The following is a 455,076-nucleotide window of genomic DNA, read 5'->3' on the forward strand; positions in this document are numbered from 1 at the left end:
TTGCCTTCACCTTGCCGGAAACCGAACTGGACACCGTGCTGCAGCGTTACCGCAGCGGCGCCAGCCTGCCGGTCGAGGCCTGGGACCGCAGTGACAGCAAGCTGCAGTCCAAGGGGGTACTGGCCAGTATCGACAACCAGATCGACATCACCACCGGCACCCTGAAATTCAAGGGCCGCTTCGAGAACAAGGACCTGGCCCTGTTCCCCAACCAGTTCGTCAACGTGCGTCTGCTGGCCGACACCCTCAAGCAGGTGGTCATGGCCCCGGCGGCAGCCATTCAGTTCGGTAACGACGGCACGTTCGCCTACGTCGTCAACGACCAGAGCACGGTCAATGTACGCAAGCTCAAGGTCGGTGCCAGTGATGGCGAGCACAGCGTCATCCTCGATGGCCTGAAGGCCGGCGACCGCCTGGTACTGGAAGGTACCGACCGCCTGCGCGAGGGCACCAAGGTCGAGGTGGTCGAAAACAGCTCGCAGGTGCCGACGACCCCAGGCCAGAAACTGCAGGGCCAGGATGCCAAAGGGTCGGCAGATGCCGGTGAGGGCCAGCCAGGGCAAGCGCAGCCTGGTGCCGCAGCAGGCAAGGCGGGCGCATGAACCTCTCGCGCCTGTTCATCCTGCGGCCGGTCGCCACCACGCTGAGCATGCTGGCCATCGTGCTAGCCGGCCTGATCGCCTACAAGCTGCTGCCGGTTTCTGCCTTGCCGCAGGTGGACTACCCGACCATCCGCGTCATGACCCTGTACCCCGGCGCCAGCCCGGAGGTCATGACCAGCGCGGTGACCGCGCCGCTGGAGCGCCAGTTCGGCCAGATGCCCGGGCTTGAGCAAATGGCCTCGACCAGCTCCGGCGGCGCATCGGTGCTCACCCTGCGTTTCAACCTGGACATGAACATGGACGTTGCCGAGCAGCAGGTACAGGCCGCGATCAACGCCGCCAGCAACCTGCTGCCCAGCGACCTGCCGGCGCCGCCGGTGTACAACAAGGTCAACCCGGCCGACACGCCGGTACTGACCTTGGCCATTTCCAGCAAGACCATGCCGCTGCCCAAGCTCAACGACCTGGTCGATACCCGGGTGGCGCAGAAGCTTGCGCAGATCAGCGGCGTTGGCATGGTGAGCATCGCCGGGGGCCAGCGCCAGGCGGTGCGGATCAAGGTCAATGTCGATGCCTTGGCGGCCAATGGCCTGAACCTTGAAGATGTCCGCACGCTGATCGGCGCGTCCAACGTCAACCAGCCCAAGGGTAACTTCGACGGGCCCACCCGCGTGTCGATGCTCGACGCCAACGACCAGCTGCGCTCCCCCGAGGAATACGCCAACCTGATCCTGGCCTACAACAACGGTGCCCCGCTGCGCCTGAAGGACGTGGCCGAAATCGTCGACGGTGCCGAGAACGAGCGCCTGGCAGCCTGGGCCAACGAAAACCATGCGGTACTGCTCAACATCCAGCGCCAGCCGGGTGCCAACGTGATCGAAGTGGTAGACCGCATCAAGGCGCTGCTGCCGTCGATCACCGACAACCTGCCTGCGGGCCTGGATGTGTCGGTGCTCACCGATCGTACCCAGACCATCCGTGCCGCGGTCAAGGATGTCCAGCACGAACTGCTGATCGCCATCGTGCTGGTGGTCATGGTCACGTTCGTCTTCCTGCGCCGGGCCAGCGCCACCCTCATTCCGTCCATTGCGGTACCGCTGTCGCTGATCGGCACCTTCGGCGTGATGTACCTGGCCGGCTTCTCGGTCAACAACCTCACGCTGATGGCGCTGACCATCGCCACCGGCTTCGTGGTCGACGACGCCATCGTCATGCTGGAGAACATTTCCCGCCATATCGAAGAGGGCGAAACGCCCATGCAGGCCGCGCTCAAGGGCGCCCGGCAAATTGGCTTCACCCTGATATCGCTGACCTTCTCGCTGATTGCGGTACTGATCCCGCTGCTGTTCATGGCCGACGTGGTCGGCCGCCTGTTCCGCGAGTTCGCCATCACCCTGGCGGTGGCCATCCTGATTTCCCTGGTGGTGTCGCTGACCCTGACGCCAATGATGTGCGCGCGCCTGCTCAAACGTGAACCCAAGGAAGAAGAGCAGGGCCGGTTCTACCGTGCCAGTGGCGCCTGGATCGACTGGCTGATCAAACACTACGGCAGCGCCCTGCAATGGGTGCTCAGGCACCAGCCGCTGACGTTGCTGGTGGCGGTGGCAAGCCTGGCGTTAACGGTGTTCCTCTACATGGTGGTGCCCAAGGGCTTCTTCCCGGTGCAGGACACCGGGGTCATCCAGGGCATCTCCGAAGCGCCGCAGTCCACTTCGTTCGCCGCCATGAGCGAGCGCCAGCAGGCCTTGAGCAAGGTGATCCTGCAGGACCCGGCCGTACAAAGCCTGTCGTCCTATATTGGTGTCGATGGTGACAACGCCACGCTCAACAGCGGTCGCTTGCTGATCAACCTCAAGCCCCACGGCGAACGCGACGTCACGGCCAGCGAAGTGATCAGCCGGCTGCAGCCACAAGTCGACCGTTTGGTGGGCATTCGCCTGTTCATGCAGCCGGTGCAGGACCTGAGCATCGAAGACCGCGTCAGCCGCACCCAGTACCAGTTCAGCCTGTCGTCGCCCGATGCCGACCTGTTGGCGCAATGGAGCGGCACACTGGTGCAGGCGCTGCAGCAGCGCCCTGAGCTGGCCGATGTGGCCAGTGACCTGCAGGACAAAGGCCTGCAGGTGTACCTGGTCATCGACCGCGACATGGCCAGCCGTTTGGGCATCACCGTGTCGCAGGTCACCAACGCCTTGTACGACGCGTTTGGCCAGCGGCAGATCTCGACCATCTACACCCAGGCCAGCCAGTACCGCGTGGTGCTGCAGGCCAAAGATGCCGCGGTGATCGGCCCGCAGGCGCTGGAGTCGGTCCACGTCAAGGCTGCCGATGGCGGCCAGGTACGCCTGTCGGCATTGGCGCGCATCGAGCAGCGCCAGGCCCAGTTGGCGATCTCGCACATTGGCCAGTTCCCGGCCGTGACCCTGTCTTTCAACCTGGCCCATGGCGCGTCGCTGGGTGAAGCGGTGCAGGTGATCGAGCAGGTCCAGAAGGAAATCGGCATGCCGCTGGGGGTGCAAACCCGCTTCCAGGGGGCGGCGGAGGCCTTCCAGGCCTCGCTGTCGAGCACCTTGCTGCTGATTCTGGCAGCGGTGGTCACCATGTACATCGTGCTGGGCGTGTTGTACGAGAGCTACATCCACCCGGTGACCATCCTCTCGACGCTGCCGTCGGCGGCCGTCGGCGCCTTGCTGGCCTTGCTCATCAGCGGCAACGACCTGGGCATGATCGCGATCATCGGCATCATCCTGCTGATCGGCATCGTCAAGAAGAACGCGATCATGATGATCGATTTCGCCCTCGAAGCCGAACGCCATCAAGGCATGAGCCCCCGAGACGCCATCTACCAGGCGGCGCTGTTGCGCTTCCGGCCAATCCTGATGACCACCCTGGCGGCGCTGTTCGGGGCCGTGCCACTGATGCTGGCCACAGGCTCCGGCGCCGAGCTGCGACAGCCGCTGGGCCTGGTGATGGTCGGTGGCTTGCTGGTCAGCCAGGTGCTGACGTTGTTCACCACCCCGGTCATCTACCTGTACTTCGACCGCCTGGCGCGCCGCTGGCGCCCGGCCGATAGCGCGAAGCAGGCCGAAGCATGAATCTATCGGGGCCGTTCATTCGTCGCCCGGTGGCGACGATGCTGCTGAGCCTGGCGATCATGCTGCTGGGTGGGGTCAGCTTCAAGCTGCTGCCGGTTGCGCCACTGCCGGAAATGGACTTCCCGGTGATCGTGGTGTCGGCCAACCTGGCCGGTGCCAGCCCCGAGGTCATGGCCTCTACCGTGGCCACGCCACTGGAGCGCAAGCTGGGCAGCATCGCTGGCGTGACCACCCTGACCAGCAGCTCCAACCAGGGCTCGACGCGGGTGATCATCGGTTTCGAGATAGGCCGTGATATCGACGGTGCGGCGCGTGAAGTGCAGGCGGCCATCAATGCCACCCGCAACCTGCTGCCCAGCGGCATGCGCAGCATGCCTACCTACAAGAAGATCAACCCGTCGCAGGCGCCGGTCATGGTGCTTTCGCTGACCTCGGACGTGTTGCAGAAGGGGCAGTTGTACGACCTGGCCGACACCATTCTGTCGCAGAGCCTGGCCCAGGTGTCCGGGGTAGGGGAGGTGCAGATCGGCGGCAGCTCGTTGCCGGCGGTGCGCATTGCCGTCGAACCGCAATTGCTCAACCAGTACGGTCTGTCACTGGACGAAGTGCGCACCGCGGTGGCCAACGCCAACCAGCGCCGGCCCATGGGCTTTGTCGAAGACGCCGAGCGCAACTGGCAGGTGCGCGCCAACGACCAGTTGGAGAAGGCCAGGGACTACGAGCCCATCGTCATTCGCCAGCAGAACGGGACCATCCTGCGTCTGTCCGACGTGGCTGCGATTACCGACGGGGTCGAGAACCGCTATAACAGTGGCTTCTTCAACGACCAGTCGGCGGTGCTGCTGGTGGTCAACCGCCAGGCTGGCGCCAACATCATCGAGACAGTCGGGCAGATCAAGGCGCAGCTGCCGGCCCTGCAGTCGCTGCTGCCCGCCAGCGTGCAACTGAACGTGGCCATGGACCGGTCGCCGGTCATCAATGCCAGCCTCAAGGAGGCCGAGCACACCCTGCTGATCGCGGTGGTGCTGGTGATCCTGGTGGTCTACCTGTTCCTCGGCAGCCTGCGCGCCTCGCTGATCCCCAGCCTGGCGGTGCCGGTATCGCTGGTGGGGACTTTCGCTGTCATGTACCTGTGTGGTTTTTCGCTCAACAACCTGTCATTGATGGCGCTGATCCTTGCCACCGGCCTGGTGGTGGACGATGCCATCGTGGTGCTGGAGAACATTTCCCGGCACATCGAAGACGGCCAGCCACCCATGAAGGCGGCCTTCCTGGGTGCCAAGGAAGTCGGCTTCACCTTGCTGTCGATGAACGTCTCGCTGGTGGCGGTGTTCGTTTCCATCCTGTTCATGGGCGGCATCGTGCGCAACCTGTTCCAGGAATTTTCCATCACTTTGGCGGCGGCCATCATCGTGTCGCTGGTGGTGTCGTTGACCCTTACGCCGATGCTCTGCGCGCGCTGGCTCAGGCCGCACAACGCCGAGCAGACCCGCCTGCAACGCTGGAGCGACAAGCTCCACCTGCGCATGGTCGACGCCTATGACCGCAGCCTGGGTTGGGCCCTGCGCCATAAGCGCCTGACCCTGTTCAGCCTGCTGGCAACCATTGGCCTGAATATCGCGTTGTACGTGGTGGTGCCCAAGACGCTGATGCCCCAGCAGGACACCGGCCAACTGATGGGCTTTATCCGCGGTGACGATGGCCTGTCGTTCAGCGTGATGCAGCCGAAGATGGAAACCTACCGTCGCGCCTTGCTCGCCGACCCTGCGGTGCAGAGCGTTGCCGGCTTCATCGGCGGCAACAGCGGCACCAACAATGCCATGATACTGGTGCGCCTGAAGCCGATCAGCGAGCGCAAGCTGGACGCGCAAAAAGTGATCGAGCGCCTGCGCAAAGAGATGCCCAAGGTGCCGGGTGGGCGGCTGTTCCTGATGGCCGACCAGGACTTGCAATTGGGGGGTGGCGGGCGTGACCAGACCTCGTCGCAGTACCTGTACACCCTGCAAAGCGGCGACCTGGCGGCGTTGCGCGAGTGGTTCCCGAAGGTGGTCGCTGCGCTGCGCGCGCTGCCGCAGCTGACTGCCATCGACGCCCGCGATGGGGGTGGCACCCAGCAGGTGACGCTGGTGGTGGACCGCGACCAGGCCAAGCGGCTGGGAATCGACATGGACATGGTCACCACGGTGCTGAACAACGCCTACAGCCAGCGCCAGATTTCCACCATCTACGACAGCCTCAACCAGTACCAGGTGGTGTTGGAAATCAACCCGAAATACGCCTGGGACCCCAGCACCCTCGAACAAGTGCAGGTGATCACCGCGGACGGTGCCCGGGTGCCGTTGTCGACCATCGCGCACTACGAAAATACCCTGGCCAACGACAGGGTCAGCCACGAAGGCCAGTTCGCTGCCGAAGACATCGCCTTCGACATTGCCGAAGGCTATAGCCCCGACCAGGCCCTGGCCGCGGTAGAGCGGGCAGTTGCGACCCTGGGCCTGCCGGAGGGGGTGATCGCCAAGCTCGGCGGCAGCGCCGATGCCTTTGCCAAGACCCAGCAGGGCCAGCCGTTCATGATCCTGGGTGCATTGCTGCTGGTGTACCTGGTGCTGGGTATTCTTTATGAAAGCTACATTCACCCGCTGACCATTCTCTCCACGTTGCCGTCGGCCGGCGTCGGTGCCTTGCTGGCGCTGTACCTGACCGGTGGCGAGTTCAGCCTGATTTCGCTGCTGGGGTTGTTCCTGCTGATTGGTGTGGTGAAGAAGAACGCCATCCTGATGATCGACCTGGCCCTGCAGCTTGAGCGTCATCAGGGCTTGTCTCCGGAAGAGTCGATTCGCCGCGCGTGCCTGCTGCGCCTGCGGCCCATCCTGATGACCACCTTGGCGGCCATCCTCGGTGCCTTGCCGCTGCTGCTAAGCCAGGCCGAAGGCGCCGAAATGCGCCAGCCGCTGGGCCTGACCATCATCGGTGGCCTGGTGTTCAGCCAGATCCTGACCCTTTACACGACGCCGGTGGTCTATCTGTACCTCGACCGCCTGCGCCACCGCTTCAACCGTTGGCGCGGTGTGCGCACCGACGCCGCCATGGAAACCCCGCTATGACATTTGCCCACTCCCCACTGCACCGTGGCCTGCAGGCGTTGACCCGCGGGCGTGGCTCGCGCCTGCTCAGCGCCGGGTTGTGCGTGGCCATGCTCAATGCCTGTACCCTGAGCCCGGACTACCAGCGCCCGGCGCTGGACAGCACGGCGGCGCAGTTCAAACACGCCGAGGGCTGGACCCAGGCCACACCGTCCGATGCCATCGCCCGTGGCGCCTGGTGGGAAATCTATGGCGACGCCGGGCTCAATGCGCTGGTCGAGGAACTGAACCGCAGCAACCAGACCGTGGCGCAGTCCGAAGCCCAGTACCGCCAGGCCCAGGCGCTGGTGCGCAGCAGCCGTGCGTCGCTGTTCCCCAGCCTTGACCTGAGCGCCAGCAAGAACCGCTCGGCGCAGGGTACTGGCAGCTCCAGCTCCAGCCTGTCCAACAACAGCAGCGGCATACGCGACACCTACAATGCGCAGTTGGGCGTGAGCTGGGAAATCGACCTGTGGGGCAAGTTGCGGGAAACCCTGAGTGCCAACCAGGCCAGTGCCCAAGCCAGCCTCGCCGACCTCGCCTCGATCCGCTTGAGCCAGCAGTCGGAACTGGTGCAGAACTACCTGCAACTGCGGGTGATCGACGAGCAGAAGCGCTTGCTCGAGGCGACCGTGGCCGCTTACCAGCGTTCGTTGCGGATGAATGAAAACCAGTACCGCGCCGGTGTTGCCGGCCCCGATGCGGTTGCCCAGGCGCGCACCCAGCTGAAAAGCACCCAGGCTGACCTGATCGACCTGATCTGGCAGCGTGCGCAGTTCGAGAACGCCATTGCGGTGTTGCTGGGCAAACCCCCGGCCGACTTCAACCTGGCCGACAGCAAGGCTATCCCCGCGCTGCCGCGCATTCCGGTGTCACTGCCTTCGCAATTGCTCGAGCGTCGGCCAGACATTGCTGCGGCCGAGCGCAATGTAATGGCTGCCAACGCCAATATCGGCGTGGCGCGGGCGGCGTACTTCCCGGACCTTAGCCTGAGCATGAATGGGGGGTATTCCAGCAGCAGTTTCAACAACTGGATCGAATTGCCCAACCGCTACTGGTCGGTGGGGCCGCAACTGGCGCTGACCCTGTTCGACGCCGGCAAGCGCAGTGCCGAGGTTGACCGCACCGTGGCAGTGTATGACCAGACCGTGGCGCAGTACCGGCAGACCGTGCTGGACAGCTTCAAGGAAGTGGAAAACCTGCTGGTGCAGTTGAAGGTGTACGGTGATGAAGCCGTGGTGCGCCAGGAGGCGCTGGATGCCGCCCGTGAGTCGCTGCGCCTGACCGAAAACCAGTACCGCGCAGGCTTGATCGGTTACCTGGACGTCGTCAATGTGCAGGCCACGGCGCTGAGTAACGAGCGCAGTGTGCTGAACCTGTTGCAAGGGCGCCTGGTGGCCAGTGTGCAACTGGTGGCCGCGCTAGGCGGTGGTTGGGATGCCGGGCAGGCGTTTGCCGAGCAGGATTGACGGCACCGCCCAGTGCGGGCCATTGACCTGCCAGACCAGCCCGCATTGCTCAATCACTTGGTGAGTGGCGCCTGGCACTGAGCGCCACCGGCGCGGCCCCCGGTCAGCTATTCCAGTCCGGGGCAAAGGGCGGGCTGACCACACGCTGGTCTTTCGGTAGTTCGGCAATCGCAGCGCGGTCCTCGTCATCCAGTTGCACGTTCAGCGCCGCCAGGTTGGCCAACTGGTTTTCGCGGCTGCTGGCCTTGGGGATCGCCGCCACACCGTCCTGGTCCAGTAACCATTTGAGCGCCACCTGGCTGGGCAGTACGCCGTGCTTGCCGGCAATCGCCTGGATCACCGGGTGCGCCGCCGCCTGGCCGCGGGCCAGCGGGGTATAGGCGGTGAGCAGCAGATCATGGCTACGGGCGTAATCGAGCAGCGGCTGCTGGCCGAGCAGCACGTGGTACTCCACCTGGATCGCCGACAACGGCGCCCCGTGCTGTTCCACGACCTCGCGTAGCAAGCCCAAGGGGAAGTTGGCCACACCAATGTGGCGTGCCTTGCCTTCTTCACGCAGGGCCACCAAGGTCTCGATACTGCGGGCCAGGTCTGCATGCTGGCCGGGCCAGTGAATATGGAACAGGTCCACCTGCTCGGTACCCAGTGCCCGCAGGCTGGCTTCCAGCGACGTGCGCATGGCCTTGGGTTGCAGCCGGTCCCACCAGACTTTGGTGGTCAGGTGGACCTGCTCGCGCGGAACGTCGCTGTCGCGCAGGGCCTGGCCGACGGCGCCTTCGTTCTCGTAGGCGGTGGCCGTGTCGATGTGCCGGTAGCCTAACTCCAATGCCTGGCGCACGGCCTGGGTGCACGCGCTGCCGGTCATTGGCCAGGTGCCCAGGCCCAGGGCAGGCAGTTTCAGGCCGTTACGGGTTGTAAGCCTTTGCATGTCAATTCCTTGTACAGTGTGCCGGGTGAGGCTCCATGGTCGATGATCACTGCGGCACGGGCCATGCGCGCGGCGCGCAAAGTGGTCGATCAGCGAACGGAAAATGCGTTCGGCCCCGGCCTGGGGCAAATGAACTTCCTTATGTTGCGGCATCTCTTCTAGAATCCCTGCTGTTGCATCCGCCAGGCTCCGCCTGCGCGGTCATCCCCCTGGCGCGGCCTATGGCGGCGTCGTCATCGAGAGAGCCATGAGTTCCAGTACACCGTTGTCCGGCGTCAACAAACCCTTGCGTGGCATCGCCCTGGTGGTGGTTGCGACGTTCCTGTTCGCCAGCCACGATGCCTTGTCCAAATTCCTCGGCGGCCTGTACCCGATCGTGATGGTGGTATGGGCGCGCTATGTGGTGCATACCCTGCTGATGGCCGGCATTTTCCTGCCCAAGGCCGGCCTGAACGTGCTGCGTACCCGCCGCCCGCTGTTGCAGACCCTGCGTGCCTTGAGCCTGCTGAGCACCAGCCTGCTGTTCACCACGGGCTTGCAGTACCTGCCACTGGCCGAGGCAACGGCGGTCAACTTCCTGGCCCCGGTGCTGGTCACCGCACTGTCGGCGCCATTGCTCAAAGAGCGGGTTACCGTGGCGCAGTGGGTGGCGGTGGTGCTGGGTTTCATCGGCGTGCTGGTGGTGGTGCACCCGGGTGGGGCCATGTTCACCCCGGCGATTCTGTTCCCGTTCGGCTCGGCGTTGGGCTTCTGCTTCTATCAGTTGCTGACGCGTATTCTGGCCGCGCATGACAGCCCCACCACCAGCAACTTCTATGCGGGGCTGTGCAATACGCTGGCGATGAGTGCGCTGGTGCCGTTCTTCTGGGAAGTGCCGCGCTGGGACCATGCCTTGCTGATGTTGGCGCTGGGCGGTTTCGGCATGACCGCGCACCTGTTGCTGACCCAGGCATTCCGCCATGCGGCACCCGCGTTGCTGGCACCGTTCAGCTATTGCCAGATCGTGTTCGCCGGCTTGCTTGGCTTGGTGGTGTACAGCCAGGTACCGGATACCTTGAGCCTGGTGGGTATCGCGGTGATCTGCCTCAGCGGCCTGGGGGCGGCGTGGATGCAGCGGGGCAAGTAAGCCTGGCCATCGTCAAGGCTGGCTGGCCATGAACTGCATGATGCGCTCGCGCAGCCAGCGCTCGGCCGGGTCGTTGTCCTGGGCGCCACTCCAGACCATCGACAGCTCGGCCTCGGTGATCTCGAACGGTGCAGGGTCGGCGCGCAGACAACTGTCCTCGACCAGTGCACAGGCAGCGTAGTCAGGTACCGTGGCGATCAGTTCGGTGTTGCGCAGCAGGGCGCGCAGGCTGCCGAACTGCGGCACGGCCAGCACCACTTTGCGGGATCGACCGATCCGCGCCAGGTCGAGGTCGATGTTGCCGCTCATGTCACCGGAAAACGACACCATCACATGCGGCCGGGCACAGTATTCGTCGAGTGTCAGCGGCCCCGGCCGATCGTCGGCGCGCAGCACCCGCACGCCGATATCGCGCAGCTTGCGGCGCTTGGCGGTTGCCGGCAGGTCGGTGGTGTAGCTCACTCCCACCGAGATCTCCCCGCTGGCCAGCAAGCCCGGCATCAACAGAAAGTTGGCCCGCCGGACCACCACGCTGATGTCCGGCGCTTCTTCACGCAGGGCTTGCAGCAAGGCCGGAAACAGACCGAACTCGGCATCGTCCGACAGCCCCAGGCGGAAGACGTTGCAACTGCTGGCCGGGTCGAACTCGCGGGCGCGGCTGATGGCCGCGGAAATCACATCCATGGCCGGGCCCAGCTCCGCGAAGATCTGCATCGCCCGTGGCGTGGGCTCCATGGCGCGCCCGCTGCGGATCAGCAGGGGGTCGTCGAACAGTTCGCGCAGGCGGGCGAGGGCGGCGCTGACGGTGGACTGGGTGATGAACAGCTTTTCACCAACGCGGGTGAGGTTGCGTTCGATCATCAAGGCTTCGAACAGCACCAGCAGGTTCATGTCGACGCGGCGCAGGTCGTTGCGGTTCATGAGGCTTGGGTTCCGGAGCTAAAGGGTTTGCGCTGTATTGAAGCATGGGCCGCCGCGTCGTGCCTTGTATGGATGTGCCGGCGGCCTGGTGGCTGAAGCTGCGGCGCTGAAAGAGCCAACCTATCGCGGCCAAACAGCCGCTCTATTAGACCTGCGCCCAGGCTCAGCTAGTCTTTCCCCTGGCCCCGCGAATTCCGCGCACCGGTGGGGGCAGCACCCCCGTGCAAGACCGCACCCACCTGTTGTGACAGCTTCGCAAGCCCCCGTTTACACCTGATCAGGCATGGCACGCGCGCCTGCTCGGCTGAGCGAACATCTGGCACAGACCGGAAATCTGGATAATCGACCTAAAGGTACCCGCAGATGTCGAACGAATCGAAATGCCCGTTCCATCAAACCGCAGGTGGCGGCACCACCAACCGTGACTGGTGGCCTGACCAGCTCAACCTCAGAATCCTGCACCAGCACTCGTCGAAGTCTGACCCGATGGAGCCGGACTTCGACTACGCCAAGGCCTTCAAAAGCCTGGACTTCCAGGCCCTGAAGCAAGACCTGACGGCGTTGATGACCGATTCGCAGGACTGGTGGCCGGCCGATTTTGGCCACTACGGCCCGCTGTTCATCCGCATGGCCTGGCACAGCGCCGGCACCTACCGCATTGCCGATGGCCGCGGTGGCGCAGGCTCTGGCCAGCAACGCTTCGCACCGCTCAACAGCTGGCCAGACAACGTCAGCCTGGACAAGGCACGGCGCCTGCTGTGGCCGATCAAGCAAAAGTATGGCAACAAGATTTCCTGGGCCGACCTGATCGTGCTCACGGGCAACGTGGCGCTGGAGTCGATGGGCTTCAAGACCTTCGGCTTCTCTGGCGGCCGCGCCGATGTGTGGGAGCCGGACGAAGATGTCTACTGGGGCTCGGAAAAGGTCTGGCTGGGTGGCGATACCCGCTATGGCAAGGAGCAGGTCAAGGCCCAGCCGCCAGGGCAAGGGGATCTGGTGGCAGAGCCCGCCAAGCACCCGCAGGAACAAAGCCGAGACCTCGGTGGCGAGCGTAACCTCGAAAACCCGCTGGCCGCTGTGCAGATGGGCCTGATCTACGTGAACCCGGAAGGGCCGGAGGGCAACCCCGACCCGGTCGCCTCGGGCAGGGACATCCGTGAAACCTTTGGCCGCATGGCCATGAACGATGAAGAAACGGTGGCGCTGATCGCCGGCGGCCATGCCTTCGGCAAGACCCACGGTGCCGGCCCGGCCGACAATGTCGGCCCCGAGCCGGAAGCCGCTGGGCTGGAACTGCAGGGCCTGGGCTGGGCCAACAGGTTGGGTACCGGCAAGGGCGGCGACACCATCACCAGCGGCCTTGAAGTGACCTGGACTTCGACGCCGACGAAGTGGAGCAACGAGTACCTGAACAACCTGTTCGACTTCGAGTGGGAGCTGACCAAAAGCCCCGCAGGTGCCCACCAGTGGACACCGAAGGAGGGCAAAGGCGCGGGTACCGTACCGGATGCCCACGACCCGGCCAAACGCCACGCGCCGTCGATGCTCACGTCTGACCTGGCGCTGCGTTTCGACCCGGTCTATGGGCCTATCGCCAAGCGCTTCAAGGACAACCCTGAGCAACTGGCAGATGCTTTCGCCCGCGCCTGGTACAAGCTGATCCACCGCGACATGGGCCCGCTGGCGCGCTACCTGGGCCCGGAAATGCCCAATGAAGAGCTGCTGTGGCAAGACCCGATCCCGCCAGTCGACCACCCGCTGGTGGGCGAGCAGGACATTGCCGCGCTCAAGGCCAAGGTGCTGGCCACGGGCCTGAGCGTGGGCGAGCTGGTGGCCACGGCCTGGGCTGCAGCATCGACCTTCCGGGGCTCTGACAAGCGCGGCGGTGCCAACGGTGGTCGCTTGCGCCTGGCACCGCAAAAAGACTGGGTGGCCAACCAGGGCACCGGCAAGGTCGTTGCCGCGCTTGAGCACATCCAGGCCGAGTTCGCTGCCAGCGGCAAGCACATTTCCCTGGCCGACTTGATCGTGCTGGCCGGTGCCGCTGCCGTGGAGAAGGCCGCCAAGGACGCCGGTCATGACCTGAGCGTGGCGTTTCGCCCGGGCCGTGCCGATGCTACGCAGGCACAGACCGACGTGGAATCGTTCGCCGTGCTGGAGCCGCTGGCGGATGGTTTCCGAAATTTCAGCAAGGGCCGCTACAGCGTCAAAGCCGAGAAGTTGTTGCTGGACAAGGCGCAGCTGTTGACCTTGACCGCGCCGGAAATGACCGTGCTGATCGGCGGGCTGCGCGTGTTGGGTGCCAACCATGCGGGGAGCCAACAGGGCGTGTTCACCGACAAGGTCGGTACCCTGAGCAACGATTTCTTCCGCAACCTGCTGGACATGGGCGTGGAGTGGAAGCCGACTTCGGCAGACAACGAAGCGTTCGAAGGCCGCGACCGCAAGAGCGGGCAGGTGAAATGGAGCGCAAGCCGCGTCGACCTGGTGTTTGGGTCGCATGCGCAATTGCGGGCGTTGAGCGAGGTGTACGGCAGCAGTGATGGCGGCGCCAAGTTCGCGCGCGATTTCGTTGCCGCCTGGGAGAAGGTCATGGAACTGGACCGTTTTGACCTGAAGTGAGGAACCTGCGGGGGCTGCCGGGCAGCCCCCGTTGCCATTGGCGATCCCGCCAACTCCAGGTCGGATAGATACAAAAGTGCCCTTGTCGGTTCTGTTGCAATGCTTCTCAGGCGGCCGGCCTGAACAGCGTGCTCACAACGACAAGGAAACCCGACCATGCAAATGCCCAAGACCCTGAAAATCCGCAACGGCAACAAGGTGCAGCCGACCTTTTCTGCCCAGGAATATGCCGCCCGCCACGCCCGGCTGCGGGCGTACATGGCGGAACACGACATCGAAGCGGCCATTTTCACCTCGTACCACAACGTCAACTACTACAGCGACTTCCTCTATTGCTCGTTCGGCCGCCCCTATGCGCTGGTCGTTACCCAGGACAAGGTCGTCTCGGTCAGCGCCAATATCGATGGCGGGCAACCGTGGCGGCGTACGGTCGGTACCGACAACATCGTCTACACCGACTGGCAACGTGACAATTACTTCGTCGCGATCCAGCAGGCGTTGCCCCTGGCCTCGCGCATCGGGGTGGAGTACGACCACCTCAACCTGCAGAACCACGCCAAGTTCGCGGCCTGCTATCCGAAAGCGGAACTGGTGGATATCGGCGCGCCCTGCATGCGCATGCGCATGATCAAGTCGGCCGAGGAACAGGCGCTGATCCGCCACGGTGCGCAGGTAGCCGATATCGGCGGGGCTGCGGTGGTCGAGGCACTGCGCGACCAGGTGCCAGAGTACGAGGTGGCGCTGCACGCGACCCAGGCGATGGTGCGCGAGATTGCCCGACGCTTCCCGGATGCCGAACTGATGGACACCTGGACCTGGTTCCAGTCCGGGCTCAATACCGACGGTGCACACAACCCGGTCACCAGCCGCCGGGTCGGCAAGGGGGAGATCCTGAGCCTCAACTGCTTCCCGATGATCGCCGGTTACTACACCGCACTGGAGCGTACGCTGTTCCTCGACCACTGCCCGGAGGCGCACCTGCGGCTATGGCAGGCCAACGTCGAGGTGCACGAAGCCGGACTGAAACTGGTGCGCCCAGGCATGCGCTGCAGCGACATTGCCCGTGAACTGAATGACATTTTCCTGCGCCATGACCTGCTGCAATACCGCACCTTCGGCTATGGCCACTCATTCGGCACCTTGAGCCATTACTACGGCCGCGAGGCCGGGCTTGAACTGCGTGAAGACATCGACACAGTGCTGGAGCCGGGGATGGTGGTGTCGATCGAGCCGATGATCATGCTGCCCGAAGGCCGGCCTGGGGCCGGTGGCTATCGCGAGCATGACATCTTGATCGTCAACGACAGCGGTGCCGAAAACATCACCCGGTTCCCGTATGGGCCGGAGCACAACATCATTCGCAAATAAGACTGATGCCGGCTTTGGCGCCCGCACCCCAGCGCCCTGTGGGCGCCGGTGTGTCGGCGCCAAAGCCACTACACACAACAACAATATCCCGTATGACCACCAGACCCTGCCTCCAATTAGAACAACCATAGGGGTACCCGTCATGTCCAGCACCACCCTTGACCCATCCGCCGTCGCTGGCGTTTCGCACAGCGCCGAACGCCAAGCCCTGCGCAGGGCTGCCCGGGCCAGCTTCATGGGCAACTTCGTCGAATGGTTCGACTACGCAGCCTATGGCTACCTGGCCACCATCATCGCCGCCACCTTCTTCCCGCAGGCCGACAAGGCCACCAGCCTGTTGGCAACCTTTGCAGTGTTCGCCCTGTCGTTTCTGGTACGCCCATTGGGCGGCATCGTCTGGGGCCATTTCGGCGACCGGTATGGCCGGCGCACGGCGCTGTCGTGGTCGATCCTGATCATGTCGCTGTCCACCTTCTGCATCGGCTTGCTACCCGGTTACGCCCAGATCGGTCTATGGGCGCCGGCGCTGCTGTTGTTGATTCGCCTGGTGCAGGGGTTTTCCGCTTCGGGTGAGTATGCTGGTGCAGCAGCGTTCCTGGCCGAGTACGCGCCGCCGGGCCGGCGTGGCTTGTATACCAGCATTGTGCCGGCCAGTACCGCGGCGGGCCTGTTGTTCGGGGCAGCGTTCGTCGCGCTGTTGCATGAAGGGCTCAGCAGTGAAGCCTTGCACACCTGGGGCTGGCGCCTGCCGTTCCTGCTGGCGGCGCCATTTGGCCTGGTGGGGCGCTATATCCGCATCAGCTTGCAGGACACGCCCAAGTTCCTGGAAATGGAGCAGCGCCTGGAAAACAAGGCCGGCATGGCTCCGGCGCCCTTGCGCGAACTGCTCGGCCAGCATCGCCGCAGCCTGGCTATCGGCATGGGGGTTACCTGCCTGAACGCGGTTGCGTTCTATTTGCTGCTCAGCTACATGCCGACCTATCTGTCCACTGAAATGGGCATGAGCGAGCGGGATTCATTCATTGCGTCGACGGTGTCGCTGGCCACCTATATCGGCCTGGTTTTCCTGATGGGGCGGCTGTCTGACCTGTTTGGACGCAAAACCATGCTGGTGGTGGCATCGCTGTTGTTCCTGGGCCTGACGGTGCCGCTGTTCAGCCTGCTGGACGGGCAACCGCTGCTGGTGATTCTGGCGATACAAATCATGTTCGGTGCGATGCTGGCGATGAACGACGGGACCTTGCCGTGCTTGCTGGCAGAGCTGTTTCCCACGCGGGTGCGCTTCAGCGGTTTTGCTTTGAGCTTCAATGCGGCCAATGCGCTGTTTGGCGGCACTGCACCGTTCATTGCCACTTGGCTGATCCAGGTGACCGGCAGCAAACTGGCGCCGGCGGGTTACTTGCTGGCAGCGGCACTGGTGGCGCTGGTGGCCATGCTGATGTGCCGGGAAACAGCCCACGCTGCGCTGGAAGATTGAATCACCTGGCCCCCACATCGCGCAAAGGGTGCGAACCTGACCTAGCCCATGACCCCGGTCAGTGCAACGAGGCCTGCCGCCGCTCGCCCAGTGGTGACAAGCCGAAGAACCGGCTGTAGCTCTTGGAGAAATGCGCTGGCGAACTGAACCCGCACGCCAGCGCCACTTCGCGCACCTGCACATCGCTGCGCAGCAGCAGCTCCCGTGCGTGTGACAGGCGCAGTTCCAGGTAGTACTGGCTGGGGGTGCGTTGCAGGTATTTGTGGAACAGCCTTTCGAGCTGGCGCACGGTCACCTCGTTGAGGCTGGCCAGCTCTTCGAGGGTCAGTGGTTCCTCGAGGTTGGCCTCCATGATCGCCACCACCTGGCTGAGTTTGGGCTGGGCACTGCCGAGCAGGGTGCGCAACGGCACCCGTTGGCGGTCGCGCTCGCCACGCACGCGATCACACAGCAGCAGTTCGGCGGCCTTGGCGGCGATAGCCTGGCCACCGGGCTCGCGGGCTACCAGTTGCAGCATCATGTCCATCGCCGCCACCCCGCCCGAGCAGGTATAACGGTCGCGGTCCAGCTCGAACAGCTGGCTGGAGATGACAATGCCGGGAAAATGCGCTTGCAGGGTTGGCAGGTCTTCCCAGTGGATGGTACAGCGGTAGCCGGTGAGCAGCTCGGCCTTGGCCAGCAGGTAACTGCCGGTGCAGATACCGCCCAGGGGCAGGTGTTGCCGTGCCAGGTGGCGCAGCCATTCGATCAGCGGGCGGTTGCCGCGGCCTCGGTCGATCGGGTTGGCGCCTACCACCAGCAGCGTGTCCAGGGCAGGGGCGTTGGCGATGCTGTAGTCGGGCAGTACGCGCATGCCGTTGCTGGCCACCACCGGTGCCTCATCCGCCGCAATCAACACACTGCGAAACAAGGTTTGATGTGCGGCCAGGTTGGCCATGCGCAGGGTTTCGACGGCCGATGCCAGGCCGATCGTGGTGAAATTGGGCAAAATCAGAAAGCCGAAGGTCTTGACCGAACAACGCTTTACACTTGAAAGCGGCGGGTTTGCAGAAACGGGGTGGACCATTGCGCTGTACCTGTGCAAGCTGAGCCGTGGTTTATCAGGGGCAGTGAAAAACAGGGCCTCGCGTGGTGCTTGTTGTTATAGGTCGTTGCCGGGTCGATCTTACACCCAGGGCGCAGCGGCCAGGAATGGCTCTGCCCGTTGGCAGGGCCGACAGTGATCGCATAGAGAAGGTGATTGTCAGTGAACCCCGAAACCTTGCTGGCAAGCCTGCCAGGCTACGCTATCGCACCTGAGTCGATTCAGGTGCTGCCCGATGCCAAGGCCTACCGTGCCTGCCTGCTCGAGCGTATCGGCATGGCCACCCGGCGCATTGTCATCGTGGCCCTGTACCTGCAGGAAGACGAGGCAGGCCAGGAAGTACTGGACGCCTTGTACCAGGCCAAGGCCGCCCGCCCAGGCCTGCAAATCACCGTTGTGGTCGACTGGTTCCGCGCCCGCCGCGGGCTGCTGGGGGCCGGGCGTCAACCGGGCAATGCGGCGTGGTACCAGGCCCAGCGCCAGTTGCACGGGCTGGAGATCGCCATCCATGGGGTGCCGGTGCAGACCCGCGAGCTGTTTGGGGTGTTGCACCTCAAGGGCAGCATCATCGACGACTGTGTGATCTATACCGGTGCCAGCCTGAACAACGTGTACCTGCACCGTTTCGATCGCTACCGCCTGGACCGCTATCACCTGTTCCAGTCACCAGCACTGGCGGATGCCATGGCCGACTTGGTGCAGCGCCTGCTGCATCCGGCCGCCACGCCGCGTCTCGATCTGCCGGCGCCACCTTCTACCCGCAGCCTGCGCGGTGACATCCGGCGCTTGCGCGCGCGGTTGCGGCGCATGGCCTATCAGGCCCCGGCCCCTGAGCCAGGGCAGGGCCTGCGGGTCATACCGCTGCTGGGCGTGGGGCGAGGCAACCGGTTGAACCGGGCTGTGTGCGCATTACTGGCGGCGGCGCAGGCGCAGATCATCATCAGTACGCCGTATTTCAACCCGCCACGTGTCGTGATGCGCGAGCTTGACCAGGCGTTGGCGCGTGGGGTGCGGGTTGAGTTGATTGTCGGCGACCGCACAGCGAACGACTTCTATATCCCCCCAGGCGAACCGTTCAGCGCCAGTGGCGCGTTGCCTTACCTGTACGAGGACACCTTGCGCGCCTTCGTTCGGCGCCGCCAGGCGGCGATAGCCAGCGGGCAGCTACAAGTGCGCATCTGGAACGACCCGGGGCATACGTTTCATGCCAAGGGGGTGTGGGTCGATCAGCGTTATTCGCTGCTGACCGGCAACAACCTGAACCCGCGGGGGTTCAACCTGGACCTGGAGAACGGCTTGCTGATCGACGACCCGCATGGGCAATGGTTGGCGCCGCGTGAAGCGGAGCTCGACGGGTTGCGCCATTTCGCGCCGCCGATCGATTCGCTGGAGGCCCTGGGGGTGAAGGCCGAACACCCCAAGGAAGTGCGCCGGTTCCTGCGGCGGTTGCGCTACAGCCGCCTGGAACCGTTGATCAAGCGGGTGTTGTGACGAACTGGCGCAAGGAAATGGCTGCCTGGGCCTGACCGAGGGCCTCATGAAGGGAAGCTGACTGATCGTCAGGTCAGCTATTCAGCCGGCGATGATATCAATATGATATCGGTGCTGCCGCAGGCGTTCCTGTGGTTGAGCTATGATTTACGGGCTCCCGACCAGGGCCCCTCTGAAAAGTCATCACGAGCGCATACAATCGCGCCCTTTTCCTTATTAACCAGATAGGCCAAAGCGTATATGGCGCTAGATCCACCGACGATGCTGACCATTTCGGTTGCCCTGGCAGCAGCGGCTGCCCTGTATTTGGCAATTGAGTGGCGCAGTGTCCGCGAGTCCTCGCTACTGTTCTGGAGCGCAGGCTTCGCCACCATCACGGTCGGTTGCGTGCTGGCCTTGTTGCGCGGGATCGGTTTGCTGTTCATCGGCATCTGGTTCGCCAATGGCTTGCTGGTGGTGGCCCATGGGTTCTTCTTGTGGGGTGTGCTGCGCTTTACCCAGGAGCGTTTGTCACGGGCCTGGCTGGTCATCGTGCTGGTCTGGTTCGCCCTGCTGCTGTTGCCCGTGGGGCCGCAGTGGTCGAAGGTGATGTTGATGGTCAACTCGTTGCTGGTAGCGGCGCTGACCCTCAAGGCGAGCTTCCTGTTGCGGCCGCATGGCAAGTCGTTGAGCGTTGGCGCGGTGCAGCTGCGCTACGTGCTGTTGCTTCATGGTGTGTTCTACGTGGTCAAGGCAATCATTGCGATTGCACCGGGTACCTTGATCGACCTGGCCACGTTTGGCGGGCTGATCATTCAGGTTTCGCTGGTGGAGGGGGCGATGGCGATCATGCTGATTGCCTTGTCGATGACTGGCACCGTGCGTTACCGACGCGAGGAGCGGATTGCCCGGTTGGCGGCACGCGACCCGCTGACCGCGCTGTACAACCGGCGGGCCCTGGAAGTGCGGGCAGCCCCTTTTTTCAAGGACGTCAGCCCAACCCAGCCTGGTGCATTGCTGCTGATCGACATCGACAATTTCAAGCTGGTCAATGACTTGCATGGGCATATTGCCGGGGATCGGTTGCTGGTCGCCCTGAGCGAGATGATCCGTACGGTGCTGCCGGAGCGCTCGCTGGCGGCGCGTTTGGGCGGGGACGAGTTTGTCATATTGCTCAGTGGCACCAGCAATGAGCGGGTGTTGGACCTGGGTGGGATCTTGCGGGAACAGTTCCAGCTGTATGCGGGCAAGACGGCGCCGACGCCGGAGGCGGTGACGCTCAGTATTGGCGCCAACCTGTTCGACCAGCCGCCGGCGAGTCTGGCGGCACTGATCGAGCAGGGTGATGTGGCGTTGTATCAGTCCAAGCGGGGTGGGCGGGACAGTATTCGTTTTGTCGAGCGGTCGATGGCGGGGGTTGGCCAGTGAGGCTTCAGCCTTGGTCAGCCCTGATGCGCTCCCTGTGGGAGATTCTATGGTTTTAGGGAAGTTTTTTAAGCGGCTTTTGACCGATACTCGTCTCCGCTTTTCAGTAGGGCAAATACTACTCGCGCCAGTTTGCGTGCGAGCATGACAAGCGATGCTGTCGTGCTAAAACCACGCGCCAGGCGCTCTTCGTAGTACGACTTCCATGCTGCTGTGCGGGATGCTGACATAGCCGCGTTGTGAAGGAGGCGTCGAGCTTCGGGGTCTCCTCGCTTCGTGAGCTTGGATTGCCCTTTTTTCTGCCCCGACTGCGCAATCCTCAGATCCATACCCAAAAAGGCGATAAACGCATCACCCCCGCTGAAGTTGCCACGCTGAAACGTCGCTGTCAGGCGAGCAGCAGTTAGAAAACCCACCCCTTCGACCTTCATGCAGCGCTTTACCTGAGGCATCAGCCCGGCCTTTTCCAGCAGGCCCTTGATCATCTTCTCCACCAGCAGCTCAAGCCGCTGCATCGCACGCAGATGCGTCTTGAAGGCGGCTTTGAGTAGCGGTTCATTGGCCCACCCCTGAGTCAGGCTGGTTCGTGCCTGAACCAGTCCTGCACGTCGCCGGAACAAGCTCAGAAGCTGTCGATAGATAGCCGGTGGCGGCGCCCAGGGCGTTAGGTCCTGCCCTTCGTTCTTCAGATAGCGGGCCAACAGCTGGGCATCAATTGCATCTGTCTTAGCGCGTACGTTGACACCTTTACGGTAATGGCTCAGGGCGTACCCATCTACCACGTAAATCGTATGCCCGAACTCAAAGGCCAGATCCGTAAACAGGACGTGATAGATGTTGGTCGCTTCGATAGCGACGGACATCGCACCCGAGAGGCCTTTGAGCCATTTCTTGATAGCTGCTTTAGTATTGGGGATTGCTATGAGTTCTGCTGATTCATCGTCCCAAATGACCAATTCTGTTTTGGCCACATCCACGCCAATCAGCCGCTTTGAATCAGCAACCACCATTGCCATGAGCAACTCTCCTCGATAGTGTTGGAGTACTTGAAGGGTCACCCAGAGGCGCTGGCTTGTGTCTTTCGTCGGTCCGAGCCCGGAAGCATTCTTTATCGGCGCTTGGGTGAAAAGGGAGGAGGGGCGAGGTCTCCCACGGTCTGTACTGCGCTAACAGTCAGAAGCTGGCTTTGTCCCTCCTCCTCCCTTCAAGTCTAACCATACAAGCTGGCCTGCCGGCGATGGGCCGCAACGCGGCCCCAAGTTGCATGACTGACGCGCATTAGCGCAAGGCGCTGTCAGGTCACGACCTGATAGCACGGTACATACGCCGCCCCGCCGGGCAACTTCATCCGGTGCTGGTCGACGAACGCCTGCAGCAACCGCCCCAGCGGATCGAGCACAGCACTGTCGCCACGAATCTGATAAGGGCCGTGCTCCTCGATCAGGCGGATACCCTTGTCCTTGACGTTGCCGGCCACGATGCCGGAAAACGCCCGGCGCAGGTTGGCCGCCAGTTCGTGCGGTGGCAGATCGCGGCGCAGGTCCAGTTCTGCCATGGCCTGATGCGTAGGGTCGAAGGGGCGCTGGAAGCTCTCCTCAATCTTCAGCAACCAGTTGAAGTGGAAGGCGTCGTTGCGCTCGCGGCGGAACTGCTTAACCGCCTTGAGCCCGTCGACCATGTGCCGGGCAACTTCTGCCGGGTCGTCGATGATGATCTCGTACAAGCGGTGTGCCGCCTCGCCCAGCGTGGCACCGACAAAGGCATGCAACTGCTGCAGGTAGGGTTCGGCACTGCGCGGGCCGGTGAGCACCACCGGGAACGGCAGGTCGTGGTTGTCCGGGTGCATCAGGATACCCAGCAGGTAGAGGAATTCCTCTGCCGTACCGGCGCCACCGGGGAAGATGATGATGCCGTGGCCGACACGCACGAAGGCTTCCAGACGCTTCTCGATGTCCGGCAGGATCACCAGTTCGTTGACGATCGGGTTGGGCGCCTCGGCAGCGATGATGCCCGGCTCGGTCAGGCCCAGGTAGCGGCTGCCATGCATGCGCTGCTTGGCATGGGCAATGGTCGCGCCCTTCATCGGGCCCTTCATCACGCCCGGGCCGCAACCGGTGCACACGTCCAGCTTGCGCAGCCCCAGTTCGTGCCCGACCTTCTTGGTGTACTGATACTCTTCGCTGCTGATCGAGTGGCCGCCCCAACACACCACCATCTTCGGCTCCACACCCGGGCGCAGGGTGCGGGCGTTGCGCAGCAGGTGGAACACGTAATCAGTGATGCCCTGGGAGCTTTCCAGGTCGATGCGCTGGCTGGCCAGTTCGCTTTCGGTGTAGACAATGTCGCGCAGGGCGCTGAACAGCATTTCGCGGGTGCTGGCGATCATCTCGCCATCGACAAAGGCGTCGGCCGGGGCATTCTGCAGCTCCAGGCGCACGCCACGGTCCTGTTGGTGGATGCGCACCTCGAAGTCCCGGTAAGCCTCGAGGATGGTCTTGGCGTTGTCGACATGGGCGCCGGTGTTGAGGATGGCCAGGGCGCACTGGCGGAACAAGGTGTAAAGGCTACCGGTACCGACTTCACTCAGTTGCTGCACTTCACGTTGTGACAGCGTCTCCAGGCTGCCTTTGGGGCTGACGGATGCATTGATGACATGGCGTTGAGGCATCTAAGTCTTTCCTGTGCGGGTAAAACATCCTTCTTGGACAACACCATACCGAGAAATGTGAGCGGCCACGAGGGGGGCGGTGAAAAACCTTTGCAGGGCTACGCCTGCTTCGCCGCCCGGTTGCCGATCAGCTCAACAACTTCTGCACCGCGAGGGTGATTGCCAGGCCGCCGCCAACCAGCCACAGGTTGAGCAGCGCCCCGGTCGCCAGCGCCCGTGGCCCGGCCTGACGAATCTGGCTCAAGCGCGTCTCCATGCCCAGCGCGGTCATCGCCATGGTCAGGGCGAAGGTGTCCAGGCCGTTGAGCGCCTGGGTCACGCTGCCGGGCAGCACCTGCAGCGAGTTCACCAGCACCAGGCCGAGGAAGCCGAAGGCGAACCAGGGCATGGCGATGCGGCCGTTGCCTTTGCCCTGGCCAGCCTGGCGCGAACGGCTGATCCACAGGCCGACCACCAGCAGCACGGGTACCAGCAGCATGACCCGGGTCATCTTGACGATGGTCGCGATGTGGGTGACTTCCGGGCTGACGTTGCTGGCGGCGCCGACCACCTGAGCCACTTCGTGGATGGTGCCGCCCAGCAGCAGGCCGGCACCCAAGGTGTCCAGGTGCAGCCAGCCAGCGTTGATCGCCAAGGGGTAGACGAACATTGACAAGGTGCCGAACAGCACCACGCTGCCCACCGCCATGGCGCTTTTGTGCGGGGCGCTGCGCAGCGCCGATTCGAATGCCAGCACGGCGGCTGCCCCGCAGATGGCGCTACCGGCGGCCGTCAGCAGCGCGGTGTCGCGGTCAAGCTTGAAGACTTTCATGCCGCACCACAGGCCGATCAGCAATGTGCTGCCAACCACCAGCAGCGAGACGATTAGCCCCGACCAGCCTACCTCGGCAATTTCCTGCAGGCTCACCCGCAGGCCGAAGAACGCCACGGCAATGCGTAACAAGCCGCGAGCGGAAAAATTGATACCCGCGGCCCAGCTTGCCGGCACGCCGTCACGCAGCGCGTTGCCATACAGCGCACCGGCGACGATGCCGACAATCAGCGGGCTGATGCCAAGCCTGGCGATGGCGGGTATGGCCGCCAGTTGCGTGACAGCCAGCGCGAACAGCGCGACGAACAGGATGCCATTGAGCCGCCCTTTGGTAGAAAGGGTAGGGGTGTAGGCAGGATGGGACGGTACCGTGGCCATGTGAGTCCTCCGGGCAATGATTCGACGAGGCCTACGTTAATCCGGTTATAAGCTTATAAAAAATCGTAATTTGGGATGGCAGATATCCGCTTTGCTGATATTTTGAGTTCATGACCCCAGAACAGCTGATAACATTCGCCACCGTTGCCGAGCATGGCAACATCAGCCATGCGGCCCAGGCCCTGCACCTGTCGCAGCCTGCGGTTTCCGGGCAGCTCAAGCTGCTGCAGGAGGCGTTCGGCGAACCCCTCTACCAACGGGCCGGTCGTGGCGTGCGCCTGACAGCGGCTGGCGAGCAACTGCTCGCACACGCCGAGCGCCTGCGCGATACCTTCCGCCAGGCCCAAGCCCTGCGCGAGGCCATGCGCGGGTTGGAGCGCGGCACCTTGCGCATTGGCGCCAGCACTACGCCCGCCAGTTACCTGTTGCCCTACCTGATTGCCGATTTTCATCGGCAGTACCCGGACGTGCTGGTGACGACCTCGCATGGCAACACGGCGGAGATCGTGGCGGCACTGGACAGCGTTGATATCGCCCTGATCGAGGGGCCGCCCGGCCATGAGTTGCCCCTGGGCACGCGCACCACGCCGTGGCACGAGGACGAAATCGTGGCGATCGTGCCGCGCGGGCACCCCCTGGCAGGCACGCACAAGCAGCCATTGGCGGCGCTGGGGGCCTATCCGTTGGTGTTGCGTGAAAGCGGCTCGGGGGTGCGGCAGGTCGTTGAGCGGGCATTCGCCCGTGATGGCGTAGCCATGCGTGTGGCGCTGGAAATCGCCGGTGTGGAGGGGGTCAAGGAAGCGGTGCGTGCCGGCATGGGCATCGGCTTTGTTTCAGCCATGTCCATACGCCACGAGGACGGTGCTTTGCAACGCTTGCAGGTGAGCCCTCAGGCATTGGTGCGTCGTTTTTCCATATTGATGCCGCACGCCGCTACGCCCTCGCGGGCGGCGGCGCGGTTTCTGGCGTTGTGCATGGCATAGCACAAAACGTCGCCCGCACCGGTACTCCCCCTCACCGCTCTATCACTGCAAGTGCGTGGACAATCCTTCTGAAGTTATCGATCGTGAGTGGCAAATCCGGTCACAGATTTTGGGCGCTTTTACCATTGTCACGCACGTCATTCGAAGGCGATTATTTTTCTGACGCTTCAGCGACTTCTCCCCAATAAGAACAAATCAGAGGGACGCATCGTGATGCCTTGTTACTTTCCTGCGTTACCTAGCTTTGGCTATCAGCATGTTGTTGATCTTCAGACCTGTGGACCCTGGTTGTCTGTGGGTGCATGTATTGAACGCTGTGATTGCAATGCTCAAGCTGACCAAAGCGACCTCTTTGGCGAAGGCTCTCACGGTGTCAGTACACACTGCACATTTGAAGACCTGATTGCCCGCACCCGTTTTAATGATTGCTCTCCCAAACGCCCGAATTAGGCGAACTCGACTTCTGCCTCTCCATCATCACCGTTCGAGACCAACAGGCGTGACTTGAGTGGTTGTGGTGGCCGGAAAGCATGTCCCTGCCCGTGTCAGCGCCAAGTGCTGGCTCGCTACCTCGCGTTTATCAAAGTAGTCACCGCAAGTACTTCGGCTTCAGGCATGGGGCGGGTGCGTAAATTGTGCCTGGGCTGAAAGACAGTCCTAGCAGTTTCATGCAGACAGTCGAGCCTGTTGGATTGGCCTGCGATCGCGACACGTAAGTACACTTCAGTAGAAAAAAATAAGATTGAAGGAGATACGGTATGAGTGCTTTGAATGTGTTCACGTTGGCCGGAGAGTCTAAGTTCAATCGCTTTCATGGGTTGATTCTTTTTTGGTGCGTGCTGATACTGATCATTGATGGTTACGACTTGGCGGTGGTGGGGGCAGCACTGCCAGCCATCATGGTTGATATGCAAATTGACGCAACCAGTGCCGGCGTCATGGCTGGCTCAGCCTTGTTTGGCACCATGCTGGGGGCAATTTTTCTGGGGACGCTGGCAGACCGTATAGGTCGGCCAAAGATGATTGCAATCTGTGTGGCTCTCTTCAGCCTATTCACTGCTGCCGCCGGTTTCACTGACAATCCGTTAACCTTTAGCATCCTGCGCTTTATCGCAGGGTTGGGAATCGGCGGTGTGTTGCCTATCTGCACGGCGCAGATGGGAGAGTTCTCGCCCATGAAGGTTCGCACCCGCTTGGTGACCCTCGTTTTCGCGGGCTATTCGGTGGGCGGAATTTTGGTAGCGCTCACGGGTAAGCAACTGATCGAAAGCTACGGCTGGCAATATGTTTTCTACGTAGCAGCCCTGCCAGTCTTTTTGATTCCTTTCATATTGAAGACCATGCCCGACTCTATCGGCTTCCTGTTGAAGCAAGGTCGGGAAGACGAGTTGAAAATCATTGCACGTCGTCTTCGTCCTGAACTTATGATCAAGGATGACACTACGCTTGTCGGTAACCCTCATATTGTTGCCGAGCAAGACAAGCCTGTACGAAGCCTTTTCCAGGAAGGGCGTGCCTACAGCACCGTCATGATCTGGCTGGCGTTCATTACTGGGCTTTTCATGGTATATGCGCTCAACTCATGGCTCACCAAGCTCATGGCCATGGCGGGTTTCAGCCTCGGTTCCGCCCTGAATTTCGTTATTGTGTTCAACCTCGGGTCGATATTCGGTGCACTTTTCGGTGGCTGGCTCAGCGATAAATTCAGCATCAAGCAGGTGTTGGTGGTGTTTTACGTGGTCGGTGCAGTTGCACTCACGCTGATGGGTTACACGCGTTCTACTGAACTGCTCTTCGTCGTCGTGTTCATCGTGGGTGGCTCCACGCTCGGTACCCAACTTCTGGCCTATGCGTATGCCGGGGATTTTTACCCCCCCACCATCCGTTCAACGGGTGTGGGCTTTGCGTCGGGGGTCGGTCGTATCGGAGCGATAGTCGCGCCCGTTTTGATTGGGGCACTCGTATCGATGGCCTTGCCGCTGGAGCAGAACTTCATGGCAATCGGCCTTGCCGGTCTGGTAGGTGCTGTTGCTGTGACCCTGATCAACCAGTCGCGCGCGGACTCCACGGTGGTGAGGAACAAGGTCATTGTTTCACAAGATCTGACCTGATGTCGACGCTGTAGGCAGGGGGTCAACGTTCATCATTTGCATGGGGGTGACCTGCGGCTCATGCACAAACATACAACAATAATAAGGGTGCCTGTGATGGGTGGTTTTAATAAAAAGTCATTAGCCTGTTCTGCTGCTCTGCTGGTGACGCCTTATGTTTCTGCTGCGTTCGTGGAAGATTTCAAAGGTGGTCTCGAACTTCGAAACTTTTATTACAATCGCGATTTCCGTAATGATGGGGCTGCGCAGTCCAAGCGCGATGAGTGGGCACAGGGCTTTATCCTGAACCTGCAATCCGGCTTCACAGAAGGCCCCGTGGGCTTCGGTATCGACGCCATGGGCTTGTTGGGGGTCAAGCTTGACGCTAGCCCTGACAGAACGGGATCTGGACTATTGCCCTTCGATTCCGACAGAAACGTGGAAGACGAGTATGGAAAATTCGTGGCCACCGCCAAAGCCAGGGTAGGCAAGACTGAGTTGAGAGTAGGAGGGCTAAGTCCTCTGATGCCTTTACTCTGGAGCAATAACAGTCGCCTGTTGCCTCAGGTTTTTCGCGGGGGTTCTCTGACGGTCAACGATATTGATGCATTGACGGTTACGGCCACAAGGGTCAACGCTGTGAAACAGCGTAACTCTACCGATTTCGAATCACTCACGGTATTTGGCTATGCCCCGGTCGAAGCTGACCATTACAATTACATTGCCTTCGATTACAAAGCTGATAAGGACATGCGGCTCAGCCTGCACGCCGCCGAACTTGATGATCTCTACAAGTCCTACTTCGGCGAAATCAAAGTCAGTCGGCCGTTTTTGAAGGGTGATGTCATTGCGGATGTTCGCTTTTTCGATGCCAGCGAAACCGGCGCCAAAAAACTGGGTAGCGTAGATAACCGGACACTGAGTAGCTACGTTGCTTATAGCATAAATGGGCACATCATCGGGGGTGGCTATCAGAAGGCGTGGGGCGACACGCCATTTGCGTTCATAAACGGCACAGATACCTACCTGTTCGGTGAGTCGCTGGTCAGTACATTCACTGCGCCCAACGAGCGTGTCTGGTTCGCCCGATACGATTATGACTTCGCCGCGTTGGGCGTGCCTGGATTGCTTTTCACCACTCGATATACGAAAGGCGATGATATTGATCCTGCTCTGCTAACAACCCGCCAAGCCGCTTCACTTCGTCAAAGTGGGAGCGAGGGTGAAGAGTGGGAGCGAGTGACCGACCTCTCTTATGTCATCCAGAGTGGCCCAGCCAAAGGCGTCTCTTTTCAATGGCGTAACGCTACGAACCGATCGACCTATGCGGACAGCGCCAATGAAAATCGATTGATCATGCGTTATACCTTCAATTTCTAACGTGTTAAGGCGGGCCGCACAGATCAGTCGGCCCGTTTCAGCTTATGCCGCCGGAGGGTTTATTGGCAGCTCCCTAGGGTGGGGGATAGGAGGTGCCGCAGGTGGACTGAAAGTGCCGGCCTGGTGGGCGCAAGATCACTCGCGATGAAGCCGGCACAGCCGCCATCAATTCACCTTGAAAACGTGTTTCATATAGGCCACGAAATTCTCGTCCCGGCACTGGGTCTTGCCAGGGCTATCGGAAATTTTCGCCACTGGCGCCCCATTGCACGCGGTCATCTTGATCACCATGTTCATCGGCGCTACCCCCGGGATATCGCACGTCAACTGGGTACCAATGCCGAAGCTCACATTGATCCGTTCATGCAACGCCCGGTACAGCCCCAGCGCCTTGGCAAAATCCAGCCCATCGGAGAAGATCAGGGTCTTGCTCTTTGGGTCGATCCCCAGCCGTTCATAGTGAGCAATGGCTTTTTCCGCCCACGCCAGTGGATCGCCAGAGTCGTGCCGCAAGCCATCGAACAGCTTGGCGAAATACAGGTCGAAATCGCCGAGGAAGGCATCCATGGTGATGCAGTCGGTCAACGCTATGCCGAGCAGCCCACGGTACTCCCTGACCCAGCATTCCAGGGCGGCGGCCTGGCTGTCGACCAGGCGCGGGCCCAACTGCTGGTGTGCCATGAACCATTCGTGGGCCATGGTGCCCAGCGGCTTGAGCTCGAACTCACGCGCCAGGTGCACGTTGCTGGTGCCAACGAAGCGCCCCGGGAAATCATGCTTGAGGATATGCACGACTTCTTCCTGCACCCGGTAGGAGAAGCGCCGGCGCGTGCCGAAGTCCGCCAACTGGAAACCGGCCAGCTCTTCGGCACTGGCCTCGGCCTTCAGCCAGTCGAGCTTCTGGTACAGGCGCTCGCCGACCTGTTCGATCACCACGTCACGGTAGCGGTAGCGGTTGCGCACCTCGCTGATGATCGCCAGCAGCGGGATCTCGTAGAGAATCACATGCAACCAAGGCCCGCGTACGCGCACTGCCAGTTGCCCGGCGGCGTCCAGGCCCACCTGTACATAGCGCAGGTTGAAACGGAACAGGCTTAGAAAGCGAATGAAATCCGGTTTGAGGAAGGGGATTTTCTCCAGATAGGCCAACTGGTCGTGGGTCACCGTGACCTCGGCCAGTTGTTCTACCTGGTAGCGGATTTCAGCCAGGTAGGGAGACAAGTCTTCGTCGTTGCGGCAACGAAACTCCCATTCCACCTCGGCGTTGGGGTAGTTGTGCAGCACTGCCTGCATCATGGTGATCTTGTAGAAGTCGGTGTCCAGCAGGTTCTGGATGATGCGTGGGCCGAAAACACTTTCGCTCATGGGCGTTGTTCCTTGATCAGGGCAAGCTGGTGGTCGAGCGCGGCTTCGTCGCCGCAGAGGATGACCCCTTCGGCGGCCAAGGCGCCGCACGCCTCGATAGCGCCTGCCTGAGTCAGCGCACGGCAGGCCGGCAGGTACAGCAGCACCTCGAAGCCGGCCTGGCGCAGTTGCCGGGCGGTGGTCTTGACGCAGTAGTCCAGGGCCAGGCCGCCGACGATCACCGCGCCGACCTGCTGCACCTTGAGGTATTCGATGACCCCTGTGGAACGGCGTTCGGCGAGGTCGTGATAGCAGGCGCCGTAGGGGTGCAGGTCGGGTTCGACACCCTTCCACACGAAGTAGTCGTAATCGATGGGCGCCGGCAGGCCAGGCAGCAGCTCGAACCCTGGGGTGCCGGGGACGCAGTGGCTGACCCAGGTCAGGTCGGCGTTGGCCATTTGCAGGGGCTGCAGCATGTGCGCCGGGTCGGCGACAACCCAGGCGGCATTGGCCGGGTGGGCATCTTTGCTGCCCAGGCGCAGGTCGGCGCGCAGGGCCATGGTGTTGAGGTCAACCGCAATTTCATGGCCTTCGGGAACCGGGAGTTCCTGCGGCGCGTTGCCGGTGAAGCCGTTCTGCGCATCGACATCGAAACTGGCGATTTTCATGGCGGTTCTCCTTGCTGGACTGGCTACATAATCTACCTGGTGATCTAAGTCTGTCAAGCGTATATCCCTATGGATTTGCTTGTTGATTTACTTAGTGTCTCTGGTGGATTATTAGGCCAGTGAACGAGGAGCAACCCGGTGAGTACAGTTGAAGTCCTGGCCAGTGTCGATATCGTGACCCTGCGCCTGGCCCCCGATGCGCAGCATCTGCAAGTGTTGTTGCACCGCCGTGAGCGCGAACCGCACGCCGGCCAGTGGGCGTTGCCGGGGGTGATCGTCAATGGTCGAACCCCTGACATCAGCCTGGAGGCCGCGGCCGAGCGCGCGTTACGCGAAAAAACCCGGCTGGTGCCGTGCTACATGGAGCAGGTGGGTACCGAGGGCAATGCGTTTCGCGATCCGCGGGGCTGGTCGCTGAGCACCTATTACCTCGCCTTGATCGGCCCTGGGCAGGCAGCCTTGGGTGAGCAGTTGGCGTTTTTCGACCTGGACAGTGTGTTGGCGCGCAAGGTGCTCTTGCCTTTCGACCACACGTTGCTGGTGGAGCGGGCCCGCGAGCGGCTGGCGGCAAAGACCGTGTACAGCAGCCTGCCGCTGTACCTGCTGGCGGAGAAATTCACCGTGCTCGATGCCCTGGGGGCGGTTCAGGCATGCCTGGGGCAGACGGTGAACAGCACCTCGCTGCGTAAACGCCTGGAGCGCTTGCGTGAGCTGGGGTGGGTGAAGGACACCGGGGAGAAGAACCAGCCCAGGCTGGGCCGGCCGCAACAGTTGTATCAGCACACGCCGCTGGGTGGGCGGGTGTTCATGTTTGATCGCAGCCTGTTGCCGGAGGGAGGGTAGAGTTCTGCTTGAGGGGCAGGGGGCGCTGCGACTGAGCGCCCCACCTGCGGTGCTCGGTCATGTATGGGTCAGCTTCCGGCATCGGAGCTCCCAGCGATGGTGCACAACCATCTGCTGGGATTTGCCGGCGCAGCAAACTCAGTGCCCCATGGCCAGCTTGGCATTCAGCTGCCGGCGCCGGTAAGCACTGTCACGGCTGGCCAGCCACCAGTACAGCGGCGAAGTCACCGCCAGCCCTACCAGCCACGACAGGTCGGCGCCGTTGATGTGCTCGGAAATCGGCCCCACGTACAGCGGCGTGTTCATGAACGGGATCTGCACCACGATACCCACCGCATAAGCGAGCAGAGCCTGCGGGTTGTAACGGCCATAGATACCGCCATCGACCTGGAAGATCGACTGGATGTCGTAGTCGCCCTTGTGGATGGCATAGAAGTCGATGAGGTTGATCGCCGTCCACGGCACCAGCACCACCAGCAACACCAGCACCATGTCGACGAAGTGGCCAATGAAGTCCGCCGAAGCGAACACGGCGACCACGCAGCACGCCGACAGCACGATCAGCGACAGTACCGCGCGGCTCTTGGCGGTAGGGATCCAGCGGTAGGCGAAGGTTTGCACCAGGGTGATGATCGACAGCACCGCGCCATACAGGTTGAGGGCGTTGTGGCTGATGACGCTGAGCAGGAACAGCACCAGCATGACGGGGCCGAGGGTCCCGGTGGCCAGTTTGACCGCATCCATGGTGTCCATGCCGGCCGGAATGGCCAGCACCGCCACGGCGCCGAAGATGAACGACAGGCTCGAACCCAGGGCCGAGCCCAGGTAGGTGGCCCAGAAGGTCGAGCTGACTTTCACGTCTGCCGGCAGGTAGCGTGAGTAGTCCGACACGTAGGGCGCAAAGGCGATCTGCCACAGCGCCGCCAGCGACACGGTGGCCAGCCAGCCGGCCAGGTTGAAGCTGCCGCGGCTGAGGAAGTCGTCGCTCTGCACATGGGTAAAGATATAGCCGAAGCCGACCACGATGCCGATACCCAGCACCCAGGTGCCGATGCGGTTGAGGACGTGGATGAAGCGGTAGCCGATGATGCCGATGATGCCCGAACCCAGCGCGCCGATGACGATGCCGACCGGCACCGGTACGGCGTCGACCACACCGTGCAAAGACTTGCCGGCGAGCACGATGTTGGAGGCGAAGAAGCCGATGTACATGACCCCGGCAATCACTACCACCAGCAGCGCGCCCAAGGTACCGAACTGGGCACGGCTCTGGATCATCTGCGGGATGCCCATTTGCGGGCCCTGGGCCGAGTGCAGGGCCATCAGCACGCCCCCGAGCAGGTGGCCCACCAGGATGGCGACGATGCCCCATACCAGGTTCAGGTGAAACAGCTGCACGCCCAACGCGCCGGTGACGATGGGCAACGGCGCAATGTTGCCGCCGAACCACAGCGTGAACAGATCCCTTACCTTTCCATGGCGGTCTTGCGGTGGCACATAGCCGATCGTGTGTTTTTCTATGAGGGGTGCCGAATTGGCTGCACTGGTCATGACTGACTCCAAGGCAAGGTAGGGCATTGGCAACTGCCCGGGTGCGTGCCGGCGATGGGCAACGCGTTCTTGTTGGAGCGATGATGCGGGCCGCTGGGGGAACGGGAAATTAGTAAATATGTACCTATAAGCCTTAAAAAACCTAAGGCTGACAAAAGCTTAAGCGGATGACGGTAGCAAGGAGGGTGCCAGTTGGCTGAAGGGCTTGGTGTAGAGGGGTTGCGCGTTGTGTGGGCGGTGATGGGTGAGCTTTGCTGGTGCGACCCGGGCATTTTTGGAGCACAGGGCCAGCACCGGCTAACGCATGAAGTGCACCTTGCCGGTGTCGTCATTGCCCATGTACATGCCATACACCCCAGCCTGCCGCTCCAGGATGTAACGTTCGAGAATCTGCCGGATCGCCGGGTAGTAGATCTGATCCCAAGGGATCTCATCCGGTGCGAAGAACTTGTACGCCAGCGTTTCCGACCCGTATTGCCCGGTTTCTTCGGTCACGATGGCGCGGAAGATGATGTAGACCTCGCTGATTTTCGGCACGCTGAAAATCGAGTACGGCGAAATGATGTCGGCCCGCACGCCGCTTTCTTCCCACACCTCGCGCAGCGCCGCCTGCTCGGTGGTCTCGCCAGCCTCCATGAAGCCCGCCGGCAAGGTCCAAGTGCCGGGGCGTGGCGGGATGGCACGCTGGCACAGCAGGTACTTGCCGTCACGCTCGATGATGCAGCCGGCGATGACCTTCGGGTTGATGTAGTGGATGTAGCCGCAGCCGCCACAATGCAGGCGTTCGTGGGTGTCACCTGCAGGAACGCCCCGGGCCAGTTCCTTGGTACAGTGCGGGCAGTAGCGCGGGGCGTTGGGCATGATCAGCGGCCTGTGGGTGGCGTTAAATACGTGGATCCTTCAGCGCCAGGGGCTCGACGATGTCGCGCACCTTGACGTGGTCTTCCTGCTTCTGGCGCAGGTAATCCAGGGCTACCTTGGCAGCCGCACGCACATGGTCGACCGAGGCCTGGTGGGCAACCAGCGGGTCGCCACCCTTGATCGCCTCGACCATCTTTTCCATCTCGCGGTTGCTGGCGCCGCGGCGGTTTTCCTGCGACACCGAGGTGGCGCGCAGGTAGCTGATGCGTGCCTGCAACTGGCGCAGCTGCTGCGCCGCCACCTGGTTGCCGGAGCCTTCCAGCAGCACGTCGTAGAAGCCTTGAACCGAGTCCAGCACCTGCTGCAACTCGCCTTCTTCCAAGGCTTCGCGGTTGACCTCCAGCGCGCGTTCCAGGGCACGGATGTCCTTGGCCTTGGCGTTGAGGGTGAACAACTGCACGATCAGGCCTTCGAGTACGCAACGCAGCTCGTAGATGTCGCGGGCGTCTTCCAGGGTGATGATGGCTACCCGTGGGCCCTTGGCGTCGGCGAATTCCACCAGGCCTTCGGATTCCAGGTGACGCAGCGCTTCGCGTACCGAGGTACGGCTGACCCCAAGGCGGTCGCAGAGGTCGCGTTCGACCAGGCGGTCGCCAGGCAGCAGGTGGAAGTTCATGATCGCCGCGCGCAGCTTGTCTAGCACGATTTCGCGCAGGGTAACGGGGTTGCGGTTGACCTTGAAGCTGTCGTCGAGTGGCTGGCGTTTCATCAAGTGCGCTCTTAAAGAGGCTGCCCGGCCGCAACCGCAATAGCACCACGAACCTTGGGTGCTCCTTGCGTGGGTTCGAACAGCCCGGTGTTAACGGGTTGGCTCCGCATCGGCTTCAGCGAACGCTTCGCGGGCCAGGCGGAAGCTGTCCACCGCCGCGGGCACGCCGCAATAAATGCCGACCTGGAGCAGGATCTCGCGAATCTGTTCACGGCTCAGGCCATTACGCAATGCGCCGCGAATGTGCAGCTTGAGCTCGTGGGGCCGGTTGAGCGCGGAAATCATGGCCAAGTTTATCATGCTGCGCTCTTTGAGCGAGAGGCCTTCACGGCCCCAGACGTGGCCCCAGCAGTATTCGGTGACCAGTTCCTGCAACGGCTTGGTGAAGTCGTCGGCGTTCTGAATCGAGCGGTTGACGTAGTCTTCGCCCAGTACCTGAGTGCGGATTTGCAGGCCTTTCTCGTACTTGTCATTGCTCATGCGCAGTGCTCCGGAATGAAACAGGGACATCGGCGGTGGCTTCTTCGCGGGCTTGCCCGCTCCCACAGGTCATGCACAGGTCTCGGGAACTGCGCCGTCCCTGTGGGGGCGGGCAAGCCCGCGAAGCAGCCAACACCGGCTTAAAGGTCTATCAGCCCAAAGGCGGCAGGGCGCCCAGCTTGCCCTTGTGGTACACCATCGGCGTGACCGGCTGCTCGGGCAGCACCAGGTTCTTCACCGCACCCACGATGATCGCATGGTCCCCGCCGTCATACTCGCGCCACAGTTCGCACTCGATGATCGCCGTGGCCTTCGCCAGCAGCGGGTTGCCCAGCTCGCTCAGGTGCCACTCGATGCCCTTGGCCTTGTCCTTGCCCTTGCCGGCAAACGCATAGGCCTCGGCGGTTTGCTCGGCCGACAGCAGGTGGATCGCGAACTGCTTGCTGTCGCGCAGGATCGGGTAGGTGTCAGAGGCGTAGTTGGGGCAGAACAGCACCAGCGCCGGGTCGATCGACAGGGCGCTGAAGGCACTGGCGGTGATGCCGACGATGCCACCGTCGGCGTCCAGGGTGGTGACAACCGTAACGCCGGACGGGAAGGAGCCCATCACGTCTTTGTAGATGCCAGGTTCGATCATCTCGTGCTACCTCTTAGCGCATCACAAACGGGTCGGGCATGGGCGCGGTGGACAGGTTGATCCACACGGTCTTCAGCTCGGTATAGGCCAGCACCGAATCGATGCCACTCTCACGGCCGTAGCCGCTGTTCTTGAAACCGCCGATCGGGGCCATGGCCGACACGGCGCGGTAGGTGTTGACCCAGATGATGCCCGAGCGCACGTCACGGGCCAGGCGGTGGGCGCGGCCCAGGTCGCGGGTCCAGATACCGGCCGCCAGGCCGAACTGCGAGTCGTTGGCGATTTCCAGCGCCTGCTCCTCGGTCTTGAAGCGGATGACCGCCGCGACCGGGCCGAACACTTCTTCCTGCATGATGGTCATCGAGTTGCTGTCGCACTCGAACAGGGTCGGTTCGTAGAACCAGCCTTCGCCTTCGACCTCGGCCCGCTTGCCACCCATGTGCAGCTTGGCGCCTTCAGCCTTGGCCGCAGCGACCAGGCCTTCGACCACGGCCAACTGCTGCGCGGTCGCCATCGGGCCCATTTCGCTGGCATCGTCCTGTGGGTTGCCGATGCGGATGCGCTTGGCGCGGGCAATCAGGCGCTCGACGAACTCGTCGAAGATCTCGTCCTGCACCAGCAGGCGCGAGCCGGCGACGCAGCTTTGCCCTGAGGCGGCATAGATGCCGGCCACGGCGCCGTTGATGGCGCTGTCCAGGTCGGCATCGGCGAAGATGATGTTCGGCGATTTGCCGCCCAGCTCCAGCGACAGCTTGGCGAAGTTCTCGGCACTGCTGCGCACCACGTGGCGGGCAGTGGCTGCACCGCCGGTGAAGGCGATCTTGCGCACCAGCGGGTGGCGGGTCAGCGCCGCGCCGGTGCTTGGACCGTAGCCGGTGACCACGTTGACGACACCCGGCGGGAAGCCGGCTTCCAGGGCCAGGCGGGCCAGCTCCAGGATGGTCGCCGAAGCGTGCTCGGACGGCTTGAGCACGATGGTGTTGCCGGCCGCCAGGGCCGGGGCCAGTTTGATCGCGGTAAGGTACAGCGGGCTGTTCCACGGGATGATGCCGGCGACCACACCGATCGGCTCGTGCACGGTGTAGGCGAACAGGTCGGGCTTGTCCAGCGGCAGGGTGCCACCTTCGAGCTTGTCGGCCAGGCCGGCGGTGTAGTGGAAGAACTCGGGCAGGTAACCGACCTGGCCGCGGGTTTCGCGAATCAGCTTGCCGTTGTCACGGCTCTCCAGCTGCGCCAGGTGCTCTTTGTTCTCGGCAATCAGGTCACCCAGGCGACGCAGCAGCTTGCCGCGCGCGGTGGCCGTGATGCTGCGCCACTGCTTGCTGTCGAAGGCACGCTGGGCGGCCTGCACGGCCAGCTCCACGTCGGCCTCGTCGGCATCGGGCAACTGTGCCCAGGCCTGGGCGGTGGCCGGGTTGAGGCTGTCGAAGGTCTTGCCGCTCTGGGCATCGCGCCATTGGCCGTCGATGCACATCTGGAAACGAACGAGGGTCATGCAACAATCCCCTTGGCGGATTCGGTAAGGGTGCGGGCTTGCGCGAGGAAGTCCAGCAGCATCTTGTTGACTTCACGCGGTGCTTCCACCGCCATCATATGCCGTTGCTCGGCCAGCACCACACTGTGCGCACCCGGGATGCGCGCCGCGAGCTGGCGGGTCATGGCCGGTGTGGAGCCCGAGTCGAGCTCGCCGGTGGCGATCAGTGTCGGCACCTGGATGCTGCCCAGGTCGCTGGCGCGGTACATGTCTTGGGTGGCGAACAGCGAATAAGTGGTGTGGTAGCCCTGCGGGTCATTGCTCGCCAAGACCTGGCGGATAGCGGCGACCTGGGCCGGGTTGGCGGCCTTGTATTCACGGCTGAACCAGCGCTCGAGGGCGGCGTCGACGTTGGCGTCGGGGCCCAGTTCTGCGGCCTGGGCGGCGCGGGCGATAACGCCGGCGCTCTGCTCGGGGCTGCGGTTGAACACGCTGTTGAGAACCACCAGTGCCGCCAGGCGCTGCGGGTAGTTGAGGGCAAAGGCCCGGGCAACCAGGCCGCCCATGGAAAAGCCGATTACCGTGGCCTGGGCGATTTGCAGGTGGTCAAGCAGTTCGGCGAGCTGGTCGGCATAGCCTTCCAGCGGGGTATCGGCAGCCGGCACGCGGCTTTGCCCGTGGCCGAGCATGTCATAGGCGATGACGCGGTAGTCGTTGGCCAGGCCAACGAACTGACCGCCCCACATTTCCTTGTTCAGGCCCACGCCGTGGATCAGTACCACGGGTTGGCCTTGGCCGACGGACAGGTAGCTGGTGCCGGCAGGTGTGCGTTCAGCGACAGGCTGAATCATGGAGGGCGCTCCTTGAAGGTCGGGCGCGGCGGGTAAGCACGCCACGCCCCGGCCCGTCTTGGTTGTTGTTATTGAGCGCTGGCTTTTTCGGCAGCCAGTTCTTCCAGGTCGATGTAGCGGTTGCCGATGCGCGGGTGCAGGCGGCCGCCGTCTGCAGCGCCCAGCACCACGACGATTTCATCGGCACGCGGTGCGTCTTCGATCTGCATCTCCAGGGTGATGTAGTGCGAGCGCAGGCCCTCGTCGTCTTTCTGCATCATCGGGATCTGGATCGAGGTGCCTGGGCCACCACGTTTGTTGGTGAAGCTCAGGTAGCTCTTGGCCTGTACCGCTTCGCGGTAGTGGTTGCCAAAGCGCAGGGTGTGGATCACCGCCGAAGCGTGCTCGATTTCGCCATCGGCACCCACCACGGCGGCCTTGCCGTAGGCCTCGATCTTGTCGGCACCACCAATGGCGGCAGTCAGGCGCTCGACCATCAGCGCGCCCAGCTCCGAGCAGTTGGCGCGGATTTCCGGCTTCAGATCTTCAACGAAACCGCGACCGGCCCATGGGTTCTTGATCACCACGGCCAGGCCGACCATGGTCACCGGCTTGTCGGTGGCCTTGCCGCCTTCGATGCGGGTCTCTTCGGAGTAGGTGACGATCTTGCGGATTTCGAAACTCATGGGTGGCTCCTGGTGAGGGTTATCAGCTCTTGTTGTCTGATGGTATACCATAATATTTGTTGTGCAAGAGGGGGGGGGAAATTTCTCTTGCGGGGGGGCGGGAGGCTGCAAGTCGAAAGTCGAAAGTCGAAAGTCGAAAGTCGAAAGTCGAAAGTCGAAAGTCGAAAGTCGAAAGCAGATCTGCTTTTGCTTTTGCTTTTGCTTTTGCTTTTGCTTTTGCTTTTGCTTTTGCTTTTGCTTTTGCTTTTGCTTTTGCTTTTGCTTGCAGCTTGCAGCTTGCAGCTTGCAGCTTGCAGCTTGCAGCTTGCCGCTAAAAAAGCCCGCTCGCGCAAGCCGCATGGGCCTACGGGAGCGGGCTGTGTCCCGCAATGTTTCAGGCAATGGGAATTCAGGCGAACGCCGGTACCACTTCCTTGATGAACAGTTCGAGGGACTTCTTCTTCTCGGCGTGGGGCAGGCTGTTGTCGCACCAGAAGCTGAACTCGTCGACACCCAGCTCCTGGTAATAGCGGATACGCGCGATGATCTCTTCCGGGGTGCCGATCATGGTGTTCTTGCGGATGTTCTCCAGCTGGAACGCCGGCACTTCGGCAAACTTGGACTCCGGGCTTGGCTCCAGGAAGCCGTTGACCGGGGTGGTCTTGTTGCCGAACCAGGCATCGAAGGTGCGGTAGAAGCGTGAAATGGCCTGGGCGCCGACCTTCCAGCCGTCCGGCTCGGCCGGGCTGTGCACGTGGGTGTGGCGCAGCACCATCAATTGCGGGCGCGGTACGTCGGGGTTGTTGTCCAGGGCGGCCTGGAACTTGTTCTTCAGGTCGAGTACTTCTTCGTCGCCCTTCATCAGCGGCGTGACCATGACGTTGCAGCCGTTGGCCACGGCAAAGTTGTGCGAGTCCGGGTCGCGGGCGGCGATCCACATGGGTGGCGTAGCGTTGAACGGCTTCGGTACGCTGGTGGAAGTGGGGAATTTGTAGACTTCGCCGTCATGGGCATAGTCACCTTCCCAGAGATTGCGCACCACCGGCACCATCTCGCGCAGGGCCTTGCCGCCGTCGGTGGCCGGCATGCCACCGGCCATGCGGTCGAATTCGAACTGGTACGCGCCACGGGCCAGGCCCACTTCCATGCGGCCGTTGCTGATCACGTCGAGCAGGGCACATTCACCTGCCACGCGAATCGGGTTCCAGAACGGCGCAATGATGGTGCCGGCACCCAGGCGGATCTTTTCGGTGCGTGCCGCCAGGTACGCCAGCAATGGCATCGGGCTTGGCGAAATGGTGTATTCCATGGCGTGGTGTTCGCCGATCCACACGGTGCTGAAACCGCCGTCTTCGGCCATCAGGGTCAGTTCGGTCAGGTCTTCGAACAACTGGCGGTGGCTGACCTGTTCATCCCAACGTTCCATGTGTACGAACAACGAAAATTTCATGGGGCTTTCCTCAACGCTTGAAAGGGGCTGGCGCCAGGCAGGGGGGCGCCAGCTGTCTCGATTCACAATGGGCTTCAGGCCAAGGCCGGCAGGCTGGCCATCTTGCCGCGGCAGTACACCATCGGCCGCGGCGCCTGGGCTGGAACGATCAGGTTGTGCACCTTGCCGACCATGATGGCGTGGTCGCCACCTTCGTATTCGCGCCACAGCTCGCACTCGATGACCGCCGTGGCGCCGGCCAGGATCGGGTTGCCCAGCTCGCTGAGGGTCCACTCGATACCGTTGGCCTTGTCTTTGCCTTTCTTGGCGAACGCATAGGCGTGTGCCTGCTGCTCACCCGAGAGCAGGTGAATGGCGAAGCGCTTTTGCTTGATCAGTACCGGGTAGGAGTCGGAGCTGTAGTTGGGGCAGAACAGCACCAGCGGCGGCTCCATCGACAGGGAGGAAAATGCGCTGGCAGTCAGGCCGACGACCGAGCCGTCGTCGTCCAGGGTGGTGATGACGGTAACGCCGGACGGGAAGGAGCCCAGGACGTTCTTGTAGACGGTTGCGTCGATCATCGGGTTTACCTCTAAAAGGCTGCGGTGGTCCGCGGTTTTTATCGTTGATGTGTCTGATGGTATACCGTAATACCTATTTTGCAAGCAGAATTTTCAGCCGCACATTTTCACGATGAGCGGCGCAAGGCCACGGAATACGGGGCTTTGCTCGGTGTGGTGGTTTGTCGAAGGGGTTTTTCAAGCAGAACAGTGGCCGCTTTTTCGTGCGGATCAGTGTTGTCAAAAATTTGGAATACCATAATATGGTCTGCAGCTGAGAGGCCGCCTAGACGCGGTTTCCTTACAACGATAAAAACGACCTTTCGAGCTGAAAACCATGTCCCAACCGTCGTCGCAACACCAGTTTGTCGAGAATCACACGGTCGATTATGTGCCACCTGCCGAGCGCCATGGGAAGGCGCGCGACCTGTTCACCCTCTGGTTCAGCACCAACATTGCGCCACTGCCGATCGTCACCGGTGCCATGGTGGTACAGGTGTTCCACCTGAACCTGTTGTGGGGGCTGGTGGCCATCGTGCTGGGCCATCTTGTCGGGGGCGTGGTCATCGCCCTGGCCTCTGCGCAGGGACCGCAGTTGGGCATTCCGCAGATGGTGCAGAGCCGTGGCCAGTTCGGCCGCTATGGCGCCTTGCTGATCGTGTTCTTCACGGCGTTGATCTATGTTGGCTTCTTCATTTCCAACATCGTGTTGGCCGGCAAGACCATCCACGGCATCAGCCCGAGCGTGCCGGTGCCAGGGGCGATCGTGATCGGCGCCTTGAGCGCCACCGCCATCGGCGTGGTCGGCTACCGTTTCATCCACATCCTCAACCGTATCGGCACCTGGGTGATGGGCTCGGCACTGCTGGCCGGCTTCATCATGATGTTCATCCAGGACCTGCCTGCCGATTTCTTCAGCCGCGGCGCCTTCAACCTGTCGGGCTTCATCGCCACCGTCTCGCTGGGTGTGATCTGGCAGATCAGCTTCTCGCCGTACACCTCCGACTACTCACGCTACCTGCCGCGTGAAGTCGGCATTGCCAAGCCGTTCTGGGCGACTTATTTCGGCGCTACCCTGGGCACCATCTTGTGCTTCAGCTTTGGTGCGGTGGCGGTGCTGTGCGTGCCGCAAGGCACCGATGCGATGGACGCGGTGAAGCAGGCCACCGGCTGGCTGGGGCCGATCCTGATGGTGCTGTTCCTGCTCAACATCATCAGCCACAACGCCCTCAACCTGTATGGCGCGGTGTTGTCGATCGTGACTGCAATCCAGACCTTCGTTGCCCAGTGGACCCCCAGCGTAAAGGTTCGGGTGATCCTGGCCTCGGTCATACTGCTGGGCTGCGGTATGGTCGCGCTGAACGCCTCGGCAGATTTCATCGGCCAGTTCATCGGCCTGATCCTGGCGCTGCTGGTGGTGCTGGTGCCGTGGGCCTCGATCAACCTGATCGACTTCTACCTGATCAAGAAGGGCCAGTACGACATCGCCTCGATCTTCAGTGCCGACGGCGGCATCTATGGCCGTTTCAATCACCATGCAATTGTTGCCTATGCCTGCGGCATCCTGGTGCAGCTGCCGTTTGCCAATACCTCGCTGTATGTCGGGCCGTACTCCAACCTGGTCGAAGGCGCCGACCTGTCCTGGCTGTTCGGCTTGCTGGTGACGGTGCCGCTGTACTACTGCCTGGCCACGCGCAGCAAGGCTGGCGAGAAGGCGGGGCGGGTTTTGAGTGTGAACGACTGATAGTCACGTGTGGCTGCAACAGGGGCTGCTTCGCAGCCCATCGCAGTTCAAGCCAGCCCACAGGGATCGCATCAGGGCTGAAGGTGTTTGCCACAAGGTATGCAGCGCCTGTTAGAGCGAGCGCCGCCCGCGCGGCGCATCGCGAGCTGCGCTCGCTCGTTTGTTTCGGGCCAGTAACGCCTGTGACAGGCGCGCGCGGCCGCCTTGTTTGTACGGCGCGATATTGAGGCATGCACCAAGGCGTTCGCGCGCGAATCCCACAGGAATAATTGGCCCGAAACAAACGTAGGAGCGAGCGCAGCTCGCGATTGCGCCGCGCGGGCGGCGCTCGCTCTAACAGGCGCTGCCATACCTTGTGGCAAACACCTGTCAGCCCTAAGGCGATCCCTGTGGGAGCTGGCTTGCCTGCGATGGGCCGCGATGCGGCCCCGGCTATCTCAGATCAGACCTTGAACTTTGCCACCATGCCATTCAGGTCCACGGCAAGGCGCGACAGGTCCTGCGCTGCCGCACTGGTCTGGTTGGCCCCCGCCGAGGTCTGCATGGCCAGGTCACGGATATTCACCAGGTTGCGGTCCACCTCACGGGCCACCTGCGCCTGTTGTTCCGAGGCACTGGCTATCACCAGGTTACGCTGGTTGATCGAGGCCATCGCTTCGGCAATCACCTCCAGCGCCTGCCCGGCGCCCTCGGCCACTTCCAGCGTGCCCGTGGCACGCCCCTGGCTGCTGTGCATCGCGGTCACCGCGCGCTCGGTGCCGTTCTGGATCCCGGCAATCATCTGCTCGATTTCGGCCGTCGACTGCTGGGTACGGTGGGCGAGGGCACGAACTTCGTCCGCCACCACCGCAAAGCCACGGCCTGCCTCACCGGCGCGGGCGGCTTCGATGGCGGCGTTGAGCGCCAGCAGGTTGGTCTGCCCGGCAATTGCACCGATCACATCCAGCACCCGGCTGATCTCGTTGGCATTGCTGGCCAGCTGTTCGATTTCGCTGGAAGTGCCGGTCACGTCCGCCACCAGATGCTGGATGGAGGCCAGCGCCTGGTTGACCCGGTCGCGGCCATCGCGGGTAGTCTGGTCGGCACCTCTGGAGGCGTCTGCGGTGCTCACCGCATTGTTGGCCACTTCTTCGACCGCCGCGGTCATCTGGTTGACGGCCGTAGCCGCCTGGTCGATTTCGGCACTTTGCTGGTGCAAGCCGCGGCTGGTGTCTTCGGTGACGGTGTGCAGCTCTTCGGACGCCGAGGCCAGCTGGTCGGACGAGGCGGCTATTTGCCGAATGGTGTCGCGCAGGCTGGTCTGCATGCGGCTCAACGCGCGCAGTAGCAAGGCCGGCTCGTCGCGGCCCACCACCTGGATTTCGCGAGTCAGGTCGCCGGTGGCCACGCGTTCAGCCACGGCCACGGCCTCGGCCAACGGCCGCACGATACTGCGGGTGAGCAGGGTGGCGATGGCGGCAAGCGCCAGCACAATCACCAACAGCGCGCCTATCAGCGCCTGGAACGCTTCGTCAGCCACATCGCTGCTGCGCTGCGAGGCTTGCTCGGCACTTGTGCCGTTGTAGGCAATCAGCGCGGTCATGGCCTGCATCATGCTATCGGCGCTTTGGGTCAGCGGCCCGCTGATCAGTTGCCTGGCGTCGTCCATCCGCCCGCTGGTGAGCCCCTGCAGCACACGCCCCTGTACGTCGGAATACTGCTGATGGGCAGTCATGAAAGCGTTGAACAGGTTTTGGTCATCGGTGGCAGCCACCATGCCAGCGTAATGCTTCAAGCCCTTGGAAAGCTCGATGTTGATGCTGTCCAGCATCTGCAGGTTGCGCTTGCGATCATCGCTGTTGTCGTCGAGCGCGGCACGTAACGTAAGGGCGCGGGCGCGGCCCAGGTCGGTGCTGATTCCACTGAGGGCTACCACTGCCGGCATCCAGGTCACCCGGATCTCGTCCGTAGCGCTGTCCATCTGCCGGGTTTCGTAAAGTGCGATCAGGCCCATCATCAGCACCAGAACGCCCAACAGGGTGAATGCGCATGCTGCGCGAATGCCGATCTTCAAATTCCTCAACTGCATGAAGTACTCCTTGATGGTGGCGTGCAGGCCTCGAGAACGCAGGCGGCTACCGGTGTCACCGCAGTGGCGCCAGGCTCCGGATGCACCGCAAAGTCGGTTGTAGATCTCACCCTCTTTACTGTTTTTGGATGCGATGATGCCATATGGCCATCATTCTTGAACAGGCATTCAAGTTACGGGATCTGCTGATAAACCCAAGGAAAATTGTCGGTTTTATCCGGGAAATCAGCTTCAACGTGGCGCCTCGCAAGCCGGCTTGCGGCGCAGTAGAGCCGCTTAACGCCCTTCGTGGCCGCGCCGGTAGGCCCCTGGCTGTATGCCTACTGCCTTGGCGAAGGCCCGGGTAAAAGCGGCCACCGATTGGTACCCCACCTGTGCACCCACTTGCTCCACCGTGTTGCCCGCCTGCAGCAACCGGCAAGCATGGCGCATACGCAACGCCAGCAGCACTTGGCCTGGCGACTGCCCGGCCAGCTCGCTGAAGCGTTTGAAGAAAGCCGAGCGCGACAACCCGGTGCAGGCCGCCATGCTCTCCAGTGTCCAGGCTTGGCCGGGTTGCTCGATCAGTTGCTCGAGCAACCCGGCGAACGCCGGCTGCCGAGCAAGCGCGATCAGCCCGCCCAGGGGCTGCCCGGCATGCACTTGCTGGCGCAGTGCATACAGAAAGAGCAAGTGCGTCAGGCGCTCCAGAAAGGTTTGCGAAGGCCCGGTTTGGCGTTGGCATTCGTCCAGGATAAGCCCGAACAACGCCCCCGCCGCGCTCCCGGCGGGGTCTTCGGCACGCAGCAGGATCCAGTCGGCCAGGCCCTCGACAATCAGCGAAGACAAACCCGACTGGAAACGGAAGAAGCCACAGACCAGGCCGACCCCATCGCTGGCGTCGCCGTCCAGCGCCTGCATGGTTTGACGCGGTTGCGCACAGGCGCCTGCCGCGTCCTGGTCGCTGGACAGGCGATAACCCAGGTCGCGCAACAGGAACACGGCGTCGCCTTTTTTCAGGCACACCGGCTGCGCCTGGCCGTCGAGGTGCAGCCAGCAATCGCCCTGCACCACCAAGTGGAAGCTGGCACGGCCCATACCCTGGGTGCTGGCGTGCCAGCCGCCACAGTAGCGGCCGACATGAAACAGGCTGGCATCCAGCTCCAGGCCTTCTAATAACCAATCGACGAGCGCGGCGGACGAAATCATCTAATGCAAAGACTCAGGAGCAAGGAAAGGCGACTGATGAATATGGAGGGTACTTCTTATAACCACCAGACTGTAGTGACATCCATCAGGGAGACCACTCCATGTCCTCGCGCATTACCTTACACACCCTGGAAAGCGCCCCGGAAGCAGCGCGCCCGTTCCTTGAGAACGCGCAGAAGAATTCGGGCTTCATCCCCAACCTGCTCGGCGTGCTGGCCAACGCGCCAGCGGCACTGGAAACCTACGTGACCGTTTCGGCATTGAACGGCAAGTCCGACCTGAGCCTGGCCGACCGCGAAGTGGTGCAACTGATTGCCGCCACCCAGCATGGCTGTGATTTCTGTGTGGCGGGGCACACCGCCGTGGCGTTGAACAAGGCCAAGCTGCCGCAGGAGGTGGTCGATGCCCTGCGGGCCCGCGGCGAGCTGCCCAATGCCCGTTACGAAGCCCTGGCCGCCTTCGCCCGTGAAGTGATCGCGACCCGCGGCAATGTGAGCCAGGCCACCTACCAGGCATTCCGGGATGCCGGCTTCAGCGAAGGCAATGCGCTGGAAGTGATTCTTGGCGTGAGCCTCGCAACCCTGTGCAACTTTGCTAATGTGTTCGCCCAAACGCCGCTCAATGACGAGCTTGGCAAGTACCGCTGGCAGCCCACTGCATGATCTGCCCCTGCTAGCGGCGGTACAGCGGTAGTTGTAGGAGCGGCCATGTGCCGCAAAGGGGCCGCCAGGCGGCCCGGCGTTCTCAAAGGAGCAAGACCATGCAGGATTGTGCATTTCGACAGTGGCTGGATGCCAATGCCGAGGCCATAGATCGGGGCCTGTGCGAGCCGCAGCACGTGCTGGCGCAAATTGCCGAATCGCAACTGCTGCGCGTGGGCGTCGACCCGGCCCTGGGCGGTACGGGCGGGCAGGTGACCGACGCCGTCGAGGCCATCGCTGCCATTGCCAGCCGCTCGCTGGCTGCCGCTTTCGTGTGTTGGGGCCAGCGCGCCTTTATCGAGTACCTGTTGCAAAGCCCCAACCAGCCGCTGCGCGCGCGCTTGCTGCCACAGCTGCTGGCCGGCGAGCTGGCCGGTGCCACCGGCCTGTCCAATGCCATGAAGTTCCTCTCTGGCATCGAAGCCCTGCAAGTGCGCGGCCGCCCGGCGGGCGATGGCTGGCACCTGGAGGGCCGCCTGCACTGGGTGACCAACCTGCGCAAGAGTGGGTTCGTGGTAGCGGCGGCCATCGAGGACGACGCGGGCGGTGCTCCGTTCGTACTGGCCATTCCTTCGGATGCCCAGGGCCTGCATCGTTCCGACGACTTGCAACTGATGGGCTTGCAGTCGAGCAACACCGCTGCCTTGGCCTTCCACCAGGTGCCGCTGGCACGTGACTGGTTGCTGCACGACAATGCCCGCGTGTTCCTGCCGCAGGTACGCCCGGCCTTCCTGGGGTTGCAGTGCGGCATGGCCATTGGCCTGGCGCGCCGGGCACTGAACGAAGTGCAGGCCCACCTGCAGGGGCGTGCCTCATTCCTGGACGAAGCCCGCCAGGTGCTCAGCGAGCGCCTGGAGAATACCGTCAGCGAACTCAAGCAAGGTTTGCTCGACGGCCGCTTCCTGCAACAACCGGCGGCCTTGTTCAAGCTGCGCATCACCCTGGCCGAAAGTGCCGCCGACGCGGTGCAACTGGAATTGCAGGCCAGTGGTGGCAAAGCCTACCTCAACGAGTATGGCGAAGGTTTTGCCCGCCGCTGGCGCGAATCGGCGTTCGTGCCGATCGTCACGCCCAGCCTGGTGCAACTGCGGGCCGAGCTGCACCGCCAGGCAGGCGCCGCATGAGTGCAATGTTGCTCGAAGCCCTTGACATCAGCCTGGGCTACCCGGGCGAGGGCGGCTGGCAGCAAGTGCTGGCGCAGTTCGACCTGCAGTTGGGGCGCGGCGAGGTGGTGAGCATTCTGGGCCCCAGCGGCGTTGGCAAGTCCAGCCTGTTGCGGGTATTGGCCGGCCTGCAGCAGCCGGGTGGTGGCAGCGTGCGGCTGCATGGCCAGCCGCTGCAGGGCCCACACCCGCGCCTGGCGGTAGCCTTCCAGGACCCCAGCCTGCTGCCTTGGCTGAGCCTGGAGAAAAACGTCGCCTTCGGCCTGGACTTCGCCCGCCAGCCCAAGCTGGCGGCTGCCGAACGCCGTGCACGTATCGACCACGCTATCGCCGCCGTGGGCCTGGGCCACGCCCGCAGCCACTACCCGGCGCAGCTGTCTGGCGGCATGGCCCAGCGGACCGCGCTGGCCCGTTGCCTGGCACGGCAGCCGGAAGTGCTGTTGCTCGACGAACCGTTCGGCGCGCTGGATGAAGTCACCCGTGCCGACATGCAGCAATTGCTGCTGCAATTGATCGCCACCCACAACACGGCGGCGGTGCTGATCACCCACGATATCGACGAAGCCCTGTTGCTGTCCGACCGTGTGCTGCTGCTGGGCGACCATCCAGCGCACATCCTCGGCCAGTGGCACATCGGCCTGCCGCAGCCGCGCACGCAGCGGGTAGAAGAACTGGGCGCCCTGCGCATTGAAATCCTCAAGACGCTCCGGCGAGCAAGCCGCACGGTCGAACCCACCCCAACCCCCCAGGCCTCGGAGGCTGCCCATGTGCATGGATGACTGCTGTTCCTCGTCTTCACGACGTGATTTTCTCAAGCTGGGCGCCATGCTCACCGCCGCCGGTGCACTGCCGTTGCTGTCGAGCCTGCAGGCCCGCGCCGCTGCCGAGCCGGACGCGCCGGTACGTATCGGCTACCTGCCGATCACCGACGCCACGCCCTTGCTGGTGGCGCACAACAACGGCCTGTTCGAAGCCGAGGGTATCAAGGCCGAACGCCCGGTATTGCTGCGCAGCTGGGCATAGGTGATCGAGGCGTTCATCTCTGGCCAGGTGAACGTCATTCACCTGCTGTCGCCAATGACCGTGTGGGCGCGCTATGCCAGCAAGGTGCCGGCCAAGGTGGTGGCGTGGAACCACGTGGGCGGTTCGGGCCTGACCGTCGCCCCCGACATCACAGACATGAAGCAGTTGGGTGGCAAGACCGTGGCCATACCTTTCTGGTACTCGATCCATAACGTCGTGCTGCAGCAGATGCTCAACGACAACGGCCTGACACCGGTGTCGAAGCCGGCCAGTGCGGCATTGGCAGACAATGAAGTGAACCTGCTGGTGTTGCCGCCCTCCGACATGCCACCGGCCCTGGCCAGCAAGCGCATAGCCGGTTACATCGTCGCCGAGCCGTTCAACGCCCTGGCCGAGAACCTCAAGGTTGGCCGCGTGCAGCGCTTCACGGGCGATGTCTGGCGCAACCATGCCTGCTGCGTGGTGTTCATGCACGAACACGACCTCGACAACCGCCCCGAGTGGTCGCAGAAGGTGGTCAATGCCATCGTCAAGGCCCAGCACTGGACCCGCGACCACCGCGCTGAAGCAGCAGCCTTGCTGTCGCGTGCTGGCGCCAACAAGTACACGCCCCATGACCCGGCGGTGCTGGCCAAGGTCCTTGCCCCGGCGGCCGAGGACCGTGCCGGCTATATCGCCAGCGGCGCCATTCGCCACCAGCAGTGGGACGAAAAGCGCATCGATTTCCAGCCTTACCCGTTCCCGAGCTACACCGAAGCACTGGTCAAGCGCTTGCAGCACACCCTGATCGAAGGTGACCACGCGTTCCTCGCCGGCCTGGACCCGGCGCAGACTGCCCGCGACCTGGTGGATGACCGCTTCGTGCGTAACGCCATTGCCGCCGTGGGCGGGCCGTCGGTGTTCGGCATAGCCGACAACTACGAGCGCAGCGAGGAGTTCGCCGTCTGATGCGTACGCACGTGGTACATGCCGGGCTTGGTCTGGCCGGCTTGCTGGGCTTGCTGGCACTGTGGTGGGCCGGGGTCGCCGTGTTCGGCCAGGCCGATGGCCTGTCGGCCCGGTTTGCACCGCAGGCCACGTTGGCCAGCCTGGTCGAGCTGTTGGGGCAGGGCGAGGTCTACGGGCATATCTGGGTCAGCCTCAAGCGCATCCTGGTGGGTTTGTTGCTGGCGTTGCTGATCGGTGTGCCGTTGGGGTTGCTGGTAGGTAGCTACCGGCACCTGGAGGCGGCGACCACGCCGGCATTCCAGTTCCTGCGCATGATCTCGCCGTTGTCGTGGATGCCGGTGGTGGTGATGCTGATGGGCGTGGGTGACCAGCCGATCTACTTTTTGCTGGCGTTCGCTGCGTTGTGGCCGATCCTGCTCAACACCGCCGCCGGGGTGCGGCAACTGGACCCGCGCTGGCTGCAGTTAAGCCGCAGCCTGAGTGCCACGCGCTGGGAAACCTTGTGCAAGGTGATCGTGCCGGGGGTGATAGGCCATGTGCTGACGGGCGTGCGCCTGGCCATCGGGATTTTGTGGATCGTGCTGGTGCCCTGCGAAATGCTGGGCGTCAGTGCAGGGCTGGGCTATTTCATTCTCGATACCCGCGACCGCCTGGCGTACTCCGAGCTGATGGCCATGGTGCTGTTGATCGGTGTGCTGGGCTTTCTGCTCGATGCCCTGGCGCGCGGGCTGCACCGGCGCTGGGTGCATGGCTGAGCCGCCGCGCCGCGCCGAGCTTGAGCGGTGCGGCCCTGAGCGTTGTGCTTGACGGTGCGATCAGTGCACGTGCTGGCGCTGGCGCACACACTCCTGCGCCTGTGCGGTCAGCGCGTCCAGCCGCTCGTCGCGCATCTGCTCCGCTTCGATCATCGCATCCTCGCCTTGCTGGTTGAGCAGGTAGGTATGAATCTGCAGCACCTCGGCGGTCTGGTAGATGGGGGCGATGTCCAGGCGGCCGATCAGTGCCCCGCTGGCCTGGCCGGTGCTGCTCATCAGCACCTGCGGACCCTTGGCGGCCACCACCTGCATAACCATGGCTTCGAACCACGGTACCTGGTTGGCGAAGGCGTTCAGCTCGACGCAGGCATGGCGCGCCTGCAGGTCGCCCAGCAGCGCCCGGGCGATGCCCTGGCGCCGATGGCTGGCGCGTACGGCCATGAATGCCAGGGCACAGGCCTGCTCATCGTCCTCGGCGGGTAGCGACAAGGCAAAGCCCAACAACTGGTCAGGCGCTTCGGCATCCAGTGCCAGGGTCAGTGCCACGGCCAGGCCGCGAGTGCCGTCCAGGGCTTGCAGGTACTGGTGCACCTCCATGCCGACGCCGTACTGGTACAGCGGGTACAGCGGGTTGTCTGCAGTGATCGCGACACTGCTCAATTCACCGACGTTGTGAATCACCAGCTCGCGGATCTGGTTCTGGAAAGACTCGGGCGGCACGCTGTCAAGGCGGCTCAGGATGAACATCGGGGGGCAGGCTCCGGCGGTTGGACTGTACAGCCCGCACCGGGAGGGCGCGGGCTGTACAGTCTAACCGGTTTTGACCCATCAGCCGCGTGCCTGTAGTGCGCCGAGCATCAAGTCCAGGTTTTGCACCGCCGCGCCCGACGCGCCTTTGCCCAGGTTGTCGAAGATGGCGGTGAGCAGCACCTGGCCGTGTTCAGGGTTGGCGTACAGCGCCAGGCGCAGGTCGTTGCTGTCGTTCAGGGCTTCAGGGTCGAGGTTGGCCGCGCCACCTTGTTGGTGCAGGGGCATTACCTGAACATGGCGGGCTCCCTGGTAATGCTGTTCCAGGCAGGCTTGCAGCTGTTCGGCGCTGACCTGCCCGGGCAGCAGGCGCAATTGCAGCGGGATGCTCAGCACGATGCCCTGGCGGTAGGCGCCGTAGCCAGGCATGAACAGGGGCCGTGCCGAGAGCCCGGCGTGCTGCTGGATCTCGGGCACATGCTTGTGCGCCAGGTCCAGGCCGTACAGCTGCAAGGCCGGGGCTTTGTCGGCAGCGGGCTGTTCATGCCGTTCTACCGCCGCGCGGCCGCCGCCGGAGTAGCCGGAAATGGCGTGGATGTTCAGCGGGTAATCGGCAGGCAGCAGGCCGGCCTTGACCAGCGGGCGCAGCAACGCGATGGCGCCCGTGGGGTAGCAGCCGGGGTTGCTGACGCGCTTGCTTTGGGCAATGCGTTCGGCTTGGTGCGGGTCCAGTTCGGGCAGGCCATACACCCAGCCTGGGCTGGTGCGGTGTGCCGAGCTGGCGTCGATCACCCGCACCTGCGGGTTGTGGATGGCGGCCACCGCTTCGCGCGCGGCGGCATCGGGCAGGCACAGCAGGGCGATGTCGGCGCTGTTGATCGCCTCGCCACGCCGTTGAGGGTCTTTGCGTTCGGCTTCGGGCAGGGTCAGCAGGCGCAAGTCGCAGCGGCCTTGGAGGCGAGCGTGGATCTGCAGGCCGGTGGTGCCTTGGTCGCCGTCGATGAAGACAACAGGGGTATGCATGGTCGGGGTCCGGGTTGGGGAGGGGATGGCCTATGTTCGCGGGTGGCGTTGCTAAAGAAAATTTGAATATCATGACCATCACATTCAGCTTTTCTGAATTGTGTGCTTGCCTTTTGGCGGTGAACCTGCCCCTGAAAGCTGCCTTGGCATTCAGCCGTCAGTCTTTGTTTTGTGAGGAAGCCGCAGCGACCATGCGCGAAATCAGCCTCGACCGCCTGCGTACGCTGGTGGTCATCAGCGACCTGGGTTCATTTGCCGAGGCGGCTCGCCAGCTCAACCTGGCGCCGCCCACCATCAGCCTGCACGTGGCCGAGCTGGAGGCGCGCGTCGGCGCCCCGTTGCTCAACCGTACCCGCGGCCAGGTACGGCCCACGGCCATCGGTGAAACGCTGCTGGCCCGCGCCCGCCGCTTGCTGGCCGACGCGGACCTGGCGTTGGACGAAGTTCGCCGCCAGGTGCAGGGCCTGAGCGGCCGGGTACGCCTGGGGGCCTCGACCGGGGCCATCGCCCACCTGCTGCCACAGGCGTTGGCCGCCTTGCGGGTGGAGCATCCGGGGATCGATGTGCAAGTGCAGGTGCTCACTTCGCAAGCGTCGCTGGCGCGTTTGCGCGAGGGCACCCTGGATGTCGCGGTGGTGGCGTTGCCGCAGGTGGCGGTCAAGGGGCTGGCCGTAACACCCTGGCGGCGCGACCCGATCCTGGCCTACGTGCCGGCCGACTGGCAGCCCCCGGCCAAGGTCACGCCGGCCTGGCTGGCGCAACGGGCGTTGATCCTGAATGACAGCAGTACCCAGCTGTCGCGGGTGACTAACGAGTGGTTTGCGGCGGCGGGGTTGCACCCCGAGCCGCGTATCGAGCTGAACTACAACGATGCCATCAAGAAGCTGGTCGGTGCCGGGTATGGCGCGACATTGCTGCCGCAGGAGGGGGAGGCCGCCGAGCTTGATCAGCGCATTGCCCACCGGCCGCTGCGGCCCGGGCTGTGGCGGCAGTTGGGTATCGCCTGCCGGGAAGGGCAGGTGGAGCGCGCTACCGCGTTCGTGCTGCAGGCGCTGGAGCGGCTGCGCCAGTAGCGCCCGCCAATGGTTTCAACCAACCGTTTCGTGCAGGGCCAGGCTCTGGCGTAATTGCGCCAGCATGGCCAGGCGCAGCGCCTTGGGGGCCTGCACGCGGATAGCGCCGGCCTGGGACAGCAGCCAGCTCATCAGCGCCCGGTTGTCGTCTACCGTGGCCACCAGCACAGCGCCACCGTCGCCTTGCGCGGTCAGTTGCATGTCGGCCGACAGCGGCGCCTGCTCCAGGCGCCGGGCAAGGGCGTCATCAACCCAAGCGCGCAGCTCCATTTGGGCCGCCGGGCATAGCGCGTCGGGTTGCAACTGGTGCGCTTGCTCCAGGCTCAGGCCCGGTTGCCAGTACCAGCCATAGGGCATGCCCTTGCTGTTGCATTGCAGCGGGAACAGGGCGGCCAGTTCGACCAGGTCGCGCTCTACGGTACGCTTGCTGGTGGTGTGGCCCACGCTGCTCAGGGCACGTTGCAAGTGAGTGGAGCTCACGCCCGGGTGGCGCCCCGGCAGCAGCTTGAGCAATTGCCACTGGCGGGCAATGGTATGGCGGGTAGGGTGGCTGGGCAAAGGGTTCGTCCTTGAAGGCAGGCATCGCGCCGGCCTGGGTGATGGCATTTAGCTATATGTCAGCATACCCTTTCCCCTGATCGGATCCAAGTTGCACTACAAGGCGGCCAAGGCCACCGGCGCGATGCGCGCTTGGCAGCGCCGGTGATGGCGCTGCAGGTCAGTCAAGGCGCTGTTGCAGCCCCTCGATGAACACCTGTTCGGCCCGGCTGAAGCGCTGGTCCCGGTTCCACAACAGGTGAATGTCCACATCGGCAATGCCCTCCAGCGGGTGCAGCTTCCACAGCAGCCCAGCTGCAACATCCGGCGCTACCACGTGCTCGGGCAGGCAGCCGATGCCGAACCCGGCAATTACCAGGCGGCGCACTTCCTCAAGGCTGGGTGACGAGGCCACGATGCGCCCGGCAAAGCCCTGCTGGTCGCGGAAAATGGTCAGTGGCGACAACATGCCGCCAATCTGGTCGCTGGTGAAGCTGACGAAGTTCTCCCGCTGCAAGTCGCCCTCGGTCTGGCCGAACAGTGCATGGTGCTTGCCACAGAAGAACGCGTAACGCTGGCGCAGGAACAGCCGTTGCTCCAGCCTGGGCTGGGCCCGCCGGTTCAAGCTCAAGCCTGCGCTGGCAGTTTTCTCTTGCAAGGCTGCGACGATGTCGGAGCTGCGCATCACGTCGATTTCCAGGTCCACCCGTGGGTGTTGGCGATGGAAGTCGGCCAGGAAGTCGTCGAAGCGGTCGCTGACGATGCGGCTGATCATCAGCAAGCGCACCTTGCCCACCAGTTCGTCGGTGGGCTGCGCCAGCAGGCTGCCGATCTGCGACATCTGCCCGTACACCTCGCCGGCCAGCTGGAACAGCTGTTCGCCCATTTCGGTCAGCACGAAACGCGGCCCACGACGGGCGATGAGTTGGCGGCCAAGCTGTTCTTCCAGGCGCTTCAAGGCCTGGCTGACTGCCGGCTGGGTGAGATGCAGGCGGGCAGCGGCGCGGCTGATTGACAGTTCCTGGCCAATGACGCGGAAGGTACGCAGCAGGTTCCAGTCGAGGCGGTCGTTGAGCAGGCGGTCAGACATGGCAAGGCTCTATGATAAGCAGGGTTAATAGTTGGAATAATAAATAGAAAATTGACTAATCATAGCCCTGGCCCGATAAATCATAGGCATCGAGGCCCACAAGCCAAGCGCCGTCAGAGCGCGACCGTGAATTCCCGTCACTCCTGCCAGAACAACAAGCAAAGGAGCCCCCATGAAGCCCGCCACTTGCGCCCAGCCACGCCGTGCCGCTGCCGCCGCTTTCATCGGTACCATGATCGAATGGTACGACTTTTACATCTATGCCACCGCCGCGGCCCTGGTGTTCGGTGCCTTGTTCTTCCCCTCCGATGACAGCCTGTTCAGCACCATGGCAGCGTTTGGCACCTTCGCCGTGGGCTTTTTCGCCCGGCCGCTGGGCGGAATCGTCTTCGGCCATGTGGGCGACCGTATCGGCCGCAAGAAATCGCTGGTCATCACCTTGCTGATGATGGGCATCGTCACGGTGTGCATCGGCCTGTTGCCGACCTATGCGCAAATCGGCGCCAGCGCGCCGGTGCTGCTGGTCCTTCTGCGCATCGTCCAGGGCATTGCGGTGGGCGGCGAGTGGGGCGGGGCCGTGCTGATGGCCGGCGAGCATGCCCCCAAAGGGCGGCGCAACTTCTTCGCCTCGTTCGCCCAGCTCGGCAGCCCGGCGGGCCTGATTCTGTCACTGCTGGCTTTTGGCGCGGTCACCCGCCTTCCGGAAGAAGACCTGATGAGCTGGGGTTGGCGCGTGCCGTTCCTGGCCAGCGCCTTGCTGCTGTTGGTCGGCCTGGCCATTCGCCTGGGGGTGAACGAGTCGCCCGAGTTCATCGCCAGCCGCGAGCAGGCAGAAACGGCCCGGCGCAAGGAGCAGGCCCCGGTCTTCGAGGTGCTGCGCAGCGCCTGGCGCCCGCTGTTGCTGTGCATCGGTGCCAACACCCTGGGCATTGCCGGGGTCTACTTCACCAATACCTTCATGATCAGCTACACCACCCAGCAGCTGCACCTGGAGCGCTCGCTGATCCTGGAGTGCCTGTTCTTCGTGGCGATCATCCAGTTTTGCGTGCAGCCCTTGGCTGCCTGGCTGTCGGAAAAGCTCGGCGCCACTCGCTTTCTGGCCTTGGTGGCCATGCTGGCCATGGCCTCGCCTTACCCTATGTTCACCCTGGTCAGCTCGGGCCAAGGCCCGTTGATCGTGCTCGGCATCGCCTTGGCCGCTGCTTGCATGGCCTCGTTCTACGCGGTCATCGCAGGCTACGTCAGCGGCATGTTCGACACCCGTGTGCGCTATACCGCCATTTCCCTGGCCTACCAGGTGTGTGGCGCCATCGCCGGGGGCCTGACCCCGTTGATCGGCACCTGGCTGGCCCACCATTTCACAGGGCAGTGGTGGCCGATGGCAGTGTTCTACACGCTGATCGCCACCCTTTCGCTGGTCTGCGTGCTTGCCCTGGCGCGCCAGTACGCGCGCAGCCAGCAGCTTGAGCTGGCCTGAGCGAACCGATTCATTCTGGAGTACCTGCACATGTTGAAAAGCAATGGCGAACGCCTGTGGGCGAGCTTGATGGCCATGGCCGAAATCGGCGCCACCGCACGCGGTGGCAGCTGCCGCCTGGCCCTCAGCGACGAAGACAAGGCTGGCCGTGAGCTGTTCAGCCACTGGTGCCGCGAAGCGGGCCTGACGCTGAGCGTGGATGCCATCGGCAACCTGTTCGCGCGCCGCCCTGGCACCGACCCCGACGCCGCCCCGGTGATGATTGGCAGCCACCTGGATACCCAGCCGGAGGGCGGCCGTTTCGACGGTGTCTATGGCGTGCTGGCCGGGCTGGAGGTGGTGCGCCGCCTCGACGAGTTGGGCATCAGCACCCGCAAGCCGCTGGAGCTCGCGGTGTGGACCAACGAGGAAGGCGCCCGGTTTACCCCGGCGATGTTCGGTTCGGCCGTGTTCACCGGCACCCTGGCGCTGGAGCAAGCCTTGGCCATACGCGATGCGCAAGGCATCAGCGTCGCCGACGCGTTGCAGCGTACCGGTTACGCTGGCCTGCGGCCGCTGGGCGGGCCGGTGGATGCCTATTTTGAAGCGCATATCGAGCAAGGCCCGATCCTTGAAGATAACGCCAAGGCCATTGGTGTGGTCAGCGGCGGCCAGGCTATTCGTTGGCTGGATGTGACCGTCGAAGGCATGGCCGCACATGCCGGCACCACGCCGATGCCGTTGCGCAAGGACGCCTTGTACGGCGCGGCGCAGATGATTCAGGCGCTTGAGCGGCTGGCGGCAGACTATGCCCCCGAGGCGCTGACCACTGTCGGCGAGCTGACCATCGCCAAGTCGTCACGCAACACCATCCCCGGGGTGTTGCAATTCACGGTGGACCTGCGCCACCACCGCGATGAAACCATCGAGGCCATGGAACGCGACCTGACCCTGGCGCTGCAGGCCATCGCCCGCCAGCGCGGTTTGCAGGTGCGCATCGAGCGGCACTGGGTCAGCCCGGCCACGCCGTTCGACCTGGACTGTGTGGCCGCTGTTCAGCAAGCGGTGGATGCCCTGGGTTATGCGCAGCAGTCGATCGTCAGTGGCGCTGGGCACGATGCCATCCTGTTGGCCCGCTATTGCCCGACGGCGATGGTGTTCATTCCCTGCATCGGCGGCCTCAGCCACAACGAAGCCGAGGATGTGCTGCCCGACGATGCCCGCCAGGGTGCCGATGTATTGCTCAATGCCGTGCTGGCCCGCGCCGGCCGTGTCGAACCAGGAGAAGCCTGATGCGTTGCTACTTCCACCCTGAACAATTGCTGCATCACCCGCGCAGCTACTACTCGCGTGGCGCCATGCGCACCCCCCAGGAAGTGCCCGAGCGCGCCCAGCGCCTGCTGCAGGCTGCCAGGAACCTTGGCTTCGACATCCGCCAGCCAGAGGATGCTGGCCTGCAGCCGCTGGCGGCGGTGCATGGCGAGGCCTACCTGGCCTTCCTCGAAGACGCCCATGCGCGCTGGAAGGAAGTGCCCGAGGACTGGGGCGACGAGGTCATGTCGAACATCTTCGTGCGTGAGCCCAACGCCTTGCGTGGCATTCTCGCCCAGGCCGCGCGCTACCTGGCCGATGGCAGTTGCCCGGTAGGCGAGCGTACCTGGCATTCGGCCTACTGGTCCGCGCAGAGCGCGGTAGCTGGCGCCAAGGCCATTGCCGAGGGTGAGCCCGCGGCCTACGCGCTGTGCCGGCCACCGGGGCACCATGCGCGGTTCGATGCGGCGGGTGGCTTCTGTTACATCAACAACGCTGCCGTCGCTGCCCAGGCCTTGCGCGGCCGCTACAGCCGGGTGGCGGTGCTCGACACCGACATGCACCACGGGCAAGGCATCCAGGAAATCTTCTACGACCGGCGCGATGTGCTGTATGTGTCGGTGCACGGCGACCCGACCAACTTCTACCCAGGCGTGGCCGGGTTCGAGGAGGAGCGCGGCCGTGGAGAGGGGGAGGGGTACAACCTCAACCTGCCGATGCCCCACGGCGCCAGCGAAGCGGACTTCCTGAGCCGGCTGGACACCGCACTGGCTGCGGTGAAGGATTTTGGTGCGCAAGTGTTGGTGTTGTCGCTGGGCTTCGACATTTATGAGCTGGACCCCCAGAGCAAGGTGGCGGTGACGACCGAGGGCTTTGCCGTGTTGGGCGAGCGTATCCGCGCATTGCGCTTGCCATGCCTGATTGTGCAGGAGGGCGGGTACCATCTGCAGAGCCTGGAGGCGAATGCTCGGGCGTTTTTTGCTGACAAAGCGGATTGGCGGTGAGTGCTACCACGCTGTTTATTTCGGGGATGAACCCCACAGGGATCGCATCAGGGCTGACAGGTGGTTGCCATAAGATATGCCGCGCCTGTTAGATCGAGCGCCGCCCGCGCGGCGCATCGCGAGCTGCGCTCGCTCCTACGTTTGTTTCGGGCCAGTGAGGTCTGGGAGAGGCGCGCGCGACCGCCATGTCAGTACGGCGCGATATTGAGGCATGCGCCAAATGGTTCGCGCGCAAACCCCACAGGCATAATTGGCCCGAAACAAACGTAGGAGCGAGCGCAGCTCGCGATGCGCCGCGCGGGCGGCGCTCGATCTCAAGTTCACACGACCGGTATGGCTTAAAGCCCAGCCCGACGCACATGCTTGACCAACACTTTCTCCAGCAACTCCCACATCGCCGGGTCGGTGCTGAACGCCACGTTGAAGCGCATCCAGCCGGTGGCTTTGGCATCGACCATGAACAACTGCCCAGGCCCGAGCATGATGCCTTTCTCCAGCGCGTCGTCCAGCAATGCCGCGCTGTCCGGGAGCGCCGGATGGCGGGTCCAGATGTACATGCCTTCGTCGGACTCAATGAACAGTTCAAAGCCCAATCGATGCAGATGCCGGCCAACTTCCTGATGCGCCTCCGCCAGGCGCTGGCGAAGACGCTTGAGGTGCTTGCGCCAGCGGCCGTCGATGACCGCGGCATAGACCACACGCTCCATTACCTGCGATGTGGTCAGGCCCGAACGCATTTTCAGCTGCAGCAGTTTCTGCATCAGCTCGGGGTTGGCCAGCATGTAGCCGACGCGCACATTGGGCGAAATGCTCTTCGAGTAGCTGCCTACGTACACCACCTGCTGCAGGTGGTCGAGGCTGGCCAGGCAGGGCTGCGGCTCGGCGACCATGTCGGCGTACAGGTTGTTCTCGACCAGGCGGAAGCCGTGCTGGCTGGCCAGCTGCAACAGCCGGTGCAGCTGCGGCAGCGGGGTGCGCGAGCAGGTCGGGCTGTGCAAATGCGGCTGGGTGAAGAACGCCGTCGGGCGGTGATGGGCGAGCAACTGCTCCAACTGGTTCAGGTCGTAGCCCGCCGGGGTACGCGGGACGCCGACCAGCGTCGCGCCCTGGGTACGCAAGATGCTCATCAGGTTCGGGTAGCCCGGGTCGTCCACCAGTACCACGTCCCCCGGCCGGACCAGCGTGCGTGCGGCCAAGTCCAGCGCCTGGCTGGCGCCGTGGGTCAGCATCAGCTGCGCCGGGTTGGCCACTATCGACAATTCCTGCTGCAGGTTCTGCGCGGTCAGTGCACGCAGCTCCGGCAGGCCCATGGGGTCGCCATACCCCGACAGTTCCAGCGGGCTGCCGGCCACCTGGCGCAGGCCACGGCGCAGGCCCTCTTCGTACATCCAGTCGTTGGGCAGCCAGCCACATCCGGGTTTGTAGGGCAACTGACGGATCTCGAAGATCTGTTGCAGGTACCACTCGGAGTTGAACGTTGGTCGACTGGTGTCGGCCTCGGCGTTGTGCTGCTCCAGCAGCTCGGCTGCCGCGCGGTTGACGAAAAAACCTGCATTGCCCCGGCTCACCAGCAAGCCCTGGGCCACCAGGCGATCGTATGCCTCGACCACGGTGAAGGTACTCACCGAGTAGCTCGCGGCAAAGGCGCGAATCGAGGGCACCTTGGCGCCAGGCTTGAGGGTCTGGTTATCGATCAGCTCGCGCAGCGCGTCGATGATCTGGTTCACCAACGGGGTCGAGGAGTCTGGATGTAGTTCGAGCATTCGGGGCCTTCAGGGTGCGTATCGCCAGGCAATTGCAGGGTGTACTGCATAGGCGACCTGTACAGTGCAGTGCGAGTTTGATGCCACTGTGCATGGCTCTCTGCGTCGGACATTTTTACATTAGGTGTCAGATATCGCCACCAATAGCATGTTCAGTTCGCGCCAGGCGCCAGCCCTGGGGCGCGTCAGCAGGCCGCCATGGAAGGCCTGCGTGTGTTCGCGCACACCATCCTGCCCGCATTAGCACTGATGTACAGGTGAAACCGCCAGCCATCGGGGTTTCACGGTTTTCCTTGGATAAAAAGAAGCACGGGGTACACAACTGATGGACGCAACATCCACTACCACCACCGCGAAAAGCGGGCACGAGAGCAAGCTCAGTGCCTCGCTGAAGTCGCGCCACCTGACGATGATGTCGATCGCCGGGGTTATTGGCGGCGCCTTGTTCGTCGGTTCCGGCAGCGTGATCCACAGCGCCGGCCCAGCCGCTGTCCTGGCCTATCTGGCAGGCGGCATCCTGGTGGTGCTGATCATGCGCATGCTCGGTGAAATGGCGACTTCCTCGCCTGATACCGGCTCGTTCTCCACTTACGCCGACCGCGCCATCGGCCGCTGGGCCGGCTTCACCATTGGCTGGCTGTACTGGTGGTACTGGGTCATTCTGATGGCCTGGGAAGCTTACGTAGCCGGCAAGATCCTGCATGGGTTCTTCCCGGATGTGAGCGTCAACGTGTTCGTGCTGGCCACGACCCTGTTGCTGATCACCGTCAACTTCTTCAACGTCAAGCACTACGGTGAGTTCGAGTTCTGGTTCGCCCTGATCAAGGTGATCGCGATCGTCTGCTTCCTGATCGTGTGTACCGCTGCGGTAACCAATGTCTGGCAATTCGGTGAAGTGCGTGGCATCAGCCACCTCACCGCCGAAGGGTTCATGCCCAACGGCATTACCACGGTCATCGGCGCCTTGCTGGGGGTGATGTTCGCCTTCCTCGGCGCAGAAATCGTCACCATTGCCGCTTCCGAAGCCAAAGACCCGGCCGCTCAGATTGTCAAGGCGACCAACTCGGTGGTGTGGCGGGTGTGCCTGTTCTACGTCGGTTCGATCTTCCTGATCGTCTGCCTGGTACCGTGGAACGACCCGCACCTGGGGGTTTCCGGCTATGGCGCCTACCGCCGTACCCTGGAGCTGCTGGGCGTGCCGTACGCCGAGCTGCTGATGAACTTCGTGGTACTGACCTCGGTCAGCAGTTGCCTGATCTCGGGCCACTACACCGCTTCGCGCATGCTCTTCTCGCTGGCCCAGCGGGGCGATGCACCGTCGTTCTTCAAGATCACCCGCGCCGGCACCGGTGTACCGGTGTACGCGATCATGGGTTCGTGCGCCGTGGCCGTGGTCTGCGCGCTGATCAACTTCAGCGAGACCCTGCGCCCGAAAGACGTGCTGGAAACCCTGATGAACACCACTGGCATGATTGCCCTGCTGGTGTACCTGGTGATCGCTTTCTCGCAGCTGCGCATGCGCCGCAAGCTGATCGCCGAGGGCAAGGAAGTGCGCCTGAAGATGTGGCTGTTCCCCTGGCTGACCTACCTGGTCATCGCCTTCATCGTGACGGCACTGGTCACCATGGCCTTCATGCCTGACTACCAGATCCTGGTGATCTCCACCGGTGTGGCGGCGGCCATCGTGGTGGCCATGGGTGTGGTGCACCAGATCCGCTCTGGCAGCAAGCAGCACTAAGCGTCACTCGCGCTTGGAAACGGCCGGCTCCCGTGTGGACCCGGCCGTTTCGCGTTGTTGGGCCTGGGTTTTTTCAGCGGGCATGTGAAAGCGCTGGTTCATCCACGGTGAGCCGAGCAGGGCGGCGGCCGCGATCAGGGCCAGGATGGCAATGGCGATATAGGTTTTCAGGTGGGTGCGCATACAGCAGATGACCCTGCACCCAGCCAGACAGTTCATTGCGTGTGCCGCAACGAACGCGCCGGCCGCCACATGGCGTATGCTCCACCTATCACCCGCCTGGAGGAGCTGCACATGGCCTGGTCCGCCACCCAGTATTCGCTGTTCGAAGACGAACGTACCCGCGCCGTGCGCGACCTGCTCGCCGCCGTGCCGTCACGCCCGGTACGCCACGCCACCGACCTGGGTTGCGGCCCTGGCAATTCCACCGAGGTACTTCTGCAACGTTACCCCGATGCCCAGGTAACGGCGCTGGACAGCGACCCGGACATGATTGCCAAGGCCCGGGAACGCAAGCGCTTGTGCATCCCCCGGGTGCGCACGGTGGTTGCCGACATCAGCGGCTGGTCGGCCCCGGAGCCGCAGGACCTGATCCTTGCCAACGCCTCGCTGCAGTGGGTGCCCGAGCATGCCAAGCTGTACCCGCACCTGGTGCGCCAGTTGAGCGAAGGCGCCAGCCTGGCGGTGCAGACCCCGGATAACCTCGATGAGCCGGCCCACCGGCAATTGCGCGAGATTGCCAGCCAGGGCCCGTGGGCCACGAAGTTCGCCGACCTGCAACTGCCGCCACGGCACGGGGCGGCCTTTTACTACGACCTGCTCAGCCCGCTGTGCGCGCGGGTCGATGTATGGCGCACCACCTATCACCACCCGCTGGTGGGCGGCGCCGAGGCGGTGGTGGAGTGGTTCAAAGGCTCGGCTTTGCGCCCTTACCTGGCCAGGCTCGATGAGCGCGCGCAGGGTGATTTCCTGCAGATGTACCTGCAGGCCATGCAGCGCGACTATCCGCCGGCCACCGATGGCAAGGTGCTGTTGCCGTTCCCGAGGCTGTTCGTGATCGCTACGCGCTAGGGGCAGTTCAGCGCCAGGCGGCTGCCAGGGCGGCAGGCAAGCGGATCGAGGCTGATGAGATTTCTTGTCGAACCCATGCGCGAGGGCGTATAAACTGCACCCACTTTTGGCCGGTCGCTTCCTGAACCGGCCGCTGAAACAAAGAGAGTCGACATGGGCGCACAGTGGAAAGCCAAGCATAGAGAAACAGCTGCCAATGCCAAGGGCAAGATCATGGGCAAGCTGGCCAAGGAAATTCAGATTGCGGCCAAATCTGGCGCCGACCCGGACATGAATCCGCGCCTGCGTCTGGCCATCGTCCAGGCCAAGAAAGCCTCGATGACCCGTGAAACCCTGGAACGTGCCATCAAGAAAGGCGCTGGCCTGGACGGCGAGGCCGTGCAGTACCATGCCGTCAGCTACGAAGGGTTTGCCCCGCACCAGGTGCCGCTGATCGTCGAGTGCCTCACCGATAACGTCAACCGCACCGTTGCGCAGATCCGCGTGCTGTTCCGCAAGGGCCAGCTGGGCGCCAGCGGTTCGGTGACCTGGGACTTCAACCATGTCGGCCTGATCGAAGCCACCCCCGAAGGCGATGCCGACCCGGAAATGGCCGCGATCGAAGCCGGCGCCCAGGACTTCGAAGAAGGTGGAGAAGAGGGCTCGACCCTGTTCATTACCGACACTACCGACCTGGACGCGGTGCAGAAGGCCCTGCCCGAGCATGGCTTCACCGTGACCTCGGCGAAAATCGGCTATACCCCGAAAAACCCGGTGAGCGCGGCCAGCCTGAGCGCCGAAGCGCTGGCTGAGGTTGAAGCGTTCCTCGAAGCGATCGACGAGAACGATGATGTGCAGAATGTTTATGTTGGTCTGACCGACTGATCTGTGCAATTGGGGCCGCTTTGCGGCCCATCGCGTCGCAAGGCCGCTTCTGTAGGCGCGGCCTTGTGTCGCGAAACGAGGGCGAAGCCCTCGCAGCGGTCCGGAGCCGAACCCGATGAACCCCACCTTCGCCTCCCTCAGCCTCGCCCACCTGCGCACCCTCGACCACCTGCTGCAGCTGAAGAACCTCAGCCACGCTGCCGAGCGCCTCGGCGTCAGCCAGCCGGCCCTCAGCCGCCAGCTGGCCCTGCTGCGCGAAGCGTTCGGCGACCCCTTGCTGGTCCGCCAAGGCCGTGGCTACGTGCTCAGCGAACACGCCGAAACCCTGGTCGAGCCCCTGCGGCAAGTGCTTGAAGAGCTGCAGGCCCTGCGTCAGCCTGCAGTCTTCGACCCGGCCCGCTGCGAGCGGCGCTTCTGCCTGGCTGCCTCGGACTACGTGGCCGAACACATGCTGCCGTTGCTGGTGGCTGCGCTGGAACAGGAAGCGCCGGGTGTTTCCCTGGAATACCGCACCTGGCAGGCCGGCCAGTACGCCTTGCTGGCCAGCGGCGAGATTGACCTGGCGACCACGCTGTTCGACGAGTCGCCACCCAACCTGCACGGGCGCCTGCTGGGTGAGGACCGCGCGGTGTGCCTGATGCGCCGCGACCATCCGCTGACGGCGCAAGCCACCCTCAGCCAGGCGGACTACCTGGCGCACAAGCACGTGCGGATTTCCGGTGGCGGCGACAAGGACAGCTTCATCGACCGCCACCTGCGCGCCCAGGGCCTGCAGCGGCGGGTCAGCCTGGAGGTGCCGTTCTTCTGCGCCACGGTCAAGGTGGTTGCCGGCAGCCAGGCCGTGGCCACCGTCCCCGAGCACATCGCCCGGCAACTGAGCCGCTTGCATGGCCTGGCCTGGCGGCCGCTGGGCTTTATCGACCATAGCCAGCGCTACTGGGTGGTGTGGCACCAGCGTTTGCAGGCCTCGGCCGAGCACCGCTGGTTACGCAACCGGGTATTCGAGTTGTGGCGCCAGTCGCAGTTCGGCGTGCAGGGTGGGCATGCGCGTTTGCCATAGCAACTATGCGTGACATGGGGGTATTCGTCTGGGCATAGGCGCCTAGACTGGGGGCATTGTGTTGCCTGCGCTGGCCCTGTCCAAGCCAGCGTCCTGTTCTGTGGGCGCTGGCTTGCCTGCGATAGGGCCATAACAGGCTACGGATGACCCAAAGGAGAGCCCGCGTGACCCCCGAACAATTCCGCCAATACGGCCACCAGTTGATCGACCTGATCGCCGACTACCGCCAGACCGTGGGCGAGCGCCCGGTCATGGCCCAGGTCGAACCCGGTTACCTCAAGGCCGCCTTGCCAGGGCAAGCCCCCCAGCAAGGTGAACCCTTCGAGGCCATTCTCGACGACGTGAACGCACTGCTCATGCCTGGCCTGTCCCACTGGCAGCACCCTGACTTCTATGGCTACTTCCCCTCCAATGGCACCTTGTCCTCGGTACTGGGTGACTTCCTCAGTACCGGCCTGGGTGTGCTGGGCCTGTCATGGCAGTCCAGCCCGGCCCTGAGCGAACTGGAAGAAACCACCCTCGACTGGCTGCGCCAGTTGCTGGGTTTGTCCAGCCAATGGAGCGGGGTCATCCAGGACACCGCCTCGACCAGCACCCTGGTGGCGTTGATCAGCGCGCGCGAGCGCGCCACCGGTTACGCTTTGGTGCGGGGTGGCCTGCAGGCCGAAGCCAAGCCATTGATCGTGTATGTCAGTGCCCACGCCCACAGCTCGGTGGACAAGGCCGCGCTGCTGGCCGGCTTCGGGCGTGACAACATTCGCCTGATCCCCACCGACGAACACTACGCGCTGCGCCCGCAGGCCTTGCAGGCAGCCATCGAGCAGGACCTGGCTGCCGGCAACCAGCCCTGTGCCGTCGTGGCCACCACCGGCACCACCACCACCACAGCGCTGGACCCGCTGCGCCCGATCGGCGAAATCGCCCAGGCCCATGGACTGTGGCTGCACGTCGACTCGGCCATGGCCGGTTCGGCGATGATCCTGCCGGAATGCCGCTGGATGTGGGACGGCATCGAGCTGGCAGACTCGGTTGTGGTCAACGCGCACAAGTGGCTGGGCGTGGCGTTCGATTGCTCGATCTATTACGTGCGTGACCCGCAGCACCTGATCCGAGTGATGAGCACCAACCCCAGCTACCTGCAGTCGGCAGTGGATGGCGAGGTGAAGAACCTGCGCGACTGGGGCATCCCGCTGGGGCGCCGGTTCCGTGCGTTGAAACTGTGGTTCATGTTGCGCAGCGAGGGCGTGGAAGCGTTGCAGGCGCGGCTGCGACGCGACCTGGACAATGCCCGCTGGCTGGCAGGGCAGGTCAGCGCTGCGCAAGGTTGGGAGCTGTTGGCGCCCGTGCAGTTGCAGACCTTGTGCATTCGTCATCGGCCGCAGGGGCTGGAGGGCGAGGCGTTGGACACGTACACCCAGGCTTGGGCGCAGCGGCTCAACGCCAGCGGTGATGCCTACGTGACCCCGGCGACGCTGGATGGCCGCTGGATGGTACGGGTGTCGATCGGCGCCTTGCCGACCGAGCGGGGCGATGTGGAGCGGCTGTGGGCGCGCTTGCAGGGCGTGGTTCAGGGCTGAAATGGCTGGGGCCGCTTTGCGGCCCCGCGCCTGTCAGTGGCTTACCGCCTGGACGCTGCCTTTGCGGCTGGCTTCATAGGCTTCCTTTTCCATCGGCTTGGCCTGCGGGTTACCCAGGTCTTCCATCGCCAGGCGATGGGTTTCCGGGGCAATGTAGGCCGCCAGGGCACACACGCAAGTGATGAAGAACGCCAGCCCACCGACCACCAGCGGGATGTTGTCCGAGCCGGGTGGCGCAACCAGGGCGAACAGCGCCGGCAACATGGCAGTCAGCATGGTGCCGATGTTCTGCGCAATGGCCATGGCCGAAACGCGGTAGCGGGTTTGGAACAACTCAGGGTAGAAGCTTGGGAATACCGCGTTGTAACCCTGGTAGACCATGCCCCACATGACGATCGAGGTGATGAATGCCAGTGGCACGTTCTGAATGCTGATCGCATACAGGTAGACGAACGCCAGCAGGCCCGAGCCCAGGCAGCCGGCAATCATGGTCGGGCGGCGGCCGATCTTGTCCGACAGGTTGCCGACGAACGGAATCACCAGTACCGCGACGATGTTGCCGACCACGGGGATCCACAGGTAGACGCTCTTGTCGAAGCCGATGCCATAGGCCGGCTGCACCGCGTAGGCCGCACCGAAGATGGTGGCGACTACCGGAATCACGTTCATCAGGGCCATGAACATCACCAGCACCATGTGCTTCCAGCTGTGGCGGAACGCTTCGCTGATCGGCGACTTGGCCACTTTGTCCTGTTTCTCTTCCTTCACGAATGCCGGGGTTTCATGCACTTCCTTGCGGATGATGAAACCGGCGATCAGCACGATGGCGCTCATCAGGAAGGGAATGCGCCAGCCCCAGTCATTGAAGGCCTCGCTGGGCATGAAGTACGCCAGTGGCAGGAAGACCGCCGCTGCCATGACCTGGCCCGCCTGTACACCCTGCAGGGTAAAGCTGGCGTAGTAGCCCCTTCGGCCGAAGGGCGCGTGCTCCATGATCATCGAACTGGCGCCGGAGATTTCCCCGGCCACGGCGAAGCCCTGGATCAGGCGCAGCACCACCAGCAAGGCCGGTGCCAGGAAGCCGATGTCGTGGTAGGTGGGCAGCAGGCCCACGGCCATGGTCGACAGGCCCATCAGGAACATGCACAGCAGCAACACGTTCTTGCGGCCACGGGTATCACCCCAGTGGCCCAGCACGAAGGCGCCCACCGGGCGGGCCAGGTAACCCACGCCATAGGTGGCCAGCGAAGCGATGATGGCCATTTTCGGGTCGGTGTTGGGGAAGAAGATCTGCGGGAAAATCAGTGCAGCGGCCTGGGCATAGATGAAAAAGTCGTAGTACTCGAGTGCCGAGCCTATCCATCCACTGGCGGTCGCTTTTTTTGCTTGCGAGCTGGAGTGAGCCATCGTTGTCTCCGTTGTTATTGTTGTTTGCGCAGGTTCCGCCAGGGGTGTTTGCCAAGGCAGGAGGGAGCGGTCGGTGTGCCTGCGTCTGTGGATCATGTTGACCACGGGCCAGTTGACTGGCAATTCGCTAAAACGGGTTTTGTGCGATAATCGAACGCAAAACTAACCATTCCGTACAAAGAGATTGAAGCAGCGACTCTACCTGCGAATAATCGATCGTGCCATAAACTCTGACAGGTCTTTCTGCCTGTCTGGCACTGTATACCTTCCAAACAACAAGGAACTCCCGCCATGCAGCGTTCGATCGCTACCGTGTCCTTGAGCGGCACCCTGCCGGAAAAGCTCGAAGCCATCGCCGCCGCCGGTTTCGACGGCGTCGAGATCTTCGAAAATGACTTGCTCTACTATGCCGGCAGCCCCCGCCAGGTGCGGCAGATGTGCGCCGACCTGGGTATTGCCATTACCTTGTTCCAGCCGTTTCGTGATTTCGAAGGCTGCCGCCGCGACCGCCTGCAGAAAAACCTGGACCGCGCCGAGCGCAAGTTCGACCTGATGCAGGAGCTGGGTACTGACCTGGTGCTGGTGTGCAGCAACGTCCAGGCCGATGCCCTGGGCGATGAACAGGTGCTGGTCGACGACCTGCGGCTGCTTGCCGAACATGCTGGCAAGCGTGGCCTGCGTATCGGCTACGAAGCGCTGGCCTGGGGCCGCCACGTCAACACCTACCAGCAGGTCTGGAACCTGGTGCGCCAGGCTGACCACCCGGCCCTCGGGGTGATCCTCGACAGTTTCCATACCTTGTCGCTGAAGGGCGACCCGCGCGCGATCCGCGACATCCCTGGCGACAAGATTTTCTTCGTGCAGATGGCTGACGCACCGATCCTGGCGATGGACGTGCTGGAGTGGAGCCGCCACTTCCGCTGCTTCCCGGGGCAAGGCGAAATGGACATGGCCGGCTTCCTCGCGCCGATCCTGGCCACCGGCTACCGTGGCCCGCTGTCGCTGGAAATCTTCAATGACGGCTTCCGTGCAGCGCCCACCCGGCAGAACGCCGCCGACGGCCTGCGCTCGTTGTTGTACCTGGAAGAGCAAACCCGGCTGCGCCTGGAACAGCAAAATACCCCGATCGAGCCTGGCGTACTGTTCACCCCGCCCGCGGCCAGTCGTTATGACGGCGTCGAGTTCCTGGAATTTGCGGTCGATGAGGCCGTTGGCGCGCGCCTGGGCAGCTGGCTGAAGCGGCTGGGCTTTGCCGAAGCGGGCAAGCACCGCAGCAAGGAAGTGCAGCTGCTGCGCCAAGGCGATATCAACATCGTGCTGAACGCAGAGCCTTACTCCTTTGGCCACAACTTCTTCGAAGCCCATGGCCCGTCATTGTGCGCCACCGCGCTGCGGGTCAAGGACCAGCAGGCTGCGCTCAAGCGTGCCACTGCCTACCGTGGCCAGCCGTTCCGCGGCCTGGTCGGTCCCAACGAGTGCGAGGTGCCAGCGGTACGCGCACCCGATGGCAGTCTGTTGTACCTGGTAGAGCAGGGCACCGCCGGGCATACCCTGTATGACACCGACTTCAGCCTGGACCCGAGCGTGACCGCCACCGGTGGCCTGCGCCGCATCGACCACATGGCCCTGGCGCTGCCAGCCGAGTCGCTGGACAGCTGGGTGTTGTTCTACAAGAGCCTGTTCGATTTCGCCGCCGACGACGAGGTGGTGCTGCCCGACCCGTACGGCCTGGTCAAGAGCCGCGCCCTGCGCAGCCAGTGCGGCACCTTGCGCCTGCCGTTGAACATTTCGGAAAACCGCAACACCGCCATTGCCCATGCGCTCTCCAGCTACCGCGGTTCCGGGGTGCACCATATTGCCTTCGATTGCGACGACATCTTCGGCGAAGTGGCGCGCGCCAAGCTGGCCGGTGTGCCGTTGCTGGAAATTCCGCTGAACTACTATGACGACCTGGCGGCGCGCTTCGATTTCGACGACGAGTTCCTCAGCGAGTTGGCTTACTACAACGTGCTCTATGACCGCGACGCCCAGGGTGGCGAGCTGTTCCATGTGTACACCGAGCCCTTCGAAGAGCGCTTTTTCTTCGAGATCATCCAGCGCAAGGGGGGTTATAGCGGCTACGGTGCGGCTAACGTCGCGGTGCGCCTGGCGGCCATGGCCAAAGCCCGGAGCGGCGCGGTGCGCAAGCCGGTGCTCTGACTACGCGGTGCCCTGGAGCCTGGGCGTCAGTCATCTCGCGGCGGCGCTCGATGGCGCCGCTGCGTACTGCGTCAATCCAGGCCTGGGCATTGTGCTGCCAGCTGTCGAGCAAAGCGTCTTCAGGGGCGCGCCGGTTCATCTGTGTTCAGCCTGCCGCGGTGCGTTGCCGTTTGACCCGGTACATGTGGCCGTCAGCATGGCGCAGCAGCATGTCGGCATCGGTGCCGTCTTCGGGGAAGCGCGCGATGCCAATGCTGCAGGAAGGTGCCTGGAGCCCGGCCAACTCGGCATCCAGCGGTTCGGCCATGACGGCCAGGATATGCTGCACCTGCGCGGCCACGACCTCGGCTGACGGGCAATCGGGCAACAGTACGGTGAACTCGTCACCGCCCATCCGCGCCACCGTCGCGCTGCCCGCTACGCAGCTTTCCAGGCGCCGGGCCAGTGTGCACAGTACCCGGTCGCCCACGCTGTGGCCGTGGTTATCGTTGATCTGCTTGAAATCGTTGATATCGATAAACAGCAATGCCAATGAGCGGTCATGGCGCCGAGCGCTGGCCAGGGCGGCGTCCAGCCGTTGGTTGAACATGGCCCGGTTGGCCAGCCGGGTCAGCGGGTCGTGATGCGCCAGAAAGCGCAGTTCGGCTTCGGCCTGGTGCTGGGCGGTAATGTCCCGCGCCACGCCGATGCGGGCCTGGGCCTCCTCTGACCAGCAGGCTGCCCAGAGTATATGCACCACGCCACCGTCCTTGCGGATGTAGCGGTTGTGGAAGTCGTAATGCGGTTGGCCATTCATGACCCGCAGGATCGAAGCGCGGGTGGTTGCCAGGTCTTCGGGGTGCATGTGGTCGGTAATCGCGGTACCGACCAGCTCGCATGCCCGGTAGCCCAACAGCGCTTCGCAGGCATCGCTGACAAAGATGATCTGGTTGTCCCGGTCGACCACGAAGACCGTGTCGAGCATCAGGTGGATCAGCCTGGGGTACAACGCGTGCAGGTCTACGGGCATGGTTCACGGCGTCCTCCGCGGGATGCCCGATCATAGCTGAAACAGCGCCGGATGTGACCGGGGGGCAAGCCTTTACAGGGCAGTTTGGCCGTGCCTGAGCGCCAGCCAGGCGTGGGCAGCCACAGCAGCCGTGCAGGCGCGTTATACTGCGCGCTTTTGCCCGTGCCGGAATTCGCCCATGCGCCAGGTGTTGTTAATCGTCGATGTCCAGTCCACCTTCAGCCCGCCCGAGTGGCTGGTCGATGGGCTGCGTCGGTTGTCAGCCAATATTCCTACCGTAGCCTCGGTCGAACTGCACGACGAGCGGGTCACGCCGTTTGCACGCCAGCTCGGCTGGCACCCGGCGGCAGAGGACGAAAGCCTGGTGGAGGCTGACCAGGTGTTCGTCAAGCATGGCTACGGGCAAAGTGCCGAAGCGATCGCCCACATCCGGCAAATGGGCGTGGAGCGCGTGCTGGTGTGTGGCCTGCAGACCGAAACCTGTGTGCTGGCCGCCGGCTTTGCCCTGTTCGATGCCGGGCTGATGCCTACCCTGGTCACCGACATGACGGTCGGCTCCTCGCTGGACCGTTCCGGCAAGCTTGGCATTGAGCTATGGCAGCACCACTTCCGCCAGGTCACCACGTCGGCTGAAGTTCTGGCTGAACTGGCGGGCTAGGTCACGCGTTGCACCCCGTCATCATCCCCGCGCGTTTTTCGGCCAGCGCGCCAGCGGCTGAGCAGCCAGCGCGTGGCGGTATTCCAGGCCACACTCACCGCCACGCCCCCGGCGATGGCCAAGGCAACCTCGAACAGCAGGTTCGGGGCGATACGGTCCGCCACCGACTGGAACTGGAAGTGCGTCAGGTAGATGAACAGGGTGGCCGAAGCAATCACTGCACCCGCACGTGCCAGCCAGGCCGGTACGGGGACTGCGCGCAGCCAGATCAGCGCCAGCATCGCCGGCAAGGCAATATCGACATAGTGGGTGACGGCCTGCCAGCCAATACCGGCCACCGCCATCAGGTCCAGTTCTGCGACCACCAGCACCGCTACCGCGCTGGCCACCGCTTTGCGGGCGGGGGTATCGGCATGGTGCACGGCCATGCCCAGCACCATCACCGCCAGGAAGTGTTGCGGCACCCGGTGCAGCAGGCCACTGGCGTCGAACACCCAGCGGTTGAGCAACACATCCACCGCTACCAGCGTACAGGCAGCCAGGATCAGCCAGCGGAACGGGGCGGCGTTAACGGCCTGGCGTACCCGCTTGCTCGACAGCACCAGGCCAATGATCACGATCATCTGCACCAGCACTTCGATATACCAGTAGTTGAACAGGCCAACCTCGCCGGTCGCAAACCAGTTGGACACCAACAGCAGCGATTGCCAGTGCACCCGGTCGAACACCAGTTGCAGTAGCGCGGTATACAGCACGGTCGGCACCACGATGGCGGCCAGGGACGGCAGCAGTGTGCGTGCATCCCCCCGGGTTTCAATGGCCTTGAGCTGGAAACGCGCCAGGCTGATGCCAGAGACCAGGAACAGTACCGACGTTTCGCCCACGATCGGCCAAGGGGTCATGCCGCTGAGGTGGCCGACCACGATCAGGATGATGGCGAGCATACGCACGAACACAGGCATCTCCATGACCCGCCACCCGCCTTCATGCGGTGCGCTGAGCTCAGCCAGGCGGTTGACCGACAGGCTTTCCCAACGATCTGGCAGGTGGCCGATCAACCGCTCGAGCACCCTCGAGGCCTGTACGAATGAAAGCGAGTCACCGCCCAACTCGACAAAGCTCAAGCGTGGGTCCAGGCGCGGCACCCGCAGTATTCGTGCCCACTCGCTGCACAGCTTCTCGGCCAGCGCTGACGAGGGTTGGCTGGTCGGCGCTTGAACCGGGGCGGGCAGGGCGCGTTTGTCGACCTTGCCGTTCGGGGTGAGCGGTATGGCCTGCACGAAGATGAACAGTGCCGGCACCATGTAGTCCGGCAACTGGCGGGCGACAGCCAGGCGCAGGTCGTCGGCGCTGGCTGGCTGATTCAACACGCAGTAGGCAATCAGGCGGGGCAGTGGGTGGTCATGGTTGGCCAGTACTACGCACTGCCGGACGGCAGGCAGGCGGCTGATGGTGTTTTCTATCTCCGCCAGTTCCACGCGGTGCCCCCGCACTTTCACCTGGCCGTCAGCCCGGCCGAGGAAACAGGCACTGCCATCGGCCAGGTAAGTGCCCAGGTCGCCAGTGCGGTAGCAGCGGTCGCTGGCCAGCCCGGTGAACGGGTTGGTGATGAACCTGGCTTCGGTCAGCGCCGGGTCGCCCCAATAACCAAGGGACAGGTAGGGACTGCGGATCAGGATTTCGCCGGTTTCACCTTCGCCCACCAGTTGCCCGGCCGCGTTCACGACCAGCAGTTGCGCATCGGCGATGCCTTTGCCCAAGGGCACCCGGGCCTGTTCCGCGGTCGGGTCGAGCGTGTGGTACGCCATGGCTTGCGGGGTTTCGGTGGTGCCATAGAAATTCACGTTGACGGCATTCGGCGCCACGGCACGCATCTGCTGGTACAGCGCCGGGCTGAGTGCATCGCCGCCCCAGAACAGGTAGCGCAGTTGCCTGAACAGATGGCCCTGCAGCTGCGCGCCGGTCTCGATAAGCTTGCCCAGCGGTGGGGTGAGGTGAATGACGCTGACACGATGCAACCCAATCCAGCTGGCCAGCTGTGCAGGGTCGGTAAGGCTGGCCTGGGCCGGGCAGGCAATGCTGGCGCCCAGCGACAGTGGCGTGAACACATCGCGGTAAACCGGGTCGTGGCCGAGGCCGGACAGTAACGAGAACGTGTCGGCCTGGGTCAGCCCGTGCTGGTGCACATGCCAGTCGATGAAGTGCACCAGCGGCGCGTGATGGGTAACGATCGCCTTGGGCTCGCCGGTGCTGCCCGAGGTGAAGGTGATGTAGGCCGGTTGCCCTGCGCTGACCGCGGGCAGTTGCGCCGTGGGCCGGTCAAACGCATGCAGTGCCTCGACCGGGTCCTGAGGCACAGTTACCACACAGGCGTCTGCGGCTTCGACGTGTGCCTGGCCACAGCGCAGGACTACCCGAGGTGCCAAGCTGCTGGCGAGCTGCTGCAGGCGGGCGGGAGGGTAGGCCGCATCGGCCACGCTGAACGCCCGCCCGGCGCGCAGGCAGCCAAGCATCGCGTAGACCAGCGCCGCGCCCCGCTCGGCAACAATCAGCACACGATCGTCGCTATTGACGGTTATTTCCAGCAAATACGCAGCGATACCTTGGCTGATCTGCGCCAGCTGGGCGTACGTGCAAAGCCTGTGCGCGGTGATGATTGCAGGGGCTTCGGGGCAACGCTCAGCCTGTTGCAGGAAGGCTTGGTGAATAGGCTGCTCGGCGCGGTACTGCAGGCACAGCGTCGGGTTCGGGCGCAGGTCCGGCATGATGGGTTGGGGCTCCGCATGAACGTTTTGCCTGGCTGGTAGCACAACGCTAGTGCAGGCTGGCCCATGGCGCCAATGGGTGCGAACAACAGGCGATGTTCAGCGTTCGCGCATGAAGAACCCGGCAACGAACTTGCGGAAGGTTTCCGGGCTCTTGAAATCGGCGTAGCGCTTGAAGTTCTCCGCGTCCGGCTCGGGGCCCAGCGGTTGCTCCAGGAGCGATATCGACAAAACCCGGTCCTGATCCGAGGTCATCACCAACTCGTCTGCCAGCGCGCCGCCGATCACCGGCCGACGCATCTGCACTTTCACACCCTTGCTGGCCATCCAGTCGACCAGCGACACCAACGCCTTGAGCGGCTCGCGCTCCTCGTCGCGGTACACGGGGAACAGGTGGGCGCGGGACAGCACGGGTACGCTGGCCACATGGATCAGCTCGTAGTAATGGCTGCCGGCACTGGTCGGCGAGTAAAGCATCAGTGCCAGCAGCGGTCCGCTGGTGCGGCTGCCGCCCCAGTACAAGTGATGCCCCTGGAAATCGAACCCGTCTTCGTTGCGGTTGTTGAACAGCTTGCGCCCCTTGATCTGATCGACGCAGTCAAGCAACAGGCCGTGCCGGCGGTGGTTGCCGAACACCTTGGCTTCGCGCAACCGCGCCTTGAGCATCATCATGTGCTTCATGTCCAGGCGGGTTTCCAGGTAGTTGCTGGCCGGCACCCGCTCCAGCAGCGGGTAGCGGCTTGCCACGCTGCGCAGTTCGGCAAACTGCCCGGTCAGGTCCTTCTTCAGGTGCGTGGCATACAGGTTCAGGCCACTGGTCTCAATCCAGGTCAGCAACAGCGCCAGCAGGCGCTGCTGTGCGCGTCGCTCGCTGCCTTCGCCACCGTCGCCAGCGCCGCCGGCACGGAAATCACCAATCAGCCGCAGGGGCGTGTCGGGTGGCAGCCAGGCGGCGGGTGGCGCGGGGTCGTTTTCGCGCTCGGCGGCTTCGCGCTCGTCTTTGCTGAAGGGGCAACCGGCCGTATGCTCGGCGGTCCCCGGGTTGTTCTTCAGGAACAACGTGCCGGTGTTGCCATTGAGCGTGACATTGAGCACCGGCAAGGCGTCGTTACGGCAATCGCAGGCCAGCCACTGGTTGGCATTGCGCACCTTCATCAGCAGCTGGTTGGCCTGCAGCAGGCGCGGGCCGCCCAGGGTGCCGGTGGCAAAGCCGACCAGCAGCTCTTCTTCGGCGGGGGTCAGGCTGCGCACCTGGGTGGCGGTTTTGTCGATGATTCGCATGAAGCAGCTCCAAGCTACGAGCCTCAAGCTTCAAGCAAAGCGCTGCCGCTTTCAACTGGCCGCTCGGTTACCGCCGAGTCGATGCTCCTGGGCAATGGGCACCGGTGCGGTGCCCTGTTGCCGGGAATCGGTCATGCAGGCGCAAAAGCGAGCGGTCAGAAGATGTAGTCCGTGGTCAGGAAACTGGACTGGCGATTGCGAATGATGTCGCTGATCAGTTCCTTGTTGGCGTCCTGGAAGCGTGTGGCGACCAAGGTACGGATCGAGAATACCCGCAAGGCATCATCCACCGACAACGTGCCTTCGGCGCTGTTCTTGCGGCCGTTGAACGGGTAGGTGTCAGGGCCACGCTGGCATTGCGCGTTGATGTTGATGCGCCCGACCTGGTTGGCGAATATATCGACCAGGCTGCCGATGGTCTGCGGGTCGTTGCCGAACAGGCTCAGTTGCTGGCCGTAGTCAGAGTCCAGCACATAGTCGATCACCGTTTGCAGGTCGCGGTAGGGCACCACCGGTACCAGCGGGCCGAACTGTTCTTCGTGGTACACCCGCATGCTGGGGTTGACCGGGTACAACAGCGCCGGGAAGAAGAACGAGCCGCGGCTGTGGCCGCCGCCTTCGTTGAGTACCTGGGCGCCCTTGGCCCTGGCATCGGCGACCAGGCCATCGAGGTAGTCGACCTTGCCGGGTTCGGGCAGGGGTGTCAGGGCCACCCCAGGTTCCCACGGCATGCCGGGCTTGAGCGCGGCCAGCTTGCGCTGGAACTTGTCGAGGAAGGCCTCGACCACGTCCTCGTGCACAAACAGGATCTTCAGGGCCGTGCAGCGCTGGCCGTTGAAGGACAGCGCACCGGTCACCGCTTCTTCGACCGCGTTGTCGAGGTCGACCTGCGGCAGCACGATGCCCGGGTTCTTGGCATCCAGGCCCAGGGCCGCGCGCAGGCGGTGCGGGCGTGGGTGCAGTTTTTTCAGGTCGCTGGCAGCCTTGTGCGTGCCGATGAAGGCGAACACGTCGACCTTGCCACTGGCCATCAGTGCGCTGACCGTTTCGCGGCCGCGCCCGTAGATGACGTTGATCACCCCAGGCGGGAAGCTGTCGCGGAACGCCTCGAGCAGCGGGCGGATCAGCAGCACGCCGAACTTGGCCGGTTTGAACACCACGGTGTTACCCATGATCAGCGCCGGGATCAGCGTGGTGAAGGTTTCGTTCAGCGGGTAGTTGTAGGGGCCCATGCACAGCGCCACGCCAAGCGGGGCCCGGCGGATCTGGCCCAGCGTGCCTTGTTCCAGTTCGAAGCGGCTGGAGCGGCGGTCGAGGTCTTTGAGGGCGTTGATGGTATCGACGATGTAGTCGCAGGTACGGTCGAATTCCTTTTCCGAGTCCTTGAGGTTCTTGCCGATCTCCCACATCAGCAACTTGACCACCGCCTGGCGCTGTTCGCGCATACGGGCGAGGAAGGTCTCCACGTGCTGGATACGCTCGGCCACCCGCATGTTCGGCCAGGCGCCACGGCCCTTGTCGTAGGCCTGCACGGCGGCATCGAGGGCGGTGAGGGCGGTATCGGCATCGAGCAAGGGTGCGCTGCCCAGTATGACCTGCTGTTCCTCGTCACCCTGCTTGAGCCACACGGGGCTGCGCACCGTGGCCAGCGGGCCTTCCCAGCGTCGCAGTTGCCCGTTGACCAGGTATTCGCGTTGTTCCAGTGGGCCCCCCAGGCGCCAGGTTTCCGGGATGCTATCAGCGGTGGGGAAGAGTGAATCGAGCAGACGGTCCATGGTTACTGCACCTCACGTTACAGGGCGGATTTCAAGCCAGGTGAATCGCTTCAGCACTGAGCATGCACCGGCGCCGGGAAAAACACCAGTGTGGTACACCCGTGAGCGCAGCGCCTGGTGTTTCGACCAGGCGCTGCGGATTGCTCAGAGCGCCAGGGTGAACAGTGCCTGGGCCGGGCGCATCAGGCCTTGCTGGCGCAGCGCCGGATCGGCGTCGAGCACGGCCAGCCGTCGCCAGAACTCCACGCGTGCATGCTGCGGTTGAGACTGGAATGGCTCCATGTCCAGCAATGCCCTGAGGTCACGGCGGTACGGCAGCGGCAGGCGCTGCCACAGCGCCGCTTCGTCGGGGCCTGTTTCGTCGAAGAAATCCAGGTAGTCGCTTTCGCTGACCAGCAGGTCGACCTGGTGCGCGGCGTTGTAGGCATCGATCTGAGCCCGCACGGGCGCGCCCAGCCACTCGCTTTCAAGGCGCAAGGCATCGGCGACAGGCCGGGTGACCGCGAAGTTTGCAGGCAGGTGCTGGAACTGGTTGAAAGCCAGGTCCAGCACGAACGGTTCGCTGATCTGGTCCAGGCCTTGCGGCAGCTCGACGAGGCTGCAACCGGACAGGAACAAGGTTTTCAGTTGCGCAAGATTGCGCAGGTCCGGTGCGCTGATCAGCGGGTTGTCCGACAGGTCCAGTTGCACCAGCCGCGTGTAGCGGTCCAGTGTTCGCTGGGCGCTGGCATCCCAGGTAATGCGGTTGCTGTCCAGGTCCAGCCAGTGCAATTGCCACGGCTGGGGCAGGCGCGGTACACGGTCGAAGCGGCAGTCCGACAGCATCAGGCGCCTGAGGTTGGGGAAGCGCTGCGCAAGCGATGCCGGCAGGTGGCTCAACTCACTGTTCTGGCTGAGCGAAAGATGCTCGATATGAGCGAAATCATCCGGCAGCGCCAGGCTTGCCAGGTCCTCGTCGTTCAGCCCCAGGCCGGAAAGCTCAAGGCTGTACATGCGCCCCGTGGCGGCAAAAGGCAGGGTTGAAAGGCGCCGCCAGGCGTTGACCAATGGGCGTACCGCGGGCTGGCGCTGCGCTGCGCGCGCAGGGTCTGCCTGCACCCAGCGTTGCAGGTCGCCGCGCAGGTCTTGCAGGCGCTGGTGCAGATCGCGCAGGCGTTGGGTGGTCGAGCTCAGGTCGTCGGCCAATGGCTCGTCCTCGTCATGGCCCAGCCAGGCCTGGATTTCGGCATCGCTGGCATTGGGGTAGATCCGCCGATAAGCGCCTTCTACGGAACCGGTTTGCCGGGGCTCAGGCGCAAGCGGCGCCAGCGGGCGACCGCCGCGCAAGCCACCCGTTGGCCTGGGCTGCACGGCCCGCGGCCCCCACAGGCGCTGTGGCAGGGTCTGTCGGTGTTCGGCAACCCAGCCTAGCAGGTGCTCGCGTAAGGCATTGCCGTCGGCAGCCGTACCCAGAGATTGCCGGGCATGCGCTGGCAGCGCCTGCGCCACCGCACGGCAAAGGTCCCGATCCCGTTTTGCCGGGGCAGGCCGCTGACCCAGGTCAGCTTCGTAGCCTTCGGCCGACTTGATGACCCGGCTTTGCCTGCCGGCGTGTTCACTGCCAACCCGCGCCAGCAGCGGCCCTTGAGGGCTGGCTGCGCGCAGTTGCAGGCTCAGGTCGCGGGGCCAGCCTGGCAGAGCGTCGAGTGCACTGAACAACAACCGTTCGCTGTCGTCGTTGGCAAACGCCGGTTGCACCACACCCTCGAGGGCACGCACCAGTGGCAATTCACTGTCCAGCTGTTGCAGCTGCATGCCAAACCACGCAGGGAGCTTGCCATGCGCTTGCCAGGCAGCGGTGTCGGCGGCGTTCAAGCGCATCAGCATGCGCCGGGCCAGGGTGGACGTTAGCCGTGGGTAGGTGTCGAGCAACTGCTGCACCGCCGGCGCTACCGCGCCATTACCCTCGTAAAGATGCTGGAAAAGCCCAGGCGGTGCGCTGTCGCCAAGGGCCTGCACCGCGGCTTGCGCATTCAGGCGTTGCAGGGTGTCGAGCAGCAGCGGGGGCGGTGGCAGCCCTTCGACATGCACCTGGCGCAGCTGCTCGCTGTCGATGCCGCAGATGCGGCCGGCGTGTTCGACCTGCTCTGGGGTAAAGGCGGCGTAGGCCTCGCCCAGGCGGCGTACGCTTGTCTCCAGCGCCCAATCACCGGGTTGCTCGTGTTCGCCGCGCCAGGCGCCTTGGGTGTTGTGCTCCAGTGGCGGCTGCCAGGCTTCGGCTGCTTGCGGATGAACGATGCGCCATTGTTGCCGGGCGTCATCGAAGCGTTGTTCGTAGAGGTGGCGGTCCATCCGGATGAACAGGCGCCCCTCATGCAGGTACTGGCCCTGGGCATTGGCATGCACGTCGGCCGGCAGTTGCACGTCACTGCGGTAAGGTGCCAGGTCCTGGTTCCACAGCCGGTAGCGCCCATCATTGCTGCGCACCTCCTGCAAGCTGTCCATCAAGGGGCTGTCGAACAGTTTGGGCAGCGCCTGGCCCGCCGCCACGAAGCCACCGAGCAGGGCCAGGTTCAGGCCAATCGCTTCGAGGTGTCGCAGGGCCAGCTGGCGGTCGCCTGCTTGCCAGTCCTCATAGCCTTCCACCGCTTCACCCAGCAGCTGGCAGGCGGTCACCGCCAGCATCAAGGTGCCGACACCGGGCACGAAGAATGCGGCGGCATTGAGCGCGTCCCAGCCCAGGTTTTCCCACACTTCGAGCCGCCTGGCCCTGGCGCTGGCGTCCGCTGCTGCGGTGGGCACGGCCAGCAGGCTGGCCTCATGCTTGAGGCGCAGCAGATACTGGTCATGGCAGTAGCCGAACGGTTCGCTCGTGATCGCCTGGCGGGTCAGGCGCAGGTCAGCCTGCGCTGCGCGTGGCCATGGGCGGTCGAAGGCGGTGTTGCCGGCCGCATCCAGGTTCTGCTGCAGCATGTCGAAGAAGTGCGCCTGTTCATCCTGCCGGATGTAGGCGGCGAATGCCTGGCGTTCAGCGGGTTCCACCAGCAGGGTTGCCAGCGTGGCGTGCACCGCCGCCAGGTCACTGCACGGGTGCAGGGCCGGTTCGTGGCCCGGCATATGCAACACCAGCCCGTGCGCGCCGGCATCGATCAGCATGACCTCGTGCAGGGTGATGCCGAACAGCGCCAGCTGCCAACATTGCACGGGGTGCCCTTGCAGCAGCCGCTGGATTTCGTCCCGTGAGGCCCCGTCCAGCAGGTGCCGCAGGTAGGCCAGGTCGGCGGCCAGGCGCAAGCGTGCTTGCTGCGCGCGCACAGCCAGTGCCCGGGTTTCGGGCCGGGCCAGCTGCTGCTCCAGGTGGGTCTGGTAGGTGCCGCCCAGGTCCAGCTCCCGGCACAGCGCCGCGAATGCCTGGGGTGCCAGCGGCAGGCGCTTCACCAGGTAGCGCTCGGACCGCAGGGTGAAGTGTGCTGGGGGCGCTTGCATGCCAATCGGTACCGTGCCGGGTACTTCAACTGCAACCACCTGTATATCACTACCCAGGGCAATGGCACTTTCGGGTGTGAAGGTTTCATCATCGGCGAAGTTCTGCAGGGCAGCCTGCAGCAGGCTATCGCGACGATGGCTGTAAAGATGACGCAGCCCCAGCCAATGCCAATCATGCTCGACCCGCAGTAGTTGGGTGTGGAGCAAGGGCGTGTCCAGCCCATGTTCTGCCAGGCGGCCTTTTAGCAGTGGCTCGGCAAACTCACTGATCTGCTTGAGCCCTTTAAGCGCCTTCGCCAACGCCGCTTGCGCATGCAGCAACTGGTTGTGGCTGGCGAAAACCGCCTCGCGCAGGTCGGGTGCGGCATTGTCGAACCAGTCCTGCAACTGCCACGGGGCATGTTGACTGGCCTGTAAAGCGCCCCATTGCCCGGGGTTGGCACGGCGTGCCCAATGCGGCAGTTGTGCCGCGAGCAGGGCGTGGTGTGGATTGTTGCCTATCATGATGATGCACCTCTTTATGCAAAGAAGGCATCAAACGCCAGTTATCGATAGCGAAGTGGTAACCGGTTATCGTGATGTCGGCACGCTTATAGCAATCTGTTGCAACTAAACGCAGTGGCGGCAGGAAATTTGACGCCAGAATAATTCAGACAAATACCAGCCAAGTGCCACTTGCCAAAGTGATTTCGCCCACCTTAAATTGTTACTGAATGTGAAGTTAATGTGCGGCCTAACCTTTGAATATCAATGCGTTAGGTGTTTTTCCGCTGTTTATCTGTCTTGTTCCGATACACCCTGGCACTTCAAAGGACGTGGAAGAAGAAATGAAAGCGACCTTGACCGCAGCGGCGCGAAAATTCATATCGCCCTCCACCCGTTACGAAATCAGACAGTTGGGCAGCCAAGTGCGTGAGGTAATGGCGCGCGCCTGTTTGTGGCGCTGGGAAGTTGCCAGGTTTCGGCTGCAACAGGAAAGCCCTTACGAGATCCTTTACATCGGCCGCAAGCACCAACGGGAAATGGCCAAGCTGCTGATTGGCGGCAAGGGGCAGGGCAGTGCGGCGATCGTGGAAAGCGCCAGTGCCAGCGCACCTGCCGACCATGTGGTGCTGATCAGCGAAATGCCCACCACTGGCGCGCTGTCGGTGCCGCACTATCTGAGCGCCGTGGTGCCACTGGGGCGCCCCCTGGAAGACATCACCGCGCGCTACGACAGTGAACTGCGGCGCAGCATTCGCAAGAACCGCCCGCTTTACCAGATGCGTCAGGCACTTGCCGATGACGAAATTGCCATGGCCGACCGTGAGCTGTTGCGGCCGTACGCGACTGCCAGGCAGGGCATTCATGCGGCGCAGTTTCCCACCGACGAAGTGTTCCGCATTGCCCAGAGTGTCGGGCGGCTCGACCTGATTACCTGCGGCGATGAGGTTATCGGCTGCCACCTCGGCTGCGAGGTGGTGCGTGATGGCAAGCGTTACTGGAGCACCTTGCGCTTCGGCTATTGCGAAGCGGTGTTTTCAGACGCCAGGAAGTTGCGCGAAGTGAACTCGATCACCACCTTCATGGCCCTGGAATGGGCGCTGGAACACGGCTTCGATTATTACGACATCGGCCTGTGCCTGGCGCGCCCGGACGACGGCTTGCTGAAGTGGAAGCGGCGGCGTGGGGGCGACATCGATTCGTTGGGCAACCATGCTTACCTGTTCGTGCGGCTGCCGAAGACCGGTACGGCGAAGTTTCTGTGGGACACGCCCATGTTTGCAATGGAAGGCGACAAACTGACCCTGCACCTGGGCCTGCCAGCAGGCCCCAGTGATGACGAAGTTGCCAGCCGCTACCATGAGATGGTGTTCGGCGGCCTGCACAAGATCTACCTCTACGGCGACAACGCCACTGGCGAAACCTTCGTGCAAGCCCTGCGCAACCGCTACGCCAACCAGCAGTCACCCCCCATCATGCAGCGCGTCATGTGCAGTTGAAGGGGCGCACGGATGCGTTGAGTCATCCTATTGCGCCATGCGCTGAACCTCGCCATCAAGGGGGACGCTTCATGACAAGCGACATCTCGCAGTTCAATGCTTCGTCGGCCGCTGCGCCACGCAGCTGGACCCTGGCTGCCTACCGTTACATCGCCCGCAAACGGCTGGGTAGAACCTCGCCAATCGACGTCAAGAGCCTTGCCAGCAAAAGTTGGGACATCGCCCCGGGCGAGACCACGGTGTCGCCACCGGCCATTTACCTGCCGGGGCAGTTGGAGCGGGTCACCGGATGGGAAGGCAAGCGGTTCTACCCCTACGTGCACCCGGCGCGCACCATGGAGGGTGGCATTAGTGCGCTGCAAGGGCCGACCCGTGGCTACCTGATCAAGGATGTCTGGCTGGTCGACGGGGCGTTGTACAAGGGGAAGGCCAGCCACTGGCTGTCGCAGAAGCCGAACACTTTCCCGCGCATTGTGGTGGACCATGAAATCGACCGCGCTGCCATTTACTGCACGCAGAATGGCAATTCATGGTTCGGTACCTGGCTGATGGAGGATTGCCCCACGTATGCGCTGGCCTGCAACGAGGGCGTGCCGGTGACCACGGCACCGTCGGCCAGGTACCCCTTGTTCACCCAGGCACCGGCCTACGAAGACTGGTTGGACATGCAGCCGCTGCGCCTGCGCAGTGCGTTTTTCCGGGAGCTGGTGCTGTTCGACGATCAGAGCAACAACCGCAGCCGGCATGCCCGCTACCGTGCCATGGGCGACAAGCTGTTGGCGCATGTCGCCCATGCGCCGCACCCGGGTGTGTTCCTGCTGCGCGGCGGTGATGGTGACCTGCGCCTGCTGCGCAACGAGCTGGCGGTTGCCGAGCACCTGCGGGTTACTCGGGGTTTTCGCATCGTCAACCCGCTCAAGTCGGATGTGCCGAGCATCATCGCCGCCTGCGCCGGGGCCAAGGTGGTGATTGGCGTGGAGGGCAGCCAACTGGTGCATGGCGTGAATGTGCTGCAGCCCGGCGGCTGCCTGCTGACGCTGCAGCCGCCGAACCGCTTCGTCAGCTACTACAAGTACCTGACCGACCGTGATCAGCAGCACTTCGGCTTCGTGGTCGGTCTGCCGGAGGGCGACGGGTTCAGGGTCGATATCGGTGAAGTTGAACGCACTCTGGACCTGTTCCCGCAATAACTGTGTAGTATCCAGGCACACGGCAACTGGGGATGGCAATGATCGAGGTATCACGGTTCTGGCGCGACCCTGCGCTACCCTTTGTCGAGGCCCGCAAGGTAGGCGACGGGCGCCAGGTGTGCTACGCCGCGCATTCTCATGAAAGCTTTTCCATTGGTGTGATCACCGGCGGGCGCAGCACCTACCTCAATGGCGATCAGCGCCATGAGGTTGCGGCGGGCACTACCGTCCTGATGAACCCTGGGGTCGTGCATACCTGCAACCCGATTGCAGGGGAGCCGTGGTCCTATCTGATGCTGTTCGTCGACTGGCCGTGGCTGCAGGCGCTGGGGTTCACCTTGCCGGTGCAGACACTCAGCACCTCTGCCGTGCTGTACCAGCGGCTGTTGCAGGCTTTTGCCGAGCTGTTCGATGCCAGTGTGCCGGACCGCGAGGCGCGCCTGGCCACGCTGTTCCGCGAATTGCCCGCCCTGCTGCAGGGCAGTGCGCAGGCCGCCGAAGTGCGTAACCCACGGCTGGAGGCCGCAGCCGCGTTCATCCGTGCCCATCGCTGCGATGCACTGCGGCTTGAGGATATCTGTGCTGCCTGTGGCCTTTCGCGTTCCTACCTGATCCGCGCGTTTGGCCAACACTTCGGGCTGACCCCCCACGGCTATCTGCTCGATCAGCGCGTGCAACTGGCGCGGGCGCAGCTGCGCCAAGGGCGGGCTATCGCCGAGGTGGCACAAGCAGCGGGTTTCGCCGACCAGGCGCACTTGCAGCGCGCCTTCAAGCAGCACCTGGCGGCAACACCGGGGCATTACCGCAATGCTGGCGCCCGCGCGTGCACGCCTGCCTAAGCAGCGCCTGCCGCCAAAGGCGGCGGCTGGGCCGGCTTCAGATCACCAGGTAAAGCGCACTGCCGACCAGCAGCACGGCCAACCCTCGGTTGAGCAGGCGCATATGCCGCGGGTTGCCCAGGTACTGGCGGATAACGCTGCCGGCCCAGGCCCAGCACGCTACCGAAATGAAACAGATAGGCCCGTAGATCCAGGTGAACAGCCACAGCAGCTGCTGCTCGCCGCCCGTGTAGGCGCCAACTCCGGCCACCGCTGCCAACCAGGCCTTGGGGTTGAGCCACTGCATGGCGGCGCCGTGCCAGGCCGACGGTGCCTGTTCGGGGTGCGTGCTGCCCAGCTCGCCGCTGTCACTGGCCAGTTTCCATGCCATGTACAGCAGAAACGCCACACCGCCCCAGTGCAACAGCAGCCCCAGCACCGGCCAGCGCACCAGCAGTTGGTGCAGGCCCAGGCCGACCAGCACCAGCAACACACAGAAGCCCAGCGTGGCGCCGGTCACATGGCCCAGGCTGGCCCGCAGGCCATGGCGGGCACCGCTGCCGAGCGCGACGATGTTGACAGGGCCGGGGGAGATGGACGCCGCCAGTGCGAAGGCGGCCATGGAGAGGGACAAGCTCATGAAGGAGATCCATTTTGTTGTGAGGCGGCTATGCTGGCCGGTCGCGGGGTGGGGTGTATTGAACAAAAGTACCCGCACCAGGCGACCCGTCGAAATGCGCGCCCAGCGGCCCGCCTCATTCCGCCCGCCGGTCTGTTACAGGTTTTGTAATAGTTTTACGCTGTCAGACAATCCTGATGTCCTTGTAGCATCATTCTCCCTAATTGTTATCAAGGTCTATATGAGCACCTTCGCGGAGCCCCCCAGTTCGTGGCCGTCCTGGCCAAACCTTCCCCGTCCTCGTGACGCTGCCCTCGTGAGTACCCGCTAATGGAATGGCTAGCCGATCCTACGGCCTGGCTAGGCCTGTTGACGCTTATCGTCCTCGAGCTGGTGCTGGGTATCGACAACCTGGTGTTCATCGCCATCCTGGCGGACAAGTTGCCCCCGCATCAACGCGACCGTGCCCGGGTCATTGGTCTGAGCCTGGCGCTGATCATGCGTCTGGGCCTGCTGGCCAGCATTTCCTGGATGGTCACCCTCACGGCACCGCTGTTCGAGGTGTTCGGCAAGAGCTTCTCTGGCCGTGACCTGATCATGCTGTTCGGTGGTGTGTTCCTGTTGTTCAAGGCCACCATGGAGTTGCATGAACGCCTGGAAGGGCATGTGACCCAAGCCAGCGGCACCTTGCGTCATGCTGCGTTCTGGCCAATCGTCGCGCAAATCGTGGTGCTGGATGCGGTGTTCTCGCTGGACGCCGTGATCACTGCGGTGGGTATGGTCGAGCACCTGTCGGTGATGATGATCGCGGTGATTTTCTCGATCGGCATCATGATCGTTGCCAGCAAGCCGCTGACCCGCTTCGTCAACGCCCACCCCACGGTAATCATGCTGTGCCTGGGCTTCCTGATGATGATCGGTTTCAGCCTGACCGCCGAAGGCCTGGGCTTCCACATACCCAAAGGCTATCTGTACGCGGCCATTGGCTTCTCGATCCTGATCGAGCTGTTCAACCAGCTGGCGCGCGCCCGGCGCAAGCGCAGCCTGCAGCAGCACAAGCCGCTGCGTGAGCGCACTGCGCATGCCGTGCTGCGCCTGCTGGGCGGCCGTCGCGTCGAAGCTGACGAGGTGGGCGAGGAAATCGCCGACCTGGTCGAGGGTGGCGAAGAACAGGTGCTGTTCGACCGCCGTGAGCGGGTGATGATCAGCGGCGTGCTGAACCTGGCCGAGCGGCCGATTCGCACGGTGATGACCGCACGTACCGAGGTCGATGTGATTGACCTGGCGCAGCCGCCCGAGGCCATTGCCCAGGCCTTGGCCAACTCGCCGTATTCGCGCCTGCCGCTGATACGCGGCGGCCGAATCGACGAGCCTTTGGGCTTCGTGCACAAGAAAGAGCTGCTCAAGGAGCTGCTGTCGGGTAACCAGCCCGACTTGGAAGGCATGGCCCGGGTACCGCTGAACCTGCTGGAAAGTTTCAGTATCCTCAACGCCCTGGAGCAGATGCGCGCCCAGTCCACGCACATTGCCTTCGTGGTCAACGAGTTCGGTGACTTCACCGGCCTGCTGACCATGACCGACATCCTGGAGTCGATCGCTGGCGAATTGCCGGATGCCAGCGAGGTTGACGGCCCTGGCATCGTGGAGGAAGGTGAGGGTTTCGTAGTCAGTGGTGCCTTGAACCTCAGCCAGGTGCAGGCGCGTACCGGCTTCAGCGCCCGGGCCACCGAGGACTATCAGACCCTCGCCGGGCTGGTGATGAGCCTGCTCGACCGCCTGCCAATGGTGGGTGATCAGCTGTGTTGCAATGGCTGGACGTTGACCGTGGAGGCGATCGAAGAACGGCGGGTAAGGCAGGTGCGCCTTACACCGAACGGCGACGCTGACGCAGCAGGTGCTTGACGCCTTCGAGCACTAGCACCAGCACGGCGGCCCAGATCGGCAGGTATGTCAACCACTGGTCTGGGCCGATGGTTTCGCCCAGCAGCAACGCCACGCCCACCAGCAGCACGGGCTCGACGTAGCTGAGCAGGCCGAACAGGCTGAACGGCAACAAGCGGCTGGCCAGCACGTAGGCGATCAGGGCGCAGGCGCTGATCGCCCCCAGCAGCGGAATCAGCGCATACAACCCTGGGTGCGCCTGCAGGTCAGCGCTGGAAAGCGGTCCCTGCATCACGAAATACAGCGCCCAGGGCAGCAGCAGGCACATGTCGCACCACAGGCCACCGAGGTGGTCGGTGCCGCAGCGCCGGCGCAGTACGAAGTAGACGGGGTAGCCGGTCACCACCACCAGGGTTTCCCAGGCGAAACTGCCATGCTGGTAGAGTTCGTGGCCCACACCCAGTGCGGCGCAGGCCACGGCCACTGCCTGCAGGCGTGACAGGCGCTCGCCGTACACCAGCCGCCCGGTCAGGACCATGGCCAGTGGCAGCAGGAAGTAGCCCATCGACACTTCCAGGCTGCGCCCGTGCAGGGGCGCCCACAGGAACAGCCACAATTGCACCCCCATCAGCCACGAAGTGCCGAGCATGCCGAGCAGTAGCACCGGCGTGCGGCGCACGCGCCCCAGCAACTGGCCGACGCGTTTCCAGTCTTTCGAAACCAGCATGAACAAGGTCAGGCAGGGCAGGGTCAGCAGCGTGCGCCAGCCGAATATCTCTTCGCCATCGAGTGGCCTGAGTAACGAGGTATAGAAGTACATCACGGCGAACATGCAGGACGCCACGACGGATGAAACAATGCCTTTTGACACGAATGCCTCGAATACAGGAGTGGAGCGGTTAGGTCAGCCGCCAATGATCTCAGGGGGCGCGGCTTGCGGCAACCGCGAGGCGCCGGGGCGGGTGGCCAGCGCTTCGAGAAACTGCTCTGCAGGCATGGGCCTGGCGAACAGGTAGCCTTGCTGATAGTCCACGCCATGGCGAGCCAGGTAATCGCGCTGCGTTTCGGTTTCCACGCCTTCGGCGACAATGCCCAGGCCCAGTTTGGCTGACAATTCGATGATGGTTTCCAGGATATGCACCGACAGCGCATCGGCACCGATCATGGCCACGAAGCGCTGGTCGATCTTCAGGTAATCGACCTTGAACTGAAGCAGGTAGTTGAGGCTGGACTGGCCGGTACCAAAGTCGTCCAGTGCGATCTTCACCCCCATGGCATCGAGCTTTTCGAACAGCTCGAGCGCCACGGGCGTGGGTTCGATGAGCTTGCGCTCGGTCAGCTCCAGGGTCAGCACCACCCGGCCTGGGGGAAAGTGCTGCAGGAACGTGCGGCATTCCTCCAGCAAGGTCAGGTCGCGGCAGTGGTCGGCCGTGATGTTGATGCCGACGTGGAAGCCGTCCTCCAGCAGCGTTGCATAGGGCGCCAGGGCTTGCGCAGTGTGCATCATCAGTGCCCGGGTCATGGCCACGATCTGCCCGCTGTGCTCTGCGTAGGGGATGAACAGGTCTGGGCGTACCAGCCCCTCTTGAGGGTGGTTCCAGCGCATCAACACTTCGACGCCGGCCCAGCGGTAATCACCCTTGCGTACCACCGGCTGGAAGTACGGCAGGAATTCGTCGGCCTCCAGCGCCCGCCTCAGCTCGGCGCGGGGTGAGTTGGCGCGGCGCACCTGCCAGTGGCATACCAGGCCGGCGATCACGCCCAGCACCAGCAGCATGCCGAGCAGGGCAGGGTAATGGCTGCGCCACAGGCGGCTTTGCTCGGCGGCGCTGTACCCGCCCTGTACGCTCAGCGGATAACGCGTGGAGGCCAGCAGCACATTGGCGTGATCAGCGACCGGCGGTTGGCCATGGTGCACGATGCCGTCCTTGCCCATCCAGGCGTCGCCGACGCGGATGTACAGCGCTTCGTCGGCGCCTATCAGGCGCAGCGCCGTCAGCAGGTGATCGCCGTCGACCGTGCTGATCGCACCGTGGTCCCCTTGGCTGGCCCTGTACACCAACAGTGGGTGGCCTGGGGTGACCGAGTTGCCATCCATCAGCCACAGTTTGCCATCGACATAGTCGGCGGGGTTGACTGGCTCATCGAATGCGCCGAACAGCGACGTGCAAAAAATGCTGTTGTGCCTGAACAGGTTGGTGGAGCGCACGAAGGCATTGCGCGTGACCTGGGTGCGCAGCAGCAACTGGGCTTGCTCGCAGGGGACATCGGTGTGCGCCAGCAAGCTGTCGGCGGCGCTCGACAGGTTGTCGAGGATGTGTTCGATATGGCCGAGCACGTGCTGCGTGGTGGCGTGGCTGCTGGCCTGCATTTCCCGTTCGATCTGCCAGCTCATGATCGCCAGGCCGCTCACTACCGGCACCATGCCGACCACCAGCGGTAGCAGGGTGCGCCGACTGAAGACGCTGCGGTGTTTGGCTGTAAGGGGCATGCTGGGTGGCTACGTTGAAGGGCTACGCTGAAGGGCTACGCTGAAGGGTCAACAGAGCATAGCCGTTAGTCGGGCAGAGGCCTTAACAAAAACGCGACAAAGGGATTTACGCAATGTAGAATCGGTTTACGAATAAAACAATAAGGTCCTTCAGTTCCGAAGGATCAAGCCCGCCGAGAATGGGTCCATATGACATACCATGGGTTCAAGCTGATCATAGGTGACTTCCTCGCCCGCAGCGTGCGAGGGATCCCGTGCTCCCCGCCATTTCTGTTCCGCATCCCAAGCAATCATTAATTTTTAGCTGCAGATGAGGACACGAACATGGCAGATATCTTTGAAAATCCAATGGGCCTGATGGGCTTTGAATTCATCGAACTGGCGGCCCCGGCCCCTGGCGTGCTGGAGCCGGTATTCCAGATGCTGGGCTTCACCAAGGTCGCGACCCACCGCTCCAAGAATGTGCACCTGTATCGGCAGGGTGGCATCAACCTGATTCTGAACAACGAACCCAGAAGCATCGCGTCGTATTTTGCCGCGGAACATGGCCCATCGGTATGTGGCATGGCCTTCCGTGTGCGCAATGCCCATGAGGCCTATGCCCGTGCGCTGGAACTGGGCGCGCAGCCGGTAGAAATCGAAACCGGCCCGATGGAACTGCGCCTGCCGGCGATCAAGGGCATTGGCGGTGCGCCACTGTACCTGATTGACCGTTTCGAGGAAGGCAGCTCGATCTACGACATCGACTTCAAATTCATCGAGGGTGTCGACCGCCACCCGGTCGGTGCCGGCCTCAAGATCATCGACCACCTCACCCACAACGTTTACCGTGGGCGCATGGCCTACTGGGCGGGCTTCTACGAGAAGCTGTTCAACTTCCGTGAAATCCGCTACTTCGACATCAAGGGTGAGTACACCGGCCTGACCTCCAAGGCGATGACCGCCCCGGATGGCATGATCCGCATTCCGCTCAACGAAGAGTCGTCCAAGGGCGCCGGGCAGATCGAGGAGTTCCTGATGCAGTTCAACGGTGAGGGCATCCAGCACGTTGCCTTCCTGACCGATGACCTGCTCAAGACCTGGGACGCGCTGAAGGGGTTCGGCATGCGCTTCATGACGGCGCCGCCACAAACCTATTACGAAATGCTCGAAGAGCGCCTGCCCGGCCATGGCGAGCCGGTCGATCAGTTGCAGGCGCGGGGTATCCTGCTCGATGGTGCCTCGCAGCCGGAAGACAAGCGCCTGCTGCTGCAGATTTTCTCGGAAACCCTGCTCGGGCCGGTGTTCTTCGAGTTCATCCAGCGTAAAGGCGACGACGGGTTTGGTGAAGGCAACTTCAAGGCCCTGTTCGAATCCATCGAGCGTGACCAGGTGCGTCGCGGCGTGCTGAGCACCGACTGACACGCTGGTAGTGGCGCCGCCGTCATGTCCCTTCGGCGGCGCGGCTACGCCTGTTCGCGCGCCCTTTCATCAGCGCCAGGAAAACCACCGAGGCGGTCAGAACCCCCACCAGTAGCAAGGAGGGCAGGGTCTGGCGCATCGACTGGCGAATCTCCCGCGCGGTGAAACCTTCGGCATAGCCGCCTACGACCCGATAGCCGTATTTCTGCGAAAGCATGCTGGTCGAAAACTCGTCCTGCGAGGGGCGTGCGCCGGCGCGGCTGTCGCCGCCACTCCACAGGTAGCGGTCGTCGAATTCCAGCAGCAGCGTCAACCCGTCCTGGAAAGCGTCCAGCTCGCTGCGAAGCTGGGAGGCATACGCCGTGACAATGACACCCTGGTTATTGTCGGCCGTATACAGGTTCACCAGCAGTTTGCGGCGGGTGTCTGCGAGCCCATAGGAAATCTCGACCTGGCGGCCAGACGTGGCAAATGCGGTCAAATCCTCCAGCGGGTCCGGCGTGGTACTGCAATAGGCCTGCTCGTCCTCTACCAGCGTGAGGGACCTGAGCATGGACAGGCTGGTGACATGATCCTGCAAGGTGTTCAGGGCGCTGGCACAAGGCTGCCCGGCCAGCGGTAGTGAACGCAACGCGGTTTCCTGCATGCGGTTGAATGCCTGATCGACACTGTAAACCGCTTCCTTCACGGAAACAGCCGCATTCTCCGCAAGTTTCGTTTGCAGTTGCAGGATCATCACCAGCAACCCGGATACCACGGGTACCAGCCCCACCACGATCAGCAACAGCAACTCCAGCATGCTACGCCCGGCGTTGACGATGTACGACATAGACCTATTGCGCCCCGCTGCAACGCTGTTCCAGTTGAACAGCCGAGCCCACAGCCTAGGTCTTCGATGGTCGTTCGGCTGTAGGCCGAAGAAAGCGCGCGTGACAGTAATTGCGCAAACCTGCGTAAGCCCTATCGGCCTGCCAGCCGGGCCAGCACCTTGAACTCCGCCATGGTGGGCCGAACGTGCTGTGCTAACTTCAATAGCATTACCCCCAGCCCCCTTGGCCATGCTGGAGCCATGACATTGGTCACCAAAAAATCATCACTTGGCCTTGAGCCACAGATCCGCCTTCAACCGCCTGCTGCCGCAGCCCGCAGGCCGGTTGACGACCGGATCGTGCAGCTGGACTGGAGCCGCACCTCGCTAGGGCCGCTGCCGCGCTGGCCGGCTTCGTTGCGCATCGCGGTGGATATGATGCACCTGTCGCCGTTCCCCTGTGCCGTGGTTTGGGGGCCAGACCTGACGGTGGTGCACAATGATGCCTACCGTGCATTGCGCGGCGGCGCTGCGGATGGGCTCGGCCAGGCGTTCGACACGCTGTGGCGCGAAATCTGGCCGACAGTGGGGCCGTGGGTTTTCAAGGCCCTGGAAGGGCAGTCGAACTTTGTCGAGGACCCTCCCTTGCGCATCGGCAGTGACCCGTGCGGCGAGCCACTGTGGTGCGCATTCGGTTACGCGCCCCTGCACGATGAGCAAGGCAATGTCGCGGGCTTTCTGCACACGGTGATCGAGACCACTGCCAGCGTCGAGGCACACCGGCATTGGCGCGAGCAGGCGCAAGGCTTCGAGCAGCAGATCGAGCGGCATGTGCTGGAGCACGAGCAGATCTGGCAGATGTCACGCGATGCGATGATGAGGGTTACCCCGGAGCTGAAGGTGCATGCCGCCAACCCCGCCTGGCACCGGGTGCTGGGTTGGGACGAACAGCAGATCCAGGGGGTGTCGGTACTGGAACTGGTCCACCCGGCAGATCGGACCGAGGTGCAGGTGGTGGTGTCGGCGTTACTGCAAGCCAGCAGCGCAGACCCGATCGAGACCCGCTTGCGGCACCGCGATGGGCATTACCATACCTTCCGCTGGAGCGCGCGCTTCGATGGGCGCTTGCTCACCGTAGTCGGCCAGGATATCAGTGAGGACCGCGAGGAGGCAGCGCGCCAGTCCGAAGCGCTGATGCGCAACACTGAACGGATGGAAGTCGTGGGGCAACTGGCCGGGGGCATGGGCCATGAGTTGAATAACCTGCTGTCTGGTATCGGCGGTAGCCTTGAGCTGCTCCAGCGCCGCCTCCAGGAGGGGCGCCCGGAGCGGATCGGTGCTTATGTGGATGTTGCCCGCGATTCGGTGATGCGGGCCATGGAGCTGACCCACCGTTTGCTGGCCTTTTCCCGCCACCAACCCTTGGCGCCGAAGCCGCTGGATTTCAACCGGCAGTTGCGCCTGTGCGAGCCGTTGTTGCGCAGGACCTTGGGTCCGGAGTTGTGCTTGCACTGGCAACTGGACGTCGCCCCGTGGGTGGTCAACCTGGATGTCACCCAGCTCGAAAATGCATTGATCAACCTGTGTACCAACGCCCGCGAGGCGTGCCTGGAGCGGGGCAATGTCACGATCCGCAGCGTCAACGAACGCTTGATCGCGGCGTTCCCGGACGAGAACGGGCTGCCGCCGGGTGACTATGTGGCCTTGCATGTCGAGGACGATGGCCACGGCATGTCGGCTGCGGAAATCGCCAAGGCGTTCGAGCCTTTTTTCACCACCAAGCCCATCGGCCGTGGCTCCGGCCTGGGGCTGTCGATGGTCTACGGTTTTGTCGGCCAGTCGGGGGGCTATGCGTGGATCGAGTCTGCGCCGAACCAGGGGACCAAGGTGTCGATGTTGTTCCCCAGAACGTTCGAGCCGCTTCCTGATGAGTGCAAACCGGTGCAAAGTACGCAACGCATGGCCCAGGGTGAGCGGCTGCTGCTGGTGGATGACGAACTCAATCTGCGCGCGGTGATGCGTGAATACCTGGTTGAGCGCGGTTTCCAGGTGGTTGACGCAAGCGACGCCAATACCGCATTGGAGCGGTTTCGCCATGACGGTCCGTTCGACCTGGTGATCACCGATATCGGTTTGCCGGGAGGCTTCAGCGGGCGCCAGGTGGCCAAGGCCATGCGCATGCAACTGCCGCAGCAGAACATCCTGTTCATCACGGGCTATGCGGGGCAACCGGTGGAGCCCCAGTTGCTCGAACAGCCTGGCACAGCGTTGATGAACAAGCCGTTTTCGCTGGCAGACCTGGCAGACCAGGCGTTGCGCATGCTTGAACAGTGAGCCCCTCAGGGTTGGCCAAGGATCATGGCCACCTGTTCCTGCAGCTGTCGCAGTTCGAATGGCTTGCAGATCAGGTGCATATCGCACCCCAGAAAGCCCTCGCGCGCCATCGCGGTTTCCGCGTAGCCGGTAATGAACAGCACCGGTAACCGGGGGCGCAAGCTACGTGCAATCTCCGCCAGTTGCCGACCGTTCATGCCGGGTAAACCTACGTCGCTGATCAGCAGGTCGATGGGTTGCGAGGCGCGTAGCATCTCAAGCCCCTCCTCGGCGTTGGCCGCACTCAGGCACGTGAAGCCATTGTCACGCAGGGCCTGGCACAGCAGTTCGCGAACATGCAGGTCGTCCTCGACCAACAGCACCCGGTGGCCGTGTGTGGCTTGCGCAGTTACCAACGGTTGGGCGGGCGAGGGTGCCTGGTCGATGTGACGCGGCAGGTACAGGTCTACCCGCGTGCCCTTGCCAATTTGGCTGTGCAGGGTGACATGGCCATGGGATTGCTTGCTGAACCCGTACACCATCGACAAGCCCAGGCCGATGCCTTGGCTGGTCGCTTTGGTGCTGAAGAAGGGTTCGAATGCGTGCTCCAGTGTACTTGGCGCCATGCCCTGGCCGTTATCGATCACGCTCAGGCGCAGGTAATCGCCGGCGGTGAGGGGCCATCGGCCATGGGGCTGCTGTAGATAGGCTGATTGGTTGCCTCGATCCGCAGCAGGCCACCGCTGGGCATGGCTTCACAGGCATTGAGGATCAGATTGTCGAGGGCCTCGCGCAACTGCTGGTCGTCAGCTTCCGCGTTCCACAGGCCTTTGGCGATGCTCACCTGCAACTTTATCGCAGGCTTGAGTTGAGCCTTCAGCTGCTTGGTCTGCAACAGGGTGTGCAGGTTGACGCATCGGCTGTGCAACGACTGCCTACATGAGAAGGCCAGCAGACGATGGGTCAGGCGGGCGGCGCGTGACACCGCTTCGCGGCCCAGGCGCAACACGCCGTCCAGGCCGTCGGCGCGGCCTTGCTTGAGGCGCCGGTCTATCAGCTCGAAACTGCCGCCAATACTGGTGAGCAGGTTGTTGAAATCGTGGGCCACGCCGCCAGCGAGTTGGCCGATAGCTTCCATCTTGCGCGCCTGGAAGCGGGCCTGGGCGTAGCGCTCCGCCGGCTCATCAGGCTGGGCGAGCCCGTTATCCAGCCGCTGCTGCAGGTTTTTGAGCTGGTCGCGGGTCAGGTATTGCCGACGCCTGTGGCGCAGCGCGGACTGGGTCATGTGCAGCAGTTGGTCGTCGCAGAAAGGGGGCACCAGCAGGATAAGGTTGCCGACCGGGTGATTGTGCACGCGGCTGGCCGACCATGCACCCTGGGTCACCAGCACGATGGGCAGATCCGACCAGTGCGGTTGCTGGTCGATAAAGGCCTGCAGCAGGGCACTAGGGCCTGCGTTGAACACCTGCTCGGCGATGATCGCCAGGCCGGCGCCTTCTGCCAGGCGCGCATGCAGGTGCGCCAGGTCGGTGGCACACAGGCAATTGATGCCGGCCGCCGACAGCAGGTGCGAGGTTTGCGCCGCCAACGGCGGTGGGGCGAGGATCAACGCACGTTCATCCAGCGCCAACGAACTGGCCAAGGCAATTCTCCTGCAGAGTGGCCTGATAACCACTGGACCCTGGGCACGGGCTCAGGGTTCAACAGGTTTCAGGCAGACTAGAGGCCTTGCTGCAGAGCGGGGTCATCCGGGTTTTGCTGCTCCAGCTCGGCCAGCAGCACCTGCACGTTCTGAAGTTGGCCGGATTCTTTCCAGTACTGGATCAGCAACACCCGCGCGCGACGGTTGGCCTGTTGCTGGCTGAGCACGGTTTCCAGCTGCTTCTGCGCCGCATCAAGTTGCTCCAGCGCATGCAGGGTGACCGCCAGGGTATAGCGGTAATCGACGTTGTCCGGGTCCAGTTCAACCGCGCGGGACAGTGCCAGCAAGGCGTACTCACGTTGCTGGTGGCGGATCAGCCAGCGCCCCAGCTGGTATTGCAGGAAGGCCGAGTCCGGGCTCAGGGCCAATGCCTTGCCGAGCACCTGGCGTGAGGCATCGTGTTGGCCTTGACGTTCCAGCAGGCGCACCTGGGTGGCTAGCGCATCGAGGTTGCCTGGGGCGACGGTCAGTGCACGTTGCAGGGCTACCGCAGCTTGGGTGTAGTCATTTTCGTGCATGTACAAGCGCGCCAGGTGCACTTGCGCGTCTGCTTCCTCGGGTTGTTGCGCCAGCGCTTGCTGGTATTGCTCCAGGGCCGCCTGCAGCGGGCCGAAATACAGGCCTATGTCATCCGGGGAAAGGCCAAGCAAGGCGTCCACGGCAGCGAAGCGCACGCTTTGGTCGTCATCGTCCAGCAGCGGGCCAAGCACCAGGCTGCGCTGCGCCGCAGGCAGCAGCCGGCGGATACCTGCGATGGCGGCACGGCGCACCAGTGGCTCGGCGTGTTCCAGGTCTTGCCGGGCGATTTTCAAGGCCAGTGGCGAAGGGTAGTTGGGCAGCTCGGCGTACAGGGCTGCGCGCCGGATCGCGGGCAAGTCGGTGCGTTGCAACTGCTGGTAGAGCACCCTGGCAGCGCCAGGCCGACCGTCGTGGGCCTGGCGCAGGGCCTTGGCATAGCTATGCGCCGGCAAGGTCGGCTGGGCTGACGGAGTATCGCGCCACAGGTACCCGAACAGGGCCGATACCAGGATCAACAGCAGCACGGCGATCAGGTAGCGGTTGCGTCTGGGCATCGGGGGGTCCATGGCGGCAAGAAGGGCTGAGCTTGGGCCAGGCGGTAGATAAAAGCAACGGCTTGGCTATCGACCGTTCGGTTTCCGGGCGTTTGTTCTGCCGGCTTCAGATTCCCTTCAGATTCGTCACTGATACTTCGCCCAACCCATTAATCAGGGGGGAGTCCCATGACCCATACCCTTTGGAGCCACCTGCTCCCATTGCCGATAGGCACCCATGCAGCGCATCACGGCTGTTTGTCCCTGCATCTGCCGGACGACCCTGACCGGGAGGCGCTCGAGCAGTTCATTCATCGCTGTTTCGCTGAAGTTCACCACGCCGATGTACACCATTACCTGCCCGAGTTGCTGGCCTTGCGTGATAGCCACGGGCACTTGATCGCGGCGGCGGGTCTGCGCCCGGCCAGCAGTGGGCCGCTGTTTCTCGAGCGTTACCTGGACGTGCCCCTGGAAACCGCGGTTGCCCGCCTGACCAGCCTGCCCGTTGCCCGCGAGTGCATGGTCGAGGTCGGCAACCTGGCGTCGCTGAGCGCTGGCAGCGCACGCATCATGATCACCGCCGTGACCTGGCTGCTTGCCACCCGTGGGCTGAAGTGGGTGGCGTTCACCGGTGCCTCCACCTTGATCAACAGTTTCCAGCGCCTGGGCCTGGCACCTACCGTGCTGGCGCAGGCCGACCCGGCACGCCTGGACGAGCCCGTTGCGCAATGGGGCAGCTATTACGCCCAGCATCCGCAGGTGTACGCGGGTGAAATCGGCCAAGGCTTCGACTTGCTGCGTAGCGCTGGTGTGTTTCGCCGCCTGGGCTTTCCGGTGCTGGACGAGGAGACCGGCCATGCCGCTTGAACTTGAACGTTTCTGGCAGGCATTGCTGGCCCATGGTGACGCGCCCGCGCTGGAAGGGGCCAGTGCACGCTACACCTACAAGCAGCTGCTTGCCGAGGTGCTACAGCGTGCCGAGGCCCTGCGCCAGCGTCAGGCCGGTGTGCTGGTGCTGGGGCTGGATAACGGTCCCGAACTGCTGTTGTGGGACCTGGCCGCGCTGGTCTCGGGGCGCGCCTGCGTGACGGTGCCCACCTTCTTCAGCCCAACCCAGTTGGAGCATTGCCTGCAACAGAGCGGGGCCAGCCTGGTGCTCGGCCCGCCCACCTGGGAGAGCTTGCTCGGGCGGTTGGGTTTCGTCGACCAGCAAGGCTTCTGGTCGCGGCCAGCGCTGCCTGCGGTGGCCCTGCCTGAAGGTACCGCCAAGGTCACCTACACCTCTGGCAGTACCGGCAACCCCAAAGGCGTGTGCCTGAGCGCGCAGGCCATGTTGCGGGTCGCACACGAACTGGAACAGGCCAGCCGGCCTACGCAGCCTCGGCGCTACCTCGCTGTGCTTCCGCTGGGCGTGTTGCTGGAGAACCTGGGCGTTTACGCCGCCTTGCTGGCAGGGGCCAGTGTCATGCTGTACCCACAGGCCCAGCTGGGCATGGGGGGGGCCAGCCAGGTCGATTTCAAGCGGCTGCTCGGGGCCATCGCCTTGAGCGGCGCACAAAGCCTGATTCTGGTTCCGCAACTGCTGCTGGGGCTGGTCACGGCAATCGAGCGCGGGCTGATGGGGGTTGGCATGCTGCGTTTCGTTGCGGTGGGTGGCGCCCGTGTGGCGCCCAGCCTGCTGGCGCGGGCCGAGGCCGTAGGCTTGCCGGTATTCGAGGGCTACGGGCTGTCGGAATGTGCCTCTGTGGTGGCGCTGAACCGCCCCGGTGCGGTGCGCCCGGGCAGTGTCGGCCGGCCATTGCCGCATGTGCAGGTGCGTATTGCCGAAGACGGTGAAGTGCTGGTTGCCGGGACCCTGCTGCTTGGCTATCTGGGCGACACGCCCAGCCAAACCGCGTGGTGGGCCACCGGCGACCTGGGCTTTTTCGATGATGAAGGCTACCTGCACCTGAACGGGCGCAAGAAACACCAGTTCATCACCAGCTTCGGGCGCAACGTCAACCCTGAATGGGTAGAAGCCGAGCTGACCCAGAGCGGGGTGATCGCCCAGGCGTTCGTTCATGGCGAGGGCATGCCGCGCAACGTGGCGTTGCTCTGGCCGCTCGCCCCGGGCACCACGGACGCGGCTATCGAGCAGGCCGTGCAGCACAGTAATGCCAGTTTGCCCGACTACGCCAGGGTGCATGCCTGGCGGCGTTTGCCAGCGCCATTCTCGGTCGCCGAGCACACCCTGACCGCCAATGGCCGCCCACGCCGTGAGGCGATCCTGCAGCGTTATCAATCCTTGTTGTCCGACATTCCGTCATGAGGTCTACCATGTCATTTTTCGACACCCTGCAGCTGCAAACCAGCCACGAACGTCAGGCTTTGTTCGCGGTGCCGGTCATTCGCGAGGCGCTGGCCGGCCAGGTAAGCCGGGCCAGTTACATCGCCTTCCTCACCCAGGCCTATTACCACGTGCGCCATACCGTGCCGCTGATGATGGCGTGCGGCGCTCGGCTGCCGGCGCGGCTGGAGTGGTTGCGCGGCGCGGTGTGCGAGTACATCCAGGAGGAGTACGGCCACGAGCAGTGGATCCTCAACGATATCAAGGCCTGTGGCGGTGACTGGGAGGCGGTACGCGACGGCAGGCCTGCCTTGCCCATCGAGTTGATGGTTGCCTATCTGTACGACCTTATCGCACGGGGCAACCCGGTGGGGTTGTTCGGCATGGTCAACGTGCTGGAGGGCACCAGCATCGCCCTGGCCACCCATGCTGCCGGGGCGATCCAGAGCACCCTCGGGTTGCCCAACCAGGCCTTCAGCTACCTCAGTTCCCACGGCGCGCTGGACCAGGACCACATGGTCACCTACAAAAGCCTGATGGATCGGCTGGACGACGTGGCCGACCAGCAGGCGGTGCTGCACGCCGCCAAGGTGGTGTACCAGCTGTATACCGCCATGTTCGAAGGTTTGCCACGCACTGAGCATGCCGAGGTGCAGCATGCGCTTGCATGAGTCGGTGGTGGTGCTGACCGGGGCCAGTGGCGGCATCGGCCTGGAACTGGCCGAGCAATTGTGTGCAGCCGGTGCCCGGGTCCTGGCGGTAAGCCGGCACATGGGCAAGCTGGCGGGGCTGATGAACCGCTACCCTGAGCGCCTGCGTTGGCAAACGGCCGACCTGCGTACGCCGACCGGGCGTGAACAGGTGGTCAGCCGCGCCCGTGAAATGGGCGGGGTCAATGTGCTGATCAATGCCGCCGGTGTGAACCGTTTTGCCTTGCTGGACCAGCTGGACGAGTACGCGCTGGATGAATTGCTCGACATCAACATCAAGGCGCCCCTGCATCTGACCCGTGCCTGCCTGCCCCTGCTGCGCGAGCAACCCAAGGCGCTGGTGGTGAATGTCGGTTCCACTTACGGCTCGATCGGCTACCCCGGCTACGCCACCTACTGTGCCAGCAAGTTCGCCCTGCGCGGTTTTTCCGAGGCGTTGCGCCGTGAGTTGGCCGATACCACGGTGAATGTGCTGTATGCCGCCCCGCGGGCCACCCGCACCACCATGAACAGCAGCGCCGCCACCGCGCTCAACCAGGCGCTGAAGGTCGGCATGGACGACCCGGCCGATGTCGCCCGCGCCGTGCTCGTAGCCGTCCAGTCGGAGCGCAGCGAGCTGTACCTGGGGTGGCCGGAAAAGCTCTTCGTACGCATCAACGGCATGTTGCCAGGGGTGGTCGACCGTGCCCTGCGCAAGCAATTGCCTGTCATTCGCCGCTACATTGGCGGCCATATCAAGGAGTCGAGCAAATGAAGCGACTGGCCTTCGTCAGCCTGCTGGCGTTCACCCCGTTCACCTGGGCACTGGATCCAGCCGGAAACCAGCAGCTCAGCGCGCTGCAACAGCGTTGGGCACAAATCCAGTATCAGACGCCCAAGGCCCAGCGTGCCGATGCTTTCGAGAAGTTGTCCGGTGAGGCGGCGGCATTCGTCAGGCAGCACCCCGGCACCCCCGAGCCGCTGATCTGGGAAGGCATCATCAACAGCAGCTGGGCTGGCGCCGTGGGTGGGCTCGGTGCGCTGGGCAAGGTCAAGTCAGCCAAGGCCAGCCTGGAGCAGGCCATCAAGCTGGACCCTGATGCCCTGCAGGGCTCGGCCTATACCAGCCTTGGCACGCTTTACGACCAGGTGCCGGGCTGGCCGATAGGGTTCGGTGACGGCGACAAGGCGGACAAGCTGTTGCGCGAAGCCCTGAAGATCAACCCCAACGGCATCGACAGCAACTATTTCTGGGCCGACCACTTGTACCGGCAAAAGCGCTACGCTGAAGCCACTGCTGCCTTGCAAAAGGCCATGCAGGCGCCGCCGCGGCCGGGGCGTGAGCTGGCGGACCAAGGCCGGCGGGCGGATATCGCGGCTTTACTCAAGGCAATCAAGGACAAACAGGACTGAACATGCGGCTACTGCTGGTTGAGGACGATACCGCACTGGGGGAGGGGATCTGCGATGGCTTGCGCCAGGAGGGTTATACACTCGACTGGTTGCGCGACGGCCAGAATGGGGTGCACGCGCTGCTGCATGAAACATTCGACCTGGCCATCCTGGACCTGGGCTTGCCGCGCCTGGATGGCATCGAGGTACTTCGGCGCGTGAGAGGCGCTGGCAATAGCTTGCCGGTACTGATCCTCACCGCGCGGGACGCCCTGGATGATCGCATCGCCGGGCTGGATGCTGGCGCTGACGACTACCTGATCAAGCCGTTCGACCTCAACGAGCTGAAGGCCCGCTTGCGGGCTTTGCTCAGGCGCAGCGCCGGGCGTGCCAAAGTATTGATCGAGCATGCGGGGGTCATGCTCGACCCCGCTACCCAGCAGGTGCATTACCAAGGGCTGGAAGTGATATTGACCCCCAAGGAGTACCGCTTGCTGCATGAATTGCTGGCCCAGCCGGGCAAGGTGTTCACCCGTGAACGCCTGACCCAGCTGCTGTATGGCTGGGATGAAGAGCCCGAGAGCAATACCCTGGAAGTGCACATCTACCACCTGCGCAAAAAGCTCAACAACGGCCTGATCCGCACGGTGCGGGGCATTGGCTACCTGGTCGAGGGCAAGGCATGACCTCGTTGCGGCGAAGGACGTTGTGGCGGGTCATGCTGCTGTTGCTGCTGGGGACAGGCCTGCTGACGCTGTACAACTATCATGACAGTCGCCATGAGATCAACGAAGTGTACGACGCCCACCTGGCGCAGAATGCCCGCCTGCTGCAGGGGGTCATGAGCCTGCCGGTCCAGGGCGGCTCGCGCGAGGCCATGTACCAGGCGTTCAACGACGCCTTGGCCCAGGCCGGCCACCACCGGGTTGGCCACCCCTACGAGAGCAAGCTGGCATTCCAGGTATGGGGTGAGGGGGGCGTCTTGCTGGTGCATACACCCAGTGCCCCGCAGCTGTCGCTGCCGCCGTCCGAACCCGGGTTCTACGACTTTTCCAGTGGTGACCGGCAATGGCGCGGCTTCGTGTTACCGGTGCCGGAAAAGCACTGGGTCATCTGGGTGGGTGAACGCGATGATGTGCGCTACGACCTGATCGACCGGATCGTGCGCCATACCTTGTTCCCCTTCCTGCTCGGCAGCCTGGCCCTGGTGTTGCTGGTATGGGTCGCGATCGGCTGGGGGCTGCGCCCCTTGCAGAACATGGCCACGGTCATTCGCGCGCGCCACGCCGATTCACTCGAACCCTTGCGCCTGGCGCCATTGCCCTCGGAGCTGGAACCCATGCAAGCGGCCATCAACCGCCTGCTGGCGCAGATCGAAGACATGCTGCGGCGCGAGCACCGCTTCATTGCCGACGCCGCCCATGAAATGCGCACGCCGCTGGCGGTGTTGCGCCTGCATGCCCAGAACGCACTCGAGGCCGCGAGCGAGGCCGAACGGCGCAAGGCGCTGGGCTTTCTGATTGGCGGTGTGGACCGGCTGACCCGGGTGGTCAACCAGTTGCTGACCCTGGCCCGTGTCGAGCCGCGCCTGGGCCAGCACGCCGCGGTCAAGGTCGACCTGGGTGAGGTGGTCACCGACACCATGGCCGAGCTGACTCCCTGGATACTCGACCGCGGCCTGGAGCCATCGCTGGATATCGGTGAGGGTGATCACCACCTGGGCATCGACGCCGGTGCGTTGACCATCGCGTTCCAGAACCTGGTTTCCAACGCCGTCGAGCACTCGCCCCCGGGAGGGCGCATCAGCGTACTGCTCAGGCGCCGGGAAAACCGTTTCGAGCTGATCGTGGAGGATGAAGGCCCAGGTATCGAGCCGGCTGACATAGCGCGCGTGTTCGAGCGCTTCTACAGCCGTAACAGCCCCAACGGTGCCGGGCTGGGGCTGTCCATTGTCGCCACCATCATTGACCGCCTGGGCGGGCATGTTCACCTTGAGAACCGACCGAGCGGGGGCTTGGCAGCAACCCTGCGGCTGCCTTTTAACTGATACAAAAAGCTGTACATTGAGGGTGACAAACCTGTACAACATGCTATGTTTGTACAATATTAGTCATGGCAGCCGAGGCCAGCATGGCAGTCCCAGCCCGATTCACATCCCTGTGTCTGTTGCTGACCGCTCTGGCCACGGCGGCTGTGGCGGACTGGCGCTCGGATGTGCCGGCCGCACAACGGCTGGGAGAAGGCGATTTCAGCTGGTGGGGCCTGCGTTTGTACAGTGCGCGGCTGTGGGCTGCCGGCCCCGTGCAGCGCTGGGATGAGCCGTTCGCGCTGGAGCTGCGTTACCACCGCTCGCTGTCCAGAGACACTTTGGTCGAAGCCAGCTTTGCAGAAATGCGCAGGCTCGACGGGGGCAGCATGACGGCGCAACGCAGCGCGCAACTGACCGCGCTGCTGCAACAGGCATTCGTTGACGTGCACCCTGGCATGCGCATCACGGGTGTTTACCTGCCGGGCCAAGGCTGCCGTTTTTACGTTGACGGCAAACTCAGCCGCGAAATCACCGACCCTGTCTTTGCCCGGGCATTCTTCGCCATCTGGCTCGGCCCGAATGCCAGGGACCCACAATTACGGCAGCGCTTGCTTGGGCTGGCCGGCACCGATGGAGAGCCGTGACATGAACGTTGGCAAAGCGCTGTTACTGGTTGGCTGCCTGCTGTTGGGCAGTTGCGGCAACGTGGGGGTCGAGCATTATGCCGGTGAGCAACCCAAGCTCGACCTGGCGGCGTTCTTCTCCCGGCCGGTTCAGGCCTGGGGCATGTTCCAGAAGCGTTCCGGCGAGGTGGTCAAGCGGTTTCATGTGCGCATTGACAGCCGCCGGGAAGGTGAGCGGCTGATTCTCGACGAGCACTTCGTGTACAGCGACGGCACGCGCCAGCAGCGCACTTGGACCTTGGTGCCGGACGGGCCTGGGCGCTGGCGGGGCACGGCCGGCGACGTGATCGGCGAGGCCCGCGGCGAAGTGGCGGGCAATGCGCTGCGCTGGCGTTACCGGCTGGACTTGCCGGTGGACGGCAAGCACTGGGAGGTGGACCTGGACGACTGGATGTACCTGATGGATGACGACACGCTGATCAACCGCTCGAGCATGAGCAAACTAGGTGTGGAGATCGGCCAGATCACGCTGTTCTTCCGCCGCCTGCCGGAGGCTACGCCATGAACCTGAATGCATTGGCCCAGCACGTGGATGCTGGCGAAATCGAAGAGCTTGAAGTGCTGTCGCTGGAAGGCGGCTTCTACGTTTTGCGTGCCATCACCGCAACCGGCCCGGTTACCCTGAGCGATGCACAAGGGCAGCCTGTGCGGCTGCGCTCCACCACCGAACTGCGCGATTTGCTGGCCGACATGGCCGAGGTGCCATGCGTGCTGGTGCAGCAGTCGGTGCATGATGAGATGTGCGGGCAACGTGACGGCCCCATTGTACCGTTGCGGGTGCCGATTACCCTGGCCAGCCAGTGGTAGGCCGCCCCGTGCGCCTGGGCCTGGTGCTGGGTGACCAGTTGTCGCTGGAGCTGCCAAGCCTGAAGGCACTGAACCCTGCCCAGGACGCTATCCTGATGGCAGAGGTGGAGGGCGAAGCGCGCTATGTGCCCCATCACCCGCAAAAGATCGTGCTCGTTTTCAGCGCCATGCGCCACTTTGCCCAGGCGCTGCGCGAGCGCGGCTGGCAAGTGCACTACGTACCGATCGATGACAGCGACAACAGCGGCACCATCGTCGGTGAGCTGCGCCGCTGGCGAGAACGGCTTGGCGCGGCGCAGATCGACCTCACCGAATGTGGCGAGTGGCGGCTCGAGCACGCGTTGCGCGAGTCCGGGCTGCCCTTGACGTGGCACCGCGACACCCGCTTTCTGTGCTCGCGTGAGGCCTTCGCGCGCTGGGCCGAGGGTCGCCGGCAACTGCGCATGGAGCATTTCTATCGCGGTATGCGCAAGCGGTGCGGCCTGCTGCTGGAGCTCGATGGCAGCCCTGCCGGGGGCACTTGGAACTTCGACAGTGAAAACCGTAAACCACTGCCTCGCTACCTGGGCGCTCCGTTCGCGGCGCGCTTTACGCCCGATGCCATTACCCTGGCGGTGATGGCGCTGGTACGCCAGCGCTTCGGCGACCACTACGGCGAGATAGACGGGTTCGAGTACCCCGTCACCCATCAGCAGGCGCTTGAACTGTGGCAGCACTTTCTCGACTTCGGTCTGGCGGCATTCGGTGACTACCAGGACGCCATGGCCGAAGGTGAGCCGTATCTTTTCCATTCACGCATCAGCGCGGCCCTGAACATCGGCTTGCTCGATGTGCGGCAGTTGTGCGAAGACGTGCAACAGGCCTGGCGCGAAGGCAGGGTGCCGCTGAACGCCGCCGAAGGCTTCATCCGCCAACTGATCGGTTGGCGTGAATATGTCCGCGGCGTGTATTGGCTGCGCATGCCCGACTACGCCACATTGAACCACTTCGGCAACGCCCGCGCCTTGCCCGAGTTCTACTGGACCGGTAACACCCGCATGCGCTGCATGGCGCAAGCGATAGGGCAAACGCTGCGGCTTGGGTACGCGCACCACGTGCAGCGGCTGATGGTGACCGGCAACTTTGCGCTGTTGGCAGGCATCGCGCCTGCCGCCATCTGTGAATGGTACCTGGCGGTTTACATCGATGCGTTCGACTGGGTCGAACTGCCCAACACGCTTGGCATGGTGATGCATGCCGACGGTGGCTACCTGGGCTCCAAACCGTATTGCGCCAGCGGGCGCTACATCCAGCGGATGTCCGACCACTGCAAGGCCTGCAGCTATCGGGTAGACAAGGTGGTGGAAGCCGATGCCTGCCCGTTCAATGCGCTGTACTGGCATTTTCTTATGCGCCACCGTCAACGCCTGTCGGCCAACCCGCGCCTGGCAATGGTCTACCGCAACCTCGACCGCATGGCTGCCGCGCGCCGTGATGGTGTGTGGCAACGTGGAGAGCAGTTGCTCGCCGAGCTGGATGCAGGCAGGCCGCTGTGAAGAAGCAAAACCTGCCAAGCAAGCTGTGCGTGGTGTGTGGCCGGCCATTCGCCTGGCGCAAGCGCTGGGCGCGTTGCTGGGACGAGGTGTGTTATTGTTCCGAGCGCTGTCGCCGATCAGCGCCACGCGGCCAGGCGCACCAGCAAGGGCAGGGCCAAGGCCCAGATCGGCACTAGAATCAGGGTGGTTGCCAAAGGCCCCAGGGGCAGCGTGACATCGGCCAGCCTCGCGCCGCCCAGATACGCCAGGGGGCCGGCAACCGCGCCGACCACGGCACCGCGCAAAAACGGCCGGCCTGCCCAGGCCAGGCTATGGCGCAAACCGCTGGCCAGCACCAACCACATCGATGCCAGCCACAAGGGTAACGGCCAGGCATGAAAATCAAATACGCCAAAACTGCCTAGCAGGCTGTCCAGCAGGCAGCCAACCAGGGTTACGCGTAACAGCGCCCAAGCTTCTGCCCGCGGCTGTGTGCATGTCCACAGGTGTAGCGCCAGGCCCACAGGTACCAGCACCAGCACCCAAGGTGTGCTGGCGCCCCATATGCACAACCACCAGCCCAATTGCAGCCACAGCGCATTGGCAACCTGGCCGCGGGTAACCATCACGCCGGTACAGGCAGCGGCGCGCGACGCGCGTTCGGCGCCGCCCACAACAGCTGCGCCACGCCAATGGCACGCTCCTCGAAACCGCCCTGGCAGTAGCACAGATAAAACTCCCACAGGCGCTGGAACGTCTCGTCATAACCCAACGCCGCGAGCGCGGCGCGCGACTGCTTCAGATTGTCGTGCCAGTGCCGCAGCGTCAGGGCATAGTCGACACCGAAATCCTCCATGTGAACCAGGTTCAGCGCTGTCTGGCGGCTGGCCGTATCGACCAGCACGCTGAGCGAGGGCAGGGCGCCGCCGGGGAAAATATAGCGCTGGATGAAGTCCACCGAGCGCCGTGCCTGAGCATAGCGCTGGTCGCGAATGGTGATCGCCTGGATCAGCATCAGGCCATCGGGCTTGAGCAACGCTCCACACTGGCGGAAGTACGTGGGCAGGTAACGGTGGCCTACAGCCTCGATCATCTCGATCGACACCAGCTTGTCGAATGTGCCGCGCAGGTCGCGGTAGTCCTCCTGCAGCACCGTGATCTGCCGCTCCAGCCCCAGGTCTTTGACCCGTTGCAGGGTATGGCTGTATTGCGCCTGGGACAGGGTGGTGGTGGTGACCCGGCAACCATGATGGCTGGCCGCATGGATGGCAAGGCTGCCCCAGCCAGTGCCGATCTCCAGCAGGTGGTCTTCCGGGCCCAGTTCAAGCTTTTCGCAGATGCGTTGCAGCTTGCGAAGCTGGGCCTGTTCAAGGGGTTGGTCGGGGTGCTCGAACTGGGCAGCCGAGTACATCATGGTCGGGTCCAGCAGCTGTTCGAACAATGCGTTGCCCAAGTCATAATGGGCCAGTATGTTGCGTCGCGCACCGCGCCTGCTGTTGCGGTTGAGCCGGTGCAGCAGGCGCAGGGCAGGCCGGCCCAACCGCGCCAGGCCCCCTTCGAGGGCGTCGAGCACCTCGAGGTTGGCGACGAACAACCGCGTGACCAGGGCCAGGTCCGGGCTGCGCCAGTAACCATGGATATAGCCCTCACCGGCACCGATCGAACCATTGCTCGCCAGCAGGTTCCAGGCAGCATCATCGAGAATTTCCACCTCCGCCTGCAGGGCACTGGCGGCATCACCGAAGGCCCATTGTTGACCATGGCAGAGCACACGCAGGTGGCCATGGCGCAACTTGCCCAGTTGTGCCAGCACAGCGTTGCGCGCCAGCGCGCCCAACCAAGGGGCGATGCCTGCTGACTTGCTAACGCTCAGGGTGGGATTGGACATGATCGGAGTCCTCGCAAGGTTGGCCAAGTGCCAGGTCGCCCTGGCTGGCGGTGTGGTCGTGAATAGGCGTGCGCTTGCAGAACAGGCGCAGGGCTTGCCAGTAGATGCCCGTCAGGGTGCGCAGGCTCATCCAGGGGAAGGCCAGGATGTAGCGGTGCAAGGCGGGACGGTCCAAGGGTTGGCGCCGTAGTGCCAGGTCGGCTTCGAAGACCTTGTGGCCGCTTTGCCAGTTTTCCATGTGGATGCGCACCCGGCTCTCGTCGAGGTGGAAGCGCAAGCGGTAGTCCATGTCCAGCGGCATGAACGGCGACACGTGAAAGGCCTTGTTCACCGCGAACGGCTGCGCCAGCCCGCCCTGTACGGGCAGCACATAGTGGAAGCGCTCTCGCCAAGGGGTGTTGCGTACTTCCAGCAGGATTGCCGCCAGGTGCCCATCGCGGTCGTGGCAGAAGTAGAAACTCACCGGGTTGAACGCCAGTCCCCAGCAACGCAGCTGGGTCAGCAGGCGTACCGGCCCTTCCGGCACCTGGCCCGTGGCTCGGCCCACCAACCGCCGCGCGGCGCCGGCCAGCGATTGCCCTTGGCCGGTAAAGGCCGGCAGGTAATCGGTTTCACGGAAGCTCAGCGGCGCCAGGCGCGAGCGCCGTAACCAGCGCGACAGGGTCATCAGCCAGGCTTGCTCGTCCAGGTCCAGGTAGAACATGCCGACTTGGTAGCGGAAGGCGTGCGGCCGCGGGCTCAGGCGCCGGTGGCTGAGCCAGCCCAGGCACAGACCGCTGTTCATAGCTGTTCCCCGAAATGGCTGGCCACCTGCAGCGCGCTGGTGACGCCGTCCTCGTGAAAGCCGTTGCCCCAGTAGGCCCCGCAGAAATAGCTGTGCTGACTGCCTTGCAGCTGCGCATGCCGGGCCTGTGCGGCCAGCGCCGCCAGGCTGTATTGCGGGTGGGCGTAACTGAAGCGGGCGATGATCTGGGCGGGGTCGATCAGGGCGGTCTGGTTCAGGCTCACGCAGAACGTCACCGGCGCCTGCAGGCCTTGCAGGATATTCATGTTGTAGGTCAGCGCGGCCGGTGCCTGACCGTCGCCGGCCAGGCGGTAGTTCCAACTGGCCCAGGCTCTGCGCCGGCGGGGCAGCAGGCGGGTGTCGGTGTGCAGCACCACATCATTGTCGGCGTAGCCGATGGCGCCCAGTACTGCCTGCTCCTGTGTACTCGGTGCCTGCAGCAGGGCAAGGGCTTGGTCGCTGTGACAGGCGAATACCACTTTGTCGAAGCGCTCGGTGCCGGCAGCGCTGTGCAGGGTCACCCCATCCTGGTCTCGGTCGACCCGGTGAACCTTGCAGTCAAGCCGTACCTGTTCGGCAAACCGCCGGCTCAGCGGGCCGATATAGCTGCGTGAACCACCTTCTATCACCCGCCATTGCGGCCGCTTATTGACCGACAGCAGGCCGTGGTTGCGGCAAAAGCGCACGAAGAACTGCAACGGAAAAGCCAGCATGTCGGCCCGGGACATCGACCAGATCGCGGAGCCCATGGGCACCACGTAGTGATCGACAAAACGTTGCCCGTAGCCTTGCGCCTGAAGATAGCTGCCCAGCGTGGTGTGATCGTCTATTCGCCCTGCATCCAGGTCGGCGATAGCCTGCCGGTTGAAGCGCAGGATTTCGCGCAGCATCCCCCAGAAACCCGGTGACAGCAGGTTGCTGCGTTGTGCGAACAGGGTGTCGAGGCTATGACCGTTGTATTCCAGGCCGCTGAGCGGGTCGTTTACGGAGAAGCTCATCTGCGTGGGTTGTGAGCCCACATCCAGTTGCTCGAGCAAACGAATGAAGTTCGGGTAGGTCCAGTCGTTGAACACGATGAAGCCAGTATCGATGGCATAGCGCTCGCCTGCCCAGTCCACGTCCACGGTGTGGGTGTGGCCGCCGACCCAGCTCGCGGCTTCGAACACCGTGACCGCGTGGCGACGGGAGAGCAGGTAGGCACAGGTGAGGCCGGCAATGCCGCTTCCAATAATGGCGATGCGCATGGGTCAGTCCTGTTCGTGGCGGGCCAAGCGCAGGCCCAGGGCCAGGCGCAGACGCGGGGGCAGGGCCCCGAGCACACGCAGGCCCCAGGTGAAAAGGCTCGGGAAGTTGATTTCAAGCGGGCGCCGGGGCAAGCGCTTGGCAATATGTTGTGCCGCGCGCTCGGCAGACCACAGTTGCGGCATGGGGAAGTCGTTGCGGCGGGTCAACGGCGTATCGACAAAGCCCGGGCTGACCAACGTCACGTCGATACCCTCGCGTGCCAAGTCGATCCGCTGCGACTCCACCAGGTAACGCACGGCTGCCTTGGACGCCCCGTAGGCTCCGGCACGGGGCAAGGCCAGCCAGGTTACCGAACTGCCGACCACCACCAGGTGCGGGCGCACGCCTGCCCGCAGCAAGGGCAGGGCGGCGGCCAGGCAGTTGCTCACGCCCAGCAGGTTGGTGCGTACCACGCGTTCGACAAGCGCCGGGTCGAAGTGGCCGGGCTCCAGGTATTCACAAGTGCCTGCATTGAAGACCGCCATGTCCAGCCCACCCCAGGCTTGCTCGATGCGGGCGGCCATCTGTGCCACTTGTGCAGCGTCGGCAATGTCGCCCTCGGCCAACAGCACCTGCCCCGGATACCGCTCGGCCAACGGCAGCAGTGCCTGGCTGCGACGGCCACCCAACGCGACCTGGTGCCCTTGTTCCAGCAGCGCTTGCGCAAGGGCTGCGCCAAGGCCACTGCTAGCGCCTGTCAGCCAGCAGCGGCTCATGCCAGCCTGCCTTTGAGCCAGCGAATGGCCCCGCCCATCAGTGGAACGTGCTCATACAACAGGGCGCCGGCGTCGAAGAAATCCTGGTGAAAATGGACGCGGTCACGCCACTGCAGAAAACTGCAGCCTTGCACCGTTATCGGTGCCCCCCGTGCCAGCCGTGGGTGACGAAACTCGAGGGTCCAGCGCAGGTAACCCTGGCCAGGTAGCACCTCGTCCGCCGCGGCGAAGGCATAGCGGATATCGCGGGCATTGGCGTACAACTGGGCGAAATAGGCCTGCAGGGCGTCGAGCCCGTGAATTTGATGCAGGGGGTCGCGGAAGACAACGTCTTCGCTGTACAGGGTGTTCAGTGAATCGAGGCTGTCCACGTCAAGGTGGGCAAAGCGTTCGGCGAACTGCTGCAGGTAAGCGGACATGCTCGGCTCCGGACAATCCTGTACAACACCCGATTGTTGTACAGGTATACTCGAAGCCTACGACAAAAATTGTACAAGTCAAAGTTTTTGTATAGCTATTTCAGCTTTCGCGTTGCGCCAGCTGTTGCCGCAGTTCAGCGACCTCGGCTTCCAGCGCCTTGATCCGCGCCTCGGCCTCTACCTGCCGGGAAACATCGTGCTGAATGCCGATGTAGTAGGTCAGTTGATCCGCCTGGTTGAATACTGGGCTGATGGACAATTCGTTCCAGAACGGGCTGCCGTCCTTGCGGTAGTTGCGCAGGACTTCCCGGCACGGCTTGCCGTCACGAATCGCCTCGCGGATGCGCTGTACGGCTTCCTGGTCATGGTCGGCGCCCTGCAAGAAGCGGCAGTCCTGGTACAGGATGTCCCTGGCCTGGTAGCCCGTCAGCCGCTCGAAAGCTGTGTTGGCATAGATGAGGATGCTGTCTTCGCCTTCCTGCTCGGCTACGACGATGCCGTCGTTGGATTGCTCGACCATCAGTTGCAGGAGTTTTGCAGTGATCATGTAGCGCTACCTACGCAAATGTCATGTTCAGTAAGCGCAGCGTAGCCTCTGTGCAGGGCTTCGCGCGCAGTTTGCTGCATGATGACCCAGTTCGGCACTGCGCAGAAGGTGTGTATCGGTTTAGAATGGGGCACTTCCCGGACGACCCGTGCAATGACTGATACTACTCAAGCCGACCTGCTGCCCATGCGCGATGTGGTTACCCTGACGGGCATCAACCCGGTGACCCTGCGCGCCTGGGAGCGGCGCCACGGCTTGCTCCGCCCGCAGCGCACCGACGGTGGTCACCGGCTGTACACGGCCGAGGATGTGCAGCGTATCCGCGACATTCTGCACTGGACCAACCATGGGATGCCGATCAGCAAGGTCGGTGAGCGCCTCGCCGCCCAGCCGAAAGCCGCCATGCAATCGGATTCGGCCTTTGCCGAATGGCGCGCAGCGCTGCTGCGTGCTACCCAGGCGTTCGATGCCCAAGCGCTGGATGCGCTGCATGGCCAGTTGTTCACGTTTTTGCCCAAGGCGACGGTGCTGCGCGAAGTGCTGATGCCGGTCTGGCAGCAACTGGCTGCCGGGCGAGCCTTCGGCCAACGCAGCCAATGGGTGTTCTTCGATAATTTCTTGCGTGCGCGCCTACTGATGCGCCTGCAGATGAACCAGGCCAATGCGCCGCGCGTGATAATGGCGGGCACTGAAGGGCATGCTGAAGCGCAGTTGCTGTGCACCGGTCTGTTGCTGAGCAGCGAGCAACAGCGCATTGACGTGCTTGGCTGTGATCAGCCACTGGAAGAGCTGGCGCTGGTCTGCGCCGCCGTGCAGCCTGCAGCGTTGGTGATTGCCGCACAGGGCTCGGTGAGCGCAACAATGGCCCGCCAGCTGCGCGCCTTGCAGATGGATGTCGCGTGCCCGCTGGCGTTGGTCGGTGCGGACCTAGCCGGGTCACAATCGGTCTTGCAAGGCATACCCCTGCGGCTGCTGGATGAACAGGGCGATGACCTTGCCGGGGTGCTGAGTGCCTTGCTGGCAGGCCGGTTGGAGCTTTGAGCACCCGCTGCATGACCGGGTGCGCAAAACTCACAGCATCAACGCGACCTCAGCCTGCCTTGGCTGACGCGGTTCATTCGCTCAGTGCTTTGATCAACTGATCGTTGAAGGCTGGGATATCGTCCGGCTTGCGGCTGCTGATCAGGTGGCCGTCTACCACCACCTTCTCATCCACCCACTCGCCCCCGGCGTTGCGAATATCGTCCTGCAAGGTCTGGTAGCTGGTCATCCGCTTGCCCTTTACCAGGCCCGCCGATATCAGCAGCCAGGCCCCGTGGCAGATTACTGCCAGTGGCTTGTTTGCCGCAGCGTGGCTTTTTACCAGCGCTTGCGCGCCCTCGATCAGGCGGATGGTATCGGAGTTCTGCACCCCGCCCGGCAACACAATGGCGTCGTACAGGTCCACCTGCGCGCTGTCGAAGGTGGCATCCACGGTAAACTCGTCAGCCGGTTTGTCATGGTTCCACCCGCGTACCGTGCCGTCCTTTTCGCTCAGGATATCGACCACCGCGCCTGTTTGTTCCAGGGCTTCACGTGGGCCGGTCAACTCGACCTGTTCAAAACCGTCAGTTACCAGGAATGCCACGCGTTTGCCATTCAGTTTGTCGTACATCGTGATTCTCCGTTTTCGATAGGCCTGAGAAGGAGGCCATCGTCACGCCGTGAAGTTCCAACGCAATTCACCGGCGGTGCTGGCTGATGACATCGCATCCATGCCCCCGAAACAAAACTGAACGCTGAGGTGCGGCCGCCAGTCGTACCGCTAACTTTCATGAAAAAGGATGTTGGCGATGAAGACGATGACTCGACTGTTCACTGGCCTGGCGCTGGCGACCGCGCTGGGCAGTACGGCGGCGTGGGCGGACCAGCCTGGTGCTGACTGGAAGGTGAGCAAAGACCAGGCGGAAGCGACGCTGAAGGGCGCTGGCTACACGCAAATCACCAAGATCGAGGCCGATGACGGCCATTGGGAAGGTGAGGGCATCAAAGCCGATGGCAAGCAGTACGAGTTCAAGGTCGATCCGCGCGACGGCAAGGTCGTCAAGGACGAACTGGATAACTGATCCAGAGCGGGTGTTGCTCACTGAGCGGCCCGTGCCTGGCGCACGGGTTTTTTTTGGGGCCGGTTCCTGCGTCGTTCTGTTGCGCAGTGGCCGGCCGCTCTCTACCGCCGATGCACCCGGACTGAACATCGCGCGCTCGAGGTGCTCTCACCCTTAATGATTGAGCGAGGGCAGCGCCATGAGTATCGAACGCAGCATTCCCGAGCTGGCAGCGTGGTACGCGCAGTACGACGACGTCAGTTACCGCAGCGAATCGCCAGACGCCTACCACCATGAACTGCTGCGCACCGCCGAGGCACTGCGCGACGATGGCACACTCGACTGGGACGACTGGCTGGCGCTCAAGGCACTGGCTGACGAAGCCCATGTGCGAGCGGTGGAAGACGCAGTTCAGGCCCATGTGAATGACCCTGACGCATGAAAAGCCTCCGCATCGCCACGTTCAACATCAATGGCATCAGCAGTCGCTTGCCTGCGTTGCTGGAGTGGTTGAAGCGCGAACGGCCCGACATCGCCTGCCTGCAGGAGTTGAAGGCCGCCGATCACAAGTTTCCGCGCCAGGAAATTGAAGCGGCAGGTTACGGCTGTGTTTATCAGGGCCAGCCCGCCTGGAACGGCGTGGCCATTCTGGCGCGTGACAGCGAGCCGCTGGAGGTGCGACGTGGCCTGCCAGGCATGGAGGACGACACCCAGAGCCGTTACCTGGAAGCAGCGGCGCATGGGGTGCTGGTCGGGTGCTTGTATCTGCCCAACGGTAATCCGCAGCCTGGGCCGAAATTCGATTACAAGTTGCGCTGGTTCGAATGCCTGATCCAGCATGCGCAAACGCTGTATGCCAATGGGCACCCAGCGCTCCTGGCGGGTGATTTCAACGTGGTGCCCACGGACCTGGACATTTACGACACACGTTCCTGGCTCAAGGATGCCTTGTTGCAGCCAGAGTCTCGTGCCTGTTTCGAGCGTCTGCTGACGCAAGGTTGGACGGATGCCGTTCGCCACCTGTACCCGGACGAGCGCGTGTACACCTTCTGGGATTACTTCCGCAACCACTGGGCACGTAACGCCGGGCTGCGCATCGACCACCTGCTGCTCAACCGCGAGCTCGCCCCTTACCTGAAAGGGGCGGGGGTAGATGCCTGGGTGCGCAATGAGGCCAAGGCCAGCGATCACGCCCCTGTGTGGGTCGAATTGGGCGGCCGCCGCCGTAACTGAGGCAACGGGCAAAGCGCTCTGCCTCGGTGGCTACCGGAACAGCCGAGGCCCATTCCGGTAGCGCAGTCACGTGGTGCGTTATTTCTTGCCCGGCAGCACCGAGCTGAGCACCTGTTTGGCCGCCTGCACGATGACCCCGGCCTGGTCAGGGTCACCCTTGAGCAGGCTGCTGGCGAAGTTCTTGGCCTGCTCCAACTTGATGTGTGGGGGCAGGGGAGGCACATTCGGGTCGGTCTTGAACTCGATCAGCACAGGCCGGTCAGCCGCCAGCGCCCGCTCCCACGCGTCGGCGATATCCTCCTCTCGCTCCACGTAGATACCCTGCAGGCCGATGGAGATGGCGAACAGGTGATAAGGCACATCAGGAATTGACTGTGAAGCCTCGAACTTCGGGTCGCCTTCCATGACCCGTTGTTCCCAGGTGACCTGGTTGAGGTCTTCGTTGTTGAACACCGCGCAGATCCACTGGGGGTTGTCCCATTGCTGCCAGTACTTGGCAACGGTAATCAGCTCGGCCAGGTTGCTCATCTGCATCGCGCCGTCACCTACCAGCGCGATCACGCCACGCTGCGGGTGGGCGAACTTGGCGGCGATGGCATAAGGTACCGCCGCGCCCATGCTCGCCAGGCCCCCTGACAACGAACACTGCATGCCTTGGCGCACCATGAGGTCGCGGGCATACCAGTTGGCGCAGGAACCCGAGTCGCTGGTGACAATGGCATGGTCGGGCAGGCGCGGGGAGAGTTCGTGCACGAGCCGCTGCGGGTTGATGGGGTCTGCCTTGGCCATGGCCCGCTTGGCCAAGGTCTTGTCCCACTTGCCGCGCCAGCCTTCGACCTTGGCCCGCCAGCGCCGATCGGTCTTGTGCTCCAGTAGCGGCAGCAGGGCCTGCAGTGTTTCGCTGGCATCCCCCACCAAGTTGACTTCCATCGGGTAGCGCAAGCTGAGCATGTCTGGCTGCAGGTCGATCTGCACGCCACGGGCCTGGCCTTCCTTGGGCATGAATTCGGCGTAGGGGAAGCCGGAACCGATCATCAGCAAAGTGTCGCATTCGTTCATCAGGTGCGCACTGGGCTCGGTGCCTAGCAGGCCTATCGCCCCGGTCACCCACGGCAGATCGTCGGGCAATACCGCCTTGCCCAACAGCGCCTTGGCCACGCCAGCACCCAGTGCTTCAGCCACCGCCACCACCTGTTCGCTGGCCTGCAGCGCGCCTGCACCCACCAGTATCGCCACCTTGCGCCCCGCGTTCAGCACCTCGGCGGCGCGCTGCAGGTCGGCTGCGAACGGGACCACCTTGGGCTTGCTGTAGCCAACGCCGGAGTGCACGGTGCCGTGGGCCCGCGGTGGGTCCTCATAAGGCAGGTCCTGCAAGTCGTTGGGGAGAATGACAGCGGTAACCCGGCGCTCGCCGACGGCAGTGCGTACCGCGCGGTCAAGCAGGTGCCGCACTTGCGCTGGGGTTGACGCCTGCTGCACGAAGGCCCCGGCAACGTCCTTGAACATCGACACCAGGTCCAGCTCCTGCTGATAGTGCCCGCCGAGCGCGGCGCGCGCCTGCTGGCCTACAATCGCCAGAACCGGCTGGTGATCCATGCGCGCATCATACAAGCCCGTCAGCAGGTGCGAAGCGCCTGGGCCGGAAGTTGCGATGCACACGCCAAGTTCACCGGTGAACTTGGCGTGTGCACTGGCCATGAATGCGGCCATTTCCTCATGGCGTGCCTGCACGAACTGGATCTTGCCCTCAGCCCGCCGCAAGGCACCGAACACCCCGTTGATACCGTCGCCAGGGTAGCCAAAAATACGCCGCACACCCCATTGGTACAGACGCTCCACCAGAAAGTCACCCACTGTGCTGCTCATCATGTTCCCCCTAGGCGTGATCGATAGGGGTCTGGACTGGGCAGCGGGCGGTAAAGTTTCAAGTGAGTGCGCGCGGGCCACCCGAGTGGGCACATACCGCGCTACGGCTGGCTGGCTCAACCACCGGCGCCATTCCCGCCGCTGCCACCTGTTCCAGATCCGCCACCCTGACCCGTTCCGGTGCCGTTCCCTGTCCCGCCACTACCCGAGCCCTGGGTGGTGCCATCTCCACCTGTTTTATCCGTGTCATTGCTGTCGGTACCGCCGGCGCCGGTACCCATGCCATCGCTTGGTGTGCCGGACCCGGTAGCGCCGCCGTTGCCGTTCATGTGGCCGCTGTCATCCGTGTGGGTAGCAGGGGCACGCTGGTCATTCATGTCGGTGGCGGCCAGGGCCAGCGGCGCACTGGCTCCAAGGCATAGTGCCAAAAACAGCGCGTGGGGCTTGAAAGTCTTCATGGTGAGTCTCCAGCAAGGTTGATCACCTCTAATTGGTCCTGGTCGGCGCACCCTCCGTGCGTAGCGCGCGACGGAAGGTGCATGGCTGGGTTCAACCGTCGGACTGCTCCTCAGGCGGAACCTGGCCTTCCGGCCAATCGGGCGCTTGCACCGGTGGCTCGGGTTCGGGTACCGGCTCGCCGGGGTTGTGGGGTATCTCGTCAACATAGGGGTCGGGATGAGAAGGGTCGATCATGGTGGTTCTCCTGAGGGTGAGTGGGTACGGCGTTAGGCGGTGTGGCCGCGTTGACCGTTCCATTCAATCTGCCCATGGGAACACGAACTGACCACTCGGCAACGCCGGCACTGGGCCTTGAGGGAAGGCAAATCAAACTTTTGCCAGCCTGCATGCTCTTCTGAATACACCTGACGTAGCTGAGGAGAAACTCATGAAACACACCGATGGCAAGACCGGCGACAAGGTTCCACGCGCCGTTTCCTCGGAAGAGGCACAACGTGGCGAGCAGGTGCCTGGCCCTGTGCTTGAGAAACCCGACCCCAAGACCGAAGCGGTAGACAAGGTGATTACGCCCACGTCCATCAAAGAGCAGGAAGCAGAAACCGAGGCCATCAAGCGGCAGTTGGCGCAGGTCGATGGAAAGCTGCGCGAATGATCAAACGCACGTCACGGTTCTGATCAGGACCACGTATCCAGCCCTGGGGCAGGCCGATATCTGGATTTTCTCCACCCATCGGCTCGCCCGAATTGATGGCTCAAGCGCTCAACCATCCCGATGAAAAGGAACAGCTCAATGCCTACCGCAGCAGGCAAGATTCGCTATGGCGTAGTGGCCGGTGGTTCGATTTCCCAAGGCGCGTTCATGCCCGGCATCGGCCAGACCGACAACTCGGTAATCACCGCACTGGTCACCGGCGATGCGCAGAAGGCATCTCACCTGGCCGCCCAATATGGGCTCAAAGCCTATGCCTACGAGGAGTATGCGACGCTGTTAAGCGCCGGTGAGGTGGACGCGGTGTATGTTGCTACACCTAATTTCCGCCATCGCGAGTTTGTGATCCCCGCACTGGAGGCCGGTATCCACGTGCTGCTGGAAAAGCCGATGGGCACCAGCGAGGCGGATTGCAAAGCGATGATCGAGGCGGCGAACCGCTCGGGGGCAAAGCTGATGATTGCCTACCGCTTGCACTGCGAGCCTGGCACGCTGGACATGATCGAGCGTGTGCATGCTGGCCATTTCGGCGACCCGCGGTTGTTTACCTCGACCTTCACCCAACGGGTCAAACCTGGCAACCACCGGGCACAGAACGGTTTTGCTGCCGGGCCGGTGCCCGACATGGGCCCTTATCCGCTGAACATGGTCCGCCAGTTGTTCAATGCCGAACCGATCGAGGTCAGCGCAGTGGGGGTCCACTCGCCGGGCAGCACCCTGCAAACCTGGGACACGGTCACTGTGAGCCTGCGCTTTCCCGAAGAGCGGCTGGCGCAGTTCACCGTCAGCTACACGTTGCCAGACACCGAACGCTTCCAGCTGTTGGGTACAGAAGGCGAGATCGAAGCTTCGCCTTGCTTCGGCTACGGGGAAGGGGTCGCTATCAGTTACCGTGCCACGATCGGTGGCGAAACGCGTGTGCACGTCAACCCGATTGTCGACCAGTTTGCCGGGGAGACCGCTTATTTCTCCGACTGCATTCTGCGCAACGAAATGCCGGAACCTGACGGTGACGAAGGCTGGCGCGACGTGCGGGTAGTGGCGGCAATCGAGCGCGCCTTGCTGACTGGCCAGCCACAACGCCTGGAGCCGTTGCCTGCGCGTGCGTTCGCCCGTCGGCGTGAGCAGCGCCGGGCCTTTGCGCTGGCAGAGGCGGCACCTATGATCAACACTGAATCGCCTACTGAATAAAGCCGGTGGCTGCGCGCCCGGGGAGGGCGCGCAGGCCAAGGTCATGCCGCTCGCTGCTCTTCCTTGAGCAATTTCTTCTGCGCCTCCATGGCCCGCCCCATTTCCTCCAGCTCCTGCTTGCCCAACAGCTTGCGGGCAGTGGGGAACAGCTCGCTTTCTTCCTCCTCAATATGGTGTTCGAGCAGCTCCTTCATCACTTTGACCCTGCCGGCGAACTCCACAGTGCCGGTTTCGGTGTGCAGCAAGTCCGGGATGACCAGCGAGTCGACAGTGCGGTGTTCCTCTTTGGCCTCGTAATAGATCTTGGCCTCTTCCTTGCCGCCGGCCTGCTTGATCGCCGGGTACAGGATCTCTTCTTCCAGGGCCGTGTGGATGTCGAGTTCCTGCTTGATCCGTGCAAGCAGCTCGGCACGCTTCTTTACCGCGCGCTCGGTAGTCGAGGACAGTTCTTCGAGCAGTTTCTTCACCAACTGGTGGTCCTGGATCAACAGTTCGATTGCGTTCATGTGGTACCCCTCATAGGCGGGAAAAAGGTCACGGTCGTGAAGTGTTGAGCCAGCGCCAAGCGGCAAGGTTCAATGCGGTTGATCAGCGAACCGGCGTACTGAGCAGGGGAATGACCAAGTGGTCAAAAATTTCTGAATTTTCTAGCGTCGGTTCACTCCATTAGTCTGAATCGATGGAGGAGAGTCCAATGGCAGGGCAGCAGTTGTATGTGATCGAGTATGAGCTTCACGGTGAATTTCGCACCTTCATCATCCGCCTGGGGCGTATGGACAACGCCGAGGCCTGGCACTGGGCGAGCTGTGATGCAGGCGTAGGAATTATTCCCCGCTTTGGCCAGCACACGATCAAGAAGGTCAGCCGCCCCATGGCTGAGCGCTATGGCATCGGGAATGTGCGCTGGCGCGCCTCGGGGGATGGCCCGGAGTTCGTTGCCCAGCCCATTGATGTGAAGAAGTTCTCGAATGGCGGGCCGGGCAAAAGCTGAGACCGCCCGCACGCCGCCTGCCGTTGATCCTGCTTTGGCAAGACCCGCTGAACTTCGTCGGGGGCTACAGATTCATGTTACCGGCCCTCATTAACACCACACAGCAGAGGATAAGCACCATGACAGCGTCAGAGAAGGACAAAGCCACCGAGCAGGCCGAAACCACCGGCGAACAGGAGCGCGACAACGATGCCCAGCGCCCGGATGGCTCCGGGGGCACTTCGCATGACTCCACCGCCCAGAAGGAAGCGCGCGAGAAGGGTGAGCACGGCGCCTGAGGCTGGGCGTGCTTGCAACCGCCAGGGTTCATCAGATCTCACCCATCAGGAGCCGACCTGTGCCGCGCATCATAACCCCCACCACGCCGGAGCATGAGGTCAGCGCACACAACGCCCATATGTTCGGCTCACCCAAGGAGCGGCTGGATTTCTATCGCGGTGAAATCCAGTATGAGACCAGTATTCTTGCCAACCGCACCGACGCCTACCTGGCCGCACAGTCATTTCTGGTCATCGCGTTCGTGTCATCGATGGGTAACCTCAACCAGAGCTGGGGCGAAATGTTCACCCTGATGGTCCCGCCGTTTCTGGCCTTGCTTGGCATACTCAGCTCGCTCAATGCCTGGCCCGGTATCCGCGCGGCCTATCGCATCATCGAGCACTGGCAACTCAAACAGAGCCATTTGCTGCGCAGCGAGCCGTTGATGGGCCTGGCCTATGACGAGTCGCCTCTGTTCAGTGAGGCGGAAACATCACAGGCCGGGCACCGCAAGTCGCTGCTGTTCTCGCTGCGTACACCGTGGATATTCCTGGTGTTCTGGCTGATCCTGGGTGCCTATGCGGTGTTCATCCAGCTGGCCTGAGCAACGCCGCCGGTAGCAGACCTCGCCTCAACGATGGCGTGGTAACCCTGTGCCAACGCTCGCGGCCAGGTTACTTGGCGCAGCACCTGGAACCAGTATGACCTTGCGGCAGTCGTGGCTCTTCTGATCGAACATCTTGTAGGCGAAGGCCGCCTCCTCCAGGGCCATGCGATGGGTCACGATGAGTTCGGGTTGCAGGCGCCCGTTCTCGATACAGGCGAGCAGTTCGGGCAGGAACTTCTGCACATGGGTCTGGCCCATCTTGAAGGTCAGGCCTTTGTCGAAGGCATCGCCGAACATGAACCCGTGTACGTACCCGGCGTATACCCCCGGCACACTGACGATGCCCCCGCGGCGTACGGCGGCAATGCTCTGGCGCAGTGCCTTGCCGTTACTGCCCTCGATCTTCAGTGCGGTCAACACCGCTTCGGCGGTACTGCCTTTGGCTTCGAAACCTACCGCGTCAATCACGGCATCTACCCCACGCATACCCGGGGTGAGGCGGATGATGCTGTCGGCCGGGTCGTCGTCGTCCTCGATATTGATCGGCACTACGCCATAGGTGTCGTGGGCGAAGGCCAGGCGGTGCTGGTTGGCATCTACCATGAAGATGGTCTGGGCGCCCAGCATCCGCGCACAGGCGGCACTCAGCAGCCCGACCGGGCCGGCACCGTAGATCGCCAGCGTCGAACCCTGGCCCACCTGGGCGTTGGTAACTGCTTGCCAGGCGGTGGGCAGGATATCGGAGAGGAACAACACCTTGTCGTCGGGCAGCGCTGTCGGCACCTTGAACGGGCCGACATTGGCCTTCGGCACGCGCACATACTCGGCCTGGCCGCCGGGCACGCCACCGTAGAGGTGGCTGTAACCGAACAGGGCGGCGCCGGGTGGGATGCTTTTCTTGTTGACGATGGCGCCGCGGCCTCGGTTGGTGGTTTCGCAGGCGGCGAACTGGTCGAGCTGGCAGAAGAAGCAGCTACCACAGGCGATCACGAACGGGATCACCACGCGGTCACCGACCTGCAAGTGGGTAACCCCGCGCCCGGTTTCTTCGACGATGCCCATGAATTCGTGGCCGAAAATGTCGCCAGGTTTGGTCTCCGGGATCCTGCCGTGGTACAGGTGCAAGTCAGAACCGCAAATGGCTGTGGCGGTGACTCGCAAGATGACGTCGTCGTCGTGCTCGAGGATGGGATCCGGAACATTGTCGACGCGAACGTCCTGTGGCCCGTGGTAAGTCAGTGCTCTCATGGATACGACTCCTGCGGTGGCTGCTTTCAAGATGGTCCATGCCGGGGAACTCGGCAAGTCGGCAACGTTCAGAAACGGCAATTTATTGGCAAATTCGGTGGGCCACATGCGCCGGCAGCGCAGGCCTGGCAGCGCTGCTGTCTGCATTGAGCAATCTGCCCGCTGTCGTTGTCCAGATTGGACCTGCATCGGTAATGATCGAGGAGTTTTCCGTGAGCAGTAAAAAGGCCCGCGTCAGTAACCAGGCTTCAGGGGATATTTCCGAGCTGCCCCACGACATGTTCTTCGCGGCCGTGGAAACCACGCGGATGCCCATGATCGTCACCGATCCCAACCGTGACGATAACCCCATCATTTTCGCCAACCGGGCGTTCCTCGACATGACCGGCTATGAGCTGGCAGAGATCCTCGGGCGCAATTGCCGGTTCCTGCAGGGCCCGGAAACCGATACCGAGGTGGTCGCAACCTTGCGCGATAGCATCGAACAGCGTGTGGATATCGCCACGGAAATTCTCAATTACCGCAAGGATGGCTCCAGCTTCTGGAACGCGCTGTTCATCTCGCCGATCTTCAATGAGCGCGGCGACCTGATCTATCACTTTGCCTCGCAGCTGGACGTCAGCCGCCGTCGCGATGCCGAGGACGCCTTGCGCCAGGCCCAGAAAATGGAGGCGCTGGGCCAGCTCACAGGCGGTATCGCCCACGATTTCAACAACCTGTTGCAGGTGATGGGTGGGTACCTGGGGCTGATCGCCAATGAGGCTGACAAGACTCAGGTCGACCTCAATCGCATCCGCCGCAGTGTGGGGCACGCGCAGACGGCGGTGGAGCGCGCCAGCACCCTGACCAAGCAGTTGCTGGCCTTCGCCCGCAAGCAGAAACTGCATGGGCGCGTGCTCAACCTCAACCACCTGGTCGATGACCTGCGGCCCATGATGGAGCGGACCTTCGGCGCCGATGTTCTGGTGGAGTTCGACTTCGAGGCCGACCTGCGCAATTGCCGCATCGACCCCACGCAGGCCGAAGTGGCACTGCTCAATATCTTCATGAACGCGCGCGACGCGCTGATAGGGCGCAAGCGCCCGCACGTGTTCATTGAAACCCGCAATGTGCTGGTCACCGACATCAACCATTCCTTCGACGGCCTTTTGCCCGGCAACTATGTCAGCCTGTCCGTGACCGACAATGGTATAGGCATGCCGGCCAGCATCCGTGACCGCGTCATGGACCCGTTTTTCACCACCAAGGAAGAGGGCAAGGGCTCGGGGCTGGGCCTGTCGATGGTCTACGGCTTCGCCAGGCAATCCGGGGGTGCTGCGCGCATCTACACCGAAGAGGGGGAAGGCACGACCCTGCGCCTGTACTTCCCCGTCGACGACGCCAAGGTCGTCCAGCAGCCCGCCGTGAAGACCGCCGAACGCGGTGGGGGCTCAGAGCGTATCCTCATCGTGGAAGACCGCCCGGATGTGGCAGAGCTGGCAAAAATGGTGCTCGAGGACTACGGCTACGCTGCCGACATGGTGCTCAATGCGCGGGAAGCGTTGAAGCTTATCCAGGCTGGCGAGCGCTACGACCTGTTGTTCACCGACCTGATCATGCCAGGCGGCATGAACGGCGTCATGCTTGCCCGGGAGGTGCGCAGGCTGCAACCGCAGATCAAGGTGTTGCTCACGACTGGCTATGCTGAAAATTCGATCGAGCGCACCGACATCGGCGGCTCGGAGTTCGAGGTGATATCCAAGCCTTGCCAGCCCCATGACCTGGCCCGCCGGGTCAGGCAGGTGCTGGATGGGCCTACCGGCGTTACCTGAGCCGCGGCCAGCGGCTGCACGACTGAGCCCTTCCAAGTTATTGAATTGTTTGCACCTGCTTGTGGTCCAACACTTGCGCTAGGGTCATAGGCTCTGTACACCTTCGTCTACAGCTTGGTCCGTGACCTATACCAGCGTCACATGTCGGTGAGCAGCGGCTGCCGACATTGCCAGGATTATGAGGCTCCCACAGAGGTGGATCATGAATAAAGAGGGGGTTGCCGCACCGTCGGCATTGAATACCCGTTCTGAATTACTCTCTATTGCAGATGATTCCTCGGAAAAATTGCGACTTGTGCTGGAGGCAGCCGCTATCGTCGGTACCTGGGTCTGGGATATTCCCAACGATCGGGTCACTGCAGACGAGCGTTTCTCCCGTTCGTTCGGCATTCCTGCGCAGCAGTGTCAGGCCGGCATCCCCTTGGCTGAAGCGTTTTCGGCGATTTACCCCGATGACCGTGCGCGGGTGCATCAGGATATCCAGCGGGCAGTGGCCAACGGCGGAGCGTTTCGCTGTGAATACCGCGTGCGTAACGAGGACGGTGTCTACCACTGGATCGAAGCCAACGGCCATGCCGAGCTGGACCATAGCGGGCGAGCCGTGCGGTTCCCGGGTGTGCTCATGGACATCGAAGCGCGCAGGGCCGCCGAAGCGGAACGCGATCGGGTCTCGGCGCTGTTGCGCACGTTTACGGCCGCCGTGCCGGGCGTGGTCTACGCCAAGGATCTCGACGGCAGGATGCTGATTGCCAACCACGGCGCGACGCAGCTGATTGGCAAACCGCCCGAATTCTACCTGGGCAAGACCGACCTGGAGTTCCTGGAAGACAAGGACCAGGCGCGCCAGGTGATGGAAACGGATCGGCTGGTGATGGGCAGCGGCAAGACCGTGCAGGTTGAAGAGCGGGTCGACATGCCCGATGGCTCGGCAACCACCTGGTTGTCAGTCAAGGCCCCGCTGGTCGATGAAGCCGGGCAGATCATCGGCCTGATCGGCTCATCGATTGACGTTTCCGGGCGCAAGCAGGCGGAAGCTGAACTGCTGGAGCTGAACCGCACGCTGGAAAAGCGGGTCAGCGAAGCGGTTGCCGAGCGTGAGGCGGCGCAGGAGGCACTGCGCCAGGCGCAAAAAATGGAGGCCATCGGTCAGCTCACTGGTGGCATCGCCCACGATTTCAACAACCTGCTGGCAGGCATCATTGGCAGCCTTGACCTTGCCCGGATGCGCGGCAAGGCTGGGCGCACTGCAGACGTTGAGCGCTACCTCGAAGTCGCGCACCGGGCAGCCCAGAAGGCCGCAGCGTTAACCCACCGGTTACTGGCGTTTTCCCGTCGGCAGCCGTTGCTGCCCGTGCGCACCGATGTCAATGAGCTGGTCGAGGGTTTGAAGGACCTTATCAGCCGCACGGTCGGACCGTCGATTGCCCTCAAGGTCAATCTGAACGCGCAGTTGGCCGCGTGCCTGGTTGACCCGGTACAGGTCGAAAACTCCCTGTTGAACCTTTGCATCAATGCCCGCGATGCCCTGGCGCAGAAGCCTGGCACGATCACGATCGCTACGGCCAACCATACCTTGGAGGCAGGCCCTGGGCTGGATGCCGAACTGCAGCCAGGCGAGTACCTGACCATCAGCGTCACCGACAACGGTATGGGCATGTGTGCAGATACGCTCGCCAAGGCGTGCGAGCCGTTCTTCACCACCAAGTCGATAGGCGAAGGCACTGGGCTGGGCTTGTCGATGGTCTACGGTTTTGCCAAGCAGTCGGGTGGCCAGGTAAGGATCAGTTCTGAGGAGGGGGTAGGGACGCGGGTTGAATTGTCCCTGCCGGCAGAGAGGGGCCAGCCGCAGTTGGCGGGCCGCGCAGCACTCGAGCATGGCCTGTGTGGCCGGTGGTCTGACCGTACTGTACTGGTCGTTGACGATGAACCCTCCGTGCGCCTGTTCGTCAGTGATGTGCTCGGCGGTTTGGGGTGTACGGTCATCGAGGCGGCGGATAGCCAGGCTGGCTTGCAGCTGCTGTCTTCCGACACACGCATCGATTTGCTGGTAACGGATGTCGGGCTGCCTGGCGGCATTGACGGTCTTCAGATGGCGTCGTCCAGCCGCCAGATTCGCAAGGCGCTGCCCGTTATCTTCATGACGGGTTTCACCAACCCGGCCTTGTTCGAGCACGAGCTTCTGCGCGACCCATCGGCTTTACTGACCAAGCCTTTCGCCGTAGACGAACTGGTGGCCAGGGTACATGCCATGCTAGGCGCGCAGCCCGAACGATAATGCCGGGGTTGGCAGGGCGGCTCTGCCGTCAAAGAATCGGTTTACCACCTGTCACGGCATAGCGCGACCCGCTGATGTAGCTGGCTTCGTCAGATGCCAGCAGCACGTAGATCGGCGCAACCTCGACGGGTTGCCCAGGGCGCCCCATGGGGTAGCCGGAGCCGAAGTTCCGGACCGCCTCGTCGGGCATGGTCGCCGGAATCAACGGGGTCCAGATGGGCCCCGGGGCTACGCTGTTCACGCGAATGCCCTTTTTGCCCAGCAACTGCGCCAGGCCGGCCGTGAAGTTGGCGATGGCACCTTTGGTCGCCGCATACGGCAGCAAGCTGGGGGAGGGGTCGTCGGAGTTCACCGAACTGGTATTGATGATCGAGCTGCCCTTGGGCATGGAAGGCAACGCCGCCTTGCAAATGCGGAAAATGGCGGTGATGTTGATATCGAAGGTTTTCACCCATTCATCATCGTCAATTTCCTCCAGGGTTTCGTGGGCCATCTGGAACGCGGCATTGTTCACCAGGACATCGATGCGGCCAAACCGCTCGACGGTCTTGGCCACGATGGCCTGGCAGTGTTGCTTGTGCGCCAGGTCACCAGGCAGCATCAGGCATTGGCGGCCTGCCGCCTCGACCCAGCGTGCGGTTTCCTGCGCATCCTCATGCTCGTCGAGGTAGCTGATGGCAACATCTGCACCTTCCCGGGCATAAGCGATGGCCACCGCCCGGCCGATGCCACTGTCGGCCCCTGTAATCAGGGCGATCTTGCCTGCAAGCCGGCCATGGCCGGTATAGGACTGCTCGCCGCAATCCGGGTATGGCTCCATCTTGCGCTGCGTACCAGGAACGCTCTGCGGTTGAGACGGGAACGGCGGGGTAGGGTAGTCGCGCATGGTAAAAGCTCCTGCAGTTGAGAATGCTCATACCGGTTCGAGGAGGCTGGTACCTGCGCGTTGGTTCCAATGCGCCGAGGAAGCGACGAGCGGTGCCACCCCCGCTCGTGAACCAAGGCGCGATTGCTTCGCGCTCCGGTCAGAAGCTTTCCAACACGATCTTGCCCCGGGCCTTGCCGCTCTCGATGACGGCGTGCGCACGCCGGAGGTTCTCGGCATTGATTGCACCGAAGTGCTCGCCCAGGGTAGTCCGCAGCACGCCCTTGTCGACCAGGCTGGAGACGCGTTCGAGCAGATGATGTTGCTTGATCATGTCGTCGGTCTGGTACAGCGAGCGGGTGAACATGAGCTCCCAGTGCAGCGACAGTGACTTGCGCTTGAGGGGCACGACATCCAGCTGCGCCGGATCGTCGATCAGCGCCAGCTTGCCTTGAGGGCGAAGCACTTCTACCAACTGGTCCAGGTAGGTATCGGTGTGCGTCAGGCTGATCACATAGTCCACGCACTCGAGTTCATGCGCTGCAAGCTGAGCGGCGATCGGCCGGGTGTGGTCGATGACATGATCCGCACCCAGTTCCTCGATCCACTTTTGGCTTTCAGCCCTGGAGGCGGTACCGATCACCGTCAATTGCGTAAGCTTGCTGGCAAGCTGGATCAGGATGGAGCCCACCCCGCCGGCAGCGCCGACCACCAGCAGGCTTTGCCCTTGGCCAGCCTGCTCTGCGATGCCCAGGCGGTCGAACAGCAACTCCCAGGCGGTGATGGAGGTCAACGGCAACGCCGCAGCATCAGCGTTATTCAGACTACGGGGCTTGTGCCCGACGATACGCTCGTCAACTACATGCAGCTCGCTGTAGCTGCCCGGGCGGTCGATGGCACCGGCGTAGAACACTTCGTCGCCGGGCCGGAACAACGTCACTTCAGGGCCTACCTCGCGCACAACCCCGACAGCGTCCCAGCCGAGCACCTGTGGCTGTTGGCCGCCACGGCTTGCCCGTATTTTCGTGTCGACCGGGTTTACCGCAATGGCCTTGACCTCGACCAGCAGATCCCTGGCACCCGCCTGGGGCGCGGGCAATTCTGTGTCGTAGAGCGACTGTGGGTCCTGAATGGGCAAACCGGGTTGGGTATAGACGACGGCTTTCATGGGTTGTATCCAGAGGCTGGGAAAGTGGGTGCAGGCTAAGCATTTCAAGTGATTGGAAAAACAGCCTGCATGAAGCAAGACTTTCTCTGCAGGCGTGAAAATGCATTGAGGGCCTCGCGACCCGGCCCCGGTTTGCGCTTGCCCTGATGGGGCTGTGAAGTGATCAGACATTCACCTCAATGAATAGATAATGTGCAAATTCTGGAAAATCAGAATAAACAATCGAAAATCTTTTCAGCGGTGGCGTTTTTAGGCAGCACATTCCCCGGCGGGCGCATCATCATATTGACCAGCATCTGGCCTTACACGGGCCGCTTGCCTGCGGGGTGAACCTCACCCCAATCGAACCTCCCAAAAGGAACGCCATCGTGCACCACGTCAAATATGACCTGTCCGAAGCCCAGACCAGCCTTGAGTACATCCTCGAACAAGTCATCTATGGCACGGTGGTTGTCATCGTGCGCAATGGTATTGAAATTGCCCGGGTTACCGCGGTAGAAGGTTTGAGCCAGCGTGCTACGCGGCCCATGGCCACCCCGTATGAGCTGTAGCAACGCTGCAGGGGGCGCCACCCACCGGCTGAACAGGCACAGCGCTGCTGCACGCCTCGTCATAATATGCACCGCCCCCTGAATTTACCGCGTAAAGTGACCATTGACGTCCAGCCCTACGCTGGCGCAGCGGGGCGAGCACTGGCGCGCGTACATCGATTAGCGGCTATTGTAGGAGGGCGGTAAGCGAACCGCCTTCGCTGCGTATGGAGGCTGGACGCGTTCCTGCACACTACAAAGGGAACCCTATGCAGCAGCTACCTACGGACGAAACGATCCGTGCAGCCTTGAATCGAACCCATGCACGCCTTCACCGACAACATGAGCTGGTTGTCGAGTTTGGCGTGGTGTCGTTGCAGGTCACAGGACTCGACCTGCTGCTGACGCGCGCCTGTGAAGTGGTTGCCGAGGGCATGAATACGCGCTACGCCAAGGTGCTCCAGCCTGAATTGGACGGCGACGGTTTCGTCCTGTCCCATGGGGTTGGCTGGGATGCTGCAGACATCGGCAGGGCTACCGTGGGTGCAGATGAAGCCAGCCCGGCAGGGTATGCGCTGGCCACCTACAGGCCGGTACTGTCGAACCATCTGGGCATGGAAAATAGGTTCCGCACCCCTGAGCTGCTGAAAAAATACGGTATCGAGCGCGCGATCAATGTACCGATTCGCGGTGTACTCGGCCCATTCGGCGTGCTTGAGGCCGACAGCAGCAACGGTGAGGATTTCGTGGAAAGCGACCTGGTGTTCCTGGAAGGGATCGCTACCGTCATTTCACTGGCTGCCGAACGGATTGCCGCAGGGGTCGAGGCGCCTCACCCCGACCCCTATTCCGAGACGATCCTCAATGCCAGCCCTGACTGGGTGGAGATCATGTCTGCCGACGGGCACATCGAATTCATGAACGAAGCTGGCCTGACCTTCATGAACGCCAGCGCTGCCGAAGTCACAGGCCAGGGCTGGCATGAGCTGTGGCCAGAGGAATCGAGGTCGATTGTGTGGGAGGCGCTGGGTAAAGTCGGCGCTGGCGAGACCATTCGGTTCGAAGCGTATTGCCCGTTATCGGCTACTGAGCCGAGATGGTGGGATGTGACGGTGGCGCCGATCATGGGCGTGAATGGCCAGGTTGAGCGAGTGATCGCCGTTTCGCGCGACATCACCGCACGGCATCAGTACGAGGCCCAACTGCTGTCCCTGATCGAGGCGCAGAACACCAGGCAAGACCGCAGCGACCTCTATCTGGAGGAGATTCATCATCGGGTCAAGAACAGTTTGCACCTGGTGAACACACTGCTGCTGCTGCAGGCAAACCTGGCAGCCGACGCGGCGGTCAAGCTGCAGCTTGAAACCGCGGCTGGCCGGGTAGTCACCATTGCCAGTGTTCACGAGCGGCTGTACCAGACCGCTGAAGACCAAGACGTGCATGCTGAAGAATATCTGAATGCATTGCTCGGCGATTTGGGCAAGGCCTTGGCAGACCGCAAGATCGTTCTGGAGGCAGATGATTTCGTGCTGCCGCCTGAACGTATGGCGCCCCTGGGCCTGGTCATCTCCGAGCTGATCACCAACGCGCTCAAGTACGGCAAAGGCACCATTGAGGTGCTGGTCAAGCATGCAGGCGACCATGCATTGCTCACCGTTCGCGATGAAGGCGATGGCTTCCCGGACAACTACCCCAAGCCGACGGGCACCGGCCTGGGTATGCGCCTGGTCAAAAGCTATTCCGGGTATGGTAGCGCCGCGGTGACCATCGACCGCCAGGCCAGCAAGAGCTGTATTCATGTCCGCTTCAAGCTCTAGCCTTGCCGGCTTTGGCAGCCTGCCTTATCGGCTGGGCAAGGCGTCCAGGGCCGGCGACCAGACGCCATGGCCACAACGTTTGCAGCAGCGCGTATCTTCAGCCTCATGGTAGGTCGCAAAGCCGCAGCCCCCGCAGCTATATAGCCCGGCCGCAGGCGGCGAGCTGTATTCGGGCCGGTGTTCGGCGGGCAGTACTGACAAGCCCGGGCGGGTGACCTCGGCAGGGTACAGGTACTGGCTGAGGTCGCCATCGGTCTCCAGCAGCGTTCGACCGCAGGTAACCTCGCAATGCTCCGTGCGCAGCGGCCTGCGGCAATCGCTAAGCGGGCTGATTACCTTTATTCGCTGGCCGGCAGTTTCGCCCATTGGCGGTAGGCCGCTTTCAGGCTGGCAGGCAAGCAGGGCGGATCACCCTCGATTTTACTGTGTGCCGGGTGGCTGCCCTTCCATTCCATCAGCCACGCGATCAGCGCTGGGCGCGTACCGGGGCAGGGGCCAACCTGCTGCTCGAGGGCATCGGCGATGGGGCCGAGGGTTTCGATGTAGTGGTCGAGTTTGGCGAGTGTGTCGTCCATGCTAGTGAACCTCTATCGATTGCGCAGCAGCGGCGCTACTGCCATCAGCGTATCTAGCATGGCACGGTCAGGGCTTGCAGTCTTCCATTGGCAGGCTCGCCTTTCTCCAGGGCCAGCAGAGCCGGCATGTCGAGTGTTTCCACCAGGCTGCCGCGCAGGTTGACGATACCTTGCCTGACGGGTGAGGGCGTTGCGATGGGGTCAGGTTGTGCCTGGCGTCCGGCAACCGGTTGATCTGCGTCAAATACCCGCGTTGGGATGAATGCCGTTGTCGTGAGCGCGTCAGTTGACTAACGTCAAGTCTGCCGAGCATGGCCCCGCACCATCCTGGCGGCGGTGGACTTGTCCAGGCCAGAGGATCAGATCGAGGGTTTCAATGACCAGATCATCAGCGATGCGCTGAAACTGGCCTTGCAGTGCAATGCGCAAATCGAGTTGCTCTATGCCTACGACCTGGGCTCGATGTACCTGGACGCCGACGGTAGTCGGGAACACGCCTTCCTGTTCGACTCCTACTTGGCGCACACACTTCATGAAGCCCAGAGCGATGCCTTCCAGGCGCTGGCCGAGCGTAACGGCATAGCGGTCGAGCACCGTCATATGCGCATCGGTGACCCGGCCAAGGCGCTGGCCCTGTTCATGGACAACCATGACACCGACGTGCTGGTGATGGGCAGTTATCACCACCGTGGTATCGGCTGGTTCATTGGCAGTACGGCCGAACGGGTACTGCATCGCTTGTCGTCCAGTGTGCTGGTGATCTCGCCTGAGCGTTCTCAAGGTTGACTTGGCAGTTGTGATGGGCTGCACGACAGCACCTGCGGTGCGTTGGCACAGGCACTGTTCGCGACCGTCAATGGAGGCTGCCTGCCAGCAATGCCATAATGTCGACGTCGGTGTTTCCCTTACGTGGCATTTTTCGAGGCGTTGTGCATGAACGATTTCACCCCTTGGACGGCGCTGGCAGGCGGCGCCTTGATTGGCCTGGCTGCTGCGCTGTTTGCCGTGGCCAATGGGCGTATCGCGGGTATCAGCGGCCTGCTCGGGTCGTTGCTGCAACGTGGCGGGGAGGGGCGTGGCGAGAAAGCGTCATTCCTGCTCGGCATCCTCGCCGCGCCGTTGCTGTGGCAACTGTTTACGGCCCTGCCGTCTGCGCACTTTACGGTTTCGCCCGGGTGGCTGGTGGTCGCCGGGCTGCTGGTCGGCCTCGGCACCCGTTACGCTGCAGGCTGCACCAGCGGCCATGGTGTGTGTGGCCTTTCCCGATTGTCGCCGCGCTCGGCAGTAGCAACGCTGAGTTTCATGGTGGCCGGGTTTGCCACCGTCTATATCCTTCGTCATGTGCTGGCAGGTAACTGACATGCAGCGGCTCAGTGGTTTTCTGGCTGGCGTGTTGTTTGGCCTGGGGTTGTTGCTATCCGGCATGGCAAACCCCGCGAAAGTGCTCGGGTTTCTCGACCTGGCCGGGCGCTGGGATGCCTCGCTGGCGCTGGTCATGGTTGGCGCCATCGGCATCGCTTTGCTGCCCATGACCTGGGCGCGGCGGCACAGCGTGGCGTTGCTGGGTGGCCGGATGCAGTTGCCGACGCGGCGCGACATCGACCGGCGGCTGGTGGGCGGCAGCCTCATGTTTGGGGTCGGTTGGGGGATCGCTGGCATCTGCCCGGGCCCGGCACTGGTGCTGCTGGTAGGCGGTTACTGGCAAGCCTGGCTGTTCGTGGCGGCCATGCTCGTGGGCATGCTGGTATTCAGCGCCGTGGAAGCGTCACGCCGCTGAATTGACAGGCGCGCCCACGCGCCTGCGCCGACTAGTTTGCGGGCACGAGGATCACGAAGTTCTTTTTCATGTCCTCCAGCACAGTCCACTTGCCTTTGGCGCCGGGCTCGATGATGAACGTGTCGCCAGCGGCGAGGGTGACCGGCGCACAGCCGTCGAGCTCGATCACGCAGCGCCCGCTTAACACATGGCAGAATTCCCAGACTTTGTAGTCGATACGCCACGCTCCGGTACTGGCCTCCCATTCGCCGGAAATACGACCCTGCTGTTCATCGTGGTAGTACTTGGACGTCAGCGTGTGCGGGTCGCCTTCCACCACCTCTTCGAAGAAGGGCAGGTCGCGCACCGGTTGGATATCCATCTCGCGGAACACGGTCAGTTTCTGGGTCATGGTTATTTCTCGAGCGGGTTGGGGGTTAGGGCGATACATCAAATAGGCTTCGCCGGTGACGGCGAGCATCGGGTGCGGCACGATCTGGCAGGTTTTCACGATCTTGAAGCCATGGCGTTCGTAGAAGCGCCGTGCACCGTGGTTTTCCGCGTAGTCGATCAGGCACAGGCCCTGCAAGCCGAGGTCCTCGGCGCGTTGCTGGGCGTGGCGAAGGAACTGCACGCCCAGGCCCTGGCTGCGCCAGGCCTCATCCAGGGCCAGGCTGGAGATGTACAGGGTGTCGGGTATTTCCATGTCGGCGTAAGGCGCGAGTACCGGATCTGTCTCGACCTGCCGGTCAGGGGCCGCATGCAGTGCATAGCTGTGCATCATGCCGATGACGCGACCTTCGCAGGTGGCCATCAGGCAGTTCTTGTATGAAAAATCGCCCTGTTCCCTGGCATAGCGAGCCGCACCCACACTCAGCAATGCTTCTCCCGGCGCGGCCAGCTTGCTCCATATGTAATCGGCCATGCCTTCTGATGTCAGTTGAAAGAAGCGCGCGATATCGGGCGCGTCCGAGGCCTCGGCAGGTCTGAAGTGGGTAAGCATGTCCAGGGCTTCCATGGGATCGGGTGGCGGGGTGGCGGGTTTACACCGTTGACCGGGGGAGGGTAGGTGCTTTGCAGGGCGGGCATGATGCTCCAGGCGAACACTGTCGGCACAATGCGCGACGGTATGAACATGCACTTGGGTGCATCCGCTGGTCAGGACCTTGGCCAACACCCATTTTTCGGCCCGGATGCTCGAGTCCCAGGCGCGTGTCATCAGGCGGGAAAAGCAGGATTATTCACTGCTCGCGAGCGCCAGGTTTGGAAACGGCCGGCGCCGGAACCTGCAGCTTGTCGATGATCTGCCTGGCCAGCGCATGATAGAGCGAGACGGGCGATACCCAGCCAGAGATGGCGGCGGCCATCAGTGTCGCTGCCAGCATGGGAATGGCCAGGTCCGGGCTGTGCGTCAGTTCAAGCACGATGACCGAGGCAGTGAGTGGTGAGCGCGTGACACCCGCCAGGTAGGCACCCATGCCGAGCAGTGCGCATGCTTGCGGGTCGACACTGGGGATCAAACCCAACACGGGCGCAAATGCCGCACCTATGCTGAGCGAGGGCGAAAACAGACCGCCAGGGATACCGGAGAGGTAGGAAACGACATTGGCCAAGAACTTCCACAGCAGAAAGCTTGAGTCCGTGATGGGCTGGCCTTCAAGCAAAGCGCGTGTTTCTTCGTACCCAGTGCCAAATACATGATTGCCAGACACGAGCCCCAAAGTGGCCAGCAACAGCCCACAGAACGCAGCGAAACGCACGGGATAACGCCCGCGTGCCGCACATAGGCGGCCTAGCAATCCCTTGTCAATTGGCAGCACAAGCTTGGCGTAAAAGCCACCCAGCAGCCCACCCAGCACTGCACAAGCCGGTACGACGCTCCAGCCCCAGCCCGTCGGCACACGACCGCTGATTTCGCCAAAATAGGCGTAATGCCCCATCAAGCCGAGGGTGACGGCGCCGCCGATCAGTACCGCAGTGAGCACCAGCCCGCTAAATCGTTGCTCGAACGTGCGGCTCAATTCCTCGATGGCAAACACAATGCCCGCCAATGGGGTATTGAAGGCCGCTGCGATACCTGCTGCGCCGCCGGCGAGCACCAGGCCTGCGATTGTTCGCCGGCCATGCAGGCCCAGGCGCCGGCCAAAGGTATAGAGCACAGCCGCGCCGATATGCACGGTGGGGCCTTCGCGGCCAACCGAGCCTCCGACCAGCAGCGCGCCCAAAGTCAGGCTCATGCGTGCGGCAGCCACAGGGAGCGAGAGTAATCGGGCTCGCAGCCGTCGAGAGGGTATTTCCAGGGCAGCGATGACTTGGGGAATACCACTGCCTTTGGCATTCTCAAACCAGCGTTGCGTCAGATAGGCCAGCAGGGCAAAACCCACTGGGGTTATCAGCAGGGGAGCCCAGGGTGCCCGGACCACCAAACGCTTGAACGAGGCGAAGGCCTCGTCGGCCAGCCAAGCGAAAGCCAGCGCAACCAGCCCTACCAGCAGCGCCCCGATCCAGAACGCCAGCCGCTGACGCCATTCTCGCCAGCGTGAATGACGAAAGAGGGTAGGGACTGGACGACTCGGTTCGGACATTGGCCACACACGGCTGAGTTGTAAAGCCGTGAGTATGGCGTGTTTTCGCAGGCTGGCCTACTCGAATACGGCGCAGGGATCGGATGTGCTGTATGGATAGCCTTGCGCTTTTCGTCGTTCAGCATCCCCTGTCGAGCCAAGGCGTTTCTCGCAAGCCAGCTTCTGTCGTCGCGCTCACTTGCTCGCAAGATTCGCCCGAGCCCACTGCTCTGCGGTGGTTACTGGAATCCCCTGCTGTTCGTTGAAGGTTCCCGCTTTTGGCCAAGCCACCCCTCTGCCTTGAGCGAATACAGCACGGTACTTTTTGATGTGATGAGTAGGGTCTTTTCTCAATTCGTCCATCAGGTGCGGGACAGTCCACACGCTGGTTTTGAAAGGACGACCCAGCGCGTGCTCGAGGATGTGTGCGACTTGCCCATACGAAACCGTGTCGCCTGCAAGATAGACAATCTCGTTGCGCAAGCGAGGTTCGAAGAAGACGATTTCCGCCGTGAGAGCGCCGATGTCGTCTGGGGGTCCAGCTATGTCGCACCATCAGAGCGCGACCTCACCGTCGATATCTTCGTCCAGGTTTACGGAGTGGTTTGCGTTGGCGAGCATGGTTTGCCCCAAGTTTTCCGGCAGGGTGGTGAGGTTGCGTCCGCTTCGGATATCAGCCTCCAGCAAACCCAGGAACGCACCGATGGCAGGGTCTTCATGGGTGGTGTCTACGCAGCTGAATCGGCGCTCTCTCATATAACAATCCACAACTTATTGATTTAGCGGGGGCTTGTGGGAGCGGGCATGTCGAGGCGTCGAACCGCCGCGAATACCGGCGTAGCCGGTGCCAGCCACCGCGTTGGATTAGTCGCGGCGGTTCAACGCCTCGACACGCCCGCTCCCATACAGCCCGCGAGGCGCTTACGAATTGGGATCTCTGCGCGACAGCGCAACCCGTAGGGCTGTGTGATCGCCAAGGTAGTGAGAACTGTGCAAGCGATGTGTCGAGTCTTGTAGTGAAGCTCAGCCATTAACCGGATTCGTCGCCCCTAAAGACTGTCCGGATCCCCGAAGAACATTTGGATTAGCCTCTAGGGCGGTGTTTTCAGCTAAAAAAACTGAAAATATACCCGTAAAAATACCCTCGATACCCTCACTTGGATCCGCGATCTAGAACGGCGATTTCTGACGGCTGCCGAGATGGAACCAGATGGAGCTTAGTGTACCTCCCGTGGCGAGGGCGGCGGAACGTAAACGTCCGGCCAACACACCTTCCTGACGCAACCGCCGAAGGCCATGGTGTACCTAATTTAAGTGGACACCATTTTTGGCCTATCAAGCGGATTCTCCATGCACCCTCAGCGCCGCACCTACAGCAAATCTTTCAAAGCCCAGGTTATCCAGGAGTGTTTCGAGCCCGGTGCCTCCATCGCAAATATCGCCTTGGGCTACAGCCTCAATGCCAACCTCGTCCACAAATGGATTCGGCGTAAGCGTCCGGCGAACTCACCTTCCGAACTCCAGCATTAAGGGCGATGGTGTCCGCGTATTTTTAAGCGGACGCGATCACCCTTATCGCCAGGATTTCCATGCGCCAACGAAGCTCTTATCCCAAGCCATTCAAAGCCCAGGTCGTTCAGGAATGCCTGCAACCTGGCGCAACCGTGTCCAGTGTCGCCATCAGCCACGGCATCAATGCCAACGTCATCCGCAAATGGCTGCCGCTCTATCGAGATCAGCCCGCAGCGGCTTCACTACCGGCTTTCGTCCCGCTAAAAGCCGCACCTAAACGGCCAGTCGAGGCGTCAGTGATCATCGAATTGCCCGTGGCCGGGCAAGTGATCACGGTGAAATGGCCAGCCTCAGATCCCGAGGGCTGCGCACAATTTGTTCGGGCTGTCGCTCAATGATCCGCATCGATGACATCTGGCTGGCCACCGAGCCGATGGACATGCGCGCCGGCACCGAGACGGCACTGGCTCGGGTGATTGCGGTGTTCGGTGCGGCGAAGCCGCACTGCGCTTATCTGTTCGCCAATCGCCGGGCCAACCGGATGAAAGTGCTGGTGCACGACGGCGTGGGCATCTGGCTTGCGGCGCGGCGACTGAACCAAGGCAAGTTCCACTGGCCCGGCATTCGTCATGGCAGTGAGGTCGAACTCGACAGCGAACAACTCCAGGCGTTGGTACTGGGCCTGCCGTGGCAGCGCGTTGGTGCAGGCGGTGTGATTACCGTGCTGTAACCGCCGGCCATTTGGCCGGTCTACTTGTCGTCGTCCCGCGCCTGCTCTGGCACAATCGGCGGTATGACTTTCTCGCCCAACCTCGACCAGATGACCCCGGAACAGCTTCGTGCCTTGGCGGCACAGGCGTTGCAATTGCAGTCCCAGGTCGAGGCGATGAGCAGAAAGATCCAGAACGATGAAATCCTCATCGAACAGTTCAAGTTCGAAATCGCCCTGCTCAAACGCCACAAGTTTGCCAAGCGCAGCGAGCAAATCAGCCCGGCGCAAAGCAGCTTGCTGGATGACCTGCTCGACACCGACCTTGAGGCTATCGAGGCCGAGCTGAAACAGCTTCTCCCAGCTGCGCCACAGGCCGAACCACGGCAGTCCCCGAAACGAGCGCCCTTGCCGCCGCAGTTTCCACGCACAGTAATTCGTCACGAACCTGAAAACACCCAGTGCGCCTGCGGCTGCCAACTTCAACGCATCGGCGAAGACGTCAGCGAGAAGCTGGATTACACGCCGGGCGTATTTACCGTCGAGCAACATGTGCGTGGTAAATGGGCCTGCCGTCAGTGCGAAACCCTGATTCAGGCGCCGGTGCCGGCGCAGGTTATCGACAAAGGTATCCCGACCGCAGGTTTGTTGGCCCACGTGATGGTGGCCAAGTTTGCCGATCACTTGCCGCTGTACCGGCAGGAGAAAATCTTTGGTCGCGCCGGACTGGCAATTGCTCGTTCGACCTTGGCGCAATGGGTCGGACAAACTGGCGTGAGACTTCAGCCGCTAGTTGATGCTCTGCGTGAAGCGGTGCTGAACCAGGGTGTGATTCACGCCGATGAAACACCGGTGCAAATGCTTGCGCCAGGCGAGAAGAAAACCCACCGGGCCTATGTCTGGGCGTACAGCACGACGCCGTTTTCGGCGCTCAACGCGGTGGTTTACGACTTCAGCCCAAGCCGTGCCGGACAACATGCACGCAACTTCCTGGGCGACTGGAACGGTAAGCTGGTTTGCGATGACTTCGCTGGCTACAAGGCCGGATTTGAGCAAGGCATCACTGAAATCGGCTGCATGGCTCACGCCCGTCGCAAGTTCTTTGATCTGCACGTAGCGAACAAAAGTCAGCTGGCCGAACAGGCACTGCACTCGATCAGCGGCTTGTACGAGGTCGAACGTCAGGCGCGGGACATGAGTGATGAAGAGCGCTGGCGAATACGACAAGAATTGGCGGTGCCGATCCTCAAAACACTGCATGACTGGATGTTGGCCCAGCGCGACTTGGTGCCCAACGGATCAGCCACAGCCAAAGCCCTCGATTACAGCCTGAAACGCTGGGTAGCGCTGACGCGCTACTTGGACGATGGGGCTGTGCCCATCGACAACAACCAGGTCGAGAACCAGATACGGCCATGGGCACTCGGGCGCTCGAACTGGTTGTTTGCCGGGTCGCTGCGCAGCGGCAAGCGCGCGGCGGCGATCATGAGTTTGATCCAGTCGGCACGCATGAATGGGCATGATCCGTATGCCTATCTCAAGGATGTACTGACGCGGCTGCCGACCCAACGGGCCAGTGAGATCGGACAGTTGCTGCCGCATCAGTGGGTGCCGGCCTGACTTACGCAAGGTGAGTTCGCCGGACGCTTACGATTCGGCTGCACAATCAGAAAGCCACGGCTATTCAGCCAGCGTTTAAGAGTTCCTCTCTTTGTCGGCGCCCGCCGGCCGCTGATGTGTCATCCGCGAGCGCGCGCGTATAGAGTTCTTTGACGGAGCTCTTGCCAGTCCCCCAGCCGCCCAGCAAACCGATGCTGAATGGCGGTTTGTGGCCTTCCTCTTCGATCAGACAGCGCAATGCTTGCGCGTAATGCCGATGGCCAAAGGCGTCTTGGTCTTCCGTTTCGATGTGACGGTCCAGAACGGCGGGCAGAGTGCGACGGGAATCGAGCATACGATCATCCCTTATCAGTATGGCAAATGGCTATTGTGTTGCTGAGGATACTGCGCGCCGCTGCTCGAGGCCAGTAGGTATTGCGAGAGGCGGGATTTCGTGCGCGCTTGTCATGGCCACATATCGCAATAACGTCCATTGGTTCGCCAATAGACAGGGTCGGAGGGGCTGTGTAATGTCTCTGGGAGGGTGGCGTTAGGCTATTATTTGAGGTTTCTAGAGGGAATTAGAGTGCGCGTTAAATCGATTAAGCTGACCAATTTTAAAAAATTCAAAGATGATCACCTTGAATTTAACGATGACGTTAACATCTTCGTAGGCGATAACAATGCCGGTAAGACTACGATTTTGGAGGCTTTGGAAATCGTACTCAATAATAACTATCGTGGTCGTCCCTTTAACACTGAGTTCACACCAGACATCTTCAACAAGGACGCTGTCCAGCAGTTCTTGGCTTCCGACAAATCGGCCAAGCACCTGCCAAGCTTGGCCATCGAGGCGTTCATCGAGGGCGTGCCTGACTATCGTGGTGCGAACAACTTCTTGAAGGTGGATGCTCAGGGTGTCACGGTGCAGGGGTGCTTCGATGCATCGCTTGAGGATGTCTATGCCGAGTACCTGAAGACGAAACCGAACCTTACGAGCATTCCGATCGAGTTCTACAAGCTGGAGTGGCTGGATTTCGGATGGAACCCCATCAAGGCTGTGGCCAAGAAATTCAGGGCGTTGTACATCGACCCGACCCGCATTCATCCCACTTTGGGGAAAAACCAGTACATCTCGACCATCTTGAACACCGCATTGGACAAGGAGGAGCTGGTCAAGCTGACCCTCAACTACCGCGAAAATCAGCAGGTGTTCAACGATTCGGGTGAGGTCAAAGCAGTCAACGCAGGCTTGGATGCAGATCACCTGATCACAGACAAAAAACTCTCTATCGCCGCGAGCACTTTGCCAACTGGTTCGATCCAGACCGGCCTGCAGCTTGAAGTGGATGACGTGCCATTCCAGTTCATCGGGAAAGGTGAGCAGAGCAATGTGCAGATCAAGCTCGCCATTCAGAACAAGTCGAAGGACATCGACCTAGTGATGATGGAGGAGCCGGAAAACCACCTATCGCACACTAATCTCAACAAGCTGGTGCACTACATCGAGAAGCAGCGGGGTGCCAAGCAGCTGTTCCTCACTACCCACAGCTCGTACGTTCTTAACAAGCTGAGCATCGATAAAATCTGCCTCGTGCAGTCGGGCTACCAGCGTCTTCACAAGCTGGATCCCGATGTCGTCAAAACGCTCAAACGCTTGCCTGGCTATGACAGTTTGCGGGTGGCGCTTTCGCGCAAGGTGATTCTGGTAGAAGGGCCGTCCGACGAGTTGGTGCTGAAGAAGATTTACTACCGTAAGCATGACCGTCTGCCGGAGCAGGATGGCATCGATATAATCGTGGTACGCGGGGTCGGGTTCGACACCTTCATCTCTGTTGGTAAAGAGATCGGCACACGGATCAATGTCCTCAGGGATAACGATGGCGACTACCAGAATAACGTGTTGAAGGCCCGTGACGATTATGCGGCCTTTGCAAACATCAAGCTCATCTCCTCGGACAAAGATGAGGAGTTTTCGCTTGAGCCCGCCATGATTTACGCCAACGCGGTCGATCTGAAAACGCTGAACGCTTTTGCTAAGGAGGTATTGTCCAAGCAGACGTACAACCTTTACACGGAAGAGGCTGGCTTAAACAAACGACGTGAGTTTTTGATCGATTGGTTCCGAAGCGTGAAGGGCAATGGCAAGGGCGCGCGCAAGGTCGATTCGGCAATCAAGCTGTTCGATGGGAGCCTGGACTTCAAGTATCCGGCATTCTTGGATGAGGTGTTCGACTTTGGCTAATGAATTTTGGATCGCTGGAGCCGGATCGGGCAAAACCCACAAAATCATAGAGGATGCCATCGAGGTCATCGAAGCGGGGGGCCGCGTGTTGGTCGTCACCTACACGATGAGCAACCAGGCCGAGTTACGTTCTCGTTTCGTCGAGGTGTACGGCAGAAGCAGTGACGATTTTGTCGTTAAAGGTCTGTTCTCTTTTTACCTGGAAGACTTGGTGAGACCGTACCAAAACGCTGTGTTCCCTGAGCGTATTGCTACCACGATGTTCACGGAACAGAACCCTCACCTGATTCCTCGTACGAAGAGCTGGTATCCCAATAGAGGGGAAACGATCGAGGGCGGTTTGAACCCACTCCATTATCTGACCTCCTGCAAGACAAAAGCCTACACAGGCTTGCTCGCGAAATTGGCGACGAGGGTCGCGGCTGCCTCGAAGAATGCTCCTGCTAAGCGGCTGAAGGAAATCTATCAGCGGGTCTTTTTCGATGAGGTACAGGATCTGGTGGGCTGGGATTACGACGTCATCAAGGCGCTGAGTAAGGTCATGCCTGACTCGATTTGCTGTGTCGGTGATTTTCGTCAAACCATTTACACGACTACGTTTGGTCACAAGGCGCCGGAAACGCCGCAGCAGAAGATCCAGTATTTTCAGGGTTTGAAGTTTGAACAGCGCTCGCTGCCGAAGAACCGTCGATGCATCCAGGACATCTGTGATCTGTCGGATACGATACACCCTGGCCTCTATGAAAAAACCCAGTCAGAGGTGGTAGGCGTTCCTGATGAGGTGGCCCACCACTGCGGCGCCTTCGTCATTAGACCATCGCAGGTGAGCGAATATCTCGCCACGTTCAAGCCGCAAGTATTGCGATGGTCGTCGTCCATGGGCAAAGGCTACCTGCCGACTAGCCTCTCCTGTCACACCTTCGGTTCCAGCAAAGGTCTTGGGTTCGATCGCATTCTGATCATCTCGCCGGAGAAACATCTCAAGTACCTCGGCGGTGACGTCAATGTGTTCGACAATGACAAAACGGAGGAGTCCAGGAACAAGCTTTACGTGGCTATCACCCGCGCGCGTTACAGCCTGGCCTTCGTGGTCGACGATGAGCTTCTGGCAAACATACGGTTGCCGTTGTGGGATGGGACGGCTCAAAGCGTTGCCGCGCCGCTGTTTTAGGCATTGTCGAGGACGGGCCTCCCTCTGATGGCGGCCCGACTGTGCCTTCATTGCATCGGGGGAGATGATCTCGGTCTTGAATGCACGGTGCCCCTCGCTGGTCCAAAGCGCAGAAAGGTTTCCATCGCCTTGCAATTCTCGACGTGACTTGGCAAAGCCCTTTTCGAGACCGTTTTAGCTAAGTGGAACCACACTTTTGTTATGCTTCAGCATCCAGAACATAGGAAGTTAGGCCATTGGAAGCGCCTTGGCGTGCATGATCGCGATTAGGGTGATTACGAGCGCAACCAGCTTCCATCGCAGGGTCACGTACCAATCTTCAGCTCTGCAGTGAGAGAAATGGATTTTCAGTTGGAGTGACATCGGCGATGCTTGCTGCTTCGAGAATAAGGTAGCCATTCAGGACACTTTTTTTGCGAGGGCCTCTTACCTCGCAGGTCCATATATTCTGTCCATTTGCTCGTTTCTGATGAATACCCAGTCTCTCAAAGTGGTGTTGAATGTGGCGCCAAGGTGCGATCTTGCCGTCCCCATCAGACTGCTCTGGATGCTCGGCAGCGTAGCGTTGGAAAATGCCTGGCGTGACCAGGAAAAAAGTACCGTCTACGGTGTGGACCTTGGCCTTGCTGTCGTTGATCACTAAGCGATGACTGTGAACTCCCTCGCGCAGCCATTCGAGAAAGTTCAGCCCCACGGCATCCTGTGGTAGAGCAGTGGCGGATTGCGTCTTTTCAGAGGCTGATCCACTCTCGCGTTCGTCCGGCACTTGCAACATGTCCATGAGGCCTTCGAGGTAGTCGAATTCCTGATCTCGCGGCACGGCGCCAGGTTGATTGAGTCCTACTGAATGCCGATGTGGAGGCGACTCGTTGGTTTCACCGGTCGGCAGACAACCGTCTGTTATCGGCTCAACCTTGCCACTAAAGCAGTCTGGCCGGGGCGTATCTGCCCAAATAAGGCTCGGCTGCAGGCGAAGAAAGGTAAAGCGATGTTGCCAGTTATCCTCTGCTACGGTGGCGCTCCATACCGCTTTGCCTTCCGGTGTCGCATCTACCAACCCATGCGACTGCAGCTCATCGAACAAGGCGATGTTGGAGGAGGGTATGCCGTCGACCGCCTGAGCGAGCAGGTAGGCGCGCAGTTTGTCGGTGGCGGTTTTACTGACCAACCACAGATGGTCCTGAGTGAGCCAGCCGGCCGCACCGGGCTGGTTGAGCTTGAACTCATTTTTGACCAGATGGCGCAGGCCCGTGAGCAGATGATGCTGCAGGGAGTGTTTGGGTGCCTGCAGGGCCTTGGTGGGGTTGGCACCGATGTTCTGCGCGGTGGAGACCCGGTCGGCTTGCAGCACCAGTTCACCGAGGGTGCCGGCATGCTCGTAGTGGTCGGTCAGCAGGAAGAGTAAGTGGCCCCACAGGACCGGATAGCTGCTCAACCAGTCGAGCTGGCGGGGCATCAAGATCTGGGTGTACAGCAGCCCCGCAGCGGCACCGTGTAGCTTGTAGTCGCGGCCGGCCACGTAGCGAAAGCGGTAGGGCTGGTCCAAAGGCCCGCGCCAGGGGTGCCACACCTCACCATTCTGATATTCCACCTGCACGTCGACGGCAATCTTGCCAATGTCGTGGAGCAGGGCGCCGTAGGCGATCGCCGCGCTCCAGGCGTCGGCCTGCGCGGCCTGGTCTTCTGGCGCGGCACCGCTGGGTAGCAGGTACGACTGGCGCAGCTTCAGGCTGCAGGCCACCAGTTCCAGTCCATGGTCCAGCATGCCGCCCGGGTAGGCATGGTGGTGGCTTTCGCTGGCGGGGAGTTGCTGTACATAGCTGGCGTAACGGCGGATCGGGTCGAGGTAGAGCTGATCGAACTGCGGCTCGGAGAGCGCTGTGTATTGCCAGATGCGCTCCAGCAGCTTTTTCCGGTGGTCGGCACCGAGCAGGGATTCAGCGGGGAGTGGGAGGAGAAACCCCTCGGGCGCTAGGGCGGGTGTGGGCTGCGCGGCATTGCCTTTTTGATGTTTGAACCACCAGCGCTTCATCGTATTACCTGCTTTGCATTCAGAAGGTCCTTTTGCCTTTTCGGATAGAGCTCTTACCCTTGTGCCCCCTTCCATTGCCTCCGTTACCCTTTACCCTCTAGGGCCTTTTCGCGAACGCGAAAATTCGAAGACTGGCGCATCGGGTTACGTGTGGGGCCGTAATGGCCCGTCCTTTTCTTGGGAGGTAGACTGTCCGGCGCTATTTCGAGGAAGGTAGCCTGATGACGTTGAGCGATGCCATTTTGACCGTGCTACTGGTCGATCGGATTCATGGTACCGATGCAGCCATTCGATCGGCCGCCAAGCGTTGTGCGAAAAAGCTGCCACGCAGTCAGCGCGATATGTTGTTCAAGATTGGCAATAGTCCCGCGCCTCGGGAACTAGTAGGCCACCTTTGCCAGTTCTTGTCGGGCTGATTAGTCACATAGATATGTGAACATGTTGAAGGATGAAAAGTTAGCTGAAAAGCGAATTAACACTCGGCTAATAGTTGTGCCTCAGGTAATATTTCTACACATGCTCCAACCCTAGGAATAATTTCACATGTCCAAACTTGCCGAATTCAAAGCACTGGAAGCTCAACTGGCTGCTCAACTTCAACAGCTGGACGCGATGAAAAATGATTCCGGCCTGAAGCAGGAAATCGAGTTTGAACAAAAGCTCAAGGCCCTGTTGGATCAGTACGGCATGAACCTGCGCCAGGTCATCACCATTCTCGACCCGTCCAAGGGCGTGAGCGTGACCACTTCCAGCACCGCCACCGGCGCTCAGCGCAAGCCGCGTGAGGTCAAGCGCTACAAGCATCCGCACAGCGGCGAGATCGTCGAAACCAAGGGCGGCAACCACAAGATCCTCAAGCAGTGGAAGCAGGAACATGGCTCGGATGTCGTCGAGAGCTGGGTGCAGTAATCGCGTGCTTAATCGCAGCGACCGATGCTCGGCGTTGCAGGCAATACAAAGGCCCCGGTTGGGGCCTTTGTATTTGAAGTGAAAAGTCATGCCGTTAGCCGTTCGGTCGTTTCGCTGGAGTGATCCGACTGCAGCGCTACTAGGTACTCGGAAGCCTCACGTGCCTGACCGCTGGCGCGGAAGATGGCCCGCTTGTCTTCCTTGAGGATTTTCAACCAGGACGCCAGGTATTCCTCGTGGCGCAACTCGCCCTGGGTGCCGGTGAGGGCGCAGAGAAATGCTGCACCCATCTCCGCGACCAATTCTTCGAAGGCGTAGGCTGCAGATCCAAACGCGTGCCCGCCCGTGATGCCCTCTCGGTTGAGGCGGGCGTGGTGACCCGACCAGTGGGTCAGCTCATGCAGCGCGGTCGCGTAGTAGCTGCCGACGTCCACGAACTGGGCCTTGGTGGGTAATTGGATGAGATCCCGGATCGGTAGATAGAACGCGTCATCCCCGTAGCGGTGTTCGATGCGTGCGCCGCTGGCGGCCAACAGACGCTCGGCAGGAGCATGATCGATGAACGCCACCGGATCTTCATCCTCGCCGTGCTGCTGTTCCTCGTTGGGTAGTCCCTCGGTCTGCTCGATGTTGAACAGGCAATGCGTCCGTAGCAGTGCGAACTGCACCATCTTGACGTTACCTTGCTCATCACGGACGACCTGACCGTCTTCGTCGTGCGCTTCCTTGCTCATGGGTTTGTACAACACCGCGAGGGTCGATTGCTCGCCCTTGCGCACGTGGCCACCAGCTTTGCGGGCTTGGTTGTAGGTGAGCCACCGATCCTGGTGGTACCCGCGCAGGCGGGCTTCGGCCCATAGCAGTGGAATGTTGATGCCGGCGTAGGGGCGCCGGGTGATCGCGTTAATGGGGAAAGGTGCGTCAGCACTTGAGCCTGAAGTGGTCCAGGGTTTGATCCAGGGGATTACCCCTTGGCTCAGGGCACTGACAATCTTGTTGGTGACGTCCAGGTAGATATCGGACATGACGTTCTCCAGTCAAAGAGGGGGAACGCTGCCCGGCCGGGAAGGGTTCCCGGTGGGGTAAGTGGACAGTGGTAGTGCGGGTGTTCAGGCTGATGAGATGTCCACACCGACCTCATGTGGCAACCTGATGTGGAGAAAAGCAGGGCCGGTCGCTGGTGTGATGTGAGTTACCTGTAGCTGAGTGGCTGCCGCCGATGAGTGCGATTCGCGCTGGGAAGGCTGACCGAGCAGCAAATCGAGCGATTGGCGCAAGTGGCGACGACTTACTGAAGCCAAGGCGATTCCCAAGACGGCTTGCAAGCGCTGCCCTGATTGCTCGACTGCGTCAGTAGCCGTACCAACCTCGGCGATGAATTGCCATACCCCTGGGCTCAAGACAATGGCGGGTAAGGAGCGGTTATTCCTGGGCACTGGTGCCTCCCGGGAGCTGATCCAGCGATGGCTTCACGAACAGCTCGGGGGAAGTCCCATCGCCACAACTCACACTGTGAACTGGGCGTGTCTAAGAATTAAAACGCGCTTGCCTGTGGGGTCAATGCCCAATCTAGGGCACCGAGGAGGTCGAGTTTCCACCCGCTTCCGGCGAAGGCTTTCCATCTCAAAATTCCAGATAAATGGTTCGCTGCTCTTGGCGTAGCGATTGAAAGGAGCGATATCCCAGAGAGCACAAGCGCGTGCTTCTCTGGAACATCGCGGGTGTTGCGAGAGCATTCAAGATTTCCTGGAGGGCAATCTCGGCAGCGATGAACAGATGCGTGGATGTGGCTTCAACTACCAGCGACCCGTTGGTGCCGCGTAGGCTTTCCAGAACCGGATCATCAAGGTCGAAGTACTCGGCAAAATCGTCGCCACCGAATTCACTGCGTGCGCGATTCCACCAAGCGTCGAAGTCGTCGACTTCAGGGTTGCAGCCCATGGCGTAGGCAATGTGTTTGCGGCTACCTCCGTCGGGTTTGCTTTCACCAAACTCGGACATGAGGTAGACACCGTGGTCTTCGACCAAGACGACTCGACAGCCGATTACGGCCGCCTCGGTCAAGACAGCGTGAAGTTCAGTTCCTATGAAGCGCAACATGGTGAGTTCCTCCAGGCAGTGCGGAGGAATGCCACCCATGCGGGAAGAATTCCCAGCACGGAAATGGAAAGGTGCTTCATCAGAGCGGGGCTCCGTGAGGCTGATGTGTAAGAGCGCTCATCACCGCGGGAGCGGTAACCGGGCGAGCCACCGAACGCTAATCGCCCTTGGGACAACCATCACGGGAGTGATGTGGCCTTGAAGGTTGTGGCCACCTGGGGTGCTGGGTTTCCAGCGCTTGCAGGTCTGGTGTATCAAGGGGGGTGGCATCGCGTCAATGGTGATTTTCAGAAGGGGGTACTGCGTCAATCCATGCGGTGCCACTGGCGATCAGCAGCATAAACCAAGTGATCAACGGTCATGGAAATCAGTGGGAGAGGAGTAAGCTAGAGCTTGGATCCAAACTGTCTGAAGCGGTTTGGCCGCAAGTGCGGTGAAGTAAACGGAGGTACGAAAATGACGGCCCCAGCCTCTTCAAGCACCAGCCATACGCCTTTCGGCAAGTTCTTGATTCGTGCCGCAGGTCGTGCGGGACGATTGGTGAATCAGCTAGAAGCCAGCGTTATGCACTCATCGATTTTGGCGAGCGTGCCGTTTGGGTATCGCCGACTGGGTATGCAGACCGTTAAGTTGATTCTCTTGCTTGCTGTCGCATCAGTCGCTTTCTTCCTGGCGATCGGAATGGTTGCTCTGTGGGCCTTTGCCGCGTTGCCGATCGCTACGCATGATGACGATGAGGAGCCTGGCGTACATCAGGTAAGCCATCCTCAACATCAGCACAAGTATCCAGAGCTGTACGACGAACACGGGTCGCTCAGATAACGAGCTATTTCAATTTACGAACTCCACCCATGATTTGGGAAGAACCTTTTCCTGCCTGAGTCTGAGCCGCCTCTGTACCTCTCGCCAGGAGGCTTTGGATGCCGCTTCCTACGTTGTAGCCTGCCCAACTCATTGCTCCTATGAAGAACATTGGCAATAACACAAACATTGCGCCCATGACGTACTCGATCACCTGCGCGGTGACCGTCCCATCCATGAACCCTGCCGTTGGCAATGTTAAAAGCGCCTCGTCCGTGGCAGAGACCTGGTGGTACAGCGTGTCGAGCATGCTCGAGTCGAGCCAGCGGGCGAGCTCCCACCAGAACGTCAACATGTGCAGGGTGAACAACGCAAAGGTGATCGTCATCAGCGCTTTGAGTTGGTAAGTGCTGATCAGCAGCACCAGTGGCAAGCTGATGATCGTGCCCATGATTAGGAAGGCCTGCACCATTGGTAATGCCGCGCGCAGCGCATTCATCGCCGGGAAATTGCTGAACGAGCCCAGGGCCAGGCCGGTGTTGGTCGCCAGGTTGTTGAGCCCCTGTGTCAATGAGCCCCCTCGGGCGCTGCTGCCATAGTCCTGGAACACCTGACCAGGCGCCATGCTCAATGACTGCTGGCGGGGGCTAACCAGTTCACGCAGGGTAGCGTTTTCGATTTCGGTGGAGCTGTGTCCGGTCAGCCAACCGCGCAACTGCGTGAGCAGATTGGGATCGACCTCGGCGACCAGGCGGTCGCGCAAGCCCACCGTGGCATCGCTCCACCACTGCTTGCAGGTTGGGTAGCCCGCACCGTTGTCCAACCGGGGCAGGGAGGTGTCCCGCGTCTCGTCATATGGCCAATCAACCCGGGGCGTGCGCGAGCGATCGGTGTCGTAGTAGCCCGGCGTGTCGAGTAGGTAAGTCGACCCAATCCAGGACGCATCGTAGCTCTGCGATTCGTCCAGCTCGGGGCGGTTGGTAAACAGACGCGAACGCGAAAAGCCGTAGCAGTCACGGGTAAAGTCGGCGACTTCCTGCAGCAGCACCTGGTCATTGATCCGCGAGCTGTCGATCTCCATGCGCATCGCGCGGATGTCGGGCGCGCAGGGTATCGATGCCGTCGCTGCGGCGGTGATGCCCTTGCTCATGGCATGCACCAGGTACCACCACACCGGCACGTTGGCGGATTTCTCGCCGATGGTATTGAAGGTGGTTCCCCAGGCTGTGTCGGCGGGCTTGGCCATCGACACGCCACAGCGCTGGCTCGCCGCATCGTCGAAGGTTACGGAGGACAGGTTGAGCGGGAAAAACGGCATGCAGCCAAACAGGATGACGATGTAGCTCATCCACAGCCGGTTCTCGACGCGGGGAATCGACAGCAAGTCCTTGTTACCTTCGTCGGCCCCCTGTTGGCGGGCGGATAACCACTCCTGCAGGATGATCGCGCCAAACGGCGCAGCGAACAGCCCGGTGTCCGCCAGCGTGTTCCAGATGCCGTTGTTGATGATCCAGGCCAGCAGCGACAGGTAGTACTCAAGGTAGCTGTTGGTGCTCATGTTCATGGCTGCACCTCACACACGCGACAGTTCGACCAGGATGATCGAGCCGAAACCGATCAGGCCCAGGCGCAAGAGCCGTCGCTGGTCTTCAGGGGGCGGCCGCAAGCGGAGTGCTGCGGTCCAGCCGGCGAAGATCAGGCTGTATAGCAGGGCTCGCCAGTAGGCGAAATAGGGCGTGCTCCCCCGGGCGTTCTCGAACCAATCCAGCTGGGTGCCGCTCAGCTGCAGCGCCATTCCGGCAACCAGCAACATGACCATCATGACGGCGAGGATCAGCAGGCCCCGAACGACCGAGCTTTTCACAGAAAACGGCATCATGGCGTGCTCCTTCCCTGATCCGCTCGCTGCAGGCGGTCTGGGCGTGGATCGCGCTGGTCGATATTGCGTGAGGCATCGGCGCCGCCGGCGTGGCGATCGAGGACCAGGCTGGCGGTGTTGGTGGCCAGGGCTTGGCGAACCTGCAATTCCGTTTGCAGCAGGCGGATCTCGCGCTCCAAGGTTTCGACATTGCCGTTGAGGGCAGTGGTGGCGGGCTGCGCCGACGCCACATTGGGCTCTCGGCTACCGGCGAGCAATGTGCGCTGCAGCAGCATCGCTTTGTAGATCACGCTCGACAACGCGGTCTCGCTGGCCAAACGTCGGGCCAGCAGGTTCTGGTCGGGGTCATCGCGTAGGCCCTCGATGACGCCACGCGAGAACTGCAGCAAGGGGCTGGAGACTTTGGCGAGGTTTTCTGGGGTGGGCTCTTCTGCGCCCGACAACATGCGTTGCAAGCCCTCGAGGTGCTGCGTGTAGGTTTCCTGGATCAATGGTGTGAGCCCTGCACCCGCGCTCACGCGCAGCGCCTCGCAGTCATCGCAGGTCTCCACCTCGGATTCGCCGAGCACACGAGTGGCCCACTCAGCTGCCTCGTCGGGGCTCGACCAAGCCTGGCAAATCGCGCCGTTCTGACAAACTGAACCGACCGCCGAGGTGTCCTCGACCGAACGGTTGTGCAGCAGGTTGTAACCCGCCTTAACCACGTCCGCGGTCACCCGGATCGGCGCCTGGCCATGGCCGCCAGCTTTCTGCCCGCCAATCCAGCTGACACCCTTGTTGCCGTTGTTGGATTCGGTGTCTTTCACCGCAGTCACGGCATCACCGTCGGACTGCTCCAGGTTGTGCTGCATTTCCTGGTTCTGCGCCAGTGCTCCCCAACCGGCCTGATCCACCTTGTCAGCCATCTTCGCCGCCATCGCCTGGCAGGTGAGTTTGGAGCGGTCGAAGTCGATGCGTCCCTGCAGTACGCCGTTGCTCAGCAGTTCATACAGCCCGGGGTTGGCGCGCTGGATGATCATTGCCGGCAGCGACATCACCGCCTGGGTGGCGTTCTGGATGACCTTGCCCATGATCTGCTGGAAGCCCTGGGTGGCACCGTTGAGCTGGTTCTGCAGGGTGTTGGAGAGGTTCATGTTTCCGCACATCATGTTCGCGCGCCAGGACAGGCCGACGCCGAGTCCGCTAGGGCGGTAGAGCGAGGAGGGCGCGCCTGACGCCGATCCACCACCAATGGTGTACATCACTCGATCGTCCAACACCTGGGCTTGGTCGCCCAAGTGGTAGCCACTCTCGGCGGCGTGGCCAGCGGTGCACACGACAAGACATACCAACCCGAACGAGAGGGTGTTCATCACTGGCCTCCATCAAAGTCGATGCTGAACAGGAAGGTCTGCCCCATGCGTTGGCAGCAGCGATACGGCCGCCACAGCGACCAGGCGTAGGCGCCCTCGGCACTCTGGACGGTGGCGCTCGGGAAGATGGCGCAGGTGCTCTGCATCATCGGTGCGAGCAACTGCCAACGGTGGTTGTTGATGTTGTTCTCCATCACCGGCAGCGGCGGCCAATAGCCGGGCGATGGCATCGGCTGCAGCGGCAGATACACATGCGGCTGACCAACGCGGGTGATGAAGTCGCTGGCGCGCTGCGCCATCACTGCGGCGGCCTTGAAGTCGTCGGGCTGTACCAGGAAACCCTGTCGTGGGTAAATGCTGCCCCACATGTTGCCGAGGGCTTGGCTACCGATCTCACGCATGCCCGGAATAAGCGCTTGCGGATAGACGGACTCGGGGATGGCGTGGCGCCAGGCCAGTGGATCGAGCGTGCTGAGGTAGTAGGGCGCAAGTGGCACCGCCCCGCTTGGACATGCATAGCCGAAGCTGTGTGCCACGGCCGTCAGTGCAGCGCCGCCAGGATGTCCGATGCCGTCGACATTCTTGAAGCGCGGCAGGTTGTTGCGCTGCGGCGAGGGCGTGATTAGGTTGCCGCCGCCTTGCGACAGGGTGGTCGGCGCCGACAAAGCAGACATCTCGCCCCACGGGTTACTGCCGGTGTCGGAATAGCTCGACACCACCAACTCGGGAATGAAGTGACGGACCTTGGGTGAGGTTCGCACCGTGCAGCCAAAGGGCGTACACAGTAGCCAATAGCAAATCCCGACGACGCGGTACTCCAGACACTGCAGTGATGTGGTGGAGGCAATGATGGCGGGGGTGGTCAGCGCCAGGCACTGCTCGGCAGCCACAAGCAACGCGATCGCGATAAAGGCGCGACCTCGGCCAGTTTTTTTCGGCTGTGGCGTTAGGCATCGGGCGGTCAGGTTCATCGGCAGCGCTCGGCAAGTGGCAACGGTGTGCATCCATGCGCCGAGTTGCAGCATCGCGGATCAGGCTGAGGAGGGAGACGGACAAACCGAGACTCGTACGTTCGCTTTCTTTAGTCGCCAGAGTAAGGCTGCGGTTTGTCCAAAATCACTGAATGAGTACAAATGTACTCCTGTCGATTTTTACTGATCTGCAGGCCCAGAACATCGTGTGTTCCGAGATTCAGGACATGCCGCGTAGGCGATCGATTTCTGCCGCAATCCGAAGCGCAGCCTCCAGCTCGGACAGCTGATGGGCTTCCATCAACCGCCAACGTTGAGCCTTTTCCTCGGGCTCGGTCATGGCCAGGGCGAGGTACAGGCTTGGTGGTACTGCGCGAAACAGCGTCTCCAGCTGCTTCGACAAGACCACGCCCTCGGTGTATTTGCCCGAGGCCTTGCTCGCCGATAGCAACAGGTTTTTTTGGGCCGGCGTGAGCTTATTGAAGCGGGCGATCTCTTCGATCTCAGCTGGCGGCATATTCAGGCAGATCCACCACTCGATCATGTTGAGCATGGTCTGCGCCGCGTCGGGGAAGTCGGCCAGGTTCTGCGTTGCGAGCCAGAACCAGGCGCCGAGCTTGCGCCACATCTTGGTGCCCTTGACCACGAAGGGCGCCAGCAAAGGGTTTTTGGTGATGATGTGGCCTTCGTCAGTGACCATGATGATCGGCCGACCGAGGTACTGGTCGCGTTCGGCAAGGTTGTTCACCGTGTTCATCAGGCTGATGTAGCTGATCGACATCTGCGCTTCATAGCCCTCGCGGGCATAGGTGGCAAGGTCGACGATCGTGACATCGCTTTCCGGCCAGGGCGTGCCCGGTCGGTCAAACAGCGCACCCTCGAAGCCCTGGCAGAACAGGTCGATGGACTCGGCCATTTCCTGGGCTCGCTCGCGACGCTTGTCGGGCAGGTGGGCGTCGCTGGCCACCGTGCGAAGGGCATCACGAACGTGGCGCGTCATCACCTGCTGGTCATTGGCCGCACAGTGCCGGGCGGCGTCGAGAATACACTCGCGGACCAGGCTGCGGTCCGCGCGGGTGAGACGTGCTTCTTCCTTGGCTTCGCCTCCGGTGATCATCAGGCGGGCGGTGATCTCCAGCTCGCCCAGCACATCGCGTTGCTCGTCGCTGCCCGAAGCCTCCTCATCCAGATCCTCGGTCGACAGACTGGCGACCTGGTCGGGGCGCTCGATCAGCCGCCGGGCATCGGCGAAGGGGGCCAGGCTCAAGCCGCTGCCGGGTTTGAGTTGAACCTTGTTGACGCTCAAACCGAGGGTGGCGAAGTAGTCACCCTGCAGGCCGAAGGAATTGCCGGCTTCGACGATAAATAACCGTGGTCGGTATACCGCCATGACCTGCATCAGGATCGAAACCAGGGTGGCCGACTTGCCGGCGCCGGTCGGGCCGAACAACAGCAGGTGGCCATTCATGGAGCGGTCGAAGCGGGATAGGGGATCGAACGACAGCGGCGCACCACCTCGGTTGAAGAAGGTGATCCCTGGGTTGCCGGTCCCGATGCTACGCCCCCACAGCGGCAGCAGGTTGGCGACATGCTGAGCGAACAACAGCCGGGTGTACCAGTTGCGTTTATCCCGCGCGGGGTTGTAGACCATCGGCAGCCAACGCAGGTAGCTGTTGCAGGCGGCTACTTCATCGCCCTCACGCACCGGTTGCAGGCCGGCGCCGAGCAGTACGTTGGCGGCCTGGATTGAGCGCTGGCGCAATTGCGGCTCATCGGCGCCACGCAGGTACAGTGCCAAGGTGCCGCGGTACAGCTTGTGCTGGCGGCCGATCAGCGCACGGGCCTCTTCCACGTCCTGACGGGTCTGGGTCGAGGCGAGGTTTTCGCCGATGGCTTTGCGCGCCAGGCGGTTGAGCTGCTCCTCGAGCACATCCTGGGGCGTAATCACCAAGGTCAGACTCAGGATGGCCTGCTCGGGGAGCTGATCGAACAGGGCGTTGAGCGCCTCGCCTTTACGAGTTTCGCCGGTCAGCTGGCCGATGTGGGGTGGCCTGCGTAGTTTGTCGACCACCATCACCGCGTGTGGCTGCTGATCGAAGTACCATAGCCCCTGCTCGCTGTCCGAGCGCGGCTCGTGGAAGAACAGCCGCTCGGCAAAGTCGTGGTCGAACGGCTGCGACAGCCCATCGCCGTCTTCGGTCTCCGGGTAAGGCACGCGTCGATAGAATGCCGCCGGTGATTCGCCAGTGAGGGTCGGGGCCGGGTTGAACCAAGGCAGCAACCAGGCGTAGAAGTCACGCCCGTTCAGCCGACGAGGATTGACCCCGCAGGCCTGCAACGAGGCCATCAGGCGGTCACAGGTCCTTCCCAGCAACTGAGCGGGGTTTTGGCCGCCCTCGTCGGCCTGGTCACCGAGCCAGCGATAGACCACCAGCCGAATCCGCCGATTGCTGCCGCGCCAGGGCAGGTGCGACACGACAGGGTCGTCAAACAGCCCACCCGGTTTGGCAATGGCGTCGAGGTGGCGCTGCATCAAAGCAAGGAAGGCAGCGGTGAAGGGTGTCCCTGTCGCTCGTGGTGCAACGTATTGCTCCAGGCGCTCCAGGTACGGGGAAAAGTCGCTGTCGTCCTGGCAGAAGAACTGCACCACCCAGGGTGCCTGGTCGAACTCGTCGAAGCTGTCCTGCAGCGCATCTTCCAACGCGTCGCGCGCTGCCATCAGCCATTCAGGCTCACGGCCCTCGGTGCCGATCGGCTGCAACTCGAACACGGCGCCCACCGAGCGGTTGTCGTCGAGCAGAAAACACTGCTCCTCCTCGAGGTATTCGACCCAAGGCAAGTGGTCGGTGAAGCTGGGGTTGTGCGCGTACTGCGCAGCCTCGTCCGCACGTGTTGCGCGCCGACGCTGCGCCGCGCGCCAGGGCTGCCAGCGTGGCGGAGCACGATCGGCACCCTCGTCCATCACAGATCATCCAGGCGTTCGCCGGGCAGTGCGTACTGGACCTTTTCGTACAGCGGAAATACGGTCGAGTAGCCAGGCACCGGCGCCTGCTGGGTGCCTGCCAGGTGCGGATAGACGTACATCACTAGGTCAGGATTGGGCAGGCGCGGGAACTGAGCGCGAATCTCGTTGGCGGCCGTGCGGGTGTAGGCGCTCTGGTCCTTGATCAGGGGCTCAGGATCGAGCACCGGCCGACGCAGTTCGCCGCGAGCCTCCCTCAACTGCTGCTGCGTGCCGACCGCGCCACCGTTGTTCCAAATATCCAGCATGGTGTGGTCGCCATGGGGCAGCATCTCATCCTTGCTGGTGGTGCAGCCTACTAGGTGCAGGCACAGCAGTAGGCTAATCCAGGTCCAGTACCGAAACGGATGGGGTTTCATGATTCACTCTCCGGCCTTTGGGTTCGTAGTCGATGCTGATTTCGTGATCCAGGTGCAGGGCCACCTTGGCCCCCGGCGGGACGTAGATGGCGGCAAAGGCTTCGCCGTAGAGCTTGTTGACCCAGTCACGGATGTCGCCGATGCCACCGCTGATGACCGAGTTCAGCGCGCTGTTGCCACTGTTCTGCGACAGCCCCAGGCTGCCGCTGGCCGAGTTGATGAATGACGTATTGGTCTGTTCACTGCCTAGCGCTGCCGCGAAGCCGGCGCCGGCAGCGGTGATCAGGCTCTGACTGCCCAGGTACTGCTGGGCGTTGGAGCGACGCTCACCGGCGATGCAGGGAATGCCGTAAGGGTCGGAGATGTAGCCCAAGCCGCCGCGGATCTTCTCGGTGTCCGAAGTCTGGGTAGTGCTGCGGTTGCGGCTGACCACCTTCTGCGGCTGTGGCACCGTGCGGACGGTGCCATCGCTGAAGACAAAGGTGATCGACTCGACCTGGCCGCGTACGCAGGACAAGGTCCAGTCGCCTGCCGCGGTACCGCTCATGACCGCACCGACCACGTCGGGCAGGTCGATGCCGTTGGCGGTGAGGTTGTCCGGTCCCACCAGCACCTTGAACGGGTAGGGATCGTTCACCGTGCCGTCCACCGGCACGCGGCCAATCAGGGCGGTCATGGCGATCGAACCCATCAGGGTCGAGTTCTCGGGGATGGTGTAGACCGGCTTGGCCCTCTCGGCCCTATCGTGAGTGTTTTCCAGGTCGCGCTCGCCCTTGGCCACGGCGCGCAGATGGTCCTGGCCCCGGTCGATGGCGTTGTTGTCCAGGCCATGCAGATCCTTGAACTTCGAGGTGAGCGTCGATAACGGACCCTCAGCTTTGCTGGCTCCCTCCTGGCCGGCACGTGCATTGGAGGGTTCGATCCACTGCACAGCATCCGCCAGCGGTTGTGCTCCGGAGAATTGTTGCCCGTCACCTGGCTCTAGACCGAAGCCCACGGGTAGGTCGGACTTCGTGGCCGGCTTGCTGGTGAGCTGGTCCTTGAGCCGGGACAGCAAACCCTGGGTCTCGCGGTGCTGCTGCTCGGCCTTCTGCCGGGCATCGTTGGCCTGCTGGCGCTGCTCGGTGACCTGCTGGGTAACACTGCTCAGCGTGCTCTGAATGCGACTGTCGATATTGCCTTCGCGTGTGCGCAGCCGGTTGTTCTCGGTCTGCAGGGTCTCGTTGCCTTTTTTCAGCGACAGCATCTCGCTACGCATCGCCTTGACTTGGCCGATCAACGTGGCCACGGTGTCGCGCGGCGTGTCGCCAGCGATGCCGAGGGCCTTGGCCTGCTCCTGGCTGAGGAGAGTGTTTTCGGGATCATGGGGAGGTTGAGCGTCCGGCGAAGACACCCAGGATTTGCCGATGATCAGCACGATCCCCAGCAGGACCGCCGGTACCAGCCATTTCAGCAAACCGTTAGCTTTCATGATCGGCAGCCTCCGGTGCAAGCGGTGGCAGGAGCAGCGCGTGCTTCAGGTCGCCGCCGCGGGTGACGAGGTACGCCACGGTGGTGTCTTCAGGTGTGCCGGCGTGCCCCAGGTACTCGTGCTGGAAGGTGGCGGCATACAGGGTGGCCTGCAAGTGACGCGGGTCCAGCGTGACCTTGCCCGGCCCACGGTTGACGATCTTCACCGCCGTCACCCAATAGTCGCCCAGCCGCCAGGCGGCGAGCCCCTTGATGGCCACGTGCTCGGTCGGCAGTAGGGTGCTGAACCCTGAGGAGTCCCCTAGCGGGACCCGACGCACACCAGGCAAGGGCGCCACGGTGCGCAGCGGCGCATACAGGTTCTGCGCGGCATAGCGAGTCAGCACCACCGGTACTGGCGTCGCTGCCGGTGCTGCGTCCGGCGTGGTGTCCACGTCTGGTGCCTGAGCCTGGGCAACGATCTTGACCGGTTCCAGCGCCTCGCTGCCCTCAAGCGCTTCGATGTCGACCAGGATGATGTCCCCCGACTTCACCGACTGCAGCTGCAGTCGAGTAGGGGGGATGAATTCCGACGCACGCAGGTACACCGTCCCACCCACCGATTGCACGCGCAGCTTGCTGGCGATCGCGCTGGGTAGCCCGACGCGAACATCCTCATCCAGCATCAGGAGACGTTCCTGGCCCACCGTCAGCGGCACAGCCAGTGGCAGGCGGTCCCAATACTTGACCTCAACGGCGCCCACGGTGGAGCACCATCCAGCGATCGAGACCAGCATCAGGATCAAGACACGTATCATCACGCACCTCCAGGCAGTGTCAGCTTCTGCGGTGTGCCTTCGTAGCAGTCCAGGGCCAGGCCCCATTTGTTGTGCTCGGGGTCGACGTCGAAGCGCACTACGCGTAGCGGATAGCGCACGACGACGCGCTTCACCGGTTCGGCGGCGTAGTACTCGTCGGCATTGAGGTCGAGCTTGACCAGCCAGCTGTGCTTATCCAGCTGCTTTACCCGCAGGTCGGGGTCATCGCTGTAGCCACGACCCAGCACCTCGTACACGCCGCGCACGCGGCCACGTAGTTCGCCGGCTGCCTTGCGGTACTCGAAGTCGCCATCGAAAAACGTCTTGCAAGCGGGTGTCAGGTAGGGCTGCAGGGCGAAGATCGCGCGGTGGTAGTCGACCTCGCCGTCGGTGGGCCAACGGTTAAGCTGGCCGAAGATGTACAGGGCAAAGGCGTAGATGTTTTCCGGCGGCACATCCCACCATTTGCGCGTGCTGCCGGAGCGCAAGTCCGGTGGTACGTGAATGGTCAGTGCGGATGGTGCGGACTGCCAGCCGTACCAAAGTCCGGTGCACAGCAGCGCCAGCACGGCCACGGCCAGGCGCAGGCTGAAAATGTGCGCCTGCTGCGCATCCACCTTGTTGCGGAAGTGGCTCATGGGGTGGTCCTCGCAGGCCGGCGTGTGCGCCGGACCGTCCACGGGCCAGAGTGCAGGATCAGGTGTTGGGTGCCGATGCCCCAGTGCACCGCCAGCTGCCACTGAAGGCGTCGATATAACCAGGTCTCGGGGCGGGCGCGTTTGGCCCGACGTAGCAGTTTGCCGCCGCCAAGCAGCACTAATGCCATGCACAGGAACATACAGGTGGGCAGGGTGGCGATGGAGGCTGTGGCCACCGCCAGCGGTGCGCCGAGAATCACACCCAGTACTGCGCCGACAATCAGCGCGACCCACATCTCGTCATTGGTGAGGCCGCGCAGGACGGCTGGATCGCGGTTCAGGCGTTCCGGCAGGAAGGTCAGCGTGCTGTCGGGGAGGGTAGCAGGGACGTCGGGCATGGTGACCTCACAGAATCGTCGCGGCTTTGGTCAGGAACCACAGGATCACCACCACCAGCAGCGCGCCGACGCCGACTACGGCACCGAGGTCCTTCCAGGTCTTGCGCTGGTTCTGCACGTCGGCGTAGACGGTAAGCGAATGCCAAGCCACGCCCAGGAAGGCGAGGGTGGCGATCAGCAGGCCAAGTAGGATGCCGCCGTCATAGGCATAGTTCTTGATGGTGTCGATCAGCCCCGACCCTTCGCCGCGGGAGGGCGCTTCCATGGTCGGCAGATCAGCCCACGCCAGCGTCGAACTCAGCAGCACCAAGCTGCCGAACAGGGCTTTTGTACAGGTTGCCCGCAGCAGGAGCAGCGGAAGAAGGCAGCGACGGGAGAGTTTCATGGCGGGATCTCCTGATTACGACAGCATGAAAAACATCAGCACGATCAGGGCGAGAGCCAAGCGCAGCGTGCTGCCGCCAAGCGCGCCAAAATTGAGGTTGCCGGCCGCCCAACCGCGGTAGCCGGTCCATAGCGCCCAAGCACACCAGAGCAACGCGAGCACCAGCACCGATGAGCGCCACAGCACCGAACTGAGCTGCGGGGTAAACCCGGCGACGGCCGAGAACGCGCTGAGTTGAGCTTCAGTCATGCTCATCGGATTGGCTCGATTGAGGTGCTTCAGCACTGTACTGACCGGCCAGCTCGACTAGGTCGGCAGGCTGCGCGCGGGAGGGCGACAAGTATTGTTGGATGCCTTCACATACACGTTCGAGGTCTGCCGCAAGCCTCGGATAGTCGAAGCGATATCGCGTTCCAGCTGCATCGTCTGAGCTGTTTTCCGCACGCTCGGCCAACTGTCCGATCACAGTGACCTGTCGTTGCACGAGTCCCAGATCCGAGCGCTCGCGACTTTCTTGTGCAACAGCCGGGAGTGTTGCTAGACAAATCACAAGCAATGGGAAGGCATTCGTCCTCATGGCGGGCTCCAGAGCAATCTCTGGTCGTCACGATTACTGCACGGGCGAGTTGAAGCACGAGTTAAAAGGATTCTCGGTCTTTCGCTTTCTGGTGAAGTTGCGCAGGAGTGGGGTGAGCCTGGGATGGGGCATTGAGGGGGACGAACCTGGTGAAGCTGAGGGCCTAGTAGGAAGAGTCAGTGCTCAAAGCGCTAGAGGCGCTCCGCGCTTGCAACGTAACCATGTTGGCCATGTCCTCGATGAGGTACAGCCAGAACAGGTTTTCGGGAGGCCATTCCGTCTCCTTGAAGGTGATCGGTGTTGTGCCCCTGCGGTCACTACACCGCCTATAACCGCCCTGCTTTACGCTCGGCGTCCGCTCGCTAAGAATCTCTGGTAGCTATAAGATTGCTGAGGTGGTGACGGTGAAGGGGGTTCCGGATTGTCATGTACACCGCCATGTAGAGCGTATAGGGTAGGATGTTACCAGTCGAAACTGAGGTACGGAATGTATCAAGTCATTGGGGTCACCAAGACCCTTGGGTATTTCGCTACCACCTGTGTGATCGTTTTTCTGCTCCTGCATTACCAGGACATATCGACGCTGGTGGCCGGGCCTCTGATGGATCTACGCCGACCCATTAGCTCTTCGGTTGCGATCGGCGCCGGCGTTTTTTGGGTGCTGGGCCAGACCCCCTTGTTCGTTTGGTTGTGCAAGCTTCCCCTGGTTCGCAAGTACCTTCCTCCAATCGACGGGGAGTGGGACATGCAGCTGAAATCTAACTGGGGGATCATGCAGAAATGGCTCGGCCAAGGCGATGGCACCTCACTCATTACCGTGCCCGGAAAGGTCACTATCAAAGCCCGCCTGTTCAGCGTCAAGATGGAATTCGCATCCGCCGACGGCTACTCCGAGTCCAAAACCATAAGCGTGTCGGTACGACCCAGCGATCAGACCGGGTTGCTGGAGCTGAACTACATGTTCGTCAACTTCACCCAGATCCCTGTGGCGACTGATACGAACACGCATACCGGTGCAGCGCGGGTTTTCGTGAAAGAGTCGGGTGATGAGCTCTACATGGAAGGCACGTACTTCACCGATCGCAAATGGACTGAAGGCCTCAACACCGCAGGGCAGGTCACCTTCACAAGAGCTAAATCAGCCTAACCCTTTCCACGAGTTACATGGCTCGCAACACTTTCACACTATATGTGGTGTCATGGGAGGACTATTGATCTACATGTTGTGGCATGGCACTATGTCATCTCACACGTGTCATCGAGCATGGTAGCTGACAAACCGGGAAGGACTGCACCCTTTGGAATGCGTGGTTGGCGTAGGGTGGCAGTGACGAGATTCAGGAGCGCATGAGCGCTCGGTAATCTCGATGTGAAGGTCAGCAGTTGCTGGAGGCACCGTTCATTTAGCGACTGAGCGGAGGCTTCATGCCCAATTTTAGTCCTTTGCTGTTCACCACCACCGGGGAAGCATGCTTCCTTGACGAGCTTGACCTGGCACCCGAAGAACTGTCCCGTATTGATAATGCCCGGAAAGATATCCGGGAAGCCTTGAAGGCCGATCTTCCCGGCGCGCTTCGCGATAAAGGCTTGGAAGGCGATATCTGTGAACCCCGGTTTTACATTCAGGGTTCGCGTGCTTATAAGACACTCAACAGCCCTTGCACGACCCCTCCTCAGCAATCAGATATCGATGATGGCGTTTACCTGCCTCTTAGTGTCATGCGTGAGGAGAGCAGCCCTAAGCTTGCAATCGCATTGTTCTTTGATGCAGTCCTGGACGTGCTTCGTCCTATGTGCGCTGAACGGGGTTGGCATACCGAGAGCAAGGACACCTGCGTTCGCGTAACCATCTCGCCTTACGCGCACATCGATTTACCGCTGTACGTGATCCCCGACACGCTGTTCCAGCAGATCAAGGCTAACATGGAAAGTCGCGGGCATGCGGTTTTCGATAGCGCGATCAACTCCGAGCGCGATAGCTGGAAGACCCTGCCTTCGGACAAAATCCTGCTAGCTGACCGCAAGCAGGGTTGGCGTAAGTCTGATCCCATGGCGATGAAAAATTGGTTCAAGCGCGAGTGCCTGGAAAAGGGTGATCAGTTGATCCGCGTCGTGCGTTACCTGAAGGCATTCCGGGACAAGCAGTGGGAAGAGAAGGGGCCGAGTTCGATCCTCCTCATGGCCGCAGCCTGCCCACTGTTCGAGTACTTCGACAAGCGCGATGACCGCTCGCTGCTAAATGTGGTGAAGGGCATTCCGGACGCTCTGCGCAACGGTGTCGCCAGTCCCATCGATTCCACCGCATCGCTCACTGCACACATGCCGAAAGAGGCCATTGCTGACGCAGTGGAATTTTTCGAAGAGTTCGCCCAGCACCTGGAAGGCGCCATCAATGCAACTGATGCCACTACCGCAAATAACTGGTTGCATAAGATGCTGGGTGATCGTTTCCCTTACGCCCCTCACCGCATGAAGTCGACCCCAGAGGGCATGCCGGCATCAATGGCTGCGATCGCGCCCTTGGCTGGCCCTGCAGAGCCTGTGAAACGCACCAAGGCAGGCTGAGCCATGAGTGCCATGCAGGAGGTGTTGCGTCACATGACGGCCTGGGGGTTCACCAAAATGGATCCCCAGCCCCATGCAGCCTGGCTCGTGATGACCGGAGAATTGTCGACCCATACTCAGGGCAATGTGCCGTGCGAGGTGTGGATAGATCATTCATTCGAACGGCCTTTGAAGCTGTGGGTCACCAAGTTACCTAGGTCGATTCCGCGGCTGGTGCCGCACCTTGGGCCGGATGGATATCTATGCTACGCCGCGCCCGGGACGCAGGTGATCGATATCTACGACCCAGTCGGGCAAATCCGGACATCCTTACTGCAGGCCGCAGAGGTTCTGGAGCAGGTGCTGGCGGGGAAGATGAAAGAAGATCTTCAGGAAGAATTTTTCGTCTACTGGGACGGCATCTACTGCTTCCATGACGTCGAAAGGCGTACGTCTGGCCGGGCTGAGCTGCTTCAGCTATCCGACAACAAGATGTTCGTGCTCACTGACGATGTTGATCGCAGTCGTGCCAAGTTCGCTCGCCCAGGGCGCAAGATTGATGAATTCATCTCCCAGATAGCACTGATTACATCCAGCGCAGCACCGAGACCGCTGCAGGAAAACTGGCCACCAAAAACGGTCAGCCAGATTCTCGACTGGCAACACGAGATGGATGAAGCCTGCCGGCGCAAGATTCGCGACAAAATCATCTCTGCTTACCGTGAAAAAGCACCGGGCCTACTGATCGTCATCGAGTCCGAGAAAACGGGATACAGCTACGGTTTTATCGTGCATGAGCTTCAGCGAAACCGTCCGAGTGACTACCGTGCTTGTGATCAGCGCATACCCATTTTCGACTGCCCGATTGAGCCGGTGCAGATGCTTCGGCTCGATGATAAATACCTGGCGGAGCGCAACATTCCGGGGCGCACAACTCTCGCCAGTAAGCGCATCGGTTTGGTCGGGTGCGGCACCATCGGCGGGTTTCTTGGCGAAATGCTCGTCAAAGCCGGTGCCGGAACAGGTGGGGGAGAGTTGCTGCTGATCGATGACGATCTGGTGATGCCACAGAATCTAGGGCGCCATCGATTAGGCTTCAATTACCTTTTCAGACCCAAAGCAGAAGCGCTTGCGGACGAGCTCAAAATTGTCTTGCCGAGTGCCCAGGTACGCGGGTTTAACAACGACGCCAAGGACGTAAATTTGGCTGACTTGGATCTCATTATTGATGCTACCGGGGAGGAGTCCTTCGGCCACTGGCTCGCTAAAGCATCATCCTGTCCAACCTTGCATATCTGGATCGAGGGAGCCGGTGTTGCTGTGCGCTCTCTGATCAAACACCGCCCGGATCAAGGTTGTTATCGGTGCCTGACTGAAGCAAATAGTCAAGGTGAGTTGCTATCGGTCGTCGGTGGTGTAGAACCCATTTTCGCAGGGCAGGGCTGTGAAGGGTTGTACGTACCATTTCCTGCATCGGTCTCCATCCAAGCAGCAGCGTTGGGATTGGATACTGCTCTGGCTTGGGTCGCGGACAAGCCTTGGCCCACCCTCATGACTCGCTTGACGGATTACACCTATGAGTTGGCAACCCTAGACTGCTCACCATTGCCACACGTGGGATGTCCAGCATGCCGTTCGTGACGACGTGGATTGTGCCTGGTACCCAGCAGATGGTGTACCTGCGTGAGCAACCCCTAGAGGTCTTCAGTCGCTACATCCAGGAAGGAATCGACTCGAAGGAGGCTGGGGGGATACTGCTTGGCCATGTGCGAGGTGAGCATCTGGAAATCATTGAAGCAACTGAGCCCTCAATATGGGACAGACGCTTCAGGTTCCTTTTTGAACGTATGCCCTATCTTCATCACAAGCTCGCCATGAAACGCTGGAAAGAAAGCAACGGCCTCGTACGCTATATTGGAGAGTGGCACACTCATCCCCAGAATCACCCCACTCCATCGTCGATCGACTTGAGCGAGTGGAAGATCCTGGCGGCTGACCGCCGCGATGGCCGTCCCTTGCTAGCACTGATCGTAGGGTGCAAGACATTGCATGTTGAGTACATGTCCAGCACTGGCAAGCGAAGCATCCTTGACCCACTCAACCCCACCACAGTGACCGAATAATCAGCGGGCATGGCCGGTGCCGGTATGTGTAAAAATGGAGAGGCTCCGTTCAAAGATATTTTTTGAATGTGGTAGCCGTGATCGCCACCATACATCCGAGCAATGCAGCGCAGGGGAGTAGCACCCAGTTGGGATTGAGTGAGCAGGGTAAGGAGAGGTAAATCAGCCATGGGGTGATCATCAGGGGCAGAAGTGTGCGCTTGGCTCGGTGATAGACGAAGCTGCTTTCTCTATCCGCCCTGAACTTGCGCAGGTCGCGGCGCATCAACCCGTCGACCAGTCCGGTGACCACCACGAGCAAGAAGAGGGGCGTTGCTATAGAAAGGACGGTCAAGCGCACCAAGAACGTGAAGACCGTGAACACGGTTGCGAGCAGGTAATCCTGGCTAGCGACATACGCTTGAGCAAGCTGACCTTGGAGCGACGACTCCAGACTGAGTAGCTTAAGGTGGCCGTCGGCTTGTGCCCAGCCGGAGCGAACCACAACCCACTCGTTGAGATGCTCAAGGATTTCCGCGGTTGCTTTCGCCGGCTCCTGTACCAGCAGTGAGCTCTTCAAGTGGTCACTTAGCCAGCCCAACTCAGTCAGCCACATGGCATGGCTATGATGCCAGCCCTGTTCCGGCCAGAACCACAGCATGCCCATGAACTCAAATAGTATGGAGAACAGCAGGGAAGCAAACAGCAGGCCGAGCAATCGCAAGCACAGTTCAAGCGTGCCTAGGATCAGACCCGGTCTTCGTTGTGTTTGAGGTGGGTTGGTTGGGGCAGTAGGCATGAAAGGCTCCCAGGTGTTCGATTGCTGCCAGGTGCTCACAGGGCGGGTTTACGCCCAGGTGGTGGCATCTCAGGATCGAAGTCGGCCGTCGGCGCACTGCCGGCACTGCTCCACCAACTTCCCGCATTGGCGTTGTAGGATTCACGCATGCGCGCAGCCAGGGCCTGCAGATCCGCCGGCATCGCGTCGTCGTTAGCCGGCTTCGGTAACGGCATGCGAACTTTCCATAACTGCCCACCTTCCTGAAACGAGAACATCTGGCCCTTGGGCAGGGCGATGATGTGCGCGGGCTCGATCAGCGGCACCGCGGTGGTGGTCACGCGGTCCTGCGAGGACGACGTGAAATCTGTACGGGCATCCGGATCCGCCGTGTCGGTTGCGCCGGAGACCAGGGTGCGGGTCTGCACGTTGACCTTGGGCAGTTGGTTGGTCAGCAGTTCGGCAGTCACGGTTTCCCGCACGCGCAGCATCTGCAGGGTGTTGAAGTTGCCGATAACTTGGCCTGCCTTGGCCCGGTTGCCGATGCGTGCCTCGATGTCGCTCAAGGTCTGGGTATACGCGGTAACCTGGATACCGGCGCCGCCGCCCTTGTTGATCAGCGGGATAAACTCATCGCCCATCAGCTCGTTGAATTCGTCGGCGTGCAGGTTGATGGGCACTTTGTCGGCCGCACTGGAGGAGCCCGGCAGACCGTGGTCGATGCCGTGCTTGTAGATGTGCCCGGCGACGGAGACCAGGTCGGCAAACATCGAGTTGCCGACTGCGGCGGCGACCTCGGCATCGGAGAGCGCATCTAGGCCGACGTAGACGATGCCGCGTTTACGGATGACCTGCAGCCAATCGAAAATTGGCCTTGGATCGTCCAAGTCAGCATAGTTGGGGGCCAGCAACTGTGCCGTCTTGCCACTGGTGAGCTTTTCCAGCAGCGGCAGCAGCGAAGCGACGATCTTGTCGAAGTAGGTGCGGTCGTAGCGTACTGCCGATCGCAGGCCATCCATCACCGGGTCGAAGAGGCGCTTGGCGGTCAGGTACTGCTCGATGGCGACCACGCGTTTCTCGCGGCCAATCATGTGCCGCGGCACGTTCTTCTCGTTGAGGCGAGCTTCGAGATCCACGATGGTCTCCCACGCCTGCGGATCATGGCGGGCGAAGAAGTGCTGGGCGTATTCGATGAACAGCGCATCGATGTTCACCACGTGCCGCTGGATCTGCAGGTAGTCGGGGCGCCGGCCCAGCTCGATCAGCGCCCGAGCGATGATATTCACGAAGCGCCAGGCGAACTCGCGAAATGCCGCCGAGTTGCCTTCGCCGCTCAATTGGCCGGCAATCCGAGTGGCGACTTCCGAGATGCGACCGAAACGGCCGATGGCGTTGTAGCGTGCGGAAATCTCCGGCCAGCCCAGGTGGAAGACATAGAACTCGTGTTCGCGGCCGGCACGTCGTGCTTCCACGTACATGCGCTTGAGCAGGTCGGCATCGCCTTTGGGGTCGAAGACGATCACCACTTCCTGGCTAGGTCGGTGAATATCCTGGGTGATGTAGACCTCGGCTAAGCGCGTCTTGCCGACCCGGGTGGTGCCCAGCACCAGGGTGTGGCCCACGCGTTCGCCCAGAGGTAAGGAGGCTTCCTGCTCGTTGGGCTCGACGCCGTGCAGCAGCGGTGAACCACCCACTGGCGGCAGTGGTCGTAACGGGTTGAGTGGGCTGTCCCAGGCGGTCATCCGGGGTAGGAGGGCAAGTCCTGGCGGCGCCTTTTCCAGCAGGTGCTCCAGGCGCCGGGCCCACTGGTAGGCCGCTGACTGGTTGACGTAGCAGGCCAGCGCGGGGTCTTGCGCCTCCAGCAAACGCTGGGTGTGCAGGCGGCTCCAGCGGAAACCACGGCCCATAAACAGACGCTTGCTGCTGACCGGGATTTGCCGGCTGGTCAGCGAATAGCGGGGTAGACGGCGAATGTTGCGCCGATAGCGCAGGACAATGCGGGCCTCATTGAGGCGTTTGAGGCCGAAGGCGGTATAGGCCAGGGCCATGCCAGCACCGATCTCCGGCGACAGGGCTACCGCCCAGGGCGAATGCAGGCATAGCGCGCCGGCACCGGCACAGATCCCCACGGTGTACAGCTCTACCGCCGGCCGCAGCAGGGATTCCATCGCATGATCACCCATGACGGTACCTCACTGTCCCAGGGCGGTTGGTGTGATCAGTACCGGGTAGTGCTCCAGCTCCAGCCGCTCGGCGATGTCGTCGCCGCTCACCGGCCAGATGATCAACCCAGGCGCTACTGCCTGGATGCGCTGCAGCGCAGCCGTATCGGCGACCTCAACGGCCAAGCCGTTGGCGCCCAACCGCTTCAGCGCCGGTGCATGTTGCGCCAGCCATGCCAATGAAGCGGCGTCCGCCCCAACCAGGAACAGCGGGACCATACCCGGCAGATCCAATGCTCTGCTCGGCACCTCACCCGGCGTGAGGCGCGCGCTGTGCACCGGCAATACCCAGTTCAGTGTGCGTGGATCGGGCCGTTCGACCGGCGTGGCCGATTCCGCGGCCAAGGCTGGGGCCATTGGCACAAGCCATGTCTCGACAGCCAACGACAACACCAGCCCGCTGATCAGTGCGCCCCGGCGAATTTCAATCATGAGCGCGGTCCTCCACGGCTGGGCGTGGCGGCTTCAAGGCGCTGCCAGTGCTGGCTGAACTGCGTGCGGTAGCGCGCCGCTGGAGCCCCACCCGCAGGCCGGTGGTAGCGGCCGGCGGCAATGACCCAGTCACCAACGTCAGCGTAGTGCGCGCGCAGCAGGTCGGCGGTGACGGCGAGGTTGCTACGCGGATCGAGGGCATCGCAGGCGGTGGGGTAACGCTCCGGGTGATACCCCAGGTTGGTTTGCCCCAAGCCGACATCGATGCGCTTGGGGTCATGCCGGCTGAGCGCCACGGTGAGTGCGCTGCAGGCCTGGTCACGGGTGGCGAAACGCTGCGGCGTGCCGGCCACATTCAAGGTCCACGGCCAGGGCATGAGCTGCCCACGCAACGGCGTGCCGCTCTCCTGCTGGGCAATGGCGAACAGCACCGAGGCCGGGATGCCGGCCTGGGCGGCGGCCAACTGGTACGCCGGTGGAGGCAGGCCGCCCGCTTGGACCGTCGCCCCCCCAAGCAGGGCCAGGGCGAGGCTCAGTCGACGCGCTGCCATTTCCCTTCCACCTGTTGAAAGCGCGCGGGCAGGGGGCGGCTGGCGCCGAGGGTGAACCAGCGGCCACGGTCGTGATTGAGGGTGACCTGGCCGCTACCAAGCTGGGCAGGGGTAATGCCCACCTTGCGTGCCCATTGCCGAATGCGCGCATCGTCGCCCTGGCTACCCACCAGGTAGACGTCCAAGTGGGCGCCCATGCTCAGCCATTGGCGGAGGCTGGCCCCGCAGGTCGAGCACGGGTCTTCCACAAACACGGCATAGCGTGCGTTGCTCGACGGAGGGGCGGCATCACTCATCCCCTGCACCGGCAACAGCCCCGGGAACAGTCGTGCCCAAGCCGCGGAGTAGGCTTTCTGATAGGCCAGTTCGCGCTCGGCGCGCTTGGCTTCGAGTTGCACCTGCAATTCGGCATAGCGCTGACGCTCCTGGTCCGAATCAGCTTCCACGCCTAGGGTGGTCAGCGGGTCGAGTTGCGGTGACCAGTACTGGCGTGGACCGCTCTGCAGGCGCTCGAACTTGGCCCACTCGTCATCGGTCAGCCCCCAGGCCTTGGCCTGTGCTGCGGATTGCGCTTGCTGCAGCGGGGCCTGCCTGCTGGACTGCTGCTCGGTTTCGACGGTGGCGGGTGCGCTCCACCCAGGGCCTGACACCAGGCAGATGTGAAGTAGGAGCAACGAGAGTGTGGTGAACCGGACCATATGCACCTCGTCACGGCAGGGGCAGCGAACGTTCGCCGAGGCCAGGCACCTGGAACACGGCCTGATTCCGGCGAATGGTCTTGAGCTGCCAGCCGTTCAAGCTGTCACCGGGCTGCAGCAGGTGGACGGTCGACACGGCATGCGCACCGGCCGGCAGGGTCGAGACAAACCGGACATCGCCGCGGGTCTCGACACCCAGCAGCGTGAACGGCGGTGTCGGGGTTTGGATTTTGGCGGCCTGTTTGGCGGAGGCTGCAGGTTGGGTCTGTGCGGATGGCGCAGCCGGTCGAGCCTCGAGGGCGTGGACGGCGGTTTCGGCGTTGCCCAATCGCTTTTCCAGCGCGGCCAGATCGGCGTTGGTCGGACCCAGCGGTTCCGCTCCAATGGCCTTGAGCGAAACGCTCATCTCATCCAGCTGTTTGCCCAGTGTCGCGAGAGTCGTGTCCTGTTGGCGTTGATGCTCGCCCAGCGCTTGTACTTGCGGTGAAAGTGCCGCGAGGGTGACGCCGAGTGCATCGAGGTCCCGCCGCAGCGCCGGTACTGGATCGGCTGGGGCATTTTCCGCAGCGACTAGGAGCCCGCTGAGTTGCTGCTGGTGGTTGTAGGTCACGGCGGCCAGCACGGCGGTGCCGAGGCACAGGGCCCCGAGCACCAGGGCCTGGAAGTGATGGACCTTCATGGCGTGATCTCCAGGGGCGGGCGAGGTGGGTTGGGCACCGGTGCGCGAAGCGCGTAGCACACGCTGCGTTGGACCGGGTCGATCACGAGCCGCCAGGCCGGGCCGCCGAGGATGGTCAAGGCGTCCAGCAGCGCGATCGGCCCGAGTTGGTGCTGTACGGCCGGCAAAGGGCGGCTGAACAAGGTCGTGACCTCGGCGCGGTTGCCGCAGAGTGAGTAGCCCGAGCGCAGCAACACGTGGCGCAGGGCGTCACCGATCGTTGCGTGCAGCGCCGGTGAAATCTGCACGGTGATGAGCTGAAACAATGGCTGGCGTTGTTCCAGCGTCGGTCGCGTGCTGACCAAGGTGTAGCGGTCCTGGCGGACCCACGCCGGTGACGCTGGCAACGGCTTGGACGGGGTGGCCGTAGCGGATACGGCTTTGGCCGGTGCCATCGGTGGGGTGATGGCTGGCGACGTGTTGCAGCCTGCCAGCGCGAGCATCAGGACCAGGTAAGGAAGTGCGGGCGTGTGCATGAGTAGGTCTCGACAGAAGTTGCCGACACCTTGGCAACGCGTGTGAGCTTCACCCACTGAAAAACCGAACTTGCTCGGCCGGTTTATCGGGCCCTAGGCATAGAAAAGGCGCCCTAATGGGCGCCTTGGGTCAATTGTCAGCAAATACCGGCAATCCTGCCAGCAGGGCTGCATCGGGATCGAACATCAGGAAGCGCGTGTCGGCCTGGCCGGCCAGCAGCAACAGGGTCATCAATACCGGCGGTATATCTTCATCCAACAGGCGAATGCAGACGTCCGCCGCTGAGCAACCGAAGCCCTGAACATGGCCGCTGCGCTGCCAGGGTGTCGCGTACAGCTTGCAGCCGACGGAGCGGTTGCTGACCAACGGGAAGCATTCGAAGAAGCCGCCAGGTCGTTCGCTGCGGGCAAGCTGCTCAAGGTAAGCGTACTCGTCGGCCGGTAGGTGGGATGAGCTGATCTCCCAGCTGCGGCTGTACTGGCCGGTGGCAAAGGACATCTGCTGCATGAGTTGGTCCGCTGCTCCCTGGCTGGGAAGGTCGCCGAGGTGTACCGAGCCAGTCAGCCGCTCGGCCGTGACCTGGTACAGCACGGTGGTGACCACACCATCCGCGGGCAACTGCATGCGAAGAAACCCAGAGACATCCTGGCCTTCCGTGATGACGGCACAGTCGTCATCGAACACGCAGGCCTGGCCGTTGATGTGATCGTCGTCCAGGTCCAACTGGGCGGTGTGCAGGGGGCGGTAGCAGGGCGGGCACTGGTCGTCGTAGTGGATCTGGACCACACGCTCGCAGGCGAATGCATGAAAGCCGCAGGCAAAGGGGTTGGGGGTTGAGATGAGCATGATGGCGCTCCAGGAAAAAGAGAACGCCACCCCATGCAGGCGGTGGCGAGAGAGAGGGTTAGATCCAGCCGTATTCGGCCAGGGAGAGGGGCTGACCTTCTCCGACGATGATGTGGTCCAGAACGCGGACCTCGACCAGCGCCAGCACTTCGATCAGGCGCGCCGTCAGCACGCGGTCGGCGCCGCTGGGTTCAGGGCAGCCGGAAGGGTGGTTGTGGCTGAGGATGACCGCCGCGGCGTTGTGTGCCAGTGCTTTGACCACCACTTCGCGAGGGTAGACCGAGGCACCGTCGATGCTGCCGAAAAACAACACCTCGAAGCCCAGCACGCGGTGGCGAGAGTCGAGGTAGAGCAGGGCAAATACCTCGTGGTGATAAGGTGCCAAGCGCAGCTTCAGGTAGGACGCGGCGTCGGCGGGTGTGATGAGTACTTCGCCGCGTTGGAAGTAGCGTTGGTCCAGCAACTGCAGGGCTTCGCTGATCAACGCATCTTCGTGGGCGCGCTGGGTCAGGGCCGGGTCGAGAGGCTCGACCAGGGTCAATGATGTGTTCATGAGCAGAACCTCGTGTGCGGGTGCGCTCCAGGGAGAGGGCCCCGGTGGGTGGGATCAGGCGGTTACAGGCGGGTGAAACGATGTCGGTTGCCGTGCAACGGGGAGTGGCAGCCTTCGCAGGGGTGAGTGGAGAAGGGGTCGATGCCAGCACCGGTGTCCGGATCGAAATCAGCGCTGAGCGGCAGTAGCGCCTGCAGCTCGGTGCGCATCTGCGCAATTCGCTGATCGACTTCGGCCTCGCTGTAGTACAGCGATAAGGCACTGAAGTCGTCATAGGCGACCGCCTGCAGGCAGTCTTCGCAGAGCCAGAAGCTTTCCATGCCAACCTCCGACGTGAATGAACAGCAGGCGCTCTGAGAGCGCCTGCTGCTGGCGGTCAAACTGCCTCAGGCAGACTGACGTGCTGCGGTGGATTCACGGGCGGTGGTTGGGGTTGGCTGGCACTGATCGGAGTCACTGTCAATGTCTGCCCTATCTCCTTCCGCCTCCGCTTGCTCCATCGCGCCAGAGGCAGCGTCGGTGCGGGCGGGCGCACGGTAGCTGAACTGGCCATCGACCTTGATCCACTCGATGAAGATCAGACGGCCCTTGAGGCTGGCGCCGGGTTGCCCCTTGCGTTCACCTTTCTCGTAAAGAAACGGATCCACCCAGAGGTCGCCGATGCGAAACGCGATGAGGACCTTGCGTTCAGCACGGACATCCTCGAGGTGCTCACGGATCAGCCGTTCGGCTTCGCCGCCAGCGACTTTGCAGTCGAAGCGGGTGTACTCGACGTCGTCCGACGCACCGTGCAAGGCGGCGATGTCACAGGCCATGAACGCTTGGCCACGGCGAACCGGGACTTCGCGGACCCGATTCAGGTAACCGATGCCTTGGGTGTGCAGGTTGAAGTAGGTGGTGGTGGCGTTATTGCTTGCAGTAGTCATGGTGGATCTCCTGTTCAGCAGAAACGCGGACATCCACCGGCCCTGGCGGCTGGTGAGTTCCGCAGGGGTGAGGGTGCAAACACATGATCGGTAGAGAGGGCGCTCATCACCGACAGGTCGGTGACCGTGCGAGCTGCCGAGCGCGAGTCGCACTTTGGGAGAACCACCCGAACGGGCGCAGCCTTGAAGGTTCTAGCTGCCTGGGTGCTGTCAACGACAGCGGTGTGCAGCCCATCTATAAAACGCCGCAGCCCCCCCGTCAACCGGGGGTTTGCGGCGGACTGGGCGGGCGGAATTCGGTGGCTTTCGGTGGATTGTCAGCGGCGAAAAAATAGCCCGACGGTCATCAGGCTAGGAGGAGGTGGACCACCTTTGATCCGGCGATGTGGCACCGGAGTTCGTCGCAAACTCTCCGCTGTCGATCCACCTGGATCAACCGACCCTTGTCGTGGCCTGGGTCGGAATCAACTGGCACGCATCCGCGCACAAAAGGTGCCCAGTGTTTCGCCGGCGGGCACCGGAGCTGAGCATCGTCGCCGAAGCGGATGACCCTTGAGGCCTGGCACAAGCCGCATGGGTCATCCACCTAAGAGACTTGGAACGCTGAGAAGTTATCCGCAAAGGCGGTGAAGGATGGCTCCGAACTCTACGAGTCTGACCGAGCTGCCCGGAGCGAATCGGTCTGGGGTCGCCAAGCGGCGAGGGGCAAAACCACTACACCAGCGCGGCGATGCGCCGTCAAGTCATGTGTTTTGCGAGCGCTTGGCTTTGGCTACCGGTTTGGTGCCCTTGCAGTCCGGGTAGCGGATGCAGGACCAGAAGCTGCCGGTGCGGCCTTTGCGCTGGCGCATGGCGCTGCGGCACACCGGACAGAACGGCCCTTTGGTGGAGGGCGGCTGCAGGGTGAGCGAGGCGTTGCTGCGCACCAAACGGGTCAGCCACTGCGCCTGCTTGGCAAGGAAGGTCTCGACGCTCAACTGACCCGACTCGATGTGATCCAGCGCCTGCTCCCAGAGCGCGGTCAGCACCGGGTCGGCCACTTCCGGTGGCACCGCTTCGATCAAGGTGTGCGCCGCAGCCGAGGCGGCCAAGCTGCGTTTCTTCTTGGTCAGGTAACCGTGGTCAATCAGGCCCTGGATGATGGCCGCGCGGGTGGCTTCGGTGCCGAGGCCGCAGCTGTCCTTGAGTGTCTGCTTGAGCCGCGGATCGGCCACCTGGTTGGCGATGGTTTTCATCGCCTTGACCAGCGTGCCCTCGGTGTAGGCTTTGGGGGGCTGTGTGCGCTGAGAAATGGCGGTCGCGTCAGTCAGCACCACCGCGGCAGATTCGCGGAGCGTAGGCAGGCGCTGAGTGTGCTCGCTGGGCTCATTGCCATGGGTCTCGTTGATCACCGCTTTCCAACCGCGCGCCAGGATCTGCTTGCCGCGAGCGAGCAACTGATCGGCCTGGCTCTGCAGCAGCACCTGAGTTTTCAGGTACTCATGCTCAGGCAAAAACTGCGCGAGGTAGCGTGCGCGGATCAGCGCGTAAACCGCCTGCTCGCGCTCGGACAGCTGAGTGAGGTCGAGCGTGATGGCAGTCGGAATGATCCCGTGGTGCGCGGTGATCTTGCTGCTGTTCCAGGCGCGGGAGCGGCGACAGGGATCGAGCTCTTTGATGACCTGGCCGAGCGCAGGGCTGGTGGCCACCAGGGCATGCAGTATGCGGGGCACCTCATCGAGCATGCTCTCGGGCAGGTAGCCACAATCGGTTCGCGGGTAGGTCGTCGCTTTGTGGGTTTCGTACAGGGCCTGGGCGATTCCCAGTGTCTCTTGGGCACCGAGCCCGAGTTTGGCTGAGCAGACTTCCTGGAGCGTGCCGAGGTCAAACGGCAGTGGCGGGCCCTCACGGACCTGCTCCACCTCGATGGTGCCAATGCGGGCCGTTCCGTGTTGACTCAGGCGCGATGCGGCTTGCCTGGCGGCCGCTTCATCGATGCAGCGGCCCTCATCGTCGCAGATCGAAGCCGGAGGTTGCCAGCGAGTTGTGAAGCGGATGCCTTCTGCCACCAACTGCGCGTCGACGTTCCAGAAAGGTTGCGGCACAAAGCTGGCGATGGCCCGGTCGCGTTCGACCACCAGGCGCAGGGTCGGGGTCTGGACGCGACCGACGGGCAGCAAACCGTCGAAGCCGGCGCGGCGGCCGAGCAGGGTGAACAGTCGGCTCAAGTTGATGCCCACCAACCAGTCGGCGCGGGAGCGGGCCAGCGCACAGTGGTACAGCGGCAGGGTCTGGTCGCCTGGACGCAAGGCGGCCAAGGCCCGGCGGATCGAGGCTTCATCCAGGGCAGACAGCCACAGGCGCAGGATCGGCCCCTGGTACTGACAGCGCTCGAGGATCTCGCGGGCGATCATCTCACCCTCGCGGTCAGCGTCGGTGGCGATGACCACCTCAGCGCACCTTTGCAGCAGTTGGTCGATCACCTTGAGTTGGCTGGCGACCTTGGGCTTGACCACCAACTGCCAGTGATCGGGGATGATCGGCAGGTCGTCCAGCGACCAGCGTTTGTAATCGCCATAGGTTTCAGGGGGCGCGGTTTCCAGCAGATGGCCGACGCACCAGGTGACGGTGACGTTTTGGCCCAGCAGGCAGCCATCGCCGCGCCGGCTGGCCTGCAGTACCCGGGCGATGTCGCGGGCTTGGGACGGTTTTTCGCAGATGAACAGGCGCATATGCGGGCCCTCTCGGTGGGTACCGACAGGGTGGGGGTGTGGTCGTGGAACGCCAGGGTAAAGCCGAAATCGGTGGGGTCGGTTCGACGTTTCAACGCCGAGCCAAAACCTTACTTGCGTTGCGCGAGATGAGTGGCCAGCGTTTGCAGAAACTCCAGGGCGAACTGTTTATCGGCATCGCCCAGCTCCTTGATGATCGCGGTGATCTGCTGGCCCTGGTCCTGGGGGCGAGGACTGATGGCCAGCAGCAGCTCATCGACGGGGCAGCCATAGAGGTCAGCCAGCTGCAGCAGCTTGGTTACGGACAGCTCAACCAGGCCACGCTCCAGACGCGAGACCGCCTCGCCGGTAATGCGCAGGTGTTCGCCGACCTGCTCCTGGGTCAAACCACGGTCGCGACGGTACTTCGCCAACTGGCGGCCAATGTGATGTGGGCTAGGCTCTTTGACGGGCAACGGGGCGCTCTCCAATTCGACCCATATGGTTGACTACCCACCCAAGGATATGAACGGCTCAAAGAGTTGACTGGCAACCCTATGAGGCGTATCACGAAAAATAACTGCATGACCCGCCTGTTCACACGGAGGCTTCAACTTGCACGGATCCCACCAGCGTGAGGCAGACAAGTTAGCGATCAAGGCCTACGAGCTGTTCATGGCCACGCATCTGGAACCGGAGAATGGGGAGGCGCGCGCGCAGTTGATTGCCTGGGTTCAGGAGAATCCGGCGCACTGGCGGGCATTCCTTGCCCTGGATCAGTGCCTGACGGAAGTGAAGCAGTTGCTGGAGAGTGAACGGCAGGGTAAACCCCGACCCAATTGAACGCGCTAGAGGGGCCAGTACTGCTCGCCGGCTGAGCGGCGCAGCCCCTGCACTATCGCGTAGGGCGCAGTGATTCCACTGACTTCCACGTTCATCCGGCCTTGCGCGGGGTTTTCTTGCCAGCGCCTTTACGTGTGGCGCTGGGAGTGTCTTGAGCTTTCTCACGCATCGAGACCGAGGCCAGGCGATGCGGCAGGATACCAATGCGCCGGGCCTCGACCTTGAAGGTCACCCGCGCGTTGTCCTCGCTGTCTTCCCACTCCTCCTTGACCGTGCGGCCTTCGACCAGGACGCGCATGCCTTTCTGGTACAGGGTGCTCCAATGCTCGGCATCGCGGTGCCAAAGCTCGACGGGCGCCCAGTAGCCGCCGCGATCCTCGTAGCCACCCTCGCGCGGCACCGGGTTGTCGAAATAGACGTTCAGCCGCAGCAGGCGCCGCGGTTCATCCGGGTTGGAGCTGAACTCCTGAAACTCCGGCACACTGCCGATGTTGCCTTCACCAACAAACAACGTACTCATGCGGATTACTCCTCGGTGGGGGAACGGGTCAGGGCGAGCTCGGCGGCCTCGAGCTTGCCGGCACCGGCGACAGCCTGGCGGTACAGCGATTGCAGGCAGCTCATCTGCAGGTTCAGCACCACCCGGTTGGTCTCCAGCTGATACAACGCCTGCCGCAGTTCAGGGTGCAGATGCGGATGAACCACCGCCTCCTGCCACACCTGCACGCCCATACGTTGAAAGTCCGGACTGCGCCAGCGCAGGAAGTCGGTGCCCGTCGCGCTGTGCTGCACGACCAGTCGCAGCTCCAGCAACGAGAAGGGGGGCTGCGCCATGATCGCCAGCATCACCGCCATCAACTCGGCGACCTGGGTGCGCAGGCGCAGGATCGTCTCGGCGAACTGCTGCAGCTCCCCCTTACCCTTAAAAGGCTTTAAAAGGCCTTTTAGGGAGGCACCTTGTGCGAACTCACGATAGGCATCCGCTGACAACCGCCGGGCAATCGCATCGGCCAGGGTCATGCCTCACCCCCTTCGCCCGTGACTTTCGGTGTAGGTTGTGCCTCGCCCTCCGGCAGGGCAGGTTGATCCGGCTCATCGGGATTCGAGGTGGTCTGACTCCGCGTGATGGGCGGGGCGAACTGGGAGCGATGGCTGCCTTCGAGGATCTTGCGTGGGGGCGTGCCGAACTTGTCGATCGCTTCACGGGCGCGGGCGTTGTTGGCGGCCATGTCATCCCGACTGACCCCTGCCAGCCGGTAGCGCTGGGCCAGTCCGAACAGGCTGCGCAGCTCGTGGGCGCCGCGATCGATCCAGTTTTCCATGTCGGGGCGGCCGATCAATGCCGTGTGGTGGGCGAGCAGAACGCGGCGCACCAGGGCGTCGTAGTCGGTCAGCAGGTAGACCGCGAGAAAGCCAAGCTGGCTGCCGATGAACAGTGGCAGGGTGACGGGATGGATGTTGAGGTTTTCGCCGATGTCGACCTGGGTGGGCAGGGCGCGCTCCACCCGACTGATTTGTTTGGTCAGCGCACGCACTTCGGCCTTGGCCTGCAGCAGCTTGTCCTCCAGTTGCAGCATGAACCAGTCGGCGAACGGGTCATCCTGGCTGCTGGCGTGCTTGAGCAGGTTGGTGACGCCGATGTAACCGGGCATGCCCAAGATCGCGTGTACGCCTTCGCGGCCCATGCGGCCTTGCCACAGCCGCGCCGCATGATGGGTATGCAAGGTGAGGGTGATGCTGCTGCGCAGGGAGCCCAGGTTGAGCTGATAGTGATCGGTCATCGCCAGTACCTCGCCGTCGGAATGACGCCGACGATGGGCCGATCCGCGCGGTCCGACGCGAATCAACGCGAAGGTGGTCCGCTCGTAATTTCAGGCGGTGGATCTCGGTGGATTCAATGGCATGGGCATCAAATCCACCGAGATCCACCCCTAGGTCGGCGCAAGCGAACCGCGACAGCGTTGCTTCAGTTCCTCCAGGCAGGAGAGGGCGAGGGGCGAGGCGGTGCGCTGACCACCGCGCTTCGGTCGTTCGCTGGGCGGCTCTGCTGGCACAGGCCTCGCTGGATTTGAAGTCGGTCTTGAGGCCTTGGCCTCCTCGGTACGCGCGGCCCACAGGGTGAACTCGCCTTGGCAGGCGCGTTTGATCAAGCCCATCAGGTAGGCGACCGGTTTTCGGATCTCGCCGCGGGCGCAGCGCACCGCCGCTTCATTGATCACCGCTTGTTGCTGTTCCGGCTCGAGCTGGCGCATTGCCTGTGAGGCCATGCGCCGCTCGGTCGGATTCAGCGGTAAATCTTCAGGCCATCGAGCCCGGCCAAACTCGACCTGCGCCAGTACCGTACTTTTTTTGCTTTGGTCTTTCTGTACTGTACGGCCGGCGTCGGCATTCCGAACCGCAGCCGAAACCGGTGCAGTGCCGCAGGGTTCGGAATCGGTGGCTGAGGCTTGAGCATTCCGAACGGGGTGGCGCAGGCTTGGTTCGGAATGCCGCGACTGCGCGTTTTGGTCCATCAGTGGCAGCGTTTGCTGCTGTGTCGGCCGCAGTGCGCCCAGTCGGTCCTTGTCGCCCTGGGTGACCTGCGGGTCGGCTTCAATTTCGGCCAGCACATGCTGCGTCACATCACGCACCCCCTTGGTGGCATGGCTGAGGTTCTGCAGCAGCAGCCCCGCGTAGCCGCTGTCCAGCTCCAGCTGCTCGGCCGCCGTCAACGGATCGCCATGCAGCACGTAGACGCAGCCGCGCAGGCAGCCTTGGGCATCGCGCGATCGGTCGACCAGGCTGAGCCAGCGGGTTGTGCGCAGGACGTTCAGGGCGCGGGCGATGGTCTCGCGCGACGCCTGGGTGCCACAAGGGCTGGTCGCCAGGTAGGGTTGCAGGTCTTGGTAGCGGGGCGTTTTAACCTGGCGTTCGGTGATCAGCCAGCGCAGGACCTGCCAGGTGTTGCGCTCCAGCGGGGTCAGCCGACGATCGAGGAGTAATGCTCGTGGCAAGGGATTGTTGTCGCCGTAGTAGATCGTACGCAGCGCCGGTTCCGCAGCTGCCGCCGCTTGTTGGGCCAGGGCGGCCTGACACTCATTGCGGCGTCGAAGGGCGTCGTAGCATTGGCGCACCACATCCTGCCAATCCACCTCGTAGAAACTCAGCATGGCGCGCCTCCGTACAGTTCGACCTGTTGCCAGACCAGCGTCAGGCTGATGTGTTGTTCCTCGGCCAGCATCATCATGGTGTCCAGTGGATCGTTGTCCGGATCTTCTGCCCGCAGTTGGCTCCAGCGGTTCCAGACCGCATGCTCCTGGGCTTCACTGAGCTGGACCGGGCGGCCGCGGTGGGTCTCGATCTTCAGCACGCGGCGACGCAACGCCGTTTCCGAATGGTCCAGGCCGAAGCAGCGGTACATGATGGTCGAACTCGCGCCAAGCTTGAGCGCCCGGTTGATCAGGCGTTCGTTCTGCTCGTCACGCTCGGCCTGGACGATCAGGCGGCGCAGCACGGTGATATCGACTTTGACTTCAACCCAGGCGATCGATGAGTGCGCCAGGTGCGATAGGGTGGTCGGTGGCAGCGACTGCAGAACCTCGATGTCCTCGTCGGCCAGGCCCAGCGCTTTGCAGCGCTGCAGGCGGCCATGGCGCAGCTCATGCAGCACCTGGTTCAGCATCGCATGGTTCAACAGATTGAAGGTCGTGCTCATGAGGCGGCTCCTCACTTAACGCGTGGACGACAGCGTCAGGTCGATCAACTGCCGGGCGTGGCGGATTAGGCTGAACAGCTGCTCCAGCTGGGTATTGGGTAGTCGTTCAAGGCCCACGGTCAGGGCAGGGCGTTCGGGAAAGGGCAGGTCGTAGGCGCCAATCAGCAGTTGGCCAAACAGCGCGGCCGGCAACTGCTGGCGTTGCTGCGAAGTCACGTCGTCCTGCAAGCGCAGCAGGGCTGAGAGCAGTAGCTGAATGCCGGTGTGTCTAGGGCTCAGTTGCTCGCCATGTTCCAGCGTGAGGGTAAAACCCAAGCCCTCTGCGTGCGGGGTGACCATGGCACTGGCATCGGCATACGTCGCCAGGTCATCCGCTAAGGCGGCACAGCGCTCACGCAAGGCATTGATGTCATCCTGTAGTGGTGCACGAGGTGAGGCCGAATCCAGGGAGGATTCACCGACCACAGGGGCGTTTGGCAGCCTCGCAGCAAGCCGCTCGTCATCACCCAGCGCCTCGCGGATGCTGGGGAGGCGTGGCGCCTCGGCTGCCGAGGTGTTGTCCGCGCTGCTCAGCGACTCAGGTGCGGGCGATTTAGGCGCCGATTCTCCTTCATCGTCGATGGCAGGTGGCTGGGGGAAGGACTCGCGGTGTGAGTCTTGCGGGAGTGGCTGAGGCGTGTCCGAGGGCTGCGGTGAGCGACGCGGCTCCTGATGCATTTCCAAGGCGAGCAGGCGTGGCGTCTGCTTCAACTGCACCGCCATCCTGGCGATCAGTTCGTCCTGCAGCTCACCCCAGTTCAGCTCGGGCTTATCACTGTCGAACGCCGACAGCACTTCGAACCACAGCAGCGCGAATTGTTGAGCGTCCACCAAATACTGGTTCCAGATCGACTCCGCCCGGCGCCGTAGGTTGATGACCCGGACGATAGTGGGTTTGCCAAGACCGGCATACAACACCTGCGGGATCACCGGAAGCAGGTGCTCGAGGGTGTCGAACATACGGCTGATGTGCGACTGCGAAATCGGGTAGCCGTCCTTGCTCAAGCGTGTGGACAGTTCACGTTGACTGAGAGGGGTATCCGGCGCCTGCAACATGTCCTTGAGTTTCGCCACCGCCAGGGCTCGTTCAATGAACGTAAGCTGGCCATGCAGGTCACTTTCGGCCAGGTGCCCGATCAAGGCATGCGACTCGGACTGCCAGGGGCGGAACAGGCAGTGGATGTGAAAGAATCGCTCCTCGCGGGTTTCCTGCCACAGTTCGCCGAGGATGCTCAAACGCGTGTTGCCGCCGTTGCGGATGATGAAGTGCGGCTCACCCGGGCGACGAGTGATCGCGGGGGGCTGATCCAGTCCGCGCTCACGGATCGAGGCTTTGATTTCGTCATACAGCGGGTTGCGGACCACCCGTGGATTGAGCTCGTAGGGGCGTAATTGTTCGAGGCTGACCACTAGTGGCGTATCCCCGACCGGCACGGGCGAGATATCACGGCCATGGTTCTGCGGAAAATGCGCCTGCTGCAGTTGACGGGTGATGTCGTCGGAAGACGGCGGCTTCATCACAGACCCTCCCATCAGCCACGACGACTGAGTCGGCGGTCGGCTACGAACGATTGGCCCGGCACCTGTGCGCCCGAATCGACAAGTCGCTCAGCCCAGTGCGGGAACAACTCGATGGCCAGCGCGCGCATGACCGCCGCGGCGCAAGGGCCGCGGCTGCCGGGTGGTGGCGTGGGCTCGACGCGGTGCACGGGCAGGCCGAGCGAGGCGGCATTGGGGTAGGCCACTCGGTCGGGAATGACCGTGGTGCAGACGCTGACATGCGGGTCGTCCTGGAAGGAAGCCTGCAGGCTGTGCATGATCAAGCGCGTGTCACGGCGATTGGCTTTGACCTGGTTGAGCAGCAGCTTCACCGACGGCAAGGCAACGCCCAGGTAGCGGTAGGGCTCCAACTCGTCAAACAGCCCCAGCGTGCCACGCCGCAGCTCGCGTGCGGCGAGCATTTCGGGGGGGACCGGACACAGGGCACAGTCGGACGCGAGGATAACCATCTCCACGACGACACTGCGCGCGCCTTGGGTATCTATAATCAGCACATCGTAGAGATCCTCGAACGCCGGCAGAAGATTATGAAGGCGCAGACGACCATCGGCCGCGTGCAACAGCAGGGTGCTGATGTGCCCGGCGCGGTCGTTGGAGACGATCAGGTCCAAGTGCGGGATGACGGTGGCGGAAATCACCTGTTCGGGTGCCGTGAGCCGTTGCGCGATGAGTTCGTAGCTGCCGGCTTCACGGGATTCGCGCAAGGTGTAGTAGCTGGACAGCGTCGGTTGGCTGTCCAGATCCAGCAGTAGGACGCGAAGGCCCGCATCGGCGAGCACACCGCCCAGGTTGGCGGCGACGGTGGTTTTGCCCGCGCCGCCCTTGGTCGAGATCAGCGAGAGGACATCCATGACGCTACTCCCTGACCGACAGTCGATCCTGGACCCACTGCTCGATCTCCAGCGAGTCCCAACCGACGGCGCGGGTACCAATGCGCCGGCATTGGGGGAACAGCCCGGCTTTCATCAGGTTGTAGATGTGCGAACGCTTGAAGCCGGTTTTCTGTTCCACCTCATCGCGGCGCATGATGTGGCGGTCGGCAGGCAGCGGGGTAGGGATGATCGGTTGCATGATGTCACTCCGTAGCACCATGTGGTGCGCAGTGGGATGTGACAGTCAGTGAAGGTCGGTGCAGGAGAAAAATCATTGTCAGGCAATGCCGAGCATTGCCTGACAATGCGATTTCAGCCCCGTCCTACCTGGGCTAGATGACGGCGCGCGTCGGCAAATCGCCGATCAATGGTACTTTTGCTCAAGCTCGGCAACCCCGGGAAACGACGCAGAATCTCTTCGACCAGATCGCTCTGGGACTTGTAGATCGACTGCAGGCGGCCGTCCTTCGATTTGCCTACCGTCACTGCCAGCACGGCGCCCACGAGCATGTTGTGCGTGCTCTCGGAAGCCTCGGAGGGAATGCCCTGGGCCTCAAGTCGCGCGGTCAGCTCGTTTTTGCCCACGGTAAGCGTTGCCACCTCTTCAGTCACTGCTGCGAGCTCGTCGTGTAGCTTGGCAATCGTGCGTTGCGCAGCATCCAGCTCGGCCTCCTGTACCAGATGAGCATTGAGGCTGACGCAGTTCGAATGCTCGAGGTTCTGCGGGAACAGGAACGCAGGCTTCTCATCGGGGTAGTTGCGTGCGAACCAGACCAGCAAGTCGGCACGCCGAATAGTCCAGTACTCTCGATGGACCTGGTTGTCCAAGCTGATCGGGTGGCCCAAGCAGGTCGCTGGAAGTTCACCGCTGACAATGGCGTCGTAGATACACTCCGCGTAAATGTGAAGAAACGGCCACTGCGGAAAGTGCTTGAGCAGGCTACCTGGGTGGGAGAGGTCAACCCGCAGGATTTCGTCCTCGTGGTCGGCAAGGTCACACCATAGAATGGCGGCATCGATGGGGTGGTAAGAGCTTCTGATCGAGATCATGGCACACAGCCTCCTGCTGCGTTCGTCCTGGAATCGCTGGCGGGGGCTGCGTTATTTGGCCCCTGTCTGGCGAGCCTGATATCAAAGGACCTTTTCAGGATCCAATGTTGACGACAATACGGATTTTGCTTAGTTCGGAGTCCTGCAGTCTTGTGCGACAAGTTCTGACGCGGCACAGCAAGCTTAAGCCGGCAGATGTTCGTCTCTACTGGCTTCGCTGCTGAGGCTGGGGCGGTGCTCGGGGTTCTCTGATCGCTTCGATCGTGAAGTCTTCAGGGTAACGATGACGACTCATAGCTCCTGCTTTTTGGGCCACATTTTGAGACTTGGAGGTGTCTATGAAACCAGGGGTCATTTAGTCCTTGCAACGAAAGCTCGCGACTGAGTAGCTTCAGGTGGGTGTCGGATTGCGCCCGGCCAGAGCGGATCACAATCCAGTCGTTGAGGTGCCCACGGATTCTCTCGGTCGCTTGCGCCGGCTCCTGCACCAGCAGCGAGCACCTGAAGTGGTTGCTGAGCCAGCCAAGCTAAGCGTGCTGAAGATCAGCCTTGGTCGTCGTTGTGTCTGAGGCGGGTTGGTTGGTGCAGTAGGCATAAGGCTCCTAGTTGCTCGCGGGCTGCCAGGGCATCACAGGGCGTGTTTACGCCCAGGTGGTGGCATCTCGGGATCGAAGTCCTGTTTTCACATATTTGGCCATCCAGGCCTGCGCGCTCCGCTTGACGGCACAAGGGCCCATAACGCTGATCCCCGTCTCAGCATGGAATGCTTGCGCCAGTTCGGCTTGGCTGGAATAGGGCTGCGCATGAGCGAGTCTGGTCAGCAGAGGGTAATGCTCCGCAGCGATTACGGGCGGGCGTCCGGTTTTAGGCATGGTGCAATGCTGTGCAGGCAAGGGACGAGCAGCTTGCTTTATTTTGTCTACACCCTCCTAAGCGTCACCGGATTCGCTCGGCTCCGACCCGCTCACTATGAGCTAGTAAACGTTACACTAATGCTTTTACTAGATCGGAGCGTTGCTTTGAACTTCACTGGTCATACATTCGATACGATTCTGAACGCACTGCACGACGGCGTTTACATCACGGATGGGGCAGGGATTACCGTCAAGGTAAACAGCGCGTACGAGCGTCTTACCGGACTGCAGAGCGGACAGCTCATTGGTCGCAGCATGCACGACCTGGTACGCGACGGTGTCGTATCGCAATCCGCATCCTTGCGAGTACTCCAGCAAGGCGCTCCGGTCTCCGTTATGCAGAGCCTCGGCAACGGCAAGAAGCTGTTGGTGAGCGCAACACCTATTTTCGAGAATCGCCGCATCAGTTTCGTTGTCAGCGCCGTACGTGACATGACCGAGCTTCTGCGCATGAAGCATGAAAGGGATGAGCTCGCTGGGCTCAAGAAGCTGCGTCAAAGCACAGCACAGTTGCATGCTGGCGAATATGAAAAACTAGCTCAGTCTTCGCTGGTCTTTGACCTGGCGCAAACAGGCTCGCTTTTCGCACAGGCTCGACGTGTAGCAGGCAGTGACGTGAAGGTGCTGCTGTTAGGTGAAGCCGTGCCTGATTGGGTCGTGCTGAGCGTGCCGAAAGCCAACGCTCGAAGCGTTGGCTTTCGGCCATGGGGCGTCAGGGCGACAACTTGCTCTCGCCGGAGACCAGAGGCTTGCGCTTCATCAACCCATAATAGGTCATTGCCGGCACCACCAGGCCCACCACCCAGGCCAGATCAATACCATCCAGCGCATTGGCGACGGGGCCGACATAGAGCGTGGTGTTCATGAAGGGGATCTCCAGCACGATGGCCAGCACGAAACTGCCGCAGGCCACCAGGTTGAACCGGCCGTAGCGACCGTTGAGGTCGAAGATGTCCGGTACGCTGTAGTTGCCTTTCCTCAGGCAGTAGTAGTCCACCAGGTTGATGGCGGTCCACGGGATGAGGAAGTAGCTCATGAAGAAGATGAAGTTGAGGAAGAAGGCGATGAAGTCTTGCTGGCTGACGGTGCACAGCGCGGTGGCGATGACGGTGATCACCAGCATGAACAAGCCCCGGACGCGAGGCGTCACACGCAGCCGCGAGAAAGGTTCGATCACTGTGACCGTGGACATGAAGGCACCATAGAGGTTGAACACGTTGATCGCCACCTGGCCATAGACGATGAACACGAACAGCAGCACCGCGCCAACACCGAACAATTCGGCCACGTGGCTGCCGACATTGTCGGAGAAGCCGGCAATGACAACGCTCAGGATGGCACCCAGGACCATCATCCAGGCACCGCCGGCCACGGTACCGGCATAGCTGTACCAGAACACCCGAGACATGGGAGTGTCGCTCGGCAGGTAGCGCGAGTAGTCCGCCACGTAGGGTGCGTAGGACAGCTGCCAGGTGACTGCGATACTCACGGCCGCGAGGAATTTCGATAGCGAGAAGCCCGCGGCAGTCCACTGCCCGTCCGGTACCGGCAGTCCCAGGGCCAGGACCGTGACGACCAGAAATACCAGGATGGACAGGATCGACAGCACTTTCTGCAGGCGATGAATCAGCCAGTAGCCGTAGAGCGCCACCACGAAGCACAGGGCACCGATCAGATAGATGTTGCCGGTGCTGCCCAGCGGGCTGACCGAGTCGATCGCCTGGGCGGCCAGCAGGGTGTTACTGACGAAAAAGCCCAGGTAGATGAGCATCACGAACAGCAGCGGCAGCACGGCGCCGATCACTCCGAACTGGGCGCGGCTCTGGATCATTTGTAGGATGCCCAGCTTCGGCCCCTGGGCCGAGTGCGAGGCCATGAAAATAGCACCGATCAGCGAACCAAGGATGATCGCCATGGCGCTCCAGAACAGGTTCAGCCCGAGCATCACCGGTAGCACGCCGGAGGCGATGGTGGTGATGTTCATGTTGGCGCCGAACCAGATGTAGAACAGCGAGACAGGTTTGCCATAGCGCTCGCTTTCGGGGATGAAATCGATGCTTCTTTTTTCGACTTTCATGGCAGTCACTCCTGTTTCCGGCGCTGCAGGCCAAGGCTGGATTCAAGGCGGGCAATGGTTTCGACGAACTGCACGGGCTGGTGGGCGAACTGGTCAGGCACCTGCGGGCAGCAGGACTGGAAGCGCTCGCCACGCAGGGCACGCAGGAACTGCTCGGTGGCGAACAGTTCGATGGCGTACACCCAGTTGGCCATGATCAGCAGGGCGGCGTTGTGCGCGGCTTCGGTAGTGCTGGTGCAGGCATCGGTGATCAGCGTGACCTGATAGCCCAGGGCAAAGGCGTCCAGCACCGTAGCCAGCACGCAGACATCGGTGAGCACCCCGCTGACGATCAGGCGGTTGACACCAAGGTGACGCAGCAGGGCATCCAGCTCGGAACGGTGGAAGGCGCTGTAGCGAGTCTTGTCGAGTACATGGTCGCCGGGGCGTGGCGCCAGGCGTTCGAGGATTTCCACCTGGTAGGTGCCGGCGCGGTAACTCATCGGCCGCCCTGCACCATCTACCGGCTCGCGCGGCGGAAGCCCGCTGCCATCCGCCGCGTTGATGTGGCGTGTATAGATGACCGGGACGCCGGCCGCGCGCGCGGCGGTGAGTAAGGTGGCGTTGTTGTCGATGACCGGCTCGAAGCTATGGAGTGGGAAACCATCCTCCTGCTGCATATCGATGATCAGGAAAGCGCTGTCTGTGTTCATGAGCAACTCTTGTTTTTGTAGGTATGACTGCGAAGTGCCGACGCTGCGCGATAGCCAGCCCGGCGGATAGGTGCGCCATGGCCAGGCTCCGAAGCGTAGGAAGCCGACGTTGTTCAGCGAAGGGAGTCGATCAGCAGACTATCTGCCAGAAGCCGTTTTGCTTGGCTGTGACAGAGGTGCGCAGACGTTTCAGGCGAACGTGCGAGGATATCCATTTGCCACGCAAGTAGGCTTGAGCGGCCCCGGGTCGTAACGGTGCATTACAGTAGGTGATGCCAGTATTGCGCATGGCGGTCGTCCACCCGGTGGGTAAAACCTAGTCGTACCAGCTCCGCTTTTTTCAGCGAGCCAGGCATACCGCATATTGGTATACCATAATACTGACCATTGCAAGCGCTTTTGTTCCGCCAGACTCACCAAAGCCTCCTAATGGCGCACTTTTAGGGATTCGTGAGAGAGGTCATGTGTAGGCCGCTGGTGCCGGACACCACGGTGATCCCGACAATGCCATTGCCGGAGTCAGCCCTATTCGCCTGTGGGCCAGAGCGCTGTTCTCCGAACTGGACAAGCAGCAGTTGCTGCAGCACAAGGCCTTTGTGCATTTGGCCACGGCGCAGAACGGCGTTCGCCAGCCCAACCTGAAATGCCTGGCCCTGGGGGCGCCGCGCACCACACAAACACAGGAAGGTATTGCGACGCTGGCCGAGCTGCTCACCGGCAGCATGGATATCGAGCGCTTACGCCGGCTCGCCTTGCGTGTGCTTGCAGTACAGCAGGCACGGGATAGCGCCGACTTCCTCCAGGTGTCTGAAGGTTATTAAGCCTGGGCGACACCCCGCACCTGGCATAGCTGTTCGAGTCAGGCTGGTTGGTGGGGCCAGCCTTGTATTCCGACCTGGGCTCCACGCATTTGTGCTCGGCGCCTCCGGGCATATCGGTGGAGTCATCAATCCTCCGGCCAAGCACAAGCGTCAATATTGGGTCAACGACCAGCTGTCGAACATTCCGGACAATTGATTCGCCGAAACCCAGCAGCATCCTGGCAGTTTTTGGGATAACTGGTTCTTCTAGTGTTCTGTCTCAGATCAAACGTTCTCTTTACTCTGGCGTGCCATTGCCTCCCGGGCACGCTGGATCTTGCGCAAGATGTCTTCACCTTTCGCGCTCCAGACGTACCGGCAGGGCCGGGCGTTATGCAGCGCTAAAAACGTGGTAGTGGAGCTGGCCAGTTCACGTGTGGAACTGGAGCTGCCGTCGCGCGGGTAAACGGTGATATCCCGGAAGAAGCGCTCAACCATGTTCATCCAGGAGCTTGAGTTCGGAGTGAAATGCAGGTGGAGTCGTGGATGCCGTTTGAGCCACTCCTTGACCACCGGGTGCTTGTGAGTGGCGTAGTTATCCACGATCAAATGCAGTTGAAGACCTTTGGGGGGGGCTCGGTTGATCTTTTTCAGGAAGGCCAGCCACTCCTGATGCCGATGCTGGGTTTCGATGCTGCTGATCAGCCGGCCTTGTAGATAGTCCATGGCGGCGAACAGCGTTAGCGTGCTGTGACAGACATAGTCATGGGTTTGCGTGCGGATGTGGCCGATGCCCAATGGCATGCCTGGTTGCGTGCGTTGCAGAGCTTGAACCTGACTCTTTTCATCGCAGCAGAGCACCAATGCCTTATCCGGTGGTGCCAGGTACAGGCCGATAACGCCCCAGAATTTTCTTCGAACTGAGGATCATTGGGCAGCTTGAAGGGGCGGGTGAGGTGCGGCTTGATGTCGTTGGCAGCCCAGATCCGCTGAACGCTGGCCGGAGAAATACCCGCGACACGCGCCATGCTACGGCAGCTCCAGCGTGGCTGACCGATGCGCGGTTGGGTGACCTGCTCAAGCGTTCGCTTCAAGGCTTCGGCAGGCAATGAAGGCTTGCGACCTCGCCCCGGCAAATCCACCAATCCCTGAAGACGCAATGCTTTAAACCGCTTGCACCAGCGGGTGACGGAAACCACGGAGAGGCCAGTCAGCTCAGCGATTTCGTTACGTGAATGACCTTGAGCAGCCAGCAAAATTACACGAGCTCGACGGCCATCACGCTGGCGGATGGTGGCAGACCGAACTCGTCGGTTCATCTCAACTTGTTCATCGTCACTGAGCATGATGTCTTGAGAATTCATCGCTCCACCCCGCGTCCTTGTCTGACCCAAGAAGCGTAGCTCAAATGGGGTACTTATTTTTGAGACAGGGCACTAGCTGGTTGCCTCGGTCGCACAAAGACTGGCTGTTGACGGCCTGGAAAGCTGTGAATCCATCGTCTTCGGGCGGATCGCCTTCCTACACTCCCTGCGTAAGCTCTGCCGGTGTTTTCTCCTCTAGAACGCTCCAGGGTGCTTCACGTGGCTGCGGAAAAAATGGGTGGACCATGGTTTGACAGGTTTAGATCTATAGCTATATAGTATTTCTCAGGGGGCAATTGTACCCATTGCCGCAATCCACCCTCACTGCATCGCTCAGGTAACCAGCAGGAGCAAGATCAATGTATGACGTAGAGCTAGGTCTGTATATCGATGGTGAATGGCGCGCAGGCGAGGGTCGTCGCACCGTTCCGGTGGTCAACCCCGCTACTGAAGAGGTGCTGGCTGATCTTCCACTGGCCAGCGAGCAGGACATTGCCGACGCTCTGGCGTCTTCCCAAGAAGGATTTCAGGTGTGGCGCACCACCTCTGCTTGGGATCGTCAGTTGGTTATGGAGCGCACAGCTGACTTAATTCAGGCTCGCCGCGAACAGTTGGCTCGCGTACTCACACTGGAAAACGGTAAACCATTGGTGGACGCCCGCGGTGAGATTGATCGCGTGGTCGAGACGATCCGCTGGTGCGGAGAGGAGGGCAAGCGTGCCTATGGTCGACTATTGCCGCCGCGTCAGCCAGAGTTGGTGCAGACGACTGTAAAACGTCCGGTCGGGCCTGTCGCAGCATTCGCTCCCTGGAATTTTCCGGCTGTGCTGGTTGCACGAAAACTAGCGGCAGCCCTGGCCGCGGGTTGTTCGGTGATCGTTAAGCCTGCGGAAGAGACGCCAGGTGTATGTATCGGTGTTATTCGGGCGTTCATCGATGCTGGTCTGCCCAAGGGTGTGATCAACATGTTGTTCGGTGAGCCAAGTCAGGTGTCTGATCTACTGATCGCATCGCCAGTTACGCGCAAAGTGTCGTTCACCGGTTCGGTCTCTGTCGGTCGTTTGCTCAGTACGCTGGCGGCAAAGCAACTCAAGCCCGTCACCATGGAGCTGGGCGGTCACTCGCCCGTTATCGTATTTGACGATGTCGATGTGCAGGCAGTGGCGCGCGCCTGTGCGGGCTTCAAATTCCGCAACGCTGGTCAGGTCTGTGTGTCGGCAAGCCGCTTCTTTGTACATGAACGGGTATATGAATCATTCACCCGTCACTTTGTCGAGTTCGCCAATGCTGTAAAAGTCGGCAGCGGCCTGGAAAACGGTATCAGCATGGGCCCTCTGGCCAACGCGCGCCGCCTGCAGTCGACAATTGACTTGGTGGACGATGCAAAAGCGCGTGGCGCCACGGTCGCTGCTGGCGGTAACCGCCTGTTTGATCGTGGTTACTTCTTTCAGCCAACAGTGCTGACCGATCTCGATTCTCAGTCGCGCATCCTGCATGAGGAACCATTCTGCCCCGTTGCGCCCATCATGCCCTTCAACGACTTCGATGAGGTCATGCAGCGCGCCAATGGCGTGGACTTTGGCTTGGCTGCATATGCCTTCACCCAGTCCATCAAGCGTGCCGCCGAGGTTAGTGAAGCGTTCGATGCCGGTTGGATTGGCATCAACAGTTTTACCCCAGCGTTGGCTGATGCGCCGATTAGTGGCACCAAGCAAAGTGGGATCGGCCATGAAGGTGGTCCTGAAGGGCTGGATGCGTATTTGCAAACACGCTTTGTCAGCCAGGCAAGTGCTGTTTAGTCCATGAAGTGATGTTTCCCCTAACAACAATAGTAATGATGAGGATCTATCCATGAGCCGTGCAGATGGTAAAGCGCAGAACATTCCCTACGGTGGTTATCACTACAACATTATTCCTACCGAAGATGCTGCGCTGACCCGTGTGGGTCCAGGTACAGAAATGGGTGAGTACATGCGCCGCTTCTGGCACCCGGTGTGCTTGTCGGAGGAATTGGGCGAACTGCCCAAGGCGATCCGCATTCTCGGTGAAGACTTGGTGGCGTTCCGTGACCGCAGTGGGGACGTTGGCGTCCTGCATCGCCACTGTGCTCACCGTGGTGCTTCGCTGGAGTTCGGCATCATCCAGGACCACGGCATTCGCTGCTGCTATCACGGCTGGAAGTGGGGCGTGGACGGCTCACTTATGGAAACTCCTTGCGAGCCGGAAGACAGCAAACTCAAAGACAGCGTTTGCCAGCCCGCGTATCCGGCATTTGAACGCCACGGCTTAGTGTTTGCCTACATGGGGCCGCCGGATCAGAAGCCGAAGTTCCCTGAGTATGAATCCTTCACTCAACCGGCAGGCACCGAGTTGGTGGCGTTTTCCAATGTTTACCCGTGCAATTGGTTGCAGGTGTTTGAAAACATCATGGATCACATGCACACCGCTGTGCTGCACAACAACATGACCGTCGAGGGTGTCGATGCCGCAACCGCCGCTGGGGTGTCGCTGGAAGGTTTTGGTGACATGCCGGTCATGCACTGGGAGCCGACTCGTGAGGGCAACGGTGTTGCTTTCGTCGCTGGGCGTCGTGTCGCGGAAGACAAGGTCTGGGTGCGCATCACCGAAATGACCTTCCCACACCTGTGTCAGATCGGCTCGCTGGTACCGTCGGCGGCCGAAGAACGCCACTCCACAGTGGCCATGAGCCGCTGGCATGTTCCGGTCGACGACACCAACACCATCCTCTTCGGCTGGCGGCATTTTAATGATGAGGTCGACCCGCGTCATTTGGGCTGCAAAGAAGATTGCGGTGTCGACAAGATCGATTTCCTCGAAGGTCAGACTGGCAGCCGAACCTATGAAGAAGGCCAGCGTGCGCCAGGCGACTGGGAAGCCCTGGTCAGCCAGCGCCCGATCGCTGTTCACGGCATGGAGCACCCGGGTCGTTCCGACATCGGTGTCTACCTGTGCCGCAAGCTGCTTCGCGACGCAGCGCGCAAGTTGGCCGAAGGCAAACCGGTGGGGCGTGCCGACCTTAACAGCGACGACCCGCTGGCAATGTACTCCCAGGACTCAGTGTTGAAAATTCCGCGTGACCCGGCCCGAGCCGACCGCGACGTGCTGCTGGACATCAACCGGAAGGTCATCGGTGTGATGAAGGATGCCGACCGCTTCCCGGCCCGTGAGCGTGACGCCTATGTGCGCCAGCGTCTTGATGAGCTCGACGATCAACAACTCTTCCAGAAGCGTTGATCGGATTGTCGGGCCTGGCTAGGTCAGGCCCGACGCTGTGACGACTCATCGCCCAGATAACAACAAAGATCGAGGCGCAGCATGCAAACAGTCAAAGTACGGTGCATCGAAAACCAGGCGGCAGGTATCAATACCTACGAGTTCGTTGATCCGGCAGGCAAACCCTTGCCCCCATTCACTGCCGGTGCGCATCTGGATGTGCATCTGCCCGGCGGATTTATTCGCCAGTATTCGCTATGCAACAGCCCGCATGAGCGGGACCGCTATGTGATCGGCGTATTGAACGTTGCCGACGGTCGAGGCGGATCGCGTAGCCTGCACAACAACGTGAAGGCCGGCGATCTGCTGCAGATTTCTGAGCCTCGCAACCATTTTCCTGTGGTGGACACTGCTCAACGCCACCTGTTGATCGGTGGCGGCATCGGGGTCACGCCGATGATGGCGATGCTTGAGCATTTTGAAGCTAGCGGCGCTGACTACATCCTTTATTACTGCGGTGAGACCCCAGAGCGCACGGCGTTCAAGGAGCGTCTGTCGCCACTGCTGGGTAAACGTGTGGTCATCCATTATGACGGCGGTGATCCTGCTCGGCGCCTGAACATCCGCGAGTTGCTGATGCACCACCAGCCCGGGACCCATGTGTATTGCTGTGGCCCGACCGGACTGATGGCTGGCGTCAAGGCCGCAGCCGAACACTGGCCGCAGGGCACTGTGCATTTTGAACACTTTGCGGCTCCCATCACTCCCCTCAGCACCAGCTCCAGTACCGAAAGTGACAGTGAATTCCAGATCACCCTGGCACGCAGCGGCCAAACCCTGGACGTCCCCAGCAGCAAGAGCATTGCCCAGGCACTGCGAGACGCCGGCCTGCCGTGCGAAACCTCGTGCGAGGCCGGTATATGCGGCACCTGTAAGACCCGGTTCATCGATGGTGAGGTCGACCACCGTGACTTCATTCTCAGTGACGATGAGAAACAGGACCATCTGCTGATCTGCTGCTCGCGTTCCAGGAGCTCGTTGCTGGTGCTGGATCTATAAAAATTCCCTGCAAAGAAGCTACAGCTTGTTAGCTTTGGAGACTGAAATGACTAAAGCCAAAAACCTCATCGTGTTTATGTCCGATGAACATAACCCCAAAGCCCTTGGCTGCTACGGCAATGATTTCGTCAAAACGCCGAACCTTGACGCGCTTGCTGCGACCGGCACCCGCTTCACCTCGGCCTATTGCAATTCGCCGGTGTGCATTCCGGCACGGGCGACTTTCGCTACCGGACGCTACATCCACCAAATGGGCTTCTGGGACAACGCCGATCCCTACGACGGTTCAGTGACCAGCTGGCACCACCGTGTACGTGATCAGGGGCAGCAGTGCGTCTCGATCGGAAAATTGCACTTTCGCTCCATCGATGACGACAACGGCTTCAGCCAGGAAATCGTGCCGATGCATGTCATCGAGGGCAAAGGCGACCTGATGGGCCTGGTGCGCGAAGACCTGCCACGTCGCGGCGGTGCCTGGAAAATGGCCGGGCAGGCCGGCCCGGGTGAGTCGTCTTACACGATGTACGACCGCAACATCGCGGCGCTGGCGCAGACTTGGCTGCGCGAAGAAGCACCGAAATATCAAGACCAGCCCTGGGTGCTGTTTGTCTCGTTCGTTGCCCCGCATTTCCCGCTGACCGCGCCACCTGAGCATTTCTATCGCTACTACCTGGATGACAACCTGCCGTGGCCCAAGCTGTACGACAAGGCCGAACGCCCGAACCATCCGTTCCTCAAAGACTATGCATCCAGCTTTGCCTACGACGACTTCTTCGACAGCGAAGACAAGGTTCGTCGTGCCCTGGCGGGCTACTACGGCCTGGTCAGCTTCCTGGACGAGAACATCGGCAAGGTGATGAGCACCCTTCAAAGCTGTGGCCTGAGCGATGACACCCGGATCATCTACACCAGCGACCATGGCGACAACCTGGGCAGCCGTGGCCTCTGGGGCAAGTCGACCATGTTCGAAGAAGCCGTCGGCGTGCCGCTGATTATCGCCGGTGAAGGCATTCCGGTCGGTGCCGAGAAGACCACTCCGATTACCCACATCGACGTCTACCCGACCATTCTCGAAGCGGTCGGTATCGCGCCCACCGATGCCGAGCAATCGTTGTCGGGCGAGTCGCTGTTCAGCCTGGCCAATCAGCCCGATGGCGACCGGCTGGCGTTTGCCGAATACCACGGCATGGGTTCGGCGACCGGCGCCTTCATGATCCGCGACGAGCGCTATAAGTATGTGCACTACGTCGACTACCCACCGCACCTGTTCGACTTGCTCGAAGACCCGGAAGAGTTGCTCAACCTGGCTGAAGTCCCGGGTAACGAGGCGCTGGTCGCCGAGTATCGCGCCAAGCTGGAAAGCGTCTGCAATCCAGACGAAGTGGATGCCCGCGCCAGAAAACGTCAGGCCGAACTGCTGGCGCTTAACGGTGGTCGCGACGCCGTGGTGGCCCGTGGTGACCTGGGCTACTCGCCACCGCCGGGCGTGGCGGTGGATTTCAACTGAGGCACGGCGAGGGGATCACCAGTGAACACACCTGAATACGACTACATCGTGGTGGGCGCAGGGTCGGCCGGATGCGCCCTGGCCAACCGCCTGAGCGAAGGCGGAAAGAACACCGTTCTACTGCTCGAAGCAGGCCCGAACGACCGCCACTTCTGGATTCACTTGCCCATCGGTTATGGCAAGACCATGTTCAACCCGACCTACAACTGGTCGTTCCACACCGAGCCGGTGCCGGCATTGGACAACCGGCCGATCTACTGGCCACGGGGCAAGACCCTCGGCGGCTGCAGCTCGATCAACGGCCTGGTCTACATCCGTGGCCAGGCGCAGGACTATGACCACTGGGAGGCACAGGGCAACAAGGGCTGGGGCTGGCGCAATGTGCTGCCGTACTTCAAGAAGATGGAGTGCAACGAGCGCGGCGAAAGTGAATACCACGGTGGCAGCGGCCCGCTGCATGTGTCGGACCTGCGCGAACGCAACGAATTGGTTGAAGCTTTTATCCGTGGTGCCAACCAGATCGGTGTGCCGCGCAATGATGACTTCAATGGCGCACAGCAGGAAGGTGTTGGCTATTTCCAGCTGACCACACGTAACGGCTGGCGCTGTTCGGCGGCCAAGGCGTACCTCAAGCCGGCACGCCATCGCAAGAACCTGAGCATTGAAACCAACGCCCAGGCCAGCAAAGTGCTGTTGCGGGGCAAGCGTGCGGTGGGCGTTGCCTACGAGCGGGCAGGGCAAGCCGTGACCGCCAGGGCTCGCAAGGAAGTGCTGCTGTGCGCCGGCGCCTTGCAATCGCCGCAATTGCTGCAACTCTCCGGGATCGGTCCACGTGAGGTGCTGGAGGAGCATGGCATTGAGACCGTGCATGAGTTGCCCGGCGTTGGCCGCAATCTGCAAGACCATTTGCAGATCCGCATCATGTTCAAGTGCACTCGGCCAATCACCACCAACGATCAATTGCGTACCCTGTGGGGCCAGGCCTGGATCGGCATGAAGTGGGCGTTGTTCCGTAAGGGGCCACTGGCGGTGGGTATTCAGCAAGGCTGCATGTTCGCCAAGAGCCGCCCGCAGGAGCAGACCCCGGATATCCAGTTCCACTTCGGTACCTTGAGTGCCGACATGACTGCGGGCAAGCCACACCCATGGCCGGGCTTCACCATGTCGGTGTGCCAGTTGCGCCCAAGCAGCCGAGGCGAGCTGCGCATTCGTTCGAACAATCCCAAGGATGCGCCGTGGATCGAACCCAACTACCTGGCCACCGAAGAAGACCGGCAAACCATGGTGCGTGGATTCAAGATGGCCCGGCAACTGGCGGCGAGTCAGGCCATGGCCGGTTATATCGCCGATGAGTACAACCCCGGAAAGGCGGTGCAAACCGAGGAGGACATGCTCAACTTCGTACGCCGTAACGGCTCGTCGATTTTCCATCCGGTTGGCACCTGCAAAATGGGCAATGGCCCGGAAGCGGTGGTGGATGAGCGCTTGCGGGTACATGGCATTGAAGGGTTGCGGGTGGTCGACGCCTCGATCATGCCGACGCTGATCTCTGGCAACACCAATGCCCCGGCAATGATGATTGCTGAAAAAGCCGCCGACATGATCAAGGAAGATGAGGTCCGCGTGTTTGCTCGCACAGCCGTCAGCTCGCCGCTCGAAAAAGCCCGGCAGCAGGCTTAGCCCGCCCATGGCGGCAGTAAACGGCCCTCACGGCAGCTTGCCGTTGAGGGCATTTTTGCTTTTGGTATTGAGCAGGTAGACACCCTCATGACGGCACAACAACACGACCTCAACCGCACCGCGTGCAACGCCCGAGGCCGGCATGCTTCACGGCTGTTGCGCGGAGGCAGTGAGCCTGACCCACGCTTCACCCTGGCCAACGAACGAACCTTTCTGGCCTGGATTCGTACCGCGCTGGCCCTGCTGGCCGGCGGCATTGCCATCGAAGCCTTTACCCTGAATGTGTTCACCCCAGCGGTGCGCACGACGCTCTCGGTTTCGCTGCTGTTGCTGGCGATGCTGATCAGCGCTTCGGCCTGCCTGCGTTGGCTCAACGTTGAACGGGCATTACGGCACAAATCGCCGTTGCCATTGCCGCTGTTGGTACCGCTGCTGTCGATGGGCGGGGTGCTGGTGACGCTGGTGTTGATCGGGGTGCTGTTGTTGCCTCAGGTGCGGTGAAGCATGAGCCGACATCGAGCTGATGAGCTGTCGCTTCAGGCGTTGCACGATGACGCCGGGCTGCAGCCGGAACGCACCACCCTGGCCTGGAGCCGCACCCTGCTGTTGTGGGTGGTGGTGGCCTGTACCTTTCTGCGCTGGATTCAAACCGAGGGTTTGCTCGGGATACTGCTGGCGCTGGTAAGCCTGCTGACCGCGTTGTACCTGGGCCTGACACAGCGACGTCGCTACCGGCGCAGTGCGCAAGCCATTCGCACGGAGCGCCATCGGGCCGATGTGGCTTCGGTGATGCTGATGGGTGCAATGGTGGTGTGCCTGGCCGCCGTTTCGCTTTGGGCTGTGCTCGAGCGTTTGTAGGCGCGGGATTGCCCCGCGCCGAGGCTGTGTTTACCAGACGATCATCTTGTAGCCCACCAGCACGCGGTTTTCGTCGATGTCGCGGGTCAGCCCGCTGCCGGAGCGGACATTGATATTACGCATCTGAATGTAGAGGTTCTTCAGCGGGCCGCTCTGCAGAGTATAGGTAAACTCAAGGTTACGCTCGCGTTCGCTGCCGTGTTCGCCTTGCTGGACGCGGGCGTGATCGCCGTCGACAAAACGCGCCATGAACGCCAGGCCCGGCAGCCCCAGTGCGGCGAAGTTGTAGTCGTAGCGGGCCTGCCAGGACTTCTCGTCTTCGCGGGTGAAGGTGTTATAGAACGACAGGTTGACCACATACGGGTCATTGCCAATGAAAGGAAATTCCCCGGTCCCGGCGATCTGTTGGTAGGCGCCGCTGAACTTGTGGCCACCCAGTGTCAGGCTGAGCATGGCGTTGTAGCTGTTGTTGGCGAAGCGGCCCATCTTCGCCACGCCTTCATCGTTGCTGCGAAAGTAGCGAAGGTCGGTGCGCAGGCTCGCACTTTTGCTTAGCGTTGCGGTGTGGGTGAGGCCGAGAAAGTGCTGGCGATAGATGTCTTTGAGTTCGCCATAGTAATAGCTGCTGGTTAGCTGCGGGCTGACGTTGAAGCTGCCGCCGGCAAAGTCAAAATGATCACTTTCAACACCGCCACGGTAATAGGTGATGCGGTCATAGCTGCTCGAATTGCGCAGGTTGGCCTGGGTGATGCGCCCGGCATTGAGGGTCAGGCTGTCGATGTCGTTGGAGGTCAGCATGCCGCCGCTGTAACTGGAAGGCAGCAGGCGCCCGAAGTTGTAATTGAGCACCGGCAAGGTCGGGTAGAGCGTACCCAGGCGCAGGACGCTCTTGGACACCTTGAGTTTTGCGGTGAAGCTCAGCTCGCTGAATTCGTTCACGGGCGTGCCGTCGCTGCTTTGCGGCAGGATACCGTTGTCGCCGCTGCGGCCACGGGCCGAATCCAGTTTGAGGCCCAACGCAGCATGGGCATCGAGGCCCACGCCAACCGGGGTGTCGGTAAAGCCGGATTCAGCATGCATGATGAAGCCTTGTGTCCATTCATCCTGCGTTTCCGGGCTACCGGGTTGGCGGTAATCGCGGTTCATGTAGAAGTTGCGAATGTCCAGGTTGGCGGTACTGTCGGCAATGAACGCCGCCGAGGCATTGCAGCACAGGGCAAGGCCGGAGAGGCCGAACAACGGGGTCGGTAAAGCGCGAAACCGTAGATTTTTCATTGTTTTTATCTCTAGGGCGGGGTTCTGCACGCTCAAGGCGCAGGGGGTGAGTGAAGCGGTGACATAACGGAGAAAGTGGGTTCGGCGGGCGCGGCCACAACCGGTTGCTCCGGAGTGGCCAGGGCGTCCGGCAGCAGCGCCGTGAGCGAAATGAAGCCGCCCATGGCGACAAACAGGGCGAAGGCGCCGCGGCGCATGCTCAGGTCGGAAAGCCGGGGTGGAAAGCGCACATACAGCCAGCTGGCGACGATCGCGACCGGTATCGACAAGCTGCCCAGCGCCATGACGTCTGCGTTCAGTTCGCCTTGCAGGCCCTGCATGAGCAAACGGATCAGGGCCATGGCGCCGGACAGCGCCAGCAGGCTGGTGCGGATGGCCTGGAGGGAAACCGGCTGACGATAGTAGTGATAGATCAGCGGTGGCCCCGGTATGCTGAACATGCCGCCCATCAGGCCGCCGAACAGGCCCATAAGGGCGAAGCTCAGCGGGCTTGAGCGGCAAGGGAGCGGTTGTGGTTTGATGAACAGGGCGATGCCACCTGCCACAATCAGCCCGCCCAGCGCCAGTTGCAGCAGCACGGTATGCTCTTTGCTCATTTTCGCCAGCAGCCACAGTCCCAGCAGTGTGCCGGGCAGCAGACCGACAAGGGTCGGGTAGAACGACGCTCGGTCAATGTGACGCCAATGCCGTGCCAGGGCGATGCCGATGCCGGGCAGGGCAACGATAGTGATGGTGGTCGCGACAAGGGGAATCGGGGCGGACTGGGTGAGCACGGCAATCGCCAGCACCACAATGCCCAAGGCGAATCCGGTGAGTGCTTGCAGGTAACTGCCTACGGCCACAGCGACAAGCATGATGACGAGCGAGTGGTGTTCCATGGATCATCCTGCCTGCGGCTACGGTGATTATCGAGGTCGGGGGCGGAGCTTTATTGGGTATTACGCGATATAGTATGAAGCTATATAGCTTTAGTCAACGACACTCTGCCGTCGTGGTGGAGGGTCTGAAGGAGAACAAAAAATGTCGGAAGTAGAGGCGATCGATTTCTACGATCGTTATCAGCCACAGGAAGTGCTCGGCTTGCCCAAATACGCGCAACTGCGCGAAGCGTTGCTGGCGGCGATTCATGATGGTTACTGGGGGCCTGGCGCGCAGTTGCCCAATGAGTCCACGCTGGCAACGATTACCCCGTTCAGCCTGGGAACGGTGCAGAAGGCGTTGCGCGAGCTGGTTCAGGCCAAAGTCATCGTCCGCCGTCACGGGCATGGCACCTTCGTGGCCGAGCATGCGATGCCGATGCTGTCGCCGATGCACCTGCGTTTCGAAGACAGCGACGGCAACGTGTTGCCGATCTATGCCGAAGTGGTGGGGCAGAAGTCCGGCCTGGATGGCAGCGAGTGGGCCGACAAACTGGGCGCCAACGTGCGCACCGTGGTCAAGGTTGACCGTGTGTTTGCCGTGCAGGAGCTGTTTCAGTGTTTCAGCCACTTCTATATCGACAGTGATCGTTTCCCAGCTTTCGCCGAGACCGAGCTGCTGAATTTTGCCGGGGCGAACTTCAAGGCACTGCTGTTCAATCAGTACCAGATAAGCATCTCCAGCCTGGACCAGAAGCTGCGCTGCGAGCGCTTCCCGGATGAAGTGTGCGAACAGTTGGCGCTGGAACAGGGCACAGTCGGTGCAGTGCTCGAATTTCTCGCCATTGGCAGCAATGGTCGGCCGCTGTATTTCCAGGAGGCGTTCATTCCACCGAATGACTACCGCTTGCGTCTGGATGCCAATCTGGAGCCTTGATCCCCTCAGGCTCGCTGTAGTGGGGCCGCCCCCTGGCCCCGCGTGAATGCACGCTCGCCCGCATAAGTGCGGCCTGCGGCCGTTACTGCACATCCCCATCCTTGATTGCCGGCAGGTGCTCGGCACGGCTGTCTTCTGATGAACGGTTCGAAAAAGCTATACCTCAATAACTATAGTGCTATATAGTTATTTTGCGTTAAGAAAAACAACAACAAAATCGACTGCGGTCACCGTACCGTCAGTCAGCCTGGAGAACGCCATGTCTGTGCAAACATCGTTTCCTGCTACCTTGTGCATTGTTTCGAAGGTGCCCGCCCGCGAAGACGGGTCGTGTCCAACCACGTCGTTGCAGATTGCATCAGTTAATTCCACTTCGGTTCGCATCACGACGGCCCAATGGTTTCAACATCAATTCTGAGGTGGGATATGGCTCGCTTTAAAAGTACCAAAACGCATGCCTGGGTCATCACGATCCTGCTTGCCGTGTTCATGGTGATCAACTTCATGGACAAGGCGATTCTCGGTATCGTCGCCGCACCGCTGATGGCCGACCTGGGGCTTTCTCCCGGTGAGTTCGGCATGATCGCCAGCAGCTTCTTTCTGCTGTTTTCGTTGTCGGCCATCGGCTTCGGCTTCGTTGCCGAGCGGGTGTCCTCGAAAAAACTGTTGATGCTGTGTGCTGGCATCTGGGGGGTAGCGCAGTTTCCGTTGGCCTTCGTGGCCTCAGTCCCGTTGCTGTACTTTTCACGTATCTTGCTGGGGATGGGCGAGGGGCCGGCCTATCCGCTGGCGTTGCATTCCTGCTACAAGTGGTTCCCCAATGACAAGCGCAACCTGCCGTCGGCGGTGATCTTTCAGGGTGTCACGGCCGGGCTGTTGATCTCCGGCCCGTTGCTGACCTTTGTGGTGGTGAAGTGGAACTGGCACGCGGCGTTCATGGTGCTGGGGGTGGCTAGCCTGGTGTGGATGGCGCTGTGGGCTTACTTCGGTGCCGAAGGCAAGGTGAGTGAGCAGGGCAGCGTGCAGGACGATGCCGATGCACCGCGACTGCCGTATTGGCTGCTGATCACCGACCGAACCTTTCTGGCCAACATGCTCATGTACTGGACCAGCTACTGGATCTTCTCGGTGATGTTCACCTGGGTGCCGTCGTACATGGGCAAAGTGATGCACTACGCCCCGACGGATGCCGGCTGGATGTTCATGGTGTTCACGGCCTTCAACATCCCGATCGTGCTGGGGGGCTCCTGGGTCTCCCAACGGTTGTTGAAAAGCGGGCTGGCCTCGAAATATGCCCGCGGTTGGCTGACCTCGTTGCTGGTGCTGATTGGCGGTGGCTTGATTCTGTTCGCGGTGTTCGCCGTGCAGAACCCCTTGCTCAAAGTCATTCTGTTGGCCATCGGTTGCAACCTGCCACAGATTACCTTTGTGCTGAGTTCGGCCATCGTTGCCGAGATCATGCCGGCCGCGCAGCGCTCTTCGATGATGTCCATCAACAGCGCCCTGGCCACCACCGGCGGCCTGCTCGCGCCGGCCTTGATGGGGGCGTTCATTCAGGCCGCTGCTACCCCAGCACTGGGCTATGACAAGGGCTTCGTGGTTGCCGGTGTACTGTGCATCGTCACCAGTGTGATTGGCTTGTTGCTGATCAACCCCGAAGCGAGCAAGCGCCGCTTCGCCCGCCTGATCGAGACGCGCCGGCCCGGTTCGGCAGGCGCTTCGCGCAGCCTTCTGGCCAAGTAGCCAATGCCCCGGCGGTTGCGCCCGGCACCGCTTCCCGTTTGACTCGCCGCTGCGGCCAGTGCGCGCTCGCCTGGTCGCGGTGGTGATGGATGGAGACACCCCCATGTTACCCGCGACATTTTGCACCGCTGTCGAGCGCCTGATTCCCCGTGACCGACGTTTCGATGACCCGCTTTCAACCCTCGCATTCGGCACCGATGCCAGCTTTTACCGGCTGATCCCCAAGCTGGTGGTGCGGGTCGAGTCAGAACGGGAAGTAGTCGCGCTGCTGCAACTGGCCAGTGCCGAGCGCGTACCGGTGACCTTCCGCGCCGCCGGCACCAGCCTTTCCGGTCAGGCGATTTCCGACTCGGTACTGATCGTACTGGGCGATCACTGGAACCGTCGTGATATCCGTCGCGACGGCCAGCAGATCCGCCTGCAGCCGGGTGTGATCGGCGCCCAGGCCAATGCCGCGCTGGCCCCGTTCAAACGCAAGATCGGGCCGGATCCGGCGTCGATCAATGCGGCCAAGATTGGCGGTATTGTCGCCAACAATTCCAGCGGCATGTGCTGCGGGACAGCCCAGAACACTTACCACACCCTCGCGGGCCTGCGCCTGGTGCTTGCCGACGGCACCGTGCTGGACAGCGAAAGCCCTCCCAGTGTTGCCTCGTTCCGCGAAAGCCACGGCGCGTTGCTCGATCAACTGGCCGAACTCGGTCGCCAGACCCGCGCCAACGCAGCCTTGGCCAGCAAGATCCGCCACAAGTACCGGCTGAAAAACACCACCGGCTTTTCGCTTAATGCGCTGATCGACTTTGACGACCCGCTGGATATCCTCAACCACCTGATGGTGGGCTCAGAAGGTACCCTTGGATTTATTAGTGCGGTGACTTATGACACCGTGCCAGACCACCCGCACAAAGCCAGCGCGCTGATTGTCTTTGCCGATGTCGGGACCTGCTGCAAGGCTGTGCCGGTGCTCAAGCAACAGCCGGTCGCGGCAGTCGAGCTGCTGGACCGGCGCAGCCTGCGCTCGGTGGAAAACATGGCCGGCATGCCCGAGTGGGTGCGCGGATTGTCAGCGGGCGCCTGCGCCTTGTTGATCGAGTCGCGCGCGGCAACGGCGGCGCTGCTGCAGGAACAACTGGGCCAGATCATGGCCGCCATTGCGGCGTTTCCCATGGAGAAGCAGGTCGATTTCAGTGATGACCCGCAGGTGTACAACCAGCTGTGGCGGATCCGCAAGGACACCTTTCCGGCTGTTGGTGCGGTGCGTAAAACCGGCACCACGGTGATCATCGAAGACGTCACCTTTCCCGTCGAGCAACTGGCCGAAGGCGTCAATCGCCTGCTGCAGCTGTTCGACAAGCATGGTTATGACGAAGCAATCATTTTCGGCCATGCCCTGGAAGGGAACCTGCATTTCGTCTTCACCCAGGCCTTCGACGACCCGGCCCAGGTCGCCCGTTACGAGGCCTTCATGGGTGACGTGAGCCAACTGGTGGCCGTGGAATACGGCGGTGCGCTGAAGGCCGAGCACGGTACCGGGCGCAACATGGCGCCGTTTGTCGAGCTGGAGTGGGGCACTGAAGCGTACCAACTGATGTGGTCGATCAAGCGTCTGCTCGATCCGCACGGGATCCTCAACCCCGATGTGGTGTTGTCTGAAGATTCGCAGATTCACCTGAAAAATTTCAAGCCCATGCCCGCCGCCGATGACATCGTCGACACCTGCATCGAGTGCGGCTTTTGTGAGCCGGTCTGCCCGGCCAATGGCCTGACGCTGACCCCGCGTCAGCGCATCGTTATCTGGCGTGACATTCAGGCGCGCAAACGGGCGGGCATCGATACCACTGAGCTGGAACGCGCCTACCAGCGCCACGGCCTCGACACCTGCGCGGCTACCGGCCTATGTGCCCAGCGTTGTCCGGTGAGTATCAACACCGGTGATCTGGTGCGCAAACTCCGCGGTGCACGGGCCGCTAGCCCCGGCGTGGCCAACTGGCTGGCCGCGCATTTTGCTGCGGCGGCGCAGGGCCTGCGTTTAACCTTGCAGGCGGCCAACACGGCACACCGGCTGCTGGGCGCGCCGTTGTTGGCCAGAACCACAGTAACGCTGAGCAAAATCAGCGGGGGCAAACTGCCGCAATGGACTGCGACGATGCCGCAGCCGGCGCAGCGCGTGCAACTACCCGCACCAGCCCCGGCAGATGAGCGGCCACGGGTGGTGTATCTGGCGGCCTGCGTGTCGCGGGTCATGGGGCCTGCGGCCAACGCGCAGGAACAGCAGAGCCTGTTCGACAAGACCTTCAGTTTGTTGGAGAAAGGCGGCTATCAGGTGGTGCTTCCGGACAACCTCAACGCACTGTGCTGCGGTCAGCCTTTCGCCTCCAAAGGCTATACGCAGCAGGCCGAGCAAAAACGCCAGGAAGTCCTCGACGCCTTGCTCAAGGCCAGCCGTGGCGGGCTTGACCCGATCTACTGCGACACCAGCCCCTGCACGCTGCGCCTGGTACAGGATCTGGCGGACCCGCGCCTCGATATCCATGACCCGGTGCGTTTCATTCGTAGCCGTTTGCTTGATCGCCTGGAATTCGAGCCGCAGGAAGCACCGATTGCCGTGCATGTCACCTGCAGCACTCAGCATCTGGGCGAAGCGCAGGCGCTGATCGACATTGCCCGGCGTTGCGCCAACGAGGTGGTCATCCCCGAGGGTATCCATTGCTGCGGCTTTGCCGGTGACAAGGGCTTCACCACCCCTGAGCTGAACCGCCACGCGCTGCGCAGCCTCAAGGATGCGGTGCAAACCTGCGAGTTGGGTATTTCAACTAGCCGCACCTGTGAAATCGGCCTGTCCCAACACAGTGGCATCGACTACCACGGGCTGGTGTACCTGGTAGACCGCGTCAGTCGCCGGAAGCTTCCTTTGGAGTGTACGCCAGAAGTAAAAGGTAACTCTTGACTATTTTATGGGGCTTGAAACCATGGAAATTTATCTTAAGAATCTGCTGATGCAGCCGGTGAACGCTGGGTGTGGGATTCCTGCGGTTCGAATGCTTGTCCGTAGAAACGCATGGAGGCATCCAGGTCACTTACGCGGATCATGGTGTGGAGGAGTTTCAAACGGCAGTTTGGCTATACGAAGGTGCGCTTCCGAGGATTGGCCAAGAATGCGGCGCAGATGGTGACGCTGTTCGCCCTGTCGAATCAGTGGATGGACCGCCGACATTTGCTGGTCAGCTCAGGAGAGGTGTGTCTGTAATGCGGAAAATGGCTACGGTAACGTGCTGGCGGTAACGAAAAGGTAGAAAAGCGCGGCTGATTTGAGCGTTTGGGCCAGTTGGGTGCTTTTGAAATCGGCAGACGCTGCAGTCAGCCAGAAATGCTTGGCTACTTCAGACCATCCATAACCGTTCCCTTGACAAACGGGGTCGTGGCTTCGGTATTTGGTGTCGCAATCTCTCGATGCTAGGCGGCCTGGTCTAGCTCTTCCAACAGGGTGGTTGCCTTCCTGGGCGGCTGGGTCGGAAGTGCGGCTTACGACCCCACTGGGGGTTATGATTTGATCTGAAAGGCTGCGGTCTTTTTGAGCCTTATCGCTGCTGTAGTCAACTATGCGGTCAGAGAAAAGCCAATCACGTAGCTGGGCACGAGCGTTGCTATTGATTAAAGGCTGGTGCGGTCTTGACAGGCACTTCAAGGACTGCGCCGGGTCAGTCTATCGAGTCTCAGAACTGTGCGGTTACGTTCAGCCTGCTCAAGCATGACAGCAGTGGCATAGACGTTCAGCTGCAGTACTAAGGCGTGAAGTCGGCGTCCGTATACTTGACCGCAACCGCCTTCTCTGTCACTGCCACAATGTTCTGCTCGGAGAGTTCCACTGGGTTGACATTGCACTGCAGATCCGGCCTGTTGCGCCGGCTGTCGCTGCGTCTGGTGAAATTCGGCGGTGCGACGCAGTCCGTAGGGTTGTAGAAGGTCGAGGAAACTAGCTTGCCCAGGGGGCATATTGTTAACGGAGTGAAGTGAGTCCAGAATCAAGGCTATCCCCTTTTCGGGAACGACAGAAAGCCCTTAGATTTCAGTGGTTCGCAAGCCCGATACGAGTCTCGTTTCCGCTTCGCATTCATCGTTCTCAACAGTGATTCAACCCCCGCATGCGCACCTGAACTTACTCAGCCAGTGCAGCATTCTTGCGTAACCGATCTAAGTAATCCGTCCATTGCTGTGCGGCCTCCCGACGCTGTGGCAGCAATTGCGCGCGGGCATACACGGCACCCAGTGCACCTGGCATGCGGTGCGATAACGACAGCTCCAGTACAATCGGATCGATACCTAAATGCTCGTGAGCGATAGTGCGGTAGGTGGCGCGGAAGCCGTGCGCAGTGATGCGGTATTCCGGCCAGATCCGCTGGTAGGCCTTGGCCAGGGATGTGGCGTCAACTGGATAGCCTGGGTAGACCGGCGATACAAAGACCCAGCCATTGCCCGCTTCATCCACCACCCGCCGTTCATGTAGTTCACGCAACAGCACAAGGGCTTGCTCCGGCAGTGGCACGATGTGTTTGCTCTTATCCAGATGGCGAGTTTTCCCTACTACATAGCGCCAGTCGGCGCTGACCAGATCGATGTCTTCCCAACGCATTTTCACCAGCTCGCCGGGGCGAACCGGCAGCATGACCAGCAAGCGCATCGCAGTGCTCACGCTGCTCGGGCTGAGCTCATCCAGACGAAGCAGAAGGTGACCCAAATCGGCTGGTCGTTCGATCGCTGGATTACTGGTCACCACATGGCGAACCTTGAGCTCTTCGGTGTTGCTCAGGGCCACGTTACGCTCCACCCAGCCACGGCCCTCAGCGAAACCGAGCACGGCACGGATGATGGTACGCACGCGCTTGGCCATGGCCAGTGTGCGTGCTCGGCGCAGGTTAGCGATGATCTCGATGATGTGGTCCAGTTTGATCTCGCTGACGGGAATGTTGCCGATCGTGGGCAGGATGTGATTATTCAAAGCGCCGCGAAAGCCCGCGAGGGATTTGCTCACGAGGTCGTGCGATTTGAAGGCCAGCCACTGTTCGGCGACGTAACTGAATGTGCGTTCCTCATTAAGTAGCTGGTCGGCGATTTTCTTGCGTTTGGCCTTCAGCGGGGCGACGTGATGAGCTACGTTCTGGCGCGCGGCTCGGGCCAAGTCGCGGGCGTCTTTCAAGCCAATGTCGGGATAACGGCCGATCGCGTACACGTTCTCCTTGCCATTCAGTCGATACCTCATCCGCCAGTATTTTGCGGCAGGCTTATTCGACTTCTGCGAGGCCTGAACATGCAGGTAAAGACCGGGTACTTCGCCGTCGGCGTACTTGCCGGGTTCAGCAATGGCGCGCAAGAAGGCATCGCTGAGTTTACGCCGCAATGCAGGCGTGGGGAGGGAAGTCGTCATGTGCGGGTACTTTTTTTCGAAACGGGAAAAGTACCCAAAAATATACCCGCAGACGTATTGGAAATGAGCGGAATACGACGGACGGCCTTGGACGTAGAATTTTATTAAGATGCTGATTTTATTGGCATTTATGGATCTTTATGGAAGTCAGTCACAAGCTATCGGGATCCCCAAAAAACATCTGTATCCGTGACCGCAGCCAGCGCTCCGCCGGGTCGTTATCCTGCGCGCCACGCCAGGCCATGTGCAGCTCGAAACTACGTACCGGTATCGGCAAGTCCTCCGCCCGCAACCCGCCGGCAGCCGTCAGCGCATCGGCGGTGTAGTCCGGTACCGTCGCCACGATATCGGTCCCCGCCAGCAAGCTGCCCAACCCGTTGAATTGCGGTACCGCCAGCACGACATGGCGCTTGCGACCCAGCTCGTCAAGCGCCTCGTCGATAAAGCCAGACAAGTCCCCGGCAAACGACACCAATGCATGTGGCCGCGCGCAGAAGTCGTCCAGGGTGATGCTGCCAGGCACGCTGTCGGCGCGCAGCAGTTTCGGCGCGCTGCGGCGCAGCACCTTGCGCTTGGCGTTGGCGGGCAGTTCGCTGGTGTAGCTGACGCCCACCGAGATTTCCCCTGAGGCCAGCAGGGTCGGCATCAGCAGGTAGTTCACCCGGCGCACCACCAGCACGATGCCAGGGGCCTCGGCGCGAATGCGCTTGAGCAGTTGCGGCAGCAGGGCGAATTCGGCGTCGTCCGACAGGCCGATGCGGAATACGGCATTGCTGGTGGCAGGGTCGAATTCGGCTGCGCGGCTCACCGCGGTGGAAATCGAATCCAGCGCGGGCGATAACAGCGCGAAGATTTCGTGGGCCCGCGCCGAGGGTTCCATGCTGCGGCCTGTGCGTACGAATAGCGGGTCGTCGAACAGGTTGCGCAGGCGCGACAAGGCCGCGCTGATGGCCGGCTGGCCCAGGAACAGTTTTTCCGCCGCACGGGTCACGCTGCGCTCGTGCATCAGCGTTTCGAACACAATCAGCAAGTTGAGGTCTACACGACGCAGGTCGTTTCGATTCATCGGTGCGCTTCGCCTGAAGGGGGGCAGGGGTGAATCTTAAGGCCAAAGGCTGTTACCCTGCACGGGTTTACGGGAGCCAATTGCAGGGAATGTCAGGTGCCCAATCGATGACAGGCATGTCGACTATTAATGACCACTGGTGGTCTAACTGCAAAAGCCCGGATAGAGTCAGTGGTAATTAGAGGTTCACAAAGGCGAGGTTTGCGATGTCCCGCATGATCCGTTTCCACAAGTTCGGCGCTGCCGATGTGCTCCGTTGCGAGGAGCAGGCCGAACCGTCTCCCGCTGTCGACGAAGTGCAAATTCGCGTCGAGGCGGTTGGCGTCAGCTGGTATGACGTGCTCTGGCGGCAGAACCTGGCGCCCTCGCAGGCACGCCTGCCGGCCGGTATCGGCCATGAGATGGCCGGTGTGGTGACGGCGGTTGGTGAAGGGATCGAAGACATTGCCGTGGGTGACCGGGTTGCCAGTTTTCCCGCTACCAGCGCCAATGACCACCCGGTATACGGGGATGTCATCGTGCTGCCACGGACCGCGATCACACGCTATCCGCAGGTGCTCACCCCGATCGAGGCCAGCGTGCACTATACGCCGCTGCTGATTGCCTATTTCGCCTACGTGGACCTGGCACGGGCCAAGGCCGGGCAGACTGCGCTTGTTACCGACGCCAGCCACTGTGCCGGCCCCGCTTTCGTGCAGTTGGGCAAGGCGCTGGGGCTTAAAGTGTTCGCCGCCACCAAGGATGCCGAGCAGCGTGACTACCTGCTGGGCCTGGGCGCCGACAAGGTAATCGTCACCGAAGAGCAGGACCTGCTGATGCAGGTCGGCAAGTACACCGATGGGCGCGGCGTGGACATGGTTCTGGACGGCATGGGCGGGCCGCAGATGTCGTTGCTGGGCGATGTGCTGGCACCGCGGGGCAGCCTGGTACTGTATGGCCTTCAAGGCGGCAACCAGACGCCGTTCCCAGCCTGCGCGGCCTTCCAGAAGAACATCCAGTTCTACGTGCACTGCATCGGTAACTTCACTGGCAAGCCGGAACTGGGTATCAGCCAGGACCAGGTGGCGCTGCAGCGTGCCTTGCGTGATATCAACCAGTTCACCGCCGACCAGTTGCTGACCCCGCAGATCATCAAGGTGTACCCGTTCGAGCAGGTGGTGGAGGCGCATCGCTACATGGACCAGTGCCCTTGCGGTGGGCGCGTGGTGTTGGATATGGCGCAGCATTGATCACTGCAGTTCACCGTGAACCCGGGCCAGCCCCGGGTTTTTTGTGCGCGGAATAAAGTAACGTCATCGTTAAAGTGGGAATATTCCTACAATAAAAGACGAAGCGGACTACATATAATTCATTAATTAAATGCCAATGGAAACATGCCGCCAATCATTTGCGGTTGCATGTGCGTGGTTAGAGGGTCAAGGTGAATTTAGCGCTTTGCTGAATGGTTTTTTTACCGTGATCTGTATCTTCAATTCGCTTCGCATCACTCGATAATGGCGCAATGATACTTTGTGCAAGGAGTAAGGGATGCGTACGGCTAGGCCTGAATCAGAGCATTGCAGGGGTGAATTCTTCTCCATGGCCTGGCGACAGTGAAGGCTCACGTCACTTTATTCATTTGTAGGAAGTTTCTTCTGTAAAAGCCTGGCGCAGTGTAAGCCTGAACAACTTGCTTGGGCGTGCGCCGGCGACTTGAAGTGGTGAGGTGATCCGTGACTGCTATTCACGACCAGGCAATGCATTATATCTACCAGCAAGTGCTCGAACGCTTGCTCGCCCATATGTCACAGGCGCAACGGGCCTCCTTGCAGTTGTTGATACAACGTTTATTGGTAGCCGCAGGCGGGCCTGAATATATCGGCACCTTTCGCCTGCAGGTATTGCAAGGCAGTGACCGCCAGGGTGCTCGGCTGCTGGCGATGTTGCGTGCTGCGCAACTGAGCATCGCCATGCGTGCACCGGTTACTTTTCAACTGCGCGTGCTGGTGGTGAGCTTGCCGGTGGCCGGCAGCCCTACGCTGCAAGGGCTCGATCAAGGCTTCAGTGCGCTGTTCATGCAGGATGACCCGCGGGTGCAACTGCAAATGATCGAGGGGCGCGAAGTGGTGCCGTTCAGTTGCCGCCCCCGTGTGGCGTCCGAGCGCTGGTTGCCGACCAGGGAAGCGCTGCTGATGTTTGGCCACCTGATCGATGCCAGGCCAGAAGCGTTGCTGGGTAGCCTCCTGCACCTGGAACTGGCGGCGGCCGTAAGCTTCGCGCTGCAGGCTCAGGCGCCCGCCGACGCAATGGTCACCGCCTTGCCCGCAGGGCAGCGCCGCCGCTACCTGGCGTGGGCGCTGCGTAGCCAGCGCTTGGCGGGGCAACGTGGCCCTTACCTGGCGCACCATTGCCTGTCGACGCTGGCCGAGGGCCTGGCGCGCTTGCAAGGGGCCACGGGGCTGGCGCCCGGCAACCCGGCGGATCAGCCTGCGGGGGCCGCGCTCAAGGGGGGGGCGGTGCGGCTGATAGCCATTGATGACCTGCTGCCGCCGTTGCTGGGCGGGCAGCAGTTGGATGCCATGCTGGGCTGGCACTTCGCGGCGGCCGAGACGGGCTGCTCGCCGTTGGCCGCGTTCGTCGACCCACTGGCCTTGGCCCAGTTGCAGGAACTGCGGGCCCACAGCCTGGAGCCTCAAGCCACCCGGCCGGCCTTGAGGCTGGCGGGGGCGCCGGGCGACAGCAAGCCTGCCGACGAACCTGTGCTGCAGTTTGGCAAGGCCTATGGCCTCAGCCAGGCCCAACTGGAATGCCTGCTGTGCAAACCGTTCGCCAGGCAGGGCAAGAACCTCGAGCGTTTTCTGCGCGCTCGCCATGCCGACATGCTGGTGGCGCTGCCTTACCTGCACCGGGCCATGCAAGGCAAACCTTGCCCCGCGGCGGTCAAAGCCTGGCTGGTGAACACCAGTGGGCTATCACTGGCGCAACTGCGGGCAGTCTACGGCGGTAAGATGCGGCTACCTGCGTGGCGCCTGCTCAGTGCGTTGGCGCGCCGCGACGCGCACTTGCGGCTGTTGCCGCGCCACGCCGCCGAACGGCGGCACAGCCCCATGAGGCAACCTTGATGGCGCGAACAGCGGCCGGCGAGTTCGCTTATAGGCGGGTCTACCGCTACCTGGAAGCGTTGATTGGTCAGGCGACGGCTGGTGGTCCGAACCGGCTGCCGTCCTTGCGTGAGCTGTCGCGGCGGCTGCGGGTATCGCTGGCAACGGTGCAGAGCGCCTACAGCCTGCTGGAGGAGGAGGGTCGCGTGCACTGCCTGCCACGCTCGGGCTATTTCGTTCGCCTGGCTGACCTGCAGCAAGGTGGCATGCCCCGGCAGGCGCCCCAGCTCGCACAACCGTTGCTGGAGCGCGCCTTGTTCACCCACGAGCGGCGCCTGGCCCGCCAGCGCGAGCGCGGCGCTGGCCCTTGGGAAGTGCAGGGCAGTGCGCGCCTGCGCGACGCGCTGGCGGAGCGTTACACCCGTTGCTCGCGCCAGTACTGGCGGGCCGATGACGTTCAGTTGGCCCCGGATGTTCCGGCGTTGCTGGAAACGCTGCTTGCAGCGCTGGCCCTGCAAAGGGGCACCACGGTGCTGGTACAGTCGCCCTGTTGCGGGCACGTGCTGCGTGCTTTGGCGCGCGCTGGCATGCGGGTGTTGGAGGTGCCACCCGATCCACGTGGCAACCCGGACCTGCAGGCCGTGGCCAGGCTGTTGGGCTGCGAGCCGGTCCGCCTGCTGGTGATGCCGTCCTGCCTTGGCCTGCCGCAAGGGCGGCTGGTCTCCCTGCATTACCAGCAGCAGCTTGGCCTGCTGTTGAGCCAGCACAGCGTATGGCTGCTGGAGAACGACCTGGACAGCGAGCTTTGCTACAGTGGCCCACCCGTGACCCGCCTGCGCGATTGGGTCGATCCGCGCAGGTTGATGATTATGGGGGCGTTCGAGGCTGCAGTAGGGCCCGAAGCGCCGTATGCCTACGTACTGAGCCTGGATACCGCCCTGGCCAAGGCGTTCTGCGAGCGGGCGTTCCGCCTTGCGCCGCTGCGGCTGCTGGCGCTGGCCCACCTGTTGGCCAAGGGTGATATCGAAGCGCAACTGGTGGCGTTGCGCAGCAACCTGCAGCAGCGCACGCAAAACCTCGCCTGCGCGCTGACCGCGCAGTTTGCCCAGCGGGTGGTGCTGGAGCCCACGCAAGGCGGGCGCATGCTGTGGGTGCGCTTCGAGCAGCCGCTGGCCTGGGATGCCATTGCCAAGGCCTTGGCAGGTTGCGCATTGCATGCATTGCCGGGGGAACAGTTCAGCTTGCACGGCCGCTACCGGCAGCACCTGGCGCTGATGTGGCTGGGCGACTGCCCAGGCGACCTGCAACAAGCCGTGCAGCGCCTGGCCCAGGCCCTGGAACTTCGCCGCAGGCGGGTGCGGCGGTTCCCCGCTGAATCATAGGGCACTGCATGCCCAAGGGCGCGATCGCGGCGGTTCTTGCAGGGGCGAGCTGACCCACGGCTCTTGCCAGGCCCCTGGGTCTGTATGTATAACCAGTGCCTTGTTCCCGCTACCTGACCCAGCCCGTGATTGCCCACTCCGTCGACGACCCGTTCTATTACCTGCACAACTTCCGCCAGGTACTGCTGTGGGTCGAACAGCGCTACCAGGACCTGCTCGATGAACAGGAACTGGCGTTCATCCATGCCTTCGGCCAACTGAGCGCGCCAGCCCAGGCCTTGATGGTGCGCATGGTGATGCGCAAGGGCGAACTGTTTCGCAGCGACCGCCTCGTCTATGAGGAAATAGGCGACACCGAACTCGCCCTGCAGCCACTCAAGGCCCTGGGCTGGGTCCGCGAGCCCGAGCAACTGCACTTGGAGCAACTGTTCGCCTTGCTGCGCAAAGACGAACTGGCGTGCTGTTTCGCCGCCCAATTGAGCCGCCCGCGTGCTGCCAAGCATGACTTGCTGGCCCAGCTGCAGCCGCTGCAACTGGCCGCCCGGTCTCTGGCCGAGTGGTACCCGGGCAGTGAGTTGCGCATCTTGCAGTGGTGCCTGCAACCGCTCTGCGACCGCATGCGGCTGCTGTTCTTCGGCAACCTCTACCAGGACTGGTCAGAGTTCGTGCTTGCCGACCTGGGGCTGCTGCGCTACGAGCAGGTGCCCTTCAGCGCCGATTCGCGTGCCCTGCAGCAACGCGCCGATATCGACCTGGCCATGGTGCTGCATGAGTGTGCCGAGCGCCTGGAGCAGGGCGAACACCCTCAGTCGGTAATCACGGCAATACAGCACCTGCACTGCGACAACCCTTGGCTGGCCCGGCGCCGTGCGCGGTTGCAGTTCGCCCTGGGCCAGCAATGCGAGCGCCTGGGTGACTGGGACCAGGCCATGGCGGTTTATGCGCAGTGCAGCCATGCCCAGGCGCGTATTCGCCAGGTGCGGGTGCTGGAGCGCAGCGAACGTTGGCCGCAGGCCCATGCCCTGGCGTTGCAACTGGCAGCGGCACCGGCCAATGCACTGGAGGTCCAGGCGCTGGAACGTATGCTGCCGCGCCTGGCGCGCAAGCTCGGTGGCCCGCCACAGCGCCGCCAGCGCGTGGCGCCGCTGGCACTGATCGAACTGGAATTGCCCCGCGAGCACGCCGCGCTAGGCGTTGAAGAGGCCGTGCGCCAGCACCTGGCCGCCGAGGGCGGGCAAGCCCACTATGTGGAGAACACGCTGTTCAACAGCCTGTTTGGCCTGCTGTGCTGGGAGGCGATCTTCGCCCCTGTGCCTGGCGCGTTCTTCAACCCGTTCCAGGCCGCGCCGCAAGACCTGCACGACAGCGACTTCCAGCAGCGCCGCAGTGCCCTGTTCGAGCAATGCCTGGCGCGGCTCGACGATGGTAGCCACCACCAGGCGATCCTGGATTGCTATGCAGCCAAACACGGGCTGCAGTCACCGTTCGTGTTCTGGTCGATGCTCAGCGAGGCGCTGCTGCAGCAGGCCCTGGCCTGCCTGCCGGCTGCGCAGTTGAAGCACTGCTTCGTGCGCCTGCTGCAGGACATTCGCAGCAACCGTGCGGGCATGCCCGACCTTATCCAGTTCTGGCCCGAGCAGGGGCGTTATCGCATGGTCGAGGTCAAAGGCCCCGGTGACCGCCTGCAGGACAACCAGCTGCGCTGGCTGGCATTCTGCCAGGAGCACGGCCTGCCCGTCGCGGTCTGCCATGTGCGTTGGAGTGACGCCGCTTGAGCTACAGCGTGGCGGTGCGTGCCTTGTGCGAGTTCAGTGCCAAGGTCGGCGACCTCGACCTGCGCTTCACGCCGTCGCCCACCGCCCAGGAGGGCATCGAGGGCCACCAGCGGGTAGTGGCCCGGCGTGCGGCCGGCTACGAGTCGGAAATTACCCTGGAGGGCCAGTTTGAAGGCCTTCGGGTGCGGGGGCGTGCCGACGGGTACGACCCTGCCTGCAATCGGCTGGAAGAGATCAAGACTCACCGTGGCGACCTGGCCCGGCAACCGGCCAACCACCGCCAGCTGCACTGGGCGCAGGCCAAGGTGTACGGCTGGCTGATGTGCCAGGCCCGGCAACTGGCGAGCATCGAGGTGGCTTTGGTGTACCTGGACGTCGACAGCGATAGCCAGACCCTGTTCAGTGAGCACTGCACGGCCGCTGAGTTGCAGGCATTCTTCCAGGTCCAGTGCCAGCGCTTTCTGGGCTGGGCCCAGTTCCAGCAGCAGCGCCTTGCCGAACGTGACCACGGCCTTCAGGCGCTGCGCTTTCCCTACCCAGCGTTCCGCCAAGGCCAACGGCAACTGGCAGAAACCCTGTACAAGGCGGTGAGCACTGGCCGTTGCCTGATGGCCCAGGCCAGCACCGGCATCGGCAAAACCCTGGGTACCTTGTTTCCGTTGCTCAAAGCCATGGTGCCCCAGCAACTGGACAAACTGTTCTTCCTCACGGCCAAGACCCCGGGCCGTGCGCTGGCGCTGGATGCCATGCGGCAGATCACCACGGGCGATAATCAGCCCGGGCTACGCACCCTGGAACTGATCGCTCGCGACAAAGCCTGCGAGTACCCGGACAAAGCCTGCCATGGCGAGTCCTGCCCGCTGGCGGCCGGCTTCTACGACCGCTTGCCGGCCGCGCGCACGGCCGCTGCGGCCGTGCCGATGCTGGACCGTACCCAGCTGCGCGAAGTGGCCTTGGCGCATCAGGTGTGCCCGTACTACCTGGGCCAGGAGATGGCCCGCTGGGCCGACGTTCTGGTTGCCGATTACAACTATTACTTCGACGCCCACGCCTTGCTGTTCGGGCTGACACAGCTCAACCAGTGGCGGGTCGCGGTTCTGGTCGACGAGGCTCACAACCTGGTCGAGCGCGGGCGGGGCATGTACAGCGCCAGCCTCGATCAGGGGCAGTTGCTGGCGTTGCGCCAAAGCAAACCCCATGGGCTGGGCAGTGCGCTGGACCGCCTAAACCGCCAGTGGAACGCCCTGTACAAAGAGCAACGGGCACCGTACCAGGCCAGCGAAGCGCTGCCGCATGACCTTTTGCGCGCCCTGCAGCAGTGTATCGGGCTGATCCAGGAGCAGATGAACCAGGCGCCCACGCACATCGACCCGCAGGTGCTGCAGTTCTTCTACCAGGCCTTGCAGTTCAGCCGGGTAGCCGAACTGTTCGACGAGCATTTCCTGTTCGATATTAGCCAGCGCCAAGGGCCGCGCAAGCGCCGGCTGGCGACCTTGTGCCTGCGCAATGTCACCCCGGCTCGGCTGCTGGCACCGCGCATGCGCGCGGCGCGCAGTGTCACCCTGTTCTCTGCCACGCTGAGCCCGCGGCAGTTCTACAGCGACCTGCTGGGCATGCCGGCCGATACGGCATGGCTGGAAGTGGCAGCGCCGTTTCGTGCCGAACAACTGCAGGTGCGCATTGCCAGCCAGGTGTCTACCCGGTACCAGCAGCGCCAGGCTTCGCTGGCGCCGATCGTCGAGTTGATTGCCCGACAGTATGAGCGCCAGCCGGGTAATTACCTGGCGTTCTTCAGCAGTTTCGAGTACCTGCAGCAGGTCGCCGGGCTGCTGGCCGAGCGCTACGCGCAGATCCCATTGTGGACCCAGGCCCCGGGCATGGACGAAGCGGCGCGGCAGGCGTTCCTCGACCGCTTTGTCGCCGACGGCCAAGGCATTGGCTTTGCCGTGCTGGGTGGTGCGTTCGGTGAAGGGGTGGACTTGCCGGGCACCCGCCTGATCGGCGCCTTCGTCGCCACGCTCGGGCTGCCCCAGGTCAACCCGGTCAACGAGCAGTTCAAGCAGCGCCTGGGTCGGCAATTTGGCGCGGGTTTCGATTATGCCTATCTCTACCCCGGGGTGCGCAAAGTGATCCAGGCAGCGGGGAGGGTGATCCGGGGGGACCAGGACCGTGGCGTACTGGTATTGATCGATGAGCGTTTCGCCGAGCCGAGGGTGCAGCAGATGTTCCCGGGCTGGTGGCCGCAAGGCGAGCAGTGTACCTGACCGCTGCGTTCAGCACCTGGCACTGCGCAGGCATGCCCAAGGTCGTTCAGGGGGCTCGATTGGGGTAAGATCGCCTTCCATGCCTGATACAAAGTCCTTGTATATCAAGGTGATGGCACTGTCTTGGGCCAGAATGGCCCGACCGTTAGTTTGTCATGCAGACTCGCCGGCACGCCGTTTTGATCTGCTCCAGCGTCGGCCCGCTGTGCTGCCGGCCAACGCCCCGCTACAGGATTCACGTTTTGTCCGACCTCTCGAAAAATCCGCTGCTGCAGTACATGGCCCGCCTGGCCCCATCCAGCCAGCAAACCATGCGCTACATCCTTCAGGACGCCGCCGACCGCTTGGGGTTCGTCGACTGCAATATCGTCGACGTTCCCTGGCATCGGCTCGAGCCCGGCCATGTGATCGCCCTGGTGGCAGCCCTGCGGGCCGATGGTTACGCGCCGAACAGCTCTTCGCTGTACGTCAACGCCATCCGCGGGGTGATGAACGAGGCCTGGCGCCAGGGCCTGATCGACCACGAGCAGTTGCTACGCATCCGCGAGGTCAAGCCGGCAACCGGCACCCGCCTGCCGCCCGGGCGCAACCTGCGGCGTAGCCTGATTCGCGAACTGATGGACGTGTGCGCTGCCGACCCGCGGCCGCAAGGGGTGCGCGACGCGGCGATCATTGCCTTGCTGTATGGCACAGGCATGCGCAAGTCGGAATCGGTCGACATCGACCTTGCCCAGGTTGACTTCGCCGCGCGCAGCCTGCAAGTGGTGGGCAAGGGCAACCACCAGTTGATCAAGTACGCGCCGCCCTGGGCGTTCGAGAAGCTGCAGGCGTGGCTCGACGTGCGTCGCCAGGCCCTGCCGGCCGGTGCCGAAGATGACCCGTTCCTGTTCAACCGCATCCGCCGCGGCAACCACATCACCCGGGCGCGTATCACCAAGCATGCCATCTACTACATCGCCCGCCAGCGCGGCGCGCAGGTGGGGGTCAAGATCATGCCGCACGACTTCCGCCGCGCGTTCATCACCCGGGTGATCGAGGAGCACGACCTGTCGATTGCGCAAAAGCTGGCACACCATGCCAACATCCAGACCACGGCGATCTACGACCGGCGTGACGACAACGAACGCCGCCGTGCGGTAGACCGTTTCGACTACTGAGCGCCGACCAGCGTAGGCCTCGCCAGCACCGAAACAGGGCCTGGGCACGCCCCCGCTTTGTGCGGCCCCCGCGGCGGTGCCCGATGGCGGAGCGAGCGGTAAAAATAATTCATCTGCCTTCACCTGCGGAGTTGGCCCGCAACCTGCTATATCCAGCCTGCGAATTTGATCGAGTGGTCAGGCCGTGCGCACTAACCGGCGCCCGCCGCTGACCCTCTTACCGGCCAGCAGGCCACGGTTTTCAGGGGCCGCAGGATGTCGCTCGCGGAGCAGATCGAACACCACCAAGACGATGCAGGCTGGAGCGCGCACCTGCAATTGCGCTTTGTCCAGCGTGCGGGCACGACCCGCCTTGGTGCATGGAAACATTTCGGACCTCTTTTGGTGCAGCGCCCCTTCTACCCGGAAGGTGCACCCTGCCATGTGTATGTTCTGCACCCGCCGGGTGGCATCGTTGCCGGCGATCGCCTGGAGCTCGACATTCAGCTGGAAGCTGGCAGCCACGCCCTGCTGACCATGCCCGGTGCCAGCAAGTTTTACCGCAGCATCGGCCCGACCGCACGGCTGACCCAGCGCTTCCACCTGGCCGCTGGCAGCACCCTGGAATGGTTGCCCCAGGACAGCATTTTCTTCTCCGGTGCCCGTGCCCGGCTCGCCAGCCACTTCACCCTTGAGCCCGGCGCCCGGTTGCTGGCCTGGGAAACGCTGTGCCTGGGCCGCCCGGTGATGCTCGAACGGTTCGACCAGGGTGCACTCGACAGCCTGTTGCACATCACCCTGGCCGGCGAAACGGGCCTGCATGAGCGCCTGCGTATCGAAGGCGGCCAGCTGGGCAAGCTCGGTGGCCACCCACTGCTAGCCACCTTCTGTGCCGCGCCGGCCGATCAGGCATTGCTGGAGCAGGTAAGGCCCATGCTCGATGAGCTGGGCACCCCTGCCGGCGCGACGCTGCTCGGTTCGCTGCTGGTGATCCGCCTGCTCGACCATGACAACCAACATTTGCAACGCACCCTGCAACGCCTGTGGCATGTGCTGCGCCCGGCCGTTCTCGGCCTGCCAGCCTGCGCGCCACGTATCTGGGCCACCTGAGAGAGCGCCATGGAGCTGACCCCAAGAGAGAAAGACAAACTGCTGCTGTTCACTGCCGCCTTGTTGGCAGAACGGCGCCTGGCCCGTGGCCTGAAACTCAACTACCCGGAGGCCGTAGCGCTGATCAGCGCCGCCGTGCTGGAAGGGGCCCGTGATGGGCGCACCGTCGCTGAGCTGATGAGCATGGGCCGCGAGGTGTTGAGCCGTGACCAAGTCATGCCTGGCATCGCCGAGATGCTTCACGACGTACAGGTCGAAGCGACTTTTCCGGATGGCACCAAGTTGGTGACCGTGCATGACCCGATCGTCTGAACCTGCCGAGGAACGCCGCATGATCCCAGGTGAAATCCAGGTCGCCGCTGGCGACATCGAATTGAACAGTGGCCGCGCCACGGTCAGTGTCAGCGTAGCCAACCATGGCGACCGCCCGGTGCAGGTCGGCTCGCATTACCACTTCTACGAAGTCAACGAGGCGCTGGTGTTCGAGCGCGGGCCAACCCTGGGCTTTCGCCTGGATATCCCGGCCGGCACTGCCGTGCGCTTCGAGCCGGGCCAGGCCCGTACCGTGCAACTGGTGGCCTACGCTGGCAAGCGCGAAGTCTACGGCTTTCAGGGCAAGGTGATGGGCGCACTGGAGGGCAGGGCATGAGCCGAATTTCCCGCCAGGCCTATGCCGACATGTTCGGCCCTACCGTGGGTGACCGTGTGCGCTTGGCCGACACGGCATTGTGGGTCGAAGTAGAGAAGGACTACACCGTTTACGGCGAAGAAGTGAAGTTCGGCGGCGGCAAGGTCATCCGCGATGGCATGGGGCAGGGCCAGATGCTGGCCGCCGAGGCCATGGACCTGGTGTTGACCAACGCGTTGATCATCGACCACTGGGGTATCGTCAAGGCCGATATCGGCATCAAGCACGGGCGTATTGCCGTGATCGGCAAGGCCGGCAACCCCGACGTGCAACCAGGCGTCAACATACCCGTAGGGCCAGGCACCGAAGTGATCGCCGCCGAGGGCAAGATCGTCACTGCCGGGGGGGTCGACTCGCACATCCATTTCATCTGCCCGCAGCAGGTGGACGAGGCGCTCAACAGCGGTGTAACCACCTTCATCGGTGGTGGCACTGGCCCGGCTACCGGAACCAACGCCACCACCTGCACCCCGGGCCCGTGGTACCTGGCGCGCATGCTGCAGGCTGCCGACAGCCTGCCGATCAACATCGGTTTGCTGGGCAAGGGCAACGCCTCGCGCCCTGAAGCGTTGCGCGAGCAGATCGCTGCCGGGGCGGTCGGGCTCAAGCTGCACGAGGACTGGGGCTCGACACCGGCGGCCATCGACTGTTGCCTGGGCGTAGCCGAAGAAATGGATATCCAGGTGGCGATCCATACCGACACACTCAACGAATCCGGCTGTATCGAAGACACGCTGGCGGCGATCGGTGACCGCACCATCCACACCTTCCACACCGAAGGTGCCGGTGGCGGCCATGCCCCCGACATCATCCGTGCGGCCGGGCAGGCCAACGTGCTGCCGTCCTCGACCAACCCGACACTGCCGTACACCATCAACACGGTGGACGAGCACCTGGACATGCTCATGGTCTGCCACCACCTGGACCCAAGCATTGCCGAGGACGTGGCGTTTGCCGAGTCGCGCATCCGCCGTGAAACCATCGCTGCCGAAGACATCCTCCACGACATGGGCGCTTTCGCCATGAGCTCGTCCGACTCCCAGGCCATGGGCCGGGTGGGCGAGGTGGTGCTGCGCACCTGGCAGGTGGCGCACCAGATGAAGCTGCGCCGTGGCCCACTGGCACCGGATACCCACTACAGCGACAACTTCCGGGTCAAGCGCTACATCGCCAAATACACCATCAACCCGGCGCTCACCCATGGCATCGGCCACGAGGTGGGCTCGGTCGAAGTGGGCAAGCTGGCAGACCTGGTGCTGTGGTCGCCGGCATTTTTCGCGGTCAAGCCCGCCTTGGTACTGAAGGGCGGCATGATCGTCACCGCGCCCATGGGCGATATCAACGGGTCCATCCCTACGCCCCAGCCGGTGCATTACCGCCCAATGTTCGGCGCGTTGGGCGCAGCCCGCCATGCCACGCGCATGACCTTCCTGCCCAAGGCCGCTATGGACCGTGGCCTGGTCGAGCAATTGAACCTGCGCAGCCTGATCGGCGTGGTGGACGGGTGCCGCCGGGTGCGCAAGCCGGACATGGTCCACAACACCCTGCAACCGCTGATCGAGGTCGACGCGCAAACCTACCAGGTGCGTGCCGATGGCGAGCTGCTGGTCTGCGAACCGGCCAGTGAACTGCCGCTGGCTCAGCGCTATTTCCTGTTCTGAAGGAGCACCGATGATTGTCTTGACCCAGCGGATTACCGAACCCGGCGCACGTGCTGTCACGGGTACCGTCACCCTCGATGTGGACAGCCGCATCAAGAGCCGCCTGCGGGTGACGCTGGACGATGGTCGCGAAGCCGGCCTGATGCTGGAGCGTGGCCACCTGCTGCGTGGCGGCGAGCTGTTGGCCGATGCCGAGGGCACCCAGCTGATCCGCGTGCTGGCAGCGCCCGAGGCGGTGTCCACCGTGCGCTGTGCCGACCCGCACCTGCTGGCGCGCGCGGCCTACCACCTGGGCAACCGCCATGTCCCGCTGCAGATCGAGCCCGGCCTGTTGCGCTTCCAGCACGACCATGTGCTGGACGAGATGCTGCGTGGCCTGGGCCTGACTGTCGAGGCCGAGCAGGCCCCGTTCGAGCCCGAAGCGGGTGCCTACCAAAGTGCGCCACACAGCCACAGCCACGCTCACGGCCACGATCACCCGTTCGTGCGCTTGCCTGCCCATTCCTGAACTGCCCTGGAGCAACCGATGAAAAAGACTTTCGCCCTGTTTCTGCTGATGCTGGCCGTGCCGGCTTTCGCCCACCCCGGGCATGACAGCAACCCCTTGCATGACGGCCTTCTGCACCCGCTGACCGGGCTCGACCACCTGCTGATGCTGCTGGGCACCGGCGTACTGGCGGCGCTGACCCGGCGCAACCTGACCTTGCCACTGGCGACCCTGGCCGCGATGTTCGGCGGGGCGGTATGTGGGCATCTGTTCGGGGACGTGCTGGGCATGGAAACGCTGATCGCTGTGTCGCTGCTGGTGGCCGCAGGTGCCGTGCTGCTGCCTGGCCGGCAACAACTGCTGGCCTTGGCGATGCCGGTGTTCGCGCTGTTCCATGGCTGGGCGCATGGCGTCGAGGCCACGCCAAGCGCGTTCTGGCAGTTCAGCGCCGGCTTTGTCACGGTCAGCGGGCTGTTGCTGGCCGCCGGCTTTGCGGTCGGTTGCCTGCTGCGCCGCCATGCTGGCCTGCAAAAAGCTTTCGGCGGTGGCCTGCTGGCCGGCGCCGCGCTGGTACTGGCCGGCTGATGAACAGCGATCTGGCGTTGCTGCGCCTGCTGCAACTGGCCAGCCCAGGCCTGCCGGTAGGTGGCTTCACCTATTCACAGGGCCTGGAGTGGGCCGTGGAGGCGGGCTGGGTAAGGGATGTGCACGGGTTCACTGCGTGGCAGCGTGAGCAGTTGCACGACACCCTGGTCGGCCTGGACTGGCCGGTGCTCGCCCGCTTGTACCAGGCCTGCCAGGCCGAGGATGCGCAAGCCTTTGCTCATTGGAGCCGCTTTTTGCTGGCCAACCGTGAAACCGCCGAGTTGCGCCTGGAAGAACAGCAGCGCGGGGCGGCCCTGGCACGGCTACTCGACGGCTGGCAGCTGGGCCAGGCGCCGGCGTGGCGTACCAGCCTCGAGCTGACCCAGTTGGGCGGCATGGCCTGGTTGGCTGTGCACTGGGCCATCCCCTTGCGCCAACTGGCCCTGGGGCATGGCTTTGCCTGGCTGGAGGGCGCGGTCATGGCCGGTGTCAAGTTGGTGCCGTTCGGCCAGCAGGCGGCCCAGACCCTGCTGCGTGACCTGGCCACCGATTTGCCCGCAGCCATCGACCAGGCCCTGACCCTGGGTGACGACCAGCTCGGGGGTGGCCTGCCGTTGCTGGCCATTGCCTCATCGCGTCACGAAACCCAATACACCCGTTTGTTCCGTTCCTGAGGACTGCCTGCATGCATAGCTATCAACAACCCCTGCGCGTCGGTGTCGGCGGCCCGGTCGGCTCCGGCAAGACCGCACTGCTCGAAGCCCTGTGCAAAGCCATGCGCGATCACTACCAGATTGCCGTGGTCACCAACGACATCTACACCAAGGAAGACCAGCGCATCCTCACCGAAGCCGGCGCGCTGGAGCCGGAGCGCATCGTCGGGGTGGAAACCGGCGGCTGCCCGCACACGGCGATTCGCGAAGACGCCTCCATGAACCTGGCGGCGGTCGAGGCGCTGGCGCGCAAGTTCGGCAACCTCGAAGTCATTTTCGTGGAAAGCGGCGGTGACAACCTCAGCGCCACATTCAGCCCGGAGCTGGCCGACCTGACCATCTACGTGATCGACGTAGCCGAGGGCGAGAAGATTCCGCGCAAGGGTGGCCCGGGCATCACCAAGTCCGACTTCCTGGTGATCAACAAGACCGACCTGGCACCGTATGTGGGGGCTTCGCTGGAGGTGATGGAGCGCGATACCCAGCGCATGCGCCCACAGCGCCCATGGACCTTCAGCAACCTGAAGAAAGGTGAGGGGCTGCAGGCAGTGATCGATTTCATTGTCGAACGCGGAATGCTGGGTGTGCGCGGTTAAACCGCCGCGCACACCGGCGTAGGCGGTGCCACGCACCGCAGAGCTGTCGCCTGTTCAGCCAGAATGGGCGATAGGCTCGTCACCCAGTTCCTCGGCTGCCTCTTCATCGCCAGGCAGCGCGGTTATCACGCTGAAGTCGCTGACTTCCACCTGGCCGCCGCCATAACCCAGCAAGTGGAAGGAAAACGCCTTGCGATCGGTCGGGTTGTCGAAGCGGAAGTCCATCTCTAGTGGCTGATCGGTGGTGACTTGCACCTCGGCAGGCAGACCCAGCGGTACGTCCTGTTCCAGTTGCTTGGCCTTGAGCTGGATATAGGCCACGTGCCTTGGGTCCAGCGACCGGACCTTGATGCGTACCCGGGTACGCGAGCCCCCTGGCATTTCCAGGTATTGGGCACCGATCAGGTTGTCGGCCCAATCATCCTGAATGTGCTTGCGCAGCCTGATCGGCGCAGGGCCGCCAAACTGGTAGCGCAGGTTCAGCGGCGTCTGCAGCAGCGACTGGTCGAGCACGCCGGCCAGGGCACCGATCTGCTGCCCGAGCAGGTTATCGCCGCTGCCAAGGTAGCGGGCCTGCCCGGCGATGAAGCCCTCACTGGCGTAACGCCGGCACCGTTGTTGAAAATCGCACTCGGTAAACACCCCTTGGCCGTTGTGGTAGCGCAGCATGCCGTTGGTGTAGGCGATCATTTCGCGGCCGGTGTCGTAGTCGCGGTACAGCGAGCGACCGCCCAGGGCCATGGGGATCGGCAGCGAGAAGTAGTCGAGCAGTGAAGCGGCAAGGTCGATGTGGCCATAAGTCCCTTGCTTGAGCCGTGGCAATTGGGCCTGCTCCGGGGCCAGGGTCAGGTTGAAGCCCCAGGAGGACGCCAGGCGCACGCCGTCGATGCCATGCGACTCGTCGGAGGTCAGCACCACCAGCGTGTCCTTGAGTACCCCCTGGCGTTCGAGGCTGTCGAGGAACGCCGCAACCGCGTCGTCCAGGTAGGCCACTGCCGCCTGTTTCGGCGTGTCGAACCGTTCGAGGTACTCCGCCGGCGCGGAATAGGGCTGGTGGGTACCGACGGTCAGCAACGTGAGCATCCAGGGTTTGTCCTGCTGCTGCAAATGGCCCACGTAGCTCAATGCGCCCTCGAAGAACGCGCGGTCGTCCTTGCCCCAGGGGAAGTCCAGGTAGTTCTTGTTGGCAAACCACTCCAAGCCATGTACAGCCTCGAAACCGACATGCGGCATGATGCGGTCCTTGGCCATGAAGCGCAGGCCCGCACCTTGGAGGTAATGGGTGGTGAACCCGGCCTGGCGCAACTGCGCCGGCAGGCAGGCCTGGTTACGTTCGTTCTGGGTCAGCAGCTCAACCCCCTTGGGGGTGCCGTTGGCCAGCTTGTCATAGTCGCCACACAGCATGGCGTACAGCCCACGAATGGTCTGGTGGGTGTGCAGTACGTAGTCCGGGGTATTCATGCCGCGCTCGGCCCACCTGCTGAGCTTGGGCATGAGCTCTTCGTCGAAGGGGCTGTTCAACGCCTGACGGTTGGGCCGCAGGTAAGCGCCGGGGATGCCTTCGAGGGTGATCACCAGCAAATTGCGCGCACGGCCCGGGCCGTCCAGCAGGCGTTGCCCGTGCAGGTCGGATTGCGTCAGGCCGGTGCTGGGCAGGGGGGTGAAGGGCATGGAAGTGCCCAGCCACTCATCGGCCTGGCGCTGTACCTGGCCCACCCCGGCAGACAGCAACTGATGGCCCAGGTTGTATTGCCGCCATTGGTCGGCATCGGAAGGGGCCAGTTGCTGGCTGCCCCAGTGGGCGCCGAACAGCACGACCGGGATGGCCCAGGCCTTGCGCGGCAGCGCCAGGCCGCGCTGCGCGCGGCAGCGCCAGGCGAGAACCAGCCAGGCCAGCAGGCCGCCGCCCATCAGCCAGGGCAGCCAGGCATGGGCCAGGCCGCCGCCGGTGGAGTTTTCCATGAACTGCGGGTCGGCCAGGTAGGCCAGGTCGGCGCTGGTGGGCAAGCGGCCCACCGCGCTGACCAGTTCGGCCGAGGCGACCCACAGGGCCGCCCAGGCCAGCAACACCGGCAGTGCCAGCCACCACGGGCGGCGCTGCAGCAGTAACAGCAGCAGGCTGCCAAGGGCGAGGTCTGACAGGTAACCCAGTGGGTTGGACCAACCCAGCATGGCGCGCGCACCCAGTGGGATCACCAACAGCAGGCCTGCCAGAGCGGCAAGCCGGGCCTGTGGGTGGTCGGACAGGTTCTTCACAAAAACTTCCCTTTTGCCATTGAATCGTCATGAAACTGTGCTGAATGATAACAGGCGGGCGGGCGGGAAGGCGGGCGCTACAAGGGTGGTTACCAAAAGCCGGGCCCGTAGTCGCGGGCCCGGCTGATGGCATAGGTCAGAAGTAGTAGGGGAATTTCAGGCTGAAGGAAAAGTCCGGGGCGTCGTCGGTCAGGCCAATGGACAAGTTGGGCACGATGGTGAGGTTGTTGCTGGCGGCGAAGGTCAGGCCGATGTTGAAGTTGGCGGCGTTGTAGTCACTGTTGGAAATCGACTGCCAGTCACCGCCATCCGGTTTGATCTTGCTCTTGCGGGCAAACTGGTCCGACACCGAGAACGACATGCTCATCTTTTCGTTGAGCGCGAACGCGATGCCCCCGCCGATTTGCCAGGAGTCGCCAAGCTTGACGTCGCCCGGCACCTTGCTGTTGACCTGCGGGCTGATGTCGCTGAACGAGTCCTGCATGTTGTAGGTGTAGGACAGGCTGCCGAACAGCACGGCCGGGTCAAAGGTCTTGACCAGCGAGATGCCTGGGGTGATCGACCACACGCCGTTGCCCGTCGGCAGGCTGTCCGGTACCGCCAGGTTGTTGTTGCCGTCCACCTCGCGCAGCTTGATGCCATAGGGGTCCTTGCCGGTCGGGGCCTTGACCCGCAGGGTGGCCACGGCATCCGGCCAGGTTTCGTCTTCGTCGAGGAACTTGTAGGCCACGCCAACGTTGATATCGCCGATTTCCGGGTCACGCGTGACGGTGGCATCGGAGGTGGCCGCGCCCGAGCCGCCGGCACCGCCGGACGAGTAGGTGGATTCGCGGTACACCACCGGCACGTTGATGTCGAACTGCCAACGTTGCGCCAGGTTGTAGCGCGCGGTCATGTCCAAGGTCCAGTTGTCGGCCTTGATGCGGTCGAGGTTGATGCTGCCCAGGAAAATCGAGTCCAGCGCCAGGAACCCGTTGAGGGTCAGTGCACGGGTGTCGTAGTGGGTATAGGTCAGGCCGGTCTCGAAGCTGAACTTGCCGCCACCGAAGAAGCCGCTGGCCTCGTCATACAGGTTGGACACGCTCTGCGCCGGCTCCGAGTCGGCAGCCAGGGCCTGGCCATAGGAACTGCCGGTGGTGCCAGGGGCGCCGGACGCTACCGTCTGGCCACCCTTCACGCCTTCGGCAGGCGACTTGACCAGGCGTTTGGGTGGGGCCGCCGCCGGGGCTTCTTCAACCTGCCGCACGCGTTGTTCCAGCACCATCAACGCTTGCTGCTGGGCCTCATACCGGCGCTTGAGTTCGGTCAGTTCCTGCTTCAGTGCCTCGACCTGCGGGTCGGCAGCGGCATACAGCAATGTGGCCGGAGCCAGGGTAGTCAGACAAACAAAAGCCTTGAGCGTAAAAGATCGGTGCATGGAGTTGCCGTCCCTTCCAACTACTTTTGATGAGACTGAGCGTAGATCAGTATCCGAAAGTGCGAAGGCCTTTAAGCTGATCAAGGCTGCCATTGAGCGAAGCCGCTGTCGGCATGCTCTCGCGCATGACCACGTTGAGGGAGGTGACATTGCTGACCAGGTTGCCGTTGCCCAGCAGCGTGGTGTTCTGCATCAGGCCGCCCTGGGCCAGGCGTTGCATGCTGCTGCCCTGGTTGTTGCTGGCGTTGATGTTCAGCTGCACGCCCACGCCGCTGGCCGATACGCTCAGCGAACCGGCGCCGTTTTCTGCGTTCAGCGTCTGGCCTGCGGCCAGCGCCTGGCCCTGCTGTTGCACCACCGGTGCCTGGTTGGCCTTGGTGACGTTGATGTCGACGTTGTTGTATGCGCCGTTGTTATCACCGGCGGCGCGCACTACCTGGGTGACGCCCTCGCTGGTGGCCAGCCCGGCACCGCCGGTCACGCTGCCGGTCCCGGACGCAGCGGCCGCCCCAGCCGCGCTGCCGGTGCCTTTTTCATTGATCGTCGACACGTAGAATTGTGGCTTGATTGTCGACGCTTGCACCTGCAGGCTGCTGCTGGCGCCAATCACGTCGCCTTTGGCATTTTGCCAGGTGCTGCTCATGACGATGCCGAAGCTCACGATGCGCCCCGGCATCACGTAACGACCACGCAAAGTTGCCAGTTCCTGGTCCTTCAGTTCGATGGGTTTGAACGTTTCTGCATGAACCGGCAGGCTGGCAGCCAGGCAGGCCAATGCCAGCAGGAAGGGGTTGTTCATGGCGGGCTCCCGGGAGCGTCATGCTCCTTATCATTGGACGTATCGTTAGAAGAAGTCGCTTTTGATGAAGCCAAAGTCCAGCAGCTCTGCGTCCTGCACCGGGGTGAAGTTGTTCACTCGACCCTTGGCGGTCAGCGGCAGAGGCGGGTCGAGCAAGACATTGTTCTTGTCATAACCCTGGCCGATCACGGCGAAGATGATGCCGTTCCAGCCCTTGAGGAAGTCGTCTACCTTGTAGCGCCTGTGGCCCAGCACTGGGTCACCGACATACACCCAGCCCTTGTCGACTTTCTGCATGACCACGAAGTGCTTGTAGCCACGCACATCCATCAACACCACCACCGGAATGCGCACGCTGTGCAGGGTATCGGGCGCTACACGGTAGCCGCGGGCACGCATGCCCAGGCTTTCCACGTAGCGCTTCATGTCGAGCATCGAAAAGCCCTGGGTGCGCACCAGGTCCTGGTCGGCGTGGGCCAGCATGCCTTCGATGATCTGGTGTTCGTCCACATCCAGCCAGTAGGCCTGGCGCAGGATGGTCGCCAGGGCAGCAGCACCGCAGCTGAAGTCGGTTTTCTGTTGCACCAGGTCGGCGAACTTGCGCTCGCGCACGCTTTGCAGGGGTTTGAACACCACGGCGCCGCCCGGCAATACCGCCAGCGGCATTTGTGCAGCTTCGCTCACGCTGGCCAGGCACAGTAAAAACGCCAAGGCGATAATGCGCATGATCGGATGCCTTCTTGTTCTGTTGAAGAAAGGCCCCCCGAAGGGGGCCTTGATTGCAGCGTTAGAACGAGGTGTTGGAGATGGCCAGCGAGTTGCTCTGCTGGTTGCCTACACCGGCGGCCACGTTCACGCCCAGGTTGCCGCTGCCACCGTTGACCGAACCGCTAAGGGTTGCAGTGTTGGTAACAGGGTTGGCCCAGCCGGTCGGGGTCAGCACTTGGAAGGACACGGTATTGCTCAAGTCGTAAGCACTGCTTTCGCTGTAGCTCTTGGCGACGTCGTTGGAGGACTGATGCGATTGCTCGCCAGACTTGGAGAAGTCAGAGGCGGAAGCATTTTCGTACGAGGACTCATGAGACTTGGTGTACGAAGAATCGCGCGACTTGTCGTAGGAGGACTGGTGCGACTTGTCGTAGTTCGAGTCGAATGCCTTCTCGAAGGACGAGTCATAGGCACTTTCGTGCGACTTGTCGATCGAGGCGTTCAGCGAGGCGTTCAGCGAACCATCGAAGCTGCTGGTGCGCGAGCGTTCGCGGCGGCCGTCGTCGGTGGTGACCGTGCGGGTCGCGTCGGCTGCTGCAGCCAGGCTGGCGTTCAGGCTGGCACTGCTGGACGAGCTGTTGGAACCGCTGGCCGAACCGCTCATGCCCCAGCTGTTGGAACCGCTGGCGCTGGCACTGTTGGAGCCACTGGCATTGGCGCTGCTCGAACCACTGGAGTTCCAGCCGCTGGAGCCGCTGTTGCTGGCGCTTTGCGAGCCGGCCACGCTGAAGCTCGACGACGCGCTGCGGTCGTCGCTCGAGTTGAAGGTGCCATCACGCGAGCTCGAGCCGCTGGCCGAAGTGGTGAAGGTCAGCGTGTCTACCCGGTAGGTGCGGTCGGCGCTGTTGTTCACCGTCAGGCCTGGGCCGGACTGGTTGGCGGAGGCGGTCGCCGTGGCGTTGCCCAATGGAGCGCCGGTGTTGGCGATGGCCATGGTGTTTTTCTGCTGGTTGAGGTCGCCACCGGCCACGTTGATGCCGATGTTGCCTTCAGCCCCGCTGGCCGAGCCGCTCATCAGCGCCGACGATTGCGTCGAGTAGTTGTCTACCCGGTTGCTGCGGCTGGTTTGCACCACGTCGGCCGTGGCGTTGGCCATGCCGAACACGAAGCTGTTGTCCAGGCTCGATTCGGAGCCGGCGTTGGCGATGGCTGCAGCGTTGTCCTGCTGGTTGCCATTACCGGCCGCGACGTTGATGCCGACGTTGCCGCTGGAGCCGGTGCCCGAGTCGCTCATCTCGGCTTCGTTGATGGTGCCTTGGTTGGTGATGCGGTTGTTGGTACTGGTTTGAGTGTCCCAGGCATTGGCGGTTGCATACACCGGGATCTTGGTGGCAGGAGGCGTGTGCTGGCCATTGTTGTTGCCATTATGGTAGTCACCGCGCCGGTCGTTTTGCCCAGCTTGTACAGCAACAGCCATGACCGCAGCAATTGCGAAAACCAGAGGCTTGATTGCCATCGAGGGTTTCATGGTGATTCTCCGTACTCTAGTAGGTTAAGTGTCGTTCTTAACTGAAAGGGTCAGTCCGCGACCCGGATGCTCAAGGTGTTGGCCATGCGGTTTCCCACCCCGGCACTCTGGTTCAACTGGATCACCCCACGGCTACCGGTGAAGGCCTGGTCACTGGTGGTGACCTGGCGATAGCCGGCTGGGATATCCGTTGCTCCGGAGTTGTTGAGCAGCGTCACGTTCTGTTGCATGAGGACGCTGTCGTCGATGCTTTGCGGTTGTGCGCCAATGCTGATGCGCATGGCATTGGCTTGCTGGGTGTTGGCGCCTGCGCTCTGGTTCACCCCCAGGGCGCCGCTGCCATTACTGAAAGCGTTGCCCTGAATGGTCGCGCGGGCGTCCATCCTCGGGTCGGCGGGGGTGTTGAGCTGTTGGCGGATCTGGGTACTGGCGTTGGCCTCGGGGCCAACGGCGATGGCGCGGGCATTGGCCTGCTGCTGCTGGTCCCCGGCGGCCTGGTTGACGCTGAGGTTGCCTTGGTAGCGGCTGCCGGAACTGTCGATGTCAGCGTTGTTGATGACCGGAACGGGGGACTGGGCGAAGGCGGGCGCACTGCACACCGCAGCCAGCATCAGCAGCATGTACTTCATCTCACTTGCCCCCGCCGGTCAGGATTTGCAGCGGCGCCAGGCCACGTTGCACGCTGGAGTTGACCATGTTGGCGATGCCGTTACCGGAACCACCGGTACCGCGGCCGCCGGCCAGGTTGGGCAACTGGTTCTGGTTGCCGAGGTTGCCGCCCAGGTTGTTGGTCTGCTGGGTGATCATGTTGCTGATGCCAGCGCCGCTGCTGATGGCGGCGAAGTCGCCGTCGCTCAGCTCGTTGGTCTGCTTGAGCACATAGGCAGAGGGGTTGGCGTTGACCGTGGTCGGATTGGGATCGGGCCGCAGGGGGGGCACGGTTGCGTTGCGCACCTGCACGTCACGGGTAATGGTGATGATCCCCTTGTCGGCCTGCGCCGTCAGGCTCAGTGACCCCAGTACGCAGCCCATCAGCAAGGCGTGATAAAGGTGGTTGGCTGGTTTCCTCACGACGGCACTTCCTTCTTTGAGCGCTGGGCCTGATCAGCGATGCGAAGGACAGAGCAGAAGGTGTGCCGCTTTTTGAATTGCTATGAAAATCAGGCGCTTGGCGATGACAGCTAAGACGCAGGTGGGGTGTGGTGTGTCAGCCGTGAAACAGTTGCACACCGGCATGGCCGGGCGGGCCTGCTGTGGCGTCGCTTGAAGGGAGATTTCGCAGCGGTGTTTCACCCGCTTGACACTTACCCTGCTAGTGGGAGCAGCCGCCTGGTTTCGGGGGTTGTACCGCAGGGGGCTGTGTCAGTGGCTTAACACTCGGCAGGGCAGGCTGGCTTATCGCTATCAAGGAGCCTAGCCACCGCTTCCAGGGCCAACAACTGGCGCTGTGGCCAACTCCCTTCAATTATCTGGTGGGGCTGGCCATGCTGCTGCAACCAGGCCCGGCTGTCTTCGAAAAAGCGTTGCCGATCGCGCACGTCCGGCTGGCTGCGCTGGCCGTCGGCGACCCATTCCACGCCTTGTGGGCTTAGCAAAAGGTGCAGGTCGTAATGCCGGGCGAGCAGGGCCTGTTCCAGCCAGGCTGGGCAGTCGCCGAACAGGGCATGGCTCCAGAGCATGTTGCTGAGCAGGTGGGTGTCGAGGATCAGCAAGGGGGGCGCCTGCTCGCGGGCCTGGTCTTCCCATGCCAGTTGGCCACGGGCAATGCTGGGGATATCGGCGTAGCAGGTATCGCGGCGCTCCTGCTCGATGAAGTGACGCACGTATTCGGCCACCACCAAACCGCCAAAATGCGCCTGGATCACCCCGCTGAGCCAGCTTTTGCCGCTGGACTCGGGGCCGCACAGCACCAGTACTTTCGTCGCCTGCACCGTGCTCATGGCTGCACCAATGCCGGGTCTCGCCGCCATTCCAGCCAGCCGCGTACGGCTATGAGGGTCAAAACGGCGAACAAGCCTGCCGTGAAATACAGCTGCTGGTGCAGGTACAGGCCGACATACAGGGTGTCGACCACCACCCAGAGGGCCCAGCATTGCAGGCGCTTCTGCGCCATCCACAGTTGTGCCACCAGGCTGAAGCCGGTCAGGGTTGCGTCCAGCCACGGCATGGCGGCGTCGGTCCAGTGGGCCATGGCCGCGCCCAGGGCGGCACTCAGCAGCACCCCGACGGCCAGGCCGGCAAATAGCGCCGGGCCTTGCAAGCGCGAGACCTGGCGGGCGTCTTCAGCGCGGTCGGGGCGTTGCCATTGCCACCAGCCGTACAGTTGCAGGAGGGCGTAGGCCAGTTGCAGCAACATGCCCGAATACAGCTTCACCTCATAGAACAGCCAGCCATAGATAAGCACCATGACCAGGCCGATCGGCCAGCACCAGGCGTTCTGCTTGACCGTGAGCCAGACAGCGATGACGCCGAGGACGGCGGCGATGAGTTCAAGGCCGGACATCGGCGATCCTTGGAGGCTGCGGGGAAGGGGCGCGATTGTAGCTGTTCGGCGGGCGAAGGTGTAGCCGCGCCCGCCGGCAGCCCGTACTACACGCGGAACTGGCGCAGTAACTGCTCCAGTTCTTCGCTCAACTGGCCCAAGGCCACCCCCGCATCGCTGGACTGGCGCGCCGCATCGGCGGTTTGCTGGGACAGCCCGGCAGTGTCCAGTACGTTGCGGTTGATCTCTTCGACCACATGCGCCTGCTGCAGGGTGGCACTGGCAATGGACGCATTCAAGGCGGTGAGGTTGTTCAGCGCCTGGTTGATGGCGTCCAGGCTGGCGCCGGCCTCGCGGGCCTGTTCGACGGTCTGGCGCGAGGCCTCGCTGCTGGTGTCGATTGCCCGCACAGCGGCGTCCGACTGGCTTTGCAGGTGCTCGATCATGGTATGGATCTCGGCCGTGGACTGCGCGGTGCGCTGTGCCAGCAGGCGCACCTCGTCGGCGACCACGGCAAAGCCGCGGCCTTGCTCCCCGGCCCGGGCCGCCTCGATGGCGGCGTTCAGCGCCAGCAGGTTGGTTTGCTCGGCAATCGAACGGATCACGTCGAGCACGCCGCCGATGCGCGTGCTGTGCGCGGCCAGGTCGCGGATCACTTGCACAGCCTGGTCGATGGTCAGGGACAGCCGGTCGATCTGCGCCAGGCTGCCGTGGATGGCTTGCTGGCCCTGCGTGACCTGCAGTTGGGCGCTGTGCATTTCCCCGGCAGCCTGCTCGGCCGTCTTGGCCACGTCCTGCACGGCGTAGGTCACTTCGTTCACGGCGGTAGCCACCTGGTCCATCTGCAACGACTGCTGGGCACTGCGCTGCTCGGCGGCCCCGGCATTGTCACCCACGTGCCCGGCCGACTGGGCCAGCGCATGGGCGGCCCCTTGCAATTGGCCGACCACGCCCTGCAGCTTGCCATTGAAGCGGTTGAAGTGTTCACCAAGGCGGGTGATTTCGTCGCGACCATGGGTGTCCAGGCGCCGGGTCAGGTCACTTTCACCACTGGCGATGTTGCCCATGGCCTGCACCGCTTCCTGAAGGGGGCGGGCAATGCTGCGGGCGATCAGCATCACCACCAGCGCCATCAGCAGGGCAATGCCCAGGCCAACCAGCGAGGCATCGCGCAACTGGCGGGCGAATTCGGCCTGCACGTCATCGACGTACACGCCCGACCCGATGATCCAGCCCCATGGCTTGAACAGTTGTATGTAGGAGGTCTTGGCCACCGGCTCGCTCGCCCCGGGCTTGGGCCAGCGGTAGTTGACCGGGCCCGCGTCGTGCTGGCGCGCCAGGGCGACCATCTCATTGAACACGGCAAAGCCGTCGGGGTCGCGGATGGCTGACAGGTCCTGGCCGTCGAGCTTGGGGTTGGTCGGATGCATGATCATCTTCGGCCCCAGGTCGTTGATCCAGAAATAATCGTCGTGGTCGTAGCGCAGCCCCCGGACAACTTGCAGCGCTTGCTGCTGGGCGGCTTCACGGCTTAGCGTGCCGGCTGCCTCCAGCCCTTGGTAATAGGCCAGTACCCCTGCAGCGGTTTCCACCACATGGCGGGTCTTTTCGGCCTTGGCCTGGTACAGGTCGCCGTGGATCTGGCGCAGCATCAGCAGCCCCAGCACCACCAGCATGGCCACCGCCACCACCAGGATCAGCCACAGGCGTTGGCTGATCGACATTGATCTCAAAGTGTTCATCCAGCCGCTCCCCCATTGTTCTTTTTATTCAGCTGCATCCAAGCACGGTTTGCAGCCATGCCCCACTCGACTAATGGCTAAGTGCTATCTTTGTCACAGTCTGCAGAAGGTTGCGTAACGGATTTGCAAAGGTGCTCTGACAGGATTTCGGCCGCGCAAGATGAAACCTTTAGCCGCCGTGAACTTTTCCACTGGCGCTGGTCCCAACAGTCGCTGTAAAAAGCCGGTCCGCGTGCGGCAATCGTCAATAGATCAAGAACAAGGAGCCTGCTGCGAGCAGCGCTCCACCGGGGGAATGATGGATTTTTGGACTGCCTTCCAGGCAATCATCTTGGGCGTAGTAGAGGGGCTGACGGAGTTCCTGCCGATTTCCAGTACCGGCCACCAGATCATCGTCGCCGACGTGATCGGTTTTGGCGGTGAACGGGCCATGGCTTTCAACATCATCATCCAGCTGGCTGCGATCCTGGCCGTGATGTGGGAGTTTCGCAGCAGGATCTGCGAAGTGGTTTTCGGCTTGCGCAGCCAACCCAAGGCACGGCGCTTTACCGGTAACCTGTTGTTGGCATTCCTGCCTGCGGTTGTACTGGGCGTACTGTTCGCCGACCTGATCCACGAGTACCTGTTCAACCCGGTCACCGTGGCGGCAGCGCTGGTGGTGGGTGGGGTGATCATGTTGTGGGCCGAGCGGCGCACGCATCGGGTAGAAGTTGACCATGTCGACGACATGCGTTGGAGCCATGCGCTGAAAATAGGCTTCGTGCAGTGCCTGGCGATGATCCCCGGCACATCGCGTTCGGGCTCGACCATCATCGGCGGGCTGCTGTTCGGTCTGTCGCGCAAAGCGGCCACCGAGTTCTCGTTCTTTCTCGCCATGCCGACCATGGTCGGCGCGGCCGTGTATTCGGGCTACAAGTACCGCCACCTGTTCCAGCCGGAAGACTTGCCGGTGTTCGCCATCGGTTTCGTCACGTCGTTCATTTTCGCCATGATCGCCGTGCGTGCGCTGCTCAAGTTCATTGCCAACCACAGCTATGCCGCGTTTGCCTGGTATCGCATCGTGTTCGGCCTGTTCATCCTGGCTACCTGGCAGTTCGGCTGGGTCAACTGGACCTCGGTTCATGGCTGAGCTGCGGCGTGCCGCGCCGCTGGACGGGGTACGCAACCTGCGCCTGAAACTGCTGGTGCTGGCCGTGTTGTGCGTGCTGCCAGGGCTAGGCGCGGCTCGCATGGCCTGGCTCGACCAGGCCTGGTGGCCATTGGCGCTGTACCCGGCGATGAGCCTGGTCAGCGTCATGCTGTACTGGCAGGACAAACACCAGGCACGTCAGCAGGCCTGGCGCACGCCCGAGAAAGTGCTGCATGCCAGCGAGCTGCTGGGTGGCTGGCCGGGTGCGTTGCTGGCGCAGCAGCTGTTCCGGCATAAGACACGCAAGTTTTCGTACCAGCTGCTGTTCTGGGCGATTGTGCTGTTGCACCAGGTGTTCTGGGCCGACTGGCTGTTTTTCGATGGGCGCTTTCTGCCTTTAGGGTGAAGTGCGGCACCGAAGCGGGGGGCAGGCGGTATTACAGCAGCAAACCCACCTGTAACCGCTTCGGCAACCGTCGCACCACCAGCTGGTGCGAACGCTGCAGCAAGTCACGCAATTCGTCCCGGCCCATGGGGTAGGGCGGCGCCATGCTGATCCAGCGTGCCCGTGCCAGGTAAGGCGCAGGTCGCACTCCAGGGCGGTCGCAATAGCCGAGAAACAAATCGTCGGCCACCTTGAACGACAGCCCTGCGCCGGCCAGGTCGAGTACCGCGAACATCTTGTTGCCGGCCACCGAGAACACCCGGATACCGCCCCACTTGTAGTCTTCCTGGGCACCCGGCAGCTCCAGGCAGAATGCCGCTACTTCGGCTTCGCTCATGTTCGCGTTCATACGTATCGCTCCCCACACGCCTCGAACGATGCCGCCAGGTGGTCGATCCACACCCGTACAGCCGGCAACAGGCCGCGCCGGTGCGGGTACACCGCCTGCAGGTAGCCACCTGGCAGCGACCATTCAGGCAGCAGGCGTACCAGCTCGCCGCGTTCCAGCTCCGCCTCGCAAAACATGCTGGGTAATGCAGTAAAGCCCAGGCCAGCCCGTACAGCGGCATTACGTACTACGAAATCGTCGATCGCCAGGCGTGGCTCCAGGGCCAGGTCCTGTTGCTTGCCGTTGGGGCCCAGCAGGCGAAAGTGCACCAGCCGGTCTGCCTCGGCGGCGCCCAGTACCGGCAACGTCGCCAGTTCGGCAGGGTCGCGGATGTGGTCGGCGAAGCCTGGGGCGGCAACCAGCTGCATTTGCGCCTGGCGCAGGCGGCGGGTGACCAAGGCCGGGTCTTCATCGCCCAGGTCGCGCACGCGCAGGGCAACGTCGATACCTTCGGAAATCAGGTCCACCCGGCGGTTGAGCAGTACCATGTCCAACTGCACCAGCGGGTACTGCTCGAGAAAGCGGCTGATCACCTGCGGCAGAAACGCGTGGGCCAGCGCCACGGGGCAGGACACACGCAAGCGCCCGCGTGGTTCGCTGCTCATGCTGGCCACCGTTTCATCGGCGGCTTCAGCCTCCAGCAGCATGGCCTGGCAGTGATGCAGGTAGCGCTCGCCCACTGCGGTGAGTTTCAACTGCCGGGTGGTGCGCTGCAGCAGGCGGGTGCCCAGGCGCTCTTCGAGCTCGGCGATGCGCCGGGACAAGCGTGACTTGGGAATGCCCAGCTGGCGCCCCGCTGCAGCAAAACCGCTGGCTTCCACTACGCGGGCGAAATAGAAAAGGTCATTGAGGTCTTGCATGAACAGGTCTCATTGTTCCACTTATGAGACAAACTAACGCATTTTCTGCGGCTTATCAGTCATTAATCACTCCGGTAGGATTCTACCCATCGTGATCGCCAAGTGATGCGGTCTTCATTCACAGGAGAGTCCCATGAAACTGTTGCACATCGATTCGAGCATCCTGGGTGACAATTCCGCATCCCGCCAGTTGAGCCGCGAGGTGGTCGAAGCCTGGAAAGTCGCAGACCCGAGCGTTGAAGTGGTGTACCGCGACCTGGCTGCCGATGCCATTGCACACTTCTCTGCTGCCACGCTGGTAGCCGCTGGCACCCCGGAAGACGTACGCGACGCCGCCCAGGCATTCGAGGCCAAGCTCAGTGCCGAGACCCTGGAGGAATTCCTGGCCGCCGACGCCGTGGTGATAGGCGCGCCGATGTACAACTTCAGCGTGCCGACCCAGCTCAAGGCCTGGATCGACCGCGTTGCCGTGGCCGGCAAGACCTTCCGCTACACCGAGGCGGGCCCCGAGGGGCTTTGCGGTAACAAGAAGGTAGTGCTGGTTTCCACCGCGGGTGGCCTGCACGCTGGCCAGCCAACGGGTGCTGGGCATGAAGACTTCCTCAAGGTGTTCCTGGGCTTCATTGGTGTCACCGACCTGGAAATCGTCCGCGCTCACGGCTTGGCCTACGGCCCGGAGCAGCGTACACAGGCGCTTGACGCCGCACAGGCGCAGATCGCCAATGAGCTGTTTGCAGCGGCTTGATGCACAGCGATAAGGCTTGCAAGGCTCAGGTGCCGGCAAGTCCGCGCTGCTGATCGTGCCCTGCTCAAGGGCACTGGAAACCCGCGAATACGCAGTGTTCGCGGGTTTTCTGCGTTATGCATCAACGTTACAGGTTGACGCAACAGTCGGACTGTTGCGCCACCCTAGGCCACAACTGTGCTGGTCCTCTTCAGAGTTATAGCCTTATGCTGTAACGAAATATGTCTAGAACGCCTGAAGAAGGAAGCTGCCGTGCCGCTCAAGGACCTGCTCATCGCCCTGGTGGTGATTGTTGCCTGGGGAGTCAACTTTGTAGTCATCAAGGTTGGCCTCGACGGCTTGCCGCCGATGCTGTTGGGGGCACTGCGCTTTTTGCTGGTGGCGTTTCCCGCGGTGTTGCTGGTCAGGCGCCCCAAATTGCCCTGGCGCTGGCTCATCGCCTACGGCGCAACCATTTCTCTGGGCCAGTTCGCCTTTCTCTTCCAGGCCATGTACAGCGGCATGCCACCAGGGCTGGCTTCGCTGATTCTGCAATCGCAGGCATTCTTCACGCTCGGCTTCGCCGCGCTGTTCCTCGGTGAACGGCTGCGCCTGGCCAGTGTGCTGGGGCTACTGGTGGCGGCCAGTGGCCTGGCCCTGATCGGCAGCGAAGACGGTGGCCACGTGCCGATGGTGGCGCTGCTGCTGACATTGTGTGGCGGGGCCATGTGGGGGCTGGGCAACATCATTACCCGGCGCTTTGGCTCGGTTGACCTGGTGGCGCTGGTGATCTGGGGTGGGTTGATCCCGCCGTTGCCGTTCCTGGCGTTGTCCTGGTGGCTGGAAGGCCCAGAGCGTATTGGCCATGCGCTTGCCAACATCAGCCTCAGCTCGGTGCTGGCGCTGGCATACCTGGCTTTTGTCGCCACCATGATCGGCTACAGCCTGTGGAGCAAGCTGTTGTCCCGCCACCCGGCCGGTAAGGTCGCGCCTTTTTCGCTGCTGGTGCCGGTGATCGGCTTGAGTTCGTCGGCATTGCTGCTGGGCGAACGGCTGACCGCAATTCAGGGCTGGGGCGCCGTGTTGGTGATGGCCGGGCTGCTGGTGAACGTATTCGGCGCGCGGATCGGCCAGCGCTTGCGTGCGGCCAGCGCCTGACAGGAGGGTAGTGGGGGGGGGGTGACGGCTGAAGCGTTGACCGGGTGGTAAGGCCCCATTGCCGGTTGCTCAGGTGCGGCTCTGTTAGACTCGGCCTCATTGTTCGAGACCAGGCCAACGGAGCGTTTGCATGATCATTTCCACTACCAGTCAACTTGAAGGCCGCCCGATTGCCGAATACCTCGGCGTGGTCAGCGCCGAATCGGTCCAGGGCATCAATTTCGTCCGCGATTTTTTTACCCGTGTTCGCGACGTGCTGGGTGGTCGCTCGCAGACCCTGGAAAGCGCACTGCGCGAGGCCCGCGAGCAGGCCACCGAAGAGCTGAAGGCGCGCGCCCAGCAGTTGCGAGCCGACGCGGTAGTCGGTGTGGATTACGAGATCAGCATGCCTTCGGTACAAGGCGGCATGGTCGTCGTGTTTGTCACCGGCACCGCAGTGCGCCTGCGCTGAAGGCCGGTTTGCCACTGGTCGGCTGCCTGGGGTTTGCCCGGCTGGTCTGTAAATGACCGACTAGTCTCACTTTTACAGGCCGCGTCACTTGGCAACTTTTCTGGTTGCCGGCGCGTTGCCGCTGAGGGAGACAGGGCATGAGCGAATCTTTTTTCGAAGACCTTAACGATGCGTTTCCGATCAACAGCCAGGTGCGTTGCGGCCAGGCGGCATTCCGGCTTGGGTTCGCCCACATGACCCTGGATGATTCCGAGCAGCTTCAGCCTGCCCATCTGCAGCGCAGCAAAAAGGGCCGCTTCATGCCACGGGTGCCGCTGAAGAAGTAACCCCGCGCTGCCCGACGGCGGACTTTTTATGGCCATTCGTTGACCCGCCTCATGAAATGATTGGGTAACACTCGCCGGATCGCCAAGCCTGTGCTTTGCTGACGCCACATTCGAGCAACGGAGGACTGGATGCTCATGCGCGTCAGGGAAGAGACTTATTGGCACTGGGCGGACGCCCAACTACACAGCCGCAGCCACGACGAAGCGCTCAGCGATGGCACCACACTGGACGTGCAGGTGCGCTTGTCGCGCCTGGGCGCAACGCAATTGTTCCTGGGGTTGTATGCCGGGGATGGGCGGGCGCTGGTGGAGGAGTACTACCCCGCGCGGCCGGGCGAGACCATGACCCGTGCCATGGTTTGGGGTGTCGACCGCGCCAGGGCCATGGCGACAGGGGCACTGCCGTTGCCGCCCGCCCGCCGCCAGCGGCGCCAGGCATGAAAAAGCCCGGCCTGTTCAGGCCGGGCTTTGCTAACGGTGGCAACCTCAATTGAGCGGTTCGATCACCTTGACTGCCTGCTGCTCACGGGCAGCGGGCCATTCCTGTTGCAGGGTCTGCAGCACACGGCCAACGAACTCGGTGTCGGCGGCGGCCTTCTTGCCAACGTAGCCTTGGCCACGACGGTAGACCTTAAAGCGGGCACGCATGCTGGGCAGGTGCTCTTCAAATTCAGCTTCGACGGTATTCGGTGGCAGGCGATCGAGGCGCACTTCACCGGTTTGGCTGACCCACAGCAGGTGGTCGTCGAGGCTGTCTTTGCGGCCGGCGAACAGCTGGGCCAATTGGTCGATGGTCGGATTGTTGTTCAAGTTCATCATAAAGCCCCCATTACCCATTCGTAGGTGATTTTCACAGTTGGCGCTACCACGGTGTAGCGCACTACCAACGCTGCTACAGCAGCATCGCAACAGGGGCTTTCTCACGCTGCCTTTTGGACAGTTTCCCGCTCCACGAACGGCCCGCGTTACCGCGCAGACCGTCTGGAATACCCTTGCCACCGCCCCCGATCAGGGGGACGGCTTCATCATGCACAAGGGCGATGAACGGCGTCAACCATTTTGTAGTGAATATTTTTTTTCACTACAAAGTGTCGATTTGTTCGACAATCCGCGGCCTTTCTACAGGCCGGAAAGGATCGCAAAGGCGGCACGGACCCGGGCCTCATTGGGGTAATTGCGGTTGGCCAGCAACACCACCGCCAGCTGTTCGGCGGGCACGAACGCAGCGTAGGCACCAAAGCCATTGGTGGAGCCGGTCTTGTTGTACCAGGCCGCAGGCAGCGCCGGCTGGGCTGGCTGCAAGCGCGTGACTGGCTGTGGTTCACGGATCAGCCTTGGGCTGTTGCCATCGACCAGCGTGTCCAGTGCGACCGGGGAGGGGTAGCGCTCCCAACCCAGGCCCTGGGTCATGGCGCCGACCTGAAAGTAGCCTTGGCGGGTAATGCTCAAGGCTTGCTGCAGCGCCGGTGGCAGGCCCTGAGGTTGCAGGTGCAGGCGCACGTAGCGCAGCAGGTCGCGGGCGCTGGTCTTGATCCCGTAGGCTTCGTCGGCATAGGGGCCGGGGCCGACGCGTACCGGCTTGTCGGCGGCATCGTAACCTTGTGCGTACAGGCCCTGGGCGCTGGCGGGCACCTGCAGATAGGTGGCGCGCAGGCCCATCGGTGCCAACAGCCCTTCGCTCATCAGTGTCGAAAACGATTGCTGTTGTGCGCGGGCGGCCAGGTCGCCGAACAGGCCCAGGCTAGGGTTGGAGTAGCAGCGCTGGGTGCCGGGTTTGGCGCGTGGTTGCCAGTGCCGGAAGAAATCGACGACCTGCTGCGGCGTCTGGACGTCATCCGGGAACTGCAGCGGCAGGCAGTCCGCGCTGTAGGCACCGAGGTCGCGAACGGACGCCTCGCCAATAGGGGCGCCTGCCAACGCCGGGTGGTAACGCTTGGCCGGCGCCGACAGGTCCAGCTTGCCCTGCGCGCTGGCCAGCGCGGCCAAGGTGGCGGTATAGGTCTTGCTCAACGAGCCGATTTCGAACAGCGTGTCGCGGCTTACCGGCACGTTGTCGGCCTTGCTGGCCACGCCGTAACTGAAATAGTGCGCATGGCCGTGGGCATAAATGGCCACCGCCATGCCGCTGATGCCTTGCTCCTGCATCAGCGGGCGGACGACCTGGTCGACCTTGGCCTGCAACGGGTCGTGAGCCTGGGCGGTGGTATGGCCCAAGGCAAGCGTGATGGTGGTGGCAATCAAAGCCTTGCGCAAGCGCGGCATGAGCGGTTCCTTGTGTGCATGGTGTCCGTTGAGCGATACCCCAGGGGGTTCCGGCGTTAGCGCTGAAAAGCCGGAAACCTTATCGTCTGCCCTTGCACAATGACAAGACGGGAGCCGTGATGAAGTATTTGCGCATGCTGTTCGACAATTTCACCCTGGCCTTGCTCGGGGTGGTCTGCATTGCCACCGTATTGCCTTGTTCGGGCGACGGCGCGGTGTACTTCGGCTGGCTGACCAACCTCGCCATCGGCCTGCTGTTCTTCCTGCACGGTGCCAAGCTGTCGCGTGAGGCGATCATCGCAGGCGCCGGGCATTGGCGCCTGCACCTGCTGGTGTTCTCCTGCACGTTCGTGCTGTTCCCGCTGCTGGGGTTGGCGTTCAAGCCGCTGTTCGTGCCACTTGTAGGCACTGAGCTGTACCTGGGTGTGCTGTACCTGTGCGCCTTGCCCGCAACCGTGCAGTCGGCCATCGCCTTCACTTCGCTGGCCCGCGGCAATGTGCCGGCAGCCATCTGCAGTGCGGCGGCGTCCAGCCTGCTGGGTATCTTCCTCACCCCATTGCTGGTGGTGATGTTGCTGGGCGCCAGTGGCGATACTGGCTCCGGCCTGGATGCGGTCCTCAAGATCACCTTGCAACTGCTGGTGCCATTCTTGGCCGGGCAGATCGCGCGGCGCTGGATTGGCGCCTGGGTAAAGCGCAATGCCCGCTGGCTCAAGGTGGTCGACCAGGGGTCGATTCTGCTGGTGGTGTATACCGCCTTCAGCGAGGCAGTGGTGACCGGCCTGTGGCACACGGTTTCGTCGCAGCACCTGGCGGGGTTGTTCGCGGTATGCGGCATTCTGCTGGCGGTGGTGTTGTTCGCTACCCGCTTGTTGGGCAAGGCGCTGGGCTTCGACCTCGAGGACCGTATCACCATCCTGTTCGCCGGCTCGAAGAAAAGCCTGGCCACCGGTGTACCCATGGCGCAGGTGCTGTTCGTGGGCAGTGGCATTGGCGCGATGATCCTGCCGCTGATGCTGTTCCACCAGATCCAGTTGATGGTGTGCGCGGTGCTGGCGCAGCGTTATGCCAGCCGTGAGCAAGGTTTGCCAGAGGCTCTGGCAGGCGCTGAACGTGCTGCGGCGGGCCCCCGCCAACCCCCAGCCAACCCGTGATCAGTCGCCCTCCAGCGCGCGTTCTACAAACGCGCGGCTGGCGCCAAGCACCTGGCCTTGCACGCTTTCGCTGACCAGCATGCGGCCAACCAGCAGCGCGCCCACGCACTGACTGATCAATACCCAGGCCAACTGCTCATCCTCCAGGGTGGCGCTCCAGGCCTGGTGCAGCTGCACTAACCAGTGCTCGGCCACTTCCCGCACAGGCGTGTCAGCGCGGGCTATCTCCACCCCTAGCGGCGGCAACGGGCAACCCTGCTCGGCGTTGTGCAGGTGCGCCAGGCTAAGGTATTGCTGCAGGCAGCGGGCCAGGCGCTCGCGGCTGGCACCTTGGTTGGCCAGCCGGGCGAGTGGGCTGTTGCAGAGTTCCTGCCGGACCACCTCGGTGAACAGGTCATCCTTGGACGGAAAGTGGTTGTAGAACGCCCCCCCGGTCAGGCCAATGGCTTTCATCAAGCCGGCAACGCCCGTGCTGGCAAAGCCCCCGCGCTTGGCCAGCGCACCGCTGCTGGCGAGCAAGCGTTCACGGGTTTGCTGCTTGTGTTCGTTTGGGTAGCGCATGGGCGTGCCTCTGCAAGACGGCTTGACGAAAGCCGGCATAGTAGCATAGCGTTCGTTTACTAAACGATCATTCATCAATGGGTGCAGGCATGTCGGAACAACAAAAAGTCGTGCTGGTGATTGGTGCGGGGGATGCCACCGGCGGCGAGATTGCCAAGCGTTTTGCCCGCGAGGGCTATATCGCCTGTGTCACCCGGCGCCAGGCTGACAAGCTGCAGCCGTTGCTGGAAGAAATACGCGCTGCCGGTGGCCAGGCCTACGGGTTCGGCTCCGATGCGCGCAAGGAAGACGACGTGGCGGAACTGGTCGAAACCATCGAGCGCGATATCGGCCCGATCGAAGCCTTTGTGTTCAATATCGGCGCCAATGTGCCATGCAGCATTCTGGACGAAACCCCACGCAAGTATTTCAAGATCTGGGAAATGGCTTGCTTCGCCGGCTTTCTGACTGCCCAGGCGGTAGCGCGGCGCATGGTCCGGCGCGAGCGCGGCACGCTGCTGTTCACTGGCGCCACCGCCGCAACCCGTGGTGCGGCCGGTTTTGCCGCCTTCGCCGGCGCCAAGCATGGCTTGCGTGCATTGGCCCAGAGCATGGCCCGCGAGTTGGGGCCGCGCAATATTCATGTCGCCCATGTGGTGGTGGACGGGGCCATCGACACTGCCTTCATTCGCGACAGCTTCCCCGAGCGCTACGCCCTCAAGGGTGAGGGTGGCATCCTGAACCCTGCACACATCGCCGACAGCTATTGGTTCCTGCACGCCCAGCCCCGCGACGCCTGGACCTTCGAGCTGGACCTGCGGCCCTGGATGGAAGGCTGGTAAACCCTTTTCCCTGCAAGGACATGACCATGCACAAGCACGTCGATTTCTACTTTGACCTGGGTAGCCCAGCCAGTTACCTGGCCTGGACCCAGCTGCCGGCGCTATGCGCCCGCCACGGCGCAACGCTGCACTACCGGCCAATGCTCCTGGGCGGCGTATTCCAGGCCACGGGCAACGCTTCGCCAGCGATGATCCCCGCCAAAGGGCGCTATATGTTCACCGACCTGGCGCGCTTTGCCGCCCGCTACGGGGTGCCGTTTGGGCTGCCGCCGGGTTTTCCGGTCAATACGCTGCACTTGATGCGAGGCGTCATGGGTACGCAATTACGCGCGCCGGAGCGTTTCGAGGGGCTGCTGGCGGTGTTGTTCAAGGGTTTGTTTGCCCAGCAGCGCACCCTGAGCGATGTGGCGGTACTGGACGCCACCCTGGCTGAAGGCGGCTTTGACCCACACGCGTTTCACGCACTGGCAGCAGATGACGAAATCAAGGCAGCACTGCGGCAGGCGACCGAGGTTGCGGTGCAGCGGGGGGTATTTGGTGCGCCGACGTGCTTTGTCGGCGAAGACATGTTCTTCGGTCAGGACCGCCTGGACTTCGTCGAGGCAGCGCTGCAGCAGGGGGCGAGCAGCCTTTCCAGCTGAGTGCGTTCCCACTGGCTGAGCAGATCGCAGGGGTTGCTGCCATACCGTTGCCAGGCATCGAGCCCCGCCTGCGCCCCGCACGGGGCCGTGCAGTGGATGCACTGGGCAAGGCCCTCGCTGTCCAGCGCGAGGGTCAGTTGCCAGCCGTCGATGATCACGTCCACCAGGGCGTGGTCATGGCGCTGGGCTATCGACAGGGTATGGATACCGAGCGCTGCGTCACGCAGGCGTTGATAGACCACCCGGCTGTTCATGCCGTCAGAAGTTCGCCGGGGTATTGGCGCTGATGATCTCGGCCTCGTCCGGGCCGATGTTCTTGAAGCTGTGCGGCAGGGTGGTGGGGATGTAGTAGCCATCACCCGAGTTGAGCACGCTGACCTGGCCGTCGACCCACAGCTCCACAGTCCCCCGCGTGACCAGCCCGCATTCTTCGCCTTCGGCATGCACGATCGGTTCGCCGGAGTCTGCGCCCGGCGCGTACAGCTCACGCAACATGCGCATCTGCCGGCCTTCGACACTGGCACCGACCAATAGCATACGCAGGCCGTTACGGCCCAGGTCTGGCTGTTCGCCGCCGCGGAACACATAGCGCTCTTCACGTACCGGCTCGTCGAAGCTGAAAAACTCCGCCAGGCTCATGGGAATGCCTTCGAGGAGCTTTTTCAAGGAGCTGACCGAAGGGCTCACGCGGTTCTGTTCGATCTGCGAGATCGTCGAGTTGGTCAGCCCGCTACGGCGGGCCAATTCCCGTTGGGAGAGGTTGTTGCGTTCCCGCACCAGTTTGAGTCGCGTCCCCGTGTCCATAGCCGCCTTGTAATCAGAGGTGTTTAAAATAACGAGCGATGCGCATTAAAACATACTCTGCCGCGTTGCGCGCTGTGCTTCTCAACGCCTTTGTTCACGCGGGATTGGCCACAGCCCGACCAGCAACAACAGCGTTGCCACGGCCAGGAATGGCAAGCGCGGGTCCACGGCATAGACCAAGGTCCCGGCCAGCGGGCCGATGACCGCGCCCATACCCTGGGCTGCACCTATGGAGCCGGCCGTGGCGCCTTGCTCGCCGGCCTGCATGGCATTGGCGGCCAGGGCCGAAAACGCCGGGAATACAAAACCCATGCCCGCCGCCGCCACAAAGTAGCAGGCCCATAGCCAAGGGGCCGTGGTCGCCAGCGCGCCGCTGGCAAAGCCCAGCGCCGAAACCGTGGCACCGACCCGGATCATCTTCAGCGGTGGCCACTGCAGCTGGCGCAGCAGGACCTGGGCCAGCATCAGCGCCACACCCACGGTGGTAAGGGCAATGCCGGCAGCCTGGGCGGCCTGGGCTGGCCCCAGGTGCAGGCGGTCAAGGGCGAAGAAGCCGACGGTGATCTGCGACACGGTCACACTCAGCATGGCGCTGAATGCCACCAGCAACGGCCGGCGCAGGCGGGGGTCGTTGAGCCTGACCGGGGTGGGTGCGTGGCTGTGTGCAAGCGCCTGTGGCTTCAGGGCCAACAGCAGCACCACGAAGGCACTGGCAGGGAGTAGCGACATGACCAGAAACGGCAGGCTCAGGCTATGCCGCGCCAGCAGGGCTGCCAGGGCTGGGCCGACCACCAGGCCCACGGCGTTGGCCGCCCCCAGCGAAGCCATGGCCCGTGCCCGCTGCTGCGGCCCGACATGGTCGGCGATCAGGGCGTTGCAGCCGACCGGAATGGCGGCATAGAAGGCACCGATGCAACCGCGGGCGACCATCAGGCCGATGAAGGCCATTGTTGCACCTGGCATCCAGCGCAGTGCACCTTCGACAAACAGGCACAACAGCCAGTAGGCCAGGGTGAAACCCGCGCTACCCAGCAGCAATACGCGCCGACGGCCAAGGCGGTCAGCTGCGCGGCCCCAAGGGCGGGCCAGCAATACCCAGACCACGCCGGCCACGGTAATGGCGGCGCCGGCTTGCCAGGTGGCCATGCCCAACTGGCGGGCGATCGGGCCGATCAAGGCGACGAAGGCCATCATCGACATCGTACAGGCCATGTTGGCCAGCAGCAGCGGGCGTAGATCGAGGGTGCTGGCTGGGCTGAGCGTTGCAGGATCCTTTGCGAGGGTCATGGGGTTTCCAGGGCAGTAGGGCCGGTGACAGCCGGTCATTGATGGAGGTCGACCGCCCTGGGCTGCCTCAGGTCATTGATTGCGGCGCAGGGAGCCAGGCCACATGCTACGCAACACGCCGTCGCGGCGCACCCAGGCATGCATCAGCGCCGCACCGACATGCACCAATACGGTGGCGAACAGCAAGTAGCCTGCCCAACCATGGGCCTGGCGCAGCACGGCATACAGCTGCAGGTTGTGCGGCGCGATCGCGGGCAGGCCCAGTGGGCGCGGGTAGTCGCCGGCGGACAGCATGGCCCAGCCCAGCAGCGGCATCGCCAGCATCAGGCCATAAAGCGCCAGGTGCGATGTGCGGGCAGCCCAGCGCTGCACGGTTGGCAGGTCTGCAGGCAGCGGCGGATGGGGTACGGCCAGGCGCACGCCAATACGCAGCACGACCAGCACCAGCAACGCCAGGCCGGTGGCCTTGTGCAGGCTGATCAGTACAGGGTGGCGCAACGACAGGTCGGCAACCATGGTCACGCCGATGAACAGCATGGCCAGGATCAGCACGGCCATCAACCAATGCAGCGCGCGGGCAAGGGGGTGGAAGGCTTCGGGCTTCATGGGCGGGCTCCGGTGCCGAGCGATTCACGGCTGCGGCGGTTGAAAGATTCCGAATAGGCGGCGGAACGGGCGGCGAGGATCGGGTCGTTGGAGGCTTCGATACCTTGCGGCAGGATCAGGGGGTCGAAGTTGATGTCGCGGCAGGCCCCTTGTTCGGGCCCATCGACCTGCTCCAGCACCAGGGTGCCGGCGTCCACGCTGCGCCGCTCGGCAGGCCAGGGGCGGGCCGGGTCATCCACCGCATCGCCCGGTTCCGCCAGCACCAGGCGCAGGGTCCAGCGCAACGGGCCTTGGGCCAGGCGCTGCTGCAAGTCGTGCTGGAGGAACAACTTGTCGTCGACCTGCCCAGGCAGCGCGGCGAACGGCGCCTGTGGCTCCAGCTGCCAGCGTACCGGGTGGGCCGCGCCGGCTGTGTCGATCAGGCGGAAGGCATTGATGCTGTGGTACTGCGTGCTGGCGAAGCTGTCACTGGGTTTGTAACTGGCCGCCCATTGACGAAACGCTGCGCTTTCCGGGTGTGCGGCGAAGAACGCCTGCAGCTTGGCCGGGTCGGGTTTGCCGGTGGCCTTGACCGGTGCGCTGGCCAGCACCTGTTCGTAGAACCCTTGGGGGTTGCTGACGGCAAGCACCGGCGGGTTGTTCATGCCGGTGCGCCAGACCTGGCCGTCATCGGTGCTCAACTCAATTGCCAGGCTGCGGACCGGTATGCTGGTGTCCGGGGCGAACGGGTTGGCCCCGCCGATGGCGAAACGGCCAATGACCGGCACCCGTGGCTGGCTGAATGCGCGTGCCGTGGACAGGCTGGCTGCCTGGCCGCTGGGCTGGAAGTAACCACTGACGCAAAGCCCCTTGGCGTGGTTCTTGCGGTAGCCGGGGTAGTGCCCGGCTTGGGCTTCGAAGGTGTCGATGATGCGTTGCGGGGTCAACTGCGGTTGGCCCAGCCAGCCAGCGGCATACGCGAAGCCGGCACCTGCGGCCAGCATCACGGCGCCGATGGCGGCCAGGCGCAGGGCCTTGGCCGGGCCGTGCAAAGGTGAGTTCATGGTGTGCGTCCGGTTCAGTGAAGGTGCGAGTACGACGGGGTAGCGCGCTATTTATTCCCACGGGGGAATAAAATAGGCCTGCACGCGTCTGCCCCTTACACTGACTGCCCCATAGGCCGGACCTGACCATGCACGACCTGGACAACCAGCAGTGGCGCGAACTGCTCGCCCGCTTGCGCCGCTTTGCCGTATGGCTGACCCGTGAACCGGGCAGCGCCGACGACCTGGTGCAGGCTACCGTCGAGCGCGCGCTGAGCCGACGAGACCAGCAACGCGACGCGCAGGCGCTGCGTGCCTGGCTGTTCACCATCCTTTATCGCTTGTACCTGGACGGTAAACGCCGCGAGCGCCTGCATGCGCGCTGGCTGTCCTGGTTCGGCCGTGCCGAGCGCGATGACGAACCCGTTGGTGACAACCTTGAAGCGATCATCCTGGCCCAGGCCGACTTGCAAGCGTTTTCCCGGCTGAGTGCCGAGCAGCGTGCCTTGCTGCTGCTGGTCAGCGTCGAGGGCCTGAGCTACAAGGAGGCCGCCCAGGCCTTGGGCATTCCTATCGGCACGGTAATGTCGCGCCTTTCGCGGGCGCGCAATGCCTTGCGTGAACTGACCGAAGGCTCACCCCAGCCACCGGCCTTGCGGAGATTGAAATGACGCGCCTTATCCCCACCGAAGATGAACTGCACGCTTACGTCGACGAGCGCCTGGAGCCGGCGCGGCGCGCCGAGGTGCAAGCCTGGCTGGCGGCCAACCCGCAGGCGGCGGCACGTGTGGAAGGCTGGCGCACCGATGCCCGGCGGCTGCGCACGGCGCTGGCCGGGCTTGGCGAGCCAGCCGGTGCCCCCGCGCTTGAGCTGGGCCAGCTGCGGCGGCAACTGCGCCAACGCCGGCAGCGGCGCTGGGCGGCGGCAGCGGCCATGGTGCTGGCCCTGGGTGTAGGGGGCTTGGGCGGCTGGCAGGCCCGCGATGCCACCCTGGCCAATGCCGAGCTGCCGATGGCCGATGCTGTGCAGGCGCACAAGTTGTTCGCCGCCAGCCAGGCGCTGGATATTCAAGCCAGCGACCCGGCCCAGTTGCGCGATTGGCTGGGCCGGCACTTCAACCGTGTCGGGCAGTTGCCAGACCTGGCGGGCTATGGCTTCAGGCCGGTGGGGGCGCGGTTGCTCAGCAACGAGCAAGGGCCCGCAGCCTTGTTGGTGTTCGAGGACGGCAATGGCCAGCGTATCAGCCTGTTCATGCGTTCACCCAGCGAAGGCTTTCGGCGCATGCCGAACGGGCAACGGGTCGATGGCCAGCTGGAGGCGCGGTACTGGTCGCATGGGGCGTACAACTTTGCCTTGGTCAGCGCGGCGGACGATGTGCGTGGGGCGGGGGTAGGCGAGGTGCTGCGCCTGGGCTTGTAACCCAGGCTTTGCCGGCGCGGCCTTGTGTCGCGATCGAGCCGCCCCGGCAGGCATGTTGCGCTCACACGGTCAGCTCAACTCAAGCCAGATCGGTGCATGATCGGACGGCTTTTCCATCCCGCGCAGTTCATAATCCACGCCTGCTGTCCTGATCCGCGGCACCAGCGCGTGCGAGGCCATGATCAGGTCGATGCGCAGGCCGCGCTTGGGCTCGTCTTCAAAGCCGCGGCTGCGGTAATCGAACCAGCTGAAACGGTCGTTCACGTCCGGGTACAGGTGGCGGAAACTGTCTACCAGGCCCCAGCCTTTCAAGCGCTCCATCCATTCGCGCTCTTCCGGGAGGAAACTGCACTTGCCGGTCTTCAGCCAGCGCTTGGCATTGTCCGGGCCAATGCCGATGTCGCAGTCCTGCGGCGAGATGTTCATGTCGCCCATCACCAGCACTGGCTGGTCGTTGCGGAACTGGCTTTCCAGCAGTGCCTGCAGGTCGCTGTAGAAGCGCTGCTTGGCCGGAAACTTGGTGGGGTGGTCGCGGCTTTCGCCTTGGGGGAAGTAGCCGTTCATGATGGTGATCGGGTTGCCCTGGGTGTCGGCGAAGGTGCCCCAGATAAAGCGGCGCTGGGCGTCTTCTTCATCGCCGGCAAAGCCTTTGTGCAGGCTGAGCGGCGCCTGGCGCGAGAGCAGGGCGACGCCGTAGTGGCCCTTCTGCCCGTGGTAGTGCACGTGGTAACCCAGCGCCTGTACGTCGGCCAACGGGAACTGCTCGTCGCTGACCTTGGTTTCCTGCAGGCCGATCACGTCTGGTTGGTGCTTTTCGATCAGCGCTGCCAGCTGGTGCGGGCGGGCTCGCAGGCCGTTGATGTTGAAACAGACGATCTTCATGGAAAGACAATCCCGGTAAAAGGCGCGATGCTAGCGGACATCGCCGGCGATCACCAGCGTGGCGGGGCCAAAGGCCTGCTGCTAACGTGCTGTAAGGGTGGAACGAAGCGCGGAGCGCAACCTCCAAGGCTCTGAACGCCCATTCCAGGAGGTCTGCCCGCAATGCCCGAAACCACAGCCGCTCCGGCCCGTGTCTGCCTGCTCGATGATGGTTACAGCCGCGAGGTACGTTCCCTGCTGTACAACGCCTACCGGCACGAACCCACTTTTGCCTATATCTTCGAAGCCCAGCGCCCAGGCTATGAACGGCGCCTGCGGGTGATGGTGCGTGAATGGGTACGCCAGCACTTCTACCTGCAACTGCCTGCGATCGGCTTGCTGGTGGACGATCGCCTGGTGGCCGTGGCCCTGATCGTGCCGCCGCTGCGCCGCTTGGGTGTGGCGGACAGTTGGGCCTGGCGCCTGCGCATGATGCTCGGCACCGGCCTGCGCTGCACGCGGCGCTACATGGACTACCAGGCCGCTTTGTCGACCTGCCTGCCCAGTGATCAGGTGCATGTGCTGCCACTGCTGGGGGTGCACCCGCAGTTTCAAGGCAAGCAGTACGGCGAACAATTGTTACAAGCTGTGCATGACTGGTGCGCCGAAGACCCGGGCACCCAAGGCGTGGTGCTGGACACGGGCAATGAGCACTATCTGGCGTTTTACCAGCGCCAGGGGTACGAGGAAATTGGTGAGGTGGCCATAGGGCCGATCCGGGAACGGGTATTCTTTCATCCCAACCCGGTGGCTTCGACATCCGCTTTGGCCTGAACAGGCCGCAAGGCGGCTCCCTTGAGCGTTCGGGTCTGGTAGCATTCGCCGCATGACGTATTCAGGAAGATTGACCTGGGGCTTGGTTATCTGGGCCGCCAGTTTTGCAGCATGGGGCCAGAGCGAGTTGCTGGTGCAGGTGAAACCGGCCAACAAGGCGCTCAAGGCCAATGTCGAAGGCTATATAGGCTCACTGGGTGACCGCGATGAAGAAGCACTGTTGCGCTTCAGTCGTGGTGCAGAGGAGCAGGCGCGCAAAGCCGCGCAGGCACTTGGCTACTATCAGGCGCAGATCGACAGCGAGGTCAAGCCTGCCAGCGATGCCGACCATTCCCCGCAGTTGATCCTCAGCATCAACCCGGGGGAGCCGATTCGGCTGCGCAACGTCACGGTGCGCATCGAGGGCCCGGCCAGTGACATGAAGGCCTTTCGGGTACCCGACAGCCGGGCGTTGCGCCCGGGTGAACAGCTCAACCACGGTACCTACGAGGATGCCAAGCGCCTGATCCAGAACCAGGCGTCGCGTTACGGCTTCTTCAGCGGGCGCTTCAGCCGCCAGCGCCTGGCGGTGGACCCGCAGGCCGGGGTGGCCGATATCGAACTGGTCTACCAGAGTGGCCCGCGCTACCGCCTTGGCGCAGTCACCTTTGGCGGCGACACGCCGCTGGACGAGGACCTGCTGCAGCGCATGGTGCCGTTCAAGCCAGGTACCCCGTACGACTCGGAGCTGATCGCCGAACTGAACAACGACCTGCAGTCGAGCGGTTATTTCGAAGGGGTACGGGTGGATGCGGCGCCCACCGCCGCGGTGGGTGAAGACATACCGGTGGACGTGCGCCTGGAAACCCGCAAACCCCGCACCATGGGGCTGGGCCTGGGTTACTCCACCGACGTCGGGCCGCGCGGCAAGGCCAACTGGACCCGCCACTGGGTCAACCCGCAAGGCCACAGCTATGGCTGGGAAACCGAGCTGTCGGCGCCGCGGCAGAACGTGGGGTTGTGGTACGACATTCCCCTCGATCCGCCGTTGACCGACAAATTGCGCTTTGCCGGCGGCTATCAGAATGAAGAACTGGCCGGTACCGACACCCTCAGCAAGCTGCTGACGGTGGGCCCCGAGTGGCACAGCAAGCTGCCCAGCGGTTGGCAACGGGTCATCTCGCTGAAATACCAACGCGAAGAGTACCGCCTGGGCGACGACAGCGGGTTGAGCAACCTGCTGATGCCCGGCGTTAGCTACTCGTTCCTGCGCAGTGACAACCGCATCGACCCGCACAATGGCTACCGCCTGCAATTCGATGTGCAGGTGGCCAAGGAAGGGCTGGTGTCGGACACCAACCTGCTGCACGGCAACGTGCTGCTCAAGGGCCTGACCACCCTGGGCCACAACCACCGCTTGCTTGGCCGCGTGCAGTTCGGCGGCAGCGCGACCAACGGTTTCAAGAACAATATCCCGCCGTCGCTGCGCTTCTTCGCCGGTGGCGACCAGAGCGTGCGCGGTTACGACTACCAGACCCTGTCGCCCGAAAACAGCGACGGTGATCGTATTGGCGGGCGTTACCTGGTGGCCGGCAGTGTCGAGTACCAGTACTCGCTGACCGAGAAGTGGCGGCTTGCCACATTCGTCGACCAAGGCAACTCGTTCAACGACCTGGAATTGCCCAGCCTGAAAACTGGGGTCGGTTTTGGTGTGCGCTGGGTGTCGCCAGTGGGGCCGCTGCGCCTGGACCTGGCCAAGGCGCTGGATGACGACGGTGGCATTCGCCTGCACTTTTCCATGGGGCCCGAGTTGTGAAACGCGTAATCAGATATACCCTGTTGGGCCTGGCTGGACTGCTGGCGGGCCTGGGCCTGGCCCTCGGCTTGCTGCTGGGTACCGAGGCCGGCAGCCGCTGGGCGCTGGGCAAGGTTCCCGGTTTGCAGGTCACCGACTTCCAGGGCCGCCTGGGGGGCAGCTGGCAAGCAAGCCGGTTAAGCTGGGCCGACGCCGGCAGCAAGGTCGAGCTGCAGGCCCCGCAGTTGGCCTGGTCGCCTGCCTGCCTGCTGCGCGCCACCTTGTGCATCGACCGCTTGCAGGCCCAGCGCATCGACATGGCCTTTGCCCCAAGCACCGAGCCGGCCGACAGCGGCCCCCTGCAATTGCCGGCACTGCGCCTGCCGGTGGCCATCGAACTGGGCGAGGTGAAGGTGGGGCAACTGCGCCTGGACGGCAGTGACCTGCTGGGCGACCTGCAGCTTGCAGCGCACTGGACCCGCGGCGGGATGCAGATCGACAGCCTGCACCTGCAGCGCGACGACCTGCTGCTGAACCTGCAAGGCCATATCCAGCCCGAAGGCGACTGGCCGACAACGCTGCAGGCGCAACTGCAGCTGCCGGCTGTAGGGGGCAAACCCTGGCAGCTGGCGCTGAACGCCGAGGGTGAACTGCAAAAGACCTTGAACCTCACGGGAGCCAGCAGCGGCTACCTGGACGCCACGTTGAGCGGCACGCTGCAGGCCCTGGCCGAGCACCTGCCTGCGACGCTGCAGATCCGTTCCGAAGCGTTCAAGCCGACCGCTTCCTTGCCTGACACCTTGCAGTTGAACCAGCTCGACCTGGCAGCCAAGGGCGACCTGCTCAAGGGCTACCAGCTGTCGGGTACCGCCAACCTGCCCGCAGAACAATCGCCGATCGCCCTGGCGTTGTCCGGCCTGGTCGACAGCAAGGGGGCCAGGCTCGATGCCCTCGACCTTACCGCCAGCGACACCCAGCGCGTCAAGCTGCAAGCCACGGCAGACTGGCAGCAAGGCCTGACCGCCGATGCTCAGCTGGACTGGCAGGATTTTCCCTGGCTGCGCCTGTATCCGCTGGAAACGCCGCCACAGGTTACCCTCAAACGCTTCAATACCCGTGTGCATTACCGTGATGGCAAGTATCAGGGGACCTTTGCCGGTGATCTTGACGGCCCGGCGGGGGCGTTCACCCTGGCCAGCCCTTTCGAAGGCGACCTGGATCAGGTCAGGCTGCCACAACTGGCGCTCACCGCCGGCCAGGGCAAGGCTGCCGGCAGTGTTGCAGTGCGCTTTGCCGATACCCTGGCGTGGGATGTCGACTTGCAACTGTCTGCACTCGACCCGGCCTACTGGCTGGCCGAGCTGCCTGGCACCCTGGCGGGGCCATTGCGTACCAAAGGCGAGCTGAAGGATGACGTGCTGAGCCTGGATGCCCAGCTTGACCTCAAGGGCCGCTTGCGCGGCCAGCCGGCTGTGTTCAAGGCCGAGGCACAAGGGGCCGGGCAGCGCTGGACACTGGGTGCGCTGGCGATCCAGCTGGGGGACAACCGGATCAATGGCAGTGGCAGCCTGCAGCAGCGCCTGGCCGGGCGCATCGACCTCGACTTGCCCCGCCTGGGCCAGCTGTGGCCCCGGCTGCAAGGCCAGGTCAAGGGGCGCGTGGATGTCGCCGGCACGCTGCAGGCGCCCCAAGGCACCCTGACGTTGCAGGGCCAGCGCCTGGCACAGGCTGAGAACCGCCTGCAACAACTGAACCTGGATGCCAAGCTCGACAGCGCCCAGCGTGGGGTGGTCGAGCTCAAGGCCACCGGCATTCAGCTGGGTGACATGGCACTGGGCACGCTGCAGGCCAGCGGCAAGGGTGACATTCGCCAGCAGGCCCTGAACCTGGCCCTGAACGGCCCGCAGCTCAAGCTTGACCTGGGGCTGGATGGCCAGTTGAGCAAGGGCGACTGGCGCGGGCGACTGGCCAGCGGGCGAGTCCAGGCCGGTGGCCAGGACTGGCAGTTGCAGGCCCCGGCGCGGTTGCAGCGGCTGGCCAACGGCCAGCTCGATTTCGGTGCCCACTGCTGGCGCTCTGGCCAGGCCAGCCTGTGTGGCGATGACCAACGCCTGGCGCCGGAGCCGCGCTTGCGCTACCACCTCAAGCAGTTCCCGCTGGGCAGCCTGGCGCAGTGGCTGCCCAAGGACTTCGCCTGGCAGGGGCTGCTCAACGCCGACATCAGCCTGGATATACCGGCCAGTGGCCCCAAGGGTAGCGTGGTGGTCGATGCCAGTGGCGGCACCCTGCGCGTGCACGACAAAGGCCGCTGGATCGACTTCCCGTATCAGGCCCTGCGCCTGGACAGTACCCTGGCACCGCGGCGTATCGACACGCGCCTGGTATTCCGTGGCGAGCGGCTGGGTGAGCTGAACGTCAACACCCGGCTAGACCCGCTGGGCAAGAACAAGCCGCTGTCGGGTGATTTCCGCCTGGCGGGCCTGGACCTCTCGGTGGCCCGGCCCTTCGTGCCGATGGTCGAGCGGTTGGCCGGCCAGCTCAATGGCAGCGGCCAGCTCTCGGGTACCTTGCTGGCACCGCAGGTCAACGGCAACCTGGCGCTCAGCGGCGGCGAAGTCAGCGGCGCGGAGCTGCCAGCCAGCCTGCAGGCACTGTCTGTGCAGGCGCAGATCGCCGGTGAGCAGGTGCGCCTGGAAGGCAATTGGCGCAGTGGCGAAGCAGGGCGCGGGCAGTTGAGCGGCAACCTCACCTGGGGCCAGGCGCTGGGCATGGACGTGCGCTTGCAAGGCCAGCAACTGCCGATCACGGTGGAGCCCTATGCCACGCTGGAGGTCGCCCCGGACCTGACCTTGCGCCTGATCGACGACAAACTGGCGGTCACCGGCAAAGTGCTGGTGCCCAAAGGCAAGATCACCGTGCGCGAATTACCGCCCTCTACCGTCAAGGTCTCGGACGATACCGTCATCGTTGGCCGCCAGACCGATGAGGGCAAGCCACCCATGGCGATGGCCATGGACATTGACGTCGAAGTGGGCCAGGACAAGCTGTCGTTCACCGGCTTTGGCCTTACCGCCAACCTGCTTGGCCATGTGCACATCGGTGACAACCTCGACACCCGCGGTGAATTGAGCCTGGCAGACGGTCGCTACCGCGCCTACGGCCAGCGCCTGACCATCCGCCGCGCGCGCTTGCTGTTCGCCGGGCCGATCGACCAGCCTTACCTGGACATCGAAGCCATCCGCAAGGTAGACGATGTGATTGCCGGTATTCGCTTGAGTGGCAGTGCCGAACAGCCGACCAGCCAGGTGTTTTCGGAGCCGGCCATGAGCCAGGAGCAGGCCTTGTCCTATCTGGTGCTGGGGCGGCCATTGGGCACCTCCGGCGAGGACAACAACATGCTCGCCGAAGCGGCACTGGGCCTCGGCCTGGCAGGCAGCGCCGGTATCACCGGTAGCCTGGCCTCCAGCCTGGGCATCGACGACTTCCAGCTGGATACCGAAGGCTCGGGCAATACCACCAGCGTGGTCGCCAGTGGCAACCTCACCGAGAAGCTGAGCCTTCGTTACGGGGTAGGGGTGTTCGAGCCAGCGAACACCATCGCTTTGCGTTACAAGTTGAGCAAGAAGGTCTACCTGGAGGCGGCCAGCGGTTTGGCCAGCTCCCTGGATATCTTCTACAAGCGCGACTTCTAGGTTGAACGCGGCGGCGCCGTCAACGGACGGTGGCCGCGTCGATGAACTCATTGCTGTCGGGTGAGGGTGGCGGGGTGGGGGCGCGTACCGGGGTGATCAGGCTGGTGTACTCCTCGATCAGCCGGTTCAGCGCTTCAGGCGGCTCACTGGCCTGGAACTGCATGCGGATCTGCACTTCGTCAGGGTCTCGGCTGTCGCCTTGGCGACCCTGGCCACCGATGGTGACCTTGAAGCTGGCGGCCTTGTTCTCGCTGGTAGGCAGTAATGCCGGCTGTGCCTCGGTGCCTTTGACACGCACCGACAGGTCAACCTGCATGCGCTCCAGCGCCAGGCCTTTGGGCGACACCAGGGCGAACAGCGGTACACGCATGATGTGCTGGCCGTCCATGGCCACTTCCACCATCTTGGCTTTCATGGGGGCGCCCAACGCTTCGCTGTCACACTCGAAGAACTGGTCGAACAGGTTGATGTACTGCTGCGCGATCAGGCTGTTGGTGGCACTGGCGGCTTCTTGCAGGCCGCGAGTGATCTCGCGCAGGTCGATTGAAGTCATGGGCGCGGGGGCCTTGTCCATTGCGTGGGTTCCTCAGGCCAGAATGGCCCCTTGTTGCTCATCAAGGGGCCAGGCGGAAGTGAGCGAAAAACATCAAGGTTTGGTTCAACCTTTTTTGTCAGCTTTGTCCGTGGGTTTGTTTGCAGCGCCGGGTGCTTTGTCGTTTTCCACCTTGAGCCCCGGTGTGTCGGCTGCCGGGTTCTTGAGGGTATCGCGCTGCGAGATCTGGTCGGGGCTTTCCAGGGCGGCGTTTTTGACCACCGTAGGTTTGGTCGCAGCGTCGGTCAGGAACTCGATCAAGCGCATGACCGCTTCCGGCGGCTCCTGGCGTTTGAGTGTGGTATTGAATGCATAGCGGGCGCGGGTATCGGTCTTGCGGGTTTGCGTGGATTTGTGGCTGACGCTGCCCCTGACGTTGAGCTTGAACGGCCCCCAGCCGATCGAGCCGCTGGCGGTGGCGTTCATGTCCTTGCTGGTCACGTCCTCCGACATCTGGTTGATGACCAGCTCGAACTCGACATTACCCTCCTCGATGGTAATGTTCGGGTGGGTGATGGCCGCCAGCAGCGGCACCTTCATGGTCTTGCTGACCACACCTTTGTATTCGCCCTGTTCGTCGACGATGGTTTCGTCATAGTCGAACTGGATGGCTACGGCCTTGCCGTTCTGGATGCAGACCTGCATCAGGAAGTCGGCGTACGATTTACTCGCGGTAACCTGCGCCTGGACCATGGCTTGCAGGGGGCCGGCGATCATGCGATCCATGGGCAGGGCATTGATGACCGAGCCAATGAGGCTGTTGTCTATCGACATAGTGGGATGCTCTTTCTAGTGGGTTGGGGCCGCCGAGGGTGCTCTGGGCGGCAGGGGGGTCAGCGGGCGCACGCCTCCTGGCGGCGGATGTTGCCGATTTGGCGCAGGCTCAGGCCGTACTTGTTGGCCAGCAGGCTGCGGGACAGGCCATTGGCGCTTTCTTTCTGGATTTGCTGGTTACGCAGTTGGCGCAGGAAGTGGTCCGCCTTGGGGATCTCCAGGGCTACCCCGGCAAAGCGCTTGATCAGCGCATCGAGCGCTTCGGGCGGGAGGACGTCGGCGAGCTTGGTGCGCTCGCGGTGTTTGGGGATGTATTTGGGCCTGCCGCCGAACGCGCAGGTCAGCTGGTAGGCGTTGTCGATGCCGATGCAGGTGATCAGTGCCTGCAACGAGTGGGGCAATTGGCTGATATCGATCTGGCTCAAGTCTGGCGTTTGCATATGGCGCTCCTTCGGGATAAGGGATTTGCGACCCGATCACCCGTGGCGTTATGTCGGAGGGTGTGAGCAAATTCTGTGCGACAGCCGAGGCGTGTCGCTAGGCGGCATATGGGTTGGCGGCTGTAGCTTCGGTGAACAGGTTTTGCAGGCAGCAATATCCGCGCATGTAGGAAATGGCGTTGCTGATAGGCTGCATAGGGTGATTTCTCGCTCGCTCACTGCCGTTCTCAACGAAAGGGTGCTGAACCCTTAGTCGCAGGGGAAACTGCTCAGCAAGCTGGCGCTGTGCAGGTAGGCTTGGGGCGCCGTTCGCATGCTTGCAGGCAACGTTCGCCAATCCACCAGCAGGCACAGGGTGTACAGGGGCTGCCCATCGCGCTGGCCGATCACCTGCCCGTCAAAGCTGCGCCGGTACAGGGCCTGGGTCTGGCGTACGGCTTGCACCTGGTCGGCCTGGGCCAGGGTTTCCTGGGCCAGGTGGGGGAGGCGGGTGGTGGGCACGGTGAAGTTCAGCGGCCTGTTGTCCCCGCCCAGGTAGCCGGCCTGGCGTACCCGTTGCCACAGTTGCTGCCACTGGCTGGTGCCGGCGTGGGTCGCGAGCTCGCGGCCCAGCTCCAGCAGGTGCTCGGCGGGTACCTGCTGGGTATCCAGTGCGTGAACGTAGACGGGGGAGAAAAACAGCGAAGTGAGGAGCAAGGGTTTGTACACGGTGCCTCCGGCATGGGTGCTTGGAGGTTTCATGCTTTCAGGCTGTCACCGCCTGACCCAGCAGGAAATGCAGCGCCGGGGCCGGTGACCGTTGTATCATTGCCGCGGCTCATTGCGAGCCATTTGCCCCTGATGTTGCAAGGAACCTTCGATGACACACGTGCAGCGCCTCAAATATTCACTTCTGATCATACTGGTCGTACTGGGCCTGATGCTGGGCCTGTCCCACCTGCAGAAGCAGGGGACTATCAGTGAACAGACGTTCCAGATGCTGGCCATCGCCATTGCCGTGGTGGTGGTGGTGATCAATGGCATCCTGCGGCGCAAGGTCAAGCCCTGACCTGCGCGGGCCGGCCAAGCCTGGCCGGCCAGGCGCTCAGCGCGCGGGCGCTTGTTCCAGTATGGCGCGCGCCTGGGGGGCAAGGCTGTAGCACTTGTCGCTGCCCAGCTGGATCACCCCCTCGCTGCACAGGCGCTTGAGCACTTCGCGCACGCTGAGGAACGACAGCGGAATATCCAGTTGCTCCAGTTGCGCGTGCACGCCACGCACGCCAATGCTGCGGCCATTGCGGTCGGCGGCGTGCAGGGCGTCGATCACCTTCAGGCGGATCAGGCTGGTGCGCAGGCCGAAGGTGCGCAGCAATTCGCGGATCTGCTCGTTGCCGGTGCGCTCGTCAGCAAATGCGCCCTGTCCCTTGGGCGCCTTGCCTGGGGCGCGCCCAGCCAGTAATGAGGGTTGCGGGTTGTACATGTGAATGCTCCTTTTCGTGGACGAACCCGAAATGTGGTTGCCTCACTTACTAGGACGAATGAGATCGCAAAAACTGCAACGCACGCGTTAAAAAAATGGCTGTTTTTCATCAAGACGTTCCATCGCCCTGTAAAACGTAAAATTTTCATCTGGCCATTCGTCTGAACGGGATAACCCGCGACCCCGAGGAATGCCCGTGTTTTCACTGTCCCGTCCCATGACCTGCGCCAGCCTGGCGGCCGCCCTGGTGGCCTGGAGTGCCACTGCGCCGGCTCAACCTGCAGCAGCCGACGCCAGCGCCCAGATCCGCCGCACCACCTTCGGCGTGCCGCACATCGTGGCCAGGGACGAGCGCGGCCTGGGCTACGGTGTCGGCTATGCCTACGCCCAGGACAACCTGTGCCTGCTGGCCAACGAAGTGTTGACCGTCAATGGCGAGCGCTCCCGGTACTACGGCGCCACGGGCAAGACCTTGGAGCAACGCGACAACCTCAGCAGCGACCTGTTCTTCACCTGGCTCAACAGCCAGGCCGCTGTCGACGCGTTCCTCCAGGCGCAGCCGGCGCCAGTACAGGCACTGCTGGCCGGTTATGCCAGTGGCTATAACCGCGCGCTGGCCGAGCGCCGCCGCCAGGGCTTGCCTGCCGAGTGCGGAACGGGTGAGTGGGTGCGGCCGATCAGCAGCCAGGACCTGGTCAAGCTGACCCGCCGCTTGCTGGCCGAAGGCGGGGTTGGGCAGTTCGTGGAGGCACTGGCGGGGGCGCAACCGCCAGGGGCCGGCAGCCAGCTCGCGGCCGCTGGCTATGCCACCGCCCTGGCCCGGCAGGCGCGGTTTGCCACGGAGCGTGGCAGCAATGCCGTGGCGGTGGGTGCCCAGCGCTCGGCCAATGGCCATGGCCTGTTGCTGGCCAATCCGCATTTCCCGTGGATGGGTGGCATGCGCTTCTACCAGATGCACTTGACCATCCCCGGCCAGCTGAATGTCATGGGCGCGGCGCTGCCAGGCCTGCCGCTGATCAATATCGGTTTCAACCAGCACCTGGCGTGGACCCATACCGTCGATACCTCCACGCACTTCACCCTGTATCGCCTGCAGCTCGATCCCAAGGACCCGACCCGTTACCTGCTCGACGGCAAGTCATTGCCGCTGGCCCGGCAAACCGTCAGCGTGGCAGTCAAAGGTGAGGATGGGCGACTGAGCCAGGTACAGCGTGAGGTGTACAGCTCGCAGTTCGGTCCGGTGGTGCAATGGCCTGGCCGCCTGGACTGGGACACGCATGCGGCCTACAGCCTGCGTGACGCCAACCTGGACAATACCCGCGTGCTGCAGCAGTGGAACCAGATCAACCGCGCTGAAAGCCTGGCGGCCCTGCGCGGCTCGGTCGAGCAATTGCAGGGTATCCCGTGGGTCAACACCATTGCGGTGGACCAGGCGGGCAGGGCCTTGTACCTGAACCAGTCAGTGGTGCCTTATGTGGACCAGCAGATGCTCGACAGTTGCAGCAACCCGCAAGCGCCGGGCAGCCTGGTGGTGCTGGACGGCTCACGCAGCGCCTGCCAGTGGAAGGTCGATGCCCAGGCGGCGCAACCGGGTATTTTCCCGGCAAGGCTGCTGCCAAGCCTTGAGCGCGAGGATTACGTGCAAAACTCCAACGACCCGGCCTGGCTGGCCAACCCGGCGCAGCCCCTGACCGGGTTTGCGCCGCTGGTCAGCCGCAGTGACCAGCCGCTGGGCATGCGCGGCCGCTTTGCCCTGCAGCGTTTGCAGGGCAAAGGGCGGTTGGGCGTCGATGACCTGCAGCGCATGGTCACCGACGACGAAGCCTACCTGGCCAGCCTGGTGCTGCCCGACTTGCTGCAATGGTGCCAGGGCGCCAGTGCAGACGTGCAGGCCCTATGCACCAGCCTGGCGAACTGGGATGGCAAGGCCGACCTCGAGAGCGGCGTGGGCCTGGTGCATTTCCACAACCTGCTCACCGCCTTGGCTGAGCACCCGGACAGCTGGCGGGTTGCGTTCGACCCGGCCGACCCGCAACACACCCCGCGCGGGCTGGCCGTGGAGCAGGCGGCCGTGCGCAAGCGGGTGCACGAGGCGGCATTGGCCTCACAGCAGCAGGTGGCCGAGAGCGGTATGGCGCCACAGGTGAAGTGGGGGCAGGTGCAGCAGGCAGTCGATGGCACGCCGGTGCCGGGCGGCCCGCAGGCCTTGGGGGTGTACAACGCGATGTACAGTGTGCCGCACGGGCAGGGCAAGCGCCTGGTGGTCAGTGGTACCAGTTATCTGCAACTGGTCAGTTTCACCGACAAGGGGCCAGAGGCCCGCGGGTTACTGGCGTTTTCGCAGTCCAGCGAGGCGGCATCGGCACACGCCAGCGATCAGACCAAGGCCTTCGCGGCCAAGCAGCTGGCGGTAATTCCCTTTACCGAGGCGCAGATCAAGGCTGACCCGCAGTACCGCGAAGTGGTGATCAGTGAAGCCGACAAGGGCGCAATGGCACAGCACTAAGGCAGTTTGGCTCGATCGCCGGCGAGCCAGCGCCCACAAGCTCCCCACCGAATTGAAGGCCTGGTGGGAATTGGGGCCGGCTTGCCGGCGACGTTGCCTTCAGGAAAAGTCGAACGGCGCCAGCTGAAACCCTTGCTCGTCAACTTGCAAGGCCCAGCCCCGGCGGTCCCAGTCGCCCAGCACGATGCGCCGGGCCGGTTGGCCGTCCACGACCAGCTTGTGAATCGCTGGCCGATGGGTATGGCCATGCACCAGGGTACGCACGCCATGCGCCGCCATTACCTTGGGCACTTCCTCTGGCGTGACGTCGACGATTTCAGTGGATTTCATCCGCCCCTGGGTGCGGCTTTCGCTGCGCAGCTTGCGTGCCAGTTTGTAGCGAGCCGACAGCGGCAGGTGGCGCAGAACCCACAGGCTCAGCGGGTTGCGCAGCAGGCGGCGCATTTTCATGTAGCCCACGTCGCGGGTGCACAAGGTGTCGCCGTGCATCAGCAATACCTGCTCACCGCCCAGCTCGATCACGCTGGGGTCGTCGAGCAACGTGCAGCCGGCCGCCTCGCAGAAGCGCTGGCCGAGCAGGAAGTCACGGTTGCCATGCATCAGGTAGATGGCCGTGCCGCTGTCGCCCAGCTGCCGCAGGGCACGGCAGATCGACTGCTGGAACGGCGTCATGGCATCGTCGCCTATCCAGGCCTCGAAGAAATCGCCAAGAATGTACAGCGCCTGGGCGTGGCGCGCGCGGCCATCGAGCAGATCAAGAAACGCCCGGGTAATGTCCGGGCGTTCTTCTTGCAGGTGCAGATCAGAGATCAGCAGAATCACTCAATGATCTCGGCTTTCTCGATGACCACGTCGTCTTTCGGCACGTCCTGGTGGCCGGCTTTGGAACCGGTGGCGACTTTCTCGATGGCATCGACCACTTCACGGCCTTCGATCACTTCACCGAACACCGCGTAGCCCCAGCCCTGTACGTTCTTGCCGCTGTGGTTGAGGAAGTCGTTGTCGGCAGCGTTGATGAAGAACTGGGCCGAGGCAGAGTGCGGCTCCATGGTACGGGCCATGGCGATGCTGTACTTGGTGTTCTTCAGGCCGTTGTCAGCTTCGTTCTGGATGCTGGCGCGGGTTTTCTTCTGGGTCATGCCAGGCTCGAAGCCGCCGCCCTGGATCATGAAACCTTTGATCACACGGTGGAACACGGTGTTGTCGAAATGGCCGTCTTTGACGTATTGAACGAAGTTCTCAACAGTTTGCGGAGCTTTCTCGGCGTTCAGTTGCAGGACGATATCGCCGTGGTTGGTGCTCAGTTTGACTTTGGACATGCTGAAATTCGCTCTTTCAAGGCATACGGGAATGAGGGCGCGCAGGGCGCGTGCTTACACCTGACGCAGGCTCGGGCGCTCGCGACACATGGTGCGCACCGGCCATTTTGCCACGCCGCGGCAAAAAGCCGTGATAAATCACGCCAGTTTATCCGGGCCCGACTGTCGGCAGCTTGACTGCTTCGGCTATGATAGGCCCTTTGATTCAATCGGCCTACCCAGGCCGGACACGTGCATTCAAGGATCCTATGAGCAAGCCCACTGCCGACAACGCGCCCAACGCCGCTGCCAAAGGCGCCCCCGCTGTCCCTGCGAACTTCCTGCGGCCGATCATCCAGGCCGACCTGGATTCGGGCAAGCACAGCAGCATCGTCACCCGCTTCCCGCCGGAGCCCAATGGCTACCTGCACATCGGTCACGCCAAGTCGATCTGCGTCAACTTTGGCCTGGCCAAGGAATTCGGTGGCGCCTGTCACTTGCGTTTCGACGACACCAACCCGGCCAAGGAAGACCAGGAGTACATCGACGCCATCCAGCGCGACGTGAAATGGCTGGGTTTCGACTGGGCCGGTGATGTGCGCTATGCCTCCGACTACTTCGACCAGTTGCACGACTGGGCGGTCGAGCTGATCAAGCGCGGCAAGGCCTATGTCTGCGACCTCACCCCCGAGCAGGCCAAGGAATACCGCGGCAACCTCAAGGAGCCAGGCAAGAACAGCCCGTTCCGCGACCGCAGCGTGGAAGAAAACCTCGACCTGTTCGCCCGTATGAAAGCCGGTGAATTCCAGGACGGCGAGCGCGTGCTGCGGGCCAAGATCGACATGGCCTCGCCGAACATGAACCTGCGCGACCCGATCCTGTACCGCATCCGCCATGCCCACCACCACCAGACCGGTGACAAGTGGTGCATCTACCCCAACTACGATTTCACCCATGGCCAGTCGGACGCCATCGAGGGCATCACCCACTCGATTTGCACCCTGGAGTTCGAAGGCCACCGCCCGCTGTACGACTGGTTCCTCGATAACCTGCCTGTGCCGGCACACCCGCGCCAGTACGAGTTCAGCCGGCTGAACCTCAACTACACCATCACCTCCAAGCGCAAGCTCAAGCAGTTGGTGGACGAAAAGCACGTCGACGCCTGGGACGACCCGCGCATGTCGACCTTGTCCGGCTTCCGCCGCCGTGGCTACACCCCGGCCTCGATCCGCAACTTCTGCGAAATGATCGGCACCAACCGGTCCGACGGCGTGGTCGACATGTCGATGCTCGAGTTCAGCATCCGTGACGACCTGGACCGCACCGCACCGCGTGCCATGTGCGTGCTGCGCCCGCTGAAGGTGGTCATTACCAACTACCCGCAGGGCCAGGTCGAGCAACTGGAGCTGCCACGCCACCCGAAGGAAGACATGGGCGTGCGTGTGCTGCCGTTCTCCCGCGAGCTGTACATCGACCGCGACGACTTCATGGAAACCCCGCCCAAGGGCTACAAGCGCCTCGAGCCAGCCGGTGAGGTGCGCCTGCGGGGAAGCTACGTGATCCGTGCCGACGAAGCCATCAAGGACGCCGACGGCAACATCGTCGAACTGCATTGCTCGTACGACCCGGACACCCTGGGCAAGAACCCGGAAGGCCGCAAGGTCAAAGGCGTGATCCACTGGGTGCCGGCCGAAGGCAGCGTCGAGTGCGAAGTGCGCCTGTACGATCGCCTGTTCCGCTCGGCCAACCCGGAAAAGACCGAAGAGGGCGGCAGCTTCCTCGACAACATCAACCCCGACTCGCTGCAAGTGCTCAGCGGTTGCCGTGCCGAGCCGTCGTTGGCCCAGGCGCAGCCCGAGGACCGCTTCCAGTTCGAGCGCGAAGGCTACTTCTGCGCCGACCTGAAAGACAGCCAGCCGGGCCGCCCGGTGTTCAACCGCACCGTCACCCTGCGTGACTCCTGGGGCAGCTGAGGAACCGCCGTGCTAACCATCTACAACACCCTGACCAAAGCCAAGGAAACCTTCAAGCCGCTGGATGGCAACAAGGTGCGCATGTACGTTTGCGGCATGACCGTATACGACTACTGCCACCTGGGCCACGGCCGCAGCATGGTAGCGTTCGACCTGGTCACCCGCTGGCTGCGCAAGAGCGGTTACGAACTGACCTACGTGCGCAATATCACCGACATCGATGACAAGATCATCAACCGGGCCAACGAGAACGGCGAAAGCTTCGACGCCCTCACGGCGCGCATGATCGACGCGATGCACGAAGACGAGCGCCGCCTGAACATCCTGCCGCCAGACCAGGAACCGCGTGCCACCGACCATATCGCCGGCATGCACGCGATGATCCAGACCCTGATCGACAAGGGGTATGCCTACGCGCCGGGCAATGGCGACGTGTACTACCGCGTCGGCAAGTTCGTGGGCTACGGCAAGCTGTCGCGCAAGAAGATCGAAGACCTGCGCATCGGCGCCCGCATCGAGGTCGACGAGGCCAAGCAAGACCCGCTCGATTTCGTGCTGTGGAAGGGCGTCAAGCCGGGCGAGCCAAGCTGGGAGTCGCCATGGGGCCCGGGCCGTCCGGGCTGGCACATCGAGTGCTCGGTGATGTCCACCTGCTGCCTGGGTGAGAGCTTCGACATTCATGGTGGCGGCAGCGACCTGGAGTTCCCGCACCACGAGAACGAGATTGCCCAGAGCGAGGCGGCCACCGGCAAGCAGTACGCCAACGCCTGGATGCACTGCGGCATGATCCGTATCAATGGCGAGAAGATGTCGAAGTCGTTGAACAACTTCTTCACCATCCGTGATGTGCTCGAGAAGTACCACCCGGAGGTGGTTCGCTACCTGCTGGTGGCCAGCCACTACCGCAGTGCCATCAACTACTCGGAAGACAGCCTGCGCGACGCCAAGGGCGCCCTGGAGCGCTTCTACCATGCCTTGCGCGGCCTGCCGCGCGTGGCGGCCAAGGGCGGCGAGGCCTTTGTCGAGCGCTTCAGCGTGGCGATGAATGACGACTTTGGCACCCCCGAGGCCTGCGCTGTGCTGTTCGACCTGGTGCGTGAGATCAACCGCCTGCGCGACAGTGATGTAGACGCTGCTGCCGGCCTGGCCGGTCGCCTGCGGGAGCTGGGTGATGTGCTGGGTGTGCTGCAACTGGACGCCGATGACTTCCTGCGTGCGGGCGCCGAAGGCAAGGTCGATGCGGCCGAGGTCGAGGGCTTGATCCAAGCGCGCCTGCAGGCGCGGGCAGACAAGAACTGGGCCGAGTCCGACCGCATTCGCGACCAGCTGACCGCCATGGGCGTGGTGTTGGAAGACAGCAAGGGTGCCACTACCTGGCGTCTGGCTGACTGATCGGTGCAACTGGGGCCGCTTTGCGGCCCATTGCGACACAAGGCCGCAATGCTGAACTCGAAGATTACACGGTCCTTGTGGGAGCGGGCGTGCCCGCGAACACCGGCGCAGCCGGTGCCAGACACCGCGTCGCCTGCTTCGCGGGCATGCCCGCTCCCACAGGTGAATCGCGCAGGCTTTTCAAATTTTGAGAAAGACAGTTGCTCCTGCAGGTACGGCGGCAACTCCAAGCCAGCGCAGATCCCCTGTGGGAGCGGGCATGCCCGCGAACACAGGCGCAGCCGGTGCCAGATACCGCGTCGCCTGCTTCGCGGGCTTGCCCGCTCCCACAGGTTAATCGCGCAGGCTTTTCAAATTTTGAGAAAGACAGTTGCTCCTGCAAGTACGGCGGCAACTCCAAGCCAGCGCAGACCCCCTGTGGGAGCGGGCATGCCCGCGAACACCGGCGCAGCCGGTGCCAGACACCGCGTCGCCTGCTTCGCGGGCTTGCCCGCTCCCACAGGTTGAATCGCGCAGGCTTCAAATTTTGAGAAAGACAGTTGCTGCTGCAAGTACGGCGGCCACTCCAAGCCAGCGCAGACCCCCTGTGGGAGCGGGCATGCCCGCGAACACCGGCGCAGCCGGTGCCAGACACCGCGTCGCCTGCTTCGCGGGCTTGCCCGCTCCTACAGGTGAATCGCGCAGGCTTTTCAAATTTTGAGAAAGACAGTTGCTCCTGCAAGTACGGCGGCAACTCCAAGCCAGCGCAGTCCCCCTGTGGGAGCGGGCATGCCCGCGAACACCGGCGCAGCCGGTGCCAGATACCGCGTCGCCTGCTTCGCGGGCTTGCCCGCTCCCACAGCTGAATCGCGCAGGCTTTTCAAATTTTTCAGAAAGACAATTGCTCCTGCAAGTACGGCGGCAACTCCAAGCCAGCGCAGACCCCCTGTGGGAGCGGGCATGCCCGCGAACACCGGCAAAGCCGGTGCCAGACACCGCGTCGCCCGCTCCCACAGGTGAATCGCGCAGGCTTTTCAAATTTTTGAGAAAGACAGTTGCTCTTACAGCGCGGCCTTGTGTCGCGATGGGCTGCAAAGCAGCCCCGATGGTTATTTGGCCAGCCCGGCCAATGGGCAATGCAGTACCAGCTTGGCCCCACCCAAAGGGCTCTCGCCAATTTCCAGGCCGAACCCATGCAGGTCAACGATCGCCGCAACGATCGACAGCCCCAGGCCGAACCCGGCGTGGCGGTGGCCTTCATCACTGCGGTAGAACCGCTTCAGTACGGCCGTGCGTTCTTCTTCCGGAATACCCGGCCCGCTGTCTTCGATGGCCACGTGCACGCCAGCGTCGTCCTGGGTGGCGGCCACGCGCACCTGCCCACCTTCCGGGGTGAACTTGATCGCGTTACCTACCAGGTTGGCCAGCGCCTCGAACAACAGCTCGCGGTCGCCGTGCAGTGCCGGCAAGTGCCCAGGTTGGTGCAGCTCCAGGTGAATGCCGCCATCTTCGGCCAACGGCAGGTAGAAGTCGTGCAGCTCTACCAGCAAATCATGCGGGTCAAGCTGCACGAAGCCGGCCCGGCGTTGGCGGTCTTCCAGTTCGCTGATGCGCAACAACCCACGAAAACGCGCCATGAGGGTGTCGGTTTCGCCGATGGCCTGGTCCAGTGCCTCGGCTTGCGCGGAGTCGTTGTCGCTTTGCTGGCGTATGCGGTACAGCTGGGCGCGCAGGCGGGTCAGTGGGGTGCGCAGGTCGTGGGCAATGTTGTCGCACACGCCCTTGACCTCGTGCATCAGCCGCTCGATGCGGTCAAGCATGGCATTGACGATGGCGGCCAGCATGTCCAGTTCGTCGCGCCGGGCCGACAGCGGCAGGCGGTGCGTGAGGTCGCCGGCGACAATCAGCTCGGCCTGGGCCTGAATGGCCCGGATGCGTTTCAGGGGGCGGCGGCGCAGCAGGTACCAGCCGGCGAACCCGGGGATCAGGGTGAAGGAGATACCCCAGAGCAAGGCATCGAGAATGATCCGTGTGACGACGAACAATGAGCCGTTATCGCGGAACAGCACCAGCCAGCGCCCATCCTGCACCTTGATCGCCACGGCATCGCAGCTGTCGCGGGGCATGCGCGGATCATCGGCATCCAGGCAACGCTTCAGCTCATGGATCTTGCCGTCCAGCCGCAGCCCAGGGGGCAGGGCACGAACACTGCCGCCCAGCGGGTTGAGTTGTGCATCGAACAGGCCATAGGCATCGAAGCTGCGTTCCTCGAAAGCCTGGCTGGCAATCAGGGCGTCGTCCAGCTGCTTGCCGCTCATGTGCGCGAACAGGTGCTGACGCTGCAGCATGGAATGGCGGGTGAGCTTGTTCAGGTAGCTCGAAACCTCGAAGTACAGCACCCCCATGAGGATGCTGCTCCAGGCTACGAATAGAAAACTGTACAGTGCCAGCAGCCGGCTGGTGGACGAACTCCAGCCTTTAGACGGGTTCAGCAATGGCATAGCCGGAGCCCCGCACCGTACGGATCAGCGGCGACTGGCCGGGTGAGTCGATTTTCTTGCGCAGGCGGCCGATATGCACGTCGATCAGGTTGGTGCCCGGGTCGAAGTGGTAGCCCCACACTTCCTCGAAAATCATCATCCGCGTAATGACCTGGCCGCTGTGGCGCATCAGGTACTCCAGCAGTTTGTACTCGGTGGGCAGCAGGTTGAGGGTGTTGTCGCCGCGGCGCGCTTCGTGGCTGATCAGGTCCAGTTGCAGGTCGGCGACCTGCAAGCGGGTCTGGGTCATCGGCACGCTGTTGCGGCGCAGCAGCACCTCGACCCGGGCGGCCATTTCGTCGGAGGCGAACGGCTTGGTCAGGTAGTCGTCACCGCCGGCGCGCAGGCCGCGCACCCGCTCATCGACGTCGGAGAGGGCGCTGATCATCAGGATCGGCGTGGCGATCTTGAGGTTGCGCAGGGTCGTGACGATGGTCAGGCCATCGACCTCAGGCAGCATGCGGTCCAGGGTGATCAGGTCATAACCGCCGGCAATGGCCTTGGCCAGGCCTTCACGACCATTGTCGGCCCACTCCACCTCAAGGCCATGGCTGGTAAGTTCGGCGACGATTTCCTGGCCGGTGACGGCGTCGTCTTCGATGGTCAGTACGCGAGGCATGCTGGTTCCTGGGCATCTAATGGAGACTCGATTGTGCCAAAGAATAGACAACCGGCGATTTAAGAAAAATTCATCTTGCCACAACCTACCTGGGTTCACCCATTGTGAAGACAGACGAGCATGTCGCAGCAGGCTGTGAGAGGATGTCCGTCAACACAGCCAGGACCCCGAACGCAGCCTGATGAAGACACCCAAAAGAATCGAACCCCTGATCGAAGACGGCCTCGTCGACGAAGTACTGCGGCCGTTGATGAGTGGCAAGGAAGCCGCCGTGTACGTGGTGCGTTGCGGTAGCCAGGTGCGCTGCGCCAAGGTCTATAAAGAAGCCAACAAGCGCAGTTTCCGCCAGGCCGCCGAATACCAGGAAGGCCGCAAGGTGCGCAATAGCCGCCAGGCCCGGGCCATGGCCAAGGGTAGCAAGTACGGCCGCAAAGAGGCCGAGGACGCCTGGCAGAACGCCGAAGTGGCGGCACTGTTCCGCCTGGCCGGCGCCGGGGTCCGGGTGCCCAAGCCCTATGACTTCCAGGACGGCGTGTTGCTGATGGAGCTGGTGACCGACGCCGATGGCGATGCCGCACCCCGGCTCAACGACGTGCACCTGGAGGCCGAGGAGGCCCGGGTGTTCCATGCCTTCGTCATTCGCCAGATCGTGCTGATGCTGTGTGCCGGGCTGGTCCATGGCGACCTGTCCGAATTCAATGTGCTGCTCGGCCCGGACGGGCCGGTGATCATCGACCTGCCGCAGGCAGTGGACGCCGCCGCCAACAACCACGCATTCAGCATGCTGCAGCGTGACGTGGACAACATGGCCCACTACTTCGGGCGCTTTGCCCCAGAGCTGAAGAGCACGCGCTATGCCCAGGAAATGTGGGCGTTGTACGAGGCTGGCAAGTTGCTGCCCGATACCGTGTTGACCGGGGTATTCCAGGACGACGAGCATGAGGCCGACGTTGGCGGGGTAATGCGGGAAATCGACGCCGCCCGCTTGGACGAGGCCCGGCGCCGGGCAGCGCGTGCCGAGGCGGAAAACGGCCCGGCCAAGGCCGAAGAGCCGACACCGCCCTGGCTGCAATGATGTGCTGCCGGTGCAGCCCGCTTCGCAGGTTCCCCCCCGAAGCGGGCAACACCGGCTCAGCCAGTGCCCTGCGCGGCCATTACCTTTGATGCAGGACAATATCTCGTCATCCGGCCTTTTCACTGGCCCCTGACAGGCATAAGGTATACGCCGTTCAAATTCCCTGGAGCAGTCATGTCCAACCAATTCCCCTCCGTTCGTCCTCGCCGCCTGCGCCAGAACGAGTCCCTGCGCACCGTATTCCAGGAAACCGAATTCCGCCTTGAAGACCTGATCCTGCCGATCTTCGTGGAAGAAGGCATCGACGACTTCGTGCCCATCAGCAGCATGCCCGGCGTGAACCGCATCCCTGAGAAGCGGCTGGCCCAGGAAATCGAGCGCTATGCCCGCGCCGGTATCAAATCGGTGATGACCTTTGGTGTGTCTCACCACCTGGATGCCGTTGGCAGCGACACCTGGAACGAAAACGGCCTGGTGGCGCGCATGTCGCGTATCTGCAAGGACACCGTGCCGGAAATGGTGGTGATGTCCGATACCTGTTTCTGCGAATACACCAGCCACGGGCACTGCGGCGTGCTGCATGACCACGGCGTGGACAACGACGCCACCTTGGTCAACCTGGGCAAGCAGGCGGTGATCGCCGCCGCGGCCGGTGCCGACTTCATCGCGCCTTCGGCGGCGATGGACGGCCAGGTCCAGGCCATTCGTAGCGCGCTGGACGGTGCAGGCTTCCACGACACTGCGATCATGGCCTATTCGACCAAGTTCGCCTCGTCGCTGTACGGCCCGTTCCGCGAAGCAGGCGGCACTGCGCTCAAAGGTGACCGCAAGAGCTACCAGATGAACCCGATGAACCGCCGCGAGGCCGTGCGTGAATCGCTGCTTGACGAGCAGGAAGGTGCAGACGTGCTGATGGTCAAGCCGGCCGGTGCCTACCTTGACGTGATCGCCGACATTCGTGCGGCCTCGCGCCTGCCGCTGGCGGCGTACCAGGTCAGCGGTGAGTACGCGATGATCAAGTTCGGTGGCCTTGCCGGTGCCATCGACGAAGGCCGCGTGGTGCGCGAAAGCATTGGCGCTATCAAGCGCGCCGGTGCCGACCTAATCCTGACCTACTTCGCCATGGACCTGGCCCGCGAAGGCATTTGAGCAGAAAAGCAGCTCCCCTGGACTGGGGGCGGGCTTACCCGCCCCCAGCGCAATTCCCTACAAAAATTCATTAAGCGCTGAATTATTTTGTGTCCCGTTGTATCAGATGCCATAGAGCATTGATCGACAGGGATACAGGCATGAAATCTCGCAGGAAAAGCGTCAAACCTATTGGCCTCAAGGACATCACGATCGTCGACGATGCCAAGATGAAGAAGGCGATCACCGCCGCTGCACTGGGTAACGCCATGGAGTGGTTCGACTTCGGTGTCTATGGCTTCGTCGCCTATGCATTGGGCAAGGTGTTCTTCCCCAACGCCGACCCCAGTGTGCAAATGATCGCGGCGTTGGCCACCTTTTCGGTGCCATTCCTCATTCGCCCCCTGGGCGGGCTGTTCTTCGGCGCCCTCGGCGACAAGTTCGGCCGGCAGAAAATCCTTGCCGCCACCATCGTCATCATGTCCCTCAGCACCTTTGCCATTGGCTTGATACCGTCCTATGCCAGTATCGGCATATGGGCGCCGATACTGCTGTTGCTGGCGAAAATGGCCCAGGGCTTCTCGGTGGGCGGCGAGTACACCGGCGCCTCGATCTTCGTGGCCGAGTATGCGCCTGACCGCAAGCGCGGCTTCCTTGGCAGCTGGCTGGACTTCGGCTCGATCGCCGGCTTCGTCCTGGGCGCCGGGGTAGTGGTGCTCATTTCCACGGTGCTTGGCGAAGAAAGGTTCCTTGAGTGGGGCTGGCGCCTGCCGTTCTTCCTGGCCTTGCCGCTGGGCATCATCGGCCTCTACCTGCGTAACGCCCTGGAGGAAACCCCCGCGTTCCAGCAGCACGTCGACAAGATGGAGCAGGGTGACCGCGAGGGCCTGGCGTCGGGGCCCAAGGTGTCGTTCAAGGAAGTGGCGACCAAGCACTGGCGTAGCCTGGTGACCTGCATTGGCGTGGTGATCGCCACCAACGTCACCTACTACATGCTGTTGACCTACATGCCCAGCTACCTCTCGCACAACCTGCATTACAGCGAGGACCATGGCGTACTGATCATCATCGCGATCATGGTCGGCATGCTGTTCGTGCAGCCCATCATCGGCCTGCTGAGCGACAAGTTCGGCCGTCGCCCGTTTATCGTGGTCGGCAGTGTCGGGCTGTTCGCCCTGGCCATTCCGGCATTCATGCTGATCAACAGTGGTGTGCTGGGGTTGATCTTCTCGGGGCTGCTGATCATTGCGGTGCTGCTGAACTTCTTCATCGGTGTCATGGCGTCGACGTTGCCGGCGATGTTCCCCACTCACATCCGCTACAGCGCACTGGCCAGTGCCTTCAACATTTCCGTGCTGATCGCCGGCCTGACCCCCACCATCGCCGCCTGGCTGGTGGAAAGCAGCGGCAACCTGTACATGCCCGCCTACTACCTGATGGTGATCGCCGCGGTGGGCCTGGTGACCGGCCTGACCATGAAGGAAACCGCCAACAAACCGCTGCGCGGTGCCGCACCGGCGGCATCGGACATCGACGAGGCCCGGGAGCTGCTGCAGGAACACCACGACAACATCGAGCAGAAGATCGAGGACATCGACGAGCAGATCGCCGAGCTCGAGGCCAAGCGCAAGTTGTTGGTCCAGCAGCACCCGCGCATCGATTGATCAGCGCGGCATGTAGCCACGCTGCCAGGCACGTGGAATGAACCGCGACACCAGGGCCAGCAGGCACGCCAGCACGCAACTGCCGGCCAGTGCCTGCAGGCCCAGGTGGTGTTGCAGCCAGGCGCCCAGCGCGGCGCCCAGCAGCATCCCTGCCCACGGCACCAGTTGCACCCGCCAGCCGTGGCGCCGCTCGCCCAGCAACCAGCGCCCAAGGCCGCGGCCGAAGCGTGACAGTGCACCGGTGACGTAGGTGAGGCCGATGGGCAGGCCGTTCACTTGCTCGACGACTGCGTTGATCATGCCCATGGCCAGGGTCGCGGCCAGCAATGCCGGGAAGGTGGCCGCCAGTGGCCACGCTGCAGCGCAGGCCAGCAACGCCGCCACGACCACCAGCACGGGCCAGGCCCGGCGACGGAAGCCGCGCGCCAGCACTACCCCCAATGTGTTACCCGCGACAAAGCCCAGCAAAGCGCCGGTCAGGCGCAGCACCAGGGCCAGGTCAGCCTGGCTGATCGCCACCGCCAGGCGCGTGGTATTACCGCTCATGAACGATACGAAGTCGCCCAGGGCCAGCAGGCCAATGGCGTCGGTCATGCCTGCCAGCACCGACAGCCCGGCCACCAGGCCAAGGCCGACACGGCCACGCAGCACCTGCAGGCGCAAGCGCCTGGCCGTACGGGTAGTAAGGGGATGGGGTAGCACGGGCAGGCCTCAGGGCAACAGGTTTTCGCGGGCCAGGGTGCCTTTGATGGTGCGCTCGACCACATCCACCAGCACCATGGTCTGGTGATCGACCTCGATGTTCAGCAAATCGCCGGCAGCGTAGCTGGCGAACGTGGTCTGGCGCAGGGTTTCCGGGATCAGGTTGATGGTGACCAGGTTGTCTTCCACGTCGGCCACGGTCAGGCTGCAGCCGTTGACCCCGATGAAGCCCCGCGGGAACACGTACTTGCCCCATGGCGGCGGCATGCGGAAACGGATGAAGGCGCCGGTCTGCTCGATCGACAGTTCGACTATTTCTGCGGTCGTGGCAATGTGGCCAGCCATGAGGTGGCCGCCGACTTCGGCGTTCATCTTCGCCGAACGCTCGATGTTGACCCCTTGGCCGGCCTTGAAATTGCGCAGGTTGGTGCGTTCCAGGGTGGCCGTCATTGCATCGAACCTGACGTGGCTGCCGTCGATCTCGGTGACAGACAAGCACGTGCCCTCGACGCTAACGCTGGCGCCGATCTTCAACTCATCGAGCAGTTCCGGGGTGAGGTCGATGGTGAACTGGTTGTGGCCCGGGTAGCTGGTCACATCAAGCAGTGGGCGGACGGCCTGGACGATGCCGGTGTACATGGTGTTGCTCCTGGGCGCGAAAAGAAAACACCCGAACGCTATGCCTGTACGGCCTCAAAAGCAAGGCGCCAGCGCCCTGGTGCTGCCCAGGGATGCGGCCGGGCATACCCAGGGCGCTGGCCGGCTCACACATGCCCGGTGCTGTTGACGATGCGCAGGCACAGCGCTTCGTACGGGTCCAGGTTCACCAGCAAACGGCCATCCTCAGTCAGGTCGCCTTCTACCGTTTCGTTGATCATGTCCACCACCGGCCCTGGCGTGAAGCCCGTTAGCAGTAGCTCCTCGGCGATCACCTCCTGGCTGAAGTTCAACGCACTGATCTGGATGCCGCGCCCGGCCGGTAGCTCATGCACCATGACCAGCAACCCAGGGCTGCTGACCTCCGGCACCAGCACCTGGCGGCTGGTGGCAATGCCGTAGGCCTGGCGCACCGCGAGCAGTTTTTTCACCTTGCAGGCGAACGAGTCAGGGTTGTCCAGTTGGCTGTCGAGGCTGCCATACAGCGCCCGCGCCCGCGGCATGCCGCGCACTGACGTGTCCGCTTGCGGGTCGAGCCCGGCCAGGTCGTAGCCGCCGCGGTGAATCCAGCGGGTATCGCCGTCGAGCATGCGCTCGGCCACGGCTTCGCCTGGCAAGGGCAGGGCGCCGACCATGTCCCAGCCCGACAGCGCCACCACACCTGGCTGCATGGCGTTGTACATGACCAGCAGCAGGTGCAGTTTCTGGATCTGCTCGATGTCCGCCGGGCCTATCTGGTCGAGGTCGCGGATGCCCAGTGCCGCAGTGATGAGGCTGGCGGTGGTGCAGGCGATGCCATTGGTGACGAAGCGCAGGTTGTAGGGCGCATGCTCGCCCGACAGGCGTTCGTAGATTTCTTCGCGGATGTGCTCGCGCAAGATGTTGCCGGGTAATGTCTGGCCCTTGTACAGGTACATGTCATGGGCATGCAGGGTCCAGAAGTGCACCAGCTCCACGGTCAGTTCGTCGTGGTTCTGCAGGGCATGGATCAGTGAGGCCGGGTCGATGCCGAAGGCGTGCATTTCCTTGAGCATCAGGCGCAGGAACTCGGTGTCGCCGGTCAGCAAGGCATGTTGGTAGGCGGGCCGGGTGATGAAGTCGTAGGACAGGTCGGCACCGCCCTTGGACATTTGCGCAATGTCATCGAGGGTCAGGTTCAGTTCCTGGAAACTGAAGCCGCCGGCCTTGCGGATCATGCCACCGATCAATTGGTTGCCGACCAGCGACAGCGGGTGGCTTTCCGACCAGGCGGTGCCGCTGGCACGGGTTTCCACCCCGAGAAAACCGTTGGCATCCAGGCGCAGGCCACGTGCACCCAGGCAATCCAGGGCATGCAGGGCGTCGCCGATGATCATCTGCTGGGCGGCAAAGGTGGGGTCCAGCCAGTTCAGCGACGGTTGGCCTTCCTTGAAGTAGTGCAGGTAGACCCAACGCCGGGTCTTGCCGTCGACACCGGTGACCGGTGGGGTGGCGCTCCAGTCGGTTTCCTTGACCCCCGGCTCGAAGAAAATCACCCGCTGCAACTGCCCGACGATGTAATGGCGTGCCTTGAGCTCGTCGCACTGTGCGGGCAGCAGGTTGGCCGAGTCACGTCCGGGTGGCACCTCGGGCAGCAAGTGCCAGTCTTCCTCGCGTATCTCCACCATGTGGTACAGGCCCGGGTAGGCGCCGTAGGCCATTTCCGCCAGGCGGAAGTCGGCGCCCTTGCCGGTGTGCGAAGGGATCAGGTCGTCGATGGTCACCGCATTGTGCGCGGCAGCCATGCGGCTCATCTGGATCAGCTCCGGCTCGCTGCCATAGAGCGGGTCGATATCGAAGCTGATGCGGTCGAAGTTGCCGTCTACGCTAGGTGTGAGCTCGCGGTCGCGAATACCGCCAGACAGCTTGATCGGCCCGGTGTGCAGGCCTTGAATGCCGATTTCCGACAGGCGCTTCCACAAGGCTTCATGGGCCAGGGCACCGAGCACCGAGCAGCCCTCTGGGGCGATGATGGCATCGGGGTAAACGGTCAGCCAGACCGAGGCGATTTCCGTGGCCCGGCGGGGCTGTGCCTCGGCGTAGGGTTGTTGCCACAGGCGCGACTGGCCTGAGTACAGGCTGGCGCGCTCCTGGGAAGCCTTGAGCATGGCGCGCGCTTCGAGCCATTTCACGTATGCTGGGTCGGGCTGGGTCATTTCGCGTCCTCTTTGCGTGTCGGCACCGGCTCAGGTTATGACGGCAGAGCGGTCGGATCGTTCGGCCGGGAGCCAGGGCCTGCACGAAATGCCTGGCACAGCGTGCTCAGCGCCGTGCAGCCCACTGCTGCGGTGCCAGGAAGGCGCCGTGGAAGTAATTGCGCAAAGCCTGCATCGCCGGGCTGAACGCCCGCTCGTGGTGCCAGGCCAGCCCCACGCTCATGGGCGCTACCGGGTCGCTGATGGTGACTGTTTCGATGCGCTTGCCCTCCAGCGACCATGGCCGGTGCACCAGGTCTGACAAGATCGCTACGCCACTGCCATTGGCGACCATGCTGCGCACCGCCTCCACCGAACTGGTGCGCACGCGCACGCTGGGCCGTTGCCCGGCCTGCTGCCAATAGCGCATGGCGCTTTGCTCGGCTTCGTCCACGGTCAACAAAATGAACGGCTCTGTGGCGACATCGGCCAGGCTCACGGCCGAGCGTTCGCACAGGGGGTGGTGCGCGGGCAGCCATAGGCGGCGCTCGGAGTTGAACAGCGTTTCTGAAACGATAGCCGGGTGGGTCAGGTTGGCGGTCAGCACCACCGCCATGTCGAAGCGCCCCTCCAGCAGCCCTTGCTCGATGGCACTGCGCTCCTGTTCGTAAAGTTCCAGGGTCACGTCGGGGTGCCAGTGCTCCAGGCGCTGCAAGTGGTGCGGCAGGAAGTAGCCGATTACCGTGTAGCTGGCTGCCAGGCGCAACAGGCCGCTGGCGCGTATGTCCGGCAACGGGCTGTTCAGCGCATCGTCGACGCTGCGCAGGATGACGTAGGCGCGGTTGAGGAAGTGCCGGCCGGCTTCGGTCAGGTTCATGCCCTGGGCGGAGCGCTGGAACAGCAGCACGCCGAGCATGGCCTCCAGCTCTTTGATGGCCGTGGTGACCGCCGACTGGGAAATATTGAGGTGGAGGGCGGCCTGGGAGATCTGGCCGATTTCGGCAGTGGCGACAAAGTAGCGCACCTGGCGCAAGGTAAGTGACACGGCAGGCTCCCGGGGTATCTGTTTTTCCGAAGACACCCATTCTGTTTATAGATCTTCCCAAGGGGTAGGGAAGAATCTAACGTGGCTTGCATGCAGCCACAAGCGCCAGGGAGATACGGTCATGCAAGCAGTGGATTTCAACTCGGACATGGGCGAGGGCTTTGGCCCGTGGACCATTGGCGACGGCGTGGATAACGAGCTGATGGGTTACATCAGCAGCGCCAATATCGCCACCGGTTTTCATGCCGGCGACCCCGGCACCATGCGCCGTACGGTGGAGCGGGCCAAGGCCCTGGGGGTTGCCGTGGGGGCACACCCGGGGTTCCGCGACCTGGTCGGTTTCGGTCGCCGGCACATCAACGCATCGGCGCAGGAACTGGTCGACGACATGCTTTACCAGCTCGGGGCGCTGCGTGAAATCGCCCGGGCCCAGGGCGTGAGTCTGCAGCACATCAAACCCCACGGGGCGCTTTACATGCACCTGGCCCGTGACGAGCAAGCTGCACGCTTGCTGGTGGAAAACCTGCGGCTGATCGAACCGCAGTTATTGCTGTTCTGCATGCCCGGCTCGGTGATCTGCCGCATTGCCCAGGAGCTTGGCCAGCCGGTGGTGCGCGAGTTCTATGCCGACCGCGAGTACGACCTGAGCGGCTCGATCGTGTTCACCCGTAACGTAAGGGGCTACCAGCCTTTGGCGGTCGCCGAGCGCGTACTGCGGGCTTGCCGGCAAGGTGTGGTGCGCACCGTCGAGGGCCAGGACCTGGCCATCGAGTTCGATTCCATTTGCCTGCACAGTGATACGCCGGGCGCCCTCGACCTGGTCGAGGCCACGCGCAAGGCGCTGGACCAGGCTGGCATCGTGGTGCGTGCACCGCGCTGACGCAGGCATCCGGCAGCCACAGGCCGGTGCCTGATCATGTTGTTTTCGCCTGCCTTTCTATAAAGATTTCAAGAAAAGGAACAGTCATGGCCGAATCGCTTGCTACAACGCCTATCCGCTACAGCTTCGGCGCCGACGAGCACCTGTTTGCCGAGGTCAGCGAGAGCATGTCGCTGGAAGCCTTCTTCAAAGGTATGGCCGTCACCCGTGCGGTACAGCGCCTGGCGCTGGACGGCGTGCTGGATGTGTGCCTGGCCAATGCGTCGTTCCAGGTGCGTTTCGACCCCGACCGCATCGCCCCCGATGCCCTGCTGGCAGCGGTGCGCGGCGCCGAAGCGCAGGCGGTGGCCGAGCGTTCGTTGCATACCCGCATCATCGAGATTCCGGTGCTGTACAACGACCCCTGGACCCACGAAACCTTGATGCGCTTCCGGGACCGCCACCAGGACCCGGCCAGCACCGACCTGGAGTACGCGGCCCGCATCAATGGCCTGGCCGATGTCGACGCGTTCATTGCGGCGCACAGCGGTGCACCGTGGTTCGTTTCCATGGTCGGCTTCGTCGCCGGCCTGCCGTTCATGTTCCAGATGGTCGAGCGCCAGCGCCAGTTGCAGGTGCCCAAGTACCTGCGGCCGCGTACCGACACGCCCCGCCTGACCCTGGGCCATGGTGGCTGTTTCGGTTGCATCTATTCGGTGCGCGGCGCGGGCGGTTACCAGATGTTCGGCGTCACCCCGGCACCGATCTACGACCCGCAACAGACCTTGAGCTACCTGAAGGAGCACATGGTGTTCTTCCGCCCAGGTGACATCGTGCAATTCAAACCCATCGACCGCCGCGCGTATGACCAGGCAGTGGCTGAGGTGGAGGAGGGCCGTTTCGACCTGCGCATTCGCCCGGTGGTGTTTTCCCTGGACGCATTCCTTGCCGACCCGGTCGGCTACCCCAAATCGCTGCAGGAGGTGCTGGCATGATCAAGGTACTCAAACCGGGCCTGGCGACCTCCGTGCAGGACCTGGGCCGCGAAGGCTATTACCACCTGGGCATCCCGCCATCTGGCGCGCTCGACCAGTATGCCCTGAGCGCAGCCAATTACCTGGTGGGCAACCCGCCGGGCGCTGCCGGCCTGGAATGTGCGCTGGTCGGCCCTGAACTTGAGTTCCAGGCAGATGCGCTGGTGGCAGTGTGCGGTGCGCAGATGCCCGCCTTGCTCGATGGCCGCGAGCAGCGGCCCGACACGGCATTTGCCGTGCGCGCCGGGCAGGTGCTGCGTTTCAGCTTCCCGACGGCGGGCGCGCGGGCCTACCTGGCAGTGGCGGGGGGTATTGATGTGGCCGAGGTGCTGGGTAGCCGATCGACCTACGCGCTTGGGGCCTTGGGTGGCTTCCAGGGGCGCAAGTTGTTGGCCGGTGACCTGTTGCCGGTCGGCACGCCCACCGGCACCGGCCGCGCCGGCGCAAGCCTGCCGATGGCACTGCGCCAGGCCCTGGGCGGCGAAGTGGTGCTGCGGGTGGTGCCGGGGTTGTATTTTCACCGGCTGACCGAAGCTGCTGCGCAAAGCTTCTTCACCGAAGCCTGGACGGTAGGCTCCGAGGCGGATCGCATCGGTTACCGCTACAAAGGCGGCAGCGCCTTGAGTTTCCAGCCGCGGGAGCAACCGTTCGGTGCTGGTTCGGACCCTTCCAACATCGTCGACAGCTGCTACCCCATCGGCTCGATTCAGGTACCGGCCGGGCTGGAGCCGATCATTCTGCACCGGGATGCCGTATCGGGCGGTGGCTACGCCATGATTGGCACGGTGATCAGCGCCGACCTCGACCTGATCGGGCAGATGCAGCCGAATCAGCAGGCACGCTTTCTGAGAGTCAGCCTGGAGCAGGCACTGGAGGCACGCCGCTCTTACAAGAAGAAGCTGGCGTGCCTGGCCCGGTTGTTCAGCTGAACGGAGGACAACTTGCCGATGCGGGGGGCAAGGGCCGCCAACCCCGCCCGGCCATTTACGCAGGTTGCTCGGCCAAGCCGTTACTGACGTTGCGCCCCAGCACCAGCACGGTGACGAAGCCACAGCCCACCAGGGCCGTGGCCAGGCTCAAGAGCACTGCGGTGCCCATGTGGTCCACCACTTGCCCGCCAAAGAACGAGCCCACGGCAATGATCACCTGGAACAAGGCCACGAACAGCGGCATGCCCCGCTCGACATCCTTGGGCGCGACCACGAACATCCAGATATTGGCGCAGGCCGGGAACGCGCCGAAGGCGAACCCCCATAGCGCAATCAGCATCGCCGCGCCGGTCAGGCCGGTGGCGAAATACGGAAACAGCGCTGTGCTGGCGGCGATCAGCAATGCCACCAGCATCAGCGAATGGCGCACACTGCGGTTGGCGGCGAAGCCGGCGAAGATATTGCCCATGAACCCGGCCACGCCATACAGCAGCAACAATGAGCCGATGGTCGGGCCGTCGAAGCCGGCATTCTGTTTGAAGAACGGCGCTACATAGGTGTAGGCGGCAAAATGCGCCAGGCCAATCAACAGCACGGCGATCAGGCCAACGCGCGCTTGCGGGTTGATGAACAGCGCCGGTAGGTCGCGCACACCAATGGCTTTTTCGGGCAACAGCCGCGGCAGCAGCAAAACCTGCGCCAGGAGCACGGGCATGCCCACCAGTGCAGTCACCAGGAAGGTCATTCGCCAGCCCAGCAGGCCGCTTAGCCAGGTGCCTACCGGCACGCCCACCACCGTCGCCAGGGTCACCCCGGCCATGATGATGGAGTTGGCCTTGGCCACGCCGACGCCCTCAGGGGCCAGGCGCCCGCTGAGGGCGATGGCCGTGGCCCAGAAGCCGCCGATGCTGACACCCAGCAGCACCCGGCCGACCAGTAGCAGGCTGAAGTCGCCCGCATAGGCGACGATGCTGTTGGCGATGATCATGATCAGCGTCAGGCCGATCAGCAGGTAGCGCCGGTCCAGCGCGCCAACCCCCACGGAAATGGCCGGGGCGGCCAGCGCGGCCATGATGCCGGGCAGGGTGACCATCAGGCCGGCGAAGCCTGCACTGATACCCAGGTCGCTGGCGACATCGTTGAGAACGCCCACTGGCAGAAATTCGCTGGTGACCAGGGCGAAGGCGCCAATGGCGACCGAGAGGATCGCCAGCCACTGCTGGGTCACGCTCTGTTGATTATGTTCAGGACGGCCCCGTGGGGCCTGGCTGGCACTTGGCATGGTGGTGACTTCCAAGGAGGGATGACGCCTGTAGCAGGCGCGGGAGGGGGGATTGGCCGGGGATTATAGGGGTGGGTGTGGGCGGCCGACAGGCGAACGGCGTGATAGTGAACATCAGTGCCATCGATGAAACGCCGGGTGCAGAGCGGTTGCTGGCGAATGACGCCTCGGCGTGCAGACCGCTGACCCAAAATATTGCATGAGTCTTCTTGATGCTTTTACCTAGCGGTACTAATACTAAATCACGGCCGCAGAGGGATGATCATGCAAACACGCTTCGTTGTGGTTCCCGCAGTGCCGCTGAAAAAAGAGGTTCAGCCTCGGCGGCTTGGCTTTCCCGCTGCATTGGGCGAGGGTTACGACCTCTACGATACGCAAGACAAGGTGCGTTTGAGCCTGAACTTTGCCACCCGAGCCCAGGCGGAATTCGAGTGTGACTGTCGCAACCGCTGCCCGGATGCCGATGCTGCGGAGATCGCCGGCATGGTCTAGTCACGTACGGTGGGCCCTCACCAAGGGGTGAGGGTAGCGATCAGCCGTGGTTGCGCAGGGCGGCGACCAGTTCGGCCTTGGTCATGCTGGAGCGGCCTTTTATGGCTTTGCTGCGGGCTTCCTTCAGCAGGCTTTCCTTTGTCTGGCTTTCCAGTGAGCTGCCGGATGCGCGCGCGTGCCCGTGGCGGGTGTGTGCTGCCCGCCTGGCCGAATCGGCGCGGGCGGCTTTCTTCTCGCTGGCAGAGGTGCTGCTCCCCGAGCCGCCTTGCTTTTCACCGCCGCCGGATTGCTTGTTGACCGTGGCCCAGGCGCGCGCTTCGGCTTCCTCTTTGGCCAGGCCTTTATCCTCATAGGCGTGCTCGATGTGCTCGGCCTTGCGCTTCTGTTTTTCGGTGTACTTGCCTTTGTCGCCGCGTGGCATGGTGTTCACTCCTGCAGTCATACCTGAACGGTTGAAACGCTCCCCGCCAGAGAGTGCCGGTCACTGGACGAGCGGCACCGTGCCGCGCATCGACGACAACCGCGCGCGACACTGTCGCCAACCCCATTCGCGCCGGTCTGGTGAGCAGGCGGGTGGCTATCCGCATTGGGGCCATGTGTGGCAGGGATAGCGCAGGTGAGGGCTTCGCCCTCATTTCGCGACACGAGGCCGCTCCTACAACAGATTGCCTGAGCGGGGAAAACATGCACCCAAGACAGCAGCCCCTGTGGGAGCCCGGCTTGCCGGCGATGGGCCGCAAGGCGGCCCCAACCGGTTGACGAAGCGGGATCAACGAACGGCCTGCCTTTCAATGGTCACAAAGCTGTAACACAGCTGATGCAAAGTGTGCCGGCCATCACAAGGAGCGCTTTTCGATGATTCGCCTGATGAAGTCTGCTGCACTCGCCGTTGCCGTTTCGCTTTGCGCCACTTCCGCTGCATTTGCTGCTGAAAACGTACGCCTGACCGGTTCCGGCGCCAGCTTCCCGGCACCGATCTACCTGACCTGGTTCAAGGATTTCAGCAAGAACACAGCGGGCGTTACCGTTGATTACCAATCCAAGGGGAGTGGCGCGGGCGTTCAGGACTTCCTGAACAAGACCGTCGACTTCGCCGCCAGCGACTCGGCCATGAGCGAAGCCGACATCGCCAAGGTTGCCGAGGGCGTCCAGTTGCTGCCGATGACCGCCGGCGAAATCGTCCTGGCTTACAACCTGCCCGGCAACCCCAAGGGCCTGAAGTTGCCGCGCGATGTTTACTCGAACATCTTCCTCGGCAAGATCACCCAGTGGAACGACCCGAAAATCGCCGCGGCCAACCCGCAAATGAAGCTGCCTGACCTGCCCATCACCGTGGTGGTACGTGCCGACTCCAGTGGCACCAACGCCGTGTTCACCAAGCACCTGTCGGCCATCAACGCCGACTTCAAGAGCACCTTGGGTGAGGGCAACACGGTCAACTGGCCAGCGACCGACAAGTTCATCAAATCGCCGAAGAACGACGGGGTGACCGCTACCGTTCGCCAGACCCCAGGTGCCATTGGCTACATCGAGTACGGCTTCGCCAAGCTGGCCAAGGTGGACTTCGCTGCCCTGGAAAACAAGGCTGGCCAGTACGTGGTGCCAAATGCCGAAAGCGGTGCCCAGGCCCTGGCAGCGGTGAAACTGCCGGAAAACCTGGTCGCCAACCTGCCCGACCCGGAAGGCGCCAAGTCCTACCCGATCACCTCCTACACCTGGATGATCTTCCGCAAGGACAACGGCAACCCGGCAAAGGCCAAGGCCATGCGTGAGATGGTCGAGTACGGCCTCACCCAGGGCCAGAAGATTGCCGACTCGATGGGCTACATCCCGCTGCCGCCATCGGTTGTCGACCAGGTGCGCAAAGCGTCTGCAAACATCCAGTAACACCCAGGCGCTCCCGGCAGCGGCATGAAGCCATGCCGGGGGTGTTTGTCCCTTGTCCCGGAATACGCCATGAACACACCTTTTGCCATACCGGATAATCCCGATTCCGCGTGCCAGCCACCGTCTACGAAAGACTTTCTGGTCGACCGCACCTTCCGTGCGCTTGCCCGTATCGGGGTGGTGCTGGTACTGGCGCTGGTTTTCGCGCTGGTCTACGAAGTGGGCCGCAAGGCACTGCCAGGCATTGAAAAGCACGGTTTCGACGTGCTCCTGGGCAGTGTCTGGGACGTCAACCAAGGCAAGTACGGTATTCTGCCCGCGATCTGGGGTACGCTCTACAGCGCCTTCATCGCCCTGTTGATTGCCGGTTTCTTCGGCGTCAGCATGGCCATTTTCCTCACCCAGGATTTCCTTCCGGCCAGGCTTGCCGCGGTGTTCCGCACCATCGTCGAGCTGCTCGCCGCCATCCCCAGCGTGGTCTATGGCCTGTGGGGCATCTATGTGGTCATCCCGGCTATTCGCCCCCTGACCACCTGGTTGAACAGCGAGCTGGGCTGGATTCCGTTTTTTGGCACCTCCCTCAGCGGGCCCGGCCTGCTGCCGGCCGCACTGGTCCTGGCGATCATGATCCTGCCGACCATCGCTGCCGTTTCGCAAGACGCGCTGACCAGCGTGCCCATGAAAACCAAGCAGGCCGCCTACGGCATGGGCACCACGCACTGGGAGGCCATCCTGAAAGTGATGGTGCCTTCTGCGGCCACCGGTATCTTTGGCTCGCTGGTGCTGGGCCTTGGCCGGGCTCTGGGCGAAACCATGGCGCTGGCCATGCTGGTGGGCAATGCCAACACCATTTCCGTGTCCTTGTTCGCCCCGGCCAATACCCTGGCAGCGCTGCTGGCGCTGAACTTCCCGGAAGCCGGCCCGAACGAGATCGAAGTGCTGATGTATGCGGCACTGGTACTGATGTTCATCACCCTGCTGGTGAACGTGCTTGGCTCGATGATCATGCTCTACGCTCAGCGGGGGAATAAACAATGACCAACCTGACAACCCCTGCCGCCGCGCTGCCCAGCCTGCAGCGCCGGCTCGAAGGCCGCGCCTTGCGCAGCCTGGTGTTGACCATCCTGGCCTGGTTGGCCGCGTTGCTGGCCAGTGTGCCGCTGATTTCCGTGCTGTACATGCTGATCACCCGCGGCGGTGCCCGCCTGAACCTGGAAGTGTTCACCGAACTGCCGCCGACGGGGTTCGAGATGGGCGGCGGCTTCGGCAACGCCATGGCCGGTACCTTCGTCATGGTCGGCATCGCTGCTGCCATCGCGGTGCCGGTGGGTATCCTGGCCGCGGTGTTCCTTGCCGAGCTGGGCCCGGACAGCAAGCTGGCCAACGCTGCAAGGTTTGCCGCCAAGATGCTCACCGGCCTGCCATCGATCCTGGCCGGTGTGTTTGCCTACGCCCTGGTGGTGATGACTACCGGCACCTATTCGGCACCGGCAGGCGGGGTGGCACTGGCGGTGCTGATGCTGCCCATCGTGGTACTGACCGCCGAAGAGGCGATGAAGATGGTCCCCAAGATCATGAAGGACGCTGCCTACGGCATGGGCTGCACCCGTGCCCAGGTCATCTGCAAGATCGTGCTGCCCACCGGCTTGCCGGCCATTCTCACCGGCGTGATGCTGGCCGTGGCCCGTGCCGCAGGTGAAACCGCGCCCTTGCTGTTCACCGCGCTGTTCAGCAACTACTGGATCTACCACAACGGCGACCTGGCGGTAATGAACCCCACTGCCTCGCTGGCGGTGCTGATCTACAACTTCTCCGGCATGCCGTTCGACAACCAGCTTGAGCTCGCCTGGGCGGCCTCGCTGGTGCTGGTCATGATCGTGCTGGTCATCAACATCCTTAGCCGTGTATTCGGCAAGCCCAAGTATTGAGAACAGGGAGCATCCATCTTGAACGTATCCACCGCACAACGTGCCGCTCCCGTGGCCAGCGAAGCCACCCCCATCGTCATGGACTGCAAGCTGGACAAGATTTTCTACGGCAACTTCATGGCCGTGCGCGACAGCCATGTGCCGATCCGCAAGAACGAGATTACCGGCTTCATTGGGCCGTCCGGCTGCGGCAAGAGCACCGTGCTGCGTAGCCTGAACCGCATGAACGACCTGGTGAAAGGCTTCCGCTTCGAGGGCCACGTGCACTTCCTGGGCCAGGATGTGTATGGCAAGGGCGTAGACCCGGTAGTGGTGCGCCGCTATATCGGCATGGTGTTCCAGCAGCCCAACCCGTTTTCCATGAGCATTTTCGACAACGTTGCCTTTGGCCTGCGCCTGAACCGCTACAAAGGGGACCTGGGCGACCGCGTGAAACACGCCCTGCAAGGCGCTGCGCTGTGGGACGAAGTGAAGGACAAGCTCAAGGTCAGCGGCCTGTCGTTGTCCGGCGGCCAGCAGCAGCGCCTGTGTATCGCCCGGGCCATCGCCACCGAGCCGGAAGTGCTGCTGCTGGACGAGCCGTGCTCGGCACTCGACCCCATTGCCACCCGCCGCGTGGAAGAGCTGATGGTCGAGCTGAAGAAGGACTACACCATCGCCCTGGTGACCCACAACATGCAGCAGGCGATTCGCGTTGCCGACACCACGGCGTTCTTCTCGGTGGACATTTCCCAGGGGACCCGTACCGGCTACCTGGTCGAGATGGGGCCGACCGCGCAGATCTTCCAGAACCCGCGTGAACAACTGACCAGTGACTATATCAGCGGCAAGTTCAGCTGAACCATCGCTGTACAAGGGGGCGGTGCTGCAACCAGGGAGGTGGCAGCACCGCCCGCACAACCTTTGGTTAAAGTGTTACCCAGGATTTCCAATGCAACCGATGTGTCGATTAGATCTGTCTGCGGTAGAGCGCGCTCTGCGCGAGGTGCAGGGCCGTTTTGCCGAGCTGAGCCAACACTTCACCGAACCGCGGGACCCGTTCACCGACGAGGTGCTGCTGAATGTGGTTGAAGGCTACGCGCTGATTGACGACTATGTCGCTCGCGGAATAGACCTGTTCGACCTGCAACAGCTGAACCTGATGCTGGAAATCAATGCCACGGTGCTGTGTGGCCGTGACCCGGCCCGGCGCGTGGAGTTCGCGGCGCACCTGGCGGCGACCGAAGCGCATTTTTTCAACAATGTGGAAGGTGGCATCAAGGACTTGCACAACTGGTATTGCGCCTACCGCAGCGATTCGATCTGGAAGCGGGCAGCCGGTGTGTACGTACGTATCCTCAGCAAGCCACAGCTGTTCATCGAAGGTAACAACCGCACCGGCTCGCTCATCGTCAGTTACCTGCTGATGCGTGCCGGGCTGCCGCCATTCGTGCTGTCGCTGGACAACGCCGAGGGCTACTTCAACCCGTCCTCGGTCATACGTAATTCCGCCAAACACGGTGTCAAGGCTTTGTACGAACTGCCCAAGATCAAGAAAAAGTACGCCGCGTTCCTCGAGGCCAAGGCGCCTGCGCCCGGCAAGTTCTTCCTGGGCGCCACCGCGGTGCCTGTTTGCGCGGGGGGGCGCTGATGCAACCGTTCACCCTGATAGAGCGCGGGCGGCAGGCCATCGAGCGCAAGCTCAAGCGTGGCCAGGTGCGCATTTCGTTCGATATCGACGACACCCTGGCCTGCCAGCCTGAGCACGCGGCTGCCGAGCACAGCAGGTTGCCGGGCTTCGTCCACCGCTGGCTCGGTGAGCCCCTGCGCAGCGGTACCCGCGAGCTGATTCGCGACCTGCGCCGCCAGGGCTGCAGCATCTGGATCTATACCTCGTCCGGGCGCACCCCAGCGTACATCCGCCGCTGGTTGCTGCTGTACGGCATTCATGTCGACGGGGTGGTCAACAGTGACCGCCACCAGCACATACTGGCGCGGAATGGGCTGGCGCATTCCCCGTCCAAACTGCCTTCGGCCTTCGATATCGACCTGCATGTGGATGACTCCGAAGGCGTGCGGCTGGAAGGCGTGGACCATGGTTTCCGCGTTGTGGTGGTGTGCCCGCAGGACAAGCACTGGGCGCAGAAGGTCAAGGCCGCAGCGGTGGACGTGCAGGCCCGCCTGGCCCGGCAGCAGCCGCACCGCTACGAAGCGCCTGTGAGATCGAGCGCCGCCCGCGCGGCGCAATCGCGAGCTGCGCTCGCTCCTACGTTTGTTTCGGGCCAGTAACGCCTGTGACAGGCGCGCGCGGCCGCCTTGTTTGTACGGCGCGATATTGAGGCATGCACCAAGGCGTTCGCGCGCGAATCCCACAGGAATAATTGGCCCGAAACAAACGTAGGAGCGAGCGCAGCTCGCGATTGCGCCGCGCGGGCGGCGCTCGCTCTAACAGGCGCTGCCATACCTTGTGGCAAACACCTGTCAGCCCTAAGGCGATCCCAGTGGGAGCTGGCTTGCCGGCGATGGGCCGCAAGGCGGCCCCGGTTCATTCAGGCGTATTGATACCCGCCTGCCACGCCTGCCTACACCCTAAGTCTTGCCCCCCCGACCCCAGCAGGTCCCAAGACCAAATCACCGCGCCACACCCTCCGCTCCAAAGCACCCGCCAACCCACGCCAAAGCAGCGTTCCGGGTGGCCTGCCGGCTTCTGATAATCGCCTCCGACATCCTGTCCCCCGTTTGGAGCGCGCCATGCACAACAACAAAAAGCACCTGCCGCCTCGTTTTCTCGCTGCTGCCTTCGCCAGTGTTTCCGCCTTGGGCCTGAGTGGTGCCGCCGAGGCCGAGATCATGCTGTACGACACGGACCAGACGACATTCTCTACCGATGGCTACATCAACGCCTTCTATGTCAACAGCAAGGTCGACCGCGAGGGCGAGCAGTTCGATCGGCGCCAGTCGCGGGTGAAGATGGGCTTTTTGCCCAACTACATCGGTTTCAACATGGGCAAGCAGGTAGACGACCTGAAACTCGGCGCGCGGGCGTCGTTCTGGGTCACCATCAACGACAGCGAAACCAACGGCACCGATACCGCCATCGACGTGCGCCAGTTCTACGGCACGGTGGCCAACCCTGAGTGGGGCGAAGTGCTGATAGGCAAGGACTTTGGCCTGTTCGCGCGCTCCAACATCCTGTTGGACGAGCTGCTGGCCGGTTATGGCCAGGTCAGTGACACGCTGGGCCTGGTGGATGGCGGCGGGGTGTCGTTCGGCAACATCGGCAGCGGTTACCCCTATCCGTTTCCCACCTCGCAGATCACCTACCGCACGCCGGTGATGGACGGCCTGCGCGTGGCGGTCGGCATCATGGACCCCGTGGATACCAACGACAGCAGCCCGACCGGCAAGGCCTACCAGGAAAACCCACGCACCGAGAGCGAAATCACCTACCAGTTCGACCTGGCGGGGGCGCAGATCTACAGCTGGGTCAACGGCAGCTACCAGACCTCGGACAACACCGACTCGACGGTCCAGTCCGTCACCTCCAAGGGGGTCGGCTATGGGGTGCAGGCGAAGCTGGGCGGCTGGTCATTGACCGGCTCTGGGTTCCAGGCCAAGGGCATCAACCCGTTCTTCACCAATAACGCGGGCGAGCCGGTGTTGCGTAATGTGGACAGCGACGGCTACCTGTTACAGGGCTCCTACAAGTTCGGCAAAAACCGCGTGGCGCTGTCGTATGGCAAGACCAAGGACGATGGCAACGGTGCGGTGGGCAGCGGTGCCGACTACAAGACCCGTGGGGTGGCGTTGTTCCATGACGTCAACGACAACCTCAAGCTGGTGGCCGAGTACAACCAGTTCTCCATCGATGGGCATGAGGGCAGTGCGCAGAATGAAGACACCGATACCTTGGCTGTGGGCGCGGTGCTGACCTGGTAAGCACGGGGCGGCAAGGCAGGCGCAGGTGAAGCTGGCACTTACACCCTTGGAACCGCCCACCCGCTACCCAAGTAGCATTCGCCCCACGTACCCGTCTTCGTACACTGCACCTTCAGCCGCCCTGCGCCGGAGACTTTGATGCAACAGGCCCTCAACGACGGTGTGCTCAGCGCCATGTCCCAGGCCACCGATGCCCGGTTGGCCGCCCAGGACCTGGCGCGACAGCTCCTGCACCCCCACCTGGGCCTGGTGCTGTTTTTCTGTTCTGCCGAATACAACCTGCAGGAACTGGCCCAGGCGTTGGAACAGGGGTTTGGCGGCATCCGCCTGGTGGGCTGCACCAGTGCCGGCGAAATCACCCCGCAGGGGTACGGCCGCAACTGCGTGACCGCGCTGGGCTTCGATCACCGGCACTTTTCCATCGCCACCGGGCTGATCGACGAAATGGAGCACTTCAGCCTCATCGATGCGCAACAGATGGTCGAGCGCCTGGTCGGCACCTGCCGCAGCAATTCGTTGGCGCCGATCAAGGGCCACAGCTTTGCCCTGACCCTGCTCGATGGGCTGTCCAGCCGGGAGGAAATGGTCCTCGCTGCCCTTAGCGCGGCGTTGGGCGACATCCCGCACTTCGGCGGTTCGGCCGGCGACGACAACTACCTCAACCGCACGCATGTCTACCACGGCGGCGCCTTCCACAGCGGCGCAGCGGTGGTGGTGCTGGTCAACACCTGGCTCGACTTCGAAGTGTTCACCACCCATCACATCCAGCCGCGCCAGGAAAAACTGGTGGTCACTGGCGCCGACAGCGGCCAGCGCCGGGTATTCGAGCTGAATGCCGAACCCGCTGCCGAGGAATATGCCCGGCTCATCGGTGTGCCGGTGGCGGCGCTCGATTACCGGGTGTTCGCCGCGCACCCGTTGGCCGTGCGCATTCACGACCAGTACTACATGCGCGCCGTCCAGCGTGTGCACGATGACTTGAGCCTGAGTTTCTACTGTGCTGTGGAGAACGGCATCGTGCTCACGGCCATGACCCCAGGGCCGTTGCTGCCGAACCTGCATGAGCTGTTCGACGGCCTGCACCAGCGCCTGGGCCCGCTGTTGTTGACCATCGGTTGCGACTGCTTCCTGCGGCGTCTGGAACTGGAGGGGCAACACAGCCTGGAACTGGTGGGGGCGTTTCTGCGCGAGCAACGGGTGATCGGGTTCAACACCTACGGAGAACAGTTCAATGGCATGCATATCAACCAGACCTTCACCGGCGTCGCCATTGCCCGCAACCGGCCTCCTGTCGGTCGCTGACCTGCAGGCCGAGGTGGCCCGGCTGCAGCAGCAGAACCATAAGCTGCAGCGCATCAATGGTGCGCTGATCGAACGTGTCGAGTCCGGGGTCACCCGCGGCAACGACCCGTACGCGGCGTTTCAGCATTCGGTGGTGCTGGCCGAGCAGGTGCGCGAGCGCACCGATGCGCTGAGCCAGGCCATGGCCGAGTTGAAGGCGGTGAACCACCTGCTCAGCGAGGCCCGGCAGCGGGCCGAGACCGCGCACCAGCACCAGATTCGCCTGATCACCGACAACGTTCCGGCGTTGATCGCCTACCTCAATGCCGACCTGGTCTATGAATTCACCAACAAGGTGTATGAGGAATGGTACTGCTGGCCGCGTGGCGTGATGCTGGGGCAAAGCCTGCGCGAGGCCCACAGCGAACAGCACTACCAACGCCTCGAGGCCTATGTGACGCGGGCATTGGCGGGCGAGAGCGTGACCTTCGAGTTTGCCGAAACCAACATCAAGGGCCAGGAGCGCTACATGCTGCGCTCCTATGTCCCCAACCGCCTGGCCAGCGGCGAGGTGGTGGGTATCTTCGTGTTGATCCGCGATATCACCGAGCGGCGCAATACCGCGCAGGCATTGCACCAGGCCTATCAGCACCTGGAGCAGCGGGTGCGTGAGCGCACGGCGGAGCTGACCAGCCTCAACGACCAGTTGCTGCGGGAAATCGAAGAGCGCAGCCAGGCGCAAGCGCGGCTGCGCGAAGCCAAGCGCGAGGCCGAACAGGCCAACCTGTCGAAAACCAAGTTTCTGGCTGCGGTCAGCCATGATTTGCTGCAACCGCTGAATGCGGCGCGGCTGTTCACCAGCGCGTTGCTGGAAAGCCGCGAACCGCAGCAAAGTGCCCAGTTGGTCCGCAATGTCAGCAACTCGCTGGAGGATGTGGAGAGCCTGCTGGGCACCCTGGTCGACATTTCCAAACTTGATGCGGGCGTGATCAAGGCCGATATCGCGCCTTTCGCGCTCAGCGAGCTGCTGGACAACCTGGCGGCCGAATATGCCCAGGTCGCGCGTAGCGAGGGCCTGGCCCTGCATTTCGTGGGGTGTTCGGCGGTGGTGCGCAGTGATATCCAGCTGTTGGCGCGCATTCTGCGCAACCTGCTCAGCAATGCCATCCGTTACACCCGCAGCGGGCGGGTGGTGCTGGGTTGCCGGCGCCTGCGTGGCGGCTTGCGGATCGAGGTGTGGGACAGCGGCATCGGCATCGCCGAAGAACACCTGGAGGAAATGTTCCAGGAGTTCCGGCGCGGTGATGTGCAGCGCCCTGAGCAGGATCGCGGGCTGGGCCTGGGCCTGGCGATCGTGGAGAAGATCGCCGGTATCCTGGGCCATCGCATCCGCGTGCGGTCATGGCTGGGCAAGGGATCGGTGTTTGCCGTCGAGGTCCCGTTGAGCACCGTTGCGCCCAAGGCGCAGCCGAGCCAGCCTCTGTGCGAGCCGATGTTCGAACGCCTGCGTGGTGCGCAAGTCTGGGTGCTGGACAACGATGCGGCCATTTGTGCCGGCATGCGCACGCTGCTCGAAGGCTGGGGGTGCAAGGTGATCACCGCGCTGTCGGAGGAAGACCTGGCGCGCCAGGTGGACAATTACCACGCCGAGGCCAACCTGCTGATTGCCGACTACCACCTGGACAATGACTGCAACGGCCTCGACGCGGTGGCGCGGATCAATGCCCGCCGCACCCAGCCGCTACCGGCGCTGATGATCACGGCCAACTACAGCAACGACCTCAAGCAGCAGATCCGTGAGCTGGGCCATACCCTGATGCACAAGCCGGTGCGGCCGTTGAAATTGAAGACTGCAATGAGCCATTTGCTGGGCACCCAAGGCTAGGGCCGGGTGTGCTATGGGGGCTGCAACGCGGCCCCCATGAAGCTGGAGACGGTCAGCGCCGCAGGTAGTCTGCGAAGTCGATATCGCCCGCACTGAGAATGGCCTGCACGCGGTTGTGCACATTGAGCTTGCGCAAGATCGCCGACACATGCGCCTTGACCGTGGTCTCGGCGATATCCAGGGTGTAGGCAATCTGCTTGTTCGATTCCCCCTTGGTCATGCGTTCCAGTACCAGCAACTGCTTGCGGGTCAAGGCCTGGAGCATTTCCGGCGGGAAGCTCGGCGCATCGTTCTGGCGCCGGCCGGTGCTGCTTTTCTGCGCGCGGATGATGTCGGGCGGCAGGTAGACATTACCGTTGAGGATCTGCTCGATCGCCTCGATCATCTGTGCCCGCGGCGAGGACTTGGTGATGAAGCCCACCGCGCCGTAGGTGATGGCCTGCAGCACGATCTGTTTCTCCTGTTCGGCCGACACGATCACCACCGGCGTGGTCGGTGCTTCGTTGCGCAGGGTGATCAGGCCGTTGAGGCCGTGCATGCCGGGCATGTTCAGGTCGAGCAGGATCAGGTCGAGGTCGTCATGCGCCTGGGTCAGCGCCAGGGCGCTGTCCAGGTCGGCGGTTTCCATGACCTCGCTGCCTTGGAACCCATCGCTGATGACGTTGTGGATGGCTTCGCGAAACAGGGGGTGATCGTCGGCAATCAGAATTTTGTACATGGCCTTTTCACCTTGTTTTTATTGGATGGAGCAGGGCACGCAGTGGCAGTTGAACAGATCAGGGCAAAGGCACCGGTTGCGCCGGCTGCAGCGGCAGGTTGGCCTGCTGCCACGCGTCAACGCCGTCGCGGTACCAGTACAGGTTGTGGTAACCCAGGGCTTTAGCGCGTTTTACCGCGTTCCAGCTCAGCCAGCAATCGGCGCGGCAGTAGAACACCACAGGCTGGTCGGGGTGCCCGGCGGTGGCGCTTTGCAGGTTGTGCGCAAAGTACGCCTGCCAGGCCGGGCTCAGCTCGCCATCGCCGGTGTTGGCCAGCCACAGGCTGCCGGGAAGGTTGGCGTGCGGCTCGTCTTCGATGAAGCGGCCCTGCAGCCACTGGCGGCGGTACACGTCGATCAGTACCGGCCGCGGCTGCTGGCTGAGCAGGCGTTGCAATGTGGCGGTGTCTACCACCTGGCCGCCGTCGACCTGCGCTGGGGTCGGGCTGCGGTAAAGGGTGATGCGGTAACCGTCGGCAGAGAACAGCGGCGCCGTGTCGGCCTGGGCGGTGCCCAGCGTCAGGCTCATTGAAAGTGCCGCCAGCAAGGGGCGTGGCAGCCGGGGCAGGGCACATGGCATGGGGTTCTTCCTTTTTGTTATGAACCCATTACATGCCAGTAGCGGTGCTTTGTGAATGCGACGATAGACAGTAAATGCAGTACTAAAGTAGTAGATGGCTTAGCGCCGCCCGTCAGCCTGGGCCGCGCCAGGCCACAGGATCATCGCGGCTTGCGCAACGCTGCGTGCTGGGGGTTGAAGGTGGCAATCGCCAGCAGCGTGAACAGCACCGTCAAGCCCAAGCACACCGCCAGCGCCAACAGGTTCAGGCGCTGGTACAAGGCAAACCGCACCAGCTCCACGGCATGGGTGAACGGGTTCACCGCGCACAGCCAGTACAGCCACTCGCTGGCTTCGCGCATCTTCCACAGTGGGTACAGCGCCGAAGACAGGAAAAACAGTGGGAAGATCACGAAATTCATCACCCCGGCAAAGTTCTCCAGCTGGCGGATGGCGTTCGACAGCAGCAGCCCCAGGGCACTGAGCATGAACGCCACCAGCAGCAGCGCCGGCAGTGCCAGCAGCAACCCCACCGCCGGCGGTTGCACACCGTACACCCAGGCAATGGCGAGGAACGCGTACACCTGCAGCAGGGAAATGAGCGAGGTCGCCAGCAACTTGCTGGCCAACAGGAACGGCCGCGGCAGGGGGCTGGTCAGCAGCACGCGCATGCTGCCCATTTCCCGGTCATAGACCATCGACAAGGACCCTTGCATGCCGTTGAACAGCAGGATCATGCAGGCCAGCCCCGGGATGATGTACACCTCGTAGGGGATGTAGGTGTCGTACGGCTCGATGATGGCGATGCCCAGCGCTGCCCGAAAGCCGGCGGCGAACACCAGCAACCACAGCAACGGGCGCACCAGGGCACTGAGCAGGCGCGTGCGCTGCAATACGAAGCGCAGCCATTCGCGCAGCATGATGCCGTTGAAACACTGCCAGTAGGCGTTCATCGGGTGTGGGCTCCTGAAGGCTGCCGGGTCAGGTGGGCAAAGGCATGGTCCAGGTCGCCGCCGTGCTGCAGGCTCAGGGCATCGGCGGTACCGCTGGCCACCAGGCGCCCTTGATGGAGAATCAGCAGGTCGTCGCTAGGCTGCACTTCGTCCAGCAGGTGGGTGGTCCACAGCACACTCAACTGCTGCTCGCGGCACAGCTGCCGCACGTGCTGGTTGAGTGCCAGGCGGCTGGCCGGGTCGAGGCCGACGCTGGCCTCGTCCAGCAGCAGCAGGCGTGGCTCGTGCAGCAGCGCACGGGCGATTTCCACCCGCCGGCGGTGGCCGATATTCAGCTCGCGCACGCTGTGGTGGCGGCGCTCGCCCAGGCCCTGGCGCGCCAGCTCGGCCTCTACCCGCTGGTTGCCGTGGCGCCGTGACAGGCCATGCAGGGCGGCGTGGTAGCGCAGGTTCTGCTCCACGCTCAGGTCCAGGTCCAGGGTGCTCTGCTGGAACACCACGCCCATCTGCCGCAGCGCCGGGCGCGGGGTGTCGCGCAACGAGCAGCCGCACACCCGGATATCGCCGTGCTGCAGGTCGTACAGGCGGGTCAGCAGGGCGATCAGGGTCGACTTGCCGGCGCCATTGGGGCCCAGCAACGCGGCAAAACGGCCCGGTGCCAGGCTGAAACCGACCTGCCGCAGCGCCTCGCGCTGGCCGTAGGCGAAGCTCACATCGGCCACCTCGAGGGCGTTCATGGGGTGACCACCACGCCCCAAGGGTAGCGCCCGACTTTCACCGATTTGAGCACCTTGAGGTCCTGCGTATCGATTACCGATACATCGCCGCTGACCCCGTTGGTGGCCAGCAAGCGGCGCTGGTCGGGGGAGAACGCCAACTGCCAGACCCGCCGCCCGACCAGCAGGTAATCGAGCACCTCGTAGGTCTTGGCATCGATCACCGCCACATGGTTGGCCGGGCCCAGGGCGACGAAGGCATACTTGCCGTCCGCGCTGAGCTTGATTCCCACCGGCTGGACCTTGTCCGGGTGCACGCCCTTGATCTGGAAGTTCAGGGTTTTCAGCACCTGGCGCGTGGCAACGTCAAGGACAGTCACCGTGCCGCCGATTTCCGCCGAGGCCCACAGCCTGGAACCGTCCTGGCTGAATTCGACGAAGCGCGGGCGCTGGTCGACCAGGGTGCTGTCGGCCAGGGTCTGGGTGCTGGTGTCGATCCAGTGCAACATGTTGGTGGTTTCGCTGGTATTGACCGCCCATTTGCCATCGGGGCTGACGGCCATGCCTTCAGGTTCGATACCAACATCGATCTGCCCCAGTACCTGGTCGGTCACGGTGTCGATCACGGTCACCAGCGCATCGTCTTCGTTGGAAACGTACAGCCAGCGGTCGTTGGGGTGCAGGGCGAACTGCTCGGGGTCCTTGCCAGAGGGCAGTTCCTTGATGATCTTGCGGGTGGCCACGTCCATCACCTGTACCCGGTCGGAATCGCTGGCGCAGATGTACAGCAGCTTGTTGTCATGCGACAGCAGCAGACCCCGAGGGCGTTGCCCGACTGCAAGGGTTTCGGTGACCTCCAGGGTCTTCAGGTCGATCAGGCTGAGGCTGTTGTCCTTTTCGTTGGACACCCAGGCAGTGGCGGCCAGCGCATGCCCGCAGGCCAGCGCCAGGGCGCCCGTCAGCAGGCTGGGGTAGAGCAGGGCGCGGGAAAGCAGAGGGCGGCGCATGGCGTATTCCTTATTGTTGTGGTTGTCGGCTCAGGGGTACGTGCAGGTCACTTCGGGCTTGTCGTAGCCCAGGCTGTCCATTTCGTTGAAGGGGTGCAGGAAGCCATCTTGTGGCGATGTGCTGACCAGTGCGCGAGGCTGCACCAGCGCAATCGGTTGGCGCAGCTCGCCGTTCCAGGGCCGGTAGCTGAGCTTGCGGCCCTTGAAACCGTCCAGGGGCAGTTGCTCGCTGAGCAGCAGCTGTTGCAGCGCCCGTGGGTCGGCCTGGCGCAGTTTGCTGACCGCGCTGGCAATGCTGCGCACGGCCATCCAGGCGGCGAAGTCACGGTCGTTCATCCAGCGCCCGGCCTGGGCCTCGAAACGTTTTTGCAGTTGCGCCGCGCCGAAGGTTTCCACGGTCTTGTGCCAACCGGTGGGGGTCAACCCCTGGGTGCCCGCCACTGGCCGCGGGTACCAGGTCTGGTAGGGCAGGTATTCGCCAAAGTCACCGCGTTCGTCGGCCACCAGCACCACGTCGTATTCGGCGGTTTGCGTGAACAGCGGCATGTCGGCCTGGGCGCTGCGGCGCTGGTCGTTGTCGAAGGTCCAGGCTTTTTCCGCGACCAGCTGCACGCCGAAGCGTTTCGCCGAGCGGCGCAGGGCGGCGGCGTAGGCCTGGTCATCTGCGGTCTGGCCGACCACCAGCAGCGCGCGTTGCCATTTGCGCAGCACCAGGAACTGCACCAGCGCATCGGCGAGCATTGCCCGGCCCGGCAGGCTGTGCAGCACGTTACCCAGGCACTGGCTGCTGCGCAGGCTGTCGTCGGGGCTGCCGGCATTGAACAGCAGGCTGTCGGGCAGCGCCGCGGCCAGCGCGCGCAGGCTGGTGGCCGGGGCGTTGACCACGAACAGGCGCAGGCCTTGCTCGTGTTGTGCTTGGGCCGCCTGCAACAGCGCCTCGGGGCTGTCCACGTTGGCGCGGGTCAGCTGGAACTGTTGCTTGAGAAAACGCCCGGTGCTGTTGCTGTCGACGATCGCCAGCTCGGCGCCTTGCAGGCCAGCGTCGGCCGGTTCGGGGATGATATTGGACAGCAGCGGGCCCGGGTCGGGCCGGTAGCCCAAATAGCCGATGCCCACGTGCAATAGGGCGTCGGCCTGGCCCGCAGCGGCCGACGCATGGGGCGCGGACAACACGGCGATCAGGGCCAGCAGGCAGAACAAGGCAAGGTGGGCAGGCTGGCGCATGACACACTCCACGGCAGATGGCGCCAGCATAGGAACCCCGCCGGGCACGGGAAATATGCAGAAAGTAGCGCTCGGCCGGTACCAAGGTAGTAATTTCCCGCGCCACCTACGGTTTTACGATGGGCCTCGGCACCCCTGAAGAGAGCTCCCATGCGCCTGTTCAACTTGTCTGCGCTGTGGCGCATCAACCTTTGGGTCACCGGCTGCTTCGCCCTGGTGACGGTGGCCTGTGCCGGGGTGCTGCTGCACCAGGCTGTGGCCGACGTGGAGCGTGAGCTGCAGTCTGCCGAAGCCGTGGTGACCTACCTTGCCGAGACTGCCGAGCGTGACCCGGCCAGTTTGCAGCCGAGCCTGACCCAGAACCTGCGCCATGTACGGGTGCATTGGCTGGCAGCTGGCGATGCCGCCCTGTTGCCGGGGGATGCCGGTGTGGATGCCTGGCTGGGCCGCCAGCTGTTCGGTCAACACCACCCAGGTGGCCGTTTACTGACACTGAGCGATGGCCGGCGGGTGCTGATTGCCGTGGATGCCCGCGATGAAATCGACGAAGTCTGGGAGTCGCTGGTGCAATTGCTGAGCTTGTGCGGCCTGGCGCTGGTATTGAGCCTGGTGACCATCCGTTGGGCGGTCGGGCGGGCGATGGGGCTGCTGGCTGAATTGCTGGGGGCGCTGCGGCAGGTGTCGGCGGGGCACCTGGCCGTGCGTTTGCGCGAGGCCAACCTGCCGGAGGCACGCCAGTTGGCTGCGCACTTCAACGCGATGGTGGCGAACCTGGAGCAGGCCCGGGCCGACAATACGCAGCTGACCCAGGCCCTGCTGGCGGTGCAGGAGCAGGAGCGTACCCGGCTGGCGCAGGCTCTGCACGATGACCTTGGGCAATACCTGGCCGGTATCCGCGCCCAGGGCTGCCTGCTGCGCATGGCGGCCGACCAGCCCGCTGTGGTCAAGCAGACCACACAGCAACTGGAACTGAATTGCGAACATTTGCAGCAAGGGTTTCGTGCCCTGGTACAAGACCTGTATCCGGTGGCGCTGCAACACATGCCGCTGGCGCAGGCCATTGGCCTGCTGGTGAGCCAGTGGCAGGCCAGGCAGGGCATCGATTGCCGGCTGCGGGTTGGCGAGCATTTGCCAGACTTGCCCGCGCCGAGCAGGACGCACTTGTACCGGCTGCTGCAGGAGGCGTTGACCAATGTCGCCCGGCATGCCGGCGCCAGCCAGGTGCGGGTGCGCCTGCAGCGCAGCGCCAAGGGGTTGCGCTTGTTCGTGCGCGACAATGGGTGCGGCGCGCGCCAACCGCGCCGGCCCGGGGTTGGCTTGCACTCGATGGCCGAACGCGCGCGCAGCCTGGGGGGTGAATTACGCATTTTCAGCCGCCCGGGTGGCGGTTGGGCGTTGGCGCTGAACATCCCCAAGGAGGTGTGATGAATATCGTACTGGTCGACGACCATGCTGTGGTCCGCCAAGGCTATGCCAGCCTGCTGCGGGCGGTATTGCCAGACATCCAGGTGCGCGAAGCGGCCAGTGGCGAAGAGGCGCTGGCCCTGGTGCACGAGCAGGTGCCCAACCTGGTGGTCATGGACTTCGGCCTGCCGGGCATCAGCGGCCTGGAAGCCACCCGCCGGCTGCGTCAGCGCCTGCCCCAGCTGCGGGTGCTGTTCTTCAGCATGCACGACGAGTTGCCCCTGGTGCGGCAGGCGCTGGAAGCCGGGGCGTCGGGCTACCTGACCAAGAATTCGGCGCCCGAGGTGCTGATCGAGGCGGTGCAGCGTGTATTGGCCGGGCATGCCTACATTGAACAGCCGCTGGCTACGCAATTGGCCTGCACCACCCCGCACAATGAAAGCGACCCGCGCCTGCAGCGCATGACCCAGCGCGAGCTGGAGATTTTCGTCATGCTTGCCAAGGGCACCCCGGCGCGGCTGATTGCCGAGCAGTTGTGCATCAGTGCCAAGACCGTGTCCAACCATTTGACCTTGCTCAAGAGCAAGCTGCAGGTCAGCTCGCATGCCGAGCTGGTGCACCTGGGGATTGACCTGGGGCTGGTGCGGGTAGCGGGGTAGGCCCTGTGTCGCGATGGGCTGCCTGTAGGAGCGGCCTTGTGTCGCGATGGGCTGCCTGTAGGAGCGGCCTTGTGTCGCGATGGGCTGCAAAGCAGCCCCAGGGTTTCAGCATGGTGCACAAATTGCCGGGGCTGCTTTGCAGCCCATCGCGACACAAGGCCGCTCCTACAGGCAGCGCAATCAGTCACTTGTCCCAGGTTTCGGGGCAGCCTGTGCATCCCTCCATGTTGGCCTCCTGGAAATTCCCGTAATGCTGCCGTGCCCCGCGCAGGTCGGCGCGTGCCAGGTTGCTCTGGCCGAACTTGGCCTCCTGCAGGTTGGCGTCGGTCAGCCTGGCCTCCTGCAGGTCGGCCTTGCTGAGCCAGGCCATTTCGAGGTCCGCAGCCTGCAGGTTGGCTTTGTGCAACTTGGCCCCGGACAACCGGGCGAACTGCAGATAGGCCGCGCTGAGGTCGGCGTTCTCGAACTGCGCGCCTTGGGCGAACAGGCCCCAGCCTTGGATGGCCACCAGGTGGCTATTGCTCAGGTCGGCCAGGCGCAGGTTGCTCTGCTGCAGGCTGGCGCGGGTCAGGTTGGCGCCTTGCAGGCGGGCTTTTTCCAGGTTGGCCAGGTCCAGTTGGGCGTGGCGCAGGTCGGCGTCGCGCAAGTCGGCGCCGGCCAGGTTCATCTTGCGCAGGTCCTGGTTAGCCAGGTTGGCGCCGCGCAGGTTGGCACCCGGGCACTGGCTGGCTTCGGCGATGACGCAGCCGTTGATGGTCAGTGGGGCATCGTCGCCAGCGTCTTCGGCCTGTGCGGCCAGGGCAGGCGAGAGCGCCAACAGCAGGGCAATGGGCAGGTAGTTCATGGCGAATGGCTCTCGTGGGTGTAAGCACCAGGTGAAGGGGCCGCAACGCGGCCCCGGGTATACGCCACCTCAGGCGATCACCGCTGGGCGGTCTTGTTGTCCCAGCTCGGGATCTTGAACACCCAGAACGAGCCACCCTGGGCAACGGGCTTGGTCAGTTCGGCCATGTCGCCACCCCACAGCGGCACCGCACCGCCGTAGCCGACCGTCACGCCGATGTACTGCTCGCCATCCTGCTCCCAGGTGATGGGCGGGGATACGATGCCGCTGCCGGTCTGGAACTTCCACAGCTCCTTGCCCGTCTTGGCGTCGAAGGCCTTGAAAAAACCATCGCCGGTGCCGGTGAACACCAGGTTGCCCTTGGTTGCCAGCACGCCTGCCCACAGTGGCAGGTGCTCTTTGTGTTCCCACACCAGTTTGCCGGTGGTCGGGTCCATGGCGCGCAGGGTGCCGACGTGGTCGTCGTACATGCGCTTGATGCGGAAGCCCATGCCGAGGTAGGCCGAGCCTTTCTTGTAGTTCACTTCCTCGGTCCAGTATTCCTCCTTCCACTGGTTGCCGGGGATGTAGAACAGGCCGGTGTCCTGGCTGTAGGCCATGGGGTTCCAGTTCTTGCCGCCGAGGAATGGCGGCGAAACCTCGACTGGCTTGCCTTTGGTTTCACCCGGCAGCGGCTTGGCCGGGCGCTGGCCGGGGTTTTCCACCGGCCGCCCGGTCTTCAGGTCGATATGGCTGGCCCAGGTGATGTTGTCGACGAAGGGGAAGGCGTTCTGCAACTTGCCATTGTTGCGGTCGACCACATAGAAGAAGCCGTTGCGGTCGGCGTGGCCGGTGGCCTTGACCACCTTGCCGTCCTTGCCTTTGTAGTCGAACAGCACCAGTTCGTTGTTGCCGGAGAAGTCCCAGGCGTCGTTGGGGGTGTGCTGGTAGAACCACTTGACCTCGCCGGTGCTCGGGTCTACACCGACCTGGCCGGAGGTATACAGGCTGTCGTAGTCGTGCGGGTTGCCGTCTTTCGAGGTACGCGCCCAGGTGTTCCAAGGCCCCGGGTTGCCCGCCCCGACGATGATGGTATTGGTTTCCGGATCGAAGCTGGCGCTTTGCCAAGGGGCGCCGCCACCATGGCTCCAGGCTTCGACCTTGCCGGTTTCGGTGGTGGGGTCATCTGGCCAGGACGGTGCCTTGACGTCGCCGGTCGGGGTGCTGTCCTTGCCATTCAGGCGGCCCATGTGGCCCTCGACGAAAGGCCGCATCCACACTTCTTCCCCGGTATCCGGGTCGCGTGCGAACAGCTGCCCGACCACGCCGAATTCATCCCCCGAGCTGCCGTGGATCAGCAGGACCTTGCCACTGGTCTTGTCCTTGATCAGCACCGGCGCGCCGGTCATGGTGTAGCCGGCACTGTGGTCGCCGAACTTCTTGTTCCAGACCACCTTGCCGGTGTGTTTGTCCAGGGCCACGACCCGCGCGTCGAGGGTGCCGAAGTAGATCTTGTCGCCGTAGATGGCGGCGCCCCGGTTGACCACGTCGCAGCAGGGGCGAATGTTGTCGGGCAGGCGGTGGTTGTAGGTCCACAGGCGTTTGCCGGTTTTGGCATCGAGGGCAAATACCCGTGAGTACGACCCTGTCACATAGACCACACCGTCGCTGACGATGGCCTGCGATTCCTGGCCGCGCTGCTTCTCGTCGCCGAACGAGTAGGACCACGCCGGGGTGAGCTTGAACACGTTCTTGTCGTTGACCTGGGCCAACGGGCTCCAGCGCTGGGCATTGGTGCCCATGCCGTACTGCAGCACGTCGTTGGTGGTGAGGTGGTCGTTGGCGATGTCTTCCCAGGTGACGTTCTTGGTGGCAGGTGCCGCAGGGGGGGTGGCCGCTGTTGCCACGCTGCCCAAGGCCAGGCTACCGGCCATCAGCAGCACGCGCACGCTCAAGGCCAGAGGGGAAAGGGCGGGTAGCGATCTTATTGTCATGGTTGCAGTTCCCAGTGGAGGTTTTGGCCTGCACAGGGTGAGCCGCCGGGGCGCTCGCCGGATACGGAAAAAATCCCGCCATTGCCGGGAAGAGTTCCCGGTCGGCACCTCATTTGGCCGTTCGCCACAAGCCCTACTACCAAGGGAGTAAGGCGCGACCACCAAAGCAGCATTCGGCCGTATGCCGGGTGTTTTTAAGATGGCGACACGGCCTCTGTGGTTGAGGCTTTGCGTGCAATGGTGAGGGCATAACAATGACAACAAAACGCAATGTGTGGCTTGCTGCAGGCTTGTTGGCCGGCGCGGTAATGACCGGTACCGCCTGGGCCCATGGCAATGTAGTCCCACAGGCGGTAGAGACCAAGGGGCTGACCCCGGTCAAGGACGCTGGGGTGAGCCTGGACGCAGACGGCTGGGCGGCGGTCAACCCTTACCGTAGCTCGCCGGAACACGACAAGGCAGTCGAGATCGGCGCCTCGGCCTATAACCAGAACTGCGCGGCCTGCCATGGCCTGGAAGCCAAGTCTGGCGGCATTGCCCCGGACCTGCGGCTGCTCGATGCCGGCGACGCCGGCGATGAATGGTTCGTCGAGCGTGTGCGCCATGGCGCGGTGCGCGACGGCCGCGTGTACATGCCGAAAATGGCCGACTACCTGAGCCAGGAGGCTTTGTGGGCGGTGCGCACATACCTGGACAGCGTGCACGTCGAGGAGTAACGGCCATGCGCCTGATGGCGGTGCTGTTCAGTGCCCTGTTGCTGTGCTGTGCGGCGGCCCAGGCGCAAGTGCGCAACTACGACACGATCATCGCCGCCGGGGAGCTCAAGGTAGCGGTGTACAAGGACTTTGCGCCTTACAGTTTCCAGGACCACGGCCAGCCGCGGGGCGTGGATGTGGACCTGGCGCAGGCACTGGCCGAGGCGATGGGCGTGCGCCTGAAACTGATCTGGGCGCCGCCTGGGGAAAAGCTCGACGACGACCTGCGGGACTACATCTGGCGCGGCAGCCCGCTGCGTCATCAGCAATTGGCAGACCTGATGCTGCGGGTGCCCTACGACCACGATTATGCGCAGAGGCGCAACGAGCTGGGCGAGCTGGAAAACGCCCAGGTGGTGATGTTCGGCCCGTATCAGCAAGAACGTTGGCAGGTGGCCTATGACCGCCGCCGGTTGCCTTCGGTGGCCAGTGTCGCGGTATTCCAGCAGCACCCGATTGGGGTAGAGGTCGACAGCGTGCCGTCGTTCTACCTGACCTCGGTGCTCAACGGCATGCTCAGCGCCAAGACCCACCATTACCCCGGCGTGCAGCAAGCCTTCGCCGCCATGCAGGCCGGTGAGGTAGACGCGGTGATGGCCATGCGCGGCGAGGTCGACTGGCAACTGCATGAGGCCGCGAACCCACAGCTGGCGTTGGCGGAAAATGCGTACCCCAACCTGGGCAAGCAGGCCTGGGACATCGGCATGGCCGTGCATGAAAGCAACCGGCAGTTGGCCTATGCGGTCGAGGAGGCGCTAGAGGTGTTGATACGGGAGGGGCGCATGCAGGCGATCTATGCCCAGTACGGCCTGCGTTACCAGGTGCCGGACATGTACCAGTAGCCTGGGCTCGGCAGCCCGGCAAATGGGAGCGGATCATGAACCTCAAAGCAACCTTGCTGCTGGCCTGCTGGCTATCTTGGGCAAGCCAGGCCCTGGCCAGCGAGCCGCCTGCCAACCAGGACCCGGTGCCCTCGGTGATGTGGGACTTCTACCACAAGCAACTGCTCGACCAGGCAGCGTTCGTCTTCGATGAGCGGGTCAAGCTGCTGGCTCCCCCTTTTGCCGAGGACGCACGCCAGGTGCCGTTGGAAATCGATGCCCGCGCGTTCACTGGCGAGGTGGTGCGCATCATTGCCTGGGCCGAACTCAACCCGCTGCCGCGCATTGTCGACTTCCAGCCCGGCGAACGGGTACTGCCGTGGTTATCGCTGCGTATCCGTATCGAGCAGGCCACACCACTTCGCGCGGCGGTGCTCACGCGCGACGGCCTGTGGCACGTGGGCTCGACCCTGATCGATGCTGCCGGCGGTGGTTGTACCGCCCCCAGCGTGGTGCGCACCCAGCCCGGCTGGGAAGAGCACCTCGGCGAGGTGCTGGGGGGCCGCTACCCGCGTGGCGACAGCAGCCGCCTGCGCCTGCAGGTGGCGCACCCGATGGACAACGGCCTGGTCAGTGGCATTCCCGAGTTCTACCTCAACCATGCCGAGTTGCAAGGCGTCGATGGCCAGCGCCTGGCCAGCCTGACGCTGTACCCGGCGGTCAGCGAGAACCCGAACCTGAGTTTCGATATCCAGGGCCCCGGGCCGACCCGGCTGTTGTTGCAGGACAACAGCGGTAACCAGTTCGAGGCGGCAGTGCCTTGAGCGCGGTCGCCATCCACCCCTGAACCGAGGCGCCTGCCATGCGTTGGATCCTGCTGTTGCTGTTGTGCCTGGGCCTTCCGGCCCAGGCCAACCTGGATTACCGGCTCGCCCCCCGGCAGATTGCCGAGGGTACCTGGCTGCTGGAGGGCAGTACCGACAATTTCGCCAAGGCCAATGGCGGCAACGTGGTCAACACGGCCTTCATCGTGACCGACGAGGGGGTGGTGGTGATCGACAGCGGGCCGTCCAGACGCTATGGCGAGGCCTTGCGCCAGGCGATTGCCACGGTGACCGACAAGCCGGTGCTGGAAGTGCTGCTGACCCATCATCACCCGGACCATGTGCTCGGCAACCAGGCGTTCACCGACGTGCCCATCGGTGCCCTGGCCGGCACCGCTGCGTTGTTGCGCGAGCAAGGCGATGCCATGGCGGAAAACATGTACCGCCTGGTTGGTGACTGGATGCGAGGCACGGAGGTGGTGCTGCCGACCCGAGTCGTGGAACCGGGTGTGCGCGATGTGGGCGGGCACCGCCTGCGCCTGCTCGGGCTACGCGGGCATACCGGTGCGGACCTGGCGATCCTCGATGAAACGACCGGGGTGCTGTTTGCCGGCGACCTGCTGTTTTATCAGCGTGCCCTGACCACCCCCAACAGCCCGGGCCTCGATGTGTGGCTGCACGACCTCGACACCTTGCAGGCGCTGCCCTGGAAGCAACTGGTAGCCGGCCACGGGCCGCTGGCCAGTGATGCGCAACCCTTTGTGCAGATGCGCGACTACCTCACCTGGCTGGACAACCTGCTGCGCGACGGCGCCGCCCGTGGCGACGATATGGCCGAAATGATCCGCAGCCCGATACCCGAACGCTTCGCCGGCCTGAGCCTGACGCGCTACGAACTTATTCGCAGTGTCAGCCACCTATACCCGCGGTACGAACGCCGGCAACTTCGGCGGGTAGATAGTACGCCCTGAGCCAGACACTACGGCGTGGGAGCGGCCATGCGTCGCGAAAGGGCGGCGCAGCAGCGCCGGCAATTTCCGCTGACACCAACCCAGGGGCCGCTTTGCGCCCCTTTCGTTTAAAAGGCAGCTGCTACCAAGGAACTAGAAATCTCCACACTGCGAGCAATTGTTGGCAAACACCTCGGGACCAAGAATTCCCGGCACACCGGGAAAATTTCCCGGGCACAACAAAAAAACCAAAGGTAGCCGACATGACCCGATCCCCACGTCGTCCCGCGTTCGCCGTGAGCCTGGTGCTCAGCGCCATGTTGCTGGCCGGCGCTGCCCACGCCGCCGTCAGCAATGAAGACATCCTCCAGGACCCGAAGAACCCCCAGCAGATCGTGACCAATGGCCTGGGCGTGCAGGGCCAGCGTTACAGCCCGCTGGACATGCTCAACACCAACAACGTGAAGGAACTGCGCCCGGTCTGGGCGTTTTCCTTCGGCGGTGAGAAGCAGCGCGGCCAACAGGCGCAGCCGCTGATCAAGGATGGGGTGATGTACCTGACCGGCTCCTACTCGCGGGTATTCGCCGTGGACGCGCGAACCGGCAAGAAACTGTGGCAGTACGATGCGCGCCTGCCCGATGACATCCGCCCATGCTGCGATGTGATCAACCGGGGCGTGGCGTTGTACGGCAACCTGGTGTTCTTCGGCACCCTCGACGCCAAGCTGGTGGCGCTGAACAAGGACACCGGCAAGGTGGTGTGGAGCAAGAAGGTGGCCGACCACAAGGAAGGCTATTCGATCAGCGCCGCGCCAATGATCGTCAACGGCAAGCTGATTACCGGCGTGGCTGGCGGCGAGTTCGGTGTGGTGGGCAAGATCCAGGCCTACAACCCGGAAAACGGTGAGCTGCTGTGGATGCGCCCCACCGTGGAAGGCCACATGGGGTATGTGTACAAGGACGGCAAGGCCATCGAAAACGGTATTTCCGGTGGCGAAGCCGGCAAGACCTGGCCGGGCGACCTGTGGAAGACCGGCGGTGCAGCGCCGTGGCTGGGCGGCTACTACGACCCGGAAACCAACCTGATCCTGTTCGGCACCGGCAACCCGGCGCCGTGGAACTCCCACCTGCGCCCAGGGGACAACCTGTATTCCTCATCGCGCCTGGCACTGAACCCGGACGATGGCACGATCAAATGGCATTTCCAGAGCACGCCACACGACGGTTGGGACTTTGACGGCGTCAACGAGCTGATCTCGTTCAACTACAAGGACGGCGGCAAAGAGGTCAAGGCCGCTGCCACTGCCGACCGCAACGGCTTCTTCTACGTGCTGGACCGCACCAACGGCAAGTTCATCCGCGGCTTCCCCTTCGTCGACAAAATCACCTGGGCCACTGGCCTGGACAAGAACGGCCGGCCGATCTACAACGAGGCCAGCCGCCCGGGTGCACCGGGTAGCGAAGCCAAGGGCAGCTCGGTGTTCGTTGCCCCGGCGTTCCTCGGTGCGAAAAACTGGATGCCGATGGCCTATAACCAGGACACCGGGCTGTTCTACGTGCCGTCCAACGAGTGGGGCATGGACATCTGGAACGAGGGCATTGCCTACAAGAAAGGGGCGGCGTTCCTGGGCGCCGGCTTCACCATCAAGCCGCTCAACGAAGACTACATCGGTGTGCTACGTGCCATCGACCCGGTCAGCGGCAAGGAAGTGTGGCGCCACAAGAACTATGCACCGCTGTGGGGTGGGGTACTGACCACCAAGGGCAACCTGGTGTTCACCGGTACCCCGGAAGGCTTCCTGCAGGCGTTCAACGCCAAGACCGGCGACAAGGTCTGGGAGTTCCAGACCGGCTCAGGCGTGCTCGGTTCGCCGGTGACCTGGGAAATGGACGGCGAGCAGTACGTATCGGTGGTGTCCGGCTGGGGCGGCGCGGTGCCGCTGTGGGGCGGCGAAGTGGCCAAGCGGGTCAAGGACTTCAACCAGGGCGGGATGCTCTGGACCTTCAAGTTGCCCAAGCAGTTGCAGCAGACCGCCAGCGCCAAACCCTGACCCCTACTACCAAATGACGAGAGCCCCGCTGCCAACGATGCATTCGCCTGGCAGGCGGGGCTTTCTACCATCGGCATATCGCCTGTCGTGGGACAGGCATTGACCTGCAGAGGCTCAGCATGATCTACGCACAACCCGGAACCCCAGGCGCCGTCGTTTCCTTCAAACCGCGCTATGGCAACTTCATCAATGGCGAGTTCGTGGCGCCCTTGGCTGGCCAGTACTTCACCAACAGCTCGCCGGTCAACGGCCAACCGATCGCCGAATTCCCACGTTCTAGCGCACAGGATATCGAGCGCGCCCTGGACGCTGCCCATGCCGCGGCTGACGCGTGGGGCAAGACCTCGGTGCAGGAGCGGGCCCTGGCGCTGCTGAAAATCGCCGACCGGATCGAACAGAACCTCGAAGTGCTGGCGGTCACCGAAAGCTGGGACAACGGCAAGGCCGTACGCGAAACCCTGAATGCCGACGTGCCGCTGGCCGCGGACCACTTCCGTTATTTTGCGGGCTGCATTCGTGCCCAGGAAGGTGGCGCGGCGGAAATCAACGAAACCACCGTGGCGTATCACCTGCACGAACCCCTGGGTGTGGTCGGGCAGATCATCCCGTGGAACTTCCCGTTGCTGATGGCCGCCTGGAAACTCGCCCCGGCGCTGGCGGCGGGTAACTGCGTGGTGCTGAAACCGGCCGAGCAGACGCCGTTGTCGATCACCATTTTTGCCGAGCTGATCGCCGACCTGCTGCCGGCCGGGGTGCTGAACATCGTCCAGGGCTATGGCCGTGAGGCTGGGGAGGCGCTGGCCACCAGCAAGCGTATTGCCAAGATCGCCTTCACCGGGTCCACCCCGGTGGGCTCGCACATCATGAAGTGCGCGGCCGAGAACATCATCCCGTCTACCGTCGAACTGGGTGGCAAGTCGCCGAACATCTTCTTCGAAGACATCATGCAGGCGGAGCCGGCGTTCATCGAGAAAGCCGCCGAGGGCCTGGTGTTGGCGTTCTTCAACCAGGGCGAGGTGTGCACCTGCCCGTCGCGTGCGCTGATCCAGGAGTCGATCTACGAACCGTTCATGGCCGAGGTGATGAAGAAGATCGCCAAGATCAGCCGTGGCAACCCGCTGGACACCGAAACCATGGTCGGCGCCCAGGCGTCGGAGCAGCAGTACGACAAGATCCTCTCGTACCTGCAGATTGCCCGGGAGGAGGGTGCCGAATTGCTCACTGGCGGTGCCGCCGAGCGCCTGCAGGGTGACCTGGCCAGCGGCTATTACATCCAGCCGACCCTGCTGAAGGGCCACAACCGGATGCGCGTGTTCCAGGAAGAGATCTTCGGCCCGGTGGTGGGGGTGACCACCTTCAAGGACGAAGCCGAGGCCTTGGCGATCGCCAACGACAGCGAGTTCGGCCTGGGGGCCGGCCTGTGGACCCGCGACATCAACCGTGCCTACCGCATGGGCCGCGGCATCAAGGCCGGCCGGGTATGGACCAACTGCTACCACCTGTACCCCGCGCATGCGGCATTCGGTGGCTACAAGAAGTCGGGTGTGGGCCGTGAGACGCACAAGATGATGCTCGACCATTACCAGCAGACCAAGAACCTGCTGGTGAGCTACGACATCAACCCGTTGGGCTTCTTCTGACCCCCTGATGAACCTGCGCGGTTGGCGCAGCGGCCTGGTGTCGCGGCCAGGCTGCGCAGCCACCCTCATTGCTGTAGCGGTGCAGCGAATGCCAGGCCGCCTGCCCAGGCGCCCTGGCTGGCCTGATGGCAATGTGTGGCAACCCCGTTGCTACCAATGCACCCGGCAAACTCGTTCCAAAGTAGCATTCGCCCTCACCACCGCCCATGCATTAATGCCTCTACCGGAATCGCCCGGCACAAGAAGAGGACATGCCCCATGTGGACCAAACCCGCCTACACCGACCTGCGCATTGGCTTTGAAGTGACGATGTACTTCGCCAACCGCTGATGCCTGCCCGGCCACCGTCAAGGTGGCCGGATCCCCACGCCCGGTGCCTGCCGTGAAACTGATCGACCGCCAGCAGACACTGGCCCTGGCCAAGGGCTTGCGGCTACGCTGGGACCCGTTGCAGGCATGCCATGTGCTGCTGTACCCCGGGGGCGTCATCGAGCTCAACGCCAGTGCCGGCTGGGTGCTGGAGTTGCTGGACGGCCAGCGCAGTACGGCAGCGATCATCGACCAGCTGGCACAGCGTTTTCCCGGGGTTCCCGGCCTTGGCGAGGACGTACTGGCGTTCCTGGAGGTGGCCCGCGCCAAGGCGTGGATCGAATGATGACTGTGCCGCTTTGGTCTGGTTGCTTTCGCCGCGGGATGCTTTACGCTGGCGGTTATCTTCCAGAACAATAAGAACAGGCTTTACGATGAGCCAGAGTTTCAGCCCCCTTCGCAAGTTCGTTTCGCCTGAAATCATCTTTGGTGCCGGCTGCCGACATAATGTGGCCAACTACGCCAAGACCTTTGGTGCGCGCAAGGTCCTGGTGGTCAGCGACCCTGGGGTGATTGCCGCTGGCTGGGTGGCCGACGTCGAGGCCAGCCTGCAGGCGCAGGGTATCGACTATTGCCTGTACACGGCCGTCTCGCCCAACCCCCGGGTCGAGGAGGTGATGCTCGGCGCCGAGATCTACCGGCAGAACCACTGCGATGTGATCGTCGCGGTCGGTGGTGGCAGCCCGATGGATTGCGGCAAGGCCATTGGGATCGTGGTCGCCCACGGGCGCAGCATCCTTGAGTTCGAGGGCGTGGACATGATTCGCGTGCCCAGCCCGCCGTTGATCCTGATCCCGACCACCGCCGGTACCTCGGCCGATGTGTCGCAGTTCGTGATCATCTCCAACCAGCAGGAGCGCATGAAGTTCTCCATCGTCAGCAAGGCGGTGGTGCCCGACGTGTCGCTGATCGACCCGCAAACCACGTTGAGCATGGACCCGTTCCTGTCGGCCTGTACCGGCATCGACGCGCTGGTGCATGCCATCGAGGCGTTCGTGTCTACCGGTCATGGCCCGCTGACCGACCCCCATGCGCTGGAAGCCATGCGCCTGATCAACGGCAACCTGGTGGAAATGATCGCCAACCCCGGCGACATCGCCCTGCGCGAGAAGATCATGCTCGGCAGCATGCAGGCGGGGCTGGCGTTCTCCAACGCGATCCTGGGCGCGGTGCATGCCATGTCGCACAGCCTCGGCGGTTTCCTCGACCTGCCTCATGGCCTGTGCAATGCGGTGCTGGTCGAGCACGTGGTGGCGTTCAACTACAGTTCGGCGCCCGAGCGCTTCAAGGTCATTGCCGAGGTCTTCGGCATCGACTGCCGCGGCCTCAACCACCGGCAGATCTGCGGCCGCCTGGTGGAACACCTGATTGCCCTGAAGCACGCCATCGGCTTCCATGAAACCTTGGGCCTGCACGGGGTGCGCACGGCCGATATTCCGTTCCTGTCGCAACATGCGATGGATGACCCGTGCATCCTCACCAACCCGCGCGCGTCGAGCCAGCGAGATGTCGAGGTGGTCTATGGCGAGGCCCTCTGACGAGCAGCAGCGCGCGCTGGCGGGGCTACTAGGCCTGGGCGACCACTCGGCGCGTAAAAGCCACTACCCGGAGTTATCTGCCCGGCTGGATGAACTGGAAGCCGAGCGCAACCGCTACAAATGGCTGTTCGAGAACGCCGTGCACGGCATTTTCCAGGCCAGCCTGCAGGACGGCATGCGTGCTGCCAACCCGGCACTGGCCCGCATGCTCGGCTATGACGACCCACAGCAAGTGCTGTTTTCCCTGACCGACCTGGCAACCCACCTGTTCGATGGCGGTGCGCAAGAGCTGCAGGCGATTACCGCGATTCTCGCCCGGGAGCACAGCCTGCATGGCTATGAAACCCGGCTGCGGCGCAAGGATGGCAGCCACCTCGACGTGCTGATGAACCTGCTGCTCAAGCCCGGTCACGAAGGCCTGGTTGAAGGCTTCGTGGCCGATATCACCGAGCGCAAGCAGGCCCAGCAGCGCCTGCAACAGCTCAATGACGAACTGGAGCAACGGGTTGCTGCACGTACCGATGAGCTGATCGAGGCGCGCGATGCTGCCGAAGCCGCCAACCGCAGCAAGGACAAGTACCTGGCCGCTGCCAGCCATGACCTGCTGCAACCGCTGAACGCCGCGCGCCTGTTGATCTCCACCTTGCGTGAGCGGCCGCTGCCAGACGCCGAACATGTGCTGGTGGAGCGTACCCACCAGGCGCTGGAGGGCGCCGAAGACCTGCTGACCGATTTGCTGGATATCTCGCGGCTCGACCAGGCTGCGGTCAGGCCCGATGTGGCGGTTTATCGCCTGGACGAGCTGTTTGCGCCTTTGATTTCAGAATTCCGCTCGGTGGCCGATGCCGCGGGCCTGAAATTTCACGCCAGGGTTCCCGATTATGCCGTCAGCACGGATCTGCGCTTGCTGACGCGCATTCTGCGCAACTTCCTCAGCAATGCCTGCCGCTACACCGACGAGGGCCGCGTTCTGTTGGGGGCAAGGCGCCGCGGCGAACACTTGCGCCTGGAGGTATGGGACAGCGGGCGCGGCATTGCCCAGGACCGGTTGCAAGCCATATTCCTGGAGTTCAACCAGCTGGACGTTGGCCGCGCGGCGGACCGCAAGGGCGTAGGCCTGGGGTTGGCCATCGTCGAGCGGATCGCCAAGATTCTCGGCTACCGGATCGAAGTGCGTTCGTGGCCGGGGCGTGGCTCGGTGTTCAGCATCGAGGTGCCGCTTGGCCAGGCGCTGCCGCCGCTCCTGCAGCCCACGCTGCCCCAGCCCACTGCCGGCAACCCGCTGCCGGGCCGTCGCCTGCTGGTGCTGGACAACGAAGTGAGCATTCTCGAAAGCATGGGCGCGTTGCTGGGGCAATGGGGCTGCGAAGTGGTCACCGCCACCGATCAGCAGGGTGCCTTGCAGGCGCTTGAAGGGCGCGCCCCGGAGCTGATCCTGGCTGACTTTCATCTGGATCACGGCGTGGTGGGCTGTGATGTGGTGCGGCAGTTGCGCGAACATTACGCCAGCGCCATACCCGCGGTCATCATCACGGCCGACCGCAGTGACCAGTGCCGGCGCTCGTTGCGCAAGCTTGGCGCACCGTTGCTGAACAAACCGGTGAAACCAGGCAAGTTGCGTGCGGTATTGAGCCAGTTGCTGGGCTGAGGGGCATGAGGCGTATTGGGGGGCGGCACCGCCCTTTGAGGGGGCGGGCTCATCCACGAAAAGGCCGGGCATGCTGGCCGGGATTTCCTGGCCATTCCCCCATCAGCCATACGGCGGCGCCGGCAGCTCGGCCAGCAAGGTTTTCAGGCCTTCGCCCCACTGCCGGCGAATCTGCTGGTAATAGGCATCGTCGCTGGCGATGCGGATGGGCTGCGGTGCCTCCAAGGAATCGGCTCGGTACACCAGCAAGTCCAGCGGCATGCCTACCGACAGGTTGCTGCGGATGGTGGAGTCGAACGAGATCAGGCCACAGCGCAACGCCTCATCCAGCGGGGTGCGGTACTCCAGGTTGCGGTCGAGTATGGGCCGCCCGTATTTGCTTTCCCCCAACTGCAGGAAAGGCGTGTCGCGCGTGGCCTGGAAAAAGTTGCCCTGGGCATAGACGTTGTAGATCGCCATCGGCCCGCCCGCAATCTGGCCACCGACGATGAACGAGCTGCTCAGGTCGATACCGGCCGTCAGCTTGCTGCGGTCGCGGCACACCACCTCGCGCAAGGTATCGGCCACCAGCACGGTGGCATCGTAGAGCGTGGCGACATTCAGCAGGTGCGGGCCGCTGCCCTGGCTGCGTTGCTGCAGCAGGTTGACCACTGACTGCGAGGTTGCCAGGTTGCCCGCCGTCTGCAGCACGATCAGGCGCTCACCGGGTACGCTGAAGACGAACAACTTGGCAAAGGTGGAGATCTGGTCGATACCGGCATTGGTGCGTGAGTCGCTGATGAAAACCAGCCCGTCTTGCAGGTGCATGGCGACACAGTAAGTCATGCAAGTTCCCTTGTGTGGCAGAGGTAGTGGCCTTGCTGCAGGCGCGCAGCAAGGCTGGCTTGAGGGCCAGGCGTCACTGGCGATGCACGTGAACACTGGCTTGCATGGACTCGGTGCCACCCCCGCGGCGCACGCCCCTGACCGGGCAGGCGTCGAGGTAGTCCAGGCCCACGGCCAGCTTCAGGTGCCGCTCGGGCCGGGTCAGGCGGTTGGTGATGTCGAAGCTGTACCAAGCGTCGTCGACCCAGGCTTCGGCCCATGCATGGCTGGCCAGGTGCTGTTCATCCTCGGTGCACAGGTAGCCGGAAACATAGCGGGCCGGCACCCCCAGGCTACGGGCGCAGGCCAGGAAGGCATGGGTATGGTCCTGGCACACGCCCGCACCGGCATTGAACGCTTCGCTGGCCGTAGTGCCGACGGAGGTCGACCCTGGGCTGTAGGGCATGCGCTCGGCCAGCCCCTGCATCAGGTCGATCAATGCGGCGCGGTCACGGTGCGTGCCGCATTGCTGGGCGGCGAAGGCCACCAGCGCGTCATCGGCCAGGGTCAGGTGGCTGCCACGCAAGAACGGCAGGGGTGACTGGCAGGCTGCCTCCTGTTCGCAGGCCGGGTCGATTTCGACCTGGCCGCTGGCAGTGAGGGCCAGGTGCCCATGGGGCTTGTCCAGCGTCAGCACATGCAGGATGTTGCCGTACGGGTCGATCTGGCTCTTCACTTTGCAAGGCAGGTCCAGTTGCCATTCGACGATGCGCTGGCGTTCGCTGCTGCGCGGGGTAAGGCGCAGGAACTGAATGCTGTTGGACACATCACTGGCGTAGCTGTAGGTGGTGTCGTGGCGGATGGACAGTTTCATACAACCTCCAGGTAGGAGTGATGGACCGCCTGGCCCAGTTGGTTGACGCGGCCGATGAAATCGCTGAGCCAGGGATGCAGCCCGGCGTCGAGGATTTCGTCGATGGCGGTGTAGCGCAGCCGCGCGTTGAGCTCGGCGGCCAGCCGCTGGGCCGCTCGCCCGGTACTGCCAGGCAGGCCGGCCAGGATCTGGTCCAGCTCCTCGATACAGGCATGCAGCGAGCGCGGCACGTCGACGCGCAGCAACAGCAATTCGGAAACCGGCCCGGCACTGGGCGCGGCGCGGTAGATTTCATTGAAGGCTTCGTAGGAGGTCAGGGCGCGCAGCAAGGCACTCCACTGGTAAAAACCCCTGGCCGAGTCGTCGCTGACCTCGTCGGAGGCCTCGCCGAACATTTCATAGCGCGCATCGAGCAGCCGCAGGGTGTTGTCGGCCCGTTCCAGGAAGGTGCCCAGGCGAATGAAGCTGTAGGCATCGTTGCGCATGATGGTACCGGAGGTGGCGCCGCGGAACAGGTGCGAGCGCTCCTTGACCCAGTCACAGAACTGGCTGATGCCGTAGCGGCCCAGCCCGTTGCTGGCAATGTTGCGCATTTCGATCCAGGTGGCGTTGATGTTCTCCCACATGTCGGCAGTGATCCGCCCGCGCACTGCATGGGCGTTGGTCCTGGCCGCCTGCAGGCAGCAGTAGATGCTGCCGGGGTTGGTGGCATCGAGGGCGAAGAAATGCAGCATGCGCTCGGTGTCGAGCTCGGCGTGGCGACGGATGTAGTCGTCGAGCGTGCCCGAGGCCAAGAGTGACATGGCCAGTTCGGCATGGCCGTCGCTGCGCCCCGCCTGCGGCATCAGTGACAGCGAGTAGCTGACCTCGAGCATGCGCGCCAAGTTTTCCGCACGTTCCAGGTAGCGGGACATCCAGTACAGATCAGAAGCAGTTCGCGAAAGCATGGTTCAGTCCTCCACCACCCAGGTGTCTTTGGTGCCGCCACCTTGTGACGAGTTGACCACCAGCGAGCCTTCCTTCAGCGCCACGCGGGTCAGGCCGCCTGGCACCAGGCGGGTTTCGCTGCCCGACAGTACGAACGGGCGCAGGTCGATATGCCGCGGCGCGATGCCGCTGTCGACGAAGGTCGGGCAGGTGGACAGGCACAAGGTCGGTTGCGCGATATAGGCATGTGGACGCGCTTTGATGCGGGCGCGGAAGTCCTCGATCTGCGCGGCAGTGGCGGCCGGCCCGACCAGCATGCCGTAGCCGCCAGAGCCCTGGGTTTCCTTGACCACCAGCTCGGGCAAGTTGGCCAGTACATGGGACAGGTCGGCCGGCTTGCGGCACTGCCACGTCGGTACGTTGTTGAGGATCGGCTCCTCGCCCAGGTAAAAGCGGATCATGTCGGCGACATAGGGGTAGATCGACTTGTCGTCGGCTACGCCGGTGCCCACCGCGTTGGCCAGCACTACGTTGCCGGCGCGGTACACCGAAATCAGCCCGGGCACGCCCAGCATCGAGTCGGGGTTGAACGAGAGGGGGTCGAGGTAGTCGTCGTCCAGCCTGCGGTAAATCACATCGACCCGTTGCGGGCCGGCGGTCGTGCGCATGTACACATGCTCGTCGCGCACGAACAGATCGGCGCCTTCGACCAGCTCGATGCCCATTTCGCGGGCCAGGAAGGCATGCTCGAAATAGGCACTGTTGAAGCGCCCTGGGGTAAGCAGCACAGCGGTGGGGTTATCCAGCGGGCTGGCGCTCTTGAGCGTGTCCAGCAGCAGGTTGGGGTAGTGGTCGATGGGCGCGATGCGCTGGGCGGCGAACAGCTCGGGGAACAGGCGCATCATCATCTTGCGGTCTTCGAGCATGTAGCTGACACCACTGGGGGTGCGCAGGTTGTCTTCCAGCACGAAATAGCTGCCATCGCCATCGCGGACCAGGTCCACGCCGGCGATGTGCGCATACAGGCCCCGGTGCAGGTCCAGGCCCTGCATGGCGATCTGATAACCCTCGTTGGCCAGGACCTGCTCTGGCGGGATGATCCCGGCCTTGAGGATGCGCTGGTCGTGGTAGATGTCTTCCAAAAACAGGTTCAGGGCCTGCACGCGCTGGATACAGCCGCGCTCGACCGTACGCCACTCGCTGGCGCGGATGCTGCGCGGGATGATATCGAAGGGGATCAGCCGCTCGGTGTCCTGTTTGTCGCCATACAAGGTAAAGGTGATACCGGCGCGGTGGAACAGCAGGTCGGCCTCGCGCCGGCGCTGCTCCAGCAGCTCCAGCGGGGTGTTCGCCAGCCAGCGGGCGAACTCTTGGTAGTGCGGGCGGCAGCTGCCGTTCGCGTCGTACATTTCATTGAAAAAAGCCCGGGACATACCCACTCCTTGCCGCCGTTACCGGCAGCTTCATTGCCGTTCATCTGCGTCTTTCAGGGTGCTGCCTTGCTGGTAAGTGGGGGTGTCTTCAGCCTCGGTCGCGTTGGGTTGCGGGTGCATTCCGTTCACCAACCAGCATTGCAATGAAAGTGCCGAAAATCCGGTGCAGTGCCGGGCAGGCCAGGGAATGGGCGGTGGGCAGCGGTTTTGCTGGGCGGCGCCTGGTCCAGGCGGGTTGAGGTGGCGGCCGGCTGACCGGCCGGCGTGCATCAAAACAGGGCGCCTGGTGTGCAGCCGCGTTTTTTGAACCGCGTTGGTGCGTACTGCCATGCCGGCCAGGCAGGCGGTTCAACACCTCAACCCGCGTTGGCGGTCAGTTCCTGGCGAACGATGGCAGCCCCGGCGCTCAACGCCTTGAGCTTGCCGCTGGCGACCGCGCGCGGCAGTGGGGCCATGCCGCAGTTAGTGCAGGGGTAGAGCTTGTCGGCATCGACGAACTGCAACGCCTTGCGCAGGGTGTCGGCCACGGCTTCGGGTGTTTCGATGGCAGGGTTGGCGACATCGATGGCACCGACCATGACCTTCTTGCCCCGAATCAGCTCAAGCAGTTCCATCGGCACATGGGCGTTGTGGCACTCCAGCGAAATGATATCGATGCTCGACTGCTGCAACGTCGGGAACACCTGCTCATATTGCCGCCATTGCGCCCCCAGGGTCTGTTTCCAGTCGGTGTTGGCCTTGATCCCGTAGCCATAGCAGATGTGCACCGCGGTTTCGCACTTGAGCCCTTGAACGGCGCGCTCCAGGGCGGCCACGCCCCAGTCGTTGACCTCATCGAAGAACACATTGAACGCCGGTTCGTCGAACTGGATGATATCGACGCCCGCCGCTTCCAGTTCCAGGGCTTCCTGGTTGAGTAGCCTGGCGAATTCCCAGGCCAGTTTTTCCCGGCTTTTGTAATGGCTGTCATACAGCGTGTCGATCATGGTCATGGGGCCCGGCAGCGCCCACTTTATTGGCTGGGCAGTTTGCTGGCGGAGGAACCTGGCATCGTCGACGAACACCGGTGCCTGTCGCGCGACAGCACCCACCACCGAGGGCACGCTGGCGTCGTAGCGATCGCGAATGCGCACGGTCTGGCGTTGCTGGAAATCGACCCCGCTCAGGTGTTCGATGAACGTGGTCACGAAATGTTGGCGGGTCTGTTCGCCGTCACTGACGATATCGATGCCCGCGTGCTGCTGTTCCTGCAAGGCCAGGCGCAAGGCGTCCTGCTTGCCTTCGGCCAGCTGCGCGCCCTGCAATTTCCAGGGTGACCAGAGTGTTTCAGGCTCCGCCAGCCAGGTCGGCTTGGGCAAACTGCCGGCAGTGGAGGTGGGAAGTAGCGTGTTCATCAGCGGTTACCTTGTGCGTTGGGGTGATCAGCCGGCGTATTGAGCGGACCATTGCTCCAGGGTGGCCTGGTACGGTTTGACGAAGCGCTCCTCGGCAAACCTGCCTTGTTCGAGCGCCAGGCGGCTGCGCTCTTCGCGGTCGTAGACAATGCGTGTAAGCGAATAGTCCTGGTGCTGCAGGCTCGGTCGGTAGGCCATTGCGGCTGCCGCATTGGCGTTGTAGATCTCGGGGCGGTAGATCTTCTGAAAGGTTTCCATGGTGCTGATGGTGCTGATCAGCTCCAGGTCGTTGTAGTCGGCCAACAGGTCACCGGCAAAGTAGAAGGCCAATGGCGCCACACTGCCGGGCGGCATGAAGTAGCGCACCTTGAGCCCCATCCTGCTGAAGTATTCGTCGGTCAGCGAGTGGTCGTTCTGGTGATACTCCACGCCCAGCACCGGGTGCTGGTTTTCAGTGCGGTGGTAAACCCTGCTGCTCGACACACTCAGGCAGATGACCGGCGGCTTGTCGAAGTGAGCCTTGTAGGTGGCCGAGTTGATGAAGCACTTGAACAGCTTGCCATGCAGTTCGCCAAAGTTGTCCGGCGTGCTGAAGCTTGGCCGACCCTTGTTGTGTTCCAGCAACAACACACTGAAGTCGTAGTCCCGCACGTACGAGGAAAAGTTGTTACCGACCATGCCGTCGATACGGCGGTTGGTGGTGTGGTCGACGATATGGGTCTGCAACAGCTCGATCAGCGGCAGGCCGCTGCTGCGCTGTTCACTGTGCAGGTGCAGTTCCACCGAAATGATATCCAGCTCTACGCTGTAGCGGTCTGCATAAGCATTGTCCCAGTGCGCCAGGGCGTTGAAGCGGTTGTCGATCATCTGCAAGGTGTTGCGCAGGTTTTCCTGGCGGTTTTCCCCCCGCGCCAGGTTGGCGAAATTGGTGGTGATGCGGGTATTTTCGCCGGGCTGGTAGTGCTCGTCGAAAGCGATGCGCTGCACAGTGAATTGCGGTGCGTAAGCCATGTTGTACGGTGTCCTGATGCCTGGCTCGTGCCGTTGGGTAGTGCAAGCAGGCAACTATTGCCATGGCGCGAGCGACGTGATGTCCGTGTTCAGGCCGTATTCTAGGCAGGGGCCCTACATGAATGATATTGAAGATAAATCACTAATGATTTAGAACCGCTCATGATGCTGGGGTGTCGGGAGTAGGCAACGGGAAGGAAAGCTTGTGTATGCGGTCGAGCGCGGGCGGTTGGCCCTGTGATCTTGCTCGCAACTTTCCAGACTAAAGGTACGGAATTTTCAAGTTGGCATGAATATCCCATGTTAGTCGGGAGTCCAGTCTCCACCTACTGCACTACCTCCATCACCTCCACGGAAGAACAAGAAAGGGGGCTAACATGAGTTGTCTGATTTGCGCAGGGCACGCGGAATCCGTCGAATGCACCCTTGGATGGGAGGAGCGGCGCTGTGCCCAATGCGGGTGTTACCGAATGTCCCAGTCGCTGATCCTGGCGATGATGGATGAGGGGCAGATATTCGACACCGAGCGCATGCGCGAGTGGCTGGTCGTGCAACGCGGGCAGGTGCCTGTGCCCGACATCGACCATGACCACGCCATACTGCGCTAACGGCCTGCAGCGGTGTAGCGCCACAGGCCATGGTTGTGCCTGGGGTCAGTGCGCGCTGGCCACGGTCTGCGGTTGCCAGCCGCCACCCAGGGCTTTGTAGATAGAAACGATGCCGCGGTACAGCTCGACCTCGCCTTGCGCTTGCGCATCTTCGGCACTCAGCCGTTCGCGTTCGGCATCGAGCAGCACCAGGTAGTCCACGGTCCCCTCGCGATAGCGAATCGAGGCCAGTTGCGCCGCCTTGCGGCTGGCTTCGCTCTGGCGCATCAACGACAGCAGCCGTTGTTGGGTCTTGGCGTAGTCGCTGAAGGCGTTGGCCGACTCTTCCAGTGCCAGCAACACCTGTTGCTCGTAATTGGCCATGGCGCCTTCGGCGTCGGCCTTGGCCCCGCGCAGGCGGGCCCGCACGCTGCCCAAGTCGAACGCCGCCCAGGTAATGCTGGGGCCCAAGGCCCAGGCATTGGCCGCCGATGAGCCGAGCTGCGACCCGCGCGCGGCGGTAAAGCCCAGGAAACCGCTGAGGCTGACCCGCGGGAACAGGTCGGCGGTGGCGACGCCGACGTTGGCCGTGGCGGCTGCCAGTTGGCGTTCGGCGCTGCGAATGTCCGGGCGGCGGCGCAGCAGTTCGCCGGGGTCGCCCACCGGCAGCGCCTTGGCGATGGCCGGCAGCGCCTTGGGCGACAAGTCTATGCTGAGGGCGTCGGGGCGCTGGCCGAGGAGGGTGGCGATGCGATGCCGCGCCCGGGCCTGTTCGGCCTGCAGTTGCGGCACGGTCGCTTCGACCCCGGCCAGGCGGGCATCGGCGCGTACCACGTCGAGGTCGTTGCCGACCCCGGCGTCGCGCAGGGTTTCGGTGATGCTGCGCGATTGCTGCTGGGTCTTGAGGTTGGCCAGGGCAATCTTCTCGCGCAGCTGTGCACCGCGTAATTGCCCATAGGCATCGACCAGTTCGGCGATCAGGCTGACCTGCAACTGCTGCAGGTCGGCGGCAGCGGCCGCTTCCTGCGCTTCACTGGCTTCGATCTGGCGCTGGATGCGGCCGAACAGGTCCAGCTCCCAGGCCATGTCCAGGCCCAGGTCATAGCGTTCGCTGTTCACCCGTTGCTCGGTCTGGCCAGGAACCTGGCCTTTGCCGATATCGCTGCTGGCACGGCTGGTGACCACCGGGAACGGGTCGTTCTCGGCGTCTTCACGGATCGAGCGGGCCGACTTCAGGCGGGCAAAGGCCACGCGCAGATCCCGGTTGCCGGTCAACGAAGCCTGCACCAGCTGGTTCAGTACCGGGTCGTCGAACTGCTTCCACCACAAGCTTTCAAAGTGGCTGCGGTCATAGGCCTTGGCCTGCGCATCGGCGCCCAGCTGGGCAGGTGCGGTGGCGGGGGCCTGGTAGTCCGGGCCGACCGCGCAGGCGGCCAGGGCCAGGGCCAGCAGGCTTGGCGTCAGGGGTTTGAGCAGGTTCATGCGTGGTTCTCCAGCACTTGCACGCGTTCGGCCTTGCGGGCCTGGCGACGCTCGACGAAACGGCGGATCAGGAAGAAGAACACCGGGGTGAGGAACAGGCCGAATACGGTCACGCCGATCATTCCGGAGAACACCGCCACACCCATGGCATGGCGCATTTCCGAGCCTGCCCCCGAGCTGAACACCAGCGGCACCACGCCCATGATGAAGGCGATGGAGGTCATCAGGATCGGCCGCAGCCGCAGGCGGCACGCTTCCAGCACGGCAGCCAGCGGGTCGAGGCCCTTGGCCTGTTCGTCCTTGGCGAACTCGACGATCAGGATCGCGTTCTTGCACGCCAGGCCCACCAGTACGATCAGCCCGATCTGGGTGAAGATGTTGTTGTCGCCACCCGATACGATCACACCGGTGATCGCCGACAGCAGGGTCATCGGCACGATCAGGATCACGGCCAGCGGCAGGCTCCAGCTTTCGTACTGGGCAGCCAGTACCAGGAAGGCCAGCAGCACGCACAGCGGGAACACGAACAGCGCGGTATTGCCCGACAGGATCTGCTGATAGGTCAGGTCGGTCCACTCGAAGGTCATGCCGTTGGGCAGTTCCGCTTTCAGCAGTTTTTCGATGGCCGCCTCGGCCTGGCCGGAGCTGTAGCCAGGGGCTGCGGCACCGTTGATTTCAGCGGTGATGAAACCGTTGTAGTGCATCACACGGTCCGGCCCGGAGGTATCGCTGACCTTGAGGAAGGTCGCCAGCGGTATCATCTCGCCCAGGTTGTTGCGCACCTTCAATTGGCCGATTTGCTCGGCATCGAGGCGGAACTGCTGCTCAGCCTGGACGTTGACCTGGTAAGTGCGGCCAAAGCGGTTGAAGTCGTTGGTGTACAGCGAGCCCAGGTAGACCTGCAGGGTGTCGAAGATGTCGCTGATCGCCACGCCATGGGTCTTGGCCTTTTCCCGGTCGATGGCGGCATCGACCTGCGGCACGTTGACCTGGTAGCTGGTGAACAGGCCCGCCAGCTCCGGCACCTCGTGGCTTTTGGCAATGATGTTCTGGGTTTCCTTGTACAGCGCTTCGTAGCCCAGGTTGCCGCGGTCTTCGATCTGCAGGCGGAAGCCGCCGATGGTGCCCAGGCCTTGTACCGGCGGTGGCGGGAAGATCGCGATGTAGGCGTCCTGAATGTCGGCGAACTGGGCATTGAGCGCGGCAGCGACGGCGGCAGCCGACTGGCTTGGGTCCTTGCGCTCGTCAAACGGCTTGAGTGGAGTGAACACGATGCCGCTGTTCGGGCTGTTGGTGAAGCCGTTGATCGACAGGCCAGGGAAGGCGACCGAGTCGGCCACGCCAGGTTGCTTGAGGGCGATTTCGCTCATGCGCTTGATCACCGCCTCGGTGCGGTCGAGGCTGGCAGCGTCGGGCAACTGGGCGAAGGCCACCAGGTATTGCTTGTCCTGGGCCGGTACAAAGCCGGTGGGGGTAGACGAGAAACCCAGGTAGGTCAGGCCCATCAGGCCAGCGTACACGAACAGGGCGATGCCGCTGGAGCGAATGACCCGGCGCACGCCGCCCACGTAGCGGTGCGAGGCACGGTCGAAAAAGCGGTTGAACGGGGCGAACAGCCAGCTGCCCAGGAGTTTTTCCAGTAACCGCGAGAAACGGTCCTTGGGCGCATGGTGTTCCTTGAGCAGCACGGCAGCCAACGCCGGTGACAGGGTCAGCGAGTTGAATGCCGAGATCACCGTGGAAATGGCGATGGTCAGCGCGAACTGCTTGTAGAACTGCCCGGTCAGGCCGGAAATGAAGGCAGCAGGCACGAACACCGCACACAGGACCAAGGCGGTGGCGATGATCGGCCCGGTCACTTCGGCCATGGCCTTCTGCGTCGCCTCCAGGGGTTTGAGGCCCAAGCCGATATTGCGCTCGACGTTTTCCACCACCACGATGGCGTCGTCCACCACGATACCGATGGCCAGCACCAGGCCGAACAATGACAGCGCGTTGAGCGAGAAGCCGAACAGGTGCATGACCGCAAAGGTGCCGATCAGCGATACCGGCACCGCCAGCAACGGGATGATCGAGGCGCGCCAGGTTTGCAGGAACAGGATGACCACCAGCACCACCAGCACCAGCGCTTCGAACAGGGTGTGCACCACCGCCTCGATGGAGCCGCGCACGAACACGGTCGGGTCATAGACGATGCTGTAGTCCATGCCTTCGGGGAAGTCCTTCTTCAGCTCGGCCATTTTTGCCCGTACTTCGTCGGAGATCTCGATGGCGTTCGAGCCTGGGCGCTGGAAGATCGGCAGTGCCACTGCCGGCTGGTTGTTCAGCAACGAGCGCAGGGCATATTGGCTGGAGCCGAGCTCGACCCGGGCGATGTCTTTCAGCCGGGTGATTTCGCCGTCGGCGCCGGCGCGGATGATGATGTTCTCGAACTCTTCCTCGTTGACCAGGCGACCCTGGGTGTTGATCGACAACTGGAAGCTGGTCGAACCCGGGGCGGGCGGGGCGCCCAACTGGCCGGCGGCGACCTGGCGGTTCTGTTCACGAATGGCTGCGACCACGTCACTGGCGGTGAGGTTGCGCGAGGCGGTCTTGTTCGGGTCGAGCCAGACGCGCAGCGAGTAGTCGCCCATGCCGAACAGCTGCACATCACCCACGCCGCCAAGGCGTGCCAACTCGTCCTTGATATTGAGGATGGCATAGTTGGACAGGTAGAGCATGTCGTAGCGGTTGTCCGGCGAGGTCAGGTGCACGACCATGGTCAGGTCGGGCGAGGCCTTGTCGACGGTGATACCGATGCGGGTCACTTCTTCCGGCAGCTTGGGCTGGGTGCGGGTGACGCGGTTCTGCACCTGCACCTGGGCGTTGTCCAGGTCGGTGCCCAAGGCGAAGGTGATGGTGAGCGTCAGCTTGCCGTCAGCGGTGGACTGGGAAGACATGTACAGCATGTTCTCCACACCGGTAATGGCTTGCTCCAGCGGCGCAGCCACGGTTTCGCCGATGACTTTCGGGTTGGCACCCGGGAAGTTGGCGCGTACCACCACGGTTGGCGGCACTACCTCGGGGTATTCGCTGATGGGTAACTGGAACAGCGAGATCGAGCCGGCAATCAGCAGCACCAGCGACAGCACGGCGGCGAAGATCGGCCGGGTTATGAAGAATTTGGAGAAGTTCATCGGTCTGGTCCCTTAACCGCGTGGCGCCTGGGCGCTGGCGTTTTTCACGTTGTTGCCCGCCACTTTGGGCGCCGGGTTGCTGGCCTCCAGGGCCTGGCGCTGTTGGGCGAGGGCGGCGAGGGTCTGCTCGCTGGCCATCTGGGTTTCCTGCGGCGTTACCGGCGAACCCGGGCGTACGCGCTGCAGGCCCTTGACCACGATGCGCTCGTCCTTGCCCAGGCCGCTGCGCACGATGCGCAGGCCTTCGAGTTTCGGCCCCAGTTCCACGGCGCGGTAGGCGGCCTTGTTGTCCTTGTCCATGACCAGCACGAACTTCTTGCCAAGGTCGGTGCCCACGGCCTCGTCGTTGATCAGTACGGCGTCGTACTGGGCGCTGCCCACCAGCTTCAGCCGGGCATACAGGCCCGGGGTGAATTGGCCGTCGCGGTTGTCGAACACGGCGCGGCCACGGATGGTGCCCGTGCGCGGGTTGACCTGGTTGTCGACGAAGTTCATCTGGCCCAGGTGAGGGGTGCCGGTTTCATTGGTCAGGCCGAGGTACACCGGGGTGCTCTGGCCGCGTTGGCCTTCGCGCGCCAGCTGGGTGTACTTGAGGTACACGCGCTCGTCGGCGTCGAAGTAGGCGTAGACCTTGTCGGTGGAGACCACGCTGGTCAGCGGGGTCACGTCGGCGCTGACGATGTTGCCGGCCGTGAACGCGGCGCGGCTGACCCGGCCGCTGATCGGCGCGGTAACCCGGGTAAAGCTGAGGTTCAGGCGGGCGAGGTCCAGTTGTGCCTGGATGGCGTCGACCCCGGCCCGGGCTTCGGCAGCGGCGCTGCTGCGCGATTCGGCCAGCTCGGCGGAAATGGCGTTGCTGTCGCGCAGGCGCTCACCACGGCGGGCTTCATTGGCGCTGCGGATGGCGGTGGCCTTGGCTTGTTGCAACTGGGCTTCGAGGCGGCGGACTTCAGCCTGGAACGGGCGCGGGTCGATCTGGAACAGCAGGTCGCCTTTCTTGACCTGGGCGCCCTCGGTGAAGGCGACCTGGTCGATCTGGCCGGACACCCGCGGGCGCACCTCGACGGTTTCCGGGGCTTCGAGGCGGCCGGTGAACTCGTCCCATTCATTGATCGGTTGCTCGATCACCTTGGCCACGGTGACCTTCGGCGCGGCGGGAGCCTGCACGGCGTCGGGGGTTCGGCCGCAAGCGCTGATCACCACCACAGCCAGGGCTGCGAGGGGGAAGCGCAAGGGTTTGAGTGATTGTTCCATGGAGAACTCCGCCAATGTATTAGTGATGGGCGGAGTGTGAGTGTCTTGCGCGAGAGGCACGAATCGAACGGGCCGAAATGTATTATCACGCTGAATGATAGGTGGGGATCAGCGGGTGGTGAATCGAGGGTGCGGGCCTGCACCCGAAGCCGGTGCCAGGGCCCGCTGCCACGGGCTTAGCGTTGGCTGCCGCCAGCGCCGCCTGCGTCGGCACCACCGGTCCCTTCGGACCCTGTTCCGTCCATGCCTGGCAAGTCACGATTGTCGTTCTGCTGGGCGGGCGGGCTGTCCGGGTCATTGCCCTTGATGCGCGGGTCGGTATCGCGCGGCATGGGTTTTTCGATCGGGTTGAGGGTGCTGTCCACGCCGGGCTGGGGCGCGTTGTTGTGCGGGTCGTCGGGGTAGGTCGGGCCAGTGCCGGCGGCAAGCGCCAGTGGCGAGGCGAGCAGGGCAATCAGCAGCACGCTTGAGCAGTTCATGGCAGTCTCCATTGCGTGGGGTGGGGCGTACTCCTTTTCGGCCCCACCCGTGGCGCTAACGTGCCATTACTCTGTTCATTCTTCCGATCAGCGGTTACACCACCAGCGACAACAACATGATGAAGATGATGCCGACGATGGAAAGAATCGTCTCCATCATGCTCCAGGTCTTGAAGGTTTCGGCCACGGTCATGTTGAAGTACTGCTTCACCAGCCAGAAGCCGGCGTCGTTCACATGCGACAGGATCAGCGACCCGGCGCCGGTGGCCAGCACCAGCAACTCACGGTTCACGCCCGGTACCAGGTCGATCACCGGTGCCACGATACCCGCGCCGGTGATGGTCGCGACGGTGGCCGAACCGGTGGCGATACGGATCACCGCCGCCACCAGCCAGGCCAGCAGGATCGGCGAAATTTCCGCTTGCACGGCCATTTGCCCGATCACGTTGCCCACCCCGGTGTCCACCAGCATCTGCTTGAAACCGCCGCCAGCACCGACGATCAGCACGATCGCAGCGGTTGGCGCCAGGCTCTGGTCGAGCATTTTCATGATTTGCTGGCGGTTGAAACCGCGGGCCGAGCCGAAGGTGTAGAAGGCCAGCAGCAAGGCAGCGAGCAGGGCGGTGATCGGGTGGCCGATCAGGTCCATCCACTGGCGCACAATGTGCTCGGCAGGCAGCACCACGTCGGCGAAGGTTTTCAGCAGCATCAAGGCCACCGGCAGCAGCACGGTGATAAGGGTGATGCTGAAGCTCGGCAGGTTGCCCTGGTCGGACTCCTTGGCGATCTGGTCCATCAGCTCCTGCGACGGGTTGCCGGGAATGTAGCGGGAGATGAAGTTACCGAACAGCGGGCCGGCGATGATGGCGGTAGGCAGCGCCACGATCAGGCCGTAGAAAATGGTCTTGCCGATGTCGGCGTGGAAGATGCCGATCGCCAGCAACGGGCCCGGGTGCGGCGGTACCAGGCCGTGCACGACCGACAGGCCGGCCAGCAGTGGAATGCCGATTTTCACCAGTGAAACCCCGGAGCGCCGGGCCACGATGAACACCAGTGGAATCAGCAGCACGAAGCCGATTTCGAAGAACAGCGGAATGCCCACCAGGAAAGCGGCGAACATCATGGCCCAGTGCACGTTCTTCTTGCCGAAGGCGCGAATGAGGGTTTGCGCGATCTGGTCGGCGCCGCCGGAGTCGGCCATCAGTTTGCCAAGCATGGTGCCCAGGGCGAGCACGATGCCGACAAAGCCCAGCACACCGCCAAAGCCGTCCTGGAACGACTTCATGACCTTGGCCACCGGCATGCCGGAGGTCAGGCCCAGAAAGCCGGCCGCCAGGGTAAGGGCGACGAAGGGGTGAACCTTGAAGTGGGTGATCAGCAGGATCAGCCCGACGATCGTCACGAGCGCGTCGAGCAACAGGAAGGTATCAGTAGCCAGTCCGAACATGGTTTTAAGGCCTCGGTCTTATCGTTGTTTTGGGCGTAGCGTTGTGGGAACTTTTCGCGCTTTCGCGGGGTCGGGTAGCGCTGTCTTTGGTGAGCCGGGAAACCGCTGGGTCAGGCGGTCTGCGCCAGGCCCTGCTCACCGCGGCTCTTTAGCCAGCGGTCTACCGCTTCGGCCAGGGCTTCGATGGGCTGGGTAGCGTCCAGGGCCAGGGTCAGGGGCTCGCCACGGGGCGATTCCAGGGCGGCGAACTGGCTGTCGATCAGGCTGGCCGGCATGAAATGCCCAGGGCGTGCCAGCACGCGCTTTTCGGCTTCGGCAGGCGACAGTTCGAGGAAAACGAACACCAGCCCAGGCATGGCCTGGCGCAGGGTTTCGCGGTAGCGGCGTTTAAGCGCCGAGCAGGTCAGGATCGGGCGTTCGCCGGCCTGGCTGATGGTTTGCAACTCTTCGCCCAGGCGCACCAGCCAGCCGGCGCGGTCGGCGTCGTCCAGGGGGATGCCCGCGCTCATCTTGCGGATGTTTTCGGCAGGGTGGAAAGCGTCGCCTTCGATCAGGCGACCGCCGCTTCGGGCAGCGATGGCAGCACCGATGCAGCTTTTGCCGCAACCGGCCACGCCCATCACCACGATGGCGGACAGGGGAGAATTCATCAGTACCTCCTGCGGGGTGAGGTAGCGCTGTCTCGTCGCTGACGAACAGCCACCTCCCCGGTGTTATTGGTCTTGTCCTTACGCAGTATGGACGCCTGGCAGCACGCGTGTAGCGGCAGCTACCAAAGATTACATTGCCTGCATCCTGAGACAGCGCTACCTTAGTGGCCGTTCCCCATCCTTGCAAGTAGTAAAATTACAACATCCATGTCCCGCACCGGCTCCCGTACCACAGGTCGTCCTACCCTGGCTGAAGTCGCCAGGCTTTCCGGGGTTTCCCCGATCACCGCTTCGCGCGCGCTGCGCGGCGTGAGCACGGTCGCGCCAGAGCTGGCCGCAAAGGTCATGGCTGCCGCCGCCAGCCTGGGCTACGTGGCCAACCCTGCGGCCCGGGCGTTGGCTTCGGCGCGCAGCCAGTCTGTCGTGGTACTGATCCCGTCGCTGTCCAACCAGCTGTTCATCGATACCCTGGAGGCCATCCACGACGTCATGCGCCCGCGTGGGCTCGAGGTGCTGATCGGCAACTATCACTATGACCTGGCCGAAGAAGAGAACCTGATCCGCAATTACCTGGCCTATCAGCCCTGCGGCATGTTGCTGACCGGGTTCGAGCGCAGCGATGCGGCCCGCCAGATGCTGGCCGCCAGCGGCGTACCCTGCGTGCACATGATGGAGCTCAAGGGCGAGCCGGGGGCGGTATCGGTCGGTTTTTCCCAGGAACAGGCGGGGCGGGCTGCCGCGCGGCACCTGCTCGAGCGCGGGCGCAAGCGCCTGGCATTCATAGCCGCGCAACTCGACCCGCGGGTGATGCAGCGGGCCGAGGGTTTCCGCCAGGCCCTGGCCGAGGCGGGCCTGCACGCTGCAGAACTGGAAGTGTTGGCCCCGGAGCCTTCTTCGATTGCCTTGGGCAGCACACTGTTCAGCCGCCTGATGCAGCAGGCCCCGGATGTGGACGGCATCTTCTTCTGCAACGACGACCTGGCCCAGGGCGCTGTCTTGCAGGCGTTGCGCCAAGGTGTGGAGGTGCCTCGCCAGGTGGCCATGGTGGGCTTCAACGACCTGCCGGCTTCGGCGCACATGGTGCCGCGCCTCACGTCTATCCGTACCCCGCGGGCTGCCGTCGGTCGGGGCGCGGCCCAGGCCCTGCTCGCGTTGCTGGACGGCAAACGGGTGGCCAGTGCCCAACAGGACCTGGGTTTTGAGCTGATGGTGCGGGAAAGTACCTGATTCGCTTCCCTGTGCAATGGCGTTGACCACGCCCTGGCGGCCTGCCGGCGTAACAGAAATGGAGTAATCACAAAGCGATGGCACTGTGCTTGCACCGCGCATACGGCCATCTATGCTCATGAAACCGCGCATAAAGGAGGCCCGGCGTCATGTTCGATTTCCATCGCAAATCCGATTTGGTCGAGATCCAGCGCAGCCATCAGGCATTGGCCGACGCACAGGCCAAACTGGCTGCCATCAGTCGCTCCATGGCAATGATCGAATTCGCCCCGGATGGCACCATTCTCGACGCCAACGACCGCTTCTGCCAAGCCATGGGTTACAGCGCTGAAGAGCTGCGCGGCAAGCACCACCGGCTGTTCTGCGCGCCGGACTATGCCCAGAGCGCCGAGTACCAGCAGTTGTGGCATGAGCTCGGTCAGGGCAAGGCCATCAGCGGGACGTTCGAGCGCGTCGACAAGGCCGGCCGTGAAGTCTGGCTGGAGGCCAGCTACATGCCCGTGCTGGATGCCCAGCGCCAGGTCAGCAGCGTGATCAAGGTGGCGTCCGACATCAGTCAGCGCGTCGCCCTTGAGCATGAAAGCGAAAGCCTGCTGAAGGCGATCAGCCGCGCCATGGCGGTGATCGAGTTCACCCCGCAAGGGCGGGTGATCAAGGCCAACCAGAATTTCCTGGACACCATGGGTTACCGGCTCGACGAGGTGGTAGGCCGCCACCATGGCCTGTTCTGCCTGCCGCACGAGCGTGAGTCGGCCGAGTACCGCCAGTTCTGGGCCTCGCTGAACCGTGGCGAATACCACTCGCACCGCTTCGAGCGGGTGAACAAGCAAGGCCAGACGGTGTACCTGGAAGCCTCCTACAACCCGATCTTCGACAGCAAGGGCCGCCTGTACAAGGTGGTCAAGTTCGCCAGCGACATCACCCACCAGGTCTGTACCCAGCAAAGTGCCGCCGATGCGGCCCATGCCAGTTCTGTGCAGACCGATGCCTGCGCGCGCAAAGGCACCGAAGTGGTTCAGCAGACCGTGCAGGTGATCGAGCAGATTTCCGTGGAGCTCAACGACGCAGCGCGGAGCATCGATGCGGTGAGCAAACAGTCGGATGTGATCGGGCAGATTGTGCTGACCATTCGTGGTATCGCCGACCAGACCAACTTGCTGGCGCTGAATGCGGCCATCGAAGCCGCCCGTGCCGGCGAACACGGGCGCGGTTTTGCCGTGGTCGCCGATGAGGTGCGCAACCTGGCCGCGCGCACCAGCAAGGCTACCCTGGAAATCGTCGATGTGGTGCGGCAGAACCACGACCTGTCGCTGTTGGCCGTAGCCAGCATGCAGTCAAGCCTGAACCGCACCGGCCATGGCGTGGCGCTGGCCAATGAAGCCGGCACGGTGATCATGGAGATTCAGCAAGGCTCAAGGCACGTGGTCGATGCCATCAGCCAGATCAGTTCGACGCTGCAATTGCATTGAGCGCAGCACGCATATCGTCCAGCAGGGCCTGCAGGCTGGCTTGCAGCCGTGCGCGCGGCTCGTCGGTCGGCGAGCCTTGCGCCTGGGCCGCTTCGATCGCTTCGCAATCCTGGACCACGGTGCGTACCCTGATCATCTTGGCACCGCCCTTGATGCGGTGGGCCAAGGCACGCAGCGCCTCTTCGGGCGCGTCCGCCGCCAGCGCATGCAGGGCCGCCAGGTCTTCACCAACGCTGATCGACAGTTGCTCGAGCAAATGCCTGGTGAGCTGCGCGTCGTCCTGAGTCAGGTGGCGTAGCTCATCCAGGTTCAAGCCGCCCGCGCGCGTTGTTGGCGCAGGTGGGCGGGCCTGGGGCAGGTGGGCTTTGAGGGCTCGCAAACCTATCGGCTTGAACAGGCAAACGTCCATCCCGCTGGCCAGGCAGCGGGTACGTTCCTCGGCCTGGGCATTGGCGGTGATGCCCAGAATCCGGCACCTGGGCAGGCTGCGCTCGGCCTCGAACTGGCGGATGCGCCGGGTGAGTTCATGGCCATCCATGACCGGCATGCTGCAATCGGTGATCACCACATCGAAGCGCCCCGCTTGCCAGCGGCCCCAGGCGACTTCACCGTTCTGCGCCAGGCTCACCTGGTGCCCAAGGGTGTGCAATTGCCGCTCCAGCAATAGCAGGTTGGCAGGGTAGTCGTCGACGATCAGCACATTCAAAGGGCCGTCGCTGTTTTCCAGTTGGGCCGGGTCCTCAGGCACGGCTGCCGGGGGCGCGCAGGTGGGCAGTTGCAGGTTCACTTGCACCCGGGTGCCGACGCCTTCGACACTTTGCAGCTTCAGCGTGCCGCCCATCAGCGCGGCAAGCGTGCGGCTGATGACCAGGCCCAAGCCTGCGCCCTGGCGGGCCCTGGGGCCGTCGGCCTGGACAAAGGCATTGAACAGGCGGGCCTGGTCGGCAGGGCTGATACCGATGCCGGTGTCGCGCACATCCAGCTCCACCGGCAACACGTCATGGCCGGCGATAACTGGCAGAAGCAGGCTGGCCTGCACCTCGCCACGGTCGGTGAACTTGATGGCGTTGCTGATCAGGTTCGACAGGATTTGCTTGAGCCGCAGCGGGTCCGCCAGCACCCAGGCCGGTTCAGCGGGCAGTTCGCCGTGCAGGTGCAGGCCCTTAGCCCGGGCGTTGCCTTCGAACACGCGCAAGGTGGCGCGCACCAGTTCGCGCAGGTCCGTGGGCACGGGTTGCAGGGTGATGTGCCCGGACTCGATGCGGGAAATATCGAGAATGTCGCCAATCAGTTCCAGCAGGCCAAGCGCTGAATCATGGGCCGTCTGCAGCGTATGGATATCGCTGCGGCCGCTACGGCAGTCCTCCAGCGCCAGTTCCAGCAAACCGATCACGGCATTCATCGGGGTGCGGATTTCATGGCTCATGGTGGCCAGGAACGTACTTTTGGTCTGGCTGGCCTGTTCAGCGTCGTCCTTGGCCTGGCGCAGTTGCTCCAGCAGCCCGCGGCTCAGTGCCAGCTGGTCCTGCAGGGCATGTTGCGCCTCGGTGCGCTGGTTGATCAGCTTGCGCAGGTAGCTGTTCCAGAACACCACGCCGGCCAGCAGCAGCGCCGACAGCACCAGCACTTGCAGGGCGAGGGTGCGGTAGTCGCGCCACGGGCTGTCGCTGACCAGGGAGCTGGTGCGCCAGCGGTTGATCAACTGCGCCAGTTCTTCAGGCGGAATGCTCAGCAGCGCCTTGTCGAGAATGGCCTGGAGCTGGGGCTGGTCGGCGGCCACGGCGAAGGCGGCCAGGGCCGGGTCTTCATCGAGCACACTGGCAATGCGCAGGCGGTCCTTGAATACATGGCTGATGTAGTACGCCGCATTGATGTGGTTGCTCAGGGCGACGTCGGCACGGCCATTGGCCACGGCTTCCATCAGGCCCAGCGGGTTGTCCACCTCGACCAGGCGGGCCTGCGGGTAGCGTTGCTGCAGCAAGGCGCGTTGCGGCGAGCCTTTGACCACCGCGATACGCTGGCCGTCCAGAGCCTTCAAAGGGGCGGGTGCGGTGATGTCGCTGCGGGTGACCAACACCCTTGGGCTGACCAGGTAAGGCCGGGTGTAGCGCAGTTGCCTGGCGCGGTCTGCGCCGTAGCCCAAGGCGCCGATCATCAGCGCATCACCTTGGTTCAGCCGCTCGACCATGTGGTAGGCCGATGTGCTTTCAACGGTCTTGAACTGCAGCCCGGTGCGCAAGCCGATCTGCTTGAGCAGATCCAGGGTGATGCCGTTGGCGTTGTCCTGGGCGTCGTTGAAGGTCAAGGGCGCCAGTGATGTGTTGATCAGCACGTTGACCACCGGGTGCTCGGCGATCCAGGTTTCCTCTTCGGCACTGAGGGCCGTCAGGTGGCGCTGCAACAACAGGCTGGTATTGCCACCGCTCCAGCGGCGCAGGATGTTCAGCCGTTCGCTTTCACTGATGCGGGCCAGTGCCTTGTCGACCAGCTGGCGCAAGTGCAGGTTGTCGCTGGACAGGGCGAACGCGAACGCTTCGGGGGCGGCCGGGGAAAAGTGGTCGATCTTCAACGTGCCCTGGAAGCTTTTGCCGATCATGAAGTCGGTACTGATGGCGTCGCCCAGGTAGGCGTCGGCCTCGCCCAGTTCGACAGCGGCCAGCCCGGCCAGGGTGGAGCGGTACAGGCTCAGTTGCGCCTTGGGGTACAGGCTGCGTACGGTATTGGCGGGCAGGTAGTGATCAACCATGGCCAGGCGCAGGCCGGCCAGGTCGGGCGTACCCTTCAGGCTGCGCCCCTCCCGGGTCACGACCACCGGCAGGTCGTCGGCATAGGGTGAGCTCAGGCTGAGGTGGGCGTCTGCTGCCTCGAAGGCGTTGGAGCTGCCCAGCAGGTCGATGCGCCCCTCATGCAGGGCAGTGATGGCCTCGTGGCGGCTGGCAAAACGGCGCACTTCGATGCCAATGCCAAGCTGCTCGCCGATCAGGCCGGCGTAATCGGCGCTCAGGCCTTCGTAGTCACGGGGGCTGCCATTGATCTCGAAGGGCGGGTAGTCCGGCCGCGAGCTGCCCAGCACCAGTTGCCGGTGCTGCTGCAGCCACTGGCGGTCTTCGGCCGAGAGCGCCAGCGGCGCGGCAGCACTGACCGAGCGCGCCAACAACTGCCGGGGTTCGCTGCTGGCCTGCAACCCGCTGGCATTGGCCAGGCCGATGATCATGAAGGCGCTCGCCAGCAGGAACTTCATGCTCGCCAGCCGCTCAGTAGACGCTATTGCGCTTGGCCAGGTCGACCATCTCGACCAGCGATTCGGTCTTGAGTTTTTCCATGATGCGGCCCCGGTAGGTGCTGATGGTCTTGGCGCTCAGGTTCATGCAGGTTCCAATGTTCTTGTTGTTTTCGCCGCGTGCCAGGCGCCGCAGCACTTCCATCTCACGGTTGGAAAGGCTGGCCAGGCGCACCGGTTCGCTCTCCAGGGAGTTGCTGTTGACCGACATCTGCGGAAACGTCGAATAGCCCTTCACCAACGCCTTGAGGGCGAACAGCAGGGCCTCGTGGTCCTCTTCCTTGGTGACGAACGCGCCGATACCGGCATCCAGGCAACGGCGCACGTACAAGTCGGTGGCCTGGCCAGTGAGCACCATGATCTTGGGGGTTGGCTCCAGGCACTGAAGGCGCTTGATGACCTCCATGCCGTCCAGGCCAGGCAGGCCGATATCCAGCACCACCACGTCCGGGCGGAGTTCACGGGCCACCTGCGCCACCTCGCTGCCATTGCCGACTTCGCCGACGACATGGAAGCGCTCACGCTCGAGCAGTAGGCGCAACGACAACCGCACGATAGGGTGGTCGTCGACGATCAGCACGGTTGTCATGGGGAAAACTCCTGTCAGGATGTGGTCCGCTTCCTGGAACACTCAGGAATACGTTTGCAAGCGGGTTAATCGGGAGCGCAGCACCATACGGCCAAACCTGACGTTTGGTAATCCCGAGTATAGAAGTGTTGAAATTTTCCGGACTACTTGTCGAAAATTCCTACAAGTAGTGGAAAAACATCACCACTGCCACAGTGGTGATGTCAGACAGGAAAGGGCGCTCAGGCGCAGCCAGAGGGGTTTCGACCCTGCGCAGGGGCAAGCCTGGACGTGCTCAGTCGCCAGGCCGATACAGGTGGGCGTGACCGGCACGGTACAAGGCGGATTCGGCGAACGGCGCATCCCCCAGTACATGGCCTACCAGGATCAGTGCCGTGCGCCGGAAGTGCTTGGCGGCGCTGCGCTCGACGATGTTGCCCAGCGTGCCGCGCACCCAGTCCTGGTCTGGCCAGGTGGCGCGGTGCACCACGGCCACCGGGCACTCGGTGCCGTAGTGGGGCAGCAACGCTTCAACGATCCGTGGCAGGTGCTTGACCCCCAGGTGAATCGCCAGGGTGCTGCCGTGGCGGGCCAGGTCGGCCAGCTGTTCCCCGGGTGGCATAGGCGAACTGTCGCCGTAGCGGGTCAGAATCACGGTCTGCGCCACTTGCGGCAGGGTCAGTTCACAGCCGAGCAGGGCCGCGCTGGCGGCCGTGGCAGTGACCCCGGGGATGATCTGGTAGTCGATACCCAGTGCCTTGAGGTGGCGGATCTGCTCGCCGATGGCGCCGTACAGGCTGGGGTCGCCGCTGTGTACCCGGGCGACATCCTGGCCGTGTTCGTGGGCGGTGCGCATCGCTGCGATGATCTGCTCCAGGTGCAGTTCGGCGCTGTTGATCACGGTACTGGCCTGGTGGCCTTCGAGCACGGCAGCGGGCACCAGCGAGCCTGCGTAGATGATCACCGGGCATTGGCGGATCAGCCGCTGGCCCTTGACCGTGATCAGTTCGGGGTCGCCGGGGCCGGCGCCGATGAAGTAGACGGTCATGCAATGTCCTTGCAAAAAAAGGGTATGGCGCGTTCAGCAGGCCAGGGCGAGTGTCGCCGGGCCGAGCACCTGGCGCTTGAGCAACAGTCGTGGGCTGCCTCGTTGCCGATCGGCCAGGGCCAGTGCGGTGCTCTCCGCCACGCCCCAACACCCGGTGTGGGCATGGGCGGCGGCGGAGCGGTGGCTGAGCAGTGGCTGGTAAGCATGCAGTTGCTGGCTATGGTACAGCACCAATGGCACACCCAGGTGCTCGGCCAGCTGCTGCAAACCCGGCTCGTCAGCCTTCAGGCTGATGCTGGCGATGCCGCGCAGGTCTGCCAGTGCCAGGCCGTGGTTGGCCAGTGCCTGGCACAACAGGGTGTGCAGGGTGGCCGCCGGGCAACCCCGGCGGCAGCCAAAACCGGCATAGAAAGTGCCCATCAGGCCTGGCTGGAACGGCGGAACAACCAGGCGCTGAGCAGGCCCAAGGCCAGCCAGAAGGCCGCATTGGTCAGCCACGAGGCCAGCTTGAACTGGGTTTCCAGGGCCTGCGGGGCCAGGCTTTGGTGAACCTCGGGCTGCGGGGCGCCGAGCACATGCGGGATCACCAGCAACGCCGCGCCCAGCACTTTCAGCAGCCCGTGGCGGGCGAACACCAACAAGGCCAGGCCGAGCGCGGTGGCGCTGGCGGTGCCGACCCACCAGGCCTGGCATTGCCCCAGGTCTGCTGCAGCGGTGCCTGGCAGTTCGGGCGGCAAGCCCAAGGTCGGGGCCAGGCAGAACACGGCGAACCCGGCCAGCCCCCACCAGGCACCGGTACTGGCGCGGGTGGGCGCGCGCAAGCTGTACAGCGCGGCGAGAACAAGGGCGAAGCCGACGGCAACCACCAGGTTGCCGCCCGTGGTGGCGAGCACTCGTTGCCAGCCATCTTCCGGCGACCAGGCCTCGGCGCTGTGTTCATGGGCAGGCACTTCACTGCCATGCTCATGGTGCGCGGCAGGTGCCGAGGACTCGTAGGTTTCCGCCTGAAGAATCAGCGGGGCCACCCAGAAGCTTTGCAGCAAGGTCAGCAGCAGGGCGGCGAGCAGCCCGCTGAAACCCGCGGTGCGGGCAATGCGCATGATCATGGGGGCGTACTCAGTGGCAGGGGAAGGCGGCGCTGTGGCGGGTGTCGTGGGCGGCGTTATGCACCGCCTCGATGTGCGAGAACCCGGCGAAGTAGACCAGGCACAGGCCCAGCAAGCTGGCACCGACGGCAATGATGACGCGCTGGCTGAGGGTAGCGGGGGTGGCAAGGCTGTGTGGCTTGGTGCTGGCGACGGGCATGACGCGTTCCTCTGCTTTTTGTGGGCAATGGGCAGGCGCGGCAGCCCCGGGCGCGGTTACCCAGGGGAATGCAACAGCGCCCGCCCACCGCGGGTTGTTCATGAACGCCAGGCCGGTCTCCGGGCTTGCGAGGAGGAGCAGGGCTCCTGGCAAGCGTCACCTTCCCATGCCGCACTACATGGCACAGTGGTACAGACGCTTCGCTCGCTTACCGTTGCGGGGGCAGCACCGGCATTGTCGGGCCCTGGTCAGGGCCTGCGACGCACCGGTTTCCCGTTTCACCCCATGAAGGGGCACCTGAACGTGAGGCGTAAGGAGAGCATGGGGCGGCCCTGGCGTCAATTACCCGGTGGGCTGCGCATGTGCCGGGGCCGGGTGGAGCAACCGTTAGCCCCGCGCGAATGCCGCCAGCTTGTCCCCGTCCAGGCGGTAGCGTACCCACTCATCCTGGGCCTCGGCGCCCAGCTTCTGATAAAAGCCGATTGCCGGCTCGTTCCAGTCCAGCACGCTCCACTCCAGGCGCCCACAGTTGTTGGCCACCGCCTCGCGGGCGATGTGCTGCAGCAACTGGCGGCCAGCCCCGTCACCGCGCTGTTCGGGGGTGATGTACAGGTCTTCCAGGTAGATGCCGTTGCGCCCCAGCCAGGTGGAATAGCTGTAGAAATACACGGCAAAGCCGATCGCCTGGCCATCGCGTTCGCAGATCAGGCTGTGCACGGTACTGCCTGCACCGAACAGGCTGTGCTCGATATCGGCCAGGGTGGCGACCACCTCGTGGCGCGCGCGCTCGTACTCGGCCAGCTCGGTGATGAAGTTGAGGATCTGCGCGGCATCGGCAGGCGCGGCAGGGCGAATGGAAAGGCTCATGAGACGGCTTCCTTGATCCAGAATGGCAGCACAGTAATGTGTATCTGCATAATTTGTTGTAACTGTAGTGGTCGCCTAGGAGGGCGACTCCGGTAGTGTGACAGCACCCTCACTGAAAGTGGAATGCCCGCCATGCCTGCTGCAGAACCCCCGCTGGCTGATGCTGTTCAATGTCCTGATGGCCCTGCTGCTGGTGATTTCACTGTACCCGCTGCTGTTTGTAGAATCGGTGTTTCCCTAGCATTGCGAGTGCCGTGAACCCATGCAGTTGATCCCCTGGTCCCATGAATGCGCCGAAGGCTTCACCTTGCGTGGTTGGCGAACCCCGGCCAGCGGCAAGCCACTGCTGCATTTCTTGCATGGCAACGGTTTTTGCTGTTTGGCCTACCAGCCGTTGCTGATGCACCTGGGTGAACATTTCGACCTGTGGCTATGTGATGTGCAAGGGCACGGTGACAGTGACCATGGCGGGGCGTTTCTGGGTTGGAACCGCACGGCGGCGCTGGCCGTGGAAGCGTTTGAAGCGGGCCGTGGCGAATACGGCGAAGTGGCCCGCTTTGCCGTGGGCCACAGCTTCGGCGGCGTGTTGACCGGGCTGATGTTGGCCAGTGACCCGCAGTTGTTCGGCCGTGCTGTGCTGCTCGATCCGGTGTTGTTCAGCCGCCGGATGCTCGGCGTGATGGGCGCCGCGGCGCTGGTTGGCCTGCACCAGCGTCATGCCTTGGCGCGCAAAGCCGCCAGCCGCCGCAGCCATTGGCCTGATCGCACAGCGGCGCTGGCTTCGCTGCAGGGCCGGGGCATCTTCAAAGGCTGGGCCGATGCGGCGTTGCAGGCGTATGTCGAGCATGCCATCGGCGATTGCGGCGAGGCCGTGGTGCTCAAGTGCCGACCCAGCCGCGAAGTGGAAATCTTCAGCTCGTTCCCCAAGCGCATGTGGGCCAGCCTGTGTGCAATCAATACCCCGACCCACGTGATCTATGGCAAGCACACCTATCCATTCGTGCCACGCTCGGTGCAGCGCCTGGTGTCGCTGAATGCCAGCATCAGCGCGCAGGAGGTCGCCGGTGGGCACTGCTTCATGCAGGAAGACCCGGCGATGGCAGCCGAGCAGGTGCTGGCTTTCTTGCAGCGGTGATTGTTCTGTAGGTGGAACGATGTGGGCCGTTAAAGCCCTCTACCGGCAGATTGTCATCATTGATAAGGTGATCCAAACCGAAACAGGAGCCTTCTCATGAAAACCATTCTGGGTATCCACCACAGCCCCCACGCCCATTGGGTGGGTGATGGCTTCCCGGTCCGCAGCCTGTTCACCTATGACCACCTGGCCAGCCATATCAGCCCGTTCCTGCTGCTGGACTATGCCGGCCCGCATGCGTTCACCCCAACCCAGGCCCGGCGCGGCGTTGGGCAGCACCCGCACCGTGGTTTCGAGACTGTGACCATTGTCTACCAGGGCGAGCTGGAGCACCGCGATTCCACGGGTGCCGGGGGCCTGATCGGGCCGGGCGATGTGCAATGGATGACCGCCGCCAACGGCATCATCCATGAGGAATTCCATTCGCCAGCCTTTGCCGAGCGGGGCGGCATGCTGGAGATGGTGCAGCTGTGGGTCAACCTGCCCGCTCGCGACAAACGTGCGGCGGCGGGCTACCAGACACTGCTGGCCAGCGATATCCCGGTGGTGGCGCTGGATGACGGGGCCGGCAGTGTGCGGGTGATCGCCGGGGATTACCAAGGCCGCCAGGGGCCGGCGCGCACTTTCACGGCCATGGATGTCTGGGACCTGCGCCTGAACAACGGCGCTGCCTTGCAGTTGCCGGTGGCCGCCGGGCGCAACGCGGCGCTGGTGGTATTGCGCGGCCGCGTGCGGGTCAATGGTGAGCGCGAAGCCGGGCCGTCCAGCCTGGTGCTGTTCGACCGCGAGCAGGCGGATGTACGGGTCGAAGCGCTCGAAGGTGCCAGCGTGTTGCTGCTCAGCGGTGAGCCGATCGACGAGCCGATCGTGGGTTACGGCCCATTCGTGATGAACAGCCAGGCGGAGATTGCCGAGTCGTTCGACGACTTTCATGCCGGGCGGTTTGGCCAGTTGCAGCAGTAGAAGAGCGCGGGGCCGGTGCCGGCCCCCACTGAAGCCCTGCGCAACCATTCGTCGTGAAGTTCGCTGCTGCGACCGAACACCCGATCCTGGCAGGCGATCTTCCACTAAGGTGCTAGAGGATTCCCCGCATCATCATTGCCCCGGCGCATGGACGCCCGCCGTGGCATGCGCATTATCAATTGGCACCCAGCCCCACGAGGGCGTACTTCCTCACAACAGGCCATCCCACCGAGAGGGTCGTACCATGTCGTTGATAGGAGTTTCCATGCTCGAGCTGCGGCAGTTGATCGAGCATGCTTGCCTGCCAGATCGCTGTGAAATCAGCTGTACCGATGGTCACAACCTGACCATCCGCCTCGGTCAGGGCCAGAGCCTCGATGAGTGCTGCACCCTCAGCGGGGTGCCATTGCGCAGCCTCAACAGTTGCCGCGATGTGCTGAACCTGGTGGAGCAATTACATACCCTGCGTGACCGCCCGCCTGCACCGCTAAAATCCATCGCCTGATGCGAGTGCGCGAACCCCGTCCAGCCCCTGGCTGGCGGGGAAGGCCCGTGCGCTGTCGCCAGCCGTTGATTGCCTACTGAAGTTCCACCAGCAGGTTCAATCCACCATCGCCACACTTGCCCTTGTCGCGAACGACCCCATGGTAGCTGCGACCATCCCACATGAATGCCACGCTATGGGCGCGCTCGACCTTGTGCGGGAGCGGTGGGCAGATGTGTACACGCAGCGCCGCGCGGCCCTGCAGATTCAAGGGGGCAAGTTGGCACTGGCATTCCACCGACTGCGCAACCGGCCCGAACAGGGTGTCGCGAACGTAGTCCAGTTGCAGCGCGGTATTGGGCGAACGGCCGGGCATCCTCATAGGGATTCGACTCGTTGATTACGGCAAGGACGGCAGGTCTGGCAAGGCATGACGGACTCCTGGCGGGCGGCAGTATAATTATTCTCTGAACCCTGGGGTGGGCAGTCGTTCAACCTGTTTCATGCCTGTGTTGCACAGGCCTGACAAAGCCTAGCCGCCCGCCTTGCGCAAGGTGAGGTTGATGCGCCGCTCGCCCATGCGCGGGTGCACGCCGGGCTTGATCGGCAGTACGCCATGAAAGCGCAGGCGGTCTTCGCCGCCCCACACCAGCACATCGCCGTGGCTGAGGGCAATGCGCTGGGTTTTGTCGGCCCGCTGCAACCCGCCGAACAGGAACACCGCCGGCAGGCCCAGCGACAGTGAAACGATCGGTTGGCCAAAATCGTGCTCGTCGCGGTCCTAGTGCAGGCTCAAACGTGTGCCCGGCAGGTAATGGTTGATCAGGCAGGCGTCCGGGGTGAAACCGTCGAAACCGGCCATGGCGGCAGCGCGGTTGGCCAGGGTGAGCAATATCGGCGGCAAGGCAGGCCAAGGCTGGCCGGTCAGCGGGTCCGAACGGCTGTAGCGGTAACCCTGTGCATCACTGACCCAGCCCAATGTGCCGCAATTGCTCAGCGCCACCGCCATGCGCAGGCCGCCGGGCGTGTGCATGTGCCGAAACGGTGCGGCACGCAGCACCGGGCGCAACGCGTCGAGCAGTGGTTCGACATCGCCCAGGGCAAACCCGGGCAACAGCACGGTTTCGCTTGCCAGGCGTTGTGGCTGAGGGCCGAACAGGTCGAGGTCGGACTGAATCATGGCCTGGGTATCGAATGGGGTAGGCCCATTGTAATGGGCTTCGTCGCCCAGGCCTATGCGCGGGTCAATACCCGTGATCGCAATGTCAAGACTGAAACCGGTTTCAAAAGATTTCTGAACGCGCTAGATTACTTGGCTGTCTTTTTGAAGGGCCAACAAGACTCGCCCGCACAACACTAGATGGCGCTTATAAGGCCGCCCGCAGCCGATGAGGATTCACCATGCCCGAACATGCTCCCGACAACCCGCGCAGGGACTTTCTGCGCAAGACCTTGACCTTGATCCCCGTGGTGACCGTCGCCAGCACCGGGCTCGGGGCAGGTGCCAGCCAGCTGCTGGCCGCGCCGCAGCAGGAACCGAAGGTGCCGGCAGCGCCACCGGCGGGCACGTACCAGCCAACCTTCTTCAGTGCCGAGGAATGGGCCTTCGTGCAGGCCGCCGTAGCGCGCATCATCCCTGCCGATGCCCTCGGGCCCGGTGCGCTCGAAGCCGGGGCCGCCGAGTTCATAGACCGGCAGATGAATACCCCCTACGCGACCGGGGCCCAGTGGTACATGCAAGGCCCGTTCAACGCCGACGCCCCACCCGAACTGGGCTATCAACTGCAGTTGAACCCGCAGCAGATCTACCGCCTGGGCATCGCCGCAGTGGATGGCTGGTGCAAGGCCAACAGTGGGCAAGTGTTCGCTGCCCAAGACAGCGCTACCCAGGACCGGATACTCGGCAAAGTCGAGGCGGGTGAGCTGGCATTCGAGGCAGTACCGGCCGCGGTATTCTTCAGCCTGCTGGTGCAGAACACCCGTGAGGGGTTCTTCTGTGACCCGATTCATGGCGGCAACAAGGGCATGGTCGGCTGGACCCAGATCGGCTTTCCGGGCGCGCGCGCCGACTTCATGGACTGGGTGGAGCGCAACGAGCCGTACCCGTTCCCGGCTGTATCGATCCGCGGCGAGAGGGCCTGAGGCATGGCGACTGTTTTGAAAAAGGTGGATGCCGTCATCGTCGGTTTTGGCTGGTCGGGTGCGATCATGGCCAAGGAGTTGACCGAAGCCGGCCTGCAGGTGGTGGCCCTGGAGCGCGGGCCGATGCAGGACACCTACCCGGAGGGTAGCTACCCGCAGGTAATCGACGAGCTGACCTACAGCGTGCGCAAGAAGCTGTTCGTCGACGTGTCGAAAGAAACCGTCACCATTCGCCATAGCGTGAACGACGTGGCACTGCCCAACCGCCAACTGGGCGCCTTCCTGCCTGGCAAGGGCGTAGGTGGGGCAGGCTTGCATTGGTCGGGTGTGCATTTCCGGGTAGACCCGGTGGAGTTGCGCCTGCGCAGCCATTACGAGGAGCGCTACGGGCGCAAGTTCATCCCCGAAGGCATGACGATCCAGGACTTCGGCGTCAGCTACGAAGAGCTGGAACCGTATTTCGACTTTGCCGAGAAAGTGTTCGGCACGTCCGGCCAGGCCTGGACGGTCAAGGGCCAGCTGGTAGGTGAGGGGCGGGGTGGCAACCCTTATGCACCCGACCGTTCCAACCCGTTCCCGCTGCCGGCGCAGAAGAACGTGGTGTCGGCCAGGCTGTTCGAAAAGGCCGCCAGCAGCCTGGGCTACAAGCCCTACAACCTGCCTTCGGCCAACACGTCAGGGCCTTACACCAACCCCTACGGCGCGCAGATGGGGCCGTGCAACTTCTGTGGTTTCTGCAGCGGCTACGTGTGCTACATGTATTCCAAGGCATCGCCGAATGTGAATATTCTGCCAGCGCTGCGCCAAGTGCCGAATTTCGAGTTGCGGGCCAACGCCCATGTGCTGCGGGTGAACCTGGACGACAGCAAGCGCAAGGCTACCGGCGTGACCTACATCGACGCCCAGGGGCGCGAGGTGGAGCAGCCGGCCGACTTGGTGATCCTGGCGGCGTTCCAGTTCAACAACGTGCGCTTGATGCTGCTTTCCGGTATCGGCAAACCCTACGACCCGGTGAGCAACGAGGGTGTGGTCGGGCGCAACTTTGCCTACCAGAACATGGGTACGGTCAAGGCGTTCTTCGACAAGGACACCTACACCAACAACTTCATCGGCGCCGGTGGCAATGGCATTGCCATCGATGACTTCAACGCCGACAACTTCGACCATGGCCCGCACGGCTTCGTCGGTGGCTCGCCAATGTGGGTGAACCAGGCTGGCAGCCGGCCCATCGCCGGTACTGCCAACCCGCCTGGCACCCCGGCCTGGGGCAGCGCCTGGAAGAAGGCCACGGCGGACTATTACACCCACCAGGTGTCGATGGACGCCCACGGCGCCCACCAGTCCTACCGTGGCAATTACCTGGACCTGGACCCGACCTACCGGGACGCCTACGGCCAGCCACTGTTGCGCATGACCTTCGACTGGCAGGAAAACGACATCAGGATGAACCAGTTCATGGTCGACAAGCTGAGCAAGATTGCCCAGGCGATGAACCCCAAGGCCATTGCCGTGCTGGGCAAGAAGGTCAAGGACCACTTCAACACCGCCAGCTACCAGACCACCCACCTGAACGGCGGCGCGATAATGGGCACCGACCCGAAAACCAGCGCGCTCAACCGTTATCTGCAGTGCTGGGATGTACACAATGTGTTCGTTCCGGGGGCATCTGCATTCCCCCAGGGGCTGGGTTACAACCCCACCGGGCTGGTGGCGGCGCTGACCTACTGGTCGGCTCGGGCCATCCGTGAGCAGTACCTGAAAAACCCCGGCCCGCTGGTCCAGGCTTGAGGAGCGATGAGCATGAAGACAATGTTGATCGCAACCCTGCTACTGGGCGCCGGTGTGGCTGGCCAGGCCGTAGCCGCTGAGGATGCGCAGGTGCGCCAGGGTGAATACCTGGCCCGCGCCGGTGACTGTGTGGCCTGCCACACCGCCAAGGGAGGCAAGCCCTTCGCCGGTGGCCTGCCGATGCAAACACCTATCGGCACGGTGTACTCCACCAATATCACCCCGTCCGCCAGTGGCATTGGCCATTACAGCTTCGAAGACTTCGACCAGGCTGTACGCAAAGGCATCGGCAAGGACGGCAGCACCCTGTACCCGGCCATGCCATACCCTTCGTATGCGCGCATCACCGAGCAGGACATGCAGGCGCTGTACGCCTATTTCATGAAGGGCGTCGAGCCGGTGGAGCAGCCCAACCAGGCTACCGATATTCCCTGGCCGCTGAGCATGCGTTGGCCGTTGGCCATCTGGCGTGGCCTGTTCGCGCCTGCGGCAACGCCCTGGCAAGCCTCGGCAGCGGCTGACCCGGTGGTCGACCGTGGCGCGTACCTGGTCGAAGGCCTGGGGCATTGCGGTGCCTGCCACACCCCGCGGGCGCTGACCATGCAGGAAAAGGCGCTGAGCCCGGCCGAGGGCAAGCAGTTCCTTGCCGGCAGCGCGCCATTGGAGGGCTGGATCGCCAAGAACCTGCGCGGCGATCACAAGGACGGCCTGGGCAGTTGGAGCGAAGCCGAGCTGGTGCAGTTTCTCAAGACCGGGCGCAGTGACCGCAGTGCGGTGTTCGGCGGCATGAGCGACGTGGTCGAGCACAGCATGCAGTACATGACCGATGCCGACCTGACGGCGATTGCCCGTTACCTGAAGACCCTGCCGCCCAACGACCCGAACGACCAGCCGCATGTCTACGACAAGCAGGTGGCCGATGCCCTGTGGCGCGGTGACGACAGCAAGCCTGGCGCCGCGGTGTACATCGACAACTGTGCGGCTTGCCACCGAACCGATGGCCAGGGCTACACCCGTGTGTTCCCGGCCCTGGCCGGCAACCCGGTGGTGCAGACGGCGGACGCCACCTCGCTGATCCATGTGGTGCTGGCAGGTGGCACGGTGCCGGCGACGCACACCGCACCGTCGAACTTCACCATGCCAGCGTTTGGCTGGCGCCTGAGCGACCAGGAAGTTGCCGAGGTGGTGAACTTCATCAGGACCAGCTGGGGTAACCAGGCGGGGGCGGTTACCGCCGGGGATGTGAAGGCATTGCGCTGAGAGGGGGTTGCCTCAGGTTCGGCGAAGGCATTGTGTCGCCGAACCTGGCCTTGCCCGGCTGGCCAGCCCGGTCGCTTCGGCCGACCAACGGCATATTGACGAAAGCACCAAGTTTTGGTGTATTGAAACCGGTTTCATCGTCCACCTAATAATCATAAGGACACCCATGACCGACGCGCCTGCCCATGCCCGCGAACGGGTCACCATCAGCGAAGTCGCGCGAGTGGCTGGCGTTTCCAAAGCCACCGTCTCGCGCTACATCGGTGGCGATCGCCAGTTGCTGGCCGACGCCACCGCCAAGCGCCTGGCCGAGGTCATCGAACGCCTTGGCTACCGCCCCAACCAAATGGCCCGTGGCCTCAAGCGCGGGCAGACGCGCCTGATCGGCATGCTGGTTGCCGATATTCTCAACCCCTATTCCGTAGCGGTGATGCATGGCGTGGAAACCGCCTGCCGCCAGCATGGCTACAGCCTGGTGGTGTGCAACACCAACCGTGACGACGACCAGGAGCGCCACCACCTGGTCGCCCTGCAGAGCTACAACGTCGAAGGCCTGATCGTGAACACGCTGGGGCACCACCCGGGCGAACTGCTCAACCTCCAGCGCGACCTGCCCATGGTGCTGGTCGACCGTCAACTCCCTGAACTGAACGCCGACCTGGTCGGCCTGGACAATGCCGACGCCGTCGAGCAGGCCCTGGACCACCTGCAGGCACGCGGCTACCGGGATATCCTGGCGGTGAGCGAGCCGCTCGATGGCACCAGCTCGCGCCTGGAGCGGGTGCAGGCGTTCGGGGCCTCGGTCAGCCGCCGCCCAGGCATGCGCCAGCAGGTGCTGGAAACCGGCGCTGGCCTGGCAGGGCGGTTGGCCGCGTTCCTGGCTGACCGGGGTCATGGCCCGCAAGCCATTTTTACCTGCAACGGTGTTGCCACCCTGGCCGTGACCCGTGCCCTGCATGACGCCGGGTGCAATCTGTTTGCCGATGTCGGCCTGGTCGCACTAGACGATCTGGACTGGTACCCCCTGGTCGGCACTGGCATCACGGCATTGGCCCAGCCTACCGAACGCATCGGCATAGCAGCCTTTGAAAGCCTGCTCGGCCGGCTTCGTGGCGATGGCGCAGCGGCACGGCGCATCGAATTCAAGGCCAACCTGGTCATCCGCGGCTCGACCCGACCCCAGTGAGCAACGGCAGGCCTTGTGCCTGACGCTGCCGTATAAAAATGAAACCGGTTTCAAAAGGATAAAAACAATGTACCCGAACCCCGTTTCCATCAGCCTCTCCAGCTATGGCGCCGACTTTGTCCGGCAACGTGGCCAGGAGCAGTTTCTCGACCTGCTGGCCGCCGCAGGCGTCAGCCGGGTGGAGTTGCGTGAAGAATTGTTCGCCAGTGCACCCGATACCGCGGCACTGGGTGCCGTGATTGCCGGGTTGGGCATGGAGTGCCTGTATTCGACCCCTCTGGAGCTGTGGACGGCGCAGGGCGTGCCCGACCCTTCGCTGGTGCACAAACTGGACACCGCGCGGGCGCTGGGCGCGGTGGCGCTGAAAGTGTCCTTGGGCCATTTCGATGAACACTGCGACCTTTCGGCCTTGGCGGCGCTGCTGCCAGCGCAGGGGCCGTTGCTGTTGGTGGAAAACGACCAGACCCTGCAAGGCGGCAGAATCGAGCCCCTGCAGCGCTTCTTCGAGCAGGCCGATGCATGCGGCCTGAACCTGGGCATGACGTTCGATATCGGTAATTGGCACTGGCAGGGCGAGGTGGCGTTGCACGCTGCCCGGCAACTTGGCCGGTGGGTGCGCTATGTGCATTGCAAGGGCGTACAGCGCCGTGCCGACGGCCGCCTGGTCGCCGTGCCGCCGCAAGCATCAGACCTGCGCGCCTGGGCCGAGCAACTGGCCGAATTCGCCCCTGGGGTGGTACGCGCCGTCGAGTATCCCCTGGCCGGCGACGACCTGTTGGCCCTGACCCGGGCCCAGGTGCACAGCCTGTCGCTGCTGGGTGCTGACCAGGAGGTGGCCCATGCATGAGCATGACGTGCTGTGCTTTGGCGAAACCATGGCCATGTTCGTCGCCGAGCACTGCGGCGACCTGGCCAGTGTCGGGCAGTTCGGCAAGCGTATCGCCGGCGCGGACAGTAACGTGGCCATCGGCCTGGCACGGCTGGGCTTCAAGGTGCGCTGGCTGAGCCGGGTAGGTGACGACTCGCTGGGGCGCTTCGTGCTCGACAGCCTGCGCCGTGAAGGCCTGGACTGTTCGGCGGTGGAAGTGGATGGCCACTGCGCCACCGGCTTCCAGCTCAAGGCCCGTTGCGATGATGGCAGCGACCCCGCGGTCGAATACTTCCGCCGGGGGTCGGCAGCCAGCCGGCTGTCGCCTGCGCTGCTGCAACCTGGCTTGCTGCAAGCGCGCCACCTGCATGCCACGGGCATCCCGCCGGCGCTGTCGGACAGCTGCCGGGCACTGTCGCACGGGCTGCTCGACGCCATGCGTGCAGCCGGGCGCAGCATCTCGTTCGACCCCAACCTGCGGCCCTCGCTATGGCCGGACCAGGCCAGCATGGTGCGCGAAATCAATGCCCTGGCGAGCAAAGCCGACTGGGTCTTGCCAGGCCTGGAAGAGGGCCGCCTGCTGACGGGCCAGCACAGCCCCGCCGATATCGCAGCGTTCTACCTCGACCAAGGCGTGGAACTGGTGGTGATCAAGCTGGGCGACGCCGGGGCCTACTGGCGCAATGGCAACGGCGAGGGCCAGGTCGCCCCTGTAGCCGTCAGCCGTGTGGTGGACACCGTCGGCGCCGGTGATGCGTTCGCCGTGGGCGTGCTCAGCGCACTGCTCGAGGGGCGCCCAGTGGCAGAGGCGGTGGCGCGAGGCAACTGGTGCGGCAGCCGCGCCGTGCAATCGCGCGGCGACATGGAAGGGCTGCCGCTGCGTCACGAACTGGAGGCCTACGACCTGCGCAGAAGTGCCTGAATGCTTTAACCGGAATCACCTGTTGCCACAAAAACAACAAGCTCAGGAGTCACAGACCATGCAAAGCCAAAAACTGGCACCGCGTCGCTGGTGGTACATCATCCCGATCGTGTTCTTCACCTACAGCCTGGCTTATCTGGACCGCGCCAACTACGGCTTCGCCGCCGCCTCGGGCATGGCCGAAGACCTGCACATCACGCCCGTGCTGTCGTCCTTGCTGGGGGCGTTGTTCTTCCTTGGCTACTTCTTCTTCCAGGTACCTGGGGCCATCTACGCTGAAAAACGCAGCGTGAAGAAGCTGATATTCGTCTGCCTGATCCTCTGGGGCGGTTTGGCCACGCTTACCGGGATGGTCAGCAATGTCTACATGCTGATCGGCATCCGCTTCCTGCTGGGCGTGGTCGAGGCCGCAGTGATGCCCGCCATGCTGGTGTACTTGTGCCACTGGTTCACCCGTGCCGAGCGCTCCCGCGCCAACACCTTCCTGATGCTCGGCAACCCGGTCACCATCCTGTGGATGTCGGTGGTGTCGGGTTACCTGATCAAGCATTACGACTGGCGCTGGATGTTCATCATCGAGGGCCTGCCGGCGGTGATCTGGGCGTTCTTCTGGTGGCGCCTGGTGGATGACCGCCCAGCCCAGGTCAGCTGGCTGAGCGCCCAGGAAAAAGCAGACCTGCAACAGGCGCTGACGGCCGAGCAGCAGGGCATCAAGCCGGTCAAGAACTACCGCGAGGCATTCCGCTCGCCGCAGGTGATCATCCTGGCGCTGCAGTACTTCTGCTGGAGCATTGGCGTGTACGGCTTCGTGCTGTGGTTGCCGTCGATCCTCAAGCAGGCGGCCAATGTCGACATTGTGCAGGCCGGCTGGCTGGCCTCGGTGCCTTACCTGGCGGCGGTAGTGGCCATGGTGGGCGTGTCCTGGGCCTCTGACCGCGTGCAAAAGCGCAAGCGCTTCGTGTGGCCGCCGCTGCTGATCGCTGCCGTGGCGTTCTATGGCTCTTATGCCCTGGGCACCGATCACTTCTGGTGGTCGTACGCGCTGCTGGTGGTCGCTGGCGCCTGCATGTACGCGCCCTATGGCCCGTTCTTCGCCATCGTGCCCGAGATACTGCCGGCCAATGTCGCCGGGGGTGCCATGGCGCTGATCAACAGCATGGGGGCGCTGGGCTCTTTCGGCGGCTCCTGGCTGGTGGGCTACCTCAATGGCGCCACGGGTGGTCCTGGCGCCTCGTACCTGTTCATGTGCGGTGCGCTGCTGACTGCCGTGGCGCTGACGGCCGCCCTCAATACTTCCCAGACCTCCGGCCGGGCCAAACGCAATGGCACGCGCCTGGCGCTGAACCCTTAGGAATGACTGCAATGAAAAAACGAATCGTCTTGTACAAGCGCCTTTCCGATGACCTGATGGCGCGCCTGCACGCCCAGGTGGACGTGACCTGGGTGGACATTGCCCAGCCCGATGGCCTGGCGCGCCTGCGCGATGCCTTGCCAGGGGCGCACGGGTTGCTGGGCGCCAGCCTGCGCCTGGACGCCAGCCTGCTCGATTTGGCGCCGCAGCTGGAGGTTGTGTCCAGCGTTTCGGTCGGGGTGGACAACTACGACGTTGCGCAGCTCAGCCGCCGTGGCGTGATGCTGACCAATACCCCGGACGTGCTGACCGAAACCACGGCGGACACCGGTTTCGCCTTGATCCTGGCGACCGCCAGGCGGGTGGTGGAGCTGGCCAACTGGGTGCGTGAAGGCCATTGGCAGGCCAACCTGGGGCCGGCGCATTTTGGCTGTGATGTGCATGGCAAGACGCTGGGCATCGTCGGCATGGGCCGCATTGGCGAAGCGTTGGCCCGGCGTGCTGCCGCAGGCTTTGGCATGCGCGTGCTGTACCACAGCCAGCGCGCCAAGCCCGACGTGGAAGCACGCCACGCTGCGCGCCAGTGCAGCCTGGACGCGCTGTTGCAGCAAGCGGACTTCGTCTGCCTGACGGTACCGCTCAGTGCCAGTACTGAAGGGCTGATCGGTGCGCGTGAGCTGGGGTTGATGAAGCCCGAGGCGATTCTGGTAAACATTTCCCGCGGGCGGGTGGTGGACGAGGCTGCGCTGATCGACGCGTTGCGCGCCAGGCGTATCCGTGGTGCAGGGCTGGATGTGTTCGTGCAGGAGCCGTTGCCGATAGACTCGCCACTGCTGCAGTTGGACAACGTGGTAGCAACCCCGCACATCGGCTCTGCGACCCAGGAAACCCGCCAGGCCATGGCGCGCTGTGCAGTGGACAACCTGCTCAGCGCGCTGGCGGGCGAGCGGCCTGCGAACCTGGTAAACGGCTGATAGAAGGCGGCGCTGTGGCGCGCCCGCGCGCCGTCAGCGGCAGTTACCGGCCTTGCGGTAACCTGCCGCCTGCGCCTCACCTTCGTTGGCGAAACTGACCTGGTTCTTGGCCGCTACCTGGGTGTAGCCGGGGCAACCCACTGCCAGGTGGTAGACGTGGCTGTTGCGGTTGCCCAGCACCGAACCCGGCGCCCCGGCATTGGCCTGGCCCGGCTTGCCTGGTGCCTGGGCGGGCGCCGATTGCGCCACGCCAACCCCGCTGGGTTTGTAATCAGCCGTCCACTTGCGCTGGCCGCTGACGAAAGGGTTGGCATGCCCCATGATCGCGGCGATGCGGCGGTCGCGCTCCTTTTCCCACGCTGACACCGGGTACTGCTTGTCCCAGGCCATCAGCACTTGTTGCTGCTGGCGCGACATGTTCAGGCGATAGCGGTCGTACATGTAGAAGGTGGTACGGGCCACCAGGCCTTTGACTTCGTCACGAGGCTCGGCGACGCGCTGGGCGAAATCCACCTTGGTGGTGCACTGGCCGTATTCGCCGGCGTTGCCGCTGACCATGCCGTAGTTGAAGTTGCTGCGGTCGCCATTGACCTCACCCACGGCCGGGTACAGGTTGAACAGGTCGGCCTCCATGGCGCGGAACACGGGGTCGCTGTCCACACAATGCTCGCGCCCACCGTTCTTCCAGCATTGGCGCTGGTTGCCGAAGGTATAGGCCGGCACGATGTGTTCCCATTCGGTGCGCTCGGCGCGATTTTGCTGCTTGCGCGTCTGATAGCCGCACGACGCCGCATCGACCCGCCCACCGGACTTGCCGACCCAGGTCCATTTGCAGCCGCAATACAGGTCGCCCATGGCGCTGCTGGCTTGGTCCAGGTACACCTTCTGCTTGGCCACGACCTTGGCCTCGGTGAAGGTGGCAGGGGGTGTGGCCCACGCGGGGAAGCTAAAGGAAAATAGTAGAGTTACGGCATAAAGCAGTGATTTCATGAGAGAAAATATTCAAATGCGAGGACGCGCATTGTAATACTTTCGTCGTCATTGGCCAGCACGCCGGGCATACCCGGCGTGCAGGCAAAGGCCCACGCTACTTGAAGCCTGCCACCGCGTGCGGGATATACGGCGCCTGCAGCCGTGCCACTTCATCGGCACTGAGCTGCACCGACAGCGCGGCCAGCGCATCGTCCAGATGGGCGGGTTTGGAGGCGCCGACGATCGGTGCGCTTACGCCGTTTTTGCCCAACACCCATGCCAGCGCGACCTGGGCCATTGGCACCCCCCGTTCGCCGGCAATCTGCTCGACGACATCGATGACCCGGCCATCTTCGACCTCGGTAGCTTTATAGAACGACTGCCCGGACAGGTCGCTACGGGTGCGGTCGGTCTGCTGGCCGTTGGGGCGCGTGAGGCGGCCGCGGGCCATCGGGCTCCAGGGCAACAAGCCCACGCCTTGGTCCAGGCACAGCGGGATCATCTCGCGTTCTTCTTCGCGGTACAGCAGGTTGAGGTGGTTCTGCATCGAAACGAAGCGGCTCCAGCCGTTGTTGGCCGCCACCTGCTGAGCCTTGGCGAACTGCCAGGCGTACATCGACGAAGCGCCGATGTAGCGCGCCTTGCCAGCCTTGACCACGTCGTGCAGGGCTTCCATGGTTTCCTCGATGGGCGTGTGGTAGTCCCAGCGGTGAATCTGGTACAGGTCCACATAGTCGGTGCCCAGGCGCGTGAGGCTGGCGTCGATGCTGGCCATGATCGCCTTGCGGGACAAGCCCTGTTCATTGGGCCGGTGGGTGCCTTGCCCCATGTTCGGTGGGTAGAACACCTTGGTGGCGATGACCGTTTCTTCACGGCGCGTGAAGGCCTTCAGCAGTTTGCCGACGATCACTTCCGACGTGCCGGCAGAGTAGCTGTTGGCAGTGTCGAAGAAGTTGATGCCTTGCTCGACGGCATGGCGAATGATCGGCCGGCTGGCCTCTTCGCCCAAGGTCCAGGGGTGGGTGCCGGCATCCGGATCGCCGAACGTCATGCAACCCAGGCACAGCCTGGAAATATCCAGGCCGGTGCTACCCAGCTTTACGTATTGCATCGTGATCTCCTAGGAAGGGGAAGGAATGAACCCAGCCTGCGGCTGGTGCTGATGGTAGTGAGTTCAGCAATGGGGGAGGTTCATCGAACGCCGTGTGACGCTGAACCTACCCCTGCCCAGCACCGCTGCCGGGTCAATGCCCACCACGCATCCGCCGGGCGAGCAGGTAGATGCCCAGCCCAACCAGCGCGGTCGCCGCGCCGATGTAGCCGGTGCTGGTCCAGCCCATGCCGGCGGTAATCGCCATACCGCCCAGCCAAGGCCCCAGTGCATTGGCCAGGTTGAACGCGGCATGGTTCGACGCTGCGGCCAGGCTTGGCGCTTCATGGGCAATGTCCATCAAGCGGATCTGCAACGGTGCCGCCAGGGCGATCATGGTGCCCACCAGGCCGATGCCCAGCAGCAGGCTCCAGAGCGCCTGCGCGGCGACGGTGAAGAACAGCAGCACGGCGATCGACCAAACCAGCACCAACCCCACCGCACGGAACTGCAACCGGTCGAACAGCTTGCCACCTGCAATGTTGCCAACGATACCGCCCACACCGAAGGCCGCCAGGCCGAACGGAATCCACTGCGGCGCGACCTGGGTCACCTGCAGCATGGTCGGCGCCAGGTAGCTGAATACACAGAACATGCCGGCAAAGCCAATGGCCGCGATGCCCAGTGCCATCCACACTTGCGGCAGGGCAAAGGCGCGCAGTTCCTTGCGTGGGTCGCTGCGCACCTCATCGTGCGGCTGGGGCACGAAGCGCCAGACCAGGGCAATGGTGCACAGGGCGATCACGCCGACCAGCACGAACGCCGAGCGCCAGCCAAAGTACTGGCCGAGGAAGGTGGCTACAGGGTTGCCCAGCAGCATGGCCAGCGTCAGGCCCAGCATCACCCGGGCCACGGCCCCGGCACGCTGGTCCTTGGCAACCATGCTCGAGGCCACCACCGCGGCGATGCCGAAATAGGCACCGTGGGGCAGGCCGCTGATGAAGCGGAAAGCCACCAGGCCACTGAAGGAAGGGGCGAGGGCGGTGGCCAGGTTGCCCAGCGCATACAGCAGCATCAACAGCAGCAGCATGTGCTTGCGCAGCAGTTTGGCGCCCAGAATCGCCAGGGTCGGCGCACCGACCATGACCCCCAGCGCATAGGCACTGATGGCGTGGCCCACTTGCGGTTCGCTCAACTGCAGGTTGCTGGCAATGTCGGGCATCAGGCCCATGATGGAAAATTCACCGGTACCGATGGCGAAGCTGCCCAGCGCCATGGCGGCTTCCATCTTGGCGACGGCGCTTTTGCTGGGCGGCGGGGGGAGTTGCTGGACTGACATCTGAATCCCTTGTTGGGCCTATGTTGAAACATGCTGAAACGTTCAAGGCGGGATGATAGTCAATCGGTGGGCGCAACGTCGAGGCAGCGCCGCCGCTCAAACCAGGCGCCAAGCGCCGATCAGCGCTCCAGATAATGCGTTTGTGCGGCGAAATCGATGAAGCGTTTGCTGGCCAGCGACAGGTATTCCCCTGAACGCCAGCACAACCTGAAGCTCATCTGCTGTGCCGGGCGGAAGGGTACGCCGACAATGCCCGGTGTACGCTGCTGCACCGAGCGCAGCAGGGTGGCCACGCCCATGTTGTCCAGTGCTGCCTGCACCACCAGCGAGACGAAATTGCTCTGCAGGGCCACTTGGTAGGTAATGCCGTGTTCGGCGAAAAATGCGTCCAGCAGGTGGCGCTGCACGAAGGTCCGGTCGAATACCACCATGTCGGTATTGCGCAGGTCTTCGGCGGTGAGAAATGCCTTGCCGGCATAAGGGTGGTCGGGGTGCATGCACGCCAGCATCTCGTCGCTGCCCAGCAGGATCGACTCCTTGTCCTGCGGTACGCGCCGCGATTCCAGCAACGCCAGGTCGATTTCCCGTTGTTCGAGGCGCTGGCCGATGTCGGCGGCGCTGCCCTCGAACACGGTCATGGCGATACCGGGGTACGACTGACGGAACGCGTTCATCAAGCCTGGCACATAGTGCAGGCCGAACATTGGCGGGATACCCAGGCGTACTTCGCCGCGCTTGAGGTCCGCCATGTCGCGCAGCTCCTGCCGGGCCACATCCATTTCGCGCAGGGCCGAGGCTATGCGTGGCAGGAACTGCTCGCCCTCGGCCGTGAGCAGCACCTTGCGGGTGGTGCGGTTGAACAGGGTCACGCCCAGCTCTTCCTCCAGCCGGGTAACCGCCATGCTTAACGCAGGCTGGGCTATGTGCAGGTGTTGCGCTGCTTTGGTGAAGCTGCCTTGGCGGACGATTTCGACGCAGCAACGCAGTGCCTTGAGGTTCATTGGGGCGTACGACCTTTCGTAGTCATTGCATTTATAACGAACTGTGATGCCACGCATCATAACAATATATTTATTATTATTAACCAGAGGGCCTACGATGCGCGGCACTGAGACATCCTGCAACATCTCAGTCACGCAGCCGATCTCGCTGCAATCCCCCAAAGATTTTGAGGTAGTACCCTAAATGGCCAAGGCCGCCGATGTCGTTGTGCAATGTCTGGAAAACGAAGGTGTCGAGTATGTATTCGGCATTCCTGGTGAGGAAAACCTCGACCTGCTCGAATCCCTGCGCAAGTCGAAGATCAAACTGGTACTGACCCGTCACGAGCAGTCTGCAGGCTTCATGGCGGCTACCTACGGTCGCCTGACCGGCAAGACCGGCGTCAGCCTGTCGACCCTCGGGCCGGGTGCCACCAACCTGGTTACGGCCAGCGCCTATGCCTACCTCGGTGGCATGCCGATGATGATGATCACCGGCCAGAAGCCGATCAAGAAGTCCAAGCAGGGCCGCTTCCAGATCATCGACGTGTGCGGCATGATGGACCCCATCACCAAGTACACCCACCAGTTCGCTTCGGCCGACAACATCCCTTCGCGCATGCGTGAAGCCTTCCGCCTGGCTGAAGAAGAAAAGCCGGGTGCCGTGCACCTGGAACTGCCGGAAGACATCGCCGCCGAGCAGACCGACGCGCTGCCGATCCCGCGCAGCCTGCACCGCCGCCCGCTGGCCGAGCACGTGGCCATTGAAGCTGCCATCGAGAAATTGCGCACCGCACGTAGCCCTATCCTGGTGATCGGCGCCGGCGCCAACCGCAAGATGACCGCCAAGGTCCTCAAGCAACTGGTCGATAATACCGGTATCCCATTCGTCACCACCCAGCTGGGCAAGGGTGTGGTTGACGAGCGCAGCCCGCGCTTCCTGGGTAACGCCGCGCTGTCGTCCGGCGATTTCGTGCACCGTGCGATCGAAGCGGCGGACCTGATCGTCAACATCGGCCACGATGTGATCGAGAAGCCGCCGTTCTTCATGGTGCGTGGCGGCACCGAAGTCATCCATATCAACTTCCGCTCCGCCGAAGTCGATGCCGTGTACTTCCCGCAGGTTGAAGTGATCGGCGACATCGCCAACGCCGTGTGGCAGATCGCTGAAGGCCTGGGCGACACTTCGCACTGGGACTTCACCCGCCTCATGGCAATTCGTGAAGCCAACGAAGCCCAGATCGCCGAAGGCGCCGACGACGACCGCTTCCCGGTCTACCCACAGCGCCTGGTGGCCGACATTCGTCGCGTGCTGCCGTCCGAAGGCATCGTGGCCCTGGACAACGGCATCTACAAGATCTGGTTCGCCCGTAACTACAAGGCGCACAAGCCGAACACCGTGCTGCTGGACAACGCCCTGGCGACCATGGGCGCCGGCTTGCCATCGGCCATGGCTGCACACCTGGTCTACCCGGATCGCCCGGTGATTTCGGTGTGCGGTGACGGCGGCTTCATGATGAACAGCCAGGAACTGGAAACCGCCGTGCGCCTGGGCATGCACATCACCGTGGTGATCCTGCGTGACGATGGCTACGGCATGATCCGCTGGAAGCAGGCCAACATGGGCTTCACCGATTTCGGCCTGGACTACGGCAACCCGGACTTCGTCAAGTATGCCGAAGCCTACGGCGCCAATGGCCACCGCGTGGAAAGCGCCGACGGCCTGCTGCCACTGCTGGAGCACTGCATCAAGACCCCAGGCGTGCACGTGATCGACTGCCCGGTCGACTACAGCGAAAACGACCGCATCCTCAACAGCGAGCTGCGTGAGCGCGCGCTGGCGGTCTGAGCCTGGGCAGCCCACCTTGGTGGGCGCGTCCTGGCGCCGTGAAAGGGCCAGCGCAATGCGGCCCTGAGTCTCCAGCTGACGCTTTGGGGCTGCCTGCAGGGTGGCCCCAATCGTTTCACCCGCAGGTAGCTGCGCTCAGCCCTCAGCCCGAGGGCCCCGCCAGGCGGCGGCAGACAACCGCTCGACAAAGAAATCGGCCAATGCCTGTACCTTGCGTGGCCGACTCCGCGCCGCAGTGGTGACGAAATACAGGCCGCCCTGGGTCATGCGCCATGCCGGCAATACCCGTTCCAGGCGGCCATCGGCCAGGTAGTGCGCCGCAATGAACTCTGGCAGTTCGGCAAGCGCGACGCCTGCCAGCAACGGCGCCACCAGTGCATCCGAGTTGGTGACCCGCAGCGGTCTCGCGGTGTTACATCCTATTGCGTGCCATCGGCGTGGGTAAAACGCCTGACGGGGCGGCACCCGCGCGCTAGCGAATGGGCCGCCTGTCCCGGGTGGGGTACAAATGTACTCCTTGAGCGCAAGCGCTTGAAGCGGGGTGTGATCAATGCTCTCATCCCGCGCTTGCGCTTATGGGTTTTGAACGATGAACCGTCCGCTTTTTGTCTCTATCGATGGCCCTAAAGGCACCGGCAAGACCACCTTGCTGGAAGCCGTTACGAAAGCCCTCAGGCTGGGCGGGCACAAGGTGGTCCGCCTGTGCGAGAGAAACAACGATCCCTACCGCGGCGATACCATGGCCTTGGTCAACAGGCTTGCCCGCAACCCTTGCCAGGCGCTGGAGCATGAGGTTTGCCAACGCTTTGCCGACAGCCGTGCCTGGATTTCCCGAAACGTGCTGCCCCGGCAACCGGCCGGCAGCATCATCCTGATCGATCGCTGGTACCCGTCGGACGCAGCCTTCCGCCGCAGCGTGCCGTTTGCGCAGATCCTGCAGTTGAACCTTGAGCGCGGCGTGCAGGTGCCGGACCTGCACGTGGGCGTGGTCACCGGCGCCGAAACCTCCTGGGCCCGGGCGGCTGCGCGCACCCGCGGGCTGCGCAGTACCGTCATCCACACCCTGGATGAACAAGTAGCCTGTACCGAGGCGTTCGAACGTGCGGTTGCCGAACAGGGCTGGGTGCTGTGCCGCAATGAAGGCACGGTGGAGCAGGCCAGCTGCCAGATCGTGGCTGAAATATACGCAGTGCTGCGGCAGATGTAGGGCCCACCGAGCCACCCTCGGCGGTAGCCGCATCTCGTGCTCGCGGCGGATGCGAACCTCGGCCGCCTGCTGGCACCACCCTCAGGCCTCGATCGACGAGTGGTGCCCGGTGATCAGCCACTGGTCGTCGATCCGTTCAAAGGTGAACAGGAAGCGCGCGGGCACCACCCGCTGAACGCCTGCTTGGCGATAGACGAACGTATAGAGCCCACCGACCACCACGGTGCCGAGCTTGCGGCTTACCCGTTTCTTGAATACCTGGATGTCACACACCAGCCCATCATTGGCCAGGAAGTTGTCGAAGTAGTTGCGACGGCTGTCGTCGCAGTCCCGTACCTGGTTCGACAGGGTCGGCACCAGGATCGCATCTGGTGCATAAAGCGCCAGCACCTGGTCGACGTCACGCGTGGCGACCGTCGCTGCCCAGCGATACAGCGCAGCCTTGGCCCCCGCCAGGCAGGCCAGTTCAGTGTCGGCGTAGGGTTCGGCGGCAGAAGTGTGAGAAACGCGCATGCGGATTGCCTGTAATGCAAGAAGAGGATGACGGGGAAATACCCACTGGTATACAGTGTTATAACATAACATTTTAGCAGTGAGTGATGGGTCATGCCGTTCCGGTTCAAGCAGCCAGCCAGTGTCAGCCACGGGGACGCGCGTTCATGAGCCGTATCCTGATCAGAAATGCCCGGCTGGTGAACGAGGGCAAGGTGTTCGAGGCCGATGTCTTCATTGCCCGCGGCCGAATCGACAAGATCGCCGCCAGCATCGAGGGCATGAATGCCCCTGTGGAGATTGATGCCCAAGGCCGCTGGCTGGTGCCTGGCATGATCGACGACCAAGTGCACTTTCGCGAACCCGGCGCCACGCACAAAGGCTGCATGGCCAGTGAGTCACGTGCTGCCGTGGCCGGTGGTATCACCAGTTTCATGGACATGCCCAACACCAGGCCGGCCACCTTGACGCTGGCGGCCCTTGACGACAAGAAGGCCCGCGCTGCCAGCTCATCGGTTGCCAACTACGGTTTTCATTTTGGGGTGAGCAAGGACAACCTGGAGACCGTTGCCCGCCTGGATCCCCGGCAAATTGCCGGGGTGAAGGTATTCATGGGGGCCTCCACCGGCGACATGCTGGTTGATGACCCCAGGGTGCTCGAGCGGCTTTTTGCCTGTGTACCGACGGTGTTGCTGGCGCATTGCGAGCATACCCCTTCGATCATTGCCAACGAAGCCCGCTACCGTGCGCAGTTCGGCGCAGGCATCACGCCGGCGATGCACCCGCTGATACGCGATGCAGACGCTTGCTGGCGCTCGTCCAGCCTGGCGGTCGAACTGGCAAACCGTTTCGCTACCCGTCTGCATGTGCTGCACCTGACCACTGCCAGGGAGTTGCGGCTGTTCGAGCCTGGCCCGTCGGCCCACAAGCTGATCACCGCTGAGGTGTGCGTCAACCACCTGCTGTTCGATGACCGCGACTACGCAAGCCTGGGCAATCTCATAAAGTGCAACCCGGCGATCAAGACCACTGCCGACCGTGACGCGCTGCGCCAGGCCTTGCTGGAGGACCGCATCGATGTGATCGGCACCGATCATGCCCCCCATACGCTGGCAGAAAAACAACAGCCTTACGGCTTGGCACCTTCCGGGTTGCCGTTGGTGCAGCATGCACTGCCAGCGTTGTTCGAGCTGGTCGAGCAGGGGCTGCTGCCGATCACCCAGCTGGTGCGTAAAACCAGCCATGCGGTCGCCGACCTGTTCGCGATAGAGGCACGTGGCTACCTGCGCGAAGGCTACTGGGCTGACCTGGCCCTGGTCGAACGCCTCGACGCACCCAGGCCGGTCGGCCTCGACCCGGTCCTTGCCCACTGCCAGTGGACACCTTTGCAGCACCACTGCCTGCGCCATCGGGTCACGACCACGATCGTGTCCGGGCAGTTGGCCTGGCATGAGCACAGCTTGAACGCGCACTGCCAAGGCTTACCGCTGGCGTTCAATGGCCAGCGGCGCTGAAACGCAACCCTCCACGTGAGAACGACTGCAATGACCGAAGACCAATTGCTCCGCATGCCTGAAGCGGCCTATATGGACGCTGCACAGCTGGCCTTTTTCCGTGATCTGCTGCTGGTACAGCGGACTGAGCTGCAAGCGCGAATTTCCCGTGAGTTCGAGTTGATGCAGCAGTTCGAACCCAGCAGCGACCCCTCCGACCTGGGCACCGTGGAAGAGCAACGGCACTGGCAACTGCGCTTGCTGGAGCGGGAGAAAAAGCTGCTGGACAAGATCGACGAGGCTTTGGAGCGCATTGCCCGGGGTGAGTACGGTTGGTGCAAGGACACTGGCGAACCCATTGGTCTCAGGCGCTTGCTGCTGCGCCCGACCGCCACGCTGTGCATCGAAGCGAAAGAGCGTCAGGAACGCCAGGAGCGGCATATTCGCGAGGATTGAACAGCCGTCAGCAAGGAAGCCAAAGGGGCGCGTCACCGCAGCGTTGTAGGCGGGTCTCGCGATGGCCGGCATTGACTCCCCCCGGTTGATTGCTTACACGTGAGCCCTCACAACAACAATAAGAGTGGCGCGCTGTGACAACCATGGCCTCTTGCAACGGCGTTGCCCATGCGGTTTCGTTGCTGCGTACCTATACACAAGCCGTGTTGAGCTTTACCGCAGACACGCTGGAGTTTCTGCAGCAAAGTGCGCTGTTCACCCTCATGCATGCGCTGCACGCCGATCACGGCGCCGGGTTCGGCCCGCAACCCTTGATGCCCCGGCATGTGAAGCGTGCCGAGGGGTATATCCGTTAGCACCTGCGCGACGATCTCAAGCTGACAGACATTGCCAGCGCAGCGGGGGTCAGCGTGCGCTCCTTGAGCGAAGGCTTTCAGCGCGCGCTTCAGCAGTCTCCCATGCAGTACGTCAAGGCGCTGCGCCTGGATGCTGCACGCAATGAGTTGCTGTGCAGCGGCTCGGACCGGCTGGTGTCCGAGGTTGCCGAAGCCTGGGGGTTCAACCACCTTGGCCGTTTCAGCGAGCAGTACCGCCGGCGCTTCGGCGAGTTGCCGTCCAGTACCCCAAGGGGCTGATCAAAGGCTCAGGAGTTCGGCCACGGGGAACTGGTTGGTTGTTTTCATTTCGCGCAACGACAGGTTGGACCTGATACTCGCCACGCCGGGCAACTTGCGCAGCACCTTGTCGATGAAGCGGCTATAGCTGTCCAGGTCCCGGGCGACAACTTGAAGCAGGAAGTCGGCTTCGCCCGTGGTGTTGTGGCAGCTCAGCACCTGCGGAGCCGCCGCGATGATCTTTTCGAACTTCGCGGTCGCCTCTTCGCTGTGGTCGGTGCAGGAAATCTGCACGAACGCCATCACCCCCAAACCCAGCTTCTTGCGGTTGAGTATGGCCTGGTAGCCCTCTATCACGCCGCTCGCCTCCAGGCGCTTCTGTTTCCTCCAGCATGATGCCTCACTCAGGCACAACTGCTCGGCCAGCTTGACGTTCGACAGCCTGCCGTCACGTTGCAGCCTGTCCGCTATTGCAATGTCTACCTTGTCCAGTGCGTCGGCCATGCGCCAATCCTTCACAATCAATGAGCTTTCTGAAGGTTTATTTCACTTGCGCACCCATGTCAACCGAACTCTGAAAGGTAATTTCAGCCGTTTTCTTCATACTGATAGCCGCCGAAAAGCGCTGCTCGGGCGCTGCCGGAAGCACGACTCATCCAACCGTTTTCAGCAGGGGTAAACGTCATGAAAGCTGTCGTCTACGAAGCCTTTTCTCAGCCACCGCGCTTGATGAATATCGCCGATCCAAGCCCGGAGCGGCATGGTGTGGTGATTGAAGTCAAAGGCACAGGCGTGTGCCGAAGCGACTGGCATGGTTGGAAAGGCCACGATCCGGACATACAGCTGCCCCACGTTCCAGGCCATGAGCTGGCAGGCGTGGTCGCCGCCGTAGGCGGCGATGTGACCCAGTGGAAGGTGGGTGACCGGGTAACCGTTCCGTTCGTAGGCGGCTGTGGCGCCTGTGCGCAGTGCCACAGTGGCAATCAGCAGGTGTGCCACACCCAGTTCCAGCCCGGTTTTACCCACTGGGGGTCTTTCGCTGAATACGTGGGGATCCATCAGGCTGACCTGAACCTGGTGGCCCTGCCTGAAACCATGGACTACGCGACTGCAGCCAGCCTGGGTTGCCGCTTCGTCACTTCATTCCGCGCGGTGGTGGACCAGGGCAGGGTCGGCGCAGGCCAGTGGGTCGCGGTGCATGGCTGCGGTGGCGTGGGCCTTTCGGCGGTGATGATCGCCCAGGCCATCGGTGCCAACGTGGTTGCAATCGATATCGCGGATGACAAGCTGGCACTGGCGCGGGCACTGGGCGCCGTGGCCACCATCAATGCCAGTCAGGTAGCGGACGTGACGGAGGCGGTGATGGAAATCACCCGGGGCGGCGCACATGTGTCGCTGGACGCATTGGGCCACCCGGCCACGTGCTTCAACTCCATCAACAACCTGCGCCGTCGCGGCCGGCATGTGCAAGTCGGGCTGATGCTGGCAGACCACGCCCAGCCTGCGATCCCCATGAGCAAGGTCATTGCCCATGAGCTGGAGATCTACGGCAGCCATGGCATCCAAGCGCATCGCTACGATGCCATGATGGAGATGATCGGTTCGGGCAAGCTGGCCCCTGAAAAGTTGGTGGGCAAGACCATCAACCTGGCGCAGTCCATCGACGCGTTGATGAACATGGACCGCTTCGATACGGCGGGTGTGACCGTGATTACCGAGTTCTGATACACCAGCAACGGTGGGCTGGCACGGGTTACTGCCGGCGCTGGCCTGAATCGCGGGCAAAAGATAGCCCGCTGCTAGACGGGCCAATGGGAACTGCTATCACACGTAGGGATGGCTCAACGATCGCCCATCGCTTGTGAAAAATGAGTCAAAAAAAGGTGCCGAGCTTGTGATCCCGCTGGGTGGGATGTATGGGTGGGGCCTCATGCTGCTGCCCAAGCTCGAATCCGCTCGAACCGGGTAGCTTCTGCTGGAATGGGCTCACGCGATACCGGGTGGGGGTATGTGGACAGCAGCCAACGCTAGTGGCGCGAAAGGTTATGGTATAACATAAATCATCGCGGTACTGGCCTTTGGCCTTGCCGCGCATTTGTCTGCCACACAACAACCCACGCCCGACTCAGGACTCTCCATGCGATTCCCCCAAGCATCGTTTGCCATTTTCACGGCAATGTTCACACCTGACCTTGTCGCCGGACAGACCGGCACCTCGACCATCACGCTCGGTGACGTGAACATCACCCAGACCGCTGGCGTAGCCTTGAGCACCGAAAACGTGCTGACCTCGGTCGACGTTCTTGGCAGCGACCAGGTGCGCGACAAGAACGTGATGAACAGCTGGCAGCTGTTGGGGCAGATGCCAGGCATCCAGTTGACCGAAACCGGCCAAGGTGCAGAGTCTGGCAAGGTCAGTTTCCGTGCGTTCAACGGCGAGGGCTACATCAACGGCATCAAGACGTTGATCGATGGCGTGCCAAGCAACGTCAACAGCGGCAACCAGCGCTTCATCGACATGATTTTCCCGTTGGACATCGAATACATCGAGGTGGTGCGCGGTACCAACGACCCGCGTTATGGGCTGCACAACATCGGTGGCAACATCAACTTTGCCACACGCCAGGGCGGCAACTATGTCGATAGCCGGGTGACCTACGGCAGCTTCGATACCCGTGAAGTGCAGTTGGCAGTCGGCCACGAGGAGGGCAACTTCGCCCAGAACTACATGCTCGCCAAGCAAGACAGCAACGGCTACCGCGACCACAGCAACTCGAACAAATATGCGTTGGGCGGCAAATGGTTTGTCAACAACGATGACCAGACCTTCCGTGTCGGGCTGATTGCCCGGCTTTATCATCACCAAGCCCAGGAGCCGGGCTTCCTCACCCGTGACCAACTGCACGCCAGCCGCACCCAGTCACCTGCCAAGAACGGCAATGATGGTGACGACCGCGACATGAAGCAGGTGAGTTTGCACAGTGACTGGCAGCTGGCCGATGACCTTAGCTTGAGCAGCAAGCTGTACTACAACAGCTACAACGATGACCGCACTGTCACTTTCACCGATTACCGGCCTGGCAACGCACCTCGCCAGCGACGCCAGTGGGACGAGCAGCAGCGCGGCATGCTCAGCAACCTCACCTGGCGCGCCAACGAGTTGCTGACGCTCGATGGCGGCATCAACTACGAAGAGCAGGACAACCTGTACCGTCGCCTGCGCTACAACTACGGTGTGCCAACCGACTTCGACGCGCCGCCGGCGCGCGTGCAAAATGACGACGCTTACACCCTGCGCAATATCGGCGGGTACGTGCAGGCGGTCATTCAGCCTACCGATGCGCTGAAGATCATCCCTGCCATGCGGGTGGATAAATTCTCCGGCAACACCGAGGTGCTCGGCGGCGCCAAGGCATCCCTGCAGGACTATGGCTGGATCCGCCAACCGAAACTCAGCGTGATCTACAGCCTCACCCCCGAAATCGACGTTTACGCCAATTGGGGGCGCACCTTCCAGGTACTCACCGGATCGGCGGAACCGGCTTACCTGCTGCCCGGGCAAGCCTCGTACGACCCGTCCATCAACACGGGCAAGGAGGTTGGGGTGAAATTCCAGCCGTTCCCGGGTGCCCAGGCGCGGCTTGCGCTGTGGCAGCAGGATGCGACCGATGAAGTCGCGAACATGCCCAGCACCGGTACCACGGTGGGGCTCGGCGAAACTCGCCGCCGTGGCGTGGACATGCAGATCAGCGCACAGCTGGATGAACAGTGGACGGTCTGGGCGTCCCACGCGGTTCAGGAGGCGAAAGTGGTCAAGGGCCTGGCTGCCAACGGCCAGTCGCTGTCAGGAAAAGAAGTGTTTTCCACCCCTCGCTACATCAGCAATGTGGGCGTCGAGTACCGCTACAATGACGACTGGAAGTTCGGCGCGCAGGGGCGGGCACAGGGTAGCTACTACATCGATGAGCTCAACGAGCAGGGTAAGTACGGTGGCTTCGTGGTCGTGGATGCCAGCGTGAGTTACCGGATCACCCCGTCCACCAGCGTGGATCTGCAGGTGAAGAACTTGCTGGGCCGCGAATATGAATATGTCTGGTACGACAACTTCTTCTGGGGCGGCAACGACCAGCCCATGTTCTCGCCCGCCCCAGGCCGTTCGGCATTCGTGTCGTTGAACATGAGCCTGTAACAGGCTGGCCGTGCCACAGGCGAGCGTCTGCTCGCCTGCTCGGGGCCACCGTGGCCAGCCCGCTTTGCCATCAGAAGTCGAACGTCACACCGGCATAGAGTGCGCGCCCGTCACCGGGGGCGTGCAGCGAAGCGTGCGCCCCATCCGGGTCGTACCAGGCGTACTCGTAATAGCGGTTGGTCAGGTTTTTCAGCTGCAGGTCCACGCTCATCGACGCACTGACCTGGTAGGTTGCCCCCAGGTTCAGCAACACGTAGCCACCGTAGGTGCCTTGGGTGTTCTCGCGCTCCAGGTAGTAGTGGGTCTGGCCGTTTGCCCAGGCGCTCAGTTGCAGGGCAGGCGTAGCCTGGTAGTTGATGCCGGTATTCCACAGGTGGTGCGGCACATGGTCGATCTCTTTGCCTTTGCTGCCAGGCAAGGCGCTGCTCGGCTCAAGGATCTTCGAATATTGCCATGAGTACGACATCCACATCTCGGTGCGTTCGCTCGGGTGCAGGTTGACCTGCAGGTCGTAGCCCCAGCGCCGTGTCTCACCAACATTGTCCGACTCCCCGCTGGGGTCGTTCAGGCGACGGCTCACTTCGCCAGAGGCGTCCTGACGCCAGTAGGCGAGGCGGCCATCGACCCAGCTGGCCGGGGTGAACTTGATGCCGGTTTCCCAGCCTTCGTTGATCGAAGGGGCCAGGTCCTCATTGCGCGGCGGCACCTTGTAGGCTGCGGCGCCGGTCCCGACCTGGAAGGTGCGGCCCCAGTTGGCGTAGACGCTGGCAAACTTCCAGGGCGAATAGACAATGCTGAGCTTGGGCTGCTTGATCAGCCCGTAGTCGTTGATGTCGTAGTCCTGCCCGGTCATCTTGTTGGTGAAGTCACCGCTGATCTTGTCCACCCGGTAGGCCGGCACGATCTTCAACGATGGGAGCGGCTCGATCTCCGCCTGCACGTAGGCACCGACCGTGTTGAAGGCGAAGTCCTGGTCGCGTGTCTGCGCCTGGCGTACACGCTGCACGGTGCGATAGCGCTCGCTGCGGTTCTGTTGCTTTTGCACATCGCTGCCACCTTCCAGCGCGAAGGCGTGCAGCCAGTCCACCTGTGGCCGCCAGGTCAACGAGGTAATGGCACCGTACTGGTCTTCGTAGGTGTCTCGTTCCTGTTGCGAGCTGGTACGCCAGTATTGAGTCCAGCGACGATCGTCGAAGGTATTGAGGTAGGTCTTGGCTGACCATGAAAGGGTGTCGGCCAGGTCGGTATCGAAGTGTACGCTGACTTGGTTCATCCGCCGCGTCCCCTTGTCCGTGGCGTTGTAGTCATTGCTCATGCGCGGATGATGGCGGGCGTCATCCTCGGTCAGGTAGCCCCCCTCCTGAGCTTCTGACTCGTAGTGACGGGCAATCAGACCAAGGCGGTAGCTGCCATCGTCGGGGGTGTAGAACCACTTGCCGCCGAAGCTGTAGCGCTCGGTATCGGCATGGTTACGGTAGCCATCAACCTGCTGGCGAGCGAAGAAGTAGTTCTGCGTCCAATTGCTGGTCTCGATGCCCTTGGCCAGTTGCACCTCACGCGTATTGAAGCTGCCATAGCGCAGGCGCGCCTTGTTGTAGTTGCCCCCGGTGCGGGTGTGGATATTGACGTTACCGGCGATGTTGTTGAGGCCGTAGCGTGGATCGCTGGTACCACGCACCACCTCGATGCTGTCGATGTCCATGGGAAACACCGAGTCGATGAAGGGCATATTGCCGTCGTTGGTGTTGCTGGGGATGCCATCGATCAGCAACTTCACGGCGTTCACTTCGCCTTCGCCATTGAAGCCGCGAAACGACAGCTTGCCCGAGGTGGTGCCCTGGTTGAATTCGGTCAGCAACACCCCGGGCGCGCGCCTGAACAGCTCCCAACTGTAGGCCACCGGCATTTTCTCGAGGATGTCGCCGCCCAGGATATCCACCGAGCTGAGCACGCTGCTGGTGGCCAGCGGGCCGCTTTCGGTACTGGTCACGTTGACCGCGCCAAGGGTGAGGGTGGAGTTTTCAGCAGGCAGTGTTTCGGCCACGGCGAGTGTCAGGGGGCTGAGGCTGAACAAAGCGAGCACGGGCAAGGCAGCACGTGCGGTACAACGGAACGCAGGCATGGAAAGTTTCCTGGCTAGACAGTCGGGCAGGGCTGCACACCGCAGGTCACGGGGCAGCTGTTGGCAATCAGCGACGGGTCAGGCCAGGGGAGAGGCGCGGGGGTTGAGCTTTGGCCACTGCTCACGCGGCAGTGGCAACCTGTGGCTGTCACCGAGCAGAAGCGCATCGGGCCAGAACCGCGGGAACAGGTGGCGATAGTAGTCGCTGGCCAGCAGGCTATGCCCGGCATGGCCACAGCAGCAGTCGCCCGCCTGGTGTTTCGTGTCCGGCTGTTCATCGAGTTGTGGCAACTCGGCCTTGAGCTGGGCCAGCAGTGACTTGGGCAGGCTCTGTGCACCGTGCAGGCTGCAAAAGCTACCGAGAATCAGGGATTGGCTGTCGACGCGGGGTGTTTGCAAGGCACGGTCAAGCGGCATCGCCAGCAGGTTGAACAGCACGGCGAAGCAGGCGAACAGACAGAGATGCGCACGCGCTCTTGAAAGCATGAATCACCCATGAAAACGTCGCGCGCATTAAGCCGTATCGGTGACGGGCAGTTCAAGTTCCGTGACGCGCTATTTTGTCGCATGCGCTAATGACCGCTGTCGTGTCTGGCGCCATTACAGAACTTGCGCAGGGCTGGAGCTCATTGTCATTTGGGTTTGAACTTGAACCGCGTTAGGATTCTCTAACTAGCACCCCACCCACTTCGGAGTAAGTACATGTCGCGTCTGGCAGAGTTTCGTCAGCTTGAACAAAAACTGGCCCAGCAATTGGCTGAACTTGAAGCGCTCAAAGGCTCGTCCGAGCTGCAAAAAGAAATCGAGTTTGAGACAAAACTACGCGACCTGCTCGCCGAATATGGATACAGCCTGCGGGACATCATCAATTTGCTCGATCCGCAGGCCAACCGTCAGTCAGCACCTGCTGCCACAGCGAAAGCACCGCGTCGTGCCCGACAGGTCAAGCAATACAAGAACCCGCACTCTGGCGAAGTTATCGAGACCAAAGGCGGCAATCACCGCCAGTTGAAAGAGTGGAAGCAGCAATACGGCGCTGATGAAGTCGAAAGTTGGGTCGCCCGCTAACTCGTACCGCGCACAACTGATCAAGTGGGGCCGCTTTGTGCCCCATCGCCGGCAAGCCAGCTCCCACGGGGATCGCATCAGGGCTGACAGGTGTTTGCCACAAGGTATGCAGCGCCTGTTAGAGCGAGCGCCGCCCGCGCGGCGCATCGCGAGCTGCGCTCGCTCCTACGTTTGTTTCGGGCCAATTATTCCTGTGGGATTTGCGCGCGAACGCCTTGGCGCATGCCTCAAAATCGCGTCGTACGAACAAGGCGGCCGCGCGCATCTGGCACAGGGGTTACTGGCCCGAAACAAACGTAGGAGCGAGCGCAGCTCGCGATGCGCCGCGCGGGCGGCGTTCGATCTCACAGGCGCTGAAGATGCTCCGGCTACCCTTGCCAGGAACCATAGAATCTCCCACAGGAACAGCACAGCCCTCAAGCATTGCACGGTCCTGTAGGAGCTGGCTCGCCGGCGATTGGCTGCGCAGCAGCCCCATTGGGTGTTACTCACACTCAAGTGAACGTCCCGCTAGCGAAGGTTCTCTGCTGCCTGGCGTTTGTGCCGATTTTCCAGGGTCAGCTTCCCAGCGAGATACAAGCCCATTACAATCGCGATGAATTCCTATTCTCGTTTTCGCGTGGGTAACAAGATGTCCGGATCGGTCACGGAAACGACGCACCATCAACACCTGCACAGACTGTATCGGGATCACAATACGTGGCTACGCGGCTGGTTGCGCGAACGTTTGAGTAATTCGGCGGATGCTGCCGATCTCGCCCAGGACACGTTCGTACGGGTAATGGTCGCGCGCACCGCCCATTCGCTGCAGCAACCGCGTCATTACCTGGCGACCATCGCGCGCGGGTTGGTCATCGACCTGTATCGCCGCCGCAGCCTGGAGCAGGCGTACCTGCAAGCATTGGCGTCCAGGCCGGACGTTCATGCGCCCTGTGCCGAAACCCGGGCAATCATTCTGGAAAGCCTGCTGGCCATAGACCGCATGCTCGACGGCCTGGGGCTGCGTACACGGCAAATATTCCTTGCTGTGCAACTGGATGGGCTGACGTATGAGAAGACCGCCGAGCGTTTCAATGTGTCGGTCAGCACCGTGCGCAAGCACCTGGCCAAGGGCCTGATGCACTGCCTGTTGATGGATGGCGAATGAACCAGGTACTGGCCCAGGCGGTTGAATGGCATGTTCGCCTCAATGACAGCAGCGCCACCCAGGCCACCCGCGCGCAATGGCAGGCCTGGCTGGATGCCGACCCCGTGCATGCACAAGCCTGGCAGCGTGTAGAGCGGTTGCAACAACGTTTGAGCCTGGCACCCGCTGGCGTGGTCTCCACCACCATCGAGCAGGCACGCCAGCATAGAAGGGCGGTACTCAAACAGCTGGCCGTGCTGCTTGGGGTCGGTGCAACCGGCTGGGCAGGCTACCGGGCTTCGCCCTTTGCAGCCGACTACAGCACGGGCGTCGGCCAACGGCAGCGACTGACGCTGGCCGATGGCAGTGTACTGGTGCTGGATACCGCCACGCGGGTGGATGTGCTGTTCGATGCCCAGCAACGGCTGATCGTGTTGCGCCAAGGTGCCATTCTGGTCGATACCGCAAAAGATCCTCGCGCCCTGAGCGTGCAGACTGCGCAGGGGCGTGTCGAGGCGCTCGGCACCCGATTCACGGTGCGTCAGGACGATGGCACTACCCGGGTTGCCGTGCAAGCGCATGCCGTGCGGGTCAGGCCGCAACTGGGCCTCGGCCAGGCACTGCGCGCTGAAGCGGGGCAGGCCGTGAGCTTCAGCGCAACCACCATAGGCCCCCTGCAGCCAGCGCCAGAACAGGGCTCTGCGTGGGCGCGCGGCATGCTGGTTGCCGTGGACTGGCGCCTGGATGCGGTACTGGCCGAGCTCTCCCGCTATCGCCACGGTGTGCTGAGCTGCTCGCCTGATATCGCCGGCCTGCGGCTCTCCGGCACTTTTCTGCTCGACGATACCGAGGGCGCGCTGGCCAACCTGGAGGCCTCACTGCCGGTTCGGGTCCGCCGCCTGACCCGTTACTGGGTAAGGCTGGAACGCCAGGCGGCATGACGGTGAATTTTTCTGCATAGAGGGGTAACAGATTTTCATTCCTGTTTCGGCTCTACCTGCATGTGCGCATCAGACGCACCCATTGCCAACGCTGACAGGAAACTTTTCATGCAAGTACGCCCCCTCTTTTCTGGCCTTTGCGGCCAACCCACAGCACGGGCTCTGTGCTTTGCTGGCGCCGTACTGGCGGTAACGCCTGCCTGGGCCAAGCCGATCGACTATGACATCCCCGCAGGCACGTTGGCCGCCACCTTGAGTCAGCTCGCTGCCGCCAGCGGCGTAATGATCACCTTCAGCTCGGAACAAACAGCGGGCTTGAGCTCGCCAGGGCTGCACGGTAGCTACGAGGTGGAGCAAGGTTTCGCCCACGTGCTTCAGGGCAGCGGGTTGCGCATTGTGCAGGCTGGCGAAAAACGGTTCGTACTCGCCAGCATGGAAGCCGGCGGGGCCCTGCAGCTGGGCGCTACCACCATCGATGCAGCAGGCCTGGGCGCCATCACGGAAGGGACCGGCGCCTACACCACGGGTGCCACCAACGCCGCCACCAAGCTTGCCTTGTCATTGCGCGAAACCCCGCAAACGGTCAGCGTGATGACACGCCAGCGCATGGAAGACCAGCAACTCACCACACTGAGCGATGTGCTGAAACAGACGCCAGGCCTTTCCGTGCAGAACATCGACAGTGAACGCGTGAACATCTATTCGCGTGGGTATGCCCTGGACAGTTACCAGTTCGATGGCATCCCGACCACCTTGATCGTGCAAACCAGCGCAAGCCCGCAGAGCCTGATCGATACCTCGGTCTATGACCGGGTCGAAATCGTCAGGGGCGCCACCGGTTTGATGACCGGTGCCGGCGAACCCTCTGGCAGTGTCAACCTGGTCCGCAAGCGGCCAACCGCCGGGTTCCAGGGCTCGGTCAGTGCCGGCGCAGGCTCGTGGGATACGTATCGCACCGAGGTGGATGTGTCTGGCCCGCTGACCACCGATGCGCGCTTGCGCGGCCGCGCCGTCATGGCTTACCAGCAGGGCAACAGCTTCATTGACCACTACCAGCAGGAGAAACAAACGTATTACAGCATTCTGGAAGCTGACCTCACCGACAGTACGCTGCTGACAGTCGGTTTCGACTACCAGAAGAATGACCCGCGTGGCGTATCCTTCGCCAGCTTCCCGTTGTTCTACAGCGACGGCGGGCAGACTGACTTCCCACGCTCCATCAACGCCGGGGCACGCTGGAGCTATCGCCAGCAGAACACGCTCAATACCTTCGCGACCCTTGAGCACGGCCTGGCCAACGACTGGAAACTGAAGCTGGCCGTGAACAACATGTACAGCACCCGGGACTATTCGCTGGCTTCGCTCAGTGGTGGGGCACCTGACCGTGAAACAGGTGAGGGCGCCTACCTTTACGGGGGAGATGGCTATGGCTCCCAGCGGCAATTGGGTCTGGACGCCATGGCCCAGGGGCCGTTCCAGTTCCTGGGCCGCGAGCATGAACTGGTATTGGGCCTGAGTGCTTCGCAGTTTAACGACTACAGCGACCCGGACGATGACGACCTGGAGATGCGCCCGGCCAATATCCATAGCTGGGACAACGACACCGAGCGGCCGACATCGGTCGGTAAACTGATGAATGACGACACCACGATTCGCCAGGATGCGGCGTACATGGTGGCACGCTTCAAGCCGGCGGACGATCTGTCGCTGATTGTCGGTGCCCGTGTCGGTGACTACAGCTACAAGAAGAAAGCCATCTACAACCCGCCTTACACGCGTTCGTCCAGCACTGCCGAAAGCCGTGAAAGCGGCTTCATAACGCCTTATGCCGGGGTGGTGTATGATCTCAATGACATTCATTCGGTGTACGCCAGCTACACGACGATCTACAAGCCCCAAGCCCTACGAGAGCAAAACGGCAGGAACCTGGAGCCGAGGGAAGGGGACAACTACGAAGTTGGCCTGAAAAGCGAGTTCTTCGACGGCCGCGTCAACACGGCCATTGCCCTTTATGAAATAAAACAGGACAACCTGGGGGTTCCCACGGGCGAAACCGTGGAAGGCACGGTGCGCGAGTCGGCCTACCGCGCGGTGGCCGGCGCGAAAACGCGCGGTATCGACATGGAAATCTTTGGCGAAGTGCTCCCGGACTGGAATGTCAGCGCAAGCTACAGCCATAGCGTTACCAAGGATGCCGACCATGAGCGCATCAGAACCGAAGCACCGGCTAACCTGATAAAGCTCTGGACGACCTACCGTCTTCAAGGGGACCTGAACCCATTGACTATCGGCGGTGGCCTGAACTGGCAAAGTGGCATGAGCCTGACGACGAGCCAGGGCAAGGCGACGCAGGAACAGTATGCCGTGTTCAACGTGATGGCGCGTTATGACATCACCCGGCAGCTGAGCGCTTCTGTCAACGTCAACAACGTGTTCGACAAGCAGTATTTCAGCGCCCTGGACCCGACCTTCTTCACCGGCTACTACGGTGAGCCACGCAATGTCATGTTCAGCACCCGGTACGCTTTTTAACGCGGGGAGGGTGCAGGCCCGCCGACGCCTCAGGCCAGCCTTTGCAGATAGCCCGGCGCGTCAGGTTCTTGAGCCTGGCGATCCTGCTGAACTGGTCGGCTATCCAGGTGTTCAGCGTGCTGGGCACGTCGGTGATCGTGAGTGTTCACAAGCTGTCGTTCGAGAACTCCTTGTGGATCCTGGTGTTGTCCAACCTGGTGGGCTTCATCGGCTACCTGGTTCACGGTTGGCTGGGTGACCGAATTGGCCGGCGCCATTGTGCATGCCATGGGGCCGATCGGCGCCATCGTCGCCGGGCTAGGGATTACCAGCGTGTTGTCCACTGGCGGTGAATGGCACAGCGCGGCGCTCGGGTTCGGCGCGCTGCCTTGCTTCCTGTCGGGCTTGATCATGCTTGCCGCCCGGCATGTCGAACCTCTTTCAGTCAAATAACCAGGAGTTGCCGGGGAAGGCGGCGCACTGGTGGCCATTTCGTCGATTGCCGGTGGCGTGTATGGCTGGCAGGACCACGCGCATTACGCAGCGGCCAAGGCTGGGGTGCCCGGGCTGTGCCGCTCCCTGGCGGTGGAATTTGCCCCCAGGGGCATCCGTTTTGAAACCCCGCTGGTGAAGGGGATCAGCCAGGCGTGGAAGGTTGCCAAGGCCAAGGAGCTGCCGTTGGGCCGCTTCGGCAAGGCTGAAGAAGTGGCACGGATCGCCGTGCTGTTGGCGAGCGAGCCTGGCGGCAACCTGTTCGTCGGGCAAACCCTTAACCCCAATCCCGGCGATGTAATGCCTTGAGGTGAGCCATGTGTGGGCAGCCGCACCACGGCGGCGCCCAGGTGTGTGCACTGGAGTACGACATACCGCTGGACTGGCTCGCCTTCGGGGTTTGGTTGTCGATGCTGCTAAGATGCCACGGAGACCGAATTCTGCGGGTCGAAGGGATCTTGAATGTGATCGATGCTGAACAACCTATCGTCATTCACGGCGTACAGCACTGCCTGCATCCGCCTGTGCATCTTCGCCAGTGGCCAGGGCAGGCGCGGCGCTCGCGCCTGGTGCACATCGACAGTGTCTGGTCGCCTGCCTTGATGCAGCTGCACCGCGAAGGCATTCAGTACCGCCAGGCCGTGCCCAGGGAGAGTTATCGTGGCTGGTTAGGTGGCCTGTCGTTGTCCCGTGCCGTTGAGGGTGGGGTGAAAGATGCGGCCTATGCCTACCTGAACTGGTGGTTGGCAGGTTGGCCAGGCCCGATGATGGCCCGGCAAGGGTCCTACATTTCCAATCCACTGCGCGCGCGCGATCACCTGTCGGCGGCTGAGTGGGATTACTGGTACGAGGGCAAGCCAGCCCGCGAGCAGTTGCTGGGCAGTGATGGCGAACCGCTGATCGAGCCTGGGCAACTACGCGAAGGGGGCGCCTACGCCGAGCGTGTGGGCCGTATCAGGGTCTGGAACTCGGTGATGGATGAGCATAATTACCTGGTGCGCAAGTGGGCTGATTTTTTGCGGGCGGGTAGATGAGCCGGTCGCAGACCGGCGCCAAATACCCACGCACGCCGGACGGGCGCTATTTCGTCGTCAACGGCCAGCTCTGGCGCTGCAGCAACCCTGCGCTTGCAGACGAAGCGCGCCAGCACCTGGTGGGCGCGTTGATGGAGGCGCGGCGGGCCGTGAAGCAGGCAAAAGCCTGCGACGATGCAGCCGCTTTGAAGCGGGCCAGGGCAGCGGTCAATGATGCCAAGGTTGCATTAGGCGAGCGTGGGCCGGTGTGGTGGGATGACGGTAGCCCTGATTACAACCGCTACAAGGCTACCAACACCCCTTATGCTGCCTGGTACAACCGGCTGGTGGCGCAGCCGTGAAGGCCTTTCACCGTGCGGCCAGGGCCGCGAACGTTGCCAGCGTTCAGCGCCGAACCGATCTGATACGGAGCCTAGCGCCTGCCGGCGCTCGGTGAACTTTTACCAAGGTGGACGACTAGATGCTTTTCGTGGTGCTGCTTGGGGGCAAACACCCCCAGGCAAAGATTGAGGTTCACGACATTGTGTTTGCGGCCGCGGATACGCTGGAGCAGGCATACCCGCAACTACGGGGCGGTTGGTTTGGCAGCCCCAAAGGCGTGCACATCGATGCCTGGATGGCGGTCGATGGGGTAGACGACTGGCGCATCGAGCTCAGCCCGCTGGCGCCTTCTGCTGAATCCCTGCGGCTCTATTTCATCAACCTGGGCGGGTACGACGCCCAGGCTTTTGGCGAGGCGCACGAGTATCTGCTGGTGGTCGCGAAGGACAAACGAGAGGCCATGGCGAAGGGCAAGAAACAGGCCATGGCGCATTGGTCGCAAGCTCACAATGATGCAGTGCTGGATGTCGACGACTGCCTGCCCATTGACCAGGTGGGCGGGCGTTTCGTGCACCTTGTCGAGGGGCCGCATGCCGGGTTACGCCGACGGAATCAATACATTGTCCTTTGATAACGGTCGCGGCAGTCAGCTTGCTGGTAGAGGCATGGTCAAGCTCGTTGTAAGCAGCAGCGGGTCACGGATGACCATCGTTTCAGCCAGCCCCCTCGCTACTGGGGGCCGGTTTCAAGCGTGCTACACGACCTGATCTGTTGCGGGTACGGCGTGTGCCAGATCTGCAGCATCGGGCCGAGCATGCAGGAGCACGACAGGCACCGATTTCGCGGCGGGCACTTTGCTTCGCTTGGCATAGTGCCACAAGGGCACGAGCGCATTGGCCTCGGGGTAGTAAGCGGCGGCGCAGCCCACCGGTATGTCATAGGCGATAATCTGAAAAGGGCCTGCCTCGCGGCGAACTGTCGGTTCCACAGCTGTACGCAAGCGAACCCAGCCCCCCGGCACGAAGCCCAGGCGGACGATATCGTTGCGGTTGAGGAACACCACTTTGCGCGTGCCCTTTACGCCCCTGAAGCGATCGTCGTAACCGTACACGGTGGTGTTGAACTGGTCATTGCTGCGCAACGTCATCAGTTGCAGGACATCACGGCCGGCTTCGCCCGTCAGCACGTCGTCGTCTTCATCCAGCGTGCCTGGGGTAATGAACTGCGCCTTCCCTGAAGGCGTGGCCCATTGCCGCTGTGACACGCCCAGCGGGCGATGGAACCCGCCGGGCTCCCACATCCGCGTCTCGAAGTCATGGAAAATACTTGGATAAACCTTGCTGATGGCTTCACGAACCAGGGCATAGTCGTGCTTCCAGTGTGCCCAGGGAATGGCGACCGTGTCGCCCAGCGTCGCCAGGGCCAACTCTGCGATGATCGCCAACTCCGAGCGTAGCTGCTCTCCTGCGGGTTCGGCGTGGCCGCGCCAGGCGCGGATGCAGCCGGTGCTGTCTTCAGTGGTGTAGGTTTGTTCGACGCCAAGCTGCCGGTCGATCTCGATCCTGCCCAGGCAGGGCAGCAGCCAGGTGCTTTCACCAGGGACCAGGTGGGTGCGATTGAGCTTGGTTGCGATCTGTACACTGAGGCTGAGCTGGGCCCAGGCGGGTTCCACCCGGCTGGTATCGGGCACGGCCCGCAGAAAGTTACCGCCAAGCCCGATGAACCCCTTCACACTGCCATTGAGAACGCCCTCGCAGGTGTCGACCGTCGCCAGGCCCTTGTGCTCCGGAATCTTGAAGCCGAACAGCGACTCGATCTTCTCCCTGGGTACTTTCGCAGGGTCCTCGGTGATGCCTACCGTGCGTTGGCCCTGTACGTTCGAGTGCCCTCTGACCGGGCAGATACCAGCCCCTGGTTTACCGATATTCCCGCGCAGCAATAGCAGATTCACCAGCATCTGCACGTTGGCCACCCCGTGCCGATGCTGGGTCATGCCCATGCCATAGACGATCATCACTTTCTTGCTGCGCGCGTAAACGGTGGCCGTGGCCTCCATCGCGCTTCGGCTCAGGCCGGACCGTCGCTCCAGTTCAGCCCATGTGTATTGCCGCACCCGCTCCATGAAATGGCCCAGGCCGTCCGTATGTTGTGCGAGAAAATCGTGATCGAGCACCGGCGGCTCGCCATTGCTTTTGGACCTTTCCTCCATTTCCAGAAGCGCCTTGGCCACCCCCATGACGGCAGCGGTGTCACCGCCGATGGCCACTTGGTGGTATTGAGTGCTGATGACTGTGGATTGCGGACCGAGCATTTCAGTGGGGGACTGGGGGTTTACAAAACGCTCCAGACCACGTTCCCGGATCGGGTTGAAGGTGATGATCGGGACGTTGCGCTTGCGCACCTCCTGAAGCGGGTGAAGCATGCGCGGGCTGTTGCTGCCTACGTTTTGCCCGAAGAATAGAATGCAGTCGGTATGCTCGAAATCGGCCAGTGAGACCGTGCCAACCGGGACCCCGATGCTTTCCTGCAGGCCAACCGAGGTACTTTCGTGGCACATGTTGGAACTGTCGGGAAGATTGTTCGTGCCATAGGCACGAGCGAACAACTGGTAGATGAACGATGTTTCCAGCGATGCGCGCCCTGATGCATAAAAAACGACTTCGTCGGGGCTGAGCGCGCGCAACTGCGCGCCGATGGCTTCATAGGCTTGCTCCCAGGTCACGACCTGGTAGCGATCAGTGTGCTTGTCGTAACGCATTGGGTGGGTTAACCGGCCATGCTGCTCCAGGTCAAAGTCCGACCAGCCGCGCAACTCGGTCAAGGAGTGGGCCCTGAAAAAATCGGGCGAGGTGCGTCGTGACGTCAATTCCCATGCCGTGGCCTTGGCACCATTCTCGCAAAATTCCAGGGCATGAGGGTCGCCTGGCTTGGCCCAGGCACAGCTCACGCAGGCGAAACCCTTGGGCTTGTTCAGCTTGAGCAGGGCGGTTGTGCCTTTGATCAGTGCCTGCTCGCGCCAAAGGACATTCAGCACGGAGTGGGCCGACCCCCAGCCGCCCGCTGCAGAGGTATAGGGCCGAAAATGTGATGTGCCGTGGATCATCTTCATGTCGACCTCGCCTTGCCATTTAGTGTGTCTAAACGCTACGAGTACTGAGGAGCCTCTAAGTTCGAAGCGATTCGAGGGGCTGCTGGGAACCCTGCGCTCGCAACGGGGGGGCGAATGGGGAGGGGCGCTCACGCGCCCTTGATGCTCAGGCCCTCGCGCCCTGGCACCGACAAGTTGGCTTGTTGCGGCAATGCGGTGACCTTGATCGCCCGCACCGGTACCGCGAATTTGGCGCCCACTTTGGAAAAGCGCTCAAGCAGGTGGAAGTTAATCGCCTGCTGGATGTCCATGTACAGGTTGTAGCCCGGGTCCTGGACGATGTATACGCACTCGAACTCCAACGCTTCCTTGCCAAAACCACGCAAATGAGCACGGTCGAAGCGCACCTGCGATTGCGCCTTGATAGCCTCCTCAACGATGCCAGGGGCTTTTTTCACGGCCTCCGTGGGCGAGTCGTAGGACAGGCCAAACTCGAACACAATGCGGCGTTCCTGCAGGCGTTTGTAGTTCTGGATCGTGCTGCTGATCATGCTGGCGTTGGCCATGACGATCTGCTCGCCACCCAGGCTGCGGATGCGTGTGGTTTTCAAGCCCACATGTTCAACGGTGCCCGCCAACGGGCCAATGACGATGAAGTCGCCTACCTCGAAGGGTTTGTCCACGGCGATTGACAGGGAGGCGAACAGGTCGCCGAGGATATTCTGCACGGCCAGCGCCACGGCGATGCCGCCGACGCCAAGGCTGGCGACGAACGCGGTGATGTTGACGCCCAGGTTGGACAGCATCGCCAGTACCACCACCGACCACAGCAGCACCCGCGCCCCCCACGCCGACAGGGTGGCCAGTGCGCTGGCCTGGGTAAGACCGTCGGTGCGTTGACCGGCGAAGTAGCGATCCAGCCCCAGGCCGATGGCGCGGTTGGCCCACAGCCCGATTTGCAGGGCGGCGACCACGAACCACAGGCTGCTGACCCGCGTCAGCCAGCGTTCGGGCAGGTCGAGCATGCTCAGGCCTACCAGCAAGGACGCGAGCAGTAGCAGGAAGTTGCTGGTGCCGGCCATCACCTTGGCCAGCACATGGCTGAGCACGCCGTCGTGTTCGGCCCAGCGCCGGATGCGGTGCAGCAGGAAGCTGATGGCTGCGCGGGCGACCAGGAAGGTCGCGATGGCCACCACCAGGGCCAGCAGCCAATTGAGTATGGAAATGCCGAACAAGGTAGTCTCGGTGAACAGGGCTATCAGGCGGTCATTCATGAGCAGTGGGTCTCCTGGGTGACTGGATTGATATGACGGTCTTTTCATGGGATGCCCTGACGGCGCCATAGGTCGATCGGATTTCAAAAACCGCACGGCGGCATGCTCAGTGATAGGTATGGGCCCCAGCGCGCCGAGGGTAGCGGCGATGGAACAACAAGTGCACCTGGCGACTCCATTACAGCAACGGCGAGCCATGGAGTGCCATGATGATCCACGTGGGATGCGCGGGCTGGAGCTTGCCGCGCCAGTACGCCGCGGCGTTCTTGCAGCCGGGTAGCCACCTGCAGCGCTATGCCGCGCGGCTGGGTGCCGTCGAGATCAACAGCTCGTTCTACCGGCCGCACCTGCCGGCGACCTATGCCCGGTGGGCTTGCGCTGTACCGGCGGATTTCCGATTTGCGGTGAAGCTACCCAAGCACATCACCCACGAGTTGCAACTGGAATGCTTTGAAGCAGCGCTTGATGCGTTTCTTGGGCAATGCCAACACCTGGGTGACCGCCTTGGCTGCCTGCTCGTACAATTACCGCCATCGCTGGCCCATGATGATGGCCGCGACCGGCGTTTCTTTGAACGCTTGCGCCAGCGCCATGCCGGGCCGGTGGCAGTCGAACCCAGGCACGCCAGTTGGCAAGCGGCGCAGTCGATGCTGGTCGACTTGCATATCGCTCAAGTGGCGGCGAGCCCTTCGCGTTTTGGCACCGACGCACAACCCGCGGGCTGGCCAGGCTTGGTCTACTGGCGCCTGCACGGCGAACCGCGGATCTACCGCAGCGAGTATTCCCAACAATACCTGCTACAGCTGGCTGAACGGCTGCGGCGCAGCCACGCTGCCGGTGCGGCAACATGGTGCGTCTTCGACAACACGGCTTCGGGTGCTGCGCTGGGAAATGCGCTGGCGCTCGAAGGGTGTCTGAGTTAGGGCATTCTGCGGTCGTCGCAAATCATCTTGCCTATTGCGTATTTTTTGGCTTCAGCTAACTTGTACAAAAACCTGTACATGAATGAGGTCTTGTACATGTATTGCGAGTGGCCTCTGACGCTTTATTTTGACGGGGCCTGCCCATTGTGTGCCAGGGAGGTCGCATTTCTGCGCAGGCGTTGCACGGCAGCAAAGCTCATCCTGGTCGATATCGACAGCGATGAGTTCGATCCCATACCGCTGGGCCTGACGATTGAGGAACTACGGTCCTGTTTGCACGCAAGGTTCGCGAATGGGCAGTGGGTCACCGGCTTGGACGCGACCCTGTGGGCCTGGCGTGCTGCTGGTTTGGGTCTTTGGGCAGCACCCTTGGCGTGGCGCCCGTTGCGTCCAGTGCTTTCGGTTCTTTACAAATTGTTCTGTCGCTTGAGGCCAAGTCTGGCCTGGTTACCCCATCCCGATGGCGGGCAACGTTGCAAAGGTGAGGCCTCCAAATGTCACATTCGCTAGCCGAGCACTACCGTGAAATCCTTGTTGGCGTGGGTGAAAACCCGCAGCGCGAAGGGCTTCTGGATACGCCTCAGCGTGCTGCCAAAGCGATGCAATACCTATGCAATGGCTATACCCAGAGCTTGAGTGAAATCGTCAACGGGGCGCTGTTCGAAAGTCAGAACGACGAGATGGTTATCGTTCGCGACATTGAACTGTACTCGTTATGCGAGCACCACATGTTGCCGTTTATTGGGAAGGCACATGTCGCGTACCTGCCAACAGGGCGAGTACTAGGGCTTTCCAAAGTAGCGCGCTTGGTGGACATGTTTGCCCGCCGTTTGCAGATTCAGGAAAACCTGACCAGGCAGATTGCCTGTGCCATGCAGGAAGTGACCGATGCGGCAGGGGTTGGGGTGGTTATCGAAGCCAAGCACATGTGCATGATGATGCGTGGTGTAGAAAAGCAGAACTCGGTGATGATTTCCTCGGTCATGCTAGGCGAATTCAGAGACTCCCCAACGACGCGGCATGAATTTCTCACGCTGATTGGCCGACACAGCTGAAATTTGGTTTTGAGCCGTGGAGGAGGGCGCACCCATGGGTACAGTGTTCGATACGTTATCTCCAAGCCGCTTTACAATCTTGGGCTACGGTGGCTTGCTGCCATTTCTGGACCTGGCACTGCTGGTTTTTTTTGGCGGTGAGTATCGAGATAACCTGGCTGAAGCGTTGGTTGGCTATGGGGCCGTGATACTGAGTTTTGTCGGGGCCCTGCATTGGGGGTTCGCGATGACGTTGCCGGCCTTGCCTGCTATTGAGCGACAACAGCGGCTTGTGTGGAGTGTCATGCCAGCCCTGATCGGCTGGGTTGCCATGTTGTTACCGGTGTCATGGGGCTGTTGGGTACTGGCTTCAGGATTTACCGTGCACCTTTGGCAAGACCGTAAACTGGCCAACTTCATGCCAGGCTGGTATATGCCTATGCGGGTACGTTTGACGGTTGTGGCGAGCTTGTGTCTGGTATTGAGTGCCATTGTCGTAGCGTTCGGAAACTGAAGTCACAGAAGAAACAAATAGCAAAATTTTCGCCCTTGCAACATTTTTGCGCTGGATAAATTCTGATGGTGTGACGCCGGGCCCCTCTGACGGTAAGTAGCCGCCATGTCGGAGTCATAGTTGTTAAACTACGACTATATAGGAGGGGCTCATGTCTGCCCTTAATGCGTATCTCTCCCAAGACGTGCTTGGCACTGATCTCTGGCTGTGGCTTTCATTCTTCGCTGTCGTGTTGACGCTGCTGGCGCTTGACCTAGGGGTTCTCCATCGTGGGAATCGAGAAATCGGTGTCAAGGAAAGCCTGCTCCTGTCGGCTGGCTACATCAGCATGGGCCTGCTATTTGCTGTCTGGGTCTATTTCCAGAAAGGCAGCGACGCAAGCATGGACTATGTGACTGGCTTTCTGATCGAGAAGTCGTTGTCCATGGACAACGTGTTCGTTATTGCCCTCATTTTCAGTTTTCTTGCCATTCCCAGAGAATTCCAGCACAGAGTGCTGTTCTGGGGGATCATGGGGGTCATTGTATTGAGGGCCATCATGATAGGCCTGGGCGCCGCGCTGATTACGCAGTTCAGTTGGATTCTTTACATCTTCGGCGCCTTCCTGGTATTCACGGGTGTGAAAATGCTGTTCGCTCGCGTGGATCATGAGCCCGATCTGGAAAACAATCGCTTCGTCAAGTACCTACGCAGTCATCTACGTGTGACTGACGAGTTGCACGGTCAGCACTTCCTGGTTCGTATCCCTGATGCCTCCGGCAGGCGGGTATTATGGGTGACGCCGCTATTTCTCGCGTTGATTCTGATTGAGTGCGCCGACTTGGTGTTCGCTGTTGACAGTGTGCCAGCGATCTTTGCCATCACGCAGGACCCCTTCATTGTCTATACGTCGAACATTTTCGCGATACTCGGTTTGCGCGCACTGTATTTTGCATTGGCTGCGATGATAAGCCGCTTCGCCTATCTCAAATACGCCTTGGCGCTGGTACTGGTTTTCATAGGCGCGAAAATATTCCTGCACGACATTGTTGGCAAGGTGCCTGCCGAAATTTCTTTAAGCGTTACAATTGGCCTACTTATTGGCGGCGTGTTGCTGTCACTCTGGAAAACCAGAACGCCGGTCAAGGTTTAAAGGCTTGCATCGCGCTCGGCAGGGCGGGTGAGGTGGGCTGGTCGACGCTGCTTGCTGCCATGATCCTGTTCGTTCAGATATTCAGCGACCTCGTGTTTCAGCCAACTCGAGAACACTTGCTGCTTTGTTTCCGAACGCTCACGGTTGGGCAATACCAGCCAATAGGGGTAGGGATAGGGCGCGATCACGGGGGAGAGTTGCACCAACTCCCCTCGTTGAATGGCGTCGTGCACAAGGCTGCGGCGCTCCAGGGCGATCCCCTGGCCCAAACGTACGGCTTGGAGTACCAAGTTGGAGTCGTTGCTGCACAGGCCGATGCGCGGCACTTCCCTATCCAGCCCAGCGGCTCGACACCAAGGTTGCCAAGATTCCATGTTGAAAATTATGTTGCTGCCGATGATCTCTTCAGGGGTCTGAGGATGCACCCCACCGTTGAAGTGCGGGGCGGCAACCACCAGCGTCTCGTCATGAAAGAGCAAGTGCTGCTCCACCCCATCCCAGTCGCCCTTGCCCATGCGGATCCCGACGTCGACAGATTCCCGCGCCAGGTTAGATAGCGCGAGACTGGGCTGCAGCCGGACGCTGATATGCGGCTGTAATTGCTGGAAACGTGGCAAGCGGGGCAACAACCAGCTGAAACCGAACGAAGGGAGAACGGCGACCACCAGTTCCGTTGACTCACGGACGAACAGGGTGACGCCGATCATGTGTGGGCGCTGCAGTGCGACGCGTCGTTGCACCTGTTGTCGGCCTACAACCTGGCCGGCGTGTTTGCCGCGGACACCAATGTTACCCAAGCTTGGCTGGAAGAGATGCGTGGAGCGCAGCAGGAACCCTTCGACGCCTTGGCCGACGCTGAGGGCGTTGCGCCGGAGTGCAGGCATTTCATGGAAGGCGGCCCGGTGCAGGTCATCCGTGAACAGGTGGTTGCGCTGGGTATCGATGCGCTGGTGATGGGGGTCGTGCAGTCCAAAGGGCTGGACAAGCTGTTGGGCGATACCACCGAGCGGATTGTCAGCCACCCACCCTGCAGCGTGCTCGCGGTGCACCCCGATGTCGCCGAGCAGTGGGAGCCTTGAACCATGCAACTCACCTTTCTTGGCGGCACGGGGACCGTGACCGGTAGCAAATTCCTGCTGACCCACGACAACTCACGGGTACTTATGCAGACCAACCTTCTTGCCTTGAAAGCGGCGATTGAAGCAGCACGTGCCGGAGAACAGGGGCGGGGCTTCGCTGTAGTTGCTGATGAAGTCCGAAAACTCGCAGGCCATACGAGCTTAGCGACCGGAGAGATTATGCACGTTGTTCAGCAAAACCAGGCGCTCGCTACTAAAGCCGTCGCCGAGATGTTCAGCAGTCGGGCGAAAGCCGAGGAAGGCCTGGTACTGGCCAATCAGGCGGGTACTGTTATCCTCGAGATCCAACAGGGGGCAAAGCAAGTCGTGGAGGCTATCGGGCGCTTCGCTAATGAAGTGAAATAGCCTCACCTTTTAAAATGGATCGCATGAGAGGAGTGGCCTCCATGCACGCCGTAATCGGTGCGCTCATGGCTTGTAACTATCTGAATAGCTGCAAATCCATTACACGTTGAACGGTAGCTATGGAATAAAGCCGCAGCCAGGGTGATCGTGCGCTGACAGCGCCTCGTTCGTTGGGGGCACAGCCATGTTCTGAAGGGATCAATACGGGAGGGCTGAGCCTAATGCCATTCCATTAAGTAATTTGGGGCCGCTTTGCGACCCTTCGCGGGCACGCCCGCTCCCACAGGAGGTCGCGCAGTTCTTGAGTTCAGCACCAAACATGTGGGAGCGGGCGTGCCCGCGAAGGGCTGCAAAGCAGCCCCAGTAACGCTTAACGGACAGGCATTAGGGCTGAGCCCCCTTTGCGTCGTCACATCCAGCTTTTAACCTGAGCGCAAACCGCCTCTGTAGAGATACCGTATCGATCATGCAACGTTGGCAATGCGCCGGCATCCAGGAAAGCATCCGGCAGGGCAATTTGACGGAAGGTGGGTGTCACTCCGTTGCGCAGCAGCAAACCTGCGACCGCTTCGCCAAGACCGCCGATAATCGAGTGGTTCTCGGCGGTTACCACCAAACGCCCGGATTTCGGGCCTCGCTGAGAATGGTGTGTTCATCCAAGGGCTTGATCGTAGCGTCTTGGCCTTGCCTATCTCGAACATATAGCCGTACTCGTCCAGCAGCAGCGGCACGTTGCCACGCAGCAGGCTGCATGTACACCGGTCCTTGGTTTTCCGCAATCGCGGGCACCGCTTGTTCGATTTCCAGGGCATCGCAGGGATCGACAATCATCAGGTTTGGCATGGCGCGGAAGATCGCCAGGTCGTCGGTCGCTTGGTGGCTTGGCCCATAACCGGTGATAAGGCCTGGCAACCCGCAGACGATTTTCACGTTGAGGTTTTCTTCGGCGATCGCCATGCAGATGAAGTCATAAGCCATCCGCTTTTGGTGGGGGGCAGCTTTGTGTCGGTAGTAGCCAGTCGCGAATGACTGTCGCAAGGGGGTAGTCATCGGCGAGAAGGGCTCTTCAAACCCCTCGATTTACCCTCGAAAATGAAGTCACTACACCCCCAAGGACGTGTAGGTAAGCCTTCCAACCGCTAACCCTTGCATACGTATAGGGGGTATACCTATCATACAGGGCGTATAGGTAGGGGGGGTATCCCATGAGTCACATTGCAGCGAACAAAGACGATCTGCTCAAACGTGTGAAACGTATCGCCGGACAAATCCAAGCCGTTGAGCGGGCATTGGAGTCGGACCTCGATTGCGCGAAAACACTGCACCTTGTCGCCGCTACTCGTGGAGCTATCAATGGCTTGATGGATGAAATCATCGAAGACCACGCGCGGGAGCATGTCGCGAATCCTGCTCTCAGCGAAGAAGAGCGTAACAAAGGCGTTCAGGAGCTTCTTGAAGCGATTCGCCGTTACTCCAAGTGAACGCATCCAGGATCAGGCTAATGTCTAGCACGAACATAAATTACGCTCACGATCATGTGTTCCTTGGCTCGGCACATGACGAAAATGCCAAACGTACGCTCTGGGTTGTGGCGCTGACCGTTGTGATGATGGTTGGTGAGATCACTGCTGGCTATATCACGGGCTCGATGGCGTTACTGGCTGATGGCTTTCACATGGCAACTCATGCCGGCGCATTGGGCATCACAGCGGCAGCTTATGTATACGCAAAACGCCACGCATCCAGCCAGCGCTACAGTTTCGGTACCGGTAAGGTTGGAGATTTGGGCGGATTCGCCTCGGCGCTGATTCTCGGAATGGTCTCAGTGGGAATGGGCGTTGAGTCTGTCATGCGCCTCACGCAGCCAACAGAAGTTCAGTTCGGCCCCGCGACGCTCATCGCGATTGCCGGTTTGATCGTCAACATTGTCAGTGCCCTGCTGCTAGGTCACGGGCATAGTCATGGGCACGATCACGATCACAGCCATGCCCACGCCCACCACGGTAACGACAACAACCTGAAATCGGCCTACGTCCACGTCATTGCCGACGCGCTGACTTCCGTTCTGGCTATTGCTGCATTGCTTGCCGGCCAGTATCTCGGATGGGTGTGGCTGGACCCGGTCATGGGGATTGTCGGCGCCATTGTTATTGCGCGCTGGGCATGGACCTTGATGGGGGCCTCCGCAGCAGTACTGCTGGATAAGACAGATGAACACGTCGCCTTGGAGATCCGCGAGCTGGTTGAGAGACAGGGGGATGTCACTATCACGGACTTGCATGTCTGGCGAGTTGGACCACAAGCCCATGCAGCTATCGTAAGCGTCCTTGGGGATGCAACTGCGAACGCTGACACCATTCGCGAACGGCTAAAACCGGTTCACGAAATCAACCATCTGACGGTTGAATACCGGCCGATCTGATTTAATTCCTGTTGAAGTGGCTGGATCCACAGGTTATATGGCTTGCCCTGAATAGCTGCTATTGACCCATAGCGGCCATTCGCAACCGTCCGCATACCACTTTCAGCAACGTTGCGAGCTATCAAATAGGTGTTTGGTAACGCCGTAATCCGTATGCGTATCTGAAGGGTGTTCTCACGCGCCTGCCATCACAGCGGGCGAGTGAGATCGGGCGATTGCTGCCGCATCAGTGGGTGCCGGCCTAGCTTACGCAAGGTAAGCTGGGCGGAGGATTATCTTTTTTCATCCCCATAGTTTCTCCGCTTGCGGCACGCCGCCATAGCCATAGGCCGTAGCACGCACGTCTATGATGTGGACGTTCGAATGAGGGTGCACATTCCCAATGCGCTCTGAGAGCAAATCATACGACTCACGCTGATAGCGCCGTTTTTGCGCCAGTGTGGTCGTCTCGTCGGTAATCGTGATCTCCAGGCGAAAGCTATTTCGCCCCAAGCTCTCAAGCGATTTACTGTCGATAAACCACAAACTAGGATCAACGAACCCAACGATCACCATCGTTTGTGATGGCTGCTTGTCCAGAACGCGTGCAGTCAGTTCAGTCAACTCGTGGCTGAGTCGGGACGCTAAGGCAGCATCAGGCGCACCAGGTAGGGTTAGGGTGATACCAGGCATTTCAGTAATCCTCGTCAGTGATGTACTAGTAACTTAGCCTTTGAACATCATCCTAAAAAGCAGGAAAATCAGTGTTCATCTTCCTGTTTATCCGGAACTTGCATGTACCACTTCGATCTCACCCAGCTCTACGTCTACTTAGCAGTCTGTAACGCAGGCAGTATCTCTGCTGCCGCTCCGGCTCTGTTTCGCTCAACCTCCGCCATCAGTGAACAACTGCGGAAGCTGGAAGATGCTATCGGAGTCGAGTTGCTCATTAGAAGCAAGCAAGGTGTTCACCCCACCCCTGCGGGTGAACGACTTTTGCGCCACGCCAAGCAGATCCTCACCCTGGGGGAGCGGGCGCTGTCTGATGTTCGAGACGAACAATTCGAAGGTGAGATACGCTTGGCGATAACCGATTACTTCCGCCCTGACGACATTGCCGGACTGCTGAAAAAGTTACGTGAATGGCATCCACGGCTTCGACTTCATGTGGTGATGAAAAAGAGTCTGGAAATTGACCATGCAAGTGACTACCTGGACATTGGCTTGGCAATGCGTTTCAACGAGCGCGTGTTCACATACAGCACCTTTGAGGTGAGGCGGGAACCACTGCAATGGGTAGCCGCTTCTGGCTGGGTTCCTGAGCCTGGGCAGCCGCTACCACTGCTCGCAATCAGCGGATGCGGATTGTCAGAATACAGTTGCCAAGTGTTGGAACGCGACCATGTCGGATATGAGATCGTTTACTCGACCTCAGGGCTGGCGGGGTTGCAATCGGCATTGAAGGCAGGGCTTGGCATTGCATGCCTAAACGCGAGTGCCATACCGCTTGGTGTCGAGCCCTACAGGGCTGGCCTACCTGAATTGGCGCAAGCTAGGTTCCTGCTACTTCCTCCGCGTAAGGGGGAGTCTGTGCTAGTGGAAAATGTGCGGCAATTGTTGCTGGGTTATCTTGCATAGGGTTGGAGATAAGACAATCGGGCGCTCTGGTAGCTACGCACGGTCTTGGCCGTAGCGCCTGCCGCGATGAATGCCTCAACCGCGGCGCGGAGGCTGTCGGCCAACTCTGTTAGCACCAGCGGCTGGAGGAGGGCATCTATACCGGCTCGGTCAATTTCACATCGCTCAACGCTGCAATAGGTTCGGATGACCTGTGGCTTATCAGACCTAATATATCGAAGAGTGTAGTGGTCTAATGATTCCGGACACCCATTTAGGCGAGAATGCTCGCCACAGAGAGGTGTCTGATGCCCAAGCAACGCCGTACCTTTATCCCTGAGTTCAAACGCGAAGCTGCCTACCTGGTGCTCGATCAAGGCTACAGTCATGCCGAAGCAGCACGCTCGCTCGGCTTGGTCGAATCGGCCCTACGCCGCTGGGTTAATCAGCTTCAACAGGAGCGCGGCCATGAGCCCGTCGCAGTGCTTACGAACAGCGCGGTAAGCCTCAAGGGCTACTGTTCCACTCCGACCGGGGGTCACAATATGGCAGCCGTCAATTCCGCCAGAGACTGTGGCGCTATCGCATGCGCCAGAGCATGAGCCGCCGAGGCAACTGCTGGGATAACGCGCCGATGGAACGAGTCTTTCGCAGCTTGAAGTCAGAATGGATACCGACCACGGGCTACCTGACCGGGCAGCAAGCCCAACGAGACATTAGCCAGTACCTGATGAGCCACTACAACTGGATCCGCCCCCATCAATTCAACGATGGGCTGGCTCCGGCGAAAGCTGAAGAAAAACTCAAAACTGTGTCCGGAATGAGTTGACCACTACAGTGTTCGTTTTCTCTGAGGGGAACTCGTGCTGACAGTTTCGGTGCTAAGGGTAGTGGCCCAGGAGGCACCTCAAGATCTGATGAGCTGGTCGAACTTCGTGGCGCAGACTGAATTCGTCTGGCAACACCCCACCTTGGTAACAGATGGTGAAGAGTGGCAGGCCCTCTGGTTTGAGATGGAGATCCTCAATGCACTTGCCTTGGCCGAGTGGGAAGAGGAAGGATTCCCTCTAGATTGGTCGCACCGGTGGAGTGAAGGGTACGAGCAGGATGCGCGCGCGTTGGTTCCGGAGCTGATTGCTCTGATTGTCTGCCCTGAATCATCAGAGTAATCCACCGCAAAGACGAACTGTCGCGCAGCTATAGGGCAGGGGAGCGGATCTCATTTTGCTTCGCCCTCGCAGCGAGGGAAGGCTGAAGTCTAGAACTTGAGTGGCCATCGAAAGCAACGTCCAGCCCAGTTACACCTCCATCACCTTGCAGGTGCTCGATTTCGCAGCGCAGGCTGTTAATGAGATCCACTGGAGGCCTACCAGTCTGCTCGCTTATGGTGAGGGTCAATATGGTCAATGGGCTCAACTCCAGGCGTTGACTCACCTGCTCGAGCTTGTCCAACGTGATGCTTGCTCGAGCACCCTCCAGCTTGGAAAGGAACGTGCGGCTAGTATCACCGAAATCACGCTGCGAGATGTTTCGCTTGCTGCGAAGCGCGCGAAGCACAATGGCGAATGATGACTTTAGGGACATGTACGGCTCCTCCGCTTGAGCTGGCAACCTGCATCCACTCGAGTCGATTTTCTGCATTTACAGATTCGAAACTGGGACGCAGAGGTCGCGCTCACGTCGATGCACTGTTGATGCATACAGTATATACAGCTAAGCTTGTCAGGAGAACATTTGTATCCTCAGCAGCGACGACCGTTATGACAACCCCAGAACAAGCCGCCGACGACCGCTTTGCCTTTTTTCCCGAGAGGAGCTGCTCGAGCAGCAGTGCCTGTCGCTCGAGAGCGAGCTGGCGCTGATGGGGGAAGAGCTGACGGCCTCCCGCGAACACGTCATCCCGTCCGAAATCAAGTCTCTGCTCAAGAGCGGCAAGCTCTCAACCAAAGCGATGCCAGGTGGGCGCTTTAATGAGCTGCACCAAGACTACGTCTGCAGTTGTGCTCTGCGAGTTGGGCGGGAGCTGCTGGCCATCCTCCCGGACGAGCTGGTAATCGTTACTGCCATGGATAATGTGTTGAACAGCTCAACCGGACACATGGAGGATCAACCGATTCTCAGCGTTGCCTTCTCTCGGGCCACAGTCGACGGCCTGAACCTTGAGGCGATTGACCCATCAGACGCGATGAAGAACTTTGTACACAACATGAGTTTTAAGAGAAGTGGAGGATTTTCGGCGGTGCAAGCTCTGGACGCACAGCGCTTTGCTGGTGTCGAGGCATGAGGTCATAGAGGCCTAGGCCAATCTGAGAGTGGAAATGAAGAAACGGGGTTTTATGAAAGGACAGCCTGAGGAGCGGTATGAGGATGCCATCGCAAACGACTGATTTTACGTCGAACGGGGTTTCTTGGTGTGAGCTTTATCAGTTAAACGGAAAATCATATCCCTATGATCTGGCTGAGGTTTTTCCAAGGGTGGAGCCATAGACCGGAAAAATGAATATTTTTTTCCGCTCAAAGGCTGCAACTTGTCTTTTTTCCGGCCAATGGCCTCCCCGCGAGCCTGCAAAGCCCCGCAGTGACAAGCCATCGACTGGTTTCGCTCACCTCCACAATCCTTCCATCGCTGCTGTCGGCGGGCTTGAGCACGTATCAAACTCGTCCTACTGGTTGACAACAGACAGGCATCCCAAGCTTTAGTTGTAACAGGCGGATGGTCGTCCTATGGACGTTCGCATTTATCTTCACGGTCTGAGGCTGATGAGAAGGTCTGCCTCTGGAGGTAGACCTGTTATCAGTTGAAAACACCGAAGTAAGGCCCAGCATTAGTTGAGAATCTCAAATTATTGCTTTCAGTTTTTATAAATACCTTCTAGCGAGTGAGAGGGATGCAACGGCACACCGATCAGCCCTATAAAAGGATCTAGAAAACTGCATCGCTTCACTCCATTAATCCGTTGAGAATCGTGTAAGTAAGCTTGGTACGAGTTCGGTTTGCTGTACATCGAGGCACCCGCAAAGCCAATTTTTGCGCGTAAACGAGTCGGAATTTTGAGCAGGCCATAGGTCGCTAGAGCACACTCGAAAGGCCGAATTAATTAATTATTGGTGATTTTCAATTTGCGTATAAATAGTCAGCTTTAATGTAACTTATTGATTTTCATAAAGTAAAAATTTCTGCGAAATTCAGCTGATATTTTCTGGGGCTTGCGCAATATATTAAATATTCGAAGTGTCAACTTTTTGGCTGATGACAGCTTTAAAAATTAGTTGATGCGGTCGGCGTGGTGAGCTAGCGTATTGCCAATGCGAAGTCACTAAGTCTTCTTCTCGAAAGCAATCAAGGATCTCAGTGATTACTTAGAGCCTAGGCAATTGAGTAGAAGCGGTGATTAATCTGGCTCCAAGTATGAGGCAGCGATAGATTAATAAGTGGCTCGAACTGCTTACTGTCCAAGTTTTCATATTTCTAGTGTGGTGAATGTTAATGGCGAAGGACTCTGGCACCTCAATCACAATTCACACAACACGACCGGTTAGGGCTAAGGTTCCTCCTTTAAGAGTTCCGAGGCCTTGGAAGCCCGCTAATCCAACTGCGATGCGTGAGGCAGTTCCATATCAATCATTGGATATAAGTGACGCTGAACTACGGCTTGCTCTGAAGCGGGAAGCCATTTTTCAGCAGCTAAAACAAAAAATGATTGATCAGCCTAAAGCGATGGAGCTTCTAGAATTAAAAAAGAGCCAGTTTTACAAGCTATACAATAAATTCCTAGAGTCCGAAAGCTATCTTGAGCTGACAAGGAAAAAGCGAGGGACGAAACCAGGGCGCGATATGCTTACGGAAGGGCAGCGCAGCGCTTTGGAAATTGCATATCAAGAATATTATCGAGGGCCGAGCGCATCCTGGTCGAAGGTCTGGAAGGAGGCTCAAGGTCTATGCCCTGATAATGAGCGCCCTCCCAGCAAGTATCAGGCCAAAAAGTTTGTGGCAGCTAAGCCCGAAAAAGAGAAGTACTATCGTGAATATGGTAAGGAGAAGGGAGATAATAAATATCTTATCAAGTCCGGAAAAAAGGTGATGGAGCGGGTGCTTCAGCAAGTGCAAATGGATCACACCTCCGTAGATATTCTTCTTGTAGATGAGTTTGACCCGAACGTAATAGTTGGGCGGCCGTGGTTGACAATTCTGATGTGTTCCTTAACGAGAGTTATACTCGGGCTATACTTAAGCCTGCAGGCGCCCGGATTAAGAACAGTTGCAAATGCCTTGAGCTTCGCAATTCTTGAAAAAACTAAATCTTTAGAGCTATACGCTCCTGGCATTAATACTTATTCCTTTCACGGCATTCCCTTTCAGATTTACACAGATAATGCTGCGGAGTTTACAAGTCCTCGCTTTAGAGCGACATGCAAGCGCTGGGGAATAGACTGGGATCATCGTCCTGTTGACAAGAAGTGGTACGGAGGACTGATAGAAAGAGTGATTGGCACTTTCATGACCTCGGTTCATTTTCTCCCCGGCACCACTGGAAGCAATGTGATTCAGCGGCAGGGGCTAACTCCTGAGCACGATGCAAAATATAATGTAATTGAGTGCGCAAAGTTTCTACTGGATGAGGCAATACTTTATAACGGAACAGTTCATCGAGAGCTTGGATGCACGCCACGTCAAGCGTGGGATCACTATGACTCTTTGGGACTGCTGGATCGAGATAGAGTCATCCGTCCTGAGAATCACGATCGTTTCATGATTGACTTTCTCGCACCCTCTTATGACCACGTAATCCATCCCTACGGAATTAATTTTGCGGGAAGAAGGTATGGTCGATACGAGCTTGAACCGTACATTGGACGTCGGGGCGTTGAGATTAGGTACCAGCCATATGATCTGGGGTCGATATGGGTATTGGTGGAAGGGCAGTTTTTGCATGTGCCGTGTAGTTTTACACGCGACAGGCTCTCTAACAACTGGGAGTCCTACAGCAATCACCGAGGGCTGTCTCGCGCTCGGCTTGTTGGTCACAACGCCCCAAGTGGAATGCTCGACGATGAGTATGCACTCGAAGCCCAAGAGCGCCAGCGGCTCCTGGCGCAGCAGGTTAAAGCCAAGCCTAAACAGGCTCTGCCACCGCCTGGTGACGCCGGTGCTAAAGACGTCACCGCGCAGGGAGAGCGGCTGCCTAACCCCCCAGCGCCTCAGCCTGTAATTGGTACGCCTCGTATCATCACCAACAGCGAAGGTAGCGCAAATACCTTTGAGCCAAAAATCATTGTAGATAGGTTCAAGCTATGAGTTCTCATCCTACTTTTGACTATTCCCACGTCCTGGAGGCGCATCGCCACAAGCTTGATCTACCTGTGGAGGAGCGAATTAAGATTTGCAGACATGATTTTTGGATCGATAATCCGAAGTTTGCGCCAGTATTTGAGTGTCTAGGTCACATGCTTTACACGGCACACCAAATTCAGGCGTCTTGCATTTTTATATATGGGAATGGGGGGGATGGCAAATCAGCCGCTTGGCATCACCTGAAATATCTCAGCTCCAATTCCGATAAAAAAATGGTTTTTATCGAATTAACTGAGAATACAAGTCGCTTTAAGCTACATGATCGTCTTTGCCAGGCCTTCGGAATTGACATAGGTCGCCGAAGCATTGCTGATAAAGAGGAGCTTATTTTCAAATATATCGCCGATAATGGAATATGCGCAATCGTTATTGATGAGCTAAATGATGCGCTGCTGCAGCCTTACGCACAAAAGCGGACGCTCCTTTCTTTGATGCGTAATCTTGCCGGCACGTTGAAGCTGTGTGTAATCGCGTTCGGGAATACTGAGGCATGCAGTATCCTCACGCTTGATCGAATCATAGATAGGCGCTTTGTACAATATTATGTGAGTGATTGGAAAATGGGGCAGGATTTTGTGGATTTTCTAGCGACCTATGAAGCACATTTGCCCTTAAAAATAAAATCTAATATTACCTGTGCAGAGATCAACTCGCTGATCCTGTCTGAGTCATACGGCATTATGGATAACGTTGTTAAAATCATGAAGTGCTTGGCAATGGATGCAATCGAATCAGGCGCTGAGCGGATTAGTGCGACGCAATTCCCTCGCCTTCGTGAAATCGCAATGAGATTTGGTTTCAACCTACACGTTCCTAAGACTAAACGTGAGGATGCCCATACCCATGCAACCGCATAAAATGACACCATGCCAGCAGGCGATATATGAAAGCACCATGAATAGTTTCGTTTCTGCTGACCCAGTGATTACTATTATCAATTCTTACCCAGGAGCAGGGCTTTCTACATTGATGGAGAATATCTTGACGTCCCATGGTAAATGTATTTTAAATTTGGCGGCGCGCCCCGCACTCACCGGCATGAATTTGCTGGAGACCTTCTACTATGAGCTTGGGTTGGGTGCAGAAGGAATATATCATGGTGCTCCGATCCCGTCGTATGTGAAAGAATTGGTTAGCATTCAGTCTATATCGGTGATTGCGATTGGTGATCTTGACGACTTTGCTCTCACTGGGTCGATGAAAAAAACAGCTGTTAGTCATTTGAGTAAAATGGCCACGGGGCTGCCTGGTATTAGCTTCTTGATGTCGCAAAGCCCGTTGAGGGGGAAAGCCGAATGTGTTGTTCATCAGCGTGAAATTACAGGTAGTCAAAATCGTAGTGAGAGCGTTCTGCAAAGCTTCAAATCCAAACAGCAATACATGGACTATTTCGAGGGTTTCGTTCAGACTATCGGATTGCGTGCTGTTACGACCTCAGTGCTGTCCGACCTCTATGCGAGGACAGAGGGCAATCTCGCATCTACAATTTTGAATTTATGCCATCCGCTTTTAAGGGCGCAATGGTTCGTCGAGCCGTCTAAAGATGAGTAACCCTAATGAACCGCTACCAAACGAGCTTTTTTCGTCTTGGTTGCATCGGCAGGGCGCCATTCCAAGGATTGGAAAACTCTCACTGAGGGAGGTAACAGATGTTTATCATCGCTGTATGCAGCAGGGAGACTTCGATCCGGATTTTGATCGAGAGAGTGAGTTCGCACGCACTTGCCTTGAACTCATGGGGATGTCACAGCCCGACTTCAAGGGTTTCGATACAACAAGCTCGTGGTTGATACCTCGATACTATCGAGGGGCCTTCTGCTACGAATGCTTCTGTGAGCACATCAGGCAATTTCGGCTGCCAACGATGCTAACGGACTGGTGTTACGTCTTTCGCACCGTTTGCCCTCGGCACTTGGTTCCCATACTCGATACTCCTGGGAAATATAACTACAAACTCAACATGGCTTTAAAGCTATTCGGTCACTACCACTCTAATTCCAATATTGTTTCAAAGGAGTCATCACGCATGGAGGATGGCGCACTATCGGCATTGCTGAAAGTCCAGTCTCTGATGTCGGAATTTGAGATGCAATGCCAGAAGGGGGAGGATGATCGTCAGTGGCGACTGATACAATTGATTATCCGAGTGTTGCTCTATCCAAGGCACGGAGTAGTAACCTCCCTGTTTCCCAAGCAGCCGGTCAGCACTGATTTTCAACTGTTCAGGTATAACCTCAACCTCGGGCCTTTAATCAGTCAGGTGATTCGTCGACGGGTTGCTGTGCTCCTCACAGGCTTGCTTCTTAATTATGTCGACCAAGCAGATAGAGCTGCAGCGGAGCGGTATTTGGAGTCTTATGATCATCGCCACCACTACTTTGACAATATGTACGGGCTGGGTAGGTCAGCAAATATATTTACTCCTGAACGGGGACGGCAGCTCCTAAGTCAATTATTGGAACTCGCTCAAGATACTGAGAGCCCTTATCTTAGGGACTTCATCGATGGATTCGGTAGCGGGCGTGGATAGCAAACGATCGGAGGTGGAGTTGCAAATGAATCTTGTTATTCAAGTCACATTCTCACTGGCTGTGGCTATGACTGAGGAGGGCGAGTTTTTTGGTGAGCAAGCGAAGGTCGGAATGCTTGTTTTGTTGCCGTCACGGAGGATCATAACGTGGTTCCACGTAGCGAAGTATTCGCTAGTATCGCCTCGCATGATTTTTCCTGGACTGCTGGCGTCCGGCCTAACAGAGACATCGAAGTTCAGCGCCAACAAAACATCAGACACCCAGAAGCACGAGGATGTGGTAGACGCCTTCCTGGATATCTTTTACGACTTTCCGGTTACAGTCTATGGCAGTCGCGCTGCCGTGCGCGAGATCTCGAAACGAAATTTTGATTCGTTAATGCGTAACGCGGTTGCACGTTACAACCGGTAGGTCGGAAGCTTACTCAACGAATGACTGTAGTGAACACTTTTATCTTGCGAAGTGGCAGCTGGACGGGTATTAGAAATCTTTGTCGAAGGCGCAAATCTCTGTCCAAATCAGATTTACTGAATAGGTTCGCCGTCCGGCTGCTTTCTCCACAGCACGCTCACCGTCGACTTCGCAAGCCCCAGCAGCTCCGCAGTCTCCTTCTGCGTCTTCCCCTCAGCCTTGCACTGAAGCACCGCAGCTCGATTGGCGGCGCCTGACCGAACGCGACCATGCACTGATTGCAGCTTACCGTCGGTGAACTCCCCGTCGAGCTTATCCAGGACACCGAGCTTCTCAAGCTTGGTGATCTCGCCGGACAGGTCTTTCAAAAATTCCTTAGGGGTCTGGCTGCGGTCATGAGCGCTGGCCACGGCCACGAGCGCTACAAGATCGACGTCCAGTGCGATGGCGATGTCTTCGAGCGAGGACAGAGTAGGGTTGCTCTTCGCGCGCTCGATATTGTTCATCTGACGCGCCTCAACCCTGCCATGAAAGTCCTCCTGGGACAGATTCCGGGCGGTACGTGTCAGCCTCAAGACGGCGGCCAGCGGTTCTCTCAACGACATTTGGAATACCCAAAGCCGAGGATAAAGCCATATTGCGCGGTTCGACTCCATGCAATATAGTGCTGCGAAATGAACCGCCAGGCACGCTTGGTACGCTGCTCTGGTCGAGGAGTGAAGACTGGGATGCGTCCGCTCCATTGCGCCGGCAGTCCCGGCACGCGTGCGCTCTGTAACCCAGCCTGCGTCAATTTATAGCTAAACCCTCAAGGTCAGCGTTTTGAGAATCAGAATCTACTCAGACCTCCACGCCGAGTTCCGCCATTTCGACCCGCCGCCCCTCGACGCTGGGGTTGACCTGGTAATCCTCGCTGGCGACATCAACAAAAAGGCCAGGGGCGTCAAATGGGCCAATGAGACTTTCGCGTGCCAGGTCGCGTACATCTTAGGCAACCACGAATATTACGACGGCCACATCGATCGCACCTTGCAGAAAATGCAGGATGCTGCGGCCGGCCACGTGCATGTTCTGGAAAACGAATCGCTGATTCTGGGGGATGTCAGAATCCTCGGCAGCACAGCATGGACTGACTTCACGTCAACAGGGAACTGGGTCGCGGCTAGCAATGCCGCTAGGCAGTGCATGAACGACTTTAAGTACATTCGGTGTGACTCCAACTACAGGCGACTTCGAACGGAAGACCTGATTACCCGGAACCACATCGCCAAGGACTGGCTGACTCAAGAGCTTGCTCGACCGTTTGACGGCAAAACGGTAGTGGTGACCCATCACTCACCATCCCCCGTGGTGATTGGTGATCAGCATGAAGGGCATCTTACTGCAGCGTACACCAACGACTGGCCGCACCTAATTGAGAAGGCCCATGTGTGGGTATTCGGTCACACGCATGAAGCTACAGATGTTGAGCTAGATGGCTGCAGAGTGGTCTCAAACCCAGGCGGCTACCCTGGCGAGAACACCGGTTTTGACCCTTTTTTCGAGATCCAAATCTAATGGCCAATCCGGTGATGAAGCACTTTTTCGACCACGCCGTCGACCCGCTAGAGCTCAAGCGGGATCTTCCCTCAGAGGTCATTCAAGCGCAGGGAATAGATTGGGGGGTGATGGTCGACGCTTACCTCTTCAACGCTGCGAGAGTAGGGCAGAGCTACGCCGCGCACGTTTACAGCGATCAGTCAAACGTGAACTCGAATGGAATGACCGTTGCTACTCCTCCGCTCGTGCTGGTTGAGACAAGGGCGGGGTTCAAGCTGATGCGCAGTCTTAGTGGGAATGACCATTATGTAATCGCCAGCGAGCTCGGCGAACCGCGCTGATGATTTGGCTTGGGTTGATTCACCAGTCAATTTGAGGGTGCTTTCGAACTGTATTAGTCGGCCAGGCGCGGCGAACACTTCGGAATTACAGCTTTATATCCAGCTTACACAAGCCGCTGGAGGGCTACGTGTGCACAGGTATTCACATGGCCTTAGCCACCAGCGGCCTCAAGATTAAATGCACTAAGGAAAATGCATGTCTGATCTGAAGAAAATTGAACTCACTATCAAGAACTACAATGTTAAAAATACTGCTGACATTGATACGCTCTACAGCCAAGTTCGGTGCGAAGACGGTGAGGGGAAAACCTTCTATTTCAAAGAAGTGTGCATGCTGGACTACCTGAAAAGGCATGGGGCAATTGTTACGGACAAGCCTAGAACGTGGTACTACAAGCATCTGAGCAAGAAAAGCATCGTTCTGGTAGCCTTCCAGAAGGCAGATGGGAAGGTCGAGTATGACCTAGACCACCTGCGACTGGTTGCTAAATCCAGTATTCTGAAAGGGGTCGTGTTCGCGGTAGCGGCAATTCCTGCTGCGTTGATCATCGCGACGGCCACTTTTGGCGTCGGCCTCCTGTTCGCACCAGTTTGCTTCTTCTATGCATACAGAAGCCTCTTCAAAATCCCCCGGATGTTGCGCAGGAGCACGCTGATAAACGAACTTGCGGCTCATGGAGTGACTGTACAGTAGCTGCCACTCTGGACAGCTGCGAGGCTGAGTTGAGGCTGCGTGCCGATGGGGAGCCAGGAATGACAGCAGCAGTAATTTTTGATCTCTTCGGTACGCTTGTGGAGATTTGAAACCGGCAGAGTCCCTATCGACTGCTTCTCCGCCTAGGCTCACAGCAGGGGGAGGGCTTTCGCAGACTGATCGAGTTCACCAGCGCAATCACTCAGGACAGCAGGTGAACCCCTTCGGATCTATACGGCGTCATGCTGGCATTGTTAAGGAGTTATGGCACCAGAAGTAATTCACGCCACCCTAGCTTTACCGGCCAAATCGCCCTAATGGTCATTTTGTTCTCGACGTACTCCTCGGGCAGCGGCCGGGAAATTTGTCGACTAGAACGTTGCCAAGGAGGCTAAGGTTTTTACTGCAGCCCTACGATGCCCAGAAAGTCTGATGTGCTCGCAGAAGCATGCACTCGCAGATCTGCCCTTCAAATCCTTAAGTGCTTGGTGGAGATCTGGAGCTGTGAGCTTTGGGTGTCGGTGCTTCGTACCTGTCTCCGCCATCGGTGCTTTCGTGGTGTTTACCCGTCGAATATGGCATATAGCCGCTATTGGATTTTGGCGCAGCGTCACTGCTGCATCGATTGGATTATTAGCGGTCATTCGCCTGCTCAGCGGGACACGGAAGGCCATTGCATGGAATCGGGTAGATGCTGGGAGCTATCAAAAATCGCTTAGGGCTGGCGTGCGAAGCAGTTGTGGTTGGAGGGAAAGCTGCGTGGAGAGTGCTGTCCACCCAGCGTCAGGGCGGCAACGTTGATCCTTTCTTTGAGCCGTTGACCCCCATCATTGTCACGGATGGCCGATCGGCTCGGTATGAACGCGAGCTGCTACGTGCCCTGGAAAACCCCGATGTTCTGAACATCGCGCTCACAGGTAGCTATGGCGCCGGTAAGAGCAGCGTGCTGAAGACGTTCTTCAACAATCATCCACAGTTCAACCACACCTATGTGTCTCTAGCGACCTTCAGCAAACCCACCTCGGGTTTGACACCTCAGCCGAGTGGTCAACCTTCTGAGCCTGACTCGGAACCTGACGGGCCGGCTGCTAATGAGGGCGAGAACACACCAGGCGATGTCGACCTAGTCAATCGCATTGAAGAGACCATCGTCCAGCAACTGCTCTATGCGGTGCCCGCAGCGAAAGTCCCCAAGACTCGCCTGAAGCGGATTGCCCAGGCCTCAACCTTCAGTATCAGCATGCGCACCTTCGGGTTTAGTCTGCTTGCCGTCTGCGCTTTGAGGCTCTATGTGCCGAAGCTCGCGATGATAAAAACCGTGTCGCTGGAATGGCTGCTCGAGGGCTTGATGGTTGTTCCCGAGTCTGCAGCACTGGCTGGCGTGGCCATTGGTGCTGTCTATCTCTTGTACTCGGGGTTGAGGTTCATGTCCCTGTTCACTATCGATGGTCTGACTCTCAAGGGAGGCAAGCTTGAGGCGACTCACCATGGTTCGGTGCTTCATAAGAACGTCGACGAGATCATCTATTGCTTCGAGCGCAGTGATATCAACGTAGTGGTCATTGAAGACCTGGATCGCTTTGACATTCAGGATATCTTCTTCAGGCTGCGAGAGATCAACTTCATCATCCAGCGATCACCTCAGGTCAGGCGTTCTGTCCATTTCGTCTACGCCATCCGTGACGAGCTGTTCACGGTCACGGACAAGACGAAGTTCTTCGACCTCATCATCCCCATCATCCCTGTGATTAACTCCGAGAACTCCAGGGAAAAGCTGGTCGAGCTCATGAAGGCGCGGCAGGTGGCCGGCAAACCACTGGATGATGGCTTGAACCTCAAGCTCATTGAGACGGTTTGCTACTACATTGACGAAATGCGGCTGATCAAGAACATCGTCAACGAGTATGACGTCTACGCAAATGTACTGGCCAAGGACGGACTGGAGCTAGATCCCAACAAGCTTTTTGCCATGGTTGCTATTCGAAACCTACACCCTAATGCCTATGCTGACTTGGTCAAGCGAAGGGGCGCGATCTATGGGGTCATCGAGGGCTATGCGGCGTGGGTAACAGCCGAAGCCAAGCTGCTCGAAACGGCAGCTAAAACCCTCAAAGATCAGCGCGTTAGGCGCGAGGACGAGGTGGCTGACAACCTGCAACAACTGCGTACCTGTGTCTGGTACGAGCTTATCAAACTTGGGAATAAACCCACTGCAAGCCAGGTTCGACTCGATACAGGTGCCACTTTTTCGCTAATCGACTTTGTTTCTGACTCCGCTTTTTCCCAGGTTGAGGCGTCTAGGACGGCGGTAATGATGACACCATCCCCCTGGAGCGAAGGCGGGCAGGGGTTCCAGACTAGAAAGGCGTTACAGCAGGCTCGATACGATGAGCGCCTGAAACGCTTCCAGACCTCGCTTGATGAGCTGGATGAGCAACTTGAAACGAACCGTAGCAAGGTGCAGCGTCTCAAAACAGCGGGTTTCCGACAGATCGTATCCATGGGGTACGGCAGTGAAGTGGCGAAGCGTCTGAAGGGGTTGGAGCTTATAGTCTTTTTGGTTCACCGCGGTTTTTTCGACACTGATTATGTCGATTACCTCGGCTATTTCTATGAGGGCTCACTCACCCAATCTGACAAGAACCTCATCATGGGACTGGTTCGGGGTGAGGAGTACGATGTAACCACCCCAATACATAATCCGGAGCTTGTGGTCAGAAAGCTGGATCTGGATTCGGTAGCTGATGGGCGCGGCATCATGGTTGATCTCATCCAAGAGCTTTTGCATATGCACAAGGATGACGCGGTTGCCAGGAAGGACAAGCTTCGCATGATCCTCCGAAGTGGTCATGATTACACGGAGCGATTCGCCGAGGCCGTTGCATCGATTACTCCTCGGTGGCAAGCCACGGCACTTATGAGAGCCATGTATGGCGCAGATCGCGACCTCATCCCTTTGCTGCTGAACCATGATCGGTTTAAAGCCCCCGTCTTGCGTCAGCAGTACCTCGTTGCGCTTCTGGATGTTCTGGCACCGAAGGAGATGCAAACGCTCGACGATAAGCCTCGCGTACTGAGGAAGGCCATCAGTGAGCTTCGTGAGGCGTCGGTTATTGCCGCGAAGCTTGCGAGTAATCAGAGCGGATGGAGGTGGGTCAGGGAGCTGCCGGCACAATTCTCCAGCCTTGATGCGAGTGCCACGGCCGCAGATCTGCGGCAAATGGTGGAATGGGGTTGCTTGGCATTGAACCTTAAAATGCTCCAGTTGCTCTGCCAGACGCTGGATCCAGGGAATCACAGCGATAGGGTCACGTACCATCGGCTCAGCAAACTGGAACTCACTGGCCTGGACAGCATGATCGAGGAGGATCCGGACGGTTTCGTGGCGCAACTCGTAAGCCAAGAGGGGGCGCTCGAAGAGACACCAGAATCGCTCGTGGCCTTGTTCGGACTTTGCCAGAGCGAACCCTACACACTGGAGGTATTGCTCGAACAGACAACTTGCAGCGTGGCTGACCTTGACGCGGTACCGACTTCGTTATGGGCGAAGATCCTGATGGCGGGACGTGTTCACGCTGTTGGTGATGCGGCTTGGACGTACTTCAATCGTGCGCTTCTACCTGATAAAGAATCCGAAGGCTTCGTCGATTTGGGTGAGTCGGCACTGGCTACATTCGTTGATTTTCTGAAGCACAATGCTCAAGACCTGGCTGAAGAATTATGGAATGACGCGAAACGCAACGATGTCTTGCAGACATTCCTCATCCGCGCGCCGCAAGTCGACAATGCAACCCTTCGCACGCTTTTCTCGAAGGTCGTGTTGAGCCCAGGGGTTGTCATGGACACCGCGACGCCTCGCAACCGGTGGAGCATGTTCGTCAATAGTGACATGGTCGAGTACCGGGAAGACATCAGGGCGTTCATTGCCGAACATGCCTTCGCGTATCTAGGCACCTACCTCATCCGCCGATGGAGCCTTGCCCGTGAACAGATGGACATGTCGGCATTACCGGTGTCGTTGGCCCTTGAGCTGAGCAACGCAGATGTGTGCTCAACAGTTGAAGAAATTGAGATGTGGTCGGGCATTCCCGGAGATGCCTATGACACATGCGAAGGTGCCGTTGAAGCATTGGCTAGAGCGTGTGATCGCGCGACCAGAGACGGATTGAGGTTCCCGACGGCATACCTCCCGACGATGCTGAAGCTGCTCCCGGACGGAGCGCTCTCTAGAGAGCAGAGGATCCACATGCTGATCCATGCGCTCTCGATGGGCTGCAGTTGGCTGGAAGCTGTTGTCGTGATGCCGCTCGCCGGCGAGGATTATCTGGCCTTACTCAAAAAACGGCGCGTGAACTTCCCGGCTCATGATGCAGATCGCCGACTGATCGATGCCCTCGCTGCAAGAGGTTTTGTGGGGGCCGTTAAACCTGAAGCCAAGCGGATTGTGGTTTGGAGCAAACGCAACTGAGCCCGAGGTGTAGCTCGTCATCTTGTCCCCTTTACAAGGCGCCTACGTCTGGCAGCCAGAGCGGCTCGCTGAATCCACAGCCTAAACGCGCTGTAGGCTCAAAGGCCGCTTTGCCAGGTTGAATTGAGAGTTGCGATGGTACCGTCACCGGCGGGGTGTGACTGAGCAAGCCCAGACGCTTCCCTGTCCAGTCTGAGTTGCCTCCGACCTTTGCAACTTCGCTTTTGCCATCATAGTGATGTCATGCGCTACTGCTTGGTGTAACCTTGCCTGCTTCTAACCCTCTCAATGCCTAGTGACGTGCCTTACAGGTCAATCATCGGCATTTTCCGCCAGAGCGAGCGCAATCGCTCCAGAGGTGGGCATGGAGGGATCTCAACGAATCGGAGCAAAGGATGGCGCGTAGAACGTTTTTCTCCTTCCACTACCAGGAAGACGTGTGGCGAGTCTTTAACGTCAGGAAATGCTGGGATATCGGTAAAGATCGAGAGGCGGATGGATTCTTTGACGGCAGTGTGTTCGAAGCTTCCAAGAAGGAAGGAGATGACGCGCTGAAGGCTTTTCTTCGCGAGGGTCTGAAGAACACCTCTGTGACGTGTGTACTGGCCGGCCAGTACACCGCTGCCAGGCGGTGGGTGAGGTATGAGATCGTACGCAGTGTTTTGAAGGGGAATGGGCTACTCACTGTTGATATCCACGGCATCAGGAATGACAAACAGGTGCTTGGCGTGAAAGGCACAGACCCACTGGCTGAGGTGGGTGTCTACCTCGCCAACGACAAGATTTACTTCGCGGAGCGAAAAGACGGCAAGTGGGTGAAGTACTCGGACTACGCCTCCGCCATTCCTGCCTCTGATCTGTGGTTTGACGCTCCTACCAGCAGCTCGGTTATCCAGCTGTCCAAACACTGCATGAGATATGACTTCGCGGCTCAGAATGGCCGTGAAAACATCGCGGGGTGGATCGAAACCGCAGCTGGCCTAGCCGGTCGTTGACAGCACGGCATTAAGCCTACTGCCCGCAACAATTCATATCCCAGTGCATTCAGGATCACACATGGCAGCCACCCAGCGCCTGGCCGGCGTCAGAGTTCACCTATCCGGTTCAAACAAAGAACTGCAAGCGGACATCGCCGAGTTTGTGCAGAAATTGGCAGCGAAGGTCTTCAGTGAGGGGGGCTCTATCGTCCATGGAAGTCACCCGTCTTTTACCGAGCCGCTGCGCAAAGCTGCAGAAAACTTCATCCAGGCAGGTGGTAGCAAGGGGGCGCTGACCCTGGTGAGGGCTAAGAGCTACTCCACCGAGCAGTACACGGCTGAAATCGAAGAGCAAAGGACATTTGCCTGTGTAGAAATCGTACCAGCCGATAACAGCGATGGCTTAGCCGGAGACGGCCTGACTCCGATGCGTGATTGGATGGCTGATCGTTCCGACGTCGTCGTCTGCGTGGGTGGTGCCTGGTGGGACGTCAACAAGGCAAAGGCGGGCGTTCCCAATGAACTAGATGCGATGCTGGAGCTTGGCAAGCCAGGGTTTGTAGTTGCGGGCTTTGGCGGGGCAATCGCCGGTTATCTCGAAGACTATCCTTCGCTGTTGTCCCGCCTGCGAAATGGCCTGTCTGAAGATGTGAACCGGACTATTGCTGAGAGCACGTCAGCTGACCAGATCGTAAAGCTGATTGTCGACCAGTTGATGAATCTACCGCTTACTCGGCGTAACGTTTCTCGCGGCCGGAATTTTCGCATTTTGGCGCTCGACGGTGGAGGGCTCAGGGGCACCTTCACGGCGGCAGTCTTGGCCAAGTGGGACGACATGCTGAAGGCGGGCGGTGGTAACGACCTCGTTTCGCATTTCGACCTGGTGGCCGGTACGTCCACGGGCGCGATTCTGGCCATTGGGCTCGCCATGGGTTTGAAGCCACGTGAAATCCTAGATTTTTATGAGAAAAAGGGCCCTCAGATTTTTCCGAAGGATCGGAAGCTTCGGCACTGGCTCAAGTCCAAACATGACTCAGCCACGCTCCGTAGTCTGTTGACTGAGGTGTACGGGGACAAAACGCTGGCCGCAGATTCACGCTGCCGCTTGGTGGTTCCGACTGTCAGGGCCAAGCAAGGTCAGGCAGAGGCAATTGTCACCCCACATAGCCCAGATCGCACTGCTTACCGGGATATCTCAGCGGTCGACGCTGCACTGGCGTCCTCCGCAGCCCCTACCTATTTTGATGAAGTTACCTTCAATGGGCCTGTCGCGTTGGAGACGTTCCTCGATGGTGGCGTCTGGGCCAATAACCCCATCCTTCCGGCGCTGGCTGAAGCGGTTCGATACCTGAAGATCCCTCTGGATAGGATCGATGTGCTGAGCATTGGCACACTGAGCAGTGAAAGCGACTTCACCGACCAGCTCGGAAAAGGGAAGGCGGGTTGGGCACCTCACAGCGTAGATCTCTTTTTTGCCGCTCAAGAACATGGCGCCCTGGTACTCGCGCAGAGCTTCCTGGGGCCGACACGTCATGTGCGTGTCAACCAGCAGACTCCTGACGAAATCAAGATGGATGACGCCGAGGCTATCCAGGAGATGGCGCAACGCGGAAATGAAGCGGCCATGGAGCACTTCGCCGAGGTGCGCTCCAGATTCTTTGACGGCCAGCATGTTGATCCGTGGGAGCGCTTCTAAGACGGCATGGGCGCTTGGGAGATAGTCACCTGGCACCCGTTTGGTTACTGACGTTTCATCGACCCTGATTGCGAGGCGGTCATGTCATTCATCTATCAGCTCGCTGTCTTGGGAGCGCCCTCGGCTGAGCAACTCTCTGAGCTTGAAGCCGCCGTAGCCGATGCGGTTTCAATGTTTGGCTTGAGGTTGGGCCATGAAGTTGGCTGGGAAATAGCTCCTGCTGCTTTCACTCCTCATCAGCAACGGTCGGCCGCCGTCGTATTTTTCGGTGGTGCGGGCGCTGACCATCCCAGCCTGCCAAGCCTGCTGCGTGGCGGCGTGCCTGTTGTGCCCGTCGTGTCCGACCTTGGTCGAGTCGCGACGGAAATTCCGGAAATCCTAAGGCCATTGAACTGCTTGGCGTACCGAAACGGTGGGGCGAAGCGGGTAGCTGCTGCGCTTTTGGAGTGCGCAGGTCTGCTTCCGAAGCAACGCCGAGTGTTTGTCAGCTATCGGCGCGACGAGGCTCGGCAAGCTGCCCTGCAGATGTTCGACGCGTTGTCTGCCAGGCATTTCGATGTGTTCCTAGATACCCATAGCATAGCGCCGGCAGAAGATTTCCAGACCATGCTGTGGCATCGGCTTTGCGACTCTGACGTGCTCTTGATGCTCGACACGCCGGACTACTTCAACAGTCGATGGACAGCAGCCGAATTCGGAAGGGCGCTTGCCAAGGGTATCAGCGTCCTTCGCGTAGGATGGCCTGAAGCCCAGCGCTCTACTCGACTGGGCACTGCAAGCTTGGCTGAGCTTGACGCGAGCGAGCTAGATGTTGCCACAGGACGGATTAGCGATCACGCGATTGACCGGATCTGCCTTCAGCTTGAAGAGGTTCGCAGCAAAAGTCATGCGGTTCGAACCGTTAACCTAGTCAGCAACCTGCGGAACGGCATTGAGACCATTGGGGGAGAGGTGATCGGCATGGGCGCCGGCCGCGGGATTCAGGTACGTCTACCTGATGATCGAATGGTGGTGGTTTATCCAACCGTCGGAGTGCCGACCTCCACGACTATGCACGAAGCTTCATTGAACTCACCTGATGAGTCCGTGGCCATACTCTATGACCATGTAGGCCTGCATCCCCAGTGGATGAATCATCTGGACTGGCTGGGCCAGCACATTCGGGCGACGCGCTGGGTTAAAGCAAGTGAAGCGGCCTGGCAATTTGCAGACTGGAGTGCATAGAAATGGGCGCGATTTTCCTCTCAGCAAGTATCCCTGTAGTCGGACGAGGACAGTACTACGAGACCGCTGACCCGTTTCTGATCCAGTGCGCCGTTCGCGAGATGGCCATCGCTACCGTTCGCCGGCACAAGATTGTATGGGGTGGCCATCCTGCCATTACCCCAATGATTTGGAGCATCTGTGAAGACCTAGGGGTTGAATACACAGAGTCTGTTGTTCTGTATCAAAGCCGCTTTTTCGAAGGGCGCTACCCTGAAGAGAACCAACTGTTTGATAACGTAGTTTATACCGATTCCGTGCCCGGCGATATTCAAGCTAGTTTGCAACTAATGCGGGAGGAGATGCTCTCCCGTGAGGATTTGATTGGGGCTGTATTCATTGGTGGCATGGATGGTGTTGAGGTCGAATACGAGATATTCAAGCGGTTCAATCCTCAGGCTTTCATTCTCCCAGTTGCCGCCCCAGGCGGTGCAGCGCTTAATCTCGCTCGTGACAAAGGCTACTTTGATGGGCCGGAGCTAGATGACATAGACTTTGCCACGCTCTTCAATCGTTATTTGCCAGTTTAATCGCACGGAGGAGGATTGGCCTCCGAAAGTCGCGAATGGGTCAAGGCGTGTAATCAATATGGTCAAGGAATATCATGTATCTCGGATTTGAGCTCGAAAACTTCCAGCCACTGGAGCGCGTGTCGAAAAAGGAGGTAGATGAATACAAAGCGCGCGCACGCAACCTCAATATCCAGGATCTGGCAGAATTCGTAGTGACTAGACTACAAGGCCATGATGTTCTCGATGCCAAGGGACTCGCGGACATACTATTTCCAGCGAAGAAGGCTCACATTTTTCTCTCTCATTCCCACAGGGATGAAGACAACGCGATAAAATTCGCTATCGCGATGGAAAGGCGAGACGTGAAGGTCTTCATTGACTCATGCGTGTGGGGATCTGTGGACGCTGTTTTAGACGTTGTGAATGAGAAGTACTCTGACTCCGAAGTCGTTGGCGATCAGAAATATTTCTCGCACAGAAAGTGTGATTTGGCGTCAGCAGCTGTGCATATGCTGCTGACGACTGAGCTTAATAGAATGATCGATGATACCGAGTGCTTCGTTTTTTTGAATACGAAGCAATCTGTTCCGATAAGGCAGCAAGGGCAGGAGAATGGCAGAATGCTGACACTGTCTCCTTGGATCTATTCGGAACTGTCTTTCAGTGCGCGGGTGCGTAGTAGAAAGCCCTCTAGAAAACGGTTGTCGAAGCCCAGTAAGTTTCGTGTTGCTGAAGATTGCATGCAGAGTGTATTTCATCTTGCGAGATCTGCTGTCTTTGGATTTGACGCAGACTCCGGTCATCTTCCCACGATCACAGGTGAAGAGTTGAGGGAGCACTTCCTGCATACGCGTTATCGAGGAGGCTTTTATCTTGATTCACTCTATTACCAATACGAACTTGAGGAAGCATTTTCCGAAAGGGCAGTTGACTTTGCATTAATAGATTAGCCTTGAGGCGAGAGTGAGGGGTAGCCGGATCCTTATGGTATCGAGTGAAATATTCGCTTAACTTGATTCGCCAAGATCGGCTAAAGTGAATCGTGCATCCCAGTTTTGTGCTGCGATAGAGTGGGAATTGAGCAATGGATTGCGATCAACTGATAAACGACCTCCGGGACTACATGGCTTCTGAGCAAGGTTCTCGCGAGGCTGCAATCCAGTCGCTATTCGAAGGGCTTGTTAGAGACAGTGAGCTAGTAGGGCTCGCCGCACACCTTCAATTGTCTGACGATACGGCCTTAAAGTCAGTGATCAGAGAAATCTCTGCGCGACAAGGCGTAATCAATCGGCTTCAGAAGCGCCTCCTGGAGTTGCGCAACGAGCGGCAGGTTAGCCAGGTGGTATCTACGCGACCAGGTAAGAACAAGGGCTCGCTTTTGAGAGAGCTCACCACCCTTGTCGCCGCTGCTGACCTGCAAGCCGCGGAGCGCTTGCTTCTGACTGCGCTGAAAGAGGGGGAAGACCCGGATTATTTGACCCTGTTGGGGCGGGTCTACACACTACAGCACCGTCCCGTAGAAGGGGCTAGGGCGATACAATCAGCTGATAGAATTCGGCGTCAGCAAGGTGCGTTCGTCCTTGATCGCACTATGAGCCCAGACCATCACAACCCAAGCGCAGCCGATTTGGATTTCATCCAGGAGAATGCGCGCCAATTCGCTCCTCTGGACGACGAGACCTTAGAGTCTCGGCATTTTCAGACTGACAGCGCGAGTGTCCGGGTGGAGCCGACCGCTAGACCGAATGATCGTGAGGCGGATGGCGTCGGCAGTGGGGAACAGCTGTATCGAGCGAATGGCACGAAGGAGCCCAAACGCCGGCTCAGCTTAAACCCAGCGGGGGTTAACTCGCCTAATCGCGATGCCAGTACACAGACCCGCAACGCAAGCGGCCGGGTGGACTCGGCCATTCGACCAAATGGCCGTGAAGTAGATGGTGTTGACAACGCACAACAGCTGCATCGAGCAACTGGCACGGAGGAACCCAAGCGCCGGCTCAGCTTAAATCCAGCGGGGGTTAACTCGCCTAAAAGCGATGCCAATACACAAAACCACAACGCGGGCGCCCAGGTGGATTCGACGGTTAATTCGCCCGATAATGATGGCAATAAGCAAGGTCACACTCTCGGCACGCCGGATCCTTCCCCGTGGCCGTCTTCACCAGTCGACAGCACCCAAAAAGTACATATAGATCTCCCTGCGGAGCCAGACCTGGAGGCCGAGGTAGACGTCTCCGCAAAACCATTGAGCCGCTTCCTGGCCGACGAGCCGGTGTCTGGTGCGTTGTCTGATTCCCGCGACGTTGATGTGTTCTACCTCGACCAGATTGAAGATGATGGCTCAATAGGTATGGGGGACATACCGTATTCGGAGGATGCCGACTTCGACCCAAACCTCGCAGCGGAATTGGCCGAGCTAGAACTGTACGGCACCACGAAAGCGCGTGAAGACAAATCCCAAAGGGACAGTGAGTACCTGAAGGACGCTGATGACGAGTTCGCTTTCTATGCATTCGATCCAGACACTGTGTTCGACAATGACAAGTATCAGGTCGAGCCCGCTGGGGGCGATTCAGAGAATCGGATAACGCGAGAGGAGCGTGCGAAGCAAAAGGCCGTAGAACTTGTGTACAGGTACGATTGGCCGCATGGAACGCTTCCCCTGATTCAACAGATTTACATCATGAGCGGATGGGGCGCGACCCGGGTGGCATTGGAACGAGCGATCGATGAAGGGCTGACTCCCGAGGAGCTCGTGCTCGCTGCGCACATCAAGGTCATCTGGGCTGACAACGACTTGTACTGGATCGCATTCGACAGTACTGGCAGCACCCGGCTGTCCTACCACGCGCTGTCTTGGCGTACGGCGCTGTTGATTGTCCGTTCATTTGAGTCGATACCACAGGTTGAGGAGATCGATGTCCTCCTGGAACAGCTTTTTGAGTACTGGTACGAAAACGCCACGCTTAGGCGGGTATTCAAAGCCTTCGCGAGGTACCTGTGGTACCGGTTTGGTGATGTCGATGGTGCCCTTCCCGCACGTCAGATGGGCGATTTTGACTCGCCCTACCAGCGCCCTGGAGAAGAGTACAGCGACCTTGGTATTCCGAATGATCTTGAGACAGTAAGTCTCCGGAAGCTTCAGGCATATGGCGTACCGCAGATCAAAGACCCGCAAGCACCGAGCTGCTATTTCAGCGATCTCCCCGTTAGTACGGAGGAGGGTGTTGACGTCGCTTCGACTAAACATCAAAACGATCAGCCAGCTGAACTGAATGGCAGCGAGGTTCGCTCCGATGTCCTGGTAGACACTCCTAACTCGGAGCTGGCCGGGCAAGGCATTCGCGGATGACCAGGACAGCAATGGTCAGCTGCGCCACGCAAACAGACGATACAGGCTTGTCCTGCCCAACCACTCGTAAATTGGACTCACAGGGAGTACTGCATGAAGCCGCTTGAACTTACTCACGTACAGGGTTGCTGGGTTAAGCGCTTACGTCCCGGTGGCGAAGAGGAGATTGGTGTCGTCAAGATGGCAATCCCCGAGACTGGGAAGACCCAAGTTCACTGGATTCGAGCGGGTAGTGCGAGCTTCGTTGATTCTGATGCCCTGAAATCGGGCTTTGTGAATGGCCAAGACGTCCTCGACGCGACGCCCGGGACAGGTGTTCGCTCGCTAGGCCAGGGCGCGATCATGCAGCTCAGAGACCTAGCTGGCAGCGAGCAGGCGCTCGTGGATTTCCCTGAAAAGGGAGAGCGACACTGGCTGCCGTACCAGTACCTACGTCAGGTTAAGGGTGTAAGGCATCGGTTTGTGACCGCTCAGATGGGGGGCGAGCCGGACGCTGAGCGTGTACGACTGCGGTTGCTCGCTCACGCCATCAAAGTATGGAATGAGAACACGGGATCCCTGTCTCACCTGGAAATTGACCCGCTGCCACATCAAATCAACTTGGTGCATCACATCCTCGCGTCGAACAATCTGAGCTGGTTGATCGCCGATGATGTTGGTCTGGGCAAAACGATTGAAACGGGCATGTTGCTCCACGCGCTGATTCAGCGAAAGCGTGTGAAACGCATCCTCCTGATCACGCCCGCGGGGTTAACCAAGCAATGGCAAGATGAGCTGTACTACAAATTCAAGCTCGAAGATTTTGAAATCTATCATGAGGATTTCTTCGTCAACGAGCCGCGCCAGTGGAAGATGCACGACTGTGTGATTGGGTCGCTGGATCGCCTCAAGCAACCTGATCACCTCGAAAGCCTGCTCCAGGCAGAGCCTTGGGATTTGGTCATCTTCGATGAAGGTCACCGACTCAGTCGTCGCCAGTACGGCCTGAAATACGAGAGTTCTGAGCGCTACGATCTTGCCAAAGCGCTTCGGAGCCGCACAGAGCACATGCTGCTTCTCAGTGCGACTCCTCACCAGGGTATGCAGGACAAGTTCGTAGCGTTGCTTGAGTTGCTGCGCCCGGAACGGCGGGAAGAGCTTCAAATGCTCAGCCTCAAGCCCGAAATCCTGCGTGACATGGTTTACCGCAATCACAAGGCAGACGTCACCGATGCTGATGGACGCTTCATTTTTGAGGGGAAAATTACCTCTGCGCTGCGGGTATCCAGCAGCCAGGAATTGATTGACTTCGATCAGACCCTGCAGCACTACCTGCGCAAAGGGTATGCCGCAGGCGAGGCTTTAGGTCAGACAGGTAACGCTATTGGCTTTGTGATGACGGTGTACCGCAAACTCGCCGTGTCTAGTGCAGCTGCGATCCACCAGGCTCTTCGGAATCGACTTCAGCGGTTGCTGGACAACTTTGGTGAAGACACGATATCCAGTGCACCGGCTGATCAGCGCTATGCGGGGGAGTGGGAAGAGCAGGTCAGTGGTGAGGCAGAAGAGTTCTTCGCAGGGGAGATTCAGCTCCTCAAGCAGCTCATCGATGACGCTGCGCTGCTCATGGCGAAAGATTTGAAACTCACGGAGTTTCTCGACAAGGTCATCGGGGCAATCCATGCGAAGAACCCTGAAGAGAAGGTGTTGATCTTCACCGAGTACCGAACCACACAGCGCTATCTAAGGGATGCACTGGCGGCCCGCTTTGGTGAGGACAAAGTCGCGCTCATCAATGGTTCCATGCAGCACGTGGAGCGTCGAGAGGCGATCGCTCAATTTGAGACGCAGGGTCGGTTCCTTATTTCCACCGAGGCGGGTGGTGAGGGTATCAACCTACAGAGACAGTGCCACATGATGGTGAACTATGACCTGCCCTGGAACCCCATGCGCCTTGTCCAGCGGATTGGTAGGTTGTATCGCTATGGGCAGAAGATGAAGGTCGTTGTGTTCAACATCCAGCAGTCCGATAGTCTGGATCAGGAGATCGTTGATCTGATGTACCAGCGGATCGATAGCGTTGTCGATGATTTGTCTGAGGTTCAGCATCATGAATTCAACGAAGGCCTGAAGGACGAAATCCTCGGCGAATTGGTGGATCTCATCGATGTGGATGACATCCTTCAGCAAGCAACGAAGCTAGGTATCGAACGTACCAGCGAGCGTATTGACGCTGCCTTGGAGGAGGCCAAGCGGGCTGCTGAGAAGCAGAGGGAAATCTTCGCCCATGCCGCGACTAACGACATCAACGAATTGGGGGATCAGGTGGCAATTAACATCGATCATCTCCAAAGCTTTGTCATAGGCATGTTCGGCCAGCTTGGTGTTGAAATCTCTGTTCCTAGCAACGAACCGCGGCTCTTGCGAATTCGCTTGCCTGACCTGGTCATGCAAGAGCTGGGACGCAGCAGAAAAACTTCGTCGCGTATGGATGTCACCGTTGACAGGGAGCTCGCTGCTCGTCGCCCAGAGATCCAGATGTTGGATTTGACCTCGCAATTGATGCAGTACCTGCTTGCCAAAGCATGTTTGTATGACTTTGACGGCCTGGCAGGATCTGTTTGCGCACCAAGCCTAGGGAGGGAAGATGGCGCATTGCTAGGAGCGATGCTTCGCTGGCAAGGCCCGCAGGGGAATCGTGTGCGCCAGGAGTTTGTGACTATTTTGGCCGGGCAGGGGGGAATCAAGATCAACTCTCCAGAGGCCAGTAATTGGTTGATGACGCCCGCGCGTTTCAGTGCACAAACGACATCAGCACCCTTATCGAAAGCGCTTTTTAATGCAGCCGATGAGGTGGCCAACAAACGGTTGGCCGAGCTGAGCAATCAGTTCCTGATACCTGAAAACCTTGATTGGGCAGGAGCGGCCTGGACGTTTCCCCGCTGAATGCAGGAGCTATGTCCCGAGCAATCCTGCGGAGTGGGTGCCGGCGCTTGCAAGGTGCCGGCACTCCAATGCCAGTCGCTACTCTCTTACATGAAGCCTCGGTCAATTGACCTAGGCAGTGCAGTCCATAAACACCTTGGCCATCAAGAGTTTGAGGACAAAAGAAAGCCCGCTGCTAGGTGGGCAGGGTCTATCATATGTTGGGATGACTTGCGGTTGGCGAGTGCGATCGAGAACCCGATGTATCTTACCAGTTCAGCCATTTTTGCAATGTCGGTACGAGTGCTGAACTTTTCGGTGTGCGGGGCGGATGCTTGCCATTGAAATAGCCGCCTACTCAGGGTCTAGCCCTGGTAGTACGGAATCGTTGGCGATTAATCAGAGTTTTGAGGTCGAAGGACTAGTGATTCGGGTTGTTGGGCCTGTTTTATCTGCCAAGGTCTTACAATCTAGCTGCGTATTGCTCTATATTTTTCACACATTACCATGACCTCTCCCAAAAAATTAGGATCGATATCACCAGTGCTTTCCACGTGGACGAATTTTTTGGTTTCTAGCCATCTTATGATGTTTGGCTCTGTGTAATCATCTAGCTCACAATGATGCTCGTAAAAGTCTTTAACCAGTGGGCTGTAAATGATTGCTGTAGGGCTTTCCGGAATTATCTGATACAGGGCGCCGTATGAGCGTGCCTGAGTGAAGTCGGTCGTGCAGATAAGCGACCTACTACGTGCAAGTGCTCCAAAATTTCTAAAAAACCAAAGATCCGCGATTTCGTGAACTGTAGAATCAGTATTTTGTGGAGCGCGGGGTTTGTGATAAAAGATGTTCAGTTGCTGCTGTTCTTCCAGTAATTGCGAAAATCCACGAAATATTTTTGGCATTATCTTTCCCTAGAAATTCATCATGATAAATAAAACTGATTCCGATGTCAAAATTAATAATTTTTTTGTACTGGCGGGTCTTGACCTTTTGGAGCAAAGGTATCGTATTGTAGAGGAGGTGTCTGGCGGAAAGAGTTCTACCGCTTTCTATGGGGTGGATGAACAGACTGGCAGGCAGGTGTTCATTAAGATGGCTATCTGTCCTAGGTCAGAGCTCGAAAAGGCCCGGTTTCGAAATGAGGCGAGATTCCTCAAGGCGCGTGCTGGACAGAATGGAATTATAAAAAAAACCGCCGAGTATCTTGCACATGGCGAGATCTTTGATGGGCGGGTCTTGTATCTAGTCACTGAAAAAATTAATGGTGTATTATTGTCCGAATGGATTGAAAACCATTGGGCAGCAAGTAGCTTGTCTGATCGCCTACTGATCGCATATCGGGTTTTTGGGGCATCTGAATATTATGGAATATCTACGACTCATCGTGATCTCCATCCGGGCAATATAATGCTGCTGGACGAGGTCGTTGACATGCGATCTCGTGTTCCTGATTACAAGGCTATTATTTTAGATTGGGGGCAGTCTTGTACCACCTCAGATTATTATGAAGAGCCTGATGCTGATATGGTCACGATTCGAAACGGAATAGGTCGTGAGATTACCAACTCTTTTTATAATCTTCCTCCGGAAACCTTCAAGGACTGGGATGAGTGGGGTGAACATGTGCCAAAATATGACTCTTGGGCAATGGGCTTGTTGTTGTATAGGCTAGTAACTGGGGAGGACATGTTCTCATTCACCAATATAGGTCAGTTCGCTCAAGCTATGAGACGGATCGAGTCGAACGTTGATTCCAGGCTCTGGCAGCTTCAGCACCACGCCGGAGGTAAGTCTAGTATACTGCGCGGGCTGATAGGGCGCCTGCTTAAGGTAGATCAAAGAGCAAGAATGTCTATCCAAACAGCCAGGCAGGCGCTTTGGCTTATCATAGAAGAAGATTTTGAACCTGCCGACTATGGCATGATTCAGCGTTTTTTAGATGACCCGAATGGTTTCGATGAGGTGCATTGGAAGTTTTTTGAAACGGATCCACTTGCATATATCTACTAGAATTTATGTAGTTTTTGAAACTCTGGCGCAGGCTTAAATTCCGAGTGCGCAAATAGGCCTTCCGCTTAAACGCTGGAATTAACTAATAGTAAGCAGTTGGTTCGTTGGCCTAAACAGGCTCCGCCATAGAAGCTATGAGAGCCTTGGAAGCAACGATTTTTCGCACCATCGATTCGGGACGTGGATTGTAGAGAGTTACAAGAGGACTGAAAGTCAATTTCAGTCCGTTCCGAATTTCCAATTGGCGCTATGGAGTTTGCTCCGAAGAAAGAAGTCGATGAGGCAGATCAGACACTCCCAGCCTGATGGCCGCGCTTAGACTGTTGAGGATGCAAAGGGGCCGAACTCACGGCCCCTTTTTTTGCCCGGGTGGCTAAGAGCTAGGTGCTGTTTAGCCCAGCTACAGGGCCGCGAAAGTTATCATCAGAATTTCAGTTGAAGCGCCCTTGATGGCCGCCATTTCAATTTGTCTTCGAGCCACCAGTGCACAGCCGACCTCATCCAAGAGGCGGTTAAGTCACTTGGTTTTTTAGCTCGACATGAAAGCGCCACCTAATCAACGAATACCAGCTCCGCTTGCTCAGCGGGTACAGTAGCAGTGCGACTTTTGCACGTCAGGTGTCGTAATTGTTGAGGCGATGCTGCCGTTAGGCGGGGAGGTGTCGAGGAATTCAGCGGCCGCGTTCCATCCTTTGCAGCAAGGCCTCGAATTTCCGAGCAGAGTTTTTCGATCAGTTCGGCGCTCGACTGACCAGTGCTTTCACTGATGGTCAACGCAAGCAAGGTCAACGGGCTGAGGCCTAACCGCTCACTCAGTTGCTCAAGCTTGTCTAAGGTGACACTTGATCGGCCGGTTTCCAACTTGGAGAGGTAGGTACGACTGATCGTGTCCGCGAAATCCCTCTGGGAAACATTGCGCTGGCCGCGTACCGCACGCAACACAGTGGCGAAGGAGGCTTTCAGGCTCATGAAATCATCCTATTCATTGCATCTTCAGGCCGCACAGCTATTTAGGCTCCTTGGTGTGGGGCTATCCCGTCAAAGCGTTGCCATCAGCAGAGAGTCTAACACGGTGTTTTCCACCTGCCTTTTATCCAGGTGTATCGTATTTTGAGCGGGGGTTTAGAGCTTTGTAAGGGTATCGATCCCTGGTGATTGAGCAGCCAGGCTGCCAAAAGAGTTGGTGGCATCCACATACTTCAAAGCAGATTTCATATCTCGCCACCCCACATAGCTCATCAAGCCTTTGATGTCCCACCCGTTCGCCGATGCCCAGGTCGCAAAGCCCCTACGCATCGAGTGGCTGCTGTAGGTCGCGGCGGGGATGCCCGCAGCCTCCAGAATTCTTCGCAGCAGAGGGATCATGCTACTGGCCCTAAAACCTGTATCAGAAAGGTTTCCCCAGCGATCGAGCTTGCGGAACACGGGCCCATCCGCAATGCCTGCAACAGTGATCCAGTTGATATAGGCCTCGACTGGACAGAGCTGCTTCAGCGCCGGTGTATGGAAGGTGCTGCCGTGGTGATCACGATCGGTTTTGGAATAGGGCAGGTAGAACGTAATCCCCACGCCGGCTTCTGCCTGGGTCGTCTCTACCCGCAGCCTTGCCAGCTCATCGCTACGAAACCCCCGCCAAAACCCAATCAGCAGCAATGCGGTATCGCGCCGGTGCCGCATCAGGCCGCGGTAATCACCCGCCTCAATCGCCAGGCCGGCTTGCTTATCCAGCCAGCCGACCGCTTTCTGCAGATGGCGCAGCTGCAGAGGGGCGGCTTGCTTCTGCTGCGTAGGATGAACAACGCGGATGCCTTTGAGCATTTGCCGAACCTGAGGCGCCTTGGTTGGATCGGGGAAGCCCTGGGTGATGTGCCATTGCGCCAGAGCGGCAAGCCGCTGCCTCAACGTGCTGAGGGCAAGCGTCTCCGCATACTCCGCCAGGTATCGAACGATCCCCTCTGAAGTCGCCGGCAGGAAGCCGCCCCACGTTGATTCGTAGTGCTCTACGGCTGCTCGATAGCTCTTGCGGGTGTTGTCCCGCGTACCCGCAGTCAGGTACCGCTGCGCCTTATCCATCTGCCAAACCTGCGATTCGTACCCCATCTGGACACGATTCTGAACCATTTCAACCTATAAGAACACATAACTCTCCATTATTTACTCTTTAAATCTATGTCCTGATTGGTCATAAAATAAGCTAAGATGTCACGTATTAACGTGTTATGTAACACATTACGAAATAGTAGGAGAGAATATGGCTCGCGGGGGCATTAACAAGGCTTTGGTGCAGAAGGCGCGAGCTGCGTTGCTGGCCCGCGGCGTCAATCCGAGCATCGATGCGGTGCGCGTTGAGCTCGGAAATACAGGGTCGAAGACCACTATTTCGCGGTATATGCAGGAGCTGGAGTCCGCAGATGTGCGCCCTCAGGCTGCCCCAGACCGCCTAAGTGACGAGCTAACCGCGATGGTCAGTCAGCTACTTAAACGCGTGCTGGAGGAGGGCAATGTAGCCCTGGCGCAGGAGAGGCTGGCCCATCAGCAAAGCATCGCTGCCAAGGATCAGCTCGTAAGCGAACTGGAAGCGGAGCTCAAGAAAACCAAGCAGGTCGTAGCTAGCCGAGACGTGGCATTGGCGGCCCAGGCTGAAGAATTGAGAACGTCTCAGTCATCACTCCAAGCGGAGATCACCCGAAACGCTCGTATCAGCCAAAGCTGCGCCGATCTGGAGCTGCGGATACAGGAGGGGAGCCCGCAGAATTCGGAAAAAATCGTACGCTAACAGTTCAAGCGTCCCGGCCACGCCTGACTGTAGCTTGTTGACTGGTCAATCTGTCTCGCGGGTAAAGCGATAGAACAAGTTCGGCTCGCTGACCACGTACAAATACCCTTCATCGTCGATGGTTACGCCTTCGGCTTGGGGTATACCTTTCAGCAAACCAGCAAACCCCCTCGCCAAGGAGCGGAAACTCACCACCTTGCCCTCGTCGGTCATTTCAATCAGCAGTTTCGACTCGTCGCTGAGCAGGATCAGATGGCCGCTCTGTTGATCGAATACAACCGAAGACAAGTCAGTGGCAAACACCTTGTCTTTTACTAGGTTGGACATGTCGCGGACGTGCAGGGAAACGCCTCCTTCCAGGCTGGCACGAAGGCCGCTCACTTCCAGTAATTGCCGGGGGTCACGCTCCTTGGTCACAAACAAACGATCACCTTTTAGGTCGTAGGCGAGCCCTTCAAGGCCTTTGTTGTCCTCCTTGCCAAGCGCCAAGGTTAGCGCTGAATACTGGTCTAGGCTCAATGGTCGATCAGGAGAAAGCTTACCGTATTCGTCGATGGGGATATCCACGATAACCAGGCTCTGCCGCCGCTCTTCGGCAATGACCAGTTGACCGTTGCCGGCATAGGACACCGCTTCCACGTCGTGGAAGCCATCCAGGCTGTAACGTCGCTCCACGTCACCGTCACGACTGAGGGCCAGCAGCTCGTTCGGGCCATTGGTAACCGCCCACAGCAGATTTAGGTCAGGATCGAAGGTCAGGCCCGAAAGGTTGTTGTCCACACCGGGAACCGCCTTAGCATCCAGCTCAACCCGATAGCCAGGCAGCCACACAGAGCGCTCCTGCCAATCGTCTGTGTGCCAGTGGGTCTTGATCCAAAAGTACAGACGATCATCAAGGTGATGAGTACGTACTTGGAATACGGTGAGCAACACAAGGCATACAAGCGCCCACATCCAAACACTTACTTTCCGTGTTCGGCCCAGCCAGTTTTTAGCCATCAAATACATTAGAAGCCTCGTTAAATCAGACTGACGCCACGAGCCGTGATGGTTTCAACCCGACTCGGCGCGGCTGGCACAGGTGATACACAACGGCGTGGCCGGATCGAACTCCAGACGGCCCGAGGCGATCAACTCGCCGCATTGGTTACACCAGCCATAGTCGCCCTCGTGCCAGCGCTTGAGGGCCAGTTGGAGACGGACACGTTCATGCCGTGCACGACTGCGGATCGCATCGTTCATCGCTTGTTGCTGGAGTGCGTCCATTCTCGATAGACGCCCCACCTTGCTTTGATCCAGCTCTACCGATTGCGAGCGAGACTCAGCGTCTCCCAGCAATCGATCCAGCTCGGCAGCCCGCTGTTCCAGTAGGGTCTTGAAATGGGCAAGATCGAGGGCGTCGTCCAGGCTCATTAGCGCAGCAGTAACAGCGGACTGGTGGTGGTACGGAGCATGCTGGTAGTGGTGCTGCCGACCAGGAACTGCCGGATACGTGAGTGTCCATAAGCCCCCATCACTAGCAGATCGATGCCATGCTCTTTCTGATAGGCGTGCAGGGTACGTTCTATTTCACCGCTCCGAGTCTCAGCGCGAACGGTAAATCCGGCGTTGATCAGCACTTTCTGCGCCCAGTCCAGCTGCGCGGACGCTTCGTCGTTCACGGGCCCAACCATGACCAGATGGATCGGCAGCCCCTTCAGCAGCGGGCTGGCTGCCAGCATCTCCACACCCTTGCGGGTTGTAGCGCCGCCATCGAATGCCAGCATCGCGCTCTTGGGCTTTTGGAAGTTGGCCGGGGTGACCAGGATTGGCCGGTGCATGATACGAATAACGCTTTCCAGCTGGCTTCCGACATGCTGACTCAGACCGCCACTAGACTCGCCCTGGCGACCGATAACCAGCAAGCGCGTTTCACTTTGCAGCTCTTGCAAGCTCTCCAGTAAATCGCCATGTCGCTGCTTGGACTCCGGTGCGCGCACACCATCATTCACGGCCCGTTCTTTCGCGGCTGCAAGCATGATTCGCCCTTGTTCAAGGGCCAACTTGCCGCGCTGTTCATCCAGGGAAGCAAGCTCATCAAGCAGGTGCTCGCGGCTGCCAAGGCCAATGTTGCCACTCAAATCTGCTGCAACCGGATACTGGCGCTGATCCAGCACATGCAGGAAGGTCAGCGGCGCTTCCAGGCTCAGACTGGCCCAGGCCGCGTAGTCGCAAACAGCTGGAGCCGAGGTGGAACCGTCGATACAGGCAATTAGGGGTCGTTTGCGGGAGAGGGCGAAATCCTACGCTAAGGCTTTGGCCAACGATATTCTCCGGTAAGATTGATGTGTTCCGAGGGGATAGGAGAAGTCGCTTGATATCTAGTATGACGTCTGTCGCACCTGCTTGATCGCGGCCGCGATAGCTAGATCGCGTTGCTCCTCTTCTCCATCCGCGTTCCAAGCTGCGGAAAGGCACCCATAAGCGTACGCCTGGTCGAGCAGGCGACGCGGATCGACGTCCAGCGCACGAGAGAATGCGTCCGCCATCTGTGCAATGCGTCTGGGATCGAGACAAAGGTCGTCTCTGTCAGCCGGATCGTAGAACATATTGGCGGCGCCAAAGCCCACTTCACCGACCAGACCGACGGGATCTATCACCAGCCAGCCGCGACTGGAGAACATGATGTTTTCATGATGCAGATCGCCATGTAGCCCACGCAGTTCCGAGGCATTGCTCATCATTTGATCGGCTATAATCGCCGCGTGGACGTAGTCAGTTTGACAACCTGCGTTTTGATCATCGCGCGCCCGCTGAAACAAAGCTGCAAAGCGATCCCGGATCGGGAGAAGGGCAGAAGGCAGGGGTTCCTCAGATGCGGCATACAGCTTCGCCATTAGTTCCGCTGCAATTTCGGTCGCCTGGTAGTCGCCGTGCTCGGCAACGATGTGAGAGAGCATTCGCTCCCCGGCATATTCGAGCAACATCAGATTGTTCTCACGACCGAGCAACCGGACTGCTCCCCTCCCATTGCGCCATACCAGATAGTCGGCCCCGCGCAGTTCATCAGCAATGTCTTCTATAGGTTTCAATCCCTTGACGATTGCAGGAGTCCCGTCTGGCAATGAAACTTTCCAAACGAGGCTGGAAAAGGTGTCCGCAATGAGAACAGGTTGCGAAACGTGCCAATGAGCAGGAAAAACAGGCGGCATGAACATCAACCCCAAGTCAGAGGGTCCAATCGCAGATAGAAGGCAAGGCGTTCGCGGTCGGGGGCTTCGATCCCCAATACATTGAATAGGACAGCGAAGGCGCGCTCTGCTTCATCTGGCGCTGCCCAGTTCTCTTCGGCGTTAGCAATCATGAGTGCCAAATCGGCATAGCGATCTGCTGTTCCGAGCCGCCCAAGGTCGATCAGACCCGTGCATTGAAGAGTTTTAGGGTCCACCATGAAGTTCGGCATGCAGGGATCACCATGGCAAACAACCATATCGGTGCGCTCTTGGTCGAGCCGCACCGGTAGCTCTCGTTCGACACGAGCCAAAAGATCGAGCTGCGGCGTACTCTTGTCCTCGTCCGGTAAGAAGTCGGGATTGACGGCATTGCGGGACACCACATCAACGGCGCGTCCGAACATTCGCGACAGCCTGCGCTCAAACGGACATTGATCAACCAATAGGCTGTGAACAGCGCCAAGTTGCTGCCCCATTGACGGCCACGCTTTGAGCAAATCCGCTCCAGACAGATCAGCCGCCGGTACTCCCGGAATTGCCGTTATCACCAAGCATGCACCCTCCTGTTCCTCCTGCCAGTTGATCACCTCGGGGCAAGCCACACCTCGACCTTTGAGCCAAATGAGGCGGTCACGCTCTCCAGCGAGCTCACCGCGGCGGGAAGCAGGTGCGATTTTCGCGAAGGCATGCCCGTCACCACGTCGAAAAACAAAATCACCAGATTCTCCGCCTCTGACAGGCAACCAGTCAGAATGCGATTCACCAAAAAAAATATTAGTTCGATTCAATGGAGGTTCCTTCAGTTTTCTGATGAAGCGCGGAGGTGGCTCAACCTGCGAAAAGAAACGAGTTGCTACGTAAGTCCGAGAACATGCTTTCCATGGTCTCTGAGCTCGCCTTTGGGACCGACATATCGGTAGAGAGTGACGCGCTCGATGCCGAGTTCCTTGCAGAGATCGGAAACTGAAGTATCGCGCTGGGCCATGGCGGCTTGCGCGAGACGCACCTGAGCTTTGGTGAGCGCGAATTTTCGTCCGCCCTTGCGACCGCGCGCTCTCGCGGAGGCGAGACCCGCCATGGTGCGCTCTCGGATCAGATCCCGCTCGAACTCGGCTAAGGTGGCGAAGATTCCGAACACCATGCGACCGGACGCAGTCGTGGTGTCGATCTGAGCGCCCTTTCCAGTCAGAACCCGCAGGCCGATCTTGCGGTCTGACAGCTCCTTCACCGTGTTGACCAGATGGGCAAGCGATCGTCCGAGGCGATCGAGCTTCCAGACCACCAGCACATCGCCGTCACGCAATGACTTGAGGCAGGCAGTCAAGCCAGGGCGATCATCACGACCGCCGGAAGCAAGATCATCATAGATATTGTCCCGTTCGACACCTGCGGCGCGCAAGGCGTCGTGCTGCAGGTCGAGAGACTGCGAGCCATCGGCTTTGGAGACGCGGGCATATCCGATCAGCATGTATCACAAACGTTGGTTTGAGGCGGCGCTTCGGCCACGATTGCATTGACCTCTGGAAATGTATCTCAACCAGCTTCATAAATAAAGCGTCTTGAACGCTATCAGATTTTGAAAAAGGAACATGTATGCCGCGTCGCGTCACTCTAACCGATCGGCAGAAAGACGCGCTGTTGCGCTTGCCGACTTCACAGACGGATTTGCTCAAGCACTATACGCTGAGTGATGAAGACCTTGGGCATATCAGGCTGCGTCGGCGCGCTCACAACAGGTTCGGCTTCGCCCTGCAATTGTGTGTCCTGCGCTATCCCGGCCGGGTGCTGGCTCCAGGCGAACTGATCCCTGCAGAGGTCATCGAATTTATCGGAGCGCAGCTTGGCCTGGGTGCCGACGATCTCGTAGACTATGCTGCCCGCGAGGAAACACGGCACGAGCATCTTGCCGAGTTACGGGGGCTCTACGGCTTCCGCACCTTCTCCGGACGTGGTGCGAGCGAGCTGAAGGAATGGTTGTTCCGAGAAGCCGAGATGGCGGTGTCGAACGAGGATATCGCCCGTCGCTTCGTAGCCGAGTGCCGACGCACCCGCACTGTCCTTCCCGCGACATCCACGATCGAGCGGCTTTGTGCCGCGGCTCTCGTCGATGCCGAGCGACGCATCGAGACGAGGATCGCCAGTCGGCTGCCTATGTCGATCCGAGAACAGTTGCTGGCATTGCTCGAGGAGACGGCTGATGATCGGGTGACCCGTTTTGTGTGGCTGCGCCAGTTCGAGCCTGGCTCGAACTCTTCGTCGGCCAACCGGCTGCTCGACCGGCTCGAATATCTGCAACGCATCGATCTCCCCGAGGATCTGCTTGCCGGCGTTCCTGCCCATCGGGTGACTCGTCTGCGCAGGCAGGGTGAACGGTATTATGCCGACGGCATGCGCGATCTCCCGGAGGACAGGCGGCTTGCGATCTTGGCTGTTTGCGTCTCGGAATGGCAGGCGATGTTGGCCGACGCAGTGGTCGAAACCCACGACCGGATCGTCGGCCGTCTCTACCGTGCTTCGGAGCGTATTTGCCATGCAAAGGTCGCAGACGAAGCGGGGGTGGTGCGTGACACCCTGAAATCCTTCGCCGAGATCGGGGGCGCCCTGGTCGATGCACAGGATGATGGCCAGCCGCTGGGCGATGTCATCGCGAGTGGGTCAGGGTGGGACGGCTTAAAAACCCTTGTTGCAATGGCAACCAGGCTGACCGCCACCATGGCCGACGATCCGCTCAATCATGTGCTCGACGGTTATCACCGCTTCCGCCGATACGCTCCACGCATGTTGCGCCTGCTCGATCTGCGAGCTGCGCCCGTTGCACTGCCGCTTCTGGAAGCGGTGACGGCCCTTCGTACCGGTTTGAACGATGCCGCGATGACCAGCTTCTTGCGGCCCAGCTCGAAATGGCATCGCCACCTTCGGGCCCAGAGGGCTGGCGACGCTCGCCTATGGGAGATCGCGGTGCTGTTCCATCTGCGCGATGCGTTCCGCTCCGGAGATGTCTGGCTTACTAGGTCCCGGCGCTATGGCGATCTGAAACACGCACTCGTTCCGGCACAATCCATCGCGGAAGGCGGTCGTCTCGCTGTGCCATTGCGGCCGGAGGAATGGCTGGCAGACCGGCAAGCTCGCCTCGACATGCGGTTGCGCGAGCTTGGCCGTGCCGCTCGCGCAGGCACGATCCCGGGCGGGTCGATTGAAAACGGCGTTCTGCATATCGAGAAACTCGAAGCCGCCGCGCCGACAGGCGCCGAAGATCTGGTGCTCGATCTCTACAAGCAGATCCCGCCCACGCGCATCACCGATCTCCTGCTGGAGGTGGATGCGGCGACCGGCTTCACCGAAGCGTTCACCCATCTGCGCACAGGAGCACCCTGCGCTGACCGGATCGGGCTAATGAACGTTATCTTGGCGGAAGGGATCAACCTCGGCTTGCGCAAAATGGCGGATGCGACAAACACCCACACCTTCTGGGAATTGATCCGCATTGGACGGTGGCATGTCGAGGGCGAAGCCTATGACCGGGCGCTGGCCATGGTGGTCGAGGCACAGGCAGCGTTACCCATGGCCCGGTTCTGGGGCATGGGCACGTCGGCTTCGAGCGACGGACAGTTCTTCGTCGCTACAGAGCAAGGTGAGGCCATGAACCTGGTCAACGCGAAATATGGCAATACCCCGGGCCTGAAAGCCTATAGCCACGTCTCCGACCAATATGCGCCGTTCGCAACCCAGGTGATTCCTGCAACGGCAAGCGAAGCGGCTTACATCCTCGATGGCCTGCTGATGAACGATGCTGGACGCCATATCCGCGAGCAGTTCACCGACACGGGCGGCTTCACCGATCACGTCTTTGCCGCATGTGCCATTCTCGGCTACCGGTTCGCTCCGCGCATCCGCGACCTGCCATCCAAACGGCTCTACGCGTTCAATCCGTCGGCCGCCCCGGCGCACCTGCGAGCGTTGATCGGCGGAAAGGTCAACCAAGCCATGATCGAGCGCAATTGGCCCGACATCCTGCGCATCGCCGCCACCATTGCTGCCGGGACCGTCGCGCCAAGCCAGATTCTGCGGAAACTCGCCTCCTATCCGCGGCAGAACGAGCTCGCGACAGCCCTGCGGGAAGTCGGTCGCGTCGAGCGCACCCTGTTCATGATCGACTGGATTCTGGATGCCGAACTCCAACGGCGTGCCCAGATCGGGCTCAACAAAGGCGAAGCTCATCATGCGCTGAAGCGGGCAATCAGCTTCCACCGCCGCGGTGAAATCCGCGACCGTTCCGCCGAAGGCCAGCATTACCGCATCGCCGGCATGAATCTGCTCGCCGCCATCATCATCTTCTGGAACACCATGAAGCTCGGCGAGGTCGTTGCAAACCAGAAACGCGATGGAAAGCTGCTATCGCCCGATCTCTTGGCCCATGTTTCGCCGCTCGGATGGGAACACATCAATCTCACCGGAGAATATCGCTGGCCAAAGCCTTAGCGTAGGATTCCGCCCCCTCCCGCAAACGACCCCAATTACGTGGGTCATTGTTGTTCTCCTTCTCAGTGGCCCATGAGTTGATCAATGGCGTCAGGTTTATCGTGAACACCAAAGCGATCCACGATAGTGGCGCTGGCCTCGTTTAAGCCCAGCACTTCGACTTCAGTACCTTCACGGCGGAACTTAATGACTACCTTGTCCAGGGCTGCAACAGCGGTGATATCCCAGAAGTGGGCGCGATTCAGGTCGATGGTTACCTTGTTCAGGGCTTCTTTGAAGTCGAAGGCCGCGACGAACTTGTCTGCTGAGCTGAAGAACACCTGGCCGGTGACGTTATAGCTACGATGCTCGCCGGCTTCGTCCAGCGAAGAGCTGATCGCCATGTAATGGCCAACCTTGTTGGCGAAGAACATCGCGGCCAGCAGCACGCCGGCCAGCACGCCGAAGGCCAGGTTATGGGTGGCGACCACGACCACCACGGTGACGACCATGACAATGTTGGTCGACAGCGGATGCTTCTTCAGGTTGCGCAGCGAATCCCAACTGAAGGTGCCGATGGACACCATGATCATCACTGCCACCAGCGCAGCCATTGGGATCTGCTTCAGCCAGTCGCCGAGGAAAACCACCATCAGCAGCAGAAATACGCCTGCGGCAAGAGACGACAGGCGAGAACGACCGCCGGATTTCACGTTAATGATCGACTGACCAATCATCGCGCAGCCAGCCATACCGCCGATCAGACCCGAAGCAATGTTGGCCACGCCCTGGCCCTTGCACTCGCGGTTCTTGTCACTCGGGGTGTCGGTCAGGTCGTCGACAATGGTCGCGGTCATCATCGACTCCAACAGACCGACCACAGCCAGTGCTGCCGAATAAGGAAAGATGATGGCCAGCGTCTCGAATGTCAGCGGCACATCAGGCCAGAGGAAGATCGGTAGCGTATCCGGCAGTTCACCCATATCACCGACCGTGCGGATATCCAGACCAACCGACATGGCGACGGCGGTCAGCACGATGATGCACACCAGCGGCGATGGGATGAGCTTGCCGATCTTGGGGACATAGGGGAACAGATAGATGATGCCGAGGCCTGCGGCTGTCATGGCGTAGACGTGCCAGGTGACATTAGTCAGCTCGGGCAGCTGAGCCATGAAAATCAGGATCGCCAGTGCATTGACAAAACCGGTCACCACCGAGCGCGAGACGAAGCGCATCAGCGATCCGAGCTTCAGGAAGCCAGCAGCAATTTGTAGCACGCCACATAGCAGCGTGGCGGCCAGCAGATATTCAAGACCATGGTTCTTGACCAGAGTCACCATCAGCAGTGCCATGGCACCCGTTGCGGCCGAAATCATGCCTGGGCGGCCACCGACAAAGGCGATCACCACAGCGATACAGAAAGAGGCGTAAAGGCCGACCTTAGGGTCAACGCCAGCAATGATCGAGAAGGCGATGGCTTCAGGGATTAGGGCCAGTGCGACCACAAGACCGGCGAGGATGTCGCCACGGATGTTGGATAACCAGGTTTGTTTTAACGAGTGGAGCATCAGAATTCCCAAGGCAATGGATCGCGCAGCACAGCATGGCGCAGGCCAAGTGCAGCTGGTCGATACGAGGTCAAATGTCGGATGTAGAGGAGCTGTGGCGGGTGTTAAAACCTAAAGCACAGCAGAAAGCGACCGCTGGCAGAGCAAGCAGTCACAGATGATGCGGGGGGGCGAAGCGCTATGGCGGCGTAGGCAGCCAGATCATGTTTTGCAGGGTAAGCATGAGGTCTTATCGAGTGTCTTTAGTAACTCAATGGCCGCAACAGTCTACAGGAAGAGGGCAATTTCTGCGAGTCACCCCCGGACTAGGGCGTCCTGTTTGGATGTCAGCCTGAGCTATACCCTAACTGTGTCATTTTCAGAAGACGACTGCACCAGTTGATTGGGCGTAATGGCTGTTGTGCAGCCAGCTCCTGACAGTTCAATATCAGAAGTGATCTGCACCAATCTCGACTATGCTCAATACTCGTGTGCACCAAAGCGAGGTGAGCATGGCGACGGAGGCTCTGTTGCAAAGATTGGCGGCAGTCAGAGGTAGGCTGTCGCTCTGCGCCGATCAGGCGGCTGCTGCGAAATGGTGGTTGAGCATGCCCATGGCCTCCGTCAGCGCCGAGGGCCCAATGCCAAAAGCTCTCTCCACAAGGCGCACCTCGCCCCTGATGCCGGGCTGCAGGCACCAGGGGCGAGCCTGTCCTTTGCGCAGGGCTCGCATGACTTCGAATCCCTTGATCGTGGCATAGGCCGTGGGGATCGATTTGAAACCGCGCACCGGCTTGATCAGTATCTTGAGCTTTCCGTGATCGGCCTCGATCACGTTATTGAGATACTTCACCTGCCGGTGGGCCGTCTCCCGGTCCAGCTTTCCTTCGCGCTTCAATTCGGTGATCGCTGCACCATAGCTCGGCGCTTTGTCGGTATTGAGCGTGGCAGGCTTTTCCCAGTGCTTCAGGCCTCGCAGGGCCTTGCCCAGGAACCGCTTCGCTGCCTTGGCGCTGCGGGTCGGCGACAGGTAGAAATCGATCGTGTCGCCCCGCTTGTCGACTGCCCGGTACAGGTAGGTCCACTTGCCCCGCACCTTGACGTAGGTTTCATCCAGGCGCCAGCTCGGATCAAAGCCACGCCGCCAGAACCAGCGCAGCCGCTTCTCCATCTCCGGGGCGTAGCACTGGACCCAGCGATAGATCGTCGTATGGTCGACCGAAATGCCGCGTTCCGCCAGCATTTCCTCAAGGTCGCGATAGCTGATCGGATAGCGACAATACCAGCGCACCGCCCACAGGATCACATCACCCTGGAAATGGCGCCACTTGAAATCCGTCATCGTTCCGTCCGTCCAATCTCCGCCAAGCATGCTCAAGCTTCACGATTTTTGCAACAGAGCCCACACGAGTATTGAGCATAGTCGAGATTGGTGCAGATCACTTCTGATATTGAACTGTCAGGAGCTGGCTGCACAACAGCCATTACGCCCAATCAACTGGTGCAGTCGTCTTCTGAAAATGACATTTGGTATCTCTCATAAACGGATGTTTTTGAGAGAACTATCTTCGGCCTTCACACGCACGAAAGGCGGCGAAGCTCCGCCGTTAATCCGTCCGCCGGAGATCTCGCCCAGGCAGGCTGAAGGCCGAGCAAGCCTGACAGGCCCGAAAAGCCCGGCACGGGCGTCGGCGGCGATGACGGCGGCGGCATTATCCAGGGTTGATGATGGAAGTGGAGGATATCGACAACCTCTCGCGCAACCAAGACATCGCGGTCGGACTGCAAGTGATCTTGAAGCCACGGGCCCGTCCCACCCCGACATGGACCTCGATGCCCGAACGGACGTTAGATTTCGAGTTCTAGGCGTTCTGCGATGAAGGTTGGATCCCAGCCGGGATTGAAAGTGTCGACGTGGGTGAATCCGAGCCGCTCGTATAGGCCACGCAGGTTCGGGTGGCAGTCGAGCCGCAGCTTGGCGCACCCCTGCGTTCGCGCGGCATGGCGGCAAGCCTCGATCAGCGCGGAGCTGACACCCCGGCCCGCATGTGTCCGTCGCACCGCGAGCTTGTGCAGATATGCGGCCTCCCCCTTGAGGGCGTCGGGCCAGAACTCGGGATCCTCGGCCGACAAGGTGCAACAGCCGACGATGCCGTCGCTGCAACTCGCGACTAGGAGCTCGGATCTCAGGACGAAGGTCTCCGCGAATGTCCGGTCGATCCGCGCGACGTCCCAGGCGGGCGTTCCCTTGGCGGACATCCACGCCGCAGCGTCGTGCATCAGCCGCACAACCTCGTCGATATCACCCGAGCAGGCGACCCGAACGTTCGGAGGCTCCTCGCTGTCCATTCGCTCCCCTGGCGCGGTATGAACCGCCGCCTCATAGTGCAGTTTGATCCTGACGAGCCCAGCATGTCTGCGCCCACCTTCGCGGAACCTGACCAGGGTCCGCTAGCGGGCGGCCGGAAGGTGAATGCTAGGCATGATCTAACCCTCGGTCTCTGGCGTCGCGACTGCGAAATTTCGCGAGGGTTTCCGAGAAGGTGATTGCGCTTCGCAGATCTCCAGGCGCGTGGGTGCGGACGTAGTCAGCGCCATTGCCGATCGCGTGAAGTTCCGCCGCAAGGCTCGCTGGACCCAGATCCTTTACAGGAAGGCCAACGGTGGCGCCCAAGAAGGATTTCCGCGACACCGAGACCAATAGCGGAAGCCCCAACGCCGACTTCAGCTTTTGAAGGTTCGACAGCACGTGCAGCGATGTTTCCGGTGCGGGGCTCAAGAAAAATCCCATCCCCGGATCGAGGATGAGCCGGTCGGCAGCGACCCCGCTCCGTCGCAAGGCGGAAACCCGCGCCTCGAAGAACCGCACAATCTCGTCGAGCGCGTCTTCGGGTCGAAGGTGACCGGTGCGGGTGGCGATGCCATCCCGCTGCGCTGAGTGCATAACCACCAGCCTGCAGTCCGCCTCAGCAATATCGGGATAGAGCGCAGGGTCAGGAAATCCTTGGATATCGTTCAGGTAGCCCACGCCGCGCTTGAGCGCATAGCGCTGGGTTTCCGGTTGGAAGCTGTCGATTGAAACACGGTGCATCTGATCGGACAGGGCGTCTAAGAGCGGCGCAATACGTCTGATCTCATCGGCCGGCGATACAGGCCTCGCGTCCGGATGGCTGGCGGCCGGTCCGACATCCACGACGTCTGATCCGACTCGCAGCATTTCGATCGCCGCGGTGACAGCGCCGGCGGGGTCTAGCCGCCGGCTCTCATCGAAGAAGGAGTCCTCGGTGAGATTCAGAATGCCGAACACCGTCACCCTGCTGCGTAACATCGTTGCTGCTCCATAACATCAAACATCGACCCACGGCGTAACGCGCTTGCTGCTTGGATGCCCGAGGCATAGACTGTACAAAAAAACAGTCATAACAAGCCATGAAAACCGCCACTGCGCCGTTACCACCGCTGCGTTCGGTCAAGGTTCTGGACCAGTTGCGTGAGCGCATACGCTACTTGCATTACAGCTTACCAACCGAACAGGCTTATGTCCACTGGGTTCGTGCCTTCATCCGTTTCCACGGTGTGCGTCACCCGGCAACCTTGGGCAGCAGCGAAGTCGAGGCATTTCTGTCCTGGCTGGCGAACGAGCGCAAGGTTTCGGTCTCCACGCATCGTCAGGCATTGGCGGCCTTGCTGTTCTTCTACGGCAAGGTGCTGTGCACGGATCTGCCCTGGCAGGGCATCAACGAAGACCAGAACCTGGGCATCGCCATCACCCGCCGTGCGCTGGAAGCCCCGCTGCGCGCCATCGTGGCCAACGCCGGTGAAGAACCGAGCGTGATCGTGGCCAACGTCAAGGCCGGCGAAGGCAGCTACGGCTACAACGCCGCCACCGGCGAGTTCGGCGACATGATCGCCATGGGCATCCTGGACCCGACCAAGGTGACCCGCTCGGCCCTGCAGCACGCCGCTTCCGTCGCCGGCCTTGCGATCACGACCGAAGTGGTCGTGGCCGAAGTGCCGAAGAAGGAAGAGCCGGCCATGCCGGGTGCTGGCGGTATGGGCGGCATGGGCGGCATGGATTTCTGATCCGGTTGGCCCGGTCGTCAGGGAACCGGACCGCGCCAGCGCGGTCCGATCCCGGCAACGACCCGACATCAAGGCCCCAAGGACGGGGCCGGAGCCCGGCAGCGATGCCGGGCTTTTTGTTGTGCCCGCGCCGCGGCAATGTCTGACGCGAAGATCAGAACGCACCGATACGAACGTGCGAACACAGGCGCAACACTGAGCAGCCGTCCCCGCACCGGAGCGCTGCGTGCCGCGCCTCGCCACATCCCGGCGGCAAGCCGCGGGATGCGCGCCACTGCCGTCCGCCCACACCGGTTCGCGGTACGCGCGCCACGCGCCCGAGCGCACGCTGCTGTACGCGTTGGTAGAGGCGCACTACCCGGACTTCATTGCACGGATCGAAGCGGAGGGCCGCTCGCTGCCCGGGTATGTCCGCGAGGCGTTCGATGCCTACCTGCGTTGCGGCGTGCTCGAGCACGGCTTCCTGCGGGTGGTGTGCGAGCACTGCCGTGCAGAGAGGCTGGTGGCCTTCTCCTGCAAGAAGCGCGGGTTCTGCCCGAGTTGCGGCGCGCGACGCATGGCCGAGAGTGCGCGGCACCTGGTCGAGGAGGTGTTCGGCCCGCGGCCTGTGCGGCAATGGGTGCTGAGCTTTCCGTACCCCTTGCGTTTCCTGTTCGCCAGCAAGCCAGAAGCCATTGGCCCGGTGCTGGGCATCGTGCAGCGCGTGATCGCCGGCTGGTTGGCCGATCAAGCCGGCATCGACCGCGCCAGCGCCCAGTGCGGCGCGGTGACGCTGATCCAGCGTTTCGGCAGCGCGCTGAACCTGAACATCCACTTCCACATGCTGTGGCTCGACGGCGTGTACGTGGAAGCCACCGAGCTGCCGCGGCGCGAACTGCGCCTGCACCGCGCCCGTGCGCCCACCACCGCGCAGTTGACCCAGCTGGCAGCTACCATCGCGCACCGGGTGTGTCGGCACCTGACGCGCAAAGGCTGGCTCGAAGGGGAGGGCGAATCGGCCTTCCTGGCAGACAGCGCTGCAGGCGACGACAGCATGGATGGGCTGCGGATGAGTTCGATCACCTACCGCATCGCCACCGGCCGCGACGCTGGCTGCAAGGTCGTCACGCTGCAAACGCTGCCCGGTGACGCCGGTTCGCTGGAGGGCGAAGCCGGCAAGGTCGGCGGCTTCTCACTGCATGCCGGCGTGGCGGCCGAAGCACACGAAAGCCACAAGCTGGAAAAGCTGTGCCGCTACATCACGCGCCCGGCGATCAGCGAGAAGCGGCTGTCGATAGCGCTCCAGGGCAGGGTGCGTTACCAGCTCAAGACCCCGTGGCGCAATGGCACCACGCATGTGGAATGGGATCCGGTGGATTTCATCGCCAAGCTGGCGGCGCTGGTCCCGCCACCTCGCGCGCATCTCACCCGCTTCCACGGCGTATTCGCCCCGAATGCAAACCTGCGTGCGCAGCTGACGCCCTCGGGGCGCGGCAAGCGGCCTGCGGGCGATGCGGCGCCAGTGGACGTCAGCGCCCACGACGCGCCGCGCAGCCCCGAGGAGAAGCGCCGTGCGATGAGCTGGGCGCAACGGCTCAAGCGGGTCTTTTCCATCGACGTCACCGCCTGCGTCCACTGCGGTGGCACCGTGCGGATCGTCGCCAGCATCGAGGAACCCACCGCCATCCGCGCCATCCTCGCCCACTTCGAGAAGCACGGCGCGCGGGAAGAAGCGCACTACAGGCCCGCAGCGCGCGCGCCGCCAGTGCAAGCCGCGTGACGATCTGCCGGCTGCACAGCCGACGGCGAAACCGGAATCCGAGCCGATGCGGCCACGATCCGCAGGGCGGCGCTCGGCCCGCTGTCGGGAATCAGCGAAGCATGGCTGCTGACAACGCCGCTGCGTGGCCCCGCGATGCCGAAATCCCACTCACAGACGTCCGATCCGTGCCCAAAACGGGGCTTGCGCGACCGCCGCCTACCCAGCAGACTGCCCGAAAAGGGCGTTTGAACTTCCTATACGCAAGGAACGTCTCGCCTGCCAAATCGGGCCATGTGACGGCTGACCGCTTGGCGAGCGGATGCCGTTCCGGTAGCACCGCCAAGAGCGGTTCGGTCCATGTGCGACGGGAATGGCAGTCGGGTGGTTGGGGCGTGCCCGCGACGAACGCCACGTCCAACCTGCCGGCGCGAAGCTGCACCACCGCTTCACGGGCCGGGCCTTCGGCGATCTCGACTTCAACATCGGGGTAATCCTTGCGGTATTGGCCGATCAGCTTTGCGAGGAAGCTATGCGGAATCAGGGCATGGATACCGATACGAAGCCGGCCGCTTTCTCCGGCTGCCGCCATGCCGGCGGTTTTCACCGCATGGTCGAGTTGGTCAATACCTACGGCTATCCGCTCGACGAAATGGCGTCCGGCCTCGGTCAGCCGAACGCCGCGCGCATGACGCTCGAACAAGAGGATGCCGAGGTCTTCTTCCAGTGCCTTCACGCGGGCGCTGACGCTGGACTGTGCAACGCCGAGCGCGTTGGCGGCGTGACGGAAGTTGAGATATTCGGCGACAGCGAGAGTGTGAACTAAGGTCATCATTGGCACTCGCCCCGAAAGGAGATGATTGCTCAACAGATTTAATCCGTCATTTCTCCTAAGTCTACGCATGCCAAATCGCCATGACTAAATCACAATGAAGTTGCGAATGGTCTGCGTAGTATTGGCAGACATATTAAATAGAGGATCGCGCCGACAATCCAAACCCAACCGTTCCATGCCCCGGCGGTGGCAGAATAGAGTGCTGTGAAGCCAAGCGGTCCTGCGATAGAGCTTAGATTGGTGAGGCTCGTTAGCGTTCCTTGCAAAGCCCCTTGCTTGTTACTGCTGACATTGTTTGAGAGCATTGCCTGCAAGGCCGGCATGCCAACACCCCCGGCGGCAAGCAGCAACAGAATCGGGAACACCATCCATCCCTGCGTGGCAAAAGCCAGAAGAACGAAGCCAGTCGCATCCGCAGCCATGCCAAACAGCAGCGTGCGCCGCTCTCCAAGCCGGCTTGAAAGCGGGCCGGTAACAAACGCTTGGAAGATCGCATGTGTTGCCCCAAACGCCGCGAGCGACAAACCAACGGTCGCGGTGTTCCACTGAAAACGGTCCTCGCCATATATGACCCATAGGGCTGCAGGCACTTGGCCGATCAGTTGAATAATGAAGAAAACTGCGAAAAGCGCACCTAGCCCGCGCAATGCATCATCCAGCCGTAACAGAACGAATGGTTTGATGCGAACCGGCTTTCCGGTCCCGCCATGGCTGTGATGAGTCTCCTTGAGGAAAATGCAGGCAAGCAGGAACGCGAACCCGTTGAGAAGGGCGGCGGCGATAAACGGGGCATGAGCAGAGATACCACCGAGCATGCCACCAAGTGCTGGCCCGGCAATCATGCCCGCCCCATAACAGGCCCCCATGTAGCCGAACCAGCGTGCGCGAGAACCTTCCCCCGTCGAATCGGCAATGGTTGAGGCTGCTACAGCTCCGGTTGCGCCCGTGACGCCGGACACGAGTCGGCCGATATAGAGCACCCATAAGACCGGCGCTGATGCCATAATCGTGTAATCGACTGCGGCTCCTGCAAGAGAAGCCAGAAGTACCGGACGCCGACCGTAAGAATCCGAAAGCTGTCCAAGCATGGGCGCGAAGACGACCTGCATCAATGCATAGAGCGACAGCAAGGCACCATAGTGTCCAGCGACCTGCTCTGCTGGCACAAGCTCACGCAGAAGCGTCGGAAGGACGGGCATGATGAGGCCGAGACCCATGGCGTCAAGACCCACGATCAGCAGGGCAATGATGGCAGAGCTGCGCACCTGAAACTCCAGCGCCGCTCAATGGAGCGACTTTATCAACGATAAGGAGATGGACATATAACTTATCGGTGATAAATTGTCAAGCACTGGCGAAGGAACGTGAATGACCAAACTGGACAAGGGCACCGTGATCGCGGCGGCGCTAGAGCTGTTGAACGAGGTTGGCATGGACAGCCTGACGACGCGGAAGCTCGCTGAACGCCTCAAGGTTCAGCAGCCTGCGCTTTACTGGCATTTCCAGAACAAGCGAGCGCTGCTTGATGCGCTCGCCGAGGCGATGCTGGCGGAACGCCATACCCGCTCGCTACCCGAAGAGAATGAGGACTGGCGGGTGTTCCTGAAAGAGAATGCCCTGAGCTTCAGAACGGCGTTGCTCTCTTATCGGGACGGCGCGCGTATCCATGCCGGCACTCGACCGACAGAACCGAATTTTGGCACCGCCGAGACGCAAATACGCTTTCTCTGCGCGGAGGGCTTTTGTCCGAAGCGCGCCGTTTGGGCGCTCCGGGCGGTCAGTCACTATGTGGTCGGTTCCGTTCTCGAGCAGCAGGCATCTGATGCCGATGAGAGAGTTCCGGACAGGCCAGATGTGTCCGAGCAAGCACCGTCGTCCTTCCTGCACGATCTGTTTCACGAGTTGGAAACAGACGGCATGGATGCTGCGTTCAACTTCGGACTCGACAGCCTCATCGCTGGTTTCGAGCGGCTGCGTTCATCTACAACAGATTAGAGGCTTATGCCCCTTTGCCGCCCCAACTGCCACGACACCGATCCGCTTTGCACGATGCCCATGACCTCACGGCCGAGCTGGCGGTCGATGACCGGCCGCCACGGGACAAGGGAAATGAGCGGTATCTTGCCAGACAGGATACCGCCATTCACGAGGTTTCGAAGATTATTGCGCCGCATCGGAGCGGGCTTGCTTCCAGTCGTCGGCTAGACGACTGGCGACTTCTCGGTGGCAGCATCACGGGATCGAAGGAGCGCCAGCCCCAACGACACCAGCACTGCCATTGCCGTGGCGTAACAAATCACGGGCCACGCTGTATCGCCGTTTAACAGCGTCACCGCCAATGTCCCGACGATACTGACTATCAGGCTTTGGATGCAGAAGTAGAACGCAACCGCTGATCCAGCGATGTCGTCGAACTGCGCAAGTGCGCCGTTGGCGGTAACGGACACCGTGAAGACAATGCCGACCGCGACAACCCACATCGGCAGGATGAAGCTGAAAAATGACGGCGATCCGAAAAGTTGGCCGATCCCCAACAGGATCGCGCCGGAAACGAGCAACGCCATCCCGCGCGCTACGCATCCCGCGATACCCCATTTGGCAACGAAGGACTTTGCGAAGCGGGTTGTCGTGACCATGACCAGCGCGACAGTCGCGAAGGCCAAGCTAAATCCGATCTCGGAATAGCCGGCTTGGCCTATGAGAACACGGGGGGCTGTCGAGAAGAAAACGAAGAATGTGCCCATGCCGGCACTAAATCCGACCGTGTAAACCCAAAAGGCCGGACTCGCGAAGATCGGCAAAACAGATCGTTGCGTTCTGGCCTGATCCAACGGTCGGGTTTCATGCCACCTGAAACTGGCGTTTAAGAGTGCGAGCGAAGCCAGTGCAGCCAGTGTGATGAAGATCGCCTGCCATCCCCAAAACTCGCCGATCAGCGCACCGGCTATAGGGCCGAGCGCAGGCACGAACGCCAGCATCGAACTGAAAAGGCCGTAGATGACGGCACCTTCGGGACGATTGGCATATACGTCGCGCACGGTCGCGAAGGTGGCCACCAGCATGGCCGATGCTCCAACAGCCTGAACCAGACGAAACGCAACAAAGGCTAATGCAGTTGAAGAACAAGCCGCTCCCAGAGACGCAGCAACGAAAGCCGTTGCGCCTACAAGCAGGATCGGCCGTCGCCCGACGCGATCGGAGAGTGGCCCAAAGATCACTTGGCCCACACCGAGCATCACCATGTAGAGGCTCAACGTGAGTTGGATTATGGATGGAGTCGTGTTCAGGACGCCCGGCATCGCCGGAACGACTGGAAGATAAATATCCATCGCCAGCGAGGCGAGGATGTCGAAGGGAGCCATAAGCAGCAAGGCTGCCGGCAGCGTATAGGCCCACGCGGGGCGTGTGGTGGTCATGACGAATCAACCGCTCGATTAAGGATACCGGGCAGCGTCTGCTCGTCAGCAATCAGATGGGATTGGTCTTACAGAGCGCCGCAACAACAATTCTGATGTTGCGGCTTACTTGTCTGCTGACTTGGAATTTCCCATGCTGATGGCTCCACGATTACGAAATTGAATAGCAGCTCTTATCGAATTAGTTGTTGCGTTGCAATGCGGTATCGTTGGCTCCTATAGCCCCAACCCCCGCTGCCGCCCTAACTGCCACGACACCGAACCGCCCTGCATGATACCCGCGACCTCGCGGCCGAGCTGGCGGTCGATGATCGGCCGCCACGGGACAAGGGTGAACTCGTGGCTCTTTTCCACGATGGCGAACTTGCCGCTCGTTAGCTGGACAGTCCCGGTGAACTTGCCGCTGACACTCTCACCATCCTTGGCGGCGCGGAACGGCAGCGCCTTGCCCTCGGCCATCTCCGCACCGGCGCGCGCAACTTCCCGCTCGCGCAGGGTGGCGAGAAGATTGCGCCGGTAGAAGATTCGGCCGTCCCTGTTGCGCGTGGCATCGCGCTGTTCGATATGATGCTCGCGGCGCTGGTCCATGGCTTCGCGGACCTGTTGCCCGAAGCCGGTCGGCGCAAGGTCGGCCGTTTCGCCATGGACCAATCGCCGGTCCATCCCCGGATCGAGGATGAGCCGGTCGGCAGCGACCCCGCTCCGTCGCAAGGCGGAAACCCGCGCCTCGAAGAACCGCACAATCTCGTCGAGCGCGTCTTCGGGTCGAAGGTGACCGGTGCGGGTGGCGATGCCATCCCGCTGCGCTGAGTGCATAACCACCAGCCTGCAGTCCGCCTCAGCAATATCGGGATAGAGCGCAGGGTCAGGAAATCCTTGGATATCGTTCAGGTAGCCCACGCCGCGCTTGAGCGCATAGCGCTGGGTTTCCGGTTGGAAGCTGTCGATTGAAACACGGTGCATCTGATCGGACAGGGCGTCTAAGAGCGGCGCAATACGTCTGATCTCATCGGCCGGCGATACAGGCCTCGCGTCCGGATGGCTGGCGGCCGGTCCGACATCCACGACGTCTGATCCGACTCGCAGCATTTCGATCGCCGCGGTGACAGCGCCGGCGGGGTCTAGCCGCCGGCTCTCATCGAAGAAGGAGTCCTCGGTGAGATTCAGAATGCCGAACACCGTCACCATGGCGTCGGCCTCCGCAGCGACTTCCACGATGGGGATCGGGCGAGCAAAAAGGCAGCAATTATGAGCCCCATACCTACAAAGCCCCACGCATCAAGCTTTTGCCCATGAAGCAACCAGGCAATGGCTGTAATTATGACGACGCCGAGTCCCGACCAGACTGCATAAGCAACACCGACAGGGATGGATTTCAGAACCAGAGAAAGAAAATAAAATGCGATGCCATAACCGATTATGACAACGGCGGAAGGGGCAAGCTTAGTAAAGCCCTCGCTAGATTTTAATGCGGATGTTGCGATTACTTCGCCAACTATTGCGATAACAAGAAAAAGCCAGCCTTTCATGATATATCTCCCAATTTGTGTAGGGCTTATTATGCACGCTTAAAAATAATAAAAGCAGACTTGACCTGATAGTTTGGCTGTGAGCAATTATGTGCTTAGTGCATCTAACGCCGGAGTTAAGCCGCCGCGCGTAGCGCGGTCGGCTTGAACGAATTGTTAGACATCATTTACCAACTGACTTGATGATCTCGCCTTTCACAAAGCGAATAAATTCTTCCAAGTGATCTGCGCGTGAGGCCAAGTGATCTTCTTTTTGTCCCAGATAAGCTTGCTTAGCTTCAAGTAAGACGGGCTGATACTGGGCAGGTAGGCGTTTTATTGCCCAGTCGGCAGCGACATCCTTCGGCGCGATTTTGCCGGTTATTGCGCTGTACCAAATGCGGGACAACGTAAGCACTACATTTCGCTCATCGCCGGCCCAGTCGGGCTGCGAGTTCCATAGCTTCAAGGTTTCCCTCAGCGCCTCGAATAGATCCTGTTCAGGAACCGGGTCAAAGAATTCCTCCGCTGCCGGACCTACCAAGGCAACGCTATGTTCTCTTGCTTTTGTAAGCAGGATAGCTAGATCAATGTCGATCATGGCTGGCTCGAAGATACCCGCAAGAATGTCATTGCGCTGCCATTCTCCAAATTGCAGCTCGCGCTTAGCCGGATAACGCCACGGGATGATGTCGTCATGCACGACAAGGGTGACTTCTATAGCGCGGAGCGTCTCGCTCTCGCCAGGGAAAGCCGAAGCCTCCATAAGGTCATTGAGCAATGCTCGCCGCGTCGTTTCATCAAGCTTTACGGCCACAGTAACCAACAAATCAATATCGCTGTATGGCTTCAGGCCGCCATCCACTGCGGAGCCGTACAAATGCACGGCCAGCAACGTTGATTCCAGATGGCGCTCAATGACGCTTAGCACCTCTGATAGTTGGTTCGAAATTTCGATGGTCACCGCTACCCTCATGATGTCTAACGCCGCCATAAGTTGCGGCTTTGGAGTTGATTGTTTTGTGGTAGCGTAGCGTTAAACCACAAAACAAGCGACGGAAAAGCCGTCAACTTGATGGCCTTGTTAGCCTTATCAGCGCGACTGTGATGTATAAACGTCAAAAATTGAATGACCAATTTTAACAATCGCATCATTTCGCTCTGCCATTGAAGCCTGTGTTTGAGCTAGATAGATGCTCACAATAATTGGGGCTTGATGCTCACTCCACACAACTGCTGTAATACTCCGAGCACCAAATCCGCCAGCACCTGAGCGATCCGCAATGTTCCATCCCGCCGGCAATACTGAACGTAGTAAATTACCAGTGACTTGATTGTTCACCATCCAAGACTCTAATTTTTTCTGGTTCATTTCAGATAGCGCGGAACCAAATAAAAATTTATTCAAAGTACTGGCTATTGCCTTAGGAGTTGTCGTATCCCTCAAATCACCGAGCTTACCTTCATTTAAATCAGGCTCAATACGGTCTAGACGAGTCTCTTTGTCCCCAATTTGTCTTAAAAAATCAGTAACGCCTTTGGGGCCACCTACAGCACTTAGGATGATATTTGCCGCAGTATTATCACTTGTAGTCATAGTTGCGAAGCACGCATCATCGAGTGTGATTGCCTGCCCTACTTGCTTTTCTATTACAGGGGAATAGGTCACAAGATCTGCTTTCTTAATCTCGACTGTACTATTGGGATTAACTTTTCCTTGCTCAGCATCATATAGTAATTTAGCGCAAGCTATTGTTTTAAAAGTACTTGTTAACGGGAAGCGCTGATTGCCATTGTAATCCCAATATTCTCCATTTTGAGTATCAAGAACGGAAACACCTATACGAGCAGAAAGAGAAACTTCAATTGCCTTAACGTCTTGTTCAACTTGCTGAAACTTTGAACTACTTGCAAAAACCACGGATGGTATTAAAAGCGAAAATGCCAATAAAAACTTCATGTAAGTAACCCCATAATTTTGATTGTCACACATTTTATATAAAAGCATGAGGCTCCATAATATGGCTAACTTTGTTTTAGGGCGACTGCCCTGCTGCGTAACATCGTTGCTGCTCCATAACATCAAACATCGACCCACGGCGTAACGCGCTTGCTGCTTGGATGCCCGAGGCATAGACTGTACAAAAAAACAGTCATAACAAGCCATGAAAACCGCCACTGCGCCGTTACCACCGCTGCGTTCGGTCAAGGTTCTGGACCAGTTGCGTGAGCGCATACGCTACTTGCATTACAGCTTACGAACCGAACAGGCTTATGTCCACTGGGTTCGTGCCTTCATCCGTTTCCACGGTGTGCGTCACCCGGCAACCTTGGGCAGCAGCGAAGTCGAGGCATTTCTGTCCTGGCTGGCGAACGAGCGCAAGGTTTCGGTCTCCACGCATCGTCAGGCATTGGCGGCCTTGCTGTTCTTCTACGGCAAGGTGCTGTGCACGGATCTGCCCTGGCTTCAGGAGATCGGAAGACCTCGGCCGTCGCGGCGCTTGCCGGTGGTGCTGACCCCGGATGAAGTGGTTCGCATCCTCGGTTTTCTGGAAGGCGAGCATCGTTTGTTCGCCCAGCTTCTGTATGGAACGGGCATGCGGATCAGTGAGGGTTTGCAACTGCGGGTCAAGGATCTGGATTTCGATCACGGCACGATCATCGTGCGGGAGGGCAAGGGCTCCAAGGATCGGGCCTTGATGTTACCCGAGAGCTTGGCACCCAGCCTGCGCGAGCAGCTGTCGCGTGCACGGGCATGGTGGCTGAAGGACCAGGCCGAGGGCCGCAGCGGCGTTGCGCTTCCCGACGCCCTTGAGCGGAAGTATCCGCGCGCCGGGCATTCCTGGCCGTGGTTCTGGGTTTTTGCGCAGCACACGCATTCGACCGATCCACGGAGCGGTGTCGTGCGTCGCCATCACATGTATGACCAGACCTTTCAGCGCGCCTTCAAACGTGCCGTAGAACAAGCAGGCATCACGAAGCCCGCCACACCGCACACCCTCCGCCACTCGTTCGCGACGGCCTTGCTCCGCAGCGGTTACGACATTCGAACCGTGCAGGATCTGCTCGGCCATTCCGACGTCTCTACGACGATGATTTACACGCATGTGCTGAAAGTTGGCGGTGCCGGAGTGCGCTCACCGCTTGATGCGCTGCCGCCCCTCACTAGTGAGAGGTAGGGCAGCGCAAGTCAATCCTGGCGGATTCACTACCCCTGCGCGAAGGCCATCGGTGCCGCATCGAACGGCCGGTTGCGGAAAGTCCTCCCTGCGTCCGCTGATGGCCGGCAGCAGCCCGTCGTTGCCTGATGGATCCAACCCCTCCGCTGCTATAGTGCAGTCGGCTTCTGACGTTCAGTGCAGCCGTCTTCTGAAAACGACAAACTGGATGTCAGGCAAGGCGCATCACGCCGTCAGAATAGAGTCCGCTTTCACATTCTTTGACACATGCTTGCCAAGGTCATAGATTTCAGCCTGACAAATTCAAGGCTTCGGGCGCAATGGAACCAAAAACCAACGCAAGCCCTGCCGCCCATCCAGCCCATGGAGGCATCTTGCAGGGACAACGCATCGGTTACGTCCGGGTCAGCAGCTTCGACCAGAACCCGGAACGCCAACTTGAACAGGTCGAGGTCGGCAAGCTGTTCACCGACAAAGCCTCGGGCAAGGACACCCAGCGTCCCCAGCTGGAGGCCATGCTCGGTTTCGTTCGCGAAGGCGACACCGTGGTGGTGCACAGCATGGATCGCCTGGCACGAAACCTCGATGATTTGCGCCGCCTGGTGCAGAAGCTGACCCAGCGCGGTGTGCGCATCGAGTTCTTGAAGGAAGGCCTGGTGTTCACCGGCGAGGACTCGCCGATGGCCAACCTGATGCTGTCGGTCATGGGGGCCTTTGCCGAGTTTGAGCGCGCCCTGATTCGCGAGCGGCAGCGCGAGGGCATCGCCCTGGCCAAGCAGCGCGGTGCCTACCGGGGCCGCAAGAAAGCCCTCTCCGACGAGCAAGCCATCACGCTGCGGCAGCGGGCCGCTGCGGGCGAGCCGAAGGCGCAGCTCGCCCGCGAGTTCGGCATCAGCCGAGAAACCCTCTATCAGTACCTTCGCAAGGACGACTGAACCATGCCGCGTCGCTCGATTCTCTCGGCTACGGAGCGCGACACCTTGCTTGCGTTGCCGGAAAGCCAGGATGACCTGATCCGCTACTACACCTTCAACGACTCCGACCTGTCGCTGATCCGCCAGCGGCGCGGCGACGCCAACCGCCTGGGCTTCGCGGTGCAGCTCAGCCTGCTGCGCTACCCCGGCTATGCGTTGGGCACCGACAGCGAGCCGCCCGAGCCGGTCATCCAGTGGGTGGCCAAGCAAGTTCAGGCCGACCCGGCGAGTTGGTTGAAGTACGGCGAACGCGACGTGACTCGCCGCGAGCACGCCCAGGAACTGCGCACCTACCTACAACTGGCCCCGTTCGGCCTGTCCGACTTCCGCGCCCTGGTGCGCGAGCTGACCGAGTTGGCCCAGCAGACCGACAAGGGCTTACTGCTGGCCGGTCAGGCCCTGGAGAGCCTGCGACAGAAGCGGCGCATTCTGCCGGCGTTGAGCGTAATTGATCGAGCTTGTTCGGAGGCCATTGCGCGGGCCAATCGCCGAGTCTACCGCGCCCTGGTCGAACCACTCACGGACTCGCATCGGGCCAAGCTGGACGAGCTGTTGAAGCTCAAGGCCGGCAGCAGCATCACCTGGTTGACCTGGCTGCGACAGGCACCGCTGAAACCGAACTCCCGCCACATGCTCGAACACATCGAGCGGCTGAAGACATTTCAGCTGGTGGACTTGCCCGAAGGCCTGGGCCGACACATCCACCAGAACCGCCTGCTCAAGCTGGCCCGCGAGGGTGGGCAGATGACGCCCAAAGACCTCGGCAAGTTCGAGCCGCAGCGACGCTACGCGACCCTGGCCGCCGTGGTGCTGGAGAGCACCGCGACGGTGATTGATGAGTTGGTCGATCTGCACGACCGTATCCTGGTCAAGCTGTTCAGCAGCGCGAAGCACAAGCATCAGCAGCAGTTCCAGAAGCAGGGCAAGGCGATCAACGACAAGGTGCGCCTGTACTCGAAGATCGGCCAGGCTCTGCTGGAAGCCAAGGAAAGCGGTAGCGATCCCTATGCCGCCATTGAGGCGGTGATTCCCTGGGACGAGTTCACCGAGAGCGTCAGCGAGGCCGAGCTGCTGGCCCGGCCGGAAGGCTTCGACCATCTGCACCTGGTCGGCGAGAACTTCGCCACTCTGCGCCGTTACACGCCGGCCTTGCTGGAGGTGCTGGAACTGCGCGCTGCCCCGGCTGCGCAAGGCGTGCTGGCAGCCGTGCAGACCCTGAGCGAGATGAACGCCTACAACCTGCGCAAGGTGCCGGCCGATGCGCCCACCGCCTTCATCAAGCCGCGCTGGAAGCCGCTAGTGATAACCCCGGAAGGCCTCGACCGGCGCTTCTACGAAATCTGCGCCCTGTCCGAGCTGAAGAACGCGCTGCGCTCCGGTGACATCTGGGTCAAGGGCTCGCGGCAGTTCCGCGACTTCGACGACTACCTGCTGCCGGCAGAGAGGTTCGCCGCGCTCAAGCATGCGCAGGCTCTGCCCCTGGCGATCAACCCGAACAGCAACCAGTACCTGGAAGAGCGCTTGCAGCTGCTGGACGAGCAGCTGGCCACCGTCACCCGCCTGGCCAAGGACAACGAGCTGCCCGATGCCATCCTCACCGAGTCCGGGCTGAAGATCACCCCGCTGGATTCCGCGGTGCCCAATACCGCGCAGGCGCTGATCGACCAGACCAGCCATTTGCTGCCGCGCATCAAGATCACCGAACTGCTGATGGACGTGGACGACTGGACGGGCTTCAGCCGCCACTTCACACACCTGAAGGACGGTGCCGAGGCCAAAGACCGGACATTGCTGCTGTCAGCGATCCTGGGCGATGCAATCAACCTCGGGCTGACCAAGATGGCCGAGTCGAGCCCCGGCCTGACCTACGCCAAGCTGTCCTGGCTGCAAGCCTGGCACATCCGAGACGAAACCTACTCGGCGGCCCTGGCCGAGCTGGTCAACCACCAGTACCGTCATACCTTCGCCGCTCACTGGGGCGACGGCACGACCTCTTCTTCCGATGGCCAGCGCTTCCGGGCGGGTGGTCGAGGCGAAAGCACCGGCCACGTCAACCCGAAGTACGGCAGCGAGCCGGGGCGGCTGTTCTACACCCACATCTCCGACCAGTACGCACCGTTCAGCACCCGCGTGGTGAATGTCGGCGTGCGCGACTCTACCTATGTGCTCGACGGTCTGCTGTACCACGAGTCCGACTTGCGGATCGAGGAGCACTACACTGACACGGCTGGCTTCACCGATCATGTCTTCGCCCTGATGCACCTGCTGGGCTTCCGCTTCGCACCGCGCATCCGCGACCTCGGAGAAACCAAGCTGTATGTTCCGAATAGCGTCCAGGACTACCCGACATTGCGCCCAATGGTTGGCGGCACCCTGAACATCAAGCACGTCCGCGCCCATTGGGACGACATCCTGCGCCTGGCCAGCTCGATCAAGCAGGGCACGGTCACCGCCTCGCTGATGCTGCGCAAGCTCGGCAGCTATCCGCGCCAGAACGGCCTGGCCGTGGCCCTGCGCGAGCTGGGCCGGATCGAGCGCACGCTTTTCATCCTCGATTGGTTGCAAAGCGTCGAGCTGCGCCGGCGCGTGCATGCTGGACTGAACAAGGGCGAAGCCCGCAACTCCCTGGCCAGGGCGGTGTTCTTCAACCGCCTCGGCGAGATCAGGGATCGGAGCTTCGAGCAGCAGCGCTACCGGGCCAGTGGCCTCAACCTGGTGACGGCCGCCATCGTGTTGTGGAACACGGTGTACTTGGAGCGCGCCACCCAGGCGATGGGCGATGCGGGGAAGTCGGTGGATGGTGAGCTGCTGCAATACCTGTCGCCGCTGGGGTGGGAGCACATCAATCTGACCGGCGATTATGTCTGGCGGCAGAGCCGCAGGCTGGAGGACGGGAAGTTTCGGCCGCTAAGGCTGCCCGGAAAACCTTAGCGTACGATTTTTTCCGTTTTCTCTATTCGCCCCCAGGAGAAGGATGAACAGGTGCGTTCACTGGAGGACAAGCACGCACATGCACGTGATGCCATGGAGCATTACCGCTCCGCGATCAAGGAACAGCGTGAACAGGATCAGCGTCGTCATGAAACCCAGCTGCAGCAATTGCAGCAGGAGACCTTGCAAATCCAGCAGGCTCTGATGGTTCGCCAGGACGAGCTCACTCGGCTCAACCGTGACAACGAGCGTCTGCTGAGTGAGGCTCGCCAGCACAGCAAGCTTGCTCACCAGAGTCAGGAGGCGATGAAGCGACTAGAAGGGGATCTGGGGGTCGCGAACATGGCCACAGCCAGGGCTGAAGGCGCTAAAGAGATGCTCCAGGAGCAATTGGTGGCCGTGAAAAATGCCAACGAGGTTCTCTCGTCTGAAATTTCATCGCTACGAGCCAATACCGTGAAACTTAGCCAAGAGCTGGCTGATACAACCCAAGCACTAGAGGTTTGCCGCGGTGACCAGCCTGATATGGCTGGCGAATCATGACCACAGGTGTACCGGTGAAGAGCTTGCCGTGACGCCACGACGCACGATCAAACTTTACGTAAATCGGGCGCCGCTTTGGCTACGTCTTGCTGCTTTTTCAATCGCTCAACAACCGCAAACACGTTGTCCGCGGGATCTGGTCGTGCGCTCTCGTAGCCGTTGCGCGCTAGGGCGGCAAATGCTTCCTCTACAGCCTTTTCCTTTGGATTTCGGTCGATGAAAGATTTCACGACGGACGCACCCACAAAAATATGGACAGATAGCTGAGCACATCCTGGCTGGATAGGAAAGACGCACCTAGAGAATCTCGCCTTTGCTTATGGTGCCGGGGAGACTCTCGACCAACCTCCACTCTAGGGAGTTGCCGATCAGACCGGCTTCGCGTCCAGTGGCAGATTTCGAAGCGCGCCCAGGAGAATCGTGTGACCGAAAAAATCCCAGCGTGCCGGGGGGACGTCTCGCATGACAATCTAGACGGGTACCGAATCCTTTTCAGGCAGGACTACATGCTAGAGTGAAGTGCGCATCCCTAGAGATTCGCGTCGGCGCCGATATTCACTTGCCAAATCGAACTGGCTGTAGAGCGAATCCAGCGCAGCGCCACCTCGCACTTCTGCAGACAAGCTAATCACCCACTCTTTCAGACGCTCGCCCGAGATCGTTGGCAAATGGTCATTAAATGCTCTGAACGCCATCATGTGCTGGATGCTCTCAAGGCTCATGTTGTTGAAGCCTTTCACATTGTCCAAGATAGCGCCCCGCATTCGGTTCTGAATTCGCTTTGGGGTCGCATGCTGAACTTGGAAGCTGAACTGGAGCTCCGAGTACAGCCAGGGTGAAAGTGTTCTAGCTTCGCCACCGAATTCCAGTGGCACCGATTTATCGGAACGTACAAATACGAACGCCTCGACTCGGGCGATGGTACGGTGCAAGGCACCAGCCAACATC

412 protein-coding genes, 30 pseudogenes and 1 riboswitch (2 of these 443 cut by a window edge) are annotated in these 455,076 nt (G+C 61.8%); of the genes and pseudogenes, 230 read left to right on the plus strand and 212 right to left on the minus strand.

Features of this window, described 5'->3' with window-relative positions; all coding sequences use genetic code 11:
* The 4 genes in view from L1P09_RS10510 to L1P09_RS10525 are tightly spaced (each overlapping or abutting the next) and all read left to right on the plus strand, a layout consistent with a single transcriptional unit that may run on beyond the window.
* Positions 1-602, plus strand: the 3' portion of a protein-coding gene (locus tag L1P09_RS10510) for an MdtA/MuxA family multidrug efflux RND transporter periplasmic adaptor subunit (protein WP_235768794.1). 718 nt of this gene lie to the left of the window's left edge; the window shows 602 of its 1,320 coding nt (coding positions 719-1,320); its start codon lies beyond the left edge, outside the window; the stop codon is at positions 600-602.
* Complete coding sequence (locus tag L1P09_RS10515; protein ID WP_192439940.1) at positions 599-3,697, plus strand: MdtB/MuxB family multidrug efflux RND transporter permease subunit; 3,099 nt, start codon at positions 599-601, stop codon at positions 3,695-3,697. The genes L1P09_RS10510 and L1P09_RS10515 overlap by 4 nt, the downstream gene beginning before the upstream one ends.
* Positions 3,694-6,801: an efflux RND transporter permease subunit gene (locus L1P09_RS10520; protein WP_154211647.1), complete on the plus strand. Its 3,108-nt coding sequence runs from the start codon at positions 3,694-3,696 to the stop codon at positions 6,799-6,801. Before L1P09_RS10515 ends, L1P09_RS10520 begins: the two co-directional genes overlap by 4 nt.
* Positions 6,798-8,288 carry an efflux transporter outer membrane subunit gene (locus tag L1P09_RS10525; RefSeq protein WP_054905886.1) on the plus strand — a complete coding sequence of 497 codons (1,491 nt, stop codon included), beginning with the start codon at positions 6,798-6,800 and terminating at the stop codon, positions 8,286-8,288. Before L1P09_RS10520 ends, L1P09_RS10525 begins: the two co-directional genes overlap by 4 nt.
* A gap of 103 nt (positions 8,289-8,391) precedes the next feature.
* Here L1P09_RS10525 and L1P09_RS10530 read toward each other — a convergent pair whose 3' ends face one another.
* Positions 8,392-9,216: an aldo/keto reductase gene (locus L1P09_RS10530; RefSeq protein WP_054905885.1), complete on the minus strand. Its 825-nt coding sequence runs from the start codon at positions 9,214-9,216 to the stop codon at positions 8,392-8,394.
* A gap of 247 nt (positions 9,217-9,463) precedes the next feature.
* Here L1P09_RS10530 and L1P09_RS10535 point away from each other — a divergent pair, with 247 nt between their 5' ends.
* On the plus strand, positions 9,464-10,342 hold the full coding sequence (locus L1P09_RS10535; RefSeq protein WP_054905884.1) for a DMT family transporter: 879 nt from the start codon (positions 9,464-9,466) through the stop codon (positions 10,340-10,342).
* A gap of 12 nt (positions 10,343-10,354) precedes the next feature.
* Here the strand turns inward: L1P09_RS10535 and L1P09_RS10540 are convergent, their stop codons facing one another.
* Positions 10,355-11,263, minus strand: coding sequence for a LysR family transcriptional regulator (locus L1P09_RS10540; RefSeq protein ID WP_009682409.1), 909 nt, complete (start codon positions 11,261-11,263; stop codon positions 10,355-10,357).
* A gap of 363 nt (positions 11,264-11,626) precedes the next feature.
* Between L1P09_RS10540 and katG the strand changes: the two genes are divergently transcribed.
* From katG to L1P09_RS10555, 3 genes are all read left to right on the plus strand, one after another.
* A complete protein-coding gene (katG, locus tag L1P09_RS10545) occupies positions 11,627-13,885 on the plus strand; it encodes a catalase/peroxidase HPI (protein ID WP_154211648.1) in 2,259 nt (752 codons plus the stop codon).
* A gap of 156 nt (positions 13,886-14,041) precedes the next feature.
* Positions 14,042-15,253, plus strand: coding sequence for a M24 family metallopeptidase (locus tag L1P09_RS10550; protein WP_029886918.1), 1,212 nt, complete (start codon positions 14,042-14,044; stop codon positions 15,251-15,253).
* A 142-nt stretch (positions 15,254-15,395) separates the two neighbouring features.
* Complete coding sequence (locus L1P09_RS10555) at positions 15,396-16,730, plus strand: MFS transporter (protein WP_154211649.1); 1,335 nt, start codon at positions 15,396-15,398, stop codon at positions 16,728-16,730.
* A gap of 58 nt (positions 16,731-16,788) precedes the next feature.
* On the opposite strand, the gene L1P09_RS10560 is transcribed toward L1P09_RS10555, so the two are convergent.
* Positions 16,789-17,796 carry a GlxA family transcriptional regulator gene (locus L1P09_RS10560; protein WP_154211650.1) on the minus strand — a complete coding sequence of 336 codons (1,008 nt, stop codon included), beginning with the start codon at positions 17,794-17,796 and terminating at the stop codon, positions 16,789-16,791.
* A gap of 180 nt (positions 17,797-17,976) precedes the next feature.
* Here L1P09_RS10560 and pssA point away from each other — a divergent pair, with 180 nt between their 5' ends.
* A complete protein-coding gene (pssA, locus tag L1P09_RS10565; protein WP_054906298.1) occupies positions 17,977-19,305 on the plus strand; it encodes a CDP-diacylglycerol--serine O-phosphatidyltransferase in 1,329 nt (442 codons plus the stop codon).
* Positions 19,306-19,566: 261 nt separating this feature from the next.
* A complete protein-coding gene (locus L1P09_RS10570) occupies positions 19,567-20,712 on the plus strand; it encodes a GGDEF domain-containing protein (protein ID WP_054906297.1) in 1,146 nt (381 codons plus the stop codon).
* A 65-nt stretch (positions 20,713-20,777) separates the two neighbouring features.
* Here the strand turns inward: L1P09_RS10570 and L1P09_RS10575 are convergent, their stop codons facing one another.
* The 3 genes from L1P09_RS10575 to L1P09_RS10585 all read right to left on the minus strand — a co-directional run bounded on the left by L1P09_RS10575 (position 20,778) and on the right by L1P09_RS10585 (position 24,566).
* Complete coding sequence (locus tag L1P09_RS10575) at positions 20,778-21,725, minus strand: IS110 family transposase (RefSeq protein WP_029886225.1); 948 nt, start codon at positions 21,723-21,725, stop codon at positions 20,778-20,780.
* Positions 21,726-22,003: 278 nt separating this feature from the next.
* Positions 22,004-23,377 (minus strand): nucleotide 5'-monophosphate nucleosidase PpnN, encoded by a 1,374-nt coding sequence (gene ppnN / locus L1P09_RS10580; protein WP_009683717.1) that lies wholly within the window; start codon positions 23,375-23,377, stop codon positions 22,004-22,006.
* A gap of 127 nt (positions 23,378-23,504) precedes the next feature.
* Complete coding sequence (locus tag L1P09_RS10585; protein ID WP_054905961.1) at positions 23,505-24,566, minus strand: YeiH family protein; 1,062 nt, start codon at positions 24,564-24,566, stop codon at positions 23,505-23,507.
* Between the two features lie 110 nt (positions 24,567-24,676).
* Between L1P09_RS10585 and L1P09_RS10590 the strand changes: the two genes are divergently transcribed.
* From L1P09_RS10590 to L1P09_RS10600, 3 genes are all read left to right on the plus strand, one after another.
* The gene (locus tag L1P09_RS10590) at positions 24,677-25,549 is read left to right on the plus strand and encodes a LysR family transcriptional regulator (RefSeq protein WP_192439942.1); all 873 of its coding nucleotides are present in this window, start codon (positions 24,677-24,679) and stop codon (positions 25,547-25,549) included.
* Between the two features lie 758 nt (positions 25,550-26,307).
* Positions 26,308-27,660: an MFS transporter gene (locus L1P09_RS10595; RefSeq protein WP_054905963.1), complete on the plus strand. Its 1,353-nt coding sequence runs from the start codon at positions 26,308-26,310 to the stop codon at positions 27,658-27,660.
* A gap of 96 nt (positions 27,661-27,756) precedes the next feature.
* On the plus strand, positions 27,757-29,019 hold the full coding sequence (locus tag L1P09_RS10600) for an OprD family porin (protein ID WP_192439943.1): 1,263 nt from the start codon (positions 27,757-27,759) through the stop codon (positions 29,017-29,019).
* A 165-nt stretch (positions 29,020-29,184) separates the two neighbouring features.
* Here the strand turns inward: L1P09_RS10600 and pncB are convergent, their stop codons facing one another.
* Both pncB and L1P09_RS10610 read right to left on the minus strand, forming a co-directional pair.
* A complete protein-coding gene (gene pncB / locus L1P09_RS10605) occupies positions 29,185-30,384 on the minus strand; it encodes a nicotinate phosphoribosyltransferase (RefSeq protein WP_054905965.1) in 1,200 nt (399 codons plus the stop codon).
* Positions 30,381-31,031: an isochorismatase family protein gene (locus L1P09_RS10610; protein WP_009683721.1), complete on the minus strand. Its 651-nt coding sequence runs from the start codon at positions 31,029-31,031 to the stop codon at positions 30,381-30,383. Before L1P09_RS10610 ends, pncB begins: the two co-directional genes overlap by 4 nt.
* Before the next feature lie 138 nt (positions 31,032-31,169).
* Here L1P09_RS10610 and L1P09_RS10615 point away from each other — a divergent pair, with 138 nt between their 5' ends.
* On the plus strand, positions 31,170-31,874 hold the full coding sequence (locus L1P09_RS10615) for an NUDIX hydrolase (RefSeq protein ID WP_047150249.1): 705 nt from the start codon (positions 31,170-31,172) through the stop codon (positions 31,872-31,874).
* 138 nt (positions 31,875-32,012) lie between these two features.
* Here the strand turns inward: L1P09_RS10615 and L1P09_RS10620 are convergent, their stop codons facing one another.
* The 10 genes from L1P09_RS10620 to L1P09_RS10665 form a co-directional block, all read right to left on the minus strand.
* A complete protein-coding gene (locus tag L1P09_RS10620) occupies positions 32,013-33,425 on the minus strand; it encodes a purine-cytosine permease family protein (protein WP_235768795.1) in 1,413 nt (470 codons plus the stop codon).
* Between the two features lie 297 nt (positions 33,426-33,722).
* Positions 33,723-34,286, minus strand: a complete 564-nt coding sequence (locus L1P09_RS10625; RefSeq protein ID WP_054905968.1) for an NUDIX hydrolase — start codon at positions 34,284-34,286, stop codon at positions 33,723-33,725.
* A 22-nt stretch (positions 34,287-34,308) separates the two neighbouring features.
* Positions 34,309-35,055: a GntR family transcriptional regulator gene (locus L1P09_RS10630; protein WP_009683726.1), complete on the minus strand. Its 747-nt coding sequence runs from the start codon at positions 35,053-35,055 to the stop codon at positions 34,309-34,311.
* A gap of 90 nt (positions 35,056-35,145) precedes the next feature.
* Entirely contained in the window at positions 35,146-35,535 is a 390-nt protein-coding gene (locus tag L1P09_RS10635; protein WP_009683727.1) for a carboxymuconolactone decarboxylase family protein, read from the minus strand.
* 151 nt (positions 35,536-35,686) lie between these two features.
* Positions 35,687-36,172: a flavin reductase family protein gene (locus L1P09_RS10640; protein ID WP_047150252.1), complete on the minus strand. Its 486-nt coding sequence runs from the start codon at positions 36,170-36,172 to the stop codon at positions 35,687-35,689.
* A gap of 13 nt (positions 36,173-36,185) precedes the next feature.
* Complete coding sequence (locus tag L1P09_RS10645) at positions 36,186-37,667, minus strand: aldehyde dehydrogenase (protein WP_054912259.1); 1,482 nt, start codon at positions 37,665-37,667, stop codon at positions 36,186-36,188.
* On the minus strand, positions 37,664-38,497 hold the full coding sequence (locus L1P09_RS10650) for an alpha/beta fold hydrolase (protein WP_029887620.1): 834 nt from the start codon (positions 38,495-38,497) through the stop codon (positions 37,664-37,666). Before L1P09_RS10650 ends, L1P09_RS10645 begins: the two co-directional genes overlap by 4 nt.
* Positions 38,498-38,565: 68 nt before the next feature.
* Positions 38,566-39,162, minus strand: a complete 597-nt coding sequence (locus L1P09_RS10655; protein WP_029613156.1) for an amino acid synthesis family protein — start codon at positions 39,160-39,162, stop codon at positions 38,566-38,568.
* A 388-nt stretch (positions 39,163-39,550) separates the two neighbouring features.
* Entirely contained in the window at positions 39,551-40,591 is a 1,041-nt protein-coding gene (locus tag L1P09_RS10660) for an LLM class flavin-dependent oxidoreductase (protein ID WP_235768796.1), read from the minus strand.
* Positions 40,592-40,665: 74 nt separating this feature from the next.
* Positions 40,666-41,151: a flavin reductase family protein gene (locus L1P09_RS10665; protein WP_009683734.1), complete on the minus strand. Its 486-nt coding sequence runs from the start codon at positions 41,149-41,151 to the stop codon at positions 40,666-40,668.
* A 316-nt stretch (positions 41,152-41,467) separates the two neighbouring features.
* On the opposite strand from L1P09_RS10665, the gene L1P09_RS10670 reads away from it, so the two are divergent.
* The gene (locus tag L1P09_RS10670; protein ID WP_235768797.1) at positions 41,468-42,874 is read left to right on the plus strand and encodes a purine-cytosine permease family protein; all 1,407 of its coding nucleotides are present in this window, start codon (positions 41,468-41,470) and stop codon (positions 42,872-42,874) included.
* 442 nt (positions 42,875-43,316) lie between these two features.
* Here L1P09_RS10670 and L1P09_RS10675 read toward each other — a convergent pair whose 3' ends face one another.
* Together L1P09_RS10675 and L1P09_RS10680 are read right to left on the minus strand one after the other, a co-directional pair.
* The gene (locus L1P09_RS10675; protein ID WP_054903795.1) at positions 43,317-44,942 is read right to left on the minus strand and encodes a methyl-accepting chemotaxis protein; all 1,626 of its coding nucleotides are present in this window, start codon (positions 44,940-44,942) and stop codon (positions 43,317-43,319) included.
* Between the two features lie 276 nt (positions 44,943-45,218).
* Positions 45,219-46,130, minus strand: a complete 912-nt coding sequence (locus L1P09_RS10680) for an AraC family transcriptional regulator (RefSeq protein ID WP_054903796.1) — start codon at positions 46,128-46,130, stop codon at positions 45,219-45,221.
* Between the two features lie 101 nt (positions 46,131-46,231).
* Here L1P09_RS10680 and L1P09_RS10685 point away from each other — a divergent pair, with 101 nt between their 5' ends.
* The 5 genes and pseudogenes from L1P09_RS10685 to L1P09_RS10705 all read left to right on the plus strand — a co-directional run bounded on the left by L1P09_RS10685 (position 46,232) and on the right by L1P09_RS10705 (position 50,720).
* Positions 46,232-46,792: a carboxymuconolactone decarboxylase family protein gene (locus L1P09_RS10685; protein ID WP_009685599.1), complete on the plus strand. Its 561-nt coding sequence runs from the start codon at positions 46,232-46,234 to the stop codon at positions 46,790-46,792.
* 98 nt (positions 46,793-46,890) lie between these two features.
* Positions 46,891-47,955: an acyl-CoA dehydrogenase family protein gene (locus L1P09_RS10690; protein ID WP_192439947.1), complete on the plus strand. Its 1,065-nt coding sequence runs from the start codon at positions 46,891-46,893 to the stop codon at positions 47,953-47,955.
* Positions 47,952-48,773 carry an ABC transporter ATP-binding protein gene (locus tag L1P09_RS10695; protein WP_192439948.1) on the plus strand — a complete coding sequence of 274 codons (822 nt, stop codon included), beginning with the start codon at positions 47,952-47,954 and terminating at the stop codon, positions 48,771-48,773. The genes L1P09_RS10690 and L1P09_RS10695 overlap by 4 nt, the downstream gene beginning before the upstream one ends.
* Positions 48,760-49,965: pseudogene (locus tag L1P09_RS10700) on the plus strand (ABC transporter substrate-binding protein). Before L1P09_RS10695 ends, L1P09_RS10700 begins: the two are co-directional and overlap by 14 nt.
* On the plus strand, positions 49,965-50,720 hold the full coding sequence (locus L1P09_RS10705) for an ABC transporter permease (RefSeq protein WP_009685594.1): 756 nt from the start codon (positions 49,965-49,967) through the stop codon (positions 50,718-50,720). Before L1P09_RS10700 ends, L1P09_RS10705 begins: the two are co-directional and overlap by 1 nt.
* Before the next feature lie 60 nt (positions 50,721-50,780).
* Here the strand turns inward: L1P09_RS10705 and L1P09_RS10710 are convergent, their stop codons facing one another.
* The gene (locus tag L1P09_RS10710; RefSeq protein WP_235768798.1) at positions 50,781-51,467 is read right to left on the minus strand and encodes a GNAT family N-acetyltransferase; all 687 of its coding nucleotides are present in this window, start codon (positions 51,465-51,467) and stop codon (positions 50,781-50,783) included.
* Between the two features lie 81 nt (positions 51,468-51,548).
* On the minus strand, positions 51,549-52,490 hold the full coding sequence (gene argC, locus L1P09_RS10715) for an N-acetyl-gamma-glutamyl-phosphate reductase (protein ID WP_054903802.1): 942 nt from the start codon (positions 52,488-52,490) through the stop codon (positions 51,549-51,551).
* 191 nt (positions 52,491-52,681) lie between these two features.
* Here argC and L1P09_RS10720 point away from each other — a divergent pair, with 191 nt between their 5' ends.
* A complete protein-coding gene (locus L1P09_RS10720) occupies positions 52,682-53,563 on the plus strand; it encodes a LysR family transcriptional regulator (RefSeq protein ID WP_192439950.1) in 882 nt (293 codons plus the stop codon).
* Between the two features lie 15 nt (positions 53,564-53,578).
* On the opposite strand, the gene L1P09_RS10725 is transcribed toward L1P09_RS10720, so the two are convergent.
* The gene (locus L1P09_RS10725) at positions 53,579-54,121 is read right to left on the minus strand and encodes a WYL domain-containing transcriptional regulator (protein WP_235768799.1); all 543 of its coding nucleotides are present in this window, start codon (positions 54,119-54,121) and stop codon (positions 53,579-53,581) included.
* A 160-nt stretch (positions 54,122-54,281) separates the two neighbouring features.
* Entirely contained in the window at positions 54,282-55,190 is a 909-nt protein-coding gene (locus L1P09_RS10730; RefSeq protein ID WP_235768800.1) for a LysR family transcriptional regulator, read from the minus strand.
* Between the two features lie 172 nt (positions 55,191-55,362).
* On the opposite strand from L1P09_RS10730, the gene L1P09_RS10735 reads away from it, so the two are divergent.
* Genes L1P09_RS10735 through L1P09_RS10745 form a run of 3 tightly spaced genes read left to right on the plus strand, consistent with a single transcriptional unit; the run spans position 55,363 to position 58,961 of the window.
* A complete protein-coding gene (locus L1P09_RS10735) occupies positions 55,363-56,667 on the plus strand; it encodes an MFS transporter (protein ID WP_054903806.1) in 1,305 nt (434 codons plus the stop codon).
* A gap of 30 nt (positions 56,668-56,697) precedes the next feature.
* Positions 56,698-57,939, plus strand: a complete 1,242-nt coding sequence (locus L1P09_RS10740) for a Zn-dependent hydrolase (RefSeq protein WP_235768801.1) — start codon at positions 56,698-56,700, stop codon at positions 57,937-57,939.
* Positions 57,939-58,961: a histone deacetylase family protein gene (locus L1P09_RS10745; protein ID WP_235768802.1), complete on the plus strand. Its 1,023-nt coding sequence runs from the start codon at positions 57,939-57,941 to the stop codon at positions 58,959-58,961. Before L1P09_RS10740 ends, L1P09_RS10745 begins: the two co-directional genes overlap by 1 nt.
* Before the next feature lie 338 nt (positions 58,962-59,299).
* On the opposite strand, the gene L1P09_RS10750 is transcribed toward L1P09_RS10745, so the two are convergent.
* Positions 59,300-60,724, minus strand: coding sequence for an aminotransferase-like domain-containing protein (locus tag L1P09_RS10750; protein ID WP_029888035.1), 1,425 nt, complete (start codon positions 60,722-60,724; stop codon positions 59,300-59,302).
* Between the two features lie 325 nt (positions 60,725-61,049).
* On the opposite strand from L1P09_RS10750, the gene L1P09_RS10755 reads away from it, so the two are divergent.
* Positions 61,050-62,462, plus strand: a complete 1,413-nt coding sequence (locus L1P09_RS10755; RefSeq protein WP_235768803.1) for an amino acid permease — start codon at positions 61,050-61,052, stop codon at positions 62,460-62,462.
* Positions 62,463-62,465: 3 nt separating this feature from the next.
* Here the strand turns inward: L1P09_RS10755 and L1P09_RS10760 are convergent, their stop codons facing one another.
* Positions 62,466-62,645: a hypothetical protein gene (locus L1P09_RS10760; protein WP_054903809.1), complete on the minus strand. Its 180-nt coding sequence runs from the start codon at positions 62,643-62,645 to the stop codon at positions 62,466-62,468.
* A gap of 111 nt (positions 62,646-62,756) precedes the next feature.
* Between L1P09_RS10760 and tam the strand changes: the two genes are divergently transcribed.
* The 4 genes from tam (at position 62,757) to L1P09_RS10780 (ending at position 67,034) form a co-directional block, all read left to right on the plus strand.
* The gene (gene tam / locus L1P09_RS10765) at positions 62,757-63,533 is read left to right on the plus strand and encodes a trans-aconitate 2-methyltransferase (protein ID WP_235768804.1); all 777 of its coding nucleotides are present in this window, start codon (positions 62,757-62,759) and stop codon (positions 63,531-63,533) included.
* Positions 63,534-63,686: 153 nt separating this feature from the next.
* Positions 63,687-64,397, plus strand: a complete 711-nt coding sequence (locus L1P09_RS10770; protein WP_235768805.1) for a YebC/PmpR family DNA-binding transcriptional regulator — start codon at positions 63,687-63,689, stop codon at positions 64,395-64,397.
* 115 nt (positions 64,398-64,512) lie between these two features.
* Entirely contained in the window at positions 64,513-65,457 is a 945-nt protein-coding gene (locus tag L1P09_RS10775) for a LysR family transcriptional regulator (RefSeq protein WP_054903811.1), read from the plus strand.
* A 164-nt stretch (positions 65,458-65,621) separates the two neighbouring features.
* Positions 65,622-67,034, plus strand: a complete 1,413-nt coding sequence (locus L1P09_RS10780) for a DOPA decarboxylase (protein ID WP_182389340.1) — start codon at positions 65,622-65,624, stop codon at positions 67,032-67,034.
* Positions 67,035-67,067: 33 nt separating this feature from the next.
* Here the strand turns inward: L1P09_RS10780 and L1P09_RS10785 are convergent, their stop codons facing one another.
* Positions 67,068-68,441 carry an MFS transporter gene (locus L1P09_RS10785; RefSeq protein WP_029885538.1) on the minus strand — a complete coding sequence of 458 codons (1,374 nt, stop codon included), beginning with the start codon at positions 68,439-68,441 and terminating at the stop codon, positions 67,068-67,070.
* Positions 68,442-68,732: 291 nt separating this feature from the next.
* Between L1P09_RS10785 and quiC the strand changes: the two genes are divergently transcribed.
* Entirely contained in the window at positions 68,733-70,640 is a 1,908-nt protein-coding gene (gene quiC / locus L1P09_RS10790; RefSeq protein ID WP_054903813.1) for a 3-dehydroshikimate dehydratase QuiC, read from the plus strand.
* 25 nt (positions 70,641-70,665) lie between these two features.
* Here the strand turns inward: quiC and L1P09_RS10795 are convergent.
* Positions 70,666-70,779, minus strand: a pseudogene (locus L1P09_RS10795) (class I SAM-dependent methyltransferase); the annotation flags it as partial.
* Between the two features lie 6 nt (positions 70,780-70,785).
* A complete protein-coding gene (locus L1P09_RS10800; protein WP_054903814.1) occupies positions 70,786-71,649 on the minus strand; it encodes a sensor domain-containing diguanylate cyclase in 864 nt (287 codons plus the stop codon).
* 178 nt (positions 71,650-71,827) lie between these two features.
* Between L1P09_RS10800 and L1P09_RS10805 the strand changes: the two genes are divergently transcribed.
* Positions 71,828-72,307 (plus strand): isochorismatase family protein, encoded by a 480-nt coding sequence (locus L1P09_RS10805; RefSeq protein ID WP_054903815.1) that lies wholly within the window; start codon positions 71,828-71,830, stop codon positions 72,305-72,307.
* Here L1P09_RS10805 and L1P09_RS10810 read toward each other — a convergent pair.
* From L1P09_RS10810 to L1P09_RS10825, 4 genes are all read right to left on the minus strand, one after another.
* The gene (locus tag L1P09_RS10810) at positions 72,304-75,072 is read right to left on the minus strand and encodes a non-ribosomal peptide synthetase (RefSeq protein WP_054903816.1); all 2,769 of its coding nucleotides are present in this window, start codon (positions 75,070-75,072) and stop codon (positions 72,304-72,306) included. The genes L1P09_RS10805 and L1P09_RS10810 overlap by 4 nt on opposite strands.
* Before the next feature lie 99 nt (positions 75,073-75,171).
* Positions 75,172-76,353, minus strand: coding sequence for a hypothetical protein (locus L1P09_RS10815; RefSeq protein ID WP_054903817.1), 1,182 nt, complete (start codon positions 76,351-76,353; stop codon positions 75,172-75,174).
* Between the two features lie 155 nt (positions 76,354-76,508).
* Positions 76,509-78,128, minus strand: coding sequence for an NADP-dependent glyceraldehyde-3-phosphate dehydrogenase (locus L1P09_RS10820; protein ID WP_054903818.1), 1,620 nt, complete (start codon positions 78,126-78,128; stop codon positions 76,509-76,511).
* 144 nt (positions 78,129-78,272) lie between these two features.
* Complete coding sequence (locus tag L1P09_RS10825) at positions 78,273-82,097, minus strand: dermonecrotic toxin domain-containing protein (RefSeq protein ID WP_235768806.1); 3,825 nt, start codon at positions 82,095-82,097, stop codon at positions 78,273-78,275.
* A 323-nt stretch (positions 82,098-82,420) separates the two neighbouring features.
* Between L1P09_RS10825 and L1P09_RS10830 the strand changes: the two genes are divergently transcribed.
* The 3 genes from L1P09_RS10830 (at position 82,421) to L1P09_RS10840 (ending at position 85,604) form a co-directional block, all read left to right on the plus strand.
* Entirely contained in the window at positions 82,421-83,575 is a 1,155-nt protein-coding gene (locus L1P09_RS10830) for a GNAT family protein (protein WP_009685564.1), read from the plus strand.
* Between the two features lie 71 nt (positions 83,576-83,646).
* The gene (locus L1P09_RS10835; RefSeq protein WP_235768807.1) at positions 83,647-84,765 is read left to right on the plus strand and encodes a glycosyltransferase 61 family protein; all 1,119 of its coding nucleotides are present in this window, start codon (positions 83,647-83,649) and stop codon (positions 84,763-84,765) included.
* Between the two features lie 38 nt (positions 84,766-84,803).
* Complete coding sequence (locus L1P09_RS10840; protein ID WP_235768808.1) at positions 84,804-85,604, plus strand: AraC family transcriptional regulator; 801 nt, start codon at positions 84,804-84,806, stop codon at positions 85,602-85,604.
* Between the two features lie 37 nt (positions 85,605-85,641).
* On the opposite strand, the gene L1P09_RS10845 is transcribed toward L1P09_RS10840, so the two are convergent.
* Complete coding sequence (locus tag L1P09_RS10845) at positions 85,642-86,223, minus strand: LysE family translocator (protein ID WP_110677244.1); 582 nt, start codon at positions 86,221-86,223, stop codon at positions 85,642-85,644.
* Positions 86,224-86,532: 309 nt separating this feature from the next.
* Here L1P09_RS10845 and L1P09_RS10850 point away from each other — a divergent pair, with 309 nt between their 5' ends.
* Positions 86,533-88,104: a TerC family protein gene (locus tag L1P09_RS10850; RefSeq protein ID WP_235768809.1), complete on the plus strand. Its 1,572-nt coding sequence runs from the start codon at positions 86,533-86,535 to the stop codon at positions 88,102-88,104.
* On the opposite strand, the gene rarD is transcribed toward L1P09_RS10850, so the two are convergent.
* The gene (gene rarD / locus L1P09_RS10855) at positions 88,067-88,954 is read right to left on the minus strand and encodes an EamA family transporter RarD (RefSeq protein ID WP_235768810.1); all 888 of its coding nucleotides are present in this window, start codon (positions 88,952-88,954) and stop codon (positions 88,067-88,069) included. The genes L1P09_RS10850 and rarD overlap by 38 nt on opposite strands.
* Before the next feature lie 33 nt (positions 88,955-88,987).
* Positions 88,988-90,574, minus strand: a complete 1,587-nt coding sequence (locus L1P09_RS10860; RefSeq protein ID WP_235768811.1) for an EAL domain-containing protein — start codon at positions 90,572-90,574, stop codon at positions 88,988-88,990.
* A 324-nt stretch (positions 90,575-90,898) separates the two neighbouring features.
* Here L1P09_RS10860 and hppD point away from each other — a divergent pair, with 324 nt between their 5' ends.
* Entirely contained in the window at positions 90,899-91,975 is a 1,077-nt protein-coding gene (hppD, locus tag L1P09_RS10865; protein WP_232892180.1) for a 4-hydroxyphenylpyruvate dioxygenase, read from the plus strand.
* 22 nt (positions 91,976-91,997) lie between these two features.
* Here the strand turns inward: hppD and L1P09_RS10870 are convergent, their stop codons facing one another.
* Complete coding sequence (locus tag L1P09_RS10870; RefSeq protein ID WP_029887132.1) at positions 91,998-92,804, minus strand: CSS-motif domain-containing protein; 807 nt, start codon at positions 92,802-92,804, stop codon at positions 91,998-92,000.
* Between the two features lie 240 nt (positions 92,805-93,044).
* Here L1P09_RS10870 and L1P09_RS10875 point away from each other — a divergent pair, with 240 nt between their 5' ends.
* Positions 93,045-95,117, plus strand: coding sequence for a hybrid sensor histidine kinase/response regulator (locus L1P09_RS10875; RefSeq protein WP_054903826.1), 2,073 nt, complete (start codon positions 93,045-93,047; stop codon positions 95,115-95,117).
* Between the two features lie 5 nt (positions 95,118-95,122).
* Here the strand turns inward: L1P09_RS10875 and L1P09_RS10880 are convergent.
* Positions 95,123-96,738, minus strand: a pseudogene (locus tag L1P09_RS10880) (ATP-binding protein).
* Between the two features lie 77 nt (positions 96,739-96,815).
* A complete protein-coding gene (locus tag L1P09_RS10885) occupies positions 96,816-97,871 on the minus strand; it encodes a tetratricopeptide repeat protein (protein ID WP_232892178.1) in 1,056 nt (351 codons plus the stop codon).
* Positions 97,872-98,039: 168 nt separating this feature from the next.
* On the opposite strand from L1P09_RS10885, the gene L1P09_RS10890 reads away from it, so the two are divergent.
* From L1P09_RS10890 to L1P09_RS10945, 12 genes are all read left to right on the plus strand, one after another.
* Positions 98,040-98,717 carry a thermostable hemolysin gene (locus tag L1P09_RS10890; RefSeq protein WP_054903829.1) on the plus strand — a complete coding sequence of 226 codons (678 nt, stop codon included), beginning with the start codon at positions 98,040-98,042 and terminating at the stop codon, positions 98,715-98,717.
* Positions 98,707-100,158 carry an AMP-binding protein gene (locus tag L1P09_RS10895; RefSeq protein ID WP_235768812.1) on the plus strand — a complete coding sequence of 484 codons (1,452 nt, stop codon included), beginning with the start codon at positions 98,707-98,709 and terminating at the stop codon, positions 100,156-100,158. The genes L1P09_RS10890 and L1P09_RS10895 overlap by 11 nt, the downstream gene beginning before the upstream one ends.
* A gap of 8 nt (positions 100,159-100,166) precedes the next feature.
* On the plus strand, positions 100,167-100,847 hold the full coding sequence (locus tag L1P09_RS10900; protein WP_029887138.1) for a TenA family transcriptional regulator: 681 nt from the start codon (positions 100,167-100,169) through the stop codon (positions 100,845-100,847).
* Positions 100,834-101,640, plus strand: a complete 807-nt coding sequence (locus L1P09_RS10905; protein WP_054903831.1) for an SDR family oxidoreductase — start codon at positions 100,834-100,836, stop codon at positions 101,638-101,640. Before L1P09_RS10900 ends, L1P09_RS10905 begins: the two co-directional genes overlap by 14 nt.
* Complete coding sequence (locus L1P09_RS10910) at positions 101,637-102,278, plus strand: tetratricopeptide repeat protein (protein ID WP_235768813.1); 642 nt, start codon at positions 101,637-101,639, stop codon at positions 102,276-102,278. The genes L1P09_RS10905 and L1P09_RS10910 overlap by 4 nt, the downstream gene beginning before the upstream one ends.
* Before the next feature lie 2 nt (positions 102,279-102,280).
* Positions 102,281-102,943 carry a response regulator gene (locus tag L1P09_RS10915; RefSeq protein ID WP_054903833.1) on the plus strand — a complete coding sequence of 221 codons (663 nt, stop codon included), beginning with the start codon at positions 102,281-102,283 and terminating at the stop codon, positions 102,941-102,943.
* Positions 102,940-104,304 (plus strand): sensor histidine kinase, encoded by a 1,365-nt coding sequence (locus L1P09_RS10920; protein WP_054903834.1) that lies wholly within the window; start codon positions 102,940-102,942, stop codon positions 104,302-104,304. The genes L1P09_RS10915 and L1P09_RS10920 overlap by 4 nt, the downstream gene beginning before the upstream one ends.
* Positions 104,305-104,387: 83 nt before the next feature.
* Complete coding sequence (locus tag L1P09_RS10925) at positions 104,388-104,930, plus strand: chalcone isomerase family protein (protein WP_235768814.1); 543 nt, start codon at positions 104,388-104,390, stop codon at positions 104,928-104,930.
* A 1-nt stretch (position 104,931) separates the two neighbouring features.
* Positions 104,932-105,474: a DUF3833 domain-containing protein gene (locus L1P09_RS10930; protein ID WP_029887143.1), complete on the plus strand. Its 543-nt coding sequence runs from the start codon at positions 104,932-104,934 to the stop codon at positions 105,472-105,474.
* Complete coding sequence (locus tag L1P09_RS10935) at positions 105,471-105,776, plus strand: DUF6482 family protein (protein WP_054903835.1); 306 nt, start codon at positions 105,471-105,473, stop codon at positions 105,774-105,776. Before L1P09_RS10930 ends, L1P09_RS10935 begins: the two co-directional genes overlap by 4 nt.
* 8 nt (positions 105,777-105,784) lie before the next feature.
* A complete protein-coding gene (locus L1P09_RS10940; protein WP_235768954.1) occupies positions 105,785-107,311 on the plus strand; it encodes a cryptochrome/photolyase family protein in 1,527 nt (508 codons plus the stop codon).
* Complete coding sequence (locus tag L1P09_RS10945) at positions 107,308-107,487, plus strand: DUF2256 domain-containing protein (RefSeq protein ID WP_235768815.1); 180 nt, start codon at positions 107,308-107,310, stop codon at positions 107,485-107,487. Before L1P09_RS10940 ends, L1P09_RS10945 begins: the two co-directional genes overlap by 4 nt.
* Here the strand turns inward: L1P09_RS10945 and L1P09_RS10950 are convergent.
* The 7 genes from L1P09_RS10950 to L1P09_RS10980 all read right to left on the minus strand — a co-directional run bounded on the left by L1P09_RS10950 (position 107,428) and on the right by L1P09_RS10980 (position 112,928).
* Entirely contained in the window at positions 107,428-107,916 is a 489-nt protein-coding gene (locus tag L1P09_RS10950; RefSeq protein ID WP_235768955.1) for a DUF2878 domain-containing protein, read from the minus strand. The two genes, L1P09_RS10945 and L1P09_RS10950, sit on opposite strands and share 60 nt — an antisense overlap.
* Positions 107,916-109,178: an SAM-dependent methyltransferase gene (locus L1P09_RS10955; RefSeq protein WP_054903836.1), complete on the minus strand. Its 1,263-nt coding sequence runs from the start codon at positions 109,176-109,178 to the stop codon at positions 107,916-107,918. The genes L1P09_RS10950 and L1P09_RS10955 overlap by 1 nt, the downstream gene beginning before the upstream one ends.
* On the minus strand, positions 109,153-109,962 hold the full coding sequence (locus L1P09_RS10960; protein ID WP_054903837.1) for a DUF1365 domain-containing protein: 810 nt from the start codon (positions 109,960-109,962) through the stop codon (positions 109,153-109,155). Before L1P09_RS10960 ends, L1P09_RS10955 begins: the two co-directional genes overlap by 26 nt.
* Entirely contained in the window at positions 109,959-111,206 is a 1,248-nt protein-coding gene (locus L1P09_RS10965) for an NAD(P)/FAD-dependent oxidoreductase (RefSeq protein WP_192439966.1), read from the minus strand. The genes L1P09_RS10960 and L1P09_RS10965 overlap by 4 nt, the downstream gene beginning before the upstream one ends.
* 3 nt (positions 111,207-111,209) lie before the next feature.
* Entirely contained in the window at positions 111,210-111,962 is a 753-nt protein-coding gene (locus L1P09_RS10970) for an SDR family NAD(P)-dependent oxidoreductase (protein WP_009685534.1), read from the minus strand.
* Positions 111,959-112,381 (minus strand): nuclear transport factor 2 family protein, encoded by a 423-nt coding sequence (locus tag L1P09_RS10975; RefSeq protein WP_029887149.1) that lies wholly within the window; start codon positions 112,379-112,381, stop codon positions 111,959-111,961. The genes L1P09_RS10970 and L1P09_RS10975 overlap by 4 nt, the downstream gene beginning before the upstream one ends.
* A gap of 100 nt (positions 112,382-112,481) precedes the next feature.
* Complete coding sequence (locus L1P09_RS10980; RefSeq protein ID WP_054903840.1) at positions 112,482-112,928, minus strand: PAS sensor domain-containing protein; 447 nt, start codon at positions 112,926-112,928, stop codon at positions 112,482-112,484.
* 153 nt (positions 112,929-113,081) lie between these two features.
* On the opposite strand from L1P09_RS10980, the gene L1P09_RS10985 reads away from it, so the two are divergent.
* On the plus strand, positions 113,082-113,969 hold the full coding sequence (locus tag L1P09_RS10985; RefSeq protein WP_192439968.1) for a MerR family transcriptional regulator: 888 nt from the start codon (positions 113,082-113,084) through the stop codon (positions 113,967-113,969).
* Positions 113,970-114,042: 73 nt separating this feature from the next.
* Here L1P09_RS10985 and L1P09_RS10990 read toward each other — a convergent pair whose 3' ends face one another.
* Entirely contained in the window at positions 114,043-114,582 is a 540-nt protein-coding gene (locus L1P09_RS10990) for a type 1 glutamine amidotransferase domain-containing protein (protein ID WP_054903842.1), read from the minus strand.
* Between the two features lie 178 nt (positions 114,583-114,760).
* Here L1P09_RS10990 and L1P09_RS10995 point away from each other — a divergent pair, with 178 nt between their 5' ends.
* From L1P09_RS10995 to xth, 3 genes are all read left to right on the plus strand, one after another.
* Positions 114,761-115,033 (plus strand): PepSY domain-containing protein, encoded by a 273-nt coding sequence (locus L1P09_RS10995; RefSeq protein WP_047149911.1) that lies wholly within the window; start codon positions 114,761-114,763, stop codon positions 115,031-115,033.
* A 178-nt stretch (positions 115,034-115,211) separates the two neighbouring features.
* Positions 115,212-115,454, plus strand: a complete 243-nt coding sequence (locus tag L1P09_RS11000) for a hypothetical protein (RefSeq protein ID WP_054903843.1) — start codon at positions 115,212-115,214, stop codon at positions 115,452-115,454.
* A complete protein-coding gene (gene xth / locus L1P09_RS11005; RefSeq protein WP_192439969.1) occupies positions 115,451-116,245 on the plus strand; it encodes an exodeoxyribonuclease III in 795 nt (264 codons plus the stop codon). The genes L1P09_RS11000 and xth overlap by 4 nt, the downstream gene beginning before the upstream one ends.
* A gap of 78 nt (positions 116,246-116,323) precedes the next feature.
* Here xth and L1P09_RS11010 read toward each other — a convergent pair whose 3' ends face one another.
* From L1P09_RS11010 to L1P09_RS11020, 3 genes are all read right to left on the minus strand, one after another.
* The gene (locus tag L1P09_RS11010; protein ID WP_235768956.1) at positions 116,324-118,111 is read right to left on the minus strand and encodes a thiamine pyrophosphate-requiring protein; all 1,788 of its coding nucleotides are present in this window, start codon (positions 118,109-118,111) and stop codon (positions 116,324-116,326) included.
* A gap of 116 nt (positions 118,112-118,227) precedes the next feature.
* Positions 118,228-118,569: a hypothetical protein gene (locus L1P09_RS11015; RefSeq protein ID WP_054903846.1), complete on the minus strand. Its 342-nt coding sequence runs from the start codon at positions 118,567-118,569 to the stop codon at positions 118,228-118,230.
* A 91-nt stretch (positions 118,570-118,660) separates the two neighbouring features.
* Positions 118,661-118,804: a hypothetical protein gene (locus L1P09_RS11020; RefSeq protein WP_154211175.1), complete on the minus strand. Its 144-nt coding sequence runs from the start codon at positions 118,802-118,804 to the stop codon at positions 118,661-118,663.
* Positions 118,805-118,997: 193 nt separating this feature from the next.
* Between L1P09_RS11020 and L1P09_RS11025 the strand changes: the two genes are divergently transcribed.
* Both L1P09_RS11025 and L1P09_RS11030 read left to right on the plus strand, forming a co-directional pair.
* A complete protein-coding gene (locus L1P09_RS11025; RefSeq protein WP_054903847.1) occupies positions 118,998-119,222 on the plus strand; it encodes a hypothetical protein in 225 nt (74 codons plus the stop codon).
* Positions 119,223-119,360: 138 nt separating this feature from the next.
* On the plus strand, positions 119,361-120,470 hold the full coding sequence (locus L1P09_RS11030; RefSeq protein ID WP_054903848.1) for a Gfo/Idh/MocA family protein: 1,110 nt from the start codon (positions 119,361-119,363) through the stop codon (positions 120,468-120,470).
* 41 nt (positions 120,471-120,511) lie between these two features.
* On the opposite strand, the gene L1P09_RS11035 is transcribed toward L1P09_RS11030, so the two are convergent.
* Positions 120,512-120,976 carry a hemerythrin domain-containing protein gene (locus tag L1P09_RS11035; protein WP_235768816.1) on the minus strand — a complete coding sequence of 155 codons (465 nt, stop codon included), beginning with the start codon at positions 120,974-120,976 and terminating at the stop codon, positions 120,512-120,514.
* A gap of 188 nt (positions 120,977-121,164) precedes the next feature.
* Here L1P09_RS11035 and L1P09_RS11040 point away from each other — a divergent pair, with 188 nt between their 5' ends.
* The 3 genes from L1P09_RS11040 to L1P09_RS11050 all read left to right on the plus strand — a co-directional run bounded on the left by L1P09_RS11040 (position 121,165) and on the right by L1P09_RS11050 (position 122,323).
* Positions 121,165-121,461, plus strand: coding sequence for a DUF6555 family protein (locus L1P09_RS11040; RefSeq protein WP_009685521.1), 297 nt, complete (start codon positions 121,165-121,167; stop codon positions 121,459-121,461).
* A 119-nt stretch (positions 121,462-121,580) separates the two neighbouring features.
* Positions 121,581-121,739 (plus strand): hypothetical protein, encoded by a 159-nt coding sequence (locus tag L1P09_RS11045; protein WP_009685520.1) that lies wholly within the window; start codon positions 121,581-121,583, stop codon positions 121,737-121,739.
* A gap of 59 nt (positions 121,740-121,798) precedes the next feature.
* Positions 121,799-122,323, plus strand: a complete 525-nt coding sequence (locus L1P09_RS11050; protein ID WP_054903850.1) for a hypothetical protein — start codon at positions 121,799-121,801, stop codon at positions 122,321-122,323.
* Positions 122,324-122,350: 27 nt separating this feature from the next.
* Here the strand turns inward: L1P09_RS11050 and L1P09_RS11055 are convergent, their stop codons facing one another.
* Positions 122,351-123,574 carry a zinc-dependent alcohol dehydrogenase gene (locus tag L1P09_RS11055; protein WP_054903851.1) on the minus strand — a complete coding sequence of 408 codons (1,224 nt, stop codon included), beginning with the start codon at positions 123,572-123,574 and terminating at the stop codon, positions 122,351-122,353.
* A 212-nt stretch (positions 123,575-123,786) separates the two neighbouring features.
* Between L1P09_RS11055 and L1P09_RS11060 the strand changes: the two genes are divergently transcribed.
* Both L1P09_RS11060 and L1P09_RS11065 read left to right on the plus strand, forming a co-directional pair.
* A complete protein-coding gene (locus L1P09_RS11060; protein ID WP_054903870.1) occupies positions 123,787-125,385 on the plus strand; it encodes a hybrid sensor histidine kinase/response regulator in 1,599 nt (532 codons plus the stop codon).
* 202 nt (positions 125,386-125,587) lie between these two features.
* Positions 125,588-127,660, plus strand: coding sequence for a hybrid sensor histidine kinase/response regulator (locus L1P09_RS11065; protein ID WP_235768817.1), 2,073 nt, complete (start codon positions 125,588-125,590; stop codon positions 127,658-127,660).
* Positions 127,661-127,688: 28 nt separating this feature from the next.
* Here L1P09_RS11065 and L1P09_RS11070 read toward each other — a convergent pair whose 3' ends face one another.
* Together L1P09_RS11070 and L1P09_RS11075 are read right to left on the minus strand one after the other, a co-directional pair.
* Complete coding sequence (locus L1P09_RS11070; protein ID WP_054903853.1) at positions 127,689-128,546, minus strand: SDR family oxidoreductase; 858 nt, start codon at positions 128,544-128,546, stop codon at positions 127,689-127,691.
* Between the two features lie 139 nt (positions 128,547-128,685).
* Positions 128,686-129,693: a zinc-binding alcohol dehydrogenase family protein gene (locus tag L1P09_RS11075; protein ID WP_054903854.1), complete on the minus strand. Its 1,008-nt coding sequence runs from the start codon at positions 129,691-129,693 to the stop codon at positions 128,686-128,688.
* A 192-nt stretch (positions 129,694-129,885) separates the two neighbouring features.
* Here L1P09_RS11075 and L1P09_RS11080 point away from each other — a divergent pair, with 192 nt between their 5' ends.
* From L1P09_RS11080 to L1P09_RS11090, 3 genes are all read left to right on the plus strand, one after another.
* On the plus strand, positions 129,886-130,023 hold the full coding sequence (locus L1P09_RS11080) for a hypothetical protein (protein ID WP_154211174.1): 138 nt from the start codon (positions 129,886-129,888) through the stop codon (positions 130,021-130,023).
* Between the two features lie 38 nt (positions 130,024-130,061).
* On the plus strand, positions 130,062-130,244 hold the full coding sequence (locus L1P09_RS11085; protein WP_009685512.1) for a hypothetical protein: 183 nt from the start codon (positions 130,062-130,064) through the stop codon (positions 130,242-130,244).
* 248 nt (positions 130,245-130,492) lie between these two features.
* Entirely contained in the window at positions 130,493-132,040 is a 1,548-nt protein-coding gene (locus L1P09_RS11090; RefSeq protein ID WP_232892174.1) for a sensor histidine kinase, read from the plus strand.
* A gap of 338 nt (positions 132,041-132,378) precedes the next feature.
* Here L1P09_RS11090 and L1P09_RS11095 read toward each other — a convergent pair whose 3' ends face one another.
* Positions 132,379-132,615: a hypothetical protein gene (locus tag L1P09_RS11095; protein WP_054903856.1), complete on the minus strand. Its 237-nt coding sequence runs from the start codon at positions 132,613-132,615 to the stop codon at positions 132,379-132,381.
* A gap of 309 nt (positions 132,616-132,924) precedes the next feature.
* Here L1P09_RS11095 and L1P09_RS11100 point away from each other — a divergent pair.
* The 3 genes and pseudogenes from L1P09_RS11100 to L1P09_RS11110 form a co-directional block, all read left to right on the plus strand.
* A pseudogene (locus L1P09_RS11100) lies at positions 132,925-133,401 on the plus strand (universal stress protein); the annotation flags it as partial.
* 147 nt (positions 133,402-133,548) lie between these two features.
* Complete coding sequence (locus L1P09_RS11105) at positions 133,549-133,974, plus strand: YeeE/YedE family protein (protein WP_054903857.1); 426 nt, start codon at positions 133,549-133,551, stop codon at positions 133,972-133,974.
* A 1-nt stretch (position 133,975) separates the two neighbouring features.
* Positions 133,976-134,392 carry a DUF6691 family protein gene (locus L1P09_RS11110; RefSeq protein WP_009685506.1) on the plus strand — a complete coding sequence of 139 codons (417 nt, stop codon included), beginning with the start codon at positions 133,976-133,978 and terminating at the stop codon, positions 134,390-134,392.
* Between the two features lie 31 nt (positions 134,393-134,423).
* Here the strand turns inward: L1P09_RS11110 and L1P09_RS11115 are convergent, their stop codons facing one another.
* The 5 genes and pseudogenes from L1P09_RS11115 to L1P09_RS11135 all read right to left on the minus strand — a co-directional run.
* Positions 134,424-134,783 carry a cupin domain-containing protein gene (locus L1P09_RS11115; protein ID WP_054903858.1) on the minus strand — a complete coding sequence of 120 codons (360 nt, stop codon included), beginning with the start codon at positions 134,781-134,783 and terminating at the stop codon, positions 134,424-134,426.
* Between the two features lie 27 nt (positions 134,784-134,810).
* Positions 134,811-135,389: pseudogene (locus L1P09_RS11120) on the minus strand (N-acetyltransferase family protein); the annotation flags it as partial.
* 223 nt (positions 135,390-135,612) lie between these two features.
* Positions 135,613-136,956: a chloride channel protein gene (locus L1P09_RS11125; protein WP_235768818.1), complete on the minus strand. Its 1,344-nt coding sequence runs from the start codon at positions 136,954-136,956 to the stop codon at positions 135,613-135,615.
* Between the two features lie 174 nt (positions 136,957-137,130).
* Positions 137,131-137,469 (minus strand): annotated as a pseudogene (locus L1P09_RS11130) (aromatic alcohol reductase); the annotation flags it as partial.
* Positions 137,470-137,490: 21 nt separating this feature from the next.
* Positions 137,491-137,673 (minus strand): annotated as a pseudogene (locus L1P09_RS11135) (type II toxin-antitoxin system PrlF family antitoxin); the annotation flags it as partial.
* A 612-nt stretch (positions 137,674-138,285) separates the two neighbouring features.
* Between L1P09_RS11135 and L1P09_RS11140 the strand changes: the two are divergent.
* From L1P09_RS11140 to tnpC, 4 genes are all read left to right on the plus strand, one after another.
* Complete coding sequence (locus tag L1P09_RS11140; protein WP_235768957.1) at positions 138,286-138,465, plus strand: transposase; 180 nt, start codon at positions 138,286-138,288, stop codon at positions 138,463-138,465.
* A gap of 59 nt (positions 138,466-138,524) precedes the next feature.
* Positions 138,525-138,845: an IS66-like element accessory protein TnpA gene (gene tnpA, locus L1P09_RS11145; RefSeq protein ID WP_080708168.1), complete on the plus strand. Its 321-nt coding sequence runs from the start codon at positions 138,525-138,527 to the stop codon at positions 138,843-138,845.
* Positions 138,842-139,177: an IS66 family insertion sequence element accessory protein TnpB gene (tnpB, locus tag L1P09_RS11150; protein WP_038409817.1), complete on the plus strand. Its 336-nt coding sequence runs from the start codon at positions 138,842-138,844 to the stop codon at positions 139,175-139,177. Before tnpA ends, tnpB begins: the two co-directional genes overlap by 4 nt.
* 63 nt (positions 139,178-139,240) lie before the next feature.
* On the plus strand, positions 139,241-140,776 hold the full coding sequence (gene tnpC / locus L1P09_RS11155; RefSeq protein WP_038409819.1) for an IS66 family transposase: 1,536 nt from the start codon (positions 139,241-139,243) through the stop codon (positions 140,774-140,776).
* Between the two features lie 64 nt (positions 140,777-140,840).
* Here tnpC and L1P09_RS11160 read toward each other — a convergent pair whose 3' ends face one another.
* Positions 140,841-141,110, minus strand: a complete 270-nt coding sequence (locus tag L1P09_RS11160) for a P-loop NTPase fold protein (protein WP_235768819.1) — start codon at positions 141,108-141,110, stop codon at positions 140,841-140,843.
* A 231-nt stretch (positions 141,111-141,341) separates the two neighbouring features.
* Between L1P09_RS11160 and L1P09_RS11165 the strand changes: the two genes are divergently transcribed.
* Both L1P09_RS11165 and L1P09_RS11170 read left to right on the plus strand, forming a co-directional pair.
* The gene (locus tag L1P09_RS11165; RefSeq protein WP_235768820.1) at positions 141,342-143,000 is read left to right on the plus strand and encodes an ATP-dependent nuclease; all 1,659 of its coding nucleotides are present in this window, start codon (positions 141,342-141,344) and stop codon (positions 142,998-143,000) included.
* Positions 142,993-144,171: a UvrD-helicase domain-containing protein gene (locus L1P09_RS11170; protein WP_235768821.1), complete on the plus strand. Its 1,179-nt coding sequence runs from the start codon at positions 142,993-142,995 to the stop codon at positions 144,169-144,171. Before L1P09_RS11165 ends, L1P09_RS11170 begins: the two co-directional genes overlap by 8 nt.
* Positions 144,172-144,490: 319 nt before the next feature.
* Here L1P09_RS11170 and mobH read toward each other — a convergent pair whose 3' ends face one another.
* Positions 144,491-146,203: a MobH family relaxase gene (gene mobH, locus L1P09_RS11175; protein ID WP_235768822.1), complete on the minus strand. Its 1,713-nt coding sequence runs from the start codon at positions 146,201-146,203 to the stop codon at positions 144,491-144,493.
* Between the two features lie 221 nt (positions 146,204-146,424).
* Between mobH and L1P09_RS11180 the strand changes: the two genes are divergently transcribed.
* Positions 146,425-146,619, plus strand: a complete 195-nt coding sequence (locus tag L1P09_RS11180; protein WP_235768823.1) for a DUF7740 domain-containing protein — start codon at positions 146,425-146,427, stop codon at positions 146,617-146,619.
* 127 nt (positions 146,620-146,746) lie between these two features.
* The gene (locus L1P09_RS11185) at positions 146,747-147,112 is read left to right on the plus strand and encodes a histone-like nucleoid-structuring protein, MvaT/MvaU family (protein ID WP_235768824.1); all 366 of its coding nucleotides are present in this window, start codon (positions 146,747-146,749) and stop codon (positions 147,110-147,112) included.
* Positions 147,113-147,198: 86 nt separating this feature from the next.
* On the opposite strand, the gene L1P09_RS11190 is transcribed toward L1P09_RS11185, so the two are convergent.
* Together L1P09_RS11190 and L1P09_RS11195 are read right to left on the minus strand one after the other, a co-directional pair.
* Entirely contained in the window at positions 147,199-148,137 is a 939-nt protein-coding gene (locus L1P09_RS11190) for an ArdC family protein (protein WP_235768825.1), read from the minus strand.
* 730 nt (positions 148,138-148,867) lie between these two features.
* Positions 148,868-149,212, minus strand: a pseudogene (locus tag L1P09_RS11195) (DUF3085 domain-containing protein); the annotation flags it as partial.
* Between the two features lie 456 nt (positions 149,213-149,668).
* On the opposite strand from L1P09_RS11195, the gene L1P09_RS11200 reads away from it, so the two are divergent.
* Positions 149,669-150,034, plus strand: coding sequence for a DUF3742 family protein (locus L1P09_RS11200; protein ID WP_235768826.1), 366 nt, complete (start codon positions 149,669-149,671; stop codon positions 150,032-150,034).
* Positions 150,035-150,038: 4 nt separating this feature from the next.
* Here the strand turns inward: L1P09_RS11200 and L1P09_RS11205 are convergent, their stop codons facing one another.
* The 13 genes from L1P09_RS11205 to L1P09_RS11265 form a co-directional block, all read right to left on the minus strand.
* Positions 150,039-151,577 carry a conjugal transfer protein TraG N-terminal domain-containing protein gene (locus L1P09_RS11205; protein WP_235768827.1) on the minus strand — a complete coding sequence of 513 codons (1,539 nt, stop codon included), beginning with the start codon at positions 151,575-151,577 and terminating at the stop codon, positions 150,039-150,041.
* A gap of 9 nt (positions 151,578-151,586) precedes the next feature.
* On the minus strand, positions 151,587-151,892 hold the full coding sequence (locus L1P09_RS11210) for a hypothetical protein (protein ID WP_235768828.1): 306 nt from the start codon (positions 151,890-151,892) through the stop codon (positions 151,587-151,589).
* Positions 151,889-153,244 (minus strand): integrating conjugative element protein, encoded by a 1,356-nt coding sequence (locus tag L1P09_RS11215; RefSeq protein ID WP_235768829.1) that lies wholly within the window; start codon positions 153,242-153,244, stop codon positions 151,889-151,891. The genes L1P09_RS11210 and L1P09_RS11215 overlap by 4 nt, the downstream gene beginning before the upstream one ends.
* Positions 153,244-154,215: a TIGR03756 family integrating conjugative element protein gene (locus L1P09_RS11220; RefSeq protein WP_235768830.1), complete on the minus strand. Its 972-nt coding sequence runs from the start codon at positions 154,213-154,215 to the stop codon at positions 153,244-153,246. The genes L1P09_RS11215 and L1P09_RS11220 overlap by 1 nt, the downstream gene beginning before the upstream one ends.
* 220 nt (positions 154,216-154,435) lie before the next feature.
* Positions 154,436-157,177, minus strand: coding sequence for a conjugative transfer ATPase (locus tag L1P09_RS11225; protein WP_235768831.1), 2,742 nt, complete (start codon positions 157,175-157,177; stop codon positions 154,436-154,438).
* Positions 157,177-157,596, minus strand: coding sequence for a TIGR03751 family conjugal transfer lipoprotein (locus tag L1P09_RS11230; protein ID WP_235768832.1), 420 nt, complete (start codon positions 157,594-157,596; stop codon positions 157,177-157,179). Before L1P09_RS11230 ends, L1P09_RS11225 begins: the two co-directional genes overlap by 1 nt.
* The gene (locus L1P09_RS11235; RefSeq protein WP_235768833.1) at positions 157,559-159,067 is read right to left on the minus strand and encodes a TIGR03752 family integrating conjugative element protein; all 1,509 of its coding nucleotides are present in this window, start codon (positions 159,065-159,067) and stop codon (positions 157,559-157,561) included. The genes L1P09_RS11230 and L1P09_RS11235 overlap by 38 nt, the downstream gene beginning before the upstream one ends.
* On the minus strand, positions 159,057-159,863 hold the full coding sequence (locus L1P09_RS11240) for a TIGR03749 family integrating conjugative element protein (RefSeq protein WP_235768834.1): 807 nt from the start codon (positions 159,861-159,863) through the stop codon (positions 159,057-159,059). The genes L1P09_RS11235 and L1P09_RS11240 overlap by 11 nt, the downstream gene beginning before the upstream one ends.
* Positions 159,863-160,501 (minus strand): PFL_4703 family integrating conjugative element protein, encoded by a 639-nt coding sequence (locus L1P09_RS11245; protein WP_235768835.1) that lies wholly within the window; start codon positions 160,499-160,501, stop codon positions 159,863-159,865. Before L1P09_RS11245 ends, L1P09_RS11240 begins: the two co-directional genes overlap by 1 nt.
* Complete coding sequence (locus L1P09_RS11250) at positions 160,498-160,899, minus strand: TIGR03750 family conjugal transfer protein (protein ID WP_235768836.1); 402 nt, start codon at positions 160,897-160,899, stop codon at positions 160,498-160,500. The genes L1P09_RS11245 and L1P09_RS11250 overlap by 4 nt, the downstream gene beginning before the upstream one ends.
* Before the next feature lie 7 nt (positions 160,900-160,906).
* The gene (locus tag L1P09_RS11255) at positions 160,907-161,284 is read right to left on the minus strand and encodes a TIGR03745 family integrating conjugative element membrane protein (protein WP_235768837.1); all 378 of its coding nucleotides are present in this window, start codon (positions 161,282-161,284) and stop codon (positions 160,907-160,909) included.
* 15 nt (positions 161,285-161,299) lie between these two features.
* Positions 161,300-161,539 carry a TIGR03758 family integrating conjugative element protein gene (locus L1P09_RS11260; protein ID WP_051095748.1) on the minus strand — a complete coding sequence of 80 codons (240 nt, stop codon included), beginning with the start codon at positions 161,537-161,539 and terminating at the stop codon, positions 161,300-161,302.
* Positions 161,526-161,861, minus strand: a complete 336-nt coding sequence (locus L1P09_RS11265; protein WP_235768838.1) for an integrative conjugative element protein, RAQPRD family — start codon at positions 161,859-161,861, stop codon at positions 161,526-161,528. The genes L1P09_RS11260 and L1P09_RS11265 overlap by 14 nt, the downstream gene beginning before the upstream one ends.
* 487 nt (positions 161,862-162,348) lie before the next feature.
* On the opposite strand from L1P09_RS11265, the gene L1P09_RS11270 reads away from it, so the two are divergent.
* From L1P09_RS11270 to L1P09_RS11285, 4 genes are all read left to right on the plus strand, one after another.
* Positions 162,349-163,008, plus strand: a complete 660-nt coding sequence (locus L1P09_RS11270; RefSeq protein ID WP_235768839.1) for a hypothetical protein — start codon at positions 162,349-162,351, stop codon at positions 163,006-163,008.
* A gap of 278 nt (positions 163,009-163,286) precedes the next feature.
* On the plus strand, positions 163,287-164,426 hold the full coding sequence (locus L1P09_RS11275) for a CBASS cGAMP synthase (protein ID WP_235768840.1): 1,140 nt from the start codon (positions 163,287-163,289) through the stop codon (positions 164,424-164,426).
* 3 nt (positions 164,427-164,429) lie between these two features.
* Complete coding sequence (locus L1P09_RS11280; RefSeq protein WP_235768841.1) at positions 164,430-166,046, plus strand: ThiF family adenylyltransferase; 1,617 nt, start codon at positions 164,430-164,432, stop codon at positions 166,044-166,046.
* Complete coding sequence (locus L1P09_RS11285) at positions 166,034-166,528, plus strand: Mov34/MPN/PAD-1 family protein (protein ID WP_235768842.1); 495 nt, start codon at positions 166,034-166,036, stop codon at positions 166,526-166,528. The genes L1P09_RS11280 and L1P09_RS11285 overlap by 13 nt, the downstream gene beginning before the upstream one ends.
* A 49-nt stretch (positions 166,529-166,577) precedes the next feature.
* On the opposite strand, the gene L1P09_RS11290 is transcribed toward L1P09_RS11285, so the two are convergent.
* From L1P09_RS11290 to L1P09_RS11350, 13 genes are all read right to left on the minus strand, one after another.
* Positions 166,578-167,306, minus strand: a complete 729-nt coding sequence (locus L1P09_RS11290; protein WP_235768843.1) for a TIGR03747 family integrating conjugative element membrane protein — start codon at positions 167,304-167,306, stop codon at positions 166,578-166,580.
* A 35-nt stretch (positions 167,307-167,341) separates the two neighbouring features.
* Positions 167,342-169,468, minus strand: a complete 2,127-nt coding sequence (gene traD / locus L1P09_RS11295; RefSeq protein WP_235768844.1) for a type IV conjugative transfer system coupling protein TraD — start codon at positions 169,466-169,468, stop codon at positions 167,342-167,344.
* 9 nt (positions 169,469-169,477) lie between these two features.
* The gene (locus tag L1P09_RS11300) at positions 169,478-169,939 is read right to left on the minus strand and encodes an integrating conjugative element protein (protein WP_235768845.1); all 462 of its coding nucleotides are present in this window, start codon (positions 169,937-169,939) and stop codon (positions 169,478-169,480) included.
* Entirely contained in the window at positions 169,936-170,490 is a 555-nt protein-coding gene (locus tag L1P09_RS11305) for a lysozyme family protein (protein ID WP_235768846.1), read from the minus strand. The genes L1P09_RS11300 and L1P09_RS11305 overlap by 4 nt, the downstream gene beginning before the upstream one ends.
* A complete protein-coding gene (locus L1P09_RS11310) occupies positions 170,472-171,188 on the minus strand; it encodes a TIGR03759 family integrating conjugative element protein (protein ID WP_235768847.1) in 717 nt (238 codons plus the stop codon). The genes L1P09_RS11305 and L1P09_RS11310 overlap by 19 nt, the downstream gene beginning before the upstream one ends.
* Positions 171,189-171,198: 10 nt before the next feature.
* Positions 171,199-171,867: a hypothetical protein gene (locus L1P09_RS11315; protein WP_235768848.1), complete on the minus strand. Its 669-nt coding sequence runs from the start codon at positions 171,865-171,867 to the stop codon at positions 171,199-171,201.
* The gene (gene pilL2, locus L1P09_RS11320; RefSeq protein WP_235768849.1) at positions 171,864-172,382 is read right to left on the minus strand and encodes a PFGI-1 class ICE element type IV pilus protein PilL2; all 519 of its coding nucleotides are present in this window, start codon (positions 172,380-172,382) and stop codon (positions 171,864-171,866) included. Before pilL2 ends, L1P09_RS11315 begins: the two co-directional genes overlap by 4 nt.
* A gap of 130 nt (positions 172,383-172,512) precedes the next feature.
* Entirely contained in the window at positions 172,513-173,229 is a 717-nt protein-coding gene (locus tag L1P09_RS11325; RefSeq protein ID WP_235768850.1) for a DUF5983 family protein, read from the minus strand.
* A gap of 58 nt (positions 173,230-173,287) precedes the next feature.
* Complete coding sequence (locus L1P09_RS11330; protein WP_235768851.1) at positions 173,288-173,782, minus strand: JAB domain-containing protein; 495 nt, start codon at positions 173,780-173,782, stop codon at positions 173,288-173,290.
* A 62-nt stretch (positions 173,783-173,844) separates the two neighbouring features.
* Entirely contained in the window at positions 173,845-174,102 is a 258-nt protein-coding gene (locus L1P09_RS11335; RefSeq protein WP_235768852.1) for a hypothetical protein, read from the minus strand.
* Between the two features lie 66 nt (positions 174,103-174,168).
* Positions 174,169-174,708, minus strand: a complete 540-nt coding sequence (locus L1P09_RS11340) for an STY4534 family ICE replication protein (RefSeq protein WP_235768853.1) — start codon at positions 174,706-174,708, stop codon at positions 174,169-174,171.
* A gap of 743 nt (positions 174,709-175,451) precedes the next feature.
* Complete coding sequence (locus L1P09_RS11345; protein ID WP_235768854.1) at positions 175,452-177,419, minus strand: DNA topoisomerase III; 1,968 nt, start codon at positions 177,417-177,419, stop codon at positions 175,452-175,454.
* A 110-nt stretch (positions 177,420-177,529) separates the two neighbouring features.
* Positions 177,530-177,874, minus strand: a complete 345-nt coding sequence (locus tag L1P09_RS11350; RefSeq protein ID WP_024717424.1) for a helix-turn-helix domain-containing protein — start codon at positions 177,872-177,874, stop codon at positions 177,530-177,532.
* Positions 177,875-178,013: 139 nt separating this feature from the next.
* Here L1P09_RS11350 and L1P09_RS11355 point away from each other — a divergent pair, with 139 nt between their 5' ends.
* A complete protein-coding gene (locus L1P09_RS11355; RefSeq protein ID WP_235768855.1) occupies positions 178,014-178,241 on the plus strand; it encodes a hypothetical protein in 228 nt (75 codons plus the stop codon).
* Between the two features lie 91 nt (positions 178,242-178,332).
* On the opposite strand, the gene L1P09_RS11360 is transcribed toward L1P09_RS11355, so the two are convergent.
* From L1P09_RS11360 to L1P09_RS11405, 11 genes and pseudogenes are all read right to left on the minus strand, one after another.
* A complete protein-coding gene (locus tag L1P09_RS11360) occupies positions 178,333-178,761 on the minus strand; it encodes a single-stranded DNA-binding protein (protein ID WP_235768856.1) in 429 nt (142 codons plus the stop codon).
* Between the two features lie 5 nt (positions 178,762-178,766).
* The gene (locus tag L1P09_RS11365) at positions 178,767-179,261 is read right to left on the minus strand and encodes a DUF3158 family protein (RefSeq protein ID WP_235768857.1); all 495 of its coding nucleotides are present in this window, start codon (positions 179,259-179,261) and stop codon (positions 178,767-178,769) included.
* Complete coding sequence (locus L1P09_RS11370; RefSeq protein ID WP_235768858.1) at positions 179,258-180,022, minus strand: PFL_4669 family integrating conjugative element protein; 765 nt, start codon at positions 180,020-180,022, stop codon at positions 179,258-179,260. The genes L1P09_RS11365 and L1P09_RS11370 overlap by 4 nt, the downstream gene beginning before the upstream one ends.
* A 150-nt stretch (positions 180,023-180,172) precedes the next feature.
* Positions 180,173-181,390, minus strand: a complete 1,218-nt coding sequence (locus L1P09_RS11375; RefSeq protein WP_235768859.1) for an STY4528 family pathogenicity island replication protein — start codon at positions 181,388-181,390, stop codon at positions 180,173-180,175.
* Positions 181,384-181,935 (minus strand): DUF2857 domain-containing protein, encoded by a 552-nt coding sequence (locus L1P09_RS11380; protein WP_103436900.1) that lies wholly within the window; start codon positions 181,933-181,935, stop codon positions 181,384-181,386. Before L1P09_RS11380 ends, L1P09_RS11375 begins: the two co-directional genes overlap by 7 nt.
* Positions 181,936-181,950: 15 nt before the next feature.
* Entirely contained in the window at positions 181,951-183,492 is a 1,542-nt protein-coding gene (locus L1P09_RS11385) for a ParB family protein (RefSeq protein ID WP_235768860.1), read from the minus strand.
* 14 nt (positions 183,493-183,506) lie between these two features.
* The gene (locus L1P09_RS11390) at positions 183,507-184,385 is read right to left on the minus strand and encodes a ParA family protein (RefSeq protein WP_235768861.1); all 879 of its coding nucleotides are present in this window, start codon (positions 184,383-184,385) and stop codon (positions 183,507-183,509) included.
* Between the two features lie 4 nt (positions 184,386-184,389).
* Complete coding sequence (locus tag L1P09_RS11395; RefSeq protein WP_196624212.1) at positions 184,390-184,605, minus strand: AlpA family transcriptional regulator; 216 nt, start codon at positions 184,603-184,605, stop codon at positions 184,390-184,392.
* Positions 184,606-184,718: 113 nt separating this feature from the next.
* On the minus strand, positions 184,719-185,456 hold the full coding sequence (locus tag L1P09_RS11400; protein WP_235768862.1) for a hypothetical protein: 738 nt from the start codon (positions 185,454-185,456) through the stop codon (positions 184,719-184,721).
* Positions 185,457-185,815: 359 nt separating this feature from the next.
* Positions 185,816-186,051, minus strand: a pseudogene (locus tag L1P09_RS26340) (TIGR03747 family integrating conjugative element membrane protein); the annotation flags it as partial.
* A gap of 145 nt (positions 186,052-186,196) precedes the next feature.
* A pseudogene (locus L1P09_RS11405) lies at positions 186,197-186,328 on the minus strand (IS5/IS1182 family transposase); the annotation flags it as partial.
* Between the two features lie 120 nt (positions 186,329-186,448).
* Here L1P09_RS11405 and L1P09_RS11410 point away from each other — a divergent pair.
* Positions 186,449-187,009 (plus strand): annotated as a pseudogene (locus L1P09_RS11410) (PAS domain S-box protein); the annotation flags it as partial.
* Between the two features lie 73 nt (positions 187,010-187,082).
* On the opposite strand, the gene L1P09_RS11415 reads toward L1P09_RS11410, so the two are convergent.
* Both L1P09_RS11415 and L1P09_RS11420 read right to left on the minus strand, forming a co-directional pair.
* Positions 187,083-188,447: a purine-cytosine permease family protein gene (locus L1P09_RS11415; RefSeq protein ID WP_235768863.1), complete on the minus strand. Its 1,365-nt coding sequence runs from the start codon at positions 188,445-188,447 to the stop codon at positions 187,083-187,085.
* Positions 188,448-188,452: 5 nt separating this feature from the next.
* Entirely contained in the window at positions 188,453-189,139 is a 687-nt protein-coding gene (locus tag L1P09_RS11420) for a cysteine hydrolase family protein (protein ID WP_235768864.1), read from the minus strand.
* A 506-nt stretch (positions 189,140-189,645) separates the two neighbouring features.
* Between L1P09_RS11420 and L1P09_RS11425 the strand changes: the two are divergent.
* Positions 189,646-189,957 (plus strand): annotated as a pseudogene (locus L1P09_RS11425) (tyrosine/phenylalanine carboxypeptidase domain-containing protein); the annotation flags it as partial.
* A 267-nt stretch (positions 189,958-190,224) separates the two neighbouring features.
* Here L1P09_RS11425 and L1P09_RS11430 read toward each other — a convergent pair.
* A pseudogene (locus L1P09_RS11430) lies at positions 190,225-191,303 on the minus strand (IS630 family transposase).
* Positions 191,304-191,662: 359 nt separating this feature from the next.
* On the opposite strand from L1P09_RS11430, the gene L1P09_RS11435 reads away from it, so the two are divergent.
* The 7 genes from L1P09_RS11435 to L1P09_RS11465 all read left to right on the plus strand — a co-directional run bounded on the left by L1P09_RS11435 (position 191,663) and on the right by L1P09_RS11465 (position 199,641).
* Positions 191,663-193,102, plus strand: coding sequence for an NAD-dependent succinate-semialdehyde dehydrogenase (locus L1P09_RS11435; RefSeq protein WP_235768865.1), 1,440 nt, complete (start codon positions 191,663-191,665; stop codon positions 193,100-193,102).
* 52 nt (positions 193,103-193,154) lie between these two features.
* Positions 193,155-194,558, plus strand: coding sequence for a Rieske 2Fe-2S domain-containing protein (locus L1P09_RS11440; protein WP_235768866.1), 1,404 nt, complete (start codon positions 193,155-193,157; stop codon positions 194,556-194,558).
* Positions 194,559-194,639: 81 nt separating this feature from the next.
* On the plus strand, positions 194,640-195,596 hold the full coding sequence (locus L1P09_RS11445) for a PDR/VanB family oxidoreductase (protein ID WP_235768867.1): 957 nt from the start codon (positions 194,640-194,642) through the stop codon (positions 195,594-195,596).
* Between the two features lie 46 nt (positions 195,597-195,642).
* Positions 195,643-197,103, plus strand: a complete 1,461-nt coding sequence (locus L1P09_RS11450) for a sulfatase-like hydrolase/transferase (RefSeq protein ID WP_235768868.1) — start codon at positions 195,643-195,645, stop codon at positions 197,101-197,103.
* 21 nt (positions 197,104-197,124) lie between these two features.
* On the plus strand, positions 197,125-198,783 hold the full coding sequence (locus tag L1P09_RS11455) for a GMC family oxidoreductase (protein ID WP_235768869.1): 1,659 nt from the start codon (positions 197,125-197,127) through the stop codon (positions 198,781-198,783).
* Between the two features lie 87 nt (positions 198,784-198,870).
* Entirely contained in the window at positions 198,871-199,284 is a 414-nt protein-coding gene (locus tag L1P09_RS11460) for a YidH family protein (RefSeq protein WP_235768870.1), read from the plus strand.
* Positions 199,285-199,287: 3 nt separating this feature from the next.
* Positions 199,288-199,641 (plus strand): DUF202 domain-containing protein, encoded by a 354-nt coding sequence (locus L1P09_RS11465; protein ID WP_235768871.1) that lies wholly within the window; start codon positions 199,288-199,290, stop codon positions 199,639-199,641.
* A 30-nt stretch (positions 199,642-199,671) separates the two neighbouring features.
* Here the strand turns inward: L1P09_RS11465 and L1P09_RS11470 are convergent, their stop codons facing one another.
* Both L1P09_RS11470 and L1P09_RS11475 read right to left on the minus strand, forming a co-directional pair.
* Positions 199,672-200,916, minus strand: a complete 1,245-nt coding sequence (locus tag L1P09_RS11470; RefSeq protein ID WP_235768872.1) for an OprD family porin — start codon at positions 200,914-200,916, stop codon at positions 199,672-199,674.
* A 32-nt stretch (positions 200,917-200,948) separates the two neighbouring features.
* The gene (locus L1P09_RS11475; protein WP_235768873.1) at positions 200,949-201,794 is read right to left on the minus strand and encodes a TSUP family transporter; all 846 of its coding nucleotides are present in this window, start codon (positions 201,792-201,794) and stop codon (positions 200,949-200,951) included.
* Between the two features lie 142 nt (positions 201,795-201,936).
* On the opposite strand from L1P09_RS11475, the gene L1P09_RS11480 reads away from it, so the two are divergent.
* From L1P09_RS11480 to L1P09_RS11490, 3 genes are all read left to right on the plus strand, one after another.
* Positions 201,937-202,710: a GntR family transcriptional regulator gene (locus tag L1P09_RS11480; RefSeq protein ID WP_235768874.1), complete on the plus strand. Its 774-nt coding sequence runs from the start codon at positions 201,937-201,939 to the stop codon at positions 202,708-202,710.
* A 426-nt stretch (positions 202,711-203,136) separates the two neighbouring features.
* Complete coding sequence (locus L1P09_RS11485) at positions 203,137-204,453, plus strand: MFS transporter (RefSeq protein ID WP_235768875.1); 1,317 nt, start codon at positions 203,137-203,139, stop codon at positions 204,451-204,453.
* A gap of 103 nt (positions 204,454-204,556) precedes the next feature.
* On the plus strand, positions 204,557-207,400 hold the full coding sequence (locus tag L1P09_RS11490) for an FAD-binding and (Fe-S)-binding domain-containing protein (RefSeq protein ID WP_235768876.1): 2,844 nt from the start codon (positions 204,557-204,559) through the stop codon (positions 207,398-207,400).
* A 35-nt stretch (positions 207,401-207,435) separates the two neighbouring features.
* Here the strand turns inward: L1P09_RS11490 and L1P09_RS26225 are convergent, their stop codons facing one another.
* The gene (locus tag L1P09_RS26225) at positions 207,436-207,543 is read right to left on the minus strand and encodes a VOC family protein (protein WP_329608892.1); all 108 of its coding nucleotides are present in this window, start codon (positions 207,541-207,543) and stop codon (positions 207,436-207,438) included.
* 7 nt (positions 207,544-207,550) lie between these two features.
* Between L1P09_RS26225 and L1P09_RS11495 the strand changes: the two are divergent.
* Positions 207,551-207,700 (plus strand): annotated as a pseudogene (locus L1P09_RS11495) (IS5/IS1182 family transposase); the annotation flags it as partial.
* A gap of 909 nt (positions 207,701-208,609) precedes the next feature.
* Here L1P09_RS11495 and L1P09_RS11505 read toward each other — a convergent pair.
* Both L1P09_RS11505 and L1P09_RS11510 read right to left on the minus strand, forming a co-directional pair.
* Positions 208,610-209,875: a tyrosine-type recombinase/integrase gene (locus L1P09_RS11505; protein ID WP_235768877.1), complete on the minus strand. Its 1,266-nt coding sequence runs from the start codon at positions 209,873-209,875 to the stop codon at positions 208,610-208,612.
* 151 nt (positions 209,876-210,026) lie between these two features.
* The gene (locus tag L1P09_RS11510) at positions 210,027-210,941 is read right to left on the minus strand and encodes a LysR family transcriptional regulator (protein ID WP_029884809.1); all 915 of its coding nucleotides are present in this window, start codon (positions 210,939-210,941) and stop codon (positions 210,027-210,029) included.
* A gap of 206 nt (positions 210,942-211,147) precedes the next feature.
* Here L1P09_RS11510 and L1P09_RS11515 point away from each other — a divergent pair, with 206 nt between their 5' ends.
* From L1P09_RS11515 to ureG, 14 genes are all read left to right on the plus strand, one after another.
* Complete coding sequence (locus L1P09_RS11515) at positions 211,148-212,170, plus strand: zinc-dependent alcohol dehydrogenase family protein (protein ID WP_054904294.1); 1,023 nt, start codon at positions 211,148-211,150, stop codon at positions 212,168-212,170.
* A gap of 483 nt (positions 212,171-212,653) precedes the next feature.
* Entirely contained in the window at positions 212,654-214,042 is a 1,389-nt protein-coding gene (locus L1P09_RS11520; RefSeq protein ID WP_235768878.1) for a hypothetical protein, read from the plus strand.
* The gene (locus tag L1P09_RS11525) at positions 214,042-215,403 is read left to right on the plus strand and encodes an aminotransferase class I/II-fold pyridoxal phosphate-dependent enzyme (protein ID WP_235768879.1); all 1,362 of its coding nucleotides are present in this window, start codon (positions 214,042-214,044) and stop codon (positions 215,401-215,403) included. The genes L1P09_RS11520 and L1P09_RS11525 overlap by 1 nt, the downstream gene beginning before the upstream one ends.
* Positions 215,404-215,528: 125 nt before the next feature.
* Positions 215,529-217,178: a VRR-NUC domain-containing protein gene (locus L1P09_RS11530; protein WP_054912295.1), complete on the plus strand. Its 1,650-nt coding sequence runs from the start codon at positions 215,529-215,531 to the stop codon at positions 217,176-217,178.
* On the plus strand, positions 217,175-219,442 hold the full coding sequence (locus L1P09_RS11535; RefSeq protein ID WP_232892172.1) for an ATP-dependent DNA helicase: 2,268 nt from the start codon (positions 217,175-217,177) through the stop codon (positions 219,440-219,442). Before L1P09_RS11530 ends, L1P09_RS11535 begins: the two co-directional genes overlap by 4 nt.
* Positions 219,443-219,684: 242 nt before the next feature.
* Positions 219,685-220,599 (plus strand): site-specific integrase, encoded by a 915-nt coding sequence (locus L1P09_RS11540; RefSeq protein WP_232892171.1) that lies wholly within the window; start codon positions 219,685-219,687, stop codon positions 220,597-220,599.
* A 255-nt stretch (positions 220,600-220,854) separates the two neighbouring features.
* Entirely contained in the window at positions 220,855-221,688 is an 834-nt protein-coding gene (locus L1P09_RS11545) for an urease accessory protein UreD (RefSeq protein WP_232892170.1), read from the plus strand.
* 9 nt (positions 221,689-221,697) lie between these two features.
* Complete coding sequence (locus L1P09_RS11550) at positions 221,698-222,000, plus strand: urease subunit gamma (RefSeq protein WP_009685463.1); 303 nt, start codon at positions 221,698-221,700, stop codon at positions 221,998-222,000.
* 19 nt (positions 222,001-222,019) lie between these two features.
* Positions 222,020-222,337 carry an urease subunit beta gene (locus tag L1P09_RS11555; RefSeq protein WP_009685462.1) on the plus strand — a complete coding sequence of 106 codons (318 nt, stop codon included), beginning with the start codon at positions 222,020-222,022 and terminating at the stop codon, positions 222,335-222,337.
* Positions 222,334-224,037 carry an urease subunit alpha gene (gene ureC, locus L1P09_RS11560; protein ID WP_232892169.1) on the plus strand — a complete coding sequence of 568 codons (1,704 nt, stop codon included), beginning with the start codon at positions 222,334-222,336 and terminating at the stop codon, positions 224,035-224,037. Before L1P09_RS11555 ends, ureC begins: the two co-directional genes overlap by 4 nt.
* Positions 224,038-224,047: 10 nt before the next feature.
* Positions 224,048-224,545: an urease accessory protein UreE gene (gene ureE, locus L1P09_RS11565; RefSeq protein WP_029884816.1), complete on the plus strand. Its 498-nt coding sequence runs from the start codon at positions 224,048-224,050 to the stop codon at positions 224,543-224,545.
* Positions 224,546-224,563: 18 nt separating this feature from the next.
* On the plus strand, positions 224,564-225,109 hold the full coding sequence (locus tag L1P09_RS11570; RefSeq protein WP_009685459.1) for a HupE/UreJ family protein: 546 nt from the start codon (positions 224,564-224,566) through the stop codon (positions 225,107-225,109).
* Positions 225,109-225,783, plus strand: a complete 675-nt coding sequence (locus L1P09_RS11575; RefSeq protein WP_009685458.1) for an urease accessory protein UreF — start codon at positions 225,109-225,111, stop codon at positions 225,781-225,783. The genes L1P09_RS11570 and L1P09_RS11575 overlap by 1 nt, the downstream gene beginning before the upstream one ends.
* Before the next feature lie 11 nt (positions 225,784-225,794).
* Entirely contained in the window at positions 225,795-226,418 is a 624-nt protein-coding gene (gene ureG / locus L1P09_RS11580; protein ID WP_009685457.1) for an urease accessory protein UreG, read from the plus strand.
* 54 nt (positions 226,419-226,472) lie between these two features.
* Here the strand turns inward: ureG and L1P09_RS11585 are convergent, their stop codons facing one another.
* The 10 genes from L1P09_RS11585 to mcpP form a co-directional block, all read right to left on the minus strand.
* Positions 226,473-228,674 carry an LTA synthase family protein gene (locus L1P09_RS11585; protein WP_232892168.1) on the minus strand — a complete coding sequence of 734 codons (2,202 nt, stop codon included), beginning with the start codon at positions 228,672-228,674 and terminating at the stop codon, positions 226,473-226,475.
* A gap of 136 nt (positions 228,675-228,810) precedes the next feature.
* Positions 228,811-230,091: a hypothetical protein gene (locus L1P09_RS11590; RefSeq protein WP_029884820.1), complete on the minus strand. Its 1,281-nt coding sequence runs from the start codon at positions 230,089-230,091 to the stop codon at positions 228,811-228,813.
* A gap of 46 nt (positions 230,092-230,137) precedes the next feature.
* Positions 230,138-230,890, minus strand: a complete 753-nt coding sequence (locus tag L1P09_RS11595) for a hypothetical protein (protein ID WP_054904373.1) — start codon at positions 230,888-230,890, stop codon at positions 230,138-230,140.
* A 45-nt stretch (positions 230,891-230,935) separates the two neighbouring features.
* Positions 230,936-231,616, minus strand: coding sequence for a C39 family peptidase (locus tag L1P09_RS11600; RefSeq protein ID WP_009685453.1), 681 nt, complete (start codon positions 231,614-231,616; stop codon positions 230,936-230,938).
* A gap of 61 nt (positions 231,617-231,677) precedes the next feature.
* Complete coding sequence (locus L1P09_RS11605) at positions 231,678-233,126, minus strand: hypothetical protein (RefSeq protein ID WP_054904374.1); 1,449 nt, start codon at positions 233,124-233,126, stop codon at positions 231,678-231,680.
* Positions 233,127-233,176: 50 nt separating this feature from the next.
* Positions 233,177-233,755, minus strand: coding sequence for an adhesin (locus tag L1P09_RS11610; protein WP_110675939.1), 579 nt, complete (start codon positions 233,753-233,755; stop codon positions 233,177-233,179).
* Between the two features lies 1 nt (position 233,756).
* Positions 233,757-234,158, minus strand: a complete 402-nt coding sequence (locus L1P09_RS11615) for a hypothetical protein (protein WP_104148483.1) — start codon at positions 234,156-234,158, stop codon at positions 233,757-233,759.
* Positions 234,159-234,496: 338 nt separating this feature from the next.
* On the minus strand, positions 234,497-235,066 hold the full coding sequence (locus L1P09_RS11620; protein WP_192439975.1) for an AAA family ATPase: 570 nt from the start codon (positions 235,064-235,066) through the stop codon (positions 234,497-234,499).
* Positions 235,063-235,629 carry a nicotinamide riboside transporter PnuC gene (pnuC, locus tag L1P09_RS11625; RefSeq protein WP_029884823.1) on the minus strand — a complete coding sequence of 189 codons (567 nt, stop codon included), beginning with the start codon at positions 235,627-235,629 and terminating at the stop codon, positions 235,063-235,065. Before pnuC ends, L1P09_RS11620 begins: the two co-directional genes overlap by 4 nt.
* 86 nt (positions 235,630-235,715) lie before the next feature.
* Complete coding sequence (mcpP, locus tag L1P09_RS11630) at positions 235,716-237,350, minus strand: methyl-accepting chemotaxis protein McpP (RefSeq protein WP_192439976.1); 1,635 nt, start codon at positions 237,348-237,350, stop codon at positions 235,716-235,718.
* Between the two features lie 298 nt (positions 237,351-237,648).
* Here mcpP and L1P09_RS11635 point away from each other — a divergent pair, with 298 nt between their 5' ends.
* On the plus strand, positions 237,649-238,479 hold the full coding sequence (locus tag L1P09_RS11635; RefSeq protein ID WP_054904406.1) for an undecaprenyl-diphosphate phosphatase: 831 nt from the start codon (positions 237,649-237,651) through the stop codon (positions 238,477-238,479).
* A complete protein-coding gene (locus tag L1P09_RS11640; RefSeq protein WP_054904379.1) occupies positions 238,472-238,885 on the plus strand; it encodes a DUF1294 domain-containing protein in 414 nt (137 codons plus the stop codon). The genes L1P09_RS11635 and L1P09_RS11640 overlap by 8 nt, the downstream gene beginning before the upstream one ends.
* 31 nt (positions 238,886-238,916) lie before the next feature.
* On the opposite strand, the gene L1P09_RS11645 is transcribed toward L1P09_RS11640, so the two are convergent.
* Complete coding sequence (locus L1P09_RS11645) at positions 238,917-239,261, minus strand: MmcQ/YjbR family DNA-binding protein (protein ID WP_009685444.1); 345 nt, start codon at positions 239,259-239,261, stop codon at positions 238,917-238,919.
* An 8-nt stretch (positions 239,262-239,269) separates the two neighbouring features.
* On the minus strand, positions 239,270-240,172 hold the full coding sequence (locus L1P09_RS11650; RefSeq protein ID WP_235768880.1) for a LysR substrate-binding domain-containing protein: 903 nt from the start codon (positions 240,170-240,172) through the stop codon (positions 239,270-239,272).
* A 133-nt stretch (positions 240,173-240,305) separates the two neighbouring features.
* On the opposite strand from L1P09_RS11650, the gene L1P09_RS11655 reads away from it, so the two are divergent.
* From L1P09_RS11655 to L1P09_RS11675, 5 genes are all read left to right on the plus strand, one after another.
* Positions 240,306-240,917, plus strand: coding sequence for an FMN-dependent NADH-azoreductase (locus L1P09_RS11655; protein ID WP_235768881.1), 612 nt, complete (start codon positions 240,306-240,308; stop codon positions 240,915-240,917).
* A 252-nt stretch (positions 240,918-241,169) separates the two neighbouring features.
* Complete coding sequence (locus tag L1P09_RS11660; RefSeq protein ID WP_054904381.1) at positions 241,170-242,054, plus strand: EamA family transporter; 885 nt, start codon at positions 241,170-241,172, stop codon at positions 242,052-242,054.
* A gap of 130 nt (positions 242,055-242,184) precedes the next feature.
* A complete protein-coding gene (locus L1P09_RS11665; protein ID WP_009685439.1) occupies positions 242,185-242,505 on the plus strand; it encodes a YbjQ family protein in 321 nt (106 codons plus the stop codon).
* 137 nt (positions 242,506-242,642) lie between these two features.
* Positions 242,643-242,831, plus strand: coding sequence for a hypothetical protein (locus L1P09_RS11670; RefSeq protein ID WP_003253897.1), 189 nt, complete (start codon positions 242,643-242,645; stop codon positions 242,829-242,831).
* Between the two features lie 129 nt (positions 242,832-242,960).
* Entirely contained in the window at positions 242,961-243,272 is a 312-nt protein-coding gene (locus L1P09_RS11675) for a hypothetical protein (protein ID WP_054904382.1), read from the plus strand.
* A 45-nt stretch (positions 243,273-243,317) separates the two neighbouring features.
* On the opposite strand, the gene L1P09_RS11680 is transcribed toward L1P09_RS11675, so the two are convergent.
* On the minus strand, positions 243,318-243,650 hold the full coding sequence (locus L1P09_RS11680; RefSeq protein WP_029884829.1) for a hypothetical protein: 333 nt from the start codon (positions 243,648-243,650) through the stop codon (positions 243,318-243,320).
* 300 nt (positions 243,651-243,950) lie between these two features.
* Positions 243,951-245,093, minus strand: a complete 1,143-nt coding sequence (ampC, locus tag L1P09_RS11685; protein WP_192439978.1) for a class C beta-lactamase — start codon at positions 245,091-245,093, stop codon at positions 243,951-243,953.
* 119 nt (positions 245,094-245,212) lie between these two features.
* On the opposite strand from ampC, the gene L1P09_RS11690 reads away from it, so the two are divergent.
* Positions 245,213-246,247, plus strand: coding sequence for a bile acid:sodium symporter family protein (locus tag L1P09_RS11690; RefSeq protein ID WP_235768882.1), 1,035 nt, complete (start codon positions 245,213-245,215; stop codon positions 246,245-246,247).
* Here the strand turns inward: L1P09_RS11690 and L1P09_RS11695 are convergent, their stop codons facing one another.
* Positions 246,248-246,808, minus strand: a complete 561-nt coding sequence (locus L1P09_RS11695; RefSeq protein WP_054904385.1) for a TetR/AcrR family transcriptional regulator — start codon at positions 246,806-246,808, stop codon at positions 246,248-246,250.
* A gap of 89 nt (positions 246,809-246,897) precedes the next feature.
* Between L1P09_RS11695 and L1P09_RS11700 the strand changes: the two genes are divergently transcribed.
* Positions 246,898-247,629 (plus strand): SDR family NAD(P)-dependent oxidoreductase, encoded by a 732-nt coding sequence (locus tag L1P09_RS11700; protein ID WP_029884833.1) that lies wholly within the window; start codon positions 246,898-246,900, stop codon positions 247,627-247,629.
* 26 nt (positions 247,630-247,655) lie between these two features.
* Positions 247,656-248,270 (plus strand): 2-hydroxychromene-2-carboxylate isomerase, encoded by a 615-nt coding sequence (locus L1P09_RS11705; protein WP_054904407.1) that lies wholly within the window; start codon positions 247,656-247,658, stop codon positions 248,268-248,270.
* Here L1P09_RS11705 and L1P09_RS11710 read toward each other — a convergent pair.
* The 5 genes from L1P09_RS11710 to L1P09_RS11730 form a co-directional block, all read right to left on the minus strand.
* The gene (locus tag L1P09_RS11710) at positions 248,207-248,524 is read right to left on the minus strand and encodes a DUF7693 family protein (protein ID WP_154211170.1); all 318 of its coding nucleotides are present in this window, start codon (positions 248,522-248,524) and stop codon (positions 248,207-248,209) included. The genes L1P09_RS11705 and L1P09_RS11710 overlap by 64 nt on opposite strands.
* Before the next feature lie 4 nt (positions 248,525-248,528).
* The gene (locus tag L1P09_RS11715) at positions 248,529-249,074 is read right to left on the minus strand and encodes a cupin domain-containing protein (protein WP_003248033.1); all 546 of its coding nucleotides are present in this window, start codon (positions 249,072-249,074) and stop codon (positions 248,529-248,531) included.
* Positions 249,075-249,155: 81 nt separating this feature from the next.
* Positions 249,156-250,361, minus strand: coding sequence for an MFS transporter (locus L1P09_RS11720; protein ID WP_054904386.1), 1,206 nt, complete (start codon positions 250,359-250,361; stop codon positions 249,156-249,158).
* Between the two features lie 72 nt (positions 250,362-250,433).
* Entirely contained in the window at positions 250,434-250,967 is a 534-nt protein-coding gene (locus L1P09_RS11725; RefSeq protein ID WP_235768883.1) for a cytochrome b, read from the minus strand.
* Entirely contained in the window at positions 250,964-252,010 is a 1,047-nt protein-coding gene (locus L1P09_RS11730) for a catalase family peroxidase (RefSeq protein ID WP_192439980.1), read from the minus strand. Before L1P09_RS11730 ends, L1P09_RS11725 begins: the two co-directional genes overlap by 4 nt.
* 128 nt (positions 252,011-252,138) lie before the next feature.
* On the opposite strand from L1P09_RS11730, the gene L1P09_RS11735 reads away from it, so the two are divergent.
* Together L1P09_RS11735 and L1P09_RS11740 are read left to right on the plus strand one after the other, a co-directional pair.
* Positions 252,139-252,660 carry a sigma-70 family RNA polymerase sigma factor gene (locus L1P09_RS11735; protein WP_009685428.1) on the plus strand — a complete coding sequence of 174 codons (522 nt, stop codon included), beginning with the start codon at positions 252,139-252,141 and terminating at the stop codon, positions 252,658-252,660.
* Positions 252,657-253,409: an anti-sigma factor family protein gene (locus L1P09_RS11740; protein WP_054904389.1), complete on the plus strand. Its 753-nt coding sequence runs from the start codon at positions 252,657-252,659 to the stop codon at positions 253,407-253,409. Before L1P09_RS11735 ends, L1P09_RS11740 begins: the two co-directional genes overlap by 4 nt.
* Positions 253,410-253,478: 69 nt before the next feature.
* Here the strand turns inward: L1P09_RS11740 and xthA are convergent, their stop codons facing one another.
* Positions 253,479-254,291: an exodeoxyribonuclease III gene (gene xthA / locus L1P09_RS11745; RefSeq protein ID WP_235768884.1), complete on the minus strand. Its 813-nt coding sequence runs from the start codon at positions 254,289-254,291 to the stop codon at positions 253,479-253,481.
* Positions 254,292-254,453: 162 nt separating this feature from the next.
* On the opposite strand from xthA, the gene L1P09_RS11750 reads away from it, so the two are divergent.
* Genes L1P09_RS11750 through L1P09_RS11760 form a run of 3 tightly spaced genes read left to right on the plus strand, consistent with a single transcriptional unit; the run spans position 254,454 to position 260,570 of the window.
* Complete coding sequence (locus tag L1P09_RS11750) at positions 254,454-255,104, plus strand: GNAT family N-acetyltransferase (RefSeq protein ID WP_009682173.1); 651 nt, start codon at positions 254,454-254,456, stop codon at positions 255,102-255,104.
* 52 nt (positions 255,105-255,156) lie between these two features.
* Complete coding sequence (locus L1P09_RS11755; protein WP_029884841.1) at positions 255,157-256,899, plus strand: autotransporter assembly complex protein TamA; 1,743 nt, start codon at positions 255,157-255,159, stop codon at positions 256,897-256,899.
* Positions 256,896-260,570, plus strand: coding sequence for a translocation/assembly module TamB domain-containing protein (locus tag L1P09_RS11760; RefSeq protein WP_235768885.1), 3,675 nt, complete (start codon positions 256,896-256,898; stop codon positions 260,568-260,570). Before L1P09_RS11755 ends, L1P09_RS11760 begins: the two co-directional genes overlap by 4 nt.
* A 19-nt stretch (positions 260,571-260,589) precedes the next feature.
* Here the strand turns inward: L1P09_RS11760 and L1P09_RS11765 are convergent, their stop codons facing one another.
* From L1P09_RS11765 to L1P09_RS11780, 4 genes are all read right to left on the minus strand, one after another.
* A complete protein-coding gene (locus L1P09_RS11765; RefSeq protein ID WP_009682168.1) occupies positions 260,590-261,144 on the minus strand; it encodes a DUF2589 domain-containing protein in 555 nt (184 codons plus the stop codon).
* 84 nt (positions 261,145-261,228) lie between these two features.
* Positions 261,229-261,936: a DUF2589 domain-containing protein gene (locus L1P09_RS11770; protein ID WP_054904393.1), complete on the minus strand. Its 708-nt coding sequence runs from the start codon at positions 261,934-261,936 to the stop codon at positions 261,229-261,231.
* A 59-nt stretch (positions 261,937-261,995) separates the two neighbouring features.
* Positions 261,996-262,376: a Mor transcription activator family protein gene (locus L1P09_RS11775; protein ID WP_029884845.1), complete on the minus strand. Its 381-nt coding sequence runs from the start codon at positions 262,374-262,376 to the stop codon at positions 261,996-261,998.
* Between the two features lie 249 nt (positions 262,377-262,625).
* Entirely contained in the window at positions 262,626-263,084 is a 459-nt protein-coding gene (locus L1P09_RS11780; protein ID WP_192439984.1) for a hypothetical protein, read from the minus strand.
* A gap of 151 nt (positions 263,085-263,235) precedes the next feature.
* On the opposite strand from L1P09_RS11780, the gene L1P09_RS11785 reads away from it, so the two are divergent.
* Positions 263,236-263,424 carry a hypothetical protein gene (locus tag L1P09_RS11785; protein ID WP_003248064.1) on the plus strand — a complete coding sequence of 63 codons (189 nt, stop codon included), beginning with the start codon at positions 263,236-263,238 and terminating at the stop codon, positions 263,422-263,424.
* A 36-nt stretch (positions 263,425-263,460) separates the two neighbouring features.
* Here the strand turns inward: L1P09_RS11785 and L1P09_RS11790 are convergent, their stop codons facing one another.
* On the minus strand, positions 263,461-263,835 hold the full coding sequence (locus tag L1P09_RS11790; RefSeq protein ID WP_054904395.1) for a hypothetical protein: 375 nt from the start codon (positions 263,833-263,835) through the stop codon (positions 263,461-263,463).
* Positions 263,836-264,031: 196 nt separating this feature from the next.
* Here L1P09_RS11790 and pvdQ point away from each other — a divergent pair, with 196 nt between their 5' ends.
* Complete coding sequence (pvdQ, locus tag L1P09_RS11795; RefSeq protein WP_235768886.1) at positions 264,032-266,341, plus strand: bifunctional acylase PvdQ; 2,310 nt, start codon at positions 264,032-264,034, stop codon at positions 266,339-266,341.
* A gap of 99 nt (positions 266,342-266,440) precedes the next feature.
* Here pvdQ and L1P09_RS11800 read toward each other — a convergent pair whose 3' ends face one another.
* Together L1P09_RS11800 and L1P09_RS11805 are read right to left on the minus strand one after the other, a co-directional pair.
* Positions 266,441-267,163, minus strand: a complete 723-nt coding sequence (locus L1P09_RS11800; protein WP_054904397.1) for a UDP-2,3-diacylglucosamine diphosphatase — start codon at positions 267,161-267,163, stop codon at positions 266,441-266,443.
* On the minus strand, positions 267,160-267,660 hold the full coding sequence (locus tag L1P09_RS11805) for a peptidylprolyl isomerase (protein ID WP_110675979.1): 501 nt from the start codon (positions 267,658-267,660) through the stop codon (positions 267,160-267,162). Before L1P09_RS11805 ends, L1P09_RS11800 begins: the two co-directional genes overlap by 4 nt.
* 248 nt (positions 267,661-267,908) lie before the next feature.
* On the opposite strand from L1P09_RS11805, the gene L1P09_RS11810 reads away from it, so the two are divergent.
* Together L1P09_RS11810 and cysS are read left to right on the plus strand one after the other, a co-directional pair.
* Entirely contained in the window at positions 267,909-269,612 is a 1,704-nt protein-coding gene (locus tag L1P09_RS11810) for a glutamine--tRNA ligase/YqeY domain fusion protein (protein ID WP_009682158.1), read from the plus strand.
* Between the two features lie 9 nt (positions 269,613-269,621).
* On the plus strand, positions 269,622-271,004 hold the full coding sequence (gene cysS / locus L1P09_RS11815; protein WP_009682157.1) for a cysteine--tRNA ligase: 1,383 nt from the start codon (positions 269,622-269,624) through the stop codon (positions 271,002-271,004).
* 1,088 nt (positions 271,005-272,092) lie between these two features.
* On the opposite strand, the gene L1P09_RS11820 is transcribed toward cysS, so the two are convergent.
* Together L1P09_RS11820 and L1P09_RS11825 are read right to left on the minus strand one after the other, a co-directional pair.
* The gene (locus L1P09_RS11820; protein WP_029887701.1) at positions 272,093-273,484 is read right to left on the minus strand and encodes a sensor histidine kinase; all 1,392 of its coding nucleotides are present in this window, start codon (positions 273,482-273,484) and stop codon (positions 272,093-272,095) included.
* Positions 273,462-274,142, minus strand: a complete 681-nt coding sequence (locus L1P09_RS11825; RefSeq protein ID WP_047149773.1) for a response regulator transcription factor — start codon at positions 274,140-274,142, stop codon at positions 273,462-273,464. The genes L1P09_RS11820 and L1P09_RS11825 overlap by 23 nt, the downstream gene beginning before the upstream one ends.
* Before the next feature lie 181 nt (positions 274,143-274,323).
* Here L1P09_RS11825 and L1P09_RS11830 point away from each other — a divergent pair, with 181 nt between their 5' ends.
* The 3 genes from L1P09_RS11830 (at position 274,324) to proP (ending at position 278,009) form a co-directional block, all read left to right on the plus strand.
* Positions 274,324-275,217 carry a PA4780 family RIO1-like protein kinase gene (locus L1P09_RS11830; protein WP_029887702.1) on the plus strand — a complete coding sequence of 298 codons (894 nt, stop codon included), beginning with the start codon at positions 274,324-274,326 and terminating at the stop codon, positions 275,215-275,217.
* A 174-nt stretch (positions 275,218-275,391) separates the two neighbouring features.
* Entirely contained in the window at positions 275,392-276,366 is a 975-nt protein-coding gene (gene hemB, locus L1P09_RS11835; RefSeq protein ID WP_029887703.1) for a porphobilinogen synthase, read from the plus strand.
* 140 nt (positions 276,367-276,506) lie between these two features.
* The gene (gene proP / locus L1P09_RS11840) at positions 276,507-278,009 is read left to right on the plus strand and encodes a glycine betaine/L-proline transporter ProP (RefSeq protein ID WP_029887704.1); all 1,503 of its coding nucleotides are present in this window, start codon (positions 276,507-276,509) and stop codon (positions 278,007-278,009) included.
* Here proP and L1P09_RS11845 read toward each other — a convergent pair whose 3' ends face one another.
* From L1P09_RS11845 to L1P09_RS11860, 4 genes are all read right to left on the minus strand, one after another.
* A complete protein-coding gene (locus tag L1P09_RS11845) occupies positions 278,010-278,711 on the minus strand; it encodes a YoaK family protein (RefSeq protein ID WP_235768887.1) in 702 nt (233 codons plus the stop codon).
* A gap of 9 nt (positions 278,712-278,720) precedes the next feature.
* Positions 278,721-279,350 carry a riboflavin synthase gene (locus tag L1P09_RS11850; RefSeq protein ID WP_009682149.1) on the minus strand — a complete coding sequence of 210 codons (630 nt, stop codon included), beginning with the start codon at positions 279,348-279,350 and terminating at the stop codon, positions 278,721-278,723.
* 125 nt (positions 279,351-279,475) lie between these two features.
* A complete protein-coding gene (treS, locus tag L1P09_RS11855) occupies positions 279,476-281,542 on the minus strand; it encodes a maltose alpha-D-glucosyltransferase (RefSeq protein WP_009682148.1) in 2,067 nt (688 codons plus the stop codon).
* 106 nt (positions 281,543-281,648) lie between these two features.
* Complete coding sequence (locus L1P09_RS11860; RefSeq protein ID WP_235768888.1) at positions 281,649-282,566, minus strand: LysR family transcriptional regulator; 918 nt, start codon at positions 282,564-282,566, stop codon at positions 281,649-281,651.
* A gap of 121 nt (positions 282,567-282,687) precedes the next feature.
* On the opposite strand from L1P09_RS11860, the gene L1P09_RS11865 reads away from it, so the two are divergent.
* From L1P09_RS11865 to L1P09_RS11875, 3 genes are all read left to right on the plus strand, one after another.
* Positions 282,688-283,446, plus strand: coding sequence for a 5-oxoprolinase subunit PxpA (locus L1P09_RS11865; protein WP_009682146.1), 759 nt, complete (start codon positions 282,688-282,690; stop codon positions 283,444-283,446).
* An 86-nt stretch (positions 283,447-283,532) separates the two neighbouring features.
* The gene (locus tag L1P09_RS11870) at positions 283,533-284,420 is read left to right on the plus strand and encodes a 5-oxoprolinase subunit B family protein (protein ID WP_054904401.1); all 888 of its coding nucleotides are present in this window, start codon (positions 283,533-283,535) and stop codon (positions 284,418-284,420) included.
* Positions 284,417-285,388, plus strand: coding sequence for a 5-oxoprolinase subunit C family protein (locus L1P09_RS11875; protein ID WP_235768889.1), 972 nt, complete (start codon positions 284,417-284,419; stop codon positions 285,386-285,388). Before L1P09_RS11870 ends, L1P09_RS11875 begins: the two co-directional genes overlap by 4 nt.
* A 55-nt stretch (positions 285,389-285,443) precedes the next feature.
* On the opposite strand, the gene L1P09_RS11880 is transcribed toward L1P09_RS11875, so the two are convergent.
* Positions 285,444-286,670, minus strand: a complete 1,227-nt coding sequence (locus L1P09_RS11880) for an MFS transporter (protein WP_235768958.1) — start codon at positions 286,668-286,670, stop codon at positions 285,444-285,446.
* Positions 286,671-286,928: 258 nt separating this feature from the next.
* Between L1P09_RS11880 and L1P09_RS11885 the strand changes: the two genes are divergently transcribed.
* Positions 286,929-287,162: a hypothetical protein gene (locus tag L1P09_RS11885; protein WP_009682142.1), complete on the plus strand. Its 234-nt coding sequence runs from the start codon at positions 286,929-286,931 to the stop codon at positions 287,160-287,162.
* A 40-nt stretch (positions 287,163-287,202) separates the two neighbouring features.
* On the opposite strand, the gene L1P09_RS11890 is transcribed toward L1P09_RS11885, so the two are convergent.
* The gene (locus L1P09_RS11890) at positions 287,203-287,583 is read right to left on the minus strand and encodes a termination factor Rho (protein ID WP_192439990.1); all 381 of its coding nucleotides are present in this window, start codon (positions 287,581-287,583) and stop codon (positions 287,203-287,205) included.
* A gap of 434 nt (positions 287,584-288,017) precedes the next feature.
* On the opposite strand from L1P09_RS11890, the gene pstS reads away from it, so the two are divergent.
* The 9 genes from pstS to L1P09_RS11935 all read left to right on the plus strand — a co-directional run bounded on the left by pstS (position 288,018) and on the right by L1P09_RS11935 (position 298,061).
* Positions 288,018-289,049 (plus strand): phosphate ABC transporter substrate-binding protein PstS, encoded by a 1,032-nt coding sequence (gene pstS, locus L1P09_RS11895; RefSeq protein ID WP_054904403.1) that lies wholly within the window; start codon positions 288,018-288,020, stop codon positions 289,047-289,049.
* Positions 289,050-289,118: 69 nt separating this feature from the next.
* A complete protein-coding gene (gene pstC, locus L1P09_RS11900) occupies positions 289,119-290,087 on the plus strand; it encodes a phosphate ABC transporter permease subunit PstC (RefSeq protein WP_009681760.1) in 969 nt (322 codons plus the stop codon).
* On the plus strand, positions 290,084-290,977 hold the full coding sequence (gene pstA, locus L1P09_RS11905) for a phosphate ABC transporter permease PstA (protein WP_009681761.1): 894 nt from the start codon (positions 290,084-290,086) through the stop codon (positions 290,975-290,977). Before pstC ends, pstA begins: the two co-directional genes overlap by 4 nt.
* 78 nt (positions 290,978-291,055) lie before the next feature.
* Positions 291,056-291,817, plus strand: coding sequence for a phosphate ABC transporter ATP-binding protein PstB (gene pstB / locus L1P09_RS11910; protein WP_017148287.1), 762 nt, complete (start codon positions 291,056-291,058; stop codon positions 291,815-291,817).
* 91 nt (positions 291,818-291,908) lie between these two features.
* Positions 291,909-292,607 carry a Fic family protein gene (locus tag L1P09_RS11915; RefSeq protein ID WP_054904404.1) on the plus strand — a complete coding sequence of 233 codons (699 nt, stop codon included), beginning with the start codon at positions 291,909-291,911 and terminating at the stop codon, positions 292,605-292,607.
* The gene (locus L1P09_RS11920) at positions 292,607-293,245 is read left to right on the plus strand and encodes an HAD family hydrolase (RefSeq protein WP_223809593.1); all 639 of its coding nucleotides are present in this window, start codon (positions 292,607-292,609) and stop codon (positions 293,243-293,245) included. Before L1P09_RS11915 ends, L1P09_RS11920 begins: the two co-directional genes overlap by 1 nt.
* A 462-nt stretch (positions 293,246-293,707) precedes the next feature.
* Positions 293,708-294,895 (plus strand): porin, encoded by a 1,188-nt coding sequence (locus L1P09_RS11925; protein ID WP_235768890.1) that lies wholly within the window; start codon positions 293,708-293,710, stop codon positions 294,893-294,895.
* 138 nt (positions 294,896-295,033) lie between these two features.
* Entirely contained in the window at positions 295,034-296,197 is a 1,164-nt protein-coding gene (gene nosP / locus L1P09_RS11930; protein ID WP_009681767.1) for a nitric oxide-sensing protein NosP, read from the plus strand.
* Positions 296,166-298,061 carry a PAS domain-containing hybrid sensor histidine kinase/response regulator gene (locus L1P09_RS11935; RefSeq protein ID WP_235768891.1) on the plus strand — a complete coding sequence of 632 codons (1,896 nt, stop codon included), beginning with the start codon at positions 296,166-296,168 and terminating at the stop codon, positions 298,059-298,061. Before nosP ends, L1P09_RS11935 begins: the two co-directional genes overlap by 32 nt.
* 52 nt (positions 298,062-298,113) lie before the next feature.
* On the opposite strand, the gene L1P09_RS11940 is transcribed toward L1P09_RS11935, so the two are convergent.
* From L1P09_RS11940 to L1P09_RS11965, 6 genes are all read right to left on the minus strand, one after another.
* Positions 298,114-298,779: a response regulator transcription factor gene (locus tag L1P09_RS11940; protein ID WP_009681769.1), complete on the minus strand. Its 666-nt coding sequence runs from the start codon at positions 298,777-298,779 to the stop codon at positions 298,114-298,116.
* Positions 298,780-298,837: 58 nt separating this feature from the next.
* On the minus strand, positions 298,838-299,398 hold the full coding sequence (locus L1P09_RS11945) for a PQQ-dependent catabolism-associated CXXCW motif protein (RefSeq protein WP_047149590.1): 561 nt from the start codon (positions 299,396-299,398) through the stop codon (positions 298,838-298,840).
* A 140-nt stretch (positions 299,399-299,538) separates the two neighbouring features.
* On the minus strand, positions 299,539-300,330 hold the full coding sequence (locus L1P09_RS11950; protein ID WP_054906186.1) for an ABC transporter permease: 792 nt from the start codon (positions 300,328-300,330) through the stop codon (positions 299,539-299,541).
* Complete coding sequence (locus L1P09_RS11955) at positions 300,327-301,067, minus strand: ABC transporter ATP-binding protein (RefSeq protein WP_192439992.1); 741 nt, start codon at positions 301,065-301,067, stop codon at positions 300,327-300,329. The genes L1P09_RS11950 and L1P09_RS11955 overlap by 4 nt, the downstream gene beginning before the upstream one ends.
* Entirely contained in the window at positions 301,064-302,053 is a 990-nt protein-coding gene (locus L1P09_RS11960; protein WP_192439993.1) for a YVTN family beta-propeller repeat protein, read from the minus strand. The genes L1P09_RS11955 and L1P09_RS11960 overlap by 4 nt, the downstream gene beginning before the upstream one ends.
* A 30-nt stretch (positions 302,054-302,083) precedes the next feature.
* A complete protein-coding gene (locus L1P09_RS11965; protein ID WP_054906183.1) occupies positions 302,084-303,277 on the minus strand; it encodes an ABC transporter substrate-binding protein in 1,194 nt (397 codons plus the stop codon).
* A 150-nt stretch (positions 303,278-303,427) separates the two neighbouring features.
* Here L1P09_RS11965 and L1P09_RS11970 point away from each other — a divergent pair, with 150 nt between their 5' ends.
* Positions 303,428-304,702, plus strand: a complete 1,275-nt coding sequence (locus tag L1P09_RS11970; RefSeq protein WP_235768892.1) for a sensor histidine kinase — start codon at positions 303,428-303,430, stop codon at positions 304,700-304,702.
* Positions 304,702-305,340: a response regulator gene (locus L1P09_RS11975; RefSeq protein WP_029885149.1), complete on the plus strand. Its 639-nt coding sequence runs from the start codon at positions 304,702-304,704 to the stop codon at positions 305,338-305,340. The genes L1P09_RS11970 and L1P09_RS11975 overlap by 1 nt, the downstream gene beginning before the upstream one ends.
* A 184-nt stretch (positions 305,341-305,524) precedes the next feature.
* Here L1P09_RS11975 and L1P09_RS11980 read toward each other — a convergent pair whose 3' ends face one another.
* Positions 305,525-306,184: a pentapeptide repeat-containing protein gene (locus tag L1P09_RS11980; protein WP_154211533.1), complete on the minus strand. Its 660-nt coding sequence runs from the start codon at positions 306,182-306,184 to the stop codon at positions 305,525-305,527.
* Positions 306,185-306,261: 77 nt separating this feature from the next.
* A complete protein-coding gene (gene exaA / locus L1P09_RS11985) occupies positions 306,262-308,157 on the minus strand; it encodes a quinoprotein ethanol dehydrogenase (protein WP_054905457.1) in 1,896 nt (631 codons plus the stop codon).
* Between the two features lie 254 nt (positions 308,158-308,411).
* Here exaA and pedF point away from each other — a divergent pair, with 254 nt between their 5' ends.
* The 10 genes from pedF (at position 308,412) to L1P09_RS12035 (ending at position 318,753) form a co-directional block, all read left to right on the plus strand.
* Entirely contained in the window at positions 308,412-308,873 is a 462-nt protein-coding gene (gene pedF / locus L1P09_RS11990; RefSeq protein WP_009682327.1) for a cytochrome c-550 PedF, read from the plus strand.
* A gap of 5 nt (positions 308,874-308,878) precedes the next feature.
* Complete coding sequence (locus tag L1P09_RS11995; protein WP_054905455.1) at positions 308,879-309,754, plus strand: substrate-binding periplasmic protein; 876 nt, start codon at positions 308,879-308,881, stop codon at positions 309,752-309,754.
* 35 nt (positions 309,755-309,789) lie between these two features.
* Positions 309,790-310,557 (plus strand): quinoprotein dehydrogenase-associated SoxYZ-like carrier, encoded by a 768-nt coding sequence (locus L1P09_RS12000; protein ID WP_054905454.1) that lies wholly within the window; start codon positions 309,790-309,792, stop codon positions 310,555-310,557.
* Between the two features lie 38 nt (positions 310,558-310,595).
* Positions 310,596-311,528, plus strand: a complete 933-nt coding sequence (locus L1P09_RS12005; RefSeq protein ID WP_192439994.1) for a quinoprotein relay system zinc metallohydrolase 1 — start codon at positions 310,596-310,598, stop codon at positions 311,526-311,528.
* Between the two features lie 242 nt (positions 311,529-311,770).
* The gene (pedH, locus tag L1P09_RS12010) at positions 311,771-313,558 is read left to right on the plus strand and encodes a PQQ-dependent alcohol dehydrogenase PedH (RefSeq protein ID WP_029885145.1); all 1,788 of its coding nucleotides are present in this window, start codon (positions 311,771-311,773) and stop codon (positions 313,556-313,558) included.
* Between the two features lie 119 nt (positions 313,559-313,677).
* On the plus strand, positions 313,678-315,198 hold the full coding sequence (gene exaC / locus L1P09_RS12015; protein WP_054912999.1) for an acetaldehyde dehydrogenase ExaC: 1,521 nt from the start codon (positions 313,678-313,680) through the stop codon (positions 315,196-315,198).
* 258 nt (positions 315,199-315,456) lie between these two features.
* On the plus strand, positions 315,457-315,528 hold the full coding sequence (pqqA, locus tag L1P09_RS12020) for a pyrroloquinoline quinone precursor peptide PqqA (protein ID WP_003243383.1): 72 nt from the start codon (positions 315,457-315,459) through the stop codon (positions 315,526-315,528).
* Positions 315,529-315,580: 52 nt separating this feature from the next.
* The gene (gene pqqD, locus L1P09_RS12025; RefSeq protein WP_029885144.1) at positions 315,581-315,853 is read left to right on the plus strand and encodes a pyrroloquinoline quinone biosynthesis peptide chaperone PqqD; all 273 of its coding nucleotides are present in this window, start codon (positions 315,581-315,583) and stop codon (positions 315,851-315,853) included.
* Between the two features lie 88 nt (positions 315,854-315,941).
* Complete coding sequence (ercA, locus tag L1P09_RS12030; RefSeq protein WP_009682320.1) at positions 315,942-317,105, plus strand: alcohol dehydrogenase-like regulatory protein ErcA; 1,164 nt, start codon at positions 315,942-315,944, stop codon at positions 317,103-317,105.
* A complete protein-coding gene (locus L1P09_RS12035; protein ID WP_192439996.1) occupies positions 317,089-318,753 on the plus strand; it encodes a PAS domain-containing hybrid sensor histidine kinase/response regulator in 1,665 nt (554 codons plus the stop codon). The genes ercA and L1P09_RS12035 overlap by 17 nt, the downstream gene beginning before the upstream one ends.
* 102 nt (positions 318,754-318,855) lie before the next feature.
* Here L1P09_RS12035 and L1P09_RS12040 read toward each other — a convergent pair whose 3' ends face one another.
* The 6 genes from L1P09_RS12040 to L1P09_RS12065 form a co-directional block, all read right to left on the minus strand.
* Complete coding sequence (locus tag L1P09_RS12040) at positions 318,856-319,578, minus strand: proteasome-type protease (protein ID WP_235768893.1); 723 nt, start codon at positions 319,576-319,578, stop codon at positions 318,856-318,858.
* 73 nt (positions 319,579-319,651) lie between these two features.
* A complete protein-coding gene (locus L1P09_RS12045; RefSeq protein WP_029885141.1) occupies positions 319,652-320,431 on the minus strand; it encodes a transglutaminase family protein in 780 nt (259 codons plus the stop codon).
* The gene (locus L1P09_RS12050) at positions 320,428-321,378 is read right to left on the minus strand and encodes an alpha-E domain-containing protein (protein WP_009682316.1); all 951 of its coding nucleotides are present in this window, start codon (positions 321,376-321,378) and stop codon (positions 320,428-320,430) included. Before L1P09_RS12050 ends, L1P09_RS12045 begins: the two co-directional genes overlap by 4 nt.
* Positions 321,379-321,381: 3 nt before the next feature.
* Positions 321,382-322,791: a circularly permuted type 2 ATP-grasp protein gene (locus L1P09_RS12055; protein ID WP_029885140.1), complete on the minus strand. Its 1,410-nt coding sequence runs from the start codon at positions 322,789-322,791 to the stop codon at positions 321,382-321,384.
* Between the two features lie 356 nt (positions 322,792-323,147).
* Positions 323,148-324,185 (minus strand): methionine synthase, encoded by a 1,038-nt coding sequence (locus tag L1P09_RS12060; protein ID WP_029885138.1) that lies wholly within the window; start codon positions 324,183-324,185, stop codon positions 323,148-323,150.
* Between the two features lie 27 nt (positions 324,186-324,212).
* Positions 324,213-325,196 (minus strand): DUF1852 domain-containing protein, encoded by a 984-nt coding sequence (locus L1P09_RS12065; RefSeq protein ID WP_054905448.1) that lies wholly within the window; start codon positions 325,194-325,196, stop codon positions 324,213-324,215.
* A gap of 470 nt (positions 325,197-325,666) precedes the next feature.
* Between L1P09_RS12065 and L1P09_RS12070 the strand changes: the two genes are divergently transcribed.
* Positions 325,667-325,804 (plus strand): hypothetical protein, encoded by a 138-nt coding sequence (locus tag L1P09_RS12070; RefSeq protein ID WP_166524972.1) that lies wholly within the window; start codon positions 325,667-325,669, stop codon positions 325,802-325,804.
* Positions 325,805-325,849: 45 nt separating this feature from the next.
* On the opposite strand, the gene L1P09_RS12075 is transcribed toward L1P09_RS12070, so the two are convergent.
* The 6 genes from L1P09_RS12075 to L1P09_RS12100 form a co-directional block, all read right to left on the minus strand.
* Positions 325,850-327,265 carry an efflux transporter outer membrane subunit gene (locus L1P09_RS12075; RefSeq protein WP_054905447.1) on the minus strand — a complete coding sequence of 472 codons (1,416 nt, stop codon included), beginning with the start codon at positions 327,263-327,265 and terminating at the stop codon, positions 325,850-325,852.
* Positions 327,262-330,441 (minus strand): efflux RND transporter permease subunit, encoded by a 3,180-nt coding sequence (locus L1P09_RS12080; protein WP_235768894.1) that lies wholly within the window; start codon positions 330,439-330,441, stop codon positions 327,262-327,264. The genes L1P09_RS12075 and L1P09_RS12080 overlap by 4 nt, the downstream gene beginning before the upstream one ends.
* A 12-nt stretch (positions 330,442-330,453) precedes the next feature.
* The gene (gene mexE, locus L1P09_RS12085; protein WP_009682303.1) at positions 330,454-331,695 is read right to left on the minus strand and encodes a multidrug efflux RND transporter periplasmic adaptor subunit MexE; all 1,242 of its coding nucleotides are present in this window, start codon (positions 331,693-331,695) and stop codon (positions 330,454-330,456) included.
* 176 nt (positions 331,696-331,871) lie between these two features.
* Positions 331,872-332,174: a hypothetical protein gene (locus tag L1P09_RS12090; RefSeq protein WP_235768895.1), complete on the minus strand. Its 303-nt coding sequence runs from the start codon at positions 332,172-332,174 to the stop codon at positions 331,872-331,874.
* 94 nt (positions 332,175-332,268) lie between these two features.
* Positions 332,269-333,621: a GntP family permease gene (locus tag L1P09_RS12095; protein ID WP_054905444.1), complete on the minus strand. Its 1,353-nt coding sequence runs from the start codon at positions 333,619-333,621 to the stop codon at positions 332,269-332,271.
* A 110-nt stretch (positions 333,622-333,731) separates the two neighbouring features.
* Positions 333,732-334,271, minus strand: a complete 540-nt coding sequence (locus L1P09_RS12100) for a gluconokinase (RefSeq protein WP_054905443.1) — start codon at positions 334,269-334,271, stop codon at positions 333,732-333,734.
* Positions 334,272-334,478: 207 nt separating this feature from the next.
* Here L1P09_RS12100 and gntR point away from each other — a divergent pair, with 207 nt between their 5' ends.
* From gntR to L1P09_RS26350, 3 genes and pseudogenes are all read left to right on the plus strand, one after another.
* Positions 334,479-335,498, plus strand: a complete 1,020-nt coding sequence (gene gntR, locus L1P09_RS12105) for an HTH-type transcriptional regulator GntR (RefSeq protein WP_054905442.1) — start codon at positions 334,479-334,481, stop codon at positions 335,496-335,498.
* A 149-nt stretch (positions 335,499-335,647) separates the two neighbouring features.
* Positions 335,648-336,430 (plus strand): annotated as a pseudogene (locus L1P09_RS26345) (PAS domain-containing protein); the annotation flags it as partial.
* A 105-nt stretch (positions 336,431-336,535) separates the two neighbouring features.
* Positions 336,536-336,967, plus strand: a pseudogene (locus L1P09_RS26350) (methyl-accepting chemotaxis protein); the annotation flags it as partial.
* On the opposite strand, the gene L1P09_RS12115 reads toward L1P09_RS26350, so the two are convergent.
* The 7 genes from L1P09_RS12115 to L1P09_RS12145 form a co-directional block, all read right to left on the minus strand.
* The gene (locus L1P09_RS12115) at positions 336,942-340,208 is read right to left on the minus strand and encodes a transporter substrate-binding domain-containing protein (protein WP_235768896.1); all 3,267 of its coding nucleotides are present in this window, start codon (positions 340,206-340,208) and stop codon (positions 336,942-336,944) included. The pseudogene L1P09_RS26350 and the gene L1P09_RS12115 overlap by 26 nt on opposite strands.
* A gap of 13 nt (positions 340,209-340,221) precedes the next feature.
* Positions 340,222-340,836, minus strand: a complete 615-nt coding sequence (locus L1P09_RS12120) for a response regulator transcription factor (RefSeq protein ID WP_009682293.1) — start codon at positions 340,834-340,836, stop codon at positions 340,222-340,224.
* Positions 340,837-341,110: 274 nt separating this feature from the next.
* A complete protein-coding gene (gene cobM, locus L1P09_RS12125) occupies positions 341,111-341,863 on the minus strand; it encodes a precorrin-4 C(11)-methyltransferase (RefSeq protein WP_029885125.1) in 753 nt (250 codons plus the stop codon).
* Between the two features lie 33 nt (positions 341,864-341,896).
* Positions 341,897-342,283, minus strand: a complete 387-nt coding sequence (locus L1P09_RS12130) for a cobalamin biosynthesis protein (RefSeq protein WP_054905438.1) — start codon at positions 342,281-342,283, stop codon at positions 341,897-341,899.
* Positions 342,283-342,969, minus strand: a complete 687-nt coding sequence (locus L1P09_RS12135; protein ID WP_235768897.1) for a CbtA family protein — start codon at positions 342,967-342,969, stop codon at positions 342,283-342,285. Before L1P09_RS12135 ends, L1P09_RS12130 begins: the two co-directional genes overlap by 1 nt.
* A 10-nt stretch (positions 342,970-342,979) precedes the next feature.
* Positions 342,980-343,168, minus strand: coding sequence for a CbtB domain-containing protein (locus L1P09_RS12140; RefSeq protein ID WP_009682288.1), 189 nt, complete (start codon positions 343,166-343,168; stop codon positions 342,980-342,982).
* Between the two features lie 93 nt (positions 343,169-343,261).
* Positions 343,262-343,484: riboswitch (cobalamin riboswitch) on the minus strand.
* A gap of 71 nt (positions 343,485-343,555) precedes the next feature.
* Positions 343,556-344,035, minus strand: coding sequence for a GNAT family N-acetyltransferase (locus tag L1P09_RS12145; protein WP_029885123.1), 480 nt, complete (start codon positions 344,033-344,035; stop codon positions 343,556-343,558).
* Between the two features lie 136 nt (positions 344,036-344,171).
* Between L1P09_RS12145 and L1P09_RS12150 the strand changes: the two are divergent.
* From L1P09_RS12150 to L1P09_RS12165, 4 genes and pseudogenes are all read left to right on the plus strand, one after another.
* Positions 344,172-344,276: pseudogene (locus tag L1P09_RS12150) on the plus strand (LysE family translocator); the annotation flags it as partial.
* Between the two features lie 21 nt (positions 344,277-344,297).
* Positions 344,298-345,170, plus strand: a complete 873-nt coding sequence (locus L1P09_RS12155) for an alpha/beta fold hydrolase (RefSeq protein WP_154211535.1) — start codon at positions 344,298-344,300, stop codon at positions 345,168-345,170.
* A 96-nt stretch (positions 345,171-345,266) separates the two neighbouring features.
* Positions 345,267-346,133, plus strand: coding sequence for a pirin family protein (locus L1P09_RS12160; RefSeq protein ID WP_192440000.1), 867 nt, complete (start codon positions 345,267-345,269; stop codon positions 346,131-346,133).
* A 244-nt stretch (positions 346,134-346,377) separates the two neighbouring features.
* On the plus strand, positions 346,378-346,638 hold the full coding sequence (locus L1P09_RS12165; RefSeq protein WP_054906071.1) for a DUF1652 domain-containing protein: 261 nt from the start codon (positions 346,378-346,380) through the stop codon (positions 346,636-346,638).
* Between the two features lie 73 nt (positions 346,639-346,711).
* Here L1P09_RS12165 and L1P09_RS12170 read toward each other — a convergent pair whose 3' ends face one another.
* Together L1P09_RS12170 and alkB are read right to left on the minus strand one after the other, a co-directional pair.
* Positions 346,712-346,999 carry a hypothetical protein gene (locus tag L1P09_RS12170; protein ID WP_054906070.1) on the minus strand — a complete coding sequence of 96 codons (288 nt, stop codon included), beginning with the start codon at positions 346,997-346,999 and terminating at the stop codon, positions 346,712-346,714.
* A gap of 150 nt (positions 347,000-347,149) precedes the next feature.
* Positions 347,150-347,797, minus strand: a pseudogene (alkB, locus tag L1P09_RS12175) (DNA oxidative demethylase AlkB).
* A gap of 221 nt (positions 347,798-348,018) precedes the next feature.
* On the opposite strand from alkB, the gene L1P09_RS12180 reads away from it, so the two are divergent.
* The 8 genes from L1P09_RS12180 to L1P09_RS12215 all read left to right on the plus strand — a co-directional run bounded on the left by L1P09_RS12180 (position 348,019) and on the right by L1P09_RS12215 (position 357,108).
* Positions 348,019-348,759 (plus strand): gluconate 2-dehydrogenase subunit 3 family protein, encoded by a 741-nt coding sequence (locus L1P09_RS12180; RefSeq protein ID WP_054906068.1) that lies wholly within the window; start codon positions 348,019-348,021, stop codon positions 348,757-348,759.
* Between the two features lie 3 nt (positions 348,760-348,762).
* Positions 348,763-350,547: a GMC family oxidoreductase gene (locus L1P09_RS12185; RefSeq protein WP_009682279.1), complete on the plus strand. Its 1,785-nt coding sequence runs from the start codon at positions 348,763-348,765 to the stop codon at positions 350,545-350,547.
* 12 nt (positions 350,548-350,559) lie between these two features.
* Positions 350,560-351,807: a cytochrome c gene (locus L1P09_RS12190; protein ID WP_235768898.1), complete on the plus strand. Its 1,248-nt coding sequence runs from the start codon at positions 350,560-350,562 to the stop codon at positions 351,805-351,807.
* Positions 351,808-351,973: 166 nt separating this feature from the next.
* Positions 351,974-352,993, plus strand: a complete 1,020-nt coding sequence (locus L1P09_RS12195; protein ID WP_154211536.1) for a LacI family DNA-binding transcriptional regulator — start codon at positions 351,974-351,976, stop codon at positions 352,991-352,993.
* 67 nt (positions 352,994-353,060) lie between these two features.
* Positions 353,061-353,840: a sugar phosphate isomerase/epimerase family protein gene (locus L1P09_RS12200; protein WP_054906066.1), complete on the plus strand. Its 780-nt coding sequence runs from the start codon at positions 353,061-353,063 to the stop codon at positions 353,838-353,840.
* Positions 353,833-354,783, plus strand: a complete 951-nt coding sequence (locus L1P09_RS12205) for a sugar kinase (RefSeq protein ID WP_192440003.1) — start codon at positions 353,833-353,835, stop codon at positions 354,781-354,783. The genes L1P09_RS12200 and L1P09_RS12205 overlap by 8 nt, the downstream gene beginning before the upstream one ends.
* Positions 354,784-354,841: 58 nt before the next feature.
* On the plus strand, positions 354,842-356,134 hold the full coding sequence (locus L1P09_RS12210; protein ID WP_235768899.1) for an MFS transporter: 1,293 nt from the start codon (positions 354,842-354,844) through the stop codon (positions 356,132-356,134).
* Positions 356,135-356,145: 11 nt separating this feature from the next.
* Complete coding sequence (locus L1P09_RS12215; protein WP_192440004.1) at positions 356,146-357,108, plus strand: 2-hydroxyacid dehydrogenase; 963 nt, start codon at positions 356,146-356,148, stop codon at positions 357,106-357,108.
* Between the two features lie 33 nt (positions 357,109-357,141).
* On the opposite strand, the gene L1P09_RS12220 is transcribed toward L1P09_RS12215, so the two are convergent.
* The 4 genes from L1P09_RS12220 to L1P09_RS12235 all read right to left on the minus strand — a co-directional run bounded on the left by L1P09_RS12220 (position 357,142) and on the right by L1P09_RS12235 (position 361,510).
* Positions 357,142-358,098, minus strand: coding sequence for an endonuclease (locus L1P09_RS12220; protein ID WP_235768900.1), 957 nt, complete (start codon positions 358,096-358,098; stop codon positions 357,142-357,144).
* Between the two features lie 97 nt (positions 358,099-358,195).
* Positions 358,196-359,191: an aldo/keto reductase gene (locus L1P09_RS12225; RefSeq protein WP_192440006.1), complete on the minus strand. Its 996-nt coding sequence runs from the start codon at positions 359,189-359,191 to the stop codon at positions 358,196-358,198.
* Positions 359,192-359,324: 133 nt separating this feature from the next.
* A complete protein-coding gene (locus L1P09_RS12230) occupies positions 359,325-360,509 on the minus strand; it encodes an MFS transporter (RefSeq protein WP_054906060.1) in 1,185 nt (394 codons plus the stop codon).
* A gap of 119 nt (positions 360,510-360,628) precedes the next feature.
* Positions 360,629-361,510 (minus strand): LysR family transcriptional regulator, encoded by an 882-nt coding sequence (locus L1P09_RS12235; RefSeq protein ID WP_009682269.1) that lies wholly within the window; start codon positions 361,508-361,510, stop codon positions 360,629-360,631.
* A 184-nt stretch (positions 361,511-361,694) separates the two neighbouring features.
* On the opposite strand from L1P09_RS12235, the gene L1P09_RS12240 reads away from it, so the two are divergent.
* Positions 361,695-363,338 (plus strand): acetolactate synthase large subunit, encoded by a 1,644-nt coding sequence (locus L1P09_RS12240; RefSeq protein ID WP_054881147.1) that lies wholly within the window; start codon positions 361,695-361,697, stop codon positions 363,336-363,338.
* A gap of 135 nt (positions 363,339-363,473) precedes the next feature.
* Here L1P09_RS12240 and L1P09_RS12245 read toward each other — a convergent pair whose 3' ends face one another.
* Entirely contained in the window at positions 363,474-363,710 is a 237-nt protein-coding gene (locus tag L1P09_RS12245) for a LysR substrate-binding domain-containing protein (protein ID WP_390898517.1), read from the minus strand.
* A 217-nt stretch (positions 363,711-363,927) separates the two neighbouring features.
* Between L1P09_RS12245 and L1P09_RS12250 the strand changes: the two genes are divergently transcribed.
* Positions 363,928-364,545, plus strand: coding sequence for a dTMP kinase (locus tag L1P09_RS12250; RefSeq protein ID WP_054906194.1), 618 nt, complete (start codon positions 363,928-363,930; stop codon positions 364,543-364,545).
* Positions 364,546-364,626: 81 nt separating this feature from the next.
* Here L1P09_RS12250 and L1P09_RS12255 read toward each other — a convergent pair whose 3' ends face one another.
* Complete coding sequence (locus L1P09_RS12255; protein ID WP_235768901.1) at positions 364,627-365,058, minus strand: DUF4440 domain-containing protein; 432 nt, start codon at positions 365,056-365,058, stop codon at positions 364,627-364,629.
* Between the two features lie 146 nt (positions 365,059-365,204).
* On the opposite strand from L1P09_RS12255, the gene L1P09_RS12260 reads away from it, so the two are divergent.
* From L1P09_RS12260 to L1P09_RS12275, 4 genes are all read left to right on the plus strand, one after another.
* A complete protein-coding gene (locus L1P09_RS12260; RefSeq protein WP_235768902.1) occupies positions 365,205-366,551 on the plus strand; it encodes a dihydroorotase in 1,347 nt (448 codons plus the stop codon).
* A gap of 30 nt (positions 366,552-366,581) precedes the next feature.
* Positions 366,582-366,986 (plus strand): RNA polymerase-binding protein DksA, encoded by a 405-nt coding sequence (gene dksA, locus L1P09_RS12265; RefSeq protein ID WP_009684822.1) that lies wholly within the window; start codon positions 366,582-366,584, stop codon positions 366,984-366,986.
* 143 nt (positions 366,987-367,129) lie between these two features.
* Positions 367,130-367,342 (plus strand): hypothetical protein, encoded by a 213-nt coding sequence (locus L1P09_RS12270; RefSeq protein WP_054906191.1) that lies wholly within the window; start codon positions 367,130-367,132, stop codon positions 367,340-367,342.
* A 21-nt stretch (positions 367,343-367,363) separates the two neighbouring features.
* Positions 367,364-367,621: a helix-turn-helix domain-containing protein gene (locus L1P09_RS12275; RefSeq protein ID WP_256217122.1), complete on the plus strand. Its 258-nt coding sequence runs from the start codon at positions 367,364-367,366 to the stop codon at positions 367,619-367,621.
* Here the strand turns inward: L1P09_RS12275 and L1P09_RS12280 are convergent, their stop codons facing one another.
* Entirely contained in the window at positions 367,622-368,104 is a 483-nt protein-coding gene (locus tag L1P09_RS12280; RefSeq protein ID WP_009684825.1) for an Lrp/AsnC family transcriptional regulator, read from the minus strand.
* Positions 368,105-368,284: 180 nt separating this feature from the next.
* Between L1P09_RS12280 and L1P09_RS12285 the strand changes: the two genes are divergently transcribed.
* Both L1P09_RS12285 and L1P09_RS12290 read left to right on the plus strand, forming a co-directional pair.
* Positions 368,285-369,325, plus strand: a complete 1,041-nt coding sequence (locus L1P09_RS12285) for a zinc-dependent alcohol dehydrogenase family protein (protein WP_054906190.1) — start codon at positions 368,285-368,287, stop codon at positions 369,323-369,325.
* Positions 369,326-369,737: 412 nt separating this feature from the next.
* A complete protein-coding gene (locus L1P09_RS12290; RefSeq protein WP_054906189.1) occupies positions 369,738-371,789 on the plus strand; it encodes a TonB-dependent receptor in 2,052 nt (683 codons plus the stop codon).
* 70 nt (positions 371,790-371,859) lie between these two features.
* Here L1P09_RS12290 and L1P09_RS12295 read toward each other — a convergent pair whose 3' ends face one another.
* Both L1P09_RS12295 and L1P09_RS12300 read right to left on the minus strand, forming a co-directional pair.
* Positions 371,860-373,911, minus strand: a complete 2,052-nt coding sequence (locus L1P09_RS12295) for a TonB-dependent receptor (RefSeq protein WP_235768904.1) — start codon at positions 373,909-373,911, stop codon at positions 371,860-371,862.
* Positions 373,912-373,989: 78 nt separating this feature from the next.
* Positions 373,990-374,397, minus strand: a complete 408-nt coding sequence (locus tag L1P09_RS12300) for a DUF2946 family protein (protein ID WP_009684831.1) — start codon at positions 374,395-374,397, stop codon at positions 373,990-373,992.
* 216 nt (positions 374,398-374,613) lie between these two features.
* Here L1P09_RS12300 and L1P09_RS12305 point away from each other — a divergent pair, with 216 nt between their 5' ends.
* From L1P09_RS12305 to L1P09_RS12345, 9 genes and pseudogenes are all read left to right on the plus strand, one after another.
* On the plus strand, positions 374,614-374,979 hold the full coding sequence (locus L1P09_RS12305) for a histone-like nucleoid-structuring protein, MvaT/MvaU family (RefSeq protein ID WP_009684832.1): 366 nt from the start codon (positions 374,614-374,616) through the stop codon (positions 374,977-374,979).
* A 631-nt stretch (positions 374,980-375,610) separates the two neighbouring features.
* On the plus strand, positions 375,611-376,126 hold the full coding sequence (locus L1P09_RS12310) for a sigma-70 family RNA polymerase sigma factor (RefSeq protein ID WP_054906103.1): 516 nt from the start codon (positions 375,611-375,613) through the stop codon (positions 376,124-376,126).
* Entirely contained in the window at positions 376,123-377,046 is a 924-nt protein-coding gene (locus L1P09_RS12315) for a FecR domain-containing protein (RefSeq protein WP_110676434.1), read from the plus strand. The genes L1P09_RS12310 and L1P09_RS12315 overlap by 4 nt, the downstream gene beginning before the upstream one ends.
* A gap of 108 nt (positions 377,047-377,154) precedes the next feature.
* Positions 377,155-379,578 carry a TonB-dependent siderophore receptor gene (locus L1P09_RS12320; RefSeq protein WP_192440015.1) on the plus strand — a complete coding sequence of 808 codons (2,424 nt, stop codon included), beginning with the start codon at positions 377,155-377,157 and terminating at the stop codon, positions 379,576-379,578.
* Positions 379,579-379,631: 53 nt separating this feature from the next.
* Positions 379,632-380,010 (plus strand): annotated as a pseudogene (locus L1P09_RS12325) (MFS transporter); the annotation flags it as partial.
* Positions 380,011-380,016: 6 nt separating this feature from the next.
* A pseudogene (locus L1P09_RS12330) lies at positions 380,017-380,358 on the plus strand (SDR family oxidoreductase); the annotation flags it as partial.
* Between the two features lie 26 nt (positions 380,359-380,384).
* Positions 380,385-381,083: pseudogene (locus tag L1P09_RS12335) on the plus strand (GTP-binding protein); the annotation flags it as partial.
* Positions 381,080-381,424, plus strand: coding sequence for a hypothetical protein (locus L1P09_RS12340; RefSeq protein ID WP_054906098.1), 345 nt, complete (start codon positions 381,080-381,082; stop codon positions 381,422-381,424). The pseudogene L1P09_RS12335 and the gene L1P09_RS12340, both read left to right, overlap by 4 nt.
* Before the next feature lie 119 nt (positions 381,425-381,543).
* Complete coding sequence (locus tag L1P09_RS12345; protein ID WP_192440016.1) at positions 381,544-382,035, plus strand: DUF1543 domain-containing protein; 492 nt, start codon at positions 381,544-381,546, stop codon at positions 382,033-382,035.
* A 123-nt stretch (positions 382,036-382,158) separates the two neighbouring features.
* Here L1P09_RS12345 and L1P09_RS12350 read toward each other — a convergent pair whose 3' ends face one another.
* Positions 382,159-384,513 (minus strand): FdhF/YdeP family oxidoreductase, encoded by a 2,355-nt coding sequence (locus L1P09_RS12350; RefSeq protein ID WP_235768905.1) that lies wholly within the window; start codon positions 384,511-384,513, stop codon positions 382,159-382,161.
* A 128-nt stretch (positions 384,514-384,641) separates the two neighbouring features.
* On the minus strand, positions 384,642-385,766 hold the full coding sequence (locus L1P09_RS12355; protein WP_192440017.1) for a mechanosensitive ion channel family protein: 1,125 nt from the start codon (positions 385,764-385,766) through the stop codon (positions 384,642-384,644).
* Between the two features lie 209 nt (positions 385,767-385,975).
* On the opposite strand from L1P09_RS12355, the gene L1P09_RS12360 reads away from it, so the two are divergent.
* From L1P09_RS12360 to L1P09_RS12380, 5 genes are all read left to right on the plus strand, one after another.
* Complete coding sequence (locus L1P09_RS12360; RefSeq protein WP_192441783.1) at positions 385,976-386,689, plus strand: DUF72 domain-containing protein; 714 nt, start codon at positions 385,976-385,978, stop codon at positions 386,687-386,689.
* 96 nt (positions 386,690-386,785) lie between these two features.
* The gene (locus tag L1P09_RS12365) at positions 386,786-387,199 is read left to right on the plus strand and encodes a thiol-disulfide oxidoreductase DCC family protein (RefSeq protein ID WP_054906093.1); all 414 of its coding nucleotides are present in this window, start codon (positions 386,786-386,788) and stop codon (positions 387,197-387,199) included.
* Complete coding sequence (folE, locus tag L1P09_RS12370) at positions 387,184-387,744, plus strand: GTP cyclohydrolase I FolE (protein ID WP_054906092.1); 561 nt, start codon at positions 387,184-387,186, stop codon at positions 387,742-387,744. The genes L1P09_RS12365 and folE overlap by 16 nt, the downstream gene beginning before the upstream one ends.
* 34 nt (positions 387,745-387,778) lie before the next feature.
* Entirely contained in the window at positions 387,779-388,237 is a 459-nt protein-coding gene (locus L1P09_RS12375) for a DUF3429 domain-containing protein (RefSeq protein ID WP_235768906.1), read from the plus strand.
* 151 nt (positions 388,238-388,388) lie between these two features.
* Positions 388,389-389,369 carry a TerC family protein gene (locus L1P09_RS12380; protein WP_054906090.1) on the plus strand — a complete coding sequence of 327 codons (981 nt, stop codon included), beginning with the start codon at positions 388,389-388,391 and terminating at the stop codon, positions 389,367-389,369.
* On the opposite strand, the gene L1P09_RS12385 is transcribed toward L1P09_RS12380, so the two are convergent.
* A complete protein-coding gene (locus L1P09_RS12385; protein ID WP_235768907.1) occupies positions 389,366-390,076 on the minus strand; it encodes a LysR substrate-binding domain-containing protein in 711 nt (236 codons plus the stop codon). The two genes, L1P09_RS12380 and L1P09_RS12385, sit on opposite strands and share 4 nt — an antisense overlap.
* Positions 390,077-390,082: 6 nt before the next feature.
* Here L1P09_RS12385 and L1P09_RS12390 point away from each other — a divergent pair.
* Together L1P09_RS12390 and L1P09_RS12395 are read left to right on the plus strand one after the other, a co-directional pair.
* Positions 390,083-390,488, plus strand: a pseudogene (locus L1P09_RS12390) (universal stress protein); the annotation flags it as partial.
* 47 nt (positions 390,489-390,535) lie between these two features.
* A pseudogene (locus L1P09_RS12395) lies at positions 390,536-390,853 on the plus strand (methyl-accepting chemotaxis protein); the annotation flags it as partial.
* A gap of 409 nt (positions 390,854-391,262) precedes the next feature.
* Here L1P09_RS12395 and L1P09_RS12400 read toward each other — a convergent pair.
* Positions 391,263-391,879 (minus strand): annotated as a pseudogene (locus L1P09_RS12400) (transketolase family protein); the annotation flags it as partial.
* A gap of 179 nt (positions 391,880-392,058) precedes the next feature.
* Here L1P09_RS12400 and L1P09_RS12405 point away from each other — a divergent pair.
* The 3 genes and pseudogenes from L1P09_RS12405 to L1P09_RS12415 all read left to right on the plus strand — a co-directional run.
* Positions 392,059-392,334 carry a metal/formaldehyde-sensitive transcriptional repressor gene (locus L1P09_RS12405; protein WP_144188380.1) on the plus strand — a complete coding sequence of 92 codons (276 nt, stop codon included), beginning with the start codon at positions 392,059-392,061 and terminating at the stop codon, positions 392,332-392,334.
* Positions 392,335-392,354: 20 nt separating this feature from the next.
* The gene (gene dmeF / locus L1P09_RS12410) at positions 392,355-393,275 is read left to right on the plus strand and encodes a CDF family Co(II)/Ni(II) efflux transporter DmeF (RefSeq protein WP_235768908.1); all 921 of its coding nucleotides are present in this window, start codon (positions 392,355-392,357) and stop codon (positions 393,273-393,275) included.
* A 146-nt stretch (positions 393,276-393,421) separates the two neighbouring features.
* Positions 393,422-393,520: pseudogene (locus L1P09_RS12415) on the plus strand (transposase domain-containing protein); the annotation flags it as partial.
* 37 nt (positions 393,521-393,557) lie between these two features.
* Here L1P09_RS12415 and L1P09_RS12420 read toward each other — a convergent pair.
* Positions 393,558-393,947, minus strand: coding sequence for a tautomerase family protein (locus tag L1P09_RS12420; RefSeq protein ID WP_235768909.1), 390 nt, complete (start codon positions 393,945-393,947; stop codon positions 393,558-393,560).
* A gap of 102 nt (positions 393,948-394,049) precedes the next feature.
* On the opposite strand from L1P09_RS12420, the gene L1P09_RS12425 reads away from it, so the two are divergent.
* The 11 genes and pseudogenes from L1P09_RS12425 to L1P09_RS12475 all read left to right on the plus strand — a co-directional run bounded on the left by L1P09_RS12425 (position 394,050) and on the right by L1P09_RS12475 (position 403,166).
* Positions 394,050-394,892 (plus strand): LysR family transcriptional regulator, encoded by an 843-nt coding sequence (locus L1P09_RS12425; protein WP_235768910.1) that lies wholly within the window; start codon positions 394,050-394,052, stop codon positions 394,890-394,892.
* Positions 394,893-395,179: 287 nt separating this feature from the next.
* A pseudogene (locus L1P09_RS26355) lies at positions 395,180-395,308 on the plus strand (transposase); the annotation flags it as partial.
* A 35-nt stretch (positions 395,309-395,343) separates the two neighbouring features.
* Positions 395,344-395,700 (plus strand): annotated as a pseudogene (locus L1P09_RS12435) (integrase core domain-containing protein); the annotation flags it as partial.
* A 34-nt stretch (positions 395,701-395,734) separates the two neighbouring features.
* Positions 395,735-396,040 (plus strand): hypothetical protein, encoded by a 306-nt coding sequence (locus tag L1P09_RS12440; RefSeq protein WP_235768912.1) that lies wholly within the window; start codon positions 395,735-395,737, stop codon positions 396,038-396,040.
* A 100-nt stretch (positions 396,041-396,140) separates the two neighbouring features.
* Complete coding sequence (locus L1P09_RS12445; protein WP_235768913.1) at positions 396,141-396,440, plus strand: hypothetical protein; 300 nt, start codon at positions 396,141-396,143, stop codon at positions 396,438-396,440.
* A 292-nt stretch (positions 396,441-396,732) separates the two neighbouring features.
* Positions 396,733-397,155: a hypothetical protein gene (locus L1P09_RS12450; RefSeq protein WP_313903863.1), complete on the plus strand. Its 423-nt coding sequence runs from the start codon at positions 396,733-396,735 to the stop codon at positions 397,153-397,155.
* A gap of 1,314 nt (positions 397,156-398,469) precedes the next feature.
* Entirely contained in the window at positions 398,470-400,167 is a 1,698-nt protein-coding gene (locus L1P09_RS12455) for a transposase family protein (RefSeq protein WP_235768914.1), read from the plus strand.
* Positions 400,164-401,081 carry a TniB family NTP-binding protein gene (locus tag L1P09_RS12460; RefSeq protein ID WP_024652070.1) on the plus strand — a complete coding sequence of 306 codons (918 nt, stop codon included), beginning with the start codon at positions 400,164-400,166 and terminating at the stop codon, positions 401,079-401,081. Before L1P09_RS12455 ends, L1P09_RS12460 begins: the two co-directional genes overlap by 4 nt.
* Positions 401,068-401,775 (plus strand): hypothetical protein, encoded by a 708-nt coding sequence (locus tag L1P09_RS12465; protein ID WP_147406349.1) that lies wholly within the window; start codon positions 401,068-401,070, stop codon positions 401,773-401,775. Before L1P09_RS12460 ends, L1P09_RS12465 begins: the two co-directional genes overlap by 14 nt.
* Before the next feature lie 475 nt (positions 401,776-402,250).
* Positions 402,251-402,754, plus strand: coding sequence for a hypothetical protein (locus tag L1P09_RS12470; RefSeq protein WP_119369876.1), 504 nt, complete (start codon positions 402,251-402,253; stop codon positions 402,752-402,754).
* Positions 402,729-403,166 carry a hypothetical protein gene (locus L1P09_RS12475; RefSeq protein WP_119369877.1) on the plus strand — a complete coding sequence of 146 codons (438 nt, stop codon included), beginning with the start codon at positions 402,729-402,731 and terminating at the stop codon, positions 403,164-403,166. Before L1P09_RS12470 ends, L1P09_RS12475 begins: the two co-directional genes overlap by 26 nt.
* Positions 403,167-403,279: 113 nt before the next feature.
* Here L1P09_RS12475 and L1P09_RS12480 read toward each other — a convergent pair whose 3' ends face one another.
* Entirely contained in the window at positions 403,280-403,672 is a 393-nt protein-coding gene (locus tag L1P09_RS12480; RefSeq protein WP_233444358.1) for a helix-turn-helix domain-containing protein, read from the minus strand.
* A 316-nt stretch (positions 403,673-403,988) separates the two neighbouring features.
* On the opposite strand from L1P09_RS12480, the gene L1P09_RS12485 reads away from it, so the two are divergent.
* The 11 genes from L1P09_RS12485 (at position 403,989) to L1P09_RS12535 (ending at position 420,933) form a co-directional block, all read left to right on the plus strand.
* Positions 403,989-404,723: a metallophosphoesterase family protein gene (locus tag L1P09_RS12485; RefSeq protein ID WP_119369879.1), complete on the plus strand. Its 735-nt coding sequence runs from the start codon at positions 403,989-403,991 to the stop codon at positions 404,721-404,723.
* Complete coding sequence (locus L1P09_RS12490; protein ID WP_119369880.1) at positions 404,723-405,046, plus strand: hypothetical protein; 324 nt, start codon at positions 404,723-404,725, stop codon at positions 405,044-405,046. The genes L1P09_RS12485 and L1P09_RS12490 overlap by 1 nt, the downstream gene beginning before the upstream one ends.
* 196 nt (positions 405,047-405,242) lie before the next feature.
* Positions 405,243-405,740, plus strand: a complete 498-nt coding sequence (locus L1P09_RS12495; protein ID WP_024652063.1) for a hypothetical protein — start codon at positions 405,243-405,245, stop codon at positions 405,738-405,740.
* A gap of 691 nt (positions 405,741-406,431) precedes the next feature.
* The gene (locus L1P09_RS12500; protein ID WP_119369881.1) at positions 406,432-410,208 is read left to right on the plus strand and encodes a YobI family P-loop NTPase; all 3,777 of its coding nucleotides are present in this window, start codon (positions 406,432-406,434) and stop codon (positions 410,206-410,208) included.
* Between the two features lie 395 nt (positions 410,209-410,603).
* Positions 410,604-411,203, plus strand: a complete 600-nt coding sequence (locus tag L1P09_RS12505; RefSeq protein WP_119369882.1) for a TIR domain-containing protein — start codon at positions 410,604-410,606, stop codon at positions 411,201-411,203.
* Positions 411,204-411,264: 61 nt separating this feature from the next.
* Positions 411,265-412,881, plus strand: a complete 1,617-nt coding sequence (locus tag L1P09_RS12510) for a CBASS cGAMP-activated phospholipase (protein WP_119369883.1) — start codon at positions 411,265-411,267, stop codon at positions 412,879-412,881.
* Positions 412,882-412,962: 81 nt separating this feature from the next.
* Entirely contained in the window at positions 412,963-414,105 is a 1,143-nt protein-coding gene (locus tag L1P09_RS12515; protein WP_119369884.1) for a toll/interleukin-1 receptor domain-containing protein, read from the plus strand.
* A gap of 2 nt (positions 414,106-414,107) precedes the next feature.
* Entirely contained in the window at positions 414,108-414,674 is a 567-nt protein-coding gene (locus L1P09_RS12520) for an SLOG domain-containing protein (RefSeq protein ID WP_119369885.1), read from the plus strand.
* A 74-nt stretch (positions 414,675-414,748) separates the two neighbouring features.
* The gene (locus tag L1P09_RS12525) at positions 414,749-415,606 is read left to right on the plus strand and encodes a TIR domain-containing protein (protein ID WP_119369886.1); all 858 of its coding nucleotides are present in this window, start codon (positions 414,749-414,751) and stop codon (positions 415,604-415,606) included.
* Positions 415,607-415,740: 134 nt separating this feature from the next.
* Positions 415,741-418,008 carry a hypothetical protein gene (locus tag L1P09_RS12530; RefSeq protein ID WP_119369887.1) on the plus strand — a complete coding sequence of 756 codons (2,268 nt, stop codon included), beginning with the start codon at positions 415,741-415,743 and terminating at the stop codon, positions 418,006-418,008.
* Between the two features lie 93 nt (positions 418,009-418,101).
* On the plus strand, positions 418,102-420,933 hold the full coding sequence (locus L1P09_RS12535) for a DEAD/DEAH box helicase (RefSeq protein WP_233444359.1): 2,832 nt from the start codon (positions 418,102-418,104) through the stop codon (positions 420,931-420,933).
* Between the two features lie 449 nt (positions 420,934-421,382).
* Here L1P09_RS12535 and L1P09_RS12540 read toward each other — a convergent pair whose 3' ends face one another.
* Positions 421,383-421,817, minus strand: coding sequence for a hypothetical protein (locus L1P09_RS12540; protein WP_147406350.1), 435 nt, complete (start codon positions 421,815-421,817; stop codon positions 421,383-421,385).
* Between the two features lie 22 nt (positions 421,818-421,839).
* Here L1P09_RS12540 and L1P09_RS12545 point away from each other — a divergent pair, with 22 nt between their 5' ends.
* Entirely contained in the window at positions 421,840-422,925 is a 1,086-nt protein-coding gene (locus tag L1P09_RS12545) for a protein kinase domain-containing protein (protein ID WP_119369889.1), read from the plus strand.
* Positions 422,926-423,477: 552 nt separating this feature from the next.
* Here the strand turns inward: L1P09_RS12545 and L1P09_RS12550 are convergent.
* Positions 423,478-423,894 carry a helix-turn-helix domain-containing protein gene (locus L1P09_RS12550; protein ID WP_235768915.1) on the minus strand — a complete coding sequence of 139 codons (417 nt, stop codon included), beginning with the start codon at positions 423,892-423,894 and terminating at the stop codon, positions 423,478-423,480.
* A gap of 153 nt (positions 423,895-424,047) precedes the next feature.
* The gene (locus tag L1P09_RS12555) at positions 424,048-424,998 is read right to left on the minus strand and encodes a site-specific integrase (RefSeq protein WP_235768916.1); all 951 of its coding nucleotides are present in this window, start codon (positions 424,996-424,998) and stop codon (positions 424,048-424,050) included.
* Positions 424,999-425,176: 178 nt separating this feature from the next.
* Between L1P09_RS12555 and L1P09_RS12560 the strand changes: the two genes are divergently transcribed.
* Positions 425,177-425,701 carry a DNA-binding protein gene (locus L1P09_RS12560; protein ID WP_235768917.1) on the plus strand — a complete coding sequence of 175 codons (525 nt, stop codon included), beginning with the start codon at positions 425,177-425,179 and terminating at the stop codon, positions 425,699-425,701.
* A 45-nt stretch (positions 425,702-425,746) separates the two neighbouring features.
* Here L1P09_RS12560 and L1P09_RS12565 read toward each other — a convergent pair whose 3' ends face one another.
* The 6 genes from L1P09_RS12565 to L1P09_RS12590 form a co-directional block, all read right to left on the minus strand.
* Positions 425,747-426,709 carry an SdiA-regulated domain-containing protein gene (locus L1P09_RS12565; protein ID WP_010794530.1) on the minus strand — a complete coding sequence of 321 codons (963 nt, stop codon included), beginning with the start codon at positions 426,707-426,709 and terminating at the stop codon, positions 425,747-425,749.
* Between the two features lie 45 nt (positions 426,710-426,754).
* Positions 426,755-427,114, minus strand: coding sequence for a TraR/DksA family transcriptional regulator (locus tag L1P09_RS12570; RefSeq protein WP_003090764.1), 360 nt, complete (start codon positions 427,112-427,114; stop codon positions 426,755-426,757).
* The gene (locus L1P09_RS12575) at positions 427,114-427,953 is read right to left on the minus strand and encodes a universal stress protein (protein WP_026014172.1); all 840 of its coding nucleotides are present in this window, start codon (positions 427,951-427,953) and stop codon (positions 427,114-427,116) included. The genes L1P09_RS12570 and L1P09_RS12575 overlap by 1 nt, the downstream gene beginning before the upstream one ends.
* A gap of 108 nt (positions 427,954-428,061) precedes the next feature.
* Positions 428,062-428,898: an aminoglycoside O-phosphotransferase APH(6)-Id gene (locus L1P09_RS12580; protein ID WP_000480968.1), complete on the minus strand. Its 837-nt coding sequence runs from the start codon at positions 428,896-428,898 to the stop codon at positions 428,062-428,064.
* A complete protein-coding gene (aph(3'')-Ib, locus tag L1P09_RS12585) occupies positions 428,898-429,701 on the minus strand; it encodes an aminoglycoside O-phosphotransferase APH(3'')-Ib (protein WP_010794532.1) in 804 nt (267 codons plus the stop codon). The genes L1P09_RS12580 and aph(3'')-Ib overlap by 1 nt, the downstream gene beginning before the upstream one ends.
* 65 nt (positions 429,702-429,766) lie before the next feature.
* A complete protein-coding gene (locus tag L1P09_RS12590; protein WP_000904906.1) occupies positions 429,767-430,381 on the minus strand; it encodes a recombinase family protein in 615 nt (204 codons plus the stop codon).
* A gap of 125 nt (positions 430,382-430,506) precedes the next feature.
* Here L1P09_RS12590 and L1P09_RS12595 point away from each other — a divergent pair, with 125 nt between their 5' ends.
* The gene (locus L1P09_RS12595; RefSeq protein WP_019410178.1) at positions 430,507-433,392 is read left to right on the plus strand and encodes a Tn3 family transposase; all 2,886 of its coding nucleotides are present in this window, start codon (positions 430,507-430,509) and stop codon (positions 433,390-433,392) included.
* Positions 433,393-433,454: 62 nt separating this feature from the next.
* On the opposite strand, the gene L1P09_RS12600 is transcribed toward L1P09_RS12595, so the two are convergent.
* The 4 genes from L1P09_RS12600 to sul1 form a co-directional block, all read right to left on the minus strand.
* A complete protein-coding gene (locus tag L1P09_RS12600; RefSeq protein WP_235768285.1) occupies positions 433,455-434,942 on the minus strand; it encodes a SulP family inorganic anion transporter in 1,488 nt (495 codons plus the stop codon).
* Positions 434,943-435,498: 556 nt separating this feature from the next.
* Positions 435,499-436,263 (minus strand): IS6-like element IS6100 family transposase, encoded by a 765-nt coding sequence (locus tag L1P09_RS12610; RefSeq protein WP_001389365.1) that lies wholly within the window; start codon positions 436,261-436,263, stop codon positions 435,499-435,501.
* A 506-nt stretch (positions 436,264-436,769) separates the two neighbouring features.
* On the minus strand, positions 436,770-437,270 hold the full coding sequence (locus L1P09_RS12620) for a GNAT family N-acetyltransferase (protein WP_000376623.1): 501 nt from the start codon (positions 437,268-437,270) through the stop codon (positions 436,770-436,772).
* 127 nt (positions 437,271-437,397) lie between these two features.
* On the minus strand, positions 437,398-438,249 hold the full coding sequence (gene sul1, locus L1P09_RS12625; protein ID WP_000946487.1) for a sulfonamide-resistant dihydropteroate synthase Sul1: 852 nt from the start codon (positions 438,247-438,249) through the stop codon (positions 437,398-437,400).
* A gap of 101 nt (positions 438,250-438,350) precedes the next feature.
* Here sul1 and intI1 (L1P09_RS12630) point away from each other — a divergent pair.
* The 3 genes and pseudogenes from intI1 (L1P09_RS12630) to L1P09_RS12640 form a co-directional block, all read left to right on the plus strand.
* A pseudogene (gene intI1, locus L1P09_RS12630) lies at positions 438,351-438,650 on the plus strand (class 1 integron integrase IntI1); the annotation flags it as partial.
* Positions 438,651-439,004 (plus strand): annotated as a pseudogene (locus L1P09_RS12635) (TCP-1/cpn60 chaperonin family protein); the annotation flags it as partial.
* A 226-nt stretch (positions 439,005-439,230) separates the two neighbouring features.
* On the plus strand, positions 439,231-440,763 hold the full coding sequence (locus L1P09_RS12640) for an IS91-like element ISCR3 family transposase (protein WP_001747814.1): 1,533 nt from the start codon (positions 439,231-439,233) through the stop codon (positions 440,761-440,763).
* A 91-nt stretch (positions 440,764-440,854) separates the two neighbouring features.
* Here L1P09_RS12640 and L1P09_RS12645 read toward each other — a convergent pair whose 3' ends face one another.
* Together L1P09_RS12645 and tet(G) are read right to left on the minus strand one after the other, a co-directional pair.
* Complete coding sequence (locus tag L1P09_RS12645; RefSeq protein WP_223151157.1) at positions 440,855-441,577, minus strand: LysR family transcriptional regulator; 723 nt, start codon at positions 441,575-441,577, stop codon at positions 440,855-440,857.
* An 89-nt stretch (positions 441,578-441,666) separates the two neighbouring features.
* On the minus strand, positions 441,667-442,842 hold the full coding sequence (gene tet(G) / locus L1P09_RS12650) for a tetracycline efflux MFS transporter Tet(G) (protein ID WP_001257840.1): 1,176 nt from the start codon (positions 442,840-442,842) through the stop codon (positions 441,667-441,669).
* A gap of 103 nt (positions 442,843-442,945) precedes the next feature.
* On the opposite strand from tet(G), the gene tetR(G) reads away from it, so the two are divergent.
* Positions 442,946-443,572, plus strand: a complete 627-nt coding sequence (tetR(G), locus tag L1P09_RS12655) for a tetracycline resistance transcriptional repressor TetR(G) (RefSeq protein WP_000163574.1) — start codon at positions 442,946-442,948, stop codon at positions 443,570-443,572.
* Here the strand turns inward: tetR(G) and L1P09_RS12660 are convergent.
* The 6 genes and pseudogenes from L1P09_RS12660 to L1P09_RS12685 all read right to left on the minus strand — a co-directional run.
* Positions 443,569-443,685: pseudogene (locus tag L1P09_RS12660) on the minus strand (DUF3363 domain-containing protein); the annotation flags it as partial. The gene tetR(G) and the pseudogene L1P09_RS12660 sit on opposite strands and share 4 nt — an antisense overlap.
* Before the next feature lie 93 nt (positions 443,686-443,778).
* Complete coding sequence (locus L1P09_RS12665; protein ID WP_000214125.1) at positions 443,779-444,993, minus strand: chloramphenicol/florfenicol efflux MFS transporter FloR2; 1,215 nt, start codon at positions 444,991-444,993, stop codon at positions 443,779-443,781.
* A gap of 216 nt (positions 444,994-445,209) precedes the next feature.
* Complete coding sequence (gene folP, locus L1P09_RS12670; protein ID WP_000259026.1) at positions 445,210-446,181, minus strand: dihydropteroate synthase; 972 nt, start codon at positions 446,179-446,181, stop codon at positions 445,210-445,212.
* Entirely contained in the window at positions 446,175-446,522 is a 348-nt protein-coding gene (locus L1P09_RS12675; protein WP_000679427.1) for a quaternary ammonium compound efflux SMR transporter QacE delta 1, read from the minus strand. Before L1P09_RS12675 ends, folP begins: the two co-directional genes overlap by 7 nt.
* Positions 446,523-446,685: 163 nt before the next feature.
* A complete protein-coding gene (locus tag L1P09_RS12680) occupies positions 446,686-447,477 on the minus strand; it encodes an ANT(3'')-Ia family aminoglycoside nucleotidyltransferase AadA2 (RefSeq protein ID WP_001261740.1) in 792 nt (263 codons plus the stop codon).
* 117 nt (positions 447,478-447,594) lie between these two features.
* Positions 447,595-448,461: a PSE family carbenicillin-hydrolyzing class A beta-lactamase CARB-2 gene (locus L1P09_RS12685; RefSeq protein WP_001931474.1), complete on the minus strand. Its 867-nt coding sequence runs from the start codon at positions 448,459-448,461 to the stop codon at positions 447,595-447,597.
* A 205-nt stretch (positions 448,462-448,666) separates the two neighbouring features.
* On the opposite strand from L1P09_RS12685, the gene intI1 (L1P09_RS12690) reads away from it, so the two are divergent.
* The 4 genes from intI1 (L1P09_RS12690) to L1P09_RS12705 all read left to right on the plus strand — a co-directional run bounded on the left by intI1 (L1P09_RS12690) (position 448,667) and on the right by L1P09_RS12705 (position 454,128).
* On the plus strand, positions 448,667-449,680 hold the full coding sequence (intI1, locus tag L1P09_RS12690; protein ID WP_000845048.1) for a class 1 integron integrase IntI1: 1,014 nt from the start codon (positions 448,667-448,669) through the stop codon (positions 449,678-449,680).
* Between the two features lie 374 nt (positions 449,681-450,054).
* Positions 450,055-450,615, plus strand: a complete 561-nt coding sequence (locus L1P09_RS12695) for a recombinase family protein (RefSeq protein ID WP_003090771.1) — start codon at positions 450,055-450,057, stop codon at positions 450,613-450,615.
* A gap of 3 nt (positions 450,616-450,618) precedes the next feature.
* Positions 450,619-453,585: a Tn3 family transposase gene (locus tag L1P09_RS12700; protein ID WP_003090772.1), complete on the plus strand. Its 2,967-nt coding sequence runs from the start codon at positions 450,619-450,621 to the stop codon at positions 453,583-453,585.
* 51 nt (positions 453,586-453,636) lie between these two features.
* Positions 453,637-454,128 (plus strand): hypothetical protein, encoded by a 492-nt coding sequence (locus L1P09_RS12705; RefSeq protein WP_235768918.1) that lies wholly within the window; start codon positions 453,637-453,639, stop codon positions 454,126-454,128.
* A gap of 47 nt (positions 454,129-454,175) precedes the next feature.
* Here L1P09_RS12705 and L1P09_RS12710 read toward each other — a convergent pair whose 3' ends face one another.
* Together L1P09_RS12710 and L1P09_RS12715 are read right to left on the minus strand one after the other, a co-directional pair.
* Complete coding sequence (locus L1P09_RS12710; protein WP_147406351.1) at positions 454,176-454,358, minus strand: hypothetical protein; 183 nt, start codon at positions 454,356-454,358, stop codon at positions 454,176-454,178.
* A 279-nt stretch (positions 454,359-454,637) separates the two neighbouring features.
* Positions 454,638-455,076: the 3' portion of a TIR domain-containing protein gene (locus tag L1P09_RS12715; RefSeq protein ID WP_119369893.1), read on the minus strand. It continues 401 nt past the right edge of the window; the window shows 439 of its 840 coding nt (coding positions 402-840); its start codon lies beyond the right edge, outside the window; its stop codon occupies positions 454,638-454,640.

Source organism: Pseudomonas juntendi, assembly GCF_021560075.1.
Lineage (GTDB): Bacteria > Pseudomonadota > Gammaproteobacteria > Pseudomonadales > Pseudomonadaceae > Aquipseudomonas > Aquipseudomonas juntendi.

Bases quoted from the DNA above. Each gene is read 5' to 3' on its own strand.
- L1P09_RS10515 (WP_192439940.1), top strand. From the start codon at position 599: ATGAACCTCTCGCGCCTGTTCATCCTGCGGCCGGTCGCCACCACGCTG.
- L1P09_RS10520 (WP_154211647.1), top strand. From the start codon at position 3,694: ATGAATCTATCGGGGCCGTTCATTCGTCGCCCGGTGGCGACGATGCTG.
- L1P09_RS10525 (WP_054905886.1), top strand. From the start codon at position 6,798: ATGACATTTGCCCACTCCCCACTGCACCGTGGCCTGCAGGCGTTGACC.
- L1P09_RS10530 (WP_054905885.1), bottom strand. From the start codon at position 9,216: ATGCAAAGGCTTACAACCCGTAACGGCCTGAAACTGCCTGCCCTGGGC.
- L1P09_RS10535 (WP_054905884.1), top strand. From the start codon at position 9,464: ATGAGTTCCAGTACACCGTTGTCCGGCGTCAACAAACCCTTGCGTGGC.
- L1P09_RS10540 (WP_009682409.1), bottom strand. From the start codon at position 11,263: ATGAACCGCAACGACCTGCGCCGCGTCGACATGAACCTGCTGGTGCTG.
- katG (WP_154211648.1), top strand. From the start codon at position 11,627: ATGTCGAACGAATCGAAATGCCCGTTCCATCAAACCGCAGGTGGCGGC.
- L1P09_RS10550 (WP_029886918.1), top strand. From the start codon at position 14,042: ATGCAAATGCCCAAGACCCTGAAAATCCGCAACGGCAACAAGGTGCAG.
- L1P09_RS10555 (WP_154211649.1), top strand. From the start codon at position 15,396: ATGTCCAGCACCACCCTTGACCCATCCGCCGTCGCTGGCGTTTCGCAC.
- L1P09_RS10560 (WP_154211650.1), bottom strand. From the start codon at position 17,796: ATGGTCCACCCCGTTTCTGCAAACCCGCCGCTTTCAAGTGTAAAGCGT.
- L1P09_RS10570 (WP_054906297.1), top strand. From the start codon at position 19,567: ATGCTGACCATTTCGGTTGCCCTGGCAGCAGCGGCTGCCCTGTATTTG.
- L1P09_RS10575 (WP_029886225.1), bottom strand. From the start codon at position 21,725: ATGGCAATGGTGGTTGCTGATTCAAAGCGGCTGATTGGCGTGGATGTG.
- ppnN (WP_009683717.1), bottom strand. From the start codon at position 23,377: ATGCCTCAACGCCATGTCATCAATGCATCCGTCAGCCCCAAAGGCAGC.
- L1P09_RS10585 (WP_054905961.1), bottom strand. From the start codon at position 24,566: ATGGCCACGGTACCGTCCCATCCTGCCTACACCCCTACCCTTTCTACC.
- L1P09_RS10590 (WP_192439942.1), top strand. From the start codon at position 24,677: ATGACCCCAGAACAGCTGATAACATTCGCCACCGTTGCCGAGCATGGC.
- L1P09_RS10595 (WP_054905963.1), top strand. From the start codon at position 26,308: ATGAGTGCTTTGAATGTGTTCACGTTGGCCGGAGAGTCTAAGTTCAAT.
- L1P09_RS10600 (WP_192439943.1), top strand. From the start codon at position 27,757: ATGGGTGGTTTTAATAAAAAGTCATTAGCCTGTTCTGCTGCTCTGCTG.
- pncB (WP_054905965.1), bottom strand. From the start codon at position 30,384: ATGAGCGAAAGTGTTTTCGGCCCACGCATCATCCAGAACCTGCTGGAC.
- L1P09_RS10610 (WP_009683721.1), bottom strand. From the start codon at position 31,031: ATGAAAATCGCCAGTTTCGATGTCGATGCGCAGAACGGCTTCACCGGC.
- L1P09_RS10620 (WP_235768795.1), bottom strand. From the start codon at position 33,425: ATGACCAGTGCAGCCAATTCGGCACCCCTCATAGAAAAACACACGATC.
- L1P09_RS10625 (WP_054905968.1), bottom strand. From the start codon at position 34,286: ATGCCCAACGCCCCGCGCTACTGCCCGCACTGTACCAAGGAACTGGCC.
- L1P09_RS10630 (WP_009683726.1), bottom strand. From the start codon at position 35,055: ATGAAACGCCAGCCACTCGACGACAGCTTCAAGGTCAACCGCAACCCC.
- L1P09_RS10635 (WP_009683727.1), bottom strand. From the start codon at position 35,535: ATGAGCAATGACAAGTACGAGAAAGGCCTGCAAATCCGCACTCAGGTA.
- L1P09_RS10640 (WP_047150252.1), bottom strand. From the start codon at position 36,172: ATGATCGAACCTGGCATCTACAAAGACGTGATGGGCTCCTTCCCGTCC.
- L1P09_RS10645 (WP_054912259.1), bottom strand. From the start codon at position 37,667: ATGACCCTCGTTCGTTTCCAGATGTGCATCGACGGCCAATGGCGCGAT.
- L1P09_RS10650 (WP_029887620.1), bottom strand. From the start codon at position 38,497: ATGATTCAGCCTGTCGCTGAACGCACACCTGCCGGCACCAGCTACCTG.
- L1P09_RS10655 (WP_029613156.1), bottom strand. From the start codon at position 39,162: ATGAGTTTCGAAATCCGCAAGATCGTCACCTACTCCGAAGAGACCCGC.
- L1P09_RS10660 (WP_235768796.1), bottom strand. From the start codon at position 40,591: ATGAAATTTTCGTTGTTCGTACACATGGAACGTTGGGATGAACAGGTC.
- L1P09_RS10665 (WP_009683734.1), bottom strand. From the start codon at position 41,151: ATGATCGACGCAACCGTCTACAAGAACGTCCTGGGCTCCTTCCCGTCC.
- L1P09_RS10670 (WP_235768797.1), top strand. From the start codon at position 41,468: ATGTCCCAACCGTCGTCGCAACACCAGTTTGTCGAGAATCACACGGTC.
- L1P09_RS10675 (WP_054903795.1), bottom strand. From the start codon at position 44,942: ATGCAGTTGAGGAATTTGAAGATCGGCATTCGCGCAGCATGCGCATTC.
- L1P09_RS10680 (WP_054903796.1), bottom strand. From the start codon at position 46,130: ATGATTTCGTCCGCCGCGCTCGTCGATTGGTTATTAGAAGGCCTGGAG.
- L1P09_RS10685 (WP_009685599.1), top strand. From the start codon at position 46,232: ATGTCCTCGCGCATTACCTTACACACCCTGGAAAGCGCCCCGGAAGCA.
- L1P09_RS10690 (WP_192439947.1), top strand. From the start codon at position 46,891: ATGCAGGATTGTGCATTTCGACAGTGGCTGGATGCCAATGCCGAGGCC.
- L1P09_RS10695 (WP_192439948.1), top strand. From the start codon at position 47,952: ATGAGTGCAATGTTGCTCGAAGCCCTTGACATCAGCCTGGGCTACCCG.
- L1P09_RS10705 (WP_009685594.1), top strand. From the start codon at position 49,965: ATGCGTACGCACGTGGTACATGCCGGGCTTGGTCTGGCCGGCTTGCTG.
- L1P09_RS10710 (WP_235768798.1), bottom strand. From the start codon at position 51,467: ATGTTCATCCTGAGCCGCCTTGACAGCGTGCCGCCCGAGTCTTTCCAG.
- argC (WP_054903802.1), bottom strand. From the start codon at position 52,490: ATGCATACCCCTGTTGTCTTCATCGACGGCGACCAAGGCACCACCGGC.
- L1P09_RS10720 (WP_192439950.1), top strand. From the start codon at position 52,682: ATGCGCGAAATCAGCCTCGACCGCCTGCGTACGCTGGTGGTCATCAGC.
- L1P09_RS10730 (WP_235768800.1), bottom strand. From the start codon at position 55,190: ATGTCTGACCGCCTGCTCAACGACCGCCTCGACTGGAACCTGCTGCGT.
- L1P09_RS10735 (WP_054903806.1), top strand. From the start codon at position 55,363: ATGAAGCCCGCCACTTGCGCCCAGCCACGCCGTGCCGCTGCCGCCGCT.
- L1P09_RS10740 (WP_235768801.1), top strand. From the start codon at position 56,698: ATGTTGAAAAGCAATGGCGAACGCCTGTGGGCGAGCTTGATGGCCATG.
- L1P09_RS10745 (WP_235768802.1), top strand. From the start codon at position 57,939: ATGCGTTGCTACTTCCACCCTGAACAATTGCTGCATCACCCGCGCAGC.
- L1P09_RS10750 (WP_029888035.1), bottom strand. From the start codon at position 60,724: ATGCTCGAACTACATCCAGACTCCTCGACCCCGTTGGTGAACCAGATC.
- L1P09_RS10755 (WP_235768803.1), top strand. From the start codon at position 61,050: ATGGACGCAACATCCACTACCACCACCGCGAAAAGCGGGCACGAGAGC.
- L1P09_RS10760 (WP_054903809.1), bottom strand. From the start codon at position 62,645: ATGCGCACCCACCTGAAAACCTATATCGCCATTGCCATCCTGGCCCTG.
- tam (WP_235768804.1), top strand. From the start codon at position 62,757: ATGGCCTGGTCCGCCACCCAGTATTCGCTGTTCGAAGACGAACGTACC.
- L1P09_RS10770 (WP_235768805.1), top strand. From the start codon at position 63,687: ATGGGCGCACAGTGGAAAGCCAAGCATAGAGAAACAGCTGCCAATGCC.
- L1P09_RS10775 (WP_054903811.1), top strand. From the start codon at position 64,513: ATGAACCCCACCTTCGCCTCCCTCAGCCTCGCCCACCTGCGCACCCTC.
- L1P09_RS10785 (WP_029885538.1), bottom strand. From the start codon at position 68,441: ATGGCTCACTCCAGCTCGCAAGCAAAAAAAGCGACCGCCAGTGGATGG.
- quiC (WP_054903813.1), top strand. From the start codon at position 68,733: ATGCAGCGTTCGATCGCTACCGTGTCCTTGAGCGGCACCCTGCCGGAA.
- L1P09_RS10800 (WP_054903814.1), bottom strand. From the start codon at position 71,649: ATGCCCGTAGACCTGCACGCGTTGTACCCCAGGCTGATCCACCTGATG.
- L1P09_RS10805 (WP_054903815.1), top strand. From the start codon at position 71,828: ATGCGCCAGGTGTTGTTAATCGTCGATGTCCAGTCCACCTTCAGCCCG.
- L1P09_RS10810 (WP_054903816.1), bottom strand. From the start codon at position 75,072: ATGCCGGACCTGCGCCCGAACCCGACGCTGTGCCTGCAGTACCGCGCC.
- L1P09_RS10815 (WP_054903817.1), bottom strand. From the start codon at position 76,353: ATGCGAATCATCGACAAAACCGCCACCCAGGTGCGCAGCCTGACCCCC.
- L1P09_RS10820 (WP_054903818.1), bottom strand. From the start codon at position 78,128: ATGGACCGTCTGCTCGATTCACTCTTCCCCACCGCTGATAGCATCCCG.
- L1P09_RS10825 (WP_235768806.1), bottom strand. From the start codon at position 82,097: ATGATAGGCAACAATCCACACCACGCCCTGCTCGCGGCACAACTGCCG.
- L1P09_RS10830 (WP_009685564.1), top strand. From the start codon at position 82,421: ATGAAAGCGACCTTGACCGCAGCGGCGCGAAAATTCATATCGCCCTCC.
- L1P09_RS10835 (WP_235768807.1), top strand. From the start codon at position 83,647: ATGACAAGCGACATCTCGCAGTTCAATGCTTCGTCGGCCGCTGCGCCA.
- L1P09_RS10840 (WP_235768808.1), top strand. From the start codon at position 84,804: ATGATCGAGGTATCACGGTTCTGGCGCGACCCTGCGCTACCCTTTGTC.
- L1P09_RS10845 (WP_110677244.1), bottom strand. From the start codon at position 86,223: ATGAGCTTGTCCCTCTCCATGGCCGCCTTCGCACTGGCGGCGTCCATC.
- L1P09_RS10850 (WP_235768809.1), top strand. From the start codon at position 86,533: ATGGAATGGCTAGCCGATCCTACGGCCTGGCTAGGCCTGTTGACGCTT.
- L1P09_RS10860 (WP_235768811.1), bottom strand. From the start codon at position 90,574: ATGCCCCTTACAGCCAAACACCGCAGCGTCTTCAGTCGGCGCACCCTG.
- hppD (WP_232892180.1), top strand. From the start codon at position 90,899: ATGGCAGATATCTTTGAAAATCCAATGGGCCTGATGGGCTTTGAATTC.
- L1P09_RS10870 (WP_029887132.1), bottom strand. From the start codon at position 92,804: ATGTCGTACATCGTCAACGCCGGGCGTAGCATGCTGGAGTTGCTGTTG.
- L1P09_RS10875 (WP_054903826.1), top strand. From the start codon at position 93,045: ATGACATTGGTCACCAAAAAATCATCACTTGGCCTTGAGCCACAGATC.
- L1P09_RS10885 (WP_232892178.1), bottom strand. From the start codon at position 97,871: ATGCCCAGACGCAACCGCTACCTGATCGCCGTGCTGCTGTTGATCCTG.
- L1P09_RS10890 (WP_054903829.1), top strand. From the start codon at position 98,040: ATGACCCATACCCTTTGGAGCCACCTGCTCCCATTGCCGATAGGCACC.
- L1P09_RS10895 (WP_235768812.1), top strand. From the start codon at position 98,707: ATGCCGCTTGAACTTGAACGTTTCTGGCAGGCATTGCTGGCCCATGGT.
- L1P09_RS10900 (WP_029887138.1), top strand. From the start codon at position 100,167: ATGTCATTTTTCGACACCCTGCAGCTGCAAACCAGCCACGAACGTCAG.
- L1P09_RS10905 (WP_054903831.1), top strand. From the start codon at position 100,834: ATGCGCTTGCATGAGTCGGTGGTGGTGCTGACCGGGGCCAGTGGCGGC.
- L1P09_RS10910 (WP_235768813.1), top strand. From the start codon at position 101,637: ATGAAGCGACTGGCCTTCGTCAGCCTGCTGGCGTTCACCCCGTTCACC.
- L1P09_RS10915 (WP_054903833.1), top strand. From the start codon at position 102,281: ATGCGGCTACTGCTGGTTGAGGACGATACCGCACTGGGGGAGGGGATC.
- L1P09_RS10920 (WP_054903834.1), top strand. From the start codon at position 102,940: ATGACCTCGTTGCGGCGAAGGACGTTGTGGCGGGTCATGCTGCTGTTG.
- L1P09_RS10925 (WP_235768814.1), top strand. From the start codon at position 104,388: ATGGCAGTCCCAGCCCGATTCACATCCCTGTGTCTGTTGCTGACCGCT.
- L1P09_RS10930 (WP_029887143.1), top strand. From the start codon at position 104,932: ATGAACGTTGGCAAAGCGCTGTTACTGGTTGGCTGCCTGCTGTTGGGC.
- L1P09_RS10935 (WP_054903835.1), top strand. From the start codon at position 105,471: ATGAACCTGAATGCATTGGCCCAGCACGTGGATGCTGGCGAAATCGAA.
- L1P09_RS10950 (WP_235768955.1), bottom strand. From the start codon at position 107,916: ATGGTTACCCGCGGCCAGGTTGCCAATGCGCTGTGGCTGCAATTGGGC.
- L1P09_RS10955 (WP_054903836.1), bottom strand. From the start codon at position 109,178: ATGTCCAATCCCACCCTGAGCGTTAGCAAGTCAGCAGGCATCGCCCCT.
- L1P09_RS10960 (WP_054903837.1), bottom strand. From the start codon at position 109,962: ATGAACAGCGGTCTGTGCCTGGGCTGGCTCAGCCACCGGCGCCTGAGC.
- L1P09_RS10965 (WP_192439966.1), bottom strand. From the start codon at position 111,206: ATGCGCATCGCCATTATTGGAAGCGGCATTGCCGGCCTCACCTGTGCC.
- L1P09_RS10970 (WP_009685534.1), bottom strand. From the start codon at position 111,962: ATGAGCCGCTGCTGGCTGACAGGCGCTAGCAGTGGCCTTGGCGCAGCC.
- L1P09_RS10975 (WP_029887149.1), bottom strand. From the start codon at position 112,381: ATGTCCGCTTACCTGCAGCAGTTCGCCGAACGCTTTGCCCACCTTGAC.
- L1P09_RS10980 (WP_054903840.1), bottom strand. From the start codon at position 112,928: ATGATCACTGCAAAACTCCTGCAACTGATGGTCGAGCAATCCAACGAC.
- L1P09_RS10985 (WP_192439968.1), top strand. From the start codon at position 113,082: ATGACTGATACTACTCAAGCCGACCTGCTGCCCATGCGCGATGTGGTT.
- L1P09_RS10990 (WP_054903842.1), bottom strand. From the start codon at position 114,582: ATGTACGACAAACTGAATGGCAAACGCGTGGCATTCCTGGTAACTGAC.
- L1P09_RS10995 (WP_047149911.1), top strand. From the start codon at position 114,761: ATGAAGACGATGACTCGACTGTTCACTGGCCTGGCGCTGGCGACCGCG.
- L1P09_RS11000 (WP_054903843.1), top strand. From the start codon at position 115,212: ATGAGTATCGAACGCAGCATTCCCGAGCTGGCAGCGTGGTACGCGCAG.
- xth (WP_192439969.1), top strand. From the start codon at position 115,451: ATGAAAAGCCTCCGCATCGCCACGTTCAACATCAATGGCATCAGCAGT.
- L1P09_RS11010 (WP_235768956.1), bottom strand. From the start codon at position 118,111: ATGAGCAGCACAGTGGGTGACTTTCTGGTGGAGCGTCTGTACCAATGG.
- L1P09_RS11015 (WP_054903846.1), bottom strand. From the start codon at position 118,569: ATGAAGACTTTCAAGCCCCACGCGCTGTTTTTGGCACTATGCCTTGGA.
- L1P09_RS11020 (WP_154211175.1), bottom strand. From the start codon at position 118,804: ATGATCGACCCTTCTCATCCCGACCCCTATGTTGACGAGATACCCCAC.
- L1P09_RS11025 (WP_054903847.1), top strand. From the start codon at position 118,998: ATGAAACACACCGATGGCAAGACCGGCGACAAGGTTCCACGCGCCGTT.
- L1P09_RS11030 (WP_054903848.1), top strand. From the start codon at position 119,361: ATGCCTACCGCAGCAGGCAAGATTCGCTATGGCGTAGTGGCCGGTGGT.
- L1P09_RS11035 (WP_235768816.1), bottom strand. From the start codon at position 120,976: ATGAACGCAATCGAACTGTTGATCCAGGACCACCAGTTGGTGAAGAAA.
- L1P09_RS11040 (WP_009685521.1), top strand. From the start codon at position 121,165: ATGGCAGGGCAGCAGTTGTATGTGATCGAGTATGAGCTTCACGGTGAA.
- L1P09_RS11045 (WP_009685520.1), top strand. From the start codon at position 121,581: ATGACAGCGTCAGAGAAGGACAAAGCCACCGAGCAGGCCGAAACCACC.
- L1P09_RS11055 (WP_054903851.1), bottom strand. From the start codon at position 123,574: ATGAGAGCACTGACTTACCACGGGCCACAGGACGTTCGCGTCGACAAT.
- L1P09_RS11065 (WP_235768817.1), top strand. From the start codon at position 125,588: ATGAATAAAGAGGGGGTTGCCGCACCGTCGGCATTGAATACCCGTTCT.
- L1P09_RS11070 (WP_054903853.1), bottom strand. From the start codon at position 128,546: ATGCGCGACTACCCTACCCCGCCGTTCCCGTCTCAACCGCAGAGCGTT.
- L1P09_RS11075 (WP_054903854.1), bottom strand. From the start codon at position 129,693: ATGAAAGCCGTCGTCTATACCCAACCCGGTTTGCCCATTCAGGACCCA.
- L1P09_RS11090 (WP_232892174.1), top strand. From the start codon at position 130,493: ATGCAGCAGCTACCTACGGACGAAACGATCCGTGCAGCCTTGAATCGA.
- L1P09_RS11095 (WP_054903856.1), bottom strand. From the start codon at position 132,615: ATGGACGACACACTCGCCAAACTCGACCACTACATCGAAACCCTCGGC.
- L1P09_RS11105 (WP_054903857.1), top strand. From the start codon at position 133,549: ATGAACGATTTCACCCCTTGGACGGCGCTGGCAGGCGGCGCCTTGATT.
- L1P09_RS11110 (WP_009685506.1), top strand. From the start codon at position 133,976: ATGCAGCGGCTCAGTGGTTTTCTGGCTGGCGTGTTGTTTGGCCTGGGG.
- L1P09_RS11115 (WP_054903858.1), bottom strand. From the start codon at position 134,783: ATGACCCAGAAACTGACCGTGTTCCGCGAGATGGATATCCAACCGGTG.
- L1P09_RS11125 (WP_235768818.1), bottom strand. From the start codon at position 136,956: ATGTCCGAACCGAGTCGTCCAGTCCCTACCCTCTTTCGTCATTCACGC.
- L1P09_RS11140 (WP_235768957.1), top strand. From the start codon at position 138,286: ATGCACCCTCAGCGCCGCACCTACAGCAAATCTTTCAAAGCCCAGGTT.
- tnpA (WP_080708168.1), top strand. From the start codon at position 138,525: ATGCGCCAACGAAGCTCTTATCCCAAGCCATTCAAAGCCCAGGTCGTT.
- tnpB (WP_038409817.1), top strand. From the start codon at position 138,842: ATGATCCGCATCGATGACATCTGGCTGGCCACCGAGCCGATGGACATG.
- tnpC (WP_038409819.1), top strand. From the start codon at position 139,241: ATGACTTTCTCGCCCAACCTCGACCAGATGACCCCGGAACAGCTTCGT.
- L1P09_RS11160 (WP_235768819.1), bottom strand. From the start codon at position 141,110: ATGCTCGATTCCCGTCGCACTCTGCCCGCCGTTCTGGACCGTCACATC.
- mobH (WP_235768822.1), bottom strand. From the start codon at position 146,203: ATGAAGCGCTGGTGGTTCAAACATCAAAAAGGCAATGCCGCGCAGCCC.
- L1P09_RS11180 (WP_235768823.1), top strand. From the start codon at position 146,425: ATGACGTTGAGCGATGCCATTTTGACCGTGCTACTGGTCGATCGGATT.
- L1P09_RS11185 (WP_235768824.1), top strand. From the start codon at position 146,747: ATGTCCAAACTTGCCGAATTCAAAGCACTGGAAGCTCAACTGGCTGCT.
- L1P09_RS11190 (WP_235768825.1), bottom strand. From the start codon at position 148,137: ATGTCCGATATCTACCTGGACGTCACCAACAAGATTGTCAGTGCCCTG.
- L1P09_RS11200 (WP_235768826.1), top strand. From the start codon at position 149,669: ATGACGGCCCCAGCCTCTTCAAGCACCAGCCATACGCCTTTCGGCAAG.
- L1P09_RS11205 (WP_235768827.1), bottom strand. From the start codon at position 151,577: ATGAACATGAGCACCAACAGCTACCTTGAGTACTACCTGTCGCTGCTG.
- L1P09_RS11210 (WP_235768828.1), bottom strand. From the start codon at position 151,892: ATGATGCCGTTTTCTGTGAAAAGCTCGGTCGTTCGGGGCCTGCTGATC.
- L1P09_RS11215 (WP_235768829.1), bottom strand. From the start codon at position 153,244: ATGAACACCCTCTCGTTCGGGTTGGTATGTCTTGTCGTGTGCACCGCT.
- L1P09_RS11220 (WP_235768830.1), bottom strand. From the start codon at position 154,215: ATGAACCTGACCGCCCGATGCCTAACGCCACAGCCGAAAAAAACTGGC.
- L1P09_RS11225 (WP_235768831.1), bottom strand. From the start codon at position 157,177: ATGGACGAGGGTGCCGATCGTGCTCCGCCACGCTGGCAGCCCTGGCGC.
- L1P09_RS11230 (WP_235768832.1), bottom strand. From the start codon at position 157,596: ATGAAACCCCATCCGTTTCGGTACTGGACCTGGATTAGCCTACTGCTG.
- L1P09_RS11235 (WP_235768833.1), bottom strand. From the start codon at position 159,067: ATGAAAGCTAACGGTTTGCTGAAATGGCTGGTACCGGCGGTCCTGCTG.
- L1P09_RS11240 (WP_235768834.1), bottom strand. From the start codon at position 159,863: ATGATACGTGTCTTGATCCTGATGCTGGTCTCGATCGCTGGATGGTGC.
- L1P09_RS11245 (WP_235768835.1), bottom strand. From the start codon at position 160,501: ATGAGCCACTTCCGCAACAAGGTGGATGCGCAGCAGGCGCACATTTTC.
- L1P09_RS11250 (WP_235768836.1), bottom strand. From the start codon at position 160,899: ATGCCCGACGTCCCTGCTACCCTCCCCGACAGCACGCTGACCTTCCTG.
- L1P09_RS11255 (WP_235768837.1), bottom strand. From the start codon at position 161,284: ATGAAACTCTCCCGTCGCTGCCTTCTTCCGCTGCTCCTGCTGCGGGCA.
- L1P09_RS11260 (WP_051095748.1), bottom strand. From the start codon at position 161,539: ATGAGCATGACTGAAGCTCAACTCAGCGCGTTCTCGGCCGTCGCCGGG.
- L1P09_RS11265 (WP_235768838.1), bottom strand. From the start codon at position 161,861: ATGAGGACGAATGCCTTCCCATTGCTTGTGATTTGTCTAGCAACACTC.
- L1P09_RS11270 (WP_235768839.1), top strand. From the start codon at position 162,349: ATGTATCAAGTCATTGGGGTCACCAAGACCCTTGGGTATTTCGCTACC.
- L1P09_RS11275 (WP_235768840.1), top strand. From the start codon at position 163,287: ATGCCCAATTTTAGTCCTTTGCTGTTCACCACCACCGGGGAAGCATGC.
- L1P09_RS11280 (WP_235768841.1), top strand. From the start codon at position 164,430: ATGAGTGCCATGCAGGAGGTGTTGCGTCACATGACGGCCTGGGGGTTC.
- L1P09_RS11285 (WP_235768842.1), top strand. From the start codon at position 166,034: ATGCCGTTCGTGACGACGTGGATTGTGCCTGGTACCCAGCAGATGGTG.
- L1P09_RS11290 (WP_235768843.1), bottom strand. From the start codon at position 167,306: ATGCCTACTGCCCCAACCAACCCACCTCAAACACAACGAAGACCGGGT.
- traD (WP_235768844.1), bottom strand. From the start codon at position 169,468: ATGGGTGATCATGCGATGGAATCCCTGCTGCGGCCGGCGGTAGAGCTG.
- L1P09_RS11300 (WP_235768845.1), bottom strand. From the start codon at position 169,939: ATGATTGAAATTCGCCGGGGCGCACTGATCAGCGGGCTGGTGTTGTCG.
- L1P09_RS11305 (WP_235768846.1), bottom strand. From the start codon at position 170,490: ATGGCAGCGCGTCGACTGAGCCTCGCCCTGGCCCTGCTTGGGGGGGCG.
- L1P09_RS11310 (WP_235768847.1), bottom strand. From the start codon at position 171,188: ATGGTCCGGTTCACCACACTCTCGTTGCTCCTACTTCACATCTGCCTG.
- L1P09_RS11315 (WP_235768848.1), bottom strand. From the start codon at position 171,867: ATGAAGGTCCATCACTTCCAGGCCCTGGTGCTCGGGGCCCTGTGCCTC.
- pilL2 (WP_235768849.1), bottom strand. From the start codon at position 172,382: ATGCACACGCCCGCACTTCCTTACCTGGTCCTGATGCTCGCGCTGGCA.
- L1P09_RS11325 (WP_235768850.1), bottom strand. From the start codon at position 173,229: ATGCTCATCTCAACCCCCAACCCCTTTGCCTGCGGCTTTCATGCATTC.
- L1P09_RS11330 (WP_235768851.1), bottom strand. From the start codon at position 173,782: ATGAACACATCATTGACCCTGGTCGAGCCTCTCGACCCGGCCCTGACC.
- L1P09_RS11335 (WP_235768852.1), bottom strand. From the start codon at position 174,102: ATGGAAAGCTTCTGGCTCTGCGAAGACTGCCTGCAGGCGGTCGCCTAT.
- L1P09_RS11340 (WP_235768853.1), bottom strand. From the start codon at position 174,708: ATGACTACTGCAAGCAATAACGCCACCACCACCTACTTCAACCTGCAC.
- L1P09_RS11345 (WP_235768854.1), bottom strand. From the start codon at position 177,419: ATGCGCCTGTTCATCTGCGAAAAACCGTCCCAAGCCCGCGACATCGCC.
- L1P09_RS11360 (WP_235768856.1), bottom strand. From the start codon at position 178,761: ATGAGTACGTTGTTTGTTGGTGAAGGCAACATCGGCAGTGTGCCGGAG.
- L1P09_RS11365 (WP_235768857.1), bottom strand. From the start codon at position 179,261: ATGACCCTGGCCGATGCGATTGCCCGGCGGTTGTCAGCGGATGCCTAT.
- L1P09_RS11370 (WP_235768858.1), bottom strand. From the start codon at position 180,022: ATGACCGATCACTATCAGCTCAACCTGGGCTCCCTGCGCAGCAGCATC.
- L1P09_RS11375 (WP_235768859.1), bottom strand. From the start codon at position 181,390: ATGCTGAGTTTCTACGAGGTGGATTGGCAGGATGTGGTGCGCCAATGC.
- L1P09_RS11380 (WP_103436900.1), bottom strand. From the start codon at position 181,935: ATGAGCACGACCTTCAATCTGTTGAACCATGCGATGCTGAACCAGGTG.
- L1P09_RS11385 (WP_235768860.1), bottom strand. From the start codon at position 183,492: ATGAAGCCGCCGTCTTCCGACGACATCACCCGTCAACTGCAGCAGGCG.
- L1P09_RS11390 (WP_235768861.1), bottom strand. From the start codon at position 184,385: ATGGATGTCCTCTCGCTGATCTCGACCAAGGGCGGCGCGGGCAAAACC.
- L1P09_RS11395 (WP_196624212.1), bottom strand. From the start codon at position 184,605: ATGCAACCGATCATCCCTACCCCGCTGCCTGCCGACCGCCACATCATG.
- L1P09_RS11400 (WP_235768862.1), bottom strand. From the start codon at position 185,456: ATGATCTCGATCAGAAGCTCTTACCACCCCATCGATGCCGCCATTCTA.
- L1P09_RS11415 (WP_235768863.1), bottom strand. From the start codon at position 188,447: ATGAAAGTCGAAAAAAGAAGCATCGATTTCATCCCCGAAAGCGAGCGC.
- L1P09_RS11420 (WP_235768864.1), bottom strand. From the start codon at position 189,139: ATGAACACAGACAGCGCTTTCCTGATCATCGATATGCAGCAGGAGGAT.
- L1P09_RS11435 (WP_235768865.1), top strand. From the start codon at position 191,663: ATGTATGACGTAGAGCTAGGTCTGTATATCGATGGTGAATGGCGCGCA.
- L1P09_RS11440 (WP_235768866.1), top strand. From the start codon at position 193,155: ATGAGCCGTGCAGATGGTAAAGCGCAGAACATTCCCTACGGTGGTTAT.
- L1P09_RS11445 (WP_235768867.1), top strand. From the start codon at position 194,640: ATGCAAACAGTCAAAGTACGGTGCATCGAAAACCAGGCGGCAGGTATC.
- L1P09_RS11450 (WP_235768868.1), top strand. From the start codon at position 195,643: ATGACTAAAGCCAAAAACCTCATCGTGTTTATGTCCGATGAACATAAC.
- L1P09_RS11460 (WP_235768870.1), top strand. From the start codon at position 198,871: ATGACGGCACAACAACACGACCTCAACCGCACCGCGTGCAACGCCCGA.
- L1P09_RS11465 (WP_235768871.1), top strand. From the start codon at position 199,288: ATGAGCCGACATCGAGCTGATGAGCTGTCGCTTCAGGCGTTGCACGAT.
- L1P09_RS11470 (WP_235768872.1), bottom strand. From the start codon at position 200,916: ATGAAAAATCTACGGTTTCGCGCTTTACCGACCCCGTTGTTCGGCCTC.
- L1P09_RS11475 (WP_235768873.1), bottom strand. From the start codon at position 201,794: ATGGAACACCACTCGCTCGTCATCATGCTTGTCGCTGTGGCCGTAGGC.
- L1P09_RS11480 (WP_235768874.1), top strand. From the start codon at position 201,937: ATGTCGGAAGTAGAGGCGATCGATTTCTACGATCGTTATCAGCCACAG.
- L1P09_RS11485 (WP_235768875.1), top strand. From the start codon at position 203,137: ATGGCTCGCTTTAAAAGTACCAAAACGCATGCCTGGGTCATCACGATC.
- L1P09_RS11490 (WP_235768876.1), top strand. From the start codon at position 204,557: ATGTTACCCGCGACATTTTGCACCGCTGTCGAGCGCCTGATTCCCCGT.
- L1P09_RS26225 (WP_329608892.1), bottom strand. From the start codon at position 207,543: ATGATCCGCGTAAGTGACCTGGATGCCTCCATGCGTTTCTACGGACAA.
- L1P09_RS11505 (WP_235768877.1), bottom strand. From the start codon at position 209,875: ATGACGACTTCCCTCCCCACGCCTGCATTGCGGCGTAAACTCAGCGAT.
- L1P09_RS11510 (WP_029884809.1), bottom strand. From the start codon at position 210,941: ATGAATCGAAACGACCTGCGTCGTGTAGACCTCAACTTGCTGATTGTG.
- L1P09_RS11515 (WP_054904294.1), top strand. From the start codon at position 211,148: ATGTCCCGCATGATCCGTTTCCACAAGTTCGGCGCTGCCGATGTGCTC.
- L1P09_RS11525 (WP_235768879.1), top strand. From the start codon at position 214,042: ATGGCGCGAACAGCGGCCGGCGAGTTCGCTTATAGGCGGGTCTACCGC.
- L1P09_RS11545 (WP_232892170.1), top strand. From the start codon at position 220,855: ATGTCGCTCGCGGAGCAGATCGAACACCACCAAGACGATGCAGGCTGG.
- L1P09_RS11550 (WP_009685463.1), top strand. From the start codon at position 221,698: ATGGAGCTGACCCCAAGAGAGAAAGACAAACTGCTGCTGTTCACTGCC.
- L1P09_RS11555 (WP_009685462.1), top strand. From the start codon at position 222,020: ATGATCCCAGGTGAAATCCAGGTCGCCGCTGGCGACATCGAATTGAAC.
- ureC (WP_232892169.1), top strand. From the start codon at position 222,334: ATGAGCCGAATTTCCCGCCAGGCCTATGCCGACATGTTCGGCCCTACC.
- ureE (WP_029884816.1), top strand. From the start codon at position 224,048: ATGATTGTCTTGACCCAGCGGATTACCGAACCCGGCGCACGTGCTGTC.
- L1P09_RS11570 (WP_009685459.1), top strand. From the start codon at position 224,564: ATGAAAAAGACTTTCGCCCTGTTTCTGCTGATGCTGGCCGTGCCGGCT.
- L1P09_RS11575 (WP_009685458.1), top strand. From the start codon at position 225,109: ATGAACAGCGATCTGGCGTTGCTGCGCCTGCTGCAACTGGCCAGCCCA.
- ureG (WP_009685457.1), top strand. From the start codon at position 225,795: ATGCATAGCTATCAACAACCCCTGCGCGTCGGTGTCGGCGGCCCGGTC.
- L1P09_RS11590 (WP_029884820.1), bottom strand. From the start codon at position 230,091: ATGCACCGATCTTTTACGCTCAAGGCTTTTGTTTGTCTGACTACCCTG.
- L1P09_RS11595 (WP_054904373.1), bottom strand. From the start codon at position 230,890: ATGAACAACCCCTTCCTGCTGGCATTGGCCTGCCTGGCTGCCAGCCTG.
- L1P09_RS11600 (WP_009685453.1), bottom strand. From the start codon at position 231,616: ATGCGCATTATCGCCTTGGCGTTTTTACTGTGCCTGGCCAGCGTGAGC.
- L1P09_RS11605 (WP_054904374.1), bottom strand. From the start codon at position 233,126: ATGAAACCCTCGATGGCAATCAAGCCTCTGGTTTTCGCAATTGCTGCG.
- L1P09_RS11610 (WP_110675939.1), bottom strand. From the start codon at position 233,755: ATGAAGTACATGCTGCTGATGCTGGCTGCGGTGTGCAGTGCGCCCGCC.
- L1P09_RS11615 (WP_104148483.1), bottom strand. From the start codon at position 234,158: ATGGGCTGCGTACTGGGGTCACTGAGCCTGACGGCGCAGGCCGACAAG.
- L1P09_RS11620 (WP_192439975.1), bottom strand. From the start codon at position 235,066: ATGAGCACGGTGCAGGCGACGAAAGTACTGGTGCTGTGCGGCCCCGAG.
- pnuC (WP_029884823.1), bottom strand. From the start codon at position 235,629: ATGTCCGGCCTTGAACTCATCGCCGCCGTCCTCGGCGTCATCGCTGTC.
- mcpP (WP_192439976.1), bottom strand. From the start codon at position 237,350: ATGAACACTTTGAGATCAATGTCGATCAGCCAACGCCTGTGGCTGATC.
- L1P09_RS11635 (WP_054904406.1), top strand. From the start codon at position 237,649: ATGGATTTTTGGACTGCCTTCCAGGCAATCATCTTGGGCGTAGTAGAG.
- L1P09_RS11640 (WP_054904379.1), top strand. From the start codon at position 238,472: ATGGCTGAGCTGCGGCGTGCCGCGCCGCTGGACGGGGTACGCAACCTG.
- L1P09_RS11645 (WP_009685444.1), bottom strand. From the start codon at position 239,261: ATGAGCGAAGCCGAAGTAGCGGCATTCTGCCTGGAGCTGCCGGGTGCC.
- L1P09_RS11650 (WP_235768880.1), bottom strand. From the start codon at position 240,172: ATGCAAGACCTCAATGACCTTTTCTATTTCGCCCGCGTAGTGGAAGCC.
- L1P09_RS11655 (WP_235768881.1), top strand. From the start codon at position 240,306: ATGAAACTGTTGCACATCGATTCGAGCATCCTGGGTGACAATTCCGCA.
- L1P09_RS11665 (WP_009685439.1), top strand. From the start codon at position 242,185: ATGATCATTTCCACTACCAGTCAACTTGAAGGCCGCCCGATTGCCGAA.
- L1P09_RS11670 (WP_003253897.1), top strand. From the start codon at position 242,643: ATGAGCGAATCTTTTTTCGAAGACCTTAACGATGCGTTTCCGATCAAC.
- L1P09_RS11675 (WP_054904382.1), top strand. From the start codon at position 242,961: ATGCTCATGCGCGTCAGGGAAGAGACTTATTGGCACTGGGCGGACGCC.
- L1P09_RS11680 (WP_029884829.1), bottom strand. From the start codon at position 243,650: ATGATGAACTTGAACAACAATCCGACCATCGACCAATTGGCCCAGCTG.
- ampC (WP_192439978.1), bottom strand. From the start codon at position 245,093: ATGCCGCGCTTGCGCAAGGCTTTGATTGCCACCACCATCACGCTTGCC.
- L1P09_RS11690 (WP_235768882.1), top strand. From the start codon at position 245,213: ATGAAGTATTTGCGCATGCTGTTCGACAATTTCACCCTGGCCTTGCTC.
- L1P09_RS11695 (WP_054904385.1), bottom strand. From the start codon at position 246,808: ATGCGCTACCCAAACGAACACAAGCAGCAAACCCGTGAACGCTTGCTC.
- L1P09_RS11700 (WP_029884833.1), top strand. From the start codon at position 246,898: ATGTCGGAACAACAAAAAGTCGTGCTGGTGATTGGTGCGGGGGATGCC.
- L1P09_RS11705 (WP_054904407.1), top strand. From the start codon at position 247,656: ATGCACAAGCACGTCGATTTCTACTTTGACCTGGGTAGCCCAGCCAGT.
- L1P09_RS11710 (WP_154211170.1), bottom strand. From the start codon at position 248,524: ATGAACAGCCGGGTGGTCTATCAACGCCTGCGTGACGCAGCGCTCGGT.
- L1P09_RS11715 (WP_003248033.1), bottom strand. From the start codon at position 249,074: ATGGACACGGGGACGCGACTCAAACTGGTGCGGGAACGCAACAACCTC.
- L1P09_RS11720 (WP_054904386.1), bottom strand. From the start codon at position 250,361: ATGACCCTCGCAAAGGATCCTGCAACGCTCAGCCCAGCCAGCACCCTC.
- L1P09_RS11725 (WP_235768883.1), bottom strand. From the start codon at position 250,967: ATGAAGCCCGAAGCCTTCCACCCCCTTGCCCGCGCGCTGCATTGGTTG.
- L1P09_RS11730 (WP_192439980.1), bottom strand. From the start codon at position 252,010: ATGAACTCACCTTTGCACGGCCCGGCCAAGGCCCTGCGCCTGGCCGCC.
- L1P09_RS11735 (WP_009685428.1), top strand. From the start codon at position 252,139: ATGCACGACCTGGACAACCAGCAGTGGCGCGAACTGCTCGCCCGCTTG.
- L1P09_RS11740 (WP_054904389.1), top strand. From the start codon at position 252,657: ATGACGCGCCTTATCCCCACCGAAGATGAACTGCACGCTTACGTCGAC.
- xthA (WP_235768884.1), bottom strand. From the start codon at position 254,291: ATGAAGATCGTCTGTTTCAACATCAACGGCCTGCGAGCCCGCCCGCAC.
- L1P09_RS11750 (WP_009682173.1), top strand. From the start codon at position 254,454: ATGCCCGAAACCACAGCCGCTCCGGCCCGTGTCTGCCTGCTCGATGAT.
- L1P09_RS11755 (WP_029884841.1), top strand. From the start codon at position 255,157: ATGACGTATTCAGGAAGATTGACCTGGGGCTTGGTTATCTGGGCCGCC.
- L1P09_RS11765 (WP_009682168.1), bottom strand. From the start codon at position 261,144: ATGGACAAGGCCCCCGCGCCCATGACTTCAATCGACCTGCGCGAGATC.
- L1P09_RS11770 (WP_054904393.1), bottom strand. From the start codon at position 261,936: ATGTCGATAGACAACAGCCTCATTGGCTCGGTCATCAATGCCCTGCCC.
- L1P09_RS11775 (WP_029884845.1), bottom strand. From the start codon at position 262,376: ATGCAAACGCCAGACTTGAGCCAGATCGATATCAGCCAATTGCCCCAC.
- L1P09_RS11785 (WP_003248064.1), top strand. From the start codon at position 263,236: ATGACACACGTGCAGCGCCTCAAATATTCACTTCTGATCATACTGGTC.
- L1P09_RS11790 (WP_054904395.1), bottom strand. From the start codon at position 263,835: ATGTACAACCCGCAACCCTCATTACTGGCTGGGCGCGCCCCAGGCAAG.
- L1P09_RS11805 (WP_110675979.1), bottom strand. From the start codon at position 267,660: ATGTCCAAAGTCAAACTGAGCACCAACCACGGCGATATCGTCCTGCAA.
- L1P09_RS11810 (WP_009682158.1), top strand. From the start codon at position 267,909: ATGAGCAAGCCCACTGCCGACAACGCGCCCAACGCCGCTGCCAAAGGC.
- L1P09_RS11820 (WP_029887701.1), bottom strand. From the start codon at position 273,484: ATGCCATTGCTGAACCCGTCTAAAGGCTGGAGTTCGTCCACCAGCCGG.
- L1P09_RS11825 (WP_047149773.1), bottom strand. From the start codon at position 274,142: ATGCCTCGCGTACTGACCATCGAAGACGACGCCGTCACCGGCCAGGAA.
- L1P09_RS11830 (WP_029887702.1), top strand. From the start codon at position 274,324: ATGAAGACACCCAAAAGAATCGAACCCCTGATCGAAGACGGCCTCGTC.
- hemB (WP_029887703.1), top strand. From the start codon at position 275,392: ATGTCCAACCAATTCCCCTCCGTTCGTCCTCGCCGCCTGCGCCAGAAC.
- proP (WP_029887704.1), top strand. From the start codon at position 276,507: ATGAAATCTCGCAGGAAAAGCGTCAAACCTATTGGCCTCAAGGACATC.
- L1P09_RS11850 (WP_009682149.1), bottom strand. From the start codon at position 279,350: ATGTACACCGGCATCGTCCAGGCCGTCCGCCCACTGCTTGATGTGACC.
- treS (WP_009682148.1), bottom strand. From the start codon at position 281,542: ATGACCCAGCCCGACCCAGCATACGTGAAATGGCTCGAAGCGCGCGCC.
- L1P09_RS11865 (WP_009682146.1), top strand. From the start codon at position 282,688: ATGCAAGCAGTGGATTTCAACTCGGACATGGGCGAGGGCTTTGGCCCG.
- L1P09_RS11870 (WP_054904401.1), top strand. From the start codon at position 283,533: ATGGCCGAATCGCTTGCTACAACGCCTATCCGCTACAGCTTCGGCGCC.
- L1P09_RS11875 (WP_235768889.1), top strand. From the start codon at position 284,417: ATGATCAAGGTACTCAAACCGGGCCTGGCGACCTCCGTGCAGGACCTG.
- L1P09_RS11880 (WP_235768958.1), bottom strand. From the start codon at position 286,670: ATGCCAAGTGCCAGCCAGGCCCCACGGGGCCGTCCTGAACATAATCAA.
- L1P09_RS11885 (WP_009682142.1), top strand. From the start codon at position 286,929: ATGATCATGCAAACACGCTTCGTTGTGGTTCCCGCAGTGCCGCTGAAA.
- L1P09_RS11890 (WP_192439990.1), bottom strand. From the start codon at position 287,583: ATGCCACGCGGCGACAAAGGCAAGTACACCGAAAAACAGAAGCGCAAG.
- pstS (WP_054904403.1), top strand. From the start codon at position 288,018: ATGATTCGCCTGATGAAGTCTGCTGCACTCGCCGTTGCCGTTTCGCTT.
- pstC (WP_009681760.1), top strand. From the start codon at position 289,119: ATGAACACACCTTTTGCCATACCGGATAATCCCGATTCCGCGTGCCAG.
- pstA (WP_009681761.1), top strand. From the start codon at position 290,084: ATGACCAACCTGACAACCCCTGCCGCCGCGCTGCCCAGCCTGCAGCGC.
- pstB (WP_017148287.1), top strand. From the start codon at position 291,056: ATGGACTGCAAGCTGGACAAGATTTTCTACGGCAACTTCATGGCCGTG.
- L1P09_RS11915 (WP_054904404.1), top strand. From the start codon at position 291,909: ATGCAACCGATGTGTCGATTAGATCTGTCTGCGGTAGAGCGCGCTCTG.
- L1P09_RS11920 (WP_223809593.1), top strand. From the start codon at position 292,607: ATGCAACCGTTCACCCTGATAGAGCGCGGGCGGCAGGCCATCGAGCGC.
- L1P09_RS11925 (WP_235768890.1), top strand. From the start codon at position 293,708: ATGCACAACAACAAAAAGCACCTGCCGCCTCGTTTTCTCGCTGCTGCC.
- nosP (WP_009681767.1), top strand. From the start codon at position 295,034: ATGCAACAGGCCCTCAACGACGGTGTGCTCAGCGCCATGTCCCAGGCC.
- L1P09_RS11940 (WP_009681769.1), bottom strand. From the start codon at position 298,779: ATGTACAAAATTCTGATTGCCGACGATCACCCCCTGTTTCGCGAAGCC.
- L1P09_RS11945 (WP_047149590.1), bottom strand. From the start codon at position 299,398: ATGCCATGTGCCCTGCCCCGGCTGCCACGCCCCTTGCTGGCGGCACTT.
- L1P09_RS11950 (WP_054906186.1), bottom strand. From the start codon at position 300,330: ATGAACGCCTACTGGCAGTGTTTCAACGGCATCATGCTGCGCGAATGG.
- L1P09_RS11955 (WP_192439992.1), bottom strand. From the start codon at position 301,067: ATGAACGCCCTCGAGGTGGCCGATGTGAGCTTCGCCTACGGCCAGCGC.
- L1P09_RS11960 (WP_192439993.1), bottom strand. From the start codon at position 302,053: ATGCGCCGCCCTCTGCTTTCCCGCGCCCTGCTCTACCCCAGCCTGCTG.
- L1P09_RS11965 (WP_054906183.1), bottom strand. From the start codon at position 303,277: ATGCGCCAGCCTGCCCACCTTGCCTTGTTCTGCCTGCTGGCCCTGATC.
- L1P09_RS11970 (WP_235768892.1), top strand. From the start codon at position 303,428: ATGCGCCTGTTCAACTTGTCTGCGCTGTGGCGCATCAACCTTTGGGTC.
- L1P09_RS11975 (WP_029885149.1), top strand. From the start codon at position 304,702: ATGAATATCGTACTGGTCGACGACCATGCTGTGGTCCGCCAAGGCTAT.
- L1P09_RS11980 (WP_154211533.1), bottom strand. From the start codon at position 306,184: ATGAACTACCTGCCCATTGCCCTGCTGTTGGCGCTCTCGCCTGCCCTG.
- exaA (WP_054905457.1), bottom strand. From the start codon at position 308,157: ATGACAATAAGATCGCTACCCGCCCTTTCCCCTCTGGCCTTGAGCGTG.
- pedF (WP_009682327.1), top strand. From the start codon at position 308,412: ATGACAACAAAACGCAATGTGTGGCTTGCTGCAGGCTTGTTGGCCGGC.
- L1P09_RS11995 (WP_054905455.1), top strand. From the start codon at position 308,879: ATGCGCCTGATGGCGGTGCTGTTCAGTGCCCTGTTGCTGTGCTGTGCG.
- L1P09_RS12000 (WP_054905454.1), top strand. From the start codon at position 309,790: ATGAACCTCAAAGCAACCTTGCTGCTGGCCTGCTGGCTATCTTGGGCA.
- L1P09_RS12005 (WP_192439994.1), top strand. From the start codon at position 310,596: ATGCGTTGGATCCTGCTGTTGCTGTTGTGCCTGGGCCTTCCGGCCCAG.
- pedH (WP_029885145.1), top strand. From the start codon at position 311,771: ATGACCCGATCCCCACGTCGTCCCGCGTTCGCCGTGAGCCTGGTGCTC.
- exaC (WP_054912999.1), top strand. From the start codon at position 313,678: ATGATCTACGCACAACCCGGAACCCCAGGCGCCGTCGTTTCCTTCAAA.
- ercA (WP_009682320.1), top strand. From the start codon at position 315,942: ATGAGCCAGAGTTTCAGCCCCCTTCGCAAGTTCGTTTCGCCTGAAATC.
- L1P09_RS12035 (WP_192439996.1), top strand. From the start codon at position 317,089: ATGGCGAGGCCCTCTGACGAGCAGCAGCGCGCGCTGGCGGGGCTACTA.
- L1P09_RS12040 (WP_235768893.1), bottom strand. From the start codon at position 319,578: ATGACTTACTGTGTCGCCATGCACCTGCAAGACGGGCTGGTTTTCATC.
- L1P09_RS12045 (WP_029885141.1), bottom strand. From the start codon at position 320,431: ATGAAACTGTCCATCCGCCACGACACCACCTACAGCTACGCCAGTGAT.
- L1P09_RS12050 (WP_009682316.1), bottom strand. From the start codon at position 321,378: ATGCTTTCGCGAACTGCTTCTGATCTGTACTGGATGTCCCGCTACCTG.
- L1P09_RS12055 (WP_029885140.1), bottom strand. From the start codon at position 322,791: ATGTCCCGGGCTTTTTTCAATGAAATGTACGACGCGAACGGCAGCTGC.
- L1P09_RS12060 (WP_029885138.1), bottom strand. From the start codon at position 324,185: ATGAACACGCTACTTCCCACCTCCACTGCCGGCAGTTTGCCCAAGCCG.
- L1P09_RS12065 (WP_054905448.1), bottom strand. From the start codon at position 325,196: ATGGCTTACGCACCGCAATTCACTGTGCAGCGCATCGCTTTCGACGAG.
- L1P09_RS12070 (WP_166524972.1), top strand. From the start codon at position 325,667: ATGTCCCAGTCGCTGATCCTGGCGATGATGGATGAGGGGCAGATATTC.
- L1P09_RS12075 (WP_054905447.1), bottom strand. From the start codon at position 327,265: ATGAACCTGCTCAAACCCCTGACGCCAAGCCTGCTGGCCCTGGCCCTG.
- L1P09_RS12080 (WP_235768894.1), bottom strand. From the start codon at position 330,441: ATGAACTTCTCCAAATTCTTCATAACCCGGCCGATCTTCGCCGCCGTG.
- mexE (WP_009682303.1), bottom strand. From the start codon at position 331,695: ATGGAACAATCACTCAAACCCTTGCGCTTCCCCCTCGCAGCCCTGGCT.
- L1P09_RS12090 (WP_235768895.1), bottom strand. From the start codon at position 332,174: ATGAACTGCTCAAGCGTGCTGCTGATTGCCCTGCTCGCCTCGCCACTG.
- L1P09_RS12095 (WP_054905444.1), bottom strand. From the start codon at position 333,621: ATGTTCGGACTGGCTACTGATACCTTCCTGTTGCTCGACGCGCTCGTG.
- L1P09_RS12100 (WP_054905443.1), bottom strand. From the start codon at position 334,271: ATGAATTCTCCCCTGTCCGCCATCGTGGTGATGGGCGTGGCCGGTTGC.
- gntR (WP_054905442.1), top strand. From the start codon at position 334,479: ATGTCCCGCACCGGCTCCCGTACCACAGGTCGTCCTACCCTGGCTGAA.
- L1P09_RS12115 (WP_235768896.1), bottom strand. From the start codon at position 340,208: ATGAAGTTCCTGCTGGCGAGCGCCTTCATGATCATCGGCCTGGCCAAT.
- L1P09_RS12120 (WP_009682293.1), bottom strand. From the start codon at position 340,836: ATGACAACCGTGCTGATCGTCGACGACCACCCTATCGTGCGGTTGTCG.
- cobM (WP_029885125.1), bottom strand. From the start codon at position 341,863: ATGACCGTCTACTTCATCGGCGCCGGCCCCGGCGACCCCGAACTGATC.
- L1P09_RS12130 (WP_054905438.1), bottom strand. From the start codon at position 342,283: ATGGGCACTTTCTATGCCGGTTTTGGCTGCCGCCGGGGTTGCCCGGCG.
- L1P09_RS12135 (WP_235768897.1), bottom strand. From the start codon at position 342,969: ATGATCATGCGCATTGCCCGCACCGCGGGTTTCAGCGGGCTGCTCGCC.
- L1P09_RS12140 (WP_009682288.1), bottom strand. From the start codon at position 343,168: ATGCCCGTCGCCAGCACCAAGCCACACAGCCTTGCCACCCCCGCTACC.
- L1P09_RS12145 (WP_029885123.1), bottom strand. From the start codon at position 344,035: ATGAGCCTTTCCATTCGCCCTGCCGCGCCTGCCGATGCCGCGCAGATC.
- L1P09_RS12155 (WP_154211535.1), top strand. From the start codon at position 344,298: ATGCAGTTGATCCCCTGGTCCCATGAATGCGCCGAAGGCTTCACCTTG.
- L1P09_RS12160 (WP_192440000.1), top strand. From the start codon at position 345,267: ATGAAAACCATTCTGGGTATCCACCACAGCCCCCACGCCCATTGGGTG.
- L1P09_RS12165 (WP_054906071.1), top strand. From the start codon at position 346,378: ATGTCGTTGATAGGAGTTTCCATGCTCGAGCTGCGGCAGTTGATCGAG.
- L1P09_RS12170 (WP_054906070.1), bottom strand. From the start codon at position 346,999: ATGAGGATGCCCGGCCGTTCGCCCAATACCGCGCTGCAACTGGACTAC.
- L1P09_RS12180 (WP_054906068.1), top strand. From the start codon at position 348,019: ATGCCCGAACATGCTCCCGACAACCCGCGCAGGGACTTTCTGCGCAAG.
- L1P09_RS12185 (WP_009682279.1), top strand. From the start codon at position 348,763: ATGGCGACTGTTTTGAAAAAGGTGGATGCCGTCATCGTCGGTTTTGGC.
- L1P09_RS12190 (WP_235768898.1), top strand. From the start codon at position 350,560: ATGAAGACAATGTTGATCGCAACCCTGCTACTGGGCGCCGGTGTGGCT.
- L1P09_RS12195 (WP_154211536.1), top strand. From the start codon at position 351,974: ATGACCGACGCGCCTGCCCATGCCCGCGAACGGGTCACCATCAGCGAA.
- L1P09_RS12200 (WP_054906066.1), top strand. From the start codon at position 353,061: ATGTACCCGAACCCCGTTTCCATCAGCCTCTCCAGCTATGGCGCCGAC.
- L1P09_RS12205 (WP_192440003.1), top strand. From the start codon at position 353,833: ATGCATGAGCATGACGTGCTGTGCTTTGGCGAAACCATGGCCATGTTC.
- L1P09_RS12210 (WP_235768899.1), top strand. From the start codon at position 354,842: ATGCAAAGCCAAAAACTGGCACCGCGTCGCTGGTGGTACATCATCCCG.
- L1P09_RS12215 (WP_192440004.1), top strand. From the start codon at position 356,146: ATGAAAAAACGAATCGTCTTGTACAAGCGCCTTTCCGATGACCTGATG.
- L1P09_RS12220 (WP_235768900.1), bottom strand. From the start codon at position 358,098: ATGAAATCACTGCTTTATGCCGTAACTCTACTATTTTCCTTTAGCTTC.
- L1P09_RS12225 (WP_192440006.1), bottom strand. From the start codon at position 359,191: ATGCAATACGTAAAGCTGGGTAGCACCGGCCTGGATATTTCCAGGCTG.
- L1P09_RS12230 (WP_054906060.1), bottom strand. From the start codon at position 360,509: ATGTCAGTCCAGCAACTCCCCCCGCCGCCCAGCAAAAGCGCCGTCGCC.
- L1P09_RS12235 (WP_009682269.1), bottom strand. From the start codon at position 361,510: ATGAACCTCAAGGCACTGCGTTGCTGCGTCGAAATCGTCCGCCAAGGC.
- L1P09_RS12240 (WP_054881147.1), top strand. From the start codon at position 361,695: ATGGCCAAGGCCGCCGATGTCGTTGTGCAATGTCTGGAAAACGAAGGT.
- L1P09_RS12250 (WP_054906194.1), top strand. From the start codon at position 363,928: ATGAACCGTCCGCTTTTTGTCTCTATCGATGGCCCTAAAGGCACCGGC.
- L1P09_RS12255 (WP_235768901.1), bottom strand. From the start codon at position 365,058: ATGCGCGTTTCTCACACTTCTGCCGCCGAACCCTACGCCGACACTGAA.
- L1P09_RS12260 (WP_235768902.1), top strand. From the start codon at position 365,205: ATGAGCCGTATCCTGATCAGAAATGCCCGGCTGGTGAACGAGGGCAAG.
- dksA (WP_009684822.1), top strand. From the start codon at position 366,582: ATGACCGAAGACCAATTGCTCCGCATGCCTGAAGCGGCCTATATGGAC.
- L1P09_RS12270 (WP_054906191.1), top strand. From the start codon at position 367,130: ATGGCCTCTTGCAACGGCGTTGCCCATGCGGTTTCGTTGCTGCGTACC.
- L1P09_RS12280 (WP_009684825.1), bottom strand. From the start codon at position 368,104: ATGGCCGACGCACTGGACAAGGTAGACATTGCAATAGCGGACAGGCTG.
- L1P09_RS12285 (WP_054906190.1), top strand. From the start codon at position 368,285: ATGAAAGCTGTCGTCTACGAAGCCTTTTCTCAGCCACCGCGCTTGATG.
- L1P09_RS12290 (WP_054906189.1), top strand. From the start codon at position 369,738: ATGCGATTCCCCCAAGCATCGTTTGCCATTTTCACGGCAATGTTCACA.
- L1P09_RS12295 (WP_235768904.1), bottom strand. From the start codon at position 373,911: ATGCCTGCGTTCCGTTGTACCGCACGTGCTGCCTTGCCCGTGCTCGCT.
- L1P09_RS12300 (WP_009684831.1), bottom strand. From the start codon at position 374,397: ATGCTTTCAAGAGCGCGTGCGCATCTCTGTCTGTTCGCCTGCTTCGCC.
- L1P09_RS12305 (WP_009684832.1), top strand. From the start codon at position 374,614: ATGTCGCGTCTGGCAGAGTTTCGTCAGCTTGAACAAAAACTGGCCCAG.
- L1P09_RS12310 (WP_054906103.1), top strand. From the start codon at position 375,611: ATGTCCGGATCGGTCACGGAAACGACGCACCATCAACACCTGCACAGA.
- L1P09_RS12315 (WP_110676434.1), top strand. From the start codon at position 376,123: ATGAACCAGGTACTGGCCCAGGCGGTTGAATGGCATGTTCGCCTCAAT.
- L1P09_RS12320 (WP_192440015.1), top strand. From the start codon at position 377,155: ATGCAAGTACGCCCCCTCTTTTCTGGCCTTTGCGGCCAACCCACAGCA.
- L1P09_RS12340 (WP_054906098.1), top strand. From the start codon at position 381,080: ATGAGCCGGTCGCAGACCGGCGCCAAATACCCACGCACGCCGGACGGG.
- L1P09_RS12345 (WP_192440016.1), top strand. From the start codon at position 381,544: ATGCTTTTCGTGGTGCTGCTTGGGGGCAAACACCCCCAGGCAAAGATT.
- L1P09_RS12350 (WP_235768905.1), bottom strand. From the start codon at position 384,513: ATGAAGATGATCCACGGCACATCACATTTTCGGCCCTATACCTCTGCA.
- L1P09_RS12355 (WP_192440017.1), bottom strand. From the start codon at position 385,766: ATGAATGACCGCCTGATAGCCCTGTTCACCGAGACTACCTTGTTCGGC.
- L1P09_RS12360 (WP_192441783.1), top strand. From the start codon at position 385,976: ATGATCCACGTGGGATGCGCGGGCTGGAGCTTGCCGCGCCAGTACGCC.
- L1P09_RS12365 (WP_054906093.1), top strand. From the start codon at position 386,786: ATGTATTGCGAGTGGCCTCTGACGCTTTATTTTGACGGGGCCTGCCCA.
- folE (WP_054906092.1), top strand. From the start codon at position 387,184: ATGTCACATTCGCTAGCCGAGCACTACCGTGAAATCCTTGTTGGCGTG.
- L1P09_RS12375 (WP_235768906.1), top strand. From the start codon at position 387,779: ATGGGTACAGTGTTCGATACGTTATCTCCAAGCCGCTTTACAATCTTG.
- L1P09_RS12380 (WP_054906090.1), top strand. From the start codon at position 388,389: ATGTCTGCCCTTAATGCGTATCTCTCCCAAGACGTGCTTGGCACTGAT.
- L1P09_RS12385 (WP_235768907.1), bottom strand. From the start codon at position 390,076: ATGATCGGCGTCACCCTGTTCGTCCGTGAGTCAACGGAACTGGTGGTC.
- L1P09_RS12405 (WP_144188380.1), top strand. From the start codon at position 392,059: ATGAGTCACATTGCAGCGAACAAAGACGATCTGCTCAAACGTGTGAAA.
- dmeF (WP_235768908.1), top strand. From the start codon at position 392,355: ATGTCTAGCACGAACATAAATTACGCTCACGATCATGTGTTCCTTGGC.
- L1P09_RS12420 (WP_235768909.1), bottom strand. From the start codon at position 393,947: ATGCCTGGTATCACCCTAACCCTACCTGGTGCGCCTGATGCTGCCTTA.
- L1P09_RS12425 (WP_235768910.1), top strand. From the start codon at position 394,050: ATGTACCACTTCGATCTCACCCAGCTCTACGTCTACTTAGCAGTCTGT.
- L1P09_RS12450 (WP_313903863.1), top strand. From the start codon at position 396,733: ATGGGGGAAGAGCTGACGGCCTCCCGCGAACACGTCATCCCGTCCGAA.
- L1P09_RS12455 (WP_235768914.1), top strand. From the start codon at position 398,470: ATGCGTGAGGCAGTTCCATATCAATCATTGGATATAAGTGACGCTGAA.
- L1P09_RS12460 (WP_024652070.1), top strand. From the start codon at position 400,164: ATGAGTTCTCATCCTACTTTTGACTATTCCCACGTCCTGGAGGCGCAT.
- L1P09_RS12465 (WP_147406349.1), top strand. From the start codon at position 401,068: ATGCAACCGCATAAAATGACACCATGCCAGCAGGCGATATATGAAAGC.
- L1P09_RS12470 (WP_119369876.1), top strand. From the start codon at position 402,251: ATGGAGGATGGCGCACTATCGGCATTGCTGAAAGTCCAGTCTCTGATG.
- L1P09_RS12475 (WP_119369877.1), top strand. From the start codon at position 402,729: ATGGATTCGGTAGCGGGCGTGGATAGCAAACGATCGGAGGTGGAGTTG.
- L1P09_RS12480 (WP_233444358.1), bottom strand. From the start codon at position 403,672: ATGAACAATATCGAGCGCGCGAAGAGCAACCCTACTCTGTCCTCGCTC.
- L1P09_RS12490 (WP_119369880.1), top strand. From the start codon at position 404,723: ATGGCCAATCCGGTGATGAAGCACTTTTTCGACCACGCCGTCGACCCG.
- L1P09_RS12495 (WP_024652063.1), top strand. From the start codon at position 405,243: ATGTCTGATCTGAAGAAAATTGAACTCACTATCAAGAACTACAATGTT.
- L1P09_RS12500 (WP_119369881.1), top strand. From the start codon at position 406,432: ATGCTGGGAGCTATCAAAAATCGCTTAGGGCTGGCGTGCGAAGCAGTT.
- L1P09_RS12505 (WP_119369882.1), top strand. From the start codon at position 410,604: ATGGCGCGTAGAACGTTTTTCTCCTTCCACTACCAGGAAGACGTGTGG.
- L1P09_RS12510 (WP_119369883.1), top strand. From the start codon at position 411,265: ATGGCAGCCACCCAGCGCCTGGCCGGCGTCAGAGTTCACCTATCCGGT.
- L1P09_RS12515 (WP_119369884.1), top strand. From the start codon at position 412,963: ATGTCATTCATCTATCAGCTCGCTGTCTTGGGAGCGCCCTCGGCTGAG.
- L1P09_RS12520 (WP_119369885.1), top strand. From the start codon at position 414,108: ATGGGCGCGATTTTCCTCTCAGCAAGTATCCCTGTAGTCGGACGAGGA.
- L1P09_RS12525 (WP_119369886.1), top strand. From the start codon at position 414,749: ATGTATCTCGGATTTGAGCTCGAAAACTTCCAGCCACTGGAGCGCGTG.
- L1P09_RS12530 (WP_119369887.1), top strand. From the start codon at position 415,741: ATGGATTGCGATCAACTGATAAACGACCTCCGGGACTACATGGCTTCT.
- L1P09_RS12535 (WP_233444359.1), top strand. From the start codon at position 418,102: ATGAAGCCGCTTGAACTTACTCACGTACAGGGTTGCTGGGTTAAGCGC.
- L1P09_RS12540 (WP_147406350.1), bottom strand. From the start codon at position 421,817: ATGCCAAAAATATTTCGTGGATTTTCGCAATTACTGGAAGAACAGCAG.
- L1P09_RS12545 (WP_119369889.1), top strand. From the start codon at position 421,840: ATGATAAATAAAACTGATTCCGATGTCAAAATTAATAATTTTTTTGTA.
- L1P09_RS12550 (WP_235768915.1), bottom strand. From the start codon at position 423,894: ATGAGCCTGAAAGCCTCCTTCGCCACTGTGTTGCGTGCGGTACGCGGC.
- L1P09_RS12555 (WP_235768916.1), bottom strand. From the start codon at position 424,998: ATGGATAAGGCGCAGCGGTACCTGACTGCGGGTACGCGGGACAACACC.
- L1P09_RS12560 (WP_235768917.1), top strand. From the start codon at position 425,177: ATGGCTCGCGGGGGCATTAACAAGGCTTTGGTGCAGAAGGCGCGAGCT.
- L1P09_RS12565 (WP_010794530.1), bottom strand. From the start codon at position 426,709: ATGTATTTGATGGCTAAAAACTGGCTGGGCCGAACACGGAAAGTAAGT.
- L1P09_RS12570 (WP_003090764.1), bottom strand. From the start codon at position 427,114: ATGAGCCTGGACGACGCCCTCGATCTTGCCCATTTCAAGACCCTACTG.
- L1P09_RS12580 (WP_000480968.1), bottom strand. From the start codon at position 428,898: ATGTTCATGCCGCCTGTTTTTCCTGCTCATTGGCACGTTTCGCAACCT.
- L1P09_RS12590 (WP_000904906.1), bottom strand. From the start codon at position 430,381: ATGCTGATCGGATATGCCCGCGTCTCCAAAGCCGATGGCTCGCAGTCT.
- L1P09_RS12595 (WP_019410178.1), top strand. From the start codon at position 430,507: ATGCCGCGTCGCGTCACTCTAACCGATCGGCAGAAAGACGCGCTGTTG.
- L1P09_RS12600 (WP_235768285.1), bottom strand. From the start codon at position 434,942: ATGCTCCACTCGTTAAAACAAACCTGGTTATCCAACATCCGTGGCGAC.
- L1P09_RS12610 (WP_001389365.1), bottom strand. From the start codon at position 436,263: ATGACGGATTTCAAGTGGCGCCATTTCCAGGGTGATGTGATCCTGTGG.
- L1P09_RS12620 (WP_000376623.1), bottom strand. From the start codon at position 437,270: ATGGACAGCGAGGAGCCTCCGAACGTTCGGGTCGCCTGCTCGGGTGAT.
- sul1 (WP_000946487.1), bottom strand. From the start codon at position 438,249: ATGTTACGCAGCAGGGTGACGGTGTTCGGCATTCTGAATCTCACCGAG.
- L1P09_RS12645 (WP_223151157.1), bottom strand. From the start codon at position 441,577: ATGATGACCTTAGTTCACACTCTCGCTGTCGCCGAATATCTCAACTTC.
- L1P09_RS12665 (WP_000214125.1), bottom strand. From the start codon at position 444,993: ATGACCACCACACGCCCCGCGTGGGCCTATACGCTGCCGGCAGCCTTG.
- folP (WP_000259026.1), bottom strand. From the start codon at position 446,181: ATGGTGACGGTGTTCGGCATTCTGAATCTCACCGAGGACTCCTTCTTC.
- L1P09_RS12675 (WP_000679427.1), bottom strand. From the start codon at position 446,522: ATGAAAGGCTGGCTTTTTCTTGTTATCGCAATAGTTGGCGAAGTAATC.
- L1P09_RS12680 (WP_001261740.1), bottom strand. From the start codon at position 447,477: ATGAGGGTAGCGGTGACCATCGAAATTTCGAACCAACTATCAGAGGTG.
- L1P09_RS12685 (WP_001931474.1), bottom strand. From the start codon at position 448,461: ATGAAGTTTTTATTGGCATTTTCGCTTTTAATACCATCCGTGGTTTTT.
- intI1 (WP_000845048.1), top strand. From the start codon at position 448,667: ATGAAAACCGCCACTGCGCCGTTACCACCGCTGCGTTCGGTCAAGGTT.
- L1P09_RS12700 (WP_003090772.1), top strand. From the start codon at position 450,619: ATGCCGCGTCGCTCGATTCTCTCGGCTACGGAGCGCGACACCTTGCTT.